This window comes from Shewanella sp. 1CM18E, from assembly GCF_023161665.1.
Taxonomy (GTDB): domain Bacteria; phylum Pseudomonadota; class Gammaproteobacteria; order Enterobacterales; family Shewanellaceae; genus Shewanella.
In genome coordinates, this window is sequence record NZ_JALNTW010000002.1 from 230,686 (window position 1) to 557,182 (window position 326,497).

A 326,497-nucleotide genomic window follows, 5' to 3' on the forward strand; every position below is an offset into this window, starting at 1 on the left:
CCTACAGTGTGCCCTTACTCGGTCGCTGGGATAGCCAATCCCCTAGGGCCGGAAAATGGTTAACGAGAGAGATAAAGAGATAAAGGGGTCGGAGCGAATAAGATAAATTGAGATACTTTGCCTCATCTAAGTCACTCGCGATAAATCTGATACTCAAACTCATTCCTGTCCAAAAATGAGCTAGATCTTTAGTCATAACGCTAAATTCCAAAGATTGTGCTTTTCGAACCCGGTGAAGATACGGCCGTGGCCGTCCATGACATGGACGTCATGGCCGAGCTTCCATGGATGGACTTGCTGCGTGTCACGGCAGTGTCTGCACATGCGCTGGCCGCAGGCCATTGGAACCACTTTTGTTAGATGACACTTTTAACCAAAAATATATGGAGTTTTTGGAGCTTTGCTATCAAACGAAGTTTGATTTCACAGTAAGGGCTAGTCGAGCTGCAAGCTCCAACTTACTTTTGCCCAAAGCCGAGTTAGGGAACAAAACTAGCACTGCAATAAACAAGCAGTCATTATTCATCCCCGTCTACAATATTTTCAACTTGGGTCGGTCTCCCCAGCTGCAGATTAAATCAATATGGGTAATATTGAGGGAATAGTCACTCTTAAAGGCAATCAGATACTTTACGATATAGACGGTTGCACGCTACAAATCGTTTTAGCGCCTACTAGGTTATCTGTTAGTAGAATCTTGTTTCTATTAGCAACTGAATTGTGTGGCGGGTTAAATGTCTCATTTGATGGCAAATACTTAAAGGTTGAGCAAACTCAATTGTCTGACAAATAACGATAATGTAAGCTATTAAACCACAACCAAATAACTAGCTGACGGTAAGCAAAGCAATTTAAACTTATGGTCACTTCCCTACTAAAACCATTCAATCAGAGTTTTAATATGCAAGATATTCAAGAGTTAAGTGAACTTTATGAAAATCAGGTAAGCCGATTAATTGAGGAAAATATCGAAGGATTAACATTCTATGTTAAACAAGAAGCCTTCTCGCACATGACTATCTCTGCAGCCTTTTGGCATGGCGATTTGTACTGGAATATTTGGAATAAAGACGGCAGCAAGTTTGAGCCACACCCGAGACTCTCACATGATGAGTTTATTGTTGAAGACGTATATTTTAATAAAGATGAAGCAACTGTGAAGCTGCGAGCAGTTTATGCCAAATGGAATGAAGCCACAGCAAACAATGATGATGAAGACGATAATGGTGAACATTTATTCTCACGGCTGATCAGACAATCTCATCAAGCATTAGCTATTGCATTTCACAGCGATACTGTTACCCAGCAACTAATGAGTATATTAGTGCAAAACCCCAATTTTGAAGCGGCACAGTTTAATCAAGTGATCCGAGTGGAAGATCCTGACGGCCAATTTGAATTTAACTTTTTAGAACAATCAGCATAAAAGCATCAAGCCATCCTGTGGATGGCTTGATTACAACAAAAACGATAGTTAGCCGTTAAGCTATACCCATCATCATTTTTCTAACTTTCACTATCTGGCTAAATTCGTTCATCTGCTTTGATGACAATTTGCTTGCCATCGGAATTTTAGCCTTCATAGGATCCACTGGACGACCATTAATGTGGAACTCATAATGCAAGTGAGGCCCTGTAATACGTCCAGTGTTGCCTGAGAGTGCAATCACTTGCCCACGAGATACTCGCTGACCTTTATGCACCAGAGATTTAGACAAATGCAGATAACGAGTACGATACTTGTTGCCGTGCTCTATCACCACATACTTACCGGCATAACGGTGATCGGTAACCAAAGAGACAATACCGTCGCCTGGTGCCACAATTTTAGTGCCGATTGGTGTCGCAAAGTCAGTGCCATTATGCGGCGATGTGCGACCTGTTACTGGGTGGTGACGATGACGATTAAAACGTGAACTTATGCGGTAATTTTTCATCAGCGGAATACGTTGGAATGCACGTGCGAGACTCTCACCATTCTCGTCATAAAAGTTACCATCACTAAACTGGTAAGCGTTAATACTGCTTGAGCCACGTTCAATCGTAACACCAAGTACATGGCTGTTACCTGTGGCTTCGCCATCAATAAACTGATCGTTCATCAACACCGAAAACTTATCGCCTGCGCGTAAATCTCTGGCGAAATTTAACTTCTCTTTTAATAGCGATTCAACTCGTTGGATCTCGGCGGCATTTAAGCCCATTTTTTGCGCGGATACATAAAAAGAGCCATGAATTTGGCCTGATATGGCTCGATCACGCCAAATACCTTCAATATTGATCTCTTCAACATTGAATGAACCGTCATCAAATCGACTAAATATAACTTGGCGTGCGGCGTTAAAGTACAGGCTCAGTTTGTCTAATTCACCAGCATCATTAAGCCAAAACTGAATTTTGTTACCCGGCATTAATGTATCTAAAGCCAATACATTTAAGTCGGCTTCTAATACGCGGTACATGGTCTGTTGATCTACACCACCTTGCTCAAATAAGCCGCTTAACGTGTCGCCTTTAACAATCTGCTTTTGAAAGTCGGCTACGGGCTCTAATGCTTCAGTACTTGGGATGGTGGCACTTTTTTCAAGGATAGATTCGATATCTAACTGAACGGGGATCCTTTGCGGTAATAATTCAGAATGCTTTGGCATCATTAGTGCAATCCCCACCACCATGAATGACCCCAATAGCAATTTACGGTGAAGCGATGGTAATGCTGCCCAACGGTTTCGAGACATATTTAACATAGAAAATTTACTTGCGCGCAACGTGGGCCTCAACTTTCATTATTCTGATTATCTTTTTGACTATAAAACCCCGCGAAAACGAGGTTTGATGCCAAGTTATATCAAAATAATTGCTATTTACAAACTGATCCGCTGCACAAAATAGGTAACTTATTTGCTAAAGGCTGTGGTTGCGACAAGTATAAACAAAGAAATCCCGCTGTATTTGTTATAAAAAAGCCACAAATACCACGAGGTTTCTAATCAATTTAGTAGCACTAACTATGTTGACTCATTGTGACAGCAAGCTCTCACAAGGTGCATTTGCTAACTATCTATGGATATCCATGATAAGCACAAGTTAGCCTCTATCAGCAGTAACCTTAAGGTAAAACGATATTGACCTCGCTGCCCATGGCAGTCTTTTTAAGGTCAATACGGCTACCTATCTGCTCTTTCATCTCAGTTACGTGAGAGATCACCCCAACCATGCGCCCTGCTGACTGTAAGTCCATCAAGGTGCGAATAGCCAGTTCGAGCGAGTCTTGATCTAAGCTGCCAAAGCCTTCATCAATAAACAAGGTATCTAACTTAATGCCACCAGCATAAGCTTGCACCACATCAGACAATCCGAGTGCCATTGAAAGTGCCGCCATAAAGCTTTCGCCGCCGCTTAGCGTGGCCACCGAGCGCACTTTAGCGGTATAGGCATCTTCCACTTCAAGTTCTAAGCCCGACGCTTTATTGCCTTTGGCACGTTCTTCTTTACGCAATAAACGATAACGGCCTTTACTCATAAGCTGTAAACGCTGACTTGCCGCGAGCAGTACATCATCGAGTAACACACTGAGCACAAAGCGCTGCAAGCTGATCTTATTGCCCGTTTGGCCATTAGCGATATCAGATAAGGTACCTACAACAGCGTATTGCGACTCAAGCTGCTTTGCCTGTGTGTTTAGCTCTGTTAGCTGATGCTGAGTTTGCGCCAGTTGTTGTACTCGAGCGCTAAGTTTCTGCCATTGATCTAACACTTGGTTAGCTTTAGCGCTGATCTCAGTTTTATCTTGGCTAAGCTTATCAACATCAAGCAGTTCAATATCTGCTAATTGAGCATTAAGCTGCTCAATATTGGCTTGGTTACTGATTTTACGCTGTTCAAAGTCTTTAATCGCCAGCTCAAGTTGCAACTGACCTGCACTATCTAACAGCGCGGCTTCATACCCGGGTAAGTCAGCAAACTGAGACTCTTGCAGCTGAGTATTGAACTCTGCTTCCGCTTGTTCAAATAGCTGCTCAGCGGTAAGTTGCGTTTGCTGCGCCGCTTTTAACGCCTCTTTTATCGCGGCATGATTTTGCTGCGCGTTGGCATGATCTGTTCGCAGGTTTTGTAACTTGCTTTGCTGCGCTTCAATGCTTTGCTTAAGTCTCACTATTTCTTGGTTGAGCTTATCGGCGCTTGCAATATCATCAGGCAGATTAGTTTTAAGTTGTTGCAACTGACCTTTATCACTGGCCATCTGCTCTTTTAGATCTGCGTATTGCTCACGTACTTGCTCTAACTGCTGAATTAATGCCTGCTCTTGCTGCTGCATATTAACCAGTTGAGATTCAACCTGAGCTTGATTTTGCTGTGCTTTTTCTGCGTCATTAAACTGTTGACTAATTTGAGCAAAATTAGCGCTGAGCTCTTCAAAGCTAATATTTGCAACATCCGCTAATTGAGTTTGTAATTCATTAGCGCGCAGCTCTAAATTATTCACGCTTTGTTGCAGTAAGCGGTAATCATTGCGGGCTTGATTTAGCTTGTTAAACGCCTCATTTTCAGCTAGTTGCGCTTGCTCTCTGGCTTCATCAGTTGGCGGTGTTTCATGGCTACTGGCAAGATTTGGGTGCTCTAAGCTGCCACAAACAGGGCAAGCGTCACCAGGATTTAATTTGGCGGCAAGAATCGCTGCCTGACCTGTATGCCATTTAAACTGCAAGGTTTCATTTTCGGTTTTCAGCGCTTGATGACGCTGACTAAGCTCAGCACCATTGCGCTTAGCTTCTTGCAATTTAGTTAAGTTATTAGCGATGTCATTGTTCAGGCTTTGCCACTGCTGATAAATACTCAAGTGCTGCTTAGTATCATTGAGCTGTTGCTGCAATGATAACAGCGGCGCGGCTTGCGCTTTTAATTCATCTAGCTGATTTTGCGCTACAAGCTTTTGCTCGCTTAACGCTTCAGCTTGTTGCTTAAGCCCTTTCCCCTGCTGCTCGCTGTGCTGCATTGCTTGCTCTTTTTGGGCAAGCTTGGCAACGAGTCCATCTATCTCTGTAAGCTGCGGGATCAGATCTTGGCGCTGCTTCATCTGTTGCTGCGCGGCTAAAATCTGGCTTTCTATTTCAGGCAACTGACTAATATTGGTTTCTGAATCCGCTAAGGCTTTAGCACTTTGTTGCTCTTGCTGCTGCTTGGCTACAAGCGCTGATTTAGCTTGGGTAAACTCAGCTTGTCGTGCGTTTACCGACTGATGCAAGGGTTGCAGTAATTGCGCCCGCTTAGCAAGCTGCAATGCCTGTTGTTGCAGGTCAATATGCGGCTGCTGACTTAACAGCTCAGCTGAAAGCGCTTTAAGCTGGGTTAACTTATTTAAGTCAGCTTGCTGCTGCAAGGCTTTATCAAGCTTTTGATTACACGCTAATACCTGCTGCTCAGTTTCGGCTTTTAATTGCTCTGCAGTAAGTAGCTCTGGCTGTAGCAAAGTTTGCTCATCAATGAGCGCTTGTTCACTTTCTATCTCAGCACCTTGAAATATACCGTCACGGCGATTACGCATGGCTTCAACGTCTTTGCGAATACCGCTTGCTTGCTGCTTTAACTTGTCTTCAATTTTGCGATAAATATGCGTTTGAAATAGCTGACTAAAGATCTTTTCTCGAGCTTTAGAATCTGCCATTAACAGCTCTCGGAACTTACCTTGAGGCAGCACCATCACTTGGCGAAATTGATCGACATCTAAGCCGGTAAACTCTTCAATTTTTGCTGTGGCATCGGAGACTTTCGCCGCCACTAATGGTACTTCAGTGCCGTCTGCTTCTATTTTATAAAGCTGCGCTTCACTTTTTTGTACCGTAAAGCCTTCACCGCTTTTCTTGGCACGTGGCTGCTCTGGCACTCGGCGAATATGAAAGTGTTGCTCACCAAGTTCAAACTTAAAATTGACTTCGGTCAGTAAACTATCATCAGCTAAATCGCAGCGCATTTGGCTGCCTTCACGCTCATCGCCTGTGGTTTTGCCATATAAGGCAAAACAGATAGCATCTAAAATAGTGGTTTTACCGGCGCCTGTGGGGCCATTAATCAAAAACAAGGGGTTTTTACCCAAAGCTTCAAAATCAATAACTTGCTTAGCAGCAAACGGGCCAAAGGCCACCATAGTTAACGATAATGGTCTCATTGGTTATCCTCCGATTTATGCAGCGCATCTATCGTTTCGACCATCATCTGCTTCTGTGCTTGAGTTAACGGCTCACCAGATACTTGACTAAAAAAGTCAGCAAACATCTCTAGTTCGCCCTTTTTGATATGGTCAGCCCGAATGGCCAATTGCTCATTACTCGCCATTAACCCTGTGCGCTCTAAGTGCAATACATTGGGGTAAACACTGCGCAGCTTACCCATTGCATCCAAAATGGCGTGTTTGTCTGATAAACGCACCATTAAATAATCATCGCGATTAGTATCGTTTTCGCCCGCTGCCAGCAGTTCATCTAATGCGCCATCAACAATCCGTACATCACGCATTGCAGTTAACGGTAATAAGCTAATTTGTCGCTGATTATCTGCGTCAAACTCCACCAAAGTTACTGACTTATTTTGCTTTTGCTCGCTAAATGAATATTTAAGAATTGAGCCAGAATAGCGAGTATGCTCTTGTCCTTTATATTGCGGGCCATGCAAATGACCAAGCGCGGTGTAATCAAAATCCTTAAATAGACTTGGTGAGATCTTATCGGCGCCGCCAATACTTAATGGTCGCTCAGATTCTGACTCACTGCCGCCATCTAAAAAGCAATGACCAATAACCACTTTTGGCAAACCTTGGCTGTCGTGCTTTGTCACAGCCTCAAGTAGGGTAATCATTGCCTCTTCATGGGTACTTGCAGCACAGTCATATAAGTGCCTTACTGTCGCGGGCTCTGCGTACGGCAGCGGATAAAACGCCGCCCCTCCCTGCTTGCCTTGCAAAATAATTGGCTCTATATGTGACGTTAACGGACCAATAATATAAAGGCCACTTTGCTGCATTTGGCGTGAAGCAAAACCTAAGCGCTCATGGCCGTCATGGTTACCAGCAATCATGATCACTTTAATGCCTAGCTCATTCACCAACTGGTTAACCACATCATCGAGCAGCGCCACGGCATTGGCTGGCGGTACTGAACGGTCGTATATATCCCCGGCAATGACAACGGCATCGACTTCATTAGACTTGGCCAATTCAACTATCTGCGTCAACACATGGCGCTGATCTTCTAACAAACTCTGGTTATGAAGCTGCCTGCCTATATGCCAGTCAGATGTATGGATAAATTTCATGGGATCTCGTATATCAATGCGGGGCTCGAGAAGAGTGAGCATGTTGTTTTTTAATTTGCATTGATAGTAAGAAAACTCAGCCAGTTTAACAATAGTAATAGGCGCTAGTTCAGCCGAGTAAAGCGTGGCGAGTTAGATTCTGCGCAAAATGAGCACTTTTGCTGCAAATCAAATAACTGCGCAAAAAATTTACGATTTCATCAGTAAAATATGACTTATGCCAAATTAGTCACTAAAAACTGAAAAAATAAGTGCCTTTTACTCTGAGTATTGTTACTACAGGCATACATAGGCAATAGTGGTACGAGATAGCATGCAGTTTTCAAAGTTTGGTGAAAAATTTAATCGTTACTCCGGGATTACTCAGTTGATGGATGATCTTAATGAAGGCTTATCGACTCCCGGAGCAATTATGCTTGGTGGTGGCAACCCTGCCGCAATACCGGCAATGCAGGATTATTTTCAACAAGCGACCACTGATATGCTGGCCAATGGCGAACTCGTTGCCGCGCTCAGCAACTATGACGGCCCACAAGGCAAAGATGGCTTTCTTAAAGCGTTAGCATCACTTTTACGTGAAACCTACGGCTGGGATATTAGCGAGAAAAATATCAGCCTAAGTAACGGTAGCCAAAGCGCCTTCTTTTACCTGTTTAATCTGTTAGCGGGTAAGCAAGTTGATGGCAAACTTAAGAAGATTTTATTGCCACTTGCACCAGAGTATATCGGTTACGCTGACGCCGGCCTTGATGACGATATTTTTGTGTCTTATCGCCCAGATATTGAAATGCTCGAAAATCGCATGTTTAAGTATCATGTTGATTTTCAGCAATTAGAAGTCGATGAATCTATCGCTGCTATTTGCGTGTCACGACCAACCAACCCAACAGGCAATGTGCTTACCGATAATGAGGTTGCCCAGCTTGATGAGTTAGCTCGCGCTCACAATATTCCGCTGATAATTGATAATGCTTATGGTACGCCTTTTCCTAACATCATCTTTGAGGATGTAACGCCTTTTTGGAACAGCAATACCATTTTATGTATGAGTTTATCTAAACTTGGCTTACCCGGCGTACGCTGCGGTATTGTTATCGCGAGTGAAGAGATCACTCAAGCACTCACTAACCTAAACGGTATTATTAGCTTAGCACCTGGCGGTTTTGGCCCTGCTATTGCCAAACATATGATTGAGTCGGGCGATTTATTGCGTTTAAGTGAAGACGTTATCAAGCCTTTTTATCAGCAAAAATCGGAGTTCGCGGTCGATTTATTGCAGCAATCTATTAGTGACAAGCGTTTTAAAATCCATAAGCCAGAAGGCGCGATGTTCCTTTGGCTATGGTTTGATGAATTGCCAATTAATACCATGGAGCTTTATAAACGCTTAAAAGCGCGTGGAGTATTGATTGTGCCAGGCGAGTATTTCTTCTTTGGCCAAAAACAAGCGTGGCAACACGCGCACCAATGTTTACGTATGAACTATGTGCAAGACGAAGCTAAGATGCGCGCAGGTATTGCGATTATTAGTGAAGAAGTCAATAAAGCCTACGCTGGGCTATAAGGCGCATTTCAATCTAATGACTCATTGCCGCACTTAGCACCGATTTTTAACTAGGCTTACTTAAAAGCAGGTCTAATGTGCAGCAGCGAGTTGATAACTTAAAACTCAAAAGATTACATCCACAGAATTTATATTAATAGCAACTAGCGCTCAATTGACGTGCCTTTTAATCTGCAAAAGTTCACTAATAATTCTAGTGTTAAATTTACGCAAAAAACACTATTTAGATGCACTATTAACCCCATTCTGCCTCGCTTACAGCAATCAAGCCTGATGCCAATTTAACCAATGTAGTTAACCACTTAGTTAAATAACATTATATTTTCGGGTCGTTTATTGAGATAATATCCGGCCTTTTTTACTTGGATTTGCACTAAAAACTCAATATTTAAACTTTCCTGTCGCCTTAACGTTTAATCATCACCTCGATTAATTAACGCTTCAAACCTGTAGTTAACACACGTTTAAATTTAAAGAGCTTTTCTCTAAGGCCTAATCGCAATCGCGGATAGGTTTTAAAGAAAGCACCTTTGCTTTTGGTAATGAGATTAAAGAATGAAAAAATTAATACTTGCTGTAGTAATAAGCAATTTATTGACCGCCTGTGGGGACGGCTCTGACGGGACAGTAAATCCTACTCTTCCATCATTTGACATCATTGATGACAAACTTTGCGAAGAGACGTTTAAGCAAACGCTATCCACTAGTGAACACTTTTTCTGTAGCACTGACTCAAAAGAGCAAATTAGTAACAGCGATGCACTTAAAGCAAACGCTTACCCAAGCACAGAAGCTTGCCAAAGCGCACTAGCAAACTTAGTTGCAGAGCAAGAGACCTATACCAATAAGCAATGTTTTAGTGGCGCAACTGAAACCATTCCACCAACAGAAATTCTGCCTGCGATAAAAACCTATCAAGGTAGTTTATTACTAAATGGTAAAACCTTATCAGGCCACATTAGCTGTAATGGCCAAACTTTAGGTGATACAGGGCACTTTACCTTTAAAGATGGCGATAACGTCAGCTGCTCTTACGGCTCATTAGAGCTGTTAAACCAAGATATTCCGCTACCAGAAGGCTGGACACGTGATACTCATAACGCGATGGCGTTAGACATGAAAGATGAGTGGTCACATGCAATTAGTGTCACTGATGGCGCAAACGTCATGGCAAAAATCAGTACCTGCCCAGCTATCACAACTGAAATCTGTTTAGATGAATTAGACAGCTTTGATGTTGCACCGCTATTTTCTAGCGGTAACAGTCAAGATATTGATGCATTTTTAAATCCACCCGCAGCTGAAGAAACTGATGAAGTCGATAAGGCGCCGAGCTCACACGTCGACAACACCCTAACACCAGAAGTTACTGTGGGTGCTAAACCTGACATCAACGCAAGCTTTGTATCTGCAGCAGCTGAAGACGCATACACTTATAAGCCTAACAGCGACGCACAAGTACTAACTACGAGTGTATTAAGTGATGCAGACGGTAAACCTGTCAAAGGCGTAAACTACTACACCAAATCATCGCGTGGTATCACTGATGAGACAGGTGCTATTGCTTATGTTTGGGGTGAAACAATCACCTTTGGTATCGATACATTTACCTTTGGTTCAGTCAAAGGTAATCAAGTTGACTACAAGTTATCTGATGTCTCTGAAAATGAAATTGTTAAGCGCAATATTGATGCGCTAACTGCGCGCTACGCAACGCATTCACATGAAGTTGTTAGCTTTGATGATAAGGTGCATCAAGTTTTCGCTCAGTATCCAAATGCGATTAATGAAATCATTAATATTAACCTGCCTAATGGCGCGCAAATTGAAGATACCCAGTTCCGGGTGCCAAATGAGTTTAATGCGCAGTTTGATAGTGGCCTAGCGCAAATCATTGATACAGAGCTGAATCAAAACCCTGCTGCACGTTATCAGGTTGCAAGCCCTCTATTGCAAAAGAGTCAGTATGTAACTGATACACTAAAGCAATTGTATACCGACGTAGATCAGTTCCATGTTTTCCATGATAACACCGCATTTTATGGAGAAGTGGGCTTCGCGCGTTTCATGCGTTCAATGAACACCTCTAACACTGCATTCCCAGTATTAATGCCACGTAACGATGTTAACTTCTGGCTACCTTTTGGTGCAGAGCAAGCTAACCGTCGTAATGATGGCTTCCCTTATGTCACCGATGCCAAGATCATTGATGCCAACTCAGATGTTGTATTAAAAAGACCTGAGTTAGTTGGCAAAGATACCGCGACCTACAATTTACCAGTGATTACAGCGGGCGAAATTGGTAAAGGCCATGTGGTATTTATGGGTAACAGCCTTTATCCAAATATCCTAAGTAAACCAGATAGCTACTGGGCCGGTGGTGAAGATGCGGGTAAAGATAACGGCAGTATGCCAACATTCTTTATGAACATGTTCACTTGGTTTGCGCCAGAGTATAACTATGGCAGCAATAGCGTTACTGTGGGTTCGAATATAGGTAAAGTGTGGCAGTCAAATGTTAACTCAAACAAGCTATATGACTTCTTTGTTGATGACTCTTACAAACTAACTGTCGAACCCATTGCTAGCGGTGGTTACGATGGCCTTGACCCACAAACAATGCCATTTTTGATCTTACAGGCTTATGAAACTGGTATTTTTGGTGACGGAATGAGCGGCAAAGTGCTCGCGGATATTGACCAGCCAAAACTCACCGCAACCGACATTACCGCGCTAATTAACTATATCAATGCTGGCGGCAATGTACTGTTTATGGACGGTATTGAGCAGCTAAACCCTGAGCCAATTGCTCGTCTTGCAGATACTGCAGGAATAGCCTTAGGTGGTGCTAATCTGGCGCGTACGCGTCAAGCTTATTGTGGTGAGAGTTATTATTGCCAAGCGCCCTATCCTAATGCCCGTGCGAGCTTCACCGACACACTTGTAACCTACGAAAAGTTTGACGATATGTCGAAGTTTGTGATCAACCAAGATGGCACCGTCACATTCCCAAGCCCTATCGACAAACCGACCTTTGATGTTGCTAGCTACACAACCAAAAACAGTGACGGTACTGAGAAAAAGAACTTTGCGTTTTTTAGCGTTAAAAACGAGCAAGAACGCTTAGCGGCCGTCAAGGAGATTCAAACCGCATTTCCAAAAGTCAAAGAATGTACTGACGCTAACTACGACTATGAGATTGGCTGTATTGAAACCCGTAAAGGTCATGGTTTAACAACAGGTAAACGATATTACCGTCCTAGATTTACGCGTTATGAAATAAGTCCTGACGTAGTTGCAACCATGGTGAAAGCGGCAAACCTTGGCGCTAATGTTGAAAAACTTTACCAACATGAAATCTACTACCGCAGTAAAGGCATCGAAGGCACACGTTTATCATTAAATGAGTTAAACCAAACCTACGATAACCTGTCTATTTGGTTCTGGAATGACGAGCAGTACAAGTACGATGCAAGTGCTCAAGACGAACTAGGCTTTAAACAAGCTGTTGAGTTTTTAAACTGTTATACCTCTGATGAGCATCAACCTGACAATGCTTGTAGCGAGCAAACTCGTGCTAAGTTAACAAGCTACGGCATGCTTACCGAAACTGGCGAGCTAAACCCAAGTTACCCATTAAACTACCAAGAAAAACCGTTAACTCGTATTATGCTTGGCCGTTCATATTGGGATAACGAAATTAGTGTTGATACCAGCATTTATCCTGGTAACACAGCTAAAGTGGGTAGCAATGCAAACGTTGAAATTGAAACTTTCAACAATGCCGTTGTTGGTACAGCAAACAACATGCAATCGACTGGTCTTTGGGCAATTAAACATGCTCCAGTGACAGTAACAGGCGATCATGATGCAACGATTACCGTTGCGCTAGTTGATGATGTCACCGGTAAACACCAGCATGAAGTGGCACTTAAGCGACCTTCTCGCGTACAAAAATCCTGGAGCCATAAAGCAGGAACAAGCACTGAAATCATCGCACCTTATGGCGGCCTGATTTATATCAAACCAGCTAAAACTGACACAGAAAACTTAGTCGAGTTTGGCTTTAGCAATGTGTTACAAGCCTCTTTATGGAAAGATGGTAACTGGCAAAATCCTGTTAACTCAGATGTGCCTTTAGCTGAGATTGTTACTGGTCACTTTGTTTACACTACACCAGTGAAAAACGTTGCTAAGACTAATATCCAAGAGTTTGCTAACGGCATGAACAGCTTTGCTAACAAAGCCAGTGATTTCCATGCTCGCGATAACTCAGTGGGTAACAGACGTTTTACCGACAAGTCATTACCTGAGCATAGCCACCGTTTTGTAAACGATGTGCAGATCTCAATTGGCGCGGCGCACTCTGGCTACCCCGTTATGAGCACAACTTACAAGCCTAATAGCAGCACCATACCAACTAACCCGGTTAATGACTGGTTATTGTGGCATGAGGTGGGTCATAACTTAGCAGCAGCGCCATTTAACGTAAAAGGTGCCACCGAAGTTGCTAACAATATCCTAGCACTGTACATGCAAGAGCAGCGTGATAATGGCATGGGCGAAATGGATCGCATTAAAACTGACATCCAAAAAGCGCCTATGATGATTGACCGCGATCACGGCCATGTTTGGAGTCACGGTGATGCAGGTTCACGCTTAGTAATGTTTGCGCAATTAAAAATCTGGGGCGAAAGCCACTTTAAGATTGCCGATCATTTTGAAGCGGACGCAATTCCTAGCTATTACGGTAAAGACGAAGGTTGGAACATGATTAAGATGATGCACCGCGAAGCACGCAACATCAATAATCAAGTTTGTTCAGCACGAAACTCTTTAGGTCTGCGTGAAGGTGACTTACTCATGGCCTGTGCTTCTCAAGTATCTGGTTATGATCTAACTAGCTTCTTTGAAGCGTGGAACCCAAGTGAAGTGTCAGTCGTTACACCTGATGGCAGCCGTGACTACGAAGGCGGGATCACAACGCAAGGAACAAGCTATGTTCGTTCACTAGAACTTGCTATTCCAGAGGTGAAACCTGAATCAATTGCATCAACGAACACTAAGTTCTAGCTCCCATTACTAGCAACTTAGAGTAACAACAAAGTACAGCCCCTTTCTTAACGATAGGGGCTTTTTATTTTGTTGCACTAAGGCTCATTCACTTGCAGTCTTCGGGTATAAGTAGGGATCTCTAACACCGATGTCGAATGTTCGTCTGTATTGCTCCGCAAAGTGTTTGGCGCAGGATTTGAGACAGCCTTTTGTTTTAAAAAGTCATGCACATTAACCAACTCTGAACTAACAAACCTTGGCTTAACCATGCTTTCTTTTGTTTCATCAATAGCTCCTGCTTCACTAGCCACTTCAAGAGTGTTCAAGTTGTTACCAGCCATGTTTGCTTGCGCTTGGATCCCAGTGGCAATAACCATTAGCTCTAGCTCACAATCAAGCTCAGGGACTATGGTCAAACCGATAATCACAAACGCTCCAGGAGCCAGTTGCTGATGTAAAGTTTCGCCTATTTTATGGTATTGGCTTAACTCGATATTATCAGTCGCTATCACACTGACTATCGCGCCTTGAGCTTGGGTTAAATCTACGTTTTCCTGTAACGGATTTTTAAGGGCGTTACTTATTGTAAGTTGTAACTCCTCACCTTCTAGCTGCCTAGCGACTCCCATCGCGGCTCGACCTTGATGGCTGATCACAGCGATAAAATCATTTAAGTCAATATTAATCAGCCCAGATTGACTAATAGTCGTGGTTAAGCCTTGTAAGACATCTTGCAACACACGATTACTTTCAAAAAAAGCATTGATTAATCTAATCTTTTTATCAAGAGCGTCCATCAACTTGTCATTAGGTAGAACAATCACCGCATTGGAATGCTGCATAAGCAGTTCAACACCCGCTTGAGCTAGAGCACTCCTGTTTTGACCTTCAAAACTAAAAGGCGTTGTCACAACCGCGACCAAGGGCTTATTAAGCTCTGCAGCTATTTCAGCAATAAATGGAATGGCGCCAGTCCCCGTGCCACCGCCCATTCCCCCGGTAATAAAGATAATATCAGCGCGCTCTATATGCTCTTTCAATGTGACTTCTGATTCTTTAGCAGCCTGACAGCCTTTTTCAGGGTTTGCTCCTGCACCGAGCCCTTTGGTCACCTCTAATCCAATCTGTAAACGGGTACTGCACTGAGAAATCATTAACGATTGTGCGTCAGTATTTACCGCAATAAGCTCTACATTTTCGTGTAAAGCAGACTGACTTAATTGATTAATGGTATTACAACCGCAGCCCCCTACGCCAAATACTGCGATACGAGGTGCATGTTGGTTTTGACTGACTAAATCAAACATTTAGCGTACTCCTAAATTGAGATATTAGGAGCTTAACTGAGTGGCGCGACAAGGTCCGTCGCAGCGTTTTGATATCGAGTTTGGTATCGCGTATTCATTTTGTTGATAAGACCAATAAAGTGAGACCTTAGTTTTACTGGCGCCATAACTTCAACCTTATCAGTCATATTCCACAACCAAGCTCGTAATTTTGGCGTGTCATTAACTTTAGCCTTGACTAAGTAACGTCCGTCAGCGACCTGCTCTATGGTTTGGTTATCACTTAACTTAGCCCCACGTAAAATAAAACTTGCCGATGGTGCAAACAGTAACTCAATGTCAATCGGAGCTCCTCCTCGCGCCTGAGCACTGAGCTCGATATCAAAATCATCTCGTGTAATAGCAGCAGTATCGAGTAGCCTGACATTACGCAATAAGTTTATTGGCTTGGCGTAGCGAGTTACGTGGGTCGTACCAACAGTAAATGCGAGTAAAGCAACGCCATCTGAAATTTTAATTCCTTCAGGGTTCACCGGTTGGTAATCAATCCAGTAACGCTTACCTTTTATCACCCTTTCAATTTGGCAGGCAATTTGACGTTTGTGTAGCAGTGCATATTGAACCGTTTTAAGTATTTCCGGATCTGACTCTAAATAAGTGCATGGATAAGGCTCAGGTAGCTGCGCAACACGGCATGCCCAATAAAGCCAAGGATTATTAGGATCATTTGCTAAAACCTGATCAGCACGATCAAAATAAGGCTTTAGTTGCTCAATACTCTCTCGCGGTAACAACTGCTGTGCATTGCGTTTTAAAATATGCAGCCCCAGCGCCATATGCTGGTCCATCAAGGTCAAATTAAGGCCGCGCCAACAGGCTGCGATTGACCAACCAAAAGGTTTACAGCGCTCATCTAAAGCTAGTCCAAATAGCCCCATATCATACATGGCCTTAAGCTCCCGCTGCACTGTGCGCAGACCGACTTCATAGCCACGGTTATGCAGCATGTCAGTTAACATATTGGCAGTTACACGCCTTGGCGCTGTAGGGATTAGCTCTAACATAACAAGTTGGCGCTGGATATTTGCTTGCATCTACATTTTCTCAATAACTTCTATGCAGTTAGCATAATACCAGCTTGCGACAGGATTTGACGCAGCGAATATTTTTTGAAAATTTTTAGGTTCTGCTTTAGAGCAACATTCGATTCACAAAGTGAAAAAGAGCAGCTTACGCTGCTCTCTATATCGTGTTAATCATTATCCTGCTAATAATGTTAGCAGCCCTTTGGCTGGCAGTTATAACCGTTCTAGCTCATTACTGCGGTAACCCTGACTGATGCTCGCGAATAAAACGATCCATTTCATCTTGAGCGCGTTGCTGGGCACTTACTAACGTATCACTCGCTGTCATTGTTGCTACAACTTCGTAATAGCATTTGGTTTTAGGCTCAGTACCTGACGGTCTTACAATCACCCTCGCGCCATTGTCTAAACGATAAATCAGCACATCGCTGGTTGGTAAGACTATTGTTTCTTCTCGGCCATCGCTAAACAGACGTTTGCTGATGCTGATATCATCGGTTGATACCACTTTATGCCCGGCAATCGCTAACGGTGGATGTTCACGTAAATAAGCACCGATGTTTGGCGTAGTTGGTTTAAGTGCAATGCTCACCTGAGCATTTAAGTGGAAGCCATGCTGACGATAAATGCTTTCTAATCTGTCCCAAATGGTTTGACCTTGACTAGCAAGCTCAGCGGTCAACTGCGCAAACGCCACTAGCGCTGATAAACCGTCTTTATCCCATACCATAGAGCCAACGGTGTAACCTAACGCTTCCTCATAGGCAAAAATAAAGCGGTTATTATCCGTTTCTTCGCTCATCCCTACATTTGTCAGCCACTTAAAGCCTGTAAGTGTAGTGCGGCAATTAGCCTGTAAGCTTTGCGCTACTTTTGATAATAAGCTTGAAGACACAATAGTGGTACAGGTCAGCTTTTCATTTTCATTAGCATGGGTCAGCAAGTAATGGCCGAACAGCACTCCCACTTGATCACCGGTTAACATCTGGTAATCGCCACTATCAGTGCGTACAGCAACCGCAAAACGGTCAGCATCTGGATCATTGGCGCAAGCTAGCATAGCGCCATGCTTTTTCGCCTCGGCAATCACCATATCCATTGCGCCTTTCTCTTCAGGATTCGGAAAATTCACCGTTGGAAAATCGCCATCTGGCTGCGCTTGCTCAGCTACCGAGTAGACCTTGGTAAAACCTGCGTCTTTGAGCACATCAAGCGCCATCTTGTTACCCACACCGTGCATAGCGGTATAAGCTAAGCTAACCAAATCTGGTTGTGTATGATTTTGTAAAACGCCGGCTTGATTAACCCCACTGCGATAAGCTTGATAAAATTCATCTTCCAGCATAACGAGTAAGTTTGTTGCTCGCGCTTTATTGGCGCCTAATAAGCTAATGTTTTCTGTTGCAGCCTTATCAATACAAGCTGCAATACCACTATCATGTGGCGGAATAATTTGCGCGCCATTACCCCAATAAACTTTGTAACCGTTATATTGTGGTGGGTTGTGACTCGCAGTAACCACAATGCCCGCCGCAGCGCCTAAATGCAGAACCCCAAATGCGACTAACGGCGTAGCGGCAACATCAGCAGTAAGATAAACCTTAATCCCTAAAGCTGTTAATACACCTGCAGCATCGTGAGCAAATTGCTTTGAGTCATGGCGACCGTCATAACCAATAATCACGCCACGGGTTGCAACATCGCTAATTTGCGCCTTTAAATAAGCGCCTAAACCTGCCGTTGTTTGCTGCACAACTAAGCGGTTCATACGTGTTGGCCCTGCACCAACCACCCCACGAAGGCCGGCAGTGCCAAAGGCTAAACGGCCGTTAAAACGCGCTTCTAGTTCATTGATATCATTCGCATCCACCAACTGTTGCAGTTCTTGCTGCATTAGCGGATCTGGGTCGCTTTCAATCCAACGGTTAATTCTTAATGCTAACTGCGTGTCCATAACTCACTCCATTTCCAACTTAATCGGTAATACCAAGACCTTAGTCCAAGGTTACTTCGCTAACTTAGCTACAAGGCGTGCTGGATTACCTAACCTTAATTAACTAAACACTAAGCCTAGCAGCAAGCTAGAACAAGACAATTTGCATTAAATTTTCATCATAAGACGCTATGATTAGTACCGCCCTTTTTCACCACGCACTTATAAAGCCCATTAAGTTATACAAGCAGGCTAAGATTTAAATATCAGCATTCGATTCATTTTAGATAAAGCTTGGCTGCTACAGATAAGCAAAGTCACCGAGAATCATGTAAAATTGTCGCCAAGCTTACCTAACACCTTATAATAGTCATCGCCAAACATGAGCCCTTTGAAAATAGAAACCCATATTAAAGTCCAATCAGCAGAACTTGATGCTGCGAGTTTACTTGCTGAAGATACTGGCCTATCTAAACAGATCATTAAACAAGCTATGCAAAAAGGCGCGGTTTGGCATAGCCATGGTAAGCAAACTAATCGTTTACGCCGTGCTAAAAAGCCATTAAAGGCGGGTGATGAGCTGCACCTTTATTACAACCAAGCCGTACTAGATGAAGTTATTAGTGCACCGGAGTTGTTGTTTGATCAAGGCCAATACAGCATTTGGTATAAGCCATTCGGTGTACGTTGCCAAGGCTCAAAATGGAGCGATCACACCACTATCAACCGTTTCGCTGAAACTCATATTGAGCCTACACGTAGCGCCTATATTATTCACCGACTCGATATGGCCGCAAGCGGACTGATAGTACTAGGGCACAGTAAAAAGATAACCGCAGCCATTGCCCACTTATTTGAAACCCGTGCGCTAGATAAATTTTACCAAGTGATTGTTGAGGGTAAGTTTCCTGAGGGCAATATCAGTATTGACACCAATGTTGATAATAAATCAGCGCTGTCCCATGCTCATATACTCGAATATAACAGTGAGCTAAATCAGTCTAAAGTTCAGGTAAAAATCGAGTCGGGGCGTAAACATCAAATACGCATCCATATGGCGAGTTTAGGCCACCCTGTTGTCGGTGACAGACAGCATGGTAATGGCAGTGAAAACACACCTAATCTACAGCTTACTTCATGCCATTTGAGTTTTATTTGCCCACTGAGTGGCGAGCACAAGATATTTGAACTGCCGCAAATCTATCGCCCAGAGTTTCAACTCAAGTAACTTAATATCGCTATTAGCTGTACCACTTGAAAGCTCACATCGTTTTGTGGGCTTTTTTGTTATCTTTTTTAGGCTTTATACGCCGCCAAATAACGTCTCATTAGCGCCCTCTTTCCATACCGGAAATTGCGCCATAACTTTACTGAACATAGGGCTTTGCAAAAAGTCATCTAACCAGCGCCGCACCTCGGAATAAGGCGACTGAAGATACCATTGCCGCTCTACTCGAGCAAATTGGCGAATAAAAGGCATAATCGCAAAATCAGCAACGCATGGCTGACTAGCAAATAAGTAGTCGTGCTCAGTTAAATGTGACTCTAACTTTTGCAAATAAATTTCACATTCAGCGCGATACAGCAATAATTTAGGATCTCGATAGCGTTTAGCACTGCGATAGTGCTCTAAGCGGGGAATAAACTCGCTGTCAAACTGAGTCATTAACTGCTGCATTGCAACCGCTTCGCTTTGCTTGCTATTACCAAGTGGCTGATGGAGTAAGTAATTGTTAGGATCGCTTTGAGCAAACGCCCACAGCATAATATCGCGGCTTTGTTCTAATACCTCGCCATTTGGCAGCATCAATACAGGCACAGTCCCTTTAGGGGAAGCCGTTAGCATTGGCGCGGGCTTTTGACTCAATAATACTTCGCGCAAACAAACCGTTTGCTCAGATGCAAATATCGCCAACCTTGCGCGCATAGCGTAGGGGCAATTTCTAAGTGAGTACAGGATGGGTAATGGCTTTATCATGCAAAGACTCGCGTATTTTTCCAACTTTCCCAAATAAAGCATGCTTTATTCAGAGATTTATTTATCTATGATAATCATACGGCTACAGCGAGTCATTTTAAATAAAAAACATGCAAAGTTATAAACGTAAAAAGGCCACTTTTTTGTCCAGAAAAAGTGGCCTTTGGTACCGTAAACGCAAAAGGATTAGAATCGTTTACGGCGTTTTCTAGCGGATAACTGACTCGCTAGTGCTTGTACTGCCTGTTTTATTTATACTAATTGGTATTAATACTGATAACTAATATCGATAGTGTATTCAGTACCTGGGTCTTTGGCATAAACGGTTATGTTTTGCTGCTCATACTCGGTTTCTGAGCCCAGTAGATTTTTCGCTTTTACTTTAATCGCGAGACTTTCTAGCGGGAAGTAACTATACGTAAAATCAAGGCTTTGGAATGGCTGCTCATACACATCATCCAGTCCACCGCGACCACCATAAGCAATACGGTCACCAAACACGTTGTAAACTAAGGTGGCACTGTGTTCTTCGTTAGAGGAGTCATAGCTAAGTTGCACGTTAGTCACCCACTCTGAATGGCCTGTCATACGACGGCTATTATTAGTCGGGTCAATTTCACCGTTCGGTGCAATTTCAATCTCTGAGTCACTTAAGGTCAAGTTACCTGCGACAAAGAAGTTGCTCCACACACTATTTTCAGCACCCAAAAAACCTAAAGACTGTAGGAACTCAGTTTCGATACCGTAGATATAACCAGAGTCTGCATTGTAAAACTTAAGCTGACGCCCAGCTTCTGAGATCCGCTGAATAGGCTCAATCGGCGCGTCGATGTCTTTATAAAAGCCACCCACACTGAGGTTGTTGCCAGTTTCGCCATACCATTCCCAACGAAGATCTAAGTTATAAATATCAGAGCTTTGTAGTTCTGGATTACCAAAAAAATCAAACCCTGTTACCGGATCTTGGAAGCGTACTGGTGATACTTCACGTAAGTCTGGACGCACTATGGTTTTACTTGCGCCAAAACGCCACTGGGTTGTATCAGTGTTTTTCCAAGTTAGCGACATTGACGGGAACCAGCCATCTTCAGTAATAGCGTAATCGGTTAAGTCATAACGGCCGCCTTCATCAGAGATCTCACCATCAGGATCGATTGGCAAAGTGACTCGGCGAAAATCTTCATAACGCACGCCAGCATAGAGGCGCCACACATCATCAAAATCAACATCGACACTTACAAAGCCCGCATCTAACTTTTCAGCAGCAATGTAATCTTCAGTGTCTGTCGATGCATCTTTAAGCTCAAAACCTAAGGTATCATTAGCGATATTGTCGTTGCTAAAGATCTGATTAAACTCTTGCGATAAAATATCGCCATTAGGATCTGTTGGGCTTAAATCCACATCAAAGCCTAAACGGGTAGCGTAACTTTCACGGGTGCGTTCAAAGTACTGATAGCCACCTTTAATCGTCACTATCGTGCTATCAAACTCTATCGGCAGTGATAAATCCCAGCCGTAGTTAGTGGTGTCATCATCTAATTGGCTATAAACATATTTTGGCGCATCTTGAGTATTAAGGTTGCGCGAACTAAAGCCATTATTGTCATCAACCACTACGTTATAGGTGTATGACAACTCATTGGGGGCATAGCGCTCTGAGCGAGCATCAGAGTACATCCAGTTCGCTTCTAAGTCCCACAACATCTCAAAAAAATGCTGACCTTTGATTTGATTGCTAATCAGTGATCGTTCTTCATAATCAATATTGTAAACTTGCAGCGCGTTTGGCTCACCTAAGGTATCGATAGTTTCTTCCATCGCAACCGACACATCATCAGAGGTATCTCTTAGGTAAGTCGTAAAGGTCTCGATTTTATGATCAACGTTGAACTCAAAGCCCATGTTAAGCATGCCGGAGATCTGTACGATTGAATCAGTGCCGACAATCTGCTTTTCATTCTCAATTTGTGCTTGGTTTTCGTCACCATCTAATTCGACGTCTAGCTTGGTATAGTTTTCAGCTTGCTCTTTGTAAGAAGCAGCAGCCATAAAACCAAAAATTGATTCTTCGCCAATATCCCAATTGTTACCGACTGCAATGTTGCCGCGAATACCTGGATCTGTGCCTTTAGTTTGCACGGTCATGTCGCGGTTGATATCTAGGCCGAGTTGGCGGTTCATCTCTTGCGCTGCTTGAAAATCGATTTGGCCGTTTGAGCCAGTCACAATATCAATTGGGCTAATGCCGCCATATTGACTGTAAGTTTGGTTAATACTTGATGGCATTTCACGAGTGCCATCATCTTTACCATACCAGTCGTCATCGCCGCCGTTGTAGGTATATGTATCTTGGCTATCGTTACTGTTAAAACGACCACCTAGCGATGCTTTAAAAAACAGATCTGCTGGTATTGATTTAGTTCTAATATCAACATGACCACCGCCAAATGCAGCGGGCATTGCAGCAGTACTTGATTTTTGCACTGACAATGACTCAATGATTGACGCGGGGAACATATCAAGCGGCACCACATTACGAGTGGGATCAGGTGATGGCACTACAGCACCATTTAGTGAGGTGCTTGAGTAACGCTCTCCTAAGCCGCGCACATAAATAAATTTACCATCTTTAAGAGTTAGGCCTGTAACCCGGCGCAGTGCTGATGCAGCATCGCTATCACCGGTACGCGAAATCTGCTCTGAGCCCATGATATCGGCAACTGCGATTTGTTCGCGGCGTTCTTCCATTGCCTCTGAAGCCGAGGTACGTAAACGACCTGTCACTTCAATGCGCTCAATGGGGAAGTCCTCGCCATTATCTATTGTTTGGTCTTGAGCATAACTTGGAGCAGCCGCTAATACTGCAGCTGCAGACACTGCCGATGCAACAGCAAGGCTGAGCCTAGTTAAGGTAAAGTTCGGCTTGGTTTTCATACTGACAATCCTGAATGCAGTTTAATGAAAGCCGCGTTACTGCGGCTTTAAATGACACAATAAACACTCCCGTTTCTTTTCAAATCTCAGCTCAACAACACAGAGTGGATTTGAAAAGACCCGAGAGTTAGGCTGACTTAGTTTGGAGTATGTACCCAGCCTTGACGCCAATCGTTAGTTCCATCAAATGCACCGATATAATCAGTCGATTCAAAGAAGCTATCGCTGCTCATATCAATACCTTGACCTAACAATGTGGTATCAGTTGCTGCTGGCATGCCGTCAGTAATGGTGACTGCTGCAGTGCTGTTACCCGCTTGACCTAAGAACCAAGTTTCTACATTTACTGCATCTGCTGTGACTGCGTTGTCAGAGCTATATTTGAATGGCTCGTTACAATCAATCACAGAGTGAGAGATAGTCAGTTCGTTATTGGTTACGTTATCAACAAGGTCTGCATAAGTACCATCAAGCTCTAAACACTCACCGGTTTCAGTTGTTGATGTAGAACCTTTACGGCCTTGTACTAGTAGGTTATTAAGTGAAGCCGCGGTTGCCACGCGAAGTAAAATCCCTTCGCCTTTATCGCCACTGGCGTTTTCAATATCCACACCAGGTAAGATTGTCACGTTCGACAGAACAGGCTTAGACACCGGAGTATCACCAGTACCTTTATGGCTATCACCTTCAATACCTCGGTTAGCACTTCCATCTTCATGGGTGATGTAGACAAACTGCGCCTTACCTTGCCAGCCGTTAGTCCAATCGAGTGAATCATCGAAGTTTTCAGTCAAGTACACATACTTCATGTTGACTGCACCGCCCCAGAACTCAACGCCATCATCACCATTGGCGTGTACTTGAATGTGATCAACTTGGGTGCCACTACCGACCGCTGCAAACGAAATACCGTTCATTTCCTGGGTATCGTTAACTTTAAAGCCTGCATACTTCACCACTACATAGCTGATTTGACCGCTGTTATCAGCGTTATCATTACCACCGTATGGAAAGTCACCCACTTCAAATGCCACATCACAGCTATTTGGATCATCACACTTATTAGTTAAACCGTTACCCAGTAATACTAAGCCGCCCCATTGGCCGCGAGCCCCTTCAGCGCCCATAATCACATCTTGCTCTGAAGTCATTTCAATTGGGTGTTCTGCGCTACCTTTAGCCATAATCTTTGAGCCACGGCTCACTGCGATATAGCTGTTGTCAGTGGCAAATAGCTTAGTACCAGCTTGAATCGCTAAAGTTGCCGAGTCTGTGTTATCACCGCCCACAACTACAGCACCGCCATCAATTTTGTACATCACATTTTCGCCAGCAAGCAGTGTGGTATTGCTCGTCACATTGCCTTCTAAGGTACAAACTAAGTTGATGCTGTCATCTTTATAAATCCCAGCGACAACGCTTTCAGCGCTAGTGCCTACAGGGCATGATGTTAGTACAGGAAGCGCTACAGGCGCTGGCGTGGCGTCATCATGAATGGCTGTTGTCCAGCCTTCAGTCCAATCGTTAGTGCCGTCAAATGCACCTATGTATGGCGCATCAGTTAAGCGCTGATCCATGTTGCTCAAATCTGCTGCGCCACCAGTTAGCGCGACTGATGCCGTATTCGGCATATAACCATTTAAATCTGATGCACCCGCTAAGTTGCCCTCTTGACCTAAGAACCAAGCTTCAACGTCAAGTGCCAGTGAGCGACCTTCTTCAGCATCGACCTTGGCATCTTTAAATGGCTCAACACAGTCAACTAAGCTATTTTGCATAGTTAGCGCACCGTCTTGGGTACTCACTACAGTGTTGTCATCGTTAATTTCTAAACACTCACCAGAGTTAACATCGCCTTTCACTAAAACGTTATAAGCGTGAGCACCTGTGCCTTTACGGAATAAAATACCTTCTGCGTCGTCACCACCGCTATTTTCACCATTGGCAACTTCAATAGTGACGTTAGCAATTGCAGGCTGAGACTGTGGCGTTGCCGATGCATCGCTGTTACTGTCGGCCTCAATACCACGGTTAGAACCGTTATCAGCTTGGCGAATATAAACGTGCTGTGCACTACCTTGCCAACCGTTAGTCCAATCTAATGAGTCATCAAAGTTTTCGGTGAGTACCACGTTCGAAATTGAAACATTACCACCCCAAAACTCAACACCGTCATCGTTATTTAAGTGAACTTGAATATGGTCAACAACTGTTTGGCTACCTACAGCAGCAAACGAGATCCCGTTCATTTCTTGGGTATCGTTAATTTTAAAACCACCAAACTCAACGCGAACGTACTTTAATGTACCTGAGCTATCTTCAGTATCGTCACCGCCATAGTTGTGGCTACCAACTTCAAATGCTGCGTCACATGCGGTTAAATCTGGGCAAGTGTTCACTGGTGCATTACCTAGTAGTACCAAGCCGCCCCACTGACCCGCTTCACCAGGTTGACCAATAGCGCTTTCTTTTGAGGTAAATACAATTGGCTGCGTTTCAGAGCCTTCGGCGTGAATTTTAGAGTCGCGGCTAACCACTAGGTATGAGTCGCTACCGCCGATAATTTTAGTGCCAGCACGTACTTCAAGTATTACGCTGCTCTCTTTATCGCCACCAACGATAACGGCGCCGTCTAACTCCCAAACAACATCATTACCTAGCACGATAGTTTCAGCATCTTGGCCACCAGTGTCACCGCTACCCACTGTTGATGCCGCACTTGAAGGCGCCAATGTGCCTTTAAGCGTCCATACTTCTTTACCATCTACCGACAGGCTAGTGTTGCGCTCAGCAAAACCACTGTATGCAGCAGCTTGCTCGCTTTGCGAAGGTGTCGTTGTTGGTGTTTCCGTTACCACTTCTTCAGCGCCAGTATTAATATTAATATCACCACCACAACCAGCTAAAGCCATTGCTGTTGAAAGTGCGCCAAGTTTAAAAATGTGTTTCAAGTCCATTGTCATCTCCGAAGACGGATTAAAAGTATGAAGTTATTGGCAGATGAACCTAATACTTGAATATGACAAAAAGACTTCAACAATATGGCTTGAGTATTTCACTCGGATTTCAAAAATATTAATCCATTTAAAATCAATGTTTAACCCGAGGTTTTATGATGCAAATAAATTCACAAAAATAACAATTTGTTCACACACCTCATCGAGCTTTTGTCTACACATTGAAGTTTTTGACTATTTTAACGTAGCAAATGTCGCGAAATAATTAGGCCTAATTCAGCGATAATCCTTATTTATCTGCACTTTTTGAAAACGAATAAACGTTTTAAACAGTCAACTTTTCCTCAGAAACCGAACAACAAAGCGCAGTTACAACTTTATGTAAACGCTTGCTAGCTCTATAAAGAAGATTCTGATTAATAACTATGCAATTAAAAGGCGTAACTTGTTTTTTTATAGTGATAACTTTAGAGTGAGCTATATCGTTGTTATTGCGTGAAACCTAGTGTTTATGCACCTAACTGACATCAACAATAATAAGAGTTAGCAGGGGATTTTGTGGAACAACTAGCCATTGCCATCGATTTTTTATTAACCCATAAGCTATTGCTTACGGTGTTAATCATTATTCTCATTTCAATGATTAAGCGTTTAGTGATCTCTCGCATTCGAGGCGATGTCGCCTTTTTGACAGAGGTACAGCGCAAGTGGATGTCTCGCACTAAAAACGGCACCTTCATTTTAATCATTGTCATTCTGTTTATGCTTTGGCAAACAGAGATCAGTAAATTTGCCTTATCTGTAACTGCTATTGCGATTGCTTTTGTGGTGGCATCAAAAGAGATTATTCTTTGTTTCACTGGCTCAATTCAACGCGCAAGTTCACGTTCATTTGTGATTGGTGACTGGATTGAAGTAGGTAAAATCTGTGGTGAAGTGATTGAGCACAACTTGATGGCGACAGTTATTCAAGAAATTGATCTTCACCATGGTCAGTATCACTTTACCGGTAAAACAGCCACCTTACCCAACAGTATGTTTTTTAGTTATGCCGTTAAAAACCTCAACTTTATGAAGCGCTATGTTTACCATGACTTCAATATCACCGTGGTTGAGTTTGTTAACTTGTATCCGCTATTCGCTGAATTACATGAGAAGATTGAAGCCCATTGTGAAGAGTTTAGTGAAGTGGCAAAACGCTATAACAGCGTGATTGAAAAACATGCGGGTGTGGATTTACCCGGCGCAGAGCCACACATTCATATTACCAGTGGCATTAACGGCGAGCAGTTTGTGCATATTATGATTTTCTGCCCAACTGAGCAGGCAATTCATTTAGAGCAGTTGATCCGTGAAGACTTTATGATTGCTTATCATGAGGCATTTGGTAAAGACGAGCGAGTTTGCTAAAAGTGGATTCTAGTTAGACTTTAAATAAAGGCTAACTAGAATTTAAACGAAAATATCCTTTAAAAATCTCTAAATGCTGCATAGGCACCTTGCTGCTAAAACATACAAACACACTTTAGACAAAACATTTAAAAACATCTTGCACAGTCCCTGTATAGTTACATTTCCATTTACCATTTTGTCGCACTAGCAATATGAAGTAGATTAACGACTTAGCAAACCAGAGTTGATAGCTTAAACAACAAAATAGTAAGAGACTTGTGAGCCTATTTGCTTACCTGTTTACTAGAATATTGGCTCACCCCATCTTTCACATATTATTGTAACTCGCTATATTTAAAGTATATTTATCGTTTACATGCTTATATAAACTGTGTAGCAATCCAATATGGATTATTGCCTTGCTTGCCTCCGTGATAGCTCTTTTACTGATAACCTTCATTGCCGTTCAATTTCATGTTACTACTAAAAATGCGGCTTAAGAGTTCGCTGAAAAGACAATTGTGGGCTTGCTCCTTTGTCGTTTATTTTAAACTCTTAATAATGTGTCATACGCTAAGTAGGTTTCTATGCAGAAAATAAATATTGCCGATAAGTTTAATCTGTTCCATGAAGAGTGGACTCCTAAAGTCATAGCCAAGTCCAATGGCCAGCTGGTAAAAATAGCCAAAGGCAGTGGTGAACTTGTTTGGCATAAACACGATAATGAAGATGAGTTATTTTTAGTGTTTAAAGGACAGCTCACTTTACAGTTAAGGACAGGAAATATTGTGCTTAACCCGGGCGAAATGTACGTTGTTCCAAAAGGTGTTGAGCACTGCCCTAAAGCACAAGACAACACTCACTTCTTAATGGTTGAGCCTGCATCTACAGCTCATACTGGTGACACTCAAAGTGAGCTTACCGTATCATCAGAGCAGCAAAAGTGGATTTAGTGAATAAGTAGAAGTGCAAGCGAGCGCAAATCATCCTCGGAGCGTCATTATTTCAAAGTAGAAAATCAATGGACATAAATAACATCTTCGCTTTTATTGCAGTAGCAATACTGCTCGTTATCTCACCAGGGCCTAATGGACTCCTTATCGCTAAAACCGTACCTGTTTCAGGACAAAAAGCCGGTTTTGCCAACATTTGGGGCTTTGTTGCGGCATTTTATGTTCATGGCACACTATCAATTTTTGGTATTTCAATATTACTAGTTCAATCAGCTCAAGCCTTTTTTATATTTAAAATGTTAGGTGCTGCCTATTTAGTCTGGATAGGGATAAAAGCTATTTATGGTGCTTTCAAGCAAAGCGACACACTCCCGATAAATTCAAGCCATAATAGCCTTAATAATAGCCAAGCCATGGCTATCGCTGAGCCGAAGTCCAAGCTTTTAGCTAGCCCCAAAAATAACGCTATTGCTAATTCAGTGGTGGGGGCGGCATCGATGCGCGCAGCATTTTTAGAAGGCTTTATCACCAATGTTTTTAACCCGAAAGTATCTATGTTTTATTTGGCTGCTTTCCCACAATTCATGCCTAATAGTGAAAGTGCAATCAGTGCTTATGCACTCGTTACAACCCACACTGTGCTTAATTTTATATGGTTTTCAATCATGGTTATCATGCTGGCAAAAGTTAAAGACGTGACCAACAGTGCTAGGTTTAAAATGTGGTTAAATTCAATTACGGGTGTGTTTTTTATCGCATTAGGATCAAAACTAGCGTTCATGAAAAACGCTTAGTCATTATTGAGTAACACCCTAAAACCACCATAACGCACTGTTTAATAAATACTGTTGATACTCTCAACTGCCGAGCTTTATCGTTATTAAATTAAACATTAGCAATAAAAAACGCAGTGTTGGCTTAACACTGCGTTTGTTATTTCAAGATTGCTCGTAAGCTACAGACTAATTTGACCACTTGATCTGAAACTCAATCTCTTCTTCAGAGTCGCCACGTTCATGCTCAATACTGTACGCAGCACGCACTGGCACGTATATGCGCTCACCCGCTATTTGGATCTCAAACTTTTCACCCGATTCAATCGAATCTGCAAGTCGTCTTAATTTAGCAACGAACTCTTCGTTGCTATAAGTTTTTTCAATATCTCTATCAGCCTTCGAACTCATTTAGTACTCCTATCTTTCTTAAAACGTCAGTAATAAACATCATCAGTGATTAGCAACGTACAGTATTAGCCTGCGCTCAGTTTTTAAATGATTATTTATCAGCACTGTAAGCTAAGCTTGGTTAATCAAGCTTTAACCATACTTCAACCTCTTTAACCTTGCCCTCTTCCGTACGTTTGGTATGCCACTTATTACCTTTAAGCTCATAAGTAAAGGCAAATGATGTACCAGGCTTTACCCCAAAAGAATTAAGCTCTGGATACTCCACGTAATCACTTTGACTAAATTGATAGCTGCCTGTGCCAGCGGCCCAAAACTCATTAACAGGCTCCTCAGCGGTGCCGATATTTTTTACTGTAGTAAAGCTAAAATGCTTTGCTGAGATCACCTTAATGGCGCTGAGCTTTAAATCAGCATAATCAATCCATTGGCCTTTGCCATCTAAATACTTACCAGACACTAGCTGCCAACTGCCCACTAAAGGATTTTCAGTAGCATGAACGGGCATTAACGCACCGACAATTAGCATCAGCAGTAGATAAAATGGTGCTAACAAGCGACTATTAAATTTAGGTTTGAGGCTAGATAAATTGGACTGATTAAATTGAGCAAACATTCGGATATTTCCCTTCCTTAAATTGAATAAAAGCGCCTATTGCTATTGATATATTTAAAATCAATAACGGCTATTAATCGTATATTTCACTAATGCCCTTAAGCGTTACCCACTGATGACAGCGCGTTTGATAAACCGCGACTGTAGGAGCAAATAATTCATCGATATTGGGAACCTGCTCACTAAAGTTACCAAGCGGTATGGCGATAACATCGGCCATTGCATCTAGAGTGAACCAAAGAGTATTGCCACATTCAGGGCAAAAAAAATGACGGATTGTCGAGCCTGAATCGCCCATACGCTGATAAGTTTTACTATGACCTTTTACGGTTACACAATCATTGGGAAATCGTGCTTGTACGCCAAAAGCGCTACCTGTTCGTTTTTGACAAGCGTGGCAGTGACACACTGATACCCGAGAAGGATTGCCTGTTACTGACAATGAAAGTTGGCCACAACTACAGCTAGCTTGAAGCATAATATATCCTTATATTTGCCAATTACTTAAATGCGGTTTAGATCAATTAACTAAAAGCCAATGCATAAAACATCACTAATACAATGAAAAATAGTGAAGATTGATGATTAAACCGCATAGAAACGTATTTGTGTTGCATACCATAACAAATATTCCCACGGTATGACCACAGCTTTGAGCCAATTAACATCCCTAAGCAAATAAGCAGCCTTGAGCGAACGAAACTAATAGCCTTGAGCGAACTAACTGCCTTGGAATATAAAAATCCGTAAACGTATTATTCGACAATATTAGTAATCGAAAAAACACTAATATCAAAGATTAATTTAACGAACGCTTAAGCTCCGCCATGCCCTCATCAATACTCACTAACGCGCTATAACCTAAATCGTGCTTAGCTGCGCTAATATCGAAATAGTGACTGGTTGACAGCTGCCGGGCGACAAAGCGCGTCATAATCGGCTCATCTTGTTTGCCTAACAAACCATATACCGACTCAAGTATACAGCCTGCAACATAAGCGAGCTGAGTCGGTACACGCTTAGTCACAGGTGGGAGATCCTTACAAGCAAGGATTTTATTGAGCATTGCCGCCATCGTTATCGGCTCATCATTACTTAAATAATAGGCTTTACCTGCACACGCAGTTTGGCTTGGGCTGAAATCTTGCTCGCCATTATTATTGCTCAAAGCCACGGCCGCCAAAATATGCGCATAAGCGGCGTTGCCTACATAAATGGTATCAACCAACTTATCTTGCTTACCCACCAGCTTTAATCTGCCTTTTACAGCTCGTTCTAACACCCGCGGCACAAGATGGGGATCATTCGGGCCCCAAATAAGGTGCGGCCTTAATGCGGTAGTACCAAGTTGCTTACCGTTACTCAGTAAATCACCATTAGCTGCTAGCATCATTTTTTCTGCTATCGCTTTAGACTCACCATAAAAGTTTAAGAAATTGGCTGCGTATGGTGCAGACTCGTCATTGCCGTTCTCATCAATACCAGCAAAGGTTACACTTGGGGTACTGGTATAAACTAAATGAGCGATATTAGCGTGTTTACAAGCACTAATAATAAAGCGTGCACCATTAACATTAGGCGAATAATAACTTTGCTTACAGCCCCACACTCCAGCTTTTGAAGCAACATGAAACACCAAATCGCAGCCTTGCATTGCATTAAGTAACGCTTGCTCGTCGGCAATGTCACCCTTAACCATGTTTACACCCATCGCATTTAGCCTTGGGTAATCCCCACGGGCAAAACCAGTGACGTTAATCCCTGCTGCAATGAGTCGCTTGCATATTGCCTCACCTAAAAAGCCGCCAGCACCAGTAACAAAAGCATGGCTGACATTTTGCTTTAGTGCGGTTAATGCCGCTTGCTCTTGAGGAAGTAACTGATTGAACTCGCTAGTTGAGTAAGTAGCTTTAGTCGCAGTGCTAGCACTAGATGAGGTAACTGTGGCAGACAAGATGCACTATTCCTTAATTTGTTTTTGCGCCCACACCGCAAGTTTCTCTCTAAAGATCTTGGCGTTATGGCGGATATCAACCGGAAAATCGGGATGAATTAAAAAGCGTTCAATCCCTTGAGTTTGCGCATGTTGCTCGGCAATCGCTTTTAGCTCGCTATAGAGCACGCCCGATAATGAGCAAGCAACCGATTGCTTCAGCTCAATGCATATTAATGGCGTGGTTTTACCAGCAACCACCACACCAACTAATGCGCTGCGCTTCACATCGCTATGGGTATTAAAAATACGCTCACACGGAATAGAGTAATAACGTTTTGGTTGATTCTTGGTGGCAGGTAACGCATCGGCATCAACCCTGTGAGCTTTACGGCCGCACATCCACAGTAAACCGTCACTATCGAGATAACCGAGGTCGCCCATGCGGTGGCGTATGTTGTCCCCATCTTGAATTTTTGCAACTTGGGTGGCACTGTCACGCTGATAGTAACTCGCGCTCACCATCGGCCCTTTTACAACGATTTCACCGATTTGATTAGCAGGTAGACACAACTCATTGTACCAGCTTGTAATCGGCTGCTCGTCAATATCAATAATGGCAATATCAACTCCATCGATAGCTCGGCCAACACAAATACCGCCACCGTTATCGGTTATTGCCGTGGTGTTAAACAACTCACTACTGGCCATTTTACTAATAGGTAGCGATTCAGTGGCGCCATAAGAGTTAAGCACTTCAACACCGCTATTAAGCATTTTGCTAAAGCGCTTTATCGATGAAATGGTTGCTGGCGCACCTGCAGAAATGACTCGTTTGATAAAAGAAAGCTGATGAGACTTTTGTTCACCCGCTTGGCCGAGACGCTCGATAAGCGCTGGATTAACAAACATATTACTGCATTGATATTTTTCAATTGCAGCAAAGATAAATTCTGGATTAGCTGTAATAGGCTTGCTGGCATCCATATCAGGCACAATCGATGCCATACCAAGTGCTGGGCCAAATAAAGAAAATAATGGGAATGTGGCTAAGTCACGCTCACTAGGTTTTATTTGATAGTCATTTTTCAGCGCAGTAATTTGCGCCTCAAACATCTTATGTGAATACACCACACCTTTGGGTGTGCCAGTGCTACCGCTAGTAAACAAAATGGCTGCCATTGCATCGCTATCTAACCATCGCATGGCAAAGGGCTTATCTGTTGCCCCATGGGCAGCTACAACGCTTGCTAAATCTTTAGCGCCTGTTAATGCGTTTAGCCATTTACTGCCGCCGACATTAATCTTAAATTTAACGCTGGATTTTCCCCATCCAAATAAACGTCTGGCAATATGCGCTTTAGGTATACCGATAAAAGCGTCGGGTTTTGACTCAATAAAGCATTGCTTAAGGTTTTTCACGCCCATGCCGGGGTCAACCAAAATAGGAATTATTCCTGCTTTAAAAAGTGCAAAGGTTAAGCAAAAAAAGTCGATACTTGGTGTGACCATCAACACGGCTTTCATACCTGGTTGTAAACCATGATGCACCAGCGCAGCGGCAAGTGTATCGCTTTTACGATGCAAGGTTTGAAAGTCCATCTCTTGGTATTGCAAGCTACTTAGCGAGCGACCGTTTGATTGCTGCACGGCAACCGCAAGTGATGTAGGAATAGTTTCAGCGGCGCTAACTAAATGACGGCACAAATTTGCGCCGTCATTGTTAATATTACTCTGACTTACCATAGCGACTAAGCTACCGATTCTTGCTTAATGTCTGTAGGCGCCTCGGTTTCGGCAATAAAGTCTTTAATATGACCAATTACTTCGTCGCTGGCATCTTCAAGAATGTAATGACCGCAATCAGCAAACTCATGCACTTTGGCATGTGGCATTCTTTGCTTCCATTCAGTTAAGAAGTGTTTGTCGAATACAAAGTCTTGTAAGCCCCAACAGATCACCGTTGGCACCTGTTGGAATTGAGACAAACTAGCTGCAATATCTGAGACTAAATCGTAATTACGGTCACCCGGCTTTAACGGAATATCTTGTACAAAGCGCAGTGTCGAAATACGGTTTGCCCATGAATTGAATGGTGCCACATAAGCTTCACGAATATCTTTATGCATCCGTTTACGTTTTACACCTACATAAGATGCTGCCGATGAAAATGCGTTAAAACCGCGAACAAGAAAAGTCCCTAACGCAGTGTTGCGACAAATAGATAAAGCCCAAGGAAACGGCTTAGTAACTGGCAGATGGAATGCACCAGTATTAAGGATCACCAACCGCTTAATACGTTCTGGATAACGCGCAGCGTAACCCATGCCTATCATGCCGCCCCAATCGTGAACCACTAGAGTAATATTTTGTGTTACATCTAGATGTTCAAGCAAAGCTTCTAAATCATCAATGCGGTTTTTAAGAGTGTAATCATAGCCACTGTCATCGGGCTTATCTGATAAGCCACAGCCAATATGATCAGGCACAATACATTGATGCTTGTCGCTTAATGCACTGATCAAATTACGGTAATAGAAAGACCAGCTAGGGTTACCATGTACCATAACAACAGGCTCGCCTTGACCTTCGTTAACGTACTGAAGCTTATTACCGTTTCTATCTAAATAATTGCGTTTAAATGGGTGCAGAGTGTCTAGCATGACGTTTCCTATCTTTCTTATACTTATCGGACGCTGTGTAAGTTAAGGGGGCAAACTTAGCGTTTGCAGACAACAACGCGAGCAGTGTCCGCGTTAATCATGCCTTACCACTTAAGGCCTAACATCATGCAGTTCAAACCACTGCCTATTCCTAAAAAGCTCACTTGGTCACCGCTTTTCAAAAAGCCTTGATCGTGTGCCATTGCCGCAGTAACAGGCAAAGATACTGTGCCCATGTTGCCCAGCAACTTATAGGTTGGAAACTCTTTCTCTTCTGGAATATTTAGTGCACTAAGTACATTGCGGCGGTTAGAGGCGCCCACTTGGTGACAAATAACTTTATCGACTTGCTCAACTAACCAGTTACGTTGCTCAAGGAAGTGACTCCAAGTATGACGAGCAAGCTCCACACCTTCTTTTAACAGCGCGACACCGTTAGTACGCATAAATTCGCGATACAGTTGAGGACCTGCTTCTTCAAGACCCCACTGGCATAGATCGTAATGCTGCGGCGCCGACAGATGGCTAGCACCTAATAACTGATGTTGACGGTTACCTTTAAGGTTTAAACTGCCATCTGTTAGCAATACAGCAACTGCGCCAGAGCCACCGGTTAAGGTTGCTAACGACTGGGCATAGTTTTGCATTGTTGGCTCAGCAAGCATTTTATCAATAGTGATATCAACAATATGACGAGCAGACTCACAAGAGACCACTAGGCCGGCTTTAATTTGACCCAGTTCAATACGGTTAGCGATATCTAAAATGCCCGAAAGCACACCCAAACAGGCGTTGCTGATATCGTAAATAGCGGTGTCTTTAGAGACGCCAAGCTCGGCGGCAATACGGCAAGCAGTAGCAGGCTCATGTTGATCACGGCATACACCGGTATAAACCACTGCGCCTAAATCGCTTATCTGCACGTCAGTTTCAGCAATGGTTTTATGGGCTGCAGCTAATGCACCATCAGATAAACGGTGCCCTTTAGGCCACCAGCGTCTTTCATGTATTCCCGTTAACGTGGCAAGCTGCCCCATTGGAATACGAAACTTTTGGTATAAAGGCGCTAAACGCGATTCAAGCTCCGAAGTCGACACAACTTCTGGCGCTAGCTCGTAGGCCATACTATTAATAAAAACGCGGGAATATTTCATGAAACTGCTTTTAGTCGCTCACAAGATTGGCGGATTAACAGCCTATCAAGATTGTTATTTATTATTAACCAGCCATTTGAGCAAGAAAATCCCAATGATTCAATAAAAAACCGCATTACATCGCTCTTTTAATCTGATCTATCTTAGACTTTACTTGAAAAATGGCGTCACTTTTCGCGCGGATTCAATCACAGCTAACTTAATTACAACTTAATAAACAATTTGTTACGACAAGATTAAATTAAGCTAGCCTAGAATTATTATTTAAATGCAGTAATTAACGCATTTCTCGGTGTAATACTGTTTGCACAAAATTCACTCAAATTAACTTGATAGCCATGCTCTTCTAAATAGCAGACCCTATCGAGTAATAACCATTGCTCAAGTGTGGTTCTAAAAAGATGAGCCACTAAATCGATACGACGGGTCAATTTTTGCCGCTGCTCACCTAGTTGGCAATAATGCTGCCAATCGATGTCACCGGTTAATTTAACACTTTTCGCTTCAGCAGCCCATTTACAAAAGTCACTAAACTCTCCATTTAACTGACTTTGTTTTATTGCTGGTACCGGCAAATAGCTATCCGTTTGGCGCGCCTCGCGTTGCAGCGCATCAAAGCCCAAGCGCCAAACCATTTCCTGCAAGCGATAGGCTTTATGTTTATCATTTGCAATAACGCTTTGCTGCAGTGGTAACTGTAGATCGGCGCGGCTTAACTTAAGCTCACTGGCTTGGGCAACTTTAGAAAGGGCTTGATATTGTTTGTCTCTGATTAAATGATAACAACACGGTGAGACCACTAGTTGCTTAGTGCCAGCGTCTGTTGCATGTTTAAGTAGCTGCACATGTAAGTCACCACAAGCGTGCAGTGCTACCGCTAACTGATCACGATGAAGTTGCTCACTTTGGCCAGCAAAGGCATCGGCACAAATAAAACGCTGGGGTAACTGCCATTGCTTCGCAAATTGCTCACCCGCGCTGCATAAGCTTTGCTGCCACTCAAGACTGACAACTTCTCTGTGCTGCGCTTTAGCGATTAACCTGCCTAAATGGCCTTTACCCGCGCACCACTCAAGCACAGGCGTATTATCTTGCGGCAATTGTGCCACAAAGGCATTAATTTGCTGCCACTTACGCCCTTTAATATGGGCACTAAAGTGTGGCTCATCGGTATCATCGAGTAACTGAGGCGTTGATAACGCCTCAGTATCAACTGGCTTTGCATTACCTATGGCTGACTGCTCCAACAGTTCAATAGGCCAGTCTTTAGCTTGTGCGGTTAAATCAGCAATTAATGCGGGCAATAAGGTTTTATTTAATGTGTACTGGCAGGCATCAATCTTATCGAGCAGTTCATCATCTAACTGCCAGACTAACTTGGCAAGCGCAGGGAACTCCTGTTGCCAGGGTAAATCCTGACACTCAAATGAGCGACAGCGCCATAGCATCTGGCTCTGAGTGAGTAAGGTATCGATTTGCTTTAGTTTTTGCTCTGCAGTCATGGAATTGATAATAGCTTTTATATTGAAGTAAAAAGATGCACTAATGAAAACGAGCAGCTTAGTGGCTGCCCGTTAGTTTATCATGCGATAGCTAAATATAGCGATGCCAGCAGACTATTGCTTAGCTGCGGCAACTTAACAGCGGCTACTTAGCAGCTTCAGTCTTTAACTCATTCGTGGTTTGCTTTTTTATCTGCATCCGCTTACCTAGCCACACACCTAAGCCCAGAGGGGCAAAAAAGACCACAACTAAGAAAAGTACAAAGTACAAAATTAAGCTCTTAAGGGTTTTAGTGATCTCTTGAAAAACCACTTCTACCGCATTTTGCGAAATTTGCTCTAAATCAACAGCCGCAGCTGCGCGCTCACGGGCCACCATAGTTTCCAGCGCTTGACGCTCGGTTTTTACCATTAGCTCTAATGCTTGGCGCTCAACCGATAACTGTTTTAGCTTATCGTCAGTATCAGCGCTCAGCTGAGCTAACAATGGGGTTAACTCTTTACGCATATCAACAGCTAAGGCTTGCATCATTTCAGGGCTTTGCGCCATCAGCTGCTGAAACTTAGCTGATGTGTCGCTAATACTGGTTAAAGTACGCTGAATTTCATCGGCATTGATATTAGAATGCAGTGCGTATAGCTCTGCTTTCCAACCTAAGATTTTTGGCATCTGCTCGGCAATCATCGCCATACGGTCAGAAATGTCGCTCATCACCTCAGGCACAGTACCAAAAGTGGTGATGGCATCAAATTCGCTAATTTGGTGAAACTCAAGCCAGTCAGTAAATGCAGATTCACGCGCAAATGCCATATCCTTGATTGGATGGCTAGCGACATACTTTTTAACGAACTCTTGGTTCTTGTTAAATTTAGCAGCGCCGAAACTCTTTACAGTACGCTCGAATTGATCACGTAATTTAATGCTTGCTTCAACTGCAACAGCTTGCTGCTCGCCAAAAACATTTTTACCTGCACCAGACTCAAAAAACTCCACCATTTGCTCGGTGAACACCCAAGTATCTAACATAGCTGCCGTTGGTGAGGCTTGGAAAATCGTATGTTGCAGGTTTTGCTCAGCATTAATCTTCCACATTAAGGTGTTAGATTTAACCGGAATACTGTCTGTGTTGCGCTCAATCAGATCTGCAGCGCTTTCAACTTGGCTATAGAAAACCGTGCTAAAATCACGGCTAAATACGCGCATATTTAACTGTTCTTGTGGCAATGGTTCGATACCACTTTCCAACTTAACTTCTAGCAGTGAACACCCGTTTAGCAGTGTTGCTGCAACAGCGATAAAACAAAAGCGAAACACCGCTTTCATAACTCCTCCAAAAAACACACAATACATTGAAATAAAAGGCCTAATAGCCAATATGCATCAATACTATCATCGGTTTATGCCGTTACCTATTGCTATGTCAATTATGGACTACTCACGCGCATTGTGCGGCGCTTGAGCAAAAGATTCTCACCAAGCAAATAAGTCCACGCTTGTAAGTTCTAGTTAGCTACCTTAAGATCCGCCGTAAATTCGAACAAATAAAAAGCTAATTCTATTATGCAATCACCCTGCGTTGCTCGCTGCGGATTAAACGATGAAGATTATTGTATGGGCTGTTATCGCCATATTGATGAAATTGTAGGCTGGGGCAAAGCCAGCGATGAACGTAAAGCTGAGATTTGGCAAAACATCAACGCCCGTAAAACCAATATGCAAGGTGGGGAGAATAGCGCTATTTTAAGTCGTGATAAGTGGTTAGAAGCAGAAAGCCGTATTAAAGAGGTGGATTAACCCTACAGCAAAAAATAGGCACAAAAAAGCCGCTAAAAGCGGCTTTTTAATGTTTGCGTAATCGCTATATTGCGTTACTTTTTCAGCATGCTTTTTAAATCTGCGAACGGATTATAAGTTGCTGCTTCAACTTTAGTTTCAGTGGTTGAACCGTACTGGATCAACTCTTCAAACTTTGAGTGTTCATTATCGTGGCAGTAAAGACACAACAGCTCCCAGTTTGAACCATCTGATGGATTATTATCGTGGTTGTGATCACGATGGTGCACCGTCAACTCTCTCAGATTGGCATTATTAAATTCACGAGTACAACGGCCGCAAACCCATGGATATAATTTTAGCGCTTGCTCGCGGTAACCCACTTCACGCTTTGCTTTATATTCTCTAGCTTCAGCCAATACTCTATCTAACTTACTTTGCCCTTGATTGGTCGACATTACATTTCTCATTTAAAGTTTGTTACCTAGACTCGATTGTATACCGAGTCTAGGTAGATTTCATCGCAAATTATCCGCGAATATGAGCCGCGATTTATTTACTGAGCAAACTAGTTCGCTTCGCTACCTAAGTACTCAGAACTTGAAAGGTGCAAGTAATGTAAGTACTTCTCGTATTGGGTCACTACATCGGCTAACAGCTGATCTTGAGTAAAGCCCATCACATCGTAATGTTGACCACCGTGCTCTAGGAATACTTCAACGCGGTAGTAGGCTGTATCACCTTCGGCAACTTCACTTTCAAGCGGGTTCGTAATACTAAATGCACGGATCCTAAGACCATAAACAAAGTCATTATGCTCTTCACTGTGCACCACAAAGCGCACACGATTATCAAAATTTAAGATCTCAGCTGAAATCGAACGACTTAAGAAGCTTTCACATACTTTAGTTAATGCGGGCTGCGCCACATCATCTAAGAAGTCTTGCGCCTCTTGCTGGCTAGGGTGCGATAACAACACGTCAATGTGCGACTCCCAACTCACGTTCGTTTTAGTAAACTGTACGCTGGTATTGTGCGATTGCACGCTATTGATCTTAAGCCAGTCATCTTTAAGCGCAATATACAAGCCAAAACACATCAGTAACATAACAATTAAGAATGGCAGAGCACTCGCAATCGCTGCTGTTTGTAACGCTTGTAAGCCACCCGCTAGCAATAGCACCGATGCTACAACACCTTGCATTAACGCCCAGAAAATACGTTGCCAAACTGGCGCATTGTGATCACCACCCGATGTTAAGTTATCAATAACTAATGAGCCAGAATCTGATGATGTTACAAAGAAAGTCACCACCAAACAAAGGGCAATAGAAGATAGTAAAGTCGAGAATGGCATATGCTCAAAGAATACAAACAGCGCGACTGATACATCTTTAGATACCGCATCAGATAAGTAAGTGCCGCCGTTTGAGATCACTTCAATAGCGCTGTTACCAAAACCTGTCATCCATAAAAATGTTAGTGCTGATGGCACAAACAGCACGCCTACTAGGAACTCACGAATAGTACGACCACGAGAAACGCGAGCGATAAAGGTACCAACAAATGGTGACCATGAGATCCACCAGCCCCAATAAAGAAGCGTCCAACCACCAATCCAATCGTTCTTTTGCTCGTAGGCGTACAGGTTAAATGTTTTACCTACAATATCACTTAAATAAGCACCGGTGTTTTGCACAAATGCTTGCAGTAATTCAACTGTTGGGCCAAAGATAAGCACAAATACGAGTAGTAATACTGCTAGCAATAAGTTCAGTTCACTTAAGCGTTTAACGCCTTTATCTAGACCTGAGAAAACCGATAGCGTGGCAATACCACACACACCAATAATCAAACATACTTGAACAGTTGTGCTAACAGGCACATCAAGTAGGAAGTTAAGTCCAGAGTTTAGCTGGAATACACCAAAACCAAGTGATGTCGCCACACCAAACATGGTACCGAGTACCGCAAACGTATCGACAGCATGACCAATTGGGCCATAAATTTTATCGCCAATTAGCGGGTATAAAGCGCTTCTTGGTAATAAAGGGAGCTTATGGCGGTAAGAGAAATATGCCAAACTCAATGCCACGACAGCGTAAATCGCCCAGGCATGAATACCCCAATGGAAGAAAGTGATCTTCATGGCATCTTTTGCCGCTTGAATGGTCATTGGATCTGCATCAGGTGGCGACATATAGTGCATCACCGGTTCTGCAACGCCAAAGAACATCAAACCAATCCCCATACCCGCTGAGAACAGCATGGAGATCCAGCTCTTGTAGGTATAGTCGGGTTCAGCATGATCAGGGCCAAGCTTAATATCGCCAAAACGGCTGACCATAACGAAGATGATAAAAATAAGAAAAACGGCCACACCAAGGATGTAAAGCCAACCAGCTTTAAGCTCAAACCAAGATTGTGCGGTTTTAAAAATATCTTGTGATTGTGTTGGCCATACCGCACAAACAACAACCATTAACGTGATTAATATAACTGATGAAAAAAAGACGGGTGGATTAATGCTCGATTTTATCGACATAGAGTTACCGAAATTAATTAAGTACACGCAATTATTCTAGCTTGCGCGACAAGGCCGCCATGTTGTGTTGTGTATTAACAGATAATCACAATACACTGACGGGGTTATTATTGTGTTGTTAGACTCATAAGTGAAACTCACCTTAAACATGCTAAGGGCCCCAAAAATTATCTAAAACGATAGATAATGCCTTGGGTGATTTAACATATTAATACCAATCAAGAAAATATTTGCTTTCACTTTAGCTACTAGAATGGCTTAAGTAATAAGCACTTACTTACCTTAAAACGTACAACAAATCACATTGAATAGCCCAACTTGAAAACACCGTATTACGGCCGGTTCAGCTATTAAATGGGATTTTACTAACAGGGAGCTACAACACACTATTCACTTACACTATACATTATTTATCGGCTTAACGGTTTCGTCTATAGCCCATAAATAAAAAAGCAGCTTAATCGCTGCTTTTTTGTATCACCAAACTCAACATTTATAAAAAACTGTGAACCCAATCTCACCACCACTCGTTAACATTTGATTCAACTGATGATACATCTGCTAATAAATATTAAATTTTTAAGTCTTTTTCCATCTCTTCATAAGAGATGTGACGCACATCTTTACCTTTTACATAGTAGATGATGTATTCACAGATATTTTGACAACGGTCCCCTACACGCTCTACCGCGCGCGCAGCCCAAAGCACATCCAGCACCTCAGGAATTGAGCGAGGATCGGCCATCATATAGGTCATTAATTGGCGGATAATGCCTTCATATTCTGTATCGAGCTTTCGGTCTTCTTTATGTAACTCTAACGCGACATCGGCGTCCATACGCGCCAATGCATCAAGTGTAGAGTGCAATGTGCGGGTTGCGTGGCGGCCCATATTTTCAATGCTAACCAAGAGTGGCTGCTGATTTTTAGAACGCTTATCCATCGCAGCTTTTGCAATTTTTACACAAGCATCGCCAATACGTTCAAGGTCGGTAATAGTTTTTGAAATCGCTAACACTAAGCGTAAATCACTCGCTGCAGGTTGGCGTTTAGCAATAATTCGAGTGCACTCTTCATCGATTGCGACTTCCATGCCATTAACTTTGTGGTCACCGTCTATCACTTTTTGCGCGAGCTCAGCATCTAGTGCGCCTAACGCATCTAATGATTGCTCTAATTGACGCTCAACAAGGCCGCCCATCGCCAATACACGGTTACGGATATCATCAAGCTCAGCGTTAAACTGTCCTGAGATATGTTTATTTAAATTCATGTTTTCCATTGCAATAATTCCTATCTCGATTAACCGTAACGACCAGTAATGTAATCTTCAGTCTTTTTCTGCTTGGGCGTGGTGAAAATGGTATTGGTATCAGCGTACTCAATTAACTCGCCCATATACATAAAGGCAGTTTGATCTGATACACGCGCCGCCTGTTGCATGTTGTGCGTTACGATAACAACGGTATATTTCGATTTAAGGTCAGTGATCAACTCTTCAATTGTTAAGGTTGATATAGGATCCAGTGCAGATGTTGGTTCATCAAGCAGCAATACTTCAGGCTCAATCGCAATCGCGCGCGCAATCACTAGACGTTGTTGCTGACCACCCGACAAGCCGAATGCGTTGTCGTGCAGTCTGTCTTTCACTTCATCCCAAATCGCAGCGCCACGAAGCGAGCGCTCTGCAGCATCGTCAAGCTCGCGGCGATTATTTACCCCTTGTAGGCGTAAACCGTAAACCACGTTTTCATAAATTGATTTAGGGAATGGGTTTGGGCGCTGAAACACCATACCAACGTTACGACGAAGCGCCGCTACATCCACTCTTTTATCGTAAATATTCTGACCATGTAGCATGATCTCACCGCCAATATGGCAGTTGTCGACCAAGTCATTCATACGGTTAATACAACGAAGCAATGTCGATTTACCACAACCACTCGGGCCAATAAACGCGGTCACCTTTTTCTTTGGGATCTTCATCGACACATCAAACAGTGCCTGCTTATCGCCATATTTAAGATCCAAGTTGCGGATCTCTAGGGCTGTTTGTTCTTCTGTAAGGTTTTCAAGGTCTAGCATATCAGTCTTCATTACCGATTGATCTATTGAAATCATGTTCTGTCCTACTGCTTAGGATAATCGTCAATTAATGCTCAAGCGAACGATATTTTTCGCGTAAGTGGTTTCGTACACCAATGGCAGTTAAGTTAAGTGCCACAATTACCGAGACCAAAAGGAATGAAGTAGCGTATACCAAAGGACGCGCTGCTTCTACGTTAGGGCTTTGGAAACCAACATCATAGATGTGGAAACCTAAGTGCATGAACTTACGTTCTAAATGCACAAATGGAAAATTCATATCAATAGGTAGTGTTGGCGCAAGCTTTACCACACCTACTAACATAAGTGGTGCCACCTCACCTGCTGCACGGGCAACGGCTAAGATAAGTCCGGTCATAATCGCAGGGCTCGCCATTGGGATGATAATCCGCCATAGCGTCTCTGCTTTTGTAGCACCTAGTGCCAAACTACCTTGACGTACCGAACTTGGAATGCGGCTTAAGCCCTCTTCAGTCGATACGATAACAACTGGCAAAGTTAAAATGGCTAAGGTTAATGCAGACCAAATCACACCGGGTGAACCAAAGGTTGGTGCTGGTAGCGCCTCTGGGTAAAATAGCTGATCTAACGTGCCACCAAACATGTACACAAAGAAGCCTAAACCAAACACACCGTATACGATTGAAGGAACACCAGCCAAGTTAATCACCGCGATGCGGATCATCTTAGTCACAGGGCCTTTCTTAGCATATTCATGTAAGTAGATTGCGGCGATAACCCCAAACGGCGTCACAATAACGGCCATCAGCATCACCATAAACACGGTACCGAAAATCGCTGGGAATACACCACCTTCAGTATTGGCTTCACGTGGGTCGTCACTGACAAACTTGCCCACTCCCACAAACCAGTGACCGATTTTGCCAATAAAGCTTAAGCGGTTGGCGTAGGCAACATCTAAAATGGTATCAAGTTTTAGGGTGACCTCTTCGCCGCGCATATCGCGAATAACAACAGCGTCGCGTCCCGCCTGCGTTTTCAAGGCAAAGAACTCTTTCTCTACCACTAAGTACTCAGCGTTTAGCTTAGCTTTAGCCGCTTCAATTTCAGCTTTTCTCGAATCAGTTAGTGCGTTATCCAACTCATAACTGCGAGCTTTTAAGCGTAGATTCTCAAGCTCGTAGTTAATGGAGCCAATAACACCTTTTTGCAGAGATAGTGCTTGCTCATTTAAATCGACTGCGCGGTCAATATGCGACTCAAAATCTGCTTCAATATCTTGTGAAGTTAAACGTTTACCGTCTTCGATAATTGCAATTGGATAACCGTAAAAATCACCATTTTTACTACGCTCAATCACTGCGATATCTTCAGGCTTAGAACGCGAAATAATATCCGTTGCTAAAATCCAGCGAAAATCTAGGCCTACAAATTCACGGTTACCCGTTTTAACTAAGTAACGGGTAACATTGTCGCCCACTTCAGTATCAAACTTATGCCCGGCTGCAATTAAGCGCTCCGTAGGTACTTCTTCTTTATCGTAGATTTCACCAATTAAGGTATAACGCTCACCTTGTTGGTTTTTCATTTCCCACTGATAAATATCAGCTGGCCAAAAGTAACTTAGGCCGCGCCATGCAATTAGCAACAACAAACCCAGCACTGCAATTAAGCTGATACTGACGGCGCCGCTGGTCATCCAAATCCAAGGAGAACCCGATTTAAACCACTTACCCATTTGCTAAACCTCTTAAGGCATTTGCCGAAATTGTATTTAGTGAAATTTTATTCAACATCATTTTCTTATCATCCATAACAATGGGGTTAAAGTGAGCTGTAACGTTCACGTAAACGCTGTCTCACCACTTCCGCAATCGTGTTGAAGAAGAAAGTAAAGATAAACAGTACAAAGGCCGCTAAGAACAGCACTCGGTAATGCGAGCTGCCAATTGCCGACTCCGGCATTTCAACTGCGATGTTGGCAGCAAGAGTACGCATGCCTTCAAACACGCTCCATTCCATAATCGCAGTATTACCTGTTGCCATCAGTACAATCATGGTTTCACCAACAGCGCGGCCAAGTCCCATCATCACTGCAGAGAAAATACCCGGGCTTGCTGTCAGCAATACCACTCGAGTCAGCGTTTGCCATGTGGTTGCACCAAGTGCCAAGCTGCCATTTGATAAATGGCGCGGAACAGAGAACACCGCATCTTCTGCAATAGAGAAAATAGTAGGAATAACAGCAAAGCCCATCGCAATACCAACCACCAAAGCGTTACGTTGGTCAAACGTAATACCTAGCTCATTAGTAATAAACATACGGGTGTTGCCATCAAATAACGCTAGCTCCAACGCTGGGCTGATAGCGAACGAGAACCAACCAACAAAAATAATAATCGGCAGTAAGATAAGCTCTTGATAGGTATCTGGTAGACGCTGTTTCCAGCTTGCTGGCATTTTATGCCAAGCGAATGCCGTTGTTAAAATTGAAATCGGTAGCAGCACTAGCAGTGTTAAAATACCGGGTAGGTTGTCTTCAATTAATGGTGCTAACCAAAGACCCGCTAAGAAGCCCAAAATTACCGTAGGCAAGGCTTCCATAATCTCAATGGTCGGTTTGACAATGGCGCGCACTTTTGGCGACATAAAATACGCAGTATAAACTGCGCCAGCAATCGCAAGCGGTGTAGCAAATAACATGGCGTAAAGTGCCGCTTTCATGGTACCAAAAGCCAGTGGCATTAAGCTTAACTTAGCCTCGAAATCATCTGAGCCTGATGTTGATTGCCATACATATTGAGGCTCTGGATAACCTTCGTACCAAACCTTTTGCCACATCGCGCTCCAAGACACTTCAGGGTGAGTGTTAGAAACACTGAATAGATTAAGCTTGCCATCGGCCTCTACAACTAATGCATTAGAGCGAGGGCTAAAGCCGACTGTTCCAGGATTTTTAAGGCCAAGGTTTTCAGAGAAAAGCTGCTTTTCACTGGTTGTGTATAGCAAGCTTAACTCGCCGTCTTCAGTAATTGTGACAAAACTCTTACGATAAAACTCTGACGCTACACTGTGAATGTCGCCTTTAACGTTAAAGTCTCTGATCTCTTGGTATTGACGACCTTGCTCACCATTTACTTGGAAGTACTGTTGTACAACACCGTTATCGTAGCTGACCAATAATGAACTAGCGCCAGCAAGCAAAGTAACGTTAGTGACTTTGGCTTTTGCACGGCCAAGTGAAAGCACTTGGCTTAACTCAACAGCTTCAGCGTCACGAATGTTATAAATAAACAGTTTATTGTCTGAACTTAAAATCAACTGGCGTTGATCTGGCGTCATTAATTGCTGCTGCACGTTAACAGGAGAATCAGGAATGATGCTGTTATAAGCCATCCACTCTACTTCTTCCGTCATCATGTTCTCTTCGCCTTCTTGGCGAGAAAGGTGCCAAACTTTGTCATCAGTTTGATAAACAAAGCTCATTTTATCGCTGCTGTAATCAAATACTAAGTTGTTTATTGCGCGCCCTTCTCTGTCGACTGTCAGTGCTTCGTTACCATTTAAAAAGCGCACTTTAGGCGTGATTAAACGTTTGTCATCTGGATAGGTTACGCCAAATTCAACACCTGCGATAATTACTTGGCCATTATCTAAACCCAAGGCAAAACGTTGCTCACTCGGCACAGCTGCAGAACTGCTAACCACTTGAGTGCCAGCAGGAGTATTAATTTGTTCACTTCTAAGCAACTGCGATGTGTGAGTGTCATAAAAGTCGACTTTACCCAGCTGCGATACTCGGTACATGATTTCATTTTGCTCATCGCTACCCACCATTAATGCAGGCTTAGCGTCATGAAACTCAGCACTTACAACTTCTGTAACATCAGCACTGTCGAAGATTGGCTTTACTACATAAAGTAGATAAAAGAAGATCAATAGCAGCGCAACAAATACCATGGTTCCACCTACGGTGACACCAATTTGGGCTGCTTTATCCTTGATTGCTCTGCGCGTCGTCCCATTGTTTATCAATAGGTTTTTGGCTGCAGGTCCAGGCTGAGTTACCTGAGTTTCCATTAAGAACCTCGATTATTATAAAGCCAGTCAAAGTTTAACTGGGATTGTATTAACGACTATGCTAACACTAGAAGCGTGCTTTGATTTGCCACGACATTAGCTCAGCATATTTTAATGTGGTGCATTATATGACGCAAAAATGACACTAGTGTTACAACGGTGAACTAAAAGCCGACTTAATGAGCAAGAATTTCCGATGTAAATAGCTGGGCAATGAAGCGCTATCTTATAGATTTAGAAAGAATATATACCCTTTGACGTGATAAATAATGGAGTAATATCAAATGTTAAGATATTTAGTTACCTTGCAAGCTAACGACAGAGAAGGCTTAGTAGAGCAGATTGCCCACAGCGTGAGCAGACACGGCGGCCACTGGTTAGATTCAGAGTTACGTCACATTGATGGTATTTTCGCCGCTATTTTATTATTAGAAGTCCCTTCAGCTCAGTGGGATGAATTAATTGAAACATTAGAATTACTGGACGGTGTTGCACTTACCTACGCTAAAACCAGCAAACCACAAGCTAAGAACAAACACGTTAGTTACTCATTGGTCGCTAATGACCGACCAGGTCTTGTACATCAAATATCTAATAAAATTAGTGCTCTAGGAATAAACATTGAACATATGAGTACTCGTTATGAAAGTGCTAGTCATACCGGGATCCCGCTGTTTAGAGCCGACTTTAATGTTGGTATGAACAGCCATGATGAAGATAAACTAACCCAGGCGCTTTATGACATTGGTGATGATGTGGTGTTAGATAATCTATCAGCATAATCTCGTCTATTTCCGAGTAAGCCTAGCTACCTAGCTATCGACAGTTAGGCTTATTAATCGCTTCTTTGTTTATCACTAAATAACTTAGTATTACCAAGCTTCATTAGACCAGCTTTGCTCGTCCAAGCAACAAACAAATATGCTTTAGCTACCATGCACAATCGTTCGATTTCTGCCGCTATTTTTTGCAATATAAAGTGAGCTATCCACTTTATGCAGCAAGCTCTCGATAGTGTCCATCTTAGTTGGAACCAAAGATAATAAACCTATGCTGACAGTGTACTTTATCAAGGTATTTTGTACTTTAATCGGCGAATGACCGAGAGCTAGATGCAAACGCTGAGTAAATAGATATGCTTCATCCGCAGAAGTATTTGGTAAAAATACCGCGAATTCTTCACCACCTAACCTGCCAGTGACATCTGATTGTCGGCAACAACTTTTCAAGACCTTGGTAAAATTCGTTAACGCTAAGTCACCGGTAGAATGGCCATAAGTATCGTTAATAGATTTAAATTTATCCAAATCTAGCGCAACAATGGATACGCTGATTTGTTCGCGAATCGCGTAATTAACGAGTACTTTTGCATCATTAAAAAACGCGCGCCGGTTCAATAACTCTGTAAGTGGGTCTAGAGATGCAAGTAATCTCATTTCTTGCTCAAGCGTGCTGACCTTCATCAAAAGTCCTAGCAAATACCATGAGACAACGGGAGTCACGGTTAACGGCGTCAAAATTGCTGCGGCTAACCCAATATTACTAATAGCGCTACCTTGCCAAACATAAAATACCATGGAGGTAATAAATAAGGATGTGGATACGGATATACCAGTTATGAGTAGGACGATGCCTGACCGTCCAAGTTTATGGATTGTTTGGATCATTAGTTCTATTTTACAATCGCCAAATAGGCTATAAGCCCTGATTAGACCTAAGTATAGATGAATCGCCTAAAACAAGTTTGTGACATGAAGCGGTGGGGCTGGATAATACACCCAGTTCTGTGATAGGGGCAACATATGCTTATCTTAAAGCATAAATCGGCAAATTAAATAAGTTCAGTATCACTAACATCTAATCTTTAAGTCGCTGTAAATTTTACTAAAAAACAACCCCAGAGACAAAAGCAACTGGGGTTATTTAGGATGGTTTTAAGCAGCAAATTGATTAATTTTTAACAGCAATAAATAAGCAATACTTTAAGAATTAATTGGCAAGCTCTGCTGTAGTATCAGCAAAAATTCCTTGAATGTCCTGTGCTTCTCTTTCGGTTTGGCCGCCATGTTTCAAGAACGCAGAGATAATGGCTTGTGTTTTTTGCTCTTTAGCACGCTCTAAAAAGTAACGTAACTCCAGCTCAGCACCGGCCTGTTCATCAATAATTGAGCTATTAATAATTTCTTTGTACATCACAATATCACGCACTTCTAAGCTTGCTATAACAGCCAATGTTTGCGCTAAAAAGCTTTCTAACTCAGCTTTTGCCACAAACTGAGTAATGATATTTAATGCTTCGGCTTGCGGCGCTGTAAAATCATTACCTAACAAGAGTGCTTGTAGTGCTTTGCCTTTACCAAGTCGTCTTGCAAACTGCACCGCACCTTGACCACCTGTAGGGATATTTACATGCACTTCAGGCTGAGCAAATGCTGCGTTTTCTGTACCATAAGCTAAGTCACATGCCATCACAAACTCATTACCACCGCCACGTGCAACGCCGTCAACCACTGCAACCGATAGCTGCTTCATCGCCTTTATGTTCGCAATCATGTGGTTAAATTCGATAGATGCAGCTTGGCCACCTTGAGTACCGTTTATTACGTTTAAATCTAGATGCGCTAAAAAGAATTGCTCATGCAGCGACTTAAACACCACTATTTTTGTATCACGGTTATCTTTTAGTGACAGTACAAAAGCATTGATTTCATTAATAAGGTCAATCGTTAGCACGTTTACAGGTGGGTTATTGATGCTTACGGTTGTGATGTGATTTTCAGTAGTAATTGATAACTTGTTCATGGTGTAGCCTCATTCAATTCATTTAACAATGTAAGTTCGCAGACAAAAGGAAATCTAAGTGTAGAAGAGTCTAATCCTTGATAACGCCTTAATGTCTTCGGTATGGAACTACTATAAATTTGTTATTGATGAACAAAAACCCTAAAATAAGCACATCATTGATGCCAAATATGCACCAATAGAATATAGATTAGAGATTATGGATTTTTCAACACGTTTATTATTGTTATTGGAAGTTGTCGAACTCGGCTCTTTTACCAAAGTTGCCGAACAACGAAATCTTGATAGGTCGGTAATTTCTAAGCAGATTAGCCGTTTAGAAGATGAACTAGGCGTACGTTTACTTAACCGTACAACCCGCTCATTAGCGTTAACTGCTGCCGGTGATGAAATGCTCAATCAAGCTAAAAGTCTGCGAACCTTGCTAAACGATAGTTATTTGATTGCGCAAAACTATCATTCGCAGCCTAAAGGATTGTTACGGATCAGCAGCACAAGCTTATTTGGCCGGCAATATGTGCAGCAAGCCGCTATGATATTTCAGCAGCAACATTCTGAGGCTCAAGTGGAGCTGCGCCTAGAAGACAGAATCATCGATATGATTGGCGAGCGGTTCGATATTGGTTTTAGAGTCGGTAAGCCAAAAACGTCTAATTTAATTAGCCAAAGAATTGCCCGAAATCGGATACTAATCGTGGCTTCACCCGCTTTTATCGCCAAACATGGAGCAATAACGACAATAGAGCAGTTAGAGAGCTTGCCAGCTGCCGTATACGCTGCGCCTGGTTTGTTACTCGATAAATTCGCTTATAAAGACAATAAGCAAGCAAAACAATTTAAGCTAAACGCCGCCTATAAAGTGAATGATTTAGAAATGCTGACTCAAACCGCACTTGCAGGAAATATGCTTGCGGTGGTGACAGCGCAGATGATTAGCGATGAGATTATTTCGGGGCAATTAACGCCAATAATGACCCATCTGCACTTAGAGGATTTTGGTACAATTTACGCAGTGTATCCGCACCGAAATGCGCCAATTAAAACCCGGCTATTTATTGAAACATTAAAATCGATAGTCGGTGAAGAGATCCCTAATTGGGAACAGCGTATACCGGGTTTTGACAACATGTACGCAAATCACAAACCCAATTAAAAAACCTCGCTAACTGGTTGGCATAACCAAGCAAATCAATAACGCAATAAACCTAATTGACAGCATTCGACACTTAAAACGCATTATTAATGACTTCCTTAGATTAGCACTTAACGATTACAACCAAGCGAACAGTTCATATTGACCCGATAGCAGCTTAACACTCATGGCAATCGACATCACCACCACTAAAGGCTTAATAATCTTTGTCCCTTTAGTTAGTACTAAACGAGAACCTAGTGTGGCACCGATAGCCTGCCCGATAAGCATCACACCACCCAGCATCCAAAATACCTTGCCGCCAATCGCGAAGAAAATAAGCGATGCAATATTAGTTGAGAAATTTAAAATTTTGGCGTGAGCAGTTGCTTTGGCCAAACCGTAACCCGCTAAAGAGACAAAGGCTAACGCGAAAAAGCTGCCAGTTCCTGGGCCGAAAAAACCGTCATAAAAGCCCACGGCTAAGGCCGCGGTAAATGCAAAAACAGTAGGAGTCAGGACTTGGTGCTTATCCTCTTCACTAATACTTTTAGAAAATAAAAAGTAGCCACCAATACCTAACATTAAAAATGGCAAGAACACCTCTAAAAAGGCGGTATCTATCATTTGCACCGCAATAGTACCCAAGGCAGCCCCAATAAAAGCACATGCGATACTGAGTTTCATATCAGCTAGTTTTACCATGCCTTTACGTACAAAATAAAAACTGGCGAAGAAACTACCACCACAAGCTTGTAGCTTATTAGTTGCTAACGCTACCGTTGGCGGCAACCCGGCCCACATCAACGCAGGTATGGTTAACAAACCACCGCCACCGGCAATCGCGTCAATAAAACCTGCTAACATAGCGACAAAAAATAACAGTGCGATAATCTCGAAAGTAAGGTCAAAAGTCATGATGGATTAATAATTGATTCTAATGGCGCTATTAAACGTGGTTTGCAGATAAAACTCAAAGGAGTTATTGTTCGCCTTACGTGAAATAAACTCACACTAAAACATATCCTGGTATTACTAATGTATTCGCATCTACCGCCATTAAATGCCCTTAGAGCATTTGAAGCATCAGCAAGATTAATGAGCTTTACGCTTGCAAGTAAAGAGCTGTTTGTCACCCATGGTGCTATCAGCAAACAAGTTAAGATACTCGAGGATTTTGTTGGTTTACCGCTGTTTATTCGTCAGCATAGAAGCCTTAAGCTTACCGACGAGGGCGAACGCTACTTTATCCATGCTCAAGCGGCACTACAAACCATCAACAACGCAACAAGTGATTTAATTAGCCAGCCACTGCGCACACAAACCTTAGCGATTAACGTATTACCTAGCCTCACCATCAGTTGGTTGATCCCAAGGCTGGAAGAGTTTAAATCACGCTACCCACATCTATATGTGGATCTATCAATTGGTGACTTTGAGGTTGACTTTAATAAGGTCAATTACGATATCGCTATTCGCAGCAGTACCACTGTGCCAAAGGCTGCAAATGTAATGACTTTGATGGATGAAGATCTTTGTTTAGTTTGCTCGCCCGCATTGGCAGAAAACCTTATCCATATTACAGATATTAATCAGATGACTTTGCTACAGCACACGACTAGACCAGGGTTATGGCAGCTCTGGGCGGAAAATGTTGGACTTGAGCTCACAACTGATAAGAAATTTGGTGTTGAGCATTTCTACATGTTAAGTCAGGCAGCAGTCAGTGGTATGGGAGTTGCTCTGATCCCACGTTTTTTCATTGAAGATGAACTGCGAACTGGCAAGCTAGTGATCCCATTTGAAGCCAATACCGACGCCCAATTTACGAGTCCATATCGCTATTATTTGTTAACGCCTAAATCGAGTAACCTGCCCTTAAAAGTGCAATCTTTTATTGACTGGTTACTCGAGCTATTTAGTCCATACCGTCACTAATTAATGCAACTCTGAAAGCTTATTAGTCAGTGCTTGGTTCAGCTAAATCAAACATCTCTAAATAATTCATTCCAGCGTGAATGCTTAAGTCAAAATTGAGCACTTTATGGCAAACATCATAGAGTGCTTCGCCGAACCATTCTCGATCAAACGCTTCTAACGCGTTGATGATCCCAGCTTGGCACAAATCGCCTTTTAAGCTTTCCGGCGCCATGGCATCAATAAAGCTAGCTACTAAGCCATATAAATCACGCTCTGCTTCTCCTTCAACTTCCCACAGTGTAGGGTCGGCGTACTGACAAGCATAATGGCTGGCAGCAATATCGAGACCTATGCCGAAATTGACTAAAATTGCCTTATTTTCATTACAAATAATATTTTTCGGGCAAATCGCACCATGATAAATATCCATTTGATGCATGTATTGCAAGCCGGTAAGCAACTGTTTAAACCACATTAACGGCTGACCTAGGCGAATATTTTTCACTTCATCAATTGATTCGCCATACTCCCACGCTCTGGCTATAAACAGCTTTTCGCTTTGCGGTAACTGCCCAAACGCCAATACCTTTTCGATATTCGGGTGATAAACTTTAGCTAGTGTGCGATAAATACTGCTAAGCATCGGCCAATTAGCTTCTACTTTGCTGTAAATTGACACGCCGCACTGATATTGCCCCTGCAAATGAGTGGCACGCCAAAATTGGCTCGTTTCTTTTGCTGCGATGAATTGCTCGAGCTTGAAGTGGTGATCAATAATAGCCCCTGCACTCACCTCTATCTTTTCAGGCACGGCGTCACAAACACCGTGATCGATTAATGCAGACAAGTCGCTACGTAGCGCATCTAAATCTGTTGTCGTACCAGCAACAGCCTCACGATACCATTGGTATATACGCGGCTGATTTGTTTGCTCTGCAATCGCTAAAAAGCCCTCTGCGTACGACTTAATATCTTCACTGTTGCTAACGTTATCTTTGATATCGATAAATTCAACATCGCCCAGATCAGAGACAAATATACAGTTACTGGTCCAGCCGCCAACGGTAAAGCCGCGACGATGAATTTGTTGCAGACCAGTAACACTGCGACGTAGCACTTCAAGAAGTTGATAGGTGGTCATCTGCTTGGAATCAAGCACATTAAGCGGTACACCACGCGGCATACGAATAGGAAGGACTAGCTGCTCACCATCTTGGATCAGGGGTGCACAATAAGGAACGCCGCAACAGCCAGATAAAGATTGTAGACGCTGAAATTCACTTCTTAATTGTGATTCATGAAACTCTGACTGTTCGCTATCAGTAAATTGAGTAGGAATGAGCACTTTTAATAACCAAGGCGCAGTCCACTCACCGGGATTATATTCAGCTTGCCAAACTTCTAAGCCGCTTTGAATGAAAAGACATCTTAGCTTAGTGAAGTCTTGAATTTGGTTATTACGCTTTTCAACTATCGCCACTTGGCCAATGGTTTCAAGCACCAGCTCTTTTTGCGTGTCGGTAACTTGATGCTTTTTAGGTGCAGTAAGTCCCCACTCTGTGGTTAACGCCTCTACAATTTGCTTAGGGGTATAAATACTCAGTGAGCCTTGCTGCTTTTCAAGCTCAATCTCTTCACCTTTGCGGCCAGTAACAAACACCATGCCTTGGCACCAAGGCGCGTAAACCCCAACCGGAATTTTATGCTTGACGTTACCAGCAAGTACGCGAGCCACATAATTTGCCTTTGCTAAACTATTATCTACCTCTCGGCCATCGAGCGACCATGCATGAAGACCCGCATCTAAGCGGCCAATGTAACCTTTTACATCAACAACATATACGCCCCACTCACCGATAACCAAGGCATCAACTTCCATCGCTTGGCCAGTTTTTGTTGGTATTTCAACATTGGTGAGTAAGATATAATCTTCTGGTAATTCATCGGCCAACAAGGAAAATGCCCAACGTTCAGCATCGTTAACCGGCGTCCCAAAACTAATCATTCTTGCCATTCTTTTCTCCTTCAGTGGCAATTCATACTTATACCAATCAGTATAAACATTTAGTCGATCAGCGAGAGTTTAGCGGTTCTGAGGCGAGGCAACGAATGAAGGGATAGTAGTTCTACGTTCAAGCTCGTTAACAATGCATCAGGACCGCTAAAACTCGCCATTCTGGAGCGTTTTTGGCTGCCTACTTCTGCGTTGAATAACCTTAAAAGGGAATAACCATTATTACAGCGATTCGCCTTGAATTAGTTTGCCAAAAACGCTCTGAGTAGGTCAAATCCTTATACTGATTGGTATTATATTGGACTCTCCGTATTCTTAACTTTTAGGCACAAAAAAGCCACTAATATAAGTGGCTTATTACAAAATTGGTCAAACGATTGATTTAGTGCTTACAATCGTCGCCACACTCGTGTGCGTCGTCAGCAAAATCATCGTCGCCTTCTTGGTGTTGCATCACGCCCCAACCGTCAGTCACGCCGCCAAACTCTTGTGCAAACTCATGTAGGCTAACTTCTTGCTCAGCGATAGCGTCATATTCTGGCACCATATTTAGGCAAACAATAAGCTCCCACTTACCTGACTCATCGTTTAGAAGCAGTTCAATTTCGCCTTCTAGATCTGATTTACCGAGTTCTTCAAGGGCTGATTCAGCATCACGCTGATCTTCAAAAACTAAGAAGAAATCGACATCAAGTGCTTTTGATAGATCAATGCCTGCATCAGCCATTGCTTCAAGCATTTTACCATTGTCATCATCTGGAAATTGCATGTTAATCCTCTCTAAATCACTTATTCAGCAATAATCTTAACGCTTTCACCGTTAAAGCTAACCACTTCGCCTGCAACGACTTTCTTACGCTTGCGGGTTTCAACTTCACCATTAACGGTTACTTGGCCTTCAGAAATAACGTGCTTGGCTTCGCCACCAGCACTCATCATTCCTTGAACTTTCAACACTTTGTATAACTCGATGTATTCTTCGCCTGACTTTAATGTCAGCGTTGGAGTATCTGCACTCACTGTATTTCGCCTTTAATAACTAAATCTGACGGCATTATAGCACTCAATTTATAATGCGAGTGCATGGTTTCTAACACCTTTGTGCTGCCAATAGTCCATAAATACAATCATCAAACCATTGGTCACCAATTTTGCAGTTTTCATGCAGTAAGCCTTCACGCACGAAACCGCATTTTTCAAGCACTTTGGCTGAAGCAATATTTGGCTCCACACAATAAGCTATAAACTTATGTGGTTTATAAGCTAAACAAGCCCAGTCGACAATTGCTTGAAGGGCTTCACTAGCAAAACCTTGACCATGGGTATCAGGATGAAGCATGTAGCCAACCTGTATTTGTCCCATTTCAACGTCAGTATGCTGTAGACCGATAAAGCCAACAAAAGCTTGTGTATGAACGTCCTCAATAATAGTGAGTAACCACTCGCCTTCGTCAAACTCTTGGCTTTTTAATACACGCTCGAACTTTTGGCGTATCACAGATTCGGTTTGAGGTTTACGTACAAACTCATTGAGTTGTTCATTTGAGTGAGTATATAAAAAGTTGTTCCAATCACTGGCAACAACCGTTCTTAACCTTAATCTATCGGTATACAGTTCGAGCATGTTAATTCCTTCTTAAACAACAAGTGACGACAGATTAACCTCTGCTAGTCACTTCTAGAAGGTGGTAACCAAATTGTGTTTTAACTGGGCCTTGAACTTCATTTAAAGGCGCGCTGAACACAACTTCGTCAAACTCTTTAACCATCATACCTGGGCCAAATGAACCTAGATCGCCACCTTGTGCTGAAGATGGGCAAGATGAGTTAGCTTTTGCTACATCGCCAAAGTCTGCACCGTCAAGGATCTGCTGCTTAAGTTCTAGACACTGTGCTTCTGAATCTACTAGTAGGTGTCTTGCTGTTGCTTGTACCATGGTTTACTCCCATAAAATAATTGTTATTGCCTGTTAGACAAAATAAAACCCTGCCAGTATATACCAAATTTTGCGGTACATCCCAGCAGGGTTATTACAGATTGATTAACTTACTTTTGCTTTGCAATCCAATCGTTCACTTTTAACTCCATCACTTCCATTGGCAGTGAACCTGTAGTCAAAATTTGATCGTGATAGGCTTTCAAATCAAACTTATCACCTAACTCTTTTTCAGCTTTTGCACGAAGTGCCAAGATCTGTAGTTGCCCAACTTTATAGCTCAAGGCTTGACCAGGTATCGCCATATAACGCTCTACTTCAGCGATAATATCGGTTTCCGCCATTGGCGAGTTATCTTTCATATATTGAATAGCTTGCTCACGGCTCCAGCCTTTAGCATGCAAGCCTGTATCAACGACTAAGCGCATTGCACGTAGCATTTCATCAGACAGTTTACCAAAGTACTGATATGGATCTTCAAACAGACCCATTTCAATACCTAGATATTCAGCATACAGTGCCCAGCCTTCTTCAAACGCTGTGTAACCACCAAAGCGTTGGAACTCTGGTACACCTGTTAGCTCTTGCTTAATGGCAATCTGGAAGTGGTGCCCCGGCGCAGCTTCATGCAAAGATAACGTAGTCATGCCCCACTTTGGCTGTGCCTTTAAATTATAGGTATTGATATAGAACACACCTGGGCGTGAGCCATCAACTGCCGGAGACTGATAAGAGGCACCCGCAGCAGACTGCTCTCTAAAGCTCTCAACTGGTTTAACAATGTAGTCCGCTTTAGGCATTACGTTAAAGTACTTAGGTAGCTCGACATTAATCTTATCTTTAAGCCCCATGTAACCATCAACTAAGTCTTGACGTTCAGTAAAGAAATACTGTGGTTCAGATGACAGTGACGCGAAAAATGCGGTTAAGTCACCTTCAAAACCCACTTGAACACGTACTTTATCCATCTCTGATAAAATACGTGCGACCTCTTCTAGACCCACTTTATGAATTTCATCAACCGGCATTGTCGTCGTAGTATGGGTATTGGCTAAATGCTGATACCAAACTTTACCGTTTGGTAAGCCCCACCAACCATCTGTTGCCCTCGACGACTTAAGGTAGGTGTTTTGAAAATAATCACGAAGTCCAGTCAGCTCTGGTAGTAACTGTTCACCAATAAGCTGAGTATACTCTTGCGTCAATGCTTGCTTATCAGCTTCTGAAAATGACTCTGGCATCAAAGTGATAGGTGTATAAAATAAGCTATCGCTGACATTATCAACTAACTGTGCAGAGAGTTGTGGAATAATACGTTCAACTAGCACTCGTGGCAGCACAACTTTGCTCTCAATGCCTTCATCCATGCGCACTTGAGCGAGCTTTACCCACTCGATGAAACCTTGCAGACGCTTTTGCCAGTTACGGTAGTCTTCTACGGTTTTAAAAGGCTGCGCGCTTTCACCACTACCAAGCTGAACCATGCTAATCACGGTGCTGTAGAACTGGTTCATTGGCATAAAATGATTAGGGAACGTTTCGTCCGCTAATGCCACATTACGATTATAAGTAAACATGTCGTAGCTAAGCTTCAATGCGTCAGGCAATTGTTCTCTATCTATTTTCTTTACGTCTTTTAAATATTGAGTATTCAAATTATGACGCTCAGTTAAATAGGCATGCGACAAGCCATCGCCAAACTGGTCATTGTAATCATTAACACCAACATAAGTCGCATAGATAGGCTCCAGCTTTAGCTTGTCTTTGAAAAATTTGTCTACCAAGGCCAAATACGCTTGCTCTGCAGACTGAGTTTGACTCGCTTCTACCGGCGCTTTTTGTAGTGATTTATTTGCTTGTTGTAACTGCTCACTTTCGTTATTGTCACAGCCGGTAAGACCTATGATTGCGCCAATTGACAGCGCTAGTACCGCCTTCCTCATTTTGTTATTCCTTCTATTTATTGTTCTATACTTATACAGGTATTCATAAAACCTGAGCTGTAAAGGAGCTTTCAATGATTTATTCATTTAGTAACTCAGGTTTTAGAGATCCTGAAACAGGCGTTTATAACCAAACCTATTTTATGGAGGTCTTTAATCGTGAATGGCATCGGCACATTCGCGACAATCAAAGCTTGGCGTTATTGTATCTATGCCCACACATTCATGAAACTATTTATCAACCTCAATTGTTAGAATTATTCATGAAGCAGGTACAACTTGCTTTATTACGGACAACGGATTTACTCGCTAGGCTTGATAATCAAGCATTTGCATTAGGTATTTTTGAAATAAACAATGCTGGAACGCAGGTCGTGCTTGAGCGATTAGAATCTAAAATAGCTGAATTTAATAACAACCTATTATCACAGCGCCATAGCCCAATTGAGTATGAGTTAGGTGGATGTGTATGTCGCCCTAATAAAGGGCTTTATCTAGACAATTTATTTACGACTGTAGAAAAGCACACCCAGCAATTGCAAAGCAAGCACCATTCTGTCGCCAAGGTAATTCAATTTTAAACCCATAACAAAGCTCTCGATTCGAATAGTTGTAATCGACATACAACTTGAATGAATAGCTAATAAAAAAGCCCCTAAAAAGGGGCTTTTTCTAATCACTTAGATTAAAGACTCACGTTATGAACGCGGGCTTTCTCTTTGATGTAAGCGATATAGCTTTTAGCTGAGCGTGCGGTTTTCTTATCATTAGCAGCAAGCTTGGCATATTTGTATGCTGACTTATACTGCTTTTGATTTAGATAAGAAAGTGCAAGTTCAAACTGCACTTCACCAGGACTCTTAACACCTGCATCTAAAGCCTTTCTTAACGCTGTAATAGCAGCTTTATGCTGACCATCTAGCGACAAGATACGGCCTTGTCTTAGATAAAGTTTACCTGAATTATTGATTGCAGCAGCCTTACCATATGTTGCAGCAGCTTGTTTCAGCTCCTTGGCATTATGATAAAAACCGGCAAGAGTGGTTAAGCTCTTTTCATCTTCTTTAATCAATCCAGACTTCATGTGCTTAGCAAAAATCTGCGCAGCATTATATGGCGAACCATTTTGTGCCAACAGTTGAGTCAGACGTGTAATATTACCCGCTGTCTCTAAAAAACCATTTTTGTAAGCTAAGTCATACGTTGCTAGTGACTTAGTGTAGTCTTCAGTCATCAAGTAAAACTGTGCCAATTGAACCCATAAGCGCTTGTCGTCTTGGAACAATGGAACCATGATTTCAAGTACTTTAACTGCTTCTTTATACTTCTTTTGGTTGAAGTAAGCAGTTAGCTTCATTTGGTACAAGCCTTTATCCGGCTCTTTCGCTAGCGATAAACCTTTATCAGCAACTTCTAGTACTTTGTTCCACTCTTTCTGCTCAGAGTACGCAATACCGATACGACGGTATACTTGCGGATCTTCCTTACAGGTAAACTCCATCCACTTGTAATACATTGGGATAGACTCTTTAAACTTTTTATCTCCAATTAGAAGATCAGCATAGAGTCTTAGAGTTTGAGCGTGGTCAACACCGCCTAGAATATCAGCATCCACCGCAGCCTTAAGGTACTTAGTTGCTGTACCCATTTGGCCTTTTTCCGCATAGAAGTTACCTAACATACGGGCGATATAGGCTTTATCGAAATCATTTTTAGCGTTTGCTTCTAAAAGAATCGAGATCGCTTCATCTAGATTGCCTTCAGTGTAGGCTTCAAAAGAACGTTGGACTTTCTTTGATGCACTTTGACCAACAGCTTTCGATTTACGCTTTTCAATCGGACACTTTTCTGCAGCATAGGCTACTGGTGCAACAGCTACGCTCCCACCTAAACAAAGTAATAAGGCAGCGGCTATAGAATTAACTTTAGTCATTATTATCTGCCTCCTTTATCTAATGTGAAATCAAGTTGTACCGTCATGCCAGGTTGTTTAAGGGCTTTACCGTCAACAATCTTTGGCTTGTACTTCCACTTTTTAAGTGCGCGGCGTGCTTCTTTGTTAAATAAACGTTTTGGTTCAGCTTTAATCACCTTAACGTCTTCAACACCACCAAGTTCGTTAATGGTAAAGCTAAGTTGTACCCAACCTTCTTTACCGTCACGTGCTGCAGCAATTGGATACTGAGGCTCGATTCGTACGATAGGTGTAGCATCACCGTCTCGCGTCATCATGTTGCCTAGTTTAAATCCAGTATTCGCTCCACCGGCTTCAACTCCACCCATATTAAATGACATATTGGTATCAATGTCAGATGAACTATCTGGTGGCGTAGTATCCGGCTTTGGCGGTTGCTCTGGGGGTGTAGGCGGCTTAGGCTTAACCCTTGGCTTTTTCTGCGCAGATGCGTCATCTCTGTTCATGGTAATTTCAATGACAGGTGTTTCTGTCGAGGTTTCGTGGCGGGTTGGACCGCCACCTACCAAGAAAGCCATGAAGACAAACAAAGCAAAAGTCACAGCAGCACCAATTATCAGTGATACTATTCCTCTCAGCATATTATTCGTTCCCCGCCGATACAGATATCTTATCGATACCCGCAGCTTTAACGTTATCAAGAACCTTAACCACTAAGCCATGCTTAGCTTCTTGGTCTGCTTGAATCAATACTGCAGCCTCTGGTGCTTCTGCAAGCATACGTTCAACGTTTGCAGTTACACGTTCGATATCAACTTGACGGTTTTCCATCATGATAACACCTGTGTTGCTCACACCAATAAAGATGTTTGCTGAAGGCTTCTTAGTCGCTTGTGACGCTTCAGGCTTGTTATAGTCAAGACCTGATGGCTTTACAAACGATGTTGTTACAATAAAGAAGATAAGCATGATGAACACGATGTCGAGCATCGGGGTCATATCAATCTCAGCTTCTTCTTCTACGCTTGAATGCTTTCTACGTGCCATGTTCAATCTCTCTCTAGTGGTGCGGCATGCTGTCTTTTAGCTTTGCTAAACTGATTTTCATTTTTGCATCTAGACGCGTGCTAAAAAATACGCCAGATAATGCAGCTACCATTCCCGCCATTGTCGGCATGGTTGCCATTGAAATACCAGCTGCCATCATACGAGCATTACTCGTCCCATGAACTGCCATCACATCGAATACTGAAATCATACCTGTAACGGTACCTAGTAGACCAATCATTGGACAGATAGCTACTAAAGTTTTGATAATCAGCATACGTGCTGTTAAATCTTGCTTCGCTTGGGATACCCAAGCTTCACGGATGCGGTGTGCATACCAAGAGGTAGAATCCTCTCGTGCTTCCCATGCGCTAATGATTGCTTTGTGCTGCTTTGGTGATACCCAATTTAGGTACCAGTAGCGTTCAAGCATCAATACCCACATAACAAACAATACACCAGCCACTAACCAGAGGATGTCTCCCCCGGCGGCCATGAAGCCCCTGACGGAATCCCAGATATCCATCAGGAATAACATTAGGCTTTCCTCTTCTCAGCGTGTGCAGCTACGATACCAGCACTTTGCTCTTCTAGTACCTGTACGATTGATTTACTACGTGCGATAACAACAGCGTGCATAAGCATCAATGGTAGAGCAGCAACTAGACCTTGAACTGTAGTCATAAGTGCCATAGAGATACCACCAGCCATTAGCTTAGGATCACCAGTACCGAACAACTGAATGCTTTGGAAGGTTGCAATCATACCGGTTACAGTACCTAGTAGACCCATCATAGGTGCGATAGCTGCTAGTACCTTAATGATAGAGATACGAGACTCTAGTGCTGGTGTTTCTTTCAGAATCGCTTCATCAAGTTTCAGCTCTAGGGTTTCAACATCAACATCTTTATTGTCTTGGTACGCTTTAAGTACGCGGCCTAATGCGTTATTACCAGGGTTATCAAGATTCTTACGCTGTGCTTTAACTTTAGCTCCAACAACACCTAGAGTGATTAAACGCTCAATAGAGATTAGCGCACCTAGTGCTAGTAAAGCCATAATGATGTAACCAATAGTACCACCCGCTTCAATACGCTCTTCAATTGTTGCTTTTTGCGTAAAGATATTTAGTAGAACACCACGAGCAGGGTCAACATAAACAGGTGCTGTACCAGATGTCGCTTGCGCAAATGCCGCAGCAGATTTTACTTGGTAGCCATCAGGTTGCTGTGAAAGTTCCTGAATTAGACCAAGATCTGGATTGTAAACAACATACTTGCCATCAGCGATTAAGTTAAAAGCACCGATACGAGTAACAGTTGTGTTATTAACGCTACCGTCGATACCAGTAACTGCACCTTCGAACTTAACAACTTTTCCAGACTCAGCCATTTCAAACAGCTGCTCTTCCCAGAAACGCTCTAGTTCATCAATTTTTGGTAGTTGTTTACGTGCACCAAGGTCTGCAATGAATACATCACGACCAGGGTACTGAGCAGAAACGTTAGAACCCGCTATCTTACCAGCGAAATCACCCGCATCACCTTTAACAACACCAAACATTTCACCCAAGTCACCCTGAGCTGTTTTTAAGTCTTCTTCTAACTGACCGATTTTACGCTCGTTATCTAAGAATGCTTGGTTTAGATCTTTACCACGTTGACGTTCTGCTGCTAAAGCATTCTTTTCACGCTTTAGTAATGCAGCTTTATCGCCACGCTCGTTCTTGAACTCTTGCTCACGCTTTGCATTAGTCTTAGATGCGTTTGCTCGATCAACTTTAACTTGGTTTAGTAGTTGATCAATTGTTTTAGGTGCATCTGCAGCACTAGCAATACCGGCCGATAATGACAGGCTCGCAGCAACGATTGCTGTAGTGATAAACTTCTTCATTATTGTGCAGCCTCCGCAGCAGGAATTGGTAACGAGAATAGATCCGGCGCGCCTTGTTTACGAGCGATACGAATACCTTTAGTTAGATCACGAAGGTAGCTATCAGCTAGTGGCTCCCAGCCTTTAGTTTCATCGTTATACATCCAAGCAGACTTGCCGTCTAAGCTTTGTGCATATAGTGCAACACGGCCCAAGTTAAAGAAGTCTACAAGCACTTCTTTACCATCAAGCTGTAACTGACCACTTTTAACTGCTAATACTGAACCGTATTCACGCTCAATTGAGTATGCATCTAGAATTAGACGATATTTCTCTGCAAGCGTAACTTCAGCGCTATTAAGAAGAGTTTTAAGATTTTCTACACGCTCAACACGTGTTTCAGTGTTGAATGGAAGGTCAAGAGCAACAAACTGCTCTAGCGCGTCAACCATTTTAAACATCAATGGCACTACGCCTTGACGTAATGAATCAACGCCGTTGATATCATCTTGAATAGATTTCATTGTAGCTTCTTGGTCTGCTACCAAGCCTGCTACGTAGTCATTGTAGGATTTTAGTGATTCACGTTCATCAGCAACTGACCCGTACTCGAACAACATGTCCTGAGCCTGATCAAAATACTTATCAACTTTCTTTTGAGACGATGCTGCTTCAGTATGAATTTTACTGTCAGCGTTCTGAACGTCTGAAAGAGGATCGGCAATCACTAAGTTGCTGCCTGCTAAGGCTAGTGCGCCAATGAGCGCTGTAGCGATTTTTGTTTTATTGCTTACCTTGGACATAGTTCCCAACCAATTTGAAGTGATTAAAAAAGCTTTAACTTATCAACAACAGGGTGCATGCGCTTATTTTGCTTTAGTTCCCTATTGCGTAAGCCTGTCTTTCTATTGTGATTGTTAATTATTATCTTCCCTTTTCTACATCTTCGAGGATGTAGACCCGCTGGCATCATTTCACAAAATGTTGACCTGTGTCAACATTCGAAAACGCCTAAAACTGTCAGAAAACGAGCTTAAAGAGTAAAAAACAGACAAGATGTTTTTTTTTAGAGGAATTGATGAATAAAATTTGTTACACAACATACTTACTTGACTACAAATTACCGCAAGCTGCTGTAAGTAAAAGATATAACCTAAAAAGCAAATGCCAGCCAAACCAACAAAAGCATAACAAGATTAAAAACATTTTCTATTCGATTGAAATTATCTCAATGAATGTATCACTAATAGGCTCTTCTTCACTGAGCAAAAAAATGAAACGCTACGCGCAACAGAAAATCTGACTAAACGATTACTCTCTTTTTCTCATTTAGAGGGGGATTCTAAACCCAATATAAGTAGGCAGTCGTGATATCACGTTACTCAAAAATTATCACTAATACGATAGCCCCATCGACAGGTAAAGTTTGCATACTTAAAGGAATTATCAAATAGGGGCTAACCTCTATTAATTACTTTTCCATTAAGAAAAATACGAAACCCTGTATTATGACTATTGCAATACATGTGGACATTAAAACAAAACTTTAGGGGAAATACGATAAGTTGTCAGCCTAAAAGAAACTCAATATATATAAATTACTTTTTATTTTTTGGCTGATGTACAGCCTTTTCCTTCGCCTGCTCATCAGTGCTACACACGTTTTACTTCTTGTGAGGATCGCTCTGAGCCATCATTTATTCCTAATGACCATTATTAACAACTTCTGATGCTGTTGTCGGTTTATAAGCCCTAAACGAGAGATTAAGTACCTTCTAGAGTATTTTTACCGATTAATGCGAACGTCAATTTTAAAATCGAAAGTTTAAACAACAGCTAATATCATCCGGAACACACGATCAATTCGACAATACGTTCACATATTCATACAAAGCGTTATTGATTGAAGTAGGTGATTTAATTTCGGAGCCAAAAAGCCCAAGTAACCTTGGGGCTTTAGCAGCTACAATCCAAAATTGACTCTATATTCAGCTTATGGTTCGAAATAAAACCACACTTAATTACCTGTGGTATAGCCCGTTTTTTGTTTACGGCTCAAGGACGTATAGGCTTCTTTTTTATCCTTTTCCATTTGTTCCGTGGTCCTACATACTTTAGTTTTTCTATTCGAGCCTGTGCGTGACATCATTTCGCAATGAACACCAGCAATTACAACTTCCCCATCGTCCGTCTGGTTTTTAAACATATCCTGTGAGGACTCACAACCGACAAATAAAAACAACGATAAAATCAATAATTTTCTCATACCTATCTCCTTGACAAAAATAAAAAAAGGGCGCTAAGCGCCCTTTGAATATAAATTTATCTTAGAATCTAATACCTGCTCTAACATAGATGGTTCTACCGATCACATCATATGTTGAAACATCTGTATTAGCCCCAAATGCTGAATACACAAATGGTGGCGCTTCATCAAAGACATTATCTACACCCGCTGTAAGCGTTAGATGGTCGTTGAATGCATAGTTAGTTTGGAAATCTACAACAACATTTGAATCAACATCTCTTTCAAATGGGTCTGTCCACCAACCAGCTTCTGTCTCTGTTACACCGCTAATATAACGAGTAATTAGTGACGTATTAAAGTCAGAAATAGACCAATTAACCGTAAAGTTAGTCTTCCATTCAGCGAACATACCATCATGGTTTCCTTCGAAACGGCCAACATGGTCAATAACTGAACCATCGGCTAGATACTTGTCATACTGCAGTAAATAAGTACCGTCAATACCGAAGCCCCAATCACCAATTCCAGACTCTAGAGTGTAGCGGAAATCAAAATCAACACCCGCAGTATCGATTCCACCCACGTTGACGGTATAGTTATCAACTGTAATGATACCACCAGCTGCAGCGCTGTCAGCACCAAAACGAGTAATCGTTTCACAGTATTCGTTAGAATTGAAACAACCATCTAGACGAGTTTGTGTACCAACTGTAGAAATGGCGTTATCTAGCTCAATTTTCCAGTAATCCACACTCATTGAGAAGTTTTCAATAAACTCAGGATTAAATACTAAACCAACAGTTAATACATCTGCAGTTTCTGGTGTTAATGTAACCGCTCCATTCCAGTTTTCAGAACCACCACCATTGGTTGGGATCTGCTCAACACCACCAGAATCATATCCATCTACAGGTACACCGGTACCGGTACAGTTAGCCCAGTTCGGAGAGGCTTTAATCGCTGCATATTCTGCATCAGTATAGAAGTTGCCATCACATGGATCGATTGCTTCAGGGAATCCAACAGATGCACCACCAAATAAATCAGATGTTGTTGGTGCTCGGAATGCTTCAGATAACGTAGCACGAACCATTAACGACTCAACTGGCATCCACTTGATACCTAGCTTACCACTCGTGTTATCGCCAAAGGTGTCATAATCTGAATAGCGCATTGCCGCTTCAAAATCTAACATGTGAGCGAAAGGCATATCAGACAGGATAGGTACAATTAATTCACCAAAGAACTCTTGAACTTGATACCCACCACTAGTACCTACCGCAGAGCCTGCTGTAGTAATACCTTGAAGAATAAGTGAGTCTGGAGTATAAGAACCTGATTCTGTGCGCTGTTCCCAACCTGCTGCGAACCCAACAGAGCCCGCTGGTAAGTCGAACAAGTCACCAGAAACAATGGCAGACAATACTTCTTGCTTATTTTGACCTGTTTCAGTTGTATTATAGTCACCAGAGATATACTGAAGCATCTCTTGTGAAACTTGATCATCAGATCCTGGTGTACCGAAGATATTTAACGGTACACAACCTGCGATAACGCCACCATCAGCATCTAAACAAACAAGTTGGTCTCCAGCAGCATCAACGATAGCATCGCCATTGCCATCAACCATAAGGTTGCCATTTGAATCTAACCAGCCTGTAGGGCCTACCGCTTCAGCAACACGATCTAGGTTAAAGTAACCTTGAGCTTTTTCTACAGAGTCACTTTGACCCCATACGTATGAAACTTCCCAATCCCAACCATTCGTGAATACACCATTAAAACCTACAGCGGTACGGAAAGTCTTATAATCACGCTCGTTAGCACGGCCACCAGTTTCTAACATACGGCGACGCCAATCATCAATTTGATAAGCATTACCATTTGCATCCTTAGGACCCATTTTTTGGTTGTAATAGTTATTCGGAGAATAAGGCGCCGGTGAGCCGAAGAATACCAATGGGGCTAGCGGCTCAGGTGCAATCAATCTGTTACCTGTTGTTTGCACATAGTTAGCTTCAGCAAAAGAGTTAACTTCGCCCAAGAAACCAAACTCACCTAAAGTATAATTTGAAAATACCGAAGCATATCGACGCTTACTTGGCGTTTGTAGGTAGTTCACTGGGTTGTAGTTATATGAATCTGTAGCACCGTCATAAGGTCTCCAGTCTCCATACTCAGGTCCACGAGTTACACGACCATCAGCTGTGTTAGCATTTACCCATGGTGGCGCAGAAGAACCGCCTTGTTGTGTCGTTCCATCTTCGTATGCACGTAGTTCATACTCCGAAAATGAACGGTCTCCCATAAATACATCACCTTGGTCACTATAACCAAGTGCCACAACGACATTTCCTCGCTCACTTTCTGCGCCAAAAGTAACATCTACGCCTTTAGTTTTGGCATCACCTTTGTCACTTCCACCGTAGTTAAGCTTAACTTCGAACCCTTCAAAGTCATTCTTGGTAATAATGTTAACAACACCGGCAATCGCATCAGAGCCGTAAGTTGCAGATGCACCATCTTTAAGGATCTCAACACGTTTAACAATTGCTGTTGGAATGGTATTTAAATCGACTGAAGAGTTAGCTCCCCCACCACCAGCTACAACACGGCGACCGTTGATAAGTACCAATGTACGCTCAGAACCAATACCACGAAGTGAAAAACGAGTACTTGAATCACCACCGTTGTTGGTCTGTGTGTTTACAGCAGCACCTGCCGATGAAGTCAGGTTTTGCAGTAAGTCACCGACATTATTAACGCTCATTTTTTCAATAGCCGCGGCATCGATTAACGTAACAGGGTTTGCACCTTCCATGTCAGTTCTTTTGATACGTGAACCAGTAACTTCAATACGTTCAACGCCGTCTTCATCGGCTGCTATAACAGCCGGAACGGTGAATGCTGCAGTCATTGCACCGCTAACGAGCGCTAAACGCACCGAATTAGCGAGTAAATTATTCTTATACATTGTAAATCTCCCTGGACTTCTTTTATTTTTTTAGCTTTTATCAATCCACGCATCACGTGTTAATGAAATGATAAAACGCAAACAAATAAAAACACAGTTGCAACAACTTTACAACAATTGAATCAATTAAAAATTCAAGCGATACAGGCTGGCTGCAGTTAACTAACTAACGTCTTAGGTTAATGTGATGGAAACTAGAAGTTATAAAGACTATGCCTATTAACTCTCATTGAAAGATAAGAAAAATAAGCAACTAATTAAAAATGGAAAACTCGAGAAGAGCTAAGGTGCTGATAGTAAATAAGTACTAGTTTAGGGTTTTGCGTGGATAACAACCTCTACCGTGAAAAGGACTGGTCTCAGCAAGGCCCCACAAAAAAAGAAATGAAACGTTAATCGTTAGACTTTAATTTTTAAATTTACAGTCGAAAAACAACTCAAGCCCGTAAATATTTATTTACACTGATAAGTGATACAAGTTTTGTAATCAATCTAGCTTTAAATAAAATAGAGGCCAACTTATAGCGCTTTGATTACAAGACTATTTACTTCCTTTATACAAATACTATAGATACACTTTCTTTCTAACCGATTAGGCAACAAGCACAAAAAAACCGAGTCCTTAAAAGAACTCGGTTTTTTTAGAAACCATTAACTAATTAGTTAAGGGTTCATATTCAGGCTGTCTTATAAAGTGTAGCGGATACCGATTGCGATACCGTCATCTTCAGACTTTGCCATTGCTTCTTCATTAGCACCAGAGAAATCGCTGAAATCTTTACGACCTTCTAGATAAAGAACTGTGTTTGAATCCCAAACATAGTGCACACCAGCTACAGCGAACTGACGCTTAAATACGCTATCGTAAGCGGCTTCGTATTCATCACCCGCTTCTAGAATGTTGTAAGAAACGAAAGTACGGATACCATTATCAAACTTGTAAGAAGCAATAGATTCTAGGCCCCAAGCTTCTGGCATCATACGACCTAGGTTGTCAGTATCGTGGAACTCTTGCTTGTTCACGTTAAATGCAGCGTATACACCTTCTGCATCCCAGTTCCCCCAAGTCGCACCAACACCATAGATAGAGTCAGTTTCAGTTAGACGCTTACCAGCTGAAGTTGTTGCTTCAAACTCGCCAAAGTTGAAACCAGCAGTAAGTGTTAGCATGTCAGTAACGTTGTATGTTGCAGCACCGCCATATGTGTAGTTGTATTCAACTGTCGTTACAGAGTTTTGTACGTTTACACCTGCAGCTTTAACATTCATAAAGCTAGCAGTTGGTAGGATTGGGCTTGAAGCACCAGGAACTTCATCAACTTCGAACTCATCTTGCTTTAATTGGGCTTGTAGTGCGAAGCTAAAATCACCGAAAGCATTACGGTATTGAACAGTCTTATCACCGCGACCAGTACCGTTTACAGCACCGTCAGCTTTGTTGTAAGTGTAAGTACCAGAAGCATTACCATCCCATACAAAACCGTAGTTAGTGTTGTAAACTACGTCGTACCATGCACCCCATTGCTTACCAATAGTGATAGAACCATAAGTGTCATGAGCTAGACCAACATAACCTAGGCGGTTGTTTAAGAAGTCACTGCTTTGAGATGCGAAGTTACTTTCACTGTTATAAACGATATCAGTGTTACCGAATGGGTTAATGCCCCACTCAAGTTTTGTGTAAGCTTTCCAGCCGTGAGTCATTTCACGAGTAAAACCGAAGTTGATGCGTGACGCACCATCAACAACTTCTGTAGAACCTTGAGTGTTAATCACTCGAGCATCGATAAAACCACCAATTTCAACCGCGTTTTTATCATCTTTATAGATTTCAATCGCTGATGCTGTTGGCACAAATATTACTGCGGCCAAAGCCGATGCTACTAAAGTCTTTTTCATTTAATTTGCCTAACCTTAATGTTGTTCAGTCTGCTTCATTCAAATCGTCATCCATTCCGTTGTTTTCTTTCTATCCTGATTACTGCGGAGATTAGCAAAAGATTATCTACCACTCAAAGACGAACATCACACTATTTGCCAGTTTTTGCACCTAATTAACTAGCAAACACAGAACACGCGAAACATTGAACCAACCATTAACATTTGGTTAGCTATAAATTAATAACAAAACCCTTAAATTAACGACATCTGTGCCGAGGTTATTTCTATGAAAGTAGTTTTCAATATAGTAAGAATAGGTTCAGCAATTGGCTCTAATTGTCTAGATAAATAGTATTCGTAGTCAATGGAGCTTAAACAGTGACCTAAAGGCTCGGCGCCTTTAATCGTGATGAGATACTCGATTCTTGCACCGCGCTTAGTATATTGCTCATCACCCGTTACCTGCGATAATCTGCGAGCAGCTTTTAAATGCGGCGCTGATTTAGCTGTATAATCTTCTAAATTTCGTCTTAACGGTTTAGTAAAAACTAATTCGTCGTCAAGCTCCCCTCTTTTAAGCTGCTCAACGATACCTTTAAGATAAGAGACCACATCTTGCTGATTGAAAAGTCGATCATATAATTCATACTGAACCCGTCTAGCTAATGGAGACCAATCGCTACGGACTTGCTCCATACCTTTAAAGATCAGTTTTGACTCGCCCTCTGGGTTACTTTTAGTGCCTACATAGCGCTTCTTAGAACCTTCTACCGACCCACGTAGTGTTGGCATAAAAAACTGCTCAAAGTGGGTTTCAAACTCCAACTCTAAAAAGCTCGTTAACGCAAACTCTTGCTCAAGCTTTTGTTGCCATAGCTGGTTAATCTTATCGGCTAAAGCCTTACCCGTTTGCTCAACCATACTCGAGTCGAAATCATTGCCTAACCAAACAAAAGTTGAATCTGTGTCGCCATAGATCACCTCAAAGCCTTCAGCTTCAACCCAAGCTCGCGTTTGTTTCATTATTTCGTGGCCGCGCATCGTAATCGAGCTTGCCAGTTTCGCATCATGAAAAACACAACCACGAGATCCCAACACACCATATAAAGAGTTCATGATGATTTTAATCGCTTGAGATAAAGGTGCATTGCGGTGAGATTTTGCGAGCTCTCGCTGCTCTGACAGCTTTCTAATCAACATAGGCAAAATAGGCTGACTACGGCTAAAGCGACCTCCTAAAAACCCGGGAACTGTCTTATCTTCGGGTAAAGCGAGTCCTTCGATGAGCCCTTTAGGATCAATCAAAAAAGTACGGATAATTGAGGGATAAAGACTTTTAAAGTCTAAAACCAGAATATGTTTATATAAGCCTGGTACTGAGTCCATCACGTAGCCACCCGGGCTTTCTATACCATCACTCGCAGGTCGACTCGGCGCGACAAAGCCTGCACGATGCAAATGCGGTAAATAGAGGTTATTAAAGGCAGCGACTGACGCGCCAACTCGACCAAGTTCTAAGCCGGTTAACTTGGCTCGCTCAAGTACAAAATCAAATAATTGCGTTTTTTCAAAAATGTCCCAAACAAGCCGACTATCAGTAATGTTGTAATGGGCTAACGCAGGTTTGTCGTTAGTAAATAAGTCATTAATTTCATCCATTCGGTTATCAACATTATGGATAGCCTTACCTTCATCGAGTAAAACCTGCGAGACATGCTCTAGCGAGTAGCGATCAAACTGATAAAAGGCCGCTTTTAACCAATCAATACCATCTAACACCACCCGCCCCGGCAAAGAGAGCGTTTCCGGCCGATATTTGTCCTCTACTTTCCAGCTCAAGGTTTGATTATTTCGACCTATGATTAAGGCTATACCATGGTGCTTAGCTCTGCGGTAAAGCAAAGCAAGGTCAAACGTAACCACCGCCCAACCTATAATGATGTCGGGGTCATACTCATCAAACCAAGCGATTAGACGATGAATTAATGCAGCTTCATTCTGTACCCATTCGATATAATCTTGCTCATTTCCTTGATCTAAGTCTTGCTCAGAAGCTTGAGCAGAGCTTTGAGTAGAGTCGCCAACCATAATCACTTTTTGATAAACAATGCCGTCATTGGTTTGCCCGTATAAACCAACGGAATAAAGTTCTCCTGCAAAACTACATTCAAAATCGAGCGATATTGCTTGCAAACGTGTGGTGGTTTCAGTCTGACGTGCTCGGCTGCCAATAAACACAGGCTTGTTATCATTAGATTGACTCTCGGCTAAGAAGTGACCATAAAACTCCACATCTAATGCAATAAAGCGCTCAATCAAAAAGCGATGTTCAGCCTTAATATCAGCTTCAAATAGCTCAATATCCAGATCTTTAGCGATACGCACTAAGGTACGCAGTTGCCTTCCATCGCCACAATATAGGGCTGTGACCGGTTCATGAGTAAAACTCTTCAGCTTTACAGCACTTGCTCGCATCCCTTTTAAGCCATCATTAGTCTCAAGTAATGGAGAGTCACTGCTCTTTATAAAGCACACATGCTCCTGGTCCGGAATTTCAACCGTCACAGGGCCCGATTCAGTTTGAATAAAGTATTGTAAAACCAAGCTGCCTTGCCGATGGATAGCATGACGAGTTAACACTCTGCCTTTAATCAGTTGTTGCCCACTCGCTGCTATTTTCATACTTAATTCTCAATTAAATTCACTAATCATCACTAAATGCTTCTTAGGCTAAGTAATCACTGTTATTATGTACAGCACTATTTATTAGCTTAGTGCATTCATGTTAACCGCAGACGTTAAAACCCAAATTCGTACCATATATAAAGGCATTTCTACTTCGCTGCCTAACTTTCGCCCGCGCCGCGAGCAAAATTATATTGTTGCGGAAATATCAAAAACGCTTGCCGGTGAATATGACAAACAACGCCGCATTATTGTGGTTGAAGCGGGTACTGGTATTGGTAAATCACTTGCTTATATTTTAGGTTCAATACCGCTTGCGTTAGCCAGCAAGAAAAAGGTCTGTATTGCTACGGCTACTGTTGCACTGCAAGAGCAATTACTGCATAAAGATCTGCCATTCTTTTTACAGCAATCAGGTCTCGACTTTACCTTTGGCTTAGTCAAAGGGCGTCAACGTTATGTTTGCCTATCTAAGCTAGAAATGATGGTAGGGCCTGACAACAGCAGCCAATTGGCCATGTGGCAAACTAAGCCAGATCAAAGCCAGGTTGATATGCTTGAAGGCTTATTAAAAGATTATCAAGCCGGTAAATGGAATGGTGAACGCGATACATTAACCAAACCCTTACCCGATCATTTATGGCAGCAAATCGCCTGCGACAAGCATAGCTGTCACCGCCAACTTGCCAGCCACCGTAACTGCCCGTTTCATAAAGCCCGAGAAGATATCGACACTTGGGATGTACTGATCGCCAACCATAGTTTGTTATTTGCTGACTTAGAACTTGGCGGCGGTGTAATTTTGCCAGATCCTGAAGATCTCTATTACGTTATTGACGAAGCGCACCATTTACCGATTGTTGCCAGAGACTTTAGCAGCGCACAGGCCACTATTCGTGGCGCCAATGATTGGTTAGAAAAGCTAACTAAAACCACCAGCAAGTTACAAAACCAAATTAAGAGCAACTATATCATCGCTCCAGCACAATCAATGTTGGATCATATTGGTGATATTGCCGGCATGCTCAATCAAGTGGCGCAATTTTGCGATGCCCAATCAGCGAAGTTTGATAACCCCGAAAATCGTTTTCGGTTTGAGCATGGCAGATTACCGTCAGCGTTAATGGTTCTAGCAGAAAACCTAGCTACAGCGTCAAATCTTGCACTTAAGCAATTTAACAAAATGCTTTCGCTACTCAACGAAGCGATTAAAGATGGCGAGATCCCCAAACATCAATCAGAAGCGCTGCTTTCAGAAACAGGCTTTATGCTGCAGCGTTTAGAGAATCTACAAAAGCTGTGGAAGATGATGGCCAAAGAGGATAGTCCCAAAGGTGCGCCAATGGCTCGCTGGATTGAACAGCTAACGGGTAAACAACCAGATTATCTATTCAACGCATCACCTATAGAAGTAGGCTTTATGCTTGAAAACCTGTTATGGGATAAAGCTGCTGGGGTCGTACTTTGTAGCGCAACCTTAAGAGCACTTAATAACTTTAATCATTTTACTCATCAAGTTGGACTGTCAATCAATGATGGTAGCCGTTATTTAGCATTAGATTCGCCATTTGATTTTGAACAAAACGCGACACTATTTTTGCCAAAAATGGACTGCGAACCAACTGACGATAAGTACACAGATGAGTTAGCAAAGCATATTGTTGCACTTGTTGAAGACGAAATGGCTAGTTTGGTGCTATTTGCCTCATACTGGCAAATGGAAAAAGTGGCAGATTTAGTTGAATCAAAAATCAAAACGGGTCTACTCATTCAAGGCTCTTTGCCAAGACAAGAGATCTTAAAGCAACATAAAGAGCGCTGTGACGCAGGCAAACCGAGTATTATTTTTGGCACAGGCAGTTTCTCTGAAGGTCTCGACCTCCCAGGTGATTACCTCACCAACCTTATTATTACGAAATTGCCGTTTGCAGTACCAACCTCACCGGTTGAGCAAGCACATTCAGAATACATTAAAATCAAAGGCGGTAACCCATTTTTACAGCTAACCATTCCAGACGCATCACGCAAATTAGTGCAAAGCTGTGGTAGATTACTCCGTAAAGAGCAGGATTACGGCCGGATATCGATTTTAGACAGACGTTTAGTGACAAAACGTTATGGGAAATCGTTGCTAGATGCCCTGCCGCCGTTTCGCCGTGTGATTGAATAGGACAAGCATTGGATTTAATTCTCGACCCAAGCAGCTGGGCCATACTCGCGTTAGTTGGATTTATTGCCGGATTTATTGATGCGGTTTCTGGCGGTGGTGGTTTGTTGTCTATTCCTGCGTTGCTAACAATGGGTGTTTCACCGCACATGGCCCTTGGCACTAACAAACTGGCAGCGAGCTTCGGCTCATCGGTAGCGGCGTATACGTATTATAAGCAGCGCTTGTTTTCTCCCTCTTTGTGGTATCACACATTTGTCGCTACCTTTATAGGCGCAGTTTTAGGCACATTTATTGTGTACCTTATAGATAATCAATGGCTAGAAAAATGGCTACCCATTATGATTATCGCTATTGCGCTTTATACCCTTTTTCAGCCGAATGCGATGGGTGGCAATAACCATAAAATTCCAACTCGTGCCAAAAATAAATTAAAGCAATGGCTGCAAGGTTTACCGCTTGGGTTTTATGATGGTTTTGCAGGCCCCGGAATCGGTGCCTTTTGGACGGTATCAAGTACAGGACTACATCAACTGCCACTACTATATAGCTGTGGCCTTGCCCGTGCGATGACTTTTACGAGTAACCTTACGTCACTGATTATTTTTATCGCCTTAGGCAAAGTTCATATAATGGTGGGTTTATCTATGGGGCTTTGTATGATGGCCGGCTCTTATTTAGGCGCTCACTCAGCGATTAAATTTGGTCTCCCCTTTATTCGCCCAATATTTATTACCGTTATACTATTAATTGCCGCGCAATTAGTATGGAGTGCTTGGCTATGACCAACGAGCAACTTGTAGCAAAGCTAAAACAGCAGCTCAAACAGTTAGAGCAAGAGGTCTTGCAGCATGACTCTCGACTTCCGCCTGGACAACGTAAAATGATGCAAGATGTTGAGCGCTTTAATAGTGAGCTGTTTATACAAGTCGGTGGTCAACTTCAGCCCTGCATCGATCAACTCTCAAAAAATATTATCCAGCTTGAACAGCTTTTAAAAGCTAAACGCTCGCCTTACACCATAGTTTCAAGCTGTGTGAAAATTCAAGACAGGTTCAGCGCATTACGCCGAGCACTGTCTACAACCGGGATCAATGTTAAGTCCATCGAGCAACAAAAGCGCAGTCGTCGAGCCTATGCAATTAAGCGTGGTAATCAATCTCATGCCGACAGCGGCTTTAGCTGGATAGCCTCAAGTGTGATGCAAAATAGCCATCAACTTTATGAAGAACTTAACAAACATTTGAACTGGGCTAAGATTATTGAACAAAAAATTGAAAATTTGCAATCTTCACTTGAAAACTGTCATAGTGCTGACAAAATCAAGCTGCAGCATGAGATCTTATCGCTGCACAGTCGGTTAGGTAAATGCCGACAAGCGACCAGTTACATTGAAGATCGCATCCAATTATTCGAGCGACCGTTTAAAAGTCACAATCGTTAAGGAACAAACATGAAACCACGTTTAACTATTACCGCACTTCTCGCTCTATGTGGTTCTTCAGCCGCTTTTGCCGCTGACTTCAACATCCCTATGGCTTTTGAGTATATCGCTGTTGACGGTAAAGAAGTTGAAACCAGCTTATTTAGCCACAAATCTGAAATTGAGCTTGAACAAGGTACTCACAAAATAGCCATTCGCTATAATGATCTTGTAGCAGATGACTTCAGTGATAGCGAAACGAATATCAAATCAAATGCGTTTATCGTGACTATTAATGTAGACGGCGACTATAGCTACCAACTAAAGCCTGCTGACGGTGAATTTGTTAAGAATCCAAAAAGCTTCGCCAAAGCGCCGCAAGTTGTAGTAACCCGCGAAGATAATGGCAATGTAAGCTACAAAGTCACGCAAACTAATATTAGCGAAGAATCATTTGTTTCTCGTCTATTTAGCGGTAATAACCCAACAGATGTTGACGCTGAAGCCGCTGCCGCGACTGGCGCAGCAGTTGCCGTTGCAGCAACACCTACTGCACCAGTAAGCAAACCTTCTCCTGCTGCAGCTGCAACATTACCTGAAACGGCTAAAGCGGCTCCTGCCGCAGCAACAGCAGATACAGCTAAAGCTGAGCAAATGCTTCAATACTGGTGGCTACAGGCTGATGAACAAACTCGTAAAGAGTTCATGAGCTGGGCAATTAAACAACTGTAATTTAGCTGCTGTTTATTGCTAACAAAAATGCTCCCTTTGGTATATCACGCCAGCTACTCTAAGCTGGCGTTACCTGCTAACCATCAATTTCCCAGTACTAAATATCGCTACCTATATGATTACCTTTTACAACAAGGTATCGCGATAAAACCCCAGTTTATTGCACCAGAAAAAGTCACAGCTAAATACTTAAACCAGCTTCATGACTCCGACTATGTCGCAAAATTTATTGATGGAACAATCGATAACAAAGCCATGCGCCGTATTGGATTCCCTTGGAGTGAAGCATTAGTTGAGCGCACACTTTATTCTGTTGCTGGTACAGCGCTCACCTGCGAGCAAGCTATTGAGCATGGTTGCGCCCTTCATTTAAGTGGCGGATACCATCATGCCCACCATGAGTTTGGCAGTGGTTATTGTATTTTCAATGATCTCGCTCTTGCAGCAATGCACTGCCTGCAAAATGACAATATTGAAACTGTTCTCATATTTGATTGCGACGTACATCAAGGCGATGGCACCGCAACTATAGTGCAATCTAATCCCAACATCATCACTTGTTCAGTTCACTGCCAAAAGAACTTCCCTAGCCGTAAACAACATTCAGACTATGACATTGAGTTAACTCGCGGCACTGAAGATAAACAATACTTAGAAACCGTCAATCAAACATTGGCCTATTTAATTCGCCTGCATCGGCCCGATCTCATTATTTACGATGCGGGTGTCGATATTCACCAAGATGACCGCCTAGGTTATCTAAACATCACTAGCCAAGGCATTTTTGAACGAGACAAACTGGTATTACAGCAAGCAAAATCAGCAAAAATCCCGGTTGCTTGTGTGATTGGTGGTGGTTACAGTAGAGATATTACAAAATTAAATCAGCGTCATAGCCAGTTATTCATCGCAGCGAATCAAGTATGGCAACAAGCTGTTGCCAATAAGCTCTAAAATAGCAGGATTAACATCGCACGATACCAGTAACGACAATATGAAAAGCGGCCACTAGCAAGCCATTAAAAATCGTATTTGTCAAAATAACAAGTAAGTACCGAGTAAAGCCAGGGAAAAGGAACCAGCCATGCAATTAGAGATCAGAAACTATTACGAAGTGTTATTACTCGAAATGCTGTCAGATGAAGGCTTACTCGATGAACTACCATCTGACTACTTAGCAGATCTTTGCTGTATCACCCTAAATCAACTACCAACACGTTATATTCGCCATCTAGTCGATACCTACTTCTTCGAAGATTACAACGAGCTACAGCAGATGAAACACGAAATCCAAAAAGCACTCGAAAAGTCGCGGGCGTTTTTGAAAAACAATACAGAACGCTGAACACCATCCCCTCAAGAGCACCTGAAAACAAAAAACAGCCAAAAAGCATATGTGCAAATATAAGAAATTCAATATCTATAGATAAGATGATTATTTATGTTTTAAAGGAGAGTTAGAAATCGATATGGATGAAAAAGGGGAGTTTTAGCTAAACTATTTCTCATCGAGTGTACCGCCAAGTGTATCACCTGAGGCCTTTCTGAGATAAGTCTTTGATTAGACTTTAGTTTGGAGGCTCCCCTAGAGCCACACCCCGGCACATGAGTCGCCTGCTGCGGTTGCTCCCTTCCGGGCCTGGCCGAGTTCACAAGTTATCATTGCGGGGGGACCCTAGGGTCACCATTGCTTTCTATTAGAGCCTTGCTCTAAAGAACGAGTGCATTATCTATTATGCATCTCCAGCAATCAAGTGATTATCACGTAACTTAGCCTATATTGGGTTCAATCGACGATTCTATAAACAAAAGCCCTTAAAAAAGGGCTTCATCGACTTTAAAAACAGCTTTAAAGAACTGATTTTAAAAAACCAGTGCCACTTATAGGCTCAAACTGGCTCTGTTTTTCTCTATCAGCTTTTCTCCAATACCTTTAACTTCATTAAGTTGCTCAATCGATTTAAAGTTACCGTGAACTTTACGATACTCAACAATTGCTTGAGCCTTTGCTTCACCAACTCCGCTCAACGCTGCTAGTTCGGTTACTGTTGCACTGTTAATTTTAACTAACTGCAACTGACTCGTCCCTGAAGCAGGTGCAACCTCAACTTTCTTAGGCGCCGCCTCAACCGTAAAAGCAAGCAAGCTTAAAAGAATAAAACCAGATAAAATATGTTTGTACATAATTGCTCCTTTGTATTTTCCTAACATTAATGGCCTTAATCCATTTCCTTGGCCACAAACAAAAGGTAGATCATAGTCGAGCTTTTCGCTATCGAGCGCCCGCCATCACACCCGAACCACAACTAAAGAGATCGAGATCACACTTCACGTATTACAAATAACTTTCAGTTAGTTGGGACGATTATCGAATTATTGATGTTTTGATGAGTAAATTTCGAAAAATCAGCACAAGCTTCATATTTAATCATCACAAAACCGAAATATACGTGAATCACATCACTATTTTCAGTGGTCAAAACGGTAAATTTTTAACGTGGCAACAGATTTTGAACTTAATCAAAGCTGAATTAGAGTGAGCCAACTTAAAATAATAAGGGACATTCAAATGTCATTTGAATCAACCAAAATACCCGACACGACCGATACTAAAATGTCTAAACAGCAAAAGAACTTGATCATTCTTGCTGCAGATATCCTGTTGTTGTTTTTAATGTATAACTTTCTTCCCTTTGAACAAGGCGTTAATACAGGTTTGGCAATGTTAGTATTTGCCGCTATTTTATGGTTAACAGAAGCTATCCATATCAGCATTACCGCAATTTTAATCCCAATTATGGCGGTGCTGTTTGGCGTATTTGAAACCCAATCAGCAATGAGCCACTTTGCTAACCCTATTATTTACCTTTTCTTTGGTGGTTTTGTTTTAGCTGCCGCGTTAAATCATCAAGGCATTGATAAGTTGATCGCCCAAAAAGTTCTGGGCGCCTCTAAAGGCCGTTTATCGGTAGCCTGCCTGATGTTATTTGGGATCACTGCGGGACTTTCCATGTGGATCAGTAACACTGCGACAACCGCTATGATGCTGCCGTTAGCACTTGGGATCTTGCATCAAATTGATATTAAACAGCACAAAAGTACTTACCTATTTTTATTACTAGGTATTGCTTACTCTGCAAACATTGGCGGGATTGGTACCTTAGTTGGTAGCCCACCAAATGCTATTGCTGCAGCGCAAGTAGGTCTTTCATTTGCCGACTGGCTCGAGTTTGGCCTTATTACCGTTGCTATCATGCTTCCTATGATGTTGATTGCGCTATATCTATATCTTAAACCTGACCTATCAATGGTTTGTGAGCTAAATACAGAAAAGCAATCACTGACTTTTCAAGGCAAGTTAACCTTACTTATTTTTATCAGCACCGTATGTTGCTGGATTTTCAGTAAACCTATTTCTCAAGCATTAGGTGGGATCTCAAAGTTTGATACCATAGTTGCACTTGGCGCTGTGGTTTTACTTGCAGGTCTTGGTCTTGTTAAATGGAAAAAAATTGAAACGACTACAGATTGGGGTGTACTGATTTTATTTGGTGGTGGCCTAACATTAAGTGCAGTGTTAAAGGCAACGGGTACCAGCGTATTTTTAGCACACTGGATCACCGATATTTTTGGTAACACTCATATGGCACTTTTCACTTTTGCCGTGATTGCCTTTGTTGTGATGTTAACTGAGTTTGCTAGTAATACTGCAAGTGCTGCGCTACTCGTGCCTGTATTTGCTGCAATTGCCGAAGCACTAGGTCTATCACCGGTAATGCTATCAGTATTAATTGGCATCGCCGCTTCTTGTGCCTTTATGCTTCCTGTAGCAACACCGCCAAACGCTATTGTTTATGGCTCTGGATACATCAAGCAATCAGAGATGATGAAAGCAGGTGTTATCATTAACTTTATCAGTATGGTTGTGCTTTACATCATTGCGCATACATTCTGGGAAATCTAATAAAACCGCCCTGCCATTATTGGCAGGGCGACTTTTGGTAAAGCAAACTTCAGCATTGTCTAAAAGCTCACCGCCCCACTCAAATATCAATAAAACGCTTAAAACTGCTACTTAAAGCCTTTCTAGACCTTGCTCTAACGCTTGAATAATATCTTCAACGGACTCCAGACCTACTGAAATTCTAAGTAAATTATCTTTAATTCCCGCTGCTAACCGTTGTTCTTCAGTATAAGGAGAGTGTGTCATCGACGCTGGATGCTGAATTAATGATTCTGCATCACCGAGACTTACAGCAATTGAAAACAACGATAAATGATTAATAAATGCGAGCGATTGTTCAAAGCTTGCATTAAGTTCAAATGCTATCACACCACCAGCCCTGCGCATTTGCTGACCTACCAAATGATGTCCAGGATGACTTTTAAGTCCAGGATAATAAACTTTAGATATTTTATGATGCCTTGCTAAATATTCAGCGACTTTTTCTGCATTGTCACAATGCCTTTCGATTCGCACATCTAAAGTTTTTAGACCACGCAAAATTAACCATGCATCATGGGGGGATAAAACAGCGCCTACATCTTTTAATACTTCGTACTTGATAACTTGCATTTGTTGTTCACTTGCGCAAATTACACCGGCAATCACATCACCATGTCCATTTAAGTATTTAGTCGCGCTATGGATAACAATATCAATACCGTGCTTTATTGGCTGCTGTAACAATGGCGTCATAAAGGTGTTATCAACGATACTGATTAAATTGTGCTGTTTAGCGATCTGAGCAATCATCTGCAGATCATATACATCTAAATGCGGATTCACCGGCGTTTCGCAAAAAATCACTTTAGTATTTGGGCGCACAGCATCGATTATCGCGGTTTTATCACTAAAGTTGACTAAGCTAACCTCTATGCCAAATTTAGCTAGTAAAGAGCTCATCAACGAAAAGGTGCACCCATAAACCGCGTTAGAAGCAACAAGGTGATCACCGCAGTTTAGATTGGCTAATAGTGCTGCTGACACAGCCGCCATACCAGAGCCTGTTGCCGCTGCCGCTTCACTGCCCTCTAAAGCTGCGATTTTACGCTCGAGTTCTGCCGTAGTTGGATTACCTAAGCGGGTATAAATATAACCTTGTTCTTCACCAGCAAAACGGGCACCGCCTTGCTGAGCATTATCAAAAACAAATGTTGCGCTTTGGCACAAAGGTGTCACCAATGCCCCAGTCTCATTGCGTTCATGCCCTGCGTGGATCACCTTGGTGGCAAGTTGCCATTTATCTTGCATACGATTCTACCTTTATTCAAAGCGCTTTTTACCTGCTGTTTTCGCCCTGTTATCTTTTTCGATACCAAGCTATAAGCAGCAAAGCCAGTTCTGTTTTTAGTTATTGCTTTTCGCTGTTACCTAAAACACAAACTTCAGAAGTAACGACAAAGATCGGCTTGTACTCATAACTCAACATGGACGAAGCGGATTGAAATTCAAACTAAAAGTAAGTAATTCACCCAAGGACGTATGTAAAAAATATGTTACACACAAGAGTTAATGCAAAAGGAGTTTGTGATATGAAATCAAAAATACTTGTTAATTAGGAGGCTAAGACAATTAAATTAATAGAGCTAAATGTAGTCTCACATTTAGCTCGAAACGATACGATACGATACGATACGATACGATTAGATGATAACCGTATTGTCGTAATCATCTACTTAAGATTAATTAGCTACGCTCTACTTTCTCCGCTTTATCCACAGTGCTCACCGTTTTACTGAGCACACTCGATGAAAGCTCTTTTAAGCTAAGCAGAAGCTCTTTATGAATACTTGACAGTTTAGGCTTAGAATCAAGACTAAACGCTAACGGCCTACACAACGCCATGGCCTGATAACCCAACCTAGCAGTTAGCAGTCCACCACCGAGTCCTTGTCCAAGCCTTGCTGATAATTTACCAGACATCTCAACAGATAATAGCTGCGTACCTAAATCCGTCACTATTTCACTTGAGCCTGCATAAATAATATTAGTAATAATACTTCGAATAAGCTTAATTCTGCTCCAGTAGCCAAGCTCGACCCCGTAACATTCCGCCAGCTGATTAATCATGCTTTGATTCCGCCACAATATAATGGCCATATCTAATACAGCCAATGGGCTAGCAGCTAAAAGTAATGCAGACTCCTGAGCAAAACGGCGTACAATTTTTTTGGCAGCTAAATCTCTTTCAGTAAGCACAATCTCATCAAACAACATGAGCTTTTCAGCATCATTTTGCTCTGGCGTTAGGCTCATACTAAATTTAGATGTTTCAGCAGTAGTAGGTAACTTAGCCATAATCGAGTCGATGAATTTATCAGCCTCGCCCATTTGCATGCTTTGTGATAATCGCTGACCAACCGCTTGGGTATCTTCCACCTGCTTTAAAGCCTTTAAATGACGCCATTCACCTAAGGTGATTTTACCTGTCCACAAAACAACTAAAGCGGTAACACCGGCATATAAAGCAAATAACCAACTACTTTGAATAAACGCAGCTTGTAAGCCAAGAATAGCTTCAACGATAACCACTAATACAATACTAAATAGGCAAAGCTTACCTAGCATGCTTCGACGGGTCTTAACAGGCTTGTCTTGTGCTAAATCAATACTCTCAAAACCAGATAATTGCTGGTTGATATTAGACTCTATTTCAGCATCGGTTAATGATTCGGCTTCAATAAACTCCACTTTAGACTCAAAGCTAACGGAATGTGCCAAACTCACTTCAGGCTCTTTATCTTGAGCATCAAAGCGTTGCTGTTTTTTTATAAAACGGTCACCTTGAGACATGACTACTCTCTTTTATATCTATTCACTCAACCATGTGCTCTACACGAATTACTTAAGCTTATCGCCTAATAAAAACTGTAATACATGGTCTAAACGTATATGTTCAAAGTCGGCGCTACTGCGCGAGTTGCGCTGATTAGTAGGCGCAAAGTTTATAAACTCAAAACCTTGCTTATCCCAAAAATCTGCTGACGGCAGCGATTTAGGAACTTCCCCCGGAAAGAGAGTAACTGCTTGGCGATTAACTAACTCAGTTCCCCGCACGACTTCAATTTCTTTACCATCTTGCTTAACCATTCCATGACTGGTTGATTTAATGGCACTAATAGCCATTGTTTCAACTTCACAGCCTTCAAACTTAGCAAATTGCTGACTCTGCTGGATCAACTGCGTCAATAGTGACAACACATTACCCTGTTGGTCGCGAGTCACATGATCAACCTTACTCGCAGCAAACAAAAGTTTATCAATTTTTGGTGAAAACAATCGTTTAAGTAAGCTTGATTGACCAAAGTGGAAGCTTTCAATTACCGCATGCAGCGCCGACTTCATATCATCAAATTGTTCACGACCACGGTTAAGCGGTGTAAAGCAGTCTACTAGCACGATTTGGCGGTCAAATTTAGCAAAATAGTCTTGATAAAAAGGCTTAACGACTCGGTTTACGTATTCGTAATAACGTTGCTTTAGCGTGTGATAAAAGCTATTCGGTATCGATAGCTCTAACGATTGAAAACCTGAGTCATCAATATTGAGTAACGGAAACAAGGCTAAAACTGGCGTCCCTTCAAGTTCACCGGGCAATAATAGTCGACCTGGCTGGGCATAATAAAAACCATGGTTACTGACACAGTCCTGCAAAACCCTTTGATAAAGATCGGTTATTTCTTGCAGTTTTAACTCATCAGCTGCACTAGTAAGGTCAATACTATTTATCGCCTCAGAGAATGCTTCAAAGTGTTTAGAACGCTGGAAAACTTGTTTGCGAGTAGATTGGCTAACTGACCATTGCTGAAATGATTGCTTTAGCATAGGCAGATCGAGTAGCCACTCGCCGGGATAATCAACGATATCTAAATATAATGTTGCACTATCAGTCAGCTTCGATAATAAACCTTTTGCTGGGCGGTACTTTATCGCTAAACGCAATTCACTAATATTTCGAGTCGACACTGGCCAAGTTTGTGGCTCGTTTACTAACGACTGAATTGCAGCATCGTAATTAAAACTCGGAATGGTTAAATCTGGTTGCAAGTCGCGCTTTACACCATAGAGCCGACTATCTCTAGCAACTCGCCACAAAGGCAGCTGAGAGCCGGTTTCAGCAATCCCTGAGTGCAATAATTGATTCACTAGGCCGGTAATGAAAGCCGTTTTACCTGCACCTGCTAATCCTGTAACCGCTAATCGTAAATTTCGGTCTGTGGTTCTAAGTGCAACTGCTTGGGTATTTTTACCGAGTTTTTTAAGTGACTGTTTGAAGCTCGCCATATATTGAAGTACAACCCGTATAAGAAAGTTCTAGGGCAGTATAGCCTGCCCCGTCTTTGAACTATAGCTTGATGAATTAACTATAGGTTGTTGATTTGATTTTTTAAATCATAGTTATCTGATGTTACGTGGCGCTCTAGATTTTGTAATCGTACTTCTAAAGACCTAAATTGGCTGTTTACATCCTTTAACGCCATTTTAGCTGGCTCACCAGACTGCCAAACTTTTTTCTTTACACCAATTTCCTTATTAGAAACCTCATTTTTACCCGTACCAGGCTTAATATCCAAAATCATCCATAGTAATACATAGATGATTAATACTATGCCAGAGCCACCAAGTAAAAAGATTGAAGCCGCAACAACTCGTACCAACCAGGTTTCAAAATTAAAGTAATCAGCAATCCCTGAACATACGCCTGCAATTTTGCCTGATTGAGGAATTCGATATAAGGTTTTGTTCCCTTCGTTCATCTTACATCCTCCTTATTAAGCACTCATTGGGTGGTATTTATTTGCCGTAATAGAAATCGTCTGTTTAGTCATGACGATTTCTCCATTGCGGCGCCTCACTGTCTAAGATTGCTTCTAGAGTTTCGATGCGATGAGACATCTTATCCGCTTTAGCAATTAACTCATTTAGCTGGCTAAACTCTTCTTCAGTAAGTCCCTGGCTAACCTGTCGCTTACTACGGTAATGAAGTATTAGCCATATTGGAGCCACAAAAATCATAAAGATGATAATTGGAGCCATCAAAATATCCGTGTTCATAACTCACCTCTGATTAGTGTTGATTACTTAGCTTTTGTTTTACTTTCCTTCATTTTAGCTTTTAGCGCTTCAAGTTCGGCATTAACTGAATCTTCAGCTTCTAATGCTGCAAACTCATCGTTTAATGTCTTTTTGTTACCTAAGTCATAAGAGTCTACTTGTGACTCAAGGTTCTCTACACGGCGCTCATATTGCTCAAACTTACTCATTGCATTATCAATTTTGCTTGAGTCTAACTGCTTTTTCACTTCTAAACGTGATGATGCAGTTTGCTTGCGCATAATAATGGTTTTCTGGCGAGCTTTAGCATCAGCTAGCTTTTCTTGTAGTAAGTTCACTTCTTCTTTAAGACGTAAGATGTGCTCTTCAACAACAACCAGTTCAGCTGCAAGTGTTTGCGCTAGGTCATTAGCTTTTTGTTTTTCAACTAGCGCTGCTTTAGCAAGATCTTCGCGGTCTTTAGAAAGTGCAAGTTCAGCTTTGCTTTCCCAATCTTGTACTTGTTCTTGTACTTTCGCTATACGGCGAATAATCTCTTTTTTCTCAGCCAGTACTTTTGCCGAAGTTGAACGAACTTCAACAAGTGTATCTTCCATCTCTTGAATGATTAGACGAACCATTTTCTCTGGATCTTCAGCCTTATCTAGTAAAGCACTGATGTTTGAGTTAATGATGTCTGCAAAGCGTGAAAAGATTCCCATAATAACTTCCTCTAATTAACGTTGGATTCGACAAAAGATAATCCACTTTCCGTGCCAACTTTAATAAAAGCCTAATATACAACAAGTTAAACAAAATATTAACTTTTACTTTCATTTATAAACTACGCATCATATTATTATTTTCACCAATTATTAGCGTGAAAGACTAAATTACTGTGAGAAAGCAATTTCAACAAGATAACCTTATCGGTCAATCCAATGCTCTTTTAGAAGTCTTAGAGCACATTTCACAAGTTGCGCCACTGTCTAAACCGGTACTAATAATTGGTGAGCGCGGTACAGGCAAAGAGCTTATCGCCGAGCGACTTCATTATTTATCAAAGCGTTGGGATCAGAGCTTTATAAAACTCAACTGCTCATCACTAAGTGAAAATCTACTCGAAAGCGAACTTTTTGGCCATGACGCTGGTGCATTTACGGGGGCGAGTAAAAAACATGAAGGCCGTTTTGAGCGGGCCGATGGCGGCACCTTATTTTTAGATGAGCTAGCGAATACTTCGGGACTCATTCAAGAAAAACTACTGCGCGTAATTGAATATGGCGAATTTGAACGAGTCGGTGGAAGCAAAACAGTACAAACCGATGTACGTCTTATTTGCGCTGCTAATGAAGACTTACCAACCCTTGCCGATGCAGGGGAGTTCAGAGCCGACTTACTTGATAGATTAGCCTTTGATGTCATCACTCTGCCTCCATTAAGGCATAGAAGTGAAGACATCATGCCACTTGCGGAATATTTTGCAGTTGGTATGGCACGTCAGCTAAAGCTGGAACTGTTTGAAGGTTTCAGTAATAGCGCCACCCAACAATTAATGGAGTACCATTGGCCTGGTAATATTCGTGAGCTTAAAAACGTGGTTGAGCGCAGCGTGTACCGTAATGCTGAAAGTCACAGCGCAATCGAACAGATTATTATTGACCCTTTTGCTTCGCCATATAGACCGACAAAGCGCGTTAAAACCAAAGAACGTCAGCAACCCGGTACAACAGAACAGACAACAATAAACACTGACCAGACGAGCGAAGTGAGTGCTAACACAGATGGGCAGTCTAGCAATAACAATCACGCTTCAGTTAGCTTCCCAATAGACTTTAAGACTCACTGCGAACAAAACGAAACACTTATTTTAAAACAAGCCTTAGAAGCTGGACAATTTAACCAAAAGAAAACAGCTGAACTACTGGGCTTGAGCTACCATCAGTTGCGCGGGATCTTAAAGAAATACAACTTACTGGATAAATAATTGCTGTTAACTGTTAGGCACTGTTAAAATAGCTATTAATATTCAGCTCAAAAATGATTTCTTAATGATACAGCTGCTAAAGAGCATAAAGCTGACTGCTGCTATTGCACCGTTCAGCTTGTTACTCACTGCCTGTGGCCCTCAGCAAGTTCCTGCTGGTTTGGTCTATTGCTCTGAGGGAAACCCAGAAACTTTCAACCCGCAACTGGTCACCTCTGGCACCACAATTGATGCAACGTCGCAGCAGTTATACGACAGTCTAATTGATTATGATCCAATTTCTGGTGAACTTGTTCCCGCACTCGCTAGCTCATGGGAAACATCAGCTGATGGTTTAAGTTACCGCTTTAAACTTCGACCAGGAGTGCAGTTTCATCATACAGATTGGTTTACGCCAACTCGCACTTTCAATGCAGATGATGTCATTTTCTCGTTCAATCGCATCATAAACAGCGAAAATGCCTACCATTCAGTATCGCAAACTGGCTATCCTTTTTTTCAAAGTATTGGTTTTAATGAACAAGTCACACATATTGAAAAAGTGGCTGATGATGAAGTGATATTTCATCTTAATCAAACTAATGCCTCGTTTTTAGCCAATTTGGCAACCGGCTTTTCAGTGATCCTATCAAAGGAATATGCTGATAACTTACTTGCCAAAGGCACGCCTGAACTATTAGATAGAAACCCTGTAGGTACAGGACCATTTAAGCTAGTCAACTACGCAAAAAATGAATTTATTCGTTATCACCGCAATGAAAAGTTTTGGCGTACCCTGCCAGAGTTTGAACAGTTAGTGTTTAACATTACGCCACAAAGTAGTGCTCGTTTAACCAAATTAATCACGGGTGATTGCAGCGTTTCAGCCCTGCCTAAAGCCGGTGAATTGCCGGTAATAAAGCAGCACCCCAATCTAGAACTAGATACGCAACTCGGATTCAACGTTGCATTTTGGGCGTTTAACACCCAAAAACCGCCATTTGATGACGTACGAGTACGTCAAGCATTAGCTTATGCGGTAGATAAACAAAATATTTTACGGGCTGTGTATCAAGAAACCGCAATCAAAGCGACCGGCATGCTGCCACCGCAATCATGGGCATACAATTACAACAAAAGTAGCTATCAATATAACCCAGATAAATCGCGAGCTTTGCTCGCTGATGCCGGTATTAAAGAGTTAACTATCGATATTTGGGCAATGCCTGTAGCACGAATTTACAACCCTAACGCGCTTAAAACTGCTGAGTTAATCCAAGCGGATTTGGCAAATATTGGCGTCAACGTCAATATTGTCACTTATGACTGGAGCGTGTTTAACCAAAAGCTCAACCGCAATAACTATGACTCGGTATTAATCGGCTGGAACGCCGACAATAGCGACCCTGATAATTTCTTCTCACCAATCATGAGCTGTGCATCGTTAACTTCATCGAGCAACCGTGCCCAATGGTGTAGCCAAGAAATGGATGCCCTTTTGAATAACGCAAAAGCCACAACCATAGAGTCGGAGCGTAAAGCCTTGTACCAACAGGCTGAAGCCTTGTTTAATGAACATGTGCCTATGATGACATTTGCTCACGCCACCCAGCTTACATTTAAGAGCAAAGCGGTTAAGCAAACTCAGCTCACACCATTTGGTGGGATCTCTTTTGAAAACGCTAAAACTGTCGCTATAAAAGGAGATTTATAATGGGTCGTTATCTCCTTCGCAGATTAAATTTGTTTTTGGCGACCACTTTAGCTTTGGTGACCGTGCTATTTATCACCACAGGTTATTTCCCGGTGAGCAAACCCTTCGCACTGAGTGGCATTGCAACGCCAACCGCTGAGCAGTTAACCCAAATTGAAAACAATTACCAATTAAACGGTAATCAACTACAACAATTTATCGCTTATGCACAAACCCGCTTAAGCGGTGATTTAGGCTTGTCAGTTACTTCACAGCGACCGGTTATTGAAGAGCTCACTCAAGCACTACCTGCTTCGTTCGAGTTAGCGATTGTATCGGGCATTCTCGCAGTATTACTAGGGGTGCCTTTAGGCGTATTGGCCTCGCTCAGCAAAAACAAAATTACTCAGCACAGCATCATGGCGATAACGTTAACCGGTTACTCAATTCCAGTATTTTGGCTCGGGCTAACGCTATCATTATGGTTTGGAGTTGAGCTTGGCTGGCTACCTGTATCTGGGCGTATAAATCTCTTATACGAAATAGAACCTGTAACTGGCTTTATGCTTATCGATACCCTTTTATCAGATTCTGTATACCGTATATCGGCATTTAAAGACGCGGTATTTCATATTATTTTACCAGCGATTACATTAGCAGTATTACCCTTCACTGTCGTGGTGCGTATTACTCGCTCAGCCATGCTGAGCATTATGGAGCAGCCCTATATTAAAGCGGCAGAAGCACGTGGTTTACATACAGGTACCATTGTTTTACGCCATGCACTGCCAAACGCGCTAATCCCAGTATTAAAAAATATGGGTTTAATGTTAGGAACCTTTGCAAGTTACGCCATGATCGTTGAGGTGATATTCTCACGCCAAGGTGTAGGCAGTTGGTTAGTATCTGGTATTTATCAACGAGATTACACCGTGATTCAAGGCGGCGTATTGGGCGTAGCACTAATCATCATCTTCTTTAGTATTTTAATTGAAGTGCTACATAACGCTTATAATCCGCTAAGTAGGAAAGAAATCTATGCCGCGAATTAGAATTTATCAAGAAGACCATATCGCCTCGCCAATGCAGAAAGTGTGGCAAGCATTTGCTGATAATCCTTTTGCATTAATGGGCCTTTGGGCTGTTTGCTGTTTATTGACCTTAGCGATTTTTGGTCCTTGGATTGCGCCTTTTTCTCCAGAGCAGCAAGATCCGTTAGCGCTGTTGTTACCTCCCTCTTGGGATGCTGCAGGCACAGTTGAACATTTTCTTGGTACCGATGATTTAGGCAGAGACATTTTTAGTCGTCTGCTTCATGGCGCTCACCTGACTTTTGGTATGGCGCTAGCCATCGTACTGGCTTCTCTATTGGTTGGTTTTGTTATTGGCTCAATTTCAGGGATGATGAAGGGACTTAAATCTTCGATTTTAAGCCACCTATTAGATGCCTTGCTTTCGATTCCATCTTTGCTTTTAGCAATCTTGGTGGTTGCTGTAATGGGACCAGGGTTGGACAATGTATTTTGGGCTGTTGGTATTGCGCTCACTCCACAGTTTGTCAGAGCCATTCACCAAGCTGTTCACGAAGAACTGCAAAAAGACTACGTGACGGCAGCAAAACTTGATGGTGCTAATTCTATTCAAGTTTTCTGGTACGTGATTATGCCTAACGTATGGGAAACCGTGATTATTCAAACAACGCTGGCAATTTCTGCTGCAATTCTTGATATTGCAGCCCTAGGTTTTTTAAACCTAGGCGCGCAAGCACCTAGCCCTGAATGGGGTGCGATGGTGTCTCAAGGGCTAGATAATCTATTAACCGCACCATGGACAGTCACCATTCCTGGGGTCGCTATTTTATGTAGTGTACTTGCCATTAACTTAGTTGGCGACGGCTTAAGATCGGCATTATCGCCCATCAGAAATTAATATTATGCCATTACTCGATATTCGTAACCTTACCATTGAGTTAGACACTCCCCATGGACGTGTTAAAGCACTTGAGCGTGTAAGTTTAATGATTAATCCAGGCGAGCTACACGCCCTTGTAGGTGAATCAGGCTCTGGCCGTACTCTGCTTGCCCGCGCCATTTTAGGTGTGCCAGGCCATAACTGGACCATCACCGCAGATCGTATGATGTGGGATGGTCAAAATCTAATGGATATGTCGCCTAAACAGCGTCGTAACCTGATGGGCAGTGAAATTGCTGTTATCTTTCAAGATCCTATGGGCAGCCTTGATCCTGCGATAACTGTGGGCAGCCAACTTATTGAAGCAATGCCACAAGACAAGCAGATCTCTTTTTGGAAGCGAAATAAAGCACGTAAAGCTATCGCACAAAAGTGGCTACACAAAGTCGGTATTAAAAATACTGAATCAGTCATGAGTAGCTACGCTTGGGAGCTCTCTGCGGGCGAATGCCAGAAAGTAATGATTGCGATGGCCATTGCCAATCAACCCCGATTGTTGATCGCCGATGAACCCACTGACTCTATGGAGCTGAGCACTCAAGCACAAATTTTTAGGCTACTGAGCAAATTGAACCAGCTGCATAGTGTATCCATTTTGCTTATTAGTCATGAGCTTGAAACACTTTCAGGTTGGTGCGATCAGTTAACTGTGTTGTATTGCGGCCAAGTGATGGAGTCAGGGCCTACAGCAGAAGTACTTGAGCAGCCATTTCACCCTTATACTAAGGCGCTACTTGACAATATGCCGGACTTTTCTGGTGGACTTGCTCATAAATCAGTAATGCAGACTCTTCCAGGCTCATCGCCGGCATTACAACATTTGCCGATTGGTTGTCGCCTTGGGCCCCGCTGCCCGCAAGCGCAAAAGCGCTGCGTCAGCAAGCCAAGTTTATGTCATCAGAAAGACCGCTATTTTGCTTGTCATTTCCCCTATAACAGTGAGCCATGTAATGACGACCCCACTTCTTAAAGTCAATGATCTTAGCAAAAGCTACTATGCGGGATATAAACGCTTTAAACGCCAATATAATCATGCATTATCGCCAGTTTCATTTGAACTGAATCAAGGTGAAACTCTCGCAATTGTGGGTGAAGCAGGCTCTGGTAAAAGTACCATTGCCCGTATCTTGGTTGGTGCAGAGATGCGCAGTGGCGGTGAGATTTTCTTCGAAGGTGAAGCGCTTGAAAAACAAGACTTAAAGCAACGCTGTCGTATGATCAGGATGATTTTTCAAGATCCAAACACCTCGCTGAATCCAAGGCTGACGATTGGTGAGCTTTTAGATGAGCCGTTAAAATTTAATACTCTGCTCGACAAAAATGAAAGAAAAGCATTAGTTATTGATAAGCTGAGAAAAGTCGGCTTGCTGTCTGAACATATTGAGTTTTATCCGCATATGATTTCTGAGGGGCAAAAGCAGCGAGTTGCGGTAGCGCGCGCATTGATGCTCGACCCTAAAATCATTATTGCCGACGAAGCTCTCACTGCACTTGATCTATCAGTACGTTCGCAGATATTAAACTTGCTTCTCGAATTACAGCAAGAGATGGGGCTGTCTTATATCTTCGTATCCCATAATATGAATATCATTCGCCATGTTAGCGATAAAATTATGGTATTAAAAAAAGGGGTTATGGTTGAGAAAGCGACTACTGAGCAACTCTTTAACGCGCCACAGCATGAGTACACCCAAAGATTAATTCAAGAGCAGAGCTTATTTACTCGTAAAAAGTAAGCTTGTTCATGTGAATAAAGCCTACACAATTATGCAACTGTGCAGTTGAAAAGCGAATTCAACAAATGAGCTAAACTGCTCCAACCACTGCTAAAAAGGCCCATTTTCAACAAAAATAAGTGCCATTTTATATTGGTTTAATTATCCTAGAGACAATTTTTTAAGAGAATCAAAAAATATGATCATCAAACCTAGAATCCGTGGCTTCATTTGTACTACGACCCACCCTGTTGGCTGTGAAGCTAACGTACTTGAGCAAATTAATTTTACCAAAGCAAAAGGTAAAATGACCAACGGCCCTAAAAAGGTTTTAGTTGTTGGTTCATCAAGTGGTTACGGTCTATCTTCGCGCATTACTGCTGCCTTTGGTAGCGACGCAGCCACGTTAGGTGTGTTTTTTGAAAAGCCAAGCTCTGAGACCAAACCAGGAACTGCCGGCTGGTATAATTCAGCGGCATTCGACAAGTTTGCTAAGGCTGAAGGCCTGTATTCTAAAAGCATCAACTGTGACGCATTTAGCCATGAAGCGAAGCAAAAAGCGATTGAGATTATCAAGCAAGATCTAGGTCAAGTTGATATGGTGGTTTACTCACTCGCATCACCAGTCCGTAAAATGCCAGATAGCGGTGAGCTTATTCGTTCATCACTTAAGCCTATTGGTGAAACCTACACAGCAACTGCAGTTGATACCAATAAAGACCTAATCATCGAAGCAAGTGTAGAGCCGGCAACTGAGCAAGAAATTGCTGACACAGTAACAGTAATGGGTGGTGAAGACTGGGAACTATGGATGCAGGCACTTTCAGAAGCAGGTGTTCTTAGCGATAACTGCAAAACCGTTGCTTACAGCTATATTGGTACCGAGCTTACTTGGCCAATCTACTGGCACGGCGCTCTAGGTAAAGCCAAAATGGATCTTGACCGTGCAGCTCACGCACTAGATGCAAAGCTTTCTGCAACCGGCGGTAGCGCTAATGTTGCAGTGCTTAAGAGCGTTGTTACTCAAGCAAGCTCAGCAATTCCTGTTATGCCGCTATACATTGCTATGGTATTCAAGAAAATGCGTGCAGAAGGCCTACATGAAGGCTGTATCGAGCAAATAAGCCGCATGTTTAACGAGCGTTTATATAAAGCTGATGGCTCAGCTGCAGATGTTGACGACTCAAATCGTTTACGTCTTGATGACTGGGAACTTCGTGAAGAGATCCAGCAGCATTGTCGTGATATGTGGCCACAAGTAACCACTGAAAATCTATCTGAACTAACTGATTACCGTGAATATAAGGAAGAATTCCTTAAACTGTTCGGTTTTGGTGTAGAAGGTATTGATTACGAAGCAGACGTTAATCCACACGTTGAGTTTGATGTCGTTTCTATCTAAAGATAAGCTCTAACCATAAGAGCTAACTATAAAACGCCGTAATCATTGATTGCGGCGTTTTTTATTGCCGATAAAAAACGCCTATAGCCCTATCCTCAATCAATACTTTTAAAAACTGCGCTATCGCTGGCAGATAAGATCCTACAGTATGAACATCACGCTTTTAATTAGCTAGAAGCTCCACATATGCTTTGTCCTTTCATTATTGCCTTATCGAGCTGTCCAACGCAGAGGTTGGCAGCTAAAAACGCTCAGGAATGCCGACTCACTATTTATACTGATTGGTATTACTACGCAAGCAGCTAAATTTTAAGCATAAAAAAACCGGCTATATTTAGCCGGTTTTTACTACCTCGTTAGAGGCTATATGCAAGTTTCTATTCTGCTACAGGGTAAAGCACTTCACCCTTAGCCTTTAGAGAAGCAATAACTGCACGGTAATCATTTTCACTGTACTGAGAGCTTAAGCGTTGCTTAAGTGCATCTAACAGGCCAGCGTCAACACCGTCTGCGGCATTTACTTGTTTAAGAACAATAACTGCATAACCGTTAGCGAGTGCAACAGTATCAACAGAAGCTTTACCTGCTGGTTGTGCCATAGCAAATGCTTTGTTCACAATCGCGCCATCAATTTCTTGGTCAAAACGTGCAAGCTTAGCTTTTGCAATGTAATCTGCTGTTACGCCAGATGCTTCAACTTCTGTCATAGCTTCTTGTGCTTGCTTACGCGCTGCTTCATTAGCTTGTTCTTGCTTTAGACGGTTAGCAATCGCATTGCGTACGTCAGCTAATTCCATTGTGCCAGCAGCTTTATGAGAGTTAGCACGAATAACCACTACATGGTTTGGTGCAACTTCAAGTACATCACTGTTCATGCCATCAAGTAATACATTTGAAGAAAAGGCTTCTTTCAAAATGTCTGGCTTGCTAAACAATTCAGGTGCGTTAGTACGTGTAAACTCTGGCGTAGTTTTCACTTCAACATCTAAATCTTTAGCCGCTTCAGCAAGAGTATCTGGCACTTCGTAGCTTGTATCAGCGAGAATTTGCTGCTGTTCGTAGAACTTGTCTACCGCTTGCTTATCTTGCAGTTGCGCTACAATTTTATCTTTAACGTCAGCAAATGGTGCTTGTGCGCCAGCTTGAATGTCTAATGCTTTAATGATGTGGTAACCAAAGTTAGTTTTCACAACATTTGAGTACTCACCTTTATTAAGCGCAAATAGTGCAGTATCAAACTCAGGCTCCATTACACCCGCTTCAAACCAGTCTAATTGACCGCCTTGCTCACCGCTGAAAGTATCTTCAGATTCTGTTTTTGCAAGCTCAGCAAAATCTGCACCGTCTTGAAGCTGTGTGTATATAGACTCAGCTTTCGCTTTAGCGGCATCCTCGTCATCACCTAGTTGTACTAGGATATGAGCAGCTAAGCGCTTTTCAGCTTGAGTGTAGTTAGCTTTGTGCTCGTCATAATAAGCTTGTGCATCTGCGTCAGAGACCTTAACGTCTTTTGCTAGCTCATTGGCGTCAAGCTCAATGTAGTCAAGACTTACAACTTCTGGGCGTACAAACTGTGCAAGATTAGCATTATAGTAAGTTTGGATTTGCTCATCAGTTACACTGATCTCAGCCAAGAATGGCGTTGCATCAATGATTTTATAATCGATATCACGAGTTTGACCTTGAAGATCGGCCACATATTGGGCTTCACCCGGTAATACAAACTCTGAACCCACTAATGTCGCAACAAGTTGACGGCGGGTCATATCTGTACGCATCATGTCACGGAAAGTATTGGCTTGATAACCTAGCTGACGCAAAATAGCTTGATAACGATCGTTATCAAATACACCGTCAGTTTGGAATGCAGGCTCAGACAGGATTGCAGCTTTAATCTGCTCATCAGATACGCGTAAGCCTAGCTCCGCAGCGTTTTGGTCAAGCAGTTTTTCTGCGACCAAACGTTCTAATACGCTTTGCTTTACGCTCTGCATGTAGTTGTCATCAGCCGAAAGCGTAGCGAACATGTCACCTAACTGCTGTTCTAAACGACCACGCTCATTTTGATATGCTTGTTCTAAAGCTGAGTTGCTGATCTCTTCACCATTTACGGTAGCAGCAGCAACCTCAGTTGAAGAACCCAAATAACTACTCACACCTGTAAATGCAAAAGAAAGTATCACTAGGATTAGAATGCTTTTAGCAATAACCCCTTGTGAGCCTTCGCGAATCTTTTCTAACATCAGACTTCTCGCTTGTTGCGATTAATATAATAAAAAGGCGCATCACTGTTTGGATGCGCCTTTTTGTAATTTAAAGGAGAGGAAAATGTTCCTTTTAAAACTCCCGATGACAAAATTAAGATAATCCTTAATTTATGCCCTTTCTATTTGTAAAAAGCACTGTTTAAACAGTGCTTTTTTACAATAGCCTTACAAAAGGCTGCATTGCTAACTTTTATTTAGTTAACAGCGTCTTTTAGAGCTTTACCAGCTTTGAATGCTGGGATATTAGCTGCAGCGATTTTGATCTCTTTACCCGTTTGTGGGTTACGACCAGTGCGCTCAGCGCGTTGACGCACTTCGAAAGTACCGAAACCAACAAGAGCAATCTTATCGCCTTCTTTAAGGCCGTCAGTAACAGCGCCGATGAAAGAGTCTAATGCACGGCCAGCAGCCGCTTTAGAAATGTCAGCACCAGAAGCGATTTTCTCGATTAGTTCAGATTTGTTCATGTCATCCCCTTGAATGTAATTTGTGCGCCGCACCCAAATCCTTGTCTAGAGCGGTCTGCGGAGGCTTTTTATAACAAGCTTAGAACCAAAGTTCAAGCCTTATAGGAAAACCAAAGAAATAAATTAGGATACTACTCAAAACCAGTCACTCCAAGGGCTGGAGCGACTGACTCTCCACAGACTTAGGCTACCACAGCTTGATACTTAGGTAAGCCCCTTTTTACTGTTTTTTTCAAGCAATCCCGCAATTTATTGCGTTAGTCCACGTTTTAGACTACTTCAAAGCCTTCAACTGGTCGTTCAAGCGCCAATTTAAGAACTTCATCAACCCACTTCACCGGATGGATCTGTAAGTCTGCGATTACGTTTTGTGGAATTTCTTCCAAATCACGTTCATTTTCTTTTGGAATTAGAACAACTTTCGTACCGCCGCGGTGCGCAGCTAAAAGCTTTTCTTTTAGTCCACCAATCGGTAGTACTTCACCACGAAGGGTAATTTCACCCGTCATCGCCACATCTGCGCGAACAGGGTTACCGGTCAAGCTTGAAACCAGTGCAGTGCACATTGCCGCACCTGCAGATGGACCATCTTTTGGTGTTGCACCTTCAGGTACATGGACGTGAATATCACGCTTTTCGTAGAAGTCAGGGTTAATACCAAGCTGCTCAGCTCGAGCACGTACTACCGTCATTGCCGCTTGAATCGACTCCTGCATTACATCACCCAGCGAGCCAGTATAAGTTAGCTTGCCCTTACCTGGTACAGAAGTCGCCTCAATAGTCAGTAAGTCACCGCCAACTTCTGTCCACGCCAAACCTGTCACTTGACCAATCTGGTTATTCGATTCAGCCTTACCGTAATCACAACGCTGCACGCCTAAGAATGACTTCAGGTTATCTTGGTTAACTTCTACATGCTTGATGCTCTTATCAAGCAAGATTTGTTTAACTACTTTACGGCAAATCTTTGAAAGTTCACGCTCTAAAGCACGCACACCGGCTTCGCGAGTGTAGTAACGGATAATGCCGATGATAGCGCTATCATCAACCGTAACTTCTTTGGTCTTTAGGCCGTTACGCTCAATTTGCTTTGGCAACAAGTGTTGTTTAGCAATATTGAGTTTTTCATCTTCGGTATAACCCGACAGACGAATCACTTCCATACGGTCAAGCAGTGGACCTGGTATATTCATCGAGTTAGACGTTGCAACGAACATCACATCAGATAAGTCGTAATCGACCTCCATGTAGTGGTCGCTAAACGCTGAGTTTTGCTCTGGATCAAGCACCTCTAATAACGCTGATGCCGGATCGCCGCGCATATCACTGCTCATCTTATCGATTTCATCAAGCAGGAATAATGGGTTTTTAACCCCCACTTTAGACATCTTTTGAATCACTTTACCCGGCATAGAACCGATATAAGTACGACGATGACCACGGATCTCCGCTTCATCACGCACGCCGCCTAATGCGACACGCACATACTTACGACCGGTTGCTTTTGCAATCGATTGACCCAGTGATGTTTTACCTACACCTGGTGGTCCAACTAAACAAAGAATTGGACCTTTAAGTTGCTTAACGCGGCTTTGAACGGCTAGATACTCTAAAATACGCTCTTTGACCTTTTCTAGGCCAAAGTGATCGGTATCAAGCACGTCTTGCGCTTTCGCTAAATCACGTTTGATTTTAGAGCGCTTGTGCCAAGGCACCGACACCATCCACTCAACGTAACTTCTTACTACTGTCGCTTCAGCAGACATTGGCGACATCATTTTCAGCTTATTAAGCTCTGCAGAAGCTTTTTCTTTCGCCTCTGCAGGCATTTGTGCCTCTTCAATCTTTTTCGCTAAGCTTTCAAATTCATCGTGAGACTCGTCAATATCGCCAAGCTCTTTTTGAATAGCTTTCATTTGCTCATTCAAATAATACTCGCGCTGACTCTTCTCCATCTGCTTTTTAACACGGCTACGAATGCGCTTTTCAACCTGAAGCAGGTCGATTTCAGCTTCCATCATCGCCATGAGATATTCAATGCGTTCACTTACATTGACCATCTCTAACACTGATTGCTTGTCTTCAAGCTTCAGTGGCATATGAGCAGCCATGGTGTCAGCAAGTCTTGCAGCTTCATCGATACCCGAAAGTGACGTTAACACTTCTGGCGGGATCTTTTTATTGAGCTTGATATAGCCTTCAAATTGGCCAACGGCTGAGCGAACTAGCACTTCCTCTTCTTTTTCAGATAGAGGCTCAGATTCAAGATAATGCGCTGTTGCTTGGAAGATATCGTCTTGATCGATATAGTTGTCAATACGAGCTCGTTGCCCGCCTTCAACTAGTACCTTTACGGTACCGTCTGGCAATTTTAATAACTGTAAAATCGACGCAACAGTACCAACATCAAAGATATCGTCGCTTGTAGGATCGTCCAACTCAGCATCACGCTGAGCGACTAAAATAATTTGCTTGCCTTGTTCCATTGCTTTTTCTAAGCAACGAATAGACTTCTCTCGACCGACGAATAACGGAATTACCATATGGGGATAAACCACCACATCTCTTAATGGTAGTACGGGTAGTTCGATTCGCGCATCACGCTCTAGGGTCATAGCTCGATTCCGTTTTTTATGATTACTAATGAGTATATTGGGATGATTAAATAGGTTTCAATGGTGAAAAACAATTAATTAAAGAAGTGTACAAAAAAGGAGCCATATTGGCTCCTTTTAATCTATTTTCACTATCGTTGATAGCTTATTCAGCAGTTGCTGCTTGGCTTTCGTTATTAGCGTAAATCAGGATAGGCGTAGATTCACCTTTCACTACCGATTCGTCGATAACCACTTTAGCAACATCGTCAGTTGATGGTAGGTCGTACATGATATCAAGTAAGATCCCTTCAACAATTGAACGTAGGCCGCGAGCACCCGTTTTACGAGTCTGAGCTTTAAGTGCAATCGCTTTTAATGCGTCTTCTCTGAACTCTAGCTCTACACCTTCCATCTCAAATAAAGCAGCAAACTGTTTAGTGATTGCGTTCTTTGGTTGAGACAAAATCTGGATCAACGCTTCATCATCAAGCTCAGCAAGTGTAGCTAAAACAGGTAATCGACCGATAAACTCTGGAATAAGACCAAACTTCACCAAATCTTCTGGCTCTACTTCTAAAAGTCTATCCGAGATATTCTTCTTATCCGCTTCGCCTTTAACCTGAGCACCGAAACCAATACCGGTACCCACGTGTGCACGTTGCTCAATCACTTTTTCAAGGCCGGCAAATGCACCACCACAAACGAATAAGATCTTAGAAGTATCAACTTGTAAAAACTCTTGTTGTGGATGCTTACGACCACCTTGTGGTGGAACCGCTGCAACAGTACCTTCGATAAGCTTAAGTAGAGCTTGCTGCACGCCCTCACCAGAAACATCACGAGTAATTGATGGGTTGTCAGACTTACGACTGATTTTATCAATTTCATCAATATAGACGATACCACGCTGTGCTTTCTCTACATCGTAGTCGCACTTTTGTAGTAACTTCTGAATGATGTTCTCAACGTCTTCACCGACATAACCCGCTTCGGTTAATGTCGTTGCGTCAGCCATAGTGAATGGCACATCAAGGAAACGCGCTAACGTTTCAGCTAAAAGTGTTTTACCGCTACCCGTAGGGCCGATAAGCAAGATGTTACTCTTACCAAGTTCAACACCGTCTTTAGGGCTAGCATTTCTCAAACGCTTGTAGTGATTGTACACCGCGACAGAGAGGACTTTCTTAGCTTTGTCTTGACCGATCACATAGTCGTCCAAATGAGCTCGCAGCTCATGTGGCGTTGGTAATCTGTCCTGATCTTGCTTCGGTGAAATCTCTTTGATTTCTTCTCTAATAATGTCGTTGCAGAGTTCAACGCACTCATCACAAACATATACAGAAGGCCCAGCGATGAGTTTTCTTACTTCATGCTGGCTCTTACCACAAAAAGAGCAGTACAGCAGCTTTCCGCCGTCACCGTTACCTTTGTCTTCACCCATTACTTTACCTCTGTTTGCAGTCAATCTACTGCGTGGATCTTTTTAATACTTCCTTTCTATGAGCATAGCTCAGAGGAGAGTAAAAATCAGTCTCGTTTTGTCATCACTGAATCGACTAATCCGTATTCAGCGGCTTCTGAAGCACTCATAAAGTTATCACGATCTGTATCGCGCTCAATTACTTCTAGAGGCTGACCAGTATGCTCTGCAAGCATAGTGTTTAACTTATTCTTAATACCTAAGATCTCTTGCGCATGAATAGCGATATCTGATGCTTGACCTTGGAAGCCACCTAATGGCTGATGGATCATTACACGCGAGTTAGGTAAGCAATGGCGTTTGCCTGGTGCGCCGCCAGCTAACAAAAATGCGCCCATGCTTGCCGCTTGACCAATACATACAGTGCTCACGTTTGGCTTAATAAACTGCATGGTATCGTAAATAGCCATACCAGCTGTCACGCTACCACCAGGTGAGTTAATGTATAGGTAGATGTCCTTATCTGGGCTCTCAGACTCCAAAAACAGTAACTGAGCAACGATAAGGTTAGCCATATGTTCTTCAACTTGGCCAACTAAAAAGATTACTCGCTCTTTCAAAAGGCGAGAATAAATATCATATGAACGTTCACCTTTGGCTGTTTGTTCAACAACCATAGGAACGAGTGCGTTAAGTACTGATTCTGGCGCTTTGTGCATGATTAACTTCCCTAAATAAAAATGGCCCGCATGAGGAACCTCATACGAGCCATTATAAATGGCTAATAGCCATTTAAGTCAAGCGATGGTTACGCGCGACCGGTAGCCTTGTTCATAAATTCTTCAAACTGGACTGGTTTTTCAGTCAAAGTTGCAGTTTTTAACAAAGCTTCAACCGCTTGCTCTTCTAGAGCAACGTTGCGCATGTTTTGCATAAGTTCTTCGTTACCATTGTAGTATGCTACAACTTCACTTGGATCTTCGTATGCAGAAGCCATAGAAGCGATTAGCGCTTGAACACGCTCGTCTTCAGCTTTTAGCTCGTTTGTTTTGATCACTTCGCCAAGTAATAGACCTACTTTAACGCGACGTGTAGCTTGCTCAGTGAACAGGTCAGCTGGTAGCTCAGGCATGTTAGCGGCTTGATCACCAAAACGTTGCATAGCTTGCTTGCGCAATACTTCAACTTCGCCAGTGATTAGCGCAGATGGCAATTCGATGTCGTTTTGCTCAACTAGACCATTAAGCACTTGCTCTTTAACGTTTGCTTTAAGCGCTTGCTCAAGCTCACGGCTCATGTTCTTGCTGATTTCAGCGCGAAGAGCGTCGATGCCGCCTTCAGTGATACCAAATAGAGTAGCGAATTCATCGTTAACTTCTGGAAGGTTAGCCGCTTGAACTTCAGTAAGAGTGATAGCAAAAGTTGCTACTTTACCCTTTAGGTTTTCAGCGTGGTAATCTTCAGGGAAAGTCACTTCGATATTGAACTCTTCACCCGCTTTGTGACCTTCAACACCAGATTCGAAACCTGGGATCATACGGCCGCTACCTAGTTGAAGTTCGAAATCGTCAGCTTTGCCGCCTTCAAACTCTTCGCCGTCGATAGAACCAACGAAGTTGATTTTAGCTTTGTCGCCTTCAGCAGCTTCACGCTCAACAACTTCAAAAGTTGCGTGTTGCTTGCGTAGCGTTTCGATCATTGCATCAACATCTGCTTCAGTTACTTCAGCAGTTGGCTGTTCAACAGTGATAGACTCAAGACCTTTTAGCTCTACTTCTGGGTAGATTTCAAAAGTAGCAACAAACTCAAAGTTTTCGCCTTCAGTTGAACCAGCAGTTAAGGTAGGTGCGCCAGCTGGGTTTAACTTCTCAGCAATGATTGCTTCAACGAAGTTACGCTGCATCACTTCACCAGTGATGTCTTGGCGAATTGCTTTACCATAACGCTTATTAATTACGCTTACAGGTACTTTTCCTGGACGGAAACCTGGGATACGGGCACGCTTAGCTTCGCTTTTTAATGCTTCTTTAACAGTGTTCTCGATCTGCTCAGCAGGTACAGAAATTGTTAGGCGACGCTCTAGGCCTTGTGTGGTTTCTACAGAAACTTGCATTTTTTTACCTCGAAATATGTCTATCGTCCTTTGCAATAGTCGAAAACTCAACTATTCAGGTATTCGTTTCTTGATCCATAAATTTAACCAAAATGCCCATAAATACTGACGATCGGCACAGGTATCTTTTAGTTGATAATTATCAAGACGCGACATTATAGCTATGGAATGCGCTCGAGTCGAGCCTCAAAGCGTGATTTACAGGCGTAAAAAAAGCGACCTAGGGTCGCTTTTTTTACTTCTTTACAGAAAGAGTGGGGTGACTGATGGGGTTCGAACCCACGACAACCGGAATCACAATCCGGGACTCTACCAACTGAGCTACAATCACCACAAAAATGGTACGCCCGGCAGGATTCGAACCTGCGGCCACCCGCTTAGAAGGCGGGTGCTCTATCCAACTGAGCTACGGGCGCTCGGTAATGAAAATAAATTCATTTCCTGAACTGGGCAACTAACGTTACACGTTAGTTTAAATGTGGTCGGTGATAGAGGATTCGAACCTCTGACCCTCTGGTCCCAAACCAGATGCGCTACCGGGCTGCGCTAATCACCGAGTTTTGAAACTTAATGTAAAGTACGTTTTCACGCTGGGACACCCTTTACTGTTTCTTATCCTCACCAACAGCATTTCGCTGTCTCGCTGAGAACGGAGCGCATAGTATCCCCTCACCTAAAAGTCGTCAACGACTTTTTTCAAAAAAGATGTTCGCATGATTACTTTACACACTATTTGAATCATGATTAAGCAAACTGCTAAAAATAACGGCTATTTCATTTGGATTAGACAATTTCAAATGCCTTTCCAGTAGCATACTAAGCAAAGCTCCCTGATTTAGCTTTAATCAAACCACTCAACGCTTGCTCACTATTATCCGTATTTTAGAATTAACTGTTAATTGCCTAAACCAATGACACCTTTATCCTGTCCTGTTAAAATGTCGCGGTTTTCCATTATCGCGCCGTATAAAGGACACCAACCCCAATGACAGCCCAAAACATCGATGGTAAGGCAATTGCCCAAGCTATTCGAACGCAACTCAAAGATAAAGTAACCGCCCGCAAAGAGGCTGGTCAAAGAGTCCCAGGTTTAGCCGTAATACTTGTAGGAGCAGACCCTGCCTCACAAGTTTATGTCGGTAGTAAGCGTAAAGCCTGTGAAGAAGTCGGCTTTATGTCTCGCTCATATGATTTAGATAGCAGCACCTCAGAAGAAGCACTTTTATCATTAATTGATGAATGTAATAACGATCCAAGTATCGATGGGATCTTAGTTCAATTGCCATTGCCCGAGCATATTGAAGAGTCCAAAGTTATCGAACGAATTCGTCCAGATAAAGATGTTGATGGCTTCCACCCTTATAACGTTGGCCGTTTAGCACAACGTAGCCCTGTATTGCGTTCATGTACTCCAATGGGGATCATGACGCTGCTCAAGTCTACTGAAATTGATACTTATGGTTTAGACGCGCTGGTTGTTGGTGCCTCTAATATCGTCGGCCGTCCTATGGCACTAGAATTGCTGCTTGCTGGTTGCACCACAACTATCTGTCATCGCTTTACTCGCAATCTTGAAGATAAAGTAAGACGTGCTGATCTAGTTGTTGTTGCCGTAGGCAAGCCAGGCTTTATTCCTGGTGATTGGATTAAGCCAGGTGCAGTCGTTATTGACGTGGGTATTAACCGCCTAGAAAACGGTCAACTGGTTGGCGATGTAGAATTTGATGTTGCCGCGCAGCACGCTAGCTTTATCACTCCAGTTCCAGGCGGTGTTGGTCCTATGACTATCGCAAGTCTGCTAGAAAACACCTTATACGCTTGCGAGCAGTATCACGACTAGCTCAGTCAAAAGCTCCCCACCTTAAATATGATCGACCAGTATATTTAAGGTATTAAAAAGCCTGCATTAGCAGGCTTTTTTTGTGTTTTATCGTTCGACTTTTCGCGAAGAGTTACTTCTTACGCCAAGTCGTACCTTCAGGGCCATCTTCTAAAATCACGCCAAGAGCATTTAAGCCGTCACGTGCGACATCAGCTGCAGGCCAATCTTTTTCTGCACGAGCGCGATTACGCTCAGCAATCAATGCTTCAATCTCAGCCACTTCATCGTCACTGCCTTCACCTTTAAAGAAGGTATCAACATCTTGACCAAGAATACCCAGCACGTCAGCGAGATCTTTAAGCGCAACACCTAAAGCAGAGGCTTTAGCCATGTCAGTTAGCTTAAGACGGTTAATTTCACGTACCATATCAAACAGCACTGAATAAGCTTCTGGTGTATTAAAGTCATCATCCATCGCTGATTTAAACTTAGCGACAAACTCTTCAGCTGGTGCTGCAGTCACAGTTAAATCTAAATCTTTTAAGGCGGTGTAAATACGCTCAAGTCCTGATCTAGCTTGCTTTAAGTTTTCTTCAGAGTAGTTAAGCTGACTACGGTAGTGACCAGACAATAAGAAGTAACGCACTGTCGCGGCATCGTAGTGACCTAACACATCGCGGATAGTGAAAAAGTTATTCAAAGATTTTGACATCTTTTCTTTATCAACCATCACCATACCAGTATGCATCCAGTAGTTTACATATGGCGTGTCATGGGCGCAGCAAGACTGGGCAATTTCATTTTCATGGTGTGGGAACTGCAGATCAGAGCCGCCACCATGAATATCAAAGTGATTGCCTAAGTGCTTACTGTTCATTGCTGAACATTCAATGTGCCAACCTGGGCGACCTGGCCCCCATGGCGATTCCCATGTAGGCTCACCAGGTTTTGACATTTTCCATAATACGAAATCCATTGGGTCGCGTTTAGCATCTTCAACTTCGACGCGAGCTCCCGCTTGCAACTGATCAAGATTTTGACCAGACAAGCGACCATACTCAGGGAATGACGACACGCTAAATAGCACATCACCATTTGATGCAACATAAGCATGCTCGCGCGCGATTAGCTTTTCAACCATGTCGATGATTTCAGGAATATGCAAGGTTGCACGAGGCTCATTATCTGGGCGCGCCATATTCAATGCATCAAAATCACGATGCATCTCAGCAATCAAGCGCTCGGTTAAATCGTCGCAGCTTTCGTTGTTTTCGTTAGCACGTTTAATAATTTTATCGTCAACGTCGGTAATGTTACGTTGAAAATTAACATCATAACCGCTGTATCTTAGGTATCTAACAATCATGTCAAAAGATACAAATGTACGTCCGTGGCCAATATGACATAAATCATAAATGGTCACCCCACACACATACATGCCAACCTTTCCTGGTTGTAATGGCACAAACTGCTCTTTTTGGCGGGTAAGACTATTGTAAAGCTTCAACATTGATTATTCTCTTCAACGACTATCTGTAAAAATGTGTTTGTCAGTCTACCATTGCCAAAGTGGCTGTTCCAAGCTGTTTTCGTGTTCCCACAACGCAAAAATGAGTAGATGTGCTGTAATAAAGGAAGTTTGCGATCTTTGCCCTATACAGACAGCCCTTTGCATTCGATAAATGATGATTATTCAACCGAGTTAAGCGGTTAATGCAGTTAATTATATAGTGCTTACACAGAGTGCTTTATGGAAGTTAGCAATTACGTTAGAATCCAGCCATTATTGACTACGTAATAAATGACGAGAGTTTTAAATATGATCACACTTCATACAAATCATGGTGAAATCAAATTAGCGTTAAACGCTGAAAAAGCACCTAACACAGCTGCTAACTTCGTTAACTATGTTAAAGAAGGCTTTTACGACGGCACTGTTTTTCACCGTGTAATTGATGGTTTCATGATCCAAGGTGGTGGTTTCACTGAAGATATGGGCCAAAAGCGTCCAAACGAAGCAATTGCCAACGAGGCAAACAACGGTTTATCAAACAAAACCGGTACTATTGCAATGGCGCGTACTTCTGATCCGCATTCAGCAACTGCTCAGTTCTTCATTAACGTTGGCGACAACACTTTCCTAGACTTTAAGTCTGAGTCAGCTCAAGGCTGGGGTTACTGCGTATTTGGTGAAGTAACTGAAGGCATGGACGTTGTTAACAAGATTAAAGCGGTTAGTACTGGCAACCGTGGCATGCATCAAGACGTTCCACTTGAAGCTGTTATCATCGAAAAAGTAACCATCGAAGAGTAATACTGCCTCGATGCGCACTTTATTTGTGGGCGATTTGCACTTAAGTGCTAATCGCCCCGATATCACCCAAGCTTTCCTTTCGTTTCTCAACACACAACTTCACGACACTGATGCGTTATACATCCTTGGCGATCTCTTTGAAGTCTGGGTTGGAGACGATATCGCCGAACCTTTTGCGAATCAGCTTGCTGATGCGATTAAAAAGGCCTCTCTTACACTGCCGATCTATTTTATTCATGGCAACCGAGACTTTTTAATTGGTAATGAGTTTGCTAAACGCAGCGGCATGACATTATTACCTGAAGTCCAAACGCTTGAGCTCTACGGCGTTTCAACCGTTATTTTGCATGGCGACAGTCTTTGTACACTCGACAAAGCTTATCAACGTTTTCGTAAGTTTCGCAATTTAGGCTGGGCAAAATGGCTTTATGCGCATTTACCTAAATCTAAGCGTCTTGATATTGCCGCTAAGTTACGTAATAAAAGCCAGAGCAGTAATCAACAAAAAAGCTACACCATCATGGATGTTGAACCAGATGCTGTAAATGAGCTGCTTAAAACGACGAATACACAGCAAATGATCCACGGCCATACACATCGACCAGCAATCCATGAGTTAGACAATGGCAAGCGCCGAATTGTTGTTGGTGATTGGTACGAACAAGGCAGCATGCTCAGTGTTAGCCAAGATAATGTCGAGCTAATCGAGCTACCTTTCGGCAAGTAATTCTTACTTGCCGTTATTTTATGCTCCCCTACCCGGCTTAAACAATATCTGCGTTTACGCTTGCAACAGGTGAGCCACTATGGAACTTAAAATCATCGTCTTCAGCTAAAATAAGTTCAGCCTCAACAGCAGCAAAATGCGCTACTCGGTCACTAATATCTGTAGTGGATATGGCAGCAGCCAAGGTTAAATAATCTTGATAGTGACGAGCTTCAGAACGTAGTAAGGAAATATAAAACTTCTTTAGCTCATCATCTAAATGCGGAGCAAGTTTTGCAAAACGTTCGCAAGAGCGCGCTTCAATAAAAGCACCGACAATAAGTTTATCAATTAACGTTGCCGGCTCGTGAGTTCTAACTTGCTTCATCATCCCCTTTGCGTAGCGACCAGCGCGAATATTCTGATAGTTAATTCCGCGGCTTTGCATAATTTGCAACACTTGTTCGAAATGATGAAATTCCTCTTTAATTAACCGCACCATCTTAGCGATAAGATCATCGCTTTGAACAAAATCACTACGTCCAATTAGCTTAGAGGCTAGCTCATTTTTCTTGCCACTTTTCGCCAAAAAATCTTCAATACTTCTGTTTTGATTATAAATAAACTCTTCATAAGGCTTTGCCCAATCACGGAGGAACTGGCCACTCACCTCATCAACCGCATATTTTCTCACCATAAACATCGCAGTCTGAGCAGCTTTAAGCTCGCAATTACAATGATCGATTAATAAACCGGTTAAATTCTCAGGTTTCATGGCCTCTTCAATCCAACTATCTGGGGTTGAGCATTTTAAAAAGGCATTAATCGGTGCTAAAAGCTGCTGCATATTTCAATCCATTACTGCGGGTCAATAGAACGCTATTTTATCAGCAATTTGAAGCACAATCCTAGCTTAACGCCTATGCTTAAAGTGACAGGCTTGACTCTTAGCAGATTTTGTTCAATAAATAACCTTAGAGCTGTAACAAGTTCGTCTGCAGTTTGGCGAGCCAATTTAATAAAAAGTTAAATGCTAAACGAGGATAATTATAATGATATTGAATCACTTAATGGGGCTATACACTCATCCAAAAGAAGAGTGGCACACAATTGAGCAAAACCACGAAGCATTGCGCAGCAGTTTAAGTCATATCATCATCATCGCACTCATTCCTGCGGTCTGTTCTTTTATCGCTACATCTCAAATCGGCTGGGATCTCGGTGTTGGTGAGCGTCAGTTTTTAACAACTGAAAGTGCAATGATCATGTCTACAGGGATGTATTTTGGATTAATTGCTGGCGTTTTTGCCCTCGCTTATTTGGCGTTTTGGATGGCGAAAACCTTTGATGCTAAACCAAGTTATACCCAAGCATTAGAGCTCGCGGCTTATACCGCTACACCGCTGTTTATGGTTGGCCTGTCAGCACTCTACCCTACGCTTTGGTTTATCATGGTTGTCGGCCTTGCAGGTCTGGCGTACTCGGTTTATCTACTTTACACCGGCGTACCTATTATTATGAATATCCCTGAAGAAAAGGGCTTTATTTATGCAAGTTCGGTAGTGACGGCTGGATTAGTGTTATTGGTTGGTTTAATGGCTTCAAGCGTGATCCTTTGGAGCATCGGCTTTGGACCTATGTATCAGTAAGTTATTGGGAGCATTTATTTACAGCTCCCTTTGCTTTTGACTGCTTAGTTTTAGTCAGGCTAAACCCAAGCAATTAAAGCTAACTCAATTAAACTGCAAGCAACAAAAAAGCCGACATTATGTCGGCTTTTTTAGCTTTAACGCTTGCTTAGAGATTTACTCGAAAGAATCTCTTAAAGGCACTGTTAGGTTAAATACTAACGCGTCTTCAGATGAATCTTTGCTATCTGCACAGAAGTAACCTTCACGTTCAAACTGATACGCTTTTTCAGCTTCTGCTGACGCTAAGCTTGCCTCAACCAAACCGTGCTTAACGGTCAGTGAATGCGGGTTTAGCACTTCATCAACAGATTCTGCTGCTGCAGGGTTTGGATCGCTAAATAGACGCTCATATAAACGGAACTCAGCAGGTTTTGCTGTTGTTGCTTCAACCCAGTGAATAACGCCTTTCACTTTACGACCATCGCTTGGGTTTTTACCCAAAGTCTCGTCATCATAGGTACAGAAGATAGTAGTGATGTTACCATCAGCATCTTTCTCGCAGCGCTCAGCTTTGATCACGTATGCATTACGCAGACGTACTTCTTTACCTTGCACTAAACGTTTGTACTTCTTGTTTGCTTCTTCGCGGAAGTCATCAGCATCAATAAATAGCTCACGACCGAAAGATAGCTCACGCTTGCCCATCTCTTCCTTGCTAGGATGATTTGCCGCGTTAATAATTTCAACTTGGCCTTCAGGGTAGTTTTCGATAACCACTTTAACTGGGTTGATCACTGCCATCGCACGTGGTGCGAAGTCATTGAGTTCTTCACGGATACAAGCATCAAGCATGGCCACTTCAACCATGTTATCTTGCTTAGTCACGCCGATACGCTTACAAAACTCACGAATAGAAGCAGCTGTATAACCACGACGACGGTAACCTGCGATTGTAGGCATACGTGCGTCATCCCAACCTGTTACCAAGTTGCGAACCACTAGGTCATTTAGCTTACGCTTAGACATTAACGTGTATTCAAGGTTAAGTCTTGAAAACTCATACTGACGTGTTCTGTTTGGCGCTTGGAAATCATCTAAATGATCAAGTACCCAGTCGTACAATCTACGGTTATCTTGGAATTCAAGCGTACATAGAGAATGAGTAATGTTTTCAATAGCATCCGAAATACAGTGAGTAAAATCGTACATTGGGTAAATGCACCACTTATCACCAGTCTGATGATGGTGAGCAAAACGAATACGGTAAATGATTGGATCACGCATACACATAAATGGTGATGCCATATCAATTTTAGCGCGCAGTGAACACTCACCTTCTTTGAACTCACCTAAACGCATTTTTTCAAATAACGCTAAGTTTTCTTCAGGTGTTGTATCGCGGTACGGGCTGTTTTTACCAGGCTCTTTTAGTGTGCCACGGTATTCACGTGTCTCATCACCATTTAAGAAACATACGTAAGCAAGACCTTTATTGATTAACTCAATAGCGTACTGGTGTAGTTGGTCAAAATAGTTTGATGAATAACGAATATCACCATCCCACTGAAAACCGAGCCACTGCACATCAGCCTGAATAGAATTAACGTAATCGATATCTTCTTTTTCAGGGTTGGTATCATCAAAACGTAAGTTACATTGACCTTTGTAGTCCTGTGCAATGCCAAAGTTTAGGCAGATAGACTTAGCGTGGCCGATATGAAGAAAGCCATTTGGTTCAGGCGGGAAACGAGTTTGCACGCTCGTATGCTTACCTGTGGCAAGATCTTCATCTATGATGTTACGAATGAAGTTACTAGGACGTACTTCAGTGTCCACATGACTCATGGAATTCCTCTTTGCGAACGATGATTAAAAACTAAAAACGCATAATCCTACAGTTTCTGTAAAGGATCAACGACTGAGGCCTAAAAACCTACTCTAATGGCTATAGCATAAGCATATATAGCGCAAAAAGCAGCGAATTATCGCTGCTTTTTATTACCTAGTTACAGTATACGCTATTAGCGTTATTCCGTAATCACTTTAATGCCGGGAATAATCGTTTGCGCTTTCTTGCCTTTTTGCTTTAGCCAAATATAAAACACCACTAAAGCAACAGCGAAGAAACCAATCCACAAGCTTGATTGCAGTGGGTGCTGCGCAAACGTTGCCGCCTGGTAGAACACCGTTGCAACGCCATAAGCTAAACCAAATGTCCACAAGCCTGCAAATGCTGCCCAGCGGCTACCAAATTCGTTAACTAAAGCACCCATTGCTGCTACACAAGGAGTATATAGTAATACGAACAACAAGTAAGCGAATGCAGCAGTTACGCCAGCAAAGCCAGCTTGTAGCGCACCAAATGTTGAAGTATCAACTTCTAGCTCTTCAGATGCCACATCAACAGACGACACATCACCCACAGAGATTGATAGTGGATCTTCTGGAGCAATACCAAATAGATTCTCTGGAATTGTGCCAAGTGCTTCGGTTAGCGTTTCGCTAAATGGTGCCAGTTCTTCGTCACCCGAGCTGCTATCAGCATATAAACTGTTAAGAGTACCGACTACCGCTTCTTTAGCGAAAATACCAGTGATAATACCAACCGTTGCTGGCCAGTTATCTTGCTCAACACCCATTGGCGAGAACAAAGGAGTCACTTTTTGACTTGCCACACTCAAAACCGACTCAGAGCTATCTTCATGGCCAAATGAGCCATCAATACCAATTGCGTTAACGAAGTTAAGCAAGGTCACCACGATAACAATGGTTTTACCTGCGCCCATGATAAAGCTCTTAGTACGCTTACCAGTACGCGCCATTACTGTTTTGAACTTTGGCTTTTCGTAACTAGGTAGCTCCATCACTACAGCACTGCTAGTACCAGGAAGTAATGTTGAACGTAATAGCAAACCTGTGCCAATCGCGGCAAAAATACCGATGATATAAAGTAAGAATACTAAGTTCTGGCCCGATTCTGGGAAGAAAGCGGCGGCAAACAGTGCATATACAGGTAGACGTGCACCACAAGACATAAACGGTGCCATCATACCAGTAACAATACGCTCACGCTCACTGCCCAACGTACGGGTAGCCATAATGGCAGGAACTGAACAACCAAAGCCGACAATCATAGGCACAAACGCGCGGCCAGGTAGGCCAATACGGCGCATTAAGCCATCAACCACAAACGCTGCACGCGCCATGTAGCCAGAGCCTTCAAGCACTGAAAGTGCTAAGAACAAGGCCGCAATAACCGGAATAAAGGTCGCTACAGTTTGAATACCTTGACCGACACCACCCGCAATAATCGTCACTAACCAAGCTGGCGAACCAAGACTAGTCATGAATGCGCCTAAGTGATCAACAAATAGTGCACCAGCAGTAATGTCAAAGAAATCAATAAACGAGCTGCCCACGTTAATACTAAACATGAACATTAAATACATAACAAACAAGAAAACAGGAATGCCCGCAATAGGGTGCAGTACAAGTTTATCTAGCTTATCTGTGAAGGTTTCACGGTTGTCGCTTTTAACTGAGCTGGTGAATACACGTTCAACGTAATCAAAACGCGTTGTAGCAACCATGATCTCGATATCTTTACCTTGGCTAGACAATGCTTGAGAGTATTGCTCGACTTCACTTGCCATTTGGCTATTTTTGCACTTGCCACAACCTAGCCCATTCGCAAGCATCGCCAATGCACGACCACGGCTTAATGAGTTATCTTGCGCTAATAAGTTGGCAACACCAGCTTCGATTTCAGCTTCATAATCTAGCACTAAGGGTGCTTCAGAAACTTTACCATCAAGCAAGGCAACAAATTGCTCTTTGACCTTCACAATATCTTGTTCATCGCGAGAACAAACAGCAATAACTGGACAGCCCAACTCTTGGCTCATCTGAGCAACATCAATATTAATACCGCGCTCAAGCGCTGCATCAATTTTATTCAGTACAACCACCAACGGAATACCTAACTCGCGCAGCTGAACCGTCAAGTATAAGTGGCGCTCGATGTTAGTCGCATCAACTAGGTTGATAATACCGTCAATATCTTGATCGGCTAAATATTGCTGAGCAATCTGCTCATCTAAAGAGCAGTCGCAGCTATTACCTGCTGGAAGAAGATCGTAAATCCCAGGTAAGTCGGTTAGAAATACATCTGTACCTTGCAGCGCAAATTGGCCAGTCTTCTTTTCAACGGTTACACCAGACCAGTTACCAACTTGTTGATTAGAGCCGGTCAACGCATTAAAAAGCGTAGACTTACCCGCATTTGGGTTACCTACAGTAACGCAGTTAAATTGTTTAGCCATTCGCTTTTTCAACCTCAATAATATCTGCTAAATCGCGACGCATACATAATTTACTGCCACGGATATCAAGTTCAACACCAGATCCCATTGGGGCTCTGCGGATCAAGGAGAATCGAGTATTTGGGGTGATCCCCATTGAAAGGAGTTTACGTTTTACAACGGCTGGCAGATCGATCTCGCCAACTTGAGAAATTCTGGCGATATCGCCCGGATTCAATTCACTTAACTTCATTGTGCATTCCACCTATTAACAGGCCTCGACTCTCTTAGAAATTAACGTTGATTCTAAAGGAGACGAGCAAGCAATAACTTTACCTAGATCAAGATTTAGGCCTGTAAACGATAATAGTTTTCAATTGTGTTCGCTATTATGTGATAAATCTCTCAACTAATAAACGCTTCGCTTAAAGATAAATAAGTCGGAAAAGAACCCTTTGAATAATAATGGTTATTATTTACACTTTACATATGTTAAGAAAAATAACTTCCAATACAGACTAAAGTCTAAAACCTACCACTAAGATCTTTAAAATCAGTCGGGTTAAGCTATAAACACCTTACTTTTGTTATGGATTTGTCACAAAAACCCGCTATGATTACGTATTAGTAATTTACAAAACTACTAATATTAAATTATCAAAAATATCGCTAAAAAAAGCGAATGGGATGAGATGATGAACAAGAACACCGGATGGTTCTCTGGCAATTTGATACGCCTGTTACTAATTATGCTCGTAAGTTTCGGTATGAATGCTTCTGCTGCACCGTGGGACGACCAAGATCCAGATGAAGTAGAAGCGATACTCGATAAGAAATTTGCTGAAGGCCAGTACTCATCAAAAGGCGCAGACTCTTGTTTAATGTGCCATCGAAAAAGTGAAAAAGTCATGGCGCTGTTTGATGGTGTACATGGCAGCTCAGTACAAAACTCTCCAATGGCCGATCTACAATGTGAGGCTTGCCACGGCCCCCAAGGAAAGCACAATCGCGGCGGTAAAGAGCCAATGATTACTTTTGGTTCAGACTCTCCCGTTCCAGCTGAAAAACAAAATAGCGTTTGTATGAGCTGCCATAACGATGATCAACGTATGGCTTGGCAAGGGAATCATCATGATAACGCTGATGTCAGCTGTGCTGATTGCCATCAAGTGCATACAGGCCATGATCCTATCGCTGATAAAAGTACAGAAGTCGCAGTATGTACTAACTGTCACACACAACAAAAAGCAGATATCAATAAACGCTCTGCTCACCCTCTCAAGTGGCAGCAAATGGTCTGTAGCGATTGCCACAATCCACACGGTAGCTTAGCCGATGCAAGCCTCAAACAAATGAGCGTAAATGAAAATTGTTATTCATGCCATGCTGAAAAACGTGGCCCTAAACTTTGGGAGCACGCACCAGTAACTGACGACTGCGCCTCTTGTCACAATCCACATGGCAGCGTAAATGAAGCCATGTTAATCGCAAAACCTCCTATGTTATGTCAGCAGTGTCACACGTCAGTAGGCCACACCTCTAATGCAGTGTTTGGCGGAAACCCTAACGCTTTTAATGCCGGACAAAGCTGTATGAATTGCCATTCACAAGTCCATGGCTCAAACCATCCATCTGGCAAATTATTGCAGCGCTAATTAGGAGTGACCGTTATGTTTGCATCACATAGAAACATCAACACCCAGCTGACTTTACTCGCGCTAGCAATTGGTATGAGTATTTCGCCCGCATATTCTCAAGGCTATGGCATACAAAATGCCAACCGTGATAAAGCCAATACTGAAAAGTGGGAGTGTAAGCGCTGCATAGTTAACTCAGGCTTTAGCGGCAGCGTAGCAGTTGGCGCAGCTTATAACGATGCCGATGATATTCATTTTGGTAATACAACAGGCACAGACAAGGATGGCGTTGTTGGCCACCTTGATGCAGATCTTGTCAATAAGGCAGAGTCTGGGTATCAAACCAGCTTTGTTGCCGACAAGCTCGGTTACGATACCGGCAGTGCAACATTAGAAACGGGTCGCCCCGGTCACTATAACATTGCACTCTGTTACCGTGGATTAGCGCATTACGATACCAATGACGCTTTATCGCCTTACGCTAATGATGACGACAATCAGTCTCTACCCAGTAACTGGCAAACTGCCGCAATCACCTCACAAATGCCAACACTACTTGAGGACGTACGTACACTTGAATTAAAAACCAAGCGCGACCGTTTTACGCTCGGTGGTGATTATCTTGGTTCATTTTACCGGGCAGAACTGAATTATCAGCATGAAAAGCGTCAAGGAAAGCGCGCTTTTTCAGGTAATATTCTTACCAATAGCGCAATGCTTGCCCAACCCATTGACGATACGACTGACGAATTTGGCGCCAAGATTTATTTTAACGGTAATGGGTGGTTAATCGGTGTTGACTCTAGTTTTAGCCAATATAAAAACGATCATAACGCCATTAGTTGGCAAAATGCTTTCACACCGACTTTTGGCGCGGCCTACAGCGGCCAAAGCGCAGTATCACCAGACAATAAAGCCTATAGAATTGGCGCAAACGCGCAGCTAAGTGGCAATGGCCATCAAATATTAATGCATTTAGGGGTCGCAAGTTTTACTCAAGATGATGCATTTTTACCTGCAACAATAAACGGACCTTCCCCGGCGCTGCCAACGACAAGCCTTGACGGCAAAGTTGATACTACTGAGATGAAGCTAAAATACAATGGTCGTGTAGTCAGAGGCCTAAGTATTCGCGCTAGTTATGACTACTCAGATCGTGATAACAAAACAGCATTAAATCCTTATCCACAAGTGATTACCGACAGCTATTACGCCGGAACCGCAGTTAATCCTGAATACGACCGAACTAAGCAACAAGCAAAGCTTGGAGCCAAATATCGTATTAATCGTGCCATCTACCTTAATGCTGGCTATCAATACGATCATAATGATTACAGCGATTTAGACAGAGACTCACTCAAACAAAATAGTGTGTTTGCTAAAGTAAATTATCGTATCACTCCCTCTTGGTCTGCTTGGCTAAAGGCCGAGTTTAGCGACAGAACCGGCAGTACTTATAAAGCCGTAACAACCACAGATAGTCAAAGTAACCCTTACTTAAGAAAGTCATATCTGGCAGATAGAGAACGCCAAAAGTACCAACTAAGTGTCAACTTCAACCCAGAGTCTGCGTTTTCGGCAAGTGCCAATGTTCATATTAGCAGTGACGATTATGACGATACCTTAGTCGGGCTCACCCAAGTCGATACTCAAGGCTATGATATTTCTGCCAACTACCTATTAAGCGATGATTTAAGTATTAATGCATACCTTAACCAAGACTGGCGCGACAGTGATCAAGCCGGAAGCAGTAACTTTGGGCTACCAAACTGGTTTGTTAATACCGATGAAAAATCCACCCTTATCGGCGCGGGCGTAGATTATTTACACCTTTTAGACAAAAAGCTCGACCTAGGCCTCGACTACACCTATTCAGATGGACAAAGCGATACTGAGATAACTCAAGGCCTAACCTCACCTTACGGTGATTACTTTGCAACAAGACATAACATCAATGCATTTGCGCAATACCATTTAAACGAAAAAATGGCGTTACGTTTTGATTGGATTTTTGAGAACTACCAAGACTCCGACTGGTTAAATCAGGGAACAAGCGTTGACACTATTCCCAACGTATTAACCTTTGGCGACTTAAGCCACGACTATAGCGCTCACTATGTGGGTCTGACATTTAGCTACCAACTATAAACCTTAAGCCATGATTGCTCATACCAATTACAAGGATTTCAAGGAACACTAAGGTGAAGGACATCGATATGAAACGAGCCACATTAGCACACTTAGCAAACAGCGCTCTGGTGAGTAAAAAACTAATACTATTGGCAGCCGTTGCTATGTTAGCAGCCTGTAGCGGAGATGACGGAACCCCGGGTGCGCCAGGCGAGCCAGGCGGCCCACCCGCAAGTGAAATCAACGCACTGAATATTTCGATTAATGAAGTGCAGTTGGAGGCAGGCGTGGCCACAGTGAATTATCGCATCACCAATGAAAGCGATGAACCTGTCGTTGGCATTCCCTCCGCGACTTACCTTGCAGCGCAGCTATTGCCTCAAGGTTTCACGAATGCAGGTAATGCCAGTGAGTGGCAATATTTCACCTCTGAGTCATGTTCAAATAGCTGTGATGGTGAATTTGTTGATCACAAAAACGGTCAATATAGCTATACCTTTAGTGGTGCATTTAATGGCATGAACAATATTGCCTTTATGCCGGGCGCTACACAGCGCGTTGTGATAAAAGTCGGTGGTGATGCATTACCCGATGGCACAGACTTACCCGTCACCAATCAGCATTATGACTGGCAAGATAACGGCAGCGCGCCGGCTTATACTCGCAATCTAATTGAAATGCAGACTTGTAATACCTGTCATAACGACCTTGCATTTCACGGTAGTAAATATAATGAAGTGGAAACCTGCGTAACTTGTCATAACGCAGATAAAGTCAGTAACCCTGATAACGTGTTCGCACCTATGGTGCACACCAAGCACCTTAGTGGATTTCCAGTGTCACTGGCAGATTGTCAAACTTGCCACGTAGCCGATGAGACTCTGACAGAAAATATGAACTGGGCGCGCGTACCAACAATGGAGGCTTGTGGCAGCTGTCATACCAATATCGATTTCCCTAGTGGCCAAGGTCACCCCGCACAAGTTGATAACAGCAATTGTGTTGCATGCCACAATGCTGATTGGACCATGAGCGCACACAGTCAAGCAGATACCGACGCAGTGTTAGGTCAATTTAATGTTGAAGTGGTTAGCGCTAAGCTTAATGGTGATGCCGTTGATTTTTCAGTCAGACTGTCAAACCCAGCTACCAATGAAGTTTATAGTGCTAGTGCTGACAAGCTTGATTTTATTGATGATCTACGTGTGTATGCCAATTTTGGGATTAGTATTGATTACACGACCCGCAGTGCCAAATCTATAAAGCTACAAGATGTTGAGCCAATATCAGGCAGTAATGGTGTGTATAACTATCAAATTGCAGGCTTAACCTTAAGTGACGATCCAGCAAACGATAAAGGCGCCCTAGCCCTGCAAGGTAAGTTATGTAGCAATCAAGCTATGCTGGCAAATTGTGACGATACCGATGCAACCACCACAATAAAATCTAGTCATCAGTTCTTTAGCGCTAGCGCACTAACTGACGTTGGCCGCCGAGTTGTAGTGACCAATCAAACCTGTGGCAGCTGCCATGGCGATCAGCAGCTCAATTATCACGGCTCACGTAACGATCTTGAGCAACAGTGTCAGCTATGCCACAACCCTAATATGCAAGCTGAAGCAAGTGCAGCAAACCCTGCAGCCTCAACTGCTGATTACAAGCACCTAGCTCATACATTGCATGCGGGCTCTCGTGAAAGTTATCCCGACATTAATTATCCAGGCAACATAGGAAACTGCGCCCAGTGCCATACCAGCGATGACAATGGGATATTAACTGCAGCCTTACCACTTGATGATGCTGTTCAGCCCTTAGCATTTGACGACGGTAGTTTTACCAGCGCGACTTCAGCAATTTGTAGCGCATGTCATTTAAGCGATAGTGCTATGGCGCATATGACGCAGCAAGGCGGTGTGTTTAAAGGCACTGAAGCTGACGCTACAGCAGGCACAGAAAGCTGCGCAACTTGCCATGGTCAGGGTGCAGCTGTGGATGTTCTAAAAGTTCACCCAATACAATAAAAAGACCTGAAATAACCTTCAGGGTTAAATCGGTTGGTAATAACAGAGTGTGACGTTAATCAAATAGTGACATAGAGAATGGAACGCAAAATTATGGATAACAAAATTCGGTACTTAAAACAGGGGTTACTTGCGCTCACCGCATCCGCCATGTTGTTTGGTTGCAGTGATGGTAGTGATGGGGTTGACGGCGAAGATGGCGTAATAGGTGTCAATATCGACTCCGCAACTAGCGTTCAAGCTCGTTTCACTGAAGCCACCGTTACCGATGGTGTGGTAACCGTTAACTTTGACCTTGAAAATGCCAACGGAGTAGCGGTATTAGGCCTTAATAAAGACTACGATTTACGCTTTGGTATCGCCCAATTAGCCAAAGTCAACGAAACCGTTGGTGACGCAGAGATTGACAGAGGTTATCAATGGCAGGCTTATATCAATGAGCTTAAAGAGCCTGGTACCCCACCTGATGACACTAGTGATCTCAATCCGTCACCACAATACCAGGCTAACGTTGAAGCCGCGAGTAACTGTGAAGACTGCTTAGTCGATAATGGCGACGGCAGCTATAGCTATACCTTTCAGCAAAACATCGCAAATGTCACAGAGCCGTTAGCTATCGTCTACGGCGAAGACTACACACACAGAGCAACGCTAGAGTTAAAGTTACCTCAAGCAACAGCCAATGCTCATCATGATTGGCAGCCTTCAACTGGCGCTACCACAGACATTCAAACTCGCAATGTCGTTAGCATTACAGCCTGCTATACCTGTCATCAACCAGAAAGCTTAGCTCTGCATGGCGGGCGTCGCGTAGCACTTGAGAACTGCGCCAGCTGCCATACTGCAACATCTGGCGATCCTGAAAGTGGCAATAGTGTTGAATACACTTATATGATCCACGCTATCCATAAAGGTCAAGACCGTGAAACCAGCACTCCTGATGGCATGGTGCCAGCACCCTATAAAATAGTTGGTTACGGTGGTAGCGTTCATGATTATGGCAAAGTCATGTATCCGCAAAAGCCTGCGGCAGATTGCTCAGCCTGTCACGTTGAAGGTGAAGGAGCTCCAGCTAATGCTGACTTGTTCAAAGCCGACCTTAGCAATACAGCTTGTGTCAGTTGTCACACAGAAAAACCATCTCAATCGCACAGCAGTACCAATTGTGTATCTTGCCATAACTCAACCGATACTTACCGTGGTACAGGGAGTGCAGAGAAACGTCACGGTGATGTATTAAAAGCATACGTTGAAGCTGAAGCTATGGGCGTAATGTTTAGTAATATAGGCCTAGATGCAAATGGCAAGCTGATGTTCGATGTTCAAATTCAAGATGCTTCTGGCGCAGCCATTGGCTCTGAATTTATCGAAACCGGAACACGGGTCATTGTTGCTTGGGACAGCGATAAAGACTTCCCTGCATACACGGATGCATCATACAGTAACCGCCGCTTTAAACTGGAAGACGGAACTTATGACGCGGCAACCAAAACCTTTACTATTATCGCAACGACTTTTGATATGCCAAGCGACGCAACAGGTAAAACCTTCGAGCTTTGGTCAACTGTCGAAGTTTGCTTTAATAATGGTGGCTATGCAGTAGATGAAATCAAGATGACAGAGTGTTCAGATAGCACTCGCTCAGTAGCAGTCAAAGAAGCGCCCTATCATTTTGTTTGGTCAGGTACAGGTATGGATGACACCATGCAAGCCGCTATGCGTCGCTCAATTATAGATGCTGCGAAATGTCAAAGCTGTCACAACCAAGAGAACTACCATTATAACAATGGTTATAACTGCCAAACCTGCCATACATCTGATAAAACAACTAAATCAGACGATAGCTACCCTGGTGGTATGAAACCAACCAGCTATGCCTTTAAAGCGCACGAAGCTGATGGTCATTACCTTAAATATGCGGGAGTCCAGTCAGGCACAGTGTTAAAAACTGACTGCTCTACTTGTCATACCGAAGATGGTATTCAATTAGGCCGAGCTAGCGATCGTGTTTGGCGTTACGGCGATACAGAAACGGGTAATGACATCTGGGTTTCATCTGATGCTGGCACGTGTTTAAGCTGTCACCAAAAATACTTGAGTGACTCTGGCGCTAACCATATCGTTGCCAATGGCGGTATTTTAGATGGAATTGATGCTGAAGATGTAAGAACTCGATCAGCTGAAGCCTGTTCAACTTGTCATAACCCTGAACAGCTTATCGAGATCCACGGTAATTAATGTTTAGGGGCAAGAACTAATTAAAAAGGAGGCTTAAGCCTCCTTTTTAATTACCAATCATCCACATAACAACTAATCATTCGAAAGCAACAACTGAACAACAATCAACCAGCCTTGATGTAAATAAGGTGTTAACTAAAGGCAATCAAAGCCAAGAGCTAACTTGATGCAGATCAAGAGCAAAGCCGAATAAATAATACAATTTAAGCTTAGTTTAATTTTGCCGCGCTTAAAATTAAAACAGTCTTAAAACGATTACCAACCTCCATTCAAGGCACTGAATAAATTGCACTTTAACATTAGTTAACATTCAAACTCGTCATTACCGATCTAGCTCACATTTCATCCGTTATAGCAAAAGCTACCTACCTCTTTTGAGTAGGATCCTACTGAGGAAAAACCTCACGCTAAAAGAGGTAAAAACCTCATAGCAGCTAACCTATGCAGGGAATAACATGATGAATCAATACAAACTCACAAACGCTGTTAAATCAGCAATTGGCATTGGTGCGCTCTCACTCGCCCTTGTCGGTTGTGGTAGTGACGGCAAAAATGGTGAAGACGGCGATAACGGCAACATTGGTGTCGATATACAGCAAGCCACCAGTCTGAAAGCCAATATTTTGCATGCAACGATTACTGAAGGAGTCGTAGCGGTAGACTTTGAATTACTCACCGCCAACGGTGTTGCTGTTTCAGGCTTAGAAGCATTTGATGAGATCAATGCCCTTGGGTTTGGTGTCGCTAAGCTTGATGCGCTACAAAAACGCTCACGTCCATTACCAGGTTTTGACTCACCAGAGCCTGAAGCAGAACAGTATAAAGGTGTTAAGGCGACGCAATGGACGAGTTACATCAATATGTTAAAAGAACCTGACGGTGTTGCCGATGGTCAAGAGTTGCCTGAAGGCTGGGACAAACACCAAGGCCCGCAAATACAGGCTAATATCGAAACCAACTGCAAAACCGCATGTATTGAAGTATTGAGTCACGGTGAATACCGTTACACCTTTTCAAAGCCATTAGATGAGTATGAGCAAATTGACGGCCTTGACACTACATTTAATGCCGAGCTCACACATCGTATTACGTTAGAACTAAAACCAACCAATGTGGTATCGAATGCCACCTTAATCAACACTCATTTCGACTTTATCCCTGCGCTAGATAGAGCCGCAGAAGCTGATGAAACACGTAATTTAGTCGATTTACAAGAGTCGTGTATCCGCTGCCACAATGACGATTACGAGCATGCTTGGGCGCCAAAACTCTCTTTACATGGCGGTAAGCGCATAGAAATAGAAAACTGTGTCGTGTGTCATACCAGCTACTCTGGCGATCCTGAAACCGGCGCAACCATTGATTTTGGCTCAATGCTGCATCAAATTCATAAAGGTGATTACTTTATGATTGGCTATGGTGGTAATGCCCATGATTATAGCGATGCCACTTTCCCTGCAGATAGTAAGAGCTGCCAATCTTGTCATATAGAAGGTGAAACTGCGCCAGCACAAGCGGATAACTTCCACTTCCATCGCCAAGAAGCTTGCTTAAGTTGCCATGAGAAGTTTGCTGCGCCTGAGTGGGATGGTACGGCTCGTGGACTATTTCACTCTGAGCAGTTTCCGCAATATGTTGAAGGTGACTGTGCTGCATGTCATGCCGATGATAGTAACCCTATGGGCGCTGCTAAGTTCCATTTAAATAAGGAGTTAACACTGACATCTGCAAAAGAGGCATACGAGTTCTCAGTCGCGAACGGAGTCTATGATGCAGATCTGCAAACACTCACTTTCAATGTTAGCTATAGCGGTCGTGAGGGTTTAGCGCCCCATGAAGATGAAGCAATAAGAGCGCTAAATATTCAAGTAGTTGAAAACCAGCACAATGATTTTGCCGATGTTTGGAAAATGACTCGAGGTGACTTAACTGCCACTCACAAAATGATTAATCTTGCTGATGCGAATGCTATTGAGTCTGGAGAGTTCAGGGTTGCCGCCATTGATGGCGGTTACCAATACACAGTGAACTTAAATGATATCGAGTACACAAACGGCGCACTAATGAGTCACCTTAATATTTGTGCTTCTCGTGATACCCAAGCAGCGATTGCATGCTCAGAGGAGCATATTTTAGCTACCTTAACAACTGACGCTGCGGCATTTTCAACCATTGGTGAAGTTGCATCACTGCGTTTTAATAGCGCGTCAGAGTCTGCCTGCCAAGCCTGTCACGATGATGCGATTGATTTATCATTCCACCAAAGAACATCTTGTGGCTCGTGTCATATGCCAGATAGTAAAGAGCAACCTCTATCATTAACCGATGGTAGCTGTGTATCTTGTCATAAAGGCCAAGCTCTCCATGCTGTTGCTGATGGCGCGTTTAAAGGTAGCCGCGTAGGTTTAGAAAACTCTCTTGATTATAAGGTCATGATCCACACTCTACATGCCAACAAGCGTACTAAAGTTAACAGCAATCGTAATGAAACTATTACCTTTACTAAGCATTATGGTGATTGTGCATCTTGTCATGAAAAGGGCCAACTCGCACTGGAAAACACAGCAAACTTACCAGCTGTATTAAACCAAGGTGAAAATGGCAGTGATGACATTCGCGAATACTCGCCAATTGCTGCAGCATGTGCTTCTTGCCATACCAAAGACAGTTTTGGCGCTCACGTTGAAGCAAATGGCGGAGTATTTGGCGCACCACTAGGTAGTTATACTGGCAGTGAAAGCTGTGCTACATGTCACGCAGAAGGTAAATCTTTTGGGGTAGATACTGTGCATCCAGTTAACTACAAATAGCGTAAAACGAGTACCGGGCAAAACCATTTAAGCAAATTAAGCTTGAATAAGGCGAGGAGATAATCTCCTCGCCTTTTTGCGTTTTTAAGCATTAAACACTCAAAACAATGTCGCCACTATGTATCAATAAGATAGTTAAAAAACAATCAGTTTATAGGCTACCAACGCCAAGCCAATTACCGCTACAAGCTAATAACATTTGGCAGTTTTAAGCTGGTTTATTATTAATCGATTCTTAAATTAGTCCTAAAACCTCACTTTTCTGAATACCTCTAAAGAAATAGTCTGACCTTAATCACATAAAGGGCTTAAAACACCTGCTAAAAACTTCACGCTTATATAGCCTTAGCAATGGAAATAAAATTCCACACACTGATTGGTAATTGATGAGAATTATTCTCACCTAAAAACAAATCAGTGATGAATAAAACTATTGCAGGGAAATAAAATGATGAAATTTTTTAATCTAAGCGCTGCTTCAAAAGCATTGCTTACAGCCGGGGTGCTTTCATTAGCCGTTACCGGTTGTAGTGGTGATGATGGAAAAAATGGTGAAGATGGTAAGCCAGGTCCAGTTGGCAAGCCTATTGGTGAAGTATCACAAGTAAAGGCAGACATCACTTCAGCGAGCGTTAGCGAAGACGGCTTCCTAACAGTAAACTTTAATCTAGCTGATGCTAATGGCGCCGCTGTTTTTGGTCTTCAGCAAGATGATATTGGCGCAGTTTCGTTTGGCCGCATGGGCAAAGTTAAAGATATCGACGAAACTAACGTTGAAGGTGCTAACCGTGAAATCTGGTTAAGTTACTTTAACAAAGACAAAGGTGAAGGCCATTACACAGGTTCTTCATATTTCCAAGGTAAAAATTGCGAAAACTGCCTAACTGACAACGGTGACGGTAGCTACACTTTAGTGCTAGACAAAGCTGTTGATACACTAGAAAAGTATTCTTACGATGCTGAAGCCACAAACGGCATCTACCTAGGTGTAAAATCTGCAAACGACGCAGGTTCAACTCTAGTCAATAACACATTCTTCTACTGGCAGCCAAGTTCAGACACAGCTCAAGACAAACCAAAAGCTGTAATTGCAGATGAAACATGTCAATCATGTCACCGTCCAGGTCAAGATGGTGCATTATCAATGCACGGCGGCAAGCACGTTACTCTAGAATCTTGTACTTTCTGTCATGCTGATTACAACTCTTACATGAAGCAAGACAAAGATACTGATGGCAACGCTGTAGGCGAACCATATGAGTATGATGGGTCTATCAAGGGCATGGCTCATGAAATCCATAGCCACTCTTATTATAACGGTATCTACCCACAATCAGCTTCAAACTGCTTAACTTGTCACCAACCTGACGAGAACCTAGCAATGGCTGATGCTTGGAAAGGCGACGTCGATACTGCAACTTGTATGAACTGTCACAACAGCCCATATGCCGTTCCAAGCTGGCACTGGGATAGCGAAAATAACCAAATCGCTGAAAGCAAACAAAATTGTGTAAGCTGTCATAACGATCCTGATGGATACCGTGGTGCAGAACGTGGTCACTATTCAGAAAACAATAACGCCCAAGCTACTGAGCTAAAAGTTGTTTTCAACAGCATGACATATGCAAATGACACGATTACAGCTAACTTCAGCGTAAAAGATGGCGAAGAACTAGTGCCATTTGATCAAATCGACAAACGTCCATACAAATATGGTGGCTACAACAGTGCTATCGTAGTAAACGGCGTAGTAACTGATGACTTCCTTGTGAACTATCAAAAAGTCGGTTGGAACAAGTTAACAGCTAATGCTGATGGCACTATCACTGCAACTATCACCGCTGCAGATTTCAACATTGAGCCAATCATAGATGCTGGTGCGACTATTGCTCTAAGCAGCCAACTTCATGTTTGTTTTGGCGAGAAAGGTGTACGTGAAGCTTGTGCATACGTACCAGGCGAAAATAGTGATGGTACGCCAACTAAAGGCGACGGTTCAGAAGCTGGTGATCAACTTGATGGTCAGGAAGCTCCTTACTTAGTGTCTGATACATTCTTCTTTAAGCAGGATGGAACAGCCGTAACTGAAACGCCACGTTCACAGCATGCAGAAATGAGTGACTGTCAACAGTGTCACACTACGTCTATCACTCACCGTTATACTAATGATATAGATGGTTGTGCATCTTGTCATAACGGTACTCGTGACAAAAAAGGCGCTGGTTCTTCTAACTTAGCTTATATTGTTCACAGCAAACACTACTTATACGACAGCTCTGGGGACATGTTCTTCAAGAAAGCTGAGTGTCAAGCGTGTCACGGTGAAGACGGCTTCTCTCTAAGTCATATCGAAGCAAATGCAGCACCAGTAGCATTTGGTACGACCGACGGCGAAAGATATGCTCCTGGCGTTAACGAGCAACTTGTTGTTTCTCCACAAACTGCAGCATGTGTAAGTTGTCACCAAGCGCCATACGCGTTAGATGAATCAGCGGCTTCACACATCAAGTCAATGGGCGGTATCTTAGTACAAGAAGATGTACCACTAAGCACGCTTGGTGTTCCTGCAAGCAGCTACCCTGAAAATGTTCAAGAAACTTGCTCAACATGCCATAAAGATGCATCTTTACTAGAAGCACATTCTAATTGGGGCAGCAGCCACTAATTCAGATTTGTGAATAAGTAACATAAAAGGAGGCTATGCCTCCTTTTTTATTCTTAAATACCAGCAAACAACAATCGATTTAAACTGCAACATTTATCACACATGTAAATTCTACATTTGCAACTTTTAAGGTGTTCAAGCTCCTTACTTTATACCTCTTTATAAATAGACAGATCCAGGTCACACATTAACACCTGCTATGCAGATTTTAGCCTTGCATTACGTTAGCCTTTCTTTGGGGAATCTTATTTCCAGCATTGACTTAAACGGAAATTAAAAAATTACAGTCGACCTATTTAAATCAGGTCACACGTTTAAGACAGTGCCAAACCTATGCAGGGAAAAAATGATGAATGTGAACAAATCTAAGATAGCGCTGCTTTTAGCAGCAGGTGCTGTATCAATGGCCTTAACAGGCTGTGGCGGTGACGACGGTAGCGATGGTAACCCAGGAAACCCTGGTGGCCCAGCTGCTGATGTGATTAATGTACTTAACTTAAAAGTCACTGATGTCACTTATACTAATGGCGTTCCAACAGTTAATGTGTTTGCAACCAATGAAGAAGACTTGCCTGTTGTAGGCTTGCAAGATCTTGGTATCACTGGCGCACAGCTAACTCCTCAAGGTGCTACAGGTGCAGGTAATAGTGCACAATGGACTCGCACTGCGCGCGTTTCAGGTACTGACGCTTACACAGACAACAAGAACGGTTCATACACCTTTACTTTTGAGCCAGACGAATACAATGCTGACTTAACTCAGCGTTTTAACGTTTACGCAGGTGGTGAAGGTTCTACGCTTGCAGACGGTCAAACATCTGTTCCTCGTCAAGAAATCGTTGCTGATTTTGACGGTCAAGGCTATCAAGCTAAATATACGAAGAATATCGTTTCCCACGAAACATGTACTAACTGTCACGCCGAAGGTAAGCCTTTAACAACGCGTCATAGCAGTTACTACAAAGAAGAGACATGTGCGACTTGCCACAGCAGCTCAATGTCTACTGAATCTCAGTGGAACCACCTAATCCACAACATCCACAATACAGCTAAGACATTCACTGATAAGAATGGCAAAGAATACACCGGTGAAGCGGCTGAAGCACTTATCCAGAACAACTGTAAGTCTTGTCACGTTGCGCCAGAAGAAGGCAATACAGAACTAGCAGAATGGGGCAACTGGTCTAGTGTTCCAACTATGGAGACTTGTACAAGCTGCCACACAAACATCGACTTCTTAGCTGGTAAAGGCCACTCTCAACAAGCTGACAATTCAAACTGTATCGCTTGTCATAATGCTAGCTGGACAGAAGAACTACACACTGTAGGTTTTGCTGATACATCGGCGCTAATCGACCAGTATGGAATCAATGTAACTTCAACTATCGACGCTACAACTGAAGCAGCAACTATTAGTATCCAAGTTGTGGATACTAATGGCGAACAAGTTGATATCAATAGCTTGCTACCTAAAATCCAGCGTTTCGAAGTGATCACTAACGTGGGTCCGAATAACGTAACTCTAGGCTATAGCGGTAAAGATTCTATCAACGCAATCAAGAATGGCGTTGTCGATGCTAAAGCTAAAGTTGAAGCAGGTAAGCTAATTTACACCACTACCAAAGACCTTAAACTTGGTGCTGCGGGTACCGATGCTGAAACTGCCTTCACATTTGTAGGCTGGGCAATGTGCTCTGACAACGGTGAATTTGTTACTTGTGACGATCCAAGCTTTGATGGCAACGACACTAGCAAGTACACAGCAATGAAAGCTGACCTTGCTTTTGCAACACTATCAGGTGAAGCAGCAAGCATGCGTCATGTTGACTCAGTTAACTTCACTTCATGTGCAAACTGTCACTCTGATGATTTCCAAATCCATAAAGGCGGACATCACGCTGGTTTCGTGATGACAGAGCAGCTTTCTCACAGCAAAGATGCTAACGGTGAGCCGATTATCGGTGTAGACGCTTGTACCACTTGTCACACACCAGATGGCACATACGCTGGCGGTGCTAACCAAGGCGCTCTTGAAATGAAACTGCACAAGGTACATAGTCAAGGTGATTACGCGGTGATCCCTGGTATGAACTGTGACCAGTGTCATAACGACTTTGATCGTGATGCATTCAAGAAAAAAGGCGCTATTGCAACTGATGGCGGCCAATACACAACGCCTATCGCTGCAACCTGTGTATCTTGTCATAGCTACAACATGGACAGCTTCAAAGCCCACGTTGAAGGTCAAGGCGCACTAGTTGGTGTTTCTAAGCAAGAAGCGACTGATGCTGCACAACTAGAAACTTGTTTCTACTGTCACGCACCAACACCTGGCGACCACACATCAGTGAAGATGTAATTTGCGCAACTCTTGTTGGCTTAAATCAATTTGATTGAGCTAAAGAGTGTTGAAAAAAGGGGGAGGCCTCTCCCCCACTTTCTCTTCAAAATTGTGCAAGTTTAGGAACCTATTATGAAGATCATAAAAACAATCAAAAACCTACTACCGGCGTTGATGGCATCGGCTGTACTTTCACTTGGTTTTGCTCACACTGCTGTAGCATCTAAGTGGGATGCTAAAATGACGCCTGATGAAGTAGAAGCCACACTAGATCAAAAGTTTGCTGAAGGTAAGTACTCACCAAAAGGTGCAGACTCTTGCCTGATGTGTCACCGTAAATCTGAAAAAGTGATGGACCTGTTCAAAGGCGTTCACGGTTCAGTTGACTCAAGCAAGAGCCCAATGGCTGGCCTTCAATGTGAAGCCTGTCACGGCCCTATGGGTAAGCATAACCGCGGCGGTAACGAGCCAATGATCGCTTTCGGTCCAGAATCAACGCTGGCACCAGAGCTACAAAACAGCGTTTGTATGAGCTGTCATAAAGATGACAAGCGCATGGATTGGAATGGTGGTCACCATGACAATGCAGATGTAGCTTGTGCTTCTTGTCACTCAGTGCACACAGCTAAAGATCCAGTTCTGTCTAAAAATACAGAAATGGAAGTCTGTACTAGTTGCCACACTCAGCAAAAAGCTGACATGAACAAGCGTTCAAGCCACCCAATGAAATGGGCGCAAATGGTTTGTAGCGATTGTCATAACCCACATGGCACCATGAGCGATGCAGATCTTGTTAAGCCAACGGTTAACGACACGTGTTACTCATGTCACGCAGAGAAACGCGGCCCAAAATTGTGGGAGCATGCACCCGTAACTGAAGATTGCGTAGCATGCCACAATCCACACGGCAGCGTTAACGAAGGTATGCTTAAAACTCGTGCTCCTCAGCTTTGTCAACAATGTCACTCATCTGCCCACAGCGGACAGGCACTATTTGGCAACACAGAGCAAGGCTCTTCAGTTGGCGGCAACGCCATGACTGGTGGTCGCAGCTGTTTGAACTGTCACAACCAGATCCATGGTTCTAACCATCCATCTGGCAAGCTATTCCAGCGCTAAGGGAGACGAGAAGATGAAATTCAAATTAAATTTGGTCACGCTCGCATTGATTACCCATGCCGGAATGCTATCTGGCGCAGCTATCGCAGCTGATGGTTATGGCATTCAAAATGCGAACACCGAAAAAGTAAAATTCGACAAGTGGGTTTGTAAAAACTGTAAAGTTGAAAAAGGCGTATCTGGTACTGTTGGTATTGGCGCAGGCTATAGCGACAGTGACGACATACGTTCTGCTAACGCTTTTGCAACCGAAGACGGTTTTGCCGGCAAAGTTGACGCCGATGTAAAATACACTGGTGAAAACGGCTATCAAGCAACAATCGAAGCTGACAACTTAGGTATGGAAAACGGCAGTGCTGACATTAATGTTGGTAAGCAAGGCCAGTACAATCTAAACCTAAACTACCGTCAAATCGCAACCTACAAAACAGATAAGGCAATGAGCCCTTATCAAGGCGTTGGCGACGATAACCTCACTCTACCAGGTGACTGGGTACATGGTGGCAGCACACAAGATATGAGTACCTTGTACTCAAGTCTTAACCCGCTTGAGCTATCACTTAAACGTGAACGCGCAGGCTTAGGCTTTGAATACCAAGCTGAAACACTGTGGAGCACCTACGTTAATTACCAACGTGAAGACAAAACAGGGTTAAAGCAAGCCTCTGGTAGCTTTTACAATCAATCTATGATGATTGCAGAGCCTGTTGACTATACCACTGATACTATTGAAGCTGGCGTGCGTTTTGCCGGTGATAACTGGTACACGGCAGTTAACTATAACGGTTCAATCTTTAAGAACGCCTACAGTGAACTATCATTTGAAAACGCGTTTAGCCCAACCTTTGGTGCGCAAACCACAGGCTATATGTCACTTGACCCAGACAACGAAGCCCATACTGTTTCGGTTCTAGGTCAATATGTGGCGGGTCGCACTATCATGAATGGTCGCGTCTACTTTGGCCAGATGACCCAAGACCAAGACTTCAGTACATCAGGTTACGGCTATCAAATGCCGGCTGAGTCGCTAGATGGTCGTGTTGATACTCAAGGTGCAACCCTTAAGGTGGTCTCACGTATTAACCGTCAGCTACGTTTAAACGCTAGCTATGATTATAGCGACCGTGATAACAAGACCAATGTTGAAGAGTGGACGCAAATTTCAATCGACTCAACTACTGGTCAAGCTGCTTACAATACGCCATACGACATCACCACCCATAAAGCTAAGCTAGGGGCTGACTACCGTCTAGCACGCGGCCATAAGCTTGAAGGTGGTTATGACTACCGTAAAGATGAGCGCAGCTATCAAGACCGTGAAACCACAGAAGAAAGCACACTTTGGGCTAAGTACCAATTAAGTGCTTTTGCCAACTGGAACATGTGGATTAAAGGTAGCTACGGCGAGCGTGATGGTTCGACTTACCAAGCGTCAGAATGGACCTCAAGCGAGCAAAACGACCTGCTGCGTAAGTACAACCTAGCCGACAGAAAGCGCACTCAAGTTGAAGCCCGTGTAACACACAGTCCAATCGATAGCTTAACGCTAGATTTCGGTGCTCGTTATGCGCTTGACGATTATAACGAAACCCAAATCGGCTTAACTGAATCGAAAGATATGAGTTATGACGCAAGTGTGAGTTACCTAATCAATGATGATATGACTGTTACGGCATTTTATAACCGTCAGAACATTGATTCAGAGCAGGCAGGCAGCAGCAATCTAGGCGCTCCAAACTGGTATGGCTTAGTTGAAGATCAAGTTGATGTACTTGGTGCAGGCTTTAGCTACAACAACCTAATGGAAAACAAGCTGCGTTTAGGTGTTGATTACACTTACTCAGACTCAAACAGTAATACACAGGTTAGCCAAGGTATTACCGGTGACTACGGTGATTACTACGCTAAAGTGCACAACGTTAATGTTTACGCCTTATACAAAGCAACCGAGAAAATGGATCTGCGCTTAGACTATAAGATGGAAAACTACAAAGATAACGATGCAGCCAATGACATCACGCCTGATGGCATTTGGAATGTATTGAGTTTTGGTAGCAATAGTCACGACTATAACGCTCACTTGATCATGCTAAGCATGAGTTACCGCTTGTAATTCAAGTCAGGTACATCAAAAAACCCGCAACAATGCGGGTTTTTTATTACTTAAAATATTGAGCTCCACGCTAACTAATCGGTAGATTATCGTCCGTATTAACATCCAACTCTACGGCTATCAACGTGCACCTAATCAGACTATACATATGCTAATACGACAAGAGCGTGCGTACTCTAGCGCTTGATTGCGCACAAAAGCTAACAACACGAGCTACCAATATAGTGAAGTGGATCACCTCAAGGATAAAAAAGTCCAAAAAAAACAGTTCAAATCTTCGATGTCCTTGAACTTACATCAACTTTAGGAGATCTTAATATCATTCATCGTTATCTAAAGTACTTCAATGACTCGTTCAATCACTGCTTATAAATCGCTATTAGTGTCTGCTTTAATCGCGCCGTTACCGGCTTTTGCCATGGCATCAGACACGACAAATGTATTGTTACTGGCTATTACGCTCGCAGGCTTCAGTCTTTTCAATTTAGCGCTCAACGCACTGTTTTACTTTACTGGCAAATATCACAGCCGTAACTTCGCCAAAATGCATGCGTTGATTGCCATCATCCCTGCTGTTATCGCGCTATTTGTCGTGCTAATTTATTTTGATACCGCCGGTGCAATTTCAATGAATATCGGTGTCATCATTGTCAGTGTTGCATTAAGTCTATTGCCACTACAACTTACCCTTTCAGCCCAAAAAGCGCCGACTCAACACACTGCATTAATTATTGCACTCGCAGCAGTATTGCTACTTTTAACAGCTTACTACATCACGCCAATCGCTATTTTTGCTATCGCCTGTGCCCATGTTGCGTTAACGAGCCAAGCAGATATAAAAGTAAAATTTATCGCACTCTCAACCTTAGCAGTAGCTTATGGCTATTTAGGTTACTGGGCTTATCAAATCATCCAATTTAGCTAAGCTAAAACTGAGCTAACCTGAAATCTCTTATGCCTAATGAGCAATTGATAAAACTCCAAACAGACATTGCACACTGCCAAATATGTGCAGCGAGCCTGCCCTTAGGAGCTAAGCCAATTGTTCAATTAGGCGCATCGGCCAAAATACTGATTGCGGGCCAAGCTCCTGGACGTAAAACCCATGAAAAAGGTCGCCCTTTTGATGATGCCAGCGGTAAACGCCTTCGCAACTGGTTAGGAGTGAGTGAAGCGCAATTTTATAATCCTGATTTATTTGCCATCCTTCCTATGGGCTTTTGCTTTCCCGGTAGTTATTCAAAAATTGACAAACAAAGTGGTGACAAGCCGCCACGACCTGAATGCGCAGCAAAATGGCGCCAAGATGTATTAAGCCAACTTGAAAATATAGAACTCACACTCCTTGTGGGAAAGTACGCCATCGAGTGGCACTTGCAACAAAACCTTACCGTCACGCAATCTGTCGCTAACTGGCAATCACTGTGGCCAAAAACGTTAGTTATGCCCCACCCTAGTCCGAGAAATAATATCTGGCTAAAACGACATCCTCAATTTGAGGCTGATATCGTTCCCAAGCTTCAACAACGTATTGCGGCATTAATCGCTACTCAATAAATATTTACCCGCCTCACAGAACACAATTCGGGAGCTGTTATACTGTCTGAGTTTAAATACTATTGCCAACTGCAATCATTAGTTTGATTTAATCAAGCAGCCTGATTTATATAAAATATTTATTATCGACCCACTAGCTAAAGCTCAGCTGTTCACCCCATTAATGTAAAGGAAATTGCGTGTACTTTCTCGATGCCTCAATAGCCAGACAAATTGTGCAACGCACGATGAAAATCATCGGCCATAATATTAATGTGATGAATAACCACGGCGTGATTTTAGGCTCCGGTGATCGCCATCGAGTTGGCGAAACTCATGAAGGTGCGCTACTGGCAATCAGCCAAAAACGTACAGTTGAAATCAGCACCAAAAATACCGGTACACTGCAAGGCGTAAAGCCGGGGATCAATCTGCCGCTACATTATAAAGGCGATATCATTGGGGTTATTGGGATCACCGGTGAGCCTGAAACATTAAGAAATTACGGTGAGTTACTCAAAATGACCGCAGAGCTGATTGTGGAGCAAGCCAATACACTTGAACAGGCTCAGTGGCACTATCGCCAAAAAGAAGAACTGATTATTGAGTTGATCAAATCTGAGGGGCCATTTACCTCACATCAGCGTAACTGGGCGTCGCAACTCAATATTGACCTCGATATTCCACGAGTGGTTGCACTTATCAAAATTCAAAACGATGAGGAAGAAACCACAGCTAACTCAATGTTAAAGCAGGTACTTCATTTACTTGAAAATCCATCCAGGGGCAACTTAGTTGCAATGACCTCGATGACGGAACTGGTCATTTTAAAACCTGCTTTTCTTGATGGTAAAATGTGGGATCCTGAGCTTGAAAGCGAACGAATCGATCAACTACTCGCCAGATTACCTGCAATCCTAGTGAGTCGGCTGAAAATATCGCTAGGTCATTTTTTCCCAGCGGTAGAAGATCTTAACCGCTCCTATCAAACTGCAATTGAAACCTTAGTTATCGGCCAACAAATAAGGCCTGAGCAAAACAAATATCTATATGAAGATTATTCATTATCAGTGTTACTTTCTGCACTAAAAGACAGTTGGCGTGGTAAGGAGCTGCTATCACCTTATCAAGCACTATTAACAGCCGATAAAAATGGCCAATTAGTCAAAACATTAAGTGCCTATTTACAACATTTTGGAGATTTACAACAGTGCGCCAATAGCCTGTTTATCCATAGAAACACACTACGCTACCGCCTTGATAAAATTCAAAGAGTGACTGGTGTTAATATTGACCAACTAGATGGCCTACTACAGCTTTATATCGGCCAAGTGGTAACCAGTACAAAAGAAATCTAAACCATCAAAAAATTCAGGTTAAGAATATACACGTTTACCTGGGTAAAAATAGATTTCATATAAATTCTAATAAAGTAATCATCAAAACAATAACCACAAAAAACTTATCTAAAAGTAAACAAAAAATAGAATTAACTTTTAAATACTAAAAAAGCCAACGTTAATATAATTTAAAAGTTGATGGATAAAAATGAATAAAAACCAACTTAACTATATAGACAAAGGTTAGCTTATATAAATCCACTTAACTCCACACCACCAAAAAACCTCATAAAAGTCCAACCAAAATCCACATAACACATGACTATGTGTCAAAAACACGTTCGGCATTACCAACAAACAGTGCATGCTAATAACCCAATATAAAATATCAACTACTGTATTACCATTGAACTCTTTAGATAAATATCGAGTTTAAGATACGCCCTAAAAACGACAACCAAAATTAAACAGTAAATCTCACCTTTACCATAAAACCCCATTCACTTACACAACAAAAACATTAAACTTATTTTAATAAAAAGTTAATTCCAAGCAAGGAAAATAAACCGGCCTGCTTTGTTCAAATAAAACACTAACATCTTACACACCGTATGAAAACCAAAAAACCGTGATAAACATCACACAGCTTTTTGTTGTTAGATTAACAACTTAATAATAATATTTTTGCAAACCACAAGGATGATACCAATCGCTAAACTAGCCCTCACTAGCCCTCACTAGCGCATTCTTAAATAATAATATTGAAATGGAATCCATCTATGTCTATAAAAAACACAATGCATGCAATGCTAGTGACTGTTATTATTGTAATTAGTTTATTACTAGCAAGTGCCTTTCACTTTATCAATAAAGTAGAAACGGGTATGCGTGCCTCTCAACTCATCTCGTTAGTTGAAATCGACATGTTAAATCTACGTAAGGAAGAAAAGGACTTTTTATCTCGAAAGGAAATAAAGTACCAGAATAATTTCGAAGTAACATTTACCGAGTTAACAACAAATTTAACAGCCCTAAACAACACATTAGATAAAGCTGGAATTCCTTTTTCAGACTACAATTTACTAACAGAAACCTTTAACAAATATCAACTACACTTTAATAACATGGTGTCACTTGAAGTTGAAATGGGGCTAAATGAAAAGCAAGGCGTATATGGTCAATTACGTCAAGCAGCCCATAGTTTAGAGCAACACTTAAATCAGACAAACGACATAGAACTAGCAACAGGAATATTACAACTTAGGCGTAATGAAAAAGACTTTATGCTACGTGGTAATACTAAGTACCAAGATGCATTTGATGATATCGCCAAGGCGCTGATTAATAAGTTATCTGATTCTGATGAGCTTACTTCACTGGGATTATTACAAAACTATCAAAATGCTTTTACGCAACTAGTTAACTTATCTCGCCAACAAGGACTAAATGATTCTGAAGGTAAAATTGGCGAGTTAAGGTCAACTATTCAAGCAACGGAAGGCTTATTAACAGAAAACTCAATTTACATAGAAAGTACTATTCTAAAAGTAATTGATGAAGCCAAATACACTATGATGGTGCTTGGACTAATTACCATAATACTACTTTCACTATTCATTTCATTAATGGTGCGTAAGATCTGTAACCGCCTTAATCAGGTGACCGACGCAATGAACGAAATCTCCCAAGGCGATGGCAACCTATGTGTCACACTTGATGAAAGCGGTAAAGATGAAATCGCACAAATTGGCACAGCATTCAATCAGTTTGTCGGAAAAATCCATCACACAGTTAGTGGAGTTTCAGTCCGTGTGATCCAATTGGCTAGTATGGTAGAAAACATGTCAGAAGTGATGGAAAAAACCAAATCAGCCGCGATTAAGCAGCAAAATGATATTGAGCAGATCTCAACTTCTGTAGAAGAAATGAATGTAACCATTGCCGATGTTTCGCGCAACGTATCAATCGCAGAGCAATCAGTTATTCATACGAAAGAAAAAGCTTATAACGGCTTTGAGATCACCCAAAAAAGCGGCGAAGATGTTGCATCATTATCTATTGAAGTTTCAGGCGCTATGCAAGTCATTGAAAAACTAATTGGCCACAGTAAAGAAATTAGTGATGTTTTAAAAGTGATTGAAAGCATCGCAAGCCAAACTAACTTGCTAGCTTTAAATGCTGCGATTGAAGCTGCCCGAGCAGGTGAATCTGGTCGAGGATTTGCGGTAGTAGCAGATGAAGTACGCTCATTAGCTATACGTACTCAAGATGCTACGAAAGAAATCATGACTATAACAACAGGCATTGAAACAGATGCGAATATGGCATCGAGCGTAATGGAATCGAGTGAGTCACAAGCAGCTAATGCACTAAATCAAACTCAGCTCGCCAATAACGCCTTACTAGAGATTAAAAACTCCATAGAAAGCGTAAGTGAACTTAACCGACAAATTGTTGTGGCAACAGAGCAGCAAAGTCAGTCGACAACAGAGATAAGCTTACATATGGCGGATATTAGTATCTTATGCCAAGAATCAACTCTTGATATTGAAACACTATCCGCTACAAACTACGAATTAAACCAGATGGCTCATGATCTTAAGTTGTTAGTTGGTAACTTTAAACTACAGTAAAAACAAAACAGCTCCAGTCATCAGCTCTGCCTTAATGGGTCAAAAACTAGAGAAATTAGTGGGTAAGCAGAAATGCTTACCCACTTGCTATTTTAGTCTAATGTTAACTAGAGACTTTTCACCCCTTCATATAAAAGGGCAGATTTAAGCTAAGTACTTAAAACTAGCTATTTTCGTATTTAACGAGTCAGTTTATTAGATATAAACGACCAAAGTAGAGCGGCTCTCCACATAAAACTGTGCACTCGCACAAAAATCATTTTAACCAAGAATGTAAATCAGTGAGTCAGACCAAAGTAATATCTACTTAGCCACCGCATAATATTTCAGCCTGAAATACCTTGGTGCGCTGTATTAAGTCAGTGATTCCAATGTGGCTTTACAAACATACCTTACATATAAATATAAACCCCATATAGGGATCATTATGAGCTTAGTACTGATTTTACTGGCTGTGATTGCGTTCATTGTTATCGCCACCGCTAAATTTAAATTACATCCGTTTTTAACCCTAATTCTAGCTTCGTTTTTAGCCGCTTTTGCTTATGGTCTGCCAAGTGCAGATATTGCCAAAACAATCACCTCAGGTTTTGGTGGCATTTTAGGTTACATAGGTTTGGTTATCGTTTTAGGTACTATCATTGGTACCATTTTAGAAAAAAGTGGTGCGGCTATTACCATGGCAGATGTGGTGATTAAAGTGCTAGGCAAACGCTTCCCGACCCTCACCATGTCAATCATTGGTTATATCGTATCTATTCCAGTATTTTGCGACTCAGGCTTTGTGATCTTAAACTCACTCAAACAATCAATGGCTAACCGCATGAAAGTATCAAGCGTGTCAATGAGCGTTGCGCTAGCAACCGGTCTATACGCAACTCATACCTTTGTGCCACCAACACCGGGCCCAATCGCTGCAGCGGGTAACCTAGGCCTTGAATCAAATCTTGGTTTAGTGATTTTTGTCGGTATTTTTGTGGCCGCATTTGCCGCGTTAGCAGGCACATTATGGGCAAACCGCTTTGCCAATACTCAACCAGATGGTGAAGGCGCAGAAGAGCTACTTAATCAGCAAGACGAATTTGATAACCTGAAAAAAGCGTACGGCACATTACCTAGCCCAACTCGTGCATTTGCCCCTATTTTTGTGCCTATCTTACTTATCTGTTTAGGGTCAATTGCTAACTTCCCATCTGCACCAGTCGGTGATGGTGTAATGTTTGATATTCTAGCGTTTCTAGGTCAGCCAGTTAATGCTTTGATGATTGGTTTGTTCCTGTCGCTATCACTGCTTAAGAGCAACGATAAAGTAAAAGAGTTTAGTGATCGCATTAGCCAAGGTTTAGTTGTTGCTGCGCCAATCCTATTAATCACAGGTGCTGGCGGCGCATTTGGTGCCATTCTTAAAGCAACCGATATTGGTACCTTCTTAGGCGAGTCATTATCAGCACTGGGCATTGGTATTTTTATGCCGTTTGTTGTGGCTGCTGCACTAAAGTCTGCGCAGGGTTCATCAACAGTGGCACTAGTCGCAACTTCTGCATTAGTTGCGCCTATGCTTGGCGATATTGGCTTAGCAAGCGATATGGGCCGTGTATTAACAGTGATGGCGATTGGTGCTGGCGCGATGACCGTTTCTCATGCAAACGACAGCTTCTTCTGGGTAGTGACTCAATTTAGCCGCATGAGCGTTAAACAAGCCTATAAAGCGCAAACAATGGCAACACTTATCCAAGGTATCACCGCGATGGCGTTAGTTTACTTGCTAAGCTTGGTCATGCTTTAAGCGTTAATCACACGTTGAATTAGACGAGCATTACACTAAAAGCTGCTCGTCTAATTCTCGCAGTTCACTCATCAAATCTAAACGCAAGTCTGCTTCATTCTTTGGAACCAGCCACACTTCGCTATAGGAAAACCCATGAAAATTGTGATAGCCCCAGACTCATTCAAAGAAAGCCTGACGGCGATGGAAGTGGCCAACGAAATTGAGCGTGGATTTCGTACAGCCTTACCGAATGCTGAATATATTAAAGTACCGGTTGCCGATGGCGGCGAAGGCACGGTGCAGTCTATGGTTGATGCCACTCAAGGCCACATAGTCAAACTGCATGTCACAGGACCTTTAGGCAATAAAGTACAAGCATTTTATGGCATTTTAGGTGCTGGTTATCAAGGTAATAAAAAAACAGCTGTTATTGAAATGGCTGCGGCATCGGGGCTGCATTTAGCCGCCGAACACGCTAGAAACCCTTTGCTAACCACCAGCTATGGCACCGGCGAGCTAATTGTCGATGCATTAAACCGCGGTATTGAGCATATTATTATCGGCCTTGGCGGCAGCGCAACGAACGATGGTGGCGCAGGCATGGCACAGGCTATTGGTGCTCACTTACTTGACGCTTCAGGTAAAGCCATTGCGACTGGCGGCGCTGCATTGACTCAGTTGGCAACAATTGACTTAAAAGACTTGCATCCACTAATAGCAAAATGCAGCTTTGAGGTTGCCTGCGATGTTAATAACCCCCTATGTGGCGACAAAGGTGCCTCCGCTATTTTTGGTCCACAAAAAGGCGCGACACCGCAAATGGTAGAGCAATTAGACGCAGCCCTAGGCCATTACGCAAATATTATTGCGCAAACAGGTATTGAGGATAATCGAGATTATCCGGGTGTTGGCGCAGCCGGGGGCATGGGCTTAGGCGTTATGGCGTTTTTAGGCGCGCAGTTAAAGCCTGGCATCGAGATTGTTATGCAAACCGTTAATTTGGCAGAGTCCGTTAAAGGTGCTGACTTAGTGATTACCGGTGAAGGACGTCTTGACAGCCAAACCTTACATGGTAAAACCCCGATGGGTGTGGCAGGTGTAGCTAAAGCGCAAAATATTAAGGTTATTGCTATTGCAGGATGTGTCAGTGATGATGCCAATGTATTACTTGACCATGGTATAGATGCGCTATTTTCAATTACGCCAAGAGCACTGCCACTAGCCGAAGTATTGGCAAGTGCTAAACATAACCTCTACTGTACATCTAAGAATATCGCCAATTTGTACGCATTAGCGGCAAAAGGTTAACGCGATTAAAGCAGTAGAAGCTAAAATTCCAAACTGAACTCCAAGCGAAATAAAGGGCGCAACTATGCGCCCTTTACCTTTATTGACTGCCTAGTCACAACGTCCTCCCCTCCTCTATAGAACTGTACCCCCTTAAACGACAAATTTTGACTCTGACGTTATCTGCGTTAGTCTGTGCCCTATACTAGCCAAAAGTATAAGGCTGGCCATTTTTATGCTTGAAGCGTAAAAGCGCATAAAGTAAAGTGGCTTCCCATTTTGAAAGGCTGTCGTAACAGCGTGATAAGTAGAGATTGTTAGTCCAATGACACCAAGAAAAGCAACCGCTTCAGAAGAGGCATTACTGCGGATTTTTACGGTTCCAGAAGCTCCTGATTCAACCCTTAGTGTGATTGAACAAAATATCTCGCAGAATTTAATGGGATTTTTGCAAGAAAGCGTTGTTGCTGTAGAAAAACCACTTTCAGAAGTCGAGTTAGATTTTCAGCAATACCATATTCCTTCTGCGCCGCAATTTGTGTCTGATTATGCCGATAATATGATGCAAACATTAGTGGCGCACTCAGTACACACCTCTGCCCCAAGCTTTATTGGCCACATGACCTCGGCCTTGCCCTATTTTGTTTTACCACTATCAAAAATGATGGTTGGCCTGAATCAAAACTTGGTCAAAATAGAAACGTCAAAGGCCTTTACGCCGCTTGAGCGCCAAGTGCTCGGCATGATGCATCATTTGGTTTATGACCAAGATGAAGGCTTTTACCAAAGTTGGATGCACAGCGCTAATGTCTCTCTCGGTGCATTTTGCTCAGGCGGCACAGTAGCAAACATTACCGCACTATGGACTGCGCGTAACCAACTACTAAAAGCAGATGGTGATTTTAAGGGTGTTGCTAAACAAGGATTAATTAAAGGTCTACGCCATTATGGCTATGATGATTTAGCCATTTTAGTCTCTGAACGTGGTCACTACTCTTTAGCCAAAACCGCCGATCTGCTCGGTGTTGGCCGTGAAAATATCATTCAAGTGCCAACATCAAATGACAACAAAGTTGATGTCGCTAAGATGCGGGAAATCGCTGCAAAACTTCACGCTGACAACATCAAAGTCATGGCCATTGTCGGCGTTGCAGGCACCACAGAAACGGGCAATATTGACCCACTTAATGAACTTGCAGATTTAGCGACTGAGCTTAACTGTCATTTCCATGTGGATGCAGCGTGGGGCGGCGCCAGTTTATTATCAAACAAATATCGTCATCTTCTTGCGGGTATTGAGCGCGCAGATTCAGTGACGATTGATGCCCACAAGCAGATGTATGTGCCTATGGGCGCAGGTATGGTGATTTTCAAAGATCCGACTTTTGCCAATGCGATTAAACATCATGCCGAGTATATTTTACGTCAGGGCTCAAAAGATTTAGGTAGCCAAACCCTTGAAGGCTCTCGCCCAGGTATGGCAATGCTAGTACACGCCTGCTTACAAGTGATTGGCCGCGAAGGTTATGAGATTTTAATTAATAACAGCCTTGAAAAAGCCCGTTATTTTGCTGATTTAATTACTGCAGAAGCAGATTTTGAATTGGTATCAGAACCAGAGCTTTGTTTATTAACCTACCGCTATGTGCCGCAATCGGTACAGCTAGCAATGGCGAACGCCCGTGAAACAGGTGATACCGAAACCCTCAAGCAGTTTAATACGTTACTTGATGGCTTAACTAAATTTGTGCAAAAAACACAACGTGAACAAGGGACTTCTTTTGTTTCTCGTACCCGTATCAATCCAGAAAGCCACCAGCTAATGGACATCAAAGCGGTTGTGTTTAGAGTGGTTTTGGCTAACCCACTCACGACTCATGAGATCTTACAGCAAGTGCTTACCGAACAAACTCAAATAGCTAATAGCGATACGCGTTTCTTACCTAAGCTGCTAGAGCTCGCGCAAAGCTAAATCTATAAACAGCAGACTCGATTAAAATATTCGCTATCGAGTCTAGCTGTAAAAGGTTACACATTAACAGCCCTTACAATTGCCATTTTTAGGATCAAACTCAACAACATTTCCTTGTTTATCCAGCGACAAATGGCAGCACTCTTCATACAGGCCCCGCAGGCGCTCACGAGACTTTTGCACTCGGGACTTAAGTGTTGAATAACTAATACCATGTTCTGCGGCATAGTCTTTTTGTGATTGACCATGGAGATCAATTGCAGTTAGTAAAGCAGAGCTATCTTCAGGTAAAGCGTTGATAAAAGGCTCTATACAGCGAGAAAGCGCCTGCTCGGTGCTTTGCTCACTTTGTTCATACCATAACTCTTCACCCTCAATTAGCGACGCACGACCGCGCTTACGGTAAAAGTCGATGATGGCGTTATTGGCGACTTGATAAAGCCAAGACTTAATTTTTGCCTCAGACTGTACCGAGTGCAGATTATCAAAAGTCTTAATCAAAATTTCTTGCAAGAGATCATCAACATCATCTGGATTTGACACTTTTGCATGAAGAAATGCTTTAATCTTATTTCGGTATTCTTGCCAAACAGTTTCTATATTCATTAACGATTATCAATCTATTATAATTCAAATGTTTTTTGCTCAGCATTAATCCATTAACAATAGAATCATGCAGCTATTCAGTGCGCGTTTCGATTTCGCCTTGCTCATTTTGCCAAGCAGCAAAACCACCAGCTAGATTCAGCACTGGCTTTAAGCCCATATCATGCGCTTGCTTAGCAGCGTAAAGTGACCTTAACCCATGGGCACAATAAAACACATAAGTTTTATCTTGATTAAATATAGGATTATGTACCGGACAATTAGGATCAATTAAAAACTCTAGCATGCCACGCGGACAAGTAAACGCCCCAGGAATAACGCCAAGCTTGTCTCGCTCAGCGCCCTCTCTCACATCAACAAAAACGTAATCATCATTTTGATAGAGGGCCTTTGCTTCCTCAATACTGATATCTTTAACCACTTCACGAGCTTCAGCTGCTATCGCTTGAATGCCCTTAATAATGTTTTGAGCCATTTGTATTCTCCTCTCTCGCTAATTAAAACCAAACGAGTTAAGTCGATTGGACAATTAGCAAAATAATTATTAAATTCTTTAACTTTCATCGGGCCATGCTAAAACGTGAATAACACAAATGCTGCAGAGACTGCGTTATAACACTTAACTGCCCACACAGAGCTAATATACGGGTCTGTTGAATATTTAGTTTTGTAACTGACTGATTGCGCTCTTAAGTAATTCAAATGACGCTTGGATCTGCTCGAGTGGCGCAGCAAAATTGAGTCTATAAAAATTTTCATCACTTTCGCCAAACCATGTACCAGGTGTTAACGCCAACTTCGCTTTTTGAGTCAATAAACTTTTTAGCTCCGCAGAATCGAGTTGTAAGCCGCTAAAGTCGAGCCAAATTTGGTTAGTGCCTTCTGGCAGATAGAATTTAACCTGTGGCAATTGCGCAGTTAAATACTCAGCGATCCAATCTCGGTTAGCTTGAGTGTAATCCAAAAACGCCTCAAACCACGACATACCCTGCTGGTATGCTGCAATCGTTGCATAAGTCGTAAAGGCATTGCCGTGATCTAACGACATAGAGCTCACCGTAGAGTTAATTTGCTCCTTTAACTCAAGGTTGTCGCTGTAGATATAGCCATTTGAAATACTGTTCAAACCAAAGTTTTTTGCTGGCGAACCAATAATCGAAATACTCTGCTCATAGCCCAACTCGGTAATGCTAGTGAACTCATTACCTGCAAAAATAATATCGGCATGCACTTCATCGCTGATGATCAAAGTTTGGTACTTTTTAGCGATAGCGACTAACTGCTCAAGCTCAGCTTTTTGCCATACACGGCCGACCGGATTATGGGGATTACATAGCAATACAATTTTTACATCGCCTTGCTTTAACTTGTTTTCAAAATCTTCAAAATCCACCACATAACGACCATTTTCAATCTTTAAGCTGTTAGGTACTGCCGTTCTTCCAGCGGACTCAATTAAACGGCGGAACTGGTGATACACAGGAGTTTGAATCAGCACGCCATCGCCCTTTTGTGAAAACTCACGGATAAGCAAAGCAATTGCACTTAGCACACCAGGCACTTGCACAAAGTTATCTGGGTTAAGCGTTAATTGATGTCGCAGCTTGTTCCAGTCACTTATTGCATTAAATACAGTTTTTGAATCAAACTCATAAGAGTAAGTTTGTCTATCAACTAGCTTTTGCATAGCGTCAGTGATAGGAGCGGCTATTGGAAACTCCATATCCGCAATCCAATACGGCACAACATCATCGGTACCATAAACCTGATTGAGCATTTGGCTATCGCTCTTAATAAACTTGTGGCCAATTGATTTGTTATTTACTGCTGAACTGAACATGGTTTTCTCCAACCGAAATAGTCTGTTTGCAAATAAGACGTTTAGTTAGCAAAAAAGACGCAAAATATATCGATTAATTCCGAAATATTTTTAAATACATGGAAAATTGAGCAAGTTCCCATCGGTATAGTTAAGAATCGACGGAAATGAAACGGCTAAAAATGCTGGAAATACTGGAAGTGGTAGAAGTAGTAGAAGTGGTAGAAGTGGTAGAAGTGGTAGAAGTGGTAGAAGTTTAAACAGCGAACAGTTAAAACTCAGCGTTCAATACCTCTTGTCTAACAAGCCAAATGTCGGCATTCAATCTTAGGCTTAAAATCCACCACACCTTGCTGATCTATTTCGATATCACAATAGGTCATCAACACAGACTTAAATTTAACCCTGCCACGTTGAATACGACTCTTAGCACCAGACAAGGAGATCCCTAAACGATCTGCGACCTCTTGTTGCGACAAACCATCAACTTCAGACCAAATCATCGCCATGTGATATTTCTCGGGCAAGCAATCAAACATTGGCCGCAAACATTGCGCCATTTTATCCAACGCTTGCTCCTCTTCAACATCATCAATTAAGTTGTCTGACAACTCATCATAGATTTCGCGGCTACGATAAAAGTCCATCATCACATTGTGAGTAATCCGGTATAACCAACTCTTTAAACTATCCTGAGATTTCAACTGGTGCAGATGACTACTAGCTTTGATATAGACCTCTTGCAATATGTCGTCAACGACATCTACATCGTCGATATTTTTTAGCACGTAATGCCTAAGTTGCTCTTTATGATTAAGCCAATCAGCTAGCATAGTAATCTCATCTCAGGTTAAACCGGGGTTAGCCGTATCGATGTGATTATAATTCGATAAAACCGGAAATACAATATTACTAATTTTAACACGACTCGCTTAAGTTATTATTCGCCAAAATGATGTCAATAACAGGCGCCAATAGCTGACGCTAACAAACCAATGTCATATTCTAAATAACAGTTTGTCATCAACAGCTTAGTTTACAGATTAAAATCTCGACCCGTTTATCAACCATATCGCCGGTATTACTCACACCATGCTCAATATGTTGCTGCTGTTCTATAACCGTAAAGCCTACTTGCTCAAGTAAGTTACTGACACTTTGTGCGTCATAAAGCTCAAAACCATAGGCAGTAAATGGTAAATCTTGCATAAAGTCACGATGGCCAAAGGCAATACCAAAAAGTCCTGACGGTTGCAGCACTCTTTTTATCTCAGCTAAGTGCTGAATGGGGTTTTCCCAAAAGTAGAGCGTATGCACGGTAAACACTTTATCAAACTGATTATTTTGATAAATTTGCTTCGCAGAGTTACCTTGTTGAAATTGCGCCTTACCAGATCCAATTAAATGCTGATTAATACGTAGCGCTTCATCAACCATTTCTCGTGACCAATCTAGGCCGAAATAGCGAATATTTTCTGCGGCATTAACAACATCTTCAGCAAAAGCGCCATTACCCGGGCCAATCTCTAATACTTTATCGCCCGCCTTTAACTGCAAAAGTGCAATACACTTTTGATTAAGGCCCAAATTGGCTTTATTCATCTGCTTTGCAACGTCAATTGCTTGTTCACCATTAGGGCAACGCAACTGCGCTGCGACTTGTTTAGCTTCCATTTTATCTTCCTTGATAGTTAAGTTATTGCTCTGAAAACACAGTAACTGATCAGGCCGCAGCATTCTACCTTGCAAAAAACGATGGAATAAGATGCCTAGCTTTGTCAGAACAGAACCTACAAATAGCAACGCCTTGGCCTGCGACTTATTGTGCTTTTGGATTTAAATTTATTCCAATACAGGCAATCGGAAAAACCATTCCAAATGTGGTTTAACAATCTGTTAGACTAAGGCAAATACCGATAAAAATAGAAATGTCATGCTTGGAACGTTAAGAAAAATGCGCAGCCACTTAGATGAGAATAATGTGGTGCAATATCAGCTGCCTGTAGGCGATGAATTACTGGACTTAAATCCACTAATTGGTAGTCAGCTTACCCTTACTCATACGGGTAAAATCCTGTGTTGTAACTGCGGTAAAAAAACTAAGAAAAGTTACTCTCAAGGCCATTGTTATGTGTGTATGCAAAAGCTAGCAAGCTGCGATATGTGCATAATGAAGCCTGAAACTTGCCACTTTGCTGCTGGTACGTGCCGAGAGCCATCATGGGGTGAGGCAAACTGCTTTGTGCCACATTATGTTTATTTGTCTAATACCTCTGGCGTAAAGGTTGGCATTACTCGCCACACTCAACTTCCAACCCGCTGGATAGATCAAGGTGCAACCCAAGGTTTACCGATCTTTAAAGTAGAGACTCGTTTGCTTTCAGGTTTAGTCGAAACGGCACTTGCAGAATTGATTGCAGATAAAACCAATTGGCGCACCATGCTAAAAGGTAATGCAGATGATCTTGACCTAAAAGCGCAAGCCGCAACGCTGGTACCACAAATTGCAGCAAGGCTAAAAGAGATCACAGCTGAACACGGTGAGTTTGCTGTCACTGAGCTTGATGAAGAGATCCAACCGATTAATTATCCAGTAGATGCTTTTCCAACTAAGATAAGCTCACACAATTTTGATAAAAACCCGGAAGTATCAGGCATTTTACAAGGCATAAAAGGCCAGTACCTTATTTTTGATACTGGCGTCATCAATATGCGAAAATTTGGTTCTTACGAGATAAGCGTAAGCCTATAATTAGCTGACGTAGAAAGACCTTATCGGCTCGTTTAATTGAAGTTGTCACAAAGCAGCCAATTTAACGAGTCGATTTTACTTTTGTGCTTCTTTAGCCATTACCTGTAATTTGGCTTTTTTGGTAGCACCAACCACTCCCAAAGTTTGGCTACCTACACTGTCATAGGTCAGCTCGATAGATTTTAAGTCTCCACTTGGCACACTCATACTGCGACTTGAAAGCCCTTTAGTTAACACACCAAGATTATTGACCTTTTTATTGCTGCCATCGGCCATATTAAAAACCACTTGGTCTAAGTTTACCGTGCCTTGGATACACTTAAGCTTAATGTGACTAATCTGCTGTTGCGCTTTTTTCACCTTAACTTTATCGGTTTCAGTTTTATAGTTAACGGTTTTCTCTGCAATTTGTAGCCAATCATCGGCAACAACTTGATTAATACTGAGCGCCAATAGTAGTGCTGTAAGGTTAATCCATTTCATCTTTGTTTCCTTAGTGATTTTGTATCGATACCGCTAAAGAAAATATAGCACTGATAAACAGAGTTAACGCACTGGCACTGGTTTTAGCATACTTGATAGTAACTGCTCAAAGCGCTGTTCTCTCTGCTCAGGTGTTTTATCTAACTCAGTAAAGCCTTGCGCTAAAACGCGCCATACTGGCATAGGACTAGTTGGATTAAATAACGCAACTAAAACTGAGCCTTTTTCGTACTTGTCGTCAACCCCTTCTGTAGATAAGCCAGCCACCAGCCCCGCTTTCTTTAAAATCTCTTTGTCGCTCATTTCAGATTCTAGCGCTAAGCCATAACCCACCAAAATGCTCGGCTTTTCATTCAAACTTGCTAAGTGATAGCCTTTATTTTGCATCACCTGAGTGAGCGCCGATTGCATATGCTGGCTCACCATAGCTTCATCGACTTCATCATTTGCATGGACTGCAAACATAGTTGGATGCCATGCAAAAGCGGTTGAGCCGTTATTAAGCGAGCTTAAATCACCGCTAATTACCATAGTTGTGCGCGTTGCTGCTATTTCTTGTTCACTGCCTGTTGAGCTACAAGCTGTTAGCAGTATTAAGCTAAGCATCGCTACCCAGAATGTTTTATTTATCATAAGTCTAAAAATCCCTCTTATTGCCTTTATCACCTGAATTAATATCAATCCATATAAGGCTATCACCTTACACATTAACCTAACCTGACTTGAGCTTACTGTCGACTACCTCAAGTGCCATTAGAATAAATGTGACTATTATTGGCATGGTCTTATACCAATCCACAAAAAAACCGGCGCCTAAGCACCGGTTTTATCTAGTTTCTATATTTGCTAGTAAGCTACTTTATATCAACCACTAGGCTTGCACCTGTGCTCGATGGTGCGCCATCAGCGCTGATATAATACCAACCTTCGCTTGGTGTATTGATCGTTAAGCTTTCAACGTTACCTTGATTTTCAGACTTAACTTCAAACGAATCAGGTCCCGCCCAAGTTTGGCTATTACCGTATAGGTTTACATCGCCACTACCGTGACCACTTGCTACATTCACCTCAGCAGTACCCGCTGGCACATAGAAGTAATAGCTTGAGTGACCGTCAGCAATACAAATTGCTTCACCAAACTCAACGCCACCATAACTATATGGTGATTGTGTTGCGCACGCATCAGCTACTGCAACAGGTTGCGTCCCGCTATCACCGCCATCCGTTAGGCTTACGCTCAGACTGACTCCGTCATACTCTGCACTCGCCACTAAGCTAATATAGACCCAACCACGGTTTGCTATAACATTAAGCTGTTCGTTATTACCTGCTGTGGCAGATTTGGCAGTATAAGCAGATGGTTTAGCCCAAATACTTTGGTTGAAATACACGTCTACATCACCATTACCACCATCGGTGTTGATATAAAGTGGTGTATTATCTTCATCAATATAAGTGTAGAAATAGTTGATATTAGTGCCAGCAACACACTCTAGCTGATCTTTAGTGAGATTACCGTCTGTAATCGTTGCTACGCCGCAATGCTCAACAGGGATAACTGGGCCGTCAGTATCAGCGTTATCACCTATGCCATCACCGTCAGAGTCAGCCCATTCTGTTGGGTCGTTCGGGAAAACATCTGAGTTATCGCCATAGCCATCGCCGTCTGTATCTGTCGTCTCTGTAGCATCGTTAGGGAATGCATCAGCGTTATCGCCGACTCCATCGCCATCAGTGTCTTGAGTTTCGGTTGGATCATTCGGGAATGCATCTAGATGATCTGCAACACCGTCACCATCGGAGTCCACTGGCGCAACAATACCCGGATCAATTGTTTCGTCATTACTGGTTACTGACGCCAACCAAGTATTCCACTCGCTGTTATAGTTCTGACCAATCGTATTGTCGATATAAGCCAGCCAACCCGCGGCATCACCACCACGCGCAAGCACTAGTAGCGCATCAACATCGGCACGATGATTTTCAAACAAGAAGCGCACAGCCAAATAGCCCCAGCTATACACTCGCTCTGAACCACTGTTATAAGTATTAGATAGGATCTCACTTAAGCTATAAGCCTGTGACCGACCTAATTCAATTGCGCCGTCATTACGGTTTTGCTTAGAAATATATTCAGCTAAACCTTCAGACCACCACACCGACTTACCGGTATCGATATCAAAATAGTTAAACGCGCCATATAAATTGAAGCGACCATCAAGATAATGCACATATTCATGCTTAAGGTTCCAAACAAGGATATCCTCAGTCCACGTTGCTTCATGCGCAATAAATCTTGCTTGATTACCCTCTTGTGATGGCGTGCCCTCTAAATACATACCGCCGTTATCTGTGCTAATACCAAAAATAACTCCTGCATATTGGGCATAATCATCATAACTATCAAAAATGTTTACTTCTAAACTCTCGTTTAAGTCATCTGCCACAGGCTGATAACCCGTTGCCAATACATTGTGGAATAGCGTTTCTTCAGCGCCCATTAGATCGCACGAATCTTGTAACTCGGTATTGCTTAACTGTTGTGCACGAATATAAATGGTGTCGCTACAGTTGTAATTAATAGGTAGTGCCGTTTGCTCAAGCTCGGCTTCCCAGCCACAAATACCAAACAACTCACAGTCGCCAGGATTATAATAGTCTAGATAACCTGCACCATCGGCCCATTCGGCAGACATGCGCTCGAACTTGCTCATGTATAATTGCACACCATCATTTAGGCGAGTTTTAAAACTTTCAGGCAAGTTCCAGTACTGCTGATATTCATAAAAACGACCAAACTCATGAAACGCATCGGTTGACTCATATTGATAAGCAGAGTTGATAATATAATCACTAGTCGCGATATTAAGCAGCGCGTCAATCAAGTCACCATGCTCTAGGGCTTTCTTGTTGTAGTCTTCTTCCCAGCTACCGTAGTAAAGCGTGGTTAACGCACTTGTGAGCGCGGCGCGATGACGGTTACTCGCTAAAAAGTCGGCATTAAATCGCTGCAAATAATCGGTGATCACCGGTACGCTTTCTAAAATATGATCGGCACTAGACCAAGAGGTGAAAAACTCAGATAAGGTATCGCCAGCATCTTGGCTGAGATCAAATAGGTGAGGATTTTTTGCATATTCAAGCAAAACTGAATACACAGCATCGGCAGCTTGAGTATCGTTATAAGTCAAATCGTCGTTATAGAACTCGATATAAAATGCGCCACGAAGAAAGTAAAACAAATTACGCATCTCTGTGCCATTGCGGCTATCGTAACTAGCGGCAATATTCTTGGCTTGATTAGCAACAGAAACGACATTTTCCACCTGATAAGCAGCTACTGACGCGGCGTCATTTCTTGAGTAAAGCTCTGAAATACATGAGATATCAGCTTGTCTGACAAAATCAAATAACGCCTGACCAGTCAAATCGGCAAGCTCACTGCTGCATACATTAGCTTCAGTCTCAGCTGCCGGCCCAACAGTCCCCATAGGGCCTTCAATCTTTTTTGCAGGCTTACTCTTTGGTGCTTGTTGACGCTTGTTAGTATCAACGCCTTTTTGCTGACCGGGGATATTAGCGCCTTTTTCAAAACGCTTTTTCTTGTTAGCTACGCCATGAGCAGGTTTTGCAGCCTCAGCCACTTTAGCGGTTTCAGTGCTGTGAGCCAATGCTGAGTTAGGTAGCAAAATTGCCGAGCAAGCGAGTGCTATGGCATGCATTTTAAACTGACTTTTGTTAAGCCATACATTCGATGATTTGATTGACATGTGTAACTCCAATTATTCACGGCTACATGGCTAAATCACCTAATGCTTAAAAGTGATAAATGCTGCTTGCAGCATTGCTTACCGTGTTTTGACTGTAATATTTTTATAATTGTTAATCTTTTGTTAAAAAGACTTTTAAGTTTATAATTTATACAATATCCACAATCAAGTATTAAAAACCGACTTTGTTGTCATCTTTGCGTAAGCTTGTTGTGGTAAGTGAATGAAGATTCACCAGTCAAAAAAGTGGCACCTCCTATCGACTTATAGCGATAAATCAAATTGGAGTCAGGTTATCTTAGGATTTATAACTAGGTAAATTTGCTTATTAAGTCGTGCTATCACATGGAGAAATTCTGCATTAATAAGCAACGATAATCAGGGGGCTGTTAATTAGGTGGTATGTAAAGGCTAACTTAAGCGGATAAGGCTAACTCAATGCCTATACGTCAATTTTTAAATGCAAACTTTACTTAAGCTTAGTTGAATGAGTTTGCCATTCATCAATGGGATCTGTGCTTTATTCTGCGACTTAGAATTAACGACTAACGCTTTGACATAATAGCTGCAGCAAACAAGCAAAAACCAATACGTCAAAAATTTTCTCCGTTAGTCATCACCAAGCAGATAACCAGCAAAACCAAGTGAAAAAGTGACTAAATATGCATCTATAATTTATTTAATAGTGCATATAACAAAAAGGAATGTCTTATTACTACGAAAGCTTGGTATTAGAAGATAAAACACTATTAATCTCATTTGGCTAACAGGTTAGAATGCTTAACGCTAAATACGGCAAAAGTTCAGCATCTTTTTATTCCCAACTTTTGAGTTACGCTTTATGGAACTGATTTTAACCATCGCACTGTTCGCCTTTTCTTCAGGCATAACTCCCGGCCCTAATAATATAATGCTGATGTCATCTGGAGTGAACTTTGGGATAAAACGTAGCCTGCCGCACTTGTTAGGGATCTGTATTGGATTTCCGACTATGGTGCTTGCCATTGGCCTAGGTTTAAGCGCTGTATTTCAAGCTTATCCCATATTACATAGCATCATAAAATATGTTGGTATTGCTTACTTATTGTATTTGGCTTGGCTAATTGCCAGCAGCAGCGCAAAAATGAACGGCAAAGACACGGCAAGCCCACTTAGCTTTATCCAAGCGGCAGCATTCCAATGGGTTAACCCTAAAGCTTGGATTATGGGGATCGGTGCTATTGCGACTTTCACCACCATGAACCAAGCTCTCGCACCACAAGTATTAACCATTGCATTGGTGTTCTTTTTTGTCGCACTGCCGAGTGCTTTTGTTTGGTTAGGCTTTGGGGTTGCATTAAAGCGATTACTAAAGAACCAAAGGCAACAAAAGGTATTTAATGTCACTATGGCGCTCTTGCTTGTACTGTCGATCCTGCCTATGATCCGCCCATAACTCTTCAAAGGCCATTCTCATGACTCAGGTAATCCCACCCGAATTACAACCGTACGCAACAGAAACCGAAAACTGGGTCAAGCAAGTGATTATGAAATATAACATTTGCCCTTTTGCTAGACGCGAAGTTGAGCGCGCCAGTATTCGCTACGCCGTGATTGACGAGTCACGTTTGCAAGATGTACTGCAAGCCCTCATCGACGAGTGCGTTTACTTAGATAAAAATAAAGAAATTGAAACTACCTTATTTATTTTACCTCGTGGGTTTGAAGGCTTTTACCTGTATTTAGATTTGGTTGATATCGCCAATGACCTGCTTATTGAACAAGGCTATGAAGGCGAATATCAATTAGCCAGTTTTCACCCAGACTACTGTTTTGAAGACGAGCTACAAGACTCTGCCGCAAATTACACTAATCGCGCTCCTTACCCAACTCTGCATATTATTCGTGAAGCGAGTATGGAGCTGGCGCTATCGACTTACGATGAACCAGAAACCATCCCTGAGCGCAACATCGCTTTTGCCGAACGTAAAGGTACTCAGTTTTTCGTGGACTTATTAGCTAACTGCAAAAAAGCTCAGTAATTTTAATTTACCGCCTTTTTATATCAATGGCGACAACGCCATTATTTAACCAAATTTAGGATCTACGCCTTATGGCTAAAAAGTATTATGTTGTGTGGGCCGGGCGTGAAACCGGTATTTTTACCAGCTGGGATTACACCAAAAAACAAGTGGATAAGTTTCCACAAGCAAAATACAAGTCATTCCCAACGGAAGCTGAGGCTAAGGCCGCTTTTGCTAACGCGCCAAGCTATGGCTCGAACTTTGGCGCTGGAGCTAAAAAAACTGCCTCTGCAAGCAAGACTAAAACAGCGGCTAAAGCCAGTTTAGATATCGATTTAACTCGCTGCGATGTTTCAATTTTTACCGATGGTGGCTGTGAGCCCAACCCAGGTAAAGCAGGTTCTGGTGTAGCTGTTTATCTCAATGCTGAATTAACCGAACTTTACTATGGCCTTTATAACGCTAACGGTACGAATAACTCTGCCGAGCTAAATGCACTGCATCAAGCCCTGTTAATTGCAGATAAATCGCTAAAACAAGGGCTGAGCGTGCAGATTTTAAGTGACTCTCAGTATTCAATTAACTGTATTACCAACTGGGCTTATGGCTGGAAAACCAAGGGCTGGAAACGCAAAGTTGCAGGCGATATTAAGAACTTAGATATCATCCAGCAATCTCATGAGCTCTATGATTCAATTAAAGATAAGCTCAACATTCTGCACGTTGCTGCGCATGTGGGGATTGAGGGTAACGAGTTAGCTGACCGCATGTCAATTTACGCCATTGACCAAAAAGATCCGACGTTTTGCCGCTATCCAGAGCCTATAGTATTAAGCGAAATATTGAGTTTACGCGCAGGCTAGTTTCTCTAGTTCCTCGCAAAGTGCTGATATACAAAGCAGTTGACACTTTTTTACCTTTTTATGCCCGCTTGAGGTTAGGTTTAATGTGTCGACTGTGGCACAATCGCCGCCATGAAAATCTACATCCACCTACATAAAGCCCCTATTCGCGTTATCCGTATTGGAAGACGTCGTTTTTGGCTGCGCCTAAAGCGCGATATGTTGGTGTTAAAAGATGCGCTTGCTCAAGAAAAGCAAGAGACTAAAGATATGTTAGTCACCTATAAGCGTTATACCTGCAGACAAGCTTCAAAAGAAGAACTAACTGAAGCCAATAAACAGTTTGCTGATCTTTTAAAAGGTCTAGGTTTAGGCATGTTTGCGGTTCTGCCTTTTGCGCCAATTACCATTCCTTTGGTAGTCAAACTTGGGCAAATGGTTGGCGTTGATGTATTACCTAGCTCGTTTAACAATATGTCAGAACGCAAAGCCAATATGATGCGTATTGCAAGTAAAGCTAACCTTGAGTCTAACGCAGACTAAATTGTTTTTAGACAGTAATTTATTCATCCTAACCTGCCCTATTACACCCTCTTACCTCTTAGTAAAATAAACGCCTACAACCTTTCTACCCAATCCAAGGCCTGATACTCTATTAGCCAAGCAATTCTCATTATTGATAACAAATACGAGTCCCTACATGAGCAACCTTATTATTTCTGGTGCTTCAGGCATCCCACTATTCATTTTTAATAACGACGCATATGCCAAATGGCGCGAGCAGCAAGCCCCACGAGTTAATAACTGGCTAAATAACACTAAGTTTAGTGGCAGCGGCGCAAGCTTAATCCCAAATGCAGACGGCGAATTAGAGCAAGTTATCTTTGTTAGCAACAGTGATGATTCATACTGGTTGTGTGGCGATCTAGTCAACCAATTGCCAGCAGGTCAATATGAGTTGCGCGCGCCAGAGCAACAAATCAATACCGCTGCTTTTAGCTGGGGCTTAGGCGCTTATAAGTTCGATCGATACAAAGAAAATACTAAAGAGTTACCAGTACTGATTGTGCCAACTCAAGCACAGGCCGATGAAGCTAACAAATTTATCCGTTCAGTCTCTTTAGTACGCGATTTAGTCAACACGCCTGCCGCCGATATGATGCCCCAGCACCTTGGCGATACCATGACAGAAATGGCCACTGAGTTTGGCGCAGAGATAAAACAAATTGTCGGTGATGAATTGCTTGAGCAAAATTATCCGACAATTCATATGGTTGGCCGCGCGAGCGAAAACTTACCGCGATTAATCGACCTGACTTGGGGTGATGAATCAGCCCCTAAGCTGACATTAGTGGGTAAAGGTGTGTGTTTTGATTCTGGTGGATTAGATTTAAAACCAGGTTCAGGTATGCGCTTAATGAAAAAAGACATGGGCGGCGCAGCACATGTTATTGGTTTAGCTCAGCTAATCATGGCGCACAAACTTCCGGTAAGATTACGCGTACTAGTGCCTGCAGTTGAAAACGCCGTATCAGCCAATGCCTTTAGACCCGGCGATGTTATTACCACGCGCAAAGGCATTACCGTTGAGATTGACAACACCGATGCAGAAGGCCGTTTGGTCTTATGCGATGCATTAGCTGAAGCCAATAACGATAAACCAGAGTTAGTTATCGATTTTGCTACGCTAACTGGCGCCATGCGTATCGCACTCGGTACTGAACTACCGGGCTTTTTCAGTAACGATGAAGAAGTTGCCGCAGGCTTTACCGCATCAGGCCTTAAAGTTGATGACCCAGTTTGGCGTATGCCATTACACAGACCGTATCTTGATTTAACGGGTAGCGATATTGCTGACCTAGCCAACTGCGCTAAAACGCCATTTGGCGGCGCAATCACAGCAGCACTTTATTTAGAAGAATTTGTTGATAAAGGCATTAGCTGGAGCCATTTTGACGTTATGGCATACAACGTGCGCAAATTACCAGGCCGCCCTGTAGGCGGTGAAGCATTTGGTATTCGCGCGGTGTTTGATTACCTACAAAACCGCTTTAAATAGTTATTAAACTATTGCTCGTTAATCCTATAAGGCCCATTTATGGGTCTTATTTTTATTCGTTTCAATTCCATAGAATCAAATTCGCTTTAAGCTCCAACTACAAATAGTCCGCCAAACTTCCCAAGACAAATCGTAAGAAAAATGACACTAAAGGGCTAACAGCGTTTTGCAATGTGTTATCAAAGCCTTTTTACCCCTCATCCGAGCGAGTTCCTTTCAACCAAAAACAGGTTAAAACTCCAGCAAAAAATATATTGATGTTTTTTAAAAACAGTAAAAATTCATTTTATAAAAGTTCTGCGACAACCTAGATAATAACTAAAAATCTTTAATCGATTACTTTTACTACAGACAAATTAATTAAAAGCTATCTAAAGTATCATCTAGCTCACAGTATTAAATAATCGATACTTTATCGCTGCTGTGATTGCGTATTCAGTCACAACATCCGAAAAAAATATAGATACTATTCCTGCCCTAAATCCAATGTCGGATTTCATTTAGCGAGAATAAAAAGTGAAAAAGTTAAAGTTATCGATTCTAATTGGTGCATTACTTGCTGCGCCTACTGTTGCTATGGCTGACGATTTTCAACCTTCTGTTGAATTAGGTGGCGCACTAAAGGTTAAGTATTTTGTTGATGATGCTAACCAAGCCTCTAAATCAAATGGCGGTGAATTTGCGTTTGATGCATTGGAATTAGATATCGATAGTCAAATTAGTGAAAACTGGACTGCTAGCGCAAAGTACATTTTCAAAAACTCTTCAAGCAACCATTTCGTTAAATACGCTTATGCTGCATACAATGGTGTTGAAGATTGGCAATTCCAAGGCGGTATCATTGGTAAGCCTTTTGGTAACAAGAGCTTTATTTCTCACAGCTGGTGGGAAAGTATCAACTACTACATGGGCTTTGAAGACGATTACGATCTAGGTGCTAAAGCAATTTATAACTCTGGCGCTTGGACTTCTGAAATCGCATTCTTCAAAAACAGCGAATACGCTGCTAATGATACTCGTAGCTACGCTGCAGATACCTTCTCAGGTGACATTTGCGTAGCAACTGATGCTCAAGGAAACTGTACAAAGACAAATACTTACAACAACGAAGAAACTAACACTTTCAACATTCGTCAGTCTTACGTTTTAGACTTCGATAAGTTAACAGTACAACTTGGCGCATCGCTAGAATACGGTCAAATTTACGACTCACTACATGATGACAATGGCACGTCTACTGCTTATGCAGTGCATTTAGATGCGCAGTACAGTGGCTACCAGTTACAGCTACAAATGGTTGATTACGACTACGACCAGTTTGATAGCGAAGGCAAAGACGGCCTATACGCGATGAAGATGGGTGAAGGCGCTTATGAAGTTGCCGCTAAAGGTCAAATTTTTGCAGCAAACATCGCTAAGTCTATCGGTTATGACTGGGGAACTGTAACTGTTTACAACGACTACAGCCACTTGACTCCAGATACAGACGTTAATGCTGACTTAAATGACTCTGTAATTAACACTACAGGTGTTAGCATTGCCGTTTCTGACTTCTTCATCTTCGTTGACCACATTTATGGTAAAAACGCAGTATGGATTGGTGGTCAATCAGGTTTAGGCATCGAAAACCAAGATGATGACTTCCACTCACTATTCAACATCAGCGTTAGTTACTACTTCTAATACTGATGCTATTCCAACTTAATTGCTAGTGAGTTTAGATATTAGCTAGTTAACTGATTAAGTCGAATATCTCAAATTAAGGCCTGTCTATGACAGGCCTTTTTGCTATCTATTGGACAACACTATAATCTAAAACCAATATCGAACGTTAAAGTTGTAAATATGATGACCTGTAATCAGTATGACTATATAGAGTTGGTATGCTTATACCGCTTTCCTATTAAACTCACTTTAAAAAGCGGTGAAATAATTAGCGGCATCGCGGTTGATACATGCCGAAATACATTGAATCAGCACTGTATAAAACTGATTTCAGAAACGAATTCTCAGCAAGATTCTTCAGAACAAGCTGGCCACTTAGTTGAGCTAGATAATATTTCCCATATGCATGTTTGTATTGATAACCCACACGTACGCGATATTAGTTTCGATTAGATTGAATAATTTTTAGCTATAAGAGGAGTAATGCAGTGTTAGTGCGTCGCTATGATGAGATTAGCCGACGAAACTAAAGTTAGTAGCGGAGTTAAAACTTGGACTAAATAAGAAACACTAATACTTAGACTAACGAGTTCTTTAAATTCATTTTGTCGTTCTTTGCCATTAACTATGTCACCACAAACCTCGTTAACATTAAAGCTGTCTAAAGCCTCTTAGATTCAAAGACTACAAACACACATCGAAAATATGCATTTTATCTTTAAGCTCTTAATTTTATTTGCTATTGCACATACAGCCCTAATCAATCACTCTTAGCATTACAGACTTTATACTCAGCTGCAGGACCTTGATAATGAAACTTGCCCTACTTCCTTTTTTAACTGTATTTGCTTTCTCATCTCCAGCATTTGCCGAGCAAGCCTCTGCAGAAAGTGTTAAACAATTAATGCAAAAAACCGGTGCGGGAGAGCTCGGCGTTCAGGCAATGAAACAAATGCTTCCCGCGCTGAAGAATATTATCCCTGATGCACCTGAAAGCTTTTGGACAGATTATATGGCCGAGTTTAATCCTGAAGATTTAGTTGAAATGACTGTGCCTATTTATCAGAAATATTTAACTGAGGAGGAAGTACAAGCGCTAAATGCATTTTATGATACGCCGGCAGGTAAGAAGCTGATAAAAGTACAACCGCGTATTATGCAAGAATCTATGATGGCAGGTCAGCAGTGGGGGCAAACAGTTGCACAAGATGTGATGCAAAAATACCAAAGCCAAACTCACAATCATTAAGATTTTGGTTTAGCAAACCACTGCTCGATATTGAGTTTAAAAATGAAAAAAGAGCAGCTGAGCTGCTCTTTTGGCTTTTAAAGCTTGTAAAAATATACACTATAGACTAATAAAAATACCCGCCAACGCAGCACTCATTAAGTTAGCTAAAGTAGCAGCTAATACCGCTTTTAAACCAAGGTTTGCCACTTCACTGCGACGCTCAGGTGCCATCACCCCGATACTGCCTAACTGAATAGCGATAGAACCAATATTGGCAAAGCCACATAAAGCAAACGTAATAATGACTTGTGAGTGCTGTGAAAGCTGATCTTTAATCGTGGTGAAGTCCATAAAGGCAACAAACTCATTAAGAATCAATTTTTGGCCAATAAAGCTACCAGCAAGCATCATCTCACTGACAGGTACACCAATCAAAAATGCCACTGGCGCAAACAGATAGCCAAGAAGGCTTTGCATTGTCACGCCTTCATAGTTAAACCAACTACCTGCGAGCTCAAGGCCTGCATTAAACATGGCTATCACGCTGATAAACGCAAGTAACATAGTACCAATTGCAACCGCAACTCGCATACCATTCATTGCACCAGAGGCAAGCGCATCAATCACGTTACCGTGTTCACTTTTGCTCATATCAATTTCTTGCTGATGGGTAATGTTACTGGTCTCAGGTACTAACATTTTAGCCATCATCAGGCTACCAGGTGCCGCCATAAAACTTGCTGCAATCAGGTACTTTAACTCAACACCTAAGCCAGCATAGCCACCAAGTACACTCCCGGCAACCGATGCCATACCACCTGTCATTACCGCAAATAGCTCTGAGCGAGTCATTTTAGGTAAAAAAGGTTTAACGAGTAGCGGCGATTCACCTTGGCTTAAAAAGATATTGCCCGTAGTCACTAAAGATTCTGCACGGCTGATCCCAAGTACCTTTTGTAAACCACCGCCGATAATTTTAATCACCCACTGCATAATACCGAAGTAATACAGCATCGAAATAAGCGCACTAATGAAGATAACAAGCGGAAGTACACGAATAGCAAATACAAAGCTGTTGGTTGCAAGATCGCCAAACAGGAATTTAATCCCTTCGTCAGCAAAGCTTAATACTGAGGCAACGCCTTGGCTCACGGCGCCCAAAATATTTTGCCCCATCGGCACATATAAAACTAATGCAGCTAACGCGGCTTGCAGCGCAAATGCTCCCGCTACAGTACGCCAATTAATGGCATTTCGATTTTCTGAGAAAATCCATCCACACAGAATTAAAAAACCAATTCCTAGAAAGCTAATAAACAACGACATCATTTATCCCTAATAGAGCTAAAAAGGTAAGTTGCTAGTACTTTATTGGGTCTTGGCGCAGAGGTGCTTTGAAAAAAGCGACATTTGACGTCAGGCTACATCATCTAATGCTAGAAAATGATAGTAGTCGAGCGATTTGAGTTTTCCGGCCATTGATACAAATAAAGTATCTAAAACTTACATAAGTTTTGCCGGTCCAGCTCCGTGGGTTGGTCACTTGTCCATGTATCGGCTTGCATTAATGTGGCAATGAGCGAGACGCTCTAGCCGGAACGGAATTATACAAATGCCAATGAACATTAAAAGCGGTTAATCTAATTTAGTTACACAATGTGCTGACAAAGCGATCTACAAACCACACCAACGAGATCTTGATCACGTAAGTTAATAACGCAATACGCACATTTTATAGCTTTACCTTGTTAGTCAATGTGATTATCTTGTCAGCTAGGCTAAGTAGTAAACCGTTGCTACTTAGCCTGTCTCTGTTGCAGATAGTAAGTTGTGGGTAGTAAAGTCATTGATGATTAACTATCGCCAAAATATTTTACTGCTCGCTCAATTTCAGCTTGGCTCGGTTTGTAAACAGTCCATTCGTCAGACTCGTTTTTCTTATAACGAACTTCCTTGTTTTCTAAATCCAATTCATAAAAAGGGAATACTTCGCGAAGATTAAAAAACATCGCTGGTGCAAAAAATAGAATATCAGCCGCTAAATAACCACCATTAAATTTTAGCGGCATTAAGCCATACATTGGCTCATAACCTTCAGATTCAGCTTTAAAGCGATATTGACCAAAACTGGTCGTAGAGTATGTGTGCTCCACGCTCGGCTCAATAACAAACTCTTGATATTTGTTGATGGTAATTGAAACGTCCGGCTGCACAGTTTGCAAATGTGTTGATGCACTGCAAGCGGTAACAAGGGCAATCATTGGAACTAATAGTAGTTTTTTCATGTATTTTCAGCATGTAATAAGAGTGACAAGCTCAAACTCTAAACAATTAAATGACTTTAAGTAAGCTGATTTAGTTTAAAAAATTTGATCTAAAACATGATGAATAAAGATATCCATCTGTTAGCAGGAGTACACTTACTCATTCTGACATTAAAAACTTAGCTAATATTTACCTAAAGGTGGGCGTAGATAGCAAAAAAGGATTAGCTGCTGCTAATCCTCTATCGTTTTACTGCCAGCCATTTAACGGCTTAGCAATTAACTATTCGTAATCTGACGCGTAGGTTTCTTCATAAGTATGTGAATAAAGCTCAAATAAATTACCAAATGGATCTTCTAGATAAACCATTTTCGCTTGCTTACTCTCATCCTCTGGATGATAACGCATAATATCCATTCTAACCTTACCGCCAAACTCTTCTGTACGCTTAATAGCGCCTTCAAAGTCATCTGTTTGCAATGAGAAGTGAAAAATGCCAATGCGAGAGAAATCCACTTCATGGCGCTCTTGACGATCAACCATTTCAAACAATTCAACACCAATGCCATCGGTTGTGACTAAATGTGCAATGTTAAAACCTTTAAAGCCTTCACCGAATACGGCGATACACATTCTCCCAATGGCGGTTTCACGCTCTTCAACCACTTTGGTATTATCCATAACCAGTTTTAAGCCCAGAGCTTTGGTGTAAAACTCAACGGCTTTGTCCATATCGCCAACCATAATACCTACATGACTCATCTTCATAATCTTGCTCCACTATTCATTTTGTAATGGGTTACTCGTTTCGATGGAGAGATTATAGGTATCGCTAACAAGAACTAAAAATTATCATTAATTATAAAAATGATAATTTTTATTTATACCTGTAATTCTGTAACTGGTTTGATGCTTGTCGATTAATAGGCGTTAGTCGTTATTAGCATTGAGAGAGTTAACTCAATTTAGGACAAATAATGGTTAGAGTAAAAGCAGTGGTAGTGAGGAGCGGTATAACGCCGCGTTAAGCGGACAAAAATAGTGGGTAAAAATGTGTAGCGAAGCGAAACCGAGCAAACAGTTAGCAGTCCCGCTTTAAATTCTTGTATGGATAATAAACCCACCTGATTTACAAATACTACCCAGTTTCGGGTAATGTGAGACCCAGGCTTTAGCTGCAACTAAAGCTTTCCTTGTCGCAGTTCGATTAAATGATGGCTCCTCAGTTGAGAGACCGATAACAAGAACGAACGCGACAAAGGACTCCAAGCAAAATACTCAAATAGTCTACTGGGTCTCGAACCCGCATTTGCAAGCAAGAGTTAGCTTATTATGAATTCAAAAACTAATCAAAACATTAACGTAGGTGTAGATACTGGCAAGTTTCAGCTGGATATTTATATCCGTCCAATCGGTCATTTTTTTAGCGTAACTAATGATGATAAAGGGATAAAAGAAGCCGTTAAACAACTGAAAACGTATCAACTCGAACGGATTGTGATTGAAGCGACGGGTCGGTTAGAAATGCCTTTTATAATGGCCTGCGCTGAATCAAAGTTACCGTTTGTCATCGCTAACCCAATTCATGTTAAACGCTTTGCAGGTGCTATTGGTCAGCGAGCAAAAACAGACAAGTTAGATGCTCAACTTATTGCTCATTATGGTGAAGCTATTAAGCCTCCCTTATCAACCTTAAAGCCCGACATAATGCGCTCAATGAGCGATTTAGTTGCAAGACGTAACCAATTACTAGCCATGCAAACAATGGAGAAAAACCGTCTTCAAATTCTACCTAAAGAACTGGCTATGACAATAAAGCCTGTCTTAACTGCGTTCAAGATTCAGATTGAAAAGATAGAGGCAAAGATAGTTAAACTCATAGAGTCATGTCCAGACTATCAAGCTAAAAACACCATTCTCCAAAGCATGAAAGGGATCGGAAAAATAGCCGCAGCTTCTATTATTAGTAATCTACCTGAACTGGGTTATATCAATAGTAAACAGGCTAGCGCCTTGGTAGGCGTTGCCCCAATGAATAAAGAAAGTGGACGGTTTAAAGGGATGCGAAAAATTCAAGGAGGAAGACATCAAGTTAGAACCGTTTTATACATGGCTATGATGTCTGCAATTCAATCTAATCCTATTTTTAAAGAAACTTATCAACGATTGGTAGCAGCTGGAAAACCAAAGAAAGTGGCTATAATTGCCTGCGTCAGAAAGATGGTTGTAACGTTAAACTCAATGCTAAGAGATGGTGTAATGTGGGAAGCGCCAAAAGCTCAAATTTAGCTATTGACGCCATAGTCTCTTGTTATGTGTTTTTAATAATTTCGCTTTCCCAACTTTCTTCTACGTTTGCCAGCACCTCACAATCGCAACCACCGCCAGAATCAGCAAGCCAAGATAGTATTACTTCTTGGTTCAAATTACGTTTAGCTAAATAATTTGATGTTAATTTGGCTGAGTGATCACAACCATGCTCACCTAATTTCACATCTAAGAAATCAAACAAACTTCCGAGTTCTTTAAGAGAAATTGGCATTTCTGCGATGGCACGTTTAGTATCCTCATCAACGATTGCTTGAACTAAAGCTGCACGTCGTCTTTTTTCTTCCTTAGATGCCACAACTACTCCCTACGAGAAACACATAACGCCTGCCTAACAGGCGAAAAATGCTTGGCTAAAATTAGGAACGAAGTGACGCAAGCCAAGCTTTTTACGTCCTTTGTTGAGGCACTAGTTAGGCATTTTTAAACTATTTCTTGGTTTTCCACCAAATATAGGGCCCACCAATTAAAAAGAGAGCTAGAATAAAAGGCATAAGCAAGTTATCTGACTTCCAAGCCTTTTCAGTTTCTGCATAAGAACGAACAACATTATCACCTACCTTAATGTCAAACACATCATGAAACTCTTTATCAGTATATATTGGCTTTGTACCTTCTCTAGGCTCAAAGAGTACCTCTACTCTTTGAGCCTTTGAATTAAGTAAAGAATCATAAACAATACCTTGGCCGTCAGATTTCGAGGGATAATTGAAATTATACTCGTCATCTACAAACGCAAAGCGAACCCCATATTCATATTCCTGAACCCAATCAACAAAGCCTTCGCGTTTAGCTAGATCTTCTTTATAAGGAAAACCACCGTTTACTTGAGTTAATTGAACATACCCAATGGATACACCAAGAAACAAGCAAACAATGGCTAATATAAGATTTCTATAATATGTAAACTTGGACATGAGTGAATGCCTAACGCTTGCCTAACCGGCGCAAAATAACAGGCTAAAATTAGCGACAAAGGAGCGCAAGCCTGCTGTTTTGCGTCCTTTGGTTTAGGCACTTGTTAGGCATCCTGTTTGGTAAAAGAAATATGCGTTGGAGCTTGCTTTCTAGACCCCATTTGGAAAAGTTGAAAATCACTTTCTCCTACAAATTGGATACTAAAAGAATTAAGCAGCGCCATAATGTCATTCAGCCACTTTGGCAACTCACTCCTATAATACCCATAATCTATTTTCGAGCCATAAGGGTTGTCTGCATGCATAATAGCCCCGCACTTTTTATACACCTTCAAAAATTTAACTTTAGTCAGATAGTTATCATCAGTTTTATTGTCAATATGCATGATACCATTTCGTCGGATTTGTGTTACGGGTTGGGGATAGAAGTTACTATTTACCCTTTCCATATCACGCAACATTATTTCGGCATTCCAAAACTTAGCAAAATTTTCATACTGAGATTTGTAAAGCTCACTATTGGAAACCAAAGATGCGAATGCAATCAATTCAAGAATTTTCCGTATTTGTAGGCATGCATATTCGATCTGAGTTTCACAATATTTACTTTCACCTAAAATATCTAAGTTACCAATTACAATCAGTCTCCCCTTGATCTCACTTAATAACTCTAAACATCGACTGATATTATTTTCCATATATTCTTATCCTCTACAGACTAAAGGTGCCTAACGCTACGCTAAAATAAGCGACGCAGGAGCAAAAACTAACTGTAGTTTGTCCTGTTGAGCGCCTTGTTATACGTTTATTCTCCACTACTAATTTGGTAATGTCTTTCTACGTTTTTAGTTATTTCAACCCATTTAGATGACTTAACTCTGGCTTGGTGATTATCGAAAGCAGTCTGATCTACGAACTCTTCGTAAACACTAAATTTATGCGGATTAACTTCATCGGGTGTTACTGTAAAAGTTAAGCAACCAGCCTCTTTTAAAGTAAGCTTTTTATGGATAATCAACTCACTTTTAACAACCTCAAGATCTGAATCTGGTACGACTATAAATCCTTGTAATATAACCTTAGCCAACACTGAACTCCTGGAACGTATAACGCCCTGCTAATAAGTGAGCCATGTGCTGGCGGGCGATTTGCTCAGAAAATGGCATGACAGCCTTGGTGAATCTGAATTTAGCAGCTTGTTATAAGCATTATTCCACTTCGGCACCACATTTATGACAGTTATCTTGTGGCCAACGTAACGAGAAAATACTGATACCACGAAATACTTGTCTGGCTCCACATTGGTTGCAACCTAGTCGAAGTGCATACACAAAAATAAAGGTTCCCCAGGACATTCCGAGCCAAAAAGTCCAGTTTGAAATGTGGTAAAAGTTTGTTTCATCGAATCTATTAGGCATTCCTTTATGAATGACCGTAATGATTAACTGGATGCATAAGATCACAACGAGTCTCAATTTGTATTTATTCATACACCACCGATGAGATTTAGCTTATAACGCCCGCCTAACACGCAATGTGTTGGCATGGCTTTTTGCGTTGTTTGCCAAAATCATGACAACTTTACATTGTCGGAGTTTAGGCGTTTGTTAGGTTTACTTTTATAAATAAATCCAAAGACTAGTGCTAAATGAGTCAGTAACAGCCCAAATAAAATAAAATCGTAAGAACTGTAAAACTCAATTGTTGAATCTAAAACATCGGTATTTTTATATTGATCTGACTTAATATCCTCAAGCATCATTTTGGTTAAGCTTATTAGAGTTTCAGCATCAGCTGAATCTAAGCTGGCTTCTACCTCAGCTAATTTGGAATAATCAACTGGAATGTTTGTCGCATCTTTTACCATCGTTGGTAAATGCAATGAAAAAAGAGAATAACCAACCAGAGATAAACTAGAGATTAAGATTAACCATTTATGCATGACACTTCCTGTAAACCTAACGCCTTACTAATGGGCGCATAAATGCTTGGCTAAAATTAGCGACGAAGGAGCGCAAGCCAAGCGTTTTGCGTCCTTTTGAGTAACTTGTTAAGTGGCTGATACTCTTGACTTTACTGTATCAAAGCTTTCAACGTTAGTGTTGATTTTAGAGCCTAAATATATAACGACTTCACGAGCACCTGCTCCGATTGCTAACTCGCGCAAAACTCTTTCTTCTATATCAGTCAATCCACCTTCGGTTTTTTCCAATTGGTGAACAATGACGCGAGGGGAAGGTTTTATTTTTGACTTATGAATGGTGTACATACCATGCTGCAATATTTTTTCGGCACACATAAAATCAGCGACAAATGAACGATTGTGCTTAAAGGGGTTAAGTACTCTAACATTTGGAGCAGAAAGAGATTTAGCTTCCGTTCCGATTGCTTTTATCACTTCACCTTTCTTAGTGTTTTCTATAGCAATATAAGGCTCTTCCTCGAAGGACATATTGGAAGAAAAAGCTTTAATAGAAAGTTTGTTTTCACTTAATTCAAAAAGTAAATCATGTGAAAAAAGGCTTCTTATAAATGTGAACAATACTCTGGGCCTCCTAGCCACTTAACAGTATATTAGGCTGAATTCCGAATAAGAACAGACAGCCTAGCGATTTAAATATTAACAGGCTAACCTTAAAAATTTTCAAATTCAACACCTTACACCATCATCGCCTGTACTTATACTAGCTCTTGTCATGGTGAAACTCAGAATTTGCATATTTGTGACGTATTGAAAGTTAACCACTATGGATAGTTGTTTTTAAACAGTCACTTATAAACATCCTACTTAAAATACCTTCCTTGTTTGTTCTCAAATAATGGCAAAAATGTCCAACAATCATTATGACTGTATATATAAACAGTATCGATAAGTGAGGAGCTATGCCATCGTCTTTTATTGAATCCATTCGGCAAGTGTTAAGAACTAAACATTACAGTTTGAGAACAGAGAAAAACTATCTGTATTGGGTACGTTATTTCATTAGATTTCATCAGTATATGCCCCCAAAAGATACGCAAGGCTGTCATATCGAGCAATTTCTTACATTTCTTGGGTGTCTTCATGGTGTCACTGACTTAATTAACGCAAACTTCAACTTTTTACTGATTTTAAAACACCTACAATTCCCACAAAATAATAACAATATAATTTTATGTGCATAACTAAGTTCTGGGAGGGGATTATGTTGCGTGTTTTGGGAATTGTTTCAACGATAACTGTATTAACGGCATGTGGTGGTTCATCTGATAACGATAATGAAACTCCTCCGCCGACAAACGAAGTGATCACACCCATTTTTAGCGATATTTCAAAAAGCTCTTACCAGCAATCCAAACATGGAATCGCCATACGAAGCATCATTCCGTTAGAAGCATTTCAAGCGACTCGTGCCTACTCTGACTTTTCTAAGCAAGGCAATATTGATCTTTTTTCAGCTGAGATGATTTATTCTTCAGCCAATAATCTTAACCCATCACTGCTTCATTTTTGGCGCTGGCAAGAATATAGTTTTGAAATGTATGACTGGCAACCGCTAGACGTCACGATTCATAATCGTGACGATGCCTGTGTTGTACCGCGAAAGTCCTTGGTAGCAGATATCAATTCAGATGGCCTTGATGATATTTTTGTAGCTTGTACTGGGTATGATGAAGAGCCTTTCCCTGGTGAGTATCCTATGATTTTAATACAAGAGCCAGATCATAGTTTTACCGTCACTCGCGCAAAAGACATTGGAGTTGGCTACTGGCACGGTGCCTCAATGGTAGATATGACAGGAAATGGCGCTCCTGATCTCATGCTAGCTAACAGTAATAATCACGATTAAGCTATACAAATATTCCATAACGATGGCCAAGGAAATTTTACCGAAGTCGCTAATGGCCCAATACTAGAACGCTATAGCAATTTTTATACTGTTGAAATGATTGATATCAATGACGATGGAATCGCTGACTTAGTCGCTGGAGGTCACGATACAGAAAATGCACCGGTTAGTATTTGGCTCAACCCAGGAAATTACTCCTTTAACGATGTAGAACCTGTAACTTTTGATTACATCAAAAACTTTGAAGTGGTTTTAGATTTCTACTGGCATGAAGCAACAAAAGAGCTTTATGTTTTAAGGACCTCTGGCGGTGAGGATGTTAGCTACTTTTATGATGGAACCTTACTACAGAAATTAGACTGGCAAACTCAAGCGAGTAGCATTGTGTTTGAGCATGTCATCTGGGATGGTGATTGGACACCCTGGGTGACCCCTTTTGAAAAGGACGGTAAAACAATTTTAGCCAGTGACGATATCGGCAAACCTTTATATTTGGAATTAGATAATTAATACCAATTATTACCAACAACTCAGATTTTACCGAGACACAAAAAAGCCCGATTTCTCGGGCTTTTATTTATAACTTTCAATTATTGAAGGTTAATTAACCTTCAATACCTTTGCTCGCTAGGAACTCATCGTAAGTGCCTTTGAAATCATTCACGCCGTTTGGTGTGATCTCAAGGATACGGTTCGCTAGTGATGATACGAATGCACGGTCATGACTGACGAACAGTAATGTACCTTCGTACATTTCAAGTGCGTTGTTTAATGACTCGATTGATTCCATATCCATGTGGTTGGTTGGTTCATCAAGTAATAGGATATTTGGCTTTTGCATAATTAGCTTACCAAACAACATACGACCCTTTTCACCACCAGAAAGCACTTTTACAGACTTCTTAATGTCGTCAGAACCAAACAGCATACGGCCTAAGTAACCGCGAACTGATTGATCGTCATCTTCTGGTTTACGCCACTGGCTCATCCACTCAAACAATGTCATGTCATTAGCGAAATCTGACTCATGATCCTGCGCGTAGTAACCAATCGCAGAGTTTTCAGACCATTGAATAGTACCGCTGTCTTGTGGGATATCGTGTACTAATGTACGTAGTAGTGTCGTTTTACCCACACCGTTATCACCCAAAATTGCAATACGCTCGCCAACTTCAGCAATGATGTTCAGATCTTTAAATAGGTTGTGATCAAAACCTTTTGCTAAATCTTCTACCACTAATGCGTTACGGAACAATTTCTTCTCTTGTTCGAAACGGATGAATGGGTTAACACGGCTAGATGCTTTAACTTCATCAAGTTTAATCTTGTCGATTAGCTTAGCACGTGATGTTGCTTGCTTAGCTTTAGAAGCGTTAGCAGAGAAACGCGCAACGAAGCCTTGAAGCTCAGCAATTTGTGCTTTCTTCTTAGCATTGTCAGACATTAAACGCTCACGCGCTTGCTGTGCTGCCATCATGTACTCATCGTAGTTACCAGGGAATACACGTAGTTCACCGTAATCCAAGTCAGCCATATGAGTACAAACAGAGTTCAAGAAATATCTATCGTGCGAGATGATAATCATGGTGCTGTTACGTTGGTTTAGCATCTCTTGTAACCAACGAATGGTATCGATGTCCAAGTTGTTGGTTGGTTCGTCAAGTAGCAGTACGTCTGGATCTGAGAACAATGCTTGTGCCAAAAGTACACGTAACTTAAAGCCTGGTGCGATTTCGCTCATTAGGCCAAAGTGTTGCTCAACACCGATACCTACGCCCATTAGCAGTTCGCCAGCGCGAGATTCAGCGGTATAACCGTCCATCTCAGCGAATTCCATTTCAAGATCCGCAACCTTGATACCGTCTTCTTCAGACATTTCTGGTAGTGAGTAGATACGGTCACGCTCTTGCTTCACTTTCCAAAGCTCTGCGTGGCCCATAATTACAGTATCTACAACACTGTATTCTTCATAACCAAATTGGTTCTGGCTAAGCTTACCTAAACGCTCATTCACGTCTAATGAAACGTTACCTGCAGTAGGCTCTAAATCACCAGCAAGGATTTTCATGAAGGTTGATTTACCACAACCGTTAGCGCCGATCAGACCGTATCTGTTTCCGCCGCCAAACTTAATTGAGATGTTTTCAAACAGTGGCTTAGCGCCAAACTGCATGGTGATATTAGCTGTAGTAATCAAAGTGACAATTCCGCTTTTGGTTATATGATTAACGTCATCATAGATAAAACAAAAGCCAGTAAGTCCTGAACAGGGAGATAGCCCTATTCTGACCGACTGGCCGTAGGTTGACGCCGCTTGGCATCACGCCCGTAAAATTAAGCGCGATACTATAGCATTTTAGCCTAATTTATCAACTGGCAATGGGCGTTTGAGGTGACATTTAGATGAATTTTGCGCTCATTGCGCTCGCTATAGATTATTGCTCTGCTGCAGGCTAGCAATGTCTGCAATCCAAAGACATTGCCTTTACCTTTTAAAGCCCCGCCGCTTTAGTCTATATCGCTGTCACAAGTTTGCACTTGATGTTCGAAATAGGCTTGGATGATGTTACTCAGCCCCGTGGTATCGTTAAGATCATTAATCTTAAATTTAATCTGCTTTGTTGCTTCACGATACGGCATCAATTCAAAACCCGCTTTTGTAACGAGGTGATCGTATTCTTTATCGGGCAGCTTGATTTCAACTATCGCAGCACCTTTACGTGGGATCAAGAAAATATAATTGGCACCAAACCTGATATAACTTTTGGTAAAGCGCGCAACCGTGCTTTGATCAAAACCCTTTACCAATGCCTCAATCGTCTCCACATGCGCTACTGCAGTGCTCCTATAGTCACAGCCCTGCCAACTTTCCAGACTCGGTTTAAAATATTCTTGCTCAGCTTGCTCTTCGATTAATTCTAGCTGATGAGTACTATCAAATACCTTAGTAAACTGCAGACTAACACCACCTTGGTTCTCGAATGCAGCAACTTGCAACACTATGATTGGCATAGAGACAAGGTTGAGTATGTTGTAAAAGCGGTTAGTGACATCTTCCGCTATCAAAACACATACATGTTGATAATGGTTACCGTAGAGGCTTTGCTCATGCTGGGTATATTCTATGCCGCGAAATAGATGGTCTGGGTCGAGTTTACCCACCATCACTTCCACACAATAACGGGTGTCATTATTCTGTAGCAGGATATCTAAGCGACCGTACTTTTGTACTCTTTCTTTATCTTTCAGCGTAAGAGCTCCAAGACCAAGTATGGACGGAAGGTCACATATCGCATCTTGCAGCCAATATTCATTTAATTCGGTGTTTGATTTTAAATCGATTCGATTTGCTTGGATCACTCTCATTGTGCGCTCTTACTTAGGGGCCATCTATACGCTAGACGTTAACATTTACTTTGCGGGGTCGCGGAGTATACAAGGGTTTTTAGTGACAGAAAATACGAGTCATAAAAATAAGGAGCCATTGGCTCCTTATAGATATTACAGCTTGTTTTACCGCCACTTATGATAACGAAAGCCTACGTAAGCGGTTGGCATTGGTCACCACAGTAAGTGAAGATAACGCCATCGCTGCGCCCGCAACAACAGGGCTTAACAGCATACCTGTAAACGGGAACAATAAGCCTGCCGCCACCGGAATGCCCAAAGTGTTATAGATAAACGCGCCAAATAAGTTTTGCTTGATGTTATTCATGCTCGCTTTTGATAGTGCCAAGGTGTCGTTAATCACCATTAAGCGCGATGACAACAAGGTAAAGTCGGCACTTTCAATCGCAATATCTGTCCCCTCGCCCATCGCAAAACCCACATCGGCGCTGACTAGCGCTGGCGCATCATTAATGCCATCCCCCACCATAGCAACGACTTCACCAGCTTGTTGTAACTCCTGCACTTTAGCTTGTTTCTGTTCTGGCAATACATTAGCAACAACAGTATCAATCCCTACTTTTTGCGCCACAGCATTAGCGGTAATTTGGTTATCACCTGTGAGCATCACCACTTTTAAACCCTTGGCCTTCATGGCACTAATGGCCGCTAGCGCATCGGTTTTAATCGGATCTGCAATCGCCATTATTGCTACCAGTTGTTTATCTACTGCGACAAATATTGGCGTTTTTGCTTGGCTTGCAAAATCGTTACTTAGCTGCTCACAATTTACCGTTCCAGCAATTTGGAGCTGCTGCATTAAACTGACATTACCGACGCTGTATCGCTGACCATTAACTTGGCCGCTAATACCCTTGCCTTGGTAATTGGTAAAGCGCTCCGGCTCGACCAATACTAGGCCATCTGCTTTGGCTTTACTGATGATAGCGCTTGCTAGCGGATGCTCAGAATGTTGCTCCAACGAGGCGACATTTTTTAAAAGTTCAGCTTTATTAACGGGTTCTGCTAATCCCGATTCGCTTAACATCAGTATATCGGTTAACTCCGGCGCGCCTTGGGTCACAGTGCCTGTTTTATCGAGTACTACAGTGGTGACTTTACTGGCAGTTTGTAGCGCCTCACCGTTACGGACTAACACGCCTAACTTTGCTGCGCGGCCAACCGACACCATAATCGACATAGGCGTTGCTAAACCGAGTGCACAAGGGCACGCGATAATAAGCACGCTAGTGAGTACGACTAATGCATGAGAAAGCGCAGGCTCTGGACCAAAGTTATACCAAACTAGCGAGCTGATAATCGCAATCATCACCACAACCGGTACAAAGTAGGCAGAGACTTTATCGGTTAAGCGCCCTATCGGCATTTTTGAAATTTGTGCCTGCTGCACCAACTCGATAATTTTGGCTAACTTAGTATCGGTTGCTTTGGCTGTTACCTTATAAATCAAGCTACCATTTGCATTAACTGTACCGGCATTCACTTTATCACCTTGCGCTTTAGCGACAGGGATCGGCTCTCCAGTTAACATCGACTCATTAATCAAGCTCTGACCGCTTTCTACTTCACCATCGAGTGCAACTTTATCACCCGGACGTAAGCGTAATCTGTCACCTAGTTGCAACTGCTCAATAGGCACTTCCTCATCACCATTGTCGGTAATACGAATCGCAGTGCTTGCCTGCAGACCGAGTAAAGCTTGTACCGCTTCGCTGGTTTTACCGCGGGCGCGTAGCTCTAATGCATGGCCTAAGTTAATTAAACCCAAAATCATTACGCTGGCTTCAAAATACACATGGCGGGTATCGGCTGGGAACCAGTCTGGCGCTACAACCACCATCATAGAGTATATCCATGCGGCACTCGTGCCGAGGGCAATTAAAGTGTCCATGTTGGCGCTTTTCGCTTTAATTGCGCGCCACATACCTTGATAAAAATGGCGTCCCGTTAGCAGCATGACTAGCAGAGTCAGCACACCTACAGTGCCCCATGCCCATTGCTGAGCTTGGTTATTAACCATCATCTCACCGCCAAGCAAGCCCCAAAGCATTAAAGGCACGCCAAGGCCTAAACCAACTGCCGCTTGCATCATTCGCAGCCGATACTCTTTAGCTTCATCCGCTGCTTTTTGCTCTGCCGCTATTTTTGCGTCAATCACTAACTCACCATCAAAGCCGACACTTTTAATGATCTCAAGCGCTGTATCGCTGGCAATATCACCCGATACCAATACTAATTTGTCAGCAAGATTGACCGTAGCCGATACCGATTTAGCGGATTGACCAAATGCTTTCTCAATCTTTGCTACACAACTGGCGCAGCCCATTTTAGGTACATACAGATTGAAATTAGCCATTAGATTTTCCTTAAATAATTGGTTTTATATCCCAGCTCGAAACATTCAACCGGTGTTGTTCGAGGCAGCGAGCATCCGAGTTGAGATATAAAAGGCTTTAACCCTGTATAAGATAGATTTATGCTAATGTCTCCCATAAGGGGAGAGTCAAACTGTAATTAGCATTGTTTGAGGAAAGTGTGATGAAGATTGGCGAAGTGGCTAAATTAACAGGGCTTTCAGTTAAGAGTATTCGTTATTACCATGATATTGGTTTAGTGGTCGGCCAACGTGGTGACAATGGCTATCGTGAATACAATCAAAAGTCGGTTGAATCATTAGAGTTTATTCAACATTGCCGTGCCTTGGGTTTCACTTTAGACGATAGTAAGGCGCTGCTCGAGCTGCAAAATAATACCGCTCGTAACGCGGCAGATGTAAAAGCCTTAGCGGAACATCATTTACAGGATATTGAAACCCGCATTAGCCAGTTAACTGAGCTGAAATTACAATTAGCGTCGTTAATCCATGACTGCCAAGGCGGCAATCAGCCTGATTGCGCGATTTTAAGCGGCCTTAGTCAACACGCATGCAAAAAGTGCTGATCCCAAGCAAAATACTACTTATACGAGCTTAACGCCTGCGTAAGTGCTCAATATTTTCAATCGCTAAAGCAGGCAGACTGCCTGCAGGCGTAAAGCCAAAGATTTGCCCATAAAACGACAATTCGGCTTCAAGCGCCTGTTTTTTGCTTTCAGGTGACACACGATTAGCGGCGTCATCGCTAAAGGCTAGATAGGTTACTGGCACTCCCTTTCGTTTGACCGCTTCATAAATTATCAAAGACTGCTCGGCTGGGATCAGTGAATCATTGACTCCTTGAATTAATAACAATGGCTCATTAACCCCTTTTAAATTGGCCATTGCTGAGCGCTGCCGGTAGTTTTCAACACTACCGAGCAAACGTAATAAATAGTGCGACTCAAACTTATGAGAGTGACGTTTAAACTCTTCCATATCGCTGATCCCTGAGTAACTCACGCCAGCGCCAAAGGTACTGTAATTAGCAACCGCTGATAATGCAGTAAAGCCACCAGCACGATTACCTCTAATCGCCAATTTACGCCCATCAACATCGCCGCGGTTTACAAGAAAACCTGCTGCACGCACGGCATCTTCAACATCAGACTTGCCCCAATTACCATATAAGCTATTACGGTAGTCACGACCAAAACCGGTACTGCCACGATAATTAACATCAAATACGGCAAAACCACGGCTGGTCCAATACTGAATATCTCGCCTAAAGGCGCGACTCGCTTTTGCGGTAGGCCCTGGGTGCATCATCAACACTAATGGCGGCTCTTTATTAGTAGGGCCAGTATAGTTAGGGTTCTTAGGTGGATAAAGATAACCGTGAGCTGTCTCATCATTGCCGGTTCGGTAGCTTAAGCTTTGAGGGCGTGAAATAAAATTAGGATCCATTACCGACAGGTTTGGCGCATAAACTAACTGGGCTGCGCGGCCTTGGATTTTATAAATGCCCTTTTCAGGCGTTTCTTTTGCTCCCACAAACAGCACATCGTTACCATTTTGAGTGACATAGTTTATTTCAGCAAAATCAACCGCAATAGGTTCGGTCACGCCACTATGAGTATCAATGCGTATAAGCTGCGCTAAACCATCGTGATTATAACTGGCAACCATTCTATGTTCATTTTCAAAAGCATAATTATATTTGCCGACTTGCCAGTCAGCGTCTGCAAAATCTGCTTGCTTTTCTAGGACGATTTCAGGCACTAATTGCGGATCAAGGCGGTAGATATTCCACCAATTATTAAAGTCCGCAATAAAGTAAAGCTGCCCTGTAGGGCTAAATAATGGCTGAGTTATTGAGCCTTTTTGTTGAGTTTCTATCTTGCGTGGATTTTGGATAACGCCTTTAGTATCAAGATCGGCCAACCAAAGCTCTGTTTGATCCCACGGCATATTTGGATGGTTCCATGCAATCCAAGCGAGCTGACTCTGATCCGGTGACAACACCGGCATACTATAAAAGTCGGCACCGCTAGCTAAAGTTTCCCCTTCATCGGCATAACTTAAGTTTATGCCAACAAGGCTATGAACGGGTTCACCTTTAACGCGATGATCTTCGCGCACGCAAATAAGTCGCGACGCTTTAGGGTTAGAGATACAACCAGCATGGCGAGTCCCATTGGGCGTTAGCGCAAATGGCGCTTGGTTAGGCGCAATACGATAAAGAATTTGATCAGAAAATTTGGTAGCAAACAAACTGTTGCCAATTGCAGCATAAGGGGCACCGCCATATTCGTGCACACGACTACGAATATTAAAGTTAGATGACACAACTTTGGTTACACCACCGTCAATATCAAACCGATATACGCCTTTCTTGCCCTCGTTATTAGCATTACTTTGGACAAAGTAAATACCTTGAGTTGTAGCACGAACATCGCTGATATCATCTGCTAGATCATAAACATCTTCAGGTGTCACAGGTGAAGCCCAACTGCCGTACTCTGCGATATATGCACCATCGACCTGTGGAGTGGCAGGTTCAAGCTCCGTCACTTTAGCAGCATAATCACAGCCAGTTAGCAAAAGCGGGCTAATAAATGCCAGTAATGTCGTTATTATCAGTCTCATTCTTTACCTAAGGCTCAACCCTAAAAAGCGTAGTTATTTTGTTGGCTGTATTATCACGACTAAGGCTTACGGCGCCACTTATTAACAAACCAGTGGATCACACCAATTTGCTTATGCCGACTTAAGCCAAAGTAGATGCAAACCCAAGGTGAAAGTAAAATATACCAAGGAATTGCCGCAGTACTTCTACCTGTAAACATTAGATAGAAAAAACCGAAATAGATCACCACCAGACCGACACAGCCCACAACCAACATCATTATTTTTGTCGCTCTTTCAAGCTTATCCATTTCGCTTCCATACTCCTTTAACAATCATACTATTATGACCCATAGCTTGGTCGATATTCAAACTCTGACTATCAGGCATAAAAAAACGGGCTACTGCCCGTTTTTAACAACATAACTGTATTGAAACATATAAACTAATGCCGCCGTCAATTTCAAATACACAGCCGTTGACCTAGCCTTTATATCGTCATTTTCAATGATGAAACGTATAGTCGAAGCAATCTCTTCAGCTTGACCTAAACGTCCTCACTGTTGACACCATTTTTTGTATTCGCTGTATGTTTACAGACGAATACCGCCGTCAATTTCAAATACGCGGCCGTTAACGTAGTCATTCTCAATGATAAAACGTACTGTCGAAGCAATCTCTTCAGCTTGACCTAAACGTCCAACAGGCACCATCTTTTCTAAACGCTCTAGTGCTTCAGGCTTCATTGCTGCAGTCATTTCTGTTTCAATTACACCCGGTGCGACTGCTGCGCTACGAATGTTGTAACGAGCAAGCTCTTTAGCCCATCCAACACTCATTGCAGCCACGCCCGCTTTAGACGCTGCGTAGTTTGACTGGCCCATGTTACCGGCTTTAGCAAGACTCGAGATATTGATAATCACGCCTTGCTGGCCAGTTTCAATCATAGCGGCAGCCGCTTCACGACCACACAGGAATGAACCAGTTAAGTTAACATTGATTACAGACTGGAATTGATCGAATGACATACGGTCATACACTTGGCCTTCTTTGGCTTTAAGCAGTAAACCATCGCGTAAAATACCGGCGTTGTTTACCAACACATTCACCTGACCAAAATCTTCTTTAATATATTGGAACGTAGCAAATACATCTTCTTCATCAGTAATATCGACTGCGTAACCTTGTACCTCTGTAGTTGCACCAATGTTTGCACAGGCTTTTTCCAACTTCTCTTGGTCAACGTCGATAAGTGCTAACTTAGCCCCTGCAGCCGCTAAATTTTCCGCCATCGCGTAACCTAGCCCACCAGCACCGCCAGTAATAACAACAACCTTATCTTTTAAATCCATTGGATCACCCTTTATTTATTCTGTTCTGAATTAGCAAATTGCTCAAAAATACTTGAAAAATCACGCTTACCATTACCTTGCTTAGCATGATTAACATAAAGACTACGCGCCAACGCGCCCATCGGTGTGCTCGAATTAGATAGTAGCGCCGCTTCTTGCGACAAACCTAAATCCTTCACCATCAAGTCGACCATAAAGCCGCCTTGGTAATCGTTTGATGAAGGCACAGACTCCATCACATCTGGACATGGATTATATTTATCTAAGGTCCAGTTTCCACCACTGCTGACTTTCATAATGTCAGACAGCACTTTCGGATCGAGCCCGTGATCGATACCCATCTGTAATGACTCAGATGTAGCAACCATTAATACCGACAGCAGCATATTATTACATATTTTAGCGACTTGCCCAGCACCGGGACCACCAGCATGGAAGATATTGCCGCCCATGGCGTTAAGTGCACCTTGGGCTTGTTCAAATGCTGTATCGCTACCACCACAAATAAAGGTTAATGTACCAGCAGCTGCGCCTGCTGTACCGCCTGATACTGGCGCATCAATAAACTCTAGGCCTTTATCAGCGGCATGTTTTGCTACAAAACGTGCACTATCGGCATCAATCGTTGAGCAATCAATTAGCAAGGTGCCCGGTGCAACCACATCGATTAAACCTTTGCTGGTGTCATCTGTGACATACAGGCCACGCACATGCTTACCCGCTGGCAACATAGTTACCACTATGTCTGCCCCTGCCGCAGCGCCACAAGCACTTGTAGCAGTCAGTGCGCCTTGCTCAGCCAGTGACTGCATTGCTGCAGGAACTAAATCAAATACTTTTACGGTAAAACCCGCTTTAATCAGGTTGACCGCCATCGGCCCGCCCATGTTTCCTAAACCAATAAATGCAACTGTACTCATGTTTCACTCCGGTTCTCGTTTGTGAGTGTTTGAACCTTATTCAGCTCTCTAATCGCGGCCAATACCACTCACCGCAGCGCTTTACTGTTATTGGTGAGTTTAAAACCCACCAGATGAATCACTTAGTGCAAATCCTTTAGTGGGTGCACATTATCAGCCCAAGGTGATTGCATTAACGATTGCGCAAAGCCTTCAGGGATTGATGCAACATCGCTAAATTGCCACTTAGGGTTGCGGTCTTTGTCGATAAGCAAGGCTCGCACACCCTCACTAAAATCAGCTTTGGCGCAGCAGTTAACGCTTAAACTAAGTTCTAATTTAAAGCACTCAGCAAGGCTAAGCTCACGACTTAGTAGTGATTGTAGATACACTAAATTCAAGCTAACCGGACTACCGGCTTGCATGGTCTTTACCGCTTTAGCTAACCAAGGGTTGGCTTCTAACGTGCTTGATTCAATTTGACTGACGTTAACTAACACCTCATCGAGTGAACCTGTCATCAACTCATCTATTAATAGCTGATTTTGCTCAAGTACGCTGTGAGAAGCTGGTGTTGCACATGCCGCACTCATGGTACTTAACATGTCACTTAGCAGTTGATGGTTTGCATCTTGGTTATCGCCCCAAGGCAATAATGTGATTTGCTTGAACAAGGCTGCCTTATCATCAGCGTTAAGATAGTGATTACCTATGCCCACATATAAGGCGTCACTACCTGACATGTTGTAAGCCGTCATTCCTAAGAACAGACCACTTTTACCTGGCATACGATTTAAGAAATAACTGCCGCCAACATCTGGGTATAAACCGATAGTCACTTCAGGCATAGCGACGCGTGAGCGCTCAGTAACGATGCGATGACTTGCACCAATCATTAAACCTAGACCACCGCCCATCACAATACCGTCGCCCCAGACAATGACAGGTTTACCAAATGTATGTAGCAAATAATCTAGCTGATACTCTTGGCTAAAAAACTCAGTTGCAGACTCTGTAACTTCACCCGGAGTGGCAACTGATGCTTGGTGAATTGCTCGTACATCACCGCCAGCGCAAAAGGCTTTTTCTCCAGCGCCATCAAGTATAATCGCAGCGATATTGCTATCACTTTGCCAAACCGTTAACTGCTCTGTTAATGCCTGCACCATATTAAGATTTAGCGCATTCAGTGCCTTTTCGATGTTTAATGTGGCAACACCGACTTGCATACCTGAATCTGTGATTAGCGTGCTAAATAGCACTTGCTCATTGTTTGTTAGCATATTGCTTGTTTTCGTATTTAGCTCACTCATTAGCCGTTCTTCCAGTTAGCTTTGCGCTTGTTCAAAAAAGCATTAACCCCTTCGGCTTGATCTTCAGTATCAAACAGCTCAACAAACAGTTCTCGCTCTAATGGCAACGCTTGTGAACGCGGCATACTGCGGCCAGCTTGCACTAAGGTTTTACAAGCTTTTACGCTGCTTGGACTTTGATTAGCGACCTTTTCAGCAAGACCCATCGCGGCATTAAACGCATTACCTTGCTCTACGACTTCTTCCACTAAACCAATTTGCTCTGCTTTTGCTGCAGTGATGCGCTCACCGCATAAAATCATACGTTTTGCCCAACCTTCGCCGACTAGCGCAGTTAAGTTTTGGGTGCCGCCCGCACATGGCAATAAACCCACTGTCGCTTCTGGCAGTGCCAGCTGCGCTTGTTCTTCACAAATACGTAAGTCACATGCTAATGCCACTTCTAGACCACCGCCCATGGCATAACCATTAATTGCCGCAATTGACACACCACGAAATGCACTTAAGGTTTCAAACGCTTCACCAAAATAGCGCGCCATTTCGGCTGCGTTTTGCTTATCGCCATCGGCAAACAGCTTTAAATCGGCGCCAGCTGAGAAGAATTTTTGCCCTTCACCAGTGATCACTAAGGCGTAAACATCTTTATTTTCATTCAGCGCTAAAACTTTATGTTTTAGCTCCTGTAAGCTTTCGGCCGTCCAGGTATTGGCAGGCGGATTATTCATGCTGATCACCGCAGTATTGCCGACGATGCGCTCGATTAATAAAGACTGTTGTTGGTTTGACATGGTAACTCCCTATACAAAACTGAAATCATTTGAATGCTGGTAAAAATCGGCCTATAAAATCGCAGCGGCGTTTTCATCTAATAAACGACGCGAAATAATTAAGCGCATGATTTCGTTAGTTCCCTCTAAAATTTGGTGCACTCGTACATCACGCATATGGCGCTCTAATGGGTATTCACGAATGTAGCCGTAACCACCGTGGATCTGCAGAGCCTCGTCACACACCTTAAAACCTATATCAGTAGCAAAACGTTTAGCCATAGCACAATAGGCTGTGGCTTCAGGATCTTGAACATCTAACTTAAACGCCGCTAAACGCACTAATTGACGAGCAGCCACTAGCTCAGTTGCCATATCGGCAAGCTTAAATTGCAACGCTTGAAAGGCCGCTAACGGTTTGCCGAACTGCTTACGCTCGTTCATATATTCTGTCGCGCGCTCAAGTGCCGCCTGCGCTGTACCAATTGAACAAGTGGCGATATTGATGCGACCACCATCAAGGCCTTTCATGGCAAAGGTAAAACCTTGACCTTCTTCGCCCAGAAGATATGCCACTGGCACGCGTACATTTTCAAAAGTGATTTGACGAGTTGGCTGAGCATTCCAGCCCATTTTATCTTCCGCTTTTCCGTAAATAACCCCTGCAGCATCTGCGGGTACCGCAATGGCTGAAATGCCTTTTGGCCCGGCTTCGCCTGTGCGGCACATCACCACTAACATCTCAGTTGCGCCCGCACCTGAAATAAACACTTTAGAGCCAGAAATAACGTACTCATCACCTTCACGTACCGCTTTGGTTTGCAATGATGCCGCATCACTACCCGCGCCTGGTTCAGTTAAGCAATATGAGGCAAGCTTTTCACCTGTGGTTAATGATTCTGACCACTCTTGACGCAATACTTCAGAGCCAAAGCTAGTGATCATCCACGTTGCCATATTATGGATAGTTAACATCGCGGTTGTAGCGGTGCAGCCCATGGATAGCTGCTCAAAAATAATCGATGAATCTAAACGAGACAGCCCCATACCGCCCTCTGACTCTGGCGAATATAAAGAGCAAAAACCAAGCTCACCGGCTTTTTGAATCACATCTTTTGGAAAGTGATGTTCTTCATCCCATTTAGCTGCAAACGGCGCTAGCTCTTCAGCAGCAAATTGCTGGGCTAAATCGGCGAATTGACGTTGGTCTTCATTGAGGTTGAAATCCATTAGGGTACTCCTATTTGTTCTGTCTAATGCCTTAACAGCGTATTTAGCGCTAGGCGTTGGGTCTTTTTATTGCGGCTTTATCTCGCAGCACAGACCTCTATTCGTTATTAATTTGTGATATTTGCTTGTTGAAATCTTATCGTCACCAAAACCTCGCCACCTGCTTAGATGGCGAGGTAATGTTTACTTAAGATCAATCGTCATATTGGGTGCAGACGCTACGGCAATATCAGACTCGAACCAGCGAGCTGTAATGGTTTTGGTTTCAGTGTAAAAACGCACAGCTTGCTTACCATAAGCATGTTGGTCGCCATAGAAACTGCCTTTCCAACCGGTGAACGAGAAGAAAGGTAATGGCACTGGAATAGGCACGTTAATGCCGACTTGACCGACTTCAATTTCGTGCTGATACTTACGTGCGGCCGCGCCACTGGCGGTAAAGATTGATGTGCCGTTGCCGTAAGGGCTGTCGTTCACAATCGCAATTGCATCTTCTAAGGTTTCAGCATTCATGCAGCAAAGCACTGGACCAAAAATTTCCTCTTTATAAATGCTCATATCAGTAGTGACTTTGTCGAACATGGTGGGGCCAACCCAGTTGCCTGACTCATATCCTTCAACCGTAAAGTCAGTACCATCTAGCAAGCAATCTGCGCCCTCTTCCTTACCTTGAGCAATTAAGCTCACCACACGTTGTTTAGCTGCAGGGCTAATAACAGGGCCATAAGCGGCGTCTTTATCGTCCCAAAGGCCTGGCTTAACTTTGGCAATCGCTTCTTTTAGCTCAGGGATCCACTCTTTCGCTGCGCCAACAAATACCGCAACTGACAGCGCCATACAACGCTGACCGGCCGCACCGACCGATGCCCCCACTAAGTTATTAATCACTTGCTGTTTATTTGCGTCAGGCATAATCACGCAGTGGTTTTTAGCACCCGCAAAGGCTTGCACACGTTTTAAGTTATCGGTACCGGTTTTGTAAATGTACTGACCAACATTCACCGAACCGACAAATGAGATGGCTTTAATATCAGGATGAGTTAATAGGATATCAACAGCGGTTTTATCACCATGAACCAGCTGCACCACACCTTTTGGCGCGCCAGCTTGTTCAAACAGCTCAATCAAGCGCTGCGGCGTCATTGGGTCTTGCTCTGATGGCTTAAGAACGAATGTGTTACCGCACGCAATCGCCAGTGGGAACATCCACAGTGGGATCATCGCTGGGAAGTTAAATGGAGTAATACCTGCACAAACACCAAGTGGTTGAGTGTAGCTGTAGGTGTCGATTGAACGAGCCACGTTTTCAACGGTTTCACCCATCATCATCGATGCGATATTACAAGCGTGTTCAGCGACCTCAATTCCACGCCAAACATCGCCTTTTGCATCATCAAATGTTTTACCGGTTTCTTGCGCAAGAATGGTGGCAATCTCGTCATGATGCTCTTTCAGCAGGTGTTGATACTTAAGCATAACCCTTGCACGCTCTGAAACAGGCACTTCTTTCCAGCTTTGAAAAGCGGTTTTAGCGCTAGCAATAGCGCTAAGTACTTCGGCATCGTTTGCTGCATTAACAACGGCAATGGTTTCGTTGTTTGCTGGGTTGGTCACGGCTATTTGCTTGTCGCCTTGGCCCAGTACCCATTCACCGTTGATGTAATGCTTCACTTGAGTTGTCATATCGCTTCCTACTTTGGCAATGTCGTTACTGACGTTTGCAAAATGATGAACCCGCTTGGCCTTTTATTATGTGGCTATAATTGCCTTGGCTATGTACGGGTCCGGTCTTGTTGATTGTGATTGTTACTTCTAATTGCTGGTATCAGCCTTACTGAATACTAGCTCTAGCGCTTTTTACAGCTCAATCGCCATAGCAGTGGCCTCACCGCCGCCAATACAAAGTGACGCCACACCGCGCTTAAGACCGCGAGCTTTTAGGGCATAAATTAGGGTCACTAATAAACGCGCACCTGAGCAACCAATTGGGTGACCTAAGGCGCAAGCGCCGCCGTTAACATTGACTTTATTGGCATCGAGTCCAAGTTCTGAAATCGCCAGCATGGTGACCATGGCAAAGGCTTCGTTGATCTCATACAGATCCACGTCTTCTTTAGCCCAGTTCACTTTATCAAGTAGCTTGTTCATGGCACCGACCGGTGCAGTGGTAAACATTGATGGCTCTTGCGCGTGGGTGGTGTGGCCTTTAATGGTTGCGAGTACTTCAATGCCTAAATCTTTAGCCTGACTACGAGTCATTAGCATTAATGCGGCAGCGCCATCTGAAATTGAGCTGGAGTTGGCGGCAGTAATGGTGCCATCTTTAGCAAAGGCTGGACGCAGTGTTGGGATTTTATCTGGGCGGGCATTACCCGGCTGCTCATCGGTATCAACTACAACATCACCACGTCGATTAGCAACAGTAACCGGTGTAATTTCATCGCTAAAAGCACCTGAATTAATTGCTGTATTTGCTTTTTCAAGTGAGCTTAGTGCAAAACTGTCCATCTGCTCACGAGTAAGCTTAAAGTCATCTGCAGTGTTTTGCGCAAATGTGCCCATAGCGCCGCCGGTATAAGCATCCTCTAAACCATCAAGGAACATATGATCTAGCACTTTGCCATGCCCCATACGCATGCCACCGCGAGCTTTATCCAGTAAATATGGCGCTTGGCTCATGCTTTCCATACCACCAGCCACGACAACATTGGCGCTACCTGCTTTAATTAAATCATGGGCGAGCATCACAGTTTTCATACCTGAACCACAGACTTTATTCACTGTGGTTGCACCAACTGATAATGGCAGCTCAGCACCTAAAGTTGCTTGACGCGCAGGCGCTTGACCAAGGCCTGCTGGAAGCACACACCCCATCAAAACTTCATCAACCTGCTCACCGGCTAGACCACTTTGCTGCATCAACCCTTTAATTGCTGTAGCTGCAAGTTTTGGTGACGCCACACTTGATAGTGCGCCTTGGAATCCGCCCATAGGCGTGCGCTTTGCTGCAACAATAACAATATCTTGATCTAACTGAACTGAACTCATAATTACTCCGCGAATACGCTAGTTAACCTTTTATTTAAACTGCTCTAAAACCTTGTAAAAATGGGGTGAAAGGCTTTAGTTGCTGAGCTGTTCGGAGGTTATTCTCTAGCTAATATAAATGTGATCTTGCTCAATATTTACCACTCTGACGTTTACGCGAACGTAAAGCAAGTGCTCATTGGTCAAATTTATACCAAAGTATGGCTTGCAGTTGTCACTTAAAATTTACAACCAACAAACCTGCCTGACAGTTCAAAAATAGAAAAGCGCTTATTAAGGAGTAGGCTTATAAAAATAGCCCTTAGCTAGGATGAACACTCATATTTGTAGTGAATTGAAGTATAGAAAAATGAGCGGTAAAACAGTTCAAGAAGTTAACTTAAAGAGCTATTTAAAATAGCTTTTAAAACAAACATAGGTTAACCATGGTTCTGTCGATTAGAGCGCTATTATCAAGGTTTCGAACCACTATATAAAAATTATTAATTTAGATTCGAAGTGCTAGAAAAATATGCTAGGAAAAGTATTAAACAAGAATAAATAACTTAGTTTCATAGGGCTTATAGCATTACAAAATTTAATAACATATTAGTGAGCAGTATCAAAGAATTCTTTATTTTAAAGTGACTAAATATGCCAATATCGTATGAAGAACTAAATTATAGTTCAAGGAATGAGATATGAGCGTCCCAAAAGAGCAGCTTATCTATTTAGTGTCGACAAATAACGCATGGAAAGCGATAGTATTGGCAATGTTATTATCGAGAGGTGACTCCAAAGCTAATATTAAGCAAAGAACGCTTGATAACCTATCTCAGGTATCAGCAGAGGCTATTGTAATACTTGATAAATCTTGCATCACCTCGTCAATATTAACTGAAATATCTCCTACTCAGCGTGGCGGTCTATGGCTTATCGTCAATGCCGAACAGGATGACGAAGCTAATATCGCTAACATCATTTCTCTCGGCTTCTCGGGCTTAATCACCACCGAGTTTACCTTAGAAATGTTAGCTAGAGCCTTGCGTACCATTCAAAATAAACAACTGTGGTTTAGTCGTGACGCCATGTCTACAGCGTTAAAGATTTTAGTAAACTCAACTGACGCTTGCCACACCTCTTTAAATGACTTGGGAACTAAGTACACACTCTCTTGCAGAGAAAGACAGGTCTTTTCGCATTTAATAAACGGCTATAGCAATAAAGAAATAGCCCAGCGATTACACCTAAGTCCAAGCACAGTAAAATGCCATGTATCCAGTATTTTATTTAAAACAGGCAAACGCAGTCGTTCGCAAATCAACACACTACTGATGGATTAAATCGACATTTGCTATTAGGTCTAAATTAGTTCCTTAACTGACGCTAACTAGCCCAATGGTCGATACTAAAACTTTATTAAAATTATTATCTTTTATTCGCCAGAGCCTATAACCCTTCGGAGAATAAAATGAAAACTTTAATTGGCGGTTTCGCGGTAGCCTTGCTTTTTTCTGCTGGAGTTGCTGCAAATAATTGGTCTAGTCATCCTGATGAACATCCTGACGGTGCCACACAATTCTATGTCAATTTAACGGGCGAGATCCCTCAACGCTGTTACATGCGTACGACACAAGATCTTTCAATTGAACTAGATGTAAAAACACCTTATGAAACAGCAAGTGAGTTTAAGTTTCAAGCTTGGTGCAATAACGATAATTCAAAAGGTACTCTAGTTGTTGGCGCCCAGGCATTCAAAAATAGTAATGGAATTGACGTCATTCCACTTGAAGTCTCATTTAACGGTACCTCAGGCATGATTGATGCTGATAATAACGCAAGCAATAGCCATGCATTAGAAGTTGGAATGGATGTGAGTAATAGCACTGATGGCCATTTAAGTGCTAACAACATACTTAAAATTAAACCCGTTATTAATGGTTGGGAAAAAGCCGGCGATTATAAAACGTCAATGTACGTGTCTCTTTATCCAAGATAAAAGTGCGTTTTAATAAAAATATTCAATAAACCTGGGGCCTACAGGCCCCTTTGAGGACTTATGCGAATAATCATATTGTCGTTATTCATACTGCTACTATTTCCTCCACTTACTTATGCCTTTGAACTATTTCCTATGGTGAGTTTTTTCTCTGCTCAAGGCAGCAAAAGTGAGCAGTTTTTCCAAGTTAATAACACTACACAGCAACCCTTACCGATAGAGATTTTTGTAAAACAACGGCAAATAGCAAATAGCAACCTTGAAAAGCTTATCGATACTGAGGATTTTTTTGTTTTCCCACCCCAAGTACTTATTCCACCAAATAGTACTCAGATGGTAAAAGTAAAATACATAGGAGATAGAGTCGATACATCCAGATCTTATCGTGTGGTATTTAGCCAACTACCTATTAAAGACGATGTGCGAGAAAGCAGTATTAAAATGCTGTTTCAAATTGGCGCACTGGTGTTTGTATCACCAGATAATGCTGTTAACACAATGACCGCTGATATCCATTACCAAGACTCAAACCCTAAAAGCATGCAGCTAGCCAATATAGGTAATGGGGTAGTTATTATTCCGCAGCTGGCATTTTCAGTAAAAAGTTCTTATACGACTCATAGTTGGAAATGGCAAGATATTCAACACCTGCTACAGCAACAATATTTAGTCCCAGGAGAGTCGGTCAATATTGCAGTAGAGAGTCTACTTACATCTAAAGATAAGCAAGCTAAGGTGGATATAAAGGAACAACGGTGACAAATGTTACTGCACGACTATTATGGATAGGTTTTTCATTCGCCTTGTTATTGCCATTTCAAAGCAATGCTATGAGCTTTTCCTTACCAGTTGAAATAGAAGGGAAAAGATTAGGTAACATCCCCGTCACTCTCAATAATTTAGAAGTAGAGTCTGTTTCCTTAGGTACTTTAAAATCACTTCTTGGTTCGCGAGTCGCTGACAATATCTGGCAACAGCTATCACTTACAGGCAAAGCCAACAACCAAATGATTTCACTGGCAGCCTTATCGCAAAAGGGACTTAACTTAACATTCAACTCATCAACGTTAACTTTAGATCTGAACATAGCTCCAGAGTCTTTTGGTCAATATGATGTGGACTTTAACGAGCAACTTAACCCATTTATTCCCTCACAAAGTGGTACATTCAGTTGGTTAAACAGTATCAACTTTACTCATACCGAAAGCTGGAAGTCCAAAACTGACAGTCGCTTTTCTACTGCTGACTGGTTAGCTCAAATGAATTTTGGCGGAGCTGGTGGCCTAAATGTTACTTTAACAAATCACCTTGAAATCAATGACAGCGAAACCAAGTTGCTACGTGGGGAATGGACCGCTTTTTACGATAAACCCAGCGAGCCCTTAAGATTATCAATTGGCGACATAGACTCAGGTTCTAGCTCTGCAGGGCACTTATCAACCATTAGCCTAGGCGGAATTTCGATAAAAAGCGATTATGCAGAGCTGCAACCAGAAAGGATTATTGGCCCCAATAATAGTCAGGAATTAATTTTAAAAGAAAGCGCAGAAGTGGAGGTCGTAATCAATGGACAAATTATCTTCAGTGGCCGCCAAGAAGCCGGACGTTTTAACTTAAATAATTTACCCATGACCAACGGCGCCAATGACATCATAGTGAATGTGACTTACCTTTCAGGAAAGTCCGAGCGGTTTGTATTTAGCCAATTTTATAATAACAAACTGCTGAACCAAGATATGTTGAACTACGGTGTCACCGCTGGTGCACCATCTATCTATGCTGATGATGGCGTTGAATATTTAGATACTTGGTCAGTATCCAGTTTTGCTGAATACGGCCTCTTCTCTTGGCTAACGGTTGGTGTTAATGCCGCCGCAGCTAAATATGGCCAGATGTTTGGAGCCACCGCCACATTAGGCACAGCTTGGGGCAACTTATCGAGTAGAGCCTCTTTAAGCAATCTAGAAGATACAGGTTTGGGCAACGTCGTATCTTTTACCTTTGAAAGCACCATTGCCGGAAATGCTAATAACTCCCCAAACCTAAGGCTGAGCGCCGATTTTGCCAATGAGTTTTCTGCAACGCCTTGGGATAAAGAGGTATTAGCCACTTCCTATGAGCGCTACCTCGCTAATTATGTCTGGGTATTTAACAACGCTTGGGATACGACAGTTTCGGGCTCTTACTATAAAGACACTCATAATGATGAACAAACTAGTTTATCTATAACTCTGAACTACCGAGTAGGCGATTGGACCTTAGGTTCAGGGGTTAATTACAACAATATCAACACTGAAAATAATTCAGATCTAGAGTATTTCGTAACCTTAGATTGGAGACGTTCAAATACACAAAGTCGCCTTAATCTTGCAGCCAACTATAACAGCAGTAATAACTACGGCAGGCTAGAAGCCAGTAAAACCAGTAATGATAGAGTTGGCAGTATTGGCTACCGCGCCCAGGCTGAATATGAAGACGGTCGCGATAAGCAAAATGTACAATTCGATTACACAGCAAATCGCCTGAGAGTTGAATTAGAAGTAGAACGCGCTAACAGTAATACCTCAGACAATAATACCTCCTATTCAACTTCAATAAGAGGCAATACCGCTATCGGAATTATAGATGGCCAAGTTGGTTGGGGGCGAGCAAAAGACGGGCCTTTTATCATTTCAAAGCTACATCCGTCACTATCGCAGCAGCAAGTATTATTAGGTATAGATCAAAAACAACAATATCAAGCTTCCGGCACTTCTAATATAGGCGCACTCATTCCGTTAGAAGTCGCTTACATTGACAACATTGTTGACCTCAACGTTCCTGATGCGCCAATAGGCTACGACTGGGGAGAAAGTCGACTAACCATTTCACCCGGTGCCACTACAGGCCATTTTTTCATGGTTGGTTCAAATAGTTCATACACAGCTAGAGGCGTTTTAAAAACAAGTGATGGTAGACCCATCTCCTATTTACAAGGCTCGATGACAGGTAATGGAGTAACCCTACCTTTCTTTACCAATAAGTCTGGCAGGTTTTATCTCCAAGGTATCGGCCCAGGTAAATACATGCTCACCATTTCAAGTAATAGCTATAAACCAAAAGCTATTGTCATAACACAGGGCAATAGTCACTTAATCGAGCTTGGCACACTCGATATTACATGTATTAGGGAGACCTGCGATGAACGTCTATAGAACAAAAAAAGAATACTTAATTCTGGCGATAATCTGCATTGGCTTTGCCGGTTTTTCACATGCAGAATCCAATCAAGGTCCGCCTTTATGTAACGGTCATTGGCATGTTCAACTAAAAACACAATCTGCAACTTCAGAAGAAAAAGGCCAACGAGGAGTTTGGATCCCAGGTACTATTTACCTAGATAGAGCATTGTCTTTATGCGCCAAAAACATAGTCATCAAACAACCCCAAGGCGGTGAACCAATGCTTAAAGGCTTGGCGTCACAGCATAGATATGAACTGAAAAATACTTCTCGCCAGTCAATAACAACAACAGGGAGAAATGATTATGTTTTACCCATTTTAGGCCAACGTAAAATTAATTTTTGGGCTTATGTTCCAAACGGTAATGACTTTTACCCCGGTGGATACCAAGGCATATTAGAAATTGAACTTAAAAATAATACGCTTATATCAACCAATAGTTATGCTTTTAGTTACCAAGTAAAACCTTATGTCCGCGCTAAAATTGCCAATAGCAACAATAGCTGGATGCCAGCAACCGGTACATCAGTCAGGGTCAACTTGGGAAACTTAACCCAGAAAAATAGCAAAGAATTACCCATCTTCATCGAAAGTAACAGCTACGTGGGGGTATCCATGTCATCAGAAAATAATGGCTATCTTGTTAACCTAACTAATAAAAATAACAAGGTCCCTTATAAATTGCAGTTTCTCGGTCAACAGCTCAACTTAGCTAACAATGTGGAATTCAATATCACTAACCGCCTTTTAAATGGACAAAAAATGGCAATTATTTTTCAAAACACACCGATGCCTTTTGCCCGAGCAGGTCAGTATGAAGATATTATTACTATCAACTTATTTGCAAGATAAGCTTTATGAAAATATTCCTAAATGAAAAATGCCAATGTAAATATAAACATTGGCATTTATGACTCGTTATTATGGCTCTATGACTCCCACGGCGTTATGCCGCTCATGTCATCAAGGTTATATGGAGTTAGCTGGTAAACATAATAGTTAAGCCAGTTACTGACTAATAAGCTGCCATGACTGTGCCAACGAGCGATGGGTGATTTTTCAGGATCGTTATCGCTAAAGTAGTTTTGCGGAATATCAGGGGTAAGCCCCTGCGATAAATCACGCAAATACTCATCTTTTAAGGTCGACTTTTGATACTCAGGGTGCCCCATCACAAACAAATTACGGTTACTCTTACTCAGCACCATGTAGGCGCCCGCTGTGTCAGACTCTGTCAGCACTTGCAGCTCAGGGTGAGCTCTCAGTAACTCAACGTCCATCTCTGCAAAGCGGGAATGTGGCGCAAAAAACTCATCATCAAAGCCACGCAGTAGTGGATAATGTTTAGTGGTTCGTTTGTGATTAAATACGCCTGAACGCTTGCTTGAAAGTAACTTGCGATTTAACCCATATAGATGAAACAACGCCGCGTGCGCGGCCCAACATAAGAACAGCACCGAAGTAACATGTAATTGTGACCAATCAATAATCTCCCGAATATGGTCCCAATAAGACACATCTTCAAATTCAACCTGACCTAATGGTGCCCCGGTAATAATCAGTCCATCGTAATTTTTGTGGCGAACTTGCTCAAAATCACGATAAAAGTTATTCATATGATCGATAGATACATGCTTTGATTCTTTGTCGTGAATACGCAATAAATCAACATCGACTTGCAAAGGAGTGTTACCTAAAAGGCGCAGCAACTGAGTTTCGGTTTCGATCTTATTCGGCATTAAATTAAGTATTAATACCTTCATAGGACGAATATCTTGATTTGCAGCTCGAGTTTCTGACATCACAAAGATGTTTTCAGACTCTAAGATTTCAGCCGCTGGAAGATTATCAGGAATTTTAACCGGCATATCGCGCCTCTTTTCTAATTTGAGTGACCAACCAGAAAGAGACGCACCAGACTAGCTAAGACCTAGCTATTTTGGTTAGCGTGCAACTCTCTGCACTAAAACTGACATAGGCTCAACTGAGTCCAAATCAATTCGGTAAGCTTGGGTATTAATAAACATCAATTGATCGTTAAGAGTAATGCGCGCACCTATGTTGTAGGTGTGGCCAGGTTCAAATTGATCTCTATTAATTAAAAATTGAAACGGAACAGGCGTACTTACATCGTTACGTTCAAACTCTGCAATCACTTCAGCGGGTGCATCTGCTAGCGATACGTCCTGAACTTGCACGGTAATCACTGCATCTTCAGGTAGCATCATGCGCTCCTTGTACCAAACCTCACCATGGATCTCCACCACAGCATTAGATGTTGCACAACCGGTCAGCATGCTGGCTACAACTGCTAAAGGTAATAAAGGTTTAAACCACTGTTTCATATTTATGCTCCTAATAATACATTAAGACTTCTAGAAGTCTATATGTCCAACTTGAATTTTATATTAGTTAACGATCAAATAATTAGTACTTACCCATTTGCACAGCGCATTGGGTTACAACATGCGGATAACTCAAGTAAATCAGATTTCGTTGGTGCAATTTACACACTCGGTATTCATTCTCACTATCCGCGTCACAGCAAGCGACAATTAATCTTGTTCTAATACACATATCTTTCTATGATAAGTTACCTATTCGAAGTCGAATACCCATATGACACAAGCAACTGCAATAATTGTGGGCGCTAGCTCATTACTTAGCCGTGAAATTGCAAAACAACTTGCAGAGGACGGCGTTGAACTGGCCCTATTAGCACAAGATCCACAATCGCTTACCGAGTTTAGTCAATCATTGCCGACTAAGGCGCAAGTTTTTCCTTTGCAAATTGATGATCCTCAAGCGGTAATCGCAAGCCTAAATGCCGTATGGCAATCATTAGGTGGCGCCCACCTTATTTTGGTCAATACGGGTCTTACCCACTATGATCCAGAATTACCTTGGCTGCCAGAGCAAGATATCATCACAGTTAATGTGCAAGGCTTCTCGGCTGTTTGCAATACGGCCTTTAGGCTATTTAGAGACCAAGGTTACGGTCAATTAGCTGCGATTAACTCTATTGCCGGTTTGCGCGGCGGTCCAAGTGTTGCCTACCATGCCTCTAAAGCCTATGCGCAAAATTATCTTGAAGGTTTAAGCATGCATGCTCAGCGCTTAAAACTGCCGATTACTATTACTGATATTCAGCTAGGCATGTTAGATAAAGCGGCTATGCAGCAAAACCGTTTATGGTTATCGCCACCTAATGTCGTCGCCCAGCAAGTGATTAAGGCGATGAAAGCCGGTAAACGCAAAGCTTATGTAACTAAGCGCTGGCGTTTAGTAGCTTGGTTAACTAAAGGCCTACCCGAGTTTGTTTACAATACTCGCCACTGGAAAACCAAAGAGCAGAAAAAAGCAGAGCGCGCAGCTAAGAAAGAGTCGAAGTAAAGCTAAGTCAAAAGATGTATAGCTTGAATGTAAAAGGAGCCAAACGGCTCCTTTTTCATGGGTGGGATATGTCCAACTTAACGCAAAATTAGAATGTGTAACCAACACTCACCATATAAACCCATGGGTCGATATCAGTTTCAACATTTTGTGCTTCACCCGCTAGGTTGAATTTCACATCAGTGCTGATTTGCGCATACCAAACAGAAGCGTTAACTAACCAGCTGTCGTTAATTTTATAATCTAAACCAACTTGAGCTGCAACGCCCCAAGAATTAGACATGCTCAAATCGGTTAATGCACCATCTAAATCGTTGGTAAATTCATTGTCATAAAAATTAGTAAAGTTAACACCAGCGCCAATGTAAGGACGTAGTTTTGAATTCGCATCGCCAAAGTAATACTGAGCAACTAAGGTTGGTGGTAAGTGCTTAGTTTCAGCAATCTTACCTAATGAACCTAGTGAAACATCGTGACTAAATGGTGTTGCTGCTAATAACTCAATACCAATGTTATCAGTGATCATATAACCAAAGTTTAGACCTACTTGCGTATTATCATCAACACTAAACTCAGCAACATCAGCAACAACCGGACTAGATTCATTTGGTGCAACCACTACCGCACCAACACGAACGATAATGTCACCAGCTTGATGAGCAAGCACTGAAGATGTGAAACCTGTGGTTAAAAGCGCTGTAGCAACCAGACCTGAAACGATACTTTTTCTCATTATAATACTCCATAATTTACAACACGATATAGCGCGTTATTTATCAATATCCTTACATTTGCGTGCATCCTGACAGATTAAGCAGCACTAAAAATTGATCTAAATCAATTTCAATCGCAGATACCCATTTTGATATATATTTAACCGATCTCGATCACAAAAACATCGATCATATCACTGTTAATAACATGCATTTTGTGACCCCTGCACACATTGATCAGTAAGCACTCAAACCTAAGCCGCCTATGTAGTAACAAAAAAACAACAAAACTAAGTGGAAGCCATAAAGTAACTAAAGAAGTAAAGTGAGTGAGTGGCATGAGTAGCGCGAATATGATGAGTTGAATCACTCTGATGGAATAAAGATAAATCTAAAGTGGCTGTGTTGAAATCAACTAGATAACAGTAAAGATGCAACCTTCATAAGGACAATTGAAAGCAGGAGTGGCTAATCACCACACAAATAACTTAAAACTCATTAAGATAATAAATACTAGCACGAGTCCAGCCCAACCTAGGCAGCGGGTGACTATTTCTGGAGATTGCTGATTAAAGTGAGGGAACAAAACTGCGCAGACTGATACCGCAGGGACTAAGCCATATAGCAGGCCCATTTTACTTGAGGTTGCTGTAGCAAAAGGTGGCATAAACAGATAAACCAGAATATAAATGCCGTATAACCCCAAAGCAAGATACGCTTCTATCGGTGAGATTTCACTTTCTTTTGACCAAAAGTAGAAAACTACAATCGCGCTAAACACCAGCAAATTAATCAAGTTAGACCTACTACATTAAATAATACTAATCAGCATAAGACTGACGTTATAAAAACTGCCTTTGCTAAAATTAGCGGCAATGATAAATCAATCGCCCACAGCTCTGGCCGCCGGACTTTTATTTAGTCTTGCTTGGAGATATCCTCAGGTATTGTGGCGCTCATCTCGTTAACTATTTTGGCGCTAAACTCTTTATACGCTTAGCTATTTCTACGCTTAACAATCGCCACGCTTAAAAAGGCTATGAAAAACAGAGAAAATGCGACTGCTCCAAATATATCCTGTTCAATCAGGTTATAAACTATACCTAGAAGCATGATCGCCGAACCAATAAAGTATTCTTTCGATGTCGACAATAAATTTGTGTTCATAAATATCCTTTTCAATGTAACTCCATGTCACTAACTACTAAAACATTTCCTTGCCTAACCAATCTAAACAGAAACGACTCCAGCTCAACTTGGGTATTTGTGAGAGATAGGATCGGTAATCACGATGGTATCGCCCCTGAGCATATAATTGCCGCCGTGCAAATCCATCACGCCGTGTTCATCTACAAAGCTAAGCACATCAAATAGCGTTTTAAGTAGCTCTTCATGATCATCAATAATTTGATCGTCTATCACGACAGGTTTGCGCTCATCCGTACTCATATAGAAATGCGATCTAGGCTCTTGGATCTGTTCAACAAACTCATCGGCTGTTTGTACTTGGTCGTTAAAAGGCTTTTTAGGATCGGCAAACGGCAAGGTCATAGTACGTAGTGTTCCCCACAACTTACCAAAATCATAATCATGAAAATGGCTAGGACGGGTCGGCTCGGTGCCGTCATCACTAATATCTTCTAGTCGCTCCATCACATAAAAGCGCACAACTCGGCCGCTACTGAGCTCAACGGTGTCTTCTCGATGGATAGTTGGAACATGGGGGTTATCTTGATTTTCAGGACGCATGCACCAGCGTGCAAATAGGTAGTAGCCATCAATTTTGCTGTTGCACAGCTTAACGACTTTATCTGGCTCACCGGGCATTTCATATACTTCGGCATAGATCCCAGTAGCGATTAAATCAAGCTCGCTAAAACGCTCTAAATATATTGATACATCGTCAACCCGATGGATCTCTTCTGCGTTTGCTAATTCTTTAATCTCTTTAATCGCATCAAGATAAGGTTCCATCGATTGGCCACCATTTACAACAAGTACAAATTTAGAACTATTGGTAGTCGCAAGCTAAAACAGCTTGTAAGCAAACCAACAACGAGCATCAAGCGCTCATAAGTTCACCATTTGTCATTATCTCGCAGCTTGGGGTAGGTTTGCAACCAACGCTTATTTTTTACACGCTGCTTAAACAGAGAGCGACAAGCTTTGGGGTTTTGCTGTAGCGACAAATCGAATAAACAGCTCAATCCAAAACTGCAGTGTAAAATCAACTCTGTTGAAGAGACTGATCCCGATTCAGAACCGGAGCCAAAACCGCTAGCCGAAAGACGACTAAATTGACTACTGACTGCAACCGCGGTTTGCTTTTCAGGCCAATAACTCATGGCATCAAGACATGAGCAGTATTGCGGATGCTCATTACGTAGATGCATTCTAGCTTGGTTCTTCACTGACCATGGAAACGTTGGCGCGATACGTTTTAATTCAGCTTCAATCGCTCTGTCACGCTCAATAGATAAATCACTTAAATCAAAGTAAATAAGGTCAATATCATTCAGCGGTGTTTGCAGGCCATGTAATTTATCCCAGACTAAGTTACGGACAAAACCCGCCGCTAACATCCAATCATTAAGCTGCATTTGTTGAGCCGCAAGCAAAGCATGACAACGCTGCTCATCTTCAAGTAACCATTTGATGATTAACTTTTGAAAATCGTATTCATCTAGCTGTAAAAGGTTAAGTGCTATGGCGTCAGTCATATCGCCCATTGTATCGCCTCGTTAATTCAACTCGCTCAGCAATCGATAAAGGTAAACAGAGCCTAACTTGATAATAAAAAAGGAGCCTAAGCTCCTAATTTATTTACCTTGATGCTTATACCTAATCAAGGATAGCTGTAACAACAAACTCAAGTTAAGGCGCAGGTACAGCCTTCATCAATACTTCAGTAGTGTACTTGTCGTTGTTAATCACAGGAAAGCGATCATAAGTTTGGAAGATCACTTGTCCTTGATATTGGATCATCGCCACCACACCGTAATTGACGCTGCTATCAATACTATCGGCCGGTAATAAAAATTTAAACGGCACAGGCGCTCTTACAATATCAAAACTTTTTTGCGCAATAATCGAACCTGGTGTATCCAAGTCGATAATCGCAATGGTAATAGCGCTTCCTTGAGGTAAGGCTAATCTTTCTAGGTAACCTGCCGCACCATTAACCACAACAGGCGGTTTTTCTTCCACGGTTACACAAGCAGTTAGTACCATTAAACATAACAGCGCTACGCTTTTTTTCATCATTGAAATCATTGCTTTGATCCTTTATTGCCACATTAATTTTATATTTTTCATATCAAACAGACGCTAATCTTTGTTGGTCATTCTGATAAGACCTTCTTGTGTTGCAGAAGCAACTAGCTCGCCCTGTTGATTGAAAAACTGGCCTTTAACAAACCCACGCCCACCACTAGCATTTGGGCTTTCAATGCTATAAAGCAGCCACTGACTGAAATCGAACGGGCGATGAAACCACATTGCATGATCTATAGTTGCCATGCGCATACCCGGAGTTAAAAACGATACACCATGTGGCTGAGCAGCGGTCACTAGAAAGTTAAAATCTGACGCGTAAGCAAGTAGATAGTCATGAACACACAGGTTATCTGGCACTTGACCATTCGCGCGGATCCAAACATGTCTAACCGGTTCACTTGCTTTCGGCGCAATCGGGTCGCTTGGATTAACAAGGCGCATTTCAATTGGCGTATCTGCCATAAACTTTTCAAGTACTTTTGACGGCACTTTGTCGCGCAAAGTCATAGCTAACTCTTGCTGATTCAGTAAGCCCTCTGGCCCAGGAACATCCGGCATCACGGCTTGATGCTCGAAACCTGCTTCCTCTGTTTGGAACGAGCAAGTCATGTAAAAAATAGGTCGGCCTTTTTGAATAGCCTTAACCCTACGAGCACTAAAACTGCCGCCATCGCGCATAATTTCTACGTCATAGACGATAGGTAATTTTTCATCGCCTGCACGTAAAAAATAAGAGTGTAATGAGTGCACTTTACGATCAGGGCTAACAGTCTGTTTGGCAGCACTTAACGCCTGCCCCATAACTTGGCCACCAAAAACATGGCCAAAACCCAAATCTTGGCTTTGACCACGAAACAAACCTTCTTCTATTTGTTCTAAAGAAAGTAACGCGAGTAAATCATCTAATACTTGGCTCATTGCAACCTAACACTCAACTAAATATGCAATAAGCTTAACCCAAGAGCAGCTGCTGCCGCTAGCTTTAAACCCTGATGCTTGAGTGCTGCTGTAATGTAGAGCTTATGGATCTAATTAAGCTTGCTAAATATTGGTGGTGGTTCAACAAGCTATGTTTAACATAATAAGCCCTACTCGCACCTCATTTACATAAAGAGCTGAAGCTAAATTACCTGTGCTGATTTTACTCAAGCGTAATATGACGTTTTTCAGCTGAGGCTTTGGCCCAAGCTAAAACCTGCGCTTCACCGCTACGATGCGCAGTAACAGGCTTAGCTTTATAAATATCGCCCCAACGCTCAGTTATCACTTCTGGTGTGCACTCTTCTGCTTTAAATCGGCTTGGTGAAAACTCGACCATTGCAGCGTGACTTATGCCACCAGCAGCCGCAAGCAAATGCTGACCTGAAGGGCTTTTAGAACTGCATAAATACAGCATAGTTGCTGTAACTGTGGTTTTAGAAAACAACGGTCTTACCGATGGTGCTAGATGAGCTGCAGTCATGCCTGTTACCGCGTGAGGGATAATACTATTTACCGCTATGCCATGTTCTTCGCCTTCAAGGTGTAGGCTATTAACAAGACCTATCACCGCCATTTTGCTCGCGCTAAAGCTGGTTTCATGCATATCGCCATACACAGAGCTTGCACCGCTCATCACAATGCGACCATAGCCTTGGCGCGTCATATATGGCCAAACAGCTTTGGTCATATAAAAAGTCCCATTCAGATCGACATCTAATTGGTGCTTCCAGCTGACTTCGCTCATCTGTTCAAAAGCACATGGACGATGAACGCCAGCATTGTTTATTAGAATATCTACCCTACCCCAGCGCTCAATCACGCAATCGACCATACTGCCAATATCTTGTGAACAAGTGACGTCTAAGCTAAATGGCTGACATTCACCGCCGATCGCTTTAATGGCATCACAACAAGATTTCAGCCCAGATCCCGGCGAAAGATCGATCACAGGCTTGCAACTAACATCCTCTGTTTTTGCGACCTCGTTATCAACGAGTACCACTCTTGCTCCGCGCTCAGCTAAGGCGATAGCATAAGCTCTTCCTAAGCCTGATGCTGCACCGGTAACTATGGCGACTTGTCCCTCAAAACGCATAGTGCTTGACCTCTAAACAAACCTTGTTTGATGAATGGTGACGGTGCAAAAAGTGCACAGCCCTATGACTAAGCAAATGGTGAAATTGTGTTAACTAAAAACTTACAGATGCAATATTGCATACACTACTGCCTATCAATGTGCGCTAGGTCAAATTTATTAAACCATAATAATGAAAAATAATTCACGCTAAGCAAATTGTTAAGCTGGACACTTTTTCAGCAGTAAAATCCACTTTTTAGAAGTTGTTAAATTTGCTATGCTATAGGCAATTCTTTTTATCTTTATGTCATCCCTCTTTGACGTAAACCTCTGTAAGTAAATATAAACCATGAATCCTTGGATACTTGCCATACGCCCACGCACCTTGCCTGCGGCGATTGGACCACTGCTGGTTGGTAATGTGCTCGCACTACAACTGGAGCAGTTCAGCATGTTCATTGCTGTGATCTCAATGTTGTGTGCACTGCTATTACAAATCGCAGTAAATTTAGCCAATGACTACTTCGACTTTAAAAGCGGTGTAGATACCGAAGAACGCCTTGGTCCTGTGCGCGTAACCCAAAGTGGAATGCTTAGCCCAACGGCTGTGCGTAATGCGATGGCTCTATGTTTGGTATTAGCGTTAATCGTCGGCTCATTTTTGATCTACCACGGCGGCATTGTGATTGCCTTTTTAGCGGCAGCGGCAATACTCGGAGCCTTAGGGTATAGCGGCGGCCCTTACCCGCTTGCCTCCCATGGTTTAGGCGAAGTAGCCGCGTTTGTATTTTTTGGGCTGGTTGCGGTTGTGGGAAGTTATTTTCTACAAGCAGGAGAAACAGCTACAAGTGCATGGCTACTAGGCTCTGCTATTGGCTTTTTAAATGCGGCTATTATGTTAGTTAATAACACCCGTGATATGGAAACAGACATTAAAGCTGGTAAAAAGACCTTAGCGGTAAGAATGGGACTCGAGCAATCGCGTATTTTCTACCAAAGCTTCGTGTTTTTGCCATTTGCCATCATTATTGCCGGTTTCTTTATGGGTGCATTACCAGGCTTACCAGTGCTGTTAGCTGGCCTTGCATTTATTATGGCAAGAAATCTAAGCCGTGATTTTAATGAAGTGAAAGGCGCAGCATTAAACCCATTACTGGGCCGCACTGCAAAATTAACCATGATATTTAGCGCACTATTTAGTGCCGGTTTATTGCTTAATATCTTTATTGGCTAACCGATGTTACAGAGCTAAAACCAAAAAAAGCCTATCAAATGATAGGCTTTTTTGTATCTGCACTTTTCAGTTAGACCTTATGTAAACTGCGATCGCTGCTCCAGTTTAAGTGGTATTTTTCACCTGCTGGCTTATCTGTTAGCTCAAACGTATGAGCGCCAAAATAATCACGCTGGCCTTGCAATAAACTCGCAGGAAGCACTTCGCTACGATAACTATCATAGTACGCTAGAGCCGAGCTAATACATGGTGCAGGTACGCCGCTCATCACGGCATGGGACACAGCAATACGCCAGTCACCTTGTTTGTCAGATAACGCTTTGGCAAAAACATCCGCCATGAGTAGATTTTCTAATCCACTGTCTTGCTGATATGCCTGAGTTATTGATTGTAAGAAGGTGGCGCGAATAATACAGCCTGCACGCCAAATCTTAGCAATTTCAGCAAAATCTAGCTGCCAGCCTTGCTCTTTTGCTTGCATCGCCATTAATTGAAAGCCTTGGGCATAACAAGAAACTTTGGCGCAATACAGGGCATTTTCAAGCTGGTCAATAAAAGCCTGCTTATCAAGCTCAGCATTGCGATTATGAGCAGGGCCCGCTAGCAGCTGGCTAAGTTGTTGTCTTTGAGATTTCTGCGTACTCACTGCCCTTGCATAAACAGCCTCTGCAATCGTCGGCGCAGGGCAGCCAATCTGCAAGCTGCTGACCGCAGTCCACAATCCAGTGCCTTTTTGGCCCGCTTTATCTAAAATCATCTCAACTAGCGGCGCACCAGTTAACGGATCTGCTTGCTTAAGCACATCGGCGCTGATCTCCATCAAGTAACTATTTAGACTACCTTGATTCCACTTTGCAAAAACATCAGCCACTTCGCTGGCGCTCAAACCTAAACCTTGGCTAAGCAGGTGATAAGCTTCACAGATAAGCTGCATATCTGCATATTCAATACCGTTATGAACCATTTTTACGTAGTGGCCTGAACCCGCTGGGCCAATATAAGTGGTACAAGGCTCGCCCTCTGTTACCGGATTACCCGGTTCAAAACGTTCAATAGGTAAACCTGTACTCGCATCTACTTTAGCGGCGATTGCTTGCCAAATGGGTTCGATTCGATTCCAAGCCGTTAAGCTACCACTTGGCATTAAAGACGGACCAAAACGCGCGCCCACTTCACCACCAGAAACAGCACAACTAAAAAATTGAAAATCTTCGCTATAACGTTGCTCACGTTCAACGGTATCAGTCCAAAGACTGTTGCCGGTATCAATCACTATGTCGTCGCGTTCAATACCCGCTTCAATTAACGCCTGACACACACCATCAACAGGCCCACCAGCGGGTACAGAAAGCAGTAAAATTCGTGGTTTTTCTAAACTAGATAACACTTCGGAAAGATTGTTACAGCCAACAAGACGCGGCTGACTAAGCTGTTTTCGATATTGTTTCCGCTCGAGTTCTTCTTGTCGAACAGTGTCTTGTACCTTGAGCTCATCAAGGTCAAACGCAGCAACCCTATACTGGTTATCCACTATATTTAGTGCAAGGTTTTTACCCATTACACCTAAGCCAATAACACCGATATCATAAAGCTGATTTTGGTTATTCATGTAGATTAATTCCGTAGGTCACAGAGAGTTACCCATCTATTATTTTTTATATACAACAATAACGCCTGTTGAATATTGAGATGATAGGTTTAATTTTGTTAGTGATTATACAGACTTTGGTAACTTAATTACCAGATAAAGGCTAATGAGTTAATAAATCGTTGTAATCGATTTTGCCTAATTGGCAATAAAAAAGCTGAAACATCAGTTTCAGCTTTCGTCATAACGGTATAGATAACATCATATTAGTACAAAATAGGCCTTAAACATGAGCGTCAGCGTACCCCATCCGAGTTAAGGTATTGCGCACTATGTCTAAGGTGGCTGGATCTTCAATGGTGGCTGGCATTTTATAACTTTGGTTGTCAGCAATATTACGCATTGTGCCGCGCAAGATCTTACCGCTTCGAGTCTTTGGCAGTTTTTGCACCGCACTAACTAACCTAAATGATGCTACAGGCCCTATTTCTTGGCGGACCAAGTGCATCAACTGCTGATTGAGCTCATCATCATGTAAAGTTACGCCTTTTTTAAGGACCACCAAACCCAATGGCACTTGGCCTTTTAAAGTGTCTTTAACCCCAATTACAGCAGCCTCTGCAACTGCTTCATGCTGGCACAATACTTCTTCAAAACGACCTGTCGATAATCTATGCCCCGCAACATTAATGATGTCGTCAATCCGACTCATAATATAAAGGTACCCCTCTTCATCCTTATAACCAGCATCGCCAGTTAAGTAGTATCCCGGATACATAGCAAGATAACTATCTTGATAACGCTGTTCATTTTGCCAAAGCGTAGTTAATGTACCTGGCGGCAATGGCAGTTTTATCACCACGTTTCCAGATTCATTAGCGGCAACTTCTTCGCCCATCACATCAACCACATCAATTTGATAACCGGGCACAGCTAATGCGGGAGAACCAGGCTTTACCGCAACGGGTGCATAGCCCATTAAGTTAGCCGCAACAGGCCAGCCAGTTTCGGTTTGCCACCAATGATCAATCACCGGCTTTTGCAGCTGATCTTCAGCCCAATGCAAAGTATCGGGATCGCAGCGTTCTCCCGCCAAAAACACGTTCTTCAAACAACCTAAATCTACATCTTTTAAATAGTCACCATTTGGATCATCTCGTTTAATGGCACGAATCGCCGTTGGCGCGGTAAAGAAACTCTTTATTTTATATTTGGCAATAGTGCGCCAAAATGCCCCAGGATCAGGCGTACCTATCGGTTTGCCTTCATACAAGATACTTGTCGCACCAACGAGTAACGGCCCATAAACAATATAGGAATGACCAACCACCCAGCCTACATCCGATGCCGCCCAAAACGTATCACCGCAGTCGATGTCATAAATATGTTTCATCGACCAAGCGAGTGCAACAGCGTGGCCGCCATTATCACGCACCACGCCCTTGGGGCGCCCTGTCGTACCTGAGGTGTATAAAACATAAAGTGGGTCAGTGGACTCAAGAGGAATGCAGTCAATATTAGGCGCGCTTGCGACAGCCGTCTGCCAATCAATATCTCTATTGGCTAATAATTCTGCCTCACACTGACTTCGATTAAGTATGATGCAATGCTCGACCTGATGGCTTGCTTGCGCTAATGCATCATCTAGCAAAGGTTTATAAGCCACTACCCCTGAAGGTTCTATGCCGCATGACGCCGAAAGAACGAGCTTCGGCTTAGCATCATCAATACGAGTGGCTAATTCGTTAGCGGCAAAACCACCAAACACCACAGAGTGAATCGCACCAATACGTGCACAAGCTAGCATGGCAAAAGCCGTTTCAGGCACCATGGGCATATAGATCACCACCCTATCGCCTTTTTTCACCCCAAGTGAGTCCATATACCCTGCGAGTCGGCTCACCTGTGCTTGCAGTTCGCGGTAGGAGATCCCATATTCACAATCAGTAACCGGGCTAACATACTGCAGTGCGATTTGTTCTCCTCTCCCCTGAGCCACATGCCTATCAACTGCGTTATAGCAAGTATTCATCTTGCCACCAGCAAACCAGCGATAAAAAGGTGCATTGCTATCATCTAACACTGAATCCCAAGTTGAGGACCAATCAATCGAATCAGCAGCTTGTGCCCAAAATGTCTCCGGATGGTTAATAGATTTAGCATGTAATTGCAGATGTTTATTATTCACTATATGGGCTCTCCCTTGCTAAAGCGCGACCATAAAACGCCTATTGCTTAGCCGGCCTGCGTCTATTTTATATTCACTGGCATTATGCTGCTGCGATTAATAAATCCCCATTAGACCTTAGAATAAGTAAGTGATTATCAAGCTCAATATTAAGAAACCAAACCTTCACAAAACCCTAAGATACTAATTAAAAACAACTTAACCGGTTAATCACACATAGAGCTAGGCTTGCTAAGCGCTGTTATCTCCTGTTGTGGAAAGCGCGATTGACATCGATAAACTTGAAAATAATGATGAGGCTAGCGCACAAACTTTACCTTTACGTAAACTTCATATATCGTGCACTAAATGTAAACAATTATGGTGTTATTTGATGTCTGATAGTCAGCTGCAACAAACGACATACTCAATCAGTGATTTATCAAAAGAGTTTGATATCACCACCCGTAGTATTCGTTTTTATGAAGACCAAGGTCTTTTAAAACCTAAGCGTCGTGGTCAAACACGGATCTACAGTCTTAAAGATAGAGTCAGACTGAAACTTATCCTTCGTGGTAAGCGTTTAGGCTTTTCACTGGCTGAAACTCGTCGATTATTCGAACTATACGATGCCGATAAAAACAGCAGCAGTCAATTGCACACCATGCTTGAGCTAGTAGAAGAAAAGAAAGTCTCACTACAGCAGCAAATGGACGATATCAAAGTGGTGTTAATGGAGCTCAATTCTGCCGAGCAACAATGCCGCGATGCACTTGCAAACAACACCTAATAATAAAGCCTAAATAAAGGCGATTAACCACAGTTAAATAAGCATCTCGGCAAAGATCGGTGAGCTTTAAACCAAACAAAATTGACAGGACACAAGCAAATGACCCAACTCTACACATCTCTAAACTTTGGCCTAGGTGAAGACGTCGATATGCTACGTGATGCGGTGCAAAACTTTGCAGCTAACGAAATCGCACCGATTGCAGAAAAAACCGACCGAGATAACGCCTTTCCTAACGAACTTTGGCCTGTGTTAGGTGATATGGGTCTATTGGGCGTTACCGTATCTGAAGAGTATGGCGGCGCAGATATGGGCTACCTTGCCCACGTTGTTGCCATGGAAGAGATCTCACGCGCCTCAGCATCTATTGGCCTAAGTTACGGCGCACATTCAAACCTTTGCGTTAACCAAATTAACCGTAACGGTAATAGCGAGCAAAAAGCCAAATACTTACCAAAACTCATCACTGGAGAACATATTGGTGCACTCGCCATGAGTGAACCAAATGCGGGCTCAGATGTGGTTTCAATGAAGCTACATGCTCGCAAAGAGGGTGATAGATACATACTCAACGGCAACAAAATGTGGATCACTAACGGTCCTGATGCCCACACTTATGTGATTTACGCTAAAACTGATTTAGATAAAGGCGCTCACGGCATTACTGCTTTTATCGTTGAGCGTGGCTTTAAAGGTTTCACTCAAGCACAAAAGCTCGACAAGCTAGGGATGCGTGGCTCAAACACCTGTGAACTGGTATTTGAGAACTGTGAAGTACCAGAAGAGAACATTCTTGGTGGCCTGAATAACGGTGCAAAAGTGTTGATGAGCGGCCTAGATTACGAGCGTGTGGTGTTATCCGGTGGCCCGCTTGGCATTATGACGGCTTGTATGGATATCGTGGTGCCTTACATCCATGAGCGTGAACAGTTTGGTAAATCAATTGGGCAGTTTCAGCTAGTACAGGGCAAGCTTGCCGACATGTACACTGGCATGAACGCAGCGAAATCTTACATCTATAACGTCGCTAAGTCCTGCGATCGCGGGGAAACCACCCGTAAAGATGCCGCAGGTGCCATCCTTTATTCTGCAGAGCTTGCCACCAAAATGGCGCTCGATGCCATTCAGCTTCTAGGCGGTAATGGTTACGTCAATGAATACGCTACTGGCCGTTTACTACGTGATGCCAAGCTCTATGAAATTGGCGCTGGTACTTCTGAAATTCGCCGTATGCTAATTGGCCGTGAACTATTTAACGAATCTAAATAGCCTAACCTGCTCTGTAAACAAACAAGCATCAAGGCGGCTTGCTCTACGCCGCCTCACTCAAACAGCTTCAAAAGGATTGAAATTGTGACGCAACTAAGCAGCCGTATTAATGCCCGTAGCGATGAATTCAAAGCCAAGTTTGATGACATGGCAAGCGTGGTTCAAGACTTAAAACTAAAACTCCATCAAATTGAACAAGGCGGCGGAGAAGTCGCGCGTAACCGTCATCTATCACGTGGCAAGCTTCTGCCAAGGCAACGAGTTGAAAAGCTATTAGATCCCGGTTCTGCTTTTTTAGAGATCTCGCAGTTTGCCGCTTATGAGCTTTATGACGATGTGGTACCGGCAGCAGGTGTGATTGCAGGTATTGGCCGAGTTAGCGGCGTTGAATGCATGATTATTGCCAACGATGCCACCGTAAAAGGCGGCACATACTACCCTGTCACCGTTAAAAAGCACTTACGCGCCCAAGATATTGCCAGCCGTTGTCACCTTCCTTGTATCTATTTGGTCGATTCTGGCGGCGCTAACCTGCCCCGCCAAGATGAAGTATTCCCAGACAGAGACCATTTCGGTCGTATCTTCTATAACCAAGCGCAGATGTCTGCTAAAGGCATTCCACAAATCGCTGTGGTAATGGGACTTTGCACTGCAGGCGGCGCTTATGTACCAGCAATGGCAGATGAGTCGATTATCGTTAAAGAGCAAGGCACCATCTTCTTAGCGGGACCGCCGTTAGTAAAAGCCGCAACCGGTGAAGAAGTGACTGCTGAAGAGCTGGGCGGCGCTGAAGTGCACACCAAAATCTCCGGTGTTGCCGACCATATGGCGCAAAACGATGAACACGCATTAGAGCTTGCCCGCAAAGCGGTGACTCGCCTTAATCATCAAAAAGAGATCGCAGCTCAGCTTAGCCCAGTTAAACCGCCCAAATTTGATATCAACGAGCTATACGGCATCGTCGGTACCGATCTTAAAAAACCATTTGATGTAAAAGAAGTCATTGCGCGTTTAGTGGATGACTCAGATTTTGATGAGTTTAAAGCTAATTACGGCAATACCTTAGTTTGCGGCTTTGCGCGCATTCATGGCTACCCTGTTGGCATTATCGCTAACAACGGCATCTTGTTCTCTGAGTCGGCGCAAAAAGGCGCCCACTTTATTGAGCTATGTTGCCAACGCAAAATTCCGCTGTTGTTCCTGCAAAACATTACCGGCTTTATGGTAGGTAAAAAGTATGAACATGAAGGCATAGCAAAACACGGCGCCAAGATGGTGACCGCTGTATCTTGCGCCAACGTGCCTAAATTTACCGTGATTATTGGCGGCAGTTATGGCGCTGGTAACTATGGTATGTGTGGCCGCGCTTTTGAGCCAACCATGATGTGGATGTGGCCAAATGCGCGCATATCTGTGATGGGTGGCGAACAAGCAGCTGGCGTTCTGGCGACAGTTAAACGAGACGGCCTCGCCCGTAAAGGCGTGGAATGGTCGGAGTCTGATGAACAAGATTTCCGTAAACCGATTGTTGAGCAATACGATAAAGAAGGTCATCCGTACCATGCCAGCGCGCGCTTGTGGGATGACGGCATTATCGACCCAGCGCAAACCCGTGATGTTGTAGGTCTAGCATTGTCTGCGGCGTTAAATGCGCCAATTGAAGACACTAAGTTTGGTGTGTTCCGTATGTAGTAGCTAAGCGCTATTTCAAATAGAACACCTACTTAGCTAAAACCATGGTTGATAATAAAATGGGTCGATAATTATGAATAACCTAGCCACTAGCCAAACAGAACAACTCGCTGAGCAATTGCAATTTGTAAACTGCTCAGTGGACAACGGCGTAGCGCACATGGTGCTTGATCGCAGCGATAAGCATAACGCCTTTGATGAAGTAATGATAAGCGAGATGATCCAAGTGCTGGAGCATTTTGCGATTAACCCAGAGTGCCAAGTATTAGTGCTTAAAGCCAATGGTAAAAACTTCAGCGCTGGCGCAGACCTTAACTGGATGCGCAAGCAAGCCAAGATGGATTTTGCACAAAACTTAACTGATGCCAATGAGCTGGCCAAGCTGATGTCAGTGCTGGATAAGTTCCCAAAACCCACCATTGCCTTAGTCCAAGGCGCTGCTTTTGGCGGTGCACTTGGGCTGATTTGCTGCAGCGATATCGCTATTGCTGATGAGCGTGCCAGCTTTTGTCTAAGCGAAGTTAAATTAGGCCTTATTCCAGCGGTAATTAGCCCTTATGTGACCCGTGCTATGGGTCAACGCGCTGCGCGCCGATACATGATGACAGCCGAGCGTTTTGACGCACAAAAAGCACTCGAGCTACAAATAATCCATGAAATCAATGACGATTTAGACGCAGCAGCCGAACCAATAATTAAGGCATTACAAAACAACAGCCCACAAGGCATGGCGTGGGTTAAATCGCTACTTTCCACCTTAGAAGATGGCGTCATCGATCAAAACACATTAGATCACACCAGCGAGCGCATTGCCCGCATCCGAGTATCTGATGAAGGCCAAGAAGGCCTGAATGCCTTTTTTGAAAAACGCGCGCCACAATGGCCTGCCACCTCTAACTTTAACGCGGCAACAAAAAATAATAACCAAAACGCCAGCGGGCAAGGAGCCAAATAATATGTTTACTAAACTGCTAATTGCTAACCGCGGCGAAATCGCTTGCCGAATAATCGATACAGCTAAAGCCATGGGCGTACGCACCGTTGCTCTATATTCTGATGCCGATATCAATGCTCGCCATGTCGCTATGGCTGATGAAGCCTTTTACCTAGGTGGTAGCGCGCCTGCTGACTCATACCTAAAAGGCGATCTTATTATCGACATCGCCAAAAATTCTGGCGCTCAAGCGATTCATCCCGGCTACGGCTTTTTATCAGAAAATGCCGAGTTTGCGCTTAAGTGTGAACAAGCCAATATTGCCTTTGTTGGCCCAAGTGCAGCTGCAATTGATTCTATGGGCAGCAAAAGTGCCGCTAAAGAGATTATGGGCGCAGCCAATGTGCCGCTAGTTCCCGGCTATCACGGTGATGCGCAAGATGATGACTTGCTGATTAGCGAGGCCAACAAAATGGGCTTTCCTTTACTGATTAAAGCGGCCTTTGGTGGCGGTGGTAAAGGCATGCGCATTGTTGAAAATAGTGCTGAAGTGCTCGATGCAATTAACTCGGCAAGACGCGAAGCCATTAGCTCTTTTGGTAACGATAAACTCTTGATGGAGCGCTACCTGCGTCAACCGCGCCACGTTGAAGTACAAGTTTTTGCCGATAGCCAAGGTAACTGCATTTACTTATCTGATCGTGACTGCTCAATTCAGCGTCGTCACCAAAAGGTGGTTGAAGAAGCGCCAGCGCCAGGATTAAGTGATGCTCTTCGAGTAAAAATGGGCGAAGCCGCAGTTGCCGCAGCTAAAGCGATTAACTATGAAGGTGCTGGTACAGTTGAGTTTTTACTCGATACCGATGACAGCTTCTACTTTATGGAGATGAATACCCGTTTGCAGGTAGAACACCCTGTCACCGAGCTAGTAACAGGTCAAGATCTAGTCAAATGGCAATTAATGGTTGCCAGCGGTAGCGAGCTGCCGCTAAAACAAAGTGAAGTGAAAATTACTGGTCATGCTTTTGAAGCGCGTATTTACGCTGAAGATCCGCAAAACGACTTTTTACCCGCCAGCGGTAAGCTCGACTTTTTACGTGAACCTAAACAAAGCCAATTTGTGCGTATCGACTCAGGCGTGCGTGAAAATGATGTGATCAGTAACTTTTACGACCCAATGATCTCTAAGCTTATCACTTGGGATGAGTCACGCCCGCGGGCATTGCAGCGTTTAGTTCATGCATTAGATGATTATCAAATCAGTGGCCTTAAACACAATATTGAATTCTTAGCCAATATTGCCAAAAATACTGCTTTTAAGGATGCCAACTTTAGCACCGACTTTATTGAACGCTATGGCGAGGGGTTATTAACCCAGTCGGCAGTAAGCCCTGAGCAACAAAAAGTTGCCCTAGGCTTAGCAGCGCTTTATCAGCTTTGTGTTCGCAAACAACAAGCAAAAGTTGCCGCGCAAACAAGCCATGATCCTTATTCTCCATGGAGCAATAACAGCGGCTTTAGACTCAATAGTGCCAACAGACACCAAGTGGCATTGTTAGATGACAACCATCAGATTAACCACCTTGATTTAATAGAAACTCAAATCGCAGGCCAGTCGCAATATCAGCTACAGCTTGATGATAGCTTAATCATGCTTTCGGGTGAATTGGTTGCAGAGACCCTGCACGCCGAGATCAGCCTGCAAAAACTCGATAGTGACAATACTGAGCAAATGTTGAGTAAGAGTCATAACGATAAAACTAACGCTCATAAAATCAGCCTGCCTGTTAGCCAAGTTGGCGATGACTTTACCCTGTTTATTGATTCCACCAGCTATCACTACCGTGCACTGCAATCAGAAGTGATTGAAGAGCAAGATAATCTTGAAGATAAACTCAAGGCGCCGATGAACGGCACGATTGTGACGCAACTTGTCGCCGTCGGTGATAGCGTCAAAGCCGGCCAAGGCATTATGGTAATGGAAGCCATGAAAATGGAGTACACAATTGAGGCTCCGTTTGACGGCATCGTCAGTGCATTTTTCTTTGAAGCCGGTGAACTGGTGAGTGACGGAATGTTGCTTGCCGAGGTCGTAACCGAAGTTGATACCGAAGCAGAAATGACGGCAGAAAAGGAAGAAGCAGGATGAAAATGACTAATGTAATAAACGCAATAGAATCCCCGTTTGACGGTATTGTTAGTGCATTTTTCTTTGAAGCCGGTGAACTGGTGAGTGACGGTATGTTGCTAGCAGAAGTAGAAGCTGCAGTTGAAGCGGCAGAAGCTGAATCAGCTAAAACCGAGGAAACTGCATAAATGGCTACTTACCCAAAACAGGTCAGCATCTTTGAAGTGGGTGCTCGCGATGGCCTGCAAAATGAAAAGCCAGTGACCACTCAAGATAAAGTCGTACTCATTGAAGGCTTAGCTGCAGCAGGGATAAAGCGCATTGAAGCTGCTAGTTTTGTCTCACCTAAATGGGTGCCACAAATGGCAGATTCAGCTAATGTGCTTGCAAATATTAGCCGACATAGCGACGTAACATACAGTGCATTGACTCCCAATTTAAAAGGCTTGGAACTTGCGCTTGACGCAGGTAGCGATGAAGTTGCCATTTTTGGCGCAGCATCAGAAAGCTTTAGCCAAAAAAATATTAACTGCTCAATTGAAGAATCGATACAGCGCTTTATCCCTGTGATGGAGCTGGCTAAAGCAAGAAACATCCCTGTTCGCGGTTATGTTTCTTGCGTGTTAGGTTGCCCTTATGAAGGCGAAATCGCGGTCAGTGAAGTTGCTCGAGTGTCTGAATTACTTTACAAAATGGGCTGCTATGAGATTTCACTTGGCGACACCATAGGCGTTGGCACACCGCTTAATGCCCGTAGAATGGTTGAGGCTGTGGCAGAGGTCGTGCCCGTTGACAAACTAGCTCTGCATTTTCATGACACCTACGGCCAAGCGCTAGCTAATATTTTGGCGTGCTTAGAAACAGGGGTGAACGTCATAGATTCATCGGTTGCTGGACTTGGTGGCTGCCCTTACGCCAAAGGCGCATCGGGCAACTTAGCGACTGAAGACCTAGTTTATATGTTGCACGGCCTTGGTATCGAAACTGGCATAGATCTAAATAAGCTAGTCAATGCGGGTAACAAGATTAGCCTAGCTCTCGGCCGCGAATCGGGTTCTAAGGTTGCCAGAGCACTAAGTTAAGAGCCTTCAGCGAATAAAAGGCTCTCGGCGAATAAAGTGCCTAAGTGAATAAAACAAGGTCCTAGGACCAAGCATGATTTAACAATGGACAAAACATAAGCCTGCAAACGCAGATACGATCCCCCTTAGATCTGTGTTTGGCTTCTAACTGATTAGAGCAGGCTTAACTCACTCCTAAATATAGGAATATGGAGATAACAATAATGGCAGGACTAAATAAAGGGCTAAATAAAGTTGTCGCAAGTTATGACGAGGCGCTTGCAGGCCTAACTAACGATATGACAGTCATGGTTGGTGGTTTTGGATTATGCGGTATACCGGAAGGTTTAATCGCGCAAATGGTTAAAACTGGCGTAACCGGGCTTACCGCAATCTCAAACAATGCAGGCGTTGATGACTTTGGATTAGGTCTGTTATTAAAAAGCCGTCAAATTGATACCATGATTGCCTCATATGTCGGTGAGAACGCCACTTTTGAGCAACAGATGTTGTCGGGTGAGCTGAACGTTATCTTGACTCCACAAGGCACTTTGGCTGAAAAAATTCGTGCTGGCGGCGCTGGTATTCCAGCATTCTTTACCGCTACAGGTTACGGCACCCCCGTTGCAGAAGGGAAAGAGACCCGTGAAATCGATGGTCGTCACTATGTATTAGAGCCTGCACTAAAAGCCGATTTCGCGTTAGTTCGTGCATGGAAAGTTGACACCATGGGTAACTTAGTGTTCCGTAAAACCGCTGCCAACTTTAACCCTATGATGGCAACCGCAGGCAAAATCACTGTGGTAGAAGCTGAACATATTGTTGAGCCCGGTGAGCTTGACCCTGACCATATTCATACCCCAGGCATTTATGTTGATCGCGTTATTCAAGGCACATTTGAAAAGCGTATCGAGCAGCGCACCGTAAAACCAACCACTGCAGACAAGGCATAAGGAGGCAACACCATGGCATTATCAAGAGAACAACTGGCACAACGTGTTGCACAAGAACTGCAAGATGGCTTTTACGTTAATTTGGGTATTGGTATTCCAACTTTAGTAGCCAACTACATCCCTGAAGGCATTGACGTGATGCTGCAGTCTGAAAATGGTTTATTAGGTATGGGCGAATTCCCGACTGAAGACACTATCGATGCAGACTTGATTAACGCAGGTAAGCAAACGGTCACCGCAGTAGATGGTGCATCGTTTTTCTCATCAAGTGAAAGCTTTGCCATGATCCGTGGCGGCCATGTAGATTTAACCGTACTTGGCGCATTTGAAGTCGATGAGCAAGGCTCAATCGCTTCTTGGATGATCCCTGGTAAATTGATTAAAGGCATGGGCGGCGCAATGGACTTAGTGGCTGGCGCGGACAATATTATCGTCACCATGATGCACGCTGATAAAAAAGGTAATTCAAAACTGCTGCCTAAGTGCGAACTGCCATTAACCGGCTATGGCTGCATCAAACGGGTATTAACTGATTTAGCCTTTATGGAAATCAAAGATGGCGCGTTCCATTTATTAGAGCGTGCCCCAGGTGTATCGGTAGAAGAAATCGTCTCAAAAACCGCTGGTAAACTTGTGGTACCAGAGCATGTGCCTGAGATGACGTTTTAGTTAATACTAACTAAATCTGTCTGAAGGGATATACCAATCAAAACGCAGCCAATTGGCTGCGTTTTTTTATAACCAAAGCTTAAAACTATTTTGCAGCTACGGCTTCATTAACAGTCGGTTTTACAACGTTAACAGAATCTGTTGTCGGATCAGTAATAGATTCTGCTACTGTGGCTGCTACTGGAGTTTCACAATCATAAGCGTTAGCAATCATTGTCACTGAACCTGTAAAACCAAGTGGCTTATACAAATAGATGGTATCAGCGCCTAATTTGGCCGCCTTAATACGCATCTCGTTTAACGTGCCCCACACCATGTCTTTGTCTGCGTGCAGCCAATAGTCATAAAAATGACCTTGTGAACCAATAACAGTGCCTTTATGAGCGCAACCAAGTAAAGCATCGGTGTCATCCCACAGCACTTTTACCGTATTAGATTCAGCAGTTGGAAAGGTAATGCAGGCAGTAAGGCTCGAACATAAAAGTGCAATCGTAGCCAGTTTTACAAGTTTCATTGTTAACAGTCAAAAATTAAAGGGAGGCGATAATATAGACTTTTCTCACTAAAAGGAATCTCCCTATTCTAGTTTTAAGACATCTCGCTGAACTCTTTTATTTAGCAGACAGCTTTAAAAGTGAGGTGAATTCCCACTTAGATAATCGTTATCGAGTTACAAGATTAGTGTGGTAAAAATCCTCATCAGCTTTAGTTTATATTGCAGTGTAAAAAGTTCGCTACATTAATAATACGAGCACAAAATAAACATTAGCAGATTTAAGGTTGAGCTAATCCAAGTCTGATAGGATGCGCTAAATTAGTGGTAAACCACTATTTTAATTAAATGTTTCACTCCTCGCCTGTTTGTTAGCGCTTTACCGCTGTTCTTTAGAATCAAACGCCACATAACGATTTTAAATGATGTTAAAAGCTGCCATCACACCATTTAAAACCATAAAACTCGCTTCCAAACCAAATGATATATCGTATATAAATTACCACACCGGCAATTGTTTACATCTCGTTATGACAGCGTTATCATTTTTTAACTACTACACAATGGAATTGTGATGTCGAGGCGAAGAATGAAAGCGATTTCAAACGGATTTACCTTAATTGAATTAATGGTGGTTATCGCCATTATCGGGATCTTATACGCTGTAGCCCTACCTGCTTACACTCAATATGTACAAGATGCGCGTCGCGCTGACGTGCAGCAATTTCTATTACAACAAGTCTCCGTTTTAGAAAGGCAATTTACTCGCCTTGGCGGATACCCAGATGCTTTTACCCCCGATGCCAGTGAGTATTATAGCTTTGCTTATGCTCCCTCTAATGCCGCAATAGCAACCCCTGGTAATCTTAATGACTCCACCGTATTTACTCTGACAGCTAAACCCATAAACGCACAATCAAGTGATGAGTGCGGCGATATGAGCATAGATCACAGCGGCCAAACAAACGCATCAATAACAGGGTGCTGGAGGTAGCAATGACTAAGCAGATACAGCTCAAAGCAGCCAGCTTAAATAGGGGCATTACCTTAGTTGAAATGATTGTCGTATTAGCCATTATTGGGATTTTGGCCTTGGTCGCTCTACCGTCTTTTTCTGCACAAATTAAAAACGACCGTATAACCAGTAACGCAAATCAACTGCAGAGTGTGGTTAAATTTGCCCGAAGTGAAGCAGCAAAACGCGATCAACAAATCGACCTTGTGGTTGCTGGTAGCAAATGGTTAGTCAAAATTGATAAAGACACCGCGCAGGAGCGGACATTAGCTGAATTCTCGCCCACTCACCAGTCTATTACCGTCAATAACCTACAAAATATGACGATTACCAATACCGGCGCGATGACTGCGGCGAACTTAATGATCACTGATAATGACAGCCAAACAGATGATAGGCTGCTTTGTATCTTTATTAGTGGTCAAACTTTGCTAACTAAAGCAGCAAACTGCCTATGAGACAGTTAACTAAACAACAAACTGGCTTTTCGTTAGTCGAAGTGATGATTGCAATGTTTGTCTCTTGTGTTGCATTACTCGCGCTTGCTGCCGGTCAGTTAAAGTCACTGCAATACGCAAACAATAGCTTCCAATATACTGTTGCTCTCATTCAAGCCAATAATGCGGTAGAAAGAGTATGGGCTGATGCCTGTGATCTACAGCATGGCGCTAAAGCATTCGACCAAGCATACATAGACAATACCTTATCACCCGATATCACGGGCTACAGCATGGCGTTAATCGGCACAGCTGCCAATGCATTTAATAATAATTTTACCATTAACGTTAGTTGGACAGATGAGAGGATTAACAACGAAAACCAAGCGATAAATGACAATCAGATCAATATTAACGCTGCGTTTCCCCAGTTGCCGAGTACCTGTAATGCGCCCTAACACATCAACACAGCAAGGTTTCACACTGGTAGAACTATTAATCGCCTTACTGATTAGTACCACACTAATTATGGGCGTTTCATTGGCATACACCTCGATAAATAGCGTCATTTTAAGCAGTAAAAATATCGAAAATGCCCAAGAAGTGCTGCGCTTTAGTGCCCAGACTTTTACTCGTAGTCTAAAACAAGCAAGCATAGTCACCATCAACTCGCCAACTGAGTTACATGTTAGCCAAGCGGCCAATACCATTGCTTGTGATGGCTCACGTCCAATAGCCCCCTACACCGAAAAATATAGTCTTAGCGGAGTTAATTTACTTTGTGATATCGGCGCTAATCCGCAAACAATTTTAACCGGCGTGCAAAATATTCAATTTACCAGAGCAGATGATCTGGTTTCTATTACTATCACCCCCCAAGCACAACAAGGGGAACCTGCTGGAGTCGGTGCTGCTGCGCCAATGCAAATAGATATAGCATTAACTGGAATAATTCTAACCAAGACAACAGGAGCTTAATTTTGCAAGGATTGCACTCTATAAACCTTAAAGGTTCACAGCAAGGCTTCACCTTAGTGACTGTGCTAATTATGAGTATGATGGCCAGCGTATTAGTGCTTAACTCTTTAAAAGATAATGTTGCCCAAGAACGGCTCAGCGGTAATTTTCAAAAGAAAATGAATGCGCGGTTAGTGGCTGAAAAAGGCGTATTTGATACTTATAACTATCTGAATGCGCAACTGGCAGCAAATCCAAATCAAACCTTAGATCAGCTTATCGCAGCCATGCAAACTAGCGGCTCTGCAAGTGGCATTTCCAATATGTCCTACAACCTGACAGCGAATATCCCCACTGGAAGTAACCAGCTATCTTTGCAAAGCGACGGACTGCGCTTTGATGGAGAAACTAAGTTAAAAGCTAACTTTGAACTAGTCAGTGGCTCATCGCAATCTTCATCGGCTTTTGGCGGCGGCATAATTGGCTGTGATGGAGTGACAATTAGCGGTAGCGGAAAAATTGATAGTTATGATTCAAGCAAAGGCGATTACGCAGAGATCCTTGATAATAACCAAGCGAACATCAATAACAATGCAACGGTGAGAACCCTCAATGATAATGACAAAATCATTTTATCAGGAGCAGGTAATATCGAAGGCGATTTAATCGCAATTGGCAGCGTAGAGTTTAAGAGTTCAGCTCATATTGCTGGCAACGTGCACAGCAATGGCTCGATTAACATGTTTAACAATAGCACCATAGGTGGTAACGCTTCCGCATTTAGCTACTTTAAGCAGCAAAACGGTTCTATCGCCGGTAATATCCACGCAAATGATTATGTCAACGTCAATCAAACTCAAGTTGGTGGTGATGTGACTACCGCTGGATATCTAGACGCTACAGGCTACTCTATTGGCGGCGATATTTTAGCAGGTGACAACATAGACCTAAGCCAAGTTAATGTTGATGGATTAGCACAAACTTATGCTAATTATTCTCAATATGAAGGCAGTGTATTTGGCATTCGTTCAAAACAAAATGTAACTCTTTCAAGCACTTTATCCATAGTTCGTAATGACAATATCCATTATGCAGGAAGTGGCGACTTTGCCAAAGATTGGTCTGGCGCTGCAGACTCTAAATACCTAAGCGCACCTTATAAAGTACTTCCACCAGAGCCTTCACTTCTTGAGGTGCCACTAGTTGAAAAACTCCCCGTTGATGATGGCGTATTAGATCCAGATGATCCTAACGATATCACCTGCGATCCACTCGGAATTGAAAATGAAGTATTAACTGTTGACTCATATGCAGACAGTGCTAAAGATTTAGACATTAAGGATACCGGAGCCGCTCATAGCGTTTATACCCTAAGTAATAACGAGGGCGACTATAGCCAATGGGCCAGTTCATCATCTAAACCTGCCGCCATACCAGCTACAAGTGCGAGGTTTCTAGGTCAGTCAAAAAGTATTCTCATGTACGACAACGTTAATATTAAAGGCAATATAGAAGTTAAAGCAGGCCATAATGTTGTTATGTACGCTAAAGGTAACTTTAACCTGTCAGGCGCCAGCACCTTAACCATTCCTGATGATTCAAGTTTAACCTTAATCGTAAAAGGTGCGTTAATTATTGGCTCAGGCTCGACTATCAACACGCCTACAAAAGGCCTCACTAAAGACGGTATTCCTGTGTTTTCAATATATAGCTCTTATAGTGGTACAGGAGTTGATGGAGTTGAAATTAAAGGCGGCGTAGAGCAAATATACGCTGCGATTTACGCACCTTTATCTGATGTAAAAATCGCATCTGCGGTGGACTTTAAAGGCTCTGTTCTGGGTAAAAAAGTCGAGGTATCTGGTGCAGGTGGGATCCACTACGACGAAGCGCTTGGATTAGCAAAAGTGGGCAACGTAACAACCAATACACCTTCACACTTAGTCTTTAGAGGCTGGCAATCTCTTTAAGTGTTGTGAGCCATTTAGCAAAGCATCGCGATTAAGCTGCTTTGCTACTGACTCTTCTATTAAGCCTTAACTAGCAAGCTCCCGCTGTTACTGAGCAGATTGTAAAGTTGCTAGGTAGGGAACACTGCGCAGAAAAGTAGAAATAATAAGTCAAATACAACAGAGCAATCATTAGATAGAAAGCGATGACAAAAAATTAGAGTCACTAAACATCACTTTCTACCTAATATCAAAAACTATAAAAACATTGCCATTAGTTAGGCTGGTACGCCCTCTTTCGGGTTAGCACCATAACTATTCGCATCATGGCTATCTTGTGCCCAGAATACGATGAGTACAATAGCACCGATTAGTGGAATAAGTGAAAGCAACTGCCACCAGCCAGAGCGACCAGTGTCATGCAATCTTCTCGCGCCAATACTTAAGCTTGGCACTAATAAACCTAGGCTAACAATCAATGCAACCGTATCAAGCCCTATCAGCGTTAGTGCAATCTGAATAACAAAGTAAATCAGCATGTACATCCAAAACTCAGTTCTACGTGCCCGCCCGCTAAATTCGGCATATTTTTTTAACGCACCAATAAAATGTTCCATATCATGATCTCCTTATAATGTATAAAACCGCACTAAACTAACACCCCAGCTCTACGCTCGCAACAGCTATATCTAATATAAAATTGTATACAATAAAATTTAGCAGATACAGAGAGTTAGACTACTACCCACACCCAACAGGTCAGACCAACAAGCGAATCTTGATGGGTAAATAACTCTGTTAAAAAGCGTGCAGGAAAATAGAAGCTACTATTGATGACCAAGAGAAATAACGCAGTTAGTTAGCCATTGTCTAAAATTATTTTAAACAGACTAATAAGGCGTTGACTTTGAAAATAGCAATATCAGGGGAGCAAACCATTTCAATATTTCAGCTAACAGCTGTATTTAGCATGTTGTTTGCTTTAATTGGCTTTAGCTACAATGTTTGGCGAATGGAAATAACCGAGTACAACAATAATGTACGATCAGCGAGTTTTGAATTGTTATTGCAGTTATCTGAACTTGAATCGATTGTATACGCCGCCCACTATGACCAAGACCCAATATTAGGCAGCCCACGAAATGGTTGGGTTAAAGTCAATTTGATTGCCGATTTGAGCATGATAACCGAGCCAGAACTGAGTCTGGCAGCCAATAATCTCAAACAAAGTTGGCAATCAAATTGGGAACAAGTAGCAAGCGATGAAGCAAGTGCGCAAGCGGTAGTAACAAAAATCGACGCTACCCGGGCAAAAGTGCGCCAACTACTTACGCAGTTGGATTAACGGGCTAAGCAATACCAATAACTAAGCTGGTTAATTAAAACCTTGTAAATACTCAATCGACTTACTTGACCGCGGCAACAAACGCGATTTCAACCAAGTATTTAGGATCGGCCAATTCAACCTTTAAACAAGCACGGCTTGGCGCGCAGCCCTCAGGCAACCAGGCTTGCCAAGCGTTATTAAACACCGCGACATTAGCAAAGTCAGTCACATAAATAGTCACCGATAATAAACGCGATTTATCGCTCCCCACACTGGCAAGCGTTGCTTCAGCTTGAGCAAAAAGTTGCCCAGTTTGACTCAACATATCGCCTTCAACATCGGCAGCAATTTCCACAAAGTGAACCATATTGTTAAATACGGTTGCGTCTGACCAATTAGCACACGGATTAATACGTTGAATATCCATTTTTAAAGCCTTGTAAACAATCTTAATTAGGCGCTAGATTCTAGCAGAAAGTCTTTAAAACCGATTTGTTTTTTATCATCGATTCAAATCAACATTCACAGTTATCCGTTAGTAATGAGCAAGCATGTTTTGCTGAAAATAATGCAGCACAGCGCACACTGTTCATTAGGATTTACTGTTAGAATTATTAGCTATTATGTTCTTCGTTTATTGAGAAAACTAAACGTTATGACGTTAAGACGCTCTTTAGGCCAGCAATGGAGTAAATCCATTCTTGCCCACCGCCTCGCATTAACTTTAAGAAGCTCTGAAAAGGTTCAGCAGCTCTTTGGCGGTGCAACCTCATTGCCCACAGTCACCAATACTATTTCAGCACTCGTCTTTGTTGAGGGGGAGCCAGTTTGGTTGCCTCCGATGGCAGCCGATGAGCAATCACCACTGACCAACGAGCTTGCCCTGCACTGCTTATTTGCCGCTAGCCGCCTGCTATTTGTAAAAGAGATTGAGCAAGGTGAATTAAATCAGTCGGAACATTTAGTGTTAGCCATTGGTTATCAATGGAGTCAATCGTTAGTAAAAGACGCTGCGGACCAACCAAATAGCGATGTAACAGAACAACTAAATGATGATGCCAAGCAGCTATGTAACCTTTTGCAAACCATCAATACTCAGCTAGAAAAAGTCCGCACTGAAAAGCGTCAGTCGAGCCGCAATATGGGCAGTTATCGCTAGTTGTCCAAGCATATTATAAATGTGAGTTATCTTACATCTAAGACGCTTATTGCAATGAGCCTAAGCTGCCACTATTAAGGTTCAGTGTTCGCTGTCACGCTTTAGCGCTAACATATAGTTATGAAAAAGCCCGCTGATTAGCGGGCTTTTTTGAATTTGCAGTAACAGGGTTAAAGCATTAAATAGCTACGTTAGCGATATAGACGCTTATCGAGTGCAACAATTTGAAAATCTTGCTGTAGCTGAGCTAAAAAATCACTCGTTAGCAAAGCAATACCACGATAAAAGTCAGTTCTAGCGTGTTCAACGGCTAATTCACAGCAACGAAACGCCCAAGGTAATAGGTGCTGCTGCAATAACACTTGAGTAAAGCGCAGTAACGCCTGATTATCGGTTTCAGTTTGAAAACGACCAAAGGTTTGGTCAAGTACCGCAAAGAACAAACCGATATGATCCATTGGCTGCTTATAATCAAGCTGCAACTCCACACCATGGGCACGATAAAAGTCCATCAGCTCAACTGTGGTTCTATCGTTAATGAGCTGCTCTTCACACAAGTAGACAGATCCATGTGGCACTGCTGTGGGTTCGCCTGGGCCAAAAAATAGCTGACCATAATCAAGCTTTAAGGTAATGACTGCCTTTTCAAACTCCGCCGCTTCAACATCAGTTGACCATTGCTCAAGAAAGTCGCCAAGTAAACGACGACCTGTGCTATTTTGCTCGCGGCTGCCAAACTTTGGCCAACTGCCCGCAACATCGCACTCTTTTAACCCTTGAATAAAATCAGCTTCAGGGTAACGAATAAGACAGTGATGTAAAATCCGTGCAAGTCCCTGATACTCGACAAAATCAATAGATGATAAAGATGCTTGAGCAAGAGTTGATTGCGTTAACGACTGGGTATTTGAAGACATAATTTACCTTACAAGCTAAGCGGGCCATAAAGCCCGCTGCTGTTGTACTATTTAAAGACCTTGATACTTAACCTTTAACTGAAATTAAACTTCAGTTGGGTTTAGGATATCGCCGCCTTGGCCACCATTCACGTTCGCCTTAATGATAAGGTTTGGTGAAGTGATTGACTCTGGTGGTAATGGTGCAATGTGACCATCGCCGTTACCGTATTTAGCGCGTAGGTTATCCATAGTATCAAAGTCTAGTGCACGTAGTGGGCAAGACTCAACACATACAGGCTTACGGCCTTCTGCGATACGTTCAAAACAACCATCACACTTGGTCATTACTTTACGTTCACGGTCGATTTGTGGTGCATCATAAGGACATGCACGAGCACAGCTTTCACAACCGATACATAGGTCTTGTGCTACGTGTACTAGACCATCTTCGCGGCGTTTATGCATTGCACCTGTCGGACAAGCTTTAACACATACAGGCTCAGAACAGTGGTTACAACCAATTGACATGTAGTAAGCAAATACACTTTGCTCAAAACAGCCATTTTGGCCTTCAGTCCATTGTCCGCCACCGTATTCGTACACGCGGCGCCAAGTCACACCATTAAGTGCAGGAACACCATTTTGTTCAGGGTTGGTATTGTTACGGATCTCGTTACCTTGACGGTCTTTACAAGATACATGACACGCTTTACAGCCAGTACACTTAGTGCTGTCTACGTAAAAACCGTATTGAGTTGCTTCAGTCATAATTAACTACTCTCTTAAATCTTTTTAATGGCAACACGAATAGTGTGCTGTGGGTTACCTTTAGCGACAGGGCTAGGCTGGTAGCGAGTTAACGAGTTGATTGCGCCGCCTTCGTCAACGATATGACCAGTACTGCCTCGCTTGTTGCCTGGGTTGTACCAAGCACCTTGTCCTAGGGCAAATACACCTGGAGCAACACGTGGTGTGATACGTACAGTTACTTCAATTGAACCACGCTCGTTGTACATCTCAACCTTGTCGCCAGAGCTTAAACCGTGCTTAGCGCCGTCCATAGGGTTAACCCAAACAGCGTCTTCTACCGCTTCACGTAACCAAGGTACGTTGTGGTAGCTTGAGTGGGTACGGCCCTTAGTGTGGTAACCCGCTAACTGAATTGGGTAATCTTCTTTAGTGCCTTCATCTTCATAACCGTCCCACGTTACTGTGTACTGTGGAATAGCTGTGATGGTGTCGCCCTTAACGCCAGTTGGATTTTGAGCACTGTTCTCTTGGTCCCAGTTAGCCGCGCGCCATGCTAGTTCAGCAGAGTAGATTTCAATCTTGCCACTTGGTGTTGAAAGCGCTTGACCATCTTTAATAAAGCTTTGCAGGGCAACGTGGTTGTCGTTCATGTTCTTACGGAAGAAACCAATTTTTTGTGCTTCTTTGTAAGTCGCAGGGAATGCTGGAGAAACACCGATGTTGTTGCTGTTAGCTTTAGTGCTTTGGTAAAGCTCTTCTAACCACTCATCTTCGTTCTTGCCATCTCTATAGCCAGCACCAACGCCCATCTTGTCGGCGATCATCGCAGCCGCTTCGTACATAGACTTACAATCCCACATAGACTCCACAGATGAAGACATTGCAGTTAAGTAACCTAGTGAACCTGAAGCGTATGAATCGTTAACTAAATCGTTTGATTCTAACCAGCTAGTGTCTGGCAGAATGATGTCAGCAAATTTAGCACCTGGCGTCATCCAGCAATCACAAGATACGATGAATAGATCGTCAGCATTGCGGAAGATATCAGCGGTGTTGTTAATTTCAGCGTGCTGGTTCAGTAACGAACTGTCTGATGCAGACAGAATGAACTTAATGTTAGCGCCAAGTGGCGTGTCCAGACCATCAGTACCACGAACACCGTGACTACGCGCCGTCATAGTTTCACCGTGGTTTATCGCTTCAGACCAAGTGAAGAAAGAGATGCTTTCTTTAACTGGGTTACTACCTGTAGGAATACCTGCACGAGACATGCTGCTCATGTATGGCAATTCACCGTTTGATGCACCGCGGGTACCTAGCTTACCGGTTAGCACTGATAGCATGTATAGCGAACGCATGCTTTGCTCACCGTTCGCTTGACGGTTAACACCAGCACCTACAACGATATAAGGTGCTTTAGCTGTCATTAGCTTGCCAGCAATATAGCGGATTTTCTCTGCAGAAATACCACAGATTTTTTCAGCCCATTCAGGAGTTTTAGCGTCAGTGTAAATACCTTGACCTAGAATGTAGTCTTGGTAGTTTTCATCTGAGTTCATTACCTTCGCGTATTCTTGGTCAGTGGCATCGCTGCTCGCTGCAAAAATCGCTTTTTGATCTTCAATTGACTGCTTGTTGAAGCCAACTGAGTGCTCAAGTACAAACGGTAGCGATTGACCCGCAAAGTTAGCATGATTGATCATCACATAAGCAACGGCTTCAGCAAAGGCAGCATCTGTACCTGGACGAATTGGTAACCAGCTTGATTCTTTACCTAACATAGAGTCAGTGTAACGAGGATCAATCATCACCACTTCAAGGCCGTTGTTTCTTTGTAGTGCTTGTAGGTAATCGTAACCTTCACCAGAACCCGACTGACGGATTTCGCTTGGGTTGTAAGCAACACCTAGGAAGAAATCACTGTCTTCGATAGTAATGGTTGACGAACCTGCAGTACTACCTGTACCGAAGGTGTGCTTAGCCGCTTCCATCTGCTGCGCCCAAGAGTAGTTACCGTAAGCATTTAGGTAACCGCCGTTTAGGTTAAATAGACGGTTGAAACATGCATTTGATGCAAAACCGTAGTAAGCACCAGAACCGTAGCTACGGAATACTGACTTAGCACCATTTTCTTGTGCGTAAACAGCAGCAAGTTTTTCAGCAATAATGCTGGTTGCTTCGTCCCAGCTAATAGGTACGAATTCAGCTTTACCGCGCTCGCCAACACGCTTCATTGGTGTCTTTAGACGGTCAACAGCGTAGTTTCTTTGACGTAGTGAACGACCACGAGCACAAGCACGTACTTCATGCAAACCGTACTCATCGGTTACTTGGTGATCAGTCTCAACACGCGTCACGATACCGTCTTTAGTAAAGACTTTAATTGGGCAGTTAGAACCACAGTTAACTAGGCAAGATGACCAGTTCACCACTTCGTCAGTTACTGGCGGCTGTGGTGGAATAACATTGGCATCATCAGAGCTAGAATTACAGCCGGTAACTGTTGCGGCGCAGCCCAGCGCAGCACTCATTTTTAAGAAACTTCTACGTTCCATAATCTTGTTTTCCTCAAACTTAATAGTGACTGATTCGACTTAGTTCAGCTTGTAGCTGAAGGTCAACATCAGTTGATGGGCGTTGTAATTGTGGTTCAGGTCACCCAAGGTGATTAAACCTGGAATGCTATCGGGTGATACCGCAGCACTGTCGGTATCAAAATAACGTTCAAATTGGTAAGCCAACTTAACTGCCATCTGCTCAGAGATCAGGTATTGACCATACAAACTCACACTGTGGTTGTACGAGTAATAGCTACCGTAATCGTAAGTATTTGAGCTGCCAGTGTTGTAACCGTTGACGCCTGTATTACTTGATGAATTAGCAAATAGGTAATCTGTACCTAGAATTAATCTGCCATCCATTAAGCCGCTATAGGTCGCGCCTAGGCCTAAGTTAATGAACTCATCATTAATCTCTGTGTGCCAAATCGATGCTTGGTCGCCACTTTGGTCTGAATCAATCCACTGCTGACCAGCAAAGGCATAAACAGATAGCGGTGCAGAAATTTGTGCATGAACGTTAATGTCGTAACCGTAATCTTTAGCCTGAGTCAGACCAATTGCAGTTGCGTCATAGTCATCATTTGCGTAGTAAGTGCTAACATCGAAGGTTAACCACTCAAGCGGCGCATAGTTCGCACGCGCATTCACTTCAGTGCGCTTACGATCAGCTAGGTTGTATTTGCGCAGTAACGACTCTGTTTCATCGCTAGTCAGCTCGTTAGCTTGGTATTCACTACCGCCACGCTCGCCATAGCTCACACCAAAATCTAGGGTTAGCTTGTCAATAGCGCGAATATTTAGCTTGCTCCAAAACTCGTTATCACGGGTTTCTTCACGCTCGCCATAGCTACGCTCAACTTGTTTATAATCGTAACCAGCTTGTAAGCGGTAACCACTAGTAATACGGTAGCTCGCGTTAGTCTTGAATGTTTGACGCTCGATATCCATTGGTGTGTTTTGCTTAAACGCACCAGACATTGAATCAAACTCATATTGTGCAAAATCAAACACTGATGAGCGGTTGTCACGCTTGCTGTAGTCATAGCTTGCACCTAGACGTAAGCGATTACTTACTCGAGTGCTAGCCGCTAGATTTGAGCTTAAGGTATCAACCTGACCATCCCAGTTTTGAATTGGGTTGCCACTCATTTGGATAAGATCTTGATCTTGGATCATACGACCTGTAACCACGCGACCACTAAATACACTTGACGCTAAACGGTACTGGCCAGATAGCGACACTTGATGCGCTTGGTTATCTGGTGTTGCGCTGTATACATCGTAAGCGTAAGGCAGGCTTAAATCGCCCATGTTGTTGTCGTAGCGTGAGCCGTTGTAGCTCAGCTCTGACAACCAGTTAGCACCATCAAGTACGATACCAGCACTGAACTTGTCTGTAGTTTCGTCAACGGCTTCAGCAAAGTTCGTTGGACGTGGACTCGTTAGACTTGCACTGCGGTGACCGGTTTTATCTTCACGGTCATAACGGGCATAGCTGCTTAAACCTAGGCCCATCACTTCTGAGAAGTCATATTCAAAACCAATCCCGCTACGCTGTCTTTGTAACTCAAGATCAAGCACGCGAGTCTGGTCACTTGGCGTTAGCACGCCATTGTTTTGCCATAGGTTTGTAGCTGCATTACTGCCTTGATTAGTGGTAATCGTTTGGAAATCCACATCAAGTTTATAATGGCCGCTTTTACCTGCTTCCATAGTAACAAAGCCGTTTTGCATACCAAGCTGGTGCGCTTGTACTTTAGCTTTGTAACCACTTTGCTGGTATGCAAGATCGGCATTAACACCTGCAACAGCACCGTCATCACCAGTACCAAACTGGTTGATAGCATGATTGTCATCAGCGTCAATCGCGCCAACACTCACACCTACACTACCTGTGTAGCCTTGCGGCTCAACACAACGCTTACATTGATAATTTGCGGTTTTATCTGCAGCAATATTGGCGTTTTGCACACCAAAGTCTGCCGCATACACGCTAGTACCTGCACCCAATAACGCTAGGGTGATCAGGTTTAATGAAAAAGGTTTAATTAAACGCATATTTGTCACTCCTGGACTTAACGGGCAAAGTTGCTGCCAGCAGGATGGTTAGAACCATGGATCTTGCTGTGACAATTTAAACAACTCTTACCAGCACTGAACGCATCTAGTCCCGCTTGGCTTGCCATACGGCTTGCGTGGCCATCGTCGGCGTGACATTGCTGACACAACTGCGGTGTACGAGACTTAAGAAGGTTGTCATTTACACTGCCGTGCGGTGTATGACAGCTTGAGCAGTCTTCCATCACTGGCGCATGTTCCCATAGGAATGGGCCACGTTTGTCAGCATGACACTCAGCACAAGTTTCATTTAGGCTAGGCTTGATAAGTGCGCTTTCAGTCATTGAACCGTGTGGATTGTGACAGTCGATACACGTCATCTGATCCCACTTCATTGGGTGCGATGAACGCTTGCTCATGTCTGCTTTAGCGCGAGTGTGACAAGAAGTACAAGTGTCGTTAACCATTAGACGGTCAAGAGCTGGATCTTTTGCAGCGTGAATGTCGTGACAATCACTACAAGCCACTTCTTCAAGATTATGAGTGCTGTTATGCCATGCCATTTGCTTAGGATCGTTGTGACAACCTTGGCAAACACTGTTTTGGCTAGCAGCAGAGAGTTTGCTATCTGGACTAAAGCTAATCATTGGCTCTTTACCACCACGATTATGCTTACCTAGCGGGCCATGACATGCTTCACATTGAATGCCAGCCATCGGTGATTTGCTGTTGCTCATATCACCATGGACACCGTCAAAGATCGCCATGACTTTGTCACTCTTTTTGTGACACATAAGGCAAGAGTCCGCTCCTTTTGGAGAGTACTTACCTTCGCTAAATTTCTCTGTTAATTTTTGTTCGAGTTGCGTTGAGTCAAGCTTATCCCATGGAGTTGCTTGCGCAGGCACAACACTGATGAGCATAGTGAGTAAACTGCTAGCCATTAACTTGGCCATAAAATTCACTGACTTTACGGTTTTTATTGTGGACATTAACTACAGGCCGGTTGTATATCGAAGTGGGTATTTTATTTCGGTCGGATAAGTGAATTCAAGATTATGCATATCTGCCAATAACTTGAGGCATAACGCTAGTTTTATCGAAATACGTTCACTAGCTCACAGTATAAAGAGGTATTACAAAAGAACCTTTCAAAAACTAAATTAGCTCAAAATTATATAATTCAGCTAGATAGAGAGCATTTGAGAATGATTATCACCACCACAAGTTGCAAGCATAAAGATGAAATGTAAACCAATTGATTTGGTGAAGTGGAATTTTTGAAGATAGATCACGAAGAAATTTCAGTCTATTCAGCTACTCATTGTTGATACCCCAAAATAAGTAACAAAACTGCTCAATTAACCGACTAAATCAGTTATATCGCTAACACGAGTTATAACTTTTTCTTCTGAAATGATGATAAAAATAGCGAGTCAATAAACTATCCACCTGTCTACTCGCTATTTCTGTTTATTTAATATGGAAGGCTATGGTCGCTTTTAATACATTAGCGATTGCTTGGTTAACTGTAATTGCTGTAAACGCTTTTGGGTTAAATCCACTTGGCAGCCAACAAAGATTGGTAAGCTCATAGAGCCCTCGGCTTCGACCAGTTGCAGAACTTTACATTCGTCATTACGAAAAGTACGCCACGCCTGCTGTGCTTGGCCAATAGCCATTGCTGCCTCACGGCTTTTATCAGCATTTACGTTATAGTCTGCATGAGAAAATCGTTCAATCTCTGCTAATTGCTCACTCATTTGCCACTCGAGACTGGCTAATTCACGCTGTGCACATTTAACCATACCTTGAGTGCTATAGGCTTGCTCTGACTCACAATCGATTCCGGCTGCTGGGTCTACACCATTTATTACGGTGCTAACTGTCGTTGGTATATACCAAGCACCACCCGGTGCAATTTCACGGCACGCTCCGGTGGTATAGGAGTCGGCTAAAACAAACTCACTGCCATTCCAAATATAGCGTCTTGCAGAAAGACAATCGCCAACTCCTCGGCCCCGCATAAACTCGTCAATCACGCCATTAGCATAACTCACTGCACTATCTGTCACTAACACGGGCGCAATCTCAGCGTCATCATCAACCAGCCATACTGCTTGACCATAGTTATATGCTGCAGACCAACACATGGTTGACACAACCAGCTTATTTGATGTCAGCCTAGCGACCTCAAACTTTAAAGGCTCGTCTTCTGCTGGGACGTTATCACAAGCGTTAGTAAGCGCTGTTCTTATTCTCTGGCTAAAGTCAGCATTGGCTACCAATGTAAGATCAGCTGCCGTTGTGACCGGTATTGCCTGCGCTGGCATCAAAATAACTGGCGCTTGCTTAGGCTCAACAATCCCTTTGCTAACTTGGCCTTTTTTCACTATCGCAAAAGGTGTTTCCACCAGCCCCTGAAAATCGTCCATTTTTAATAAAACCGCGGTAGAGCCTTTAGTGGATAAATACCACTCATCACCTGCGCTGCTATCAAATTTTATCGACACGCGACCTTTCATAGTGAGCGCCTTAAGTAATTCGCTTACCTGATCATCAGTCAACTCACGTTCGCCACTAAAGCTGATGCCCTTTTCTTGGTAAGCTGGCAGCTCAGGCGCTAATACACTTTGGTAAGTACCATTAATACTTAGGGTAATAGTGTCATTGCTAGTTTGCTTATCCTCGCCATCAAATGACAGTGTGCCAAACTTCACTTTACCTTTAACTTTTGCATGCTCGCCTGCTGCGCGAGTGAAGATCACTGAAACCGGACTATACTCCCCTGCTTCATTTTTCTGCTCAGGGTTGTGATAACCAACGGCGCGACAAGTGTGGGTGTTATCACAGGCCACTTCCCAATCACCATGAAAAAAGCTTTGCACTTCACCTTCAACCCCGTGGGCAGGCATCACCAAGGCAGACATAGATAGCAAGGCCAAACTCGTAGCGACTGTATAGCCACTAGCGATCCGCTTTAAATGGTTATTCATCATAATCTCCCACATTTGGCACAGTAAACTCGGCATCATTCCATGGCCAAGGTAATCGCTGTAAAAATCGAGCTAACTCAGGTGTATCCGCATGGGTTTCGCGGATCACCGCCATAGTGCGATGCACATGAAATGGGTGAATAGGAAGCTGGTTATCGAGCGCATTAAAATACTCGGCTAACACATCTAAATACTCAAGCTTAAAGGCCAATGACAGCACAGCTTCGGCAAACACGGGAATGCCCTTTAGGCCTTTAAGATGGCCGCCTACACCCCAACCAGCAAATTGCTTTACTATGTTAGCCAGTACACATGCACATTTGTCATCATAAGCAGCCGATGCAAAGAAATCATATTCGCTTTGCGAAATGCAACTAGCTACCTGCTGCTCAATGAACGCAAAATACAGCGCCTCGCTCTGGGGATGCGCTTGATAATACCGCTGCAGTTGCGGCATAAGTGCTTCGAGTTGTTGCAATGCCGCTAACCGCGCGGTGTTACAGCTTAGATCTCGACACACTATGTCAACTTGGCCGGTGGCACTTGGCAGAAAATACTCAGCACTGTCGATAATGAGGTTAATGTCAGCCCGCTCACAGACTAAAGGCGTGTTAGTTGCACCATCAAAAGCGAACTCGTTGCGGTTAACAGTAGGCACTGTGCATTGCCATAGGCTGGCATCTTCTTCGTCACCCACACCAACAAATAAGCGCTCATTGATTTGCCCTTGGATCGTCTGCAAGTCATGGTCAAAACTCAAACCACGCTGTTCACCGGCTTGGTTTAATTGAACCAATTGATATAAAGGCGAGATATTATCGCCTTGCAGTGACAATTGCTGCACCACCCCATCTTGCCAAGCTAACCAAATGCTATTGCCATCTTTAGCGATCACCGCACTGGTAAGACACTCAATAAAGGTTTGCAAGCCCTCATGATGTTCTGAATCTAGATCGCCTTGGGCTATTGCTGTTAACGCCTCAACTATGTCTTCAGCCTCATAATCACTGCAAATTTGCGATACATGAAGTGAACGAACTGTGCGGCTCCAACTAACCTGCTTTTGATTTAAGTCGATAAGCTGCAGTGAGTAATCAAATCGCTGCTGATGATGGCTGTCGTCTTGTGGATCGGTATCTACGCTTGATCCTGAATTTGATTCCAAACTTGATAAGCTTACGGCTTCTGCATTGGCTAATAGCACTAAGCCACGAGCTTTATCTTGAAAAAAGGTGTTACGTACAGAGATGTCATCAGGCGCTGGCTTACCCGTTAGCGGGATTTCTTGCACATTCGCTGTGACCGGATTGAAACACACCAACTGATGCGAGCCCTGCTCGGAACGTTGATAAAAAACCAACTCATTGTGAGCAGTGCAGACCATGCTATTGCGTTCAAAATCAAACGGTACATCATACTGACTGACACACTTGCTAAAATAGTCATCTAGCTGCATATGCGTAACATTCAATATAGCGTCTACGACTTGAGTTAAGTCCACCACAAAAAGTTTCTTATGACTAAAGCGCCCTGATTTGAGGGCAGCCACCAGCCAAATCTGGCCTTGATAAAAGCAAATATCCTTAGTTGGATAAACCGCCAATGAAAAACAAGCCGACAAATTATATTTGCCACGCTTGCCCAGCTGACCAATATAAAATTGTCCAACATTATCAACCGCCACAAAGTAGGCAGAGCCTTCAGCCGATAAAGAGCCCTTAGCCTGTAGAGAGCCTCTAGTTTGTGAAGAGCCCTCAGCGTGCAAACAATCTTCAGCGTGCAAAGAACCTTTAGCCAGCCACTCTGTCATCACCACATCGCCAGTGCTACCGATTAACTCAAACTGACTGTGTAATACAACCCCTTGATCTGTATCTTCAACCACCTGCAGTTGATTAGTGCCACCGTGATACAATTGATGCTGCTGAAAACGATACTTTGTTGCTAACTCGTGCAGCGCCTTGCCTGCTGTTAATCCTTGATTCGCCATGGCAATACTTTTACTGTCAGTAGTTTCGAGTTCTGTCGTTTGCTGTGTTGTATTTAGCGCGGCGTGTTCGGCCTCATCAGCACTAGCAAAACGCTTGAAAAGGGACTTAAGATTACTGCTTAATGTCATAGGGACTCACTTAAGATTTGGCGAATAAGGGCAAGGTTAACGTGTTCAGATTAGTTAACAGCGTTAATCTATAGCAACTTCAAGCTTTTAACTTCTAGCTGTTTTATTTGCAACGAATTATCCATACAATCACCCAAATATCAATCAACAAAGTTCAATATTATTCTGAGGTTACATCAATAGTCGGCTTTATCTATTGGTGTCACACCAGCTGTAATATTAACTGCCATGCACCTTGGCTTAATGCCGTAGTAAGGATACATTCATGAGCAAAACGCTAATAACTGCCACTCGTTTAGAGTATGTGCAGCAAGTCTCCCACCAAGTGAGCTTCCAATGTTAACGCCGCTACGCACCGTAGCGCTTGGAATAACCATAAGCTTACTACCGGGCTGCTCGCTGCTATCAAACAACAATCCGCAAATTCAAACCTTAATGACCGACTTAGGTAGTTGTCAGTTTGATGAGCATGAACGCAAAGCCATGTATCAAGCGGCACAAGCAGGAAACCGTATCCCCTTCCCTCTGCTCATTTGTGAAGGCAAACGCAGTGACTCGTTTAACAAGCGTTGGTTGCAAAGCCGCAAAAGTGTTGATTACAACATTCTCGGTAGCTACTTTGAGGCGACAGACACAAAATCGAGTGCCAATAATGTGGTATACGGTGCAGCACTGATTGAAATCACTATGCCTGACTGGAGCGCAGTGTGCAGCAACCAAGGCTATGACGAAATAACCTGTGACCACATGGTTTACGGCATCAATGCACCGCACATAGAAAAAGTATCGAAAAACAAAGCGCTGCAGCTTGAGCTTTATCAAATGAAATTAGCGCAAGTCAAAACCATCCCAGTGATTAAAGACACGATTTTAATGCCGCTCAAGCACAATGCTGCCGGCCAGTTAGTCGCTAATTGGGTGGAAGATTCTGGCGCACATCGATCCACGAAAGCCCTTGCCGACAAAATGGGGGAAGTGGTTAGCAATAACGGTAAGCCATTACCTATCAGCAGTTATAACCAACAATATGACTTGTTGCAGCAACAGGATTTACCGGCGCAATATCGTGGTGTGTTTTATTACGCTACGCCGCAATATATTGACTACAGCAATCGACCGCTGCCGCAATACGCTATCCCGCTACGTAAAGGCGTACAAGTTAGAGGTTATAAAACCTCGATTTATCGCGCGCTTGCTAATTAATAAAATCACCAGAACAAGCTAATCGACCTTATGAATAAACCATTAATTATTTTTACTGCATTACTATTAACCACTTTCTGCAACGCCAATAGCTACGCACTCGGCAGCTTAAAAAAAGACACGCTTGAACAAGCGTTATATGAGCAACAAAAAGGTCAACAACAAGATTGTGGATTGAATCAATTAAACAGCGTGATCGATTTTGATTCCGCACTCCTTAGCAGAAAGCACGGTATTAGCTCGGCAACATACTATCCTGTGTGCTGGGTGTTGCCACACAATAAAGAGCAAGCGTTACTATCTTATTTCCAGCCCTACAAAGAAATCGAGCATAACTACACAAGCTATCTTTGGCGAGTGATCATCGTTAACCGCTATAGTAATAAAGTTGAAGCACGCTATACCGGGATCATTAATGAAAATAGCAACATTAAGGTGCATTCTGACACGAATAGTATCGTTCACCGCGAATACACGCTAAGCGATAATACGCCAGCAGTAGGGTTAATACTCGACCTCGTCAACTACGACAACTCACCACAAAGCCAGCAACATGGCGACTATCAAGCCTTTAAAACCAACCGCTTTATGACCTTGTTTGTACAACAAGGTCATAAGTTACGCCCAGTACTTAAACACCTACCACTGGATTACGAAATAGAGGGCACTGATAATGCCGGAAGTAACGGCGGCGTATACCTGCACTATGGCGGTGAAGGTGAAGTTGAGGTGTTACCAACAACTAGCCATGGCTACCATGATTTAAAGTTAATAACCCAAGGTCAGCAATACCGTACCGATGGCGAATACGATCAAGTAGAGCCAATCAACTTTAGCAGCAAGCTTAAATATGATGGCAAGCGTTATCCGGTTGTCACCGAGCGATTACCCTCCCCTGAATTTTGGCAAATCAACCAGATTGGCGTCAATTTTTTAAGTGACAGCGACGATGAAAGCGCAACGCAGACAGCGCCAAACAGCAATCAACCGGAGAGCCAAGATGCTAACTAACAAGCCTAAAACCAGCCCATTTTGCTGCAGATTAGCCGCGCTATTTAACAGCACCTTTTTGACTTGCGCGCTTTTGACTTGCACGCTAGTGTTCTCGCCAGCAAGTCATGCCAAGCAAGCGTGCAGCATAGATGCCCTTGAAGCAATGGAAAATGACAGTGGGGATGTTCGAGGTTTCAGCGCTGCAGTATGTAAGCAACTGCCACACCAACAACAATTTACCATGGGCGCATACCTACAATGGACAGGCGGAAGCTATGCAGGTGAAAGGCGTTACGCCCTACGCACCGTCATTATGGACACTCAGACTCATGAGGTTATCGCTCGTCATACTGGCAGTTTATACGAGAGACCTGGATTAACCATTGTTGCTGACACGCCAGATAACAAAGAGCAAAATTCGCCAGCACCCCTTTGGATTGATACCGCTAACTATAAGCTCAACAGTGATACCCGCGCACTTGGGGTACGAGTACAAGCGCAACAACTCCCAGAGGGCGCAAGTGAGTATCAATCTGATTATTTGAATTTATTTGTTCATCAAGGGCGCTTTTTAATCCCCGTGGTGGAAAAACTGCCGCTGTATTATTGGAAAGTCTGGCGAAACGAGCCAAGTGGCTACCATGTTGCCAGAACACCTGAGGTCATTAAAAGTGAAACTAACGACAAAGCGGGTTTAACAAAGCGCTATATCGTTGAGAGCGGCAAAGGTGCGCTCCATATCGAGTCTAAGCAATACAAAGGCTTTGCCGACCTAAAACTGCTCACTAAAACTAAGCTGTCAGGTGCTTTGCCCAAACGCACAGATAGTAGCCAAAGTCGTACCATTATTACCCGTTTGCGGTTTAATGGTGAACGTTATTACATTCTAGAGTCTAAATTTAGTGATAAAAGAGATTGGCAACACAGCGAGCGATGGTGGAAACCTTGGTAGGGGTTTAGTACTCCCACATTAAATTCGAATTCAATAGCGGTGAATATTATTGCCCAAACGCCTACTCATCGACGTTTGGGCTTTAGTTACGATAGACAATAGAGCTTAAACATTCGCTTGTAAAAATAAGCAAATAAGAAGCCTTATTTGCAAGGTGTTGCATAAGCCACAATACACAAGTAAAAGCCAAAGTATCCAAGCTTCATCTTCAGTTAGCTTTACTTGCTTGTTCATTTACTTTGCTTAATGAAAGGCTATTTATAAAAGATTGGCCGAGAATATGCTGCTTTTAAAGCTTAAAACTTGTAGCCAATTGAAATCATGCCGGTAGGCTCGGTAGCTGTTTTTCCCACATTCCCAAAAGAACCACCGTCATCTTCCCTTCTAACGCCACCACTGACACCAAATTGCCAACCGCCATCTGTAAAGCCTTTTGGGTAGTACTCATATGTCAGCACTGCGAAGCCATCCTCACTAGTGAGAACCTCACTTCCAACACTGAATCCAAACAAATGTTTTTGCTCACTAAATGCATATTGATACCCTAAAGCTCCACCAACTAGACCTAATGAGCCAAAGAAAACATGGTTCAGGTTTTGATAATTGTATCGAACGCCTAACACTCCACCATATTGATATCCTACACCTAGTGAAAAGCTCGTATCCGTTGTGGTTTCAATTGAACTGGAATGGACTGAAGTGATTGCTACATCATTGTCATCAACTTGCGGTTGAGAATAAGCACTTGTAGAAAAAACTAACCCTACAAATAGTAAATTTTTATTAAACTTCATTATTATTCCCTGTTTATATTTATAAGTGCTTCATGCACATAGCGCGAAATTATTACAACTGCACATAAAAACGTAAACAAAAAATATAATTTAAGTATTCCCAATTCGTATAACTCAGAATTATTTACTGACTAATCGCAGTTAGTATAAGCATGCGTAGCTTTATAACACTTTTACAAATAGAGAATGAATCAAATAACACCCAGTAAATTATTACTGGGAATTACTATTCACTCGGTAAATTCTATAGGCGTTTTCAGCGATTAATTGCAGCTATAGATTTAACAAGTAATGGTAACTGCCTGACTCTTTAACATAACCTAAAGACTCATAAAGCCGTTGCGCATTCACATTGTTTACCCCAGTTTCTAACGCTAAGCCCTTAACACCCGCTTTAATGCCAAGCTCCTTAGCAGCATGCATCAGCAGAGTTGCCACACCTTGGCAACGGGCATTATCGCTAACAAACAGATCATTGAGCACCCAAATTCGCGCAGCCGACACAGATGAAAAACCTGGATAAAGCTGAGTAAACCCTAAGGCATCGCCGTTGTTATCAAGTGCAAGGAAAATCACCGACTCGTTATTCGTTAAACGCTCTGCAATAAACTCCTCAGCCAACTGTAAGTTACTCGCTTGACCATAAAACACTCGGTATGCGTCAAACAAGGGGGCGATCAAGGCTGCATCGGCTGGGGTGGCTTTAATAATGTCCATATTTATAGATCCGTTTTATCAAGGGTAAGCTGTGAGCTGCTAACTCAAACCATCAAACAATACAGCAGCTTACTAATTAGTTTATTGTTTTAAAGCGAAAGCGATGAAAGTGCTCGCCGTTTCTTTAGGAGCCTCAATCATAGGCAAATGACCAACTTGCGCCATAATATCAACTTGGGCATGGGGTATAGTATCCTTCAACTTAGTCGCACCGGAAACATGTAACACCCTATCTGCTTGCCCCCATGTAACCAAAACTGGGCCATTGTAGCTTTTTAAAACCTGATCAAGTGGCGAGTCAGGGTGAGCCTCTCCGTTTCGCATTCTATGGATCTGCTCATATATTTTTGTATTCAATATAAGCCGTTGCTCAGCTTTTTTGGCTAAATGTGACACTATGGGGCTGGGAATATAAGGCGGCTCAACAAATAAAAAATCAACTAGCTGAGTAAACTCCGCTTCGTTTCTCGGTAACACCATTGGTTGATAGCCATTTTTAATTGCTAAAAACATCTCGCTCTTTTCTGAATCAACAACACCAAACGGGCTAATTAACCAAAGGTTTTTTACCTTACTAGGATATTTAGCTGCAAAATTACCGGCAATATAGCCGCCCATAGAGCTGCCCGCTAAATTAAACTCTGTAATGTTGAGCGCATCCAGAGTTTTACTCAACCTCGTTACTTGCGAAAACAGATCATAATCAAGCTCAATATTGTCGGTACTATTACCAAATCCCGGTAAGTCAATTGCAATAACATCAAAGTAAGCAGTGAGATAATTTGCAATACGATTCCAGTTGTCTTTATCGGCACCAAAGCCATGCAACAAAACAAGAGGTGTGCCACTGCCACCACGAAGATATTCAATATCTAACTCGTCAATTTTAAGCTTATGTACCTTTAATCCAGAGAGACTTCTTTCCGCATTTATCATGTAGCTAACTAATATTGAACTGGGAGTGATCAGGTACAGAGTGACAAGCAGTAATACTGAGCAGGTAACAACAAGGCCAATCCTTTTTAGCATAAATATCTCCGTATTCAATGTTATTGCGACTAACTGGCTCGACTTAATGTTTACTAACACAAAGCCGAGCTCAAGCATTAATGATTGACCAATAAGTTAGGCTTCTAACAACATAGGTATGTCAACCATACCTTTTTCACGCCTAACTCCAGCGATACGCTTAAAACCAAAATTCAAATAGACACTTTCAGCCCCAAGCGCAGAGTTAACCGTAAAACGGCCTTGATTGCCTTTTTGTGTTGCTTGCTCTTTTGCTGCCTGCCAAAGCCGTCGAGACAACCCGAGCCCTTGAAAGTTATCGTGAACAAATAAATGGTATAGATGAGAGTTATCACGAATGCCTGCAACGCCAATAACTTGGTCGCTTTGCGATACAGCAACAAAGTAGCAATAATGACTAGTTAGGTAGGATTCGATGCACTTCTCAGACATAGAGCTAAGCAATACATCATGCACCGATGCGTCACAGTCTGGACAAACGTATTTTTTAACTAACGGCACAATTAACTCACTTATCGACTTTGCATCGCTTAATTGTGCTTCTCTGATCTGAATATTCATTATTTGCCCCCGTTAAACTACTACTTAATACTGTTTTACGCGCTTATTTTTAGCCTACAGCACCATAAGGATATTTTTAAGCTTAGGGAAACAATTAGTAACCAGATAATCAATGTCAGTCACATCAGGAATAAGTTGCTCACATTACGATATAGGATCTGCGGAACGCAGGTGGAGATTTTTTTAATTAATTATCAATAATTTAAATAGCGAATCAAGTAACTAAAAGTATGCTGTTTGCAACTCATTTCCTAGTGTCTTATCTTTTATCTACTTAGTGGTGAATTCAATCCAAGGAGCCGAGATGGCATATTCACAGAAACTCAAAGCAGGCGATATTTTCCCCACATTAGAAGCAACAACACTGGATGGAACTAAAGTTACTCTAGGTCAACCTCAAGGTGATGCTGTATGGCAAGCGGTGTTTGTCTATCGTGGTAAACATTGCCCACTTTGCAGCAAGTACCTCAATGAGATTGAGACCTATAAACAAGCTTTTAGCGATGCAGGCGTCGATATTCTGGCTGTCTCTGGCGATTCAAAACAACAATTAGAGCAACATCTGGATAAACTCGAAATCAGCTTCCCGATTGCTTATGAGCTAACTGAAGAGCAAATGAAAACCTTAGGGCTTTATATTTCTTTACCACGCTCAGCAGCAGAAACTGACCATAACTTTGCAGAACCAGGGTTATTTATCGTCAACGAGCACGGTAACCTGCATGTGGTTGACCTATCAAACAACCCGTTTGTCAGACCTGAATTAGGGGCACTAACTCGTGGCCTAGCTTGGATTCGAGATCCGGATAACAACTATCCGATTAGAGGCACACTAGACTACTAAGGCTCAAGCACCAAAGTAGAGTAAGGCAACCTCATTATAGGTTGCCTTATTGATAAATCTTGTCGTGTACATTGGTTGTTTCAACCATAACAAAACTCATATTTGCTATGAGAGCGATATATTCAATGGGGAAACAATTATTCAAGCAGTGTGCCCTGTGCCCGTTAAGTCGCTCCTGCGAAAGGATTAATCGTCCGATTTAATTCAATGTGATCACTGTTTTTGATTTTGTCATTTCACTGTGTGTTAGTGCCTCTGGCATATGCTCAAAATTGAATGTAGTTGGCTCGCTAATTTCAACATCACCTTTAGTAATTTGTTCAAGTAACGCTTCGCCGTTTTGCATCAATGCATACCAATCTTGTTTATCGCCAAAATCATGTAGCGCTCCCAGCGCTATTTCGTGGTAAGAAATTGTGCGAGTAAAGGGAGGGTCAATGGGTTTAGCTATTCGGTCTTGAATACAGACAATATGCCCATTGGCTTTTAATGATGGAACTAAATGAGCGGCACTTTCCCCACTCACAGCATCAAAAATGGCGAAATATTTAATGCCGATTTGAGATTGATCTCGGTAAACTTGGCGAAGGCCTAGCTTGTTTGCTCGTGCTTCACTCAAACTAGCAGAGACAACATCAACGACATAACCAGCATTGACGAGAAGCTGGGATAACAAATTATTCACCGCGCCAAAACCGACGATAAGCACTTCTCTTTGACGGGTTAACGGAATTTTTTCAAATGCTTGCCACGCCGTAAGCATAGGGCAAGGCAACGCGGCTGCGATTTCAAACGATAAGCTTTCAGGCAGCATCATCACTCTATCAGCACTCAAAACGGTATATTCAGCAAAGCTACCATGCTGATTTAGTGAGGCATGATACGCCACTCGGCTTCCTACAAGGCTGCTATTAACGTTAATTCCAGTACCTACAATGACACCAGCACCATCGACACCAGCAACATGACCGTTCGGCCAATTTAAAGGGTTTGCTTTGATAAATTTCCAATCGACTGGGTTAATGCCAATCGCTTTGTTACGCACTAAGATTTCGTTGTCAGCTAACGTTGGTGTTTCAGTCTTACCTAGAGCAAGACTGCACGTCTCAGTTTGATATTGCCAAATTTGATATTGTTCCATCTCATTTCCGCGCGCTTAGTGAAAAAGAAAAGATAGCAAGGCGTGAGCCTAGCACCTAGAATATTAGACCTAATAAGTACGACAATCTCTGTAATTGTTTTATTTTTTAAAAGGATGCTATCAGGTTTATCGGTTTTCATTTATAGCGACAAAGACAAATAGTATTTGTCTTTTTTGCAATAATCGAAACGTGAAACAATCAAGGCTCCCCCCATCTAGGTCTTGTTGATGGCCAATGTTTCATCGATTCTTATGGGCACTTGGTTTGTCCAATACGCCAGAATAAATAGAAAAAAACAGGGTATAAGCAACCTCACGGAGAATAATCTACAGCTCTAGTTTTGGTTGAATAAAATCAATGAAGGCAGAGATCCTCTTGGCAACCGAAGAGGACTTATAGTAAACCGCATTGATTTGTTCACGGCCAGAATGACTGATTTTTTCTCCTTCCAATAAAGAAATTAATCTTCCCTCAGCAATGTCTTTCTTCACCATAAACCCTGATAGACAGGCGATGCCATTTCCCATCAAAGCAAGCTGTCTCACCGTTTCACCGTTACTTGAGGTCAGCGTGGGTATCAGCCTTGAAAATCCTTTTAAAGGCCACTCATTAAGTGTTTTCGGTGTTGAAAACCCAATCGTATCGTGATGTTCTAAATCACTACTTTTACTCGGAAAGCCACGCTTTGCTAGATAATCAGGTGAAGCCACAATATAAAGTACACTTCTGCCCAAGGGCTTGGCATGTAAGGTTGAGTCACTTAAAGCGCCGATGCGAATAGCGATATCAGTTTTCTTCTCTAACAAATCGACAAAGCCTTCGTTGGAGGTTAACTCCAATTCAATATCAGGGTAGGCTTGATTAAATGACTGCACCAAAGGTACTAACTGGTGAAACACAAATGGACTCGCGGCATCGACGCGTAACGTTCCTTTGGGTAATTCTCCACGGGATATGATCTCATCTTCTGCCTGCTGCAGCTGTATCAACCCTATTCGCACCGAATCAACAAATTGTCGCCCCTCATCCGTTAATTCAATCCGTCTTGTGGTTCGGTTTAATATTGTCACGCCAAGTTGGCTTTCGACCTTACTCACCGCTCGCGATACCCGTGCGACCTGTATATCTAAGCGATCTGCTGCCGCTGTAAACCCGCCAGTATCGACCACAGAAAGTAGAATTTCTAAATCATCCGATTTTGTACGCATTCGTGCCTACCATTTAATTAAGCATAGTTTTAATTATTGCATTTATAACAAATATTATTTGTTAAATACCCTATTTTTTACAATCAATTTTGCGCACAGAATCCCCCCATCAAATCGCGACATAGCACTTCGTTGATAAATCGATTCGCCGCTGTGTACTAAACCTAGTAAAAGAGAGTAAATAATATGCCATTAGCACTTCTCGCATTGACGCTCAGCGCCTTTGCTATTGGAACCACAGAATTTGTGATCGTCGGGCTGCTCCCGACGATGTCTGCTGACTTAAATGTCTCACTACCATCAGCAGGACTGCTGGTGAGCCTTTATGCACTAGGTGTTGCTATAGGCGCCCCCGTATTAACCGCCTTAACAGGTAAGTGGAACCGTAAACACGTACTCCTTGCTGTAATGTCACTATTTGTGGTTGGCAACTTGTTGGCCTGGCAAGCACCTGGTTACAACACCCTTATATTTGCTCGCATTTTGACTGGTTTAGCCCATGGTGTGTTTTTCTCTATCGGCTCTACGATTGCAACAGGTCTAGTACCCAAAGAAAAAGCAGCGAGCGCAATTGCGATTATGTTTACAGGATTAACCGTTGCGCTAGTGACAGGTGTACCACTTGGCACTTACATAGGGCAAACCTTCGGTTGGCAATCTACTTTTCTAATTGTGGCGCTATTGGGACTAATTGCGTTGATTGGTAGTGCTTTCTTAGTGCCGAGTAACCTAAAACAGCCTGCTGCCACTAAACTGTCATCCCAGCTAAAAGTGTTAACTCAACCAAGGCTACTGCTGGTTTATGCAATCACAGCGCTGGGCTACGGTGGAACATTTACCGCATTCACTTTTCTTGCTCCAATTTTGCAGCAGGAAACAGGATTTAGCGCCAGTGCTATTAGCCTAATTATGTTGGTATACGGTGTATCAGTGGCAATCGGTAATATTTGGGGGGGTAAAATGGCCGATAAGATGGGACCTATTAAAGCGCTGACGATTATTTTTTCGGGACTCGCGACCATTCTGGTGATCTTTAACTTTACTGCTGTTAACCCTATCGCAGCGGTGGCGACCATTTTAGTTTGGGGGGCCTTTGCATTCGGTAATGTTCCTGGCTTACAAGTGTATGTAGTCAAACTGGCAGAAAGGTACACTCCAGATGCTGTAGATGTCGCTTCTGGTCTAAACATTGCCGCGTTTAATGTTGGTATTGCTCTTGGCTCTTGGGGTGGCGGTATGATTGTGTCTGAAATGGGATTGATGCATACCCCTTGGATTGGTGCTGTGATAGTACTCGTTGCGCTGGCTCTGACTCAAATCAGTGGTCGCCTTGATAAGCGAACAGCAAATCATTTGTCGCCAGAAAACCTACTCGTAAGATAAGCATCACCACTCGCATTAAACACAGGTCAATGCCTTGCATTGACCTGTTCATTTTTATTTATCATTAGTTCATGGCCATGCAGTTAAACGTGTTTTCCTAAGCTTTTACGTAATGTTGCCCCAACATTTAGTATCCCCATCATATATCGCTCCTGGTGGTCTATGCTTTTGCATGGAAAGCTTCTTAACAAAAACCATGGAGATGTTAACGATGATTACCCCACCAAACACCAACCATACCTACCCACGCTCATTTAGTCACATCGGCCTTTCTGTCCCTGACTTGGATGCTGCAGTCAAGTTTTATACCGAAGTGCTCGGATGGTACCTCATCATGAAACCAACTGAGATCCTTGAGGATGACTCGGCGATAGGTGAAATGTGTACAGACGTATTTGGCGCTGGATGGGAGCGGTTTAAAATCGCTCACTTATCTACTGGTGATCGGGTGGGTGTAGAGATCTTCGAATTTAAAAACCAACAAAACCCAGACGATAACTTTGAGTATTGGAAAACAGGTGTCTTTCATTTTTGTGTGCAAGACCCTGATGTAGAAGGACTAGCAGAAAAGATTGTCGCGGCTGGCGGCAAAAAGCGTATGAAAGCCCCCCGCTATTATTATCCAGGAGAAAAACCATATCGCATGATTTATATGGAAGACCCCTTTGGTAACATTCTCGAAATCTATAGCCACAGTTATGAGTTGCACTATTCTGCGGGTGCATATTAGAAGCGCGCCCATTCTTTATGCCCTGCCAATAAACAGAGTCGCTTAGGCGACTTTGTTTTTCTATGCTGTTCAGCTAAGAGATAGCCAATAAGGTCCCAGCTAAACAAGATAGTCGCGAAATCCAAAGACTAAATCACATCCCAATAGCATGAGTCTTTACTACTTGTGCTACTAAACTTCTCTGCTAAAAAGTCAATCACTACCCTTACTTTTGCTGCAAGGTTATCCGTCTCAAGATAAAGTGCGCAGATCGATTGCTGCTCTAGACTCGTCGAAACCTGATAATCGTCCAGCACAGGGACCAACTTACCACTCTTTAGCTCTTCCCCAATCAACCAAGTAGGAAACACGACTATCCCGCTTCCACCTACCGCACTTGCGACCAAGGTTTCCGCATTGTTGCTGTAAAGTGATCCAGATACCTCATACGCTTCTATTTTATCCTTACCGACAAACCAACGCTGCAATCCATTGGTGCCCTTAAACACAAGACAATTATGTTGTCCGAGTTCTTCTGGTTTACTTGGGATGCTATAAGACTTTAGATAACTAGGGCTTGCCGCCATGATATAGCGCTGCTTGGCAAAACGTTTCATTCTCAGGGAAGAGTCTTGCGGCACACCAATGCGGATCATTAAGTCAATCGACTCTGCGGCGGGATCGACAAATGCGTCAGTCTGCTGAATTTCAACCTTGAGAAGTGGATATCGTTCTAATAATTCCGGTAGGTAAGGAGCAATGTGAAGCCGTCCAAAAGCAACCGGAGCACTGATTTTAACCGTGCCACGAGGCGTATTTGCACGCTGTTCGATATGCTCAACAACACGTTCATACTGATTGATAATATCCGTACAATGCTTGTTAAATGCCACACCTTCATCGGTCAGTGAGATAGAACGGGTATGACGATGTAACAGTTTGGTGCCGACTTTATCTTCTAACTGCGCCATTTTTCGAGACACCGACGATGGCGTCATATCTTGTCGACGTGCCACTTCAGAAAAATTGCCAAACTGTGTGGTCATCAAAAATAGCTTTATTTCCAATAAAGACACATCGTAATTCACTCACTTTCTCCCTTTTTATTAGCCTTATAGGGCCTGCAAACCTAAGCAAAGATTAAGGCCTAAACACAAATAAAGGCAAGCTAATGCTTAGCTTGCCTTTATGTTAACGGGTTATGCAGTGAGAATATTTTCAGTTACGATGAAGTGCGCATCCTCAGTGAAAGATTGAAATTGCTCAACAATCTTTTGCATTGACTCGGTTTGAATATCGCTTAGAAAGGCGTCTACTGAGTCAATCTGAATCACTTCAAAATATTCCCATGGTGACGGTTTATCTTGGCCAACCATGCTGATCCCCTTAAACACCTCAAAAGACGAAACGCTACTGAGTTTGTTTACCGTTGGTAGATCGGACTCTTTGGCCCATTGCAGATAAAGGGCTTCGTTAGTCGTCGATTTTAGATTAAAAAATACAATCAGTGTTTTAGCTGACATATTGCTGATCCTTTGTAAGCTTAGTCATGTTTTCTGTTGTCGCAGGCACTGCTAACACTTTTTGTGTTTGAGCATTTGCGAGATAAATACAAACCAATGCGCACGCAATACACACCATTGCTGCAATGCGCCAATAATTCAGTTCAATCGGTGCATTACCGAGCCAACCTTGAGTATCAATCACTAAGCTCATAAGCATCTGACCTAAAATAGTTGCCACCGTGGCAATGGCGACACCGACTTTAGGTACGGCTGCAACCATCACGATCATATAGATAATGCCAAACAGTGCTCCCGCCAGTTGCCACTTAGGCACAGTTAACAGTGTTGCGTCATAACTCGGTTCAAAGAAAAAAATCAATAAACCAGTAATGACAGTACCCATGCCAAATGTCAGTAAAGAGCTTTCAATCACCCCCACTTTTTCACCAAGTTGGCCGTTAATCGCCGCTTGAGCGCTCAGCGCCATGCCTGACGCAATCGCGAGTAAAATAATGAACGTCATTAGCGCCCTCCCAAGTAAACAAAACAAAGTGCCAGACAAATAAACACCACGCCAAGCATACGCAATGGATTAGTGGCTTGTTTTGTCATACCGAACCAGCCAAAGTAGTCAATTGCAAAGCTCTTAAGGATTTGCCCGAGCAAAACGCAAACCATGGTCATCGCCACTCCCAAAATCGGTGTCGCTAACGTTAGTGTGACCACATAAATAGGCCCCAATAAACCACCGATAAGCTGCCATTTGGGAATGCTATTCCAAGCGGTAAACTTTCCTTGCGGCGTAAAATGACGGATCATCCAAAGCAGCGCAGTACCCACACCAAAGATGCTCAAGGTTGCCCATAAGTGACCGACTTGTTCGCCTAGAGGGCCTAAAAGACCTGCCTCGAAAGACAGTCCCATGCCCGCCAACACAATTAGAAAAATAAATATAATGTTCATCGTGGGTCAAACAGTGTCACAGAAGAGTTTTTTGCGTAAGCTTTACCTTTAGGGTAAGACACAAGCTCTAATTGCATTCCCCAAGGAGCCATAAAGTAAACCCATGATTCCCCCTCTGTTGGCCCTTCATTCATGATGGTTGGCTCACCAAGCACTTCAATACCTTGCTCTTTTAGATACGAAACAGCTGCGTCCATATCCTCAACGTAGAAAGCAAGATGATGACCGCCAACGTCGGCGTTATTTGGTGCAGCCTTATTGCGTTCTATTGTGTCTGCGTATTCAAAGATCTCTAAGTTAATCCCTTTCGCGCTCATCACTGCAATTTTGGAGATTTCCGCTCGTGGGTGAACATTTAAATGATCTTGCATCCAATCGTCTGTCGAAGCGAATGGCCCAAACTCATAAGCCAATTCAAACTCAAAGTGCTCGCGAAAGAATGCAATCGCTTGCTCAAGGTTTGGAACCGTGAAGCCAATATGATCTGGTTTCTTTAATCCTGGAATCGCCATTAGAAATCTCCTCGTTGGTGACGGATCTTGTTTAATGCTCCCATAGTGGTCGCGCCCTTATTAAAACCTGTGTATGCCGATGCAAATACAATAAGCTCTTCTAACTCTGCATAAGTCGCGCCCTGCTTAAGCGCCATATCAACATGTGCCCCAAATGGGTTGCCTTCGCCAGTGACATTTAAAGCCATTTGGTCAATCGCAATACTTATTAGAGCTTTAGTTTTCTGGTCAATTAAAGGCAACCCCCATGCTTCACCGGCAACACGCACTGTCATGTCACCCCATACTGGGTTGATTGATTTCAGGCCATCTATCAGTGCTTGATCATCTAACACTGCATTTTCATATTTCTTAGTCATACTCGACACTCTCTTTATGGATAAGATTCGCCGTAGCGATGGCGGGCATTATAGAGAGCGGTGTATTTGGAAAAACCAGCTAAATGGAATAGGACCTATGCAAAATCTGCACAGATGCTGTGGATAGAGGAAAGTTAATTCAAGGCGAATAGCAGCAATAACAAAAGATAGGAAAGGAACCACTTATATAGTGAACACGAAAACTAAGCTTCAGCTGCTTTGCCCAGACGACAAATGGTAGTAAAAGCCGTACCACCATTGCCTGTTTGCGGTTTAATGGTGAACGTTATTACATTCTAGAGTCTGGACTTGGTGATAAAGGAGACTAGCAACACAGCGAGCAATGGTGGAAACCTTGATAGGCCTCAACACGAGCTCTTGTCGCTTTTTAAGCTAAAGCAATCAAACTTCGTTTGATACAGGTCGTGATTATCCAGCTCACACCTTTATTCAACGTAGTCTGATATTTATAAACAGGAGCTGTAAAGCCCCCACAAAACTCAATATCATTTTTCAGCAGAGGATAACAATCAGCAAAAGTGGTTCCAATGGCCTGCGGCCAGCGCATGTGCAGACACTTCCGTGACACGCAGCAAGTCCATCCTTGGAAGCTCGGCCATGACGTCCATGTCATGGACGGTCACGGCCGCATCTACACTTAGTTAGAAAAGTGCAACCTTTGAATTAAGAGTTAGAAGATAGTTCCGAACAGGTTAATGGACAGAAATCAGTTAGAGTCAAAGCTCTTAAAGTGATAAGTCTCATTAGGGAAAGTAAGGTTGTGTTATGCGCGGTAATAATCGAGCTTGGTTCAGCAGGTGTTAGACCCCAAAAGTTGGGATGACAGCATCATTAAAAAAGTAGATATCCTAGACTGAAGCCTGTTACCACAAGTAAGATCACAAATATACACTGATTATCATCTATCCACTTATCCATGTCATATCTCCTAAAACCCTTCATTCTTTGTTATCACAGTTTAGCCATACATCAATGGTGCTTAAAATGCTCTGACTTTTCTACCAGTAAAACTGCTAGCTTGATAGATATCTATTCTAAGCACGATATGTAAATAGATAGGAATTACTTAGAATCGTTACTCTAAAAATACCTATCAACATTAGCAGAAGTATTGCGCTCAGATATGTAGTAACGCCTCGCTAACGGGCGCAAAATTGTTGGCTAAAATTAGCGAAGAATGAGCGCAAGCCAACTGTTTTGCGTCCATTTTGAGCGACTTGTTAAGTGCCCGTTCTTATTCATACCAAGAACTAGTATCGACCTCTAAAGCATTCTCATTTACTGAGATGTTCTCGGGGTTCGTTATACAGGCGTCAACGGAGATATAAAATGGGAAGTCATTTGAGATTTCGCAGAAGTCATCACCTTTCCCGTACTCTTGAGTAATATAAATTGTTCCCTCAACCCCTATCGTGATTCCGTTTTCTTCCAAGTATTCGATTTCCATTGTTTCTGGAGAAACCTGCTCTACTATCACCCTGTGGGCCAAAATAGATAACTCATCAGGGCACGAGTTAATTACAGCATCAAATACTTTATCCTGAATGCCGTACTCTAAGTTTTGTGTAACCATGCTTTCCAATGAATCTAGCTCTTCAATGACTTCCTGAGAGCGTTGAATGATAAACTTCATATCAGTGTAAAACTTTTGAGGGCAAGCTTTGAAGTGCTTAGCAGTGATATGGGTATATTTATTAAAAAAGTTAAACTCTTTCAAATAGTCTTTAATGCTCTGATTAAGATCTTCAATAGTAAGTTCGTCCAGATAAGCATCAGACAAAAAACCTTGTGCGCAAAACTTGAGCTTCTGCCGTCTTGTGACATTAAATTTGTCACTTTCTTTTTCGTACCAACAAGCCTTTTCGACCTCTTTATCTGGGGCACGTCTGTTTAATACTTGCAGAACTAACTCTCTCATAGAAAAAGCAAAATTATGAAAACGCAAAGGGTTTCCATGAGAGCAGTAATTTCTCAAACTACATAAGAACAACTCTCTTTCGAAATCGGTCTTTAACAGTTTCTCAAACTCAATTATGAAAGAGTGATTCAGTAACTTTTTTAACTTCATAGGTTAGATAAAACACCTTAGGGCATTTAACGCCGCAATAAAGGGCGGCCAATACGTAGGTTGCTTTGTGTTATTTTGGAGCGCAGCGACAACACAAAGCAACCGGAGTGTTGGACGTCCAGCCGGTGTATTTTTACCGGCGATCTTTCATTGCTTTGTTAGGTGATTTCGAATAACCCCCTCGAGTATAAGCCAATTATTTCTTCAGACTCTTCTTTGGCGAATTCTAAGCACCATATTTCACCAATTGTTCTCACCATTTCCGAAACAAATGAAGCCACATATGAAAGAACTAGGCCTGCAAGTGCGTCATGTAATTCTTTGCCGTGAATTCTAGAATGGACTAAGGCGCTAATCGCCGACGGTGTAGAGTGAGTATTAGTAGATAGAATTTTGTAAATACCATTGAACGTATCTAAATCCAGCCCTCTACATTCGGATATTTCGGTTTGATTCATATCCGAGCACTTACGGCCTTTTAAAATCTGTCTTTGAACTTCAGGTAAAAGGGATTTAAAATTTCCGTTTTCCTTAATTATACCTTTCAACCTATCGCATTTTTCTTGAAGCAAATCCATACCTTGTTCTTCGGCACCTATAAACTTTGCGATCTGCATTGTAGATTTCTCATCATGAAAATCATAAAGATAGAGTCGAAAATCAGATACTTCTTTATCAACACTCTCTATACAGTAATACCAATGCAGGTTAGCAGCTTCAATAAGACTTCTAGATATCGAGCAAAAAGATGGAAAATCGAATAGTTCTTTTGCATCGGTAAACCTAGAGCAAGGAAGCACTCTTAATAGCGACATGCATTCCGGAACAACTTTGGCCAAATAGTATGTTGATATTTTCTTCCTTCTGTCTTCTGTTTGAACACCATCAAATTGCTGAGACAAGTCGTATGCAATCTCAGTTATAGAGTCGAAGTCATCTATTAATTCTTGAAGGTTACTCATAGTTCAGATGACACCTAACGCCCTAATAACAGGCAAAAAATTGTTGGCTAAAATGTTGAGGAACGAAAACAGCCAACTGTTTTTTGTCCTTATTTATTAGCTTGTTAAGTGGCAAATTCTTCATTGGGTGATTCTAGTAACTCAACTTCATCTAGTTCACACATACCGTTGCCACCATCTAAATAGCGCAAGCCAAGATATACTAATTCACCTGCTTGCTCAGCTTGTATGGCAACAGCAGGTATTCTTTCATTTGTTTCTTCGTCAATTTGTATTACGCAGGTAGGAAGTACAGCATCGCATGCCACACTTTCATCTGGGATGTAAAAAACTGCAATTCCGCTTTCTACGTCCTGCTCAGTTGCTACCCTTCCTGAAATATAAGGAAGACTTTCCCACTCTTCAGCTTTGAACGATTCCCACATGCTGGCTCCTTGCCATTTAACGCTTGTAGCACGGGACGGAACTGGCTGGCGATTTTTTGTGCTCTGCACAAAAAGTGACAGCCAGTGGAGTTCCAGCCAGCGAAGCTGGCGACGTGGCTACACTTGTTAGGAGTTTCAATGCGAGAGACATAAATTTTTCTCCACCACACCATTCGTGATTATTTTTTCCATACAACTCTCGCCGGTTTTGTAGACTTCACATGTTCCCGTTGAAGGTTCGCCAATAGCAATGGTCGTATCGTTGGCGAAACAGCGACCTTCACACTGAGTAGAGTCGCTACACCCCTTGCCAGCATCGGCATAGCTAATTTTACAGCCTTTTGCACCAGGATATACGTAACCCCATTCGCCGCCAGACAGTGAGCACGCCACTCGATTGCTTGATGCTGAGCACCCTGCAATTACAAGCGTCGTAATAGTGAGTAGCAACTTACGATTCCGCATCCCTGTAGAACTCCTAACGCCCACTTAAGCGGACAAAAATTGTTGGCTATAATGTGGAGCGAAGCGGAACGTAGCCAACTGTTTTTGTTCCGTTTAAAGTGCTTGTTATACGAATTCTCTGCATATTTGATTAACTTTCTCATGGCTATTCATGCATTTTTGAAGCTCTGACTCCGGAGTATCGTAAAAACTCAAAACATCATGAGTTGCTGATATAGCGACATTAATTGTGGATGACAATATAAATAGTAAATCAGCATCACTAATTCTGGCACTCATAACTACTCTATCATTTTCAAAATTTTTAGATGCTAACGCACTTACATTTCCATGAGTATAGCGACACAAAGTATTATAAACAGTTGAATAAAGATCTTCGCAGCCTGCTTTTTTAAAACGCTCAAATATATTAATACTCTTAGATTTTTCTGCTTTTAAATTTTCAATATATTTGGGTGTGGCTTCAGTCGTACCTTTGTAATACGGATTAGACTCAGAGTATTTTTTTAGGTTTTTGTACGCTGAGTCAGCTTCAGCTGCCATGATATTTTTTACATAGCCCTCATCAGAAATTAAACACCGAAGATCAACAAATGATTCAAGGGTGCTTCTCATTAAAATCGGAGGTGAAACAAAGCAGTCACTTTTAACTAATACAATTGTCTCTTCACAAAGTGAGTTTATCCTAGCCCATAAAGCCAATATAAATTTTGAACGGTCATCAGTGAAATGTAGTTTTTCTGAATAACTATTACGGAAACAGCAAAACTCATCCCATATTTGATAAAACGAAACTTTCATAAATACCTATTCGTATAACAGTATATTAGGCTGAATTCCGAATAAGAACAGCCAGCCTAGTTAATTTCATGCGAACAAGATAACTTCAAATGCAATTCAAATCAATAACTTAACAATAACTTTATTGCGTACCCACTGACTCTTCTGATGGTGAAAACCAGAATTTACTTATTTGTGACGTGATTTGATTTAACTACAGGCGAGAAATGTTTTTAAACAGTCACTTAGCAGTTGTTAACTGTAAATCGCTTTCCTTGTTACACCAAAATAATGCTAAAAATTCACAATGCTTATTATAACTGTTTATATGTACAGCTAGTGTAAAGGTGGACTGTGTCATCAAAAGATAAGGCTATATATAAGCTTTCCACATTAGGTTTTCTATTAGCAAAGGTTCACATCTGCTACTCAACACTTGTTGTAGTGAAACTGATTTTGGGGCACTTCCTAGTTAGAAACCAAACTCTACAACCTAATGATTACTCCAATTATCAAGTGCAGGTACGGCCGTGACCGTCCATGACAAGGTGAGAGATAACGAAGTTATCAAGTTTCCGAACGAGAGGCAGGATGCCGAACTGGCTTTTAAACATGGATGTTGTTCGTCATGGCCGAGCTTACAAGGATGTATTTATAGCGTGTCACGGTAGTGTCTGCACACTCCCCACTGGCAGCGATTGATGGCCATGAAGCCACAGCTGATAACCTGCTAACAAATAGCGCTTGCACCAAAAAATGTAACCAGCCTTCATTCGAAGGCTAACCAACTTTGGGTGCAAAAATTAGCTACTGAACATACAGCAAACACCAAGTCCCCATCGGAGCCGTTAGGTGATTTTTATTGGAGTATGAGGGTCAACAACTTCGTTTGGGGCGTCATGGTGGATGCAAGGAGGATAAGGACGAGCAGTCCTCCTTGCCCGGGTGTGGGATGGAATCCCACGACGTTTATCAAGCGCAGCTTGATTGCTTAAGTTCAGGCGCAGCCTGTTACCCTACTAGGGCTAAAACCCAGCCCAACGGGTTAAAGGTTAGGCTTATACTCAAACCCAGCTTGTGCTTCACTATCGCTAAAGCTAGCAATCTTCTGCTTACGTACCAACATGCTGTTGATAAGCGAACCAGGGAACATCTCAATCGCGTTATTAAAGTCTTCAACGTTGGCGTTGAAAATACGGATCGCTGCGCCAATTTGCTCTTGTTGCTCGCTAATTTCAGCCATTAACTTCATATATACATCAGACGCTTTAAGCTCAGGGTAAGCTTCAACAGTCACTTTAAGGCCTTGCATTAAATCTTGAGTGCGCTGCTCGGCGGCGGCAAGTTTTGCCGTATCGACACCTGAACTCATTTCTGCAATGGCGCTACGTAGCTCAGTGACTTTGGTTAATACTTCAGACTCATGCAGTTTATATTGCTCTACTAACTGCTCAACCATTGGAATTATCTTGTTCTTTTGGCGCTCTTGGGTCAGAACCGACGCCCATGCGCGATCAACCGCATTGTGTTTACCAATAATGCCGTTGTATAACATGATGATAGCGACGACCACTACGGCAACAACAATTAAGCCTATTACTGAACTATCCATTTAACTTTCCTTTTTGTATCTCAATTAATATCTGTGTATTTAACGTTTTTTGAATCGTTAACACTGACTTTGTAGCAGCGGTTTTTATTCGCCTACAATCAAGTCACTACATGCTAAGCACTGGCCTTAAAATTGTTATCGCTATAGCGCATTATCTCATGCACGATCTCCAGCATTTGGCTCATTTGCTTTAATTCAGTATGACCAGCTAGCTCTTCGGCGAATGCCTTAGGGTTATCTAAGCCGTTTACCCTTTTCACAGCTAGTAGGTCATCGGTTACCGCCAAGCACAATCTTCCTTGCTGGCTGAATTCGAATACTGGCTTTTTCAACTTTTTAGCAAATAGGCTGAGCTTTTCTTCAACCGCAGGCGATAGCAAACGCGCAGCGCTCATAAGCTCGGCTGCATGAACTCGATATTGGCGATTAAACTCATTCGAGGCGCTTTTATAGCGTTCCCCTCGACGCTTGATACCAAAGTCGTTACTGATGCTCATGTCCGCTGCAAACGGAAAATCTAATAACACACCGTGGCGATAGTAATGGTCTCTAACGGTACGAGTAGTAGTTTTACCATTGGCATCGGTGGTGGTTTCAGTGCGTTTTTCAACGTAGTGAAAACGGTAAAGCTGGTAGTCAAATTGATGCACATCGCCTTGATAAGTACTTTTGTATAGACTTTCGATTTCGCGCAAATCGTTACCGCGCTTAAACTCTCTAAAGCTGGCTTCTAGCTCTTTAGCCAGTTTTTTGCCCTCAAACGGCACTTCCTCTAGGTTATTATTAAATAAGGCATCTTTTAGAAATATCTTATCTGATAACTTATTACGCCACTTCATTCGGCCTCTAAGCCAAAACAGCATTAACACACCAATCACACCGTTATGCGCCGCAAACCCTGAGCTTGGGTACCATAAACCTAAAAACGAGGCTAGCGTGTCGAAATACAGATCCCAGTACCAATATGGCCATTGTGGAATAAGATTTAAGCTCGCACCGACTGCTGCCATTAACGCCATTCTGCCCCATTGTGGGCCTGGGATAGGTAAGCGCTTGCCCTTATCCTCACAAAAGCGGGTTATTGTGGCCAAACACAACATTGGATACCAAATCACACTGTAGCCAAGTGCCGCGCTAAGTATTTGCATAATAAACCCTGGCAGCACTAATCCCAGCTCAAGTGCTACAGGTAATAGGGCAAAGAAAAGCGACACTGCACAGAAAAAACGATACCAATTATCGCGATAATCCAGTGGGCCTTTGTGCTGCTCTACCCTGCGAACTAACGCAATTAAATCATCTTGGCTGGCTGCTTGGTTAACATCACTGCGGATCTGTTCAATATTGCGAGTGACTTGTTGGTTATGGGCAATCATCTAGTTATTAACTTCCATTTTAATACTGCTATCTACAACCGTTTCATGGGCCTTTATTGTTTGTTGATTAACAAAGTTATTATCAGATAAGCGTATGAGTTCATAAATAGCATCGAGTAACTTTTGTACCCGTTTTAGCTCAGTATGACCCGCGATTTCTTTATAAAACTCGTCAGGTTTTGCCAATGAATGTTTACGCTTTTCAATAATTAATTTACTGCTAGAGGCAATACACAAGCGACCATCAGGAGCGATTTCTACCATAGGTGAAATAAAATTCTGATTAAGCTTTATAAGCGACTCAATCACGGCTGGAGTTAACAAGCGTGCAGCGCTGATTTGATCGCAAGCCTGTACGCGAAATATGTCATTAAACGCATTAGATTCTGTTTGATACTTTTCTTGATAAACCGAACCTTTAAGCTTTACCTCGTCTTCAGCATCTATGCATAAGCCTTTAGCAAAGGGAAAATCGAGCAACATACCGTAGCGATGGTGGTCTTCATACACGGTTTTAGTTTTATAACCGCCATTACCATCTGAGCTGGTTTGGCTGCGCTTTACCGTGTATTGAAAGTGATACAGCTTATAATTAAAGCTGTGTTGCTCACCTTGATAATGCCCTTCAAACATCTGCCGTATATCGCGGCTACCATTACCACGGCGAAACTCTACAAACTGCTTTTCAAGTGCATCTAGTTTGTCTTCAGCTACAGGCTTAGTTTGTTTTAAGCCATTATTAAACAAGGCATCACGGAGGAATATTTTATCTGAAAGATGCTTACGCCAGTTAGCGCGGTAATCTAACCATACCCAAGCAAGTGAACTCACAATAATGAGTATTAACCACAGCGAAAACGGCTCATCGTCAATCTTCCCTGCGCTAATCACATAGACAAAGCCATGCGTTAATGCCCAATAGATTTTCGGCCATTCAGGTACATAAAACGCTACTGCAACCATAGCCGCCACCAGCAATGCAAAGTTGACCGCCATAGGCACAGGCAACCAACCGCGCTCATGGCAAAAACTCACTAGCAATGTGCTTGTTGCTACTGGAAACCAATAACAAGAGTAATCAATCACTAACTTGGCTAATGGCTCTACTTGCTCGTACCAGAGTCGCATAAATATAAAGACGATACACAAAACACTAGCGCTGATCAGTAACCACTTAATCCCCTGAGTGATCTTATCGCGGTAATCTAATGGACCTGTATGATTTTTAACTTGAGTGATGATATCGAGCAGATCATCTTGTGAGGTAGCGGCCTCAACATCACTGCGCAACTTGGCAATATGTTCGGCGACTATTTGGTTATGCTGCATTTAAAGTCCTTGTACAACAACAGGCAAGGGTTACGCATTATGCAGAAAAATAGCTAAAAATACAGAGGATTAAGTCACTATTTACAAACCCAATTCAGCTTAAGAATTTTATAAAATATAAAACGCTTTATGACTGGGTTTAAAGGTTGGTGAGGACTTACATTATTTTTATTACTGGGTGATTGCTGGGTAGTAATAACACAATAAAAAAGGCCAACACTAAAAAGTGTTGGCCTTTTAAAGGCTAAGGGAGAGATAAATTTAGTCCCAAATAAACTCTCTAAAATGCTTACGGCATACTGATTCATAACTTTCGTTACCGCCAATGGCTACCTGCTCACCTTCTCGCATTGGCTTACCGTTACCATCAAGGCGCACCACCATGTTAGCTTTACGGCCGCAATGACAAATGGTTTTCAACTCAACTAATTTATCAGCCCACGCCAATAAATATTGGCTACCGCTAAATAACTCACCCTGGAAATCGGTTTTAAGGCCATAACAAAGCACTGGGATATCAAGTACATCAACTACGTAAGTGAGTTGCTTAACCTGTTCTTTGCTTAAAAATTGTGATTCATCAATCAAGATGCAGTGCAGTGCTTGCTGTGCAAGACTTTCGCGCACCATTTCAGTGAGGTTGTCGTTAGAGCCAAATACTTGGGCGTCGGTCTCAATCCCGATCCGCGAAGCGACTTTACCAACACCGTATCTGTCATCGATTGACGCCGTCATTACTAAAGTATTCATACCGCGTTCACGGTAGTTATAAGACGATTGCAATAACGAAGTTGATTTACCCGCATTCATTGCTGAGTAATAAAAATAGAGCTGCGCCAAACTAAAATCCTTAAAGGTGAATTCGGCGCTAGTTTAGCACTAATTTCTAGACAAAATCACCAGAAGCACACCGATGTCTCAATAAAGTCACAAAAACCTGTTTAGCGTTAATTCCTGCACAACTCTCTGGATAATATATGTACTTTAGTGACAAATTCTTAGCTTTTTAAACCAAACACTTATTTTAACTAGTCTTTCAGTTTTAACTCGCTACAAACCCAGTATTCACATGCAATTGCAACAAAAAGTAAATGTGTGACATATACAACAAAACCAACACAAAACCCTGCATTAGTGCACAAAATGACTCACATTAAGACAGGTTTAATAGCCATGTATTAAATTAAAACCACAATTATAATAAAGGAAGTCAAAAACACTATGCATAAGTCACTCATCGCCGCAGCGATTACTGCGACGTTAACCTTGAGCGCATGTTCAACAACTACGCCAACACACGATACAAATCTAGTTATGGTGCAAGCACAAAACCCGTTCTTACAAGCAAGCACGCTGCAGTATCAAGCTCCTGACTTTACCAAAATTAAAGATGAGCATTTTCAGCCAGCATTAACGCTTGGTATGCAAGCGCAGTATCAGCAAATTCTGGATATTGCTAACAACCCACAAGCGCCTACTTTTACCAATACCATTATTGCAATGGAAAAAAGCGGTGAGCTACTTACCCGCACCTCAAAAGTGTTTTATAACTTAGCCGGCACAGATAGCAATCCAACCCTACGCAAAATTCAAGGTGAAATGGCGCCAAAAATGGCGGCTCACTCAGACAATATCAATTTAAACCCAGCGTTATTTAAGCGTATTGAAACCCTATATAACCAAAGAGACAATCTTGGTTTAACTGCGGAAGAAAATCGTTTGGTTGAGGTTTATTACAAGCGCTTTGTACGCGCTGGTGCCAAGCTCACTGAAGCTGAAAAGCAACAGATCCGTGTACTTAATGCTGAGCAGTCAACGCTAACTAACGAGTTTGCTCAGCGCTTAATGCGCTTAACCAAAGAGATCGCTGTTGTTGTTGACTCAAAAGAGCAACTTGCTGGTTTATCAGCAAGTGCAATCAAAGCTGCTGCCGCCGATGCAGCTGCTAATGGTCACCCAGGTAAGTATCAACTAAACATCACCAACACTACACGTCAGCCAGTACTGACTCAGCTACAAGACAGAGCCCTGCGTCAGCAAATTTGGCAAGCATCAGCTGAACGTGGTCTTGAAGGTGAAAACGAAACCGCATCTTTAGTGGCTAGACTTGCACAGCTGCGCGCAGAAAGAGCTGAGCTACTTGGCTATAAAAACTGGGCTGAATATCGCCTAGAGCCACAAATGGCTAAAACTCCTGAAGCGGTTTACAAGATGTTTGGCTCTATGGTGCCTGCAGTGGTTAAAAATACCGAAAAAGAAGCGGCTGATATCCAAGCTATGATCAAGCAAACTGGCGGTGACTTTGAGCTAGCACCTTGGGATTGGGCTTATTACGCTGAGCTAGTGCGCCAAGAAAAATACGACTTAGATGAAAGTGCCATTACGCCGTACTTTGAATTTGACCGCGTATTAGAAGACGGCGTGTTCTTCACCTTAAAAGAGCTTTATGGCGTAACGCTTAAGCCACGCCCAGATCTACCTGTATACCATGAAGATGTAAAAGCCTACGAAATGTTTGATGAAGATGGCAGCAGCATGGCTATTTTCTACGCTGACTACTTCTCACGTGAAGGTAAACGCGGCGGCGCTTGGATGAGCTCTTTTGTAGCGCAATCTGAGCTACTTAATAACAAGCCTGTTGTTATTAACGTAATGAACATTAAAAAAGCCCCTGCTGGTGAGCCAACATTTGTTAGCTACGATGAAGTCACCACCATGTTCCATGAAATGGGCCACGGTACTCACGGCATGTTCTCAAAAGTGGTTTACCCAACACTGTCTGGCACCTCTGTTTCACGTGACTTTGTTGAGTTCCCATCGACCTTTGAAGAAGATTGGGCAGCCCACCCTAAAGTGTTAGCAAACTACGCTAAACACTACGAAACCGGTGAACCTATTCCACAAGAGTTGCTGAATAAGCTATTAAAGTCACGCAGCTTTAACCAAGGTTTTGACACGCTAGAATATATGTCTGCTGCACTACTCGATTTAGAGTGGCATACACTTAAAGCCGATAGCCCACTACAAGATGTTGCTAGCTTTGAAGCTGCCGCACTTAAAAAGCACGGCGTAGATTTACCCGCTGTGCCACCACGCTATAAGTCGACTTACTTTGCCCACGCCTTCCCTGGTGGTTACTCTGCAAGTTACTACGCTTATATGTGGAGCGAAATTCTAGCTGCTGATGCGTTTGCTTATGTACAAACTCAAGGTGGTCTTGACCGTGAAATCGGTATGAAATTTAGAAAAACCATTCGCGAAGTGGGCAATACAGTGGCACCTATGGATGCTTACAAAGCATTTAGAGGCCAAGAGCCAACAACTGAAGCACTGCTAGAGCGTCGTGGTTTAAACTAACGATAGAGCGTCGTAGCTTGAACTAACAAACAATAAGCTTAGTAAGCAGTGTAAGCAGTAAGCAGTAAGCACATAGGCTTATAAAGAGAAGCTCCCTAATCAGGGAGCTTTTTTATATCTGGCAGCCATTCGAGATAGTCATTAGCGATTATCCTACTATCCCCTAGCAACAATTTAGGCAATAAAAAAACCGCTCAATAAAGAGCGGTTTAATCTTATGAATTAGCCTTTACTCACTAAGCCAATTAATCTGTAGCCTTATTGCTTACAAGCAGCATCTGGCGAGCAAGATTTAATGCGCAGTACAATAATGCTTAATACGAATAATACGCTACAAGCAATTAAACCTGCGGTTACAGACTCGGTAAAGCCAAGCACTAAGTAACCCGCCATGCTTATCCCAGCAACGATTAACGCATATGGAAGCTGCGTCATAACGTGGTCGATATGGTGACAGTTTGCACCTGTTGATGACAAAATCGTAGTGTCTGAAATCGGTGAACAATGATCACCAAATACCGCGCCAGCAAGCACAGACGCAAGCATTGGTAACATCATGCCTGTGTGACTACCCATCGCCATATCTGCTGCAATTGGTAGCATGATACCAAAGGTACCCCAGCTAGTGCCGGTAGAGAACGCTGTCAAACCAGCTAGAATGAATAGTACTGCCGGTAGCATGGCAAATGGAATATTACCGGTTGCTAGGCTTGCCATGTACTTACCTGTTTCTAACTGACCAATTACGCCGGCAATTGTCCAAGCAAACAGCAAGATATAGATAGCAGGCAGCATTGACTTAGCGCCTTCGAATAGACCTTTAGCGATCATCGATTTTTCAACGCCTTGGTAAATAACCAGCGCTAGAGTAACCACTAGACCAATTGCTGCACCAAAGAATAACGATGAACCAACGTCAGTATTTTCAAACGCACCAATTAAACTGAATTCTGCACCTTTGGCAGCTAGAGCATCACCGCCGCTGCTAACCATAAAGTAGAAAGTCGCAAATACAAGTACAGTAATTGGCAAGAACAAGCCCATGATCTTACCTGTATCAGCTTCTGGTAAGTCTGAGTTAGCGCCTGGTGGTAAACCTTTAGATTCGTCATAAAGCTCGCCTTTTTGCGCTTTAAGCTCATGTTGGCGCATTGGACCAATATCAAGCCCCATCAAGGCAACACAAAGCAGTAATAACAGCGCAAAAATTGCGTAGAAGTTCATCGGGATCATCTGCACAAACACACTTAAGTGGCCTGTGTCAGTAAAACCATGAGCTGTTAAGATCCCGCCGATTAATGCGATAATATATGCACCCCAGCTTGATACTGGTGAGATCACGCAAATTGGCGCAGCAGTAGAATCAAGCAAATAAGCCAGTTTACTGCGAGAAATGTAGTATCTGTCGGTAAGGGGTCTTGCCACACTACCAACCACTAAACTATTAAAATAATCGTCGATAAATACTACACAACCTAAAAACATGGTTAGTAGTTTTGCATCGCGCTTATTACGAATATGGTTACGTGCCCAATCGGCGAATGCTCTTGATGAGCCACTCACAGTGATTAAAGCCGTGATCATGCCAAGCAGTACAAGGAAGCCTAAAATATAAAGATTCCAGCTATTTAACGCGCCATCATCCCAAATCAGAGCGGATACTTTTTCACCTAGGTATTGTGCCGTTTGCATAGCCGAGAAATCGGTAAGCAGTAAAGCCCCCAATACAATCCCCACACCCAGTGACAGTAGAACACGACGAGTTAACATCGCAAGTACGATTGCCGCTACCGGAGGCAGCAGCGATAAAGCCGAATCGGCATAGCTTATAATTGTCATTGTTTTAATTTCTTCGCTAAATACGAATGGAGGCCGACTGAACTGGTGGGATATAGCAATAAATATCTGATTACACCTGTCCTATCAGTAGCGCTCCATAGCCATATTAATGGTTCGTCATTAATATAAAAATTTCTTATCTTCCAGATAAGAAAATACTATGGCAGTGCTGCCCCTATTTGGTCACAGCCCCAGCAACTAGCCCCGATATGCTATGTCACTTCGGCATCAAATCCTTTCTCGATAGATCAGCGGCATCACCCTACTTATCGATACTGATATTTAATGCACCTCTACTTCTCAGGACGCAATTTAAGACTAGCTCAAAAAGCGTGACGGACATAAAAACATAAGCGGCTTTAGAGATGCTACTCTAAAGCCGCTTATCGTGACACAGATCACACACAATACCAAATCAACATCAAGAACAACAACAAACTCAAAACCAATTTGAAACAATTGACTAGGTTAATGGCATATGCGTCATTGCTGTTATTTGATTAAAGCTGCGCCAATAATTGTGGCACCGCATCAAATAAATCTGCTTCAAGACCATAATCCGCCACTTGGAAAATTGGCGCTTCAGGATCTTTATTGATAGCCACAATCACTTTCGAGTCCTTCATACCCGCCAAGTGTTGAATCGCACCTGAAATACCCACAGCGATATACAGATCTGGCGCAACAATCTTACCGGTTTGCCCCACTTGCAAATCGTTTGGTACAAAGCCCGCATCAACCGCCGCGCGAGACGCACCAAGCGCGCCACCTAGCTTATCGGCTAGTTGCTCTAAAATACCAAAGTTTTCACTATTACCTAATGCGCGGCCGCCAGATACAACGACTGATGCGCTACCTAGCTCTGGACGCTCTGATTCAGTCAGGCTTTGTGTGACAAACTCAACTTGCGGCGCAATGTCTTGAGCTAAAGTGACAAGTTCTGCACTGCCGTCTAAAGCCACGGCATCGAATGCACTAGAGCGCACTGTCATCACTTTTTTATCATCTAAGCTCTGCACAGTCGCTAATGCGTTACCCGCATAAATTGGGCGAACAAAAGTATCGCTGCTAAAAACCTCAATCACTTCTGAAAGTTGCGAAACATCCAATAGCGCAGCAACGCGCGGCAATACATCTTTACCAAAGCTTGAAGCTGCAGCTAATACATGCTCGTAATCAGATGCGATGGCCAGCATAAGATCTGATACGTTTTCAGCAAGATGGTTTGCATAAGATGCACTGTCGGCAACTAATACACTGCGCACGCCACTGAGCTTTTGCGCTTCGCTAGCTACTGCACCACAATCATGGCCAACGACTAATACATCAATATCGCCGCCAATCGCTTGGCCACAAGCAACCACTTTTGCCGTATCAAGTTTCAGGCTGGCGTTATCGTGTTCTGCTAATACTAAAATTGCCATTAGATCACCTTCGCTTCATTTTTTAACTTTTCAACTAGCTCTTCAACAGAACCCACCATGACACCGCCACTGCGCTGTGCAGGCGCATTCACTTTAATAATGTTCTGGTGAGATTTAAGTGTTACGTCAAAATCTGCTGGAGTCAGCGATTCAAGCGGTTTGCGCTTGGCCTTCATGATATTAGGTAGTTTGGCGTAGCGAGGTTCGTTCAAACGCAGATCCGCTGTAACCACAGCAGGTAAAGCGAGATTAACTGTTTGTAGGCCGCCATCAATTTCGCGTGTGACAACTAACTTATCGCCATCAAGCTTAACTTCAGATGCAAATGTTGCCTGTGGCATTTTACCTATCGCAGCTAGCATTTGTCCGGTTTGGTTATTATCACCATCAATTGATTGCTTACCAAGGATCACTAGATCAGTTTGTTCTTTTTGCTGCACAGCATAAATAAGCTTAGCAATTGAAAGTGGCACTAGATCTTCATCTGTTTCGATATGAATTGCGCGATCGGCACCCAGTGCTAAAGCTGTTCTTAATTGCTCTTGTGACGCTTTAGGCCCAATGCTTAACACCACAATTTCAGAGGCGCTGCCTGCTTCCTTTAAACGAACGGCTTCTTCAACCGCAATTTCACAAAATGGGTTAATCGCCATTTTTAAGTTTGCGGTATCAACGCCAGTATTGTCAGCATTTACCCTGACTTTTACGTTGGCATCGACGACCCGTTTAACTGGCACCAATACTTTCATAGGGCTTCCTTCTTACGTCTCTTTTAATGATCGGGATTAAGCAATCAAGATGCAAAATAACGCCAAGCTTAGATTGCTAAAATTAAGCTCACTTTACGTGCTGTTAACGTTAACGTCAACTAGGTTTCAAACACCTGTTCACTCAGGTTGACACTACATTATGTTTGCTTGAATTAAACAGGCATAAAACATTTATTAACCCATATTATTCGTTCTGTTATTCAATTTAACTATTAAAGGATATAAATAGTGAATATGTTTAATTCAAAAATAATATTTGATCCCTAGGCAAATAGTTTCTATTATTTATCTCAATATTGTTATTCCCATCTTATTCTTAATCGGAACTAAATAACTATGAGCGATTTTCTTGAAATATTGACGCATGGCCGTCGTTTTAAAGCTGCAGTTAAAGAATTGTCACTTAATGATTTAAAAGAACTAGCAGTAAAATTAGAAAAGATTATTGAAGAAAAAGCCTCTCAAGAAGCCGAAGAGCAAGAGGCTATGGCAGAGCGTAATGCTAAGATTGAAGAAATTCGTAAGCAAATGGAAGCTATCGGTTTATCAGTAGATGATATTGGTGGCGCAGCAGTTAAAGCAGCTCCTAAAAAGCGTGCTCCTCGTCCAGCTAAATACCAAATTGAAGTTGAAGGCGAAATGGTTAAGTGGACAGGTCAAGGCCGTATGCCAACTGTATTTAAAAATCAGCTTGAGCAAGGCAAAACAATGGAAGACTTCTTGATTTAATTTCAAGTTACTTCCAAAAAGCCCGCAATTATGCGGGCTTTTTCGTTTTTAAGTTAAATTTATTACATTGATAGTTACAAATACTGCTTAGTCATTATTAATAAGTTAGGATATGCTCAACAAATTCCTGTTTATCTAACAATAATAAGTAGAATATGCGTAAACATATAATCAAAGCCCCTATCGCGATACTTAGCTTGTTATACACTCAAGCAGTACTTGCCAACGATCAACTCACCGACAATACCCCGAGACTCACCGCTCTAACCCATGCATCGCTGATGCTAGCGCCCGGGGAAATGCTCGAAAATGCCACTCTATTAATAGAAAACAGTAAAATTAAAGCCATTGTTAAAGATAACGACATTCCCAAGAATGCATTTGTTATCGACCTAACCGGCCACACTATATATCCAGGCTTTATTGACCCATTTACTGATTACGCTATTGAATATGAGCCGGTAGTAGAAGATACATCAGGCCCAGTTTACGAAATAAAGCGAATTGGCGGTAATGCGAGTAACGGTGCGATTCACTCTGAAAAGCAATGGTTTAATTATGTTTACCCAGATAAAGCTCAGGCCAAGAAATGGATAAACAATGGCTTTACTAGCGTACAATCAAGTTATTTAGATGGCATATTCCGTGGCCAAGGCGTGACTTTATCTTTAGCTGATAAGAAAGCTAACGATGTTATATATAATGCAACCACTAGCCAATTTATGGCATTTAACAAAGGCTCATCTATTCAAGACTACCCACAATCATTAATGGGGAGCATGGCATTAATAAGACAAACCTTTGCAGACGCCAATTGGTATAATGCCAATAAAAATAAGAATTCAAACTCAAATACCAGTGTTGAGTTTAATATCGCCTTAGAGCGATTAGCTGATCCTAAGAAACAAAGTTTCATCTTTGATACCAAGAATTTAAATAACCAGCTACGTGCCGCTAAACTATTAAATGAGCATGAGCTGCGCGGCAGCCTAATTGGTAATGGCCGCGAATACGCAAGGTTAGCCGAATTAAAAGATTACCCTTTTAGCCTAGTACTTCCGCTTAATTATCCCGCTGCACCAAAAATAATAGATGGCGACAGTGAGCGCGAGGTCAGCCTTGCCGCTTTAAGACACTGGGAGCGCGCACCAAGTAATTTAACCCTGGTCGAAAATGCTGAAATTCCATTTGCATTAACTCAACATGGCATTGACGCTGATAAGTTTTGGCCAAGATTAAAATTAGCCATTGAACGTGGTCTATCTGAAGAAGCAGCATTAGCGGCATTAACGACTGAAGCTGCCGAAATATCAGGTATTGAGAACTTTGCCGGTAAACTTGAACCAGGCTTTATGGCCGATTTAGTTATTACCGATGGTAATATTTTTACAGACGGTAAAATTGTTAGCATGTGGCTACAAGGCCAAGAGCAGCAGTTGATCAACCGAGACCGCGCCTTGCTTGATAATCAATATCAAATACAGCTGGGTGAACTTAGCCTAGATTTAAAAATTAACCAAACCACACCACTAAGTGGCAGCCTATCAAGTGGCGAGCAAGAAATTACCCTCGCCAATATGAATTATCAGTCGGGCCGACTTACCTTTAGTGCCGATCTATCTGATGCAGGCTTTGACGGCGTTAGCCGCTTCACTTTGTGGTTAGATGAGCAAGGGTTAAGAGGCAGAATGCTTGACGCAAATAACCAAACTCTGCCATTCGGCGGACTAAAGTTAGCGCCATTAACCGAAGAAAACACGGATAAACAAGCAGACAAGGCTTATACGCTGATTTCAAAGCAAACCTCACCTAACGTGGCTTATGGTCTAAACCAGCAGCCGAAGCTAGATAAAGTCCATATTAAAAATGCAACGATTTGGACCTCTGATAAAGCCGGTGTACTGGAAAACAGTGACCTCATTATTGCCCGCGGTAAAATTGAAGAGATAGGCCAAAACCTTAAGACCCCGTCAGGCTTTACCGTAATCGATGCCAGCGGTAAACACATTACAGCAGGTATTATTGATGAGCATTCTCATATCGCCCTCAATGGTGGCACCAATGAAGGCACCGATGCTATTACCTCTGAAGTGCGTATTGGTGATGTAATTAACCCTGATGATATTGCTATCTATCGTAGCCTTTCTGGCGGTGTAACCACAGCGCAACTGCTGCATGGCAGTGCCAATCCAATTGGCGGTCAAGCGCAGGTTATCCAGCTAAAATGGGGGGATAATGCTGAGCAGATGAAGTTTGATGGAGCCCCAGCAAGCATTAAATTTGCTCTTGGTGAAAACGTTAAGCAAAGTAACTGGGGCGATGATTACACCCGCCGCTTCCCACAAAGCCGCATTGGTGTGAAATCACTCTTTAGTGAAGCCTTTAATGAAGCCCTTGCCTATCGCAAAGCACAAAATGACTATAAAAGAATGCGTTCAAGCGAGCGTAGACGCACTGTTGCACCACAATATAACTACCGCTTAGAAGCGATAGCCGAGGTGTTAGAGCAAACGCGTACTATTCACATTCACTCTTATGTGCAATCTGAGATCTTAATGTTCTTGCGTCTAGCTGAAGCCTATAACTTTAAAGTGGGTACCTTCACTCATATTCTTGAGGGTTATAAGGTGGCAGACGAAATGGCTAAACATGGCGCACACGCATCAACCTTTTCTGATTGGTGGGCATATAAGTTTGAAGTATATGATGCCATTCCTCAAAACACCTGCTTGATGCAAGACAAAGGCGTGCTAACCAGTATTAATTCTGATGATTACGAAATGCAGCGCCGTCTCAATCAAGAAGCCGCTAAATCTATGATGTATTGCGGTATGTCTGCTGTTGATGCTTGGAATATGATCACTATTAATCCCGCGATTCAATTAGGCATTGCCGACAAAGTCGGCTCGCTTGTGGAAGACAAACAGGCTGACATCGTACTTTGGGATACTAACCCACTGTCTGTTTATGCCAAAGTTGAGTCAACTTGGATTGACGGTCGCCGCTATTTTGATCGCAAGCAAGATAGACTAGCCCAAGCTAATGTTGCTAAGGAACGTGCCGCTCTCATTCAAAAAGTCCTGTTAAGTGACGATGCCCATAAACAGGGAGAAACACCTATTGATTTGATGGAGCCTGAATGGCACTGCGACACTCACTATAATGCTTGGCAGTCTGCTACAGGAGCGCTGTAATGAAATCTATAACCTCTTTTAAGCAAACTGGTTTTAAGCCAAATGCCTTATTACAAGCCATCGCGCTATTGAGCTTACCAATCAGCTTTATGGCCAATAGCCATGACATGCTGCCAACAGCAGCCCAAAGCCAGCCGATCCTGTTTACCAATGCTACGGTGCACACAGTTACCAATGGCGTTATGCTCGATAGTGATGTGCTTATTGCTGACGGCAAGGTGATTGCGGTATCAAAAGATTTAGAGCTTACAACCGAACCAGCTGCTACATCGGCTACGGTGCAACAATCTGACTATGCCCAATTAAATAATCAAGCCCAATTAATTAACCAAGCAGAGCTAATTAGCCAAGCGCAAATCATCGATGCTAGCGACAAACACTTGTATCCAGGGCTTATTGCGCTTGATACAACTATGGGTTTAGTTGAAGTAGAAATGATGCGCCCAAGTAACGATGCCTATGAAGTGGGCTTTATTAATCCGCAGTTAGAAGCAATTACCGCGTTTAATCCAGACTCAGAAATTATTCCAACAGTCAGAGTTAATGGCATTACTCATGCGCAAGTTGTACCTCAAGGCGACGGTTTATCAGGACAATCGGCTTTAGTTTCAATGGACAGTTGGACAATTGAAGATGCGCTAGTTGAATCGAATAAACAATTTCATCTGTATTGGCCCCACGTTCGCTGGTTATCCAAAGATGATGATAAGCGTAAGGAGCAATTAGCCGATCTTGAACGCCGTATTACTAAGGTGTTCGATGCATTTGCTGATGGCCAGCGTTATTTACTAGCAAAGCAAGCGGGTAAAATCGATAAGATAGATCTTCGCTGGCAAGCACTTGCGCCGCTGTATGAAGGCAATGCTCAACTATTTATTCACGCCCAATCACAGCAACAAATTGAACAAGCCATCACGCTGGCCAAGCAATACAACTTTAGCATTGTTATTGTAGGCGGATACGATGCATGGCGAATAGCAGATGCGTTAGCAGAGGTCGATGCTAAGGTGGTTTATAATCAGACTCTCGCCTTACCAAAGCGTAAAGATGAACCAATTGATTTAGCCTTTAAGATCCCAGCGCTACTTAAGCAAGCACAAGTACCTTTTGCCTTAGGTTTCTCATCAGACTGGAATAGCCGTAACCTGCCCTTTGCTGCCGGGCAAAGCGTCGCTTACGGACTAACCAAAGATGAAGCACTGCAAAGCATTACTTTAGATGCTGCTAAGATATTGGATATTGACGATATGGGGGCAATAGCCCCAGGCTTTAAAGCCAATATTATTTTGGCGACGGGCGATATTTTAGATCCTATGCAAGCCGGTATTGAGTCTATCTATATTGATGGTCGCAAAATTGATTTGAATAATCGTCATCAACAGCTATATCAAAAGTATCTAAAGCGCTAGAATTTCAGACTTATAGCGCAATAAAAGTAAATCCTTTAAAAAGTGCTCTTAATGAGCACTTTTTTATTTGCCACAAAATGTCGGCCGTTAATGGCATTACCTCAGAATCATTCAACTCCTACGAAGCTCTCTACAAGCTCTCGTTGAACGATAATATCCTGATACTAGTAGATATAGTTAAGCTTTAAACAACGCGAATCCATAACTAGGTAAAGTGAGGTTATTAGTTTGTATCGATGCTCGTTGAGGACCAATAGAATCAAGTCTATTAACGAGTGAATCAACATATGAATCAGAGATTTCAGAGTCGCCTAAGTTAAAAATACACAGTACATTTTGCTGTTCGCTACGGCGCCAAAAACCAAGTAAGGGTTCTGGTAAGTTAATAAACTCAATTTCCCCCTCTATGAGCGCTTGTTGCAGCTTGCGCCAATGCAAAAACGCTTGGCTATGACGTAACACCGACTGCGGGTCCTCACGCTGCAGATCGACTGCTCGTGCTAGATGGCTCTTTGCTATCGGCAACCACGGTTCAACACTAGTAAAGGCCGCTTGGTTTTCAGCGTGTAACCAAGGCATAGGAGTGCGGCAACCATCACGACCTTTAAAGTTAGGCCAAAAGCTTATGCCGTATGGGTCTTGTAACTTATCGAATGGAATTTCAGCTTCGGTTAACCCTAACTCTTCACCTTGATATAGACATAAACTACCGCGTATACACCCTAAAAGTGTATTAAGCATTTTAGCTTGAGCCGGCGTTGCTTCGCCCATACTCCACCGGCTAGCTACACGGGTAACGTCATGATTACTAAATGCCCAACATGGCCATCCACCACTGATTTTCTGTTCGAGATTTTCAACGGTTTCACGGATATAAGCCGCACTGTAATCTGGGGTTAATAATTCAAAGCTGTAACCCATATGCAATCTACCCGTTTGGGTATATTCTGCCATCGTGGCTAATGAATCTTCTGAAGATATTTCGCCCAAAGAACAGGTACCCGGATAGCGATCCATTAATTGTCGCAGTTTTTCAATAAACTCTAGGTTTTCGGGCTGGGTGTTATTGTAGCAATGGTACTGAAACGCGTATGGATTATCGGTGCTAAAGCCACGGCCTTGGCGCTCTAATGGCGGCTTAGCAGGATTGTCTCTCAGGGCTTTATCGTGAAAGCAGAAGTTAATCGCATCAAGCCTTAAGCCATCAACCCCCCGTTTAAGCCAAAACTCAACATTATCGAGTACAGCTTTACGCACGTCAGGATGGTGGAAGTTAAGGTCGGGTTGGCTACTTAGAAAATTATGTAAGTAATATTGCCCACGCCTAGGTTCCCATTGCCATGCGCCACCACCAAAGATAGATAACCAATTGTTAGGAGGTGTACCATCAGGATTGGCATCAGCCCATACATACCAATCTGCTTTAGCATTGTTACGATCTTGGCGACTTTCTAGAAACCAAGCATGTTGATCAGATGTATGACTCAGCACTTGATCTATCATCACCTTCAAATCCAGACCGTGTGCTTTATCCAACAAGGTATCAAAATCTTTTAACGTACCAAATAAAGGGTCGACATCGCGATAATCACTAATGTCGTAACCAAAATCTGCCATTGGTGATTTAAAGAATGGCGAAATCCAAATACCATCTACACCTAGCTCAGCGACATAGTCAAGTTTCTCGATTATACCGGGCAGGTCCCCTACCCCATCATGATTACTATCAGAAAAACTTCTTGGGTAAATTTGATAGATAGCTGCACCGCGCCACCATTCTTTATTATTCATATTATAAACCTCTGGAAACTCGACACTTAACAGTAAGCCAAGTGTTATACGCACGATCTAAAAGTAGATCTGACGTTTATTTGCAACAAAGGTAAGCTGCTGACAACTCAAGGTCAATTTACATACGTATGCAAGATCCCCTTCCTTTCAATACAAACCTAAACCACTGTTTTATTTATAATTTAAAATATAGATTTAACGTTTAGCAAAATAAGAAGCACTGTTTTAGTGATTAAACCACCAATCTAAGTTAATAATAGATTGCACAATTATTAATAGAGTGCTGCAATACACATCTGCCACGCACAACTTCAACTTAAAATTTACCTGAACAATAACAATGATTTAAGTAAGGAAGGTATTTTACAGCCATCTAATCCATTCGAGCTTTTGCAAGAGAATTGTCACAAAATTGCTAAACACAATGCCATGAATACGTATGCAGTAATTTGTCTTTAGGGCTTTCACAGTGCGAAGGTCATTGCGTTAACAACATTACTCTTGCTTGGTTTGATTATTGACTGACGTTTGTGGTCGTGTATTCGTTCAAAACAGACAAGCAAAATTAAAATAAAAATAACATCTGGAGGGGAACATATGTCAGTGTTCAAACCGAGTCTGATTATGATGGCGTTAAGTGTCGCTGGTTTTAGCTATACAGTGACCGCAGCAGAAGAAACAAGCACTGTGGCTGATGAGCCTATTGAGGTCATTGAAGTGTCGGGGATCCGCGGCAGTATGCGAGCGACACAAGCAATAAAGATGTCATCTAAAGAAGTTGTCGAGTCTATTAATGCAGAAGAGATTGGTAAATTACCCGATGTGAGTATTGCAGAGTCACTCGCACGTTTACCAGGCCTTGCCGCTCAGCGACTTGATGGTCGCGCTAACGTCGTATCGATTCGTGGTCTCGCACCTGATTTTACCACAGCAACACTAAACGGCCGTGAGCAAGTAACTGTAGGTGACAACCGTGGGGTTGAGTTTGACCAATACCCTTCAGAGCTTATTAACTCTGTGGTTGTATATAAAACACCTAACGCAGCGTTATTGTCTCAAGCTATTGGTGGTACTGTAGATATGCGTACCGTTAAGCCTTTATCATTTGATGATCGCGTATTCGCAGTCAATGCTCGTGGGGAATATAACGACTTAGGTAAGCTCAATTCAGACGGTAAGGATAAAGGTTATCGTGCTAGTGTGTCTTATATCGACCAATTCCTTGATGATACTGTTGGTGTCGCACTGGGCTATGCAAAACTTTACTCACCAAATCAAGAAGAACGCTGGCAGGCATGGGGCTACCCAACCCTTGATGATAGTGCAGACAGCCCGCTAGTCCTAGGTGGGGCAAAACCTTATGTTCGCTCTAGCCTATTAGAGCGTGATGGCTTAATGCTAGTTGTCGATTACCAGCCAAACCAAGATTTTAGCTCTACGTTCGATGCCTATTACACTAAATTTAGTGATGAACAATTACTACGTGGTATTGAGATCCCAGGTTCATGGGGCAGTGGCTGGGCGAATGATGGCGTGACCTCGTTAGCAGAGAGCAACGGCCTAGTCACTGAAGGGATTATTCAAAACTCTAAAGTACTAGTGCGTAACGATGTTAATAAGCGTGAAGCGGATACCTATGCACTCGGTTGGAATGGTAACTACCTAATAAATAATGACTGGAGCGCAGAACTTGATCTGTCTTACTCAAAAGCAGACCGTACTGACTTTGGTTTAGAAACTTATTCAGGCACCAGCCGTGGTAATGGCTGCACTCCAGGTGGATGTGAAGATTTAGCCTTTGAAATGCAAGGCGACCGTGGTGCAACTTTCCACCCATCAATTAACTATGCCGACCCAACACTCGTACAACTTGGTGGACCATTTAGCTGGGGTAACGGTGTAACAGTGCCTGGCGATGCTCAAGATGGTTTTATTAATACACCAAGCATTACTGACGAGCTTTCTGCAGTGCGTTTAAGTGCCGAGCGTTTAATTACTGATGGACCAATCGATGCAATTGAGTTTGGTGTTAAATACAGCACACGTGAAAAAGCTAAAAAAGATGAAGGTTTCTTCCTAACGTTAAACAACTACCCAGATACCATGGCTGTTCCAGCTGAGTACCTGCTTTCTCCAACCTCTTTAGACTTCATCGGTATGGGTGATATTCTCACTTATGATGCGGAAGCACTCTATAACAGCGGGATCTACGACATCACTTCAGAAGGTGAAACGGTTGCTAGCCGTGCAACTAACACTTGGAGTGTAAAAGAAGATGTCACCATTGGTTATGTAATGGCATCAATCGACACCGAGCTTGCTGATCGCGGTCTTGTAGGTAACTTTGGGTTACAAGTGGTACACACTAAACAAGAATCTACAGGTAAAGCTGCCACGGTGGGTGATGATGGCACGGTATCGATTCAAGATAACACCGGTGGTGACACATACACCGAATGGCTACCAAGCGTTAACCTTGCATGGCAAGTACTTGACGGACATCAAGTTCGATTTGCTGCTGTACGTTCACTTTCTCGCGCTCGCATGGATAAAATGAACGCCAGCCTAAGCTACAACTACGACCAATCACTTTCGGGTAGTACTGACATCAACAATTCACCTTGGAGCGGCAACGGAGGTAACCCTGAGCTTAAACCTTGGATGGCATGGCAGTACGATCTTGGTTACGAGATCTACCTAGATGAAGGTTACTTTGCTTTTGGCGCTTTCTATAAAGACTTAGAAAACTACGTTTATGACGAGTCTATCACTTATAACTTCAGTGACATTACAGTGCCAGATCCACAGCCAGCGCTACAAGAGGGTCTGTTCACTAGCCCTCAAAACGGTAATGGCGGTTATATTCGCGGACTAGAGTTCTCAGCTCATGTTACAGGTGCAGTAATTACTGACAGCCTATCTGGTTTTGGTGTGATTCTAAGTGGTGCATATAACGAAAGTGAAGTGCAAGAAAACGATGAATCAGATCCAATCGACTTACCGGGTCTTTCTGAGAAAGTCGCCAACGCAACGCTGTATTTTGAAGACTATGGCTTTCAAGCCCGTGTCAGCGCACGCTACCGTAGTGACTTCTTAGGTGAAGTAACTGGCCGCTCGCTAGCTCGTGACCAAGTGTATGTTAAATCTGAAACCTTAGTGGACGCACAAGTTGGCTACGACCTCACTGAATTTGGTGTTGATGGTCTGTCGGTGCTATTGCAGGTAAATAACTTAACTGACGAGCCCTTTGTGACTTATCAAAATGGAGATACCCGCCAGATCCGTGATTACCAGCAATACGGTCGTAACTACATGTTAGGTGTTAACTACACATTCTAGAGATCTATGCTAGAGGTGAGCATTAACGCTCCCTCTAGCAATAACCTAGAAGTTCGCAGAGGTGCTAGAGATGAAAAAGCTAGTGATAGTCGGTGGTGGAAGTAGCGGCTGGATGGCTGCAGCAATGCTGAGTAAAACCTTAGGCAACCAAGTACAGATCACTGTGATAGAGTCTACTAGCATAGCCAGTGTTGGGGTTGGCGAAGCATCAATCCCACCGCTGACATCATTTAATCAAGCACTTGGTTTGAATCAACAAGCCTTTATGACAGCCACCAAAGCCAGCATTAAATTGGGGATCCAATTTGAAGGCTGGAACACACCTACAGATAATTATATTCATGCATTTGGTGATATAGGCCGCCCCCTCGGTTTAATGGGCTTTCATCACGCATGGTTAAAGCAACAACAATCGTCTTCAACATTTTGGGACTATTCATTTAATGCGATGGCAGCTAAAGCAGGACGCTTCGGTTTTAGCCACACAAATAGTGCCACTAACACCAGTAACCCGATAGCCGATCTCACTCATGCTTATCATTTTGATGCAATTGAATATGCCAACGTTCTCAAGCAATTTTGTTTAAAACAAGGCGTTAAACATCTGATAGCCACAGTTAATAAGGTTGAATTATGTAAAAATAACACCAATATTCAGCGCTTAATCTTAGATAGCCAGCAGATTATAGATGGCGATATCTTCATCGATTGTTCAGGCTTTAAAAGCCTATTATTAAGTGAAGCATTAAACACCGAATTTATTGATTGGAGTGACTTACTCCCTTGTGACAGAGCATGGGCTGTGCCCTGTGAAAATGACGCCAACACTTCAATCTCACCTTATACCCGCTCTATTGCCCATAAGGGCGGGTGGCAGTGGCAAATTCCGCTTCAACACCGCAGCGGTAATGGCATGGTATTCTCCAGCCGTTTTTGGTCAGAGGAACAAGCATTAGAGTGCTTATTGGCAAATTTACCCGGCAAATCATTAGCAGAGCCTAAATTAATACGATTTAAAACCGGTCGCCGAGCAAAGCAATGGCAAGGAAACTGCATTGCATTAGGGCTAGCCAGCGGCTTTTTAGAGCCTCTTGAGTCCACCAGCATTCATCTGGTGCAATCAGGTATTTTACGCCTTATAAAACTGTTTCCACAAAGTAATGATTTTGCAGCCTTACGCCAAGAGTTTAACCGCCAGTCTGCACGTGAATTTGAGCAAATTCGTGACTTTTTAGTCTTGCACTATCATCTTAACAGGCGTGAAGAGCCACTCTGGCAATATTGCCAGAAAATGCCTATTCCGCCAGAACTACAAAGACGAATCGACCTATTTAAAGCCTGCGGCCATGTGGAGCGCGAACAACATGAACTGTTTGCCGAACCGGCATGGTTACAAGTGATGTTGGGCCAAGGCATACAGCCGACTCTCCATCACCCCATCGCCAATGGCATCAATCTTAACGACTTAAATCGTTATCTTTTAGACCTACAACAACTGATTAATGCAAGAGTGGTGCAATTGCCGACTCATCAGCAGTTTTTAGCCCAGTATTGCCCGGCCAATTCGCACTAATTTCACAGAATAAAACCTAGAGGTATACATGAAATACTCTCCTTTAATAACAAAGATCCTGGCACTTGGTGCGGCGCTTTTGTTATCTCCTACAAGTTACGCATCTCAGCCTTTAGCCGCAGAAGCAGGCACCACTAATGAGGCAGCGAAAAGACCGGTGATATATCAAGTATTCACTCGCGTGTTTAGTAACCAAAACACCCATAACCAGCCATGGGGTACTGTGGAGCAAAATGGCAGCGGCAAGTTTAATGACATCAACGATGCCGCCCTCGCCTCGATTGCAGACTTAGGCGTGACCCACATCTGGTATACCGGCATTTTACACCACGCCTCGGTGACTGATCACAGCGCGCTAGGCCTTAAACTTGATGATCCCGATGTCGTAAAGGGACGCGCGGGTTCACCTTATGCGATTCGGGATTACTATAACGTTAACCCCGATCTTGCCGTTAACCCAGCTGAGCGCTTAGCGGAATTTACCGCGTTGGTAAAACGCAGCCAACGTCATGGTCTTAAAGTCATAATCGATTTAGTGCCAAACCATGTCGCCCGAGACTATCACTCTTATAGCCAGCCTGAAGGCGTGAAAGATTTTGGTGAAAATGATGATAAAACCAAAGCCTACGCCATCGATAATAATTTTTACTACGCCACAGAGAAACCTTTTGAAGTACCTTTATGGCGCGATGATTACCAAGTACTTGGCGGTGAGTCTCATCCCGCTGCAGACGGTAAATTTACTGAAGTCCCCGCTAAATGGACCGGTAATGGCAGCCGCAATGCTCGCCCAGATATGAATGATTGGTATGAAACGGTAAAGCTTAACTACGGGGTTCGTCTAGATGGCAGTTATGATTTTCCTTCACTGCCTGAACATTTACGTCAGGCCTCATGGCAGCAGCATTATGCGTTTTGGCAGGGTAAGAAAATACCGGATACATGGGTTAAGTTTAATCAAATTGCTCAATACTGGTTAGCCTTAGGCGTTGATGGTTTCCGCTTTGATGTGGCTGAGCTAGTACCGGTTGAATTTTGGAGTTACCTCAATAGTTCAATTAAACATAGTCAATCTGACGCGTTTTTATTAGCTGAAGTTTATCAACCAGAATTGTTTCGTGATTATCTTCAGCTCGGAAAAATGGATTACCTCTATAACAAGGTTGATCTTTACGACTCACTCAAAGCGGTGATCCGCGCTGAAGCTAAACCTGACACCTTAGTTGAAACCATTGAGCGTAATCTCGATATTGATGCAGCTATGGTTAACTTTCTAGAAAATCATGATGAGCAACGTATCGCCCACCCTGACTTTGCAGGCAGTGCTGAAAAAGCCTTACCTGCAATGACTGTTAGCGCCACAGTAGGTAATGGGCCAGTGATGTTGTATTTCGCTCAAGAAGTCGGTGAAGCAGCACTAAAAGATGCTGGTTTTGGTAAAGCGAGCCGCACTACCATCTTCGATTATTGGGGACTTGAGTCAATGCAAGGCTGGATTAATGAAGGACAATTTGATGGCGCTGGTTTATCAGCAAAACAACAAAGCCTGCGCAGTCAATATCAGCAGTTATTAAAAGCCAGTCAGCACCCTGCACTTCAAGGTCACTACCAAGACCTACATAGTACAAACTTACAGCAAGATAACTACGACCCGCAGGTGTTTAGCTTTGCCCGTTGGCATGGTGATGCACGTGCTGTTGTGCTAGCTAACTTTACTGATTCAAGTAAAACAATCAGCGTTAAGTTGCCAGCCTCATTGATAAAAACATGGCAGCTTGCACCTGGTCGTTATGCACTTAAAAACCTACTAAGCACTCAAATGCAGTCTCAAGCGCAACTAACAGTTGGCGCTGGCAAAGCAAAGATAAGTCTAACCTTGCCAAGTTATGGTAGCCAAATTCTTATCATGCCTGCGGCGCAATAAGGAATACAATAATGCGTATTTTACTGTTAAGTTTTGCAGTTGCGGGTTTACTCAACTTACCTGTACTCGCTAATCAAATCGCTAAGCCACAACCTAATGTATTGATTAACTGGCAACAAACTGACACCCAATTAAAGCTAAACACCTTAAGTGGTTTAGTGACACTTTCAGCTTACGGTGCCGGCGCTGTATTGGTTGATTATGCCAATAACGATACCGTCACCTTGCCAAACTACGCAATTGCAGAGAATCGCACTCCAACAAAAGGCGCTTTGACGACATTAGCACATGGTTTAAATTACTGTGCGCCACAGCTCTGTGTTGAAATTAACAAAGAGCCTTTTGCATTAAGGTTTTTAGAGGCAGAACATTCAAAAGTAATCTCCAGCACACCACTTGTTGAAGAGGAAGCTGGCTTAGTGTTAACCAACACTGAACGTGGTTTTAGATTCAAACTTGATAAAAATGAGAAACTCCTCGGTGGTGGCCAACGTGTATTAGGCATGAACAGGCGCGGCCACAAGCTACCGTTATATAACAAGGCAGCCTATGGGTATGGCGAACGTGCAGAGCAAATGTATTACAGCTTGCCTGCGGTTATGTCATCTAAACGATATGCGCTGCTCTTTGATAATAGTGGGACAGGCAGCTTAGACCTCGGTAAAACTGCCCCGGATATTCTTGAGTTTTCAGCTCAATCTGGGCGCACTTCTTATCTTGTCGCAGCTGGTAAAGATTACCCCAAGCTAGTGGAAAACTTAACCTACGCTATTGGTCGCCAACCACTGCCGCCCCGTTGGTCATTAGGTAATTTTGCCTCACGATTTGGCTATCGTACTCAAGATGAAGTCGTGCAAACCGTGGCTAAATTTGCTAAGCAGGACTTCCCATTAGATGCTTTAGTACTCGATCTATACTGGTTTGGTAAAGATATTAAAGGTCATATGGGTAAACTGGACTGGGACACTCAAGCATTCCCTGAACCTGAAAAGATGATCAGCGACCTTGCCAATGCAGGCGTGAATACCGTGCTTATTACCGAGCCTTTTATTTTAACTAACACTGAGCGTTGGCATGACGCGAAAGCCAACAACGCTCTTGCTATTGATAGTGAAGGCAAGGTCGGCACGTTTGACTTTTATTTTGGTAATACCTCATTAGTCGATGTGTTTTCTAAAGAGGGGCAGCAATGGTTCGGCGATATTTACTACAAACTGATGCAGCAAGGCGTTGCTGGTTGGTGGGGTGACTTAGGCGAGCCAGAAGTTCATCCATCAACTCTATACCATAGGCTTGAACAGTCGCTTGACAGTAATGTTAACGCCACCATGGTCAATGCAGATACCCTGCATAATGTTTATGGTCATCAGTGGGCTGCAATGCTGTCAGATAAATTACAACAATGGCAACCACAGCAGCGCCCGATGATTATGATGCGCTCAGGCTTTATCGGAAGCCAACGTTACGGCATGTTGCCATGGACCGGGGATGTTGCTCGCAGCTGGAGTGGACTCAAACCGCAAGTTGAACTAAGCCTACAAATGGGTATGTTTGGATTAGGCTATACTCACTCAGATCTGGGTGGCTTTGCCGGTGGCGAGCAATTTGACCCAGAGCTTTATACGCGCTGGTTACAATACGGTGTATTTCAACCTATCTATCGACCTCATGCCCAAGATCATATTGCGCCAGAGCCGGTATTTCACAGTGATGAAGTGCAGCAAAGACTTAGACCCTTCGTCAAGCTTAGATATCAGTTACTGCCCTATATTTACACCTTAGCTTATCAAAATAGCTTATCCGGTCTGCCTTTTATGCGTCCGTTAATGTTTTTAGATCCTCTACAGTTTGACAATAAAGACTCGTATCTATTTGGTGATGCCATGTTAGTTACCCCTGTGGTCGACCCCTGTGTAAAGCTGGTTAAAGTTGAACTGCCCAAAGGTGTTTGGTTTGATTATTTCAGTGATGAACGCTTTGAAGGTGGCCAACAAGTTACTCAGGCAGTAAACATGGATACCCTTCCAGTATTAGTGCGCGCAGGTAGCTTTATTCCTACGCTGAATAATCCTCAAACAGCGACAGGTACCCTCCTCGGCAGTAAAGACTATCAAACCCAACAACTGAACCTTGATTACTATTTTGATGCCAGTGTCAGCACTAGTCACGGTGAAATGTTCGATGATGACGGCGTTACGCCAAATACTTTGGCCCTTGGACAGTATGAGTTACTTAAGTTTGACTCGCGGGTAAGTAATGGGAAATTAACTATTAATATTGAATCTCAAGGACAAGTTCGCTGGCCTGAAGGGCGTCAAATTACATTGAGTATTTTGCAGTTAGCAGCACCGCCAACTCAAGTTGAAGTTAATGACCAATCACAACCTCTGCAGTGGCAATCTGGGCGCTTAAGTGTGTCATTTACACTGTTAGGGACCCAAGCAACAAGCAAAATCGAGATCTCATTGGCAGCGAATTCCCCTTCATGAATACGTATGCAGGATATTGCCGCTCTTGCAACAAGTTAGTTACCATTGAGTAAACATTGACTAACCATTGCCAACGACTTATCGGCATGATCCACAGCAATAATAATAAGAGGATCTGATATGATAAATGAAAAACCCCATTTAAGTTTCTGGGAAATATGGAATATGTGTTTCGGATTCTTAGGGATCCAATTTGGTTTTGCTCTGCAAAATGCCAATATGAGCCGCATTTTCCAAACGCTTGGGGCCGATATGGATGCAATCCCGATCCTTTGGATTGCCGGCCCAGTAACAGGCTTAATGGTTCAACCTATTGTGGGTTACCTGAGTGATAATACTTGGAATCGCTTTGGCCGCCGTCGTCCCTATTTCCTAGTCGGCGCTATTTTTACCTCTTTATCATTAGTGGTGATGCCACATTCGAGCGTACTTTGGATGGCAGCGGGTATGCTGTGGATCCTTGATGCATCGATTAATATCTCGATGGAGCCGTTTCGGGCCTTTGTGGGCGATAACCTACCGAAAAAACAGCAAGCAAAAGGTTACGCAATGCAAAGCTTCTTTATTGGTATTGGTGCGGTAGTCGCTTCAATGCTGCCTTGGATATTAAGTCAGGTTGGTGTTAGCAATGTAGCCCCTGAAGGTGTTATCCCTGATACGGTTCGATATGCCTTTTATTGTGGCGCCTTAGTGTTATTTATTGCAGTTGGCTGGACTGTTATTCGCAGTAAAGAATATAGCCCAGAGCAACTGCAAGCCTTCACCCCAAAAGATCAACAAAGCACAGCCTCATCAGAAGAAATGTCGCAAACCCAGTGGTTGTCGTCTGCATGGCGCTGGTTGCTCCCTGCTATTGTTGCCAGTGCATTGGTGGCATGGTTTGCCTTAGATAAACAACTTTATATTCTAACTTTTGCGCTCATGGCATTTGGTTTAGCCCAGTACTTAATGGCTTGGCGACGTCGTCAACAGGCTAAGAACTCTGGCTTTGATACCATCATGAATGATCTATTCGCCATGCCAACCATCATGCGCCAGCTAGCATGGGTACAGTTTTTCTCGTGGTTTGCATTATTTGCCATGTGGATTTATACCACCGCAGCGGTCACCTCGCATCACTTTGGTAGCGAAGACCCAAGCTCAAACCTTTATAACGAAGGAGCAAACTGGGTCGGTGTATTATTCGCCGCTTATAACGGTTTTGCCGCCCTAGCCGCGATGATGATCCCTATTATGGTAAAAAACTGGGGCTTAAAGCTCACCCACAGCGTTAACCTGTTATTAGGCGCATTCGGACTTGCTTCATTCTTGTGGTTTAAAGAGCCTAAATTCTTGTTGCTCTCTATGGTAGGTGTTGGGTTTGCTTGGGCTTCAATACTCTCACTGCCATACGCGATGCTAGCGGGTTGCCTACCAATGGCAAAAATGGGCGTCTACATGGGGATTTTTAACTTCTTTATTGTTATTCCACAGTTACTTGCAGCAAGCGTGCTGGGGCTATTACTACGCTATGGTTTTGATAATCAGCCTTTATATTCACTCATAATTGGTGCAGTTGCGTTTGTGATTGCAAGTATTTTGGTGTTTCGCGTGCGCTTAAATCACCAGCCATCTCCACTCACCTCATTAAAGGAGAAAGCGCATGGCTAAGCACAAGTCAGTTACTCATAAAGTCAATTTATTACACTCAGCATTATTAATGGCGAGCATGACTGTAGCCGCTACGCCTAGTGTTGCTGAGATAAGAGCCGACACAGCTCTTGTTGGTACTAATGAACCGTTCGCCAGTAATGCAGTATATTTTGTAGTCACCGACAGATTTGTTGATGGTGACAAAAGTAACAACTACCCGCAAGATTCTGGTTATATGTTGCCAATATCGCTTAAAGGAGAGCAGGCAAATGTGGGCTTTATGGGCGGTGACTTTAAAGGCTTACTTGAGCATGCCGACTATATTCGCGAAATGGGCTTTAATTCGATTTGGATGACCCCTATCGTTGAAAACCCCGCACAAGCTTTCAGTGGCGGTGATGAGATAAAACCTGAAGGCTTTGCAATGGATCGCAATAAGGCTGCTTACCACGGTTATTGGGGGACCAACTTTTATAAGCTAGATAAGCATCTGCCATCAGCAAATCTTGACTATCAAGCGTTGAATAAAGCGTTAGCTGATAAAGGGCTTAGCACCATTTTAGATGTCGTGCTTAACCATGGTTCACCCGCTTATACTATGAGTGCAGAGCAAGCGAAATCGAGTTTCTACGGTAAATTATTTGATAAAGATAATAACTTAGTTGCTGACCATCAAAATCTAGCGCCACAAGCATTAAAAGCTAATGAACCACTACACGCTTGGTTTAACAACAAGCCTGATCTTGCCCAGTTAGCAGACATGGATACCAGTAATCCAGAGGTAATGGATTATTTTGTTGGCGCAAATTTACAGTGGCTGCAACAAGGCGCCAGTGCATTTAGAATCGATACTGTGAAACATGTACCTAAGCAGCATTGGGGCGAGTTTACCCGTAAAATTCGCCAGCAGTATCCGAATTTATTTATGTTTGGTGAAGTTTACTCGTTTGACGCTGATGAGATAGGCCAATATACCCAGTCTGAAAATGGCGGTATGAGCGTACTTGATTTTCCGCTTAAAGCGGCCTTAAACCAAGTGTTTGCTGATGGTGCTGATTACCATACGTTATTGGCTGCTTTGTATTTAAAAGCTGAAAATAATCCTTATCGTAACCCCTATGATCTACTCACCTTTTACGATAACCATGATATGCCACGCATGGCTGCGGATGATAATGGTTTTATCGATGCTCACAATTGGCTATTTACCGCTCGTGGCATTCCAGTGATTTATTATGGCTCTGAGATGGGCTTTGAGCGCGGTAAAGGTGAGCACTTCGGTAATCGTAATTACTATGGTGAACAAGGGGTACAACAAGCACTAACACATCCTATCCGTAATGCGTTAATCCCAATTGCAGCCCTTCGTCAATCACTGCCAAGCTTACAGCGCGGCCTGCAGGTTAATCTTGATTTTACTGAAAACACTGCTGCGTTTTATCGGATACTACAGCAAGAGCAAGGCCTGCAAATCAGCCTTGTGCTACTAAACAAAAGTGATGTGGCGCAAGCGATAAAAGTCGAAGACTTACCCCAAGGAGAGTGGCGTGAACCACTTATCAAGCAACAGAGACTACTCGCAACTGAGCAGGTATTTACCGTTCCTGCCCACGGCGTTCGCGTGCTTGTGCTTGATAATGCAGTGCTAACACAAGATATTAAAACAAAGCTTAGCGGTCTCTATCTGGCGGAGTAATAGCACCGCAGCTATGGCGGATCATGAGTTGAGTGGCAATGCTCTCTGCCTCATGTGGTAGCCCTTGAATCCGACGAATTAAACTGTCGACCAGTACCTCACCCGCCAATTTGGTATTTTGCCTAACGGTCGTCAGCGGCACTGGGGTAAATCGCGCAAAAGGAAGGTCGTCATAGCCAACCAAAGCGATATCTTTACCTGGGATTAACCCATGCTGAGTTAAGGCTTGCATAACACCGATAGCAATTAAATCACTGGCGGCAAAAATAGCGGTAAAGGGTTGGCGCTGATGCTGAAGCAATAAGTTGTTCGCAGCTTCATACCCCTCTTTCTCGGTGGTAATCGCATCATGTTGTAATTTGGGGTTAAGTGATAGCCCCGCTGTTAATAAGGCTTCAGCATGGCCTTGATAACGATCAAAAAACTCAGGGTAATGGTGAGATGCAGTACCAATAAATGCAATTTTCTGATGGCCTAAGCCGATAAGATGTTCAGTGGCTTGGCGTCCACCTTGGCGGTTATCACTACTAACGCATAAAGTGCCTGATGATGCTCCCCAACGAACATATTGAGTACCCTGTTTTTCTAACTGTTTAAGCTTAGGTTGATAATCAACATCATCACCATAGCCAAGCAAGATAACCCCATCAGCTTTATGGTTATCTTCAAAATCAGCATACCAATTATTAGATTGATGCTGAAATGAAACTAATAAATCGTAGCCTTTACCGGTACAAGTTCGAGTAATAGAGCCCAACATTGACAAGAAAAAAGGGTTAATAAGTGAGTCGTCAGATGTTGGGTCTTCAAATAATAGTAGGGCCAACGTGGTGCTCTGTTTCGTACGTAAGCTACTCGCGTGCTTATCGACTTTATAGTTGAACTCACGCGCAATTTTTTGCACTTTTGCAATGGTTTCCGTCTTAACTAACGGGCTATTACGCAGTGCTCTGGAAACCGTTGATTGGGATACGCCTGCAAGGTGGGCGATATCAAAAGAGTTAGCTTTGCTTTTTGTACTCACCATTATATTTCCTATTATGGGTGGGACATTTTTATTATTGGTTTAAGCAATTTTGAGTATATCACCACGGCAAAAAAGGTACAGTCAATCAACAGAGTCGCAACAATTAGAGGACATATTAGATGGAGAATACCGCGCTAATCTTGGTAGCCGATATCGGCGGCACTAATGCCAGATTTGCTTTAGCACAACCTCAGCAGCAAACTTTGACACTGGAATACAACCACACAATACCCAGTGCATCAGCAACGTCTTTAGAGGCATTGATTCAGCAATACCTAGCTTGGTTGCCTAGCGAGATTAAGATTCAAGGGGCGTGTTTAGCGTTAGCGGGACCCGTTATTGAACAAAGCGTTAATCTAACTAATTTAGGCTGGTCTAGTAGTGCTGAAGTATTAGAGCAAGCATTTGATTTTCCGGTTGTATTAATTAATGACTTTGTTGCCTACGCGAATAGTTTACCGGCATTAAATAATGACCAGCTCGTTAGTTTAAAATCAGGCAAAGCAGTGGCTGATGCACCTGTTTTAGTACTTGGTCCTGGCACTGGGTTTGGTATGGCGGTGCTGCAACCTGCAATTAACGGCCATTATCGCCCTTACGCTTCTGAAGGCGGACATATCCGCTTAGCGGCATATACCGAGCTACAACAAGCACTGATCGCTCAAGGTCGATTACAGACGGATCATGTCAGTATTGAGCATTTTTTATGTGGACCAGGTTTAGTTAACCTTTATCAAGCATTGGCAGCACATTTACAACAGACGCCGGAGCTTAATACTGCCGCAGAGATCACTAAAGCGGCACTCGATAATAGTTCTACCCTTGCAAAACAAACGCTGTCTTGTTTTTGCTACTGGCTTGGTCAAGTTGTAGGTGATTTAGTGCTGGCACATGGTGCATTAGGTGGTGTGGTATTAGGTGGCGGTATATTGCCACGCATTGTGCCTTTTATTCAAAAAAGCGAGTTTGTTGTTGGTTTTAGCAATAATTTAGCGATGCATAAATACCTTTCACCAGTACCAATCCAATTAGCCATGAAAAGTGATACAGCATTAATAGGGGCCTTATTATGGTGGTTACAACAGACTAATCACCGCTAAGTTTTCGATGAGTGACGGCTTTGTGGTTAAGGTAAATAATGCCCCTTTGTTATTTACCTTGCCATCCCTGTTACTTTTATTAGAACTTAATCAGATGTACCTGGTTCTGATATAGAGTTATCCACCAAGTATCATTATTACAAATATAAATTTACCGCTTTATTAACGGGGTTTTAAACGCTAAAATTTCAAGCTAATCGCTATAAAAACAGTACTGTTGAATGTTATTAGTATTCAACTCTCTACATATAAAGTGCACGTTCAATAATAAAACAGGCCCGCACCATGAAAAAATTATTTCTACCCGCTTTTATCATCATGCTCAGCGGCTGTGCCGGTGATTACACCTTTAACAGTAACCTCGATAGCGATGCTATCAACGACTACTTTAAAGCGTCTGATGTAACTGTGTATGAAGGTGCAATGCAACCTGTAGGCCCTTTTGAAATCAAAGGTCTAGTTGAAGGTGAAACCTGTCAGGTTTCTGAAAATGATGCTCCGGCATCGATAGCAGAAGCGCGCACGCTTGCTCGCCGCGCCGCCGCTGATAAACAAGCTAATGGCTTAGTCATTAAGAATTGCTTATTGATTGAAGAAGCTAGCCCAAACTGTGTTAGCCGCGCATTATGCGTTGGCCAAGCAATTATCACCACCAACCAACAGTAAATATATTTACTGATTTTAGAAGTAACCTAAATGTCCTTTAATAGCCAAATTCAAGCCGTTGCCTACTGCCGCACTCCTTATAAACAAAAGTTTGGTATTCCCAGACAGCCGGGACTTGTCAGCGCCGCCCGCGGTTTTGTTGAATTAGCGCCACCTTTTAACCAAATTGATGCTGTTAGAGGCTTAGAGCAGTATTCACATTTGTGGTTACTTTTTTGTTTTCACGAGAATCTAGCGGCTGGCTGGAAAACCACTGTACGTCCGCCAAGGCTTGGCGGCAATGAAAAGCTGGGCGTATTTGCTACTCGCTCGACATTCAGACCCAACGGTATTGGCCAGTCAGTGGTAAAACTGCATGCTGTGCAAACAAATAACGGTAAAGTCAGCCTTGAGATCTCAGGCATGGACTTACTCGATGGCACACCAATTATCGATATTAAACCTTATATTCCATTCTCAGACTCAATTGAAAATGCTCAAGGTGGTATTGCTCAAGAAGCACCGGTGTTAGCCAATGTTTACTTTAATGAGCAAGCGCAAATTCAGCTTGCTACTTATCAACAAAACCCCGCGTATCCACGGCTACAAGAATTGATTGAAGGCGTATTAGCCCAAGACCCTCGCCCAGCTTATAAAAAAGCGAAGGCGGACCCTAAGCTATATCAAGTGGCACTGTACGATTTGGATATTCTGTGGATTGTTACCGGTGCAGGTATTGAGGTCATTGAGTTAAGAGCATCAACCATTAGCCAAAAGCTAGCTTCACAGGCCCATGACTAACTATGTCAGACTCAAACGCACCAGCTAATGTGACGTCAAAGCCAGACTACCGTACTCAACATAAAAAACGTTTGTCTTATATGCCTTGGCTGTATTTCTCACTTAAAGATAAGCACCTTGAGTGGGCAAAGCCTTGGCAAGATGAAGTTCAAGCACATTTTTGTGCCGTTGAAACCGTTAGCATTGGCGAGCGTAGTTTTGTTGCCCCAGAAGCTAATTTATTTGCCGAGCCAGGCCGCAACATTAACATTGGTGCCCAGTGCATGATTGCCGCAGACAGTTTTTTACATGGGCCAATCACCTTAGGCGATGAAGTGGCAATTAATCACGGTTGCTCCCTCGATGGTGGTCGCCACGGCATAACCATAGGCAATCAAACACGCATTGCTAATAACGTCACCATTTATGCGTTTAATCATGGCATGGCGCCAGACACACCAATCTACCAGCAAGCCTCAAACTCTAAAGGCGTGGTGATTGGTGAAGATGTATGGATTGGCGCACAAGCCGGTATTGTTGATGGCGTCACTATAGGTAATCATGCCGTTATTGGCATGGGCGCTATTGTGACCAAAGATGTCGCCGATTACGCCATCGTTGCCGGTAACCCAGCTCGTGTGATTGGCGATAGGCGTGATAAAAGCTAATTAAAATCAGCCTTATTTAGCTAACACAAGCGCATAGCACTCCACCAAAGCCAATAAAATCGACTAATTCCCTAAATACCTAGGTGACAGAACCTCTACAAGTGATAAAATAGCGCCCATTCAACTCAAATTTGGACACCGGTAATGCGCGTAAGCAAGTACCTGCTATCAACACAAAAAGAAACTCCTGCCAATGCAGAAGTGATTAGTCACCAGTTAATGTTACGTGCGGGTATGATCCGCCGTAACGCATCAGGCTTATACAGCTGGTTGCCGACAGGTTTACGTGTACTACGTAAAATCGAAGCGATTGTTCGTGAAGAAATGAACAAAGCGGGCTCAGTTGAGATCCTAATGCCTATGGTTCAACCTGCTGATCTTTGGGTTGAAACGGGTCGTTTTGATAAGTTTGGCCCTGAACTCCTTCGTTTCCAAGACCGTCACAACCGTGACTTCGTACTAGGTCCAACTCACGAAGAAGTGATCACTGATATCGTGCGTAAAGAGGTTAACTCATACAAGCAGTTACCACTTAACCTATACCAAATCCAAACCAAATTCCGTGACGAAGTTCGTCCACGTTTTGGTGTAATGCGTTCACGTGAATTCTTGATGAAAGATGCTTACTCTTTCCATATTGATCAAGAAACCATGAACGAAACCTACGAAGCGATGTTCCAAGCTTATTGCAACATCCTAGAGCGTTTAGGTTTAGCATTCCGCCCAGTTATGGCTGATACAGGTTCTATCGGTGGTAGCTTGTCACACGAATTTCACGTGTTAGCAAACAGTGGTGAAGATTTGATCGCTTACTCTACAGAAAGCGATTACGCAGCAAACATTGAAAAATGTGAAGCGCCAATGCCAACTGAAACGCGTCAAGCCGCGACTAGCGAAATGACATTAGTTGACACACCAAACGCTAAAACGATTGCAGAACTTGTTGAGCAACATGGTATTGCGATTGAGAAAACAGTTAAAACACTTATCGTTAAAGGTGCGACTGAAGAAGCGCCATTAGTGGCTATCGTTATTCGTGGTGACCACGAGCTAAACGAAGTTAAAGCTGAAAAACTAGACGCGGTATTAGCACCATTTGAGTTTGCTGATGAAGCAGCTATCCGTGATGCAGTAGGCGCTGGCACTGGCTCTATCGGTCCTGTTGGCCTAAACATGCCTGTATTTGTTGACCACAGCGTTAGCATCATGAGCGACTTTGGCGCTGGTGCAAACGAAGATGGCAAGCACTACTTCGGTATCAACTGGGAGCGCGATCTTCCAGAGGCTGCAGCATTCGATCTACGTAACATCATCGAAGGTGAGCCTAGCCCATGTGGTAAAGGTACCATTGCCCTACTTCGCGGTATCGAAGTCGGTCATATCTTCCAGTTAGGCACTAACTACTCAGAAGCGATGAACGCCAACGTACTTGACCAAAACGGTAAGTCTCAGACTTTACTTATGGGTTGTTACGGTGTTGGTGTTAGCCGTATGGTTGCCGCTGCAATTGAGCAGAACAACGATGACCGCGGTATTATCTGGCCAGAAGCAATTGCACCGTTCACTGTTGGTATTTTGCCAATGAACATGCACAAGTCTCACCGCGTTAAAGATATCGCTGAGCAGCTATACCAAGATCTAAACGATGCAGGTATCGAAGTGATGTTTGATGATCGTAAAGAGCGTCCAGGTGTAATGTTTGCTGATATGGAGCTTATCGGTATCCCACACGTAGTAGTCATTGGCGATCGTAACATCGACAACGGTATGTTCGAATACAAGAACCGTCGTACTGGTGAGAAGCAAGATATTCCACTAGACCAAATCGTTGAGTTCTTAAAAGCGCAACAAGCTTAAGCGAACAGCAAGTTAATTAAAAACGCCGATATTAATATCGGCGTTTTTTTATGGCTAACTGCAACCATTTCCAACCCGCACCAATTTTCACAATAATTTTTATGCTTTTTCTTGAACAAGCCTATAGAGTCACATATGCTGAAATTAACAACAATATTATAAATACGTTTTAGTTTTCAAACGATAAGGAGCGTCGAATTGCAACAGAAAACGGCGTTGGTACTCGGTGGTGGTGGCGCAAGAGCGGCTTATCAAATAGGTGTGCTTAAGGCGATTGTGCAATTTTATCCACGCAACCACGGCATTCCTTTTAAAATTGTCTGCGGCACTTCAGCGGGGGCAATTAACGCCACGTCATTAGCCACTCATGCCTCCTGTTTTCATTTAGGAGTGAGAAAACTCGAATGGGTATGGCGTCATATTCATGCCAAAAAAGTTTACCACGCCTCTATAGGCGGAGTGTTAAAACACTTAAGTAAAATGGGTCTAAAGGGCCTACAAAGTAATGGCGCGTCTAATTCGGCTGGTAGCCTATTTAATAGTGATCCACTGCGTCAGCTACTTAATAACCTAATCAGTTTTGAGCGTATTGACCGTAATATTAATAGCGGTGCATTGGAAGCGGTGAGCTTAGATACCTCGTGCTATAACAATTCGCGCTCAGTCACTTTTTTTCAAGCCGATGCTCATATTGACAACTGGCAACGAGCTAGACGCCATGGCGTGCGCACTAGGCTTAATACCGACCACTTGTTAGCAAGTGCGGCGATCCCATTAGTGTTTCCCTCGGTAAGAGTTAATCAAGAATATTATGGCGATGGCTCTGTGCACCAACTCGCGCCCTTAAGCGGCCCGATTCATCTTGGTGCTGATAAAATTATGGTGATTAACCTTGAGAGCCCACATAAGGTACAAGCCAAAGAATTAGCCCATCATCCCAAAACAGCCACTATTGCCGGCCACTTGCTCGATACCATATTCTCCGATACCTTAAATAGTGATCTTGAGCGGCTGGAGCGGATCAACAATACCCTTGAGCTAATCCCTGAAAACAGTCGTCAAGAGCTAGCCTTAAAACGTATTGAGACCTTAGTGATTAAACCCAGTGAAGATTTAAGTGCTATGGCATCGCGCTACTTTGAAGATATGCCCTTTGCCATCAAAATGATGTTAAGAGCACTAGGGATAAACGAGCACTCAGATTCGAGTATTGTGTCTTATTTATTATTTGAACAAGGATATTGTAGTGCACTAATCGAACTAGGTTATCAAGACGCTATGTGCCAGATTGATGAGATAAAGCACTTTTTCAAAATAGATTAGAGCTGTATTTAAACCTTACAAAACTGACCGCTTATCATGTTAGCTCGTCGCTCTATGCTGCAAAATCACCTTTGCTGCAGTTTGCCCCCAATCTTGATAGATAAGCGGCCCAGGGTGAAACCCATCACTTGCCATTGCGCTGCCATCTAGCTGCTGCCCAAACTCAAGCAAAATACAACGAGGTTCTGTTTTAACATAGCGCTCTAACTGACGGTTAAATTCTTGACTCCGTTTACCTAAAAACCATCGCAGCGGTTGCGGTAAAACAGGAAACAGCCCCATAGGTGGCACGCGAGTTAACACTAGCGTTTTACACTGCGCATCGGTACTCATCAATTCCACCAATGCTTGTTGTTGCTTAAGCCAAGTTTTTGCTGATAGCGGACTCAATACATCGTTAACGCCAAGCGAGACTACCGCAGCATCGAGTCGCAGTGTTGGTTTGGAATCTAACTCTTTTTGCAGCATTGTTAATGCTCTTGCAGTGTTGTAACCCGATTTAGCCCAAAGCTGCCAACTAACTAAATATTGCTTCGCTAAAGCCTCAGCAACTACACCACTGAGCGCTTGTGATTGACTCGCAACGCCCACACCAGCCGCTGCAGAGTCGCCAAAAATAAGCACAGATAATCCCTCACCATTACCTGTTAACCCCACTCTTTCACCAGCAGCTTCGGGTAATCTCGGCGTATTTTTCTTAACTCGCTTTGCTTGTAAAATAAAAAGTGGTGCTAGCAAAATAAGTATCAAATAGTGCATAGAGCTTTCCTGTTGCCTCGATGATTTATCAACCTCTCTAACCTTGTAGAAGAAAGATCTCTGCCTTTTCAATACGCCTTGGTTTACCCAACAAAATTAAAATATCACCGGATTTTATCTGCCAATCTAGCTCAGGGCTTTCGACCTCCGCACCAGCCCGCCTTACGGCCCTAAGCTCCACTCTTAACTTGTCCCAAGGAATATCAGCCAAGGTTTGCCCGACAGCGTTGGCGCCTTTTGGTAAAGCAACCGCGTGTAATAGCTCCAAGGTGAAATCTGTTTCAGCACCAGAGAAAAAACCATGCAGATATTGATAATGATTACGACGCTCTATTTCAAGACGTTTTAAAATTCGTGCTAATGGCACACCGCATTGATACAAGACTTGCGATACCAGCATTAGGCTGCCTTCTAACGTTTCAGGAATAACCTGACTGGCCCCCGCCTCTTCTAGTGCTTCCATACCTGAGTCATCGCGGGTACGCACCAAGATTTTAGCCTCCGGCGCTAATTGACGACATAAAGGCAATACTTCCTCTAATATGCGCTCGCTACTAAATGTAATGACAATCAACTTGGCATCGCGTACTTTGGCTTGCTTTAAGATGCTCCGTTTACATACATCGCCAAAATATACTGGCTCACCAGCAGCTCTAGCTTCTGAGACTCTTGTGGGGTCGAGATCCAGCACCAAATAGGGGATCGCTTCGGTTTTCATAAACCTAGCAATAGTTTGCCCTACTCGGCCGTATCCTAGAATTAATACCAAATCATCGGTCGCATCGACGGTGACATTCAGTGACTCGTTTTTATCGGCTTTAGGTTTAAGGCCTTGCAGCATTCTTGCAATATCAACACTGTGACGTACTAACCAAGGCGCTAACGCCATGGAAAGCACCGCAACCATTACCAGCGTGGTACTGGTTTTATTATCTAGCAATTGATAGTTAACCGCTAAAGCCAACACTACAAAACTAAACTCACCCACTTGAGCAAGGCTCAGCGCCGTTGCCACTGACGAGCGAAATGACTCTTTAGCAACTTTTAGAAGAGAAAAAATAACTAAGGCTTTACCTAGAATGACCGTGATAAGAATTAAGATGATCTGCCACCAGTATTGAGTCACTAACTCAAAATCCAGCAGCATTCCGATAGAGATAAAGAACAGACCCATTAATAGATCGCGAAATGGCCTAATATCGGCCTCAAGTTGACGCCGATACTGACTTTCGCCCAGCAACATACCTGCCATAAAGGCACCGAGTGCCATTGATAAACCTAGCCACTGAGTAATTGCGCCTGTAACTAATGCTACAACTAGCGTGGATAATACAAACAACTCATTAGAGCGAGAGCGCGCAACCTCATCAAATAGTTTTGGCAAGGCCCACTTACCAAATGCCATCAGCGCAATAAAGGCTAATACCCCTTTAAGTAGGGCGTAAACCACATCATTCCAAAGCAACGCTTCACCATCACTGGCAAGCAAAGGTAGCAAGATGAGTAATGGAACAACCGCAATATCTTGAAATAACAGCACACTGACCGATAACTCACCATGACGCCGCCTGAGCCAGCCCTGCTCGTTGAGCAATTTGAGCACAATAGCGGTTGATGATAATGCGATAGCTGAGCCAACAACCACAGACTCGGTCACGGTCAGATTACACAGTAAAGCAATTGCCATACTTAAAACTGTGGTCACCAAGACCTGCGCACTACCTAGGCCAAATACAGTACGGCGCATTGCCCAGAGCCTTGGCAATGAAAACTCTAGACCTAAACTGAACATCAATAGCACGACCCCTAGCTCGGCTACCGACTGCATTTGATGCTGAGTAAACCAATGAAAACCACTAGGGCCGCTAATCACCCCCGTAATTAAGTAAGCTAAAATAGCGGGAAGTCCTGCTCGCCTTAAAATGGCGATAGACACAATGGCAATCACCAACATCAGCAAAATTTGAATCAAAAAGCTGTGTTCCATCGGTATTGTGTCCTCCTTTAATGATCTGCACTCGTCAAAATGCCGACACTTATTTATTCCATTTGGTTAACTAGAGAGTAACCTAATGACAAATAAAGACAAATATTATTACCTAGCATTCCGGCACAATTATTGCTTTATATTTTTACAAGAAAGTTAACGTTCAGTTAAAACAGTACCGCGATATACGGGGAGAACACAACAATGGAATTTGGCTTAGCGACTGAGTCTCGCTCTATCGAATACCGCAGTCCTATGGGGACAGGTATGTCGATGCCGCTTGAGGTTGATCTTGTCGATATTATTCAGCAATTGCATCAGCATCTTGATCCCCGGACAGTATTTGCCTGTTTTGGCAAAATCATGGGGCAACATTTGCCGCTATATGGGATCCGCTTGGAATATAAAGACTTCCAGTTTCATTGGGGCCAGCAGCAAGGTTATGTAATTGAGCAAAACATAACTTTTGCAGAGCGTAAATTTACCATTAACTATATGCTTAAAGCGCCTTTAGTGCCGTCGCAAACCCAAAGATTAGCGCAATTACAATCTTTGGTTTTACAGCCATTAGTCAATGCAGTGCAATATAAAGAGATGTCGCAGCAGGCGATGTACGACTCACTGACAAAACTGGGTAATCGTCACTACTACCGTGAAAGCCTAAGAAAAGAGATTGCACGCGCCCAGCGAAATCAAACCCCATTGAGCCTAATCGCATTAGACTTAGATAACTTTAAACAGCTCAATGATGACTTTGGCCACCAACTTGGTGACAACGCGCTGATAGAATTTGCAGAACTACTCAATAGCACTATCAGGGATACGGATCTGGCATTTCGAATTGGTGGCGATGAATTTACTATTTTACTGCAAGCGGATACCAAGGTTGCTTCAATGCTTTGCCAGCGCATTTTAGATGCATTAGCAAGCCATGACTATCTTGAAAAGTATCAAGTCAGTACGAGTATGGGCATAGCCCTGTGGCAAGTGAACGATACAGAAAAGAGCCTGTATTTACGTGCTGACAACGCACTATACAAGGCAAAAGCAGCCGGCAGACAGTGTTTTCAAATTCAGAGTGTATAGTATTCAATATATGTACTGTTCATTGAATACTCAACTTTGGAACCTTTGTACTAAAACGAAAAGTCGATGCTAAAGACATCTCTAACATCTAAGTTAGATTTAATTTGGACTAAGGTGCTTAGGGACTTAGGGACTTAGGAGCGATAAGTATGTTTAAACTAGCACTGAATAAATAAACCCAAACTAGTTAATAAAAATACGTAAACCATAGTTGGTAGCGATTAAGTCACAGTCTTGCTGTTTATCCATATCGGCAGCTGCACGCTTTGCTAAAAAAGCTTTCTCAACCCAGTATCCAATAGCGGCTACTAGTTTACCGTTATAACACAACAGCGGCACACGTCCTCGCTTCCAAGGCGGAAGCTCAAGTTCTTGCCAGAGCTTTTTAAGTTCACGACCTTTGCTTCTAAAGTGCGGCTGACAACGAGTACTCCCAGGTAATGCGTACACTATGGAGATTGATTCAGACTCAAGCGGTAATCTACAAATTGCAGTACTTTGCCCGCGACTGTTTAATTGTTGCTCTTTTTCCCCTGCACTGTTCAACTCAATTGTTGTTAATTCTAGCCCTTTAAGTGGCACAAGCTGCGCAGATAGATACTCACCTGTTGGTAACAGTAATTTACCGGATGTTAATTCATCGATGCTTACCAGTTCAACTGGGGTAATCTGTTTGGCGTTATGCTCTGCAAGATCTGGCTTAGTAAAATAGCCATTTTGCTTAAACCGGCGAATAACAACATCGGCTAAGCGGATCTCAACCTTAGCGTCATCTTTGGCGTGGAGTAACTGAGCAAGAATTTGCTCCCCTTGCACCTTAGATGGCGGGGCAAAGCCGTGCTCATCCATAAAGCCGCGTAATAATAGCGACTGCCAAGCGCTAGAGTAATTTGCTAAAGCATCAAGCTTTAATACCGATTCGTTAGCTATTTTCTGTTTAACCAATGGCAATTTAGTCGCAATTTCTTCATCAAGCACTGATTGCTGTAAAGCACATAGCTCAGCACTACGACTAGCAGTTGTAGCAATTGCGCTCCAACGCTGCTTAAGCTTAGGTATGATAGCTAAACGTAAAAAATTGCGGTCATACTTATCATCGAAATTACTTTCATCTTCAATATGAACAATATTATGTTTAGCGGCAAAGGCCTCAACTTGTTCTTTGCTTTGCTCAAGTAAGGGTCTAGCAACCCAATAACGCTGCTTAAAACCTTGCACCTTGCCCATAGCGGCAAGCCCTTTGGGCCCTAAACCACGCTTTAGCGCTAGCAGCACCGTCTCTAACTGATCATCTTGATGATGCGCAGTGATCAGCACGTCATTAAAATTAAGCTCTTCAAGCAACGCTTGGTAACGCACGTTTCTTGCTTCAGCTTCAACACTTAATCGCGGCGCTTGGTTAACCTTTACTCGCTTAACCTTGCACTCAATACCGTATTTGGCAGCTTGAGATAAACAATGTTCACTCCAGCTATCTGCATTCGCACTTAAACCATGGTGAACATGCACTAACAAACATTCAATATGGTTGTTAATACGAGCAAATTGCCCTAAGCCATAGGCTAAGACTTCAGAGTCAACTCCGCCGCTGTATGCCAGCACAAGCTTGCGCTTGCTATGGCTTGCAATAGGGCTAGGTTGTGTACTCGGCACAGTTATCTGCGCTAAACAATCTTGAATCAGGGCAACAATATTCATATTAGAAAGTCATTAACTTAAAAACTGTCTTAAAAAACAATCTTAACCTTATCTGAACCTGTTAATGATTCTAGGGCCAGCATTAACTCATCGGTTGGATTAACTCGCCAATCATCACCTAAAGTAAATTGTGCGGCAGATTGTGGCTGAGCATAATTAATAATGACAGGTACAGCACCGGCTTTCCAAGGCTCTACAGCAGCTTGAAATTCACCCAACCATTGTGGATTAACCGTTTCTGCTTGCAGGTCAATTTCGACTGCATGAGCAAAGTGGCTGCGTGCTTCGCCCATATCGATAATGTTGCGCGCAGTCATGCGGTTTCCGCCGGAGAAGTCATCAAAGCTCACTTCACCTTCAATAATCAAAATACGGTCTTTTTCAAGCAAATGATTAAACTTCTCAAATGCTTCAGTAAATAGCATAACCTCTAGACGCGCACTCTTATCATCAAGGGTTACCAGCCCCATTTTTGATCCGCGCTTGGTCATCATCACGCGTGTTGCAACCACCAAACCCGCAGCTTTCATGGTCTTGCCGCGATCAGTTGGGTGCACATCTTTCAATCGACCGGATGTGTAATGCTTCAGCTCTTTCAGATACTGGTTAATAGGGTGACCCGTTAAGTATAAACCTAAGGTGTCACGCTCACCTTCTAGCCAAACTTTATCAGGCCAAGGCGTACACTCAACAAATTGCTGCTTGCTGTCTTCAGGCTCGCTATTAAGCAAACCAAACATATCGTGCTGACCAATAGCCTCAGCTTTTGCGTGTTGATCAGCTGCACGAATAGCTTCTGGCAGAGTTGCCATCATTGCTGCTCGATGTGGACCAAGATTATCCAATGCGCCAGCGCAGATGAGTTTTTCAATTACCCGGCGGTTTAGCTTTTTAAGATCGACTCGAGCACAAAAATCGAATAAATCGATAAACGGCCCGTTTTCACGTGCTTTTAGAATCGACTCAACTGGACCTTCACCCACACCTTTTACAGCGCCAATGCCATAAACGATATTTAAATCATCATCTACCGTAAATCTAAACAAGCCTTTGTTTACATCAGGTGGCAACAATGGCATCCCCATGCGCTCACACTCATCAACTAAGGTCACGATTTTGTCTGTGTTATCCATATCGGCAGACATTACCGCCGCCATAAACTGAGCCGGATAATGGGTTTTTAACCACAGTGTTTGATAAGATACTAACGCGTAAGCAGCCGAGTGAGATTTGTTAAAACCGTAACCTGCGAACTTTTCTACCAAGTCGAAGATTTTCATCGACAAGTCGCCGTCGACGCCATTCTTTATCGCACCAGCTTCAAACGTACCACGCTGCTTAGCCATCTCTTCCGGCTTTTTCTTACCCATTGCACGACGAAGCATGTCCGCGCCGCCCAAGGTGTAGCCAGCAAGAACCTGGGCAATCTGCATTACCTGCTCTTGATACAAAATAATGCCGTAAGTCGGTGACAATAACTCTTTTAACGACTCGTGCTGATACTCTGCATCTGGGTACGATACTTCCTCACGGCCGTGCTTACGCTCAATAAAGTTATCAACCATGCCCGATTGCAGCGGCCCAGGTCTAAACAGTGCTACTAGTGCAATCATATCTTCAAAGCAGTCGGGCTGAAGACGTTTAATCAAGTCTTTCATACCACGGGATTCAAGCTGGAATACCGCAGTTGTTTCATAGCGCTGTAATAACTTAAAGCACTTAGGATCGGTGAGTGAAATCGATTCGATTCTTACTCGCTCTTCACCATTTTTGTCTTTAACGGCGTTCACCATCTGTAACGCCCAGTCAATAATGGTGAGCGTTCGAAGACCCAAGAAGTCGAACTTTACCAAACCTGCAGTTTCAACGTCGTTTTTATCGAACTGAGTAACTGGGTTTAAACCTTCAGTATCACAGTAAATTGGCGAGAAGTCGGTAATCTTAGTTGGCGCGATAACCACACCACCGGCGTGCTTACCCGCGTTACGTGTTACACCTTCCAAAATACGGCACATGTCGATAAGATCTTTGACTTCTTCATCACCGTCATATGATTCTTGCAGCCCTGGCTCGACCTCAAAAGCTTTTGCGAGTGTCATACCCGGTTCAGCTGGGATCATCTTTGAAATACGGTCAACGAAACCGTATGGGTGACCTAGCACACGGCCAACATCTCGAATAACAGCTTTTGCCGCCATGGTACCAAAAGTAATAATCTGCGATACCGCATCACGGCCATATAGGTCAGCTACGTGGTCAATCACCTCATCACGTCTATCCATGCAAAAGTCGACATCGAAGTCGGGCATAGATACACGTTCTGGGTTAAGAAATCGCTCGAACAGCAAATCGTATTCAAGTGGATCCAAATCGGTAATTTTAAGTGCGTAAGCCACAAGCGAACCCGCACCCGAACCACGGCCAGGACCAATAGGGATATCGTTGTCTTTACCCCACTGAATGAACTCCATTACGATAAGGAAGTAACCAGGGAATCCCATTTGGTTAATAACTTTAAGCTCAACATCAAGACGTTCATCATACTCAGGACGACGTTCAGCTCTTACTTCAGGATCAGGGAATAAAAATTCTAAGCGTTCTTCTAAACCTTTCTCAGACACATCAACCAAAAAGTCTTCAATGGTCAAGTCACCCGTCGGAAAATTAGGTAGGAAGTATTCGTGCAAACGCACTGTAACGTTACAGCGTTTTGCAATTTCAACTGTATTTTGAATCGCTTCAGGAATATCTTCAAACAGCTCACACATCTCTTCGCTGCTTTTAAAATACTGTTGGTCGCTATACTTTTTCGGCCGGCGAGGATCCGCAAGGGTAAAGCCATCATAAATGGCAACCCGGATCTCATGGGCATCAAATTGATCTGGTTTGGCAAATACCACTTGGTTGGTGGCCACAACAGGCAAATCTTTTTGCTCTGCTAGTTCGACCGCCAAATGTAAATAGCGTTCTTCATCAGGGCGACCTGTGCGCAATAGCTCTAAGTAATAGCGATCTGGAAAATGAGTTTGATAGAAGCTAATCAAGCTATCAACTTGCCCGCGGTTCTCTTTGAGTAACGCGCGACCAACATCACCGTCTTTACCTCCAGACAGCAATATTAAGCCTTCACTGTATTTAGCTAGCCATTCTTGATCGATTACCGCTTTATCATTAATGTTACCGCGCAAGTATGCATCACTAATGAGCAAAGTCAGATTAGAGTAACCAGTATTGTCCATCGCCAATGCAGTGATTGAGCAAAAGTCGTCAAAACCTGGCACCTGTAACCAAAAGTCTGTACCAATAATCGGCTTAATACCGTTACCATGACAAGCCTCGTAGAACTTCACTAGTCCGCACATATTAGTTTGATCTGTAAGGGCAACTGCGGGCATTCCGAGCTCGGCCACTTTACCTATAATTGGCTTAACTTTAGAGAGTCCATCTGACATGGAAAAATCACTATGGACGCGTAAATGCACAAAACGTGGATCAGACATAATATGGAGTATCTTTCTTTTTGATAGATGAAGACGGCTAGTCAATCTTACAGGGTAAAACATGGGCCAACAGCAAACAAGTTAAACTGTTAGCCCTGATGATAGATGTGTTAGTTTTCGCGCGACTCAGGTAGATTTTGCAAGCGATTGCAACAAGCAAAGTTAGTTTTGCTCTAACGCCTCACGAACCGGTCTAAAACTCTTACGGTGTTCAGGCAATACACCATGTTCAGCTAACGCCTCAAAATGGGCTTTAGTTGGATAGCCTTTATGCTTTTCAAATCCAAATTGGGGATACTGAGCAGCCAACACTTCCATTTCACGATCGCGAACCACTTTAGCAATGATAGATGCGGCACTAATTGCATCAATCAAGCCATCACCTTTGATGATTGCATGACTTTCAACGCCAAAATCAGGTGTACGATTACCATCAACCAATACACTTGTCGGCCTAATAGAAAGCCCTGCCACAGCTCGCTGCATGGCAAGCATAGTTGCATGCAAGATATTAAGCTCATCAATCTCTTGAGGTGTTGCCGAGCCAACACTAACACTCAAAGCTTTTTGCTGGATTTGCTCAAACAATAATTCACGCTTCTTCTCAGACAACTTTTTGGAGTCATTTAAGCCTTCAATCGGATTATTAGGATCTAAAATCACCGCTGCTGTGACCACATTACCAATTAGCGGACCACGTCCAACTTCATCGACACCTGCATATTGCCCAACACAAATCTGAGCAACTTGCTCAGGTGTTATACCTTTAATCACCGCCATTAAATTTTATCCTCTACTAACTTAATCACGGCATCTGCAGCGCGAGCACTAGCATCACGCTTTAGCGTTTTGTGCATTGCCATAAAGCGATCATGCATTGGCGTAAAATCGCTATCTAGTTGCACACCTATTGCTTGAGCAATTTTTTCAGGCGTACAATCTGCCTGAATAAGCTCCTCAACAATATCGTCATCAGCCAGTAAATTCGGCAATGAGTAACGCTTGGTGAGCATCATGCCTTTGGCAATGCGGTAAGTAATTGGGCTGACGCGATAGGCGACCACCATAGGACGCTTCACTAACATAGCTTCGAGCGTTGCAGTACCCGATGCGAGCAAGATGCAATCACTTGCTGCCATCACTTCACGGGATTGGCCTTCGACTAAATGGATCTCTAAGTCTGGCGCGTGCTCACGTAATGCCAGCTCAAACTGTTCACGCCTTGTTTGATTAACTAAAGGCGTCACGAACTTAATGTCTGGGTAGCGCTGTTTAATCAAAGACGCAGCTTTGACAAACGGCTCAGCTAACATTTTCAGCTCGCCACCACGAGAGCCCGGCAAAATCGCTAAATATTCGGCTTGTGGATCTAAACCTAGCAGCTCCCTTACCTGTGCTTTGTCACTTTCTAATGGGATATCATCAGCTAACGTATGACCAACAAAGGTACAAGGTACTTGGTATTCATCATAAAACGCTTTTTCAAAAGGCAGTAAAGACAACACCATATCGGTTGCCTTAGCAATTTTGAAAATACGTTTTGGTCGCCACGCCCACACTGATGGGCTGACATAATGCACGGTTTTAATACCACGTGCTTTAAGCTTTAACTCTAAGCCAATATTAAAATCAGGTGCGTCGATACCAATAAAGCAGTCTGGTGCTAACTGAGTAATTTCGTCAACTAAAGTCGCGCGCACTTTTAACAGTCTTGGTAAGCGGGATAAGACCTCGACAATGCCCATAACCGCTAATTCTTCATAAGAGAAAATAGATTCAAAACCCAACGCGTCCATACGCGGGCCACCAATGCCTACAAACCTTGCATCAGGGTATTGTTTTTGCAGTGCCTTAATTAAGCCTGCTCCGAGGATGTCGCCGGAGATCTCCCCTGCAACCATTGCAAATACTCGAGAATTATTTGAACGCATAGATAGGTATCTGTGATTTTAATGAGATAAAAACAAAGAACCCGTTATTAAACGGGCTCTTAAGTTGTACTAGCGAATAATGCCTCGCTGAGATGAAGCGACAAATTCAATTAGCATTTGAACCTGTTCATCATCAATCGCAGCCTCTTTAAGCTGCTCAACCGCTTCGGCAACCGTTAAGCTACTGCGATAAAGGGTTTTATAAGCCCTTCGTACTGAAAGCTGAGACTCTTTTGAGAAGCCACGACGCTTCATACCTTCAATGTTCAGGCCTCTTGGAATTGCAGGCGAACCTGAAGCCATCACAAATGGCGGCACATCATTTAAAATGAGCGAACTGCCAGCGGTAAATGCGTGAGCACCAATATGCACGAACTGATGTACACCAGTCATACCACCTAAAATAGCCCAGTCACCCACATGTACATGACCTGCAATAGAAGCGTTATTTGCCATAATCACGTTACTGCCAACAACGCAGTCATGAGCGATGTGTACGTAAGCCATAAACAGGTTGTTTGAACCAATACGCGTTTCCCACTCATCTTGAGTGGTACCGCGGTGAATGGTTACTGATTCACGGATAACGTTATTGTCACCGATAATCAGACGAGTCGGTTCGCCAGCATACTTTTTGTCTTGGCAATCTTCGCCAACAGAAGCAAACTGGTAAAACTTGTTGCCTTTGCCAATAACGGTTGGGCCTTTCACAACAACGTGCGAACTAAACCAACAGTCATCCCCAATCTCAACGTCTGCACCAATGTAAGTCCACGGACCAATGGTTACGTTTTTGCCAATTTTGGCATCTGGATGGATATAAGCTAATTTATCTATCACTTAGAAATCTCTCTACGTGCACACATGATTTCTGCTGAACAAACAACTTCGCCATCCACTTTTGCAACGCCAGTAAACACGCCAATCCCGCGGCGCTCTTTAATCATCTGTACTTCAAAATGAAGTTGGTCACCTGGCTCAACTACGCGCTTAAAGCGTGCTTTGTCAATACCAGCGAAATAATATAGCACATCATTCGATGGCTCTGTGCTCATGGTTTTAAACGCAAGAAGACCAGTAGCTTGCGCCATTGCTTCTAAGATAAGTACGCCAGGCATCACAGGTTGAACCGGGAAGTGTCCCTGGAAAAATGGCTCATTAATCGTGACGTTTTTGATAGCGTGTAATGTTTCACCAGGAGTGAAATCTAGTACTCTATCGATCAATAAAAATGGATACCTATGAGGTAAAAATTTTAGGATCTCTTTGATATCCATTGTATTCAATTGATTTGACACAAAACTTTCCTTTATCTGCTCTAAGCAGTATTTACTTTACGTTATTTTCTAACGCTTTAACGCGTTGGAATAGCGTATCTAGCTGTCTAAAACGAACTGTATTCTTACGCCATAGCTTGTTATCCATCGCAACCGTTGCCGATGAGTAAACACCCGCCTCGCGAATAACACTAGTGACATTAGTACTACCGGTGATATGTACACCGTCAGTAATGCTTAAATGGCCTGAAATAGCACAGTTACCACCAATAATGCAGTGTTTACCAATCGTGACACTACCAGCAACAACAGTACTACCTGCAATGGCTGTATTTGCACCAATGATATCATTGTGCGCTATCTGAACTTGGTTATCTAAAATAACCCCGTCGTGAATTTCTGTGTGATCGATTGCGCCGCGGTCGACTGTGGTATTAGCGCCAATTTCAACGCGGTCACCAATACGAACTCCACCTGTTTGCGGGATTTTAATCCATTGACCACGCTCATTAGCGTAGCCAAAACCATCAGAACCCAAAATTGCGCCTGAGTGGATAATACAGTCTTGGCCTAAATGCACATTATGGTAAACCGTTACATTAGCCCATAAACGTGTGTTTGAACCAATTACACTGTCTTGACCAACAACAGAGCCTGCACCGATTTGCACGCCATTACCTAAAATAACGTTTTCACCAATAACCGCGTTTGCACCAATAGCAACATCTTCGCCTAGCATAGCAGACGCTGCAATTTGTGCTGATGGATGGATACTGTCTGCCGCTTTTGGTGTGGTATCAAGAAATTGTGCAATGCGCGCGAAACCTACATATGGATCATTTAGTACGATCGCATTGCCTACAAAATCTTCCGCATCTTTTGGCGTCATTAAGATCGCAGACGCAGCTGAACTTGCCAGCTGCGAACGATACTTAGAATTAGCCAAGAAAGAGATTTGACCTGGACCTGCACCGTCCAAGGTTCCAACAGTTGAAATCTCAACTGTTTCATCACCTTGAACGTCTGCATTTAAATGGTCAGCCAATACTCTTAACGTATAGCTTTTCATCTAATTAGTTGCCTTTACCTAAAGCTTCAACCACTTTGTTACTGATGTCAGCGCTAGGCTTAACATAGATAACGGCACCACGTTGAAGCACCATGTCATACTGCTCTTTTTCAGCAATAGTGTTAATAGTCTTTTGAACTTGTAATAACAGCTTGTTTTGCTCTTCGCCGTTACGACGACGCATATCTTCATCTAACGCTTTGCCTTTTAATTGTAGCTCAGCTTTCATAGATTCCATTTTGCGAACCATTTCAGTCTTTTGAGACTCGCTCATCAAAGCCGCATCACGTTGCTGTTTTTCTAGTAAACCACGAAGCTCTTCTTGCATCTTTTGCACAGCGGCTACACGATCACCAAATTCAGCTTTCAACGTTTCGTTTACTTGCTCACGCTGTGGTAACTGCTCAAACACGGCTTGCATGTCAACAACTGCGATCTTTTCAGCATGCGCCGCTAGAGGTGCACCTAAAAGAACCAAAACCATCATTGCGCGATTTAACATCTTATTCAAAACAAACTCCTTTATTTCAGCAAAACTTGCCGACTTTTATAAATTGATTTTTAGAAAGTTTTACCAATATTAAACGAGAAGATTTCGGTTTCATCATCCTCGTATTCCTTGATTGGCCATGCAAGGCTAAATACCATAGGTCCCATCGGCGACAGCCACTGCACGCTCATACCCCAAGAGGCACGAATACGGCTCGGATCGCTATAATCTTGCAGTTTATCAAACTCTTCAACTGGAAGATAACGATACGAATCATAGTCAAACTCAGTATCCCATACGTTACCGGCATCAACGAAGAAACTGGTACGTACAGAATTTGTATAAGCCTCATCCAAGAATGGAGTTGGCACAATCAATTCTAAACTCGCTGTTGCAATGGCATTACCACCAATAGAGCGACCTGAGCTCACCTGGATCTGGTTAGGATCGCCTGGCAAACTACAACCGTCGCCAGATGGATCAGGTGAACATGGTTCACTGCCGCGATATAAGTAGAATGAACGCGGGCCAACAGAGTTCGACTTAAAGCCACGTAATGAGCTGCTACCACCTGAGTAATAGTTTTCCCAGAACGGTAGAATTTGGTCATTATCATTAAACTGACCATAACCATTACCATAACCAAGACGACCACGTGCTAACACAACAAAACTGTGTTTACGATCGATTGGGAAGTAAAAGTTAGTATCAAAATCCGCTTTAAAGTACTGAAGATCTGACCCTGGTACAGTCATCTTACCGTTTAGGCGCTGCGACGAACCATCTGATGGGAAAGTTCCTCGGTTCAAGTTACTGCGAGACCAACCTAAGCTCAACTCAAAGTTGTCAAAGCTTAAACCTGCATTAGGATCATCACTGTCACGATAAATATCGTAGAAACGAATCGCCTGCTCATAAGCAGAAATTTCAGAAATTTCGTTATGACGGTAACCAATACCACCGTTAATACGGTTATATTCGTTGATCGGGAAACCTGAGTTTAATGCAATACCGTAAGAGCTATTCTTATACGCTTCAAGGTTTGCTTCATCAGCGTCAAACTCACTCCAATAAATACTACCACCTAGGCTTACGCCATCTTTAGTAAAGTATGGATCGGTATAGTTAATATTAACGTTCTTCGAGTATTTATTGGTGTTTAAGTTAACCCCAGCTTGGTTACCCGTGCCTAGGAAGTTACTTTGCTGCACACCAAACTGCAGGCTTAAACCAGACTCGGTACCATAACCCACACCCGCGTTAAATGAACCTGATGGCTGCTCTTTAACGTTAAACGCGACATCAACTAAATCATCAGTACCTGGTACTTGGATCGTTTCAGTATCAACGGTTTCAAAGTAGCCCAAACGGTTAAGGTTTGACTTTGACAACTCAACTTGCCCTGAGTTTAACCATGCACCTTCCATTTGGCGTAGTTGGCGACGCATAACTTCATCTTTAGTCACCGTGTTACCAGTAAAGCTAATATTACGCACGTAAACGCGCTTGCCCGGTTTAATGTTGATATTAAGGTTCACTTCCTTAGTTTCATCATCAATTTCAGGGTAGGTTTTAACTTCTGGGTATGCGTATCCAAAACGACCTAAATACTTACCGTACATCTCTTCGGTAAAGGTTACATCGCCACCGTTATACATATCGCCCGACTTTAACGGCAAAATGGCTTCTAGCACCTTTTCTTTGCCCATTAAGTCACCGGTTAGATTAACGTCTTTGACTTTATACTGCTCACCTTCGTCAACGTTAATGGTGATGTATAGACCTTTACGGTCAGGTGTCATAGCAACCTGAGTCGATGTTACGTCAAAGCGGATATAACCACGGTTTTGATAGTAAGTCTTGATAGTTTCAAGATCAGCTTGCAACTTTTGCTTTTGGTAACGGCGCTCACCAAATAAGTCCCACCAAGCAACGTAATCTTTAAGCTCTAGCATGCCAATTAGCTCTGCATCGCTAAACTCTGTGTTACCTACCACGTTAATTTGGCGAATTTCGGCAGCTAAACCTTCAGTGAAGGTGAATTTAAGCTCAACTCGGTTACGAGGTAAGTTAATAATCTCAGCTTTTACTTTTGCGCCGTATTTACCCACGCCGTAGTAAAAGTCTTGTAGACCTTTTTCAATACCAGAAAGCATAGTGCGGTCAAGTGATTCCCCCACTTTTACACCAGAACCGTCAAGGCTCTCTTGTAACTGCTCGTCTTTAATATCTTTGTTACCCTCAAAGGTAACGGAGCTAATGGTTGGACGTTCCGTCACTTTCACAATCAGAACATTACCATCGCGCAGCACTTCAATTTTTTCGAAGTTAGTTGATGCATACAAGCTTTTAATTGCTTGCTGCAATTTTAATTGATCAACAGTATCCCCTACCTTCACAGGTATGTTAAGCAAAGCCGCACCGAGCGCAACTCGCTGTAAACCTTCAACTTGGATATCAGCTACTTCAAAAGGTTGGAATGTTTCTGCCCAACCGTTCCCTGAAAAAGACGCTCCGACTAATAACATCGAGGCAAAAAGTTTATTCAATCTCATAGAGCACTTCTAATTATTTGTCTGTCCTTGCTCAGAGTCGGGAAAAGTCATTAAAGAGTGCAACACTCATCAACATCAGCAGCAAGGCTGCCCCAATTCTGAATCCAATTTCCTGTACCTTCTCCGGCACAGGCCTGCCTGTAATTACTTCAACGAAGTAATACAAAAGGTGTCCCCCATCGAGCACTGGCAAAGGCAATAAATTAATAATGCCTAAGTTAACGCTAATCAATGCAAGAAAACCTAAAAAATATACCAGTCCGACGTCCGCGCTATTTCCGGCACCTTGTGCAATAGAAATAGGGCCGCTCAAATTTTTAACCGAAACGTCACCAGTAAATAACTTGCCAATCATCTTAATGCTGACAGAGACAAGTTGCCATGTTTTATCGACAGCAACTGGAAAAGATTCTAAAAATCCATATTCCAGCTGAACTTTCATGTTCTCAGGCCAAGGCTGAGCTGTTGGCGCAACACCTATAACTCCTTCAAGTTTACCCGCGGCATTCTCGCGAGATTTAGGTGTAACATCTAAATTAAGCTGCTCTCCGTCACGGCGCACAGTGATGGTAACAAGCTTATTGGCAGAGTTTTGAATAATTTCAACAAAACGTGGCCAATCAGAGTATTTCTCGCCATCAATGGCTACCAGCGTATCACCGACTTTTAAACCAGCAAGCCCTGCAGCACCGTCATCACTGACCATTGCTAGCTGTGGCAAAATAGCCGGACGATACATACCTAGACCTATTGATGTTATAGGCTGTTCCTTTTCAGGATTAACCTTCCAGTCTTGAGTATTTAAAATGTAATGCTGTTGATTACTTTCACTATCTTGCAAACGTTCAAGTGGCGCTACAGTAATCTCCACTTCGCTATCACCGATGTGGCCAGCGAGGGCTAAATTAACCTCTTCCCAATCTCTTACCTTTTGGCCGCCAACTGCCATGACTTGCATAGGCTGTTTAACAACGATTTGCGCAGCAGGTGTGCCCGCAATAGTTGAATCAATAACAGGTTTTATTGCAGGTACGCCTATCAAATACATGGCGTAAAGCGCCACTATCGCAAATAGAAAGTTGGCAATAGGCCCAGCACTGACAATAGCAATGCGTTGCCAGACTGTTTTACGATTAAAGGCTTGATCTTTTAGTTCTTCAGGTACGTCCTCTACGCGCTCATCAAGCATTTTGACATAGCCGCCTAGCGGGATCATTGCCAAAACATATTCGGTACCATCGGCGCCAGTTTTACGCCAAATAGCTTTACCAAAGCCAATTGAAAAACGTTCAACTTTAACGCCACAACGACGCGCCACCCAAAAATGACCATATTCATGGGCAGCGATTAAGATCCCTAACGCTACAACAAAGGAACCAAAGTTCCATAAAAAATCTGTCATCCTTCCCTCGGAACTAATTCAGCTTGCTGATGGCTTCTAACGTATATCGACGGCTCTGAGCATCTAATGCCAAAATGTCATCAATATTGTTTAATGGATGCGTTGCCGTATTCATTAAGCTCTGTTCGTTTATTTTTGCTATATCGGTAAAACGGATCTTACCGTCTAAGAATGCTTGTACTGAAATCTCGTTGGCAGCATTGACGACTGTCGTTGCTTCCTGTCCTTGTTTGCACGCTTCAATTGCAAGTGCGAGACATGGGAAACGATTAAAGTCCGGTTCTAAGAAGCTTAACTGTCCGACTTTGAAAAAGTCTAAAGGTTCAACTCCTGAGGTAATTCTCTCAGGAAAAGACATACAATGCGCAATTGGTGTACGCATATCAGGGTTTCCAAGCTGCGCTAATACCGAACCATCACGGTACTGCACCATTGAATGGATAACACTTTGTGGGTGAATAACCACCTTGAGTTGTTCTTGGCTAGCGTTAAATAACCAACGCGCCTCGATATACTCAAGGCCCTTATTCATCATGGTCGCTGAGTCTACCGAAATTTTACGACCCATTGACCAGTTTGGATGCTTACAAGCTTGCTCAGGTGTCATGTTTGATAACATCGATAAATCAGATGTTAAAAATGGTCCGCCCGATCCTGTAAGCAAAATATGCGATACGCCAGCGCTGGCTAAATCACAGCGACCGATTTCTAACTGAGTTCGCTCAGATAAACATTGAAATATAGCATTGTGTTCGCTATCGACGGGCAGAACTTGCGCGCCAGATTGTTGCATCGCTTCGATAAACAACTGACCCGACATGACTAGTGATTCTTTATTAGCAAGCAGTACTCGCTTACCCGCTTTCACCGCAGCTAATGTTGAAGGCAAACCAGCAGCACCAACGATGGCCGCCATAACAGTGTCAACCTGAGCTGCAATAACCAGCGCTAAAAGTTCATCTTCACCGGTAGTTACTTCGATATTTAAGTTGCTTGGAAGTTGCGCTTTTAATGCGGCTGCAGCTGCACTATCAACCATATGGGCAACTTTAGGCTGATGCGCAATACAGATCTGCAGCATTTTTTCGACATTGGTATTTGCCACCAAGGCAAACACTTTATATTGCTCAGGATTACACGCAACAACACTCAATGTGCTGGCTCCTATTGAGCCCGTCGCGCCTAAAATCACCATATTTTGCATTTAGTTACATCCAAAAAGCTATATAGATTAATGTGAATACAGGTAACGCCGCCGTTAAACTATCAATTCTATCTAACACGCCACCATGACCCGGTAAAATAGTGCCAGAGTCTTTAATTTTAGCTACACGTTTAAACATACTTTCAGATAAGTCACCGACTGCCGATGCTAAGGCTGTAAACAAAGTAACCGCAATCAACAGGCCAACCTCTTGCTCTGGTGAAACATACATCACACCTGCAACAATGATCATAGTCGTTAATAGGCCGCCCAATAAACCTTCGATGGTTTTAGCAGGGCTAACATTCGGCATCAATTTGCGCTTACCAAATGTCTTACCAGCAAAATAAGCACCTGAATCTGTCGCCCAAACCACTAACATCACTAAGAAAACTAGCGTTGCGCCATAGTATGGCGAGCCTTGTGTACCAAGAGCTTTCAGTGATAATAAAGACACAAAGCATGGGATAAGTGTTAACTGACCAAACATCGACTTAAGCATATGACTTTTCTCCCAAAAGCTTGCGCTCTTAGGGAAAGATAACACCATGATGAATGAAAGGAACCACCAGAAGCCGCCAATGATGATTACAGCTAGAAAGATAGGATGCATCACGCCGCGCGACCAAATTTCATCGGCAGGCACTAACAGATTAAGTGCGGTGAGCAACACACCAATAGTCACAGTGAAACTCCATTGAGTCATTTCACATCGGTTATCGATAATACGCCCCCACTCCTTAGCGGCAATTAAAAATACTCCCAATAGTGCCCAAGAAAAATACTCAGTCGGTAAACCGAAAATGGCACCAAAAACTAAGGGGATTAACCATATTGCTGTTATTATTCGTTGTTTTAGCAAAAAACTTCCCTCACTAATTATTACAAAGAGCGGATGGTATCGATTTGAGTTCCAGTTAAACCAAATCGACGTTGGCGATTTGCAAAAATAGCAATCGCATCTTTAAACGCATCCTCATCAAAATCCGGCCAAAGCGTGTCAGTAAAAACTAACTCAGCATATGCTGCCTGCCATAAAACAAAATTGCTGATGCGATAATCACCACCGGTGCGGATCATTAAATCGACTTCAGCTTGATTTTGCATGCATAAATGTTCGCTTAAGGCTTCTTCAGTAAACTGAGCACTACTCATTTCACCTGATTCAACTTTAGCAGCGAGTTGCTGTGCAGCTTGCATGATGTCCCAACGGCCACCATAGTTTGCTGCTACATTTAGCACTAAATCATTATTGTCTGCCGTTTTTTCTTCTGCTGCCGCAATCTGCTTTTGCAAGCGCGGCGAAAATCGGCTGGTATCACCGATAATATTGAGGCGAACCCCATTTTTGTGAAGCAGCTTAAGCTCGCGCTGCAATACAGTAAAAAATAGTTCCATTAACAGGCTGACTTCTTTGTCAGGTCTGCGCCAGTTTTCACTCGAAAACGCAAACAAAGTTAATGATTCAACACCCAAATTGCGGGCAGTACTAACCGCTCGTCTCACAGCCTTAACGCCGGCCTTATGCCCCATTACGCGAGGTTTTCCCTGAGCCTGTGCCCAACGTCCGTTACCATCCATAATGATAGCGACATGTTTAGGGATCGACTGTTTCACCAAGGTAGATATTTCACTTGGTAACGCCTGTACTGCTTCAGTATCAGACTGGGAATCGATTGACATCTATTACAACCCTTAAAAATAGACAAACGCCGTGTAGTATAACTCTACACGGCGTCTGAACTCTAGGGCATGTTGTCCATTCAAGTTTAATTTTTGTTCGAGCTCTTCGCTTTTGTTGCAAGGCGTGAGCTGTGAGGCTTTATACCCGTAGCGAAAATATCGCTAATTCTCATAAAAATACAAAAACGAGTATCGAACCTGAACAATATTAACTCAAATAATCAACAGCGCCCTATGCTGAGAAATTCTACTTAGAACTCCATCAGCTCCTTTTCTTTTGCAGCTAATACTTCATCAACTAGCTTGATGTGTGCATCAGTAAGCTTTTGCACTTCATCTTCACTGCGACGAACATCATCTTCAGTACACTCTTTTTCTTTCTCTAGCTCTTTAACGCTTGAGTTAGCATCACGACGCACGTTACGAATTGCGATGCGGCCGTTTTCAGCTTCAGCGCGAACAACCTTGATAAGGTCTTTACGACGCTCTTCTGTTAGTGCTGGCAACGGAATACGAATAGTCGCACCTGCTGACATTGGGTTAAGACCTAGATCTGAACTCATGATCGCTTTTTCAACTGCAGCAATCATAGTACGGTCGAATACTGATACAGTTAACGTACGCGCATCACCAATTGATACACTTGCAACTTGCTTAAGCGGAGTCAGCGAACCGTAGTAAGGTACTTGGATGGTATCCAATAAGCTTGGGTGTGCACGGCCAGTACGAACTTTAGCCATTTGAGTTTTGGTTGACTCAACACACTTGTCCATACGAGTTTGCGCATCGCTTTTAATTTCGTTTATCACGTTATATGTCCTTTTAAGTCACTAAATATAGCTTAATCAGCTTTAATCATTGTGCCTTCTTGCTCGCCCATGATCACGCGGCGCAGTGCACCAGGCTTATTCATGTTAAATACTAGCAATGGCATATTATGGTCTCTGGCCAAAGTGAATGCAGCCAAATCCATTACTTTCAATTCTTTGTCGAGTACTTCATTGTACCCCATAACATCATACTTGACGGCTTCAGGATTCTTAAATGGATCATCTGAATAAACACCATCAACTTTTGTGCCTTTAATCACAACTTCTGCTTCAATCTCAATACCACGTAAACACGCAGCAGAGTCAGTTGTACAGAACGGGTTACCTGTACCAGCAGCAAAAATAACAACACGGCCAGATTTTAGCAAACTAATTGCTTCAGCCCAGTTGTAGTCATCACACACGCCTTTTAGCGGAATAGCTGACATCAAACGTGCATTAACATATGCACGGTGCAATGAATCACGCATTGCCAAACCGTTCATCACAGTCGCCAACATGCCCATGTGGTCGCCCACAACGCGGTTCATGCCTGCTTCTGCTAGGCCTTCACCTCTGAACAAGTTACCACCGCCAATGACAACACCCACTTGAATACCTAGCTCTACTAGCTCTTTGATCTCCTGTCCCATACGATCAAGCACTTTAGGATCGATGCCGAAGCCTTCTTCACCCATTAGGGCTTCACCACTTAATTTTAAAAGAACACGACGAAATGCAGGTTTAGGATTGGTACTCATATTTATTAGTCCTGATTATGGCGATAGGGAGTAGTACACTTAACAAGTTGGTTCGAACTTAATCTCGTCAAACAAAAACCTGTTGAGTAAATACGATAAGACCGCAGCAATTGCTACGGTCTTATGTTTGCTAAATAAAGGGGATTAACCTTTATTAGTAGCAGCGATTTGTGCAGCTACTTCAGCAGCAAAATCTTCTTCTTTTCTTTCAATACCTTCACCAACTTCTAAACGGATGAAGTTAGTTACTGAAGCGCCTTTCTCTTTAAGAATTTCGCCAACAGTTTTCTTTGGTTCCATGATGAAAGCTTGACCAGTAAGAGAAACCTCACCAGTGAACTTCTTCATACGACCAATAACCATCTTCTCAGCGATTTCAGCAGGCTTGCCTTCGTTCATCGCGATTTCGATTTGAAGTGCTTTTTCTTTCTCAACAACTTCAGCAGGAACGTCAGATGGGTTAACGTATTCAGGCTTAGAAGCAGCAACGTGCATAGCAACGTGCTTTAGAGTCTCTTCGTCAGCTTCACCAGCAACAACAACACCGATACGCTCGCCGTGACGGTATTCAGCTAGGTTTGCACCATCGATGTACTCAACGCGACGTACGTTGATGTTTTCACCGATTTTAGCAACTAGAGCAACACGAGTTTCTTCAAACTGCTCTTTAAGTGCTTCGATAGTAACTTTTGATGCAGCAGCAACGTCTAGTACTTCGTTAGCGAAAGCTAGGAAGTTAGAATCTTTTGCTACGAAGTCAGTTTGGCAGTTAACTTCTAATAGAGCAGCGTAACCTTCGCCTTTCTTGATTAGAATTGTGCCTTCTGCTGCGATGTTACCTGCTTTTTTAGCAGCCTTAGCAGCACCGCTCTTACGCATGTTATCAATCGCTAGCTCGATGTCACCGTTAGTTTCAGTCAGTGCTTTTTTACAGTCCATCATGCCCGCGCCAGTGCGGTCACGAAGTTCTTTAACTTGGGCAGCAGTAATTGCCATTGCTAAATCCTCTACAGATAATTCTTCAAATTCAATAGATATAGAGCAGGGGCTAGTCACTTTCAGTCACTTCGCCCCTGCTCACCAATCATATACCTTGGTTAATAAGGGTGATGAAATTCATCAACCGATATTATTCAGCTTCTACGAAACCGTCTTGCTCAGCTTGAACAGCTAGGTCTTGACCACGGCCAGCTTTTGCAGCAGCAGCAACAGACTGAGTGTAAAGACGGATAGAACGCATAGCGTCATCATTACCAGGAATGATGTAGTTGATACCGTCTGGAGAAGAGTTTGTATCAACAACAGCAACAACAGGAATACCTAGGTTGTTAGCTTCTTTAATAGCGATATGCTCGTGGTCAGCACCGATAACGAAAATTACGTCTGGTAGGCCAGCCATGTTCTTGATACCACCTAGAGATTTCTCTAGCTTCTCAAGTTCACGAGTACGCATTAGCGCTTCTTTCTTAGTCAGCTTGTCGAAAGTACCGTCTACAGACTGGCTTTCAAGGTCTTTTAGACGCTTGATTGATTGACGAACTGTTTTCCAGTTAGTCAACATACCACCTAACCAACGGTGATCAACGTAGTACTGATCACAAGAAACAGCAGCTTCTTTGATAGCTTCGCTTGCAGCACGCTTAGTACCAACAAAAAGAACTTTACCTTTCTTAGATGCAACGTTGCTGATGAAAGCAAGTGCTTCGTTGAACATTGGTACAGTGTGCTCTAGGTTGATGATGTGTACACCGTTACGAGCGCCGAAGATGAATGGCTTCATCTTTGGGTTCCAGTAACGAGTCTGGTGACCGAAGTGAACACCGGCTTGTAGCATGTCGCGCATTGAAACTGTAGTCATTTTATTTACCTTAAAAATGGGGGGGGTTAGACCTCCACATATCCCATATCTTCGACCCGATTATGGGCACCCCGAAGAACGTGTCGATATGTGTGTGATTTAGTATTTTTCAATAGCCATGTATAATGGCCGCCATCTTAACTCGGACGAATCACCTAAAGTGATAACGACAAGAGTCAAACATAACGGCGCGCTTTATACCATAATATGAAAAAAAGCACAAATATTTACGTCGTTTTTCATGCATAATCGTCACATTGAAAGACGACAATTTAAAGACTAAGAGACAGCAGAAATGAGTATAGTAATTAAGACAGCAGAAGAGATCGAAAAAATGCGTGCAGCGGGTAAACTCGCAGCACAAGTGCTCGAGATGATTGCTCCACATGTGGTTGCTGGTGTTACCACTAATGAATTAAACGATATTTGTGCCAAGTTCACTGAAGAAAACGGCGCGATTTCTGCCCCGCTTGATTACCATGGCTTTCCTAAATCAATTTGTACATCCATTAACGACGTTATTTGTCACGGGATCCCAGAAGATCGCCCACTAGTTGATGGCGATATCGTCAATATCGATATCACAGTCATCAAAGATGGCTACCATGGCGATACATCAAAAATGTTCCTTATTGGCAATGTAAGCCCTAAAGACACACGTCTATGCCGCATTGCACAAGAAGCATTATATGCCAGCGTTAAGAAAGTGCGCCCGGGTATGAAACTAGGCGAAATCGGAACCCTAATTGAGAAATTCGTTAAATCTAAGAAAACCGGCCTTGAAAAATACAGCATTGTAACCGACTACTGCGGTCACGGTATTGGCGCCGGTTTCCATGAAGAACCACAAGTCATGCATTACAAGAATAATGACAAAACTGTTTTACGCCCAGGTATGTGTTTCACGATTGAGCCAATGATCAACGCCGGTCGTCACACCAGTGTGTTAGATAAAAAAGATAACTGGACTGTAACTACTGCCGATGGCAAAAACTCAGCACAGTGGGAACACACTTTACTTGTGACACAAACTGGTGTTGAAGTATTAACTCTTCGTGAAGAAGAAACCGACTTACCACGTGTAATTAATCACTAACACCGTTTACGAGATTGAAGTATAAAGGGCGTGCATAGGCACGCCTTTTTATTTTCCATTACAAATTTAAATGACATTCGCTGCACATAGTAAAATCTCATTAATTTATGCGCAATTAGGCAGCAAAGTCTGCACCAAAATAAAGCAAGTTAAATAATTCCACATGAACTGATGATTTATCACCATAAAGCGCTTTAAATTAGCATTTATTGCATAGATAATCGTTGCCAATGGATCCGCTCTCGAAAAAGAGATTTGATGAATAGTGCTCAGTCAGCCAAACAGGCGTTAATCGAATTAAACCAAACGATATTTGATAGCTTTAACGCTAAATCAGATGTTCGTTCGATAGTGAGCACTCGCTGCCAACATGTCGATAAACTATTACAACAGCAATGGTACGCCCATCATCTTGACCAATATCCTATCGCCTTAGTTGCGGTTGGTGGATATGGCCGAGGCGAACTACATCCACAATCTGATGTTGATCTTTTATTCCTCACCGAAGCAGAACTTTCAACAGATGCAGAACAAGCATTAAGCGCCTTTATCGCGTTTATTTGGGATGCAGGTCTTGAAGTTGGCCATAGCGTTCGCTCTATTGAGCAAACCCTTGAGCAGGGTCGCGCCGATATCACTGTCGCCACCAATTTACTTGAATCAAGGCTACTATGCGGACCGCAAGCACTCTTTACTCTACTTTACCGCAATATCCGCCAAGAAGATTTCTGGCCGAGTAGTGAGTTTTATGTTGCCAAGAAAAATGAGCAAAGAGCCCGCCACAGCAGAGCCAGTGCCTTTGACTTAGAACCTAATTTAAAAAGCTGCCCCGGTGGCCTACGCGATATTCAAACCGTTGCCTGGGTGGCCATGCGTCACTTTAATGCTGAAAAGTTTGAGGAGCTTGTCCACCACGGTTTTTTGGAGCCTATTGAGCTCGATGAGTTAATGGAAGCGCAAAACTTTTTATGGCAATTGCGCTGCTCGTTACACCTTATTTCTGGCCGTGACGAAAACCGTTTATTGTTTGATTTGCAGCCGCAAGTAGCCAAATTAATGGGCTATGAAGACGGTACTCAGCTGGCTGTTGAGCAGATGATGAAAAACTATTACCGCACCGTTAGGCGGGTAATGGAGCTTAATCAGATGTTATTGCAACTGTTTAAGCGTGCCACCTTAGGCCAGAGTAAAGCACTTGATGTGGTTGCCATTGATGAGCACTTTCAGCGCCGTGGAAAGTTTATTGAAAGCCTGAGTAACGATCTATTTGATAATCCAGAAAACATACTCAAACTATTTTTGTGGGTAGCAAAAAACTCCAACATTCAAGCTGTATATGCCGCAACGCTGCGCAGTTTACGTTGTGCTCGGCGCGCACAACCACAGGCGCTGATGTACCATGAGTCATGCCGTAAGCTGTTTATGGAGATATTACGTCATCCACGTGGAATAGCAGCGTTGTCGTTAATGCACAAACATGGCGTACTATCGGCTTATCTGCCAGCATGGCGTGCTATTGAAGGTCAAATGCAATTCGACCTTTTCCACGCTTACACCGTTGATGAGCACACTCATCGCTTGCTACTTAATATCGAGCGCTTTGCTCAGCCGGAGCAAAAAGAAGAGTTTCCTTTAGGCTCAGTGCTTATTAATCAGCTACCTAAAAAAGGATTGTTGGTACTTGGCGCTATTTTCCATGATATTGCTAAAGGTCGCGGCGGCGATCACAGTAAACTTGGTGCGACTGACGCACTGGAATTTTGTAAACTGCATGGCATGAACGATCACGACGGCCGCTTAGTCAGTTGGCTCGTTGAAAATCATTTAGTGATGTCGGTAACCGCTCAGCGACGTGATATCTCCGATCCAGATGTGGTTGCTGACTTTGCCGAGCGCGTGCGTGATGCTGTGCATTTAAGTTACTTGTACTGTCTAACCGTTGCCGATATCTGTGCAACCAATGAGCGAACTTGGAACAACTGGAAAGGCTCATTATTGCGAGATCTTTATTTTTCGACTCAACGAGTACTGGCAAGGGGTAAAGAAAAACCAATTGATATCCGCGCCCGTGTTCGAGAGCATCAAGCAAAAGCTAAAAAAGAGCTATTACGTCGCGGTATAAAAGAAAAAGATTTAGATGCGCTGTGGCTGCGCTTTAAAGCTGATTATTTTTTACGTAACCAGCCAAATCAAATCGCTTGGCACGCCGAAGCCATTATCAAACACAAGCAAGATGAAGCCTTAGTGTTGATATCTAAACACGCCACTCGAGGCGGCACAGAGCTGTTTGTTTACGGTAAAGATAAGCCAAAACTGTTTGCTAGCGTAATGGCCATTTTAGATAACAAGAATATTACGGTACATGATGCCAGCATCATGACCTCAAAGGACAACTACGCACTGGACTCTTTTGTCATTTTAGAACAAGATGGCCAACCAGTTACCCAGCTGTCACGGATCCAAGGGATCAAGAAAACGTTAATTAAAGCATTAAGTAATGAAACGCCTAAGTTGCCAAAGTTTAGAAATCTTTCAAGAAAGATGAAACCTTTTAAAGTTAGGACCCAAGTCAGTTTCCCTACAACCCGCAGCCATGGTAAAAGTATGATGGAGCTTATTGCTCTTGATTCACCAGGTCTGCTAGCAAGAGTGGGGGAAGTGCTCTACCGCTGCGAAATAACCTTGCTTGCAGCAAAGATCACCACCATAGGTGAGAGAGCCGAAGATTTCTTTTTATTGCAGACCGCAGACGGTCAACAGTTAGACGAGCTGCAACAAAACAAGTTACGTGAAGCGCTCACTAGCGCTTTATAGATTTTTATATTTAACAGGAATATTGGGAGAAGTTAATGGAGGCTTTACGCCAACGTATTGAGGCGGCTTTTGAAGCGCGCGCAGAAATCACTCCAGCAACAGTAGACGCTAGCGTACGTGCTGATGTAGAGAAAGCCATTGCAATGCTAGACACTGGCGAAGCCAGAGTCGCAGAGAAAATTAATGGTGAGTGGCATGTGCACCAATGGTTAAAGAAAGCTGTTCTGCTTTCATTCCGTATTTTCGATAACCAAGTTGTCGATGGTGCAGAAACCAAATACTTCGACAAAGTACCAATGAAATTTGCTGACTACGATGAAGCGCGCTTCCGTAAAGAAGCAATCCGTGTAGTACCACCAGCAGCAGTGCGTAAAGGTTCATTCATCGGTAAGAACACAGTGCTAATGCCATCTTACGTTAACTTAGGTGCATACGTTGATGAAGGCTCTATGGTTGACACATGGGCAACTGTAGGTTCTTGTGCACAGATTGGTAAGAACGTTCACCTTTCTGGCGGCGTTGGCATTGGTGGCGTATTAGAGCCATTACAAGCTGGCCCAACAATTATTGAAGACAACTGCTTCATTGGCGCACGTTCTGAAATCGTTGAAGGCGTGATTGTTGAAGAAGGCTCAGTGATCTCTATGGGCGTTTACATTGGCCAAAGCACACGTATTTTTGACCGTGAAACAGGCGAAATTCATTACGGCCGTGTTCCTGCGGGTTCTGTAGTGGTAGCTGGTAACTTGCCATCGAAGTGTGGCACTTACAGCTTATACGCTGCAATCATCGTTAAGAAAGTTGACGAAAAAACCCGTGGCAAAGTTGGTATCAACGAGCTGTTACGTATCGTCGACTAAAAGTTGGTATCAACGAGCTGTTACGTATCGTCGACTAATTGCCTGGCGTATTTTATCAAATTACAGATTTAACCGTACCAAGATAAAACACAGCAGTCACTCAAAATCCCGCATTTATGCGGGATTTTTGTTGTTAATTATTCACAATTGACATACTTTGTAACCCACAGACATACTCTGCTCCACTCTCAATATTTTGATACAAGTCTTAAGCTTTTCTTCAAACAATTCTCGTTAATTGCACTTAACTCATGCATGAACCCCAATGTAATGCAGGAGCAAAATATGATTAAAACAATCGTTTTGGCAGGAGCCGCCCTAGCAATGTCATTTACTGCTAGCGCTGCGATATCACCTCAAATCGAGCAAACCTTAGTGCAGGTTTGTAAAGCTGGTGCCAGTAACAATGTTTTCAACTTTAATCGCACCATGAAGGACTATCGCATTAATAAAAGCCGCGTGTTTCCTCGTTTAGTTTGCAACGGTGAAAGCTTCTATAACTTTGCAGTCAATGCAGGTGCAGATAAAACTGCGAGAAAAATCGCCCCCTATAATCAGGGAACTGTGACCATTAAAGATCTTGCTATGCAGGACTCCGATACAGAGCTATACGTAGTGAATTACTAGTCTCAAACAAGTATGACTTTGATTTTTAGCATTGAAAAAAGAGGCCTTGGCCTCTTTTATGTTATTCGTTAATAAAGCTTAACTAAAAACCAAACATATAGCGTTAGGTCTTTAAAATGATGGCGGATGTAACTTAAGATTTTAGCCCCCTAGAAAAGCTCCATATCAAAACACCACCGTTTTATTGCCGTAGACAATAACATCTTCATTGATAACCAAGTGTAATGCTTTACTCAATACACTTTTTTCCACATCACGACCACAGCGTGCAAGTTCGTCGGCACTATAACTATGATCAACAGGGATAACATCCTGTTTGATAATCGGCCCTTCATCTAAAGAATTTGTGACGAAGTGCGCCGTGGCGCCAATAATTTTAACCCCTCTTTCCCAAGCTTGTTTGTAAGGGGCTGCCCCAATAAAGGCTGGTAAAAACGAATGATGAATATTGATAATTTGGCTAGGATATTGGCTAACAAACTCAGGAGTCAGTACCCGCATAAACTTAGCCAGTACGATATAATCGGGTGCATATTCAGCAATGAGTTCAAGTATCATTGCCTCATGTTCACTACGATTTAAATCTTGATGGCTAACGTAATGAAAAGGTATATCAAACTTTTCAACCAAAGGTTGCAAGACTTGGTGATTACCAATGACAGCGGCAATTTCAACATCTAGGGCACCAGAGTAGGACTTAATTAAAATATCGCCTAAGCAATGGGCTTCTTTCGTTACCATGATCACCACACGCTTTTTACCTGCATCGACTAAACGAGTACGATTTTTTTCAGGTAAAACAGCTTGCAGCTCCGCCAATAATGACGTTGAAAATGTTTCGCCTTCAAGCTCTGTGCGCATAAAAAAGCGACCTTGAGCGTTATCTACAAATTCGCTGTTTTTAATAATATTAAGGCCGTTAGAAAAACAAACCCCTGTTATTTTTGTGATCAGCCCAGGAGCGTCCGCACAATCAATAATTAATACTTTTCTTTGCATAATCCCCTCAGGCATTTAGTTCGTTTTTTCCACTTACAATCAAGCTACCTTGAGATAAAACCAGATTCAACGACCGAGAGTTATTAACTATATTTGTGCTTAGCTAGCTGAAGATTATGGAATTATCTCTAAAGATATTTATCAAATTGGGAATGATTTAAAAATGAGTTAATAATATTTGAGTTTACTCACTTGAATCTAGACAGAGCGCACTTGAGAATGTGGCTACTGTAAGTATGTGTAAAATGCTAAATAAGCTCGTTTGAAATTAAGCTACTGATAAAGCGGATATAAAAGATTTACCTCCTGAAGTAGCGGTTTTAGAGCTGAAAGTAAAAGATCCAACTTCTGAAGAAGGTGGCTTTGATATAACTCCCTAAAAGGGAGCTTTCCTACCGTGCGTTAACAAGACGCCGTAAATATATCCCTATAGGCTCTACTAAATCATCC

At 42.8% G+C, this 326,497-nt stretch carries 266 protein-coding genes, 3 tRNA genes, 1 other RNA gene, 1 pseudogene and 1 riboswitch; of the genes and pseudogenes, 110 read left to right on the plus strand and 161 right to left on the minus strand.

Translation table 11 applies throughout. From position 1 onward, the window contains the following. Positions 1-901: 901 nt before the first annotated feature. On the plus strand, positions 902-1,426 hold the full coding sequence (locus MSG37_RS04245) for a hypothetical protein (protein ID WP_248469335.1): 525 nt from the start codon (positions 902-904) through the stop codon (positions 1,424-1,426). A 55-nt stretch (positions 1,427-1,481) separates the two neighbouring features. On the opposite strand, the gene MSG37_RS04250 is transcribed toward MSG37_RS04245, so the two are convergent. The 3 genes from MSG37_RS04250 to MSG37_RS04260 form a co-directional block, all read right to left on the minus strand. Further along, a complete protein-coding gene (locus MSG37_RS04250; protein WP_248469593.1) occupies positions 1,482-2,738 on the minus strand; it encodes a peptidoglycan DD-metalloendopeptidase family protein in 1,257 nt (418 codons plus the stop codon). A 371-nt stretch (positions 2,739-3,109) separates the two neighbouring features. After that, positions 3,110-6,166 carry an SMC family ATPase gene (locus tag MSG37_RS04255; protein ID WP_248469336.1) on the minus strand — a complete coding sequence of 1,019 codons (3,057 nt, stop codon included), beginning with the start codon at positions 6,164-6,166 and terminating at the stop codon, positions 3,110-3,112. Beyond that, positions 6,163-7,308 (minus strand): exonuclease SbcCD subunit D, encoded by a 1,146-nt coding sequence (locus MSG37_RS04260; RefSeq protein WP_248469337.1) that lies wholly within the window; start codon positions 7,306-7,308, stop codon positions 6,163-6,165. Before MSG37_RS04260 ends, MSG37_RS04255 begins: the two co-directional genes overlap by 4 nt. Positions 7,309-7,621: 313 nt before the next feature. On the opposite strand from MSG37_RS04260, the gene MSG37_RS04265 reads away from it, so the two are divergent. Together MSG37_RS04265 and MSG37_RS04270 are read left to right on the plus strand one after the other, a co-directional pair. Next, a complete protein-coding gene (locus MSG37_RS04265) occupies positions 7,622-8,872 on the plus strand; it encodes a valine--pyruvate transaminase (protein WP_248469338.1) in 1,251 nt (416 codons plus the stop codon). Between the two features lie 555 nt (positions 8,873-9,427). After that, positions 9,428-13,945, plus strand: coding sequence for an SslE/AcfD family lipoprotein zinc metalloprotease (locus tag MSG37_RS04270; protein ID WP_248469339.1), 4,518 nt, complete (start codon positions 9,428-9,430; stop codon positions 13,943-13,945). 77 nt (positions 13,946-14,022) lie between these two features. Here the strand turns inward: MSG37_RS04270 and ftsZ are convergent, their stop codons facing one another. From ftsZ to MSG37_RS04285, 3 genes are all read right to left on the minus strand, one after another. Continuing rightward, entirely contained in the window at positions 14,023-15,234 is a 1,212-nt protein-coding gene (ftsZ, locus tag MSG37_RS04275) for a cell division protein FtsZ (protein ID WP_248469340.1), read from the minus strand. Between the two features lie 32 nt (positions 15,235-15,266). Then, positions 15,267-16,307 carry a WYL domain-containing protein gene (locus tag MSG37_RS04280; protein ID WP_248469341.1) on the minus strand — a complete coding sequence of 347 codons (1,041 nt, stop codon included), beginning with the start codon at positions 16,305-16,307 and terminating at the stop codon, positions 15,267-15,269. A gap of 223 nt (positions 16,308-16,530) precedes the next feature. After that, positions 16,531-18,252 (minus strand): phospho-sugar mutase, encoded by a 1,722-nt coding sequence (locus MSG37_RS04285; RefSeq protein WP_248469342.1) that lies wholly within the window; start codon positions 18,250-18,252, stop codon positions 16,531-16,533. 361 nt (positions 18,253-18,613) lie between these two features. Between MSG37_RS04285 and MSG37_RS04290 the strand changes: the two genes are divergently transcribed. Further along, positions 18,614-19,459, plus strand: a complete 846-nt coding sequence (locus MSG37_RS04290; RefSeq protein ID WP_248469343.1) for an RluA family pseudouridine synthase — start codon at positions 18,614-18,616, stop codon at positions 19,457-19,459. Between the two features lie 75 nt (positions 19,460-19,534). Here the strand turns inward: MSG37_RS04290 and MSG37_RS04295 are convergent, their stop codons facing one another. The 3 genes from MSG37_RS04295 to MSG37_RS04305 form a co-directional block, all read right to left on the minus strand. Further along, on the minus strand, positions 19,535-20,209 hold the full coding sequence (locus MSG37_RS04295; RefSeq protein WP_248469344.1) for a glutathione S-transferase: 675 nt from the start codon (positions 20,207-20,209) through the stop codon (positions 19,535-19,537). Between the two features lie 267 nt (positions 20,210-20,476). Beyond that, positions 20,477-23,146, minus strand: coding sequence for a TonB-dependent receptor (locus MSG37_RS04300; RefSeq protein ID WP_248469345.1), 2,670 nt, complete (start codon positions 23,144-23,146; stop codon positions 20,477-20,479). A gap of 137 nt (positions 23,147-23,283) precedes the next feature. After that, a complete protein-coding gene (locus MSG37_RS04305) occupies positions 23,284-26,103 on the minus strand; it encodes a hypothetical protein (RefSeq protein ID WP_248469346.1) in 2,820 nt (939 codons plus the stop codon). Positions 26,104-26,661: 558 nt separating this feature from the next. Between MSG37_RS04305 and MSG37_RS04310 the strand changes: the two genes are divergently transcribed. The 3 genes from MSG37_RS04310 to MSG37_RS04320 all read left to right on the plus strand — a co-directional run bounded on the left by MSG37_RS04310 (position 26,662) and on the right by MSG37_RS04320 (position 29,242). Beyond that, a complete protein-coding gene (locus MSG37_RS04310) occupies positions 26,662-27,513 on the plus strand; it encodes a mechanosensitive ion channel family protein (protein WP_248469347.1) in 852 nt (283 codons plus the stop codon). A gap of 569 nt (positions 27,514-28,082) precedes the next feature. Then, positions 28,083-28,448 (plus strand): cupin domain-containing protein, encoded by a 366-nt coding sequence (locus tag MSG37_RS04315; RefSeq protein ID WP_248469348.1) that lies wholly within the window; start codon positions 28,083-28,085, stop codon positions 28,446-28,448. Between the two features lie 68 nt (positions 28,449-28,516). Beyond that, positions 28,517-29,242 carry a LysE family translocator gene (locus MSG37_RS04320; RefSeq protein WP_248469349.1) on the plus strand — a complete coding sequence of 242 codons (726 nt, stop codon included), beginning with the start codon at positions 28,517-28,519 and terminating at the stop codon, positions 29,240-29,242. A 168-nt stretch (positions 29,243-29,410) separates the two neighbouring features. Here the strand turns inward: MSG37_RS04320 and MSG37_RS04325 are convergent, their stop codons facing one another. The 9 genes from MSG37_RS04325 to MSG37_RS04365 all read right to left on the minus strand — a co-directional run bounded on the left by MSG37_RS04325 (position 29,411) and on the right by MSG37_RS04365 (position 38,824). Further along, a complete protein-coding gene (locus MSG37_RS04325; protein ID WP_248469350.1) occupies positions 29,411-29,632 on the minus strand; it encodes an amphi-Trp domain-containing protein in 222 nt (73 codons plus the stop codon). A gap of 121 nt (positions 29,633-29,753) precedes the next feature. Further along, positions 29,754-30,248 carry a hypothetical protein gene (locus MSG37_RS04330; RefSeq protein ID WP_248469351.1) on the minus strand — a complete coding sequence of 165 codons (495 nt, stop codon included), beginning with the start codon at positions 30,246-30,248 and terminating at the stop codon, positions 29,754-29,756. 73 nt (positions 30,249-30,321) lie between these two features. After that, complete coding sequence (locus MSG37_RS04335) at positions 30,322-30,726, minus strand: GFA family protein (RefSeq protein WP_248469352.1); 405 nt, start codon at positions 30,724-30,726, stop codon at positions 30,322-30,324. A 321-nt stretch (positions 30,727-31,047) separates the two neighbouring features. Beyond that, positions 31,048-32,202 (minus strand): 2-alkyl-3-oxoalkanoate reductase, encoded by a 1,155-nt coding sequence (oleD, locus tag MSG37_RS04340; protein WP_248469353.1) that lies wholly within the window; start codon positions 32,200-32,202, stop codon positions 31,048-31,050. A 6-nt stretch (positions 32,203-32,208) separates the two neighbouring features. After that, a complete protein-coding gene (oleC, locus tag MSG37_RS04345) occupies positions 32,209-33,927 on the minus strand; it encodes an olefin beta-lactone synthetase (RefSeq protein WP_248469354.1) in 1,719 nt (572 codons plus the stop codon). 5 nt (positions 33,928-33,932) lie between these two features. Beyond that, on the minus strand, positions 33,933-34,844 hold the full coding sequence (locus MSG37_RS04350) for an alpha/beta fold hydrolase (RefSeq protein ID WP_248469355.1): 912 nt from the start codon (positions 34,842-34,844) through the stop codon (positions 33,933-33,935). A 104-nt stretch (positions 34,845-34,948) separates the two neighbouring features. Further along, entirely contained in the window at positions 34,949-35,998 is a 1,050-nt protein-coding gene (locus MSG37_RS04355) for a 3-oxoacyl-ACP synthase III (RefSeq protein ID WP_248469356.1), read from the minus strand. Positions 35,999-36,258: 260 nt separating this feature from the next. Continuing rightward, complete coding sequence (locus MSG37_RS04360; RefSeq protein ID WP_248469357.1) at positions 36,259-37,500, minus strand: methyltransferase; 1,242 nt, start codon at positions 37,498-37,500, stop codon at positions 36,259-36,261. 145 nt (positions 37,501-37,645) lie between these two features. Next, entirely contained in the window at positions 37,646-38,824 is a 1,179-nt protein-coding gene (locus tag MSG37_RS04365; protein ID WP_248469358.1) for a chemotaxis protein, read from the minus strand. Between the two features lie 237 nt (positions 38,825-39,061). Between MSG37_RS04365 and MSG37_RS04370 the strand changes: the two genes are divergently transcribed. Further along, on the plus strand, positions 39,062-39,295 hold the full coding sequence (locus tag MSG37_RS04370; protein ID WP_248469359.1) for a DUF1289 domain-containing protein: 234 nt from the start codon (positions 39,062-39,064) through the stop codon (positions 39,293-39,295). A 74-nt stretch (positions 39,296-39,369) separates the two neighbouring features. Here MSG37_RS04370 and MSG37_RS04375 read toward each other — a convergent pair whose 3' ends face one another. The 6 genes from MSG37_RS04375 to MSG37_RS04400 form a co-directional block, all read right to left on the minus strand. Then, on the minus strand, positions 39,370-39,732 hold the full coding sequence (locus MSG37_RS04375; protein ID WP_041410992.1) for a YajD family HNH nuclease: 363 nt from the start codon (positions 39,730-39,732) through the stop codon (positions 39,370-39,372). Positions 39,733-39,842: 110 nt separating this feature from the next. After that, positions 39,843-41,819 carry a BCCT family transporter gene (locus tag MSG37_RS04380; protein ID WP_248469594.1) on the minus strand — a complete coding sequence of 659 codons (1,977 nt, stop codon included), beginning with the start codon at positions 41,817-41,819 and terminating at the stop codon, positions 39,843-39,845. Positions 41,820-42,390: 571 nt separating this feature from the next. After that, complete coding sequence (gene phoU / locus MSG37_RS04385) at positions 42,391-43,101, minus strand: phosphate signaling complex protein PhoU (RefSeq protein WP_248469360.1); 711 nt, start codon at positions 43,099-43,101, stop codon at positions 42,391-42,393. A gap of 20 nt (positions 43,102-43,121) precedes the next feature. Further along, entirely contained in the window at positions 43,122-43,940 is an 819-nt protein-coding gene (gene pstB / locus MSG37_RS04390) for a phosphate ABC transporter ATP-binding protein PstB (RefSeq protein ID WP_248469361.1), read from the minus strand. Between the two features lie 31 nt (positions 43,941-43,971). Continuing rightward, a complete protein-coding gene (pstA, locus tag MSG37_RS04395; RefSeq protein WP_248469362.1) occupies positions 43,972-45,624 on the minus strand; it encodes a phosphate ABC transporter permease PstA in 1,653 nt (550 codons plus the stop codon). A gap of 86 nt (positions 45,625-45,710) precedes the next feature. Continuing rightward, on the minus strand, positions 45,711-47,966 hold the full coding sequence (locus MSG37_RS04400; protein WP_248469363.1) for an ABC transporter permease subunit: 2,256 nt from the start codon (positions 47,964-47,966) through the stop codon (positions 45,711-45,713). A gap of 284 nt (positions 47,967-48,250) precedes the next feature. Here MSG37_RS04400 and MSG37_RS04405 point away from each other — a divergent pair, with 284 nt between their 5' ends. Then, a complete protein-coding gene (locus MSG37_RS04405) occupies positions 48,251-48,748 on the plus strand; it encodes an ACT domain-containing protein (protein ID WP_248469364.1) in 498 nt (165 codons plus the stop codon). A gap of 144 nt (positions 48,749-48,892) precedes the next feature. Here the strand turns inward: MSG37_RS04405 and MSG37_RS04410 are convergent, their stop codons facing one another. Continuing rightward, positions 48,893-49,633: a GGDEF domain-containing protein gene (locus tag MSG37_RS04410; protein WP_248469365.1), complete on the minus strand. Its 741-nt coding sequence runs from the start codon at positions 49,631-49,633 to the stop codon at positions 48,893-48,895. Between the two features lie 322 nt (positions 49,634-49,955). Beyond that, positions 49,956-50,768, minus strand: a complete 813-nt coding sequence (locus MSG37_RS04415) for an enoyl-CoA hydratase/isomerase family protein (RefSeq protein ID WP_248469366.1) — start codon at positions 50,766-50,768, stop codon at positions 49,956-49,958. Positions 50,769-50,967: 199 nt separating this feature from the next. Between MSG37_RS04415 and MSG37_RS04420 the strand changes: the two genes are divergently transcribed. Next, entirely contained in the window at positions 50,968-51,921 is a 954-nt protein-coding gene (locus MSG37_RS04420; protein WP_248469367.1) for a LysR family transcriptional regulator, read from the plus strand. Positions 51,922-52,038: 117 nt separating this feature from the next. Here MSG37_RS04420 and MSG37_RS04425 read toward each other — a convergent pair whose 3' ends face one another. Next, positions 52,039-52,818 carry a TSUP family transporter gene (locus MSG37_RS04425; RefSeq protein ID WP_248469368.1) on the minus strand — a complete coding sequence of 260 codons (780 nt, stop codon included), beginning with the start codon at positions 52,816-52,818 and terminating at the stop codon, positions 52,039-52,041. A 120-nt stretch (positions 52,819-52,938) separates the two neighbouring features. On the opposite strand from MSG37_RS04425, the gene MSG37_RS04430 reads away from it, so the two are divergent. Beyond that, on the plus strand, positions 52,939-53,838 hold the full coding sequence (locus MSG37_RS04430) for a LysR substrate-binding domain-containing protein (RefSeq protein ID WP_248469369.1): 900 nt from the start codon (positions 52,939-52,941) through the stop codon (positions 53,836-53,838). 22 nt (positions 53,839-53,860) lie between these two features. Here MSG37_RS04430 and MSG37_RS04435 read toward each other — a convergent pair whose 3' ends face one another. From MSG37_RS04435 to MSG37_RS04460, 6 genes are all read right to left on the minus strand, one after another. After that, a complete protein-coding gene (locus tag MSG37_RS04435; protein WP_248469370.1) occupies positions 53,861-55,834 on the minus strand; it encodes an NERD domain-containing protein kinase family protein in 1,974 nt (657 codons plus the stop codon). Positions 55,835-56,216: 382 nt separating this feature from the next. Then, complete coding sequence (locus tag MSG37_RS04440; RefSeq protein WP_248469371.1) at positions 56,217-56,603, minus strand: ribonuclease E inhibitor RraB; 387 nt, start codon at positions 56,601-56,603, stop codon at positions 56,217-56,219. 20 nt (positions 56,604-56,623) lie between these two features. Then, a complete protein-coding gene (locus MSG37_RS04445) occupies positions 56,624-56,854 on the minus strand; it encodes an RNA-binding S4 domain-containing protein (protein ID WP_248469372.1) in 231 nt (76 codons plus the stop codon). Between the two features lie 70 nt (positions 56,855-56,924). After that, entirely contained in the window at positions 56,925-57,458 is a 534-nt protein-coding gene (locus MSG37_RS04450) for a GNAT family N-acetyltransferase (protein ID WP_248469373.1), read from the minus strand. Positions 57,459-57,492: 34 nt separating this feature from the next. Further along, positions 57,493-57,771, minus strand: a complete 279-nt coding sequence (locus tag MSG37_RS04455; RefSeq protein ID WP_220780756.1) for a peptidylprolyl isomerase — start codon at positions 57,769-57,771, stop codon at positions 57,493-57,495. 110 nt (positions 57,772-57,881) lie between these two features. Continuing rightward, positions 57,882-59,714: a DUF885 domain-containing protein gene (locus tag MSG37_RS04460; protein ID WP_248469374.1), complete on the minus strand. Its 1,833-nt coding sequence runs from the start codon at positions 59,712-59,714 to the stop codon at positions 57,882-57,884. Between the two features lie 74 nt (positions 59,715-59,788). On the opposite strand from MSG37_RS04460, the gene MSG37_RS04465 reads away from it, so the two are divergent. Then, the gene (locus MSG37_RS04465; protein ID WP_248469375.1) at positions 59,789-60,295 is read left to right on the plus strand and encodes a diguanylate cyclase; all 507 of its coding nucleotides are present in this window, start codon (positions 59,789-59,791) and stop codon (positions 60,293-60,295) included. Between the two features lie 104 nt (positions 60,296-60,399). On the opposite strand, the gene MSG37_RS04470 is transcribed toward MSG37_RS04465, so the two are convergent. The 10 genes from MSG37_RS04470 to MSG37_RS04515 form a co-directional block, all read right to left on the minus strand. Then, positions 60,400-61,647, minus strand: coding sequence for a tetratricopeptide repeat protein (locus MSG37_RS04470; protein ID WP_248469376.1), 1,248 nt, complete (start codon positions 61,645-61,647; stop codon positions 60,400-60,402). Between the two features lie 2 nt (positions 61,648-61,649). Further along, positions 61,650-62,270, minus strand: a complete 621-nt coding sequence (locus MSG37_RS04475) for an energy transducer TonB (RefSeq protein WP_248469377.1) — start codon at positions 62,268-62,270, stop codon at positions 61,650-61,652. A 1-nt stretch (position 62,271) separates the two neighbouring features. After that, a complete protein-coding gene (locus MSG37_RS04480) occupies positions 62,272-62,676 on the minus strand; it encodes a biopolymer transporter ExbD (protein ID WP_248469378.1) in 405 nt (134 codons plus the stop codon). A gap of 13 nt (positions 62,677-62,689) precedes the next feature. Continuing rightward, positions 62,690-63,214: a MotA/TolQ/ExbB proton channel family protein gene (locus tag MSG37_RS04485; protein WP_220780762.1), complete on the minus strand. Its 525-nt coding sequence runs from the start codon at positions 63,212-63,214 to the stop codon at positions 62,690-62,692. Continuing rightward, a complete protein-coding gene (locus MSG37_RS04490; protein WP_248469379.1) occupies positions 63,214-64,569 on the minus strand; it encodes a MotA/TolQ/ExbB proton channel family protein in 1,356 nt (451 codons plus the stop codon). Before MSG37_RS04490 ends, MSG37_RS04485 begins: the two co-directional genes overlap by 1 nt. After that, positions 64,569-65,351, minus strand: coding sequence for a DUF3450 domain-containing protein (locus MSG37_RS04495; protein WP_248469380.1), 783 nt, complete (start codon positions 65,349-65,351; stop codon positions 64,569-64,571). Before MSG37_RS04495 ends, MSG37_RS04490 begins: the two co-directional genes overlap by 1 nt. Before the next feature lie 1,214 nt (positions 65,352-66,565). Then, positions 66,566-66,814 carry a hypothetical protein gene (locus MSG37_RS04500; protein ID WP_248469381.1) on the minus strand — a complete coding sequence of 83 codons (249 nt, stop codon included), beginning with the start codon at positions 66,812-66,814 and terminating at the stop codon, positions 66,566-66,568. 61 nt (positions 66,815-66,875) lie between these two features. Beyond that, positions 66,876-69,770: a TonB-dependent receptor gene (locus tag MSG37_RS04505; RefSeq protein ID WP_248469382.1), complete on the minus strand. Its 2,895-nt coding sequence runs from the start codon at positions 69,768-69,770 to the stop codon at positions 66,876-66,878. Positions 69,771-70,457: 687 nt separating this feature from the next. After that, complete coding sequence (locus tag MSG37_RS04510; protein ID WP_248469383.1) at positions 70,458-71,669, minus strand: porin; 1,212 nt, start codon at positions 71,667-71,669, stop codon at positions 70,458-70,460. A gap of 234 nt (positions 71,670-71,903) precedes the next feature. Then, positions 71,904-74,333 (minus strand): DNA polymerase II, encoded by a 2,430-nt coding sequence (locus tag MSG37_RS04515; RefSeq protein ID WP_248469384.1) that lies wholly within the window; start codon positions 74,331-74,333, stop codon positions 71,904-71,906. 100 nt (positions 74,334-74,433) lie between these two features. Here MSG37_RS04515 and dinG point away from each other — a divergent pair, with 100 nt between their 5' ends. The 6 genes from dinG to MSG37_RS04545 all read left to right on the plus strand — a co-directional run bounded on the left by dinG (position 74,434) and on the right by MSG37_RS04545 (position 80,003). Further along, the gene (dinG, locus tag MSG37_RS04520; RefSeq protein WP_248469385.1) at positions 74,434-76,506 is read left to right on the plus strand and encodes an ATP-dependent DNA helicase DinG; all 2,073 of its coding nucleotides are present in this window, start codon (positions 74,434-74,436) and stop codon (positions 76,504-76,506) included. An 8-nt stretch (positions 76,507-76,514) separates the two neighbouring features. Continuing rightward, on the plus strand, positions 76,515-77,288 hold the full coding sequence (locus MSG37_RS04525; RefSeq protein WP_248469386.1) for a TSUP family transporter: 774 nt from the start codon (positions 76,515-76,517) through the stop codon (positions 77,286-77,288). Beyond that, positions 77,285-77,947 (plus strand): primosomal replication protein, encoded by a 663-nt coding sequence (locus MSG37_RS04530; protein WP_248469387.1) that lies wholly within the window; start codon positions 77,285-77,287, stop codon positions 77,945-77,947. The genes MSG37_RS04525 and MSG37_RS04530 overlap by 4 nt, the downstream gene beginning before the upstream one ends. Before the next feature lie 9 nt (positions 77,948-77,956). Continuing rightward, complete coding sequence (locus tag MSG37_RS04535; RefSeq protein WP_248469388.1) at positions 77,957-78,658, plus strand: DUF2057 domain-containing protein; 702 nt, start codon at positions 77,957-77,959, stop codon at positions 78,656-78,658. Between the two features lie 27 nt (positions 78,659-78,685). Then, a complete protein-coding gene (locus MSG37_RS04540; protein ID WP_248469389.1) occupies positions 78,686-79,612 on the plus strand; it encodes a histone deacetylase in 927 nt (308 codons plus the stop codon). A gap of 130 nt (positions 79,613-79,742) precedes the next feature. Then, the gene (locus MSG37_RS04545; RefSeq protein WP_248469390.1) at positions 79,743-80,003 is read left to right on the plus strand and encodes a late competence development ComFB family protein; all 261 of its coding nucleotides are present in this window, start codon (positions 79,743-79,745) and stop codon (positions 80,001-80,003) included. A 237-nt stretch (positions 80,004-80,240) separates the two neighbouring features. Here the strand turns inward: MSG37_RS04545 and ffs are convergent. Then, positions 80,241-80,337, minus strand: an RNA gene (ffs, locus tag MSG37_RS04550) — signal recognition particle sRNA small type. 202 nt (positions 80,338-80,539) lie between these two features. Then, positions 80,540-80,842: a ComEA family DNA-binding protein gene (locus tag MSG37_RS04555; RefSeq protein WP_248469391.1), complete on the minus strand. Its 303-nt coding sequence runs from the start codon at positions 80,840-80,842 to the stop codon at positions 80,540-80,542. Positions 80,843-81,227: 385 nt separating this feature from the next. Here MSG37_RS04555 and MSG37_RS04560 point away from each other — a divergent pair, with 385 nt between their 5' ends. Continuing rightward, positions 81,228-82,622, plus strand: coding sequence for a DASS family sodium-coupled anion symporter (locus MSG37_RS04560; protein ID WP_248469392.1), 1,395 nt, complete (start codon positions 81,228-81,230; stop codon positions 82,620-82,622). A gap of 111 nt (positions 82,623-82,733) precedes the next feature. On the opposite strand, the gene MSG37_RS04565 is transcribed toward MSG37_RS04560, so the two are convergent. From MSG37_RS04565 to pspA, 6 genes are all read right to left on the minus strand, one after another. Further along, on the minus strand, positions 82,734-83,912 hold the full coding sequence (locus MSG37_RS04565) for a PLP-dependent aspartate aminotransferase family protein (protein ID WP_248469393.1): 1,179 nt from the start codon (positions 83,910-83,912) through the stop codon (positions 82,734-82,736). Positions 83,913-84,347: 435 nt separating this feature from the next. After that, entirely contained in the window at positions 84,348-85,454 is a 1,107-nt protein-coding gene (locus tag MSG37_RS04570; RefSeq protein WP_248469394.1) for a TIGR01620 family protein, read from the minus strand. A 48-nt stretch (positions 85,455-85,502) separates the two neighbouring features. After that, complete coding sequence (locus MSG37_RS04575; protein ID WP_248469395.1) at positions 85,503-86,945, minus strand: YcjX family protein; 1,443 nt, start codon at positions 86,943-86,945, stop codon at positions 85,503-85,505. A gap of 80 nt (positions 86,946-87,025) precedes the next feature. Further along, positions 87,026-87,418, minus strand: coding sequence for an envelope stress response membrane protein PspC (gene pspC, locus MSG37_RS04580; protein WP_248469396.1), 393 nt, complete (start codon positions 87,416-87,418; stop codon positions 87,026-87,028). A 64-nt stretch (positions 87,419-87,482) separates the two neighbouring features. Then, complete coding sequence (gene pspB / locus MSG37_RS04585; protein ID WP_220760446.1) at positions 87,483-87,716, minus strand: envelope stress response membrane protein PspB; 234 nt, start codon at positions 87,714-87,716, stop codon at positions 87,483-87,485. A 23-nt stretch (positions 87,717-87,739) separates the two neighbouring features. After that, positions 87,740-88,417: a phage shock protein PspA gene (pspA, locus tag MSG37_RS04590; RefSeq protein ID WP_248469397.1), complete on the minus strand. Its 678-nt coding sequence runs from the start codon at positions 88,415-88,417 to the stop codon at positions 87,740-87,742. A gap of 176 nt (positions 88,418-88,593) precedes the next feature. Between pspA and pspF the strand changes: the two genes are divergently transcribed. The 7 genes from pspF to fabV all read left to right on the plus strand — a co-directional run bounded on the left by pspF (position 88,594) and on the right by fabV (position 96,442). After that, positions 88,594-89,682, plus strand: coding sequence for a phage shock protein operon transcriptional activator (gene pspF, locus MSG37_RS04595; protein WP_248469398.1), 1,089 nt, complete (start codon positions 88,594-88,596; stop codon positions 89,680-89,682). A gap of 64 nt (positions 89,683-89,746) precedes the next feature. Beyond that, positions 89,747-91,375, plus strand: coding sequence for an ABC transporter substrate-binding protein (locus MSG37_RS04600; RefSeq protein ID WP_248469399.1), 1,629 nt, complete (start codon positions 89,747-89,749; stop codon positions 91,373-91,375). Next, positions 91,375-92,406 carry an ABC transporter permease gene (locus MSG37_RS04605; protein ID WP_248469400.1) on the plus strand — a complete coding sequence of 344 codons (1,032 nt, stop codon included), beginning with the start codon at positions 91,375-91,377 and terminating at the stop codon, positions 92,404-92,406. Before MSG37_RS04600 ends, MSG37_RS04605 begins: the two co-directional genes overlap by 1 nt. Continuing rightward, entirely contained in the window at positions 92,393-93,283 is an 891-nt protein-coding gene (locus MSG37_RS04610; protein WP_248469401.1) for an ABC transporter permease subunit, read from the plus strand. The genes MSG37_RS04605 and MSG37_RS04610 overlap by 14 nt, the downstream gene beginning before the upstream one ends. A gap of 4 nt (positions 93,284-93,287) precedes the next feature. Then, positions 93,288-94,295, plus strand: coding sequence for an oligopeptide/dipeptide ABC transporter ATP-binding protein (locus MSG37_RS04615; protein ID WP_248469402.1), 1,008 nt, complete (start codon positions 93,288-93,290; stop codon positions 94,293-94,295). Beyond that, positions 94,276-95,061, plus strand: a complete 786-nt coding sequence (locus MSG37_RS04620; RefSeq protein WP_248469403.1) for an ATP-binding cassette domain-containing protein — start codon at positions 94,276-94,278, stop codon at positions 95,059-95,061. Before MSG37_RS04615 ends, MSG37_RS04620 begins: the two co-directional genes overlap by 20 nt. Before the next feature lie 178 nt (positions 95,062-95,239). Next, entirely contained in the window at positions 95,240-96,442 is a 1,203-nt protein-coding gene (fabV, locus tag MSG37_RS04625; protein WP_248469404.1) for an enoyl-ACP reductase FabV, read from the plus strand. Between the two features lie 377 nt (positions 96,443-96,819). Here the strand turns inward: fabV and MSG37_RS04630 are convergent, their stop codons facing one another. The 9 genes from MSG37_RS04630 to MSG37_RS04670 form a co-directional block, all read right to left on the minus strand. Then, complete coding sequence (locus MSG37_RS04630) at positions 96,820-98,685, minus strand: SurA N-terminal domain-containing protein (RefSeq protein ID WP_248469405.1); 1,866 nt, start codon at positions 98,683-98,685, stop codon at positions 96,820-96,822. 218 nt (positions 98,686-98,903) lie between these two features. After that, positions 98,904-99,176, minus strand: a complete 273-nt coding sequence (gene hupB / locus MSG37_RS04635; RefSeq protein ID WP_012277846.1) for a nucleoid-associated protein HU-beta — start codon at positions 99,174-99,176, stop codon at positions 98,904-98,906. Between the two features lie 269 nt (positions 99,177-99,445). Beyond that, positions 99,446-101,791 (minus strand): endopeptidase La, encoded by a 2,346-nt coding sequence (lon, locus tag MSG37_RS04640; protein WP_248469406.1) that lies wholly within the window; start codon positions 101,789-101,791, stop codon positions 99,446-99,448. A 145-nt stretch (positions 101,792-101,936) separates the two neighbouring features. After that, positions 101,937-103,214: an ATP-dependent protease ATP-binding subunit ClpX gene (gene clpX, locus MSG37_RS04645; RefSeq protein WP_248469407.1), complete on the minus strand. Its 1,278-nt coding sequence runs from the start codon at positions 103,212-103,214 to the stop codon at positions 101,937-101,939. An 86-nt stretch (positions 103,215-103,300) separates the two neighbouring features. Continuing rightward, the gene (clpP, locus tag MSG37_RS04650) at positions 103,301-103,912 is read right to left on the minus strand and encodes an ATP-dependent Clp endopeptidase proteolytic subunit ClpP (RefSeq protein WP_248469408.1); all 612 of its coding nucleotides are present in this window, start codon (positions 103,910-103,912) and stop codon (positions 103,301-103,303) included. An 89-nt stretch (positions 103,913-104,001) separates the two neighbouring features. After that, entirely contained in the window at positions 104,002-105,306 is a 1,305-nt protein-coding gene (gene tig, locus MSG37_RS04655; protein WP_248469409.1) for a trigger factor, read from the minus strand. 255 nt (positions 105,307-105,561) lie between these two features. Then, a tRNA-His gene (locus tag MSG37_RS04660) sits at positions 105,562-105,637 on the minus strand. Positions 105,638-105,645: 8 nt separating this feature from the next. Further along, a tRNA-Arg gene (locus MSG37_RS04665) sits at positions 105,646-105,722 on the minus strand. 63 nt (positions 105,723-105,785) lie between these two features. Continuing rightward, positions 105,786-105,862 (minus strand) — tRNA-Pro (locus tag MSG37_RS04670). Positions 105,863-106,291: 429 nt separating this feature from the next. On the opposite strand from MSG37_RS04670, the gene folD reads away from it, so the two are divergent. Next, on the plus strand, positions 106,292-107,146 hold the full coding sequence (folD, locus tag MSG37_RS04675; protein WP_248469410.1) for a bifunctional methylenetetrahydrofolate dehydrogenase/methenyltetrahydrofolate cyclohydrolase FolD: 855 nt from the start codon (positions 106,292-106,294) through the stop codon (positions 107,144-107,146). Between the two features lie 112 nt (positions 107,147-107,258). Here folD and cysS read toward each other — a convergent pair whose 3' ends face one another. Further along, positions 107,259-108,638 (minus strand): cysteine--tRNA ligase, encoded by a 1,380-nt coding sequence (cysS, locus tag MSG37_RS04680; protein WP_248469411.1) that lies wholly within the window; start codon positions 108,636-108,638, stop codon positions 107,259-107,261. A gap of 309 nt (positions 108,639-108,947) precedes the next feature. Between cysS and MSG37_RS04685 the strand changes: the two genes are divergently transcribed. Next, positions 108,948-109,442, plus strand: a complete 495-nt coding sequence (locus tag MSG37_RS04685) for a peptidylprolyl isomerase (protein WP_248469412.1) — start codon at positions 108,948-108,950, stop codon at positions 109,440-109,442. 10 nt (positions 109,443-109,452) lie between these two features. Beyond that, entirely contained in the window at positions 109,453-110,169 is a 717-nt protein-coding gene (locus tag MSG37_RS04690; protein WP_248469413.1) for a UDP-2,3-diacylglucosamine diphosphatase, read from the plus strand. 37 nt (positions 110,170-110,206) lie between these two features. Here MSG37_RS04690 and MSG37_RS04695 read toward each other — a convergent pair whose 3' ends face one another. After that, positions 110,207-110,995, minus strand: a complete 789-nt coding sequence (locus MSG37_RS04695; protein ID WP_248469414.1) for a tRNA isopentenyl-2-thiomethyl-A-37 hydroxylase MiaE — start codon at positions 110,993-110,995, stop codon at positions 110,207-110,209. A gap of 205 nt (positions 110,996-111,200) precedes the next feature. Here MSG37_RS04695 and MSG37_RS04700 point away from each other — a divergent pair, with 205 nt between their 5' ends. Then, on the plus strand, positions 111,201-111,797 hold the full coding sequence (locus MSG37_RS04700) for a Yip1 family protein (RefSeq protein ID WP_248469415.1): 597 nt from the start codon (positions 111,201-111,203) through the stop codon (positions 111,795-111,797). Positions 111,798-111,953: 156 nt separating this feature from the next. Here MSG37_RS04700 and glnS read toward each other — a convergent pair whose 3' ends face one another. The 3 genes from glnS to MSG37_RS04715 all read right to left on the minus strand — a co-directional run bounded on the left by glnS (position 111,954) and on the right by MSG37_RS04715 (position 116,333). Further along, on the minus strand, positions 111,954-113,624 hold the full coding sequence (gene glnS, locus MSG37_RS04705; RefSeq protein ID WP_248469416.1) for a glutamine--tRNA ligase: 1,671 nt from the start codon (positions 113,622-113,624) through the stop codon (positions 111,954-111,956). Positions 113,625-113,806: 182 nt separating this feature from the next. After that, positions 113,807-116,101, minus strand: coding sequence for a Fe(2+) transporter permease subunit FeoB (gene feoB / locus MSG37_RS04710; RefSeq protein WP_248469417.1), 2,295 nt, complete (start codon positions 116,099-116,101; stop codon positions 113,807-113,809). Next, positions 116,094-116,333: a FeoA family protein gene (locus MSG37_RS04715; protein WP_248469418.1), complete on the minus strand. Its 240-nt coding sequence runs from the start codon at positions 116,331-116,333 to the stop codon at positions 116,094-116,096. Before MSG37_RS04715 ends, feoB begins: the two co-directional genes overlap by 8 nt. A 442-nt stretch (positions 116,334-116,775) precedes the next feature. Between MSG37_RS04715 and MSG37_RS04720 the strand changes: the two genes are divergently transcribed. The 16 genes from MSG37_RS04720 (at position 116,776) to panP (ending at position 145,690) form a co-directional block, all read left to right on the plus strand. Beyond that, positions 116,776-117,735 carry a DmsE family decaheme c-type cytochrome gene (locus tag MSG37_RS04720; RefSeq protein ID WP_282446575.1) on the plus strand — a complete coding sequence of 320 codons (960 nt, stop codon included), beginning with the start codon at positions 116,776-116,778 and terminating at the stop codon, positions 117,733-117,735. Between the two features lie 15 nt (positions 117,736-117,750). Further along, the gene (locus MSG37_RS04725) at positions 117,751-119,865 is read left to right on the plus strand and encodes an MtrB/PioB family decaheme-associated outer membrane protein (protein WP_248469419.1); all 2,115 of its coding nucleotides are present in this window, start codon (positions 117,751-117,753) and stop codon (positions 119,863-119,865) included. A gap of 68 nt (positions 119,866-119,933) precedes the next feature. Further along, positions 119,934-121,868 carry an OmcA/MtrC family decaheme c-type cytochrome gene (locus MSG37_RS04730; RefSeq protein ID WP_282446576.1) on the plus strand — a complete coding sequence of 645 codons (1,935 nt, stop codon included), beginning with the start codon at positions 119,934-119,936 and terminating at the stop codon, positions 121,866-121,868. Positions 121,869-121,946: 78 nt separating this feature from the next. Then, positions 121,947-124,106 carry an OmcA/MtrC family decaheme c-type cytochrome gene (locus tag MSG37_RS04735; RefSeq protein ID WP_248469420.1) on the plus strand — a complete coding sequence of 720 codons (2,160 nt, stop codon included), beginning with the start codon at positions 121,947-121,949 and terminating at the stop codon, positions 124,104-124,106. A 455-nt stretch (positions 124,107-124,561) separates the two neighbouring features. Continuing rightward, positions 124,562-126,916, plus strand: a complete 2,355-nt coding sequence (locus MSG37_RS04740; RefSeq protein ID WP_248469421.1) for an OmcA/MtrC family decaheme c-type cytochrome — start codon at positions 124,562-124,564, stop codon at positions 126,914-126,916. 448 nt (positions 126,917-127,364) lie between these two features. Next, complete coding sequence (locus MSG37_RS04745) at positions 127,365-129,581, plus strand: OmcA/MtrC family decaheme c-type cytochrome (protein ID WP_248469422.1); 2,217 nt, start codon at positions 127,365-127,367, stop codon at positions 129,579-129,581. A 349-nt stretch (positions 129,582-129,930) separates the two neighbouring features. Further along, a complete protein-coding gene (locus MSG37_RS04750; protein WP_348984450.1) occupies positions 129,931-131,940 on the plus strand; it encodes an OmcA/MtrC family decaheme c-type cytochrome in 2,010 nt (669 codons plus the stop codon). Between the two features lie 114 nt (positions 131,941-132,054). Further along, the gene (locus MSG37_RS04755) at positions 132,055-133,041 is read left to right on the plus strand and encodes a DmsE family decaheme c-type cytochrome (protein ID WP_248469424.1); all 987 of its coding nucleotides are present in this window, start codon (positions 132,055-132,057) and stop codon (positions 133,039-133,041) included. Between the two features lie 13 nt (positions 133,042-133,054). Continuing rightward, positions 133,055-135,154 (plus strand): MtrB/PioB family decaheme-associated outer membrane protein, encoded by a 2,100-nt coding sequence (locus MSG37_RS04760; protein ID WP_248469425.1) that lies wholly within the window; start codon positions 133,055-133,057, stop codon positions 135,152-135,154. A gap of 346 nt (positions 135,155-135,500) precedes the next feature. Then, positions 135,501-136,079 (plus strand): hypothetical protein, encoded by a 579-nt coding sequence (locus tag MSG37_RS04765; RefSeq protein WP_248469426.1) that lies wholly within the window; start codon positions 135,501-135,503, stop codon positions 136,077-136,079. Between the two features lie 29 nt (positions 136,080-136,108). Beyond that, complete coding sequence (locus MSG37_RS04770) at positions 136,109-136,711, plus strand: uracil-DNA glycosylase family protein (RefSeq protein WP_248469427.1); 603 nt, start codon at positions 136,109-136,111, stop codon at positions 136,709-136,711. A gap of 179 nt (positions 136,712-136,890) precedes the next feature. Next, a complete protein-coding gene (locus tag MSG37_RS04775) occupies positions 136,891-138,048 on the plus strand; it encodes a sugar diacid recognition domain-containing protein (RefSeq protein ID WP_248469428.1) in 1,158 nt (385 codons plus the stop codon). 761 nt (positions 138,049-138,809) lie between these two features. Next, positions 138,810-140,663 carry a methyl-accepting chemotaxis protein gene (locus MSG37_RS04780; RefSeq protein ID WP_248469429.1) on the plus strand — a complete coding sequence of 618 codons (1,854 nt, stop codon included), beginning with the start codon at positions 138,810-138,812 and terminating at the stop codon, positions 140,661-140,663. A 427-nt stretch (positions 140,664-141,090) separates the two neighbouring features. Then, complete coding sequence (locus MSG37_RS04785; protein WP_248469430.1) at positions 141,091-142,449, plus strand: GntP family permease; 1,359 nt, start codon at positions 141,091-141,093, stop codon at positions 142,447-142,449. 135 nt (positions 142,450-142,584) lie between these two features. Further along, positions 142,585-143,739, plus strand: a complete 1,155-nt coding sequence (locus tag MSG37_RS04790; RefSeq protein WP_248469431.1) for a glycerate kinase — start codon at positions 142,585-142,587, stop codon at positions 143,737-143,739. A gap of 304 nt (positions 143,740-144,043) precedes the next feature. After that, positions 144,044-145,690: a pyridoxal-dependent aspartate 1-decarboxylase PanP gene (gene panP, locus MSG37_RS04795; RefSeq protein ID WP_248469432.1), complete on the plus strand. Its 1,647-nt coding sequence runs from the start codon at positions 144,044-144,046 to the stop codon at positions 145,688-145,690. Between the two features lie 63 nt (positions 145,691-145,753). Here panP and sigZ (MSG37_RS04800) read toward each other — a convergent pair whose 3' ends face one another. The 5 genes from sigZ (MSG37_RS04800) to MSG37_RS04820 form a co-directional block, all read right to left on the minus strand. Next, complete coding sequence (gene sigZ, locus MSG37_RS04800; protein ID WP_248469433.1) at positions 145,754-146,296, minus strand: RNA polymerase sigma factor SigZ; 543 nt, start codon at positions 146,294-146,296, stop codon at positions 145,754-145,756. 73 nt (positions 146,297-146,369) lie between these two features. After that, positions 146,370-146,771 (minus strand): rhodanese-like domain-containing protein, encoded by a 402-nt coding sequence (locus tag MSG37_RS04805; protein WP_248469434.1) that lies wholly within the window; start codon positions 146,769-146,771, stop codon positions 146,370-146,372. Positions 146,772-146,957: 186 nt separating this feature from the next. Continuing rightward, positions 146,958-148,136, minus strand: a complete 1,179-nt coding sequence (locus tag MSG37_RS04810; protein ID WP_248469435.1) for a PatB family C-S lyase — start codon at positions 148,134-148,136, stop codon at positions 146,958-146,960. 278 nt (positions 148,137-148,414) lie between these two features. Further along, complete coding sequence (sigZ, locus tag MSG37_RS04815) at positions 148,415-148,948, minus strand: RNA polymerase sigma factor SigZ (RefSeq protein WP_248469436.1); 534 nt, start codon at positions 148,946-148,948, stop codon at positions 148,415-148,417. 190 nt (positions 148,949-149,138) lie between these two features. Beyond that, complete coding sequence (locus tag MSG37_RS04820; RefSeq protein WP_248469437.1) at positions 149,139-149,789, minus strand: class I SAM-dependent methyltransferase; 651 nt, start codon at positions 149,787-149,789, stop codon at positions 149,139-149,141. 259 nt (positions 149,790-150,048) lie between these two features. Here MSG37_RS04820 and MSG37_RS04825 point away from each other — a divergent pair, with 259 nt between their 5' ends. Continuing rightward, positions 150,049-150,867, plus strand: coding sequence for a DUF2797 domain-containing protein (locus MSG37_RS04825; protein ID WP_248469438.1), 819 nt, complete (start codon positions 150,049-150,051; stop codon positions 150,865-150,867). Positions 150,868-150,942: 75 nt separating this feature from the next. On the opposite strand, the gene MSG37_RS04830 is transcribed toward MSG37_RS04825, so the two are convergent. The 3 genes from MSG37_RS04830 to MSG37_RS04840 all read right to left on the minus strand — a co-directional run bounded on the left by MSG37_RS04830 (position 150,943) and on the right by MSG37_RS04840 (position 155,120). Further along, a complete protein-coding gene (locus MSG37_RS04830; protein WP_248469439.1) occupies positions 150,943-151,350 on the minus strand; it encodes a hypothetical protein in 408 nt (135 codons plus the stop codon). Positions 151,351-151,413: 63 nt separating this feature from the next. Further along, on the minus strand, positions 151,414-151,983 hold the full coding sequence (locus tag MSG37_RS04835) for a DUF4136 domain-containing protein (protein WP_248469440.1): 570 nt from the start codon (positions 151,981-151,983) through the stop codon (positions 151,414-151,416). A 221-nt stretch (positions 151,984-152,204) separates the two neighbouring features. Then, positions 152,205-155,120: a collagenase gene (locus MSG37_RS04840; RefSeq protein ID WP_248469441.1), complete on the minus strand. Its 2,916-nt coding sequence runs from the start codon at positions 155,118-155,120 to the stop codon at positions 152,205-152,207. 841 nt (positions 155,121-155,961) lie between these two features. Here MSG37_RS04840 and MSG37_RS04845 point away from each other — a divergent pair. The 8 genes from MSG37_RS04845 (at position 155,962) to MSG37_RS04880 (ending at position 162,938) form a co-directional block, all read left to right on the plus strand. Continuing rightward, positions 155,962-156,555, plus strand: a complete 594-nt coding sequence (locus MSG37_RS04845; RefSeq protein WP_248469442.1) for a LysE family translocator — start codon at positions 155,962-155,964, stop codon at positions 156,553-156,555. Positions 156,556-156,574: 19 nt separating this feature from the next. Further along, positions 156,575-157,141, plus strand: coding sequence for a DUF1415 domain-containing protein (locus MSG37_RS04850; protein WP_248469443.1), 567 nt, complete (start codon positions 156,575-156,577; stop codon positions 157,139-157,141). 71 nt (positions 157,142-157,212) lie between these two features. Then, entirely contained in the window at positions 157,213-157,986 is a 774-nt protein-coding gene (locus tag MSG37_RS04855) for a ribonuclease H family protein (RefSeq protein WP_248469444.1), read from the plus strand. A gap of 111 nt (positions 157,987-158,097) precedes the next feature. Next, positions 158,098-158,508, plus strand: a complete 411-nt coding sequence (locus MSG37_RS04860) for a hypothetical protein (RefSeq protein ID WP_248469445.1) — start codon at positions 158,098-158,100, stop codon at positions 158,506-158,508. Between the two features lie 157 nt (positions 158,509-158,665). Further along, positions 158,666-160,024 (plus strand): leucyl aminopeptidase family protein, encoded by a 1,359-nt coding sequence (locus MSG37_RS04865; protein WP_248469446.1) that lies wholly within the window; start codon positions 158,666-158,668, stop codon positions 160,022-160,024. Between the two features lie 516 nt (positions 160,025-160,540). Then, positions 160,541-161,707 (plus strand): hypothetical protein, encoded by a 1,167-nt coding sequence (locus MSG37_RS04870; RefSeq protein WP_248469447.1) that lies wholly within the window; start codon positions 160,541-160,543, stop codon positions 161,705-161,707. 162 nt (positions 161,708-161,869) lie between these two features. Then, a complete protein-coding gene (locus MSG37_RS04875; protein WP_248469448.1) occupies positions 161,870-162,142 on the plus strand; it encodes a Rho-binding antiterminator in 273 nt (90 codons plus the stop codon). 358 nt (positions 162,143-162,500) lie between these two features. Beyond that, complete coding sequence (locus tag MSG37_RS04880; RefSeq protein WP_248469449.1) at positions 162,501-162,938, plus strand: DUF2059 domain-containing protein; 438 nt, start codon at positions 162,501-162,503, stop codon at positions 162,936-162,938. A 99-nt stretch (positions 162,939-163,037) separates the two neighbouring features. Here MSG37_RS04880 and MSG37_RS04885 read toward each other — a convergent pair whose 3' ends face one another. The 3 genes from MSG37_RS04885 to MSG37_RS04895 form a co-directional block, all read right to left on the minus strand. Beyond that, positions 163,038-164,246, minus strand: coding sequence for a NupC/NupG family nucleoside CNT transporter (locus tag MSG37_RS04885; RefSeq protein ID WP_248469450.1), 1,209 nt, complete (start codon positions 164,244-164,246; stop codon positions 163,038-163,040). Between the two features lie 527 nt (positions 164,247-164,773). Beyond that, positions 164,774-165,205 (minus strand): hypothetical protein, encoded by a 432-nt coding sequence (locus MSG37_RS04890; RefSeq protein WP_248469451.1) that lies wholly within the window; start codon positions 165,203-165,205, stop codon positions 164,774-164,776. A 262-nt stretch (positions 165,206-165,467) separates the two neighbouring features. After that, positions 165,468-165,953 (minus strand): VOC family protein, encoded by a 486-nt coding sequence (locus MSG37_RS04895; protein WP_248469452.1) that lies wholly within the window; start codon positions 165,951-165,953, stop codon positions 165,468-165,470. 564 nt (positions 165,954-166,517) lie between these two features. On the opposite strand from MSG37_RS04895, the gene MSG37_RS04900 reads away from it, so the two are divergent. After that, positions 166,518-167,474, plus strand: a complete 957-nt coding sequence (locus MSG37_RS04900; RefSeq protein WP_248469453.1) for an IS110 family transposase — start codon at positions 166,518-166,520, stop codon at positions 167,472-167,474. A gap of 22 nt (positions 167,475-167,496) precedes the next feature. Here the strand turns inward: MSG37_RS04900 and MSG37_RS04905 are convergent, their stop codons facing one another. The 6 genes from MSG37_RS04905 to MSG37_RS04930 form a co-directional block, all read right to left on the minus strand. Then, positions 167,497-167,811, minus strand: a complete 315-nt coding sequence (locus MSG37_RS04905; RefSeq protein WP_248469454.1) for a DUF2695 domain-containing protein — start codon at positions 167,809-167,811, stop codon at positions 167,497-167,499. 130 nt (positions 167,812-167,941) lie between these two features. Further along, the gene (locus tag MSG37_RS04910) at positions 167,942-168,430 is read right to left on the minus strand and encodes a hypothetical protein (protein WP_248469455.1); all 489 of its coding nucleotides are present in this window, start codon (positions 168,428-168,430) and stop codon (positions 167,942-167,944) included. A gap of 104 nt (positions 168,431-168,534) precedes the next feature. Beyond that, complete coding sequence (locus tag MSG37_RS04915) at positions 168,535-169,128, minus strand: hypothetical protein (protein ID WP_248469456.1); 594 nt, start codon at positions 169,126-169,128, stop codon at positions 168,535-168,537. A 107-nt stretch (positions 169,129-169,235) separates the two neighbouring features. Then, the gene (locus tag MSG37_RS04920) at positions 169,236-169,517 is read right to left on the minus strand and encodes an antibiotic biosynthesis monooxygenase (RefSeq protein WP_248469457.1); all 282 of its coding nucleotides are present in this window, start codon (positions 169,515-169,517) and stop codon (positions 169,236-169,238) included. Positions 169,518-170,000: 483 nt separating this feature from the next. Continuing rightward, positions 170,001-170,372 carry a hypothetical protein gene (locus MSG37_RS04925; RefSeq protein WP_248469458.1) on the minus strand — a complete coding sequence of 124 codons (372 nt, stop codon included), beginning with the start codon at positions 170,370-170,372 and terminating at the stop codon, positions 170,001-170,003. Positions 170,373-170,480: 108 nt separating this feature from the next. Beyond that, positions 170,481-170,972, minus strand: a complete 492-nt coding sequence (locus tag MSG37_RS04930; RefSeq protein WP_248469459.1) for a rod shape-determining protein — start codon at positions 170,970-170,972, stop codon at positions 170,481-170,483. A gap of 341 nt (positions 170,973-171,313) precedes the next feature. Between MSG37_RS04930 and MSG37_RS04935 the strand changes: the two genes are divergently transcribed. Genes MSG37_RS04935 through MSG37_RS04945 form a run of 3 tightly spaced genes read left to right on the plus strand, consistent with a single transcriptional unit; the run spans position 171,314 to position 172,770 of the window. After that, complete coding sequence (locus tag MSG37_RS04935; protein ID WP_248469460.1) at positions 171,314-171,595, plus strand: phage integrase N-terminal SAM-like domain-containing protein; 282 nt, start codon at positions 171,314-171,316, stop codon at positions 171,593-171,595. A gap of 20 nt (positions 171,596-171,615) precedes the next feature. Then, entirely contained in the window at positions 171,616-172,260 is a 645-nt protein-coding gene (locus MSG37_RS04940) for a VCBS repeat-containing protein (RefSeq protein ID WP_248469461.1), read from the plus strand. Between the two features lie 9 nt (positions 172,261-172,269). Next, positions 172,270-172,770 carry a hypothetical protein gene (locus MSG37_RS04945; protein WP_348984452.1) on the plus strand — a complete coding sequence of 167 codons (501 nt, stop codon included), beginning with the start codon at positions 172,270-172,272 and terminating at the stop codon, positions 172,768-172,770. Between the two features lie 94 nt (positions 172,771-172,864). Here the strand turns inward: MSG37_RS04945 and MSG37_RS04950 are convergent, their stop codons facing one another. The 3 genes from MSG37_RS04950 to MSG37_RS04960 all read right to left on the minus strand — a co-directional run bounded on the left by MSG37_RS04950 (position 172,865) and on the right by MSG37_RS04960 (position 178,024). Next, positions 172,865-174,457, minus strand: a complete 1,593-nt coding sequence (locus tag MSG37_RS04950; protein WP_248469463.1) for an ABC-F family ATPase — start codon at positions 174,455-174,457, stop codon at positions 172,865-172,867. Between the two features lie 311 nt (positions 174,458-174,768). After that, positions 174,769-175,626, minus strand: coding sequence for a hypothetical protein (locus tag MSG37_RS04955; protein ID WP_248469464.1), 858 nt, complete (start codon positions 175,624-175,626; stop codon positions 174,769-174,771). 157 nt (positions 175,627-175,783) lie between these two features. After that, positions 175,784-178,024, minus strand: a complete 2,241-nt coding sequence (locus tag MSG37_RS04960) for a heavy metal translocating P-type ATPase (RefSeq protein WP_248469465.1) — start codon at positions 178,022-178,024, stop codon at positions 175,784-175,786. A 182-nt stretch (positions 178,025-178,206) separates the two neighbouring features. Here MSG37_RS04960 and cueR point away from each other — a divergent pair, with 182 nt between their 5' ends. After that, on the plus strand, positions 178,207-178,608 hold the full coding sequence (cueR, locus tag MSG37_RS04965) for a Cu(I)-responsive transcriptional regulator (protein WP_248469466.1): 402 nt from the start codon (positions 178,207-178,209) through the stop codon (positions 178,606-178,608). A 28-nt stretch (positions 178,609-178,636) separates the two neighbouring features. On the opposite strand, the gene MSG37_RS04970 is transcribed toward cueR, so the two are convergent. From MSG37_RS04970 to MSG37_RS05015, 10 genes and pseudogenes are all read right to left on the minus strand, one after another. After that, the gene (locus MSG37_RS04970) at positions 178,637-180,670 is read right to left on the minus strand and encodes a prolyl oligopeptidase family serine peptidase (RefSeq protein WP_248469467.1); all 2,034 of its coding nucleotides are present in this window, start codon (positions 180,668-180,670) and stop codon (positions 178,637-178,639) included. A 59-nt stretch (positions 180,671-180,729) separates the two neighbouring features. Next, the gene (locus MSG37_RS04975; protein ID WP_248469468.1) at positions 180,730-180,960 is read right to left on the minus strand and encodes a hypothetical protein; all 231 of its coding nucleotides are present in this window, start codon (positions 180,958-180,960) and stop codon (positions 180,730-180,732) included. Positions 180,961-181,132: 172 nt separating this feature from the next. Next, positions 181,133-181,206, minus strand: a pseudogene (locus tag MSG37_RS04980) (short-chain dehydrogenase); the annotation flags it as partial. 36 nt (positions 181,207-181,242) lie between these two features. After that, positions 181,243-182,001 (minus strand): SDR family oxidoreductase, encoded by a 759-nt coding sequence (locus MSG37_RS04985; RefSeq protein WP_248469469.1) that lies wholly within the window; start codon positions 181,999-182,001, stop codon positions 181,243-181,245. An 11-nt stretch (positions 182,002-182,012) separates the two neighbouring features. Continuing rightward, positions 182,013-182,921, minus strand: coding sequence for a 3-hydroxyisobutyrate dehydrogenase (mmsB, locus tag MSG37_RS04990; RefSeq protein WP_248469470.1), 909 nt, complete (start codon positions 182,919-182,921; stop codon positions 182,013-182,015). 122 nt (positions 182,922-183,043) lie between these two features. Beyond that, a complete protein-coding gene (locus MSG37_RS04995; protein ID WP_248469471.1) occupies positions 183,044-184,213 on the minus strand; it encodes an enoyl-CoA hydratase/isomerase family protein in 1,170 nt (389 codons plus the stop codon). Then, the gene (locus tag MSG37_RS05000; RefSeq protein WP_248469472.1) at positions 184,213-185,001 is read right to left on the minus strand and encodes an enoyl-CoA hydratase; all 789 of its coding nucleotides are present in this window, start codon (positions 184,999-185,001) and stop codon (positions 184,213-184,215) included. Before MSG37_RS05000 ends, MSG37_RS04995 begins: the two co-directional genes overlap by 1 nt. Before the next feature lie 51 nt (positions 185,002-185,052). After that, the gene (locus tag MSG37_RS05005) at positions 185,053-186,210 is read right to left on the minus strand and encodes an acyl-CoA dehydrogenase family protein (protein ID WP_248469473.1); all 1,158 of its coding nucleotides are present in this window, start codon (positions 186,208-186,210) and stop codon (positions 185,053-185,055) included. A 183-nt stretch (positions 186,211-186,393) separates the two neighbouring features. Further along, positions 186,394-187,893, minus strand: a complete 1,500-nt coding sequence (locus MSG37_RS05010; RefSeq protein ID WP_248469474.1) for a CoA-acylating methylmalonate-semialdehyde dehydrogenase — start codon at positions 187,891-187,893, stop codon at positions 186,394-186,396. Positions 187,894-188,067: 174 nt separating this feature from the next. Continuing rightward, positions 188,068-189,258, minus strand: a complete 1,191-nt coding sequence (locus tag MSG37_RS05015) for an acetyl-CoA C-acyltransferase (protein ID WP_248469475.1) — start codon at positions 189,256-189,258, stop codon at positions 188,068-188,070. A gap of 680 nt (positions 189,259-189,938) precedes the next feature. Between MSG37_RS05015 and MSG37_RS05020 the strand changes: the two genes are divergently transcribed. The 5 genes from MSG37_RS05020 to MSG37_RS05040 all read left to right on the plus strand — a co-directional run bounded on the left by MSG37_RS05020 (position 189,939) and on the right by MSG37_RS05040 (position 195,310). Next, positions 189,939-190,580, plus strand: a complete 642-nt coding sequence (locus MSG37_RS05020; protein WP_248469476.1) for a response regulator transcription factor — start codon at positions 189,939-189,941, stop codon at positions 190,578-190,580. A 128-nt stretch (positions 190,581-190,708) separates the two neighbouring features. Continuing rightward, on the plus strand, positions 190,709-191,236 hold the full coding sequence (locus tag MSG37_RS05025; protein WP_248469477.1) for a hypothetical protein: 528 nt from the start codon (positions 190,709-190,711) through the stop codon (positions 191,234-191,236). Between the two features lie 60 nt (positions 191,237-191,296). Next, a complete protein-coding gene (locus MSG37_RS05030) occupies positions 191,297-191,995 on the plus strand; it encodes a fimbria/pilus periplasmic chaperone (RefSeq protein WP_248469478.1) in 699 nt (232 codons plus the stop codon). Then, positions 191,992-194,430 (plus strand): fimbria/pilus outer membrane usher protein, encoded by a 2,439-nt coding sequence (locus tag MSG37_RS05035; RefSeq protein ID WP_248469479.1) that lies wholly within the window; start codon positions 191,992-191,994, stop codon positions 194,428-194,430. The genes MSG37_RS05030 and MSG37_RS05035 overlap by 4 nt, the downstream gene beginning before the upstream one ends. Beyond that, positions 194,417-195,310, plus strand: a complete 894-nt coding sequence (locus MSG37_RS05040; RefSeq protein WP_248469480.1) for a hypothetical protein — start codon at positions 194,417-194,419, stop codon at positions 195,308-195,310. The genes MSG37_RS05035 and MSG37_RS05040 overlap by 14 nt, the downstream gene beginning before the upstream one ends. Positions 195,311-195,387: 77 nt before the next feature. Here the strand turns inward: MSG37_RS05040 and metA are convergent, their stop codons facing one another. Next, the gene (metA, locus tag MSG37_RS05045; RefSeq protein WP_248469481.1) at positions 195,388-196,326 is read right to left on the minus strand and encodes a homoserine O-succinyltransferase; all 939 of its coding nucleotides are present in this window, start codon (positions 196,324-196,326) and stop codon (positions 195,388-195,390) included. Between the two features lie 75 nt (positions 196,327-196,401). After that, positions 196,402-196,803 carry a YbaY family lipoprotein gene (locus MSG37_RS05050; protein ID WP_248469482.1) on the minus strand — a complete coding sequence of 134 codons (402 nt, stop codon included), beginning with the start codon at positions 196,801-196,803 and terminating at the stop codon, positions 196,402-196,404. 274 nt (positions 196,804-197,077) lie between these two features. Between MSG37_RS05050 and MSG37_RS05055 the strand changes: the two genes are divergently transcribed. Continuing rightward, positions 197,078-197,851 carry an SDR family NAD(P)-dependent oxidoreductase gene (locus tag MSG37_RS05055; RefSeq protein ID WP_248469483.1) on the plus strand — a complete coding sequence of 258 codons (774 nt, stop codon included), beginning with the start codon at positions 197,078-197,080 and terminating at the stop codon, positions 197,849-197,851. A gap of 88 nt (positions 197,852-197,939) precedes the next feature. Here MSG37_RS05055 and ompW read toward each other — a convergent pair whose 3' ends face one another. From ompW to MSG37_RS05090, 7 genes are all read right to left on the minus strand, one after another. Beyond that, a complete protein-coding gene (ompW, locus tag MSG37_RS05060) occupies positions 197,940-198,584 on the minus strand; it encodes an outer membrane protein OmpW (protein ID WP_248469484.1) in 645 nt (214 codons plus the stop codon). Between the two features lie 452 nt (positions 198,585-199,036). Then, complete coding sequence (locus tag MSG37_RS05065; protein ID WP_248469485.1) at positions 199,037-199,360, minus strand: hypothetical protein; 324 nt, start codon at positions 199,358-199,360, stop codon at positions 199,037-199,039. 455 nt (positions 199,361-199,815) lie between these two features. Beyond that, positions 199,816-200,538: a hypothetical protein gene (locus MSG37_RS05070; protein WP_248469486.1), complete on the minus strand. Its 723-nt coding sequence runs from the start codon at positions 200,536-200,538 to the stop codon at positions 199,816-199,818. A gap of 104 nt (positions 200,539-200,642) precedes the next feature. Next, entirely contained in the window at positions 200,643-201,293 is a 651-nt protein-coding gene (locus MSG37_RS05075) for a nucleotidyltransferase family protein (RefSeq protein WP_248469487.1), read from the minus strand. A gap of 145 nt (positions 201,294-201,438) precedes the next feature. Continuing rightward, positions 201,439-201,837 (minus strand): YbaY family lipoprotein, encoded by a 399-nt coding sequence (locus tag MSG37_RS05080; protein WP_248469488.1) that lies wholly within the window; start codon positions 201,835-201,837, stop codon positions 201,439-201,441. A 54-nt stretch (positions 201,838-201,891) separates the two neighbouring features. Then, entirely contained in the window at positions 201,892-202,758 is an 867-nt protein-coding gene (gene tesB, locus MSG37_RS05085) for an acyl-CoA thioesterase II (protein ID WP_248469489.1), read from the minus strand. A gap of 223 nt (positions 202,759-202,981) precedes the next feature. Next, positions 202,982-203,917 (minus strand): SDR family NAD(P)-dependent oxidoreductase, encoded by a 936-nt coding sequence (locus MSG37_RS05090; RefSeq protein WP_248469490.1) that lies wholly within the window; start codon positions 203,915-203,917, stop codon positions 202,982-202,984. A gap of 331 nt (positions 203,918-204,248) precedes the next feature. Here MSG37_RS05090 and MSG37_RS05095 point away from each other — a divergent pair, with 331 nt between their 5' ends. Next, positions 204,249-205,133, plus strand: a complete 885-nt coding sequence (locus MSG37_RS05095) for a 1,4-dihydroxy-2-naphthoate polyprenyltransferase (protein WP_248469491.1) — start codon at positions 204,249-204,251, stop codon at positions 205,131-205,133. A gap of 70 nt (positions 205,134-205,203) precedes the next feature. Here the strand turns inward: MSG37_RS05095 and gndA are convergent, their stop codons facing one another. Further along, positions 205,204-206,742, minus strand: coding sequence for an NADP-dependent phosphogluconate dehydrogenase (gndA, locus tag MSG37_RS05100; protein WP_248469492.1), 1,539 nt, complete (start codon positions 206,740-206,742; stop codon positions 205,204-205,206). Between the two features lie 262 nt (positions 206,743-207,004). Then, positions 207,005-208,909, minus strand: a complete 1,905-nt coding sequence (locus MSG37_RS05105) for a propionyl-CoA synthetase (protein WP_248469493.1) — start codon at positions 208,907-208,909, stop codon at positions 207,005-207,007. A 373-nt stretch (positions 208,910-209,282) separates the two neighbouring features. Here MSG37_RS05105 and MSG37_RS05110 point away from each other — a divergent pair, with 373 nt between their 5' ends. The 9 genes from MSG37_RS05110 (at position 209,283) to MSG37_RS05150 (ending at position 218,384) form a co-directional block, all read left to right on the plus strand. Next, entirely contained in the window at positions 209,283-209,678 is a 396-nt protein-coding gene (locus MSG37_RS05110) for a MerR family DNA-binding transcriptional regulator (protein ID WP_248469494.1), read from the plus strand. A gap of 99 nt (positions 209,679-209,777) precedes the next feature. Next, positions 209,778-210,947, plus strand: a complete 1,170-nt coding sequence (locus MSG37_RS05115) for an isovaleryl-CoA dehydrogenase (RefSeq protein ID WP_248469495.1) — start codon at positions 209,778-209,780, stop codon at positions 210,945-210,947. Positions 210,948-211,031: 84 nt separating this feature from the next. Beyond that, positions 211,032-212,639 (plus strand): carboxyl transferase domain-containing protein, encoded by a 1,608-nt coding sequence (locus MSG37_RS05120; RefSeq protein WP_248469496.1) that lies wholly within the window; start codon positions 211,032-211,034, stop codon positions 212,637-212,639. Positions 212,640-212,712: 73 nt separating this feature from the next. Further along, complete coding sequence (locus MSG37_RS05125) at positions 212,713-213,594, plus strand: enoyl-CoA hydratase-related protein (protein ID WP_248469497.1); 882 nt, start codon at positions 212,713-212,715, stop codon at positions 213,592-213,594. Between the two features lies 1 nt (position 213,595). Continuing rightward, positions 213,596-215,722 (plus strand): biotin carboxylase N-terminal domain-containing protein, encoded by a 2,127-nt coding sequence (locus MSG37_RS05130; protein WP_248469498.1) that lies wholly within the window; start codon positions 213,596-213,598, stop codon positions 215,720-215,722. Between the two features lie 2 nt (positions 215,723-215,724). Then, a complete protein-coding gene (locus tag MSG37_RS05135) occupies positions 215,725-215,889 on the plus strand; it encodes a 3-methylcrotonyl-CoA carboxylase (protein WP_248469499.1) in 165 nt (54 codons plus the stop codon). Next, a complete protein-coding gene (locus tag MSG37_RS05140; RefSeq protein ID WP_248469500.1) occupies positions 215,890-216,783 on the plus strand; it encodes a hydroxymethylglutaryl-CoA lyase in 894 nt (297 codons plus the stop codon). Positions 216,784-216,986: 203 nt separating this feature from the next. After that, a complete protein-coding gene (locus MSG37_RS05145; RefSeq protein ID WP_248469501.1) occupies positions 216,987-217,715 on the plus strand; it encodes a CoA transferase subunit A in 729 nt (242 codons plus the stop codon). Between the two features lie 12 nt (positions 217,716-217,727). Then, complete coding sequence (locus tag MSG37_RS05150) at positions 217,728-218,384, plus strand: 3-oxoacid CoA-transferase subunit B (RefSeq protein ID WP_248469502.1); 657 nt, start codon at positions 217,728-217,730, stop codon at positions 218,382-218,384. Positions 218,385-218,469: 85 nt separating this feature from the next. Here the strand turns inward: MSG37_RS05150 and MSG37_RS05155 are convergent, their stop codons facing one another. Further along, the gene (locus MSG37_RS05155) at positions 218,470-218,898 is read right to left on the minus strand and encodes a DUF4156 domain-containing protein (RefSeq protein ID WP_248469503.1); all 429 of its coding nucleotides are present in this window, start codon (positions 218,896-218,898) and stop codon (positions 218,470-218,472) included. 568 nt (positions 218,899-219,466) lie between these two features. Between MSG37_RS05155 and MSG37_RS05160 the strand changes: the two genes are divergently transcribed. Genes MSG37_RS05160 through MSG37_RS05180 form a run of 5 tightly spaced genes read left to right on the plus strand, consistent with a single transcriptional unit; the run spans position 219,467 to position 223,256 of the window. Beyond that, positions 219,467-219,871, plus strand: coding sequence for a type IV pilin protein (locus MSG37_RS05160; protein ID WP_248469504.1), 405 nt, complete (start codon positions 219,467-219,469; stop codon positions 219,869-219,871). Between the two features lie 2 nt (positions 219,872-219,873). Then, positions 219,874-220,350, plus strand: coding sequence for a GspH/FimT family pseudopilin (locus MSG37_RS05165; protein ID WP_248469505.1), 477 nt, complete (start codon positions 219,874-219,876; stop codon positions 220,348-220,350). After that, positions 220,347-220,787, plus strand: a complete 441-nt coding sequence (locus tag MSG37_RS05170) for a prepilin-type N-terminal cleavage/methylation domain-containing protein (protein ID WP_248469506.1) — start codon at positions 220,347-220,349, stop codon at positions 220,785-220,787. Before MSG37_RS05165 ends, MSG37_RS05170 begins: the two co-directional genes overlap by 4 nt. Then, positions 220,777-221,307, plus strand: a complete 531-nt coding sequence (locus tag MSG37_RS05175) for a prepilin-type N-terminal cleavage/methylation domain-containing protein (protein WP_248469507.1) — start codon at positions 220,777-220,779, stop codon at positions 221,305-221,307. Before MSG37_RS05170 ends, MSG37_RS05175 begins: the two co-directional genes overlap by 11 nt. A 2-nt stretch (positions 221,308-221,309) precedes the next feature. After that, positions 221,310-223,256 carry a pilus assembly PilX N-terminal domain-containing protein gene (locus MSG37_RS05180; protein ID WP_248469508.1) on the plus strand — a complete coding sequence of 649 codons (1,947 nt, stop codon included), beginning with the start codon at positions 221,310-221,312 and terminating at the stop codon, positions 223,254-223,256. A gap of 257 nt (positions 223,257-223,513) precedes the next feature. Here MSG37_RS05180 and MSG37_RS05185 read toward each other — a convergent pair whose 3' ends face one another. Continuing rightward, positions 223,514-223,852 (minus strand): DUF805 domain-containing protein, encoded by a 339-nt coding sequence (locus tag MSG37_RS05185; RefSeq protein WP_248469509.1) that lies wholly within the window; start codon positions 223,850-223,852, stop codon positions 223,514-223,516. 290 nt (positions 223,853-224,142) lie between these two features. Between MSG37_RS05185 and MSG37_RS05190 the strand changes: the two genes are divergently transcribed. After that, on the plus strand, positions 224,143-224,580 hold the full coding sequence (locus MSG37_RS05190; RefSeq protein WP_248469510.1) for a hypothetical protein: 438 nt from the start codon (positions 224,143-224,145) through the stop codon (positions 224,578-224,580). Positions 224,581-224,641: 61 nt separating this feature from the next. Here the strand turns inward: MSG37_RS05190 and MSG37_RS05195 are convergent, their stop codons facing one another. Beyond that, positions 224,642-224,989, minus strand: a complete 348-nt coding sequence (locus MSG37_RS05195; RefSeq protein ID WP_248469511.1) for a RidA family protein — start codon at positions 224,987-224,989, stop codon at positions 224,642-224,644. A 228-nt stretch (positions 224,990-225,217) separates the two neighbouring features. Here MSG37_RS05195 and MSG37_RS05200 point away from each other — a divergent pair, with 228 nt between their 5' ends. Beyond that, complete coding sequence (locus tag MSG37_RS05200; RefSeq protein WP_248469512.1) at positions 225,218-225,721, plus strand: hypothetical protein; 504 nt, start codon at positions 225,218-225,220, stop codon at positions 225,719-225,721. 191 nt (positions 225,722-225,912) lie between these two features. On the opposite strand, the gene MSG37_RS05205 is transcribed toward MSG37_RS05200, so the two are convergent. The 7 genes from MSG37_RS05205 to MSG37_RS05235 all read right to left on the minus strand — a co-directional run bounded on the left by MSG37_RS05205 (position 225,913) and on the right by MSG37_RS05235 (position 237,104). After that, entirely contained in the window at positions 225,913-226,638 is a 726-nt protein-coding gene (locus MSG37_RS05205) for a molecular chaperone TorD family protein (protein WP_248469513.1), read from the minus strand. Between the two features lie 84 nt (positions 226,639-226,722). Continuing rightward, positions 226,723-227,388 carry a DMSO/selenate family reductase complex B subunit gene (locus MSG37_RS05210; protein WP_028768110.1) on the minus strand — a complete coding sequence of 222 codons (666 nt, stop codon included), beginning with the start codon at positions 227,386-227,388 and terminating at the stop codon, positions 226,723-226,725. Between the two features lie 14 nt (positions 227,389-227,402). Continuing rightward, positions 227,403-229,925: a DMSO/selenate family reductase complex A subunit gene (locus MSG37_RS05215; RefSeq protein ID WP_248469514.1), complete on the minus strand. Its 2,523-nt coding sequence runs from the start codon at positions 229,923-229,925 to the stop codon at positions 227,403-227,405. Positions 229,926-229,964: 39 nt separating this feature from the next. Continuing rightward, a complete protein-coding gene (locus MSG37_RS05220) occupies positions 229,965-231,989 on the minus strand; it encodes an MtrB/PioB family decaheme-associated outer membrane protein (RefSeq protein ID WP_248469515.1) in 2,025 nt (674 codons plus the stop codon). A 17-nt stretch (positions 231,990-232,006) separates the two neighbouring features. After that, complete coding sequence (locus MSG37_RS05225) at positions 232,007-232,945, minus strand: DmsE family decaheme c-type cytochrome (protein ID WP_248469597.1); 939 nt, start codon at positions 232,943-232,945, stop codon at positions 232,007-232,009. A gap of 546 nt (positions 232,946-233,491) precedes the next feature. Continuing rightward, entirely contained in the window at positions 233,492-234,985 is a 1,494-nt protein-coding gene (locus MSG37_RS05230; protein ID WP_248469516.1) for a DUF1176 domain-containing protein, read from the minus strand. Continuing rightward, a complete protein-coding gene (locus MSG37_RS05235) occupies positions 234,978-237,104 on the minus strand; it encodes a hypothetical protein (RefSeq protein WP_248469517.1) in 2,127 nt (708 codons plus the stop codon). The genes MSG37_RS05230 and MSG37_RS05235 overlap by 8 nt, the downstream gene beginning before the upstream one ends. Before the next feature lie 336 nt (positions 237,105-237,440). Here MSG37_RS05235 and MSG37_RS05240 point away from each other — a divergent pair, with 336 nt between their 5' ends. From MSG37_RS05240 to MSG37_RS05250, 3 genes are read left to right on the plus strand one after another with little or no spacing between them, the layout of a single operon-like run. Then, the gene (locus MSG37_RS05240) at positions 237,441-238,307 is read left to right on the plus strand and encodes a hypothetical protein (RefSeq protein WP_248469518.1); all 867 of its coding nucleotides are present in this window, start codon (positions 237,441-237,443) and stop codon (positions 238,305-238,307) included. A 30-nt stretch (positions 238,308-238,337) separates the two neighbouring features. Next, complete coding sequence (locus MSG37_RS05245) at positions 238,338-239,318, plus strand: hypothetical protein (RefSeq protein ID WP_248469519.1); 981 nt, start codon at positions 238,338-238,340, stop codon at positions 239,316-239,318. Beyond that, entirely contained in the window at positions 239,308-240,252 is a 945-nt protein-coding gene (locus tag MSG37_RS05250; protein WP_248469520.1) for a hypothetical protein, read from the plus strand. The genes MSG37_RS05245 and MSG37_RS05250 overlap by 11 nt, the downstream gene beginning before the upstream one ends. A 296-nt stretch (positions 240,253-240,548) precedes the next feature. On the opposite strand, the gene MSG37_RS05255 is transcribed toward MSG37_RS05250, so the two are convergent. From MSG37_RS05255 to MSG37_RS05270, 4 genes are all read right to left on the minus strand, one after another. Further along, entirely contained in the window at positions 240,549-241,046 is a 498-nt protein-coding gene (locus MSG37_RS05255) for a hypothetical protein (protein WP_248469521.1), read from the minus strand. A gap of 273 nt (positions 241,047-241,319) precedes the next feature. Next, complete coding sequence (locus tag MSG37_RS05260; RefSeq protein ID WP_248469522.1) at positions 241,320-241,763, minus strand: GNAT family N-acetyltransferase; 444 nt, start codon at positions 241,761-241,763, stop codon at positions 241,320-241,322. An 81-nt stretch (positions 241,764-241,844) separates the two neighbouring features. Next, on the minus strand, positions 241,845-242,792 hold the full coding sequence (locus MSG37_RS05265; RefSeq protein ID WP_248469523.1) for an alpha/beta hydrolase: 948 nt from the start codon (positions 242,790-242,792) through the stop codon (positions 241,845-241,847). A gap of 96 nt (positions 242,793-242,888) precedes the next feature. Next, complete coding sequence (locus tag MSG37_RS05270) at positions 242,889-243,353, minus strand: GNAT family N-acetyltransferase (protein WP_248469524.1); 465 nt, start codon at positions 243,351-243,353, stop codon at positions 242,889-242,891. Positions 243,354-243,657: 304 nt separating this feature from the next. On the opposite strand from MSG37_RS05270, the gene MSG37_RS05275 reads away from it, so the two are divergent. Next, positions 243,658-244,197 (plus strand): redoxin domain-containing protein, encoded by a 540-nt coding sequence (locus tag MSG37_RS05275; protein WP_248469525.1) that lies wholly within the window; start codon positions 243,658-243,660, stop codon positions 244,195-244,197. 199 nt (positions 244,198-244,396) lie between these two features. Here MSG37_RS05275 and MSG37_RS05280 read toward each other — a convergent pair whose 3' ends face one another. Together MSG37_RS05280 and MSG37_RS05285 are read right to left on the minus strand one after the other, a co-directional pair. Beyond that, positions 244,397-245,338: a zinc-binding dehydrogenase gene (locus MSG37_RS05280; protein ID WP_248469526.1), complete on the minus strand. Its 942-nt coding sequence runs from the start codon at positions 245,336-245,338 to the stop codon at positions 244,397-244,399. A 327-nt stretch (positions 245,339-245,665) separates the two neighbouring features. Further along, positions 245,666-246,547, minus strand: coding sequence for a LysR family transcriptional regulator (locus tag MSG37_RS05285; RefSeq protein ID WP_248469527.1), 882 nt, complete (start codon positions 246,545-246,547; stop codon positions 245,666-245,668). A gap of 186 nt (positions 246,548-246,733) precedes the next feature. On the opposite strand from MSG37_RS05285, the gene MSG37_RS05290 reads away from it, so the two are divergent. Together MSG37_RS05290 and MSG37_RS05295 are read left to right on the plus strand one after the other, a co-directional pair. Next, the gene (locus MSG37_RS05290) at positions 246,734-247,930 is read left to right on the plus strand and encodes an MFS transporter (protein WP_248469528.1); all 1,197 of its coding nucleotides are present in this window, start codon (positions 246,734-246,736) and stop codon (positions 247,928-247,930) included. Positions 247,931-248,141: 211 nt separating this feature from the next. Continuing rightward, complete coding sequence (locus tag MSG37_RS05295; protein WP_248469529.1) at positions 248,142-248,660, plus strand: lactoylglutathione lyase family protein; 519 nt, start codon at positions 248,142-248,144, stop codon at positions 248,658-248,660. A gap of 128 nt (positions 248,661-248,788) precedes the next feature. Here the strand turns inward: MSG37_RS05295 and MSG37_RS05300 are convergent, their stop codons facing one another. From MSG37_RS05300 to MSG37_RS05365, 14 genes are all read right to left on the minus strand, one after another. Then, entirely contained in the window at positions 248,789-249,727 is a 939-nt protein-coding gene (locus tag MSG37_RS05300) for a LysR family transcriptional regulator (RefSeq protein ID WP_348984451.1), read from the minus strand. A gap of 111 nt (positions 249,728-249,838) precedes the next feature. After that, positions 249,839-250,162, minus strand: a complete 324-nt coding sequence (locus tag MSG37_RS05305; protein WP_248469531.1) for an REDY-like protein HapK — start codon at positions 250,160-250,162, stop codon at positions 249,839-249,841. Next, a complete protein-coding gene (locus MSG37_RS05310; RefSeq protein ID WP_248469532.1) occupies positions 250,152-250,667 on the minus strand; it encodes a DMT family transporter in 516 nt (171 codons plus the stop codon). The genes MSG37_RS05305 and MSG37_RS05310 overlap by 11 nt, the downstream gene beginning before the upstream one ends. Further along, complete coding sequence (locus MSG37_RS05315; protein ID WP_248469533.1) at positions 250,667-251,107, minus strand: DMT family transporter; 441 nt, start codon at positions 251,105-251,107, stop codon at positions 250,667-250,669. Before MSG37_RS05315 ends, MSG37_RS05310 begins: the two co-directional genes overlap by 1 nt. Further along, a complete protein-coding gene (locus tag MSG37_RS05320) occupies positions 251,104-251,619 on the minus strand; it encodes a VOC family protein (RefSeq protein ID WP_248469534.1) in 516 nt (171 codons plus the stop codon). Before MSG37_RS05320 ends, MSG37_RS05315 begins: the two co-directional genes overlap by 4 nt. Continuing rightward, complete coding sequence (locus MSG37_RS05325; RefSeq protein ID WP_248469535.1) at positions 251,619-251,978, minus strand: carboxymuconolactone decarboxylase family protein; 360 nt, start codon at positions 251,976-251,978, stop codon at positions 251,619-251,621. The genes MSG37_RS05320 and MSG37_RS05325 overlap by 1 nt, the downstream gene beginning before the upstream one ends. Before the next feature lie 1,255 nt (positions 251,979-253,233). Continuing rightward, on the minus strand, positions 253,234-254,067 hold the full coding sequence (locus tag MSG37_RS05330; protein ID WP_248469536.1) for a hypothetical protein: 834 nt from the start codon (positions 254,065-254,067) through the stop codon (positions 253,234-253,236). Between the two features lie 158 nt (positions 254,068-254,225). Next, positions 254,226-255,029, minus strand: coding sequence for a DUF5677 domain-containing protein (locus MSG37_RS05335; protein ID WP_248469537.1), 804 nt, complete (start codon positions 255,027-255,029; stop codon positions 254,226-254,228). Between the two features lie 104 nt (positions 255,030-255,133). After that, entirely contained in the window at positions 255,134-255,454 is a 321-nt protein-coding gene (locus MSG37_RS05340; RefSeq protein WP_248469538.1) for a hypothetical protein, read from the minus strand. Positions 255,455-256,024: 570 nt separating this feature from the next. Then, complete coding sequence (locus tag MSG37_RS05345; RefSeq protein WP_248469539.1) at positions 256,025-256,720, minus strand: DUF5677 domain-containing protein; 696 nt, start codon at positions 256,718-256,720, stop codon at positions 256,025-256,027. Between the two features lie 1,024 nt (positions 256,721-257,744). Next, the gene (locus tag MSG37_RS05350) at positions 257,745-258,311 is read right to left on the minus strand and encodes a LemA family protein (protein WP_104040364.1); all 567 of its coding nucleotides are present in this window, start codon (positions 258,309-258,311) and stop codon (positions 257,745-257,747) included. A gap of 113 nt (positions 258,312-258,424) precedes the next feature. Further along, the gene (locus tag MSG37_RS05355; protein ID WP_248469540.1) at positions 258,425-259,687 is read right to left on the minus strand and encodes a DUF3137 domain-containing protein; all 1,263 of its coding nucleotides are present in this window, start codon (positions 259,685-259,687) and stop codon (positions 258,425-258,427) included. Beyond that, positions 259,688-261,016 (minus strand): DUF3137 domain-containing protein, encoded by a 1,329-nt coding sequence (locus tag MSG37_RS05360; RefSeq protein ID WP_248469541.1) that lies wholly within the window; start codon positions 261,014-261,016, stop codon positions 259,688-259,690. A 261-nt stretch (positions 261,017-261,277) separates the two neighbouring features. Further along, a complete protein-coding gene (locus MSG37_RS05365) occupies positions 261,278-261,856 on the minus strand; it encodes a thymidine kinase (RefSeq protein ID WP_248469542.1) in 579 nt (192 codons plus the stop codon). A 381-nt stretch (positions 261,857-262,237) separates the two neighbouring features. Here MSG37_RS05365 and MSG37_RS05370 point away from each other — a divergent pair, with 381 nt between their 5' ends. Then, on the plus strand, positions 262,238-264,373 hold the full coding sequence (locus tag MSG37_RS05370) for a M3 family metallopeptidase (protein ID WP_248469543.1): 2,136 nt from the start codon (positions 262,238-262,240) through the stop codon (positions 264,371-264,373). Between the two features lie 258 nt (positions 264,374-264,631). Here the strand turns inward: MSG37_RS05370 and MSG37_RS05375 are convergent, their stop codons facing one another. The 3 genes from MSG37_RS05375 to MSG37_RS05385 all read right to left on the minus strand — a co-directional run bounded on the left by MSG37_RS05375 (position 264,632) and on the right by MSG37_RS05385 (position 268,385). After that, the gene (locus tag MSG37_RS05375; protein ID WP_248469544.1) at positions 264,632-266,212 is read right to left on the minus strand and encodes a Na+/H+ antiporter NhaC family protein; all 1,581 of its coding nucleotides are present in this window, start codon (positions 266,210-266,212) and stop codon (positions 264,632-264,634) included. 80 nt (positions 266,213-266,292) lie between these two features. After that, a riboswitch (Lysine riboswitch) is annotated at positions 266,293-266,516 on the minus strand. Positions 266,517-266,712: 196 nt separating this feature from the next. Beyond that, on the minus strand, positions 266,713-267,636 hold the full coding sequence (locus MSG37_RS05380) for an FAD-binding protein (protein ID WP_248469545.1): 924 nt from the start codon (positions 267,634-267,636) through the stop codon (positions 266,713-266,715). After that, positions 267,636-268,385: an electron transfer flavoprotein subunit beta/FixA family protein gene (locus tag MSG37_RS05385; RefSeq protein ID WP_248469546.1), complete on the minus strand. Its 750-nt coding sequence runs from the start codon at positions 268,383-268,385 to the stop codon at positions 267,636-267,638. The genes MSG37_RS05380 and MSG37_RS05385 overlap by 1 nt, the downstream gene beginning before the upstream one ends. Before the next feature lie 357 nt (positions 268,386-268,742). Here MSG37_RS05385 and MSG37_RS05390 point away from each other — a divergent pair, with 357 nt between their 5' ends. The 3 genes from MSG37_RS05390 (at position 268,743) to MSG37_RS05400 (ending at position 273,738) form a co-directional block, all read left to right on the plus strand. Further along, a complete protein-coding gene (locus MSG37_RS05390) occupies positions 268,743-269,135 on the plus strand; it encodes an H-NS family nucleoid-associated regulatory protein (protein WP_248469547.1) in 393 nt (130 codons plus the stop codon). A 155-nt stretch (positions 269,136-269,290) separates the two neighbouring features. Next, positions 269,291-272,329, plus strand: a complete 3,039-nt coding sequence (locus tag MSG37_RS05395) for an amidohydrolase family protein (protein WP_248469548.1) — start codon at positions 269,291-269,293, stop codon at positions 272,327-272,329. Further along, a complete protein-coding gene (locus MSG37_RS05400; RefSeq protein ID WP_248469549.1) occupies positions 272,329-273,738 on the plus strand; it encodes an amidohydrolase family protein in 1,410 nt (469 codons plus the stop codon). The genes MSG37_RS05395 and MSG37_RS05400 overlap by 1 nt, the downstream gene beginning before the upstream one ends. 177 nt (positions 273,739-273,915) lie before the next feature. Here the strand turns inward: MSG37_RS05400 and MSG37_RS05405 are convergent, their stop codons facing one another. Beyond that, positions 273,916-275,529, minus strand: a complete 1,614-nt coding sequence (locus MSG37_RS05405; protein WP_248469550.1) for an alpha-amylase family glycosyl hydrolase — start codon at positions 275,527-275,529, stop codon at positions 273,916-273,918. Positions 275,530-276,126: 597 nt separating this feature from the next. On the opposite strand from MSG37_RS05405, the gene MSG37_RS05410 reads away from it, so the two are divergent. The 6 genes from MSG37_RS05410 to MSG37_RS05435 all read left to right on the plus strand — a co-directional run bounded on the left by MSG37_RS05410 (position 276,127) and on the right by MSG37_RS05435 (position 288,182). After that, complete coding sequence (locus MSG37_RS05410; RefSeq protein WP_248469551.1) at positions 276,127-278,868, plus strand: TonB-dependent receptor; 2,742 nt, start codon at positions 276,127-276,129, stop codon at positions 278,866-278,868. Between the two features lie 61 nt (positions 278,869-278,929). Continuing rightward, positions 278,930-280,441 (plus strand): tryptophan halogenase family protein, encoded by a 1,512-nt coding sequence (locus MSG37_RS05415; protein WP_248469552.1) that lies wholly within the window; start codon positions 278,930-278,932, stop codon positions 280,439-280,441. A 28-nt stretch (positions 280,442-280,469) separates the two neighbouring features. Further along, a complete protein-coding gene (locus tag MSG37_RS05420; protein WP_248469553.1) occupies positions 280,470-282,365 on the plus strand; it encodes an alpha-amylase family glycosyl hydrolase in 1,896 nt (631 codons plus the stop codon). Between the two features lie 11 nt (positions 282,366-282,376). Beyond that, positions 282,377-284,854: a TIM-barrel domain-containing protein gene (locus MSG37_RS05425; protein WP_248469554.1), complete on the plus strand. Its 2,478-nt coding sequence runs from the start codon at positions 282,377-282,379 to the stop codon at positions 284,852-284,854. Between the two features lie 120 nt (positions 284,855-284,974). Beyond that, positions 284,975-286,504, plus strand: a complete 1,530-nt coding sequence (locus MSG37_RS05430) for an MFS transporter (protein WP_248469555.1) — start codon at positions 284,975-284,977, stop codon at positions 286,502-286,504. Beyond that, positions 286,497-288,182 carry an alpha-amylase family glycosyl hydrolase gene (locus MSG37_RS05435; protein WP_248469556.1) on the plus strand — a complete coding sequence of 562 codons (1,686 nt, stop codon included), beginning with the start codon at positions 286,497-286,499 and terminating at the stop codon, positions 288,180-288,182. Before MSG37_RS05430 ends, MSG37_RS05435 begins: the two co-directional genes overlap by 8 nt. On the opposite strand, the gene MSG37_RS05440 is transcribed toward MSG37_RS05435, so the two are convergent. Then, complete coding sequence (locus tag MSG37_RS05440; RefSeq protein WP_248469557.1) at positions 288,157-289,209, minus strand: LacI family DNA-binding transcriptional regulator; 1,053 nt, start codon at positions 289,207-289,209, stop codon at positions 288,157-288,159. The two genes, MSG37_RS05435 and MSG37_RS05440, sit on opposite strands and share 26 nt — an antisense overlap. A 119-nt stretch (positions 289,210-289,328) precedes the next feature. Between MSG37_RS05440 and glk the strand changes: the two genes are divergently transcribed. The 6 genes from glk to MSG37_RS05470 all read left to right on the plus strand — a co-directional run bounded on the left by glk (position 289,329) and on the right by MSG37_RS05470 (position 295,582). After that, complete coding sequence (gene glk, locus MSG37_RS05445; RefSeq protein WP_248469558.1) at positions 289,329-290,309, plus strand: glucokinase; 981 nt, start codon at positions 289,329-289,331, stop codon at positions 290,307-290,309. Between the two features lie 285 nt (positions 290,310-290,594). Then, positions 290,595-290,975, plus strand: a complete 381-nt coding sequence (gene rcsF, locus MSG37_RS05450; protein ID WP_248469559.1) for an Rcs stress response system protein RcsF — start codon at positions 290,595-290,597, stop codon at positions 290,973-290,975. Between the two features lie 30 nt (positions 290,976-291,005). Beyond that, positions 291,006-291,755, plus strand: coding sequence for a tRNA (N6-threonylcarbamoyladenosine(37)-N6)-methyltransferase TrmO (gene tsaA, locus MSG37_RS05455; RefSeq protein WP_248469560.1), 750 nt, complete (start codon positions 291,006-291,008; stop codon positions 291,753-291,755). Positions 291,756-291,757: 2 nt separating this feature from the next. Further along, complete coding sequence (locus tag MSG37_RS05460; protein ID WP_248469561.1) at positions 291,758-292,402, plus strand: acyltransferase; 645 nt, start codon at positions 291,758-291,760, stop codon at positions 292,400-292,402. A gap of 144 nt (positions 292,403-292,546) precedes the next feature. Then, on the plus strand, positions 292,547-294,259 hold the full coding sequence (locus MSG37_RS05465; RefSeq protein WP_248469562.1) for a proline--tRNA ligase: 1,713 nt from the start codon (positions 292,547-292,549) through the stop codon (positions 294,257-294,259). Positions 294,260-294,457: 198 nt separating this feature from the next. Continuing rightward, positions 294,458-295,582: a patatin-like phospholipase family protein gene (locus MSG37_RS05470; RefSeq protein WP_248469563.1), complete on the plus strand. Its 1,125-nt coding sequence runs from the start codon at positions 294,458-294,460 to the stop codon at positions 295,580-295,582. 39 nt (positions 295,583-295,621) lie between these two features. On the opposite strand, the gene MSG37_RS05475 is transcribed toward MSG37_RS05470, so the two are convergent. Beyond that, positions 295,622-296,341, minus strand: a complete 720-nt coding sequence (locus MSG37_RS05475; RefSeq protein ID WP_248469564.1) for an SGNH/GDSL hydrolase family protein — start codon at positions 296,339-296,341, stop codon at positions 295,622-295,624. A 37-nt stretch (positions 296,342-296,378) separates the two neighbouring features. Beyond that, entirely contained in the window at positions 296,379-298,328 is a 1,950-nt protein-coding gene (locus tag MSG37_RS05480) for a monovalent cation:proton antiporter family protein (protein ID WP_248469565.1), read from the minus strand. A gap of 204 nt (positions 298,329-298,532) precedes the next feature. Between MSG37_RS05480 and MSG37_RS05485 the strand changes: the two genes are divergently transcribed. Further along, a complete protein-coding gene (locus MSG37_RS05485; RefSeq protein ID WP_248469566.1) occupies positions 298,533-299,414 on the plus strand; it encodes a GGDEF domain-containing protein in 882 nt (293 codons plus the stop codon). Between the two features lie 183 nt (positions 299,415-299,597). Here the strand turns inward: MSG37_RS05485 and tilS are convergent, their stop codons facing one another. The 17 genes from tilS to rpsB form a co-directional block, all read right to left on the minus strand. Next, entirely contained in the window at positions 299,598-301,112 is a 1,515-nt protein-coding gene (tilS, locus tag MSG37_RS05490) for a tRNA lysidine(34) synthetase TilS (protein WP_248469567.1), read from the minus strand. 29 nt (positions 301,113-301,141) lie between these two features. Further along, positions 301,142-304,612: a DNA polymerase III subunit alpha gene (gene dnaE / locus MSG37_RS05495; RefSeq protein ID WP_248469568.1), complete on the minus strand. Its 3,471-nt coding sequence runs from the start codon at positions 304,610-304,612 to the stop codon at positions 301,142-301,144. 162 nt (positions 304,613-304,774) lie between these two features. Further along, on the minus strand, positions 304,775-305,392 hold the full coding sequence (rnhB, locus tag MSG37_RS05500; protein WP_248469569.1) for a ribonuclease HII: 618 nt from the start codon (positions 305,390-305,392) through the stop codon (positions 304,775-304,777). Beyond that, complete coding sequence (gene lpxB, locus MSG37_RS05505) at positions 305,392-306,543, minus strand: lipid-A-disaccharide synthase (protein ID WP_248469570.1); 1,152 nt, start codon at positions 306,541-306,543, stop codon at positions 305,392-305,394. Before lpxB ends, rnhB begins: the two co-directional genes overlap by 1 nt. Before the next feature lie 69 nt (positions 306,544-306,612). Beyond that, positions 306,613-307,383: an acyl-ACP--UDP-N-acetylglucosamine O-acyltransferase gene (lpxA, locus tag MSG37_RS05510; protein ID WP_248469571.1), complete on the minus strand. Its 771-nt coding sequence runs from the start codon at positions 307,381-307,383 to the stop codon at positions 306,613-306,615. Further along, the gene (fabZ, locus tag MSG37_RS05515; protein ID WP_248469572.1) at positions 307,380-307,841 is read right to left on the minus strand and encodes a 3-hydroxyacyl-ACP dehydratase FabZ; all 462 of its coding nucleotides are present in this window, start codon (positions 307,839-307,841) and stop codon (positions 307,380-307,382) included. The genes lpxA and fabZ overlap by 4 nt, the downstream gene beginning before the upstream one ends. A 31-nt stretch (positions 307,842-307,872) precedes the next feature. Further along, positions 307,873-308,889 carry a UDP-3-O-(3-hydroxymyristoyl)glucosamine N-acyltransferase gene (gene lpxD, locus MSG37_RS05520; RefSeq protein WP_248469573.1) on the minus strand — a complete coding sequence of 339 codons (1,017 nt, stop codon included), beginning with the start codon at positions 308,887-308,889 and terminating at the stop codon, positions 307,873-307,875. A 4-nt stretch (positions 308,890-308,893) separates the two neighbouring features. Continuing rightward, a complete protein-coding gene (locus tag MSG37_RS05525) occupies positions 308,894-309,391 on the minus strand; it encodes an OmpH family outer membrane protein (RefSeq protein WP_248469598.1) in 498 nt (165 codons plus the stop codon). Between the two features lie 59 nt (positions 309,392-309,450). Next, positions 309,451-311,934, minus strand: coding sequence for an outer membrane protein assembly factor BamA (gene bamA, locus MSG37_RS05530; RefSeq protein ID WP_248469574.1), 2,484 nt, complete (start codon positions 311,932-311,934; stop codon positions 309,451-309,453). A gap of 31 nt (positions 311,935-311,965) precedes the next feature. Then, positions 311,966-313,336, minus strand: coding sequence for a sigma E protease regulator RseP (gene rseP, locus MSG37_RS05535; RefSeq protein WP_248469575.1), 1,371 nt, complete (start codon positions 313,334-313,336; stop codon positions 311,966-311,968). Between the two features lie 13 nt (positions 313,337-313,349). Continuing rightward, on the minus strand, positions 313,350-314,540 hold the full coding sequence (gene ispC / locus MSG37_RS05540; protein ID WP_248469576.1) for a 1-deoxy-D-xylulose-5-phosphate reductoisomerase: 1,191 nt from the start codon (positions 314,538-314,540) through the stop codon (positions 313,350-313,352). Positions 314,541-314,544: 4 nt separating this feature from the next. Continuing rightward, positions 314,545-315,402 (minus strand): phosphatidate cytidylyltransferase, encoded by an 858-nt coding sequence (locus tag MSG37_RS05545; RefSeq protein WP_248469577.1) that lies wholly within the window; start codon positions 315,400-315,402, stop codon positions 314,545-314,547. A 20-nt stretch (positions 315,403-315,422) separates the two neighbouring features. Beyond that, positions 315,423-316,223 (minus strand): polyprenyl diphosphate synthase, encoded by an 801-nt coding sequence (gene uppS, locus MSG37_RS05550; RefSeq protein ID WP_248469578.1) that lies wholly within the window; start codon positions 316,221-316,223, stop codon positions 315,423-315,425. Between the two features lie 251 nt (positions 316,224-316,474). After that, complete coding sequence (frr, locus tag MSG37_RS05555) at positions 316,475-317,032, minus strand: ribosome recycling factor (RefSeq protein ID WP_248469579.1); 558 nt, start codon at positions 317,030-317,032, stop codon at positions 316,475-316,477. A 32-nt stretch (positions 317,033-317,064) separates the two neighbouring features. Then, positions 317,065-317,793: a UMP kinase gene (gene pyrH, locus MSG37_RS05560; protein WP_248469580.1), complete on the minus strand. Its 729-nt coding sequence runs from the start codon at positions 317,791-317,793 to the stop codon at positions 317,065-317,067. Positions 317,794-317,937: 144 nt separating this feature from the next. Continuing rightward, positions 317,938-318,789, minus strand: coding sequence for a translation elongation factor Ts (tsf, locus tag MSG37_RS05565; protein WP_248469581.1), 852 nt, complete (start codon positions 318,787-318,789; stop codon positions 317,938-317,940). A gap of 133 nt (positions 318,790-318,922) precedes the next feature. Continuing rightward, complete coding sequence (gene rpsB / locus MSG37_RS05570) at positions 318,923-319,651, minus strand: 30S ribosomal protein S2 (protein ID WP_028768063.1); 729 nt, start codon at positions 319,649-319,651, stop codon at positions 318,923-318,925. Positions 319,652-319,946: 295 nt separating this feature from the next. Here rpsB and map point away from each other — a divergent pair, with 295 nt between their 5' ends. The 4 genes from map to MSG37_RS05590 all read left to right on the plus strand — a co-directional run bounded on the left by map (position 319,947) and on the right by MSG37_RS05590 (position 325,048). After that, complete coding sequence (gene map, locus MSG37_RS05575) at positions 319,947-320,747, plus strand: type I methionyl aminopeptidase (protein WP_248469582.1); 801 nt, start codon at positions 319,947-319,949, stop codon at positions 320,745-320,747. Between the two features lie 258 nt (positions 320,748-321,005). Continuing rightward, the gene (gene glnD, locus MSG37_RS05580) at positions 321,006-323,561 is read left to right on the plus strand and encodes a bifunctional uridylyltransferase/uridylyl-removing protein GlnD (RefSeq protein WP_248469583.1); all 2,556 of its coding nucleotides are present in this window, start codon (positions 321,006-321,008) and stop codon (positions 323,559-323,561) included. A gap of 35 nt (positions 323,562-323,596) precedes the next feature. Continuing rightward, complete coding sequence (gene dapD, locus MSG37_RS05585; protein WP_248469584.1) at positions 323,597-324,421, plus strand: 2,3,4,5-tetrahydropyridine-2,6-dicarboxylate N-succinyltransferase; 825 nt, start codon at positions 323,597-323,599, stop codon at positions 324,419-324,421. Positions 324,422-324,706: 285 nt separating this feature from the next. Then, positions 324,707-325,048 (plus strand): DUF3718 domain-containing protein, encoded by a 342-nt coding sequence (locus MSG37_RS05590; RefSeq protein ID WP_248469585.1) that lies wholly within the window; start codon positions 324,707-324,709, stop codon positions 325,046-325,048. 165 nt (positions 325,049-325,213) lie between these two features. Here the strand turns inward: MSG37_RS05590 and purU are convergent, their stop codons facing one another. Beyond that, the gene (purU, locus tag MSG37_RS05595; protein WP_248469586.1) at positions 325,214-326,047 is read right to left on the minus strand and encodes a formyltetrahydrofolate deformylase; all 834 of its coding nucleotides are present in this window, start codon (positions 326,045-326,047) and stop codon (positions 325,214-325,216) included. Between the last annotated feature and the right edge of the window lie 450 nt (positions 326,048-326,497).

What these genes read in the sequence shown, in the direction of transcription:
- MSG37_RS04245 (WP_248469335.1), top strand. Translation starts at nt 902, where the DNA reads ATGCAAGATATTCAAGAGTTAAGTGAACTTTATGAAAATCAGGTAAGC.
- MSG37_RS04250 (WP_248469593.1), bottom strand. Translation starts at nt 2,738, where the DNA reads ATGTCTCGAAACCGTTGGGCAGCATTACCATCGCTTCACCGTAAATTG.
- MSG37_RS04255 (WP_248469336.1), bottom strand. Translation starts at nt 6,166, where the DNA reads ATGAGACCATTATCGTTAACTATGGTGGCCTTTGGCCCGTTTGCTGCT.
- MSG37_RS04260 (WP_248469337.1), bottom strand. Translation starts at nt 7,308, where the DNA reads ATGAAATTTATCCATACATCTGACTGGCATATAGGCAGGCAGCTTCAT.
- MSG37_RS04265 (WP_248469338.1), top strand. Translation starts at nt 7,622, where the DNA reads ATGCAGTTTTCAAAGTTTGGTGAAAAATTTAATCGTTACTCCGGGATT.
- MSG37_RS04270 (WP_248469339.1), top strand. Translation starts at nt 9,428, where the DNA reads ATGAAAAAATTAATACTTGCTGTAGTAATAAGCAATTTATTGACCGCC.
- ftsZ (WP_248469340.1), bottom strand. Translation starts at nt 15,234, where the DNA reads ATGTTTGATTTAGTCAGTCAAAACCAACATGCACCTCGTATCGCAGTA.
- MSG37_RS04280 (WP_248469341.1), bottom strand. Translation starts at nt 16,307, where the DNA reads ATGCAAGCAAATATCCAGCGCCAACTTGTTATGTTAGAGCTAATCCCT.
- MSG37_RS04285 (WP_248469342.1), bottom strand. Translation starts at nt 18,252, where the DNA reads ATGGACACGCAGTTAGCATTAAGAATTAACCGTTGGATTGAAAGCGAC.
- MSG37_RS04290 (WP_248469343.1), top strand. Translation starts at nt 18,614, where the DNA reads ATGAGCCCTTTGAAAATAGAAACCCATATTAAAGTCCAATCAGCAGAA.
- MSG37_RS04295 (WP_248469344.1), bottom strand. Translation starts at nt 20,209, where the DNA reads ATGATAAAGCCATTACCCATCCTGTACTCACTTAGAAATTGCCCCTAC.
- MSG37_RS04300 (WP_248469345.1), bottom strand. Translation starts at nt 23,146, where the DNA reads ATGAAAACCAAGCCGAACTTTACCTTAACTAGGCTCAGCCTTGCTGTT.
- MSG37_RS04305 (WP_248469346.1), bottom strand. Translation starts at nt 26,103, where the DNA reads ATGGACTTGAAACACATTTTTAAACTTGGCGCACTTTCAACAGCAATG.
- MSG37_RS04315 (WP_248469348.1), top strand. Translation starts at nt 28,083, where the DNA reads ATGCAGAAAATAAATATTGCCGATAAGTTTAATCTGTTCCATGAAGAG.
- MSG37_RS04320 (WP_248469349.1), top strand. Translation starts at nt 28,517, where the DNA reads ATGGACATAAATAACATCTTCGCTTTTATTGCAGTAGCAATACTGCTC.
- MSG37_RS04325 (WP_248469350.1), bottom strand. Translation starts at nt 29,632, where the DNA reads ATGAGTTCGAAGGCTGATAGAGATATTGAAAAAACTTATAGCAACGAA.
- MSG37_RS04330 (WP_248469351.1), bottom strand. Translation starts at nt 30,248, where the DNA reads ATGTTTGCTCAATTTAATCAGTCCAATTTATCTAGCCTCAAACCTAAA.
- MSG37_RS04335 (WP_248469352.1), bottom strand. Translation starts at nt 30,726, where the DNA reads ATGCTTCAAGCTAGCTGTAGTTGTGGCCAACTTTCATTGTCAGTAACA.
- oleC (WP_248469354.1), bottom strand. Translation starts at nt 33,927, where the DNA reads ATGGTAAGTCAGAGTAATATTAACAATGACGGCGCAAATTTGTGCCGT.
- MSG37_RS04350 (WP_248469355.1), bottom strand. Translation starts at nt 34,844, where the DNA reads ATGCTAGACACTCTGCACCCATTTAAACGCAATTATTTAGATAGAAAC.
- MSG37_RS04355 (WP_248469356.1), bottom strand. Translation starts at nt 35,998, where the DNA reads ATGAAATATTCCCGCGTTTTTATTAATAGTATGGCCTACGAGCTAGCG.
- MSG37_RS04360 (WP_248469357.1), bottom strand. Translation starts at nt 37,500, where the DNA reads ATGACTGCAGAGCAAAAACTAAAGCAAATCGATACCTTACTCACTCAG.
- MSG37_RS04365 (WP_248469358.1), bottom strand. Translation starts at nt 38,824, where the DNA reads ATGAAAGCGGTGTTTCGCTTTTGTTTTATCGCTGTTGCAGCAACACTG.
- MSG37_RS04370 (WP_248469359.1), top strand. Translation starts at nt 39,062, where the DNA reads ATGCAATCACCCTGCGTTGCTCGCTGCGGATTAAACGATGAAGATTAT.
- MSG37_RS04375 (WP_041410992.1), bottom strand. Translation starts at nt 39,732, where the DNA reads ATGTCGACCAATCAAGGGCAAAGTAAGTTAGATAGAGTATTGGCTGAA.
- MSG37_RS04380 (WP_248469594.1), bottom strand. Translation starts at nt 41,819, where the DNA reads ATGTCGATAAAATCGAGCATTAATCCACCCGTCTTTTTTTCATCAGTT.
- phoU (WP_248469360.1), bottom strand. Translation starts at nt 43,101, where the DNA reads ATGGAAAACATGAATTTAAATAAACATATCTCAGGACAGTTTAACGCT.
- pstB (WP_248469361.1), bottom strand. Translation starts at nt 43,940, where the DNA reads ATGATTTCAATAGATCAATCGGTAATGAAGACTGATATGCTAGACCTT.
- pstA (WP_248469362.1), bottom strand. Translation starts at nt 45,624, where the DNA reads ATGGGTAAGTGGTTTAAATCGGGTTCTCCTTGGATTTGGATGACCAGC.
- MSG37_RS04400 (WP_248469363.1), bottom strand. Translation starts at nt 47,966, where the DNA reads ATGGAAACTCAGGTAACTCAGCCTGGACCTGCAGCCAAAAACCTATTG.
- MSG37_RS04405 (WP_248469364.1), top strand. Translation starts at nt 48,251, where the DNA reads ATGTTAAGATATTTAGTTACCTTGCAAGCTAACGACAGAGAAGGCTTA.
- MSG37_RS04410 (WP_248469365.1), bottom strand. Translation starts at nt 49,633, where the DNA reads ATGATCCAAACAATCCATAAACTTGGACGGTCAGGCATCGTCCTACTC.
- MSG37_RS04415 (WP_248469366.1), bottom strand. Translation starts at nt 50,768, where the DNA reads ATGAACAAGTTATCAATTACTACTGAAAATCACATCACAACCGTAAGC.
- MSG37_RS04420 (WP_248469367.1), top strand. Translation starts at nt 50,968, where the DNA reads ATGGATTTTTCAACACGTTTATTATTGTTATTGGAAGTTGTCGAACTC.
- MSG37_RS04425 (WP_248469368.1), bottom strand. Translation starts at nt 52,818, where the DNA reads ATGACTTTTGACCTTACTTTCGAGATTATCGCACTGTTATTTTTTGTC.
- MSG37_RS04430 (WP_248469369.1), top strand. Translation starts at nt 52,939, where the DNA reads ATGTATTCGCATCTACCGCCATTAAATGCCCTTAGAGCATTTGAAGCA.
- MSG37_RS04435 (WP_248469370.1), bottom strand. Translation starts at nt 55,834, where the DNA reads ATGGCAAGAATGATTAGTTTTGGGACGCCGGTTAACGATGCTGAACGT.
- MSG37_RS04440 (WP_248469371.1), bottom strand. Translation starts at nt 56,603, where the DNA reads ATGCAATTTCCAGATGATGACAATGGTAAAATGCTTGAAGCAATGGCT.
- MSG37_RS04450 (WP_248469373.1), bottom strand. Translation starts at nt 57,458, where the DNA reads ATGCTCGAACTGTATACCGATAGATTAAGGTTAAGAACGGTTGTTGCC.
- MSG37_RS04455 (WP_220780756.1), bottom strand. Translation starts at nt 57,771, where the DNA reads ATGGTACAAGCAACAGCAAGACACCTACTAGTAGATTCAGAAGCACAG.
- MSG37_RS04460 (WP_248469374.1), bottom strand. Translation starts at nt 59,714, where the DNA reads ATGAGGAAGGCGGTACTAGCGCTGTCAATTGGCGCAATCATAGGTCTT.
- MSG37_RS04465 (WP_248469375.1), top strand. Translation starts at nt 59,789, where the DNA reads ATGATTTATTCATTTAGTAACTCAGGTTTTAGAGATCCTGAAACAGGC.
- MSG37_RS04470 (WP_248469376.1), bottom strand. Translation starts at nt 61,647, where the DNA reads ATGACTAAAGTTAATTCTATAGCCGCTGCCTTATTACTTTGTTTAGGT.
- MSG37_RS04475 (WP_248469377.1), bottom strand. Translation starts at nt 62,270, where the DNA reads ATGCTGAGAGGAATAGTATCACTGATAATTGGTGCTGCTGTGACTTTT.
- MSG37_RS04480 (WP_248469378.1), bottom strand. Translation starts at nt 62,676, where the DNA reads ATGGCACGTAGAAAGCATTCAAGCGTAGAAGAAGAAGCTGAGATTGAT.
- MSG37_RS04485 (WP_220780762.1), bottom strand. Translation starts at nt 63,214, where the DNA reads ATGTTATTCCTGATGGATATCTGGGATTCCGTCAGGGGCTTCATGGCC.
- MSG37_RS04490 (WP_248469379.1), bottom strand. Translation starts at nt 64,569, where the DNA reads ATGAAGAAGTTTATCACTACAGCAATCGTTGCTGCGAGCCTGTCATTA.
- MSG37_RS04495 (WP_248469380.1), bottom strand. Translation starts at nt 65,351, where the DNA reads ATGTCCAAGGTAAGCAATAAAACAAAAATCGCTACAGCGCTCATTGGC.
- MSG37_RS04500 (WP_248469381.1), bottom strand. Translation starts at nt 66,814, where the DNA reads ATGAGAAAATTATTGATTTTATCGTTGTTTTTATTTGTCGGTTGTGAG.
- MSG37_RS04505 (WP_248469382.1), bottom strand. Translation starts at nt 69,770, where the DNA reads ATGTATAAGAATAATTTACTCGCTAATTCGGTGCGTTTAGCGCTCGTT.
- MSG37_RS04510 (WP_248469383.1), bottom strand. Translation starts at nt 71,669, where the DNA reads ATGAAAAAGACTTTAGTAGCATCGGCTTTGGCCGCAGTAATATTTGTG.
- MSG37_RS04515 (WP_248469384.1), bottom strand. Translation starts at nt 74,333, where the DNA reads ATGAAAATAGCAGCGAGTGGGCAACAACTGATTAAAGGCAGAGTGTTA.
- dinG (WP_248469385.1), top strand. Translation starts at nt 74,434, where the DNA reads ATGTTAACCGCAGACGTTAAAACCCAAATTCGTACCATATATAAAGGC.
- MSG37_RS04530 (WP_248469387.1), top strand. Translation starts at nt 77,285, where the DNA reads ATGACCAACGAGCAACTTGTAGCAAAGCTAAAACAGCAGCTCAAACAG.
- MSG37_RS04535 (WP_248469388.1), top strand. Translation starts at nt 77,957, where the DNA reads ATGAAACCACGTTTAACTATTACCGCACTTCTCGCTCTATGTGGTTCT.
- MSG37_RS04540 (WP_248469389.1), top strand. Translation starts at nt 78,686, where the DNA reads ATGCTCCCTTTGGTATATCACGCCAGCTACTCTAAGCTGGCGTTACCT.
- MSG37_RS04545 (WP_248469390.1), top strand. Translation starts at nt 79,743, where the DNA reads ATGCAATTAGAGATCAGAAACTATTACGAAGTGTTATTACTCGAAATG.
- MSG37_RS04555 (WP_248469391.1), bottom strand. Translation starts at nt 80,842, where the DNA reads ATGTACAAACATATTTTATCTGGTTTTATTCTTTTAAGCTTGCTTGCT.
- MSG37_RS04560 (WP_248469392.1), top strand. Translation starts at nt 81,228, where the DNA reads ATGTCATTTGAATCAACCAAAATACCCGACACGACCGATACTAAAATG.
- MSG37_RS04565 (WP_248469393.1), bottom strand. Translation starts at nt 83,912, where the DNA reads ATGCAAGATAAATGGCAACTTGCCACCAAGGTGATCCACGCAGGGCAT.
- MSG37_RS04570 (WP_248469394.1), bottom strand. Translation starts at nt 85,454, where the DNA reads ATGTCTCAAGGTGACCGTTTTATAAAAAAACAGCAACGCTTTGATGCT.
- MSG37_RS04575 (WP_248469395.1), bottom strand. Translation starts at nt 86,945, where the DNA reads ATGGCGAGCTTCAAACAGTCACTTAAAAAACTCGGTAAAAATACCCAA.
- pspC (WP_248469396.1), bottom strand. Translation starts at nt 87,418, where the DNA reads ATGAACGAAGGGAACAAAACCTTATATCGAATTCCTCAATCAGGCAAA.
- pspB (WP_220760446.1), bottom strand. Translation starts at nt 87,716, where the DNA reads ATGAACACGGATATTTTGATGGCTCCAATTATCATCTTTATGATTTTT.
- pspA (WP_248469397.1), bottom strand. Translation starts at nt 88,417, where the DNA reads ATGGGAATCTTTTCACGCTTTGCAGACATCATTAACTCAAACATCAGT.
- MSG37_RS04600 (WP_248469399.1), top strand. Translation starts at nt 89,747, where the DNA reads ATGATACAGCTGCTAAAGAGCATAAAGCTGACTGCTGCTATTGCACCG.
- MSG37_RS04605 (WP_248469400.1), top strand. Translation starts at nt 91,375, where the DNA reads ATGGGTCGTTATCTCCTTCGCAGATTAAATTTGTTTTTGGCGACCACT.
- MSG37_RS04610 (WP_248469401.1), top strand. Translation starts at nt 92,393, where the DNA reads ATGCCGCGAATTAGAATTTATCAAGAAGACCATATCGCCTCGCCAATG.
- MSG37_RS04615 (WP_248469402.1), top strand. Translation starts at nt 93,288, where the DNA reads ATGCCATTACTCGATATTCGTAACCTTACCATTGAGTTAGACACTCCC.
- MSG37_RS04620 (WP_248469403.1), top strand. Translation starts at nt 94,276, where the DNA reads ATGACGACCCCACTTCTTAAAGTCAATGATCTTAGCAAAAGCTACTAT.
- fabV (WP_248469404.1), top strand. Translation starts at nt 95,240, where the DNA reads ATGATCATCAAACCTAGAATCCGTGGCTTCATTTGTACTACGACCCAC.
- MSG37_RS04630 (WP_248469405.1), bottom strand. Translation starts at nt 98,685, where the DNA reads ATGTTAGAAAAGATTCGCGAAGGCTCACAAGGGGTTATTGCTAAAAGC.
- hupB (WP_012277846.1), bottom strand. Translation starts at nt 99,176, where the DNA reads ATGAACAAATCTGAACTAATCGAGAAAATCGCTTCTGGTGCTGACATT.
- lon (WP_248469406.1), bottom strand. Translation starts at nt 101,791, where the DNA reads ATGACCCTAGAGCGTGATGCGCGAATCGAACTACCCGTACTACCATTA.
- clpX (WP_248469407.1), bottom strand. Translation starts at nt 103,214, where the DNA reads ATGGGTGAAGACAAAGGTAACGGTGACGGCGGAAAGCTGCTGTACTGC.
- clpP (WP_248469408.1), bottom strand. Translation starts at nt 103,912, where the DNA reads ATGCACAAAGCGCCAGAATCAGTACTTAACGCACTCGTTCCTATGGTT.
- tig (WP_248469409.1), bottom strand. Translation starts at nt 105,306, where the DNA reads ATGCAAGTTTCTGTAGAAACCACACAAGGCCTAGAGCGTCGCCTAACA.
- folD (WP_248469410.1), top strand. Translation starts at nt 106,292, where the DNA reads ATGACAGCCCAAAACATCGATGGTAAGGCAATTGCCCAAGCTATTCGA.
- cysS (WP_248469411.1), bottom strand. Translation starts at nt 108,638, where the DNA reads ATGTTGAAGCTTTACAATAGTCTTACCCGCCAAAAAGAGCAGTTTGTG.
- MSG37_RS04685 (WP_248469412.1), top strand. Translation starts at nt 108,948, where the DNA reads ATGATCACACTTCATACAAATCATGGTGAAATCAAATTAGCGTTAAAC.
- MSG37_RS04690 (WP_248469413.1), top strand. Translation starts at nt 109,453, where the DNA reads ATGCGCACTTTATTTGTGGGCGATTTGCACTTAAGTGCTAATCGCCCC.
- MSG37_RS04695 (WP_248469414.1), bottom strand. Translation starts at nt 110,995, where the DNA reads ATGCAGCAGCTTTTAGCACCGATTAATGCCTTTTTAAAATGCTCAACC.
- MSG37_RS04700 (WP_248469415.1), top strand. Translation starts at nt 111,201, where the DNA reads ATGATATTGAATCACTTAATGGGGCTATACACTCATCCAAAAGAAGAG.
- glnS (WP_248469416.1), bottom strand. Translation starts at nt 113,624, where the DNA reads ATGAGTCATGTGGACACTGAAGTACGTCCTAGTAACTTCATTCGTAAC.
- feoB (WP_248469417.1), bottom strand. Translation starts at nt 116,101, where the DNA reads ATGGCTAAACAATTTAACTGCGTTACTGTAGGTAACCCAAATGCGGGT.
- MSG37_RS04715 (WP_248469418.1), bottom strand. Translation starts at nt 116,333, where the DNA reads ATGAAGTTAAGTGAATTGAATCCGGGCGATATCGCCAGAATTTCTCAA.
- MSG37_RS04720 (WP_282446575.1), top strand. Translation starts at nt 116,776, where the DNA reads ATGAACAAGAACACCGGATGGTTCTCTGGCAATTTGATACGCCTGTTA.
- MSG37_RS04725 (WP_248469419.1), top strand. Translation starts at nt 117,751, where the DNA reads ATGTTTGCATCACATAGAAACATCAACACCCAGCTGACTTTACTCGCG.
- MSG37_RS04730 (WP_282446576.1), top strand. Translation starts at nt 119,934, where the DNA reads ATGAAACGAGCCACATTAGCACACTTAGCAAACAGCGCTCTGGTGAGT.
- MSG37_RS04735 (WP_248469420.1), top strand. Translation starts at nt 121,947, where the DNA reads ATGGAACGCAAAATTATGGATAACAAAATTCGGTACTTAAAACAGGGG.
- MSG37_RS04740 (WP_248469421.1), top strand. Translation starts at nt 124,562, where the DNA reads ATGATGAATCAATACAAACTCACAAACGCTGTTAAATCAGCAATTGGC.
- MSG37_RS04745 (WP_248469422.1), top strand. Translation starts at nt 127,365, where the DNA reads ATGATGAAATTTTTTAATCTAAGCGCTGCTTCAAAAGCATTGCTTACA.
- MSG37_RS04750 (WP_348984450.1), top strand. Translation starts at nt 129,931, where the DNA reads ATGAATGTGAACAAATCTAAGATAGCGCTGCTTTTAGCAGCAGGTGCT.
- MSG37_RS04755 (WP_248469424.1), top strand. Translation starts at nt 132,055, where the DNA reads ATGAAGATCATAAAAACAATCAAAAACCTACTACCGGCGTTGATGGCA.
- MSG37_RS04760 (WP_248469425.1), top strand. Translation starts at nt 133,055, where the DNA reads ATGAAATTCAAATTAAATTTGGTCACGCTCGCATTGATTACCCATGCC.
- MSG37_RS04765 (WP_248469426.1), top strand. Translation starts at nt 135,501, where the DNA reads ATGACTCGTTCAATCACTGCTTATAAATCGCTATTAGTGTCTGCTTTA.
- MSG37_RS04770 (WP_248469427.1), top strand. Translation starts at nt 136,109, where the DNA reads ATGCCTAATGAGCAATTGATAAAACTCCAAACAGACATTGCACACTGC.
- MSG37_RS04780 (WP_248469429.1), top strand. Translation starts at nt 138,810, where the DNA reads ATGTCTATAAAAAACACAATGCATGCAATGCTAGTGACTGTTATTATT.
- MSG37_RS04785 (WP_248469430.1), top strand. Translation starts at nt 141,091, where the DNA reads ATGAGCTTAGTACTGATTTTACTGGCTGTGATTGCGTTCATTGTTATC.
- MSG37_RS04790 (WP_248469431.1), top strand. Translation starts at nt 142,585, where the DNA reads ATGAAAATTGTGATAGCCCCAGACTCATTCAAAGAAAGCCTGACGGCG.
- panP (WP_248469432.1), top strand. Translation starts at nt 144,044, where the DNA reads ATGACACCAAGAAAAGCAACCGCTTCAGAAGAGGCATTACTGCGGATT.
- sigZ (WP_248469433.1), bottom strand. Translation starts at nt 146,296, where the DNA reads ATGAATATAGAAACTGTTTGGCAAGAATACCGAAATAAGATTAAAGCA.
- MSG37_RS04805 (WP_248469434.1), bottom strand. Translation starts at nt 146,771, where the DNA reads ATGGCTCAAAACATTATTAAGGGCATTCAAGCGATAGCAGCTGAAGCT.
- MSG37_RS04810 (WP_248469435.1), bottom strand. Translation starts at nt 148,136, where the DNA reads ATGTTCAGTTCAGCAGTAAATAACAAATCAATTGGCCACAAGTTTATT.
- sigZ (WP_248469436.1), bottom strand. Translation starts at nt 148,948, where the DNA reads ATGCTAGCTGATTGGCTTAATCATAAAGAGCAACTTAGGCATTACGTG.
- MSG37_RS04820 (WP_248469437.1), bottom strand. Translation starts at nt 149,789, where the DNA reads ATGGAAGCTAAACAAGTCGCAGCGCAGTTGCGTTGCCCTAATGGTGAA.
- MSG37_RS04825 (WP_248469438.1), top strand. Translation starts at nt 150,049, where the DNA reads ATGCTTGGAACGTTAAGAAAAATGCGCAGCCACTTAGATGAGAATAAT.
- MSG37_RS04830 (WP_248469439.1), bottom strand. Translation starts at nt 151,350, where the DNA reads ATGAAATGGATTAACCTTACAGCACTACTATTGGCGCTCAGTATTAAT.
- MSG37_RS04835 (WP_248469440.1), bottom strand. Translation starts at nt 151,983, where the DNA reads ATGATAAATAAAACATTCTGGGTAGCGATGCTTAGCTTAATACTGCTA.
- MSG37_RS04840 (WP_248469441.1), bottom strand. Translation starts at nt 155,120, where the DNA reads ATGTCAATCAAATCATCGAATGTATGGCTTAACAAAAGTCAGTTTAAA.
- MSG37_RS04845 (WP_248469442.1), top strand. Translation starts at nt 155,962, where the DNA reads ATGGAACTGATTTTAACCATCGCACTGTTCGCCTTTTCTTCAGGCATA.
- MSG37_RS04850 (WP_248469443.1), top strand. Translation starts at nt 156,575, where the DNA reads ATGACTCAGGTAATCCCACCCGAATTACAACCGTACGCAACAGAAACC.
- MSG37_RS04855 (WP_248469444.1), top strand. Translation starts at nt 157,213, where the DNA reads ATGGCTAAAAAGTATTATGTTGTGTGGGCCGGGCGTGAAACCGGTATT.
- MSG37_RS04860 (WP_248469445.1), top strand. Translation starts at nt 158,098, where the DNA reads ATGAAAATCTACATCCACCTACATAAAGCCCCTATTCGCGTTATCCGT.
- MSG37_RS04865 (WP_248469446.1), top strand. Translation starts at nt 158,666, where the DNA reads ATGAGCAACCTTATTATTTCTGGTGCTTCAGGCATCCCACTATTCATT.
- MSG37_RS04875 (WP_248469448.1), top strand. Translation starts at nt 161,870, where the DNA reads ATGATGACCTGTAATCAGTATGACTATATAGAGTTGGTATGCTTATAC.
- MSG37_RS04880 (WP_248469449.1), top strand. Translation starts at nt 162,501, where the DNA reads ATGAAACTTGCCCTACTTCCTTTTTTAACTGTATTTGCTTTCTCATCT.
- MSG37_RS04885 (WP_248469450.1), bottom strand. Translation starts at nt 164,246, where the DNA reads ATGTCGTTGTTTATTAGCTTTCTAGGAATTGGTTTTTTAATTCTGTGT.
- MSG37_RS04890 (WP_248469451.1), bottom strand. Translation starts at nt 165,205, where the DNA reads ATGAAAAAACTACTATTAGTTCCAATGATTGCCCTTGTTACCGCTTGC.
- MSG37_RS04895 (WP_248469452.1), bottom strand. Translation starts at nt 165,953, where the DNA reads ATGAAGATGAGTCATGTAGGTATTATGGTTGGCGATATGGACAAAGCC.
- MSG37_RS04900 (WP_248469453.1), top strand. Translation starts at nt 166,518, where the DNA reads ATGAATTCAAAAACTAATCAAAACATTAACGTAGGTGTAGATACTGGC.
- MSG37_RS04910 (WP_248469455.1), bottom strand. Translation starts at nt 168,430, where the DNA reads ATGTCCAAGTTTACATATTATAGAAATCTTATATTAGCCATTGTTTGC.
- MSG37_RS04915 (WP_248469456.1), bottom strand. Translation starts at nt 169,128, where the DNA reads ATGGAAAATAATATCAGTCGATGTTTAGAGTTATTAAGTGAGATCAAG.
- MSG37_RS04925 (WP_248469458.1), bottom strand. Translation starts at nt 170,372, where the DNA reads ATGCATAAATGGTTAATCTTAATCTCTAGTTTATCTCTGGTTGGTTAT.
- MSG37_RS04935 (WP_248469460.1), top strand. Translation starts at nt 171,314, where the DNA reads ATGCCATCGTCTTTTATTGAATCCATTCGGCAAGTGTTAAGAACTAAA.
- MSG37_RS04940 (WP_248469461.1), top strand. Translation starts at nt 171,616, where the DNA reads ATGTTGCGTGTTTTGGGAATTGTTTCAACGATAACTGTATTAACGGCA.
- MSG37_RS04955 (WP_248469464.1), bottom strand. Translation starts at nt 175,626, where the DNA reads ATGAGAGTGATCCAAGCAAATCGAATCGATTTAAAATCAAACACCGAA.
- MSG37_RS04960 (WP_248469465.1), bottom strand. Translation starts at nt 178,024, where the DNA reads ATGGCTAATTTCAATCTGTATGTACCTAAAATGGGCTGCGCCAGTTGT.
- cueR (WP_248469466.1), top strand. Translation starts at nt 178,207, where the DNA reads ATGAAGATTGGCGAAGTGGCTAAATTAACAGGGCTTTCAGTTAAGAGT.
- MSG37_RS04970 (WP_248469467.1), bottom strand. Translation starts at nt 180,670, where the DNA reads ATGAGACTGATAATAACGACATTACTGGCATTTATTAGCCCGCTTTTG.
- MSG37_RS04975 (WP_248469468.1), bottom strand. Translation starts at nt 180,960, where the DNA reads ATGGATAAGCTTGAAAGAGCGACAAAAATAATGATGTTGGTTGTGGGC.
- MSG37_RS04985 (WP_248469469.1), bottom strand. Translation starts at nt 182,001, where the DNA reads ATGGATTTAAAAGATAAGGTTGTTGTTATTACTGGCGGTGCTGGTGGG.
- mmsB (WP_248469470.1), bottom strand. Translation starts at nt 182,921, where the DNA reads ATGAGTACAGTTGCATTTATTGGTTTAGGAAACATGGGCGGGCCGATG.
- MSG37_RS04995 (WP_248469471.1), bottom strand. Translation starts at nt 184,213, where the DNA reads ATGAGTGAGCTAAATACGAAAACAAGCAATATGCTAACAAACAATGAG.
- MSG37_RS05000 (WP_248469472.1), bottom strand. Translation starts at nt 185,001, where the DNA reads ATGTCAAACCAACAACAGTCTTTATTAATCGAGCGCATCGTCGGCAAT.
- MSG37_RS05005 (WP_248469473.1), bottom strand. Translation starts at nt 186,210, where the DNA reads ATGGATTTCAACCTCAATGAAGACCAACGTCAATTCGCCGATTTAGCC.
- MSG37_RS05010 (WP_248469474.1), bottom strand. Translation starts at nt 187,893, where the DNA reads ATGACAACTCAAGTGAAGCATTACATCAACGGTGAATGGGTACTGGGC.
- MSG37_RS05015 (WP_248469475.1), bottom strand. Translation starts at nt 189,258, where the DNA reads ATGAGTTCAGTTCAGTTAGATCAAGATATTGTTATTGTTGCAGCAAAG.
- MSG37_RS05020 (WP_248469476.1), top strand. Translation starts at nt 189,939, where the DNA reads ATGAGCGTCCCAAAAGAGCAGCTTATCTATTTAGTGTCGACAAATAAC.
- MSG37_RS05025 (WP_248469477.1), top strand. Translation starts at nt 190,709, where the DNA reads ATGAAAACTTTAATTGGCGGTTTCGCGGTAGCCTTGCTTTTTTCTGCT.
- MSG37_RS05030 (WP_248469478.1), top strand. Translation starts at nt 191,297, where the DNA reads ATGCGAATAATCATATTGTCGTTATTCATACTGCTACTATTTCCTCCA.
- MSG37_RS05040 (WP_248469480.1), top strand. Translation starts at nt 194,417, where the DNA reads ATGAACGTCTATAGAACAAAAAAAGAATACTTAATTCTGGCGATAATC.
- metA (WP_248469481.1), bottom strand. Translation starts at nt 196,326, where the DNA reads ATGCCGGTTAAAATTCCTGATAATCTTCCAGCGGCTGAAATCTTAGAG.
- MSG37_RS05050 (WP_248469482.1), bottom strand. Translation starts at nt 196,803, where the DNA reads ATGAAACAGTGGTTTAAACCTTTATTACCTTTAGCAGTTGTAGCCAGC.
- MSG37_RS05055 (WP_248469483.1), top strand. Translation starts at nt 197,078, where the DNA reads ATGACACAAGCAACTGCAATAATTGTGGGCGCTAGCTCATTACTTAGC.
- ompW (WP_248469484.1), bottom strand. Translation starts at nt 198,584, where the DNA reads ATGAGAAAAAGTATCGTTTCAGGTCTGGTTGCTACAGCGCTTTTAACC.
- MSG37_RS05070 (WP_248469486.1), bottom strand. Translation starts at nt 200,538, where the DNA reads ATGGAACCTTATCTTGATGCGATTAAAGAGATTAAAGAATTAGCAAAC.
- MSG37_RS05075 (WP_248469487.1), bottom strand. Translation starts at nt 201,293, where the DNA reads ATGGGCGATATGACTGACGCCATAGCACTTAACCTTTTACAGCTAGAT.
- MSG37_RS05080 (WP_248469488.1), bottom strand. Translation starts at nt 201,837, where the DNA reads ATGATTTCAATGATGAAAAAAAGCGTAGCGCTGTTATGTTTAATGGTA.
- tesB (WP_248469489.1), bottom strand. Translation starts at nt 202,758, where the DNA reads ATGAGCCAAGTATTAGATGATTTACTCGCGTTACTTTCTTTAGAACAA.
- MSG37_RS05090 (WP_248469490.1), bottom strand. Translation starts at nt 203,917, where the DNA reads ATGCGTTTTGAGGGACAAGTCGCCATAGTTACCGGTGCAGCATCAGGC.
- MSG37_RS05095 (WP_248469491.1), top strand. Translation starts at nt 204,249, where the DNA reads ATGAATCCTTGGATACTTGCCATACGCCCACGCACCTTGCCTGCGGCG.
- gndA (WP_248469492.1), bottom strand. Translation starts at nt 206,742, where the DNA reads ATGAATAACCAAAATCAGCTTTATGATATCGGTGTTATTGGCTTAGGT.
- MSG37_RS05110 (WP_248469494.1), top strand. Translation starts at nt 209,283, where the DNA reads ATGTCTGATAGTCAGCTGCAACAAACGACATACTCAATCAGTGATTTA.
- MSG37_RS05115 (WP_248469495.1), top strand. Translation starts at nt 209,778, where the DNA reads ATGACCCAACTCTACACATCTCTAAACTTTGGCCTAGGTGAAGACGTC.
- MSG37_RS05125 (WP_248469497.1), top strand. Translation starts at nt 212,713, where the DNA reads ATGAATAACCTAGCCACTAGCCAAACAGAACAACTCGCTGAGCAATTG.
- MSG37_RS05130 (WP_248469498.1), top strand. Translation starts at nt 213,596, where the DNA reads ATGTTTACTAAACTGCTAATTGCTAACCGCGGCGAAATCGCTTGCCGA.
- MSG37_RS05135 (WP_248469499.1), top strand. Translation starts at nt 215,725, where the DNA reads ATGACTAATGTAATAAACGCAATAGAATCCCCGTTTGACGGTATTGTT.
- MSG37_RS05140 (WP_248469500.1), top strand. Translation starts at nt 215,890, where the DNA reads ATGGCTACTTACCCAAAACAGGTCAGCATCTTTGAAGTGGGTGCTCGC.
- MSG37_RS05145 (WP_248469501.1), top strand. Translation starts at nt 216,987, where the DNA reads ATGGCAGGACTAAATAAAGGGCTAAATAAAGTTGTCGCAAGTTATGAC.
- MSG37_RS05150 (WP_248469502.1), top strand. Translation starts at nt 217,728, where the DNA reads ATGGCATTATCAAGAGAACAACTGGCACAACGTGTTGCACAAGAACTG.
- MSG37_RS05155 (WP_248469503.1), bottom strand. Translation starts at nt 218,898, where the DNA reads ATGAAACTTGTAAAACTGGCTACGATTGCACTTTTATGTTCGAGCCTT.
- MSG37_RS05160 (WP_248469504.1), top strand. Translation starts at nt 219,467, where the DNA reads ATGAAAGCGATTTCAAACGGATTTACCTTAATTGAATTAATGGTGGTT.
- MSG37_RS05165 (WP_248469505.1), top strand. Translation starts at nt 219,874, where the DNA reads ATGACTAAGCAGATACAGCTCAAAGCAGCCAGCTTAAATAGGGGCATT.
- MSG37_RS05170 (WP_248469506.1), top strand. Translation starts at nt 220,347, where the DNA reads ATGAGACAGTTAACTAAACAACAAACTGGCTTTTCGTTAGTCGAAGTG.
- MSG37_RS05175 (WP_248469507.1), top strand. Translation starts at nt 220,777, where the DNA reads ATGCGCCCTAACACATCAACACAGCAAGGTTTCACACTGGTAGAACTA.
- MSG37_RS05185 (WP_248469509.1), bottom strand. Translation starts at nt 223,852, where the DNA reads ATGGAACATTTTATTGGTGCGTTAAAAAAATATGCCGAATTTAGCGGG.
- MSG37_RS05195 (WP_248469511.1), bottom strand. Translation starts at nt 224,989, where the DNA reads ATGGATATTCAACGTATTAATCCGTGTGCTAATTGGTCAGACGCAACC.
- MSG37_RS05200 (WP_248469512.1), top strand. Translation starts at nt 225,218, where the DNA reads ATGACGTTAAGACGCTCTTTAGGCCAGCAATGGAGTAAATCCATTCTT.
- MSG37_RS05205 (WP_248469513.1), bottom strand. Translation starts at nt 226,638, where the DNA reads ATGTCTTCAAATACCCAGTCGTTAACGCAATCAACTCTTGCTCAAGCA.
- MSG37_RS05210 (WP_028768110.1), bottom strand. Translation starts at nt 227,388, where the DNA reads ATGACTGAAGCAACTCAATACGGTTTTTACGTAGACAGCACTAAGTGT.
- MSG37_RS05215 (WP_248469514.1), bottom strand. Translation starts at nt 229,925, where the DNA reads ATGGAACGTAGAAGTTTCTTAAAAATGAGTGCTGCGCTGGGCTGCGCC.
- MSG37_RS05220 (WP_248469515.1), bottom strand. Translation starts at nt 231,989, where the DNA reads ATGCGTTTAATTAAACCTTTTTCATTAAACCTGATCACCCTAGCGTTA.
- MSG37_RS05225 (WP_248469597.1), bottom strand. Translation starts at nt 232,945, where the DNA reads ATGGCCAAGTTAATGGCTAGCAGTTTACTCACTATGCTCATCAGTGTT.
- MSG37_RS05230 (WP_248469516.1), bottom strand. Translation starts at nt 234,985, where the DNA reads ATGAATAACCATTTAAAGCGGATCGCTAGTGGCTATACAGTCGCTACG.
- MSG37_RS05235 (WP_248469517.1), bottom strand. Translation starts at nt 237,104, where the DNA reads ATGACATTAAGCAGTAATCTTAAGTCCCTTTTCAAGCGTTTTGCTAGT.
- MSG37_RS05240 (WP_248469518.1), top strand. Translation starts at nt 237,441, where the DNA reads ATGTTAACGCCGCTACGCACCGTAGCGCTTGGAATAACCATAAGCTTA.
- MSG37_RS05245 (WP_248469519.1), top strand. Translation starts at nt 238,338, where the DNA reads ATGAATAAACCATTAATTATTTTTACTGCATTACTATTAACCACTTTC.
- MSG37_RS05250 (WP_248469520.1), top strand. Translation starts at nt 239,308, where the DNA reads ATGCTAACTAACAAGCCTAAAACCAGCCCATTTTGCTGCAGATTAGCC.
- MSG37_RS05255 (WP_248469521.1), bottom strand. Translation starts at nt 241,046, where the DNA reads ATGAAGTTTAATAAAAATTTACTATTTGTAGGGTTAGTTTTTTCTACA.
- MSG37_RS05260 (WP_248469522.1), bottom strand. Translation starts at nt 241,763, where the DNA reads ATGGACATTATTAAAGCCACCCCAGCCGATGCAGCCTTGATCGCCCCC.
- MSG37_RS05265 (WP_248469523.1), bottom strand. Translation starts at nt 242,792, where the DNA reads ATGCTAAAAAGGATTGGCCTTGTTGTTACCTGCTCAGTATTACTGCTT.
- MSG37_RS05270 (WP_248469524.1), bottom strand. Translation starts at nt 243,353, where the DNA reads ATGAATATTCAGATCAGAGAAGCACAATTAAGCGATGCAAAGTCGATA.
- MSG37_RS05275 (WP_248469525.1), top strand. Translation starts at nt 243,658, where the DNA reads ATGGCATATTCACAGAAACTCAAAGCAGGCGATATTTTCCCCACATTA.
- MSG37_RS05280 (WP_248469526.1), bottom strand. Translation starts at nt 245,338, where the DNA reads ATGGAACAATATCAAATTTGGCAATATCAAACTGAGACGTGCAGTCTT.
- MSG37_RS05285 (WP_248469527.1), bottom strand. Translation starts at nt 246,547, where the DNA reads ATGCGTACAAAATCGGATGATTTAGAAATTCTACTTTCTGTGGTCGAT.
- MSG37_RS05290 (WP_248469528.1), top strand. Translation starts at nt 246,734, where the DNA reads ATGCCATTAGCACTTCTCGCATTGACGCTCAGCGCCTTTGCTATTGGA.
- MSG37_RS05295 (WP_248469529.1), top strand. Translation starts at nt 248,142, where the DNA reads ATGATTACCCCACCAAACACCAACCATACCTACCCACGCTCATTTAGT.
- MSG37_RS05305 (WP_248469531.1), bottom strand. Translation starts at nt 250,162, where the DNA reads ATGTCAGCTAAAACACTGATTGTATTTTTTAATCTAAAATCGACGACT.
- MSG37_RS05310 (WP_248469532.1), bottom strand. Translation starts at nt 250,667, where the DNA reads ATGACGTTCATTATTTTACTCGCGATTGCGTCAGGCATGGCGCTGAGC.
- MSG37_RS05315 (WP_248469533.1), bottom strand. Translation starts at nt 251,107, where the DNA reads ATGAACATTATATTTATTTTTCTAATTGTGTTGGCGGGCATGGGACTG.
- MSG37_RS05320 (WP_248469534.1), bottom strand. Translation starts at nt 251,619, where the DNA reads ATGGCGATTCCAGGATTAAAGAAACCAGATCATATTGGCTTCACGGTT.
- MSG37_RS05325 (WP_248469535.1), bottom strand. Translation starts at nt 251,978, where the DNA reads ATGACTAAGAAATATGAAAATGCAGTGTTAGATGATCAAGCACTGATA.
- MSG37_RS05330 (WP_248469536.1), bottom strand. Translation starts at nt 254,067, where the DNA reads ATGAAGTTAAAAAAGTTACTGAATCACTCTTTCATAATTGAGTTTGAG.
- MSG37_RS05335 (WP_248469537.1), bottom strand. Translation starts at nt 255,029, where the DNA reads ATGAGTAACCTTCAAGAATTAATAGATGACTTCGACTCTATAACTGAG.
- MSG37_RS05340 (WP_248469538.1), bottom strand. Translation starts at nt 255,454, where the DNA reads ATGTGGGAATCGTTCAAAGCTGAAGAGTGGGAAAGTCTTCCTTATATT.
- MSG37_RS05345 (WP_248469539.1), bottom strand. Translation starts at nt 256,720, where the DNA reads ATGAAAGTTTCGTTTTATCAAATATGGGATGAGTTTTGCTGTTTCCGT.
- MSG37_RS05350 (WP_104040364.1), bottom strand. Translation starts at nt 258,311, where the DNA reads ATGGATAGTTCAGTAATAGGCTTAATTGTTGTTGCCGTAGTGGTCGTC.
- MSG37_RS05355 (WP_248469540.1), bottom strand. Translation starts at nt 259,687, where the DNA reads ATGATTGCCCATAACCAACAAGTCACTCGCAATATTGAACAGATCCGC.
- MSG37_RS05360 (WP_248469541.1), bottom strand. Translation starts at nt 261,016, where the DNA reads ATGCAGCATAACCAAATAGTCGCCGAACATATTGCCAAGTTGCGCAGT.
- MSG37_RS05370 (WP_248469543.1), top strand. Translation starts at nt 262,238, where the DNA reads ATGCATAAGTCACTCATCGCCGCAGCGATTACTGCGACGTTAACCTTG.
- MSG37_RS05375 (WP_248469544.1), bottom strand. Translation starts at nt 266,212, where the DNA reads ATGACAATTATAAGCTATGCCGATTCGGCTTTATCGCTGCTGCCTCCG.
- MSG37_RS05380 (WP_248469545.1), bottom strand. Translation starts at nt 267,636, where the DNA reads ATGGCAATTTTAGTATTAGCAGAACACGATAACGCCAGCCTGAAACTT.
- MSG37_RS05385 (WP_248469546.1), bottom strand. Translation starts at nt 268,385, where the DNA reads ATGAAAGTATTGGTGCCAGTTAAACGGGTCGTCGATGCCAACGTAAAA.
- MSG37_RS05390 (WP_248469547.1), top strand. Translation starts at nt 268,743, where the DNA reads ATGAGCGATTTTCTTGAAATATTGACGCATGGCCGTCGTTTTAAAGCT.
- MSG37_RS05395 (WP_248469548.1), top strand. Translation starts at nt 269,291, where the DNA reads ATGCGTAAACATATAATCAAAGCCCCTATCGCGATACTTAGCTTGTTA.
- MSG37_RS05400 (WP_248469549.1), top strand. Translation starts at nt 272,329, where the DNA reads ATGAAATCTATAACCTCTTTTAAGCAAACTGGTTTTAAGCCAAATGCC.
- MSG37_RS05405 (WP_248469550.1), bottom strand. Translation starts at nt 275,529, where the DNA reads ATGAATAATAAAGAATGGTGGCGCGGTGCAGCTATCTATCAAATTTAC.
- MSG37_RS05410 (WP_248469551.1), top strand. Translation starts at nt 276,127, where the DNA reads ATGTCAGTGTTCAAACCGAGTCTGATTATGATGGCGTTAAGTGTCGCT.
- MSG37_RS05420 (WP_248469553.1), top strand. Translation starts at nt 280,470, where the DNA reads ATGAAATACTCTCCTTTAATAACAAAGATCCTGGCACTTGGTGCGGCG.
- MSG37_RS05425 (WP_248469554.1), top strand. Translation starts at nt 282,377, where the DNA reads ATGCGTATTTTACTGTTAAGTTTTGCAGTTGCGGGTTTACTCAACTTA.
- MSG37_RS05430 (WP_248469555.1), top strand. Translation starts at nt 284,975, where the DNA reads ATGATAAATGAAAAACCCCATTTAAGTTTCTGGGAAATATGGAATATG.
- MSG37_RS05435 (WP_248469556.1), top strand. Translation starts at nt 286,497, where the DNA reads ATGGCTAAGCACAAGTCAGTTACTCATAAAGTCAATTTATTACACTCA.
- MSG37_RS05440 (WP_248469557.1), bottom strand. Translation starts at nt 289,209, where the DNA reads ATGGTGAGTACAAAAAGCAAAGCTAACTCTTTTGATATCGCCCACCTT.
- glk (WP_248469558.1), top strand. Translation starts at nt 289,329, where the DNA reads ATGGAGAATACCGCGCTAATCTTGGTAGCCGATATCGGCGGCACTAAT.
- rcsF (WP_248469559.1), top strand. Translation starts at nt 290,595, where the DNA reads ATGAAAAAATTATTTCTACCCGCTTTTATCATCATGCTCAGCGGCTGT.
- tsaA (WP_248469560.1), top strand. Translation starts at nt 291,006, where the DNA reads ATGTCCTTTAATAGCCAAATTCAAGCCGTTGCCTACTGCCGCACTCCT.
- MSG37_RS05460 (WP_248469561.1), top strand. Translation starts at nt 291,758, where the DNA reads ATGTCAGACTCAAACGCACCAGCTAATGTGACGTCAAAGCCAGACTAC.
- MSG37_RS05465 (WP_248469562.1), top strand. Translation starts at nt 292,547, where the DNA reads ATGCGCGTAAGCAAGTACCTGCTATCAACACAAAAAGAAACTCCTGCC.
- MSG37_RS05475 (WP_248469564.1), bottom strand. Translation starts at nt 296,341, where the DNA reads ATGCACTATTTGATACTTATTTTGCTAGCACCACTTTTTATTTTACAA.
- MSG37_RS05480 (WP_248469565.1), bottom strand. Translation starts at nt 298,328, where the DNA reads ATGGAACACAGCTTTTTGATTCAAATTTTGCTGATGTTGGTGATTGCC.
- MSG37_RS05485 (WP_248469566.1), top strand. Translation starts at nt 298,533, where the DNA reads ATGGAATTTGGCTTAGCGACTGAGTCTCGCTCTATCGAATACCGCAGT.
- tilS (WP_248469567.1), bottom strand. Translation starts at nt 301,112, where the DNA reads ATGAATATTGTTGCCCTGATTCAAGATTGTTTAGCGCAGATAACTGTG.
- dnaE (WP_248469568.1), bottom strand. Translation starts at nt 304,612, where the DNA reads ATGTCTGATCCACGTTTTGTGCATTTACGCGTCCATAGTGATTTTTCC.
- rnhB (WP_248469569.1), bottom strand. Translation starts at nt 305,392, where the DNA reads ATGGCGGTGATTAAAGGTATAACACCTGAGCAAGTTGCTCAGATTTGT.
- lpxB (WP_248469570.1), bottom strand. Translation starts at nt 306,543, where the DNA reads ATGCGTTCAAATAATTCTCGAGTATTTGCAATGGTTGCAGGGGAGATC.
- lpxD (WP_248469573.1), bottom strand. Translation starts at nt 308,889, where the DNA reads ATGAAAAGCTATACGTTAAGAGTATTGGCTGACCATTTAAATGCAGAC.
- MSG37_RS05525 (WP_248469598.1), bottom strand. Translation starts at nt 309,391, where the DNA reads ATGTTAAATCGCGCAATGATGGTTTTGGTTCTTTTAGGTGCACCTCTA.
- bamA (WP_248469574.1), bottom strand. Translation starts at nt 311,934, where the DNA reads ATGAGATTGAATAAACTTTTTGCCTCGATGTTATTAGTCGGAGCGTCT.
- rseP (WP_248469575.1), bottom strand. Translation starts at nt 313,336, where the DNA reads ATGACAGATTTTTTATGGAACTTTGGTTCCTTTGTTGTAGCGTTAGGG.
- ispC (WP_248469576.1), bottom strand. Translation starts at nt 314,540, where the DNA reads ATGCAAAATATGGTGATTTTAGGCGCGACGGGCTCAATAGGAGCCAGC.
- uppS (WP_248469578.1), bottom strand. Translation starts at nt 316,223, where the DNA reads ATGTCAATCGATTCCCAGTCTGATACTGAAGCAGTACAGGCGTTACCA.
- pyrH (WP_248469580.1), bottom strand. Translation starts at nt 317,793, where the DNA reads ATGAGTACCAATCCTAAACCTGCATTTCGTCGTGTTCTTTTAAAATTA.
- tsf (WP_248469581.1), bottom strand. Translation starts at nt 318,789, where the DNA reads ATGGCAATTACTGCTGCCCAAGTTAAAGAACTTCGTGACCGCACTGGC.
- rpsB (WP_028768063.1), bottom strand. Translation starts at nt 319,651, where the DNA reads ATGACTACAGTTTCAATGCGCGACATGCTACAAGCCGGTGTTCACTTC.
- map (WP_248469582.1), top strand. Translation starts at nt 319,947, where the DNA reads ATGAGTATAGTAATTAAGACAGCAGAAGAGATCGAAAAAATGCGTGCA.
- glnD (WP_248469583.1), top strand. Translation starts at nt 321,006, where the DNA reads ATGAATAGTGCTCAGTCAGCCAAACAGGCGTTAATCGAATTAAACCAA.
- dapD (WP_248469584.1), top strand. Translation starts at nt 323,597, where the DNA reads ATGGAGGCTTTACGCCAACGTATTGAGGCGGCTTTTGAAGCGCGCGCA.
- MSG37_RS05590 (WP_248469585.1), top strand. Translation starts at nt 324,707, where the DNA reads ATGATTAAAACAATCGTTTTGGCAGGAGCCGCCCTAGCAATGTCATTT.
- purU (WP_248469586.1), bottom strand. Translation starts at nt 326,047, where the DNA reads ATGCAAAGAAAAGTATTAATTATTGATTGTGCGGACGCTCCTGGGCTG.